Below are 446,028 nucleotides of genomic sequence, written 5' to 3' on the forward strand. Positions count from 1 at the left end.
GTCGCTGCGCGTGCTTGGTACCGTCGGCGAGCCGATCAATCCGGAAGCCTGGGAGTGGTATTTCAATGTGGTCGGCAACGCCAAGGTGCCGATCGTCGACACCTGGTGGCAGACCGAGACCGGCGGCATCCTGATCACGCCGCTGCCGGGAGCCACCGACCTGAAAGCCGGCTCGGCGACGCGGCCCTTCTTCGGCGTCAAGCCGCAGCTGGTCGACGGTGAGGGCAAGGTGATCGAGGGCGCGGCCGACGGCAATCTCTGCATCACCGATTCCTGGCCTGGCCAGATGCGCACCGTCTATGGCGACCACGACCGCTTCGTGCAGACCTATTTTTCCACCTACAAGGGCAAGTATTTCACCGGTGATGGCTGCCGCCGCGACGCCGACGGCTATTACTGGATCACCGGCCGCGTCGACGACGTCATCAACGTCTCCGGCCACCGCATGGGCACGGCCGAAGTGGAATCGGCGCTGGTCAGCCACGACAAGGTATCGGAGGCCGCGGTCGTCGGCTATCCACACGATATCAAGGGCCAGGGCATCTACTGCTACGTCACGCTGATGGCAGGCGAGCAGCCCAGCGAGGACCTGCGCAAGGAGCTCGTCGCCCATGTCCGCAAGGAGATCGGCGCCATCGCCACACCGGACAAGATCCAGTTCGCGCCGGGCCTGCCAAAAACCCGCTCGGGCAAGATCATGCGGCGCATCCTGCGCAAGATCGCCGAGGATGATTTTGGCGCACTCGGCGACACCTCCACGCTTGCCGATCCGGCCGTGGTCGACGATCTCGTCGCCAACCGGCAAAACAAGAAAGGCTGATGGCCGGCGCTGCCGCACTGGGCACCGTCAGCCAGCTCTGGCGATACCCGGCGAGCTCGCTCGCCGGCGAGCGCATGGACGCCATCTCGGTCGATCGGGCAACCGTCGACGGCGACCGCCTGTTCGGGCTGGTCGATGCCTCGGATGGCGAGATCGCCCGACCCGACCGAGAAGCCAAATGGCACAAGGTACCGCTGATCCGCACCCGGCTGTCCGAAGACCGCCGGCTCGAAGTGGCGGTGCCCGGCGGCGACTGGCTGCCGGCGCCCGACCCGCGAAGCGACCGCGCTATCTCGACCTTTCTCGGCTTCGAGGCATCGATCCGGCCGTTCGGCCAGGAAAACGCGGCACCCGCCTACGCCGGTCCGTTGACTGAGGCGCGCTACCGCAAAGCGCCGATCCATCTCCTGACCACCGCTTCGCTGGCGCGGCTGAAGGCGTTGCATCCGCAAGGCGCTCCCGACCCGCGCCGCTTCCGCCCCAACATCGTTGTCGACATGGTGCCAATCGAAGGTTCGTTCCCGGAAACGGAATGGATCGGCCGCAAGCTGGCGATCGGCGACCTGCTGCTCACCGTCTCGGAGCCTTGCCGCCGCTGCGGCTTCACCATCATCGCCCAGGACGGCTTCGACACCGATCCCGGCATCCTGCGCAACCTGGTCCGCCATAACGCCCATAATCTCGGCGTCTATTGCACGGTCGACCGGCCCGCGCGTGTCGAGATCGGCGCGCCGATGCGCTTCGTCTGAGCCCTCGTACGATACATCTCGAACCGGCGCTCGCGGAGCAAGACCTGTTCCACGGCGCAGCCGCAATCACGGCGCAACCTGTAATACGCGTGACAGAAAACGACGCCATACAATCTGGCGCGACCCCGCCTCTTCGCTTGTCCTGCAATTCAATCCCACCAATCGGAGTACCGATGACTTCCTTGCCCATCCTTGGCGCCGCCATGACGCTGGACGACGTCGAAATCCATCGCGACTGGCTTTTCGAAAAGCAGCGTGACCTGGAACTGCAGAGCTTCGTCGACGCTGAAATTCTCAACGGCGACTGGGCACCGCGCGCCGCCCGCGCCAAAAAGCTTCTCGACGGACACCGGGGACGGCTCGGGATTCACGGACCTTTCTGGGGCTTCACCATCGCCTCGCAGGACCCTGACATTCGCGCCGTTGTCAGCAAGCGCCTGATGCAGGGTCTTGATGTCTGCGCCGCCATCGGCGCAACCCAGATGGTCGTCCATAGCCCCTACACAACCTGGTCCTACAACAATCTCGACAACAATCGCGGCGGCCGCGAGGAAATCGTCGAGTACTGCCACCTGACGCTGCGCGATGCGGTCAGGCAGGCCGAGGACATCGGCTGCACGATGGTGCTGGAAAACATCGAGGACAAGGACCCGCATATCCGCGTGGCCTTGGCCGACAGCTTCGCGTCCCCAGCCGTCGCCGTGTCTATCGACACCGGCCACGCCTATTATGCTCATGGCTCGACCGGCGCTCCGCCGGTCGATCACTACGTGCACGCCGCCGGCAACCGGCTGCAGCACGTCCATCTGCAGGATGCCGACGGCTATGCCGATCGCCACTGGAGCCTCGGTGAGGGCACCATCCAGTGGCGCTCGGTCTTTGCCGCGCTGGCCGGGCTCGAAAGCAATCCGCGCCTCATCATCGAGATCAAGGACAAGTCCAAGATCCCCGCATCGGCGGCCTATATCGCCTCGCTCGGCATCGCCGGGTGAGATGGCGGCGGGCGGCATGCTCCTCCAGGTGCCGCTCGCCTTTTACTCGGGAATGGAGCGCGTCGCGCGTTACCGGTACAAATCGGCTCGTGTCGGCGGCAGCCCGCTTGGCCCCCGCGCCCGCTTGGTGGCGACGGTCTGGAAAATCTGCGCCGAGGCGCGCTCGAAGGTGATCGAGCAGCCTGTGAGGTAAAGCAGCCAGAGCCGCGCCTTGGGCTCGCCGACCTCTGCGACCGCCTCGTCGAAGCGTGCGTGCAGGCGCTCGGCCCACAGCCGGCAGGTGCGGGCGTAGTGCTCGCGAAGGTTCTCGACATCGTAGACGAGGAAACCATGCGCCTCGAGATTGCCGAGCGTCATGCCGATCGTGTCGAGTTCGCCGCCCGGAAAGATATATTTGATCAGCGCCTTGTATTCCGGCCCCTTGCGCAGGGTCTTCTTCAGGTCGCCCTTGCTGCGCCGCGTGATGGCGTGGTGCAGGTAGATGCCGCCCGGCTTCAGCAGCCGGTGAACCGTCGAGAAATAGGCGGCATGGTTGGCGAGCCCGAGATGCTCGAACATGCCGATGGACGAGATCTTGTCGAAGCTGCCGGTGAGCTCGGCGTAGGATTTTATCTCGATGCTGATGCGGTCCTCGAGACCCTCGGCGCGAATGCGCTCGCGCGCCAGCTTCGTCTGCTCTTCCGACAGCGAAACGCCGTGACCGACGACGCCGTAGTGCTTCACGGCATGAATGAGCATCGCGCCCCAGCCGCAGCCGATATCGAGCAGCCTTTCGCCCGGCTTCAGCCTGAGCTTGCGGCAGATGTGGTCGAGCTTGTCGAATTGCGCCTGGTCGATGCCGTTGGCGAAATCCTTGAAGTAGCCGCAGCTGTAGACCATGCGCTCGTCGAGGAAGAGCCGGTAGAAAGCGTTCGAAATGTCGTAATGATGCTGGATCGCCTCCTTGCTCGATCCGCTGACATAAGGATTGCGCCCGGACAGATCGGTGCGCGCCGTCATCTCTTTTCGGGAAAACAGCACGGCCGGCAGGTCGCGCAGGATCGCCAGCTTCGGCAGCGATCTGAGCTTCGTCTTGAGCTTGCCTTCCGACGGCAGCGCATAGAAGTCGAACAGCGAGCCTTCCTCGATGTCGACGGTCTTGGAAATCCACATCTCGACCAGCGTCGAGAAGCGCGGCCGGCGCAGCAGCTGCCAGACGATGTCCTGGTCGTTGATGGCGAGCACCGGGCCGCCGGCCGGCCCGATCCGCTCGCCGGTCCACAGCTTGACTGCGAAACCCGGCTTCAGCGTCTCGATAACCGTTCGCACGATCCGCGCGGCTTTGTCGGCGGCGTCCATTCCCATCTCCCGATGCGTTGAATACCTCCCCTCCCGAGCGCCACTGTCCTCCAACTGGCCCGCGGACCGCAATCCCGATCTGTTGCGCAAAAACACCGCGCACAGGGATTTCCTGTCCGGGCAACCCGCCATTCCGCTAGGGCAGCTTGTTTTTTGTTGCAATGCACCCCATCATGAGGGTGTCTTCAACAAATCGAAAGGAGGTGATCCGATGTCGAGTGATTTCGTTTTCCAGAACGTGAGCTCAGCGGATTGCACTTTCGGGAAGCAGTCTTCCCGTTAAGGCGCGAGATGCGCGGCAGGTGATGCGCACAGCATCGCCGCCATGAGCCGCGTCATGGACGGAAACACGGAAGGCCGCCTGCTTCGTCAAGAAGCGGCGGCCTTTTCCTTTTGCCGTCCGGGTTTGCCAAAAGTTTTGCAGATAGGGCCGGACCACCGATCAACTTACTTGGTGATGGCAAGGGTCTCGATGTTCTGGACGATGGCGCCGAAGGCTTGATCGAGCTCAGGGCCGGTTGCGGCTTCGTAATAATGTTTCAGCGACGACGTGTCTGTCGTCGAGCAATCCTTCAGCACGCTCTTGGCCTGGTCTCTCTCTGTCTTCGACATGCTCGGATCGTTCAGGTCAAAACCGATCGTGAAGATCTCGATGCCGTCTCGCTTCATGTTGTCGCATATGTTTTCAGCATTGCCGCGCGACATCTGGCCGGCATCCTGCGATTTGGCGGCGCCGCGCCCACCGGCGAAAGCCGTGTTGAACTGGCCGTCCGTCATCAGGATCGCGATCTTGGCCACCTTCTTCTTGTCGAAGTTGGCGGGTCCGGCGCCCAAGCCGGCATCCGCAATTGCCGAACGCCAGGAAGGCGAGAGCATATAGTAGCCCCATTGCGCGGCAATGCCGCCGGCGGTGACGCCGCCCGCCTTGAAGCTGCCGATGGTGTTCAACAACTTTGTTTCATCTGCCGTCAGCGGGATGAGAGCGGCAGCCGGGCAGACCCCAATGCGGTAATCCCGGTTGACCTTAGCCTGGTAAGTCTTGCCCTTGTTGTCCGTACGCAACGTATAGGGCCCGTCGGACGAATAATCGGCATAGCCGTCCCTGTCCTTGCGCTCAGTGGCGCATTTGTCAGGGGCCGGAGTGGCCGCGGAGACCACGATCGGCGCATCGATGGGCGGCGGCAGCTTGGGTCCGTTCTTCGTCTCGACAAACACCGTGCCGGCAAGACCGCCGGTATTGACCGCTTCGGCATAGGGAACGATCGCCACCCGCACGCGCGGATTGTTCTTGTCGCGGTTCGTGGCCAGCAGACTGGTCACCGCATTGGAAGCTGCGCTCTGCAGATCGCCGATCTTGTCGGTCTTGGCCCGTTTGTCGGCAGCCATCGATCCGGTGATGTCGAGCATCATCGAAACCTCGACCAGCTTGTCCGAATAGAGCGCGGTGGTGGAGGCGCCGACGCGCTGCATGTCGCCGGTGCTGAAAATCGGAAAATAAAGGCCGATATCGGCATGCACAGCCGCCTGCACGGTCTTGGCCGTCTTGTCGACGGTAAGCTTGTCGAGCACGATCTGGTTGGCTTGGAGAATCCCGGCCGTGCTGTTGGCGTCGAGGAAGGCCTGCACCTGTGCGTTGGCATCGGTTTCCTTGATGACGCCAAGGGTGAGATCGCGTGCCGTCGAGGCCACCGCCGCGTCGACGACGCCCTGCAGGCTCGATTTCGCGTTGTAGAGCTGCGAGATATTGACCGCGAATCCCACGCCCAGCGCCAGCACCGCTGCGGCAAGCCCGAACAGAACCGCGAAATTGCCTCCGCGATCCCGGGCAAAGCCGTCCACCCGACGAACGAGACCTTTGAACTGCCGCATCCTTCCGCCTCCACCGTCTGCGGCATCGAGGCCGCTCGAGGGATGCGTTGCAGGATTGCGGCCAGATACGGCCGGCAGCCCGCCGGAAGTCGTCTGGATTTGGTCAAGCTATTGTTTTTGCTCGATTTCGAACTGCTGAAAGATGAATGACCGGTAAACGAAAATACGATGGCGAAGCTTCGTTCATGAAGCACTTACCACGATCCTTGTGACCGTCGCGGGCCTTCCCGCTTCGGCACAGCCTGATTGTGCCGAAGCGGGATGCGTCGCGGCCGCGCGCGATCACCATACGGGCCGATCCGCGGCCGGTTGTGGCGGGGTCGAACGTATCGCTGTCGAGGAAGGCCTCCATCCAGACCGGGAAATCGCCGCCACGCACTCGATGGCGATTTCGTAGCCAAGCCCGATCAGCATCGCCTACCCCTTTTTTGATTTGGGAGACTTGATTTTCAAGACGGCAACGGGGACGTTGTTAGTCTGGCGGATCGAATTGATGGCCCGCGACTTTCCGGTCAGTATCTAAGGCTAAAGATAGCGACAGCCTTTCGCCCTCCCAAAATAAATCGCCCAGGATACCCGATGTTCTCAGGCAGAAAGTTCGCCGCTTTCCTTTTTGACATGGACGGCACGGTCCTCAATTCGATTCCCGCGGCCGAACGGGTGTGGACCAAATGGGCTGAGCGCCACGGTCTCGATGTGGCGACCTTCCTGCCGACCATCCACGGCAAGCGGGCAATCGAGACGATCGCCGGGCTGGGGCTCGCGGGTGTCGATTCCGTCGCGGAGGCCGATGCGCTGCTCAAGGCCGAAGCGGCCGACCTCGAAGGCATCGTGCCGATTCCCGGCGCCGTGGCGTTTCTCAATGCGCTGCCGGCGAATCGTTTGGCGATCGTCACCTCGGCGCCGCGCGAGCTGGCGCTGCTGCGCATGCACGCGGCCGGCATTCCGGTTCCCACCATGATGGTGACGGCGGAGGATGTCACCCACGGCAAGCCGGCACCCGACTGTTTTCTGCTAGCCGCCAGGCGTCTCGGCGTCGAGGCGCGCGACTGCCTTATCTTCGAGGACGCGCCGGCGGGCATTGCAGCGGCGGAAGCCTCCGGCGGCTCGGTGATGGTGATCAGCGCCACGCACGTCCATCCGATGATGACGCCGCATCCCAGCATCGCTTCCTACGACGCGCTCGGTATCACCGTCGATGAGGACAGCTGGATTGCTCTAGAACCGCAGCGCGATGCGGCTTAGGCATTAAAAATCGCTGGTCAGGCCCTTCACCTCCCAGTCGCCGTAGCGACTAGGCTCCTTGCCGCCGCGGCCGCCGATCTCTTTCGGCAGCGCGGCTTCCTTCTTGCGATACTCTTCGCGCCTCGCATCCGCTTCCGCGAGCGCCCGGCGTGCCGCCGGCGTCAGCTCCTTGAGCGCCTTGTCGCTGTCAGAAGGCGCTTCGGTTTTGCCGGGCTGGTCGGTCATGCGATACTCCAGAGCAATTCCAGGAAAAGTGTGACACGGTTTTCCGTCCGGAATTGCGTAAAGACAAAGAGATGGAGCGGTTCGCCGTTTCCATGAAACGGTGAAACGCTCCAGCCGATTGAAACAGGGACCGGCGTTTCCCATCATATAGCCATGACGCCAAAAGGATCGACCCCTGTTCGACAAACGGATGAGACGATGAACACGCTTCGCACCGCCATGCTTCTTGCCGCGATGACGGCGCTATTCATGGGCGTCGGCTATCTGATCGGCGGCTCGGGCGGCATGGTGATCGCGCTTTTGATCGCCGCCGGCATGAACCTGTTCAGCTACTGGAATGCCGACAAGATGGTGCTGTCGATGAACCGCGCCGTCGAGGTCGATGAGAAGAACGCGCCGGAGTATTACGCGATCGTCCAGGCGCTGGCCAAGCAGGCAGGACTGCCGATGCCGAAGACCTATCTCATCGACAACCCGCAGCCCAACGCCTTCGCTACCGGCCGCAACCCTCAGAATGCCGCGGTTGCCGCGTCGACCGGGCTGTTGGAGCGGCTTTCGCATGAGGAGGTCGCTGCCGTCATGGCGCATGAGCTTGCCCATGTGCAGCACCGCGACACGCTGACCATGACCATCGTGGCGACCCTTGCCGGCGCCATTTCGATGCTCGGCAATTTCGCCTTCTTCCTCGGCGGCAGCCGCGACAACAACAACCCCTTCGGTTTCGTCGGCGTGCTGGTGGCGATGCTGGTCGCGCCGTTCGCCGCCATGATCGTGCAGATGGCGGTGAGCCGTACCCGCGAATACGAGGCCGACCGGCGCGGCGCCGAGATCTGCGGCCATCCGCTGTGGCTGGCATCCGCGCTTGACAAGATCGCCCGCAGCGCCGAACGCATCCCCAACCCGGACGCCGAGCGCAATCCGGCAATGGCGCATCTCTTCATCATCAACCCGCTATCCGGCGAGCGCATGGACAATCTGTTCTCCACCCATCCGAGCACCGACAACCGCATCGCCGCCCTGCAGCAAATGGCGCGCGGAATGGGCAGCCCACCGCAGGCGGCGCAGCGCCAGGCGCCGCCGCCGACCCAGGCCGATGAGCCGCCGGCAGGGCCTTGGGGCAGGCCGGCGGAACCCGCGCAGCCGGCCGTGCCGCCGCGGCCGAAGCCTAATCCGTGGGGCCGCAATCCGACTGGACCTCGCAGCACCGGACCCAAGAGCGGTCCGTGGTCGTGACGCCACCGAGGCAGCGCCATTCAGGCAATCCGCAGAACAGGGCCGGCGACGAGACCGTCGCCGGCCTTGCCGCGCGCAAGGCGGCGGCGCGCCTGCTTGCCGCCGTCATCGATGCCAAGACGCCGCTCGACGGGCTGACCGACAACGAGCATGGCCATTCGCAGTACAAGGCGCTCGACAGCCGAGACCGCGCCCTCGTTCGCGCCATCCTGGTCACCGCGCTGCGCCACCGCATGACCATCGCCGGGCTGCTGGCAAAGCGGCTGGAGAAACCGCTGCCGCCCAATGCCACGGCGCTCTCGCACATCCTGCATGTCGCGGCGGCGCAGATCCTGTTTCTGGACATCCCCGACAGCGCCGCCGTCGACCTTGCCGTCACCCATGCCAAGTCCGATCCGCGCACGTTGCGTTTTTCCGGCCTGGTCAACGGCGTGCTGCGCTCGCTGGCGCGCGCCAAGGAAATCGAGCTCGCCCCGGCGCTTGCAGCGACAAGCGAGGCGCCACGATGGTTCGCCGAACGGCTGCAGGCCGCCTACGGCGCCGAAAAGACTGGCGCCATCCTTGCCGCCCACCGCCACGAGGCACCGGTCGATTTCACCGTCAAGTCGGACCCGGCGCTCTGGGCCGATCGCCTGGGCGGCATCGTGCTGCCGACCGGCACGGTGCGGGTTGAAAAGTTGCAAGCCGCCGTCACCGAATTGCCGGGCTTCGCCGAGGGCGCATGGTGGGTGCAGGATGCCGCGGCAAGCCTGCCCGCGCGGCTCCTAGGCGACATCAGGGACCAGCGTGTCGCCGATCTTTGTGCGGCACCCGGCGGCAAGACGGCGCAGCTCATCCTTGCCGGCGCCCGCGTCACCGCCATCGACAGCTCGAAGAACCGGCTGGCGCGGCTGGCGCAGAATCTCGAACGCCTCGGCCTGTCGGCCGAACTGGTGCAGACGGACCTGCTCGACTACCGGCCGGCGGAGCCGTTCGATGCCGTTCTGCTCGACGCGCCCTGCTCCTCGACCGGCACCGTGCGCCGGCATCCCGACGTGCCGTGGACCAAGACCATGGCCGACGTCGAAAAGCTCGCCGCGCTGCAGCGCAAGCTGCTTGACCGGGCATTCGGCCTGGTCAAGACCGGGGGACGGCTCGTCTTTTCCAATTGTTCGCTCGACCCGCTCGAAGGCGAAGACCTTTATCGCGCTTTCCTCGCCGAGACGGCCGGGCTTGTCGACGATCCGATCGGAGCCGGCGAATTTGCCGGCGTCGATCCGTTCCTGACGCCGCAGGGCACGCTGCGTACCACGCCTGCCGACATGGTGCTGGATTCGCCTGGCATTTCAGGACTGGACGGTTTCTTTGCCGCCAGGATGCGGAGGGCCGGCTGAAGCGGTATTCGATAGAACTTGCCGACTTTCTTAGGGATGGCCTCTGCCGGGCGGCGCGAAGTGCTTCACTTCGGCGAAATCCGCCTTCGCATAAGTTCTTGAATCATATAAGCTTGTGCTCGGGGTAGAGGACGATCAGGAGGGCTTTTGGCACTTGTTGCCGGCAGCACGACGCGTCTGTGGACGCTGGTCGCGAGGGAATTCTGGCGCAAGACGCGCCGGCGCCTGCGCGCCGGCCCCATCTATCGCTGGCGCTATTCCGGCCGCACGCCCGAACGCGTCCTGATCGCGCCGCCCGATCTCAGGCTCGCCGACCCGCAGATCGCGCTGGAGATTTACTACGGCCGCTACCCGCTCTCCGGCCACATGGTCGAGACCGGTGGCAAGTCGCCCTTCCAGATCAGTGTGCAGAACCGCGGCTGGCAAAAGACGCTGCACGGCTTCCGCTGGCTGCGCCACATGCGCGCCGCCGGCACCGAGCTCGCCGCCGCCAATGCGCGGGCCCTGGTTTCCGACTGGATCGCCATGCATGGCAACCAGATATCGGGGGTCGCCTGGGAGCCGGGCACGACGGCCAAGCGGGTGATCGCCTGGCTGCAGCATTCCTCGGTGGTCCTGCAGGGCGCCGAATTTCCCTTCTATCGCGCCTTCCTCAAATCGCTGGCCATGCAGATCCGCTATCTTCGCTCGATGACGCGCGAGATGCCCGACGGCAAGGATAGGTTGCGCGCCCGCATCGCGCTCGCCTTCGCCGCCCTGTCGCTGCCGGCGCCGGCCTCGGCATTGCGCAACGCCACGCGCAGCCTTGCCGAAGAGCTCGACCGCCAGATCCTGCCCGATGGCGGCCATATCTCGCGCAATCCGATGGCGGTGCTGGAGCTTTTGGCCGACCTTTTGCCGCTGCGCCAGACCTATGCCAACCAGGCCGAGACACCGCCAGCAGCGCTGATGGGCGCCATCGACCGCATGCTGCCGGCGCTGCGTTTCTTCCGCCACCAGGACGGCAGCCTGGCCCGCTTCAACGGCATGGGCGCCACCATCCATGACCGCATCGCCACCGTCCTGCGCCATGACGATACCGTCGGCGCGCCGCTGCTGCACGCGCCGCATTCGGGCTACGAGCGCCTGTCGATGGGGGGTGTCACGGTGATTGCCGATACCGGCCGGCCGCCGCCCATCGACGTCTCCAATGCCGCGCATGCCGGCTGCCTTGCCTTCGAGCTCTCGTCGGGCCGCCAGCATTTCATCGTCAATGCCGGCATCGACACTTATGGCGCGGCCGAGTTCCGGCCGCTCGCCCGCGCCACCGCCGCGCATTCGACCGCGACCATCGACGACACCTCGTCGGCGCGCTTCAGCCATTCGCTGCGGGTCAGCGACCTGCTCGGCTCGCCGCTGATCGGCGGGCCGCAGCACGTGCCTTGCAAGCGCATCGACCAGAACGGCATGCAGGGTTTTGTTGCCCGCCATGACGGCTATCTCGCGCGCTTCGGCTTCCTGCACGAACGCGACCTGAGACTGACGACCAACGGCAATGTGCTCGTCGGCCGCGACCGCTTTCTGCGCCCGGGAGGTGCGGCGATCCGCAACAATGGCCGCGACTTCGTCACGGTGCGTTTCCACCTCCATCCCGACATCAGCCTGCTGCAGGACGAGCATGGCCGCCTGACGCTGGCCGCCGCCCAGGGCGATACCTGGGTGTTCACCTGCGCCGAAATGGTGCCGGAGGTCGAGGAATCGATCTATTTCGCCGGCCTCGGCGGACCGCGCCGCAGCCGTCAGATCGTGCTTGCCTTCAAGGCCTCGGAGATTGCCGAGGTCCACTGGCAGCTGACATGCACCAACATCGCCGGCTATCCCGAAAAGAACTGAGCTGCCGCTTCTCAGCCAGGAATCCCGAAGGCGTCATAGGTGGCGAGCGACGGCGGTTCAGCGAAGGCAAAACGGATCTTGTCGACCATTGCCGCGGCCTGGCCGCTTCGCTCGTAGCGTTCGGCGTCCTCGGCGGTGTCCCAGACGGTGATAGCCATGAAGGCATCCCGCGCCTGGTGTTGCTGCAGCAACAAGGCGCTGATGTTGCCTCGGGCGGCACGGATGGCAGGGATCGCTTCGGCCTCATAGATGGTGCGCAGTTCTTCAACCGTTTCCGCCAACGCCTTGAATTGGCCTACACGCACGAATGCCATGATTGTTTCCTCCGATGATGAGCGAGCCTAGAGCAATTCCAGGAAAAGTGTGGAACGGTTTTCCGTCCGGAATTGCGTAAAAAACAATGGATAGAGCGGTTCGCCGTTTCCGTGAAACGGTGAAACGCTCTAGTTCCCGTAAACGACGGAGCGCCCTTGGGCAAACTTCACTTTTTCGGGAAGCCGGCGCGCAACTGCGGAGGACGCGGCGCTTGATTTCCGGGGCTCATGTGCTACGGCCGGCCAACGCCCCCAACAGCTGTGAAAGGCCTCCGCATGGCCGTGCCCACAAAAAACATTCCGGCGCCAGACCTCGTCCCGGTCCGCCGCGCGCTGCTTTCCGTCTTCGACAAGACCGGTCTCGTCGACTTCGCCAGGGCGCTTGCCGCGGCCGGCGTCGAGCTGGTCTCGACCGGCGGCACGGCAAAGGCGATCGCCGAGGCCGGCATGGCGGTCCGCGACGTCTCCGACATCACCGGCTTTCCCGAGATCATGGACGGCCGCGTCAAGACCTTGCACCCGTCGGTGCATGGCGCGCTGCTTGGCGTGCGCGACGACCCCGAACACGCGCAGGCGATGCGCGACCACGGCATCGAGCCCATCGACCTCGTCGTCTGCAATCTCTACCCCTTCGAGAAGGTTCGCCGTTCCGGCGCCGGCTATGCAGCGATCGTCGAGAATATCGATATTGGCGGTCCGGCGATGATTCGCGCCTCGGCCAAGAACCATGCCTATGTCGCCATTGTCACCGATCCCGACGACTACGCCCCGGTGCTCAACGCGCTGGAGATGAATTTTGGCTCCCTGTCGCTGGATTTCCGCAAGAAGCTGGCGGCCAAGGCCTTTGCCCGCACCGCCACCTATGACGCGGCGATCTCCGGCTGGTTCGCCGACGCGCTGGAGATCGAGCATCCGACGTGGCGCGCCTTCGGCGGCCGTCTCGACCAGGTGATGCGCTACGGCGAGAACCCGCATCAGGGCGCCGGCTTCTATCTGTCGGGCGACAGGCGGCCGGGTGTGGCGACGGCGAGGCAGTTGCAGGGCAAGCAGCTTTCCTACAACAACATCAACGACACCGACGCCGCCTTCGAGCTGGTCGGCGAGTTCGATCCCGCCCGTTCGGCCGCCATCGCCATCATCAAGCACGCCAACCCATGCGGCGTGGCCGAGGGCGCGACGCTGAAAGCGGCCTATGCCAAGGCGCTGGCCTGCGATCCGGTCTCGGCCTTTGGCGGCATTGTCGCCATGAACCGCATCCTCGACGCGGAAGCGGCGGAGGAGATCGTGAAAACCTTCACCGAGGTGATCATCGCGCCAGATGCTACAGACGAGGCCGCCGCGATCGTTGCGGCGAAGAAGAATTTGCGCCTGCTGGTCACCGGCGGCCTGCCGGATCCGCGCGCCGCCGGCACGGTGGCGAAATCGGTTGCCGGCGGCCTGCTGGTGCAAGACCGCGACAACGCTGTGGTCGACGATCTCGATCTGAAAGTGGTGACCATGCGGACGCCGACGGCGGCCGAGATGGCCGACCTCAAATTCGCCTTCCGCGTCGCCAAGCACGTCAAGTCGAACGCAATCGTCTACGCCAGGGACGGCGCCACCGTCGGCATCGGCGCCGGCCAGATGAGCCGCGTCGATTCGGCGCGCATCGCTGCCCGCAAGGCGCTCGACGCCGCCGAGGCAGCCGGCCTGAGCGAGCCGCTGACAAAAGGCTCGGTGGTCGCCTCCGACGCCTTCTTCCCCTTCGCCGACGGCCTGCTGTCGGCGATCGAAGCCGGCGCCACGGCCGTCATCCAGCCGGGCGGCTCGATGCGCGACGACGACGTCATCGCCGCCGCCGACCAGCACGGCATCGCCATGGTGTTTACCGGGGTCAGGCACTTTAGGCATTGAGCGCTCTCTCCCCTCTCCCGCTGTAGGAGAAGGTGGATCGGCGCGCAGCGCCGAGACGGATGAGGCGTGCGTGACGGAGTGAGACGTCTGAAAGGCTAAAACGATCTCGCGCTTAGTTTTTCGGCGCAGCGATCCTTCCAACACCCCTCATCCGACCTCGCTTCGCGAGGCCACCTTCTCCCACAGGGGGAGAAGGAAAAGGCTACTCCACCGGCTTGTCGGCCGGATACGGCGTCCCGATCAGGATCGCCATGCCGAGGGCGAGAAACAGTGCGATCACCGCCATGCCGAGCCGCGCCGAGCCGCTGGCAAGGGTGATCGTCGAGACCAGGAACGGCGCCAGGAAGCTCGTCGCCCGTCCGGCCAGCGCATAGATGCCGAAATAGCGTCCCGACTCGGCCGCGGTGACACTGCGCGCCATGTAGGAACGCGACGAGGCCTGCACCGGTCCGAAGGCAAGGCCGACGAGCAGTCCGTAAAGGATGTAGGCCTTCTCGGCGGCTGTGCCGAACAGGCCGCCTGAGTCGGCGGTGGAAAGCGGGATCAGGCCCAGCAGCGTGAAACCCGGGCCGGTCGACACGATGCCGATCGTGGCAACCGACAGCAGGACCAGCGAAATCATCACCACGCCCTTTGAGCCAAGCGCCGTGTCGAGACGCGCCGCGATCCAGCAGCCGAAGATGGCGACGACGTTGAGGATGATGCCGAACAGGCCGATCTCGGTGATCGACCAGTGGAACATGCCCGCCGCGAATGTTCCGCCCAACGCCAGCACCGCGTTGACGCCGTCCTGGTAGATCATGCGGGCGACGAGGAACCGGAAGATGCCGGCGCGCTTGCGCACCTCGAACAGCGTCGATTTCAGCTCCGACAGGCCTTCGCGCACCGCAGGCCCGATCGGAATGCCTTTGGCAGCGTCCGGTGTGAAGAAGAACATCGGCAGGATAAACAGGAAATACCAGCCGGCCGACATCGGCCCGGTGAAGCGCGCGTCCTCTCCCAGCTTCGGGTCGAGCCCGAACAGCGGATCAAGGCCGATGAGCGTCTTGCCGGTTTCCAGATTGCCGGCCAGAAACAGCACCACGAAGATCAGCGCGATCATGCCGCCGAGATAGCCGAGCCCCCAGGCGACGTTGGAAATCCTGCCGATCTCCTCCTTCGGCACCAGGCGCGGCATCATCGAATCGTTGAACACCGTCGAGAATTCGGCCGCGACGGAAGCGAGCGAGAACAGCAGAACGACCAGGAAGAGGTTCGAGCCGGGGGCGGCGAACCACAACAGCGCAAGGCTGGTGATCTTGACCGCCGCGAAGAAGGCGATCCACGGCTTGCGCGGCCCGGTCTGGTCGGCGATCGAGCCGAGCACCGGCGAAAGCACGGCGATGACGAGGCCCGCGGCGGCGATGCCGTAGCCCCAGGCGGCCTGGCCAGTCGTCGGATCGCTGGCCATGCGCGAGACGAAATACGGCCCGAAGATGAAGGTGGTGACGACGGTGAAGAACGGCTGCGCCGCCCAGTCGAAGAACATCCACCCCCAGATGCCGCGACCCGATGCCCGCTGCACTGTCTCTACCGCCATGATGATTTCCCAGTTCCCACATCGGGCGCCATGTCTGCATGTTTCAGATGCTCATGCAAATGAACAAGCGCCTGGGTAGTGCATCAGTTTGAAATCTGCAAACTAGCCGGCGCTTTGCGAGATCGCACGCGGGACTATGTTCAACCAAGCCAATGATGAGCCAGCCACGCGAGGTACAAACCCGCTATAACCGCGTGAATCCAGCTGAATGAGACTTTGGTGTCGGGGCCGTGGCGCGCCACGCGTGGCGGCCGATAATAGGATAGCAGTTGCCGTTGCGAGACGATTAGCATTTGCTCCAACTCGCGGCGCCCTTCCTCCCTTGCCCGTTTTAAGTCCAGGCGCTCCTGAGCGTAGAGCTGTCTCGCATGCTCCGAGGCCGAGAGTGAGTTTTCGTCCAGCCACGCTTTGAATTTGCCGGGCCTGACGAGGACTTTGGCGTGGGTGAAGTCGCGTCGGTGGAGTCTCTCCGCCTTGGAAGCTTCAAAATCCGTATGCCACTCTTCCCAAGTCGCCGGCATGTCATCGGCGCCGGGAAGCTGGCGGACACGAGGATAATCCTTGGCAGTGTAGACTGGGATAGCCCTGACTTCGCTGCTCATCGCAAGCCTTCCCCTTCTCCCATGAAGAGGATGCGACTCCTAGGGCTTAGTGTCCAGATGGCGCTACCCAGCCATCATGAGCCGCACCATCCCGCTCGACTAAACTAGGGATAACTGATGCACTACCACCGTTTGCGCCGCCCCTCATCCGCCTGCCCGTCCTCCGCAGCACCTGCGCTGCAGCTGCGGAGGGTGGACCGGGCATTTCTCCCCGTATGATGGACGGCGAGAAAGCCGCCGTCATCGACGGTTTCGCCAATCATCAAGGTTGCGGGAGAGGCACCGACGTTGCCGCCAGCCATGCCAATCAGCCTACATCCCCGTCAGGTCGCTCATCAGGCCCGATGCCACAGACAGCCGCGATACCGTGATGTCGCCGCCTTCGGTCAGCGCCTGCAGCCGGTCGCGGATCCGCCCGACCCGTTCGCCGCCGGCCTCGAGCCAGGCCGCGACCGGATCCTCCGCCCCGGCATGTCCGGTGAGCGCCGCCACCGCGATGCCGCGCCGCGCCACGCCGATCGTGTCGGTCGCGCGCGACAATGCGAGCTGGTCGTAATAGTCGCCGGGCATGATCGAGCGCGCCGCCTCCTCGACGCGCGGGATGCGGAAGGCGTCGCTGACCGCGAAGAACGCCTTGGCGGCGGCGACGATGTCGGCATTTGCAGTGCGCGCGGCAAGCGCGATGTCGGGGATCAGTTCCGCCACCTCGGTCAGCGCCAGCTGCTCTGCAAGCCTTTCCGGCGCGCCGCCCTTGAACAGGCCGTGCCGCCGCTCCTCGATCCGCTCGCGCGAGAAGGCCGGCAGCAGTGAAGTGAGCTTCGGCTCCAGCGCCTTGCGCGCCTCCTGCAGCGCTGCGATGCGCTGGCCGAGCGGCGCGGCGCCGGTATCGTTCTTCAAGTACCAGCCGCTGGTCATGAAGATAAGCCGGCTAACAGCCTGGTAGAGGTCGAGCTGGATCTGGCCGTCGATCCGGTTGTCGAGCGCGTCGATCTCATGATAGAGCGCCGGTAGCGCGAAGCCGTCGCGCACCACGGCAAAGGTGCGCACCACGTCGGCCGCGGTGCGCCCGGTCGATTCCTGCAGCCGGTTGACGAAGGACGGTCCGCCGCGGTTGACGAGGTCGTTGGCAAGCACGCGGGCGATGACCTCGCGCCGCAGCCGGTGGCCATGGATCTCGCCGGCGAATTTCTTCGCCATGCGCTCGGGGAAATAGCCCATCAGGTCGCGGTCGAAATGCGGATCGTCCGGCACGTCGCTGGCGACGATGTCGGAGAACAGCACGATCTTGGCATAGGCAAGCAAGACGCCGAGCTCGGCCCTGGTCAGCGGTTCGCCGCGCGCCTCGCGCTCCGCAAGCGCCGCCGGCGAGGGCAGCGTCTCGACCGCGCGGTCGAGCAGGCCGCGCGCTTCCAGCGCCGTCATGAAGCGGGCCTGGTGCGCGATGTCGGCCAGCCCGCGCTTGCGCGCCATCGAGAGCGCCAGCGTCTGCTGATAATTGTTGGACAGCACCAGCGCGCTGACCTCGTCGGTCATTTCGGCCAGCAGCTTGTTGCGCGCCGGCCTCGTCAGCGATCCCTTGCGCATCGCCGAGGCCAGCGCGATCTTGATGTTGACCTCGACGTCGGAGCAGTTGACACCGCCCGAATTGTCGATGGCGTCGGAATTGCAGCGGCCGCCATGCATGCCGAACTCGATGCGCGCCCGCTGCGTGACGCCGAGATTGGCGCCCTCGCCGATGACCTTGGCTCGCACGTCGAGCGCGGTGACGCGGACGGCATCGTTGGCGCGGTCGCCGACATCTTGGTTGGTTTCGCCAGAGGCCCTGACATAGGTGCCGATGCCGCCGAACCAGAGCAGATCGACCGGCGCCTTGAGAATGGCGTTCATGATCTCGACCGGCGTCGCCGTGGTCTTGGCCAGCCCGATCGCGGCCGCAGCGGCCGCCGGCAGCGTGATCGACTTCTGGCTGCGCGAGACGATGACGCCGCCTTCCGACAATTTCGACTTGTCGTAGTCCTGCCAGGACGAGCGCGGCAGCGCGAACATGCGCTGCCGCTCCGCCATCGAAGCCGCCATGTCGGGATCCGGATCGATGAAGATGTCGCGATGATCGAAAGCGGCGATCAGCCTGGTCTGCGGCGACAGCAGCATGCCGTTGCCGAACACGTCGCCCGACATGTCGCCGACGCCGGCGACGGTGAACGGCGAGGTCTGGATGTCGCGGTTCATCTCGCGGAAATGCCGCTTGACCGCCTCCCAGGCGCCCTTGGCGGTGATGCCCATCTTCTTGTGGTCGTAGCCGGCCGAGCCGCCGCTGGCGAAGGCGTCGTCCAGCCAGAAGCCATGCTTCTCGGAAATCGCATTGGCAGTGTCGGAGAAGGTCGCCGTACCCTTGTCGGCGGCAACGACGAAATAGGGATCGTCCTGGTCGCGCCGCACCACGCCGGCCGGCGGGATGACGCCGTCGATGCCGATATTGTCGGTGATCGACAATAGGCTGGAGACGAAGTTCTTGTAGGCCGAGGTGCCGGCCTCGAAAATGGCGTCGCGGCCGGCGCTCATCGGCAGTTTTTTCGGATAGAAGCCGCCCTTGGCGCCGACCGGCACGATGACGGCGTTCTTGACCTGCTGCGCCTTGACTAGGCCGAGCACCTCGGTGCGATAATCCTGGGCGCGGTCTGACCAGCGCAGGCCGCCGCGCGCCACCGGGCCGAAACGCAGATGCACGCCCTCGACCTCGGAGCCGTAGACGAAGATCTCGCGCCAGGGCCGCGGCGCCGGCAGGCCCTCGACCGCCTGCGAGTCGAGCTTGATCGCCAGCGACTGGCCCTTCGCTTTCGTATCGGCTACGAAATGATTGGTGCGCAGCGAGGCTTCGATCAAATTGAGATAGCGGCGGATGATGGTGTCGTCATCGATGTTCGGCACCTCCTCCAGCGCATCCTTGATCTTGGCCTTGAGATGCTTGGCGGCGACCACGCCCTCTGTTTCGGCCGTCGGCCCGAGGCGGGCGACGAACAGCGCGTGCAGGCCGCGCGCGATCTCCGGATAGCGGTTGAGCGCGGCGGCGATGAAATCCTGGCTCTGCGGAATGCCGGCCTGCTGCAGATAGCGGCCATAGGCGCGCAGGATGGTGATCTCGCCCGACCATAGCGCGGCGGTCTGGGCGAGGCCGTTATAGCCGTCATTGTCGACATCGCCGCGCCAGACCGACAGGAAGACATCCTCGAACAGCTTGCCGCCGTCGGTGAGATCGATCGGCTTGCCGTAGCTGTTCTCCAGCTCCATGTCGTGGATGAAGACCTTGCCGGGGCCCTCGTCGCCGACCTCGAACGTACGCTCGCTGATGACGCGGAAGCCGATGTTTTCCAGCACCGGCACGCGCCGCGACAGCGCCACCGGGCTGCCGAAATGATAGATCTTGAGCGCCGCCTGATGCGGCTTCTGGTTGGCATGGCGATAATAGTCGATGGCGATCGGATTGTCGGCGTTGATCCTGGCGATGCGTCCGGCATCGGCGAGCGCCACGGCCGCGCTGAAGGAGTCGCGATAACTTTCCGGGAAGCGGGCGGCGATTGCTTTTAGCGGCTGGTCGCTGCCGTCGGCTTCCGCCGCCTCGGACAGCGCATCGTCCCAGGTGCGCACGATGTCGCGGATCGCCGCCTCGATCGCCGCCTGCTCGACCTTCGGCGTCTTGCCGCCCGAACGGCCGATGATGAAGTGAACCCGCGCCAGCCCGCCCTCGGGGAAGGCCGGGTAATAGGCTGAAAGCCGGCCTTCGAACACGGTCTTCAGATAGGTGCCGATCTTCTCGCGCACGACGCTGTCGTAGCGGTCGCGCGGCACGAAGACGAGGATGGAGACGAAGCGGTCGAACTGGTCGACGCGTACCAGCGCCCTGACGCGCGGCCGTTCGATCAGGCCGAGGATGGCGCCGGCGTGCTTCCTCAGGATCGGCACGGGAACCTGGAAAAGCTCATCACGCGGATAGCTTTCAAGCACGTTGATCAGCGCCTTGCCGGAATGGTCGTGGCGGTCGAAACCGGACTTGGCGATGACCGTCTCGGCCTTCGAGCGCAGATAGGGGATCTTCATCACCGAGCGCGTGTAGGCGGTCGAGGTGAACATGCCGACGATGCGCAGTTCGCCGGCAAGCGCGCCTTTGGCGGTGTAGGTCTTGACGCCGATATAGTCGAGATAGATGCGGCGGTGCACGGAAGACTTGGCGTTGGCCTTGGTGACGATCAGCGGCTCCGGCCCATGCAGGAAGGCGCGGATCTCCGGCGTCGTCGTCACCGCCTCGGTGCCGCGCCGCAGCACCAGCACGTCCGGGTCGGAGAGGATGCCGAGGCCGGGCTTGTCGGCACGCTCCAGCGTGCCGCTCTCCTCGCCGCCGACATATTTGAACTCGCGCATGCCGAGGAAGGTGAAATTGTCGTCGCGCAGCCATTCGAGGAAGGCGATGGCCTCGGCGACGCTCTTCTTGTCGAGCGGCACCGCCGAATAGCGGAACTCCGAGATAGCCTGGTCGAGGCGCGCAAGCATCGGCTTCCAGTCGCTGACGGCGGCGCGAACCTGGTTCATCACCTTGCCCAGCCGTTCCGCCAGCCCGTTCGCCTGCTCGGCGCTCAGGCGCGGAATGTGGACATGAACGACGCTCAGCCGGTCATGGCTGCCGTCATCCTTGCCGAAGCTGCCGTCGCCGAGAATCTCCTCCACGCCGGCCTTGCCGTGGCGCACGGTGATGATCGGATGGGTGACGAGCGTCGGCTCCCCCGCCGTCTCGGTGATTTCGCCGAGGATGGAATCGAACAGGAACGGCATGTTGTCGTTGACCACCGTGATGACGGTGACCGGACGGCCCTCGCGGGCGACGCCGGAATCGGCGTCGACGGCAATCACGCAGTCGCCTTTGCGGTGGCCATTGACCGCCCGGTTGGCCAATTCCGCGGCGCGCTTGAGGTCTGCGATGTCATAGGCGGCGATGTCTTCGGCCGGCGCCCGGGCAAGCAAATAATCGGCAAAGCTCGCCGGACTTTCCGCCGATCTGGCGCCTGCGGCCGCCTTCTTTTTCGGCTTGCTCGCGGTTTTCACGCTTGCCATGACGCTTATTCCCTCCCGTGGCATGCTTTTGCGACTATGGTAGCCAGATGACCGCCGTTTGGCGACAAAGGTTTGACGGCTTGCCAAGATTTATCGCCAATTCTGCGGCAAGCCGACGTCCAACGAGGAGAAATGTCCGATGACCGGCAAGATAACCGCGCTTGACCTCGCCCCGGCCGAGCTTAGCGATGCGACGAAAGCCTATTTCGCCAAATGCGAGGAAAAGCTGGGGCTCGTTCCCAATGTGCTCAAAGCCTATGCCTTCGACGAGAAGAAGCTGCGTGCTTTCACCGACACCTACAATGATCTTATGCTCGGCGATTCCGGCCTGTCTAAGCTGGAGCGCGAGATGATCGCCGTCGTCGTCTCATCGATCAACCAGTGCTACTATTGCCTGACCGCGCATGGCGCGGCGGTGCGTCAGCTGTCCGGCGATCCGGCGCTGGGCGAGATGATGGTGATGAATTTCCGCGCCGCCGACCTGTCGGAGCGCCAGCGCGCAATGCTGGAATTCGCGGTCAGGCTGACCGAAGAGCCGGCTAAGATTGTCGAGGCCGACCGCGCGGCGCTGCGCCAGGCCGGCTTCAGTGACCGCGACATCTGGGACATCGCCTCGACCGCCGCCTTCTTCAACATGTCGAACCGGGTGGCGGCGGCGATCGATATGCGGCCGAACGACGAATATCATGCCATGGCGAGGTGATACATCGTCAAGCGGGATGGTTCTCTGTTGTGATCAGATTCTGAAGAATCTTCAGGAATTCCCTCGTGTCGCCGGCAGTAACGCCGACATCAAGTTCGCCGTGAACAAATCGATTCCGAGAAGTCGCCAATGATCGCAGGCGATGCGCTTCACTGGGGGTAAGTATTCCCTCGTTGGCCATAACTTCAATAATACGACCAGGAGTTTGTGGTCGAACAAATCGATCCGCGAGAACTCTACGAGCGATCGCTTCAAAGACAGCCCACGACAACAAGAAACCTGCAGAAGCGTGACCATCGGCGATAAGCGCTTCAACCTGAGAGAGAGTGTCCTTGATCTCGCTGATCGATTGTGCACGGAGCGGCACCTCAATTCCTGAATTGGACGCCCAATAAACCTTAAATTTCCAACCCTTTTGACCTTCAAATAGCTTGGCGATATCGTCCAGCCTTCGACTATCCGGGTCGCTTTTTGAAGCGACTTCAATAGCTAGGTTGCCGTCCTCTCGCAAGGCGATCAAATCCGGAAGATAAGAGCCGAGAAAGGGCGGCACTATCGAGCGCCGGGGCTCCCTAATGACCTGGTAGCCATCGGCCTCCAACTCAGGGAGCAACCCCTCCAGGATGGTCTGCTCGAGAACGTCCGTCTTCATTGCAATTCCTCGTGCGGATCATTCGAAATTCGAACATATAAGGCAGGCTTGGCGCCTTCAAAGGCCTGAACGAATGTAGCAGATGGGTTGCCAAAGCTAAACAGGTGGTCTGGCTCAAACTTCTGAACGAGCACGCGTTCCACCTGAGAATCATCAAGGTAGATGTGGGCGCAACAAGCGTCGAGAATAAGCTTGACGATGTTATCTATGTCGCCCTGCATCGGCTCTGGTGGAAAGTAAAACAGTGTCACCGCAATCCGCTGGTCACTCGCAAAATGTGGATCGGGAAGCGCTACACGGCTCGAATCTCGGACCTGATCTTTCCACTGCTCTCGTGATTCCGAACGTTTGGCTTGATGAGAAACCGGCGTTCCATGAACAATGAATTCTATAGGAAAGACGATCTCCATCTTCTCCAGCAACCCCGGCAATCACCACACCCGGGAGTGAAACTACCATAAGCCTTTGAGGAAGCTAGGCGTAAGCTCCTTCGCATTCTCGATTGCCTGTTTTCCATTTTGGGCCGATGATCAACGATTGCGGCACGGCCGCACATCAACGATTGCAGCAAAGCCGCATATCACCAGGCGGCAGGGCCGCATACCGGTTCGATGCCGCCGATCGAGGGAGGAGAACATGGCGAAGTTTCTCTATGTCTTTCACGGCTCGGGCAAGATGCCGACCGAAGAGGCCGAACGGAAAGCGGCAACGGATGCTTGGAACGACTGGTACGGCAAGCTTGGCGCGGCCGTGGTCGACGCCGGCAATCCGGTCGGCATGTCGAAGACCGTGCTGCCCGGCGGCAGGATCGAAAACAATGGCGGCAGCAACCCGACTGCCGGCTACACGGTCGTCGAAGCAAAAGACATCGACGACGCCGTCGGCAAGGCCAAGGATTGTCCCATCCTGATGGACCCGGCCTTCAGCATCGAAGTCGCGCCCATCATCGAGATGATGTAATGCGTCCATGAGCAAAAAAGGGGAGCACGTGGTGCCCCCTTTCAGACTGCATCGGTGACGAAACACCAAAGCATGTCTTTGTCCCGAAACCGCCGCACACTTTCGGGAGACATGCTGTTTACGCCGCGCCGACCGCCTTGGCAGACTTCTCGAAACGCTTGCGCTCGTTGGGGTCGAGATAGAGCTTGCGCAGCCGGATGGTCTTCGGCGTCACCTCGACCAGCTCGTCGTCCTGGATCCAGGCCAGCGCGCGCTCAAGCGTCATGCGGATGGGCGGGGTGAGCTTCACCGCCTCGTCCTTGCCGGCGGCGCGGATGTTGGTGAGCTTCTTGCCTTTGAGCACGTTCACTTCAAGATCGTTGTCGCGCGAATGGATGCCGATGATCATGCCCTGATAGACCTTGACGCCCGGATCGATGACCATCGGGCCGCGGTCCTCCAGGTTCCACATGGCATAAGCGACCGATTCACCCTGCTCGTTGGAGATCAGCACCCCGTTGGTGCGGCCGGGCAGCTCGCCCTTGTAGGGCTCGTAGGCATGAAACAGCCGGTTCATCACGGCAGTGCCGCGCGTGTCGGTCAAGAGTTCCGACTGATAGCCGATCAGGCCGCGCGTCGGCGCGTGGAAGACCAGGCGCTGGCGGTTGCCGCCGGACGGGCGCAGTTCGACCATCTCGGCCTTGCGCTCCGACATCTTCTGCACGACGATGCCGGCATGCTCCTCGTCGACGTCGATGACGACTTCCTCGACCGGCTCCAGCAACTCGCCATTCTCGCCCTTCTGCATCACCACGCGCGGCCGCGACACGGCAAGTTCGAAGCCTTCGCGGCGCATCGTCTCGATCAGCACCGCAAGCTGCAATTCGCCGCGGCCTGAAACGAAGAAAGAGTCCTTCTCAGGCGATTCCTCGATCTTCAGCGCGACATTGCCTTCGGCCTCGCGCAGCAGGCGGTCGCGAATGACGCGGCTGGTCACCTTGTCGCCTTCGGTGCCGGCCAGCGGACTGTCGTTGACCAGGAACGACATGGTCACGGTCGGCGGATCGATCGGCTGCGCATGCAGCGGCTCGGTCACCGCCGGATCGCAGAAGGTGTCGGCGACGGTGCCCTTGGAGAGGCCGGCGATGGCGACGATGTCGCCCGCCTGTGCTTCCTCGATCGGCTGGCGCTCGAGGCCACGGAAGGCGAGGATCTTCGAGATACGGCCGGTCTCGATCTGGGTGCCGTCATGGTGCAGCACCTTGACCGCCTGGTTGGGCTTCAGCGAACCGGACTCGATGCGCCCGGTGATGATGCGGCCGAGGAACGGATTGGCTTCGAGGATGGTGCCGATCATGCGGAAAGGACCGGGATGCACGGTCGGCGCCGGCACGTGCTTGACCACAAGGTCGAACAGCGGCGCCAGGCCCTGGTCCTTCGGGCCTTCCGGCTTTTCCGACACCCAGCCGTCGCGGCCCGAACCGTAGAGGATCGGGAAGTCGAGCTGCTCGTCGGTGGCGTCAAGCGCGGCGAACAGGTCGAACACCTCGTTGACCACCTCGACATGGCGGGCGTCCGGACGGTCGATCTTGTTGATGACGACGATCGGCTTCAGCCCGACCTTGAGCGCCTTGCCGACGACGAACTTGGTCTGCGGCATCGGGCCCTCGGCGGCGTCGACCAGCACGATGGCCGAATCCACCATCGACAGAATGCGCTCCACCTCGCCGCCGAAATCGGCATGGCCTGGCGTGTCTACGATGTTGATGCGGGTGCCATGCCAGTCGACCGAGGTCGCCTTGGCCAGGATGGTGATGCCGCGCTCCTTTTCGAGGTCGTTGGAATCCATGGCGCGCTCGGCGACGCGCTGGTTGTCGCGGAAGGATCCGGACTGTTTCAGGAGCTGGTCGACCAGCGTGGTCTTTCCATGGTCGACGTGCGCGATGATCGCGATATTGCGGATGTTCATTGTCTGGTCTCGGGAGCGTTGCAGGCGGCAGGCCCAAAGGCGCCGCCTTTTTCGGTTGCGCGGCTCATACAAGGTTTTTCGCAATTGCGAAAGAGGAGGCCGCGCCCCAAATACATAGTCACTGATTCTTAAATGTCTTGGTGTGAAATGATTCTGTTAACCAAGGCGGAACCTTTTCGAGGGCCGGGCAGTTCGATGTTCATGACCGATCATACCATCAGATTGCGTCCGGTTTTGGCGTGGGCAGCGCTTGCCGTCGTCCTGGCGGCCGGTGCCGCGCAGTCGGCTGCCGTGCTGCGGGAGGCCAACCCTGCACGCGCCGATAACGCCCAAACGGCCGAACAGCTGTTCGCCGACGCCCCTGACGGCGTCGACCCGGTCGTCACCGGCCCGGTCAGCGCCGCCTTCAAGCAGCGGCAGAAGGATGCCGGCTGCGAGACGGCCGTCTGGCCGAACGTTCCAAGGGCCTGCTATCCGGATTGACCGTCGCGGCAGCAATGCCACAAAGGTAGAGTTCCGGCACACGCCCCTCCGGCCTGTCGGCCAGAGGGGGTGCTGTCCCGCCAGCAATCATAATTTAAGCCGACCGCACCGGGTCGAGCGTTACCTTGTAAAGTTCGTTGTCGTCGCGATCCATCAGCCGCACGGTCAGCTGTTCCGTGGTGCCGGAAATGTCGACCAGGCCGAAGAACTGCAGCCCGGCTGACGGCGGCAGGTTTTGGCCCTGTTCGGCGGTCGGCGCCTTGATGAACTTCAGCTCCGGGCCGAAGGTCATGTCGAGCTCGTTCGGGCCGAACGTGCCGGCATGAATCGGGCCGGAGACGAACTCCCAGAACGGGTTGAAGTCCTGGAACTGCGCCTTGTCGGGATTGTAGTAATGCGCCGCCGTGTAGTGCACATCGGCGGTGAGCCAGACCGTGTTGGTGACGCCGGCATTCTTGATGAAGCGCAGCACGTCGGCGAATTCCAACTCGCGGCCCTTCGGAGCGCCATTGTCATGATTGCTGACGGCTTCGAAGCCAACCTTCTTTGCCGCATCGTCCCAGACGACCAGGCTAAGCGGCATGTCGGCGGCGATAATCTTCCAGGTCGCCTTGGAGTTTGCCAGTTCCCGCTTCAGCCACTTGCTCTGCTCCTCGCCGATCATACGCGACTTCGGCGTCAGGGTCTCTTCCAGGTCGGGGCCGTTCGGGCCACGGTAGGAACGCATGTCGAGGAAGAACACGTCGAGCAGCGGCCCATGCGAGATCTTGCGGTAGACGCGGCCCGGCTCCGACGGCTCGTAGCGGATGGTCGTCATCTCGTGGAAGGCGCGCGCCGCGCGGGCCGCCAGCACATGGATGGATTTTTCCTTGTAGCGATCGTCGGCGGTGAGATTCTTCGAATCCGACCAGTTGTTCAGCACCTCGTGATCGTCCCACTGGTAGAAGGTCGGGCAGATGGCGCTGAGCTCCAGCACGTTCTTGTCCATCATGTTGTACTTCCACTGGTCGCGGTATTCGTCCAGCGTCTCGGCCACCTTGCGCTTGCCGTCGATGAGAACGACGTTCTTCCACTTGCCGCCGCCGGGCAGGTCGACCTCGTCCTTCATCGCGCCGTCGGCATATATGGTGTCGCCCGAATGCAGGAAGAAATCGGGCGTATGCTTGGCGATCGTCGAATAGGTCTTCATGCCGGTCTCGTCGATGCCCCAGCCCTGGCCGGCAGTGTCGCCCGACCAGGCGAAGCGCACGTCGCGCTTGGATGACGGCGCGGTGCGGAAGCGGCCGACGATCGGCTCGGAGACGGCGTTGATGTCGGACAGATCAGCCGCCGTCATGCGGTAGAAGATGTCCTGATCGGAAGCGAGGTCGGTGAGCAGGCGCTTGACGGTATAGTCGCTGGCCGGCGAGGTATCGAGCGGCGCAAGCCTGGTCGCGTCGGCGAAGCTCTCCGTCGTCGACACTTCATACATCACCCGCGCCGGACGGTCCGTGCGCGTCCACACCATGCCGGAGGTGGCATCCACGTCGCCGGACTGGACGCCGTGGGTAAAGACCGGCCGCTGGCTGGCGCGAGAGTAATAGGGCAACGCCAGACCGGAGGCGCCGAGGAGACCGGCAGCACTTGCGGAAGTGACAAAGGCGCGGCGGGTCAATGAGAGCTTGTTCATGGCTTTCTCCTGAATGGCTTTGAACGTCGCCGCCAAAGTCTGGCGTCAATGTTTCAGGTACATTTCGGAACCATGAAGTTTTGATAACAGTGGACAGCCTGGGAATCTCCCCCCTCGAGGGGGAGATGTCGCCGAAGGCGACAGAGGGGGTCGCCTCGCATGGAGCGCCAACCTCGTCCTTCGTCCTTCATCCGCCGTAAAGGTCGAGCCCGGTCGGACCGACCCCCTCTGGCCGCTTCGCGGCCATCTCCCCTCGAGGGGGGGAGATCGGCGCCTCAAGCCGTCTGCGGCTCCGGATCGAAAGCCGGCCTGCTGGTGTTGATCAGCAGCGAGATACAGGCCGCGGCAATGCCCGTCATGCCGGCGATCAGGAACGCCAGCTCGTAATTGCCCTGCAACTCGCGCATGGTGCCGCCGAAGGCCGCGGCTGCCGCCGCGCCGACCTGATGGCCGGCGACAATCCAGCCGAAGACGATCGGCCCGCTGCGGTCGCCGAAGGCCTCGTTGGCAAGCCGCAGAGTCGGCGGCACGGTGGCGATCCAGTCGAGGCCGTAGAGCACGGCGAAGATGATCAGGCTCGTCGCCGAGAAGCCGGAATAGGGCAGATAGATCAACGACAGGCCGCGAATGCCGTAATAGACGCCGAGCAGCTTGCGCGGATCGAAGCGGTCGGTGAGCCAGCCCGACAGCGTCGTGCCGATCAGGTCGAAAATGCCCATCATCGACAACAGGCCGGCTGCCTGCACCTCGCCGATGCCCATGTCGCCGCAAAACGAGATCAGATGCGTGCCGACCAGGCCGTTGGTGGTGAAGCCGCAGATGAAGAAGGTGGCGAACAGATACCAGAACACCCTTGTGCCGGCGGCACGGCGCAGCGTGTTCAGCGTATGGGCCAGGAAATTGCCCTGCGAGGCAGGCGACACAGGCGGCACGTCGTCGACATCGGCGCCGTAGCGCACCTGTCCGATCGAGGCCGGCCGCTCGGGTACCAGCAGATAGACGAAGGGCACCAAAGCAGCGGTGGCGACGGCGACGGCGATCGCCACCGGCTTCCAGCCGCCGCTCTGCGCCAGCGCAGCGATCACCGGCAGGAACACCAGCATGCCGGTGGCGCTGGAGGCCGACATCAGGCCCATCATCAGGCCGCGATTGGTCTTGAACCAACGGTTGACGATTGTGGCGCCGAGCACGCTCGCCACCGCGCCGGAGCCGATGCCGGAAAAGACGCCCCAGGTGATGAACAGATGCCAGGGCTCGGTCATCAACAGGCTGAGCGCGGTCGATCCCGACATCACCAGCAGCGCGCCGAGCAGCGTGCGGCGCAGGCCGATGCGCTCCATCAGCGCTGCCGCGAACGGCCCTGTCAGACCGTAGAGCAGGATGCCGATGCTCGCGGCCCAGGACGTCACGTCACGATGCCAGCCGAAGCTATCCTCCAGCGGCACCATCATCACCGAGGGGGCGGAGCGAAGCCCGGCTGCGACCAGCAGGCAGAAGAAAATGACGGCAACGACGACGAAGGCGTAGCGCTGGCCAAACGGGCGGGACTGAGCTATCATGTTACTGACCGGTACGTTGCAATTGGATGAGGCCATACATACGTACCGGTCAGTAACATTGTCAAGCGAGTTGTTGCATGTCATCCGACAATAAAATTGAAGCGTCGATCAGCGAGCCGCGTGCCGCGGCAGTGCCCAAGGCCGCCGACAAGATCCTCGATGTGGCGTTTGACCTTTTTTATCGCGAAGGCATCAGGGCGATCGGCGTCGACGAGATCGTCAGGCGCGCCGGCGTAACCAAGCCGAGCCTTTATCGCAGCTTCCCGTCCAAGGACGAACTCGCCGCCTCCTATCTGCGCAAATACGACCTCGAATTCTGGGAGCGCTTCGACGAAGCGGTCGAGGCACACCCCGGCGATCCGCGCGCGCAGATCATCGCTTTCCTCACCCGTGTCGGCAAACGCACGCAGAAGCCGGACTACCGCGGCTGCGGCATGACCAATGCCGCGGTCGAATATCCCGAGCACGGGCATCCGGCGCGCATCGTCAGCGAGAACAACAAGCAGGAACTCCGGCGCCGCCTGCGCGCGATGGCCAAGGCGATGGGGGCGTCCGACGCCGACACGCTCGGCGATGGGCTGCTGCTGCTTATCGAAGGCGCCTATATCAGCGGCCAGCTGTTCGGCGCCGGCGGACCGGCGGCGTCGGTGGCCCGCAATGCTGACCTGCTGATAGAAGCCAGCTTGAAGAAATAGACCTTGTAATCCACTCCAGCAACAAGCATTACTACGGTCGTGCCTGTAACTATTGCAAATTGACGGTAACGATTTGAACTTTGCTCGCACGCTCTCGGACGACCTCCAAAAGATGTTCCTGATCCACTATATGAGGCAGGGATACCAAGGGTTTATCAGCGAGCAGGAAAAGAGAGACGTTTTCACAGTTCTCGACCTGAATGAGTACACCGTCAAAGAGGCCGTGCTGCGCAGAGTGCTTTTCCTGTTTCTGATCTCGTCGGTTGGGATGTACTTCATCGCCAAGGCACATGGCATCAGCCCAACAGCAAGCATTCTGACCGCGTCAACATGCACGGTCGCTTTGGTCTTTTTATATCTGAGTATTTTTGTTCCCGTAGTCCTGTTCGCGGTCTTTGTATCACTGCTCGCAATCTGTTGGATGAACGACCAAACGTTCACCGCATCCGCTTTGTTTTCCACGTTGTACGCCCTGTATTTTTTTGCGAGGCTGAGAGCGCGATAGCGAAATCGGGCAAACAGGGATGTACTCGTCATGCGTGCCGTTCTGATCCCGCTTGCCCTCGCCGGGCTCTGCCATGAAGCCCATGCCGGCGATATTTCCAGCGCCTACACCGATCTCGACTGGAAGAAGGACTGCGTAACCTACGCGCAGGCGCAAGAAGGCGAAGGTGACTGGGCCAATCTCGCCTGCTCCGGCTATCGGGGCTATCCAGTGCTGATCGGCTACGACGATGCGCGCGAATCCGTCTATTACGGCTTTCCCTCCGACGACATGACCGCCGTCTGGGAGAGTTTCTCCGGCCTCAACACCGCGGGTCCGAGGGTCGAATGGCGCATCGAAACCAATGGCGACAAGGCCATCCCCTTCGCCGTCATTCATCGCCGCTCGGTGAGCAATCCCGATGACGAGAACAAGCCGACCGAGGTGCTCGTCGTCGCCAAGGTGGCGCAGCCGGAACAGCACGAAGGCTGCACCGTCGGCCTGGTGCTCGCCACCGGCAACGCTCAGGCCAACGACCAGGCGCGCAAGCTCGCCAACGAGAAGGCGAAGACTTTCGCCTGCGGCAAGGACAAGCGCAAAGTGATCGGCAAGGTGCCAGATTTTGGCCGGGTGGATAACTGAGCGGAACGTGTGTTTTGCTCGCCAACGATTCGTATACCTGGCTCCGATCACCACGCGCCTTCGTCATCCTCGGGCTTGACCCGAGGATCCATGCCGTGACGGAGATGGAAGAACCCAACGGTCCAGAACGGCGAGCCTTTGCGGTGCTGCAAGAGAATTCTGCACCGCAGTGGCTCTCGGAAGTAACGGAATGGATCCTAGGGTCTCCGCGTCGCTTCGCTCCTGCTCCGCCCTAGGATGACGAAGCAGGAGATGGCCGCTCGCGACCTACTTGCTGACCTTCGCGCGCTCGATCGCCTCGACGATCATTTTCTTGGCATATTTGGAATCGTGCCAGCCCTCGATCTTGACCCATTTGCCGGGCTCGAGGTCCTTGTAGTGCTCGAAGAAGTGCTGCACCTGCTGGCGCGTGATGTCGGGCAGGTGGGTGTATTCGGTGACGTTCTCGTAGCGCAGCGTCAGCTTGGGCGACGGCACCGCGATCACTTTCTCGTCCTGGCCGGCATTGTCTTCCATGATCAGCACACCGATCGGCCGCACATTGATGACGCAGCCCGGCACCAGCGCGCGCGTGTTGCAGACCAGCACGTCGATCGGGTCGCCGTCGCCCGACAGCGTATGCGGAACGAAGCCGTAATTGCCGGGATAGCGCATCGAGGTGTGCAGGAAGCGGTCGACGAACAGCGTGCCGGCCTCCTTGTCCATCTCGTACTTGATCGGCTCGCCGCCGATCGGCACCTCGATGATGACGTTGACGTCCTCGGGCGGGTTCTTTCCGGTGGGTACGGCTTCGATGCGCATGGCTCAAATCCCTCTCTCGATCTTGTGATCGATAGCGGGGGATGCGTTATGGTGCAATGCGGCTAATGGGCTGAATTGACCATCAAGGCCGGTGACGAGCGGTCATTCCCAGACGAAGGCGACCTTCTTCAGCGCTTTCTGCTCGAACACCTCGACGCCCTCGGCGACATCGCGGCCGCCGGCGCCGGCATAGAAGGCGAGCGCGTTCTGGTTGTCCTCCAGCGCCCACACCACCATGCCTTTCAGGCCGTGATTGGCAAGCCGCGCGCGGGCCGCCTTGAACAGCCGGCTGCCGAGCCCGATGCCCTGATATTCCGGCCGCAGGTAAAGCTCGTAGATTTCGCCCTGCTGCCTGAGCTCGCGGGCGCGGTTCTTGCCGATCGTGGCATAGCCGGCGATCGTGCCGCCGATCTCGACCACCAGCACCGTCGCCGCGCGGCGAATCGCGTTCGCCCACCAGTCGGGACCGCGGCGGTTGATCATCGAGATCAGCGTGCGGTGCGGAATGATGCCGGAATAGGCGCCGCGCCAGGCCTCCTGATGCACCTCGGCGATGGCGCTTGCATCGCGTGGCTCGGCTTTCCTGATGTCGATCGTCAGCGTGTTCATGATTGGTTAACCATAGACCCGCGTCAGCCGCTTGCAAAGAGTCCGTGCCGTCGCATCCGCGCTTTCGCACAGGCGAAGACACCGCACTTGTTGGCACAGAGCGGGTTTAACGGTTGGCTTTTTCAGATCTCAACGAGGTGGTCGTCCAGCTCGTTGGTGTCGCCGGCGGTGACCGGAAAATGCCCGGCCAGCACCGCGCCGACCGATTCGATCGCCTTGACGAAGCCGTCGGCGAGGCGGTCGTCGCCGGCATGTTGGGTGAGGTCGCGCACCACGCTGTCCCAGACATGCTGGCCGACCTTGACGTCGATGCCGGCGTCGGCGACCACCTCGGCATAGCGCTCGGCGATGGAGACGAAGATCAAGACGCCGGTGCGCGCCTGGGTGCGATGCACGTTGCGGGCAAGGAACTGCTTCATCGCATTGATGTGCGCGGCCTGATAGCGCAGCCGCCTTGGCACCAGATGAATGCGCAGGGCGGGCCGCAGCCAAAGTAAAGCGAGCACCACCGCCGCCATCGCAAGCAATTGCGCCAGCACGAAATGCGGCAGGCGGATGGTCAGCCACAAGGCCTCCAGCCCATAGGCGACGGCGAGGCTGGCGACGAACACGCCGAGCGTCGCCAGGAACGCGGCGGGAAAGAAATAGCCGTCGCTGGCATGCGCGACCACGCAATAGATCTCACCGTCGGTCGTCGCCTCGGCGGCGCGGATCGCCTCGGCGATTCGGTCGTGATCCTGCGGGCTGATCGGTCGCGTTGCCATGTTCCTCACCAGCTTCCCGAAGAGCCGCCGCCGCCCGACGAGCCGCCGCCGCCGGAAAATCCGCCGCCGCCCCCTCCGGAAGACCAGCCGCCGCCGCCCGACGACCAGCCGCCACCGCCGGAAGACCACCCGCCGGAAGACCGGCGGCCCGGCTCGAACGTCATGCCGAGCCAGCGGTAGCGGCCGGGACCGATCTTCTGGCCGAAGATCGGCGGCAGCACCGTCAGCGCGATGCTGCCGAAGAAGATCAGCGCCCAGATGGTGATGAAGACGGCGAAGAACAGATTATCGGAGTTGAACGGCGCCTGCTGGTTGCGCTTGCCGCGCGCCTCCAGCTCTTCCGGATTGCCGTTAAGCACCATGATCATGTCGTCGACGGCCTTGCTGATGCCGCCGGAGAAGTCGCCGGCGCGGAAGGCCGGCACCATGTCGTTTTCGATGATCAGCTTGCTGTGCAGGTCGGTCAGCGTGCCTTCCAGCCCATAGCCGACCTCGATGCGCATCTTGCGGTCGTTCGGCGCGACCAGCAGCAGCACGCCGTTGTTTTCCTTGGCCTGGCCGAGCTTCCAGAAACGGTACAGCCGGTTGGCGTAAGGCTCGATCTCCTCGCCGCCGAGGCTGGGGATGGTGGCGACGACGATCTGGTCGGAGCCTTTTGCCTCGAAGGCGGCGAGCTTCTGCGTCAGCGCCGCTTTGGTCGAGGCATCGATGATGCCGGCATTGTCGACGACGCGACCGGTGAGAGCGGGCAGGTCGGCGGCGAGGGCGGCGAGGGGCAGGAAAAGTAGGCTGGCAAGAACGGCCAGAAGGGCGAGGTAGGCGCGAGGCGCCCCCCTCTGTCCTGCCGGACATCTCCCCCACTTGGGGGGAGATTGGCAGCTCGACCGCCGGCTCTCTCTTTCAGACGTTGGAGAATGGCGAAGGCGAACGCGACATCCAATCTCCCCCCTTGTGGGGGAGATGTCCGGCAGGACAGAGGGGGGCGCGAAGGAACTCAACGCTGACAGTCTCAAGGAAATTCAGCCTAGCCGCTCACCCGCCCTGCTTCGCGCTCGTCCCAAAATTCACCTTCGGCACCTGCATCTTGTCTTCCTCGACTGTGAAGTTGGCGAACGGCTCGTTGCCGCGGAACCAGAACGTCGCCCACAGCACCGACGGGAAGGTTTTCAGCGTCAGATTGTAATCCCTGACCGCCTGGATGTAGTCGCGGCGCGCCACCGCGATGCGGTTCTCGGTGCCTTCGAGCTGCGCCTGCAGCGCCAGGAAGTTCTGGTTGGCCTTGAGGTCGGGATAGGCTTCCGACACCGCGATCAGCCGCGACAGCGCGCCCGTCAGCCCGGCCTGGGCGTCCTGGAATTTCTTCAAGGCGTCCGGATCCTTCAGCGTCTCCGGCGTCACCGTGATCTGCGTGGCCTTGGCGCGCGCCTGGACGACCGCATCGAGCGTGTCTTTCTCATGCGATGCATAACCCTTGACGGTCTCGACCAGGTTCGGGATCAGGTCTGAGCGGCGCTGGTACTGGTTGAGCACCTCGCTCCATGCCGCCCTGGCGTTCTCCTCCGCCGTCGGGATGGTGTTGTAGCCGCAGCCGGCGAGCAGCGGCAGCACGAATGCCATCATCAGAAAGACAGGCAGGGTGCGGAAGGTGGAGGGCAGGGAGAGGCGCTGGGCAAACATGATGGGGTCCCTCGACAGAAATTGCTCGCGAAGCATTACCACAATCAGCGCGCAAGAAAATGTCTGGACCGCGGCCTCTGTGAATGGCTGCGCGAACCGGCTAAGCTCTCGGCGGGAAAGGACAATTGCCATGGCCGACGGCCGGGACGACGAGACCGAATCGCGCCGCATCCTCGAACGCGTGTCGCGCGAGACGACGCCGGGCAGCGCATCGTTTATCGCGCGGGCGGCCAGGGGCGCGCGCGACCATGTGAGCGCCGCGGACGCCGACCGCTCCGATCCGATCGAAATTTGGGGCACCCGCATCGGCCGGACACTCGGCCTCATCGCCGCCATTGGGTTGTTGGCCTGGCTGGTGTATGTCGCCTCGCGTGGCAGCTAGGACAAAAATTCCATGAATGCAGAAAAAGCCGACGCGCCGCGCGCGGTCATCGTCATCTCCAGCCATGTCGCGCGCGGCTCGGTCGGCAACCGCGCCGCGGTCTTTGCGCTGGAGACGCTGGGCTTCCCGGTGTGGGCGGTGCCCACCGTCATCCTGCCCTGGCATCCGGGCCACAGCCGCGCCACCCGCATCCTGCCGCCGCTCGACCAGTTCAAGGCGCTGATGGCCGATCTCGAACGTGCGCCATGGCTGGGCGAGGTCCGGGCCGTGCTGTCGGGCTATCTCGGCGAGGCCGGCCAGGCCGAAGCTGTTGCCTCGCTGGTCGCCGCGGTCAAGGCCAAGACCCCGAATGCCCTTTATGTCTGCGACCCGGTGATGGGCGATTCTGGCGGGCTTTATGTGCCCGAGTCGACGGCCGCGGCGCTGCGCGACAGGCTGATGCCGATCGCCGATATCGCCACGCCCAACCGCTATGAGCTCGAATGGATGGCCGGCGCGCCGCTGCCGGACATCAAGTCGGTAACGGCCGCCGCCCTTCACGCCGGCCCGTCGACCATGCTGGTCACCTCGGCGCCGTCGCTGATGGCCGGCGGCACCGGCAATTTCCTGCTCGACGGCAGCCAGGCCTTGCTTGCCGAGCACCGCATGATCGAAAAGCCGCCGAACGGGCTGGGCGACCTGACGGCGGCCGTCTACCTGGCCCGCATCCTCTCCGGCCAGCTGCCGGCCAAGGCGCTGCAATCGACCACCGCAGCCGTCTACGAGATCCTGGCGCGCACCGCCAAGCGCGGCGGCGACGAGTTGCAGCTCGAGACCGACGCGCAAAGCCTGTCGCATCCGATGTCCATGGTGCAGCTGCGCCACCTCACGCATCCGGGGCGGGATCGCCGGGCGTGAAATCCGACGTCGCGCTTGCCGGCGTCGACGGCTGCAAGGCCGGCTGGATCGCGGTGCGGCGCGACCCCGGTGCAGCGCCTTGCGTCGCTGTCTTTGCAAGCTTTGCCGCGCTGCTTGCCTCCCTTCCCGGCGACGCCATTGTCGCCGTCGACATGCCGATCGGCCTGCCGGAGTTTTCGCAAAAAGGCGGACGCGGGCCGGAAGCGCTGGTGCGGCCGCTGCTCGGGGCGCGGCAATCGAGCGTCTTTGCCATCCCCTCGCGCGCCGCGCTTTACGCCGAGATCGGCGACTTCACCACCGTCGAGGCCTGGTATGCGGCGCACCGCCGGGCAAGCGCGGTGGCGATGACGACGTCCGACCCGCCGCGCGGCGTCTCCATCCAAGCCTTCGGCATCTTCGCCAAGATCCGCGAGATCGACGCTTTGCTGATCGCGCGGCCCGAACTGCGCCGCCGCGTCTTCGAATCGCATCCGGAAGTCGCCTTCTGCCGCCTGAACGGCGGCAAGGCGATGGCGCTGCCGAAGAAGATCAAGGGCGCCGTCAATCCGGCCGGCATGGAAGAACGCAAGGCGCTGCTCTGCCGGCATGGCTACGAGAAGGATTTCCTCGACCGGGCGCCGCCGAAAGGTGCCGCCAGCGACGATTTCCTCGACGCCGCGGCGATGATGCTGATCGCCGGCCGCATCGCCGGCGGCGAGGCGAGACCTTCGCCGGACCCGCCGCTGACCGACCGTTTCGGCATTCCGGTCGCCATCTGGGCGTGAAGCGGACCGGTCAAGCCATGCCTGCCGCATCGCGATTGCGACGGAGCCATCCGCAATTCGGCATTGCTCGCGGCGGGCTTTTGCCGCTAGAGCGTCTCCCAGATTGAAAAACGTGCCGCATCCAACCCGGAAAGGGTCCCGACGCCGCCCATGCCCCATCTCCCCGAACATCTTCTCGCCGGCTATCGCAACTTCATGAACGGCCGCTATCCGACCGAAAGCGACCGTTACCGCTCGCTCGCGCGCGACGGGCAGTCGCCGGAGACAATGATCGTCGCCTGCTGTGATTCCCGCGCCGCGCCCGAGGCGATCTTCGACGCCGGCCCGGGCGAACTGTTCGTGCTGCGCAATGTCGGAAATCTGGTGCCGCCCTATGCGCCGGATGGCGAATTCCACTCGACCTCGGCCGCGCTTGAATTTGCCGTGCAGAGCCTCAAGGTGAAAAACATCGTGGTGATGGGGCATGGCCGCTGCGGCGGCATCCGCGCCGCGCTCGATACCAATTCGGCACCGCTATCGCCCGGCGACTTCATCGGCAAATGGATGAGCCTGATCGCGCCGGCGGCCGAAACCGTGTCGTCCAGCACCTTCATGACGGCGACGGAACGCCAGACGGCGCTGGAGCGCATCTCGATCCGCTACTCCATCGCCAATCTCAGGACCTTCCCCTGCGTCTCCATCCTCGAGGGCAAGGGGCGGCTCTCGCTGCACGGTGCCTGGTTCGACATCTCGACCGGCGAGCTCTGGGTGATGAACAAGGACACCGGCGATTTCGAGCGGCCCGAGCCGGCATAGGAGGCGACAATGCGGCACTGGCGTGCATTGGCTTTTATCGGGGCGATGCTGCTGTCCTCGCTCGCCTCGGCCCGCGCCGATAACAGCGCCGTTATCGACCGCTGGTATGCGGCGCTGCTGGTCGCCTGCCGCACCGAATTCTCGGAACTGCTCGCCGACGACGTGCGCATGAAACTCGACGACATCGGCGTCGTCCAGACCAAGCAGGAATTCATCGCCTCGATCGACGAATGGCAGCGCGCTGTCGCCGGCGCCGCCATCCGCCACCGCATTGAGAAAAGCGAGAACGATTCGACCACGGTGCTTGCCTGCTACGATTTCCCTGAAAACGACATGCTGATGCGCGAAACTTTTACGGTCGTCGGCGGCCGCATCGCGGCCAGCACCCAGACGGCGGTCGCGCAGGACTGCAGCGGCTATTAGTGTTTGCGTTGGTGGGTCGCATGCCTTGGCGATTTGCCGAAACGCCCATCGCGATCGTCATCCACGGGCGAAGCAAGGAGCGAAGCGACGCGGCGCAGACCCGAGGATCCATTCCGTGACATACGAGCGTCGCAACGGTGCAGAATTCTGCTCCGCTGCACCTTTGGGCTGAGGTTACGGAATGGATCCTCGGGTCTCCGCGTCCGCTTCGCTCCCGCTCCGCCCGTGGATGACGAGGTTCGGAAGACTTCAGCCAATCTCCAGCGTTTGCGATGAACCTGCGCGTTTCACTGTTTCACTGAAACGGCGAATCGCCTTACCCCTTGAATGTTCTAAGGCAAATCCCGGGGCTACCCGTGTTGCGTGGCGCCGGGCATCGCCCTACATCGGAGGCAGCCTGCCTGCATCCCGCCCACTGGAATCGCTCATGTCATCGTCAAATGCCGTCGACCTCGCCGCCCATCCGCTGACTAAATGGCAAGGGCCGCTCGGCCTGCCGGATTTCACCCGCATCGGCGACGGCGATTTCGGCCCGGTCTTCGACGCAGCGCTCAAAGCGCATGAGGCCGAGATCGAAGCGATCGCCGGCAACGGCGAAGCGCCGACGATAGAGAATACGCTGGCCGCGCTCGAACTCGCCGGCGAGCTGCTCGACCACGTCTCGTCGATCTTCTGGTGCCGCGCCGGTGCCCACACCAACGAGGATATCCAGGTGCTGGAGCGCGAAATCTCACCGAAAATGTCACGCCATTTCTCGGCCATCTCGATGAACGAGAGGCTGTTTGCCCGCATCGACGATCTCTACCAGCGGCGCGAAAGCCTGGACCTCGATGCCGAGACGCTGCGCGTGCTGGAAAAGACCTGGAAGGGTTTCGTCCGCTCCGGCGCGAAGCTCGATGCCGACGGCAAGAAGCGGCTGGCGGCAATCAACGAGGAGCTGTCCTCGCTCGGCACCAAATTCGGCCAGAACGTGCTGGCCGACGAGCGCGACTGGGCGCTGTTCCTCGACGAGGCCGATCTTGCCGGCCTGCCGGATTTTTTGAAGAGCGCGATGGCCGAGGCGGCCGAAATGCGCGGCCAGAAAGGCCGCTATGCGGTGACGCTGTCGCGCTCGATCTACGAGCCGTTCACGACCTTTTCCGAGCGCCGCGACCTGCGCGAGATCGCCTTCCGCGCCTTCATCATGCGCGGCCAGAACGGCGGCGCCACCGACAACACGGAAGTGGTGCGCGACATGCTGAAGCTGCGTGCCGAAAAGGCCAGGCTGCTCGGCTACGACTCCTTCGCGGCGCTCAAGCTCGACGACACCATGGCCAAGACGCCGAAGAACGTGCATGCGCTGCTCGACCCGGTCTGGGAAAAGGCGCTGGAGAAGGCGGCCGCGGACCGGAAAGAGCTGGAGCGGCTGGCAACCGAAGCCGGCAGCAACGAGAAATTCGCCGCCTGGGACTGGCGCTTCTACCAGGAGAAACTGCGCGCCGAGAAATTCGCCTTCGATGAGGCCGAGCTGAAGCCTTATTTGCAGCTCGAACGCATCATCGACGCCTGCTTCGATGTCGCGACACGATTGTTCGGCATCACTTTCGAGGAGAAGAAAGGCATCGCTGCCTGGCATCCCGACGCACGGGTCTTCGTGGTCAAGAATGCCGACGGCAGCGAGCGCGGGCTGTTCCTCGCCGACTATTTCGCCCGCCCGTCGAAGCGCTCGGGCGCCTGGATGAGCGCGCTGAAATCCGGCTACAAGCTCGGCCGCGGCTCGCAGCCGGTGATCTACAACATCATGAACTTCGCCAAGCCGCCGGCCGGCGAGGCGGCGCTCCTGTCTGTCGATGAGGCCAAGACGCTGTTCCATGAGTTCGGCCACGCGCTGCACGGCATGCTCACCGACGTCACCTGGCCGTCGGTCGCCGGCACCTCGGTCAGCCGCGATTTCGTCGAACTGCCCTCGCAGCTCTACGAGCACTGGCTGACGGTGCCGGCGGTGCTGAAAAAGCACGCGCTGCACGTCAACACCGGCAAGCCGATGCCGAAGCCGCTGCTCGACAAGATGCTCGCCGCGCGCACCTTCGGCGCCGGCTTCGCCACGGTCGAGTTCACCGCCTCGGCGCTGGTCGACATGGCCTATCATGCACGGCCCGACGCGCCGCAAGAGCCGCTTCGATACGAGGCCGAAACGCTTGAGAAGCTGCATATGCCCGACACCATCGCGATGCGCCACCGCACCCCGCATTTCGGCCATATCTTTGCCGGCGACGGTTATTCAGCCGGCTATTATTCCTACATGTGGTCCGAGGTGCTCGACGCCGACGCTTTCTCGGCCTTCGAGGAAACAGGCGACCCCTTCAACCCGGAATTGGCGGAGCGCCTGCGCAAAAACATCTACGCCGCCGGCGGCTCCAAGGACCCGGAGGAACTCTACACCGCGTTTCGCGGGAAAATGCCTTCGCCTGAGGCGATGATGGTTAAAAGAGGGCTGGTGTAGCGCCCTCTCCTTCTCCCCTTGTGGGAGAAGGTGGATCGGCGCGCAGCGCCGAGACGGATGAGGGGTGTTCCAGGGAACGCCAAGGTCTCACTCCGCTGGAGCACCCCTCATCCGTCGCCTTCGGCGACACCTTCTCCCACAAGGGGAGAAGGAGGAGCCGCATCCTTCCACGGATCCTTCACCCGTGGCCACACCGGCCGCGTCAATTTCGTATAGTTGGTCACCGCCGGGTTGCTCGGATACGAGCTCGGCGCCGCGACATAGATGATCTCGGCGGCGATCGGCGCGAAGCCGGCGTAGAAATGGTTGGTCGATTTGACCAGCAGGATGTCTTTCGACAGCGGATCGATGCCGATGTTGGAAAAGATGTCCGGCTCGAAGGTCTGCGTGCGGTTGGTGTTGAGGATGACGTCGACCTCGGTGCCGTCGATACGCACGACCGCAGCCGGCCCCAGCGTCACCCGGCTCGGCCCGAAACTCTGCCAGCCTTCGCTGACCGCCTTCAGCACCGTGACGCGCGCGTCGATCGGCTCGCCGGCCTGCGGTCCGGCTTTGCCGCCGAAGCGCAGGTCGATGACGGCGCCCTCGCCGGCAGCATGGCAGAAGGTCACCGCGACCGGATCCCAGATCGTCGCCACGCCGACACTGTCGACGCCGCGCGCCAGCAGTTCGCGCAGCACGATGGTGCCGTCACCCGGAACGCCGCCACCTGGATTGTCCCAGATATCCGCGATAACAACCGGCTTGTCCTTGCGCTCGGCTCGCACGGCAAGCGCACGCTCGATGCCATCCGCCGTGTTCAGCATCGTCATCGCCGTCTTTTCGCGCATGGCATAAAGCTCTCGCCCCAATTTCTCCGCCAGCGCATCGCCCTTTGCCTTGTCGTTGTCGGTGACGACCAGCATGCGCGTGCCCATTTCCGGCACGTCGGCGGCCATGAAGCCGTGGACGACCGAGACCGACAGCACCCCGTCCTTGCCGTGCAGCGCCTTGATGCGGTCGACGAAGGAGCGCATCGGTTCGCGGCTGGTCGGCAGAACCTGGATCATGCGGCAGTCGAAGGTCGAAATCACCGGCTTGATCTCGCCCCGCGCCGCCGCCAGCCCGAGCTCGACGACATGCTCGCCACGCTCGTAGAAATCGGTGTGCGGGAATTCGAGGAAGTAGGCCATGATGTCGCACGCCGCGACGCGCTTTGGTGTCAGATGGCTGTGCGGATCGAACTCGGATGCGATCACCACCGTCGGCCCGACGATGTCCCGCACGCGCTCCAGCAGGTCGCCTTCGCAATCGTCATAGCCTTGCGCCACCATGGCGCCATGCAGGCCGAGAATTACCGCATCGACCGGCAGGGCGGCCTTGAGCTGATCGAGAATCTCGTCGCGCAGCGCCTCATAGGTCTGCCGTTGCACCAGTCCGCCGGGCTCCGCCCAGGTGGCCGTGCCTTCGATGACGGTCAGCCCCTCGCCTGCCGCGCGCCGGCGCAACGCCACCATCGGCGAGGAGCACAGCGTCGGCGTCTCCGGATGCCTGCCTGGCCCGGCATAGAAAGCCATGTCGAACGAGGCCCGGTCGGTCGGCACCGGCGAAAAAGTGTTGGTTTCGGTCGCCAGCGAGGCGGTGAAGACGCGCATGAACGCTCCGTGCGGTAGATGCTACTTGACGGCCCCGAGCGCCAGCCCGCGGACGAGGTAGCGCTGCAGCCAGGTGAAGAGGATCGCCACCGGCAGGGTGGCGAGCAGCGTGGCCGCCATGACATGGTGCCATTCGATCGTGTAGCGGCCGGCGACCAGTGAGAAAACCTGGATCGGCAGCGTGTAGCTTTCCTGGCTGCGCAGCATGGTGAGCGCCACGACGAACTCATTCCAGGCGTTGATGAAGGTGAAGATCGCCGTCACCGCGATGGCCGGCAGGCAGAGCGGCAGGAACACTTTGCGCAGCGTCAGCCAGCGCCCTGCGCCTTCCATCCAGGCAGCCTCCTCAAGGTCGCGCGGGATGGTGTCGAAATAGCTCTGCAGCATCCAAACCGTGAAGGCGACGTTGAAGGCCATGTAGATGAAGCCGAGCGCGGTGGTCGATTCGACCAGCCCCCAGGCGGCCATCAGCCGGAACAGGCCGAGCACCAGCACGATCGGCGAGATCATCTGCGAGATCAGCAGGAACTGTCGGAAGGCTCCATAGCCGGCAAAACGAAACCGCGACATGGCGTAGGCGGCCGGCACCGAAATCAGGATGGCGCCCACGGTGGCGATAATCGAGACATAGAGCGAATTGGTAAGCGCCTGGCCGAAGCCCGTCGCCACCCACATGTCGGAAAAATTCGACCAGTGGAATTCGCTCGGCCACCAGGTCGGCGACAGGACTTCCGGCCGTGGCTTGACCGCGGTGAGGAACATCACCGCGAACGGGAAGATCGTCACCACGATCAACGGCGCCAGCAGCAGCCAGGCGACAATCGTGCGTTTGAGCTTGCCATTCCTCATGCGCGCTGCTCCCGCATGGCGAGCCGCACATAGATCATGGTGAAGACCAGCAATATGGCGAACATAACCAGCGACACCGCCGAGGCTTCGCCCAATTTGCCGATGCGGAAAGCGAGCTTGTAGAGATGCGTGACCAGAATATCGGTGGAATTCGCCGGCCCGCCCTGCGTCATCACCCAGATGATCGGGAAGGAATTGAAGACGTAGATGGTGTTGAGCACGATGGCGATGTTGATGAACGGCTTTATGAGCGGAAAGGTGATCTCGCGGAATTGCTGAAACGGCGTAGCGCCCTCGAGCGCCGCCGCCTCATAGAGATCGTCGGGGATCGAGGACAAGCCGCCGAGAAAGATCGTCGTGGTGAACGGCACCGTCACCAGGATGCCGATCAGCACCTGCATCGGAAACGCCGTCCCGGCGCTCGCCAGCCACTGGATGTTCTGGCTGATGATACCGAGCCTCATCAGCGCCGAATTCAGCATGCCGCTTTCGCCGTTGAGCGCCCAGCGCCAGACCACCGCGGTCATGGTCAGCGACACCGCCCAGGGCAGCATGATGATGACGCGGGCAACGCCGCGGCCGTAGAAATCGGTATTCAGGATGAGCGCCACCGGGATCGATAGAAGCAGCGCGCCGCCGACCACCAGCACGGTCCACAGCGCGGTGCGCCAGAGCGCTGCGACAAAGTCAGGATCGGCGGCGAGCGCCCAGAAATTAGCCAGGCCGCTGAAGTCGCGCAGCTGGCCAAAGCGATTCACGTCATGCGTCGAGATCTGGATCAGGTCCCAGACCGGCCAGAAGATGACGATTGCCGCGAAGAGCAGGCTGGGCAGCGTCAGCAGATAAGGCAGGAAACGATTTTGCATCGGCTGGTTTGTACCGCGTTGCGGGTGGATGGCGCTGGCTTAAACAGATTGGCTTGATCCCCGCCTCGTTCTTCTCAGGACACCGCTTCAGGATTCCTTACAAGTGGCGGCGCTGTTCCTCATCTTTGCGCCCGTCCTGCTCGGCGGTTGCGGAAGAGCGCCCTTCCTCTCCCCCGTCGATCGGGGGAGAGGTGTCGAGCGAAGCTCGACGGAGTGGGGGTCGACCCTTGGCACAAGGCGAGGCGATGCTTGCGCCTGGTGCCCTTCGTATGTCCGTTCGCGGCGGTTGCCAGGTGGTTCCCCCACTCCGTCTCGGCTTCGCCGAGCCACCTCTCCCCCCTCCGGAGGGAGAGGAAGGAGGGCGGCTGGTGTGGCGCGCTCCGACGGGGTGGAGCGCGCCACGGGCGCAGGGAGATACGCCCTTATTTCTTCTTCAGAACGGCGTTCGCCTTGTCGGCCGCCTCCTTCAGGGCCGCTTCCGGCGTGACGCTGCCGAGATAGATCTTCTGCATGGCGTCAGAGGTGATCTGGGCGATCTCTTCCCAGCCCGGAATGACCGGCGCGAAGCGGGCGTCGGGCAGCAGCGCGGTGAAGGCGGCGAGGTCGGCATTGTTGACGTAATAATCCATTTTCGCCTCTTCCTTGTTCACCGGCAGGAAGCCTTCGCCCTGCGTGAACTTGGCGCGCTGTTCCTTGGTGAACAGGAAGTCGAGCAGCTTCCAGGCCTCGTCCTTGTTCTTGGAATTCTTGAACATGATGATGGAATCGGTGACGCCATAGGTGCCGCGCGCACCCGTCGGTCCGGCCGGAATCGCGGCGACGCCGTATTTCAGGCTCGGCGCCTCTTCCTTGATCTGGTTGGACAGGAAGGGCGCGGTGATCATCATGCCGACCTTGCCCTGCTTGAACAGGTTCTGCACGTCCTCGCGATTGAGCGAGGTGACGCCAGGCTCGGTCAGCCCCTCGTCGATCATCGACTTGTAGAGCTTGGCGGCTTCCAGCGCGCCCGGCGTGCTAAGCCCCGAAGAGCCGTCCTTGTTGAGGATCTCGGTGCCAAAGGACCACATCGCATAGTAATAATAAACGTCGGTCTCGATCTCCTTACCCTGCAGGCCGAAGCCGAACGTGCCGGAGCCGAGCGCCTTGATCTTGCGGGCGTCCTCCTGCAGCTCGGTCCAGGTCGCCGGCGGCTTGGCGATGCCGGCTTTCTCGAACAGGTCCTTGTTGTAGTACATGGCGCGCGCCGAAGCCGCGATCGGCAGGCCATAGGTGTGGCCGTTCATGATCGACGGCTGCAGGAAGGTGTCGATGAAGCGGTCCTTGAACTCGGGCTTGATGTAGCTGTCGAGCGGCTCGGCGACGTCCTGCTGGACGAAGTCGATCAGCCAGCGCGTGCCGATGATCGAGAGATCGGCATTGGTGCCGGCGGTGATATCGGTGGTGAGTTTCTGCAGCAGCACGTCCCACGGCACCACTTCATATTTGATGGTGATGCCTGGATTGGCTGCCTCGAATTCCTTCTTCACCGCTTCGAAATAAGGACCGGTCTTGGCGCTGTATTCGGCGACGGTGACGCGCACCTCGCCCGCATCGGCCGGCGCCGTAAGCGCCAGCATGCTCATTCCAGCCAAAAGGCCGACAGTCCATTTCGCAAGGCTCATCTCATTCCTCCCATGATGTGCATTGGCGCCTGCGTCGTTGAACCGCAGGAACTATGTTACTTTCCTACATTATCGATGATTTTTCGCGGCGCAAGCGGTTTGTCGGCGTTGCTTAATTACATTTCATTGAGTAGCCTGCGGGCGTGGGTGGGACGAGGCGGAGGAGCGCTCGCAGTGGTTTCGAGGGCTGAATTCGAGGACAAAACCGTTGTCGTCACCGGCGCCGGCGGCGGCCTCGGCTCGACGATCGTGAAGCTGATGGCCGAACGCGGCGCACGCGTGGTCGGCTGCGATCAATCGGCCGAAGCACTCGCCAGCCCCACCGTCGCATCGCGTCACGTCTTCAATCTTCTAGACCGCGCCTCGATCGAGGCAGCGATCGCTGCCATCCTCGACAGGGACGGCGTCCCCGACATCCTGATCAACAATGCCGGCTGGACGCGCGCCGAGACGCTTGATGCGCTGACGGCGGACACAATAGAGCAGGAGCTCGACCTCAACCTTACCGGCGTGATGACGTTTGCCGACCCGCTCATCAAGGCTATGGCCGGGCGCGGTTCGGGCAGCATCGTTTTCATCTCCTCGGTCAACGCGATTTCGCATTTCGGCAATCCCGCCTATGCCGCCGCCAAGGCCGGCATCAACGCCTACGCCAAATCGATCGCCGTCGAGCTTGGCCGCGCGGGCCTGCGCGCCAATGTCGTCTGCCCGGGCTCCATCCGCACCGCCGCCTGGGACCATCGCCTCGCCAAGGATCCCGAAATCCTCGGCCGGCTGCAGCGGCTCTATCCGCTCGGCCGCATCGTCGATGCACGGGAAGTCGCCGAAGCGGTGGCTTTCCTTGCCTCCGACCGCGCATCCGGCATAACAGGCGCGGTGGTGCCGGTGGACGCCGGGCTGACAGCCGGCTACCTGCCTTTCATCGACGACATTTTGGGAGCGTGACCATGACCGACGTCCTGTTTCGCAACCTGTCGAAATCCTTCGGCCATCACAGCATCCTCGAGGACATTAACCTCGACATCAAAAGCGGCGAGTTCGTCGTGCTGGTCGGCCCGTCCGGCTGCGGCAAGTCGACCCTGCTGCGCATGCTGGCGGGCCTGGAGACGATCACCTCCGGCGACCTTGTCATCGGCGGCGTGCGCGCCAACGACCTGCCGCCGCAGCGGCGCAACATCGCCATGGTCTTTCAGTCCTATGCGCTGTTTCCGCATCTGAAGGCAGCCGACAATATCGGCTTCGGCCCGAAGATACGCGGCGAGAGCCGCGCCGCGATCGACGCCAAGGTAAAGAAGGCCTCCGGCGTCCTCAACCTGTTCTCCTATCTCGACCGCTACCCCAGGCAATTGTCGGGCGGCCAGCGCCAGCGCGTCGCCATGGGCCGCGCCATCGTGCGCGAACCCTCGGTGTTCCTGTTCGACGAGCCGCTGTCCAATCTCGACGCGCAATTGCGCGTGCAGATGCGCACCGAGATCAAGGCGCTGCACCAGCGGCTGAAATCGACCATCGTCTACGTCACCCACGACCAGATCGAGGCCATGACCATGGCCGACCGCATCGTGGTGATGGACCGCGGCCGCATCCAGCAGGTCGGCCAGCCGCTGGAGCTCTACGACAGGCCGGCCAACAAATTCGTCGCCTCCTTCATCGGCTCGCCGTCGATGAGCTTTGTCTCGGGCGCGCTGAAGAGCGCCGACAGCAAATCCTGGTTCGAGACCAGGGGCGGCCGCCGCCTGCCGCTGCCCGGCAAGGCGGCGCGCAGCGACACGGTCGAGGCCGGCATCCGCCCCGAGCATTTCGTCATCGGCGCCGCCGAGGATGCTTTAGCCATCGACGTCGATGTCGTCGAGCCGACCGGCTCGGAAACCCATGTCTATGGCTCAGTCGGCGACGACACCGTGCGCGCCGTCTTCCGCGACCGGCTGCAGGTGAAGCCGGGCGACCGTTTGCCGGTGACCGTCGATCCGCGCAACATCCACCTTTTCGACACCGCGACCGGCCTGCCGCTGTGAGACGATGAAGAGCCCGGCCGACATCATCACCCGCCTGCAGCTGATATCGCAGGACGGCACCAAGTCGGACCGCCGGCTGGCCAGCCTCGTGCTCTCCGATCTCGATTTCGCCTCCAAGGCGGCAATCTCGGAGATTGCCGCTCGCGTCGGCGTCAGCGAGCCGACCGTCACCCGCTTCTGCCGCAACCTCGGCTGCGAAGGCCTGCGCGACTTCAAATTCTATCTGGCGCAGGCGATCGCCATCGGCGGCCAGTACCTGTCGCCGGAGCCGCTGAGCCGCGACGCCCGCGAGCAGCGCATCGCGTCCGCCATCACCGAGGCGGCGGTCGCGGCCATCCGGCGCGCCAGCGAAAACCTCGACATGAGCGTGCTGCTGGACGTCGCTGCCCGCATCGCCGCTTCCGGCAATGTGCTGTGCATCGGCTCGGGCGGCATTTCCTCGATGATGGCGACCGAGATGCAGAACCGGCTGTTCCGGCTGGGGCTATCGACGCTAGCGCAGATCGACGGCCAGCTGCAGCGCATGTACGCCGCCGTCGCGACGCCGGAGACGACGCTGGTCGCCTTCTCCGTCTCCGGCTATGCCCGCTCGGTCATCGAGGCCGTCGAGGTCGCGCAGCAATACGGCGCCGCCACCGTCGCCATCACCGCGCCGGACTCCGCTCTTGCCAAGGTCGCCGACACGGTCATCCTTTTGCAGTCCGTCGAGGACGGCAACATCTACAAGCCGACCTCCTCGCGCTACGCGCTGCTTGCCATCGTCGACATGATCGCCACCACGGTGGCGGAGGCGCGCGGGCCAAAGGTTCTGGAGAACCTGCGCCGCATCAAGCAGAGCGTGAACACGCTGAAGGTCGACGACCCAAGGCTGCCGCTGGGCGATTGAGTGGCGGACCGGACAGGGCAATACCCCCTCACCCGGATTGCCAGCCGAATTGCGAAGGGCAATTCGGGGCAATCCGACCTCTCCCCAAGGGGAGAGGAGCGGGTCGGCGCCGGCACAAACCTCTTCTCCCCGCCGGGGAGAAGGTGGCCGCGAAGCGGCCGGATGAGGGGCGCGCCGCTCGAGCTATTTACTCAGCGCCTGAAGCCTGTTCACCAACGTGGCCGCGTCACCCAATATCCGCAGCGTCTTCAATCTCGCCGTCCCGCCGGCGATAACCGCGACAGCCGACCCCGGCACCCCCAGCGCCTTGGCCACCATCCGCTCCAGTGCCACGTTCGCCGCGCCGTTCTCCGGCACGGCGCGCACGCGAGCCTTGAGATGGCTGCGCCCGGCCGCCGTCGTCTCGACGCCCTCGATCCGGTCCAGCGCCGCCTTCGGCGTCAGCCGCACGTAAAGGTCGATGCCGTCGTCGAGCAGGCGAAACGGCACGCGCATCGATCAGGCCAGCCTCAGGCGACCCACGACCAAACCGTGGTGACCAGAAACTGCCGGATGAAGAAAATGATCAGCAGAAGAATGATCGGCGAGATGTCGATGCCGCCGAGATCGGGCATGAAGCGGCGGATCGGCCTGAGCGCCGGCTCGGTCAGCCGGTAGAGCATATTGCCGATCGTGCCGACGAACTGGTTGCGCGAATTGACGACGTTGAAGGCATAGAGCCAGGAAAAGATCGCCGAAGCGATGATGACCCACCAATAGAGGTCAAGCGCCATGACGATGGTTTGAATGAGGGCGATCATGCCGGTCTCCAAATTGTCGCCGACATGTAGCCATTGCTTGCGGAGCCGGCAAGGCCCGGCTTTCCGGCGAGCGCCAACCCAGGCTTTCGGCGAACCCTTTCGCCTTGACACGAAACGGCCGCGCCCGATAAATGCGCCATCCGCTGGACGGGGCTGTAGCTCAGCTGGGAGAGCGCATCGTTCGCAATGATGAGGTCAGGGGTTCGATCCCCCTCAGCTCCACCAACGGATGTTGCGAGCCGCTGCGGTGCTGGCCCTGCACGCCGCCGCAAACCCCTGAGCCAACCGAACAACCTCTGAATTTCAGATCGGCTCGAAAACCACTTTTTGTTTCCGACGCGTGAGGTTCGGTGCGCCGGCAGCGCCACCTCTCAGGTCAAAACGCCTCGGCGGCGAGACGTCGTGAATTGTGACCTCGCCGGATTGGATGCGTGGTTGCTCGGGCCCTGAAGCGTCCAACCGCAACTGTCATGAATTTTCGCTGAATGAAGTCTTCAGCCTCCGTTCCGGGCCACCCTCCTACAAAGGGGCCGTTCAACCCGCGGTCCCCGCCGCATCGAAGGAGAAGTCCCATGACCCACACGTCAGTCATCGCCGCTGCCTTTGCCGCCGTCGTCGGCTTTACCGCCGTCGCGCCCGCCATGGCCAATGACGTCAACATCGAACAATATGGCTGGCGCAATTCCGCCGGCGGCGCCCAGCATGGCTACCGTAACCGCATACGCGTCTATCAGGATGGCCGCTTCAACACCGCGATCGGCCAGCAATATGGTCATCGCAACCGGTCGGTGATCGGGCAGCAGGGCGTCAACAACTACGGCGCGACCTATCAGTACGGCAGCCGGAACGCCGCGGGCATTGCCCAGTTCGGCTCGAACCACACTGCGATCCTGACCCAGGACGGCAACGGCAACATCGCCGCCGGCGTCCAGGTCGGTCACGGGTGCAATGCCGACGTCAGCCAGGGCGGCAGCGGCAACGTCGCCGCCTTCGTCCAGGACTGCCCCTGAACCAGAGCATGATCCCGACCGAAGGCTCCGGTTCGGAAAGAGATCATGCTCAAATAAGAAGATGGAGCGGCCGGCAACGGTGATGCCGGCCACCGTTCTCAAATAGTGAGGAGATGACCCATGACCAGACCGGACAAGCGAACAGCAGTGGTATCGGCCGCGCTCCTGGCTGTGATCGCCGGTGGCGCAGCCGGCGCGACTGCCGGCAAGGACGGCTCGACCTCCGGGCCGCTGCGATGCGAGATACGAGATACGATTCAGGGCGACGCCATCCTGCTGGAGCCTCTGGTTTATGCCGACAGGAGCATCAGCGGCACCTATACGGTCAGCGTCTCCGGAGGTGGCACGTCCGGTTCGGCCAACATTCGGCAGGGCGGCGCCTTCGAAGCCCATCCGGGCAATCCCGCATCGCTCGGCCGGATGAGCGTCGGGGGGAATGGCGCTTCCTACGACGTCGAGCTGAAAGTGACCGCAGGCGGGACGAGCGTCAGCTGCGTCAAGCAGGTGGCCGGCGCGACCTGAGCGCCGGCTCTCTCGGTCGGCCGATCGAAGGAAGGGCTCCGGGCAACCGGAGCCCTTCGCGATTCCCACCTCGCCCTGGAAGGCCGAACCGCTCCGGCTTGAACCGCTCCTGAACGCACCCTTCCGCCTGGGTTCAGCTTCGCTATGCGACTGTTCCTCATCAACGGTCGAAACCGCCAGGAGACGTAAACATGAACCGTCAGATCACAAAGCTCATCCAAGCCGCCACGCTCGCCGCCGCAATCGGTCTGCCCCTTGTTGCCGCTCCGGCAGAGGCGGGCGGTTCGATCGGGTTTTACTACTCGCCCCGGACGGCCCGCGATGCGCAAGCGCTGGATCTCGGCCTGCGCGCCTATTCGGCCTACAACGGGCTGCGCAGCGGCGCCCATATCCGTCAGCGCGGGCGAAACAACCGTGCCGGCATAGGTCAGGACGGGACCGGCAATCTCGGCATAATTCGACAGGAAGGCAGCGGACATTCCGCTACCTTGCGGCAGGACGGCAACGACAATTCCTACGGCATTTTTCAGTTCGGCAGAAACACCGACGCCAACGTCGCGCAGGCCGGCGACGGGCAGAGTGGAGCAGCCTTGCTGTTCGGCTGGTAGGCGAGAAACCACGGATTGCGGATACGTGGACGGCTGTCCGGTCAAGCATCCGCAACCGATGATCGGTTACAGCCCGCGAGGCCTGCAAGCGGCGCCCGCAAAACACAGGGGGCGGCTTTCGGCCTCAGAGAGCCTCAATCGTCCCAATCATCCCAATTGTCTTCATCCTGCGGCGGATAGTTGGGAATGACCCGGATAACCGGCCGCGGACGCTGATAGCGCCAGTAATATTCGTCCGGTTGCGGCTCATAGGTGCGGTAGATTTGCCGATAGTGATGCTTGGGCTTCCAGTACGCGTGCTTCTTGTGCGGTCGCACGCAATAGCCGTCCTCGGTCAGATAGGCGCATGTGACATGCGCCTCTTGAACCAGACTGTCTCTGTCCGGCACAGCGATCATTGGTGCCGCCTGCACCGCAAACGTCGGAGCCAGCATGGCCCCGGCAAGCGCAAGAACTGACAATTTCATCGACCTCTCCATCGTCTCCAGGTTAGGTCGGAAGAACCCCCGGATTGGGGGCGATTTGGGGCGGCCGGTGATCACTTTGATTTTCCGCCGCACATACGAGCGTCAGATCATGTTTTCTGCCGGCATGCTCAAAGCCCGCCCTTCAGGCCTGAATTCTCCGCACCATCCCCGCGAAACAGGCGGCGCATGAGACCGCAGATCATTGTTCACGGGCTTCCAACGGCCGGCAAAAATGGGCTCCCCCCTGGCTTCGGCTGACCTCGCTCACCTGGAGACGGCCGTCGCTTTGCGGCTACGCTGGCGCGCATAGGCCACGCAGGCATCGACCGTGCTGACGCAGAGCGCATCGACGCTGTTCGGCATATTGTTATCGCCGGCATAGGCAACTTCCGCGACATGGCCGCCGACCATGCGGATCTGTGTATTGCAATAGCCGCCGGGCGCGACGTTGACGGATCCCCCAACCGCGGGGATCGCGCCCACGGCCATTGTCGGCATTGCAATGCTGAGATTGCCCCGCTGCACCGTGCGCTGATAGGTCCAGATCTGGCCGGAAGGTCCCACATCGGCCGTAGCGGTCGGAAAGCCGGCGCACATGCGAACGTCGGCCTCGCTGAGACCGACCATCTCCTTGCGCGCCGCTGCCGTCGTTGCATCCACCTTGGCGACGCGCGAAGTGTCATCGGGGATGACGCAGGAAGACAAAACGCCGGCCGTGAAAACAGGAAGGACGAGCTTTCGAATGCATTGGAATGTCATGCGGACTGTCGGAATTGGGTGGCTGCCCCGGCGCCCTCTTGCTAGCTAGGCAACCAGACGATCGCGTCAACCGGGCGATGTTCACGAAAACTTCAGGCGCGTGCCAGATGCCCATCGCCGGCGCCGGCCCGTCTGGGCCGGCGGAAACTCAGATCCAGCCTCGCACGTGTCTATATAGCTTCATGAAGCCTCGGGCCGTGTGAGCTATGTCATAGTTTATTGCAGTGCGAAGGAAGCTATTGGCATTTGCGTATGTTCGACCGGACGGGAGGAAGCCGTGCCTTATTCGCAAACCTACGTGCGTGCTTATCTGGACCGCTATCTCGGTCACTTGGGACCTCGAATTGAGATGGTCGAGACGGACCGGCAAGCGTTTGTGCGGGTCGTCGAGGACGAGGAAGAGCGCATCTATTCGTTCGAGGCGGGATCGTCTGCACTGGCCTTCGCGGAACGCCAGAGAATGCGCCTGCGGCTCCCTGCCATTATGCGTCCCTAGCCTGCGCCAGATACTCCGGACGACCATTTTGCTCCGGCCGCTTGCTGCGCAACCCGACGCTCTCCGGAAATGCGCGACCGGTCAGCAGACGACCCGGTAAATGCGTGTTCACACAACGCGGACATAGCTGGTCATGCCGGTTTTCTGGTGCTCGATGATGTGGCAATGCAGCAGCCAGTCTCCGGGATTGTCGGCAACGAAACCCAGCTGAACCTTCTCATTGGGCTGGATGAGATAGGTGTCGGAGATCAGCGGCTCGATCACGCGCGTCGAGGACGACAGCAGCTTGAAGCTCATGCCGTGCAGATGGATCGGGTGCGCGTGCGGCGTCAGGTTTTCCATGTCGATGACATAGCTCTTGCCGAGCTTCAGCTCGGCCAGCGGCGCGGTCGGATCCGGCGTGTCGCCCGGCCAAGGCACCTTGTTGATCGCCCAGAAGCTGTAGCCGAGGGAGCCGCATATGCCGTCGCCCGGCACATTTTCCGCCGTGGCGCTGAGCGCCAGGGCAATATGTTTCGCGCCGGCAACGTCCACCTCCTGCACCGGATTAGCCTCCAACGCCCCAAGGCCGCGAAGGTCGCGCCGGAGCGAGCCTCCGACCGCGCGCAGCGTCGCCAGCACCTTCGGCTTGGTACCCCGAACGTCGCGCAGGCTGACGATCGCCCCCTCGTCGTCGGGCATGCGGATGGCAAGCTCCAGCCGCTGGCCGGGTCCGAACAGCAAGGCGTCGGGCGTAAAGCGCTGCGGCACCGGATTGCCGTCGAGCGCGATGACCGCCGCTTCCGCGCCCTCGACACGGAAGGCGTAGATGCGGGTAACGTCGGTGATGGCGGCCCTGAGCCGCACCAGGCCGCCGGCGGGCGCGTCATATTGCGGCTGGTCGAGCCAGTTGGCGCTGCGCACCGTGCCGAAAGTACCGGTTTTCGCCGCATCGCGCGGCCGGAACTGCTCGATGAACTGGCCATCGTCGCCGAGCCGCCAGTCGCGCAAATTGATTACCACCTCGGCATCGAATTCCGGATCGTTCGGGTTCTCCACCACGATCACGCCGGTCAGCCCATGGCCCATCTGCGTCAGCGTGTTGCAATGCGGGTGATACCAGAAGGTGCCGGCATCGGGCGGCGTGAAGGCGTAGTCGAACCGATCGCCAAGATAGACATAGGGCTGCACCAGGAACGGCACGCCGTCCATCCTGTTCGGCACGCGGATGCCATGCCAATGGATTGTCGTCGGGTCATCGATGCCGTTGATCAGTTGCGCGGCAAACGGCTCGCCTTTTCGCATCCTGACGACCGGAGGCATGCCGGCCTCGCCATAGGTGAGCACATTCCTCGTTGGTGCGCCATCCATAAGCCGAGCCTGGATGCTGGCGGTCTTCAGGATCACCGGATCGGGCTTTGCTGCCGCGAGGCCGGCCAGTCTGCCCATGGTCGAGGCGCCGATGCCCGCGAGGCCGGCGGCAGCGGCAGTTTTGAGAAGGACGCGACGCGTGAATATGGTCATATGGCTCCGGACAGCAACGACGCTGGAGTAATTCAGGATTGGACTGAGCTGTTCAAGTACCTGTCCCTGATGGCGGCAAATCTAGTCCCGCAAGCTGAACACGAAGGGCGCCGTACGGGTCACCCGCCCGCCGAGTTCGGCCGGCGGCGCCGGCACCGAAGCGCCCTGCAATGCGCCGAGTGCTGCGCGGTCGAGATCGCCGTCACCCGAGGAGCGCGCCAGCCGGGCCGAAACCACCCTGCCGGACGAATCGACCGTAAAGGTCACATCGGCTTGTCCCGCCGCGCGCCTCGGCCTCGCCGCGCCCGGATAGCGCGTATGGCGCCTGATCCACACCGCCAGGCTGGAATTCCAGCGCGACGGGCTGACGCTCGACCGCGGCGCGACATCGGCAGATTGCGGCGCGGCCGCCTTCGCCGCCGTCTTGGTGTCGATGCTCGCCGTCATCACGGTATTGGGCGGCGCTGCCTTTTCTTTCTTCGCACGCTGTTTCGGCTGTTTGACCGGCTTCTTTTCGGCTGTTTTCTTCTTCGCCTCGACCGGCTTGCTCGCCTTGACCTCGGCCTTGACCGGCTTCGGTTCCGGCAGCGGGATGACGACGTGGGGCGCCACGGTCTCTGTGATGTCTGGCACAATCCCGTCCAGAGGCGGCCGTCCGCTCGGCGCCGCCAGGGTCTGCCCTGCCGGTTCGGCTTGCGAGGCCTCCTCGACCTTCTCGGTCTCGACCGGCGGTTCCGTTACAGGCTCGGTCTCTTGCACGACAGACTCCGGCGCCGGCTCTGTCACCGGCTTAAGCTCGGTGGACTTGTCCGTTTCCTCAGCCGCATCGGGTGGCTCAGTTACCATATCGAGCATGGCTGTCTCTTCCGGGCTGGGCGCGACCACCAGCGGCGACACCTCGATCGCGAGCGCCGGCGGCGAACCGCCGTCCGGCTCGGCGAAGCTCAGGCTCTGCACGGCATAGGCGACCACCATATGCCCGGCGATAACGATAGCGGCGGCAATTGCCCACCGGCCGGCGTCGCCTGCGCCGAAGCGCGGCTGCCTGATCCCGGACAAGGCCATGATCGCTTGCGTCAAGGGGGCGAACTCCCGCTCGTGACTGGCGCGGGAGCCATGGCTCCGGCCGAGGCCGCGCTGTCGGAGCCGGATGCCGTCTCCAGCCCGACCAGCGCGACCTTGAGATAGCCGGCGCCGCGCAGAAGGTTCATCACCTCCATCAGCTCGCCATATCCAACCGCCTTGTCGGCGCGCAGGAAGATGCGCGTCTGCTTGTCGCCTTTGGTGCGGCCGTCGAGCGCGGCGGCGAAAGCGGCGCGCGGCACGGCGTCATTGCCGATCGCCAGCGTAAGATCGCCTTTCAAGGTCAGCAACGGGGGCGTCTGCGGCCGCGGCGCCGGCGCCGCCGTCGAGTCTGGCAGGTCGACATCGACGTTGACGGTCGCCAAGGGTGCCGCCACCATGAAGATGATCAGCAGCACCAGGATAACGTCGATGAACGGCGTGACGTTGATCTCGTGGCTTTCCTCGAGATCGTCGCCGGTGGTTTCGCGCGTCCTGGCCGCCATCGCCGCTCACTCCGCCGCCAGCGCGGCCGCCGATGGCACGTTGCGGAAATCGAGGTCGCGGCTGACCAGCCGCTCGACGCCGGCCGAGGCGTCGGCAATGATCTGCCTGTAGCCGGCTATCGAGCGCGCAAAGACATTGTAGATGACCACAGCCGGGATCGCCGCGACAAGCCCCATGGCGGTGGCGAGCAGCGCCTCGGCGATGCCGGGCGCCACCACCGCGAGGTTGGTCGTCTGCGCCTGCGAGATTCCGATGAAGGCGTTCATGACGCCCCAGACGGTGCCGAACAGGCCAACGAAGGGGGCCGTGGAGCCGATGGTCGCCAGCACGCCGGTGCCGCGCGACATGCGCCGCGCCGCGGCCGCCTCGATGCGCGACAGCCTGGAGGTGACGCGCTCCTTCAGGCCGTCGCCCGGGACATGGTCGAGCGCGCCCACCGAAAGCGCCCGTTCTTCCTCCGCCGCCCGCACCAGGAGCGCGCCGAGGCCGTTGCTGTGGCCAAGCACGCGGACGGCCTCAATCAGCGTCGCGGCGTTGCCGATCGCATTGGCTGCCCGGCGCGCCCTGAGCTTGCCGCCAAAAACCTCCAGCGATTTGGCCAGCCACACCGTCCAGGTGACCAGCGAGGCGAAGGCGAGCCCGACCATCACCGCCTTGACCACGATGTCGGCGGCCATGAACATGCCCCAGGGCGACAAATCATGCGGCAGCGTCAGCGGGATGGCAGAGGGCGGCTCCTCGCCGGCGACGGTGGCCGGTGCACTGGCGGGAGCCTGATCGACCGGTGCCTCGGCAGCCGGCGCTTGCACGGGCGCTTGCGCAGCCGGAGCCGAAGTCGCCGGCTGGGCCTGCGCCGGGACAATGCCGGCCGAAAGAATGAAGGATGCGGCGAGCGCCGCAAGAAGCGCGTTTCGCGACAAGGCTCGTTCCCGCTCGCTGACCGCACGCAGCCGCGGGCCGCGCAGCGTCCGCTCGCCGGCTGCAAGGCACACCGCGTCGACGTCAAAGGCTGTCTGAGCATCAGGTCCGACCAACATCCGCCTCCAATGCGGCCGCCGCTGTCCAGGGGCTCCACAGGGCGGCCGATGCCGGCTTGACTATAAAACATGAGTTCAATAGTCAACTATAAAGGCGACGGTGTCGATCAAATTGCGGGACGGCTCCGGTCCCGCAAGCTGCTTTCCATATCGGGCTGATAGCTCTGGACTGCGGTGCTATCGCCGGGCCACGATGGCGGGCAGCGACCGAGGCAGCAGCGATGATCACCGCGACACCGTTCGATTTCCCTTATGATGGCCGGCTGGTGCCGGAGAGCACCGCGCTGCTTGTCATCGACATGCAGGAAGATTTCCTCTCGCCGACCGGCTATTTCGCCAGAAAGGGATATGACTCGACGCCGCTGCGGGCCATTTTGCCGACGGTCAAACGGCTGATCGCGGCAGCCCGCGCGGCCGGCCTCACCGTTGTCCACACCAGGCAAGGCTACCGCGCCGACATGGCCGACATGACGCCTTACGAGACATGGCGCCGCAAGCGGGCCGGACTGGACGGAACCGATGTCCTGCTTCGCTGCGGCGCCGGTTTCCAGATCGTTTCCGACATCGAGGTCGCGCCCCAGGACATCATCGTCGACAAGACCTGCAACGGCGCCTTCACCTATACCGACCTGGAACTGGTGCTGCGCTCGCGCGGCATAACGCATCTGCTGTTTGCCGGCTGCACCACGGATGTCTGCGTGCACAGCACCTTGCGCGAGGCCTGCGACCGCAATTTCCAGTGCCTGACGATCGCGGACGCCTGCGCCAGCGGCGACCGGTATGCGCATGAAGCCGCGCTGCATATGGTGACGGTCGAGGACGGCGTCTTCGGCGCGCTGGCGGATTCGGCGGCTGTCGTCACCGCACTATCACGACTCGCGAACGGGGCGAGCTGAAGAGTTCGGCATCGCTTGGATCGCCGGCCTCCGGGCAGCCGATATCCTTGCGGATATCCATCGGCAGCAAATAGAGTGCCCGCGCCGCCCGATAGCGGGCATGGGTGGCTGCGTATTCTGTCGCCAGGCGATTGATGGACGAGAGGATCGACATTTGCTTCTCGCTTGGTTGATGCCGGCATCGGAAGCATCGGCACCCACCAGGACGAATGACGGGTGCCTTTCGGAACGGCGGGGAGGAATTTTTCTCGTGCATTGCCGGTCGATGGGACGCTTGTCGTGATTGGCCCTTCGATCGCTATTCGTCGGTGGCCGAAATTTTTTCGCCTGCGCCGTTCCGTTCCCGGCATCGTGTTCGTCTTGACGGTTGCGACGATTACGGAAGCCACGACGGCCTCCGCCGCCAGGACAAATGGAGCCAAGCCATGTCGACCGCTGTGACCTTGATCAATGTCTTTACCGCCAAGCCCGGCAAGCAGCAGGATCTCGCGAAAACCCTTGCCGAAGGAACGCGGAACTTCTTCAGCAAGCAGCCGGGCTCGCTGTCGTCCTCCGTGATCGTCGGCGGCGACGGCAGCAAGGTGGTCAACATCTCGCAATGGCGCTCGGCCGAAGACATCGCCGCCTTCCGCAGCGATCCCCGCTTCGCCGATTACATGAAGACGATCATGGAGCATGGAACCGGCGAGAGCGTGATGGGACATGCCAGCTATTCCCACACGGGCGGAATCGAGGACTAGGAGGTTGCGTGACCGATTCGCATGATCATCCCGTTGCGACGACCGAAGCCAGGCTTCGCGCATTCGAGCGTGAAGCCGCCGGGTTGAGAGCCCGGCTGCACCGTTATTGCTCGCGGATGGTGGGATCGGTCATCGATGGCGAGGACATCGTCCAGGAGGCTTTGGCCAAAGCTTTCGTGGCGATCAGGAATGGCGACATGCCCGAAAAGACCGAGCCCTGGCTGTTTCGCATAGCGCACAATTCAGCACTTGATTTCCTGCGCAAGCGAGCCCGTTCCCGGATGAGCGAAAGCGAGGTCGAGATCGATACGATCGCCGACGAAGATTCCCCAATCGATGCGCGTATCGCCGCCCAGGCGAGCCTTGCCGAGCTGATGCAATTGCCGCCGGCGCAAAGATGCACCGTCGTGCTGAAGGACGTGCTCGGCCACAGCCTCGAGGAGATCGGCGATATCCTCGAAACCACCGAAACGGCGATCAAGGGAGCGCTGCAGCGTGGCCGCGAGAGCCTGCGCAGGCTGGCGGCCGCGCCGCGGACGTCATCGCCGCGCCCGGCCCTCAACCGAGAGGATATGCGGCGCCTCGGCGACTATGTCGCGGCTTTCAATGCCCGGGATTTCGACGCCTTGCGCGGCCTGCTTGCCGACGACGTGAAGCTGGAACTGGTCAATCGGCTTCGCGCCGAAGGCAAGGAATATGTCGGCAAATATTTTGGCCGCTATTCCGACGAGACGCACTGGCACTTCACCACCGGCCTCGTCGAAGGCCGGCCGGCCATCCTGGTCACCAGTCCGGATCGTCCCGACGGACCGCCGCGCTACTTCATCCTTATCGATTGGGAGAATGGCCGGATCGCCGGAATCCGCGATTTCCTTTTCGCGGACTACGTCATGGATGGCGTCGACTATACCGCGCAGCCGCCGTCTCGGTGAAAAAGCGCAACGCAAACGTTCCCGGCGGCCGAGTGTCGGCTTCGCGTCGCGCCGGCGAATTCGCGATCAGCGTTACCGTCTCGCGGCCGATCCGGGCAATCTCGCTGGCACGGTCGATGCCGCCGATCATGAATTCCTCGATGCCGAGCGCTGCGTAGGGCAACAGCGAGAGCGCAAGCCGCGCCGGCGGCCCCGCGATCTCGACTGCCCTGTGGTCGTCGGCGCCCGACCAGCCCTCTGAGCGAATGCGCACCGGCAGCGCGAAGCGCAATTTGCCGGCGCGGCCGTGCTCGGCGGCGGCGCTGCGCACCCGCTGAATCAGCTGCCGAATCTCGGCGGGCGACCCGGCCGCCAGTTCGAAGACATCGGCGTGTTTCCCGGCCACTGCCAGCGCGGTGCCGGACTGCCCGCCAAGACGGATCATCAGGTCGGCGCCATGCGGACCCTTGCGCGGCACATAGCCGCCTCTGACGCTGTAAAAGGCGCCTTCATGGTCGAAAGGCTCCTCGTTCGACCACAGGCGTTTCAACAGCACCAGATATTCGTCGATACGTTGCCAGACCACACCGTGGCCGGCCGGACGCGCTTCGGCGTCCTCGTCTTCCAGCGGCTCGCTCAGCATCCTCAGCGACAGCCGGCCGCCGCTTCTTTGATCGAGCGCCGCCAATTGCCTGGCCGCCACCGTCGGCTCGATCACCCCGGCCCAGTGCGTCAGCACGACTTCGAGCGAGCCGGTGCGGTCGAGGGTCTGGGCGGCGATGTCCATATTGGTGAGCAGGCCGGCCGCATCGTCGACGATGAGCTTGCGGAAGCCGGCGTCCTCGATCAGCGACAGCTTGGTCGCGGTCTCGGCGAAATCGTAGAAGAAGCTGCCATCGGCAGACTTGCCGGGTACATGCGTGAACTCGATCGACATTGCCATCTCCTCCATCACGTTGGGACCCCGCCCGTGTTGATGACATCGACGCGCGACGGCGCCCTGGCACTGCGCCAGTTTTTTCCACTCCGTTACTCAACTCAGATTGTTTTGATTGCGGGACCGCGGTCCCTGTGCGGTCAGGGGATGAGCCCCAGCACCACCGCGCCGGTGAATACGAATGCAAGCGCGAAGACGAGATAGGCGAAGGTGCCGCCATAAGCCGGCCTCCAGCTCTGGTCGGCGGTCTGGCCTTTTCGCTGGGCGTTCTGCATGTAGGACATGGTCGAGCCTCCGTCTCAGCCATTAATCTATAAAGTTAGTAGACTTTGTCGATTGCTATTTTTACGGGATCCGTGGAATGAGCTTCTCAAAGCGGGCGGGAAAGTGGTTTTTCATTCTCAATTGGCCTGAGGATTCCGACCTGTGCGGGGACGATGCCAGCCTGAATTTGCTTGAAAACTACCCGCGCCCTTCCCCTCTCCCGTCGATCGGGGGAGAGGTGTCGAGCGCAGCTCGACGGAGTGGGGGTCGACGCTTGGCGCGGCGCAGGAAAATTCTTGCGCCTGAGCTCCTTTTCAATATCCGTTGGCGGCGGTTGCCAGGTGGTTCCCTCACTCCGTCGCTGCTTCGCAGCGCCACCTCTCCCCCTCCGGAGGAAGAGGAAAGGACACCTACTCGCCTACCGCTCCTCCCTGCGAAAGGGCTTCAGCAGCGCCGAGGGCGCCACGGCATTGCGCGACATGAAGGCCATAGCGACGATGGTGAGGATGAAGGGCAGCATCAGGAAGGCTTCGTAAGGGATGTGCCCGAGTCCGCTGGCCTGCATCCTGAGCTGTAGCGCGTCGACGAAGGCGAAGAGCAGCGCCGCGCCCGCCGAGCGCCACGGGTCCCAGCGGCCGAACACGACCAGGGCGATCGCCACCCAGCCGCGCCCGGATACGACGCCGAAGGTGAAGGCGTTGAACTGCGCCATGGTCAGGAACGCGCCGGCGAGTCCCATCAGCGCGCCGCCGAGGATCACCGCCTGGAAGCGCGTCGCGATCACGCTCACACCTGCCGAATCGGCGGCGCGCGGGTTCTCGCCGACCATGCGCACCGACAGGCCCCAGGGCGTGCGGTAGAGCACGAAGGCGGCCACGGGGATGGCCAGGATCGCCATGTAGACAAGCGAGAACTGGTTGAACATCGCCGGGCCGAGGATCGGAATGTCCGACAGCAGCGGGATCGGCAGCGTCTGAAACCCCTTGATGCTGGGCGGCACCGATTGCTGGCCGAAGATCAGCCGGTAGAGGAAACAGGCAAGGCCGGATGAGAACAGCGTCACGCCGATGCCGCAGACATGCTGGCTCAGACCCAGCGCCACCGTGAACAGCGCGTGCAGCGCGCCCATCAGCATACCGGTCAGCACGGCCACCAGCACGCCGAGCCACAGGCTGCCGCTCAGGCTGGCGGCGGTAAAGCCGGCCATTGCCGACAACAGCATGATGCCTTCGATGCCGAGATTGAGCACGCCTGCACGCTCGGAAAACATTTCGCCGAGCGTGGCGAAGGCCAGAGGCGTGGCGATGCGGATGATGGCGGCAAGGAAGCCGACCTGGAAAATCTGCTCCAACACCGCGCTCATGCGGACGCTCCAACGCGGCGGATGCGGTAGGCGGTGAACAGCAGCGCCACCAGCATGGCAAGCAGCGCCGTGCCCTGGATGACGTCGCTGAGGAAAGCCGGCACGCCGGTCGCGCGCGACATCGCCTCGGCGCCGGTCATGACCGCGGCAAGGAAGATCGCCGCCGGCACGACACCGAGCGGGTTGAGCCTTGCCAGCATGGCGACGACGATGCCGGAATAGCCATAGCCCGGCGAGATGTCGCTCATCACCTGGAAATGCACGCCGCCCACCTCGCCGACGCCGGCCAGCCCCGCCAGCGCGCCGGAGAGCAGCGCGGTGGAAAGCAGCACGCGCTGGGCATTGATGCCGCCATAACGCGCCGCTTCCGGATTCTCGCCGGTGACGCGAATGCGGAAGCCGAGCGTGGTGCGCGCGATCAGGAACCAGCAAAGCGGTGCGGCGATCAGCGCCACGACGACGCCGAGATGCAGCCGCGTGCCTTCGATCAGCACCGGGAAATTGGCCGAATCCTCGATCGGCGGCGAGATCGGGTAGCCGCTGAAGCTATCCTTCCACGGCCCCTCGATCAGCGCCATCAGCGCGTAGTAGATGACCGAGTTGAGCAACAGCGAACTCACCACGTCGTCGACCTTGAATTTGACCCGCAGCGTCGCCGGCACCAGCGCGACCAGGGCACCAGCCGCCGCTCCCACGATCGCCATCAACAGCATGGCGAGGGTGCCCGGCATCGGGATCGCGCCGACGGCGCAGCTCGCCACCGCGCCGGCCAGCAATTGGCCCTCGGCGCCGATGTTCCAGAACTTTGCCCGAAAGGCGACCGCCACTGCGAGGCCGGTGAAGATCATCGGCGCCGCGCGCACCAGCGTTTCGGTGATGGCGTAGCTGTCGCCGAGCGAGGCCGACAGCATGACGCCATAGGCCTCGATGACGCCGGCCCCGGCCACCGCGATCAGACCGCTGCAGAGCACCAGCGCCGCTGCGATCGCCAGCAGCGGCAAAGCGAAATTGAACCAGACAGGCGTTGAGCTGCGGGCTTCGAGACGAAACATCAGGCGTGCCCCTCCGCGCCGGTCATCAGGAGTCCGAGCTTTCCAACCGTGGCGTCCGCGCTGGCCAGCGTGCCGGCGATGCGTCCCTCATACATCACCGCGATGCGGTCGCAGAGCATCAGCAATTCCTCGAGGTCCTCGCCGATGACGATGATGCCGCAGCCCCTGGCGCGCATGGCGAGGAATTTTTCGTGGATGAAACGGGCAGCACCGATGTCGAGGCCGCGCGTCGGCTGCGAGACGATCAGCACTTTCGGATCGAAGGCGAGCTCGCGCGCCAAAAGCGCCTTCTGCAGATTGCCGCCGGAAAGCGCGCCGGCGCGCGTCATCGGTCCGGGACAGCGTATGTCATAGGCCTTGATCTGTTCCTCGGCGAAGGCGCGGATCGCCGCTGGATTGAGCAGTCCCTTGCGGCTGAAGGCTTCGGTGCCGATGCGCGGCAGCACCATGGAATCGGCCAGCGGCAGGTTGGTCACCAGCCCGGTCGTCATCCGGTCCTCCGGAATGCGGCCGAGCCCCAGCGCCTGCAGCTCGCGCGGCGAGAACTGCACAACCATTTTGCCGGCTATCGTCATCGAGCCGGCCCCGGGCGACAGCATGCCGGAAATCACGTCGGCCAGCGCCCGCTGGCCGTTGCCGGAGACACCCGCGATGCCGAGGACCTCGCCCGCGCGGACGAACAGCGAGATCTCGCGCAGCGGCGTGCCGGCATGGCCGGAGGTAGAGATACCATCCAGCGTCAGCACGGAACCGCCGGGCGTCGAAGCTTCTTTGGTCGGCGGCACGATCTCGTGGCCGCACATCAGCCTGGCCATCTCGGCCGAAGTGGTGCTGGCAGGATGATTGACGCGGCCGGCGACCTTGCCGTGCCTGAGCACCACGCAGCGATGTGTGAGCGCCCTCACTTCGTTCAGCTTGTGCGAGATGAAGATGATGCCGAGCCCTTGGCCCGCCATCGAGCGCAGGGCGGCGAATAGGCCGTCGACCTCCGACGGCGCCAGCACCGCGGTCGGCTCGTCGAGGATCAAAAGCCTTGCGCCGCGAAACAGCGCCTTGACGATTTCGAGCCGCTGCTGCTCACCGACCGACAGCGCCGAAACCGGCAGGTCCGGATCGAGACTCAAGCCATGCTGGCGGCCGATCTCCTTCAGCCGCGCCAGCCCACCGGCGCGGTCGATGCGGCCGGATTTTCCTGGAATGCCTATCAATAGGTTCTCCAGCACGGTGAGCCGCGGCGCCAGATGAAAATGCTGGTGCACCATGCCGATGCCGGCGGCTAAGGCGTCGGCAGAATTGCGGATGGCAACCGGCCTGCCCTCGACCAGGATTTCGCCGGCGTCCGGCGCATAGGCGCCGAACAGCACGTTCATCAGCGTCGTCTTGCCGGCGCCGTTCTCGCCCAGCAACCCGAGGATTTCGCCCGGTGCGACGCTCAGGTCCACGGCCTCGTTCGCCTTGACGGCGCCGAAGCTCTTGGTGATGCCGCGCATTTCGATAAGGGGGGCGGACAAGGGTGCTCCTGACTTACGATCCGGCGAACCGCGGAGGTCGGCGCGAGGCCCCCCTCTCTGTCCTGCCGGACATCTCCCCCTCAAGGGGGGAGATTGGCAGCTCCGTCGACGGCGCTCGATCTTTTCAACGTTGAAAGTTGGCGAAGGCCGCCGAGATATCTGATCTCCCCCCTTGAGGGGGAGATGTCCGGCAGGACAGAGAGGGGGGCCTCGCGCCACCCCTCACAACCAGGTATTAATCCGAAACCGGCGTGTTCTCATCCACATCGACGCGGAAATTGCCTTCCAGGATCTCCGCCTTCTTCTTCTCGACCAGCTCCTTGACCTCGGCCGGCAACGTCTTGTCGAATTTGTGGAAGGGTGCGAGATAGGAGCCGCCCTTGGCCATGCGCGAGAAATCGCCATAGTCCTGCGCGGTGAAGACGCCGGCCTTGACCAGCTTGATCGCCTGCTCGACCGTCGGAAACATGTCCCAGACCGGGCCGGTGATGACCGTGTCGGGACCGAGGCTCGACTGGTCGGACATGTTTGAGATGGCGTAGACCTTCTTTTCCACCGCCGCCTCGATGACGCCGAAGCGCTCGGCATAGATGACGTCGACGCCGGCATCGATCTGTGCCACCGCGGCTTCCTTGGCCTTCGGCGGATCGAAGAAGGAGCCGATGAAGGCGACCTTCTTCTTGACGTTCGGGTTGACCTCCTTGGCGCCGGCAAAAAAGGCGTTGACCAGCCGGTTCACCTCCGGAATGCCCATTGCCGCGACCGCGCCGACCGTGCCCGACTTCGACATTTTTCCCGCAATCATGCCCGACAGATAGGCCGGCTCATGGATCCAGTTGTCGAAGACGCCGAAATTGGGTTCGGCCGGTCCGGCGCCGGAGCCGAACAGCCAAGCGGTCTTGGGGAATTGCTTGGCGGTCTTTCGCGATTCACGCTCGGCGGCGAAGGCATCGCCCAGCACCAGCTGGTAACCGCCCTGCGCATATTCGCGCATGACGCGGCTGAAGTCGGCGGTCTGCACCTTTTCCGACCATTTGTATTCGATTCCTAGTTCCTTCTCGGCCTTCTGCAGGGCGACATGGATCTGGTTGTCCCACGGCTCCTCGATCGGCGTGGCGAAGATCGCCGCCACCTTCAGTTTTTTGTTCGCGGCGAAGGCGGCATTCGGCAGCACCGCCGCCGCGAACCCCAGCGCGCCAAGCTCCAGCACGTTGCGTCGGGACAGGCCAGCGTATTGGGTTTTACTATGATCGTTTTTCATTTGAAGTTCCCCTCTGTTCGACGGCCGTGTCGAGCCGGCCGTTCGAAAAATGTCAGACCGCGGGACTATGGAACGGCGTCCGACTTTTGTCCACATGGTCAAATTTGGCTTTGCCGCTTCCGCTTTCGTCATCCACGGGCGAAGCAAGGAGCGTAGCGACGCGGCGCAGACCCGAGGATCCATGCCGTGACGTTGGAGCGCTGCAACGGTGCAGAACGGGCACTGCTGCGCCAGGGCTTGTTCTGGGCCGCCGCATTCTTCGTTTGATGGAACGGCATGGATTCCAGGGTCTACGCTTCGCTTCGCCCTGGAATGACGAAATTACTGGGCACCGCCCGCCTCCTCCCACGACCCAGACTCCGCAAAGCGCCTCAGCGCCGGCGCCGGCTCGAAGATCGGCCGGCCAGTTTGCCCATGCCAATACTCAAGTCGCTCGACAATCTTCCCGGCCCCCTCAAGTCCGGCCCAGAACATCGGCCCGCCCTTGCCGATCGGAAAGCCGTAGCCATTGACCCAGACGACATCAATGTCGGCCGCGCGCGCCACGATGCCTTCCTCGAGGATTTTCGCGCCCTCGTTGACTAATGGGTAAAGCGTGCGCTCGATGATTTCGCCCGCGCCGATCGCGCGCCGCGCGACGCCATGCTCGGCCGCCTTGGCGCGGATCAGCGCCTCGACTTCCAGATCAGGCATCGGCTCGCGCGCGCCGCTTCGGTACCGATACCACCCACTTCCGGTCTTCTGGCCGTAACGCCCCTGCTCGCACAGCGTGTCGGCAATCACGGCCGTCAGCCCGCGCGCCTTGCGGTTGCGCCAGCCAATGTCGAGGCCGGCAAGGTCGCCCATCTGGAATGGCCCCATCGGCCAGCCGAAATCGGTGAACGCCTTATCGACCTGGGCAGGCGTCGCGCCTTCGAGCAGCAGGAACTCGTTCTCCGCGCCACGCGCGGCCAGCATACGGTTGCCGACGAAGCCGTGGCAGACGCCGACGGCGACCGGCACCTTGCCGATGCGCCGAGCCAGTTCGACAACGGTCGCCAGCGCGTCGGGCGCAGTCTTTTCGGCGCGCACGATCTCCAGCAGCTTCATGACGTTGGCCGGTGAGAAGAAATGCATGCCGAGCACATCTTGCGGCCGTGACGTCGAGGCGGCGATCTCGTCGACGTCGAGATAGGAGGTGTTGGTGGCAAGGATGGCGCCGGACCTGGCCACCGCATCCAGCCTGCCGAACACTTGCTTTTTCACCGCCATGTCCTCGAACACGGCCTCGATGATCAGATCGCAATCGGCGAGATCGGCATAGTCGATGCTGCCCTTGAACAGTGCGAGCCGTTGCTGCTTCGCCGCCTCGCTCATCGAACCGCGCGAAACCGATACGGTGTAGTTCCTCTCGATCATCGCCAGGCCGCGCTGCAGCGCTTCCTCGCCGGTTTCCAGCAAGGTCACCGGAAAGCCGCCATTGGCAAAGGCCATGGCGATGCCGCCGCCCATCGTGCCGGCGCCGATGATGCCGACGCGTTCTATCCTGCGCTTCTGCAAGTCCTTGCCGGGCATCTTCGCCACCTCGCGCTCGGCAAAGAACAGATGCCGCTGCGCCCGCGACTGGTCGCCGGCAACGAGTTTTTGGAAAAGCTGGCGCTCGGCTGCCAGCGCCTCGTCGAAAGGCAAGGTGATCGCGTTGCGCACGGCCTCGGCACAAGCAAGCGGCGCCTCCAGCCCGCGCGCCTTTTTTGCCAAATCGGCCGCCTGGCGGTCGAAGGCCTCGATGTGCGTCTCTGCCAGCACTTCCTTGCGGTCGCGCACCGGCACGAACGATCCACCGCCGGCTACTATTTCGCTGGCGAAACGAACCGCCTCTGCTAGCAGGTCGCCATTGAAAACGGCATCGACCAGCCCTGCCGCTTTTGCCTCGGCAGCCGAGACCGGCGTTCCGGAAACGATCATGCCGAGCGCCTTCTGCGCGCCGACGAGCCGCGGCAGGCGCACCGTGCCGCCGCCGCCCGGCAGCAGGCCGAGCTTGACCTCCGGCAAGCCGAGTTTGGCGCCGGCGTCAGCGATACGGAAATGGCAGCCGAGCGCCAGTTCCAGCCCGCCGCCGAGCGCGGTGCCATGAATGACGGCGACCGTCGGCTTGGCGATGGTCTCCAGCAGCGCGATGATGGCGCGCAGCTCCGGCTGCTGGACCGGCTTGCCGAATTCGGTGATGTCGGAGCCGGCGACAAAGGTGCGTCCAGCGCAGGCGATGACGATGGCCTTCGCGGCGGGATCGTCGCGCAGCGCGGCTAGTGCTTCGTAAAGCGGCTTGCGGACATGAAAGCTCAGCGCATTGACCGGCGGGTTGTCGATGGTGACCACTGCGACGCCGTCCTCGTTCGCGACGCTGACGAAATTGGACAAGCGGAACCTCCTGAGCTGCGATCGTGGACGGGTTTACTAGGCCGGGCAGCGAATGGAAACGGATGTTGCGCTGACACAATGACTATTCGGGCAGGCTGCGCGATGGCGCGCTGCGGCTGAAGCTCGGAACTTCGTCATCCTAGGGCGAAGCAAGGAGCGCAGCGACGCAGCGCAGACCCTAGGGGGTGTTTCATCCCAGGCTTTAATGGTTCATTATTTTCCCCCGATTGGAAGGAGGCACTATGGGCCAGGTTCTGCATGGGCGCGCCACGACGACAGAGGCAATCCGTCGAGCAATACAAAATAGTCAAGAGAGCCTGAGGAAGCTGTCCAAGCGCTACGGGATCGATCCGAAGACGGTTGCCAAATGGAAGGGGCGAACTTCGGTCGCTGATCTGCCGACTGGTCCCAAAGCCCCGAAGTCGACGGTGCTGTCGATCGAGGAAGAGGCTGTCATCGTCGCTTTCCGCCGGCATACGCTGTTGCCCCTGGATGATTGTCTCTATGCGCTGCAGCCAACGATCCCGAACCTGACGCGCTCGTCATTGCATCGCTGTCTGCAGCGTCATGGCATTTCGAGATTGCCCGAGGTTGAAGGCGACAAGCAGCCCAAGAAGAAGTTCAAGGCCTATCCGATTGGCTATTTCCACATCGACATCGCCGAGGTGCAGACCGCCGAGGGCAAGCTATATCTCTTCGTGGCCATCGACCGAACCTGCAAGTTCACCTACGTCGAACTCCACACGCGGGCCACAAAAATGATCGCGGCCGAGTTCCTGCGCCACCTCATCCAGGCAGTTCCCTACCAGATCCACACGATCCTCACCGACAACGGCGTCCAGTTCAAAAACCGCGAGCAGGACCGCACCGCCATGGAGCACATCTTCGGGCGCACCTGCCGCGACAACGGCACCGAGCATCGTACCACCAAGGTGAAGCATCCCTGGACCAACGGCCAGGTCGAGCGAATGAACCGCACCATCAAGGACGCGACCGTCAAGCGCTTCCACTACGACGATCACGACCAATTGCGACAGCAACTCAACGACTTCGTCGCAGCCTACAATTTCGGCCGGCGACTGAAGACCCTCAAGGGCATCACTCCCTTCGAGTTCATCTGCAATGTCTGGAAAAAAGAGCCTGAGCGGTTCAGACTCGATCCAATCCATCAAATGCAGGGACTAAACACCTAGATGTTGGTCTCGTTGGCAGGCTCGCCCTTCATCTCGCTGCGGTAATAGCCGTCGCGCAGGTTGATGCCGTATTCGAGATAGGCCTTCATGCAGGCCAGCATCTGCGACCAGCCCTCGCAATTGAGGTAGGATTTCTTCAGCCCGGCCTCGCCTTCATGCCAGCCGCTTTCGGCGATGGTGACGAAGGTGCCGCCATCGTCCAGCGGCTCGAAATTCATCTCGATGCGGGTCTTGTAGGCCGGCTTGCCGTCGGCGTCGGTGGCATCCCAGCGCAGCACGATGCGACGGTCCTTCGTCACCTCGTCGACCTCGACCGGAACCTTGCCCCACCAGACCACACCCGCGCCCGGCACGAGCGGCCCGCTGGCGCCGCCGATAGTGGTGAAATAGCCGCTGAGCTTGTTCGGATTGGCAACGGCGTCGAAGACCTCGGCGACCGGTTTGCCGATGCGTCCGGAAACCCTGAATCCAAGAGACATATCCACAACTCCTTCCTTGATTGGATCAACGATATGTTATAGAAACATAACATGTCAAGCCAAACGTCGGACGATCACGTTTTCAAGGCCTTGGCGCATCCGCGCCGGCGGGAACTGCTGGACCACCTGAGGGATCAGCCGCAAACCACGGGCATGCTGTGCGATGCCTTTGGCGACATGGACCGCTGCACGGTGATGATGCATCTGAAGGTGCTGGAGGAAGCCGATCTGGTGGTGGCAAAGCGCGAGGGGCGGGAACGCTGGAACCACCTCAACGCGCTGCCGATCAAGCAGATCCACGACCGCTGGATCAGCCAGTATGCCGGCCATGCGATCAGCATTCTCGACCGGCTGAAGTCGGATCTCGATGGCTGAGCCGATGCTTTGCCGTCAGTTGCATAGGACTGTTGCGCGCGATCAACGGCGCGGCTGGACGAATTGAGCCGATTTATCTATAAGCCGGCCATTCCGACAGAGAGCGCCGTATGCCTTCGTAGGCTTACCCGGGACGTTCTGAAATTTGAACTCGAGTATCCGAGACGGCGAGGTGAGCTCATCTTGCCGCTGGATGCTCTAGCCGAACACGACAGGGGTGCCATGGCTGGCCATTCGCAGTTCAAGAACATCATGCACCGCAAGGGCCGCCAGGACGCGGTGCGGTCGAAAATGTTTTCCAAGCTGGCGCGCGAAATCACCGTCGCCGCCAAGACCGGCACGCCGGACCCGGCGATGAACCCGCGGCTGCGCCTGGCGGTGCAGAACGCCAAGGCTGTGTCGATGCCGAAGGACAACATCCAGCGCGCCATCAACAAGGCGTCCGCCGGCGACGGCGAAAACTACGAGGCAGTGCGCTACGAAGGCTATGGGCCGGGCGGCGTGGCGCTGATCGTCGAGGCGCTCACCGACAACCGCAACCGCTCTGCCTCGAATGTGCGCGCCGCCTTCACCAAGGCCGGCGGCGCGCTCGGCGAAACCGGCTCGGTGTCGTTCATGTGGAACCGCGTCGGCGAGATTTATTACCCCGCCTCGGCCGGCAGCGCCGACAAGGTCATGGAAGCGGCGATCGAGGCCGGCGCCGACGACGTCGAGTCGGACGAGGAAGGCCACACCATCTATTGCGCCTTCGAAAATCTCGGCGAAGTGTCGAAGGCGCTGGAAGCCTCGCTCGGCGAGGCGGAGTCGGTGAAGCCGATCTGGCAGCCGCAGAACAACGTCCCGGTCGACGAAGAGCGGGCGCAGTCGCTGATGAAGCTGGTCGCAACGCTCGAGGACGACGACGACGTGCAGAGCGTCTACGCCAATTTCGAGGTCGACGAAGAGACGCTGGCCAAGCTCAGCGCGGCGTGACCGGTCAGGATATGAGCAAAGCTCAATCCGATATGAGCAGGGCTCAATCCGATATGCGCGAAAAGCTGTTGCCTGTCATCCGCATCACCTACTGCACACAGTGCCAGTGGCTGCTCAGAGCCGGCTGGATGGCGCAGGAGCTTCTTTCCACCTTCGGCACTGATCTCGGCGAGGTGACGCTGGTGCCGGGCACCGGCGGCATCTTCACCATTTCCTGCAACGACGTGCCTATCTGGGACCGCAAGCGCGACGGCGGCTTTCCGGACGCGGCCAAACTCAAGCAGTTGGTCCGCGACGTTATCGATCCAGATCGTGATCTCGGTCACTCAGATCGCAAAGGCCACAAAACAAAAGACACGGCCTGATGAACTGACCCCGTGAAGTTGGACACCACCATCGGGGTCAGTTCACCGAAGCCGGGTCTTTTGTTTGAGCGTGATGCCTCTCAAATCAGCGCCATGATGAAGCAGGCCATCGATACGATGGCGGTGACGGTGCGGACGTGGTTCCACATCACCCATTCGCTCAGATAGTTCGTCCATACCGCGGCGCCGTTGGCGCTGGCCGGATCGACCGCGGCCAAGGCATCGTTGAGCGGCACGTTGAAGACCATGGTCACGATCGGGTTGCCGATCAGGTAGATCACGGCGCCGGCGAGCAGCCAGTAGGTGCCGGTCTGATTCCAGCCCAATAGGGCGGCGGCAATCAGCACCAGGCAGATGAGGCCGGTGCCGAACAGGGCCGTCATGAAGGTCGGCGTGATCACCGTGATGCGATGGAATTCATGGCGGCGATGCCGGTCGCCGCGGGCAGCCGGGCAAACGCCGGCATGACGAAATTCGAGAAGGCGAAGAAGACGCCGCCGACGACGCCAGAGCCGATCGCGGCGATGAAGGTGAGGGTGGGAAGAAGTTTCATCATGTCGGTTGCTCCAGATTGGTCGACGGTTGCGATAGAAATATGAGGAACACTCATGTTTGCAAAACGTGATAAACCCTCATATCTTGCAAGTCAAGCCGGTTCCGAAAAATCGTCCGGAGTGAGCCATGGATGACAAAGTCGCCGCGAAGACCGACCAGGGCGCAATTGCTTCGCCGCGCCGCGCGCCGACCCAGCAGCGCAGCCGCGAGCGGGTCGAGCGGATGCTGGCCGCCGCCTCGGCGCTGATTGCCGAGCAAGGCAGCGATGCCATGCGCATGGGCGAGGTGGCGGAGCGGGCAGGCGTGTCGATCGGCTCGCTCTACCAGTTCTTTCCAGACAAGCGGGCGATCGTCTGGGCGCTGGCCGAGCGCTACACGGCGGAAAGCCAGGCCTGCATTTCCGCGGCGCTGAAAGATGTCAGCGATGCCGAAGGCCTGCGGAGGGCGTTTTCGGAACTGGTCGACATCTATTACCGGCTGTTCCTGGCCGAGCCGGTGATGCGCGACATCTGGTCGGGCACGCAGGCCGACAAGGCGCTGCGCGAGCTGGAGCTCGCCGATAGCCGCGCCAATGCCGAGTTCCTGGTCGCGGTGCTGAAGCGGCTGCGTCCCGGCGCCGATCCGATCGAACTGGAGACGACGGCATTCCTCGTCTGGCAGATGGGTGAAGCCGCTGTGCGGCTGGCCATCTCGGTCGACCGAGAGGAGGGCGACAGGCTGGTCGCGGCTTACAAGCGCATGGCGCTCAGGGAGCTGGTGGACGAGTAGCGAGGAACTCTACTCTGGCACTTTTTCCTGGATCGTCGACAGAAGGAAGAAAACAAAAAAACCCGCCTTGAGGCGGGTTTTTGATCTGCGACAAAGCGGATAAAAGCTTAGAGGCCGAAACCTTCGAAACGCTTCTTGAACTTTGACAGGCGGCCGCCGCGGTCGAGCAGGGTCTGCTGGCCGCCGGTCCAGGCCGGGTGCGTGGTCGGGTCGATGTCGAGGTTCATCGTGTCGCCTTCCTTGCCCCAGGTCGAACGGGTCGTATATTCGGTGCCGTCGGTCATGACGACCTTGATGGTGTGGTAGTCGGGATGGATATCTGCCTTCATTGGTCTGTTCCTGGCTTGCCGGCGCTGCTGACGGGCCCATGGCCTGCGTCGATGCGCCCCTTTTTAAAACTCGAAGCCGCAGCTAATGAAAAGCCACGGCTTCTAAAACGGTCGGCGAGCCTATACATCAGCCGGAATTGAATCACAAGGCCGCGGCAAGCGCATATTGAGGCGCATGACCGCCAAGTGGCCAGAGGAAACGCTCATGGCGGATATCGGTGGCAGTCCAGGCGAGCGCAGGCGCTCGATCCGGCCGCTCAGACGCCTTTTTCCGTACATCACCCGCTACCGGACATTGGTCGCCGGCGCCATCATCTCGCTGATCGTGGCGGCGGTAACGACGCTAGCCTTGCCGATGGCCGTGCGGCGCATGATCGACCACGGTTTCATCGGGTCGGGCTCCGCCTTCATCGCCGAGTATTTCGCCGCCCTTGTAGCGATGGCGGCTGTGCTGGCGGCGGCCTCGGCCAGCCGCTACTATTTCGTCATCACCCTGGGCGAACGTGTCGTCGCCGACATCCGCCGCGACGTGTTCGCCCATGTCACGACCTTGTCGCCGGCCTTCTTCGATACCGCGCAATCCGGCGAGATCGTGTCGCGACTTGCCGCCGATACCACGCAGGTGAAGTCGGCGGTCGGCGCCACCGCCTCGGTCGCGCTGCGCAACGTCATCCTTGGTGTCGGCGCGGTGGCGATGATGGTGGTCACCAGCCCGAAGCTTTCCGGCCTGGTCATCGCCGCCATTCCGCTGATCGTACTGCCGCTGGTCGCCTTCGGCCGCTCGGTGCGGCGCAGGTCGCGGCAGGCGCAGGATACGCTGGCCGAGGCAACCGCCTACGCCAGCGAGCAGATCGGATCGGTGCGCACGCTGCAGGCCTTCACCAATGAAAAGCTGGTCACCGGCCGCTTCTCGGCCGCGGTCGAGGCAGCCTTCGAGGCGGCGCGGAGCTCGATCTTCGCCCGCTCCTTCCTCACCTTCTTCGCCATCTTCATGATCTTTTCCTCGGTGGTGGCGGTGCTCTGGTTCGGCTCGCGCGACGTGCTTGCCGGCACGATGTCGCCTGGCACGCTCAGCCAGTTCCTGCTCTATTCGGTGTTCGCCGCCGGCGCGCTTGGCGCCCTGTCGGAGGTGTGGAGCGAGTTGTCGCAGGCGGCGGGCGCAGCCGAAAGGCTGACCGAGATCCTGGCCGAGAAACCGGCCATCCAGCCGCCCACCGATCCCGTGCCATTGCCGGCCAAGGCGAGGGGCGCGATCAGCTTCGACGACGTCTCCTTCTCCTATCCGGCACGGCCCGACCGCGCCGCCGTGCACGGCCTGAGCTTCCAGGTGAAGCCCGGCGAGACGGTGGCGATCGTCGGCCCCTCGGGCGCCGGCAAAAGCACGGTCTTCTCGCTGATCCTGCGCTTCTACGATCCGGAAAGCGGGCGCATCGCCATCGACGGCATCAATGTGCGCGAAGCCGATCCCGCCGCCATCCGCGAACGCATCGCCATCGTGCCGCAGGACGTCACCATCTTCGCGGCAAGTGCCGCCGACAACATCGGCTTCGGCCGGCCTGGCGCCGGCAAGGCCGAGATCGAGGCGGCAGCGAAGGACGCGCTTGCCGACGAATTCATCCTCAAGCTCGACAAGGGCTATGACAGCCAGGTCGGCGAGCGCGGCGTGACGCTGTCGGGCGGACAGCGGCAGCGTGTGGCGATCGCCCGCGCCATCCTGCGCAACGCGCCGATCCTGCTGCTCGACGAGGCGACCTCGGCGCTCGACGCCGAAAGCGAGACGCTGGTGCAGACGGCGCTGGAGCGGCTGATGCAGGGCCGCACCACCATCGTCATTGCCCACCGGCTGGCGACGGTGCTCAAGGCCGACCGCATCCTGGTCATGGAAGGCGGGCGCATCGTCGAGGAAGGCACCCACCAGAGCCTGGTCGCCAGGGGCGGCACCTATGCGCGGCTCGCCAAGCTGCAGTTCGAGACTGGAGCCAGCGCCTTCAGGGGCGCGGCGGAGTAGGGCGCTTTGCCTTTGCGCAATTGCGAACTGCTGCGAACTCTTTTTCGGAACTGCTCTCGCTACCGGTTCCGCCCATAGGCCACGTACAGCGGCAAAACTACAAACAGGGATAGCAGCACCATGGCGGTGAGGAGCTGCGGCACGGGCTTGTCGGAAGCGGGAGCTGGCGGATTCTCGGGCGCGTCCTGATAGGTGAAATCATACGTCCAGTCGATATTATTGGCGACGTCCTTGACCGACTTCAGATAGTCGCTGATCGCCCTGGCCGGAACCTCGCTCGCCAGGGTCCGGAAATTCCACTCGACCTCGAAGGTGGTCGGCGTGTTGCTCCAGGAAGCCTTCAGCGACAGATAGGGCGTGACGACATTCTTGATGTCTTCGCCGGAGAACCTTGCCTTCAGATTGCTGACCGTCATCTTGTGACTGCGGTAGACGGGAGATCCAAGCGAGATCGGGCCGACGCGGTCGACCATGGTCGGGGTCGGCAGATCGGTGCCGATATCGGCTGGCTTGATCGGAAAATTCTTGGCGAGATCGTTGGCGGCAAGCGCCTGCGCCGACAGTTGATAGCTCTCCCTGACGTTGACGATGTTGCCGTCGCGATTGTCGAAGACCTCCAGCTTCTGAGTGCTCTCGATGCCGGGGTAACGCTTGCTGTAATATTTCAGATAGGTGTCGGACAGCTCGCTCACCGAGCGGCTGGCCAGCCTGCTGCGCATGCCGTCGGCTTCGGCGCCTGCATAGGTCGAAAGCACCGACAGCGTCAGATGGCCGTCGGGCTTGTCGGGAAAGGAAAACTCCTCGGCGACCTTGAGCGAAGGACTTGTCAGTTCCTGGCTCGGCATCTTCTCCAGCGCGCCGTTGCCGAAAAGCGGCAGGGCGAAGCCGTAGTCCGGCTGCGGATAATCATTCGCATCGCCGCCTTGCAGGTAGTTGGTGGCATCCAGCCAGTATGTCTTTTCCCCGATCGTCGCCTTGACGATAGCGTGGTCGAAATCGCGCAGCGCCGGCAGATGCTGGTCCAGCGCCCGGCCCTGGTCGAGATCGGCAAGTGCTGCCTGCGCCGACACGCCGAGCCTGGCCAGTGCCGAGACAAGCAGCAGCGCCTTGTCCTTGCAGTCGCCAAAGCCGCTCTGGATGACCGTCGCCGGATCGCGCGGAATATACGAGCCGGACCCCATCGAGAGGCTGACATAGCGGATCTCGTCCTGCACCAGGCGCATCGCCTGGATCATGCGATCCTCGGGCAGCGGATGCCTGGCCGCGATCTCGTCCAGCTTGGCGGAGAAGGCCGCCGGAAGGGTGGTGGCAGGCTTGTAATAGGGTTGAACGGCGTCCACCACGCTCTGCCAGCTTGCCGTCGACGAGACGTCTATCGTGCCCCAGGCCGGAAACGCCGCCGGCACGTTGTCCTCGACTTTGACGGGTTTGGGATCGGCGATCTCCCAGAGATAAACGGTGTCCGTTCCCGATGCGGAGATGGCGGGCTTGATCCCGGTGCCTCGCGGCTTGATCGCCAGTGGCTGCGCCGCCGGCCAGGTGATGCTGGTGCGGATCAGCCCCACCGGCTCTTCCCACTCGGTCGAGAAGTTATAGAAAAACAGGCCTTTGCCAACGAGCGGCGTTATCTCGTAGGTTTCCGCATAGTCCACCACATCGCCGACGCGCACGTCGTCGATATTGACATGGGCGGTCAGCCAGCCGTCATAGATGCCCTTTTCGGCGTCCTTTTCCTGCCGGAAGATGTCGAACTTGACGTCGTCCAGCCGGTCCAGCACCGCGCCGTCGCGGATGATGCGCAGATGGTTGAGGGTGACCTTGTGCCTGGACGGATCGAACTGCAGGTCGATGCCGGCGCCCTGCTCCAGCCCGGGGCGATCGACGATCTTGTAGACCGTGCGCGAATAGTCGTCGTAACCATGCTCGCGGTGGATGATCTGTTCGTCCGCCAGCAGCCATGAGATGCCGTTCTTGATCTGGTCGGCCCGTGCCGGATCCGCCTGGGGGATATCGACCAGCCTGATCCAGTCGGCCTCCGGTCCCTTGCGAACGACTTCATCCGCCATGGCGGAAGAACCGAGGCCGGTCAATAAGATCACAAAGAGAAGGAGGCAGCGCAAAGAGCTGACCCCACGAAGACTGCTACCCACCAACATCCAAGCCCACTGACGCAAAGAAGGCCCTTTTTCAGAGTCTTTCCGGCCAAAGTAAAGACTTGGCCAAACAAGTTTTGCGCGTCTTGATCCAGAAACGCCGGCGAGCTCGTGTCAGTTGCCGTAGCGTCGGCGCAAATGTTCGGTGAAATAGGCGGCGTTGAGCTTCTCGCCTGTGGCGCGTTCGAGCAGTTCCGGCGTCGACCAGCGCGAGCCCTGCGACCAGATTTTGTCGCGGCGCCAGTCGTTGACGGCGCTGAAGTCGCCCTTGGCGAGATCCTCATCGGCTGAGGGATGCTCTCTGGTCAAAGCCGCCCATTGCTGCGCGGCCATCATGGCGCCCAGCGTGTAGGACGGGAAATAGCCGAAGGCGGCGCCCGGCCAGTGCACGTCCTGCATCGGACCGTCGGCCGGGTTGTCGATGGTCGACAGGCCCAGATAGTCGCGCATCTTGGCGTCCCAGGCTTCGGGCAGGTCGGCCGCCTCCAGCCGGCCGGAGACAAGCTCCTGCTCGAGTTCGTAGCGCAGGATGACATGCAGCGGATAGGTGACCTCGTCGGCGTCGACGCGGATCAGGCCGCGCTCGACCCGATGCACATGCGGCAGGATGTCGTCGAGCGACCAGGCTTCGCCGAGATGCCTTTCGACCACCGGCAGCGCCCAGCGCCAGAAGGCCGGATTGCGGCCGATCTGCTTTTCGACGAACAGGCTCTGGCTCTCATGCACCGCCATGCCGCGCGCCTTGCCGAGCGGCCAGTGGGCCCAGGCTTTGGGCAGGTTCTGTTCGTAGAGCGCGTGGCCAGTCTCGTGCAGCACGCCCATCAGCGCCGACAGGAAATCCGAGGTCTTGTAGCGGGTGGTGATGCGCACGTCGCTCGGCACGCCGCCGCAGAAGGGATGGTGCGACACCGACAGCGAGCCGTGGGTGAGGTCGAAGCCGACCGCCGCCATCATGGCGAGGCCGAGTTCGCGCTGCTTGTCGATGGCGTAGCTGCCGGACAGCGGCTTCAGCGGATGTTTCGCCAGCCGCGCGTCCTGCATGGCGAGCGCCTGCGGCAGGAAATCTCTGAGGAAGGCCTTGAGTTCGGTGAACACCGGCGTGATGTCGGCGGCGCGGTTGCCGGGATCATACTGCTCCATCAGCGCGTCATACGGGTTGAGGCCAAGCGCGTCGGCGCGCAGCGCCGCTTCCTCACGCACCAGCACCACCACCCCTTCCAGCGCCGGCAGGAAGCCTGCCCAATCGTTCTTGGCGCGCAGATCGCGCCAGAGCTGCTCGGAACGCATGCGCGCCGTCGTCTGGCGCTCGACGAATTCGGCTGGCAGGCAGGTGAGGTTGGTGTATTGCCGGCGCAATTCCCGGACCGCCGCCTGCTGCTCCTCGTTCAGCGATTCGGCTTCGGCGGCGGCGATCCAGTCGGCGATCTCGGGAGCGGTCGCCTGACGGTGCAGCATGCCGGCAAGCGCCGACATCGCCTCGGCGCGCTTCTCGCCGCCGCCGACCGCCATATGGGTGGCCTCGTCGGCGCCGAGGATGGCGAGCGCATGCTCCAGCGCTTCGAGCTTATGGCCGAGGTCGTCGAGTTTTTTGAAGGACATTGACGGATCCGAGCTTCAAAATTGGCTGGCGGGAAAAGATACCAACGCGTCGGGGTTGGCAACCCTGCGTCACCATTGCCGGTCTCGACGGCAGGGCGACGGTCGGCCGAAAGATCCTGTTCATCCAGATGCTGCCGGCGGCTCTCGCCATCATCGTGCTGCGGCTGGGCTGGTGACAGAAAAGACGCCCTCGGGACGTAAGGTCCCTCGGGCGTCAGCAAGTCCCTTCCTCTGGGATTCAGCCGTTCGGATAGTGGCCGCCGTCGGAGCCATCGCCAATCAGGAAGCCGCTGCCGGTATCGACCATCAGCTTTTGGTCGACATTGTCGAGGCGGCGCAACAGGTCCTTGTACTGCCCAGCAGGAATCCGGCCGCGATCGGAACCGGCGACGCGCTCGGCAGCCTGGCTGATATGCGCGGCGCGCATATGCAGCCGCTGCGCCTCGGAAGCCGAGATGGTGTTGGCTTCACGCGCGTCGGTGATGCCCCGATCGACGCCCTGGACCTGTTCGACAAGGCTGGTCACGCGCGGTCCGGTCATATTGGCCGGATCGGTCGCGTCGAGGGCGCCCCGGCGATGACCGGCGGCATAGGCGCCGGCAACCGGGGCGGCGATCAGAACCGCAGCAATGGTTGCAGTCTTGAGAGATGTTGAAGCGCGCATGACGGCGCATCCTTCTGGTGGGGAAGAAAGCGGCCGCGCCGCATCCTTCCGATTTTCGGGCCGTCCGGTTCCGTCGCGTCGCGATGGGAGGTATCGCCGGCGGTCCCCGGCCCTGCGCGGCAAATTAGGAGCGCCCGATCACCAAGTGTAATTAAAAAAAGATAATGTTTTCAGGCCTTGCCGCTCGCCTTTTGCGCCCTAGAGTTGAGCCGGCGAACAAATTCGCGCGATTTCGCGTGATGATAAGTCAACGTTCGGTGAGCTTCAGTTCAATGCGGCGGTTCTTGCTGCGCGCCTCATCGGTGTCGGCCGGGTCGAGAGGCTGGAACTCGCCGAAGCCGGCGGCGACCAGCCGGTTGGCCGGCACGCCGTTCTCGATCAGGAACTTGACCACCGAGGTCGAGCGCGCCGTCGACAATTCCCAATTGTCGCGGTAGCGGCCGGTGCCGGACAGCGGCTTGTTGTCGGTGTGGCCATCGACGCGCAGCACCCAGTTGATCTCCGGCGGGATCTCCTTCTGCAGTTCGATGATGGCGTCGGCGAGCTTCTTCATCTCGACCTTGCCGGCATCGTTGATCACCTCGGAGCCGGTCGGAAACAACACTTCGGACTGGAAAACGAAACGGTCGCCGACGATGCGGATGTTCTCGCGGTCGGCGAGGATCTCGCGCAGCCGGCCGAAGAAGTCGGAGCGGTAGCGGTTGAGCTCCTGGACGCGCTGCGCAAGCGCTACGTTCAGGCGGCGGCCGAGATCGGCGATCTTGGTGTTGGAATCGCGATCGCGCTGCTCGGACACGTTGAGCGCATCCTCCAGCGCGCCGATCTGCTTGCGCAGCGCCGCGATCTGCTGGTTGAGGATCTCGACCTGGCTCAGCGCCTGCTGGCTGATCTGGCGCTGGCTGTCGAGCTCGCCGGAAAGCGCGGTGGCGCGCTGGTTGGCCGCGTCGCCGTCGCCGGCGCCCCGCGCCAGCAATTGTTGCAGCCGGCTTTTTTCCGCTTCGGCCGCCGACAGCGAGGCCTGCAGATTGGCGAGCGAATCTTCCTTGTCCTGCGTGTTCGAGCGTTCCAGCGCCAGCAACTGGGTCAGTTCGTTGATCTGCGAGTTGAGGCGGTTGAGCACCGTGTCCTTGCCGGAAATCTCGCGGCTGAGCAGGAACTGCGCCAGCACGAAGACGGTGAGCAGGAACATGATCGCCAAAAGCAGCGTCGACAGCGCGTCGACGAAGCCCGGCCAGTAATCGATGCGCCGATCGGCACGCCGCCTTGCCAGCGCCACCTCAGTGGACCCCTTGCTTCTTCAAGGCGTCGGCGATCTTCTCGAGTGTGTTGCGCATCGCCTTCTGCTCGTCGGACTGAGCCTCGACCCAGTCGCGCATGATCTGCTGTTCGGAGCGCATGTTCTTGACCAGGCCGGAAATGCCGTCGGCAAGGTTGGCCATGGCGGTGGCGACGCGCGGGTTGGAGCCGCCGCCATTCTCCTGCAGGCTGCGCAGCCGCTCCGACAAAAGACGGATTTCCTCGGACGGCTCGGCCGCCCGGGCCTGGTCTGAGACGACGATGTCGGAGGAGAGATCGGTGACCGAGGAGAGCCAGTTTTCGAGCTCGGTGTAGAAACGGGTCTGGGCGCGGCCGGCCTGCAGGTCGAGGAAGCCGAGCACCAGCGAGCCGGAAAGACCGAACAGCGAGGACGAGAAGGCGGTGCCCATGCCGGCTAGCGGCGCCGACAGACCCTGCTTCAACGCATCGAGCACCGCGGCGGCGTCGCCGGTGCCGGGATCGAGCGCCTCGATGGTCTCGCGGATCGAGGCGATGGTGTTGAGCAGGCCCCAGAAGGTGCCGAGCAAGCCGAGGAAGACCAGCAGCCCGACCAGATAGCGCGAGGTGTCGCGGCTTTCGTCGAGCCGGGTGGCGATGGAATCGAGCATTGTGCGCATCGAAGAGGTCGAGAACGCCATGGTCGAGGAGCGGCCGATCATCGCCTTCATCGGCGCCAGCAGCACCGGCTCGGTGGTTTCGGAGCCGGCGCGGAAGGAGTTGACCCAGCGCACCTCGCGGAACAGCCGTCCGACCTGGGTGAAGGCGAGCAGAATGCCGACCACGAGCACGCCGATGATCAGCCCGTTGAGGCCGGGATTGCTCGAGAAGGCGGTCGAGATCTGGCGGGTCAGGATGGCGGCGATGAACGCGACGATGATCAGGAAGATCACCATGGTGAGCAGGAAGACCTGCGGGCTCGACAGCTTGTGCGGATCGTAGACCAGGACGTCCGATCGCCTGCCGAAGGATCTGAGAAAAGCCATCCGTGCCCCGTTTCCGATGCCACCGCCGCAAATTTTGTCGCGACTCTAAACGGAATTGTGACCAAAATGAATGGCGCTTGGCAATATCGCCGGCGCCTCCTTGCTTTGACGCAATTCCGAACGGAGGGCTACGGCGAAGGCGCCGAGCCTAACCGCTTCACGCTTTTCCTGAACTGTTCCAGCCTTCAGAACCGGTTGATGACCAGGCAATCGACCATAGCGGCCAGATGCAGGCCGGCGCCGGTGACGACGAAACCGTGCCAGACGGCATTGTGGAAGCGCAGGCCTTTCCAGGCGAAGAAGATGACGCCGCAGGAATAGACGATGCCGCCGGCGATGATGAGCACGACCGAGGTCGTCGGCAACGTCTCGACCAGCGGTCCGGCGAGCACGACGCCGCTCCAGCCGATGGCGAGGTAGAAGACGACCGCCAGCCGGTCGTAGCGGCCTGGCACGAACATCTTGATCGCGATGCCCATGGCGGCCGCGGTCCACACCACGACGATCATCGGCGAGGCCAGCGGCGAAGTGTGGAGCTGGGCCAGGAAGGGGGTGTAGGTGGCAGCGATCAGCAGGTAGATCGCGGCATGATCGAAGCGGCGCAGGATCCATTTCGCCGGCCACGATATCGGCCACAGATTATAGGCCAGCGACACCGACAGCACGGTGAGCAGCGACACCACGTAAAAGACCGCGGCGACATATTCGCCGGGACCGGAATGGAAAGCCGCCAGCGCCAGGAAGGCGGAGCCGGCGGCGATCGCCAGCACGATGCCCACCGCATGCACGATGCCATCGGCGATCATCTCGGCGCGCGAGTAGTGCCAACGCCCTATGAAGGGGATTTCGAACTCTTGCCGGGCGGTGTTCATCGACAGACCTGCATTGCCTTAATCTGGGCGATTGCGGACCAGTATTTCAAGATTCGGTTGCGGTTTTGCGACTGCGGCGCCGCGCGTCGTTTCGACGCGCAAAGGCCGCTGCAGCACTTTGAATTTGCGCATGATCCTTTCCAAAAATCGATTCCGATTTTTGGGGTCATGCGCGAGGGCGCATCAGCGCGACCAAGTCTGTCCACGCGGTTTGCCCTTCAGCGCGGCGGGAGCGGCTTCTTTATGGTCTTCAGCAGCGCACGCTGGATGGTCTCGTTGCCGGCGACGATCCCGCCATTGTCGAGCATGTCCTGGCCGCCATCCATGTCGGAGACGAAACCGCCGGCCTCGCGGACCAGGAGAATGCCGGCAGCGATGTCCCAGGCCGACAGGCTGGTCTCCCAGAAACCATCCATGCGTCCGGCCGCGACATAGGCAAGGTCGAGGGCAGCCGAGCCGAGGCGGCGAACGCCCGACACCTCGGCCATGACATTGCGCAATTCGATCAGGAAATTGCCGTGCTGGCCGCGCCCGAGATGAGGGATGCCGCAGCCAATGACGGCATCGGTCAGCTTGATGCGGCCGGCGACCCGCAGGCGACGGTCGTTCATGAAGGCGCCGCCGCCGCGCTCGGCGGTGTAGAGCTCGTCCATCGCTGGATTGTAGACGACGCCGGCGACGATCTGGCCCTGGCGCTCCAGCGCGATCGACACCGAAAAGATCGGGATGCCGTGCAGGAAGTTGGTGGTGCCGTCGAGGGGGTCGACGATCCAGCGGTGCTGGCCGTCCTCGCCGTCGACCGTGCCGCGCTCCTCCATCAGGAAGGCGTAGCCGGGCCGCGCCTTGGACAGTTCGGTGAAGATGATTTCCTCCGCCTTGCGGTCGGCCTGGCTGACATAGTCGCCCGGACCTTTCATCGAGACCTGCAGGTTCTGCACTTCGCCGAAATCGCGCGACAGCGAGCGGCCGGCCTTCATCGCGGCCTGGACCATGACATTGAGAAGGGCTGAGCGTGCCATCGTAAATTTTCTTCCTGCCGCTGCTTATCGATGCATGTCGGTGACCCAAAACCGGGGCCACTTTTGGGCGACATGCATCAGTCGGCGCGGCGCACGTAGGTGATTTCGTTGGTATCGACGATGATGCGCTCGCCGGCGCCGATAAAGGGCGGCACCAGGACGCGGATGCCGTTCTCCAGCACCGCCGGCTTGTAGGAGGAGGCGGCCGTCTGGCCCTTCACCACCGGGTCGGCCTCGGTGATGGTCAGCGTCACATAATCGGGCAGCGAAATGCCGATCGGCCGCTCCTCATAGAGCTGGACTGTCACCATCATGCCGTCCTGCAGGAAGGCGGCGCGGTCGCCGACGAAGTCCTTCGCCAGTTCGAGCTGTTCGTAGCTTTCGGTGTCCATAAACACCAGCGCCTCGCCCTGCTCGTAGAGGAAGGAAAAATCCTTCAGATCAAGCCGGATCTGCTCGACCGTCTCGGCCGAACGGAAGCGTTCGTTGAGCTTGGTGCCGTTGATCAGGTTCTTCAATTCGACCTGGTTGTAGGCGCCGCCCTTGCCGGGCTTGACGGTGTTGGTCTTGACCGCCACCCACAGGCCGCCATCATGCTCGATGACGTAGCCGGGACGGATTTCGTTGCCATTGATCTTGGCCATGATGAACTGATCCGGAATGAGATTTTTTCGCGCAGACCGCGCTTTTGCGCCTCCAAGACCACAAATCGACCGGAGAGGCAAGGGAGCGGGACCATGGGTGGCGTGCGGCCAGTCGCGTCAGGGCAGGCGGTTCGCCTTCTGCAGCGCCTGTTTGGTCTGGTCGTCGTCGAGGCCCTGGAGAAAATCGTCCATCTGCGGATCGATCAATCCGGCGCGGCGCGCGACGATGTACCAGGCGCCGGCCAGAATCAGATCCGGGTCGGTGCCGATGCCGCCCATATAGAGCTTGGCGAGCCGGTTCTGGGCGGCGACATTGCCGCCTTCGGCCGCCCGCTTCATCCAGGCAAAGCCCGATTTCAGGTCGCGCCCGCCGCCGCGGCCCTCGATCATCCAGGCAGCCAGATCGATCTGCGCGGTGTCGTAGTTCTGCCGCGCGGCCTGCGCCAGCAGAATGCGGGCCTGGGCGTCGTCGTGCGGCTTGCCGCCGGCGCCGTTGGCATAGAGCTGCGCCATCGCATACTGCGCGTCGGCCAAGCCGGTGGCTGCCGCGCGCTCGTAATACGCGGCAGCCTTGGCGAGGCCGCCGTCGCCCGGATCCTGCTGGACGAGAAGCTGCGCGAAATTGAACTGCGCCAGCCGGTTGCCAGCTTCGGCGGCGGCTTGCATCAGCGCATAGGCTGCCTTCTGGTCCTTCTTCACATAGCGGCCGTCGAGCAGCATCAGCGCATACTGGAACTGCGCTTCCGGCACCCCCTGCTCGGCGGCCAGCGCATACCATTTCGCCGCTTCGGCGGCGTTGAGCGGCACGCCCAGCCCGCGCGACAGGATCTCGGCCACCAGCGTCTCGGCGGCCGGATCGCCGTTCTTGGCGCGGACCACGGCGAGGTTGTAGGCGGTCTTGTAGAGCCCGCGCTGAAAGGCGCCATAGGCGGCGTCCGCCGGCTTGGCGCCGAAGCGGTCGGGATTGACGGTGTCGGCGGAAGGCGGGGTCAGCGTCGCCGGCTGCGGCAGCGGCATCTCGATTGGCTTGTCGACATGGGCGCCGACATTTGGCGCGCCGACAGCTGGCGCGCCGACATCTGGCGCACCACTCGGCGCGCCGGCGTTTGGCGCGCTCGCATCGGGCCTCGGCTGCGGCACCGGCACGGTCTCGGCCGCGACAGCGGCCTGGGCCGCCAAGCCGGCCACAATTAGCAGGGAAAGCACGAGTGCCGGGGGAAGCAGGGGCAAGCGCACGTCAACTCTCGAAGCGCGGCGCGGTTTCGTCGAGGAGCGCGTTGGCGGCGGCGACCGCCGCACGCGGATCGAGGCCGTTAGCGAAGACGGCGCTGGAGAGCGCCACGAACTCGGCCCCGGTGGCGGCGACCGTTTCGACCGAGCCGAGCTCCGATCCGGCCATGACGATGCAAGGGATCTGGATCATCTGTGCCCACCATTCGCCGAGCGACAGGTTGCGCGGGTGCGGTTCCGGCTTGTTGTCGTAGCCGAAGCGGCCGAAGAACATGTAGTCGGGCCGCTCCTCGCCAAGCTCCAGCGCGTCGTCACGGGTCTTGGCGCCGCCGGTGCCGACCATCATCTTGCCCTGCACGCGCTCGATCGTCTCGGCGAGCTCCTGCCTGCCTGCCTCGACGTGGATGCCGTCGGCCTGGACGCGGCCGGCAATACGGCTGTCGCCGGTGATGATGACGGCGACGCCGGCACTTTGAGCGACCGGCACGATCTTTTCGGCGAAAGCCTGGAAGGTAGCGTCGTCCATGCCGTTTTCGGGCAGGATCAGCGAGGCGACGTCGCCGCCTTCGAACGCCGCGCAAATGTGTTCCGCCGACGCAAGCGGCGGCGCAATCAGCACGATACGGCAGCGGTTGGGCGGCTTTGCGTCGTTCATTGGTCTTCCGGTCCCGGTTTTCGCCTATGCCGGGCGAAGATGGTTGCATTGCGGCATAGAGCAAAGCGCCCGGCTTGAACAGGCGGGCGAGGCAGGAGCGTCAGGCGTGGGCCGCCGACTGCGCCCCTTGGCCTGGCACGGCTCACCGTTTCGCGGCAACGCCGCACCGCTCATCCGTCCGGCAGGCCGAAGACGGCACACGATCTGGCGATTCCGCGCAATTGATGTTCGCCCAGCGGGACCAAGGGCGTTGATATTTCCGCCGTGACAGCCCCCGAGATCAGCACACTCCGTCCAAGCGGCCGGCACAGGGCTTCGAGCCTGCTGACGAGATTCACGGCCGGGCCGATCGCGGTGAAATCCAGCCGGTCGGCTGTGCCGACATTGCCCCACACCATGTCGCCCAGATGCAGCGCCATGCCGAACTGCAGCTCGGGCATGCCCTGTCTGGAACGAACCTGATTGAGCTGCGCCATTCCCGCCCGCGCCGCGCCGATCGCGCGCAACGCCGCCTCGCAAGCCTCCGAAGCCGAGCGCTCGCCGACAGGAAAGATCGCCAGCACCCCGTCGCCGATGAATTTCAGCACCTCGCCGCCAAAAGCGTGAACGGCGCCGGCGATGCGGTCGAAGCTAGCGTTGAGCGCCGCCACGACCTGCTCGGCGTCCGTCTCCTCCGACAGGGCGGTAAAGTCGCGCAAATCGCTGTAGAGCAGGACGGCGCGGATCGTCTCACCAACCTCGCGCCGAGAGCGGCCGGCCAACACCTGCGCCGCGCTTCGCTGCCCGAGATAGGCCTGAAGCAGCGCCGACAGCGCCGACCTGGCCGCGAGAGCGGCAAGTGGCGCGGCGGCGAAGCGCGCCACCTGGTCCAGTGTGTTCGATTCGTGCTCCGCGAGATGACGGGCCGCGACCCAATCCAGTTTTGGAGTCTCCGATTGCGCATCCTCACGCTGAGGCCCAACCGTGTAATCGTGCACAACACCGGTTCCCAGTCGCGCCAGCCATTCGCGTCCGAGATCGCCCTCCCCGGCTCCAGGCATCCTGCCGGCGCCAAAACCCAGAGCTTCCATGACGACGCCTGTCTCGGCCCGCCACAGCCAGGCGCGGCGCGTTATGATCGGATGCGGCGCGGCGAGCGTCAGGGCTCCACCGGCGAGCGGCAGCCCACCGTCAATCAGCCGCGCGCCGAGCGTAGCCAGAAAATCATCCGGTTGGATGACGCCGCCGGCGCTGTCGACCAGCCAGGCGAGAGTTGAAGAAAGCCGCATCGACACCATGATGCTTCGGCGTTCCGTCGCTGTCACCAGCGTGAACTGACCCAAGGAGATTTTTGTTGAACGGAAGGGCGATTTAGCATCGAATCGAAAGCGCTGGTCCGGCGCCGCCTGTCGGGCGAGCCATGTTGCCGCACGTCTACTCGGGAGATTTCGATGGCTGAACTGTTGATCATTCGTCGTGAGGTGCAGATCGCGGCGCCGCCGGCGACGGTCTTTGCCTTCCTGACAGATCCCGACAAGATCGTGCGCTGGATGGGAACGGAGGCAACGTCGGAGCCCAACCCCGGCGGTCTTTACTTGCTGAATTTGGCAGGAAGAGCCACGGCACGCGGCCAATTCACCGAGGTCGTACCCGTCCACCGCCTTGCCTACAGCTTCGGCTGGGAGGGCAACGACCAGGCACCGCCCGGTTCGAGCCTTGTTGAAATCGATCTGGTCGAAGAGCCCGGCGGAACGCGGGTCAAGCTCACCCATAGCGGCCTTGCCAACCAAGAGATTTGCGACAGCCATGAGAAGGGCTGGACGCACTATCTGACCCGGCTCGCAATCACCGCCGCCGGTGGCGACCCGGGACCGGACAAGATGTAGACCTGCCGCGATGCCGACAGCCAACGACGTCAACCGCTAGAATTCCAATTTGTAACCAATATGGCTGGCCTTGAAGCCGAGCCGTTCGTAGAAGCGGTGCTCGTCGAGCCGGCTCTGTTGGTCGTTAGCTGGACGACCCCGCAGCGGCCGTCACGGCATTAGTCTAGTCGATCGCCCAACAGAGGAAGCCCACATTATTGGCTATCGCGCAGAGCAGGTTGTACGCTATGGCTCGGCTCCCGCCTCCTAATACGTTTGCCCCGATGTCAGGTCTGCTCAGCGATCCATGGTTTTATGCCGCCGCCATCCCGGCGGTCATCCTTGTCGGCCTGTCGAAGGGCGGCTTCGGCGGCGCCGTCGGTTTCGTCGGCGTGCCGCTGATGGCGCTCGCCATGCCGCCGGTGCAGGCGGCCGCCATCCTGCTGCCGATCCTGTGCCTGATGGACATCGTTTCGGTGTGGATCTGGTGGGGCGTCTATGACCGCAGGATGGTGGTCGACATGATGCCGGGCGCCATCATCGGCATCGGCCTCGGCTGGCTGACGGCGGCGCTGGTCACCGAAGAGATGGTGCGGCTGATCGTCGGCGCGGTCGCGCTGGTCTTCGTGCTGCGCTGGCTCTATCTGCAGTTCCGCCACGGCGCCGATCACGCGGCGGCGCCGAACCGTGTCGCCGCCGCCTTCTGGGGCATCGTCGCCGGTTTCACCAGCTTCGTTGCCCATGTCGGCGGCCCGCCTTTCCAGGTCTACGCGCTGCCGATCCGGCTCGACCCGAAGGTACTGTCGGGGACGGCGGCGATCTTCTTTGCCGCCACCAATGCGCTGAAGCTCATACCCTATTTCGCGCTCGGCCAGTTCGACACCACCAATCTGACCGCCTCGGCGGTGCTGATGCCGCTGGCGCCGCTCGCCACCATCGCCGGCGCATGGCTGGTGCGGCGGATGCGGCCAGAGATCTTTTACCCCTTCACCTATGCGACTGTCGCGGTGGTGGCGGTCAAGCTGCTTTGGGACAGTCTCTTGTAACCGGCGGGGCGGCCGCTGGCCGCCCCCCCCCGCGATCAGGCGGCGCTCGGCACCATCTGGCGGCTGCCGCCGAAGGCCAGCGCCGCGCCCGCCACCAGCACCATCGCCATGCCGGCGAGAACGCCGATGTCGTGCACGGTCGGCTTGATCACCATGTCGGCGATGATCACCAGCATCACCGCATAGTCGAAGCGCGCCACACTCATCATGCGCTGGCCGATGGCGAGAGCGGCGGGCGTCACCCCATCCTTGGCGATCATCGCGCCTATGCGCTCGCCCGTCGGCTTGAAGATGAACATGCCGATCGAGAAGGTGGTGGCGTAGCCGGCGAGGCCGATCAGGATCCATAGCTCGGAAAAACCGACCCAGAAGCTGCACATGACGAGCCCGAAGATGAGCGTCAGCATCGACATCGGTGCGAAGAAGCGGCTGCCGAGCTGTCCGCTGGCGCGCATAGCCTGCAGCTTTTCCTCGATATTGCCGGCGCGCTCGGCAAGCACCCCGAGCAGGAACAGCACGAAGCCGCCGCCGACCCACAAAATAGCCGAGACGACGTGTAGGAATTTGATGATCGAGTACCAGTCCATGGTTTGCTCCTGGATGTCTTTCTTGATGCGCGGCGAGCGCGGATTTGCCGCCGCCGTTGAGAGGAGCGGGCGTTTAACGTGGCGCGTGTTTCGAAACGATGTCGCGAGGGCGATCGGCATGTTTCGGCACTGCAATAGAGCCGAAAAACCCGATTCTTTGCCGTTCCGGAAGGCCATGCAGCCCTGTCCTGTTCCGGGACAGAAAGGCGCATTCGGTCAAAAAATCCGCGCGGCGTTAAGACTTCATTAAGCTTTACAGGCGTTTACTACGCGCATCCAGTTTTGCTGGATTCTTACCGAGTGGTTGGAGCCACTTTGTTTGACGCCTCCCTGTTAAACTCCTGAGAGCCGCCTTATCCGCGGCTCTTTTTTTGTCCGCAGGCCAGGAACATCTTTTGTCCGCTGCCAAGGGACGGCGGCGTTAACCGTTTGTTAAACATGCGCTTGCCTTCATGGGCTTCGAAGCGCATTTTCAAGCCTCAGTCATTTAGGGTGCAGGACGTATCGGCGAGGATGCCGAATCGACTTGCGGCAGTGCAGGGGCGTAGCGATGAACGAGCCTTCGAAGGGCAGCGCGAAAACCATCAAGCTGGCGGAACGCCGGGTTTTCTCCCAATCCTTCAAGCCGCTCTACCAGGAGGGCATGGGCCTGGTCGAGCAGGCGGCCGAATATCTCGACGGCAAGGGCAGGCTCGAGGCCAAGAAACTGTCGCGCACGGCAGCGACGCTCTATGCCGCCGAATCGATGCGGCTCACCACCCGCCTGATGCAGGTCGCCTCCTGGCTCTTGTTGCAACGGGCGGCGAATTCCGGCGAGATGACCCGCGACCAGGTCGCCTCGGAAAAATCCAAGGTGCGCCTCGACACCGCGTCCGCGCATGACGAGGCGCTCGGCTGGAACGAGTTGCCGAAGGAGTTCCTCGGGCTGGTCACCCGTTCCCTGCGCCTGCAGGCGCTGGTGCGGCGCATGGACGAGGAAATCTACGGCGGCGTCCTGCAGGAATCGCCGTCGGCCGGCCGCAGGGCCAATCCGGTCTCCGACCAGATCAGCCTGCTCAACACCGCGTTCGCACGCGGCTGAGAGAACGTTTCATAATTCTACTCCGGCGGCCATCTGGCATGGCCTTCTGCGCTTCCGGTGCTCACGTACTTGAATGTACGCTCCGCTCCGGTTCTCGAAGACCAAGCCAGCTGACTCGCCGGAGCGAATTCTAAAACGTTCTCTCGGCGGGTTTCCGCTACCCGTTTCTGCTTTGTTCACATTTCGCTGGCATCGCCATGCGCCACGGTTAGACTTGGCGCATGGGGGAAGCGATTCGCATCATCGGCATCGATCCGGGCTTGAGGCGCACCGGCTGGGGCATCGTCGAGAGCCTCGGCAATTCATTGCGCTTCATCGCCTCCGGCACTGTGCGTTCCGACGACAAGGCGTCACTCGCGACGAGGCTCTGCCAATTGCACGATGGGCTGGCCGAGGTGCTGCATCAGGCGATGCCGCATGAGGCCGCGGTCGAGCAGACCTTCGTCAACAAGGACGCGACGGCGACGCTGAAGCTCGGCCAGGCGCGTGGCGTTGCCATGCTGGTTCCGGCCCGCGCCGGCCTGGTGGTCGCCGAATATGCCCCCAATGCGGTGAAGAAGGCTGTGATCGGCGTTGGCCATGGCGAAAAGAAGCAGATCCACATGATGGTCAAGGTGCTGATGCCGAAGGCGATCTTTGACACCGACGACGCGGCGGACGCGCTGGCCATCGCCATCTGCCACGCGCATCACCGCCAGAGCCTCGCCTACCGGATGGCGGCGCTGGCGGGGTGAGCATGTTCTTGACTTGTTCCTCGTGATTCTGTAAGTAATACTTCTGAGGTATTACCATGCGGGTCACGACCAAGGGTCAAGTTACAATCCCCAAACAAATAAGGGATCACCTGGGTATAGGGCCGGGCTCCGAGGTGGAGTTCGTCGCCACGAACGAGGGCGCCCGGCTTGTCGCCGTCAACGAAAACGTTTCCGAGGAAGAAGCGTCCCGCAGATTTAAGGACGTTCTCGCCGGCATGGCTGGAACCCTGGATCTGGGGGGCATGACTGCCGACGACTACATCGAATGGCTGAGGGGACCGCGTGAAGATCTCGACGTTGATTGACACGAATGTGCTGATCGACGTCTGGGGACCGGCCGGACCGCTGACGGAATGGTCAGCAGATGCGATTGCTTCCTGTCACCGCGAAGGCGCATTGGTCATCAACACGATCGTCTGGTCCGAACTCGCGCCGCTGATAGCGACAGAAGCGCAGCTCAAGAGAGCGGTCGAAAAGCTGGAGATGGATCGTGAGTTTCTGCCTTGGGAAGCGGCATTCCTCGCCGGTATCACGCATTCCCGTTACCGCCGGGCCGGCGGCGTCCGGGAACGAACCTTGCCGGATTTTTTCATCGGCGCCCATGCGGCCGTCGCTGGGCACCGTCTCTTGACACGCGACGCCGCCCGTTACCGCAGCTATTATCCCGATCTCGATATCATCTCTCCGGAAACGCATCCCATGAGCGCCAGCACATGATCGGCAAGCTGAAGGGCACGCTGGACGAGGTCGAGGAGGATTTCTGCGTCGTCGACGTGCACGGCGTCGGCTATGTCGCCTATTGCTCGACGCGCACGCTGGCCGCGCTACCCTCGCCCGGCGAGGCGGTGGTGCTGTTCATCGAGACCTATGTGCGCGAGGACATGATCCGGCTCTATGGTTTCCAGTCGGTGCTGGAGCGCGAATGGTTCCGGCTCTTGATGAACAATGTGCAAGGCGTCGGCGCCAAGGTGGCGCTGGCGATCCTGTCGACGCTGACGCCGGCCGAACTCGCCAATGCCATCGCTTTGCGCGACATCGCCATGGTCTCCCGCGCCCCCGGCGTCGGCAAAAAGGTGGCCGAGCGCATCGTCACCGAATTGCGGACCAAGGCGCCTGCCTATGCGGGTGCGGCCACCGGCACGATCGGGCTGAAGCAGGAGCTTGGCGAAGGCGTGGCGCCCGCGCCGATCACCGACGCGGTCTCGGCATTGGTCAATCTCGGCTATTCGCGCGACATCGCCGCCAATGCCGTTTCGGCGGCGCTGAAGACGGCCGGCGAGGGCGCCGACGCCTCCAAGCTGATCCGCTTCGGGTTGAAGGAACTGGCGCGGTGAGGCGCTGCTTGTCCCAGTCCTTGCCGTATGCAAGGAAGGCGGCATGAACCTTTCGCCCCGCCTCATTGCCCCCGACAAGCGCGGCGAGGATGCCGACCAGACGCTGCGGCCGCAGACGCTCGACGAATTCGTCGGCCAGGCGGCGGTGCGGGCCAATTTGAAGGTCTTCGTCGATGCCGCCAAAGGGCGCGGCGAGGCACTCGATCATGTGCTGTTCGTCGGTCCGCCCGGCCTCGGCAAGACGACGCTGGCGCAGATCATGGCGCGCGAGCTCGGCGTCAATTTCCGCTCGACCTCGGGTCCTGTCATCGCCAAGGCCGGCGATCTGGCGGCGCTGCTTACCAATCTCGAGGATCGCGATGTGCTGTTCATCGACGAGATCCACCGCCTCAATCCAGCGGTCGAGGAAATCCTTTATCCGGCAATGGAGGATTTCCAGCTTGATCTCATCATCGGCGAAGGACCGGCGGCTCGCTCGGTCAAGATCGACCTTGCCCGTTTCACGCTGGTCGCCGCGACGACCAGGCTCGGGCTTTTGACCAATCCGCTGCGCGACCGTTTCGGCATTCCGGTCAGGCTCAATTTCTACACGGTCGAGGAACTGGAGCAGATCGTGCGCCGCGGCGCCCGCATCCTGCAGATGCCGCTCGGCGACGACGGCGCGCTGGAGATCGCAAGGCGCGCCCGCGGCACGCCGCGCATCGCCGGCCGGCTCTTGCGCCGGGTGCGCGATTTCGCCTCCGTCGCCGGCGACGGCCATGTCGACAAGCGTATCGCCGACGAGGCGCTGACGCGGCTGGAAGTCGACGGGCTCGGCCTCGACGCGCTCGACCGACGCTATCTGTCGATGATCGCCCGCAATTTCGGCGGCGGCCCCGTCGGCATCGAGACGATCGCGGCCGGGCTTTCCGAGCCACGTGACGCGATCGAGGACATCATCGAGCCCTATCTCATCCAGCAGGGTTTCATCCAGCGCACGCCGCGCGGCCGCGTGCTGACCGCCAATGCCTGGCGGCATCTCGGCCTAGATGCGCCGAAGGATCTTGCCCAGCAGCAGATCAGCCTGTTCCAGGAAGAGTAACGGACATTTGTCTTGCCGTTGCGCGGCAAACGGCTTGTCTGCGCAAAATCTCCTCACCTTCGCCAGCGTGAGGGCGCAATTGCCGGCTCTAACGCGAGCCTCGATGGAATTGTATCGCAAACCCGTGGCCGACCGATGATCACCAGACGTGGTTTCCTGCGCCTCATCGGCGGCTCGTTCTTCTCCATGGTGTCGCTTAGCGCCTATGCCGTCGGCATCGAGCCGATGCTGCTCACCCATGTGCAGCGCTATTCGCTGACGCCGCCGCACTGGCCCGCTGGTCTCAAGTTGCGCATTGTGGCGCTGGCCGACATCCACGCCTGCCGGCCCTGGATGACGCCGGAGCGCATCGCCTCGCTTGCCGCCGAGGCCAATGCGCTGCAGCCGGATCTGATCGTCCTGCTCGGTGATTATACCGCCGGCACCAAGCTGGTGACCGGCTGGGTGCGGGTGGCGGAATGGGCCGAGGCGCTGTCGGGGCTGAAGGCGCCGCTCGGCGTGCTCTCGATCCTCGGCAATCACGACTGGTGGACCGATATTTTTGCGCAGCGCGCCGAAGCCGGCCCAACCCAGTCGCGCAAGGCGCTCGAGCATGTCGGCATTCCCGTGCTGGAGAACGATGTCGTGCGGCTGGAAAAAGATGGGCATGGGTTCTGGATCGCCGGACTGGCGGACCAGCTTGCTTTGCTGCCCAACAAAGCGAAAGGCCGTCACGGCTTCCAAGGTCTGGATGACCTGGACGGCACCTTGGCCAAGGTGAAAGGAAGCGATCCGATCATCCTGCTCGCGCATGAGCCTGACATTTTTCCCAAGGTGCCATGGCGGGTGTCGCTTACGCTCTCCGGCCACACCCATGGTGGACAGGTGCGGCTGTTCGGCTATTCGCCGGTGGTGCCTTCGGACTATGGCAACCGCTTCGCCTATGGCCATGTCGTGGAAAACGACCGCAATCTGATCGTTTCCGGCGGGCTCGGCTTCAGCATCGTGCCTGTGCGTTTCGGCGTGCGGCCGGAGATCCTGCAGATCGATCTCGGCTGAAGTTCCGCTCTATGTATTGTTTTTACGCAATTCCGGACGGAAAACCGCTGCGCACTTTTCCTGGAATTGCTTAACGCAGCGATTTGATCGCGTTCATCACGTCGGGCTCGGCCTTGTCGCCATCGAAGGCGTCGACGACGCCGAAAGCGCCGCCATAGCTCCACAGCGACCAGGAAAAGCCGTGCGCCTCGGCGCGCGCGATCATGTCCCGCACGTAAGCCGCCCGATATCGCGCCGGCATGACATAGGCGTTGCCGTATTCCTGGCGGATCATGCCGAACTCGCCGAGCGTGATGTCTTCCGGTTTGATGCCGTTGGCCTTCGCCCAGGTCTCGACCGTGTCGAACGGCGCGTCCATGATGCCGAGCAGCTTGTCGGGGCCGTCCAGGTTCGCCAGCTGCTCGTCGAGATAGGCAAGCAGGCCGCGCCGGCGGGTCCAGGACGCCTCGGCTCTGATCCTGTCGCGGATGGTGTTCAGCGTCACATCCAGTTGCTCGCGCGGCACCGCGGTCAACGGATATGGCAGGCCGGTGACATATTGAATGAAATCGCCTGCCCAGGTCGCGCCCTGATGCGTCAGCAGGAACGGATCGTAGGAATGGAAGGTCCAGATGATGTTGTCGTCTGGGATCGTCTTCGGATCGATCCTGGCCAGCGAAGCCGCGTTGGAATAACAGCCGCCGGTGAGGATTAAAGTCAGCTTCGTTGCGGAAGACCGCGCGGCCGCGAACAATTTCTTCTGGCGATCGGGCCACAGGTTCGTGCCGTCGCTGTCGCAATCGACGATCGGCTCGTTCATCAGTTCCAGGGCGACCTGGCCTGCATCCTCTGCAGCCAGCGTGCGCGCCATCTTGCGCACGACCTCGGTATAGGCTTCGAAGGTGGCGGGATCGTCCATCACCTGGCTCATGCCGATCTTGCGGTTGCCGCCGGCCGGGATCAGATGCAGGTCGACGATGACCTTCAGGCCAGCTCGATTGATCATGCGCGCCGAGTCCAGCACGCTGGCATAGAGGTCGTCGCGCAAGGCAAGCGTCCGGTCGGAGAGGAACGGCGAAGGATCGACCGGCATGCGCAGGAAATCGAAGCCTGCGTCCTTGAGCGCCTCGAGATCGTCCTCCTTCATGAACTTGCGCCAGTCCGGATAGGGCAGGATCGCCTCGCGATCGCCCCATTTGTCCTCGCCCGGCCATGTCGTCCACTGGTCGAGGTTGAGGCCGCGCTTCATCGAAAACGACGCCGCGCCGGCCGGCAATGCCAGCGGGCCGAGCGTCAGCAGCGCCGCCAGCAAGGTCTTGATCATCGCTCTCAACAGTGCCATCCCGTTTCCCGCGCCGAAAACACCTGCCCGCTCGGGCCGTAAAAGGAAAGCGCGATGGACGATCATGGTGAATCGGCGCTCAGCGCCGGACTTTCCGGAGCGCTGACGGAATTCGGCCACCGCCTGATGGCGCGGGTCTATTACGCCGATACCGATTTCTCCGGCGTCGTCTACCATGCGCGCTATCTCGAATTCCTCGAGCGCGGCCGCTCCGACTATCTCAGGTTCGCCGGCGTCCATCACACCGAATTGGCTGAAGGCAAGCACGGCGAGCGCATTGTCTGGGTGGTGCGGCGCATGGAGATCGACTTTCGCGCGCCGGCCCGCATCGACGACATCCTGACCATCGACACGCGCACCGAGGGCATTTCCGGCGCCCGCATCTTCATGGCGCAGCAACTGAAGCGTGGCGGCGAGGTGCTGGTCGAGGCAAAGGTCGAGGCGGCGATCATCGGCGAGAATGGCCGGCCGAGGCGATTCCCGCGGGAATGGGTAGCAGCATTCATGCCGAAAGGTCGCGGCTGACATCTCGGCGGTCGCGTCGGCCTCGTCCGGAGCACAACCAGCGGCACCGGAAGGGAAGCCACCCTGGCAAGCGCGGCAATGCGCCGCGCCATGCGTCCTAACCCATCCTTAACCATAACGGTTCATGAAGGAATCGGTGAAGATTGGCGCAATCCGCGCGCCTTCCTTTCACCAACATTTGCCCCGAAAAGGCCGCGAAACGGTGCATTCGGGGGCTATCCGCAAGCGTCAAGCTTCGCGCGATCGGACCAAAGGGATGCCCATGGGCCAGCCGCCAGCAATGCCCGGAAAATCTTAAGGACTTAAGTCATGGAAAACATCGCACTTGCCGACCCGGGCGCGCATTTGTCGATCTGGGCCCTGTTCATGCAGGCCGGCTGGGTGGTCAAGCTGGTGATGATCGGGCTGCTTTGCGCCTCGATCTGGACCTGGGCGATCATCATCGACAAGCTCGTCGCCTTCGGCCGCATGCGGCTGGCGCTCAACCGTTTCGAGCAGGTGTTCTGGTCGGGGCAGTCGCTGGAAGAGCTCTACCGCACGCTTGCCGACCGCAAGACCAGCGGCATGGGCGCGATCTTCGTCGCCGCCATGCGCGAGTGGAAGAAGAGCTTCGAGAAGGGCGCCAAATCGGCGCTGGCGCTGCAGACGCGCATCGACAAGGCGATGGACCTGGCGCTGACCCGCGAGATGGAAAGGCTGGAGGGACGCCTCGGCTTCCTCGCCACCACCGGCTCGGCCGCCCCGTTCATCGGCCTGTTCGGCACCGTCATCGGCATCATGACGTCGTTCCAGGCGATTGCGGCTTCCAAGAACACCAGCCTGTCGGTGGTTGCGCCCGGCATCGCCGAGGCGCTCTTGGCGACGGCCATCGGCCTGCTCGCCGCCATCCCCGCCGTCATCGCCTACAACAAGCTGTCATCGGATGCGAACAAACTCGCGGTGCGCATGGAAGGGTTCGCGGACGAGTTCTCCGCCATACTCTCGCGCCAAATCGATGAAAAAGTCGTGCAGAAGGCCTGAGGGACGATCATGGGAATGTCTGCTGCAAGCGCAGGTGGCATAGGGCGAGGCGGGCGCGGCCACAGGCGGCGCGGGCGCCATCACGGGCTGATTTCGGAAATCAACGTCACGCCGATGGTCGACGTGATGCTGGTGCTGTTGATCATCTTCATGGTCGCGGCGCCGCTGCTGACGGTCGGCGTGCCGGTCGACCTGCCCGATACACGGGCCAAGGCGATGAATGTCGACACCCAGCCGATCACCGTCTCGATCGACGCCATGGGCAAGATTTTCCTGCAGGAAACCGAGATCCCGATCGAGGAGCTTGTGGCCAAGCTGCAGGCGATCTCGAAGACCGGTTATGACGAGCGCATCTTCATCCGCGGCGACAAGTCGACGGACTATGGCACCGCGATGAAGGTCATGGCTCGCATCTCGGCCGCCGGCTACAAGAATATCGGCCTGGTTTCGCTGCAGGAACAGGACCAATAGACGTCAGATGCGGACCGGCCTCACCTCATCGGTGATCTTGCATGCGGTAGCGCTGGCCTTCGGGCTGTTCACGCTGTCGTCGCCGCCTGCCATGCCGGCCACCGACGTGGAATCGGTGGCGGTCGACATCGTGCCGATGGAGGCGATTGCACAGACGCTGCAGGGCAACAAGAAGTCGGTAATGCATGAGAAGCCCGCACCGCTGCCGACCAAACGGCCCGATGTCGTGCCCCACGCCGAGAAGGTCGGGGAAAACACTGTCGACACCGAGAAGCCGGTAACGGACGACGCCAAACCAAAACCGGTCGACAAGACCTCCGCGCCGCCGCCAGCACCGACGCCGACCGAGAAGCCGGCCGCTGAAGACGTGCCCAAGCCGCAGGAGAAGCCGAAGCCGGTGCCGGCGACGGAAGTGGCGCCGACGCCGGCGCCGAAGGAAGAGGTCAAGCCCGAGCCGGTCAAGCAAACGGATCCCAAGCCGACCCCGGCCAAAGAGCCGACGCCGACGCCGCCGCAAGACAAGACCGCGGCCATCCAGCCGAAGGAAGAAGTCAAGCCCGACGCGGTGGCCGAGGCCATTGCCAAGGATCAGCCGACCGAGGAAGCAAAGCTGCCGGATTCGGCGCCTGCGCCGGAAGCGCGCCCGAAGCCGCAGCCGGCCCAGGCCGAGAGCCCCAAGGCGCCGGACCGCAAGGATGCCGAAAAGCCGGTGAAGGAAGCCTCCTCCAAACGGAAGTCGGATGACAAGCAGTTCAACGCCGACGAGATTTCCGCGCTGCTCGACAAGCAGAAGCCTTCCGGCGGCGGCGCCAAGCGCTCGACCCAGCAGGCATCGCTCGGTGGCGAAAAAAACCAGGGCACCAAGCTTTCGCAGAGCGAGATCGATGGGCTGAAGACGCAGATAAAACGCTGCTGGAATGTGACCCCCGGTACATTTGACGGCGACAATATGAAGGTCACCATCAGGGTGAAACTGAACCAGAGCGGCGAGGTCGATGGAGCTCCGGAAATCGTCGATGGCGGTGATGGCTCCATGGGCGCTCGCATCGCGTCGGAAGGGGCACGGCGCGCGGTGCTGCGATGCGCACCCTACAATCTGCCCGCCGCGAAATATGATGGCGAGCTGGGGTGGAATGAGGTCGAGGTAACATTCATCCCAAGCGACATTTACTGACTTGCCGAGAGAACAACGAGGCTGAACGAATGAAGAAATTTTTCACGACGCTAATGCTGATCGGCACGATTGCGGCCGGCATAAGCGGCCTCGCTACGATCCCAGCGGCGGCATTGGTCAAGCTCGATTTGACCCAACCCAATGTCGAGCCGCTGCCGGTCGCCATCACCGACTTTCAGTCCGGGGATGCGCTTGGCGCCGAGATAACGAAAATAGTCAGCGCCGACCTGAAGCGCTCCGGCCTGTTCGCGCCGATCGACAAGAGCGCCTTTATCGAAAAGATCTCCAACCCGGATGCGCAGCCTCGCTTCGACGACTGGAAGGTCATCAACGCGCAGGCGCTGGTCACCGGCAGCGTCGGCAAGGAAGCCGATGGCCGTATCCGCGCGCAGTACCGGCTGTGGGACACGTTTGCCGGCCAGCAGCTGTCGGGCGAGCAGTTCTTCGCCAACGATGCCAACACCAGGCGCGTCGCGCATATTATCGCCGACGCCATCTATGAGCGGCTGACCGGCGAGAAGGGCTATTTCGACACCCGCGTCGTCTTCGTCGACGAATCCGGCGCCAAGAATGCGCGCAAGAAGCGCCTCGCCATCATGGACCAGGACGGCGCCAATGTGCGCTACCTCTCCGACGGCCGTTCGATCGTGCTGACGCCGCGCTTCTCGCCGAACCGGCAGGAAATTACCTACATGTCCTATGAGAGCGGACAGCCGAAGGTCTATTTGCTGCAGATCGAGACCGGCCAGCGCGAACTGGTCGGCAATTTCCCCGGCATGACGTTTGCCCCAAGGTTCTCGCCCGACGGCCAGAAGGTGATCATGAGCCTGCTGCGCGACGACGGCAATTCCAACGTCTTCGCCATGGATCTGAGGAGCCGCTCGACCACCCGGCTGACCAATTCGGCGTCAATCGATACCTCGCCGTCCTATTCGCCCGACGGCAGCCAGGTCGTCTTCACCTCGGACCGCGGCGGCCGCGCCCAGATTTATGTGATGGGCGCCGACGGCTCGGGCCAGACCCGTATCTCCTTCGGCGACGGCACCTATTCGACGCCGGTGTGGTCGCCGCGCGGCGACCTCATCGCCTTCACCAAGCAGACCGGCAGCGAGTTCCAGATCGGCGTCATGAAGACCGACGGTTCTGGCGAGCGCATCCTGTCTTCCGGTTTCCAGCAGGAAGGACCGACCTGGGCGCCCAACGGCCGCGTGCTGATGTTCTTCCGCGACTCCAATGGCGGGCCGAAGCTGGTTTCGGTGGACCTCACCGGCCGCAACGAACAGCAGATCCCGACGTCGAATTTTGCCTCGGATCCTGCGTGGTCGCCGCTGCTGGAATGAGAAAGGAACTGGAGAATTGAAGAATTGAAGAACTGAGGAAAAGACTGATTCCTTGTCGCTTCAATTCCCTCTTTTCCACTGCCTCGTCGCGTTTTGGCCGCATTTCCGCTTACGGTCCGCGCGCATTGTGGCTCCGGGTGGAGAACGGTCGAGGACGGCGGCCCGCAACCAAACATTAACCGTATTTCTTGAATGCCGGTTAACCCAAACGTGGTTACTGGGTGATCAACGAAATCACTCGAATGCGAAGGAGAGGCGGCATGGGCCGTATCGCAGCACTTACCAGAAACCCGGCGATGATCGCGCTCGTGATGGCGCTCGCCGTCACCGGTTGCGCCTCGAAGAAGACGCCGAACAGCGCCGCCGATCTCGGTCTCAACGGCGCGGGTGCTGCGACGCCTGGATCGGCCCAGGACTTCACCGTCAACATCGGTGACCGCATCTTCTTCGACACCGATTCCTCGTCGATCCGTGCCGACGCGCAGACCACGCTGTCGCGCCAGGCGCAATGGCTGAACCAGTACAAGCAGTATGCCATCGTCGTCGAAGGTCATGCCGACGAGCGCGGCACGCGCGAATACAATCTGGCGCTAGGCGCCCGCCGCGCCGCCGCCACGCGCGACTTCCTCGTCTCCAAGGGCGTTGCCGCCAGCCGCCTGAAGACGATTTCCTACGGCAAGGAGCGTCCGGTCGCGGTCTGCGACGACATCTCCTGCTGGTCGCAAAACCGTCGCGCCGTCACCACGCTTTCGGGCGCCGGTTCCTGACGCATGACCCCGAAAATCGGTTCCGATTTTCGGAAAGGATCATGCGTCGACTCATAAGTGCTACAGCGTCCTTTGCGCGTCTGCCGACGCGCGGCGCTGTAGGCGACATAAATACAACACCTCGATGCGAAAGGCGGCCCCTGGGCCGCCTTTTTCGCATCCAGCGGTCTGAAACAAAATTTGGCCGAAGTCTCGCGTCCTGCTATGAGCGCGAGGGCGCTTCGTCCACTGCGGTTCGGAAGGCGCGTCAAGCTAACGAATTCACGGCGAGAGACATAATGCATCTTAGAACTGTCCTCAGCGGCACGCTTGCGCTGCTGCTTTTATCTAGTATCGCGAGCGCCGCCGCGCCGGCAGGCGGCGGGCAATCCTCGGACAGCGGCTTCACCTTCCATCTGCCGACGCTAGGCATTTTCGGCGACAAGAAGAAGCCGGAAGCGGCGCAGATCGCGCAGCAGGACGCTGCCGGCGCGACCGGTCTGGAAGACCAGCTTCGTCAGATGAACGGCAAGATCGAGGAGCTCAATTTCCAGATCCTGCAAATGCAGGAGCAGATCCGCAAGCAGCAGGAAGACAACGAATTCCGCTTCCAGCAGCTCGAGGGCGCCGCGCCGGGCGCCAAGCCGGCCGGACAGAAAAAGTCCGAAGCCGCGCCGGCGAACAGCGATACGAATACTGGCGATGCGGCCGCCGCCGGTGCCGGCAGCACGACGGGCGATGCCGGCACCGGCGTCGCCGAGGCGCCGGCAACGCAAGCCCCGGCCGACACCGTCACCCGGGACGGCGGCGGCAAGAGCGTCGGCGACGTCATCGTCGAATCGCAGACCGGCGACCCGGGTAAGCTGATCACCGGCGCGCCGCCGAAGAATTTCGGCACCATCACCGTCGACAAGAACGGCAATGTCGTCAATGCCGAAGGCAATCCGCAGGCAAACGCGCCGGCGGAAGCTCCGGCGGCCACCGCGAGCGCGCCGACCGCCGAGACTCCGGCGAAGAACGGCAAGAGCAAGGCCGGCGGCACGGTGGTGGCGGCGTTGCCTTCGACCAACGATCCGGACGAGCTCTACCGCAACTCCTACCAGTTCATCCTGTCGGGCGATTATCCCACCGCCGAGCAGGGTTTCCGTGACCACATCTCGCGCTTCCCCAAGGACGCCAAGGCGGCCGATGCGCATTACTGGCTTGGCGAGTCGCTGCTCGGCCAGCAGAAGTACCGCGATGCGGCCGAGACCTTCCTTGCCGCCAGCAAGGAATATCCGAAGGCCAAGAAGGCGCCCGACATGCTGCTCAAGCTCGGCGTGTCGTTGGTCGGCCTGAAGCAGAATGACGTGGCCTGCGCCACCTTCAACGAGATCGGCAAGCGATATCCCGACGTTTCCGGAACGCTCAAGGAACGCGTCAAGCAGGAAAAAGCGCTGGCGTCGTGCTAGTTTTTGCCTGCATGTCGTTGTCCCGCAACCGGGACCATTTTTGGGCGACATGCATTGATGCTCGACACCGAGCCTGACCTTTCGACTTTTTTCGACTTCGATTTTTCCGACGGCGCAATTGCGGCCGTTTCCGGCGGCAGCGACTCCACCGCCCTTCTGCTTCTCATCAAGGACCATCTCGACCGCACCGCGCCGACTGCCAGACTGCTGGCGGTGACGATCGACCACGATTTGCGGCCGGGCTCGGCTGCTGAAGCGGAAGCCGTCGCCAGGCTATGCGCCGAGCACGGCATCGCGCATCGCACCTTGATCTGGTCCGGCAGCAAGCCGTCGAGCGGCCTGCCCGCCGCCGCGCGCGAGGCGCGCTACCGGCTGCTCGCGGAGACGGCGCGGGCGGAAGGCATGGGTCTGATCCTGACCGGTCACACCGCCGACGACCAGGCGGAAACGGTGCTGATGCGGCAGGCGCGTGAAAGAGGGGCGCGTGAAAGAGGGGCGCGTGAAGGGGCGACCCGTAGCGAGGGGACGAGCGACGACGGCCGCGGCCTGGCCGGCATGGCGCCCGCAACGCTTTACAATTGGCGGACGTGGATCGTGCGGCCGCTGCTTGGCATGCGGCGGGCGGCGCTGCGTGAAATGCTGCGGCGCCGCGGTATCGGCTGGATCGAGGATCCGACGAATCTCGACATACGTTTCGAAAGGCCAACAATTCGGGCCGCGCTGAAGGCAGACGACGGCGAGGCGCGCTTTGCGGAGTTGATCACAAAGGCCGGCCAAGCAGCCGCAGAGCGCGAGGAGATCGGGCGCCGCGCGGCCATACTGATCGACGCCTATGCGGACAAGCCAGCCCAGGGTTTGATCCGCCTCGACCGGGACTTCGCCGCCGATGAAGATGGCGAGGCGGCGATCTATGCGCTTCGCATCCTGCTCGCCACGGTCGGCGGCGCCGCTTTCCTCGCCGACGAGGCGCGCGCCCGCCTCCTGTTCGGGCGCCTGCGGTCCGGATCGCTTCGCGCCACATTGTCGCGGACCATGGTCGACGCGCGCCGCGCCGGCATCTTCCTTTACCGCGAGGGCCGCAACCTGCCGTCCGCCGCTCCGGCGATGGACAACCAGTTCTGGGATGGCCGGCGGCGGATCACATTGAGCGACAGCCCGGACTGGTTGGTGATCGCACCGCTGGGGCAGGCGGCCGCCAAACGCTCGCTCACGGAAGGTGGCGAACGCGCACAAGAAGGCGCCCCGCCGGCCCTTTTGCGCGCGGCGCTCGCCGCCGAACCGGTGCTATGGCGCGGTGGCGAACGCCTTGATTTTGCTGGCGATGATGCCGCAGCGCAGGGGGCTGCGGTCCTCCCGGCGGTGGCGCCCTTTGCCCGCTTCCTGCCGGCTTTCGATCTGCCGCCTGCTGCCGCCGTCGCCGCGCTCATCGGCGCGCCGCCGCTGCCGGCTCCGCCTTTTCACCGCCACGATCGCCGCGGAGCGTGGGCGAAAGCTTAACCGACGCATGCTGTTATGCTTGGCAATGGGAGGCGCTCTCCCTATGTTAGGCCCAAGCTTCCTCCATCATCGTGGGTCCGCCCCGCGGACGCCAACAGGACAATAGATGAATCCGAATTATCGCAACCTCGCGCTCTGGGCGATCATAGCGGTCCTGCTCATCGCCTTGTTCAACCTTTTCCAGACGCCACAGACGCGCGGTGCCACGACCGATATCCCCTATTCGCAGTTCCTGCAGGATGTCGCGGGCGGCCGGGTCAAGAGCGTAACGATCGCCGGCGCCCGCATCGTCGGCAACTATACGGACAACGCCAACGGCTTCCAGACCTATTCGCCCGGCGACCCGTCGCTGGTCTCGAGGCTGCAGGACAAGAACGTCACCATCAACGCGCGTCCAGAGAATGACGGCTCCGGTTCGCTATTTTCGATGCTGATCTCATGGCTGCCGATGATCCTGATCCTCGGCGTGTGGATATTCTTCATGCGCCAGATGCAGTCCGGATCCGGCCGCGCCATGGGCTTCGGCAAATCGAAAGCCAAGCTGCTGACCGAAGCGCATGGCCGGGTCACTTTCCAGGACGTCGCCGGTGTCGACGAAGCCAAGGAGGACCTCGAGGAAATCGTCGAATTCCTGCGCGATCCGCAAAAATTCCAGCGCCTCGGCGGCAAGATCCCGCGCGGCGTGCTCCTGGTCGGCCCGCCCGGAACGGGCAAGACGCTGCTTGCCCGGTCGGTCGCGGGCGAAGCCAACGTGCCGTTCTTCACCATTTCCGGTTCGGACTTCGTCGAGATGTTCGTCGGCGTCGGCGCATCCCGCGTGCGCGACATGTTCGACCAGGCCAAGAAGAACGCGCCCTGCATCATCTTCATCGACGAAATCGACGCGGTCGGCCGCCATCGCGGCGCCGGCCTGGGCGGCGGCAATGACGAGCGCGAGCAGACGCTGAACCAGCTGCTGGTCGAGATGGACGGCTTCGAGTCCAACGAGAGCATCATCCTGATCGCCGCCACCAACCGGCCCGACGTGCTCGACCCGGCGCTGCTGAGGCCCGGCCGTTTCGACCGCCAGGTGGTGGTGCCGAATCCCGACATCGTCGGCCGCGAGAAGATCCTCAAGGTGCACGTGCGAAACGTGCCGCTGGCGCCCAATGTCGATCTCAAGGTCATCGCGCGCGGCACGCCGGGCTTCTCCGGCGCCGATCTGATGAACCTCGTCAACGAGTCCGCGCTGATGGCGGCGCGCCGCAACAAGCGGCTGGTCACCATGGCCGAGTTCGAGGACGCCAAGGACAAGATCATGATGGGCGCGGAGCGCCGCTCGTCGGCGATGACGCAGGCCGAGAAGGAACTGACCGCCTATCACGAGGCCGGCCATGCCATCCTGGCGCTCAACGTGCCCACCGCCGACCCGCTGCACAAGGCGACCATCATTCCGCGCGGCCGCGCGCTCGGCATGGTCATGCAGCTGCCCGAAGGCGACCGCTATTCGATGAGCTACAAATACATGATCTCGCGGCTGGCGATCATGATGGGCGGCCGCGTTGCCGAGGAGTTCAAGTTCGGCAAGGAGAACATCACCTCCGGCGCGTCCTCCGACATCGAGCAGGCGACCAAGCTGGCGCGCGCCATGGTGACGCGATGGGGCTTCTCCGACAAGCTCGGCCATGTCGCCTATGGCGACAACCAGGAGGAAGTGTTCCTCGGCCATTCGGTGGCGCGCACGCAAAACATCTCGGAAGAGACGGCGCAGATCATCGACGCCGAGGTGCGCCGGCTGATCGACGACGCCTACTCCACCGCCAAGGCCATCCTGACCAAGAAGAAGAAGGACTGGATCGCGCTGGCCGAAGGGCTGCTCGAATACGAGACGCTCTCCGGCGAGGAGATCAAGCAGCTGATTGCCGGCAACAAGCCCGCCCGCGACCTTGGCGACGACACGCCGCCCAGCCGCGGCTCGGCGGTGCCGAAGGCCGGCACCGGCGGCCGCCGCAAGAAGGGCCCCGAGCCCGAAGGCGGCATGGAGCCGCAGCCATCGAGCTGAGGTTGGTGCGCGAAAGACTGATCGAGAAACGCCGCGGCTTGCTCCGCGGCGTTTTTGTTTGGGCCATCGGAGACAAGGCAAGGCTTCCCTCGTCCTGGCGCGTAGATATCGCCCAACAGCAGATCCCCAGATACGCCCGAGGACGATGGCTCAACGTCTGCGGGAAAAACGGTGAACCGCTTTATCCGCCGTATTTGATTTTTATGATTCAGCTTTCAGCCGCGCATTGCAGAGGCTGTAGTAACCGCCGCCCTTCTGGATCCAGCGAAGGCCGTTCAACGTACCCGCTTCCTTGTTGTCGTGGTAACCCTGCAAGCAGGTCTTCATCCGGGCCTTAGCGGGCTTTTCGGTCTTGAACTCGGCGGCGAGGGTGGTTGGGAATGTCACGCCCGCCGGCGCTACCGTGGGGGCGACCGCCGCGCTGGTTTCCGTTTTCTGCTGCTCCGCGGATGTGACCGGATCCGCGCTGACGCTCTCCGCGGCGGACGTCGCGCATTTCTCCTTGCGGAAAGCAGCCCAGTCCATGCCGTTCAGAGTGCCGCCTTCCTTGGCCGCCCGATAGGTCTCGCCGCATTCCTTCATCGTCAGCGCGCTCGCAGGTGAGGCGTTCCAAGCGACCAATGCCGTCACAGCCAACGCCGCCAATTTCAAACTGAACATTGAGACCCTCCTGATTGATGATAAGTTCGACATCTTTTTGTATACTGTTTGTTCCCTATATGTTCAACCGGAATCTTTGCGAGCTCCCGACAAACCTGGCGGTGGGCAGTATGGGCAAATCGACGATGCCGACAGTCCCGCCATATGCAGATGCGAGCAAGACCGCGGGCGTCTTCGCCTGCAACAAAAGGCCCGCGCATCTTGCGACGCGCGGGCCTTTCCCCTTCGAATAATTAGGCGATCAGCTCTTCAGCTTGGCGTTGCAGAGGCTGTAGAAGCCGCCGCCCTTCTGGATCCACTTCAGGCCGTTCAGCGTGTTGGCATCCTTGTTGGCGTAGTACTGCTCGAGGCAGGTATGCATGCGGCCCTTGGCCGGGGTCTCGGTGGCGAATTTCGGCGAGATGGCTGTCGGGAAGGTCACACCCTTCGGCGCGGCGACCGTCGGCTTCGCCGGTTCGCTGGTGTAGGTCGCTTCCGTCGGCGCCGGCACGGTTTCGTCATCGGCAGCGCCGGTGCCGCACTCGGCCTTGCGGAAGTCGTTCCACTTCATGCCATTGAGCTTGTTGGCGGTCTTGGCGGCCTGGTACTTGGTGCTGCATTCGGCCATCGACAGGCCCTTGCCGCCAGCCGCGGCCGGCGCGGTGGTGGTTGTCGCCGTTTTGGTCGCAGTCGTCGTCTTGGTCGCGGTCGTAGGCTTGGTGTCCGATGCGGCTGCAGCGCCGGCGGCGCATTCGGTCTTGCGGAAGTCGTTCCACTTCATGCCGTTCAGCGTGCCGGCCGCCTTGGCGGCCTGGTACTTGGTGCTGCATTCCTTCGCTGTCAGGCCCTTGGCAGAGCTGTCGGCGGCCGCGGCTGTCGTCTCTTTGGCCTTCTTGGCCGGCTTGGTCTCAGCAGCCTTGGTTTCAGTTGCCTTGGTCGTGGTTGTGGTCGTCGCCGCGGCCGCTGCGTCGCTGCCGCACTGGGCCTTACGGAACTGGTTCCAGGTCTGGCCGGCGAGCGTTCCGGCGTCCTTGGCCGCGTTGTACTTGGTGCTGCATTCGGCCATGGTCAGCGCATGGGCCGGCGCCGCCAGGAACAAGGTTGCGACGGCGAGGCCCGTCAACGTTGCAAGTCTATGAATAAGCATGGCGATTTCTCCCTTGATGCCGCCGGGGGTGTCCCTGCACCAATCAATAACTCTCAATGATGGGTTGCGCTAGATGCTTCCGGCGAAGTGCCCTCACAAACCGTGTTCTTGCCGACAAGATGATGAATTTCCTCTGCAGTTCGCCGGCGATGGCATATTTGCAAAGCTCTCGGGCGCAGAAAATTCGCCTCGGCCGGCATATTGCCGCTACGAAGAGAGGTCGGGGCAGGCTGCCGAATCACTTGAATGGCCTGCGACAATGAATTCCTAAGAATGGTAATATATAATCATGAAATGTGATGATCGGATGCGGGCCAATTGTGGCAAAACGAGCGGCTGAAAAACTGACGGGGACGTTGGCAAGCATGGCAGGGCAGTATTTCGGCACGGACGGTATCCGCGGACGCGCCAACAAGTTTCCGATGACGGCCGAGATCGCGATGCGGGTCGGCATGGCCGCCGGTCTCTCTTTCCAGCGCGGCAACCATCGCCACCGCGTCGTGCTCGGCAAGGATACGCGGCTTTCCGGCTACATGATCGAGAATGCGATGGTGTCGGGCCTTTGCGCGGCCGGCATGGATGTCTTCCTGCTCGGCCCGATCCCGACGCCGGCGGTCGCCATGCTGGTGCGCTCGCTGCGCGCCGACATCGGCGTGATGATCTCGGCCTCGCACAACCCTTACTACGACAACGGCATCAAGCTGTTCGGCCCCGACGGCTACAAGCTCTCCGACGAGATCGAGGAGCGCATCGAAGCGATGCTCGACAAGGACATCGAGCTGGCGCTCGCCGATTCCGACGGGCTTGGCCGCGCCAAGCGCGTCGATGGCGTGCATGACCGCTACATCGAATTCGCCAAGCGCACGCTGCCGCGCTCGATGTCGCTTTCGGGCCTGAGGATCGTCGTCGATTGCGCCAACGGTGCGTCCTACAAGGTGGCGCCCGAGGCTTTATGGGAGCTCGGCGCCGAGGTCGTTGCGATCAATGTCGAGCCGAACGGCTTCAACATCAACAAGGAGTGCGGCTCGACCCATCCGGCCGGCTTGCAGAAGAAGGTGCATGAGGTGCGCGCCGATATCGGCATCGCGCTCGATGGCGACGCCGACCGCGTGGTGATCGTCGACGAGAACGGCACGATCGTCGATGGCGACCAGATCATGGCGCTGATCGCCGAGTCCTGGCATCAGAGCGGCCGGCTGGCCGGCGGCGGCGTTGTCTCCACGGTGATGTCCAATCTCGGATTGGAGCGCTTCCTTGGCGACATGAAGCTGCAGCTCCACCGCACCAAGGTCGGCGACCGCTATGTCGTCGAGCACATGCGCGCGCATGGGCTCAATGTCGGCGGCGAGCAGTCCGGCCATATCGTGCTCTCCGATTTCTCGACCACCGGCGACGGCCTGGTCTCGGCCTTGCAGGTGCTGGCCTGCATCAAGCGGCAGAACCGGCCGGTCAGCGAATTGTCGAAGAAATTCGAGCCGGTGCCGCAGCTCCTGAAGAATGTCCGTATCTCCGGCGGCAAGCCGCTGGAGGAGGCTCCGGTCAAGGCGGCCATCGAGGAAGCGCGCAACCGGCTCGGCAAGACCGGCCGCCTCGTCATCCGGCCCTCCGGCACCGAGCCGCTCATCCGCGTCATGGCCGAGGGCGACGACCCGCAACTGATCGAGGCGATCGTCAACGACATCGTCGGCATAATTTCGGACACGCGCAGCGCCGCGTGACATCCGGCACAACAGCAGAGCGGCCAGCTTTCAATCGAATCGCTGGACGCTCTCTTTATTTTTACGCAATTCCGAACGGAAAACCGTGTCACACGTTTCTCGGAATTGCTCTAAATGCATGTTTTCGGAACGAAATTTGTCCTGAGATTGCCGACTGGCCCACCTCGGAGCCGCCGTTGGCGGGCTTTTTTGTAGGCCGCCAGCGGCAAGGTCGACCTGCCCCGACTGCATCCACCTAAAATTGTATAGATTCGTGGTTAATCGGCACGGTTAAACGGCCTTTAACCTTTGCGATTCATTATCCATGCCGAGGTTAATCAACTTCGGGCGGCGTCGTCCCGAGGCTTCTTAGGGGTGACAGCATGTTCAATACAGCAAGAATGGCATTGGTTGCCGCGCTGTTTGCGGGGGTGGCCGGACCGGCCCTTGCCGCCGACCTCGCGGAACCGCCGGTGGTCGAGCAGGCGCCGCCGGTCGTCGAAGAGCAGCCGGTCGATGTCGGAGGCTGGTATATCCGCGGCGACATCGACTATCACAAGTCGACCGTGCGCAGCATCGACTACATTACATACGGCCCGCCGCCCGGCACCAACGATTTCGATTTCGGCAAACTCAAGGGTGGTTTCTCGCTCGGTGGCGGCGTCGGCTACAAGATTAACGACTACCTCCGTACCGATCTGACCGCCGACTACTGGTTTAAATCGAACTTCAATGGCCAGACATCGGATCTCACGACGACGTCGACCGAAGTCTCGAAAATGAGCGCCTTCCTGCTGTTGGCCAACGCTTATGTCGATCTCGGCACCTATCATGGCATCACGCCGTATGTCGGCGCCGGCATCGGTGGCGCGCACGTCAAATGGGATGCCGTCAGGGATCCGAACACCACCGAGTTCAATCCCGGGTCGTCCAACTGGCGTTTCGCCTATGCGCTCATGGCCGGCGCTTCCTACTGCTTGACCGACAAAGTGATACTCGATGCAGGCTATCGCTACTCCCATATCCAGGGAGGTCGCATGTTCGAGTTCGATACGAGCAGCTCCGGGCCAGGCTTCGACCATGGCATCAGCACGCATGAGGTGCGCGGCGGTCTGCGCTATCAGTTCGGGGGCAACAACGGGTGCTCCGCGCCGGTGGTGGCTTATCAGCCGGAGCCGGAGCCGATCTACACGAAGTAAAACTCCTGCATTCGACGGTCTGAAAGCCGCCCGGCTCGCTGGGCGGTTTTTCGTTTGTGAGGTCTTCGTAAAAGCCGATCGAAATCAATTCGGTAACGGACCGTTATCCTTAACCGGCACTTAACCACTATGGTTAACAATGCATCCTGAAAACGGCAGCTGTGCCCGCGTTCGCGGCTGGCGCCAACTTCGGGAGCCGGGGACCATGACACCAAAATCGCGTATCGCGTCAGCGCTTGCAGCAATCGTCCTCTTGCCACTGACGCCGGCGCTCGCGGCCGATTACAATCCGCCGGTCTATGTCGACCAGGCGCCGGACTATCAGCCGGTCGAGGTCGGGTCCGGCTGGTACCTACGCGGCGACGTGTCCTACCTGGCACAGAAGAGCTTCAAGAACGGGGATTTCACCTTCCCGTCAACGATCAACAACGAAAGCTTCAGCGAGAGCCAGGACGCCTATTTCGCGAGCATCGGTTTCGGCTATCATTTCAACGATTACCTGCGCGCCGATTTCAACCTTGGCTACCTGCCCGGCAACAAAGCCAGCTTCAGCTATGATGATACAGGGACCGCGACGCCGTCGGCCGTGGGATCCGGAAACCTGAAGAACTATGCGATCTCAGGCATACTCAACGGCTATGTCGATCTTGGCACATATGTCGGCATCACGCCATATCTCGGCGCCGGCATCGGTGTTGTCCGCAGCACGCGCAAGCTTTCGGCGAGCTATACCGATATCAATGTTCCCGCCAACAGCTTCACCTTGCAGGATAATAAATCTCGGTACTCTCTCGCTTATACGCTGAATGCAGGCCTTGCCTACCAGGTGTCCAAAAACGTGCTGATCGACCTCGGTTATCAGTATTTCTCGGCCCCCGATGCGGAATATATCACCGCCGCGAGCTTGACCTCGTTCCCGGTCCACAAAGGCATCAGCAATCATCAGGTCAAGCTCGGCCTGCGCTACGATCTCTGGTGAGCGGCGCGGGCCAGGACATATCGACGGCGGATCCAACGGTTCGCCGTTTCTCATTTCCGGTTTGCACATGAAGCTGGAACGAATATCCCGACAGCGACAAAAACTTTCCCCTTGACGCCGGAAGCCTGAACGCATATCGCCGTCCGTGGGCCACCCCTCCCCAACGAGGGGCCACTATCTGGAAGGATAGACCACGATGACGACGCTTACGAAGCCCGGACTCCGTCCGGCGAACCCCAATTTCTCCTCAGGTCCCTGCGCAAAACGTCCCGGCTGGTCGGTCGAGGCGCTGAGAGCTGCCGCGCTCGGACGTTCGCACCGCGCCAAGATCGGCAAGACCAAGCTCGAGCAGGCGATCGAGCTGACGCGCGAAATCCTACAGGTGCCGGCGGATTACCGCATCGGCATCGTGCCGGCTTCCGACACCGGCGCGGTCGAGATGGCGCTGTGGTCGCTGCTCGGCGAGCGCGGCGTCGACATGGTCGCCTGGGAAAGTTTTGGTGCCGGCTGGGTCACCGACGTGGTCAAGCAATTGAAGCTCGCCGACGTGCGCAAGATCGAGGCCGGCTACGGCGAACTGCCGGACCTCGCCAGGATCGACTTCGACCGTGACGTGGTCTTCACCTGGAACGGCACGACCTCGGGCGTGCGCGTGCCGAACGGCGATTTCATCCCGGCGGATCGCAAGGGCCTGACCATCTGCGACGCCACCTCGGCGGCGTTCGCGCAGAGGCTCGATTTCCAAAAGCTCGACGTCGTCACCTTCTCCTGGCAAAAGGTGCTGGGCGGCGAGGGCGCGCATGGCATGCTGATCCTGTCGCCCCGTGCCGTCGAGCGGCTGGAGATCTACAAGCCTTCATGGCCGCTGCCGAAGATTTTTCGTCTTACGTCGGGCGGCAAGCTGATCGAGGGCATCTTCAAGGGCGAGACCATCAACACACCGTCGATGCTGTGCGTCGAGGACTATCTCGATGCGTTGCAATGGGCGAAGTCCATCGGCGGCCTTGACGCGCTGATCGCCCGCGCCGATGCCAACGCCGCCGTGCTCGAACAGTTCGTGGACAGATCGGCGTGGCTTGGCCATCTCGCGGTCGATCCGGCAACGCGCTCGAACACCTCGGTCTGTTTCTCCTTCACCGATCCTGGCGTGGCGGCGCTCGATGCCGACGGCCAGGCGGCCTTCGCCAAGGGCATCATCTCGATGCTGGACAAGGAAGGCGTCGCTTACGACATCGGCTCCTATCGCGATGCGCCGCCCGGCCTGCGCATCTGGTGCGGCGCGACGGTCGAGACGTCGGACCTCGAGGCGCTGCTGCCTTGGCTCGACTGGGCCTTTGCCAGCCAAAAGGCGTCGCTCAAAGCGGCTGCCTGAGATTCATGGCGGCCCTCTGGCCGCCATTTCCCAACAATCCATCTCAAGGAGGCCGCCATGGCGCCCCGCGTTCTCGTTTCGGATAAACTTTCAACCACCGCCGTGCAGATCTTCAAGAACCACGGCATCGAGGTCGATTACCTGCCCGATCTCGGCAAGGACAAGGAAAAGCTCGCCGAAATCATCGACCAGTATGATGGCCTTGCCATCCGCTCGGCGACGAAAGTCACCGAGAAGCTGATCAACGCCGCCACCAGGCTCAAGGTCGTCGGCCGGGCCGGCATCGGCGTCGACAATGTCGACATACCGGCGGCAAGCCGCAAGGGCATCATCGTGATGAACACGCCCTTCGGCAATTCGATCACCACGGCCGAGCACGCCGTCGCCATGATCTTTGCGCTCGCCCGGCAGATCCCGGAAGCCAATGCCTCCACGCATGCCGGCAAGTGGGAAAAGAACCGCTTCATGGGTGTGGAGATCACCGGCAAGACGCTGGGCGTCGTCGGCTGCGGCAATATCGGCTCGATCGTCGCCACGCGCGGCGTCGGGCTGAAAATGCATGTGATCGCCTTCGATCCGTTCCTGTCGGACAGCCGCGCCGAGGAGCTCGGCGTCGAGAAGGTCGAACTCGACGAGCTCTTCGCCCGAGCCGATTTCATCACCTTGCACACGCCGCTAACCGACAAGACGCGCAACATCATCGACCAGGCGGCGATCGCGAAAATGAAGGATGGCGTGCGCATCATCAATTGCGCGCGCGGCGGGCTGGTCGTCGAGGCCGACCTGGTCGCGGCGCTGAAGAGCGGCAAGGTGGCCGGCGCCGGCATCGACGTGTTCGAGGTCGAGCCGGCGGAGAACAACGCGCTGTTCGGCATGGAAAATGTCGTGGCAACGCCGCATCTCGGCGCTTCGACCATGGAGGCACAGGAGAACGTCGCGCTGCAGGTCGCCGAGCAGATGAGCGACTATCTGATCAAGGGCGCGGTCTCCAACGCCATCAACATGCCGTCGATCACGGCGGAAGAAGCGCCGCGCCTGAAGCCTTTCGTCAAGCTCGCCGAGGTGCTCGGCGCCTTTGTCGGCCAGGTCACCGAGGATCCGATCAAGGAGGTGGAGATCCTGTTCGACGGCTCGACCGCGACCATGAACACGCGCGCGCTGATCAGCGCGGCGCTCGCCGGCCTGATCCGGCCGCAGGTCTCGGACGTCAACATGGTGTCGGCGCCGATCATGGTGAAGGAGCGCGGCATCATCGTCGCCGAGGTCAAGCGCGACAAATCGGGCGTCTTCGACGGCTATATCAAGCTGACGGTCAAAACCGAGCACATGACGCGCTCGATCGCCGGCACTTGCTTCTCGGACCACAAGCCGCGCTTCATCCAGATCAAGGGCATCAATCTCGACGCCGAGGTCGGCCAGCACATGCTCTACACCACCAATGCCGATGCGCCCGGCATCATCGGCCTGCTCGGCACCGTGTGCGGCGAGAACGGCGTCAACATCGCCAACTTCCAGCTCGGCCGCAACCGGCCGGGCGGCGATGCGATCGCGCTGCTCTATCTCGACGCCCCGTTCCCGGAAAAGGTGCTGGACCAGTTGCGGGCGCACAAGTCGATCGACTCGGCCAAGCCGCTGCACTTCGACGTCGGCGGCGTGTAACCTGACAGATCATGCCGGGTTGAAAGGCGCAGGCGCGATCCTGCGCCTTTTTGTTTATGATCCGATGCGATAGAATGCGTCTCACCGAGGAGCTTATGATGAAGATTGTGGTTGATGCATTCTGGGATGACGAAGCCAAAGTCTGGGTGGCGGCGTCACGCGAAAAGATCGGCCTGGCGACCGAGGCCGATACGATTGAGGCGCTTCAGCGCAGATTAGCTATTATGGTCCCCGATCTGCTCGGTGATAATCATGAGGGGCCGTTCGAGATCGAGCTGATTGCCCGGAGTCACCAGACAGTAGCCGCTTAGCTGTTAACCTTTCTTAGCTGCCTGTTAATATCCTTCTAATTATTTTTCATTGGTTTCTGCTTTAAATCGAGCCGAATCAGTTTCCTGCGCCGAGCCGTCGCAATGAATAATTTTGCTCCATTAACAAAGAAACTTCTGTCGCAGGCGGGCTGGCAATTTCTTCGGTCAGGCAAAGGCGACCATGAAATATGGCATGATCCCAATTCGGGAAATAAGGTCACCGATCACGATCAAATCTCGCCACACGGCAAATGGGATTTTGAAACAAGCCGGGCTGCCGAAGGCGTTTTGATCGTCCTTCCCGTTCGTCCGCTTAGGAATGCTTGCGTCCGCTGTATTCGGCGAGCGCGATGCCGCCGAGCACGAGCACAAGCGCAAGGCCCTGATAGAGCTGAAACTGCTCGCCGACGATCAGCACTGAAAGCAGCGTGCCGAAGATCGGCACCAGGTTGATGAACAGGCCGGCCCGGTTGGCGCCGATCAGTTCGTTGCCCCTGATGTAGAACACCTGCGAGATGACCGAGGCGCCGAGCGCGGTGTAGAGCGCGACCGCCCATCCGCGCCCGTCAGGCGCGATCACCCGGCCGGCCACGACCTCCCAGACGAAGAACGGCACCGAGGCCAGAAGCGCGGCCAGCGACAGGGCCAGCATCAGGCTCTGCCAGCGGATCGCCGGCCGCAAGCGCAGTCCTACCGAATAAAGGCTGTAGCAAAGTACGGCGACCAACATGATCGCGTCGCCGAAGTTCAACTGAAGCTTCAGCAACTGGCCGAGCTCGCCATGGCTCGCGGTGACGGCGACGCCGACGATGGTCAGCGCGACGCCGACGATCTGCGGGGGCCGCACACGGAGCCGGAACAGCACGAAATTGGCAAGAATGATGACGACCGGTATGGCCGCCTGCTCGATCGAGACGTTGATGGCGGTGGTATAGTTCAACGCGGTGTAGAAGATGACGTTGAAGATCGTGAAGCCGCAGGCGCCGAGGCCGGCGAGCAGCAGCCAATGCCTGCGCACCTTCGGCCAGTCCTGGCGAAGCGGCCGCCAGCCGATCGGAAGCAGGATCAGGACCGCCATGACCCAGCGCAGGAAGACCAGCGTCATCGGCGAGACGTGGCCGACGGCAAGCTTGCCGGCCACGGAATTGCCGCCCCATATAAGCATGGTGGACAGAAGGAACAGGTAGGCGGCTCGGTGCATCGGAAATCCGGCCTTGTGAAGGCGCGTTCGAGGATCGAAGCCGGCCTAGTGCGGTGGGTGCGCCAAGTAAATGATGCGCGAGCCGGAATTTGTTGTGCCTCAGCTCGATTTTGGCGGCAAAGAAAGGTCGCGCCGGCCTGATCTTGACGCTATAGAGGCCTGTCGTTTTCAAGCCGCCAAAGCGGCATCTCAAGGGAAAAGAACATGGCCAATGTGGTGGTCGTCGGCTCACAGTGGGGCGACGAAGGCAAAGGCAAGATCGTCGACTGGCTGTCGGAACGGGCTGACGTGGTCGTGCGCTTCCAGGGCGGCCACAATGCCGGCCACACGCTGGTCGTCGACGGCAAGGTCTACAAGCTGTCGCTTTTGCCATCCGGCGTGGTCAGGCAAGGCAAGCTGTCGATCATCGGCAATGGCGTCGTGTTCGACCCGCATGCCTTCGTCGCCGAAGTGGCGAAGCTTAAAGAGCAAGGCGTGGAGGTGACGCCGGAGCGCCTGAAAATAGCCGAAAACACCGCGCTTATCCTGTCGCTGCACCGGGAACTGGACGGGTTTCGCGAAGACGCCGCCTCGAATTCCGGAACCAAGATTGGCACGACCCGCCGCGGCATCGGCCCCGCCTATGAGGACAAGGTGGGCCGGCGCGCGGTGCGGGTGATGGATTTGGCGGATTTGGAAACGCTTCCCCTGAAGGTCGACAGGCTGCTGACGCACCACAATGCGCTGCGCCGCGGGCTAGGTCACGCCGAGGCCACGCACGAGGCGATCATGCAGGAGCTGACGTCGGTCGCCGGCGAGGTCCTGCCTTACATGGATCGTGTCTGGAAAGTGCTCGACGACAGGCGGCGCGCCGGCGAGCGCATCCTGTTCGAGGGCGCGCAGGGCACGCTGCTGGACATCGACCACGGCACCTATCCCTTCGTCACCTCGTCCAACACTGTCGCCGGCCAGGCCGCCGCCGGCTCCGGCACCGGTCCGAACGCGATCGGCTACGTGCTCGGCATTACAAAGGCTTACACCACGCGTGTCGGCGAGGGCCCGTTCCCGACCGAACAGAAGAACGAGATCGGCGAATTCCTCGGCACGCGCGGCCATGAATTCGGCGTCGTCACCGGCCGCAAGCGCCGCTGCGGCTGGTTCGATGCCGTGCTGGTGCGCCAGGCCGTCGCCGTCAACGGCATCAAGGGCATCGCGCTGACCAAGCTCGACGTGCTCGACGGGCTGGACGAGATCAAGGTCTGCACCGGCTACCGGCTCGACGGCGAGGCGATCGACTATCTGCCGGCCAGCCAGGGCGCGCAGGCGCGGGTCGAGCCGGTCTACGAGACGCTTGAAGGCTGGAAAGGGACAACCGCCGGCGCCAGGAGCTGGAACGATCTGCCGGCGCAGGCGGTCAAATATGTCCGCTACATCGAAGAGCTGATCGGCGCCCCGGTCGCGCTGCTTTCCACCAGCCCGGAGCGGGACGACACGATACTTGTGACCGACCCGTTTCAAGACTAGTTTCACAGCCCTTCCGGGACGTGTAGCTGATTTGCTGAAGCCCGCCCGGAACACAATGCAGGTCGACTGACGCATGGCAGATTTCGTTGGTGTTCTAAAAAGGCAGCTTGAGAAGCACGGCGAGCCCTCGTCCGAGCTGCGCAAGCGGTTTTACGAGAATGCGCGTACGGCACTGGCGAAGAAACTCGCTAATTATTCTCCGCCTTTGTCCGCCGATGTCGTCAGCAAACAGAAGCGCTCGCTCGAAGATGCCATTTCGAGCGTCGAACGGGAGTATGCCAAACCCGCTCCGGCTAAACCGGCACCGGCGGAGGATCCGCTGGCGGAGCTGGAGCATATTTTCTCCTCCATCGACCGCAACAAGAACCAGCCGAGCCATGCCCGGCAGCCGCAGGCAAAGCCCGAGCCCGCCAGGTCCGAACCGGCCAGGTCGGAATCCTTCAAGCCGGTGCCGACCCCTGCCGAGACGGAACCGAGCCGGCAAGGCGCAACGAAATCGGAGCCGAGCTGGCAAAGCGTGGCGAAGACGGAACCGGGCTGGCAGAAAGCACCGCCGCCGCCGATGCCCTCGCCGCGCGAGGACGATGTCGGTCTTGCGGAAATGAATGCGGCTGATGCCGATGACGATAGCGACGTTTTCGCCAGCGACGAACAGCCGGCGGCCGACACCTTTCAGCGGCTGCGCCAGCCGGCGCGCAAACGCGGCTATGGCGGTTTGATCGCGGCCGTTATTGCGCTGCTGGTGATCGCCGGCGGCGGTTACGGCATCTGGCTGAACAAGGATGCCTTCGGCTCCCTGCTGGGCTCGAAGGGCGGCGGCAGCAGCAAGACGGTCTCGACCGAGCCGCTGGTCAAGCCCGCTCCGGCTAAACCGGCCGCCGAGACGGCAGCCGCTCCGCCCGCAGCCGGCACCAGCGAGCCGGCCGAAACAACCAAGTTCACCCAGCGCCTGACGCCTGAGGGCAAGGAGACCGATCCTGGTCCGGCCGCCGGGCAAAGCACGATCGGCGAAGGCGAATCGGTCGCGGCACTGACCACGCCGCCGCCGGTCACGCCTGCTCCGGCGACCCCGCCTGCCGCTGCTGGCGGCAGCGCACCGGCTCCGGCCACTCCGGCGCCCGGGACGACCCCGCCTCCCGCTGCAGCCACGCCTCCGGCAGCGGCTGCCAATCCGGCTGCGCCCGCTGCCCGAGCGACGCCTCCTGCGGCTGCGACGGCACCTTCCGCGCCAGCCACAACGCCGCCTGCGGCGGGCACGCCAGCCGCGCCGGCTACGACGCCACCCGCTGCGGCCACGACGAAGCCGGCCGCGCCGGCGCCCGCGGCTGCCCAAGCCAGCGTGCCGGTCGGCCAGAAGGCGATCTTCTATGAGGAGAAAACCAGCACCCAGCAAGGCACGGCCGAGCCCGGCAGCATCGTTTGGTCGCTGGTGCAGGAATCGCCCGGCGGCGACCTGCCACCGGAGCCGGCAATCCGGGCCGAGGCGACCATTCCCGGCAAGGACATCCAGCTGCGCATGACGATCCGGCGCAACACCGACCAGACGTTGCCGGCCAGCCATATCGTCGAGATGATCTTCCTGACGCCGGAAGGCTTTGACGGCGGCGGCGTCGACAACATTTTGCGCATCGCCATGAAGAGCTCCGAGCAGGATGCCGGCAGCCCGCTGATCGGCATTCCGGCCAAGATCGCCGACGGCTTCTTCCTGGTCGCGCTCAACGACACCAAGGCCGACGAGGACGCCAACCTGACATTGCTCAGGGGCCAGGACTGGATCGACGTGCCGGTCGTCTACAAGACCGGACGCCGCGCGTTGCTGACCATGGAAAAGGGCATTCCCGGCGAGAAGGTGTTCGACGAAGCGCTGAAGGCCTGGGCAGCGAAGACGTCGGGGTGAACACGGGAGCCTCGATTTCGAGGCTTTCGCCCTCAAAAGCCCTGGAACAGCATATCGAGAGCCGCGACGATCTCATCCTGATGCCGCATCAGATTCAATCGGCTCTCGCCCAGTTCCACTGTCGAGACCGTGGCGATCAGATGGGTGGCCATGACCAGCTTGCGCCCATTGATTTCAAAGATGGGGTGGAGCTTGCGCATGGAGGGCGGCGCTGCGGTAAGTGGCAGGAGCGGGACGACCACCCGTGTCGTGAAATGGTCCAGCAGGTCGGATTGAACGTCGAGAAGGTAGCCGCCTTCGACGCCGCTGGCGACAAACACGTCATAACGCGCCATCAGAACTGCCGATGTTCTTTGAGCGGGATGCCATGCTTTTCGATATAGTCGTTCCAGGCATCCATCGTGGTGCGGTTCTCGAGCTTCCACAGCCGCGTTTTTTCCGCGGCAACCGCTTCCGCTATCCCGGCTTCGGCGGCGCGTGAGACGTTGACATTGAGCCCTTTGGCTTCGGCCATGAGCTTGGAGTCGATCGACAGATTTGCCGGCTGGCGAACGGCGTTCGCGGCTATCTTCCGCATGACAACCTCCTCGATGCGCATACTATATGCGCATGCCTCCGGCCATGCAACGGGCGGCCCTCAGCCCTCCATCTCCTCCCGCAGCATCTCCAGTTCCAGCCACTCTTCTTCCAGCGCCGCAAGTGTGGTGCGTTCTTTGTCGAGCGCGGCGATGGTCTTCTGGAACGAGACCGGGTCGCGTTCATAGAAAGAGGGATCGGCGATGTTGTTCTCCAGCCTGGAGATCGAGGCCGTCACCGCCTCGATCTTCCTGGGCAGAGAGTCCAGCGCGAATTTCTGCTTGAACGACAGTTTCTTCGCCGGACCTTTCGGGGCCGCTTGCTCCGCCTTGGCCGCCGTCGTCTCGCCGGCGTCCGGCTTCGGTCTTGCCTTGCGATCCTCCAGCTTCGAGCCGCCGCGCTGCGCCAGCATGTCGGAATAGCCGCCGGCATATTCGATCCAGCGGCCGCCGCCGTCGGGCGCAATCACGCTGGTGACGGTGCGGTCGAGGAAATCGCGGTCGTGGCTGACCAGAATGACCGTTCCGGCAAAGCCGGCGACAAGCTCCTGTAGCAGCTCCAGCGTCTCCATGTCGAGATCGTTGGTCGGCTCATCGAGCACAAGCAGGTTCGCCGGCCTGGCCAGCACACGCGCCAGCAGCAGCCGCGCCCGTTCGCCGCCGGAAAGCTCGCGCACTGGCGTGCGTGCCTGTTCCGGCTTGAACAGGAAATCCTTCATGTAGGAGACGACATGGCGCTGCTCGCCATTGACGACGAGGTTCTCGCCGCGCCCGTCGGTGAGGTAGTGCGCCAGCGTCTCCTGCGGGTCGACCGCCTCGCGCTTCTGGTCGAGGGTCGCAATTTCCAGATTGACGCCGAGCCGTACCGAGCCGGCATCCGGCGCCAACTCGCCGGTCAGCATCTTCAACAACGTCGTCTTGCCGGCGCCGTTCGGGCCGACCAGGCCGACGCGGTCGCCGCGCTGAATGCGGGTTGAAAATCCCTTGACCACGGTGAGGTCGCCAAAACTCTTGTCGATGTTTTTCGCCTCGATCACCAACTTGCCGGATTCGGCGGCGTCGCTGGCCACCATGGTGGCAGTACCCTCGGCGCCGCGATGGCTGCGGTGGCGCTGGCGCATGGCCTGCAACTCGCCGAGGCGACGCATGTTGCGCTTGCGCCGCGCCGTCACGCCGTAGCGCAGCCAATGCTCCTCGCGCACGATCTGGCGGCCGAGCTTGTGCTGCTCGCGCTCTTCGTCCTCGAGCACCTGGTCGCGCCATTCCTCGAAATGCGCAAAACCCTTGTCCAGCCGCCGCGTCCGGCCACGGTCGAGCCATACGGTGGCGCGCGAGACGCGCTCGAGAAAACGGCGGTCGTGCGAGATCAGGATCACCGCCGAGGAGGTGCGGGCAAGTTCCTCTTCCAGCCATTCGATGACCGACAAATCGAGATGGTTAGTCGGCTCATCGAGCAGCAGAATGTCGGGCTCGGGCGCCATGACGCGGGCAAGGGCGGCGCGGCGCGCCTCGCCGCCGGAAAGGTCGTCGGGCCGCTCTTCGCCGGAAAGGCCGAGATGCTCCATCAGATAGGTGGCGCGATGCGGGTCGTCTGCCGGACCCAGACCGGCCTCGACATAGGCGCGCACGGTCGCAAAGCCATCCATGTCGGGCATCTGCGGCAGGTAGCGGACGGTCGCCGAAGGCTGGCGGAAGACCTCGCCGTCCTGCGGCTCGATCAGCCCGGCGGCGATCTTGAGCAGCGTTGACTTGCCCGAACCGTTGCGGCCGACCAGCGCGATCTTCTCACCGGCCGAAGCGCTGAGTTCGGCGCCGTCGAGCAGCGGCGTGCCGCCGAAAGTCAGCTTTATCCCGTCGAGATTGAGAAGAGGCGGGGCCATGTCAGCTTTCAGGCAGAGGATAGGGATGCGCCAGGAGCAGCGCCCGGCCGCGCTCCAGCGCGATCTCCAGCCGCCCTTTGACTTCGTTTGATATAGTCAGCGACGAGCCGAACGCCACCCCGACATTGTCGAGCGGCCATTTGGCGCCGGAGACCGTCAGGCCGGCGAGGTCGGAAAAGCCGAGCACCGAAAACAGCGTGCCGTCGGCATAGTCGAAGCGGGCTTTTCCCAGCAGGATGGGAACACCTTCCTGCGCGCCGCTGGTCAACAGCACCGTCGTGCCGGCCTCCGCCAGCCGAAGCCCAAGCGCCAGGTGCAGAAAGGCATGGTCGGCGCGCTTGCCGCCAAAGGCGCCGGCCAGCACCAGGCTGGTGGCGCCGCGTTCGAGCGCCTCGGCGATTGCGAGTTCGCCGTCCGTCTTGTCCTTCTCGGCTGGGAATGTCTTTCGCGGCACGGAAGCGAGGCCGTCCGGCAGGTTCGCCGGCACCGAGTCGAAATCGCCGACCCAGAGCTCCGGGATCAGGCCCAGCATGCGGGCATGGCCGATGCCGGCATCGGCGGCGATGACGCGCGAGCCTTCGATCTGGCGCTCGAGCCGAGGCGTGCGGATGAGTTCGCCGCCAAGCAGGATGGTGAATGTGCTCATGTCGCGTCGCCCTTACCAGTCCGGCCGATGAAACGGAAGCCGGGCCGATTGGATGTCCGGCAAACTTCCGCTTGCGCGCCGCTCGGGCCGGGCCTATGTCTCAAGCCGCTCTAACGGGGTGCCGGACGCTGACTTCGCGAACCGGCTGAGAGGCAAGAGGCCAACCCGCTGAACCTGATCCGGTTTGTACCGGCGGAGGGATTAGACGTTTCGGACCATCCGACGCCTCAATTCCTTTCAACGTGAACGAAGGAGGCGCCGATGCGCGGATTTTTGTCCCATCTGATCCTGGCCTTGGGCCTGTCGCTTCTGGCGGGGGCTGCGCCCGCCGCCGCGAAGGACAAGCTCACCGTCTACACCTATGAAAGCTTCACCGCCGATTGGGGTCCAGGACCCGCGGTGAAGAAGGAATTCGAGGCCGAATGCGGCTGCGATCTCGACTTCGTCTCGGTCGCCGACGGCGTCGCGCTGCTCAATCGCGTCAAGCTGGAGGGCGCGGGCACCAAGGCCGATGTCGTGCTCGGCCTCGACACCAATCTCACCGCCGACGCCAAGGCGAGCGGCCTGTTCGTGCCGCATGGCGCGGTGTCCGGCATCAACGTGCCGGGCAGTTGGAGCGACGATACCTTCGTGCCCTTCGACTACGGCTATTTCGCTGTCGTCTACGACACCGAAAAGCTGAAAAACCCGCCGAAAAGCCTGAAGGAACTGGTCGAGGGCAGTGCGTCCGACAAGATCGTCATCCAGGATCCGCGCACCTCGACACCGGGCCTCGGCCTGCTCTTGTGGGTGAAATCGGTCTATGGCGACAAGGCGCCGGAGGCCTGGGCCAAGCTCAAGCCGAAAGTGCTTACCGTGACGCCGGGCTGGAGCGAGGCCTATGGCCTGTTCACCAAGGGCGAAGCGCCGATGGTGTTGTCCTACACCACCTCGCCGGCCTACCACATGGTCGCCGAAAACACCCAGCGCTACCAGGCGGCGTCCTTCGACGAGGGCGAGTATCTGCAGATCGAGGTCGCCGGCATCACCACCACGGGCGCGAAGAACCCGCTGGCGCAAAATTTCATCGCCTTCATGACCGGGCCGAAATTCCAGGACATCATTCCCGAGACCAACTGGATGTTCCCGGCCGGCAAGACCGACAAGCCGCTCAATCCGGCCTTCGACAAACTGGTAAAGCCGAGCAAAACCTTGCTGTTCAGCCCCGAGGAGGTTGCGGCCAACCGCAAGGCATGGATGGATGAATGGCTGGCGGTGATGAGCAGGTAGGATTGCTATTCGCGCAAGATGATCGCTCTACGGCGCCCCCCTCTGTCCTGCCCGTCCTCCGCAGTTGCTGCGGAGGACAGAGGGGGGCGCGAAGGAACGCGGCGTTCGCTAGCTCAAATCCAAGTGGTGCAGCGTGCAGTCCGCGCCGCGCCCTGACTCCCGCATCCCCGCCGGCATCGTCGCCCTCGCGGCAATCGCCTTGCTGATCGGCGGCGCCTTCGCCGGGCTCATCCTCGAAGGCGTGCACGACCTGTCCGGCGCTGTCGCCGCCTTCGACAGCTATCTCGTCCGCGTCGCACGCTTCACGCTGTGGCAGGCGCTGTTATCGACGCTGTTGTCAGTTGGCCCGGCGCTGCTGGTGGCACGGGCTCTGTCCAGGCATCCAGGCTTTCCCGGGCGCGGCCTGATTCTGCAGCTCTTCACCGTGCCGCTGGCCTTGCCGGCAATCGTCGCCGCCCTCGGCGTCTTGGCGCTTTATGGCCGTGCCGGTTATTTCGCCGGCATTCTTGGCCGTCTCGGCAGTGGGGAATGGCCCGGCATCTACGGCCTGTCCGGCATCCTGACCGCCCATGTCTTCTTCAACTTGCCTCTGGCGACGCGGCTGTTTCTTGAAGCGCTGGGTACAGTGCCGACCGACCAGTGGCGGCTGGCGAGCCAGCTTGGCATGGGGGCGGCGCCTTCATTCCGCCTGATCGAATGGCCGGCGCTGCGCGCGGCCCTGCCGGGGGTCGCCGGGCTGATTTTCATGCTCTGCATCACCTCCTTCACCATCGTGCTGACGCTGGGCGGCGGGCCGGCGGCCACGACGCTGGAAGTCGCAATCTACCAGTCGCTGCGCTTCGATTTCGATCCCGCGCGGGCCGTGGCACTGACGCTTCTGCAGGTCGTTCTCACCCTTATCGTGGTCATTGCCCTGACGCGGCTTGGCGCCAATACGGTCGGCGATGCCAATCTGCCGGTGGCGCCGCGCCGCTATCTCGCGGCGGGCAGGCTTGAAACCGCACTGAACGCCGGCCTGATCGCGCTTGCCCTGCTGTTCGTCGCCGGACCGATGGCGGCGACGGTGGCGGCAGGATTGGAGGCCGATCTTGGCCGGCTGGCCGGCGAAGAAGCCGTACGGCGGGCAACGCTCACCAGCGCCGGGCTCGCCTTTCTCTCGGCGCTGGTTGCCGTGATGTTGTCGCTGGCGCTGATCGCGGCCCGGCGCGCGCTTGCCTTGCGGCGGCGTGCCGGCACCACATCGTTGCTCGAACATGCCACGGATACCGGCGCCGGTTTCGTGCTCGTGGTGCCGCCGATCGTCGTCGGCGCCGGCTGGTTTCTCCTGTTGCGCGGCGTCACGGACGTCTTTGCCGTCGCGCCGGTCATGGTCGTCACCGTCAATGCGGTGATGGCGATGCCTTTCGTCATCCGCGCCGTTCGTCCCGCCTACGATGCGGCGAGCGAACGCCATGAGCGGCTTTGCCTGGCGCTCGGCATCTGCGGCTGGAACCGGCTGCGCCTGATCGACTGGCCGTCGCTCAGGCGGCCGCTTGCCACCGGCTTTGCCTTCGCCATGGCGCTGTCGCTCGGCGATCTCGGCGTGATCGCGCTGTTCGGCAGCGATTCCGTGCAGACCTTGCCCTATCTGCTTTTGGCGCGCATGAGCAGCTACCGGACAGCCGACGCCGCGGGACTTGCCTTGCTGCTCGGCCTGGTCTGCCTGATGCTGGTGATAGCCGCCGACTGGCTGGGCCGGGAAACAAGGTCATGACAGCGACCACCAGTGGCATTGTCGCCGACAAGGGCCTGGCCGTGGCGCTGGACGGCGTTTCGTTCAGCTATGGCGAGGCGTCGTTCCGCTTTGATGCCGAATTCGCCGCCGGCAGGATCACCGCCATCATGGGGCCGAGCGGGTCGGGAAAGTCGACGCTGCTCAATTTGATAGCCGGCTTCGAATCGCCCAATGGGGGCAAGGTGAGGATCGGCGGGCTCGATGTCGGCGCGGTGCCGCCTTCGGCGCGGCCGGTGTCGATGGTGTTCCAGGAAAACAATTTGTTTGCGCATCTTTCCGTCGAAGCCAATGTCGGGCTCGGCCGCTCGCCGTCGCTGAAGCTCGGCGATACCGATCGCGCCGACGTCGCCGAGGCGCTGGCGCGGGTTGGGCTGGCCGGCAAGGAAAAGCGCCTGCCGCGCGAACTTTCCGGCGGCGAACGGCAGCGCGTCGCGCTGGCGCGGGTGCTGCTGCGCGACCGGCCGGTGCTGTTGCTCGACGAGCCCTTCGCCTCGCTCGGTCCGGCGCTGCGCGACGACATGCTCGACCTCGTGGCCGGCATCCATGCCGAGCGGCGGATGACGGTGCTTTTCGTCACCCATCAGCCGCAAGATGCGCGCCGCATCGGCCAGGATATGGCCTTCCTCGACGAAGGGACGATCGCCGCAAGCGGGCCGGCCGATGATTTCTTCGAGCGCTCTGGACCGGATGCCTTCCGGCGCTATATCGGCGATCGAGGCGGCACCGTTGCCGGATCACAACATATTGCCCGGAAGCGGACATAATTTATGGCCAAACCGGCAATGGGCGATCCGGCGTTTCCTTGCCTTGTCCGGGGGAGTATGGCTAGGTCCGGCCATGCTGGTCCGGCTGGGCCGTGATTTGCCGAAAGATTTGGAAAGGAAGCCGACCTGTCGAGCGGCGCTAAGAAGGTGTGGATGAAGCCGCTGGCGCGATTCTTCGCGATGGCCGGCTTCGCCGTGGCGCTGGCCAGCTGCCAGATGTTCACGCCCCCGGACGTGCAGGAGAACGGCTTCCAGCCTTCCGACAAGCCGATCACGGTCGACAATGTCGTCGCCAATGCCAAGCTCGCCGAGATGGCGAAAGCGCAGCATCCGCGCATCCTGGCCACCTATGGCGGCGAATATTCCGATCCGAAGCTCGAACGCATGGTGGCCAAGGTCGTCGGCAGCCTGACCGTGGTGTCCGCCAACCCTACGCAGACCTATCGCATCACCATTCTCAATTCGCCCAACGTCAACGCCTTCGCGCTGCCGGGCGGCTATCTCTATGTGACGCGCGGCCTTCTGGCGCTGGCCAATGATTCCTCGGAGCTTGCGGCGGTCATCGCGCATGAGATGGGTCACGTCACCGCCAATCACGGGCTGCAGCGGCAGCAGCTCGAGGCCGAAGAAGGGCTGGCGACCAAGGTCGTCTCGGACGTGCTCGGCGACAGTCCGACCGCCAAGGCGGCGCTGATCCGCGGCAAGCTGAGGCTGGCGCAGTTCTCGCGCAACCAGGAACTGCAGGCCGACGCCATCGGCATCAAGTCGATCGGCGAGGCGGGCTATGATCCCTATGCCGCCGGCCGCTTCCTGCAGTCTATGTCGGCCTATACGGATTTCCGCTCGGTCAGCGGCGCAACCGACCCCAGTCTCGACTTCCTGGCCACGCACCCGAACACGCCTCAACGTATCGAACTGGCGCAGCGCCTGGCCCGCAACTTCGGCCCGCCGGGTGTCGGCACACGCGACCGCGATGCTTTCCTCGCCGGCATCGACGGCCTGCTTTACGGCGATACGCCGGAAGAAGGCTATGTGCGCGGCCAGACCTTCCTGCATCCGGGCCTTGGCGTATCGTTCTCGGTGCCGGACGGTTTTGTCATCGACAATTCGGCGGCCGCGGTGACCGCGACCGGGCCGGGCGACATCGCCATCCGCTTCGACGGCGTGGCGATCAACAAGTCGATGTCGTTGACCGACTACATCCGCAGCGGCTGGGTGGCCGGGCTGGACGACACGAGCGTGCGACAAGAAACGATCAACGGCAACGAAGCGGCGATGGCGCATGCCAGCGCGCAAGGCTGGCAGTTCGATATCGCGGTGATCCGCGCCGGCGGGCAGGTCTACCGGCTGCTGACCGCGGCACCCTCGACCAGCACCACGCTGGAGCCGGTGGCGCGCTCGGTCAGCGGCTCCTTCCGCACCTTGAGCGCTGCCGAGAAAGCAGCGCTGAAGCCGCTGCATATAAGGGTGGTCACCGTGCAGGCGGGCCAGACCATGGGCTCGCTTTCCGCGCAGATGGTCGGCGTCGACCGCAAGCTCGATCTTTTCCGCGTGCTGAACGCAATGTCGCCTGGTGCGTCGGTGTCGGCCGGCGACAAGGTCAAGATCGTCACCGACAAGTAGCGCTGGCGCCCGGGGTCACGTGGCCACCGCCAAGGAAGCAGGCCCGCTATTGACCCCACTTATGCCATCGCTGCAGCTATCCGTTAGTTAGAGCCCTGTGCTGACTCTGTCAGAGCCGACGCTGCTGCCGGTATCAGTGCTGCCGCTGCTGCCTTGAGAGCCGCCGCCGGTGCTGCCGCGAGGCTCGGGATGATCGCCGTCGCTGCCACGCCAAGGCGCCGGTCCGGCGTCGTTCTGTCTTGGCTTGACCGGTGTCTGGAAGACCTCCGGCATCGTGGGCGTGGGTATATGGACCACCTTTATCTTCGTGACTATTTTTCGCACGACCTTGGGCTTGCACACCGCGACCGTTGAGGCGCTGCGCGCGGGGAGGCCGAGAATGCTCATCGAATACACGCCCTGCCGCTCGATGCCGGCTTTGAGGAAGGCCAGGGCGCGGGCCGGATCGGCGGGCACGCCATTGCGGCCTTCCTGGAAGATCAGCGCGAGATCGTTCATGGCATTGACATGCCCCATCGCCGCCGCCTTGAGCAGCAGGTCCAGCCCTTTGCCGGTATCGCGCTGGACGCCGAGACCATTGAACAAGGCGCGTCCCCAGGCGGCCATGGCATAGGGGTCTCCCTTGTCGGAAGCTCGCGAATAGAAGCCGCTCGCCTTCGCTGGGTCTACGGCCGTCCCTATTCCGGACGAGGCGATGGAGCCAAGCTCGAAGACGGCGCGGACATGTCCCTTGTCGGCGGCTTCCTGAATGGCCTTCGCGGCCTCGCCGACCTTGCCGGCCGCCAGCAGCGCCCGTCCGAGCTCGTAGTGAAAGCGGGCGACATCGGGGTAGGCCTTCACCGCCGCCTCGCAGGCCTCGACAGCCGCGCCACCGATCTCGTTCGGCGACCTGCCGGGGACGACGCCTTGCAGGTCCAGCGGTGCGCCCGCGGCCTGGTCGCAGGGATTGAGGCTTGGCGACAGTTTCATCGTCGCCGGCCTGGACGCGTTGCCGGCGCGGATTTCGAAGCCAATTTCGACAGGAGTTGCCGAGCCGATCTGCGGCTCGTAACGCAAATTGTCGATTTCATCGGCCGTCAGGCTCGATTGAGGCGGCAGCGTGCGATCCGGCAGGGACAGCGTGCCGGTTGCCGGATAGCTCGCGAGCTTCAGGCTGACCGCGGGATTCGTGGTCGGGAAGCCCAGCTTCAATGAAACCGGGCCAACGCCGACAGGAATGCTGATGTCGCGGCTTTCGATCGCCTCGGCGGCCCCGCCGGGCAGGTTCAGCGCGACAGGCCCGACGCCCGACGGCTGGATTTTCTCCGCTGCCGATAGGCTCTCGCTGCGCACCAGCACCACGTCATCGATCAGCGAGGAGTTTTCCCACGGAACCTGCTTGCCGTTGGTGGCCTTGACCACGTCGCGGCGAACCGCCGCCATCACCGTGCGTATCTCCTGGTTCGGCGCCAGCGCGCGGCGTGAAAAGGCAGACGAGAACGGACTGAGGTCGCCGGTTCCGTCATAGGCAACCGCACCGGGCTCCGTGGCGAAGGCAATCAGGGTGTTCAGGGAGCTCTTCACCTGCGCAAGACCGCTGCCGCCGGCGACGATCAACTGGTCCTTCAGCCAATAATCCTTGCGCGGGAAAGGATTGTTGCGGCAGGCATCGAGGATGATGACCTGGATCTTCGATTTCGTGCGCAGCTGCTCAAGCACGTCGTCAAGCTTGATCGCCTGGACCTCAATGTCGGCAGCGTCCTTCAGCGAAGCATCGACCGGGATCAGGAAGTTCTCGCCGCCGATCTGGAAGCCATGGCCTGAATAATAGACGACAGCCAGGTCGGCGCCGTCGGCCGCCGCAAGATACTGGCGGAACCGCTCCTCGAACTGGAGCTTGGTGAGATCCTTGGCGACGAACACGTCGAAACCGGCCAGCCGGAACGTGTTCGCCACGTCACGAGCATCCCTGTCCGGATTCTTGAGCGCCGGGATTTGTTGGTATTCGGAATTGCCGATCACAAGGGCAACCCTTCGATCGGCGTGAGCGTCGAACGCCGTGAAGCCCACGAGGATCAAGGCTGCAAGGAACGCGTAACACCGCAGCATGGCAAACCCCCCATCCGCTCTGATCTGGTGCGTTTAGGAAGCAGTTTACGACGCGAGGGTCTGTTAAAGAATTCACAATCCGCAGATTCGGATGAAGAAGATCTGCCGGATGGCTGAGCGATGCCTTTTTGGCGACTTCGTGTCGCTGCGTCAGCTTCAGGCGGCTTCCGCGAGAAATTCGGGGTTCTGCTTCACCAGCGCCAGCTTCAGCTTTTCCATGGCGCGGGCCTCGATCTGGCGAACGCGCTCCTTGGAGATGCCGAGTTGCTCGCCAAGCGATTCCAGCGTGGCGCCGTCGTCGCTCAGCCGGCGTTCCTCGATGATCCGGAGCTCGCGGGCATTGAGCGCGCCGAGCGCGCTCCGCAGCCAGACAGCGCGGCGCTCGACGTCGATCGTTTCGCCGACAACCTCGTCGGGAAGCGGATCCTCCGAGACCAGGAAATCCATCCGTTCGGCGGCGCCGTTCTCGTCGGCAAGCGGGGCGTTGAGCGAACTGTCGGGAGCCGACAGCCGCGAATCCATCATCGCCACGTCGGCTTCCGGCACGCCGAGCGCCACCGAGACCTGACGGTAGAGCGAGGCGTTGGAGATCGGCTCGGCGCCGTTGGCCAGCCGGGCGCGAAGCCGCCTGAGGTTGAAGAACAGCGCCTTCTGCGCAGAGCTGGTGCCGCCGCGCACGATCGACCAGTTGCGCAGGATATAGTCCTGCATCGAGGCGCGGATCCACCAGGTGGCATAAGTGGAAAAGCGGACTTCCCGCGCAGGCTCGAAACGCGCCGCCGCTTCCAGCAGGCCGACATGGCCTTCCTGGATCAGATCGCCGAGCGGCAGGCCGTAATGGCGGAATTTCGACGCCATGGAAATAACCAGTCGCATATGGGCGACGGTGATCCTGTGCAGCGCGTGCTGGTCGTTCTCTTCCTTCCAGCGCAAGGCCAACAGATGCTCCTCGTCGCGCTCGAGATAAGGAGCCCTCATTGCCGCACGGACCAGTGTCCGTCCTGCCGCGTCCTCGATCATGCCGGCTCCTGTTGGCGGTCGTTGCACTGTTGACGGTTGAAATGACGCCGCCGCGCCCTACAACAGCCTGCAACGTGCCAGACGCGTTAATGGTTCCGCGAGAGCGGAGGCCACAGCCGCCGCCGCAGCGACGATTTTGTTATCGGTCCGGAGAGCTTGCTTGCCGGGCATAATCGCATTTTTGAGAACCGGATTTCTGGAGTGAATGATTTTTGAAATCTGGTTCCTTATTTTGCGGGCTTCGATCTGTCAGTTTCCGGCTCTCACACTACGCCGGGCATCGGTCAAAACGGGATCACAGAAAAATGAAATGGCTTCAATCGCTTCTCATCGCCGGAACGCTGCAGGTCCTGGCGGTCACCGCCGGCCACGCCGGCGCCAATCTCGACCAGATCAAGCAGGCCGGCGTCATCAAGGTCGGCACGGAAGGCACTTACGCGCCCTTCACCTATCATGACGCTTCCGGAGCGCTGGTCGGCTTCGACGTCGAGATCGCCAAGGCGATCGCCGACAAGCTCGGCGTCAAGGCCCTATTCCTCGAGGGCAAGTGGGACGGCCTGATCGCCGGCCTCGACGCCAACCGCTACGACGCCGTCATCAACGAGGTCGGCATCACCGATGCCCGCAAGGCCAAGTACGACTTCTCCGATCCCTACATCGCCTCCAAGGCGGTGCTGATCGTGCGCGGCGATAACACCGACATCAAGACCTTCGCCGATCTCAAGGGCAAGAAGTCGGCCCAGTCGCTGACCTCCAATTTCGGCAAGCTGGCCGAACAGAATGGCGCCGAACTGGTCGGCACCGACGGTTTCGACCAGTCGATCCAGCTGCTTCTGACCGGCCGCGCCGACGCCACCATCAACGACAGCCTGTCCTTCCTCGATTTCAAGAAGCACAAGCCCGACGCCAATGTGAAGATCGCAGCGCAGGAAGAGAATGCCGACTATTCCGGCGTCATCGTGCGCAAGGGCGATCCGGAACTGGTCGCCGCCATCAATAAGGCGCTGGCCGACATCAAGGCCGACGGCACCTACAAGAAGATCGCCGACACCTATTTCGGCCAGGACGTTTCGCAGTAGGCGCACCCACCGGCCTCGGCATATCAAACCGGCGGGCCGTCTTTTGACGGCCCGCCGGTTTTCGCGTGATATTTACTTGGCAATGCCGACGCGGCCATCGCGTCCGGAAGGAGGAGCGCCCCGTGCCGCACTGGCTGCAATTGATGGTGGAATCATTGCCGACACTGCTTTGGGCGGCGCTGAGCTTCACCGTGCCGCTGACGCTTTTGTCCTTCGCGCTCGGCCTCATCGCCGGGCTGGTCACGGCGCTGGTCAGGCTGTTCGGTCCGAAGCCGCTGGTGCTGCTCGCCCGCTTCTATGTCTGGATCTTCCGCGGCACGCCGCTTTTGGTGCAACTGTTTCTGATCTTCTACGGCCTGCCGTCGGTCGGCATCCTGCTCGACGCCTTCCCCGCGGCGCTGATCGGCTTCACGCTCAACATCGGCGCCTACACGTCGGAGATCATCCGCGCCGTCATCGGCTCGGTGCCGAAGGGGCAGTGGGAGGCGTCCTATTCGATCGGCATGACCTGGAGCCAGGCGATGCGGCGCACTATCCTGCCGCAAGCAGGCCGCGTCGCGGTGCCGCCGCTCTCCAACACTTTCATCTCGCTGGTCAAGGACACTTCGCTGGCGGCCGCAATAACGGTGCCGGAAATGTTCCAGGCCGCGCAGCGCATCGTCGCCACCACCTACGAGCCGCTGATCCTCTATGTCGAGGCGGCCGCACTTTACCTGGCGATGAGTTCCGTGCTGTCGGCGCTGCAGGCGCGGCTGGAGGTGCGGCTCAACCGCTATGGCGGCTTCCTGGAGGCCAACGCATGATCGGCCTCACCAACATCGAAAAGCGCTTTGGTGAAAATCTCGTGCTGAAAGGTGTCAGCGTCAGCATCGACGAAGGCAGCGTCACGGCGCTGGTCGGCCCTTCGGGCGGGGGGAAAAGCACGCTTTTGCGCTGCATCAACCTCCTGGAGATCCCGACCTCCGGGTCCTTGCGCATCGGCGACGAGACGCTGGAATTCCGGCCGGGCGGCAGGGTGCCGGCAAAGGATATCCAGCGCGTTCGCCTGCAGACCGGCATGGTGTTCCAGAACTTCCAGCTGTTTCCGCATCGCACAGCGATCGAGAATGTCATGGAGGGGCTGGTGACGGTGCTGAAATGGCCGCAGCCGAGGGCGCGGGAGCGGGCGCTGGCGCTGCTCGAAAAGGTCGGCATGGTCGAAAAGGCCGATGCCTGGCCGGCGACGCTGTCGGGCGGCCAGCAACAGCGCGTGGCGATCGCGCGCGCGCTGGCGCCGTCGCCCAGGGTGCTGCTTTGCGACGAGCCGACCTCGGCGCTCGACCCGGAACTGGCGCAGGAGGTGGTCGACGTGCTCGGTCAGCTGGCGCGCGAAGGCACGACCATGGTGATGGCCACGCATGACCTGCGGCTCGCCTCCAAGATCGCGCGGGAAGTTGTGTTCCTCGATGCCGGCGTCATCGTCGAGAAAGGCCCGGCCGCCAACGTGTTCGACACGCCGGAGCGCGAACGGACCAAGCGGTTTATTGCCTCGCTGCGGCAGGAGGAGGCGCAGAGGGAAACGGGCGGCTGAGCCCTCCTACCTTTGCACTTTGTGGGGCCAATCGCATATGGCAGCGCCGGCCCCTCATCCGGCCGCTTCGCGGCCACCTTCTCCCCGGCGGGGAGAAGAGCTTGGCGCCGGCGCTGACAGCCTCCTCTCCCCTCGGGGAGAGGTCAGCCGAGCGAAGCGGAGGCTGGGTGAGGGGGAGCGCCGTATGCGAGAGTGCACAAACAAAAAACCCGGCGCCTGGCCGGGTTCTTCGCATTCAGTCTGAACGAAAAACTCAGGCAGCTTCTTCCTGCTCGGCTTCCTCGTTGTCGGCCTTGGCGCCGCGCTTCGGGCCCTTGTTGAGGTTGACCTCGATCAGGCGCACCGCCTCGGTTTCCGACATGCGGTTGACGGCGGCGATCTCACGGGCCATGCGGTCGAGCGCGGCTTCGTAAAGCTGGCGTTCGGAATAGGACTGCTCGGGCTGGTTGTCGGCGCGGTAAAGATCGCGCACCACTTCCGAGATCGAGATCAGGTCGCCGGAATTGATCTTGGCGTCATATTCCTGGGCGCGGCGCGACCACATGGTGCGCTTGACGCGGGCGCGGCCCTGCACGACCTTCAGCGCGCGCTCGACATAATCCTCTTCCGACAGCTTGCGCATGCCGATGGAGGTCGCCTTGGCGACCGGCACCTTGAGGCGCATCTTGTCCTTCTGGAAGTCGATGACGAACAGCTCCAGCTTGTGGCCGGCGACTTCCTGCTCGTCGATGGACACGATCTGGCCGACGCCATGCGCCGGATAGACGATGAACTCGCCGGTCTTGAACCCGTGGCGGGCTGCGGTGGACTTCTTCTGTGGGGTTATCGTTGCCATACGCCCTGAACTCCTTTTGTAGCGCCGGCATGGCGGTGCCGGCTAAACTCACGCGATCGGGCTACCGACCGTTAGCCGCACAACAGATGAACCCACCGGATAAAGCCAAGACCGGCAAACCGCACGAATGCGACTGCCTGCCCCAGATCGCTCTGGTCCGGATTGAGAAGCTCACCTTTCAGTGATTTGGGGCGTTAGCGCCATAAATCGACGTTGTGTCACCGGCATGTTTCGTTTGTGTAACACAAAAAGTCGGAAGAATCAAGGTTTTGCCGTGTTCGCTGACACCGAGCGCCATCGCTGCCTGTCAAGACAGTTATTGTATCGGCCTCGTTACGCAAGGTCATGCCGGCCTGGCAGGCCCTGCGGATCAGTCACCTTCGCCAGGTTCGGCCGAGAAATATTTCTCGAACTTTCCGGCCTCGCCGTCGAAGTCCTTGGCATCCGCCGGCGGTTCCTTCTTGGCCGTGATGTTGGGCCATTTCTCGGCGTATTCGGAATTGATCTGCAGCCATTTGTCGAGGCCGGACTCGGTGTCCGGCTTGATCGCGTCGGCCGGGCATTCGGGCTCGCAGACGCCGCAGTCTATGCATTCGTCGGGATGGATGACGAGCATATTTTCGCCTTCGTAGAAACAGTCGACCGGACAGACCTCGATGCAGTCCATGTATTTGCATTTTATGCAATTGTCGGTCACGACATAGGTCATCGCAGGCTCCGGGCCGTCCCGTCTTTCTTAGAGCGACGTGCGCCCCCATGGGCACTAAGTACGCTCTAACTCTTTTAGAACTTGCGCATCGTGCTTTCCAAAAATCGATTCCGATTTTCGGGCCGATGCGGCAGCTTTTTTGGTGAGGTAACGCCTTTGCCTGCCGCTTGCAAGGGCGGGAATTGCTGGCAGCACGGGCGTTTCCGGATTGGATTTCTCTCCGGCGGCCAGGCGCCGGCCGGGTCAGTCCTCGCCGAGCAGCCGGTCGGTCTGGCGGCGCTCGCGCTTGGTCGGGCGGCCGCTGCCGGCCTCGCGCAGCGCTGGAATGGCGTCGGGAACCGCCTCTCCCTTGAGGGCCGGCGGCGGCGACATGTCTTCATAGAGCAGCCGTGCCTCTTCGGCCGGACCGCGCCGAGCCCCGGGCTCGAGCACCTTCCAGACCAGGATCCGACCCTCCAGCGTTATGGTAAGGACATCGCCGCAACGGACGATGTCCGATGCCTGCGCTGCTTTGTCGCGATTGATGCGGACGCGGCCGGCAACGACGATTTTGGCGGCCAGCGAGCGCGATTTGACCGCGCGCGAGAAGAACAGCCATTTGTCGATGCGCTGGCGGCCTTCCGCGACCATCGGAACCGAGCGAAGCTATTTCTTCAGCTGGTCGCGCAAGGCGGCGAGCTTGGCGAAGGGCGAATCCGGATCGAAGCGCTGTGGACGTTCCTCGCGCGGCTTCGCCTGGAAGGCCGGCTTGCCGCCCTGCGCGTTGCCCTTGCCGTCCTGCCGGTTGCCCTTCCAGTCGGGCCGGCCTTCGCGGCGGCCCCCCTCGTGGCGATCCGGACGCTCGCCCTGCGGCTTGGCATCACGCCGTTCGCCGGTTTCGCGCCGGTCTCCAGTTTCCGGTCTCGGCTTGAACTTCGAGCGGTCGAAGCGCGGCTTGCCGGCGCCGTCACGCTGGTCGCGGCGACCCTCCTGGGCAGGCCGGTCCGCCGGCTGGCCGGAAGCGGCATCAGGCTGGTTATCCCGCGCCTGACCGGCAGGGTGGGCCTGCGCCCCGCGTGGACGATTGTCCCGGCGGTTGTCGTGGCGGTGGCGCGGACGCTGATGGTCGAAACGCGCTTGCCGCCAAAGAAGGACCGGCTTCGGTTCCTCGGCCTCGGTGGGAGCCTCAGCCTCTGGCGGGGCCCCAGCTTCGGCTGGAGCCTCGGCTTCCGGTGCTGCGACTTCCGGTGCTGCGGCTTCCGCCGGTGCAGCTTCGCTTGCCACGGAGGCTTCGACCTCGGCAGCCGGCGCGCCAGCTTCCGTTACCGGCTCGGCAGCCGGCGCATCGGTCTGCTCTGCTGCCGGCGAGGCCGCTTCCGCAGCTTCCGTTTGTGTCTCCTCTGCCGTCGCGAGTTCCGCGCCCGCTTCGGCGACAGGTTCCTCGGCGGTTTCGGCCGCAGCCTCAGTTGCCACCACCGCCGGCTCCGGACTTTCGGCTGGTGTCTCGGTGGCTTCGGCGGTCGGCGTTTCGGCTGCCGCTGCCGCGCGCGCGGCCTCTTCCGCTGCCAGCTTGGCGGCGGCGGCTTCGCGGGCGGCATTGTCCTGCGCCTCGAGTTTCGCCTTCACTTCGGCGGCCGGCTTCGGCTCGGCGCGGTAGCCGAGACCCTTCAGGATCTCTTCCATGTCGTCGGCGGTGGCGCCGAGAATCGACATCATCGGCGGCGTCACCATGAAGGACTGGCCGTCATAGGCGCCATCAGGCCGCTGGCCGAGGCCGGGCTTCCAGTTGGTCGCCGGGCGGATGAGATCGGCCAGTCGCTCCAGAATGTCGACGCGCACTGCGCGGCGGCCGAGATTGCGGTAGCCGGCGAGCTTGTAGAAGGTCTTGTCGAAGGCCGGGTCGATGACCACCGAGGTGCGGCCGGAGGCAAGCGCGTGCACTACGTCGCCGAAGCCCGGCTTGTCCTTGCCATCATTCTTCAATGCCCACAGCAGCGTCACCAGCCCGGCGGGCGCCGGCTTGATCAGCGCCGGCACGAAGACGTGGTAGGCGCCGAAGCGCACGCCCAGGCGGCGCAATGCGGCGCGTCCTTCCTGGTCGAGCGACTTCATCTCCTCGGCTATGTCGCGGCGGTTGATGAGGCCAAAATGCTCGACGAGCTGGAAGGCGATGCCGCGGCCGATGCCGGTAAGCTGTTCGGCATTCTTCAAATCGACCAGCGGCTTCAAAAGCGACTCGATCTGGAAATTGACGAAACGCTCGGCGCGCGCCGCGACCTTGTCGCGGGCCGGCCCGGTGAGCTGCTCGTCGGCCAGCAGCACAAGGCGCGGCTTCAACGCTTCGTCGCTGGCAACCAGCGTGCCGATCGGCGCGCCGATCCAGCGCACCGTACCGTCAGAGCCGAGTGCCAGATCGCCATTGGCGCAGGCGCCGAAGCGGTCGGCGCGCGCCTCGAATTCGGCGGCAAGAGCCTTCTGGGCGGCGGTGCGCACAGCCTTGGCATCCTCGCCGCCGGCGCTCTGGTCGGCGGTGAAGCGGAAGCCTTGCAGTTCGCCGACATGATGGCCTTCGACGAGGACAGTTCCGGTTGGGCTGATTTCGGCTTCAGGCATGGTATTTTCTCTAAGGCGCCGCATGAGGACGGAAGTCCTGCGGTCTACGAAGCGTTTCGTCAACCGCTCATGCAGCGCATCCGACAATCTGTCTTCGATTTCACGCGTCTTTTCCTGCCAGTGTGCCTGATCGGCCAGCCAGCCCGGCCGGTTGGAGACGAAAGTCCAGGTACGGATCTGGGCGATCCTGTGCGACAGCGTGTCGATATCGCCGTCCGTCGTGTCGGCGCGCCGCACCTGCTCGGCCATGTAATTTTCGTCGACATGGCCATGGCGCGAAAGGTCCATATAGATCGAGGCGATGAGGTCGGCATGCTGGGCCGGCGCGATCTTGCGGTAGTCCGGCAGGGCGCAGGCTTCCCACAGCAGCGCCACGCGCCTGGCGTCGGTGGCTAAAGCGCGGATCTCCTCGTCGCGCGACAGGTGGTCCAGCGCCTGCGCGTCCACTGCCGGCAACGCCCGCGTCAGCCCTTCGACCGGCGCGTTGGTCTCGATCGAGCGCTTCAGCGCGTCGAGGCTGGCGAAATCGAAATCGGCGGTGCGCCACTGCATCACCTTCACCGGATCGAAGTCATGGCTTTCGATCTTCTTGACCAGATCCTCGTCGAGCGGATCGACCTGGCCGGTGACGCCGAAGGTGCCGTCGCGCAGATGGCGGCCGGCGCGGCCGGCGATCTGGCCGAGCTCGGCCGACGTCAGGTTGCGGTATTGGTAGCCGTCGAACTTGCGGTTCTGGGCGAAGGCGACATGGTCGAGGTCAAGGTTAAGCCCCATGCCGATGGCATCGGTGGCGATGAGATAGTCGACATCGCCCGACTGGAACAGCGCCACCTGGGCGTTGCGGGTGCGCGGCGACAGCGCGCCGAGCACGACGGCGGCACCGCCCTGCTGGCGGCGGATCAGCTCGGCGATGGCATAGACCTCGTCGGCGGAGAAGGCGACGATCGCGGTGCGCCGGGGGAGGCGGGTGAGCTTCTTCGAGCCGGCATAGGCAAGATGCGACAGCCGCGGCCGCGTCACCACCGAGACGCCCTTCAGCAGGCGCTGCAGGATGCCGTGCATGGTGGCCGCACCGAGCAGCAACGTCTCCTGGCGACCGCGCAGATGCAGGATGCGGTCGGTGAAGATGTGGCCGCGCTCGAGATCGCCGGCGAGCTGCACCTCGTCGATGGCGACAAAGGCGGCGTCGGTTTCGCGCGGCATCGCCTCGACGGTGCAGACCGAATATTTCGCGCTCGCCGGGACGATCTTCTCCTCGCCGGTGATCAGCGCCACCTTATGGGCGCCGACCTTCTCGCTGACGCGGGTATAGACCTCGCGCGCCAGCAGCCGGAGCGGCAGGCCGATGACGCCCGTCTCATGCGCCACCATGCGCTCGATGGCGAGATGGGTCTTGCCGGTGTTGGTGGGGCCGAGCACGGCCGTCACGTCGCGGCCTGAAAGTATCAACGGCTGGGAGTGTTTCGGGTGGATGTTCATCGGCTCGGAAATGAGGCTTTCTGCCGCTTGTTGTCGGGAACGCGGCGGCGCCGCCGCGTGTGACAGGCGACACATAAGGATTTCGGGCGCGAAGCGAAAGCGGAATGTTCCATCGCGACGATGGCCACCGCAATGGAAGGGTCAGAATCCGTCGCTGGTTAACCGTTGGAACGAGTCTGGAACGAATCGGCGACGAATCGACGACTCGTCCTGATTCAGGTTTTGTTCACGGCTATATGTGGATTTTTTGACGACGAGTCTCACCACATGCTGAATCTCTAAACTGGCCCGATTCATGCTTGGCCTCAGTACGACGCGAAGTACTGTTAACCTTTGCCGGTGAACAATCGTGGCGCGAGTGGGCTCACCCGTCAAACTTATGAAATTATTGATCTTTCTTACCGACGGTTAACCATCTCAGCGCCGTTTGACGCCGCTGCCGTTAACTTTCCGGCCAAAGCCGGAACGAATCGGCGACGAATCAGCGATTCAAAGGTTTTCCGGTTTTGTTCACCCCAACATATAGTGTTGCCCACAGCTTGCGCACCGAAAAGTCACAGCTTGTGAACGGGTTTTGCACAGAGCGGGAGCGAGGCCGTTAATCTTTGCGTGCCGTATTGAGGCAAGGTGTCGCGCCAGCCTCATCGGCAGCGCATAGCGGCCCGGCTGTCCGGGCCGCCCTCCATCGGGATGAAAGACCTCAGGCGAAGTACTGGCCGCCATTGGCGGTGATGGTCGAGCCGGTGATGAAGCCGGCCTCCTCCGACGCCAGGAAGACGACACAGCGCGCGATCTCTTGCGGCTCGCCGAGACGGCCGACCGGGATCTGAGCGATGATCGATTCCCGCACTTTTTCCGGCACGGCCATGACCATGTCGGTGGCGATGTAGCCGGGGCAGATAACATTGACGGTGATGCCCGCGCGGGCGCCCTCTTGAGCAAGCGCCTTGGAGAAGCCGATGTCGCCGGCTTTCGAGGCCGAATAGTTGACCTGGCCCATTTGGCCTTTCTGGCCGTTGATCGAGGAAATGGTGATGACGCGGCCGAACCTGCGGTCGCGCATGCCGCCCCACAGCGGATGCGTCATGTTGAAGACACCCGACAGGTTGGTGTCGATGACCTCTTTCCACTGCTCGGGCGTCAGTTTGTGGAACATGGCGTCGCGGGTGATGCCGGCATTGTTGACCAGCACCGAAACCGGGCCGAGGTCGGCCTCGACCTGCTTGATGCCGGCGGCGCAGGCGTCGTAGTCGGCGACCGACCATTTGTAGGTCTTGATAGCGGTCTCGGCGGTGAACTTGCTTGCGGCCTCGTCATTGCCGGCATAGTTCGCGGCGACCGAATAGCCGGCGCTCTTCAGCGCCACCGAAATCGCGGCACCGATGCCGCGCGATCCGCCCGTGACGATTGCTACTTTGGTCATGAAGTTCCTCCCTTTTGGTCGAAGGAGCGAATAGGGAGTAGCGAAGCCCGCTGCGCCGACGCCGTTCTTCCCTATTCGCTATTCGCTACTCCCTATTCGCTATTGGCTCAGTTCAGCGCTTCCACGCACATGGCGACGCCCATGCCGCCGCCGATGCACAGCGTGGCGAGGCCCTTTTTGGCGCCGCGGCGGCGCATTTCGAAGACCAGCGTGTTGAAGATGCGGGCGCCCGAGGCGCCGATCGGATGGCCGATGGCAATCGCGCCGCCATTGACGTTGACGATCGACGGATCCCAGCCGAGCCCCTTGTTGACCGCGCAGGCCTGGGCGGCGAAAGCCTCGTTCGCCTCGACCAGGTCGAGATCCTTCACCGACCAGCCGGCCTTCTCCAACGCCCTCTTGGAAGCGGGAATCGGCCCGGTGCCCATGACCGCCGGATCGACGCCGGCGGTTGCCCAGGACGCGATGCGCACCAGCGGGGTAATGCCGCGCCTGGCGGCCTCCGCCTCCGTCATCAGCAGCGCGCCGGCTGCGCCGTCGTTGATGCCGGACGCGTTGGCGGCGGTGACCGTGCCGTCCTTGTCGAAGGCCGGCCGCAGTTTGGTCATGGCATCCAGCGTCGCGCCGTGGCGGACATACTCGTCCTGATCGACGATGGTGTCGCCCTTCTTGCCCTTGATGGCAAAGGCGACGATCTCGTCCTTGAACTTGCCGGCCTTCTGCGCGGCCTCGGCCTTGTTCTGCGAGGCCAGCGCGAACTGGTCCTGTTCTTCGCGGGTGATCTGGAACTGGCGGGCGACATTCTCGGCGGTGTTGCCCATATGGTAGCCGTTGAAGGCGTCCCACAGGCCGTCCTTGATCATGGTGTCGATCATCTTGTAGTCGCCCATCTTGACGCCGGCGCGCAGATGCTCGGCATGCGGCGACAGCGACATCGATTCCTGGCCGCCGGCGACGATCACCCTGGCGTCGCCCGTGGCGATCTGCTGCATGCCGAGCGCGATCGCCCTGAGGCCCGAGCCGCAAACCTGGTTGAGGCCCCAGGCGGTGGTCTCCTTGGGCAGGCCGGCATTGATCGAGGCCTGGCGGGCGGGGTTCTGGCCTTGCGCGGCGGTCAGCACCTGGCCGAGGATGACCTCGTCGACTTCGTTCGCCTCGACGCCTGAACGCGCGAGCAATTCCCGGATGACCACGGCGCCGAGCTCATGCGCCGGCGTGGCGGCGAAACTGCCGTTGAAGGAACCGACAGCGGTGCGGGCGGCGCTGGCGACGACGATTGAATTGGAAGCGGACATTTTCTTCTCCAGGCTTCGAGGTGTCGTGTTTTAGGGTTCCGTTAAAGACTTTTCTTGCCCGTTCCAGAACCCAAGTCAAACCGGAAATGGGCATGGCCGCCATGCGCCGCAAGCAGGCCACGCGGTTGGCTCGCCGCGGCGCAGCGATCGTGGCGCAGCATTTTCCACCTGTCGTGCAGCACAAATTGATGCCGCACTGCACAAACCGCTTGGAATTGTGAGGCTTTTGCGCGTATCCTCGACAAATGGCGCAATCGTTACCGGCCGCTTACTCACATGCGCCGGTATCCTGGGGAGGATACGGATGGCCGCAAAAGACGACCCGATCGTCATCAAGAAATATGCCAATCGCCGGCTCTACAACACCGGCACCAGCACCTATGTGACGCTCGAGGATCTGGCCGAGATGGTCAAGAAAGGCGAGGAGTTCACGGTGCAGGACGCCAAGACCGGCGACGACATCACGCATCCGGTTCTCACCCAGATCATCTTCGAGCTGGAGAACAAGGACGGGCAGAACATGCTGCCGATCCCCTTCCTGCGCCAGCTTATCGCCTTCTACGGCGACCAGATGCAGATGATCGTGCCCAGCTTCCTCGAACAATCGATGATCGCCTTCGCCAAGGAGCAGGAGCGCTTCCGCGAGCAGCTGAAGGGCACCTTCGGCAAGACGCCGATCGATTTGATGAAGACGCCGATGAAGGCGCTGGAAGAGCAGACGCGCCGAAACGTCGAGATGTTTCAGAACGCCATGCGCATGTTCACGCCGTTCCCGCCGGCCGGAACCAATTCCACAACTCCGGCCGAGCCCGCCAAGAAGGACGCGCCGGAAAAGACCGATGACCTGCAGGAATTGAAAGCGCAGATCGCCGCCATGCAACGCAAGCTCGACACGATGTCTTGAGAGTGTCGTTTCTGGCAGCCGCTGGCGTCTGAGATCAGTCGAAACGGCCCACCCCTTTGTCACCCCAGGGTCTGTGTTCGTCGCTCCGCCCAAACGGGAAAACCTCAGGCGGCTTCTTCCTGCTCGTCGTCCTTGTCGTGCGCTTTCGCGCCGACGTCATTTCTCGGGCTTGTCCCGAGAATCTACCGGGTCCTCAGGACTGATCGCGGGCCTTCATAGGACGGTGGATCCTTGGGACAGGTCGAGGGATGACGAATGAATCGGCGTTTCGGCCAATCTCCAACGTCGGTAACCCGGCAGGAACGGGAGCTGTCCCTGCTCGCCTTATGGTCCAAGCACTTCCCAAGACACGGCACTTGACTGCAAATTGAATCGATCTAATTTGCGGCGCAAATCCATCTCTGACCCGGATTCTGGATCGTGAGCGCTCAAGACATCATGCAGGCCGCCATCCGCGGCCGCTGGGCCGTGGCCGGAATTTTTCTTGCCAATGGCTTCCTGACCGGCAGCTGGGCGCCACAGATCCCGGTGCTTCTGACCAGGCTCGACATTTCGAAATTCACGCTCGGCCTATTGATCCTGTTGTTCGGCGCCGGCGCCGTCACCGCCATGAGCTGGTGCGGGCATCTCATTTCAAAACATGGCTCGCGCACCGTGCTGCGCTGGTTCGGCATCTGCGGCAGCTTCGGCCTGCTGGTCGTGGCGCTGGCGCCCAATGTGCCGCTGGCGGCCATCGCCATGATCCTCTTCGGCGGCTCGATCGGCGGCATGGATGTCGCCATGAATTCCAATGCGGTGGTGGTTGAACGAAGGCTCGCCCGCGCCATCATGTCGTCCTCGCACGGCTTCTGGAGCCTCGGCGGCTTCGCCGGCGGCGCGCTCGGCGGCTACGCCATCCAGAATTACGGTTACCTCACCCATGTGATCGTGGTGACGGCTCTGGCCTTCGCCGTGCTTACCTCTGCTGTTGGCCACCTCATCGAGGAGGACAAGCCGCAGGCCGCACAGCATCGGAAATTCTCGCTGCCGCGGCACACGATCGTCTATCTGGTCGGAGTGATGGCGCTGCTCACCATGATTTCCGAGGGCGCGGTGCTCGACTGGGCGGCGCTCTATCTCCACCAGGAACTCGGCGCCGATCTTGCGGTCGCCGGCCTCGCCTATGCCGCTTTCTCCGGCGTCATGGCCGTTATGCGCTTTTTGGGAGACGGCGTGCGCAACCGCTTCGGCGCGGTGTCGACGCTGCGCGGCTCGGCCCTTGTCGCCGCCGCCGGCATGCTGATGGCCGGGCTGTCGCCGTCGCCCTGGCTGGCCATCGCCGCTTTCGCCCTTTGCGGCTTCGGCATCGCCAACACGGTGCCGATCATTTTCTCGGCCGGCGGCAACCAGGAAGGCATGTCGTCGGGCACCGGCATGAGCGTCGTCACCACAATGGGCTATTCGGGTATCCTGGTAGCGCCGTCGGCAATCGGTTTCATCGCCGAGCATTCGAGCTTCGGCCCGATCTTCATCGCGCTGTCGGGCCTGCTGGCCGTCGTGCTCTTGATGGCAGGGCTCGCTCACCGGGCCGAGTTCGCCCCTGAGCCGGATGATTTCAGGTCCGATCGACCTGAAATCATCCGGCTCTGAGATTAGAGAAATAGAGCATGATGTCGTCCGAAAACCGCTTCACACTTTTCGGCATCATGCTCTAGCCAGCCGAATAGCGCTTCAGTTCCTCATAAAGGAAATCCGCGACGCGGCGGATGCGCATGCTGGTGCGCACGTCGCGATGCATGGCCAGCCATACCGGCAGCACCGGCAGCGGCACTTCCGGCAACAGCTTTTCCAAATGCGGATCGTTATCGACCAGCGGCTCCTGGCCGATACCGATGCCATTGCCCGCCCGCACCGCCTCCCACAGAACAATCTGGTTGTCGGTCCTGAAGCGAAAGGCGCTGCGGCCGACCGGAATGCCATAGGCGGTGAAGCCGCGGATGATCTCATCGCTTCGGTCGAAGCCGACCAGGGCGTGATCAGCCAGATCGCCCGGCGTTTCCGGCCGGCCGCGCCGGTCGAGATAGGATTTGGCGGCGCACAGGCGCAGCACGATATCGGTGACCTTGCGCGCCACCAGCTCGTTCTGCGCCGGCTTGACCATGCGAATGGCGATATCGGCGTCGCGGCGAAGCAGGTTCTCGACCTGGTTGGAGGCAACGATCTCGACCTCGATACCCGGCTCCTCTTCGCCGAGCCGCGCCAGCATCCCGGGCAGCACGCAGCCCGCGACCACCTCGCTGGCGGCGATCCGCACCGTGCCCTCGATCGCTTCGACCGACCCCAGCGCCAGCAGCGAGAAGGCGTTGGCCTGCTCGCTGATCGTCCTGCCGTGCTCATAGAGCGTGCTGCCGGCCTCCGTCAGCTCGTAGCCGCGCCGCCCGCGCCGGAACAGCGTGACGCCAAGCGCCTGCTCCAACTCGACGATATGGCGCCCGAGCGTCGGCTGGCTCGCCGCCAGCCTGCGGGCGGCAGCCGAAAGGCTGCCGGTCTCGGCGACCGCGACGAAGCTCTTGATCAGGTTCCAGTCGAATTCTTTCATTCATTTTTGAATAACAGATCGCCGATCTTAGTCAATTTCCATTCGCAAGCGTGGAGACGATATTCGGCCTGCAAACACCGACAAGGAGCAGGAAAATGACCAAGATCGCAATTCTGGGCGCCAATGGCCGGCTCGGCCGCGTTGTCGCCAGGGCCTTCATCGACGCCGGTTTCGACGTCCGCGCCGTCACCCGCACCGGTAAGGTGCCGGCCGAGCTCGAGGGCGCCACTGCGGTTGCCGGCGACGCGCTGGACCGCGAAGCGCTGATCCGCGCCACACAAGGCGTCGACATCGTCTTCAACGGGCTGAACCCGATCTACACCGATTGGAGCAAGTGCCTGCCGATGGCCGAAAACGTCATGGCCGCCTGCCGGGCGAACAACGCGCTGCACCTCTTCCCCGGCACCGTCTACAATTACGGTTCACCGATGCCGCAGGTGATCACCGAGGAAACGCCGTTCCATCCCACCACCGAAAAGGGCCGCATCCGCGTTGCCATGGAAGACCTGTTCCGCCGCGAGGCCGACGCCGGCCTCGTGCGCACCATCGTGCTGCGGGCCGGTGACTTCTTCGGCGGGGCCGGCAGCGGTGGCTGGTTCGACCTCATCGTCGCTTCCAAGATGAACAAGGGCGTCTACACCGCGCCCGGTCCGGCGGACCTCATACATGAATGGGCCTACCTGCCGGACTTCGCCGTCGCTTTTGTCGGGCTGGCGCGCAACCTCGACAAGCTCGGCTTCCATGAGGCGATCAACTTTCCCGGCCACGCCGTCACCGATCTCGACATCAAGGCGGCGGCCGAGACGGCTCTCGGAAAGAAGCTGAAGCTCAGCTTCATGCCCTGGTGGGTGCTGCGTGCCGGCAGCCCGTTCGTCGCCATGTGGCGCGAGATCGTTTCGATGTCCTACCTGCGCTTCGAGCCGCACCGGCTGGTCTCGAACCGGCTGGAAGAGGTCATCGGCGAAATCCCGCGCACCCCGCTCGACCAGGCGGTGAAGGACGCCCTGCAGGATATCGGCATCGCCGTCGCGCCTGAATTCCGCCAGACCGCCTGAGATCAGATCCTGCCCATCAGGAGGAGGATCAGCAGCACGATCAGGATGACGCCGACGATGCCAGACGGTCCGTAGCCCCAGGCGCGCGAATGCGGCCATGCCGGCACGGCGCCGATCAGGATCAGGATCAAAATGATGACAAGAATTGTGCCGATCGTCATGAGAAACCCTCGCCGTCTGGTTGAAATTCGAGGGAAGAATGCAAAGAGCCGCCCGATAGTTCCCGGGCGGCTCCTTAGCTTGGGGCGCCGAAACGGCTCTATTCGGCGGCTTTCGGGAAAGCAATTGCCGGCTCGGTGCCGCCTTCCGCGACCGGTTCGTCGCTGGCGACCTTGCCCTTGCCGCGCCCGAACAGGCGGCTAAACCAGTTGCGCCGGGCGCCGGGCTTCACCTTGGCGCGGGTGAACACCATCAGCATCGAGGGCGTCACCACCAGCGTCAGCAAGGTGGCGAAGGACAAGCCGAAGACGATCGCCGAAGACAGCGAAATCCACCACTGCGTCGACGGCGCGTTGATCGTCGTCTCGTGATGGAAGATTTCCAGCCCGAGGCCGAAGGCGATCGGCAGCACGCCGAGGATCGCCGAGACCGCCGTCAGCACCACCGGGCGGGCACGCTCGCGGCAGGTCTGCAGCACCGCCTCCATCTTGTCCCAGCCTTCCTCGCGCAGCCGGTCGTAAGTGTCGATGAGCACGATGTTGTTGTTCACCACCACGCCGGCCAGCGCAATCACGCCGATGCCCGACATGACGATGCCGAACGCCTCGCCGGTCAGGAGCAATCCGAGGAACACGCCGATCGTCGCCATGACCACGCAGGACAGCACCAGCAACACGCTGGTGAACTTGTTGAACTGCGCGAGCAACACCAGGAAGATCAGGAAGATCGCCGCGCCGAAGGCCTTGCCGAGGAAGGCGCTGGCTTCGGCACTGTCCTCGTTGGAGCCGGCGAGCTTCCAGCGTATGCCGCTGCCGAGGTTCATGTCGGCGACGGCCTTGGTGACCTCCTGCTGCACAGCGGCAACCTGGGCGCCTGCCGCGACATTGGCCTGAACGACCACCGTGCGCGCGCCGTCGATGCGATTGAGGACGCCAACGCTGGGTTTCGCCTTGCGGATGACGAAGTTGGAGATCGGCACCGCTCCTTGCGGCGTCTGCACTCTGAGTTCGTCGAGCGTCGACAACGTGCGTCGGTCCTCCGGCAGGCGCAGCCTTATGTCGACCGCCTTGTCGGCGCCGGCGGGCCTGTATTCCGAAAGCTTGAGGCCGTTGGTCACCAGCTGCACCACGGTGCCGACCGAAGTCGGGCTTATGCCGTATTGGGCGGCCTTGGCGCGGTCGACCTCGATCGCCCAGTCGACGCCGGGCGGCGGCAGGCCGTCCGAAATGTCGATGACGCTGGGCACCTTGGCGATGCGTGCCGCCACCGCGCGCGCCTTGTCGTCGAGCCCGGCCGGGTCGGCGGCAGAAAGCCTGATCTGGATCGGCTTGCCGGTTGGCGGGCCGGCCTCCGGCACGCGCACCTCGACGTCGACGCCGGGAATGCCGGCCATGACGCCGCGCAGATCGTTGAGGATCTGGTTGGCCGACTTGCGCTGGCGCCAGTCGACGAATTCATACTGGATGACGCCGACCACATCTTCCGGGACATCCTGGCCGCCGCCTTGCGTCTTGCCGACGCGCGTATAGACGGACTTCACCCCCGGCCAGCCGAGCAGCCGGTTCTCGGCCGTCTTCGTTGCTGCATCCATCTCGGCCAGCGAAAGGTTGCCGCGCGCATGCACGTAGAGCAGGCCGTAATCCGGCTCGACGCTGGGGAAGAATTCGACGCCGGCGCCGTATTTCGAATAGGCGAAGCCGACGCCGACCAACAGGCAGACGGTGAGCAGGATGACGGTGATCGGGAAGCGCACCGCCTGCTTGACAACGGCCATATACCAGCCGTCGCGATGATCGGCCTCGTGATGCTCCGGCGCCTTGGCAAAGATGGCGCCGAGCGTCGGCGCGAACACCAGCGCGTAGAGCATCGAGGCCGACAGCGTCACGATCAGCGTGATCGGCATGTACTTCATGAAGTCGCCGATGATGCCGGGCCAGAACAGCAGCGGCGAGAACGCCGCGATGCGTGTCATCGTCGCCGCGATGACCGGCCCGGCCATGCGCCGAGCGGCAAGCGCGAAGGCATCCTCCTTCGGCATGCCCTCGCTCATCCGTCTTTCAGCGAATTCGGTGACGATGATGGCATCGTCGACCAGCATGCCGACCGCCAGGATGAGGCTGAACAGCACGATCATGTTGATCGTGTAGCCCATCATGGCAAGCAGAAGGATGCCGATCAGGAAGGATGACGGGATGGCGAGGCCGATGAGCAGCGAGGCGCGGCCCGACAGCGCATAGAGGATGACGATGAACACCAGAATCACCGCGATCATCACGTGGTTCTGCAGGTCGCCCAGCAGCTGGTTGACGAAGACGGACTTATCCTGCGTGTAGGTGACATGCATGCCTTCGGGCATGGTCTTGATGAAGCCGTCGGAGACTTCCCTGACCTTCGTCAGCGTGTCGATCAGGTTGGCGCCGATGCGCTTCTTCACCTCGATGGCGATCGCCGGCCTGCCGTCGAGGCGGGTCACCGTCTCGGCGTCCTTGAAGGTCGAGCGCACGGTGGCGATGTCCTTGGCCTGGACGACGGCGTTGGGCGTGGCGACGACGGGCAGGTTGGCGACATCCTCCGGCGTCTCGATCAGCGACGGCACCTTGACCGCATATTTGCCCTCGGAGCCTTCGAGATTGCCTGCGGCGACCAGGCTGTTGGAAGCGCCGACGCCTTGCATCACCTGGTCGAGCTGCAACCCGTAGGATGACAGCTTCACTGGATCGACGACGACCTCGACGAGATCGTCGCGGGAGCCCTGCAGCGAGCCCTCGAGCACGCCGGGCACTTCCTCGATGCGGTCGCGCAATTCGCGGGCGGCGGAAGTCAGCACGCGCTCCGGCACATCGCCGGAGAGCGTCACGACCAGGACCGGAAACTCCGAGACATTGACCTCGGTGACCGTAGGCTCCTCGGCCGCCTGCGGCAGGTCTGCCTTGGCGTCCTGCACCTTGCTGCGCGTGTCCTGCAGCGCCGTCGCCAGATTGGTCTGCGGCTGGAATTCGACCAGCACGTAGCCGCCGCCCTGGAAGGCGGCCGAACGCATTTCCTTCAGGCCCTTGAGGCTCTTCAGCTTGGTTTCCATTGGCCGCAGCAGCAGCCGCTCCGAATCCTCCGGCGATATGCCCTGATAGATCAGGCTGACATACATCATGGGGATAGGGACGTCGGGCTCCGCTTCCTTCGGCGTCGACTGATACGCGACCCAGCCCGCCAGCAGAAGGAAGCCCAGGACCGAAATGGTCAGGCGGGCATTGTGGATTGCGAGTCTGACGATATCCATGGCTAAAGCCTGTCTTGAATTTCAGAAGCTGCGTCGCGGCAGATGGTCCTCGCCCCTGTCCGGCGCGGCCCGCGCTACTGCGTCCCGGCGGTTGCTTCGCCGATCAGCTTGTTGATGGTCGCCTGGTCGGCCTCGACCGGCTTGACCAGGTCGCCTTCCTTCACCAGCTCCTGGCCGGCGACGATGATGCGCGCCTCTTTCGGGATGCCGCCGAGCACCAGGCCGCTCGGGGTATCGTCGACGAGATCGATCGGGAAGAACGCCACCTTGTCGTCCCTGCCGACGGCGCGGATGCCGAGGTCGCCCTTGTCGCCGAGTGTGACCACCGAACGCGGCAGCATCACCGCATCGGTTGGCTCGGCGCTGAGCGTGATCTCCGCCGTCATGCCGGCGGGAATGGAGCCGTCGGCATTGGGGATCGCCACTTCGATGCGGAAGGTGCGGGTCTGAGAGGAGGCATCGCGGCTGATATAGCGCACGGTGCCGGTGACCTTCTGGTCATTGACCAGCCGCACATCGGCGTCGTCGCCGATCTTGATGTAGCGCAAGTCGCGCTCGCTGATCTCGCCGCGCGCGATCACCGGGTCGAGCTTGAGGATGGTGGCCACCTCGCCACCCTGCATGACCGAGCTGCCGAGCTCCACCGGCACCCGGTCGATGACGCCGTCGAACGGCGCCTTGACCTCGTTGCGGTCGAGTTCGGCCTGAGCCGTTTCCAGCTGGGATTGCGCCGCGGTCAGGTTGGAGCGCGCCGTGTCGAGCTGCAGCTTCGGCAAATTGCCGGTTTTCATCAGCTGCAGCGATGCATCCAGTTCGGCCTGGCGCTGCGCGACAAGCTGCCTGGCGTTGTCGACCATCGAGATCTTTTCTTCCGCAGCCAGCATCAGCACCAGGTCGCCGGTCTTGACGTGATCGCCCTGCTTGACCGGCAGCTTGTCGATGACGCCGGCGACGCGGGTTGCCAGCACCGCCCGCTTGTCGGCCTCGGTCAGACCCGAGATCCGTATCGCCCGCGCGAAGGTCTTGCGCGGCGGCGTCACCACCGCGACGGTGCGCAGTGCCGCCTTCGGCTCGGCCGTCTTCGGCTTGCCGGCTTCCGGCTGGGCGGCCTTGCCGGTGTCTGCAGTTTTCGGCTTGTCCGCGGCACTGCCGACGGACGAGAACTCGCCTGTTCCCATCCAGGCTGCGAAGCCGATGAGCACGACAATGGCTGCAAGCTTGTGAAACCTGATTTTCGGCATCGTCATTTTGTTCCGTTGCGGCTTTAGCGAAGTCGGCGCTTCCGACTGTCGGGCGCGGCCGATATGGGTGCGCGCAAAGCCATCTTCAATTTGCCGTGATCGGCGAAGCGCGCTTCTACCTCAAAGTTGCGGCGCAATATAGCCGGAAAAGTTGCAGCATTATTGCGCCTCCAGTCGTGGCGGACAGGCATTTTTCTATTTTTCGACACCTCGAGTGCTCGGCTTTCCCGGGGCCGGGCGGATTTTCACTCGTTCGAACACTCAATGGCAGCAGGCGTCAGGATGATGCGGAATTTTTTCGCGCAATGACTTGCTGCATTGGCACGAGACAACGCGAAGACGCGCCCAGTTCGAAAACAATGCTATCAGGTGATCAGGTTCAGCAGCCGGAACAGCCGCTCGAATGTCGTGCCATAGGGTGGTCTGAGCAGGCCGCCGGCGCTCAGTCTGGACTGCACGAAAATCGGCTTCTCTTTGCTGAATGTCCGGAACCCCCATTCGCCGTGATAGGCGCCCATGCCGCTGGCTCCGACGCCGCCGAAGGGCTGCCTTTCCTGCACCAGATGTAGCATGCAATCGTTGACCGTGACGCCGCCCGCCAGGGTTTCGCGCATCATCCTTTGGCGATTGGCGCTGTCGCTGCCGAACCAGTAGAGTGCCAGTGGATGCTCCGCCCGGTTCACATGCGCGATGGCGCCATCGAGCGTGCCGTATTCGATGATCGGCAGCACCGGCCCAAAGATCTCTTCGCGCATCAGCCGCAGGTCTTCGCCGGGGTTCCTGACCAAGACCGGGGCCATCTTGCGATCCGAGATGCCGAGTTGTTCACCAGCCGGATTGACCTCGATGATTTCGGCGCCGCTTTCGCGCGCCTCGGCGACCATGTCGCTGAGACGCCGGTGATGCCGCTCGCTGACGATAGCCGTATAGTCGGGATTATCGCGCAGGCTCGGATAGAGCCGCGTCATCGCCGCAACCAATTTCGTGGCGATCGTTGCGGCTTGCCCTTGCGGAACCAGCAGATAGTCCGGCGCGATGCAGGTCTGCCCGGCATTCAAGAGCTTGCCGTAAGCGACGCTGGCGACGGCCGCCTCGAGGTCGCAGGACGGATCGAAGATTGCCGGCGACTTGCCGCCGAGCTCGAGCGTCACCGGCGTCAGGTTGGCGGCCGCTGCCAGCGCGACCTGCTGGCCGACGGCGGTCGAGCCGGTGAACAGAAGATGATCGAACCCCATCGACACGAAAGTCTTGCCGACCTCGGCGTCGCCCTGCACCACGCTCATCTCGTCGGGAGCGAAATGTTTTTCGACCAGTCGGGCGAGCAGGTCAGAGAATTTCGGCGTGAGCTCGGAAGGCTTGATCAACACCCGGTTGCCGGCGGCCAGCGCCGCCGTTGCCGGTGCGACGGCGAGCTGGAAAGGATAATTCCAGGGCGACACGATGCCGACGACGCCGACGGGCTGCGGCAAAAGCCGATTGTGCCCCGGCAGGAACGGCAGGCTGGTGCGGACGCGCCGCTCGCGCATCCACCCGCGCAGATGCCGGATGGCATGCCTGATGCCGGCCCGAACGACGAACAATTCCGCAAGCCGTGTTTCCTGCGCCGAGCGGGCGGAAAAATCGCTGTCGATGGCCGCGCAGATATCGGCCTCATGCTTTTCGGTGAGCGCCAGCAGGCGCTTCAGGCGATCCTTGCGGACATCAAAGCTCGGGAAGGGTTCGCGCTCGAATGCCCGGCACTGCAGTTCGAACAGGGCGCCGAGCGCATTCTGTCTGGCCTGCAGCATCGCAACCTCCGTTTACGTTCAGGTAAGTTACATCGCGGTTTAGGTCGAATCCAGCGGCTCACCGATGCCGTTAGGGAAGCTTCGACTCAAGCGAGATCGATCGGTTACAGCTGCCCTTAGGCCCTGCGGCGCTCCGCTTCCGGCTTTATGCGCGCGGCCAGGAATTCCTTGACCCGGCGGCCGGGTGCGCGGCCGCGCAGCGGCTTGAAACTGTCATGGAGCTCGCCCGACAGGTCGAGCGTCGCCTGCTTGCCCACCGCATCGTAATTCTCTTCCAGCCAGTCGCCGGCGGCACTGCGGCCGAGGTCGCGCAGATAGGCGAGGAAGGCCCATTCGGCATTGACCTTGGACGAAGCCGACAGGTCCTTGAACGCCTCGTCGGCATCGATCCTGTGCATGCGGATGTCGCGATATTCGCCATGCGGCAGGCGGCCGGCGGCGATCAGTTCCTTGACGAAGGCGATCGAGCGGAATTCGTTCAGCAGCCCGGCATTGAAAGTGATCTCGTCGATGCGGTTCTGGATTTCGTTGGCGCTCTTCGGCGTTCCTTCGCGCACCACCGGATTGATCTGCACCAGAAGCACGTCCTCGGTGGCCGCCGCCTTGAAGAACGGGTAGAGCGCCGGATTGCCGCCATAGCCGCCGTCCCAGTAAGGCGTGCCCCTGATCTCGACAGCGCGGAAGAGTTGCGGCAGGCAGGCCGAGGCCATCACCGTATCGAGGTCGATCTCGCCGTCGGAAAAGACGCGCAGCTGTCCGGTCTCGACATTGGTCGCCGAGATGAACAGCTCCATCGACCTGCAGGCCCGCACGTTGCCGAAATCGATCTGCTTCGCGACCACGTCGCGCAGCGGATTGAGGCCGAGCGGGTTGGCGACATAGGGCGAAAACACCCGCGACATGGTATCGAAGAAGACATAGCCCGGCGTGTTCTCGATCGACCAATTGCCCCAGGCGACGTCCCACGGCATGCGCTGAACCGGGCTGAAACGGCCTTTCGCCGCCACCGCGCGCCAGAAATCGTCGAGCTTTTGTCTTGCGCCCTCGACGCCGCCGCGCACAAACCCGTCGGCCAGCGCCACCGCGTTCATGGCGCCGGCGCTGGTGCCGGACACCGCTGCGATGTCGAGCCGCCCGTCCTCGAGCAGGCGGTCGAGCACGCCCCAGGAAAAAGCGCCATGCGAGCCGCCGCCCTGCAGCGCGACGTTGATTTTCTTCTTTTCCTCCGCCTTGCCGTTCGTCGCCATGACGTTCCTGTCATCTTGGTCGGTTTGCGTCGCTTCTGAAAAACAGAAACCGCGGCCCGCTTATGTTGCAGTGCAGCATATAGGGGCTGACCAAGGCAAGAACACGAACACGGTCGCGTGATCACATGAAATTTCGGTCATGAAAGACCTCCGACCGTTGGAACGGCGTGGTCTGCACCAAGTTGGCCTGCGGCGTCAGGCAACCAGGTCGGGCACCGGCCCGACATAGCGCGATTGCGGCCGGATCAGCCGTCCTGTCGACTGCTGCTCGCGGGCATGCGCGATCCAGCCGGCGACGCGCCCGGCGGCAAAGACATTGGAGAACGCCTCTTTCGGGAAGCCGGCGGCTTCGAGCAGAAGGGCGGTGTAGAATTCGACATTGGTCTGGATCGAGTGCTGCGGCTTGGCGATCCGCAGCACCTCGAGCGCAACCTGCTCCACCGTTTCGGCGAAGGCAAGCCGGTTGCCCGTCTGGTTCCCGGTGCCGAGCTGCCGCACGGCGGCTTTCAGCACGTCGGCGCGCGGATCGCGCACCCGGTAGATGCGGTGGCCGAAGCCCATGATGCGTTCGCCATGCGCGATCTCGTCGCGCAGCCATTTGGCTGCGTCGCCGCTGGCCTCGATGGCGTCGAGCATCTCGATCACCGGCCCCGGGGCGCCGCCATGCAACGGGCCCTTGAGCGCGCCGAGCCCGGCCAGAATCGCCGAGGTCAGCCCAGCCTGCGTCGAGGCCACCACGCGCGTCGCGAAGGTCGATGCGTTGAGCCCGTGGTCGCAGACCGTTACCAGATAGGTATCGAGCGCCCTGGCAAGCGCCGGCGATGTCGTGCCGCTCAGCATCCTAAACATGTCGCCGGCATGATCGGCGCGGCCATCCGGAGCGATCGGCTTCTCAGCGCGGCCGAGGCGCAGCAAAGCCGGCGTCAGCACCGCCGGCGCCGCGATCAGCCGCAGCGCATCGCTTAAGCCATCGCCATCCGGCAGCAGGGCCACGCCGGCCCGCATGCCGCTATAGATGTCGAGCGGCGCAAGCTCGGCCAGCATCGGCTGCAGCTGTTCGAACACCTCGACACGCGCCTTGCCGATTGCCCGCTCCAGCTCCGCATCGCCGGGAAGCCCGTCGAAAAAGCCGTCGAACAGCAGACGGACCACCTGGCCGTAGCGCCAATGGCCGGCCAGTTCCATCAGCGAGTGACCGCGAATGGTGAGATGCCCGCCCGCGCCGTCGACATCGGAAAGCACCGTGTCGGCGGCCACAACGTCATCGAGCCCGTTTGCCATGACCGCCTCCTTGACCTTTCGCGCAACGGAATTAATGCTGCGCAATCAATGCATCAATCTTGATCAAGTGAATCAATATAGGTCACGAATGACCGAATGGCTGACCCGGGAAGAAGCGCTGGCACGGCTCAACGTGCGGCCGCAGACGCTCTACGCCTATGTCAGCCGCGGCCGCATCGGCATGCGCCCGGACGCGGCCGACCCGCGCCGCAGCCAGTATCGCGCCGACGATATCGCCGGACTGGCGACCCGCCGGGCGCGCGGACGCAGCCCCCAGGCGATCGCCGAAAGCGCCATCGCCTGGGGCGAGCCGGCCGTCACCACCGCCATCTCGACCGTCCTGCATGGCCGCCTGATCTATCGCGGCAAGGACGCCGCGACATTGTCGGCGACGGCCACGCTGGAACAAACCGCAGGCCTGCTCTGGACGTCCGCCACTCCGGTCTCCTTTGCTTCTCTGACCGCCTCGAGCGTTCGCCAAGCCGGCACGCCGACCGCATTCGCCAGGCTGTCGGCATTTGCCGCCGAAGGCTGGTCCTCGCTCGGCCGCCAGCCGGCCATGCTGCAGCAGGACGGCGCCAGCGCCACCAGCGCGCTGGCAACCTCGCTTGGCGCGATGCCCGGATCCGAGCCCGTGCATGAGAGGCTGGCGCGCGGCTGGTCGGTGGATGCGGCCGGCGCCGATCTGATCCGCAAGGCGCTGGTACTGTTGGCTGACCACGAGCTCAACGCCTCGACCTTCGCCGCGCGCGTCGCCGCCTCCACCGGCGCGCCGATCGCCGCCTGCCTGCTTGCCGGCCTTGCCACCCTCACCGGCCCGCGCCATGGCGGCGCGGGTGCCGCGGCAATCGCGCTGGTCGAGGATGCGGAGCGGCTGGGAGCGAACGAAGCGCTCGCACGCTGGCTCGCCCATGACCGGCCGCTGCCCGGCTTCGGCCACCAGCTCTATCCCGACGGCGATCCGCGAGGCGAAGCCCTGCTCCTGGATTTCGAGATCGATGACGGGATGTCACGTCTGCGCGAGGCGGTGCTTGCCGCGACCGGCCTGCATCCGAACGTCGATTTTGCTTTGGCCGCGCTAACCCGCGCCCTGCGTCTTCCCGCCGCTGCACCGTTCCACCTGTTCGCGCTCGGCCGCAGCGTCGGCTGGACGGCGCACGCCATCGAACAGGTGACCAGCAACATGCCGATCAGGCCGCGCGCCCGCTATGAGGGACCGCTTCGGCGGGAATGAAGACGCCGACGTCATTCCCGGGCTTGTCCCGAGAATCTGCCGAGCTCTCGAGGCTGATCGCGCCCAATCTCACGGGAGGGTAGATCCTCGGGCCAAGTCCGGGTCAAGCCGAGGACGACGAACAGTGCGGTGGGCTGGCGAGTCGCTAATGATCCTTCGGACGTCTCGCCTCGAACTCGGCCTTCTTGGCCTCGGACGCCTCGGTCTGGTTCAGCGCCTGCCACTCTGCATAAGGCATGCCGTAGATGATCTCGCGCGACTCGTCCTTCGACAGCGCGACGCCGTCCGCTTCGGCGGCTTCACGGTACCAGTTGGACAGGCAGTTGCGGCAGAAACCGGCGAGGTTCATCAAGTCGATGTTCTGGACATCGCTGCGTTCGCGCAGATGCTCGATCAGCCGGCGGAAGGCAGCAGCCTCGAAATCGCGTCTTTGCTCGTTGCTGAATTCGCTCATTTCACGCCCTCCGGGCTTCCTCAGACCGGCCCGGTGCGCGAGCCGAACATCTTTACCTGATGTATATCGGCACGGCGGTCGATGGCGTCAACGATCGGCGCCAGCCGATCGGCCCATTGCGCGGCGCTTTCACTGTCGGCGATCAGGTCCTGGCGGATCTCGACCAGCGCATGGGCGTAGCCATTGACGATGGCGTGTCGAAACATGGTGTCGCCGCGCAGCGCCCCGTCATAGGGCTCGTTGTCGCCGACGACGAGGTCCTTGTCGGCGGCGAGCATATCCATCAGCGGCCGCGCCACACGGTCGTCGAGGTCCCACAGGATGCCGACATGCCAGGGCCGGACAAAACCCTGCATGCGTGGGGTAAAAGAGTGCACAGACAAGATCAACGGCGCCTTGCCGGAAGCATGCGCCACCGAGGCGATCATCGCGCCGACGGCATCGTGATAGGGCCGGTAGAAACGGTCGAGGCGCCGCTCCCGCTCCTCGGGCGCCATCGGATAGTTCCCCGGCACGATGGTGCCGTCATAAAGCTGCCGGATCAGGGTCGGATCGTCCTCGCCGCGATTGGGATCGATCAGCAGGCGCGAAAAACCGGCAAGCACCGCCGGCACGCCGAGCGCTGCGGCGAGTTCCCGCGTTACGGTCTCGACGCCGATGTCATAGGCGATGTGGCGGTCGAACTCGGACGCCGGCAAACCAAGGCTGCCATACTCTTCGGGCAGGTCGCGGCTGGCGTGGTCGGCCAAAAGCACGATGCCTCGTTTGCGGTCGCCTTCCACGATATCGAAGGGCGCGAAAACTGTGGATCGGGTCATTGGCTGAAAATGGTCCGGTCGCTGGTATGAGGGCAGGGTGCTATCGTCATTCCACGAAGAGGACGCTGGCGCAATGCCGTTGTTTGGCCACGGTTTCTGCGAAAAAATCGCCGACGGGGTGCCAGATCGCGCGCCTATAGCGCGCGAGCCTTTCTAAATCGATTGGAATTGAACAAAACGGCGCGTTGACATGCGCCCGCAGTTTGCTGAAAAGGGCTTCGAGAGATGCAAATGTGGTTCGCGAGAGGTTTCGGGATGGGTTTTGCCGGCAGGCTGCGCAAGCGCCTGGGCGTCCCGCTCCTGATCGTTGCCGCGGGACTGTGCGCGCTTGGCGCGACGTCACCGGCCCGCGCCGACTTCCGCGTCTGCAACGCGACGCAGAACCTGGTCGGCGTCGGCATCGGCTATCGCGCCAAGGCCGGTTGGATCACCGAGGGCTGGTGGCACATCGAAGGGTCGACCTGCAAGACGCTGATCGAAGGGCCGCTGTCATCAAGGTTTTACTATCTTTATGCAGAAGACGCCGAGCGCGGCGGGCGCTGGGACGGCCCGATCAACATGTGCGTGGCCGAAAAAGAGTTCAAGATTGCCGGCGTAAACGATTGCGTCGCCCGGGGCTTTCAGCGCGCCGGATTTCAGGAATATGACACGGGCGAGCAGGCCAGCTGGATGGTCCAGCTGACCGACGAGCCCGCAACGGGAGGCGCGCCAGCCGCCCCCGCGCCGGGAACAAACAGTCAATGAGACGTATTCGCAAGGTCAAGATCCTCGCCACCATCGGCCCCGCTTCCTCCTCCGAGGAGATGCTGCGGAAGCTTTTCGAAGCCGGCGCCGATGTCTTCCGCATCAATATGAGCCATACCGACCACGAGCTGATGCGCACGCTGGTCGGCCGTATCCGCGCCGTCGAGCAGGCTGTCGGCCGTCCGATCGGCATCCTCGCCGACCTGCAGGGCCCGAAGCTCAGGGTCGGCAAGTTCGCCAACGGCAAGGAAGCGCTGGCCGCCGGCCAGACCTTCACGCTCGACGACAATCCGGAACCCGGCTCGTCGAGCCGGGTCTTTCTGCCGCATCCTGAAATCCTGAGCTCGGTCGAGGCCGGCGACCGCCTGTTGATCGACGACGGCAAGCTGGAGCTCAAGGCGACCAAGAGCGACGGCAAATCCATCACCTGCACGGTCGTTGCCGGCACCACGATTTCCGACAAGAAGGGCGTCAGCCTGCCCGACACCGACCTGCCGGTCGGCGCGCTGACCGAGAAGGACCGCAGCGACCTCGACGCGGTGCTCGCCGCCGGCGTCGACTGGGTGGCGCTGTCCTTCGTGCAGCGGCCGGAGGATCTCGCAGAGGCGCGCAAGATCGCGCGCGGCCGGGCGCTGATCATGGCCAAGATCGAGAAGCCGCAGGCCGTCGCCCGGCTGCCGGAGATCATCGACTTGTCGGATGCGCTGATGGTGGCGCGGGGCGATCTCGGCGTCGAGATGCCGCTGGAAGCCGTGCCCGGCATCCAGAAGCAGATCACGCGCGCGGCGCGCCGCGCCGGCAAGCCGGTGGTGATCGCCACGCAGATGCTGGAATCGATGATCACCGCGCCGGTGCCGACCCGCGCCGAGGTTTCGGACGTCTCGATCGCAGTGTTCGAAGGCGCCGACGCAATCATGCTTTCGGCCGAATCCGCGGCCGGCGCCTATCCGGTCGAAGCCGTCGGCATGATGAACCGCATCGCCATCAAGGTCGAAACCGATCCGAACTATGCCGGCATCATCAATGCGCAGCGCTCGGAGCCGGAAGCGACCGGCGCCGACGCGATTTCCCTTGCCGCGCGCGAGATCGCCGAGACGCTGAAGCTGTCGGCGATCATCACCTACACCGCTTCCGGCACCACCGGGCTGCGCGCCGCGCGCGAGCGCCCGCAGGTGCCGATCGTGGCGCTGTCGCCGATCCTCAACACGGCGCGCCGGCTGTCGCTCTTGTGGGGCACGCATTGCGTCGTTTCGGAGGACGCCACAGACCTCGACGACATGGTCGACAGGGCCTGCCGCATCGCCTTCGAGGAAGGCTTCGGCAAGTCGGGCGACCGCGTCATCATCACCGCCGGCGTGCCGCTCAGAACGCCCGGCTCGACCAATATGCTGCGGATTGCGTATGTCGGGTCGGAAAGGCATTAGTTGCCGACGGGCGGGTCAATTGCCGGGCTATTAGGCATTTGTCACGATCACGACGTGAAATCTTCAGCGTCGGCGCTGCCCCTCATCCGCCTGCCCGTCCTCCGCAGCAGCTGCGGAGGGTGGACCGGCACCTTCTCCCCGTGAACGACAGGGCAATCTCATAGGGCGCTCCCCCACTCCGTCTCGGCTTCGCCGAGCCACCTCTCCCCCACCTTCGGTGAGGGAGAGGAAATGCCAACCGCCGACGTCGCTGCCTTGAAAGGCTCGGCGTTTCCTTTCCCCCATGGACATGGGGGAGAGGTGGCCGCGCAGCGGACGGAGTGGGGGGCTGGCGCTGCCATACGCGATTGCCCTGCCGTGAATGGGGAGAAGACGGCTGGCCGCAAGCCTGGCTCCGGTCCTGCCGCGTTGGTGATTGGCGAAACCGGCGATGGGCGATGAGGGGCAGCGCCGCCCCCAATGGTTATTGGCGACGATGAAACCCGCTCAGATCGGCGCGAGCTCCGCGTCGGGCACTTTGATGTCAGGACATTTTCCGTCGTTGTAGGCATCGCCGGCGATGCGGCTTTCCACGGTTCTCGCCATCGCCTGCAGGTCGACGGTCTTGCCGGCGACCTTTTCTATGGCGCCCACGACGAGGTCGGGCGCGATCCAGTCGGGCTTGTGGCCGAGATTGTGGACCCAGACCAGCTCGGCGCCGGCAATGTCGCGCTCAAGGCCGACGGAATGGATGGTGGCGTAGACGACCTTGTCGCGATCGCCCGAGATGACGACCGTCGGCGCCTTGATTTCATGGTAGCCGGGCGAGGCCGCGCGGACATAATCGTAGAGTTGGGCGACATCGCGGGCGTTGGCTCGGAAGGCGCGCGGCCTCAACACCAGCGGGATCGCGGCCTTTTCGATATAATCGTCCGGCGCAGTGTTGGGCGAAAAGACACAGGCCGTCGCATCGCCGATTTGCAGCATGCCGGCGGGGTAAGCAATCGTCTCGGAAAACAGCCAGCCGATCGCCGGAATGGCGGTGAGCTTGTAGTACCAGGCAGTCGCGCCGCCCGGCCAGGGATGACTGACGGGCGCCAGGAAGACGAGGCCGAGCGTCTTATCGGGATGCCGGCGGCCAAAGGCGGTGGCGATCGCGCCGCCGAAGGAATGAGCGACGATGACGGCCCTGGCGACGCCGAGGCGATCCATCAGCGCCGCGATGGTGTCGGCCTGCGCCGCCAGCGTTTCGTTGTTGCCGGAGCCGCGCCCGGACCAGCCGAAGCCCGGACGATCGAGGAACAGCAGCTCGGCGCGGCCTTCGAGCAGTGGCCGCAGCGGCAGCATCTGGTCCTTGAGGTTGGCGCTGGCGCCGTGGATGAAGACGATCGGCGGGAGAGTGGCGCCGGCGGGTGCCGGCACGTGGACATAATGGATGCGGGCGCCATCGATGTCGGCGAATTCACCGACCGGCGGATTGCGGCGTTCGATCAGCCAGACGCCGGCGCGGGTGACGCCGGCCAAGGCAAAGACGAGCGCGATGAGGAAAAAGAGCGCGGCGAGGAGGAGGTTCATAGGGGAGTAGGGGAGTAGGGGAGTAGGGGAGTAGGGGAGTAGGGGAGTAGGGGAGTAGGGGAGTAGGGGAGTAGGGGAGTAGGGCTCCGCAGCAATCTGCACCTACTCTCTTATTCCCTTATTCCCCTATTCCCCTACTCCCTAAACTAATCAAATTCCTTCGCCGGCCAGCTCTTCCGAAAGCGTCGAGACCTGGTTCTGGGCGCTACGCATCATCGGATAGATGGCAAGCACCTTTTGCCAGGCTTCCAGCGCCGACTGCTTGTGGCCGGTCTCGGCCATGATTTGCGCCAGGCCGGAGAGCGCGCCGAAATGGCGCGGCTCGAGCTGCAGCGTATGGTCGATGTCGGACATCGACTTTCCGTAGTTCTTCATCATGAAATGCACGGTGGCGCGCCGGTTCCAGCCTTCGGCATAGTTCGGCTGCAGGGTTACCACCTGGTCGAGGAAGTCGAGCGCGACATCGAATTTCTGGTCCTCCGTCGCCTTCTGCGCCCACTGCATCATCAGGTCGATCGAGGCGCTGCCGGATTGGTTCCATTCGTTCCAGATGCGGCCGGCGATGCGCTCGGCGGCCTTTTCGTTGCGCTCGCGCTTCAGGTCGTTGAAGAGCTGGTCGAGGCGGCCCTGCCTGGTTGAGGCAACCGGCGGCGGCGAGACGGCGGGCGGCGGCGCGGCATCCGGCGGCAGGGCACCGGGCACTTCTTCCGCTCCTGCAGGCAGTGCTATGCCGGAGAGCAAAAGGGCGGCGAGAAATGCAAAAAGAATCCGCATCGCCGGAATCTAGTCCCGGACGGCGGATCGTCAAAGTGATTTTAGCGTGAAAGGGCCGGCAAACCGGAAGTCGACATCAGCGGGCGCGGCGTGGTCTCTTTGTGCATGTCGTTCTCCCAAAACCGCTGAGCGCTTAGGGTGACATGCATCAAGCCGCGCGCAGATCTCAGCCCTGGCGCGCCTTGTAGCGCGGAGCGGTCTTGTTGATGATGTAGATGCGTCCCTTGCGGCGAACCAGCCGGTTGTCGCGGTGACGCGCCTTGAGCGCCTTGAGCGAATTCTTGATCTTCATGGTCTTGCCTGTTCGGTCGGGGCCCGGCTGCCGGGCCGAATTTTAAAGGCGCGCCCGGAAAAGCGCGCCTTGGAACTTGCGTGGCTCATAAACGAGGAGCCTTGCCCGTGTCAACCTCATGCGCAGGCTCGAACCGAGCAATCGGGCCGACAATCAAATATTCGCCATCCGGATTGCGCGGCATTGCGCGACTCAAGGGCGGCTGGGATGGTGGTCGAAAGCCCAAGCGACCGGAGAATCACATGCGCCGTCTGTTTCTGTCCGCCTGTCTTGTTCTTCTCGCCATCGCTCCGGCCGCCTGGGCTGAGGACTGCGACCGCAATGACGACAGCCAGTCGATGATGAATATCTGCGCCGATGCCGACTTCCAGGCCGCCGACGCCAGGCTCAACGCCGCCTATAAGGAACTTGTCGGCCGCAACGACGTGAAATCCAACAAGCTCTTGCAGACGGCGCAGCGCGCCTGGATAGCCTTCCGCGACGCCGAATGCGCCTATTCGACCGCCGGCAGCGAAGGCGGGTCCATCCATCCGATGGAGCTGTCGCAGTGCCTGACGGAGCTGACCAACGCGCGCACCAAGCAGCTCACTTCCGGTCCGAACTGTCAGCAAGGCGACGCAAGCTGCGCCAGCCAGGACGAGGACCAGGATCTCCAGTAACGGCAGTTTTTTGCTTACGCAGTTCCGGACGGAAAACCGCGACGCACTTTCCTGGAATTGCTTTGCTTAGCTTCGGCGGCTGATCCGGGTGAAATGGCCCATCTTGCGGCCGGGACGCGACTCGGCCTTGCCGTAGAGATGCAGCATCAGGTCGGGCTCGGCGAGCAGCGCCGGAACCTTCAGCATGTCGTCGCCGATCAGGTTTTCCATCACGCAGTCGAAATGCCGGGCGGGATTGCCGAGCGGCAGGCCGGCGACGGCGCGGATATGCTGCTCGAATTGCGAGACGACGCAGGCCGCCTCAGTCCAGTGGCCGGAATTGTGGACGCGCGGCGCCAGCTCGTTTGCCAGCAGCGAGCCGTCGGCAAGGACGAAGAACTCGACGCCGATGACGCCGACATAGTCGAGCGCTGCGAGGATTTTTGAGGCCGCCGCCTTTGCTGCGTCCGCCGTCCCGGATCCGATCGCCGCAGGCAATGTCGAGGTCCGCAAAATGCCTTCGCGGTGGACATTCTCGGCCGGATCGTAGGCGGCGACCGAGCCATCCACACCACGCGCGGCGATCACCGAAATCTCGCGCTCGAAGGCGACCAGCGATTCCAAGATCAGCGGCACGCCGCCCATCGCCTCGCAGGTGCCGGCAAAGCCGCCGGCTTCCATGTTGCGAAAGACGCGCTGGCCCTTGCCGTCATAGCCCATGCGGCGGGTCTTCAAGACGCCGCTACCGCCGAATGTCTTCAGCGCCGCCGTGAGCTGGTCGTCATTGTCGATGGGGTGGAACTGCGCCGTTGCAATGCCGATGCCGTTTAAAAAATTCTTCTCGGTGACGCGGTCCTGCGCGACTTCGAGCGCGCGCGCCGGCGGATAGACCGGAACGTGCGCGGCGAGCGACTCGGCGGCGGAAAGCGGGACATTCTCGAACTCATAGGTCACGACGGCGCTGGCAGCGGCAAGCTCTGAAAGCGCCGCAGGATCGTCATAGGCGGCGACGATCTGCCGGTTGGCGAGCTGGGCCGCCGGGCAATCGGGCTGCGGTTCCAGCACGGCAATGCGGTAGTCGAGGCGGGCCGCGGCTATGGCCAGCATGCGGCCGAGCTGGCCGCCGCCGATGATGCCGATGGTCGATCCCGCGGCCAGGCTCACGGCATGTCCGTCGGCTCGATGGCGACCTTGGCGGTCTGGGCGGCGCGCCAGGCGTCGAGCCGGGCGGCTAACCGCTCGTCATGCAGCGCAAGGACGGCTGCGGCGAGAAGTGCGGCATTGGCGGCGCCCGCCTTGCCGATGGCCAGCGTGCCGACCGGGATGCCGGCCGGCATCTGCACGATGGAAAGCAGCGAATCCTTGCCGGACAGCGCCTTGGATTCGACAGGCACGCCGAAGACGGGAAGCGGCGTCATCGCCGCCGTCATGCCGGGCAGGTGCGCCGCGCCGCCGGCGCCGGCGATGATCACCTTGTAGCCGGCCGCCTTGGCGCCCCTGGCGAATTCGTAGAGGCGGTCGGGCGTGCGGTGCGCCGAGACGATCAGCCTGGTGTGCGGGATGCCCAGCGCCTCCAGCGTCTCCGCCGCCTGGCGCATCGTCGCCCAGTCGGACTGGCTGCCCATGATAATGGCGACATCGGCGCGCTGATCGGTCAAGTCGTTGCTCCGCGGCGGCAAAGGCGCGCCTTAGCGGAAAACGCCGAGAGCCGCAAGGATTGTCGCGGCTGCGGCGCAAAGCCGATGCGGGCGTGTCTAGTCCGGCCAGCGGAGCGAGCCAGACGAATCCTTGCGGGCGACTTTCATGGCATCGGCCGGACGGTCCTTGGCCGTCAGCACGGCACGCAGCTGTTCGGCGACGATCTCCGCCTCGCCGGGATGCAGGTTGCACGGGTCGAGGAAGAAATGGCCGCGCTCGACCTCGTGGTTGCGCACGATGATGGGCGGCGAGCCTGCGGCGAGCGCTGAAGCCAGGCCGGCGGCGGTGAAGCGGCTTTCCGGCCGCACAAACACCTGCAGCCGGTCGAGGGGATTATTGGTCGGATCTGGAATGATCTGCGCGCCGATCCCCGGGATATCCTGCAGTGCATCTTTCCAGAGATTGAGCGCGGCCTCCTCGCACCGGCGAATGCCGGCATGGTCGCGCTTCTCCCAGGCTTCGAGCGCCGCCATGGTGCCGGCGATGCTTTCCTTGCCGACCTTCATGGCCCGCGCCACGCCGCGGTTCTGCAGATAGGCGGCGCGCACCAGGTCCTTGCGGCCGGTGACGATGCCGCTGGTCGGGCCGCTCAGGAATTTGTGGCCGCTATAGACGACGACATCGGCGCCTCGCGCCAGAAAACCGCGCAAATCATATTCGGAGGCGGCGTCGACGATCACCGGCACGCCCTTGGCGTGGCAGATCTCGCAGAATTCCTCCAGCGAGAGCATGCCGTATTGCACGGTGTGGTGGGCGACGACGTAAAGTGCGGCCGCCGTGCGCTCATTGATCGCCTCGCGCACGTGATAGTCCTGGGTGACGCTGACGGTGCCGGCGGGGATCACCTTGGCGCCGGCGACGCGGACCGACTGGTCGATCGGCGCGCCGTAATTGACGATGTGGCCAAGCTGGATGACGACTTCCGCTTTCAGCCCTTCGGTGTCGTCCGGCAGCCGTTCGATGGCCAGAAGGTTTGTGCCGGTCATCGCGCCGGCAACAGCCATGGTGATGCCTGAGGCGCAGCAGGCGGTGATGAAGCCGGTCTGGCCGCCGGTGAGACGCGCGATCACCGTGCTCGCGGCGCGCTGCAAATCGTCCATCTCCACCCATTGCGAGGCGATCTCGGCCATGGCGCTGATCGCTTCCGGCACGATGATCGAGGCGCCAAGCGTCGTCATCGTGCCCGACACGTTGATGATGGGCCTGAGCCCCAGCCGTTCGCGAATGGTGGTGTTGGAGCCGGTGTCGGAATAGGTTTTCCTCTCAAGCAGATCCCATTTGTGTCAGGCGGCGATCTCGACGACCGCCTCGATTTCAACCGTGATATTTCCAGGCAAGGAGCCGACGCCGATCGCCGAGCGCGCGTGGCCGCCTATTCTGTCGAAGACGTCGGCGAACAGATCCGAGCAGCCGTTGACCACCTTGGGGTGCTCGCTGAAGGTCGGCGTCGCATTGACGAAGCCGAGCAGCTTCACCACGCGCACGATGCGGCCGAGGTCGCCGGCCGCAGCATGCATGACGGCAAGCAGATTGAGGCCGGTCAGGCGGGCATGCTCATAAGCCTGCTCGACGCTGACGTCCTCGCCGACCTTGCCGGTGCAAAGCGTGCCGTCGGCGCGCAGCGGGCCCTGGCCGGAAAGGAAGATCAGCCGGCCGCTCTCTGCATGGGTGACGAAGTTGGCAATCGGTGTCGGCGGCTCGGGCAGCGTCAGGCCGAGTTCGGCGAGCCGGATGTAAGGCGTCATGGAAGCAGGCTCCTTGAGATGGCAATCGCCACCCGATGTCAGAAATGCGAGGCGCGAAAACGCGCCAGAAAGGTGCGGAGGCGTTCGTTGGTGGTTTCCGAGGCGAGGATCTCCTTCGGCGGGCCGACAGCGCTGACGCCGCCATCGGCCATGAAGACGATGCGGCTGGAGGCGTCGCGGGCAAAGGCCATCTCATGCGTCACCATCAGCATGGTCATGCCGTCCTCGGCGAGGCTGCGCACCACGGCCAGCACCTCGCCGACGAGCTCCGGATCGAGCGCGGAGGTGATCTCGTCGAGCAGCAGGATCTTCGGCTCCATCGCCACCGCGCGGGCGATGCCGACGCGCTGCTGCTGGCCGCCGGAAAGCTCGGCCGGCAGGCTGTCAGCCTTGTGGGCGAGGCCGACGCGGCCGAGCCAGTGCTCGGCAATCGAACGGGCCTCGGCATCGCTTTTGCCCCGCACCTTGCGCAATCCCAGCATGATGTTGCCGGCCGCCGTCAAATGCGGGAAGAGGTTGAAGCCCTGGAACACCATGCCGGTCTCGGCGCGCATCGCGGCCAGGTCGCGCTCGCTGCGCCGCTGGCGAGCGCCGGCGTCGCGAAAACCCACCTCCTTGCCGTCGATACGGATGGAACCGCTGTCATAGCTTTCGAGGAAGTTGACGCAGCGCAGCAGCGTGGTCTTGCCGCTCCCCGATGGACCGATGACGGTGACCACCTCGCCTTTCGCCACCTGCAGGCTGACGGCGCGCAGCACGTCGACGGTGCCGAACGCCTTCGAGACGTCGCGGACGTCGAGCAGGGGAGCATTTGAGGCATCGGACATCTTGCTATTCCCGGATGAAGGAGAAGCGCTGTTCCAGCCTTCGGCTGGCGAGCGAAAGCGCATAATTGACCGCGAAATAAACCAGCGCGCCGAGGATATAGAGCGGCATCGCCTCATAGGTGCGGCCGATGACCTGGTTGATGGCCTGCATCAGGTCGGTGATGCCGAGCAGCGAGACCAGCGCGCTGCCCTTGACCGCATCGGTGACGCCGTTGATCCAGGGCGGCAGGAAGCGCCTGAAGGCCTGCGGAAAGATGACGTAGGCCAGCCGCTGGCGGAAGGTCAGGCCGATCGCCTTGGCCGCTTCCGCCTGGCCCTTCGGAATGGAAGCGACGGCGCCGCGCAGATATTCGACGACCTGCGCCGTCTTGAACAGGGTCAGCGCCAGCACCGCCGCCCAGAAGGACTGCAGATGCAGCCCGACCGCCGGAAGGCCGTAATAGACGAAAAACATCAGCACCAGGATCGGAATGCCGCGGATGGTGTCGCTGAAGATGCGCACCGCCCAGCGCAGCGGGGCCGGGCCATAGACCAGGCCGACGCCCAGCAGCACGCCGGCGACCAGCGACAGCACCACGACCAGCAGCGACACCCATAAGGTCAGCGCGAAGCCTTGGGCAAGAAAGGGTAGGGCATAGGCGATCTGGCTCAGCATCTCAGCGCGCCACCCTGAACCGGCGCTCGACGAGGCGCAGCGCGAAAAGCAGCGCATAGCCTGTCACCAGATACATTGCCGTCGTCACCAGATAGACCTCGACGATGCGGAAGGTGTTGAAGTTGATCCACTGGGCACCATAGGTCAGTTCCGGCACCGAGATGACCGAGGCGATCGAAGTGTCCTTGAACAGCGAGATGAAGGTGTTGGACAGCGCCGGCAGGGTGATGCGCAGCATGGTCGGCAGGCGAACATGGATCAGCCGCTGCCAGGGGGTCAGGCCGATCGCCTTGCCGGCGTCGAGCTGGCCGCGCGGCACGGCTTCGAGGCCGGAACGAAACACCTCGACCAGATAGGCGCCGCTATAGACCGACAATGTGGCGATGAACGAGGTCTGGGCGCTATAGGCCACGTCGATCACGGTCGGCAGGCCGTAAAAGACCAGGTAGACGAGCAGGATCAGCGGCACGTTGCGGATGAATTCGACGTAGGCGGCAATGACGGCGCGCACGATGCGGCCGGCCGAGACGTACCAGACCGCCAGCACCAGGCCGATGACGGTGCCGATGGCGATCGAGATCACGGCAAGCTCGAGGCTGAGCAGCAGACCGCCCCACAGCTTGTCGAAATGCCGCCAGATCAGGTTGAAGTTGAGCGTATAGCCCATGCGCCTTTCCCGGTGCCGAGCGATGTAAGGGACAATGCCACTCGGGGAAGAGCGCTTGAGGCGCGCTCTTCCCCGATCTGTCAGATGACCGGGAAGCCCGGATGGCGAGGCGGCGGTTCCTGGCCGAAATACTCCTTGAAGGCGGCGTCGTAGAGCGCCGTCTCATGGCCGAACATGGCGATGGTGAAGGTCTGGTCGACATAGGTCAGCCAGTCGAGATCGCCTTGCCGCAATGCGGCGCCATAGAGCATCGAGTACCAGCTTTTGCCGGCATCGAAATATTTGTCGGGATTGCGCGAGGCGAGCCAGCGCACGGTCGAGAGATCGACCGCCGCTGCCTCGACGCGCTTGGATTCCAGCGCCTGCAGCACGTTGGCCTGTGTGTCGATCTGCATCACCTGCGCCTGCGGCAGCACGATATGCACATTTGCCTCGGCATCGACATTCTGCAGGATGGAAATACGCGTCGCCGAACCGCCGGCAAGCAGCTTGTCGAATGTCTTGTTTTCCGCGTTTGGCAGGGTCAGCAACGCGATACCTTCGACGTAATAGGGCCTGCTGAAGTTGATCAGCTGCGAGCGCTGCGCCGTCATGGTCATGAACTGGATGGTGATGTCGACCTTGTTGGTGGTCACGTTCGGGATGCGCTGCGCAGGATCCTGCATGACGAACTCGACCTTGCTCGGATCGTCGAACAATCCCTTGGCCAGGATGCGTCCCATGGTGATGTCCATGCCGACCAGTTCGCCGGCATCGTTCTCGAAATGCCATGGCGCATTGGTGCTGCCGGTGCCGACGATCAGCTTGCCGCGGTCGAGCACGGTGCGCAGCACGCTGTCGGATGCGGCTTGCGCGGCGGCCTTTTCGGCATTGACCGCGGTCAATGCGCCCGCCGTTGCCAGTCCTGCCATTCCCAATTTCAGAAAATCACGTCTTCCGGATGTGTCGTTCACGGCGACCTCCTTTCGTGGTTCGTTCCCCTTGGATACATGCATCGACAAATCGATTGTCTCTTACAAGAGACGCATGTATCCTGTACAAGACAGATACTAGCATCAGGAATCGACAATGCAAGACGGCGAAGTGCTGAACGGATGGCCGGCCGGCGGCACCCGTGAAGAAAGGCCCGCCAGCTCACGCGAGAAGGGCCTCAATCGGGTGCTGCATATTCTGGAGTTCCTGCATGCCACCCAGCGGGCGATCGGCATCGGCGAACTCGCCAAGGGGCTGAACGCGCCGCGTTCGACCACCTACACGCTGGTCCGCGAACTGGTCGATGCAGGGCTCCTGGAGATGGAAGGCGACGGCAACCGCGTCTATTTCGGCAAGAAGCTCTACCTCTATGGAATGGCCTATATGCGCGGCAACGACCTGCTTAGGCGCGGCCGGCAGGAGGTCGATACGCTGTCGCGCGAGACGGGCGAGACATCGGAACTATGCATGCTGCAGAGCGGCCGCTACACGATCGTCCATTCGAGCCCCGGCACCAGACCTTTCCGCATCAGCTCCGCCACCGGTCTGCAGATACCGCTGCCCTGGACCGCCTCGGGCCGGCTGCTGCTGGCGGAGCTCGACCGAAGCCGCATCGAGGCAATGATAGCGGAGGACGACCTTGTGCTGCCGGACGGCCGCAAGCTCGAGCTCGACGATTTCATCGACGACATCGCCAGAGCGCGGGTCACCGGCTATTGCGTGACCTCGGGCCTCGTCGATGCCTACACCAAATGCCTGGCGGCGCCGGTCTTTTCGGCGCCCGGCAAGGTCGAGGCAACGATGTGCCTGGTCGTTCCGATCGATACCTCCGAGAAACGGACAGGCGAGCTCGTCGCGCTGCTGCGCGAGCGCGCGGCGCGGCTTTCGACCGGCTGATACGACTGGAGCGGAAGCTTCCGCTCTTTATCGGTTTACGCGATGATGTCGGGAATGATCTTGTCTTCCAGCGCCATCAGCCTGTCCTTGAGGAAAAGCTTCTTCTTCTTCATGCGCTGGATCTGAAGCGGGTCACAGCCTGTAGCGATCATCGCGTTGATGGCGGCGTCGAAATCGGCGTGTTCCTGTTTGAGCCGGGAATATTCTAGGCGTATCTCAGCCTGTTCCTGTTCGGACATTCTCTACCGTCTGCACGTGCGGCGCCCAAGGCGGGTTTGGGCGCGGCCGGTGGGGTTTGTGACCGGCGCGCAGCCCATATCACATTTCACTTTGTCGTGGAATGCTACCACGCGGCATTCGACATCGAAGGCGGTTGGTGGCAGACTGTCATGGTGCCGTCACAGTGGTGAGACTGCGGTGCCTGTGACGGCTGCAATCGAGGAAACCATGAAAGGGAGAACCAATCATGTCTCTTGCATCCCATCTTGATGAGTTGCAGCGGAAACACGGCGACATCGAACGCGAAATCGATGATGCGATGAACCATCCATCGGTGGACGACCTCGAAATCGTGAATCTGAAGCGGCGCAAGTTGGCAATCAAGGACGAGATTGAAAAGCTGAAAGCGAAACCCACGGCACACTGAAGCTCCTCTAGACATCATCGCGCCCATCGCGGCGCGAACAACCCTTCCGGTGGCGGCCGTGTCACCGGAACTTGGTCCTTTACTCCGGATTTCTGGCTGCGGCGGGCGCCATTTCGACGCCTTGGATATCGCGTTGGTTGGCGTCGCCGCCGGAGCCGGCGGGTCGGCGATTTGGCCGGATCGCCATTGACAAGCCATCTTTGCTCCGCCACCTCATGCCTGGAATTTCCAGATGAAGGCGGCCGGCATGACCGGATATTTTTCTTCTCCTTTCCCGCGCCGGACCTCGGTCGGCGTTTCGGTGGGCGGCGTGATCGTCGGTGGCGGCGCGCCGGTCGTCGTGCAGTCGATGACCAACACCGATACGGCCGATGTCGATCAGACGGTGGCCCAGGTCGCGGCGCTGCAGCGCGCCGGCTCCGAGATCGTGCGCATCACCGTCGATCGCGACGAAAGCGCGGCCGCGGTGCCGCGCATCCATGAGCGGCTGTTGCGGCTCGGCATCAACGTGCCGCTGGTCGGCGATTTTCACTACATCGGCCACAAGCTGCTGGCCGATCATCCGGCCTGCGCCGAGGCGCTGGCTAAATACCGCATCAACCCCGGCAATGTCGGCTTCAAGGACAAGAAGGACCGCCAGTTCGCGGCGATCGTCGAAATGGCGATCAGATACGACAAGCCGGTGCGCATCGGCGTCAACTGGGGCTCGCTCGACCAGGAACTTCTGACCCGGCTGATGGATGACAACCAGGCCCGGGGCTTTCCGCTGACGGCGCAGGAGGTGACGCGCGAGGCGATCGTGCAGTCGGCGATCCTGTCGGCCGAGATGGCGGAAGAGATCGGGCTTGGCCGGGAAAAAATCATCCTGTCGGCCAAGGTCAGCGGCGTGCAGGATTTGATCGCCGTCTATACCGAGCTCGCCACACGCTCCAACCATGCGCTGCATCTCGGCCTCACCGAGGCCGGCATGGGCACCAAGGGCATCGTTGCCTCGTCCGCCGCGATGGGCATCCTTTTGCAGCAGGGCATCGGCGACACCATCCGCATCTCGCTGACGCCGGAGCCGAACGGCGACCGCACCCGCGAGGTACAGGTGTCGCAGGAATTGCTGCAGACCATGGGCTTCCGGCAGTTCGTGCCGATCGTCGCCGCTTGCCCCGGCTGTGGCCGCACGACCTCGACCGTATTCCAGGAACTCGCCCAGAACATCCAGGCCGACATCCGCAAGAACATGCCGGTGTGGCGCGAGAAATATCCGGGCGTCCAGAACCTCAAGGTCGCGGTGATGGGCTGCATCGTCAACGGCCCGGGCGAGTCCAAACATGCCGATATCGGCATATCGCTGCCGGGCACCGGCGAGACGCCGATAGCGCCGGTGTTTGTCGACGGCAAGAAGGCGGCGACATTGCGCGGCCCGTCTATCGCGCAGGATTTCGAAAAGATGGTCGCCGATTATATCGAGCAGCGGTACGGGCACGGCAAAGCCGCCGCGGAATGAGCCGATGCGGCGTTTCCTCAAGGCAACGCTGCTCCTGCTCCTCGCGCTGATCCCGGCCACCCAGGCATTCGCCGATCCGCCGCAGTCGAAATCGGCCACAAAACGGCTGATCAGCCGCGTCTGCGATCTGATCGAGACCGAGGCCGGCAAGAACGGCCTGCCCAAGGATTTCTTCGCCCGGCTGATCTGGAAGGAAAGCCGTTTCGATCCCAATGCGGTCAGCCCGGTGGGCGCCGAAGGCATCGCCCAGTTCATGCCCGGCACGGCCAAGCTGCGCGGGCTTGCCGATCCCTTCGACATCGGGCAGGCCATTCCCGCATCGGCAAAATATCTTGCCGAGATGAAGGCCGGCTACGGCAATCTCGGCTTGGCGGCAGCAGCCTACAATGCCGGCGAGAACCGGGTGTCGCGCTGGCTAAATTCGGGCGGCTTCCTGCCGATGGAGACCGAGAGCTATGTCTTCGACGTGATGGGCGAGCCGGTCGACAAGTTTTCCGACGCCTCCTATTCCGGCACGGTGCAGCCGCTCGATCCGAAGGCCAGCTTCGCGGTGGCCTGCCGCCGGCTGCCGGTGATCATGTCGCAAACCGTCGCCATGGCATCCATCAACGTCAAGCCGTGGGGCATCCAGGTGGCCGGCAATTTCCGCCGCTCGGCGGCGATCAGCCAGTGGCTGAGGGTGCGCGGCCGGTTCCCGGCGCTGCTTGCCAGCTATGACCCCGTGGTCAGCCGGGTGCGCACGCCGATCGGCCGGCGCGGCATCTACGCGGTCAGGATCGGCGCCGATTCGAGAGGAGAGGCCGATGGCATCTGCAACAGGCTGCAGAGCGTCGGCGGCGCTTGCGTGGTGCTGCGCAATCGGTAGCGGGTAATCGGAAAGAAATTCGGAGACGCTGGAGGGACAGCGCCCCCCTCTGGCCTGCCGGCCATCTCCCCCACAAGTGGGGAGATCGGATGTCACAGCGGCTTTCGCCAATCTCCAACGCTGCAGGATGAGCGAGGCGCCGAAGCTGCTGATCTCCCCCCTTGTGGGGGAGATGGCCGGCAGGCCAGAGGGGGGCGCGAGGGAACTCGGCGGCTGGCAGTTAACCACGCCCCCTTCGACGAATGCTCAAGCCGTCTTCGCCGCCACTGTTTCGCTCAGCCAGGTGCCGATCTTGGCGCCGAGGCGGTCGGGCGAGACCGGCTTCGGCAGATAGTCGTCCATGCCGGACTCGATGCATTTTTCGCGGTCGCCCTTGAGCGCATGCGCGGTGACGCCGATGACCGGCGTGTGACTGCCGCTCGCCTGTTCTATGGCGCGAATGGCGCGCGTCGCCTCATAGCCGTTCATCTCCGGCATGGAGACGTCCATCAGCACCAGCCGCGGGCGCAGCGAGCGATACATCTCGACCGCCGTGCGGCCATTTCCGGCGATGCGGTAGCTGAGGCCGAGACCGTTGAGGATCTGGCCGAACACCAGCTGGTTCACGTCATTGTCCTCGGCGATCAGGATATCGATCGGGCCGTTCGGCGCAGCCGCCGGCTCCGGCGCGGCAGGCACGGGAGGAGCCGGGCTGCGGATGACCGTGAAGGTTGGGGGCGCTGCCTGGGCGAGCGCCGGCTCGCGCACAAAATGCGCCTTGCCGCCTTGCGTGCGGGCCTTCTGGATGGCGGAAATGACGGTGCCGAGCAGCACCGCCGAACGCGCCGGCTTGGTCAGATGCGCGACGATGCCGAAATCGATCACCATCCTGCCGAAATCGACCTGGTCGACCGAGGTGAGCAGCACGACCGGAATGGCGGCAAGGCGGTGATCGGCGGCAATGGCCCTGGCGACATCGGCGCCGTTCATGCCGGGCATCTGGTAGTCGAGGATGATGCAGTCGACCGAGGCGCCGAGCTGGCAGGCGCGGTCGAGGAAGGCGAGCCCGACGGCGCCGCTTTCGGCCGCGGCGCAGTCGAAGCGCCAGCTTCTGAGCTGCTCCAGCAGGATCTCGCGGTTGACCGGATTGTCGTCGATGACCAGCACGCGCGCGCCGGTGACGTCGACCGGCACGATCTCGTTGCGGGCCTCCTGGCTGTGAGCCGGCAGCGGCACGGCGAACCAGAAGACGGAGCCGCGGCCGATCTCGCTTTCGACGCCGATCTTGCCGCCCATCAGGTCGACGAGGCGAGCGGAGATCGCAAGGCCGAGGCCGGTGCCTTCGTGGCGGCGGGTCGAGGAGCCGTCGACCTGGGCGAACTTTTCGAACACGCTCTGCAGCTTCTCGGCCGGAATGCCGATGCCGGTGTCCTCGACACGGACCTTGAGTTGCGCGGTTCCGTCGACGACATCGCCGCCGACATCGATCAGCACATGCCCCTTCTCGGTGAACTTCACGGCATTGCCGAGCAGGTTGGTGACGATCTGGCGGAAGCGCCCGGCGTCGCCGACGACGAAGGCCGGCAGGCGCGGGTCGACGCGCACGATGAGCTCGAGGTTCTTTTCGGCAACGCGCGCCGACACCAGGGTCGCCACATCCTCGACCGCTTCCGCCAGGCGGAAGGGGGCGGGATCGAGCGTCAGCTGGCCGGCGTTGATCTTGGAGAAATCGAGGATGTCGTTGATGATGGTGAGCAGCGCATTGCCGGATTTGACGATGACGTCGGTGAACGTCTTCTGGCGCGGCGTGAGATCGGTCTTGGCCAGCAACTCGGCCATGCCGAGCACGCCGTTCATCGGCGTGCGGATCTCGTGGCTCATATTGGCGAGGAATTCGGACTTGGCGCGGTCGGCGGCCTCGGCTTTGAACAGCGACGCGGCGGTTTCGGCGAAGGCGCGGCGGATCGCGTTCTCCATCGGCCGGAAGATCCAGATCGCGGCAATTGCAAGGACGGCGATCAGCAGGCCGCTCGCCCACAAAAGCAGCCGGTCGCTGGAGGCGTCGGCGAGATGCCGCTCGTCGTCGAGCGCCGTGCGCACGCGCACCAGCATGGGCTGGACAAACAGATCGTTCTGGGTGCGGATCTCGCGGTAGCTCCATTCGTCGACCCTTTGGGCCACCGACATCCGGTTGAAGTTGCGCACCATATCGCGCGCCGACCAGAACAGGTCGCCGTTCACCGCAGCGGAATCGAACGCGTCGGCAGTGCTCTTGGACAGGCGCGGCCTGATCGCCGCGAGCTGCGCGTTCAGGATCTCGATCTCGCCCATCAGCCGTTCGGAATGGCCGCGCGCGGCGGCGGTCAGCGCATCGCGCGTCTCGGCCCGCCAGGCGGTCCCCGTCGTCTCGGCGAAATTGGTGGCATTGCGCAGGTCGCGCGAAAAGATGACGAAGTTGCCGCTGAGGGAATCGACCTCGTGACGGAAGGTATTCACGCGGTTGAGCGCGAACATGACGGCCGCCGAAGCCAGCGCAAAGATCAGCAGGCCTGAAATGTAACGGACCCGGATCGACCGGATGAAGAAGGAATATTCCGGCATGCGCAACCCCAACACATACGCAAAATTTTAATGGCCGGGATTACGCTTGATTTGCATTAAGATTTCGTTGGTGGGAGTTGGCGTGCCCGGTCAATGATGACAGCTTTTGACGCAAAGGCGGCGTTGCCATGACGAACACCGGCCAGAACGACCCGGCGCTTTCGCTATTGTTGAAAGATTGGGTTCCGGCGCCGGACAGACACAAGGTGCTCCTCCTGAGCTGAGGGCCAAGGCGCCAGTATCAATTCCAGGCGGGAGAACAGTGCCATGAAAGTCAGACGGCGTGATCGTTACCCGAAGTATCGGAGAGTATCCGGTTTCCCTTGCGCAGCGTGATCCGCCGTTGAGGATGCTCATCCCTCGCGGCTTGAAAAATGGCGCGGGCAAGTTGGGCGGTGACGGCTCGTGCGAGAACCCGTTCGATGATCTCGTGGCTTTCGGGATGCCACAGTTCGATACGATAAGGCAGCGCTTCAGCCGGCCGGGAAGAGTTGGCGCTCCGTGTCATAAGACAGGCCCCTGCCTAATTTGTCGGACCGTTCCATCTCGAAACAAAACCGTTCTTGTGCCGCAAGGTGACGTAACGGTCGGGATGCTCGCGCGTCGCGGCATAATAGGCGGCGTAGCCGATGCTGGCGTTTGCCGTGACCGCGAGGACTTGCTCGACGCTGTTCTTGGCAGCGTTCCACAACTCGACCTTATAGGGAAGTTCGTCATGCTCGGCCGGGTCTAGCTCGTGTGGGGCAGGATTCCCTTCATCGTCTCCAGGCTCGTTTTCCGAAGCAAAGCTGTACAAATAGCCCGGTCTTTCCAGGTTGGATGCGAGAGCAGATGAGTATGTCGCCATGGGGTCCAAGCTTGTTGCTATGCCTGATAGGCGCGCCTATGCTGCGGAAACGCGTCATCGGACGAACTGCTGAATGCTAGCGCACAACGCGGGTTGGACAATGCCATTGACCACAACCGAAGCGCAACATCTTTCCGACAGCCATCGCCTCCAAATTTTCATCGACGCCGTTGCTGATTATGCGATCTATACCCTCAACGCCGACGGCTTTGTCACGAGCTGGAACGCGGGCGCCGAGAAGATCAAAGGCTACGCGGCGTCGGAAATCCTGGGCCAGCATTTCTCGCGGTTCTTCACGGCCGAAGATCAGGCCAATGCCGTCCCGGAAAGGATGCTTGCCGCCGCACGGGCAGATGGAAGATACGAGGCCGAAGGTTGGCGGGTGCGCAAGGACGGCAGCCGCTTTTGGTCGAATGGTGTCGTTCAACGGGTCGTTGACCAGAACGGCGCCCTCTTGGGTTATGCAAAGATCACGCGCGATATCACGGAGCGCGTCGCAGCGCATGAGACGCTGCTGGAGAGCGAGCGGCGCTTCCGCATGCTGGTCGACGGGCTGGTTGACTACGCCATCTACACGCTCGATCCGAGCGGCACGATCACCAGCTGGAATGCGGGCGCCGAGCGGCTCAAAGGCTACACCGCCGACGAAATCGTCGGCCAGCATTTCTCCAAGTTCTACACGCGCGAGGAACGGGCAAAAGGCATGCCGCTTCGCGCCCTCGAAGCAGCCGCCCAGGACGGGCGCTATGAAGGCGAAGGCTGGCGCGTACGCAAGGATGGCAGCCGTTTCTGGGCTTCCGTCGTCGTTCACCCGATCCGCAACGACGCAGGCCGACTCGAGGGTTTCGCCAAGATTACGCGCGACATCACCGAGCGCCGAGCGGCGCACGAAGCTTTGCGGGAAAGCGAGCGCCAGTTCCGCTTTCTGGTGAACGGCGTGACCGACTACGCGCTTTTTATGCTTGACCCCAACGGGCTGGTGACCACCTGGAACGCCGGCGCAGAGCGGATCAAGGGCTATTCCGCCGAGGAGATCATCGGTCAGCACTTCTCCCGTTTTTATACGGAGCACGACCGCGCCGCGGGTTTGCCTGCGCGCGCGCTTCATATGGCTGCCCGGGACGGACGCTTCGAAACCGAGGGCCATCGCGTTCGCAAGGACGGGACGCTGTTCTGGGCAAATGTCGTGATCGATACGATCCGCGACGAGCGAGGAGAGCTGATCGGTTTCGCCAAGATCACGCGTGACATTACCGAGCGACGCGATGCGGAGATCGCACTCCGGCAGGCGCAAGCGCAACGCGCCCATACACAGAAAATGGACGCGCTCGGCCAATTGACGGGCGGCATTGTGCACGATTTCAACAATCTCCTGACGGTGGTCGGCAGCTACGTTCGTATTACGAAGAAGGCCGGTGCCGATGCCGAAATGAAGCGGGCGACCGAATCCGTCGAGCGTGCACTCGAGCGCGGCACCGCGTTGACACGGCAGTTGCTGGCCTTCTCGCGCAAGCAGTCCGCTCGCTACGAGATCGTCTCGCTGGCGGAGCGGGTGGAAGCCGTTCGTGGGATGGTAGCGGGTTCTATGCGCAAATCCTTGAAGCTGGTCGCAGCCGTCGGGCCCGAAACCTGGCCGGTGAAGGTCGATCCCGGCGAACTGGAGCTTGGCCTCGTCAATATCGTCTTCAACGCGCGGGATGCCATGCCGGACGGTGGCTTGATCACGGTCACTGCGGGGAATGTGCTGCTATCGGGCGACGACAACGCTGCGGGTCTGCAAGGTGAATTCGTCGCGTTGCGGGCGACGGACACAGGCATCGGAATTGCACCGGATGTGCTTCCGCAGGTTTTCGAACCGTTCTTCACGACCAAAGGGCCCGACAAGGGCACAGGCCTTGGCCTCGCACAGGTCTACGGCTTTGCGCAGCAATCCGGCGGTGCGGTCACGATCGACAGCGAAGTCGGCAAAGGCACGACTGTCACAATTTATCTGCCACGGGCCGATATGACGCCCGCCTTGCAGGGCGCGGAGGCGGACCAGCCGACCGGTGCAAATGTGGTGCCGTTGAGGACCAAGGGCCGTTTTGCCGGGGATCAAGACTGATCCGCCGGCCGACCGCGCTGGTCAATGCAGACGAGCCGCGCCACAGTGGCTCGCCGGTTCAAATCAGACAGTATCGTTGGCCCGGTAGACGTCGGGGAGGATGAAGACCTCGTCGGCACGGCCGTAGCCTCCGTCGCGAACTTCCTCGATCAGCACCATCGTGTAAGGACGCACGCCTTCGCCGAAATAGTCGACGAACATCTGCGTGGTCCTGTGGACGAGGTCTTCCTTCTGCGCTTTTGTGAGGGCGGCCTCGGGCATCTTGAAGTTGGCAAAGGGCATTTCCAGTTTCCTTCCGGGTTGGATTTCATGGCTCTGGACAGCGAGGCGTCATCACCCGGGCCGGTGTCCATTCGTTGTCCTCGAGCGAATATAGCCTGCTGTGGATGCCGGATAATCACCCGGCTATCGGCAGCAGTGTTCGGACAGGGCGAACAATCGGAGTTGTTGTCGGCTTCGCAGAAACCGCCAGTTAGCTCCGCGGCTAATGCTTTCCTGGAGCGGGCATTGCGCGTTTTCGCCGAGGCAAGGCTGACAGGATCAATGCCGGCCGGCAAAAGGCGCCCGCCGCGCCACAGTTCAGCTGCTGCGCGTCGCCACGAAGGTCGCCGCTTGCTTGAGCAGCTCGGCCGCTTCGCCATAGGGCTCGAGCAGCGCATGCGCCTGGTCGATGAGGCCGTGGAGCTGCTCGCGGGCCCACACCGGGCCGTGCAGGGCGGCAAGCGTCGCCTTGCCGGCGGCGGCGTCTTTGTTTGTCGCCTTGCCCATCTGCCGCGCATCAGCGGTAAGATCCAAAAGGTCGTCGGCGAGCTGGAAGGCGAGGCCGATCGCCGAGCCGAACTCGGCCAGCCTTTCACGATCGGATGGTGCCGCGCCGGCAATGATCGCGCCGGCCTCGCAGGCGAAACGGATCAGCGCGCCGGTCTTCATCGCCTGCAGCCTGATGATGCCGGCTTCGTCGGGCCTGATGCGCTCGGCTTCGAGGTCGAGCGTCTGCCCGCCGACCATGCCGCCGGCGCCGGCGGCGCGGGCGAGCGCCAGCACGAGCGCCGCGCGGCGCTCGGCCGGCAGCATCGTCGCCTCATCGGCGACGATGTCGAAGGCGAGCGTCAAAAGCGCGTCGCCGGCAAGGATGGCGGTCGCCTCGTCGAAGGCCTTGTGCACGGTCGGCTGGCCGCGGCGCAGGTCGTCGTTGTCCATCGCCGGCAGATCGTCATGGATCAGCGAATAGCAATGCACGCATTCGAGCGCCGCGGCTATGCGCAGCGCAGCCTCGCCATCGGCGGAAAAAAGCGCCGCACTTTCCGTGACCAGAAAAGGGCGCAGCCGCTTGCCCCCGTTCAGCACGCCATGGCGCATGGCGGCCATCAGGCGCTCGGGGCGCACGATCTCTGCGACAAGCGGGCGCCCGTCGAGGATCTGCCGCAGCTGTCCCTCGACCGCTGCCGCACGGGCGCCAAGCGCCATTTCGAACGCCATCTGGTCGTCTTTCGTCATGGCCGGCAGCGGTAGCCGACACTCAGACGTTGCGCAAGAAGCCTCGCGCCATTATGCCGGAAGGGCGCGAGGCACGGGTGGGGCGGCGTGACGGAACCGATCGTCGATCATGAAATCGAAGGGCTGGACATGGCGCGGCCGCGGCGCCTGAACCGCGCCGGTCTCAAGCGCCTTGGCCGGCGTATCCTGATCGCCGCCTTGGTGCTGGCGGCGATCCCGCTCGTGCTCACCTTCCTTTATCTGCCGTCCTTCGTGCATCCGGTGTCGACCCTGATGCTGAAGGACCTGCTGACCTTCTCCGGTTACGACCGGCGCTGGGTCTCGATCGACGACGTGGCGCCGGTGCTGGCCAATTCGGTGATCATGTCGGAGGACGGGCAGTTCTGTTTCCATCGCGGCGTCGATCTCGGCGAGTTGCGCGGCGTGGTCGACGACGCGCTGGCCGGCGAAGCGACGCGCGGCGCCTCGACCATCACGATGCAGACGGTGAAGAACCTTTTTCTGTGGTCGCGGCCGCTAGGCAGCGTGCGCAAGGTGGTCGAACTGCCGCTTGCCGTCTATTTCGACGCAGTGATGTCGAAGCGCCGCATCATGGAGATCTATCTCAACATCGCCGAATGGGGTCCGGGCATCTACGGCATCGAGGCCGCCGCCCGGCACCATTTCGGCGTCTCGGCCAGGCAATTGTCGCGCCGGCAGGCGGCGCTGCTTGCCGTCAGCCTGCCCAATCCGATCGCACGCAATCCGGCCAAGCCGGGGCCGGGGCTGCGGCGGCTGGCGTCGCTGATCGAACGCCGCGCGGCCAGGTCGGGCGCCTATGTCGGTTGCCTGGATTAGGGTGAAGCGGCGTCGGCTCAAAAAAATTCGCGGCGATGCTGGCCAAAACGGCGCAAGGCGTGTATAGGCACCCGACTTTCTCAGATTATGGCCTCGATGCGGCCCTTTCGCGAGGGTTGCCGAGGCATTTTGACCATGTAGTGGAGCATATCCATGGCCGTTCCAAAAAGAAAAACCTCCCCGTCGAAGCGCGGCATGCGCCGCTCGGCCGACGCCCTCAAGGCCCCGACCTATGTCGAGGACAAGAATTCCGGCGAAATGCGCCGCCCGCACCATATCGACCTGAAGACCGGCATGTATCGCGGCCGCCAGGTTCTGGAGCCGAAGGAAAGCTGAGAAGCTTCCGCGGCTTGTGCGTATCGGAGACCGGCCTCCGGCCGGTACGGGCGGGCCACTTCAAAGCTGGTCCGATAAACCAAAACCCCGGCAATGCCGGGGTTTTCTCGTCTGAGGCGGCACCGCGGTGCCGCCTTTTTTATTCGGTGGCTTGAAGCGGTTCAGTTTTGAACCCACTGAACTGCTTCCTTCGCGGAATCCCCTTACGCCGCCGGCTGCTTGGTCTTCCTGAGATAGGGTAGCACCGTCTCATAGGCGCCGAAACGCTTGATCGCATCCTCGTTGGAGACGGCGGCGGTGATGATGACATCCTCGCCCTGCTTCCAGTTCGCCGGCGTCGCCACCTGGTGCTTGGCCGTCAGCTGGATGGAATCGATGACGCGCAGGATCTCGTCGAAGTTGCGGCCGGTGGTCATCGGATAGGTCAGCACCAGCTTGATCTTCTTGTCGGGGCCGATGACATAGACCGAGCGCACGGTGGCGTTGTCGGCCGGCGTGCGTCCTTCCGAGCTCTCGCCGGCACCCGCCGGCAGCATCTCGTAGAGCTTGGCGACCTTGAGCTCCCTGTCGCCGATCAGCGGATAGTTCACCACCTGGCCGGTGGCCGTCTTGATGTCGGCCTGCCACTTGTCGTGGCTCGACACCGGATCGACCGAAATGCCGATGATCTTGACGTTGCGCTTTTTGAATTCGCCTTCCAGCCCGGCCATGGTGCCGAGCTCGGTCGTGCAGACCGGCGTGAAATTCTTCGGGTGGCTGAACAGCACCGCCCAGCCGTCGCCGATCCATTCGTGGAAGTTGATCGTGCCTTGCGTGGTTTCGGCCGTGAAATCCGGCGCGATATCGTTGATACGAAGACTCATGACGTGGGCCCTACCCTTTGTGAAAATGCCACCGGCCTGTCTGCCGGCCGGCGCTACGCGTTCTAGCACCGTGAGGGCAGCGATTAAATGCTCCGGATGACAGGCATGCCTTTGGCGGGTGAAAATTTTTCGAGCCCGCCGGCAATTCGCGGCAGGATTTTCCGCCGGCAATGGAGGTTGGGCCCGCTCAGGCTTTCTTGACGATGAGCGTCGAAGCCAGGTCTTCCATGCGCTGCGCCAGCGCGTCGAGCGCGGTGGTCAGCACGCTGTCGCTCTTGTCGGCCTTGGTCAGCGCCTCGTCGCGCGTCTTGCGCAGCGTCAGCACTTCGCTCTCCATGCCCTTGACGCGCTTGGTCAGCTCGGAAAGCTCATCCATCACCATGATGCCGGCCATGACGGTCAGCCGCTGGTCGCCGATTTCGCCGAAAGAATCTTTCAGATGCGCGACATAGCGGTCGAAGCGCTCGGCAAGGTCGATCAAATGCTCTTCCTGGCCCTCGTCGCAAGCCATGCGATACTGCTTGCCGTCGATGGAAACCGTGACCTGTGCCATTGGCCTACCTGTCCAGTACCGCGCGGATGGTTTCCATGGCGGTCACCAGCCGGCGCGACACTTCCTTGTTGGCGTCTTCCAGCCGTTCGGCACGCGCTTCGGAATTGTCGAGCTCCTGCGCCAGCCGCGAGCGGTCGGCATTCATACGCTGCACCTCGGCCTCGGCTTCCGAATAATCGCGCTCGTGCTCGAGCCGCGCCGCGACGGCGTTTTCGAGCCCTTCCATGGCCTTGCCCAGCCTGGCGATGACTTCCTTGAGGGTCGTTTCCCCGGTCATGGCCCTTGTCCTATGCCCTGCCCATCACCGAATCGCTCGCGTTCAGAACGCGTTATGTCGGAAACATTAGGCGCCGGGTGAAGCACGCGTCAATAAAGCTCTCGCGACTGTCCCCCGCTAACGCTAATGTAAAGCGCCCGACCCCATCACAAGCCCGGCAAAAGCCGACCGATTTGTTGACTAAAAGGCCGCGCCTGCTATGTCTCGCCTATCCTTTCCAAGGCAGTCCCAAGCCCCCAATTCCACCCCGGAGGAAGCATGACTTCGCGCGAACAACATGACCGGATGGCCAATGCAATCCGTTTTCTCGCCATGGATGCCGTCGAGAAGGCAAATTCCGGCCATCCCGGCCTGCCGATGGGTTGCGCCGACATCGCCACGGTGCTGTTCACCCGCTTCCTGAAATTCGACGCCAAGGCGCCGCATTGGCCGGATCGCGACCGCTTCATCCTGTCGGCCGGCCATGGCTCGATGCTGCTCTATTCGCTGCTCTACCTCACCGGCTACGAGGACATGACGATCGAGCAGATCAAGAATTTCCGCCAGCTCGGATCGAAGACCGCTGGCCACCCTGAATACGGCCACGCCGCCGGCATCGAGACGACCACCGGCCCGCTCGGCCAGGGTCTCGGCAACTCGGTCGGCTTCGCGCTCGGCGAGCGCATCATGAACGCCGCGTTCGGCAACGATCTCGTCAACCACTTCACCTATGTGCTGGCCGGCGACGGCTGCCTGATGGAAGGCATTTCTCACGAAGCCATCGCGCTTGCCGGACATCTGAAGCTCAACAAGCTGATCCTCTTCTGGGACAACAACAACATCTCGATCGACGGTCCGGTCTCGCTTGCCGACAACACCGACCAGGTCGCCCGCTTCCAGGCCTGCGGCTGGAACGCCAGCCACATCGACGGCACAGATCCCGAGGCGATCGCCTATGCCATCGAGACGGCGCGTCATTCCGACAAGCCGACGATGATCGCCTGCAAGACGACCATCGGCTTCGGCGCCCCGACCAAGGCCGGCACCAACAAGGCGCATGGCTCGCCGCTCGGCGCCGAGGAGATCGCCGGCGCCCGGAAATTCTTCAACTGGGAGTCGCCGCCTTTCGAGATTCCGGCCGACATCCTCGACGCCTGGCGCGCTGCCGGCAAGAGCGGCGCCAAGGCGCGCGAAGACTGGGAAGGACGCCTGGCCAAGGCCGATGCCAAGTTGAAAGGCGAGTTCGAGCGCCGCATCGCCGGCCAGTTGCCGGCCAATTTCGACGCCGTGCTCGGCGCGTACAAGAAGAAGCTCAGCCAGGACAAGCCGAAGGTCGCGACCCGCAAATCCTCTGAGATGGCGCTGGAAGTCATCAATGGCGCGGTGCCGGAAACCATCGGCGGTTCGGCAGACCTCACCGGCTCCAACAACACCAAAACCAGCCAGACCAAGAACATCACGCCGGAAGACTACGGCCAGCGCTATGTCCACTACGGCATTCGCGAGCACGGCATGGCGGCGGCCATCAACGGCCTGACGCTGCATGGCGGCCTGATCGCCTATGGCGGCACGTTCCTGTGCTTCTCCGACTATGCCCGCCCGTCGATGCGGCTTGCCTCGCTGATGGGCATCCGCTCGATCTTCGTCATGACGCATGACTCCATCGGCCTCGGCGAGGACGGCCCGACCCACCAGCCGGTCGAGCATCTGGCGGCGTTGCGCGCCATTCCCAACCACAACGTCTTCCGCCCGGCCGACGCGGTCGAAGCGGCGGAATGCTGGGAGCTGGCGCTCAAATCCGAAAAGACGCCTTCGACGCTGGCGCTGACCCGCCAGAACCTGCCGACCGTGCGCACCGAGCACCGCGAGCAGAACCTCTGTGCCTCAGGCGCCTATGAGCTCGCCGCAGCAAACGGCGAGGCGGCGGTGACGATCTTCGCCACCGGCTCCGAAGTCGAGATCGCGCTCGGCGCCCGTGACCTGCTTGAAAAGCACGGCCATCCGACCCGTGTCGTCTCGGTGCCTTGCTTCGAGCTGTTCGACCAGCAGAGCGAGGATTACCGCAAAAAGACGATCGGCAATGCCGGGATCAAGGTCGCCATCGAGGCCGGCATCCGCCAGGGCTGGGATCACCTCATCGGCACCGACGGCATCTTCGTCGGCATGCACGGTTTTGGCGCCTCCGGCTCGATCGAGCAGCTCTATCCGCATTTCGGCATCACCGCAGATGCGGCGGCAAAGGCGGTGGAAGCGCGCCTGCATGGCAAGTAAGGAACAGATCGGTGCGGTGAGGTCGCGGGAGGCGATTTCACCGTGCTGGACTAACCTAATCGATTTAAATTAAGGCTTCTGCGGCTGGATTCTTGCGCCGTCCGCCGCTATGAAGACGCGGACCCCATCCGCCCCAGCTCCCAGGGAGAGAAACAATGACCGTCAGAGTTGCCATCAACGGATTTGGCCGTATCGGCCGCAACATCCTGCGCGCCATCCATGAATCCGGCCGCAAGGACATCGACGTGGTCGCCGTCAACGATCTCGGCCCGGTCGAGACCAACGCGCATCTCTTGCGCTTCGACAGCGTGCATGGCCGCTTCCCGCATGAGGTGACCGTTGACGGCGACCAAATCTCGGTCGGCAAGGAGAAGTTCAAGGTCACCGCGATCAAGGACCCGACCCAATTGCCGTGGAAGGAGCTCGGTGTCGACATCGCGCTTGAATGCACCGGCATCTTCACCGCCCGCGACAAGGCGGCCGCGCATCTGACCGCCGGTGCCAAGCGCGTCCTGGTCTCGGCGCCGGCCGAAGGCGCCGACTTGACCGTCGTCTACGGCATCAATCACGACAAGCTGAGCAAGGACCACATCGTCATCTCGAACGCGTCCTGCACGACGAACTGCCTGGCGCCTCTGGCCGCCGTCCTGCACGAAGCCGTCGGCATCGAGAAGGGCATGATGACGACGATCCACTCCTATACCGGCGACCAGCCGACGCTGGACACCATGCACAAGGATCTCTACCGCGGCCGCGCCGCGGCGCTGTCGCAGATCCCGACCTCGACCGGTGCGGCCAAGGCCATCGGCCTCGTGCTGCCCGACCTCAAGGGCAAGCTCGACGGCATCTCGATCCGCGTGCCGACCCCGAACGTCTCGGTTGTCGATCTCAAGTTCATCGCCAAGCGTGCGACCACCGTTCAGGAAATCAACGAAGCGCTGATCGCCGCCTCCAACGGCAAGCTGAAAGGTATCCTGTCGGTCACCCGTCACCCGAATGTCTCGATCGACTTTAACCACGATCCGCATTCCTCGATCGCGGCGCTCGACCAGACCAAGGTCATGGACGGCAACTTCGTTTCGGTGCTGTCCTGGTACGACAATGAGTGGGGCTTCTCCAACCGCATGGCCGACACCGCCGTCGCCTTCGGCAAGACCATCGCCTGATCGCCCGTTTGTTGTCGCTTTCGATCACGCCCGGCTTCGGCCGGGCGTTTTCGGTGTGTGCCGAGCATGATCGACAGCTTGGAGGTGTGAGTCCTCTACCCAGCCTGATGACGGCGAAGGGTTAGCGAAGCGCAAGGGCGTCGTCGTGAGGCGGGGTCTGAAGGAAGCGTGGAGCAAACCCGCGACCCGATGGACAAGAACCGGATATGAGGCCTACCCGGCCGGACGAGCGGGCACGTGACCGCGAAGTCCATGGTCATCAAGGGCCGGGGTGGTAAATCCGGCGGGTGTGCGGGGAAGGCGGTCGATCTTACCTCGGGAGATCTGCGCCGTGTCCGGAATTCCGGACTGAGCCCGCCGTGAGGCGTGCCGATCGCGGCGCAGAAAGTCAGCAGAGGGCATAGTAGCCGCCGGGCTTGCCCGGAGGCGAAGGCTCGAACGGTTGGAAGGACGAGTAGGACGGAGTTCTCGCATTGGCCATGCGGCGGAAAACCCAGCTTGAGCTGGCCTTCTCCGAGATGGGAGCGGGTGAAGCCCGCGACCGCTCTGGGGCAGGGACCGAAGCCCGTGCGGCGAACGCCGCCTCCGAAAGCCCGGCGGCGATGGCCGGACCGTGCATGGAAGCGATTGTCGAGCGCGACAATCTGAGGAAGGCGCTGGCGCAGGTCCGGCGCAACAAGGGAGCGCCGGGGATCGACGGCATGAGTGTCGAGGCCTTGGCGCTGCATCTGAAAGACCACTGGCCCGAACTTCGTGCCCAATTGCTCGAAGGCTCCTACAAGCCGCAACCGGTGCGGCGCGTCGAAATCCCGAAGGCGTCCGGCGGCACCCGTCCGCTCGGCATCCCGACAGTGCTCGACCGCTTTATCCAGCAGGCGGTGATGCAGGAGCTGCAGGACGCATGGGATGACGGGTTCAGCGCGTCGAGCTACGGGTTCCGACCCGCACGCTCGGCACATCAGGCGGTTGCCGCGGCGCAAGCGTTCATCGCGTCGGGCCACCGCATCGTGGTGGACATCGACCTGGAGAAGTTCTTCGACCGGGTCAACCACGACATCCTGATGGGGCTGGTGGCCAAGCGGGTATCCGATCCGCGCCTCCTTCGTCTGATCCGGGGCTTTCTGACCTCGGGAGTGCTCGAAGGCGGGCTGGTCGGCCCAATCGATGAGGGAACGCCGCAAGGCGGCCCGCTCTCGCCGCTGCTGTCGAATCTGATGCTGGACGAACTCGACAAGGAACTGGAGCGACGCAAGCATTGCTTCGTGCGTTACGCCGACGACTGCAACATCTATGTGCGCAGTGTGCGGGCGGGTGAACGGGTGATGGCCAGCGTCGAACGCTTCCTCGACAGGCGTCTGAAGCTGAAGGTCAACACGCACAAGAGCGCGGTCGCCCCGTCGCACCGGCGCAAGTTCCTCGGCTTCAGCTTCACGGACGAGAAGACGCCAAGGCGTCGGATCGCGCCTGAGGCGGTCGCCCGGTTCAAGGAGCGCGTGCGGGTGCTGACGATGCGGACGCGGGGCGCAAGCCTCGTGCTGATAGCCAAGGAGCTGTCGACCTATCTGAAAGGATGGCGCGGCTACTTCGGCTTTTGCGAAACCCCGTCGGTGCTGCGCGACCTCGACCGGTGGATCAGGCGAAGGCTGCGATCCATCGCATGGAAACAGTGGACGCGCGGGCGCACCCGCTTCGCGGAGCTGCGGCGCCGGGGTGTCGGGCGCGAGCTGGCGGCACAAACCGCCGGCAGTGCGCACGGTCCCTGGCGCATCAGCAACAGTCCCGCGCTCGCCATTGCCCTGCCAAATGCTTTCCTCGCAAGCATCGGCCTCGCTTCCATCGAACCCGCCAAGACCGCATAACCAATCGAACCGCCCTGTACGGACCCGTACGCAGGGTGGTGTGGGAGGGGAGGAGCCGCGAGGCTTCCCCCTATCCCGATTTCGTCATCCTGGGGCGGAGCAAGGAGCGTAGCGACGCGCGCAGACCCCAGGATCCATGCCGTAACCTTCGAGCGTTGCGAGGGTGCAGAATTCTGTTACGTAGCACTCCTTGGCTACCGTCACGGAATGGATCCTAGGGTCTTCGCGACGGAGCTTCGCTCCTGCTACGCCCTAGGATGACGAGAGTCGGGCAAAAAACCATGCTGCCGCCTTGCACTGGTCATGTCTTCGCCCCACTCTGCCGTAAAGCGGGAGGGACGCGGATTTGAGGGGCAATTTGGGATGGAGCATGCGATCTATCTTGTAACGCTGGTCGGCACCGCGCTTGTCGTTGCCGCCGCGTTTTCGAGCCTGATCGCCTTCCGTTTCGGCGCCCCTTTACTTCTCCTGTTCCTTTGCATCGGGCTTGCCACCGGCACCGACGGGCTCGGCATCGAATTCGACAATGCGCGCCTGGCTTATTTTGCCGGCTCACTGGCTCTGGCGATCATCCTCTTCGATTCCGGTTTCGGCACGCCGCTCAATGCGTTGCGCCAGGCGGCCGGTCCGGCGCTGTCGCTGGCGACTGTCGGCGTCATCCTGACCACCGGCATCTTCGCCGCGGCAGCTTACTACCTGCTCAACCTCAGCTGGCTGGAATCCGCGCTGCTCGGCGCGGCTGTCGCCTCGACCGATGCGGCGGCGGTGTTCTTCCTGCTGCGCGCCGGCGAGATCAATCTGCGCGAGCGCGTGCGCGCGACGCTCGAGGTGGAGTCCGGCACCAACGATCCGATCGCCATCTTCCTCACCATCACTTTGGTCGAGATCATTGCCGCGCACGCAAATCCCGAGGCCAACGTGCTGGCGACGAATCTGGTGCTCGGCTTCCTCGCCAATATGGGGCTTGGCGCCGTCATCGGCGTGCTCGGCGGCCTCGCCATCGTGCGCCTGGTCGAGAGGCTCAACCTCGACCACGGCCTGCTGCCGATCTTCGTGCTCACCTTGTCGCTGATGGTGTTCGCCGCCGCTGGCGCCATCGGCGGCTCGGGCTTCCTCGCCGTTTATCTCGCCGGCTTGGTCGCCGGCAACTCCGATATCCGCGCCGTCACCATCCTGAAGCGCTTCCAGGACGGCATGTCGTGGCTGGCGCAGATCATCATGTTCCTTATCCTCGGCCTGTTCGCCACGCCGTCACAATTCCCGGCCATACTGGTGCCGGCGATCCTGCTTGGCCTGTTCCTGATCTTCGTCGCGCGGCCGCTCGCCGTCTGGCTTTGCCTGATCCCGTTCCGGCTGCCGCGCCCAGAGATCGCCTTCGTCTCCTGGGTCGGCCTGCGCGGCGCCGTCTCGATCCTGCTCGCCATAACCCCGCTGCTCGGCGGACTGGAAAACGGCCGCCTGATCTTCAACACCGCTTTCATCATCGTGCTGGTGTCGCTGGTGGTGCAAGGCTGGACGGTCGGACCTCTGGCGCGCCGCCTCGGCCTGATCGTGCCGCCTCGCCTGGGGCCGCTCGACAAGGTCGAGCTCGAATTGCCGGGCTCGGCCCATCATGAGCTGCTGGCTTATCGCGTCGCGCCTGGCAGCCCGGTGGCGCGCGGCGAGCGCATTCCGCGCTGGGCGCGGCCCTCGCTGGTGCTGCGCGACGGCCGTTCGATGCGATTCCAGGACATGGGCAGGCTGGCGGCCGGCGACCACGTCTACATCTTCGTGCCCGACCGCTACCCGCGCCTGCTCGACAAATTGTTCGCCAGCCGCGCGGTGGTCGATCCCGAGGATGCCGATTTCTTCGGCGCCTTCGCCGTCGATCCGTCCCGCTCGGCCGAGGAGCTGGAAGCCGCCTATGCGCCTGGCCTCACCGAAGCTGAACGGAAGCTTACTGTCGGCGCCCTGGTGACGGCGCGGCTCGGCGGTCACGCCGAATATGCCGACCGCGTCGACATCGGCCCGATCGAATTGATCGTGCGCGATGTCGACGACAAGGGCAGGATCACCGGACTTGGCCTGTCCTTCGAGCCGACCGCGCCGGTGGCGCGCGTCCCGGTCTTCCTGAGCGCCGGCGAGATCGGCGACCGCATCGCGGCCTTTGTCCGCGATTGGCGCAAACCGGCAAAGGCGCCAATCGGCGAAGCTCATCCGCAGGAAAACGCGCCAGCCGAGCCGGCTGGACAAAAGGCAACCAGCGAAAGCTGATCTTACACGCTTACATCATTTTTGCGCGCGCGCTTTCACGCAGGCCTTGCATCGTCTCTCGTGGAGGGTAAGGTCCCGGCGTTTTCGCAGAAAGGAACGACCATGGCCGGCTTCAGGACACTCGACGATATCGGCGCCGTCAGCGGCAAGCGCGTTCTGGTGCGCGTCGACCTCAACGTTCCCGTCGCCGACGGCAAGGTGACCGACGCCACCCGCATCGAGCGCATCGCGCCGACAATCGCCGAACTTTCCGGCAAGGGCGCCAAGGTAATCCTGCTCGCGCATTTCGGCCGTCCCAAGGACGGCCCGTCGGCCGAATTTTCGCTGGAGCCGATCGCCCGCGCGACGGCGCAAGTGCTCGGCCGCCCGGTCCGCTTCGCCTCCGATTGCATCGGCGACAAAGCGGCGGAGGCTGTCGCGGCCATGAAGGACGGCGATGTCCTGCTTCTGGAAAACACCCGCTTCCACAAGGCCGAAGAGAAGAACGAGCCGGCTTTCACCGAAAAGCTCGCCGCCAATGGCGACATCTATGTCAATGACGCCTTTTCCGCTGCGCACCGCGCGCACGCGTCGACCGAAGGCCTGGCGCACCGGCTGCCGGCCTATGCCGGCCGCACCATGCAGGCCGAGTTGGATGCGCTGGAAAAGGGCCTCGGCAATCCGGTGCGGCCCGTGGTCGCCATCGTCGGCGGCGCCAAGGTCTCGACCAAGATCGACCTTCTGATGAACCTAGTGAGGAAGGTCGACGCGCTGGTTATCGGCGGTGGCATGGCCAACACCTTCCTGGCCGCGCGCGGCACCGATGTCGGCAAGTCGCTGTGCGAGCATGACCTCGCCCCCACCGCCAAGCAGATCATGATCGAGGCGGCCGAAGCGGGCTGCGCCATCATCCTTCCCGTCGACGGCATCGTGGCGAAAGAATTCAAGGCCGGCGCACCTTGCGAGACAGTCGCCATATCGGAGGTGCCGGCCGGCGGCATGATCCTCGATATCGGCGAGAAGACCGTGCAATCCGTAGCCGACTGGATCGACCGCGCCGCGACGCTTGTCTGGAACGGTCCGCTCGGCGCCTTCGAGATCGCGCCGTTCGATCATGCGACGGTCGCGGCGGCAAAGCACGCGGCCGCCCGCACCAGGGAAGGCAAGCTGGTCTCGGTCGCCGGCGGCGGCGACACGGTGGCGGCGCTCAATCATGCCGGCGTCGCCGACGACTTCACCTATGTCTCGACCGCCGGCGGCGCCTTCCTGGAATGGATGGAAGGCAAGCCGCTGCCCGGCGTCGAGGTGCTGAAGCACTAAGCAGGCATTCATGGGTTGTCCCACGAATGCCTGCTTAAGATTCCTTTGTTTGCCGCAGGTTCTTATCGCAAACCGCGAGACACTTTTGCGGAACCTGCTTAACATTTTGCCGTCAGGCGGCAACGCCTGGCACTGCAGAAGTGCAGCCAAAAAAACAAACGACAATACCCGGCGAGCGCTGGTTTCAATCGATTTCACGCTTTCCGGCGCCGTTCCTTTGGCGCTAGACTTCCGCCAGGCGCGAACCTGCCATTTCCAGGAGGATCAATCATGAGCGAACGTCTCGAAGACATTGCCGCCGCGATAGTGGCCGACGGCAAGGGCCTGCTGGCCGCCGATGAAAGCTCCGGCACCATCAAGAAGCGCTTCGATGTCATCGGCGTCGAATCGACCGCCGACAACCGGCGCGATTATCGCGAGATGATGTTCCGCACCAAGGAGGCGATGAGCAAGTATATCTCCGGCGTCATCCTCTATGACGAGACCATCCGCCAGAAGGCCGCCGACGGCACGCCGCTGGTCGATATCATCAAGGCCGCCGGCGCCATTCCGGGCATCAAGGTCGATGCCGGCGCCAAGCCGCTCGCCGGCTTTCCCGGCGACACCATCACCGAGGGCCTCGACGGCCTGCGCGAGCGGCTGGCGGACTATTACAAGCTCGGCGCCCGCTTTGCCAAATGGCGCGCGGTGATCGATATCGACACCGGCAAGGGCGTGCCTTCGGCCAATTCGATCAGCTCGAACACCCATGCGCTGGCCCGCTATGCCGCGCTTTGCCAGGAGGCCGGCATCGTGCCGATCGTCGAGCCGGAAGTGCTGATGGACGGCGCGCATTCCATCGACACCTGCTATGACGTTACCAGGGCGACGCTGACGAAGCTTTATGAAGAGCTCCACGCGGCGCGCGTCGTGCTCGAAGGCTCGATCCTCAAGCCGAACATGGTCATCTCCGGCAAGAAATCGGGCAGGACCGACGCGCCTGAGGAAATCGCCGAGAAGACGATAAAGCTGTTTCGCGAGACCGTGCCGGCAGCGGTGCCGGGCATCGCCTTCCTCTCCGGCGGCCAGGAGGACGAGGAAGCGACTGCCAACCTCAACGCCATCAACGCCATCGGCCCGCATCCGTGGAAGCTGACCTTCTCCTTTGGCCGCGCCCTGCAGGCGGCGCCGCAGAAGGCCTGGAGCGGCAAGGCTTCCAACGTTGCCGCCGGCCAGGCCGCCTTCACCCATCGCGCCCATATGAACCATCTGGCGGCGCTCGGGAAATGGCAGCCGGCGCTGGAAAAGGCCGCCTGATCCTACAGTAATTCGCGAATCTCTGAGCCCGGGCCTGTGCCCGGGCTTTGCTTTTCGCGGCCGCCGTTCCCACCTGTGATGCCCCGTCGAAAAATTGCGCCGGTCATGTCGGATCGCGCCGATGCCGAACGTCCTTGGCGGGAGAGGACAGGAGATGGTCATGCATCGCAATGCCGTGATTTCCCGGGAAGACTGGTTCGAGGCGCACAAGGCGCATCTCGAGCGCGAGAAGGAGCTGACGCGGTTCCGCGATCAAATCGCGGCCGAGCGGCGGCAATTGCCCTGGCTCAAGATCCGCAAGGACTATGTCTTCGAAAGCGAGCAGGGACCGAAGCGGTTCGCCGAGCTGTTCGGCGGCAAGAGCCAGCTCATCGTCTATCATTTCATGATGACGCCGGGGTCCGATCATCGTTGCGAGGGCTGCTCGTTCCTTGCCGACCATATCGACGGCGCCAACCGGCATCTCAAGCACCATGACGTGTCGCTGGTCGTCGTCTCGCGGGCGCCGCTGGCCGAGATCCTCCCTTACAAGCAGCGCATGGGCTGGATGTTCGACTGGGTGTCGTCCTACGCGTCGGACTTCAACTTCGACATGCAGGTCTCTTTCACCGACAAGCAGATCGCGGCGGGCGACACCACCTACAATTTCGAGACGCGTCCGCTGAAATCGAGGGATTTGCCGGGCGCCAGCGTGTTCTATCGGGACGAGTGCGGCGACATCTTTCTTACATTCGTGTCGCGCGCCCGCGGCGGCGACCCGCTGATCGGCGCCTACCACTATCTCGACATGACGCCAAAGGGCCGCAACGAGACCGGCCCCTATCACGGCCTGATGGACTGGGTGCGGCTGCACGACGAGTACCAGGAGAAGGCCAAAGACCAACCGGACTGCTGCGCGTAACCGGCAAAACGGTCACCGCAGCCCTACCAGCTCCAATGGCTCAATACCGCCGCCAGCGAGATCGCGGCCATGGCAAGCAGCGCCAGCCTCCAGAAATCGCCGCGGCGCTTCAGCCCCGGCCAGCCGAGCGGCTTGATGATCTGGATAAGCATGAAGCCGATGATGACAAGCGCGAGAAGTTTCGTCATGCCGCCTTTGACCAGCATCGCCGGCGCCTGTCAAAGCGCTTCTCGCGCCTTCTCCCGAGGCCGGACCGCTCCTGACAAAGGCGCCGGTTTGCGAGCCTTCGCCGACCATTCCGAAGCCTGCTTTCGCGGCCTTCCAGGCTCCTGACAGACTGCTGTCAGGAGGGGTGTGCGATACTGCTCTCATCGAAAAAGAGGAGCCTAGTCATGAACGGTTTTACGATTATGCGTAGCGTGCAGCACTATGTCGGCAAGATCCGGACCGTGCGGAACGAGATCCGCACTCAACGTTTCCTGAATACTTTGCCGGCGGACATCCGCAAGGACATCGGCTGGCCCGATCTCTATGACGGCCGCGTGTGCAAGAACTGAGGAAGATTTTGCCGATCGCCGCTTGGATATCGGCCACCCCGCGCCCAGATGTAAGGGCGGCCGGATGCGACATTTCAAGGAAGATGTCGTCTTCACAGGGAATGCGAGCAAGCCTCCTGACACTATGCTGTCAGGAGGCTTGCGGTAATGGAGCGGCCTCAGGAGGACCAAGCTCAGCATGCTGAAAAGCTGGAACGACAGGCTGAACGCGCCGGGCATCAGCGGCATCAAGCCGTCGCCGCGCACCGTCGGCGACGTCGTCGCAGGCCAGTCGATGCTGGTGCCGACGGCGCGGCAAGTCGACGATTTCATCCGCTCGATCCCCGAAGGCGTGGACATGGACGTCCGCGCGCTGCGCACCGCTTTGGCCATCGAGCACGGTGCGGAGGTGACGTGCCCCGTCACCATCGGCTATCATCTGCGCACAATTGCCGAGGCCGCCAACGAGGATATCGAGCGCGGGCTGTCGCTGAGCGCCGTAACGCCGTTCTGGCGCGCGCTCGACGCAAAGACGCCGACGACGGGAAAACTGTCCTTCGGCGCGAAATTCGTCGCCGCGCAGCGCAAGCGCGAAGGGCTCAAGCCATAAACACCGGGGAGTCGATCCATGCGTCGTGCCGACAGGCTCTTCCAGATTGTGCAGCATCTGCGGGGTGGCCGATTGGTCACCGCCCAGAAGCTCGGCACCTGGCTCGAGGTTTCCGAGCGAACCATCTATCGCGACATTGCCGACCTGCAGTCGACCGGCGTGCCGATCGACGGCGAGGCGGGCGTCGGCTACATGATGAGGGAGGGTTTCGACCTTCCGCCGCTGATGTTCACGCGTGACGAGATCGTGGCGCTGGTTGCCGGCGCCCGCATGGTGCGCGCCTTCGGCGGCGCCGCGATGGCAAGGGCCGCCGACGAGGCGCTGGTCAAGATCGGCGCCGTTTTGCCCGACGCCGAAAAGGACCGCATCGCCCGCACCGAAATCCACACCCCGATGTGGGTGGTGAGCGACGCCGCGCGCGAAGCAATCGATCTCATCGAGCGCGCCGTCGAGAAGCGCCAGGTGCTGACCATCGACTATTCCGACGAGGCCGGCCGCAGCACCGCGCGAGACATCAGGCCGCTCGGCCTGTGGTTCTGGGGCAAGGTCTGGACCCTGGTCGCATGGTGCGAGATGCGCGACGATTTTCGCGCCTTCCGCATCGACCGCATCGCCTCGGTGGTCATCGCCGGCCGCATCTTCAAGCCGGAACGCGGCAAGCAGCTTGCCGATTTCTACCGCGCCGTGGAACGCAGCGAGGACTACGGCATGGCGCCCGACAGGGCGGCGCGGACGTAATCCCCCTCCCAAGCTACGTCCGAATAAAAAAGCCCGCTTTCGAGCGGGCTTTTTTTCAGGCGTCGATCGATCGGCCAAAGCCGACCTCTCCTCACTCTTCGTCTTCGTCCTTGTTCTTCGACTTCAGCGCCGAAAGCTTGGCGAAGACGGCATTGGCGTCAAGCTCTTGATCCTCGTCCTTCGGCTTTTCCGGCGCCGGAACCAGCCGCTCGGTCAGCGCCGCCGGCAGCAGCGTGTCGCCGGCGGCGGGCTGGGCCTGCTCGCGGCCGCGCGAGGCCCGGTTGACTTCCATGTCGAGGTCGATCTGCGAGGCGAGACCCAGCGTCACCGGATCCATCGGCTGCAGATTGGCCGAATTCCAGTGCTTGCGCTCGCGGATCTGCTCGATCGTCGACTTGGTGGTGCCGACGAGGCGGGCAATCTGGGCGTCCTTGAGCTCGGGATGATTGCGCACCAACCACAGGATGGCGTTCGGCCGGTCCTGGCGCTTCGACAGCGGCGTGTAGCGCGGGCCCTTGCGCTTCGATTCCGGCACCCGCACCTTGGGGTCCGACAGCTTCAGCCGGTGGTTCGGATCCTTCTCGGCACGCGCGATCTCGTCACGCGTCAGCTGGCCGGTCATCACCGGGTCCATGCCCTTGATGCCTTGCGCCGACTCGCCGTCGGCGATCGCCTTGACCTCGAGCGGATGCAGCCCGCAGAACTGCGCGATCTGCTCGAAGGAGAGCGCGGTATTGTCGACCAGCCAGACGGCGGTCGCCTTGGGCATCAGCAGCGTATTGGCCATGTCAAAATCCTTCTCGTTCGCCCGCGTTCCCGCGCGGGCGGTGGTTTTAGAGCCACCAAAATGGGAAATTCGCGGCCTGTATAAACGCTCCGTCACGATTTCGCAATGTTTTTGGGACGGCGCTAACTGACAGCCAAAAAGACAAAACCCGCTGGACGGGGTCCAGCGGGTTCGGAACCGGAGACGAGCAAGCGTCTTCAACGGCTCTGCTTCTCGACGCTACCCGGCCTTGCGCCCGGGCAGCGCGTGAAATCAAAGAGCCTGGCGGGCGATTCGCTCGATGTCGCCGCGGTTGATGCCGAGGTCGCTCAGCTGACGGGCATTGAGCTTGTTCAGCTCGCGCACGGTCTCGTTGTACATGCGCCAGTTACGGAAAGCGCGGATCGGGTTCATGGCAGGTTCTCCATTCAGGTTGGTCAATCGTTTCGATGCCGCGTAAATAGGCATCGTTGCCCAGAAATTGAACGGACGCTTTTGCATGGCGGCAATGCATTTGTTGCATTGCAGCATACGGAAAGTAGGGGAGTAGGCCAAAAGGCCAAAAGGCCAATACCGCTTACTCTCTTATTCCCCTACTGCCTCACTCCCCCCCTACTCCTCACCCGACGTCGAGCACGATCTTGCCGATGAGCTCGCCCTCTTCCAGCCGCTCATGCGCCCGCCAGGCTTCCGTCAGCGGGAAGATCATGTCCATGACCGGAGCGACTTTGCGGGTGCCGAGCAGCGGCCACACCTGTGCCTCGAGGGCAGCGGCGATGGCCGCCTTGAACTCGACGCTGCGCGGCCGAAGCGTCGAGCCGGTGTGGGTGAGACGCTTGACCATGATTTTGGAGAAGTCGGCGCTGGCCACGGCGCCGGCCTGCACGGCGATCTGGACGATGCGGCCTTCGACGGCGGCCGCCTCGTAATTGCGCGCGACATAATCGCCGCCGACCATGTCGAGGATGACGTCGGCGCCCTTGCCGCCGGTTGCGTCTTTCACTTGAGCGACGAAATCCTCCTCGCGATAGTTGATCGCCCGGTCGGCGCCGAGCTTCAGGCAGGCGTCGCACTTCTCCTTGCTGCCGGCGGTGGTGACGACATAGGCGCCGAACACCGAGGCCAGCTGGATCGCCGTGGTGCCGATGCCGGATGAGCCGCCGTGGACGAGCAGCGTTTCGCCGCGCTTCAGGCCGCCGCGCTCGAACACATTGTGCCAGACGGTGAAATAGTTCTCCGGCACCGCGGCGGCTTCCGTGTGGGTGAAGCCGGCAGGCAGCGGCAGCACGCTGCCGGCATGCACCTTGACATATTCGGCATAGCCCCCGCCCGGCGTCAGCGCGCAGACGCGGTCGCCGATACGCCAGCGCGAGACATCGTCGCCGAGCGCCGCAACCTCGCCTGAGGCCTCGAGGCCCGGCAGGTCCGAGGCGCCAGGCGGCGGCGAATAGGCGCCCTTGCGCTGCTGCACGTCGGGCCGGTTGACGCCGGCCGCATGCACCCGGATCAGGATTTCACCCGGACCAGGCATCGGCACATCCCTGGTTTCCGGCTTCAGCACCCTCGGGCCGCCGGGCTGCGCGATCGCGATCGCGGTCATCTTCGCCGGAATCTTGTGTTCGTTCGCCATGGTCGTCGTATCTCCCGTACCAGCCTGTCGCCGGCTGTTTGCATCGGTGCCCTTGCCCTATGTATGCTGATTGCCAAATCAGGCAAATGGCCAAAACAGGGAGGAGCGACGATGGCGATCTTCGACGACGAACCCAAGAAGAAGCCGCGCCCGCACGAGATCGGGCAGGATCTGTCGCTGCTTTCCGTCGACGATCTGTCCGAGCGCATTGCCCTGTTGCGCGACGAGATCGTCCGGCTGGAGGCCGAGCGGCAGGCCAGGGGCGCCACCAAATCCGCCGCCGAGGCGCTGTTTCGCCGCGGATAAACGAGCGGCGCGCGCCCGCCGCCGAAAAGCCCGAATGCGCCTTACACCTGCGCGACGAAACTCCAGCCGGGTCAGCCCATGTTTGCCAGCTACAGACCGATTCTTTCGCTGCTTCGCGGCACCGCTTTTCTGCTGGCGGCGTCAGGCCTGCATGGACTGCTGCTGCCGTTGCGGGGCCAGCTGGAGGGGTTCTCGACCGCATCGCTCGGCCTGATGGGCACGGCCTGGGCGGGCGGCTTCGTTACCGGCTGCTTCTTCGCACCGCGGCTCGTGCGCCGCGCCGGCCATGTCCGCGCCTTCGGCGCCTTCGCCGCGTCGGGGGCGATCATTGCGCTGCTGACGGGCCTCATCATCGATGAATATGTCTGGATTCTGCTGCGCGCCTTCACCGGCTTCACCATGGCCGGCGCCTTCATGGTCATCGAGAGCTGGCTGAACGAGAAGGCCACCAACGAGAACCGCGGCACCGTCTTCGGCCTCTATATGATGGTCACCTATGCCTCGATCATGGGCGGCCAGATGATCGTTGCCGGCGGCGACGTCAAATCGGCCTCGCTGTTCATGATCACCGGCATCCTGTTCTGTCTCTCGCTCATTCCGACGGCCGTCTCGACCGCCTCCCATCCGAAGCCGCTGCAGGACGTCAAGCTCGACGTCAAAGGGCTTTACGCCAACTCGCCCGTCTCGGCGGTCGCGTGCCTTTTGATCGGCATCGCCAATGGCGCCTGGGGGACGCTGGGCGCCGTCTATGGCGCGCGCATCGGCATCCCGACGGCCGAGATCGCCCTGATGATGAGCCTTGTGGTGGTGGCAGGTGCGGCCATGCAGCTTCCCGCGGGGCGACTTTCCGACACCACCGACCGCCGCTTCGTGCTGGCGGGCGCCGCCTTTGGCGCTGCGCTGTTTGCGGTGCTGATCTTCCTGTTCGAACCGCACTCCGGCATCTTCGTCATCGTGCTGACCGCCGCCTACGGCGCCTTCGCCTACACGCTCTATTCGATCGCGGTCGCGCATGCCAACGACCACGCGCGGGCGGAGGACTTCGTCAAGGTCTCGGGCGGCCTGCTTCTGCTCTACGGTTTCGGCACCATGATCGGGCCGCTGCTTGCGGCCGCGCTAATGGGCTGGCTGCGCCCCGAAGGGCTGTTCCTGGCAACGGCCTTTGCGCATCTTTGCCTGGCCGGCTACACGCTGCTGCGCATCAGCCGCCGCGCGCCGGTGCCGATCGAAAACCGCGATGCCTTCAAGACGCAGCCGGCCGACCGCGCGGTGACCCCGGAAGCCTTGCGGCTCGATCCGCGCAGAAAGGTTGAAACCGATGGTTGAGATTTGGAAAACTTTGCCCCACAAATATAGGCATGATGTTTTCCGACGCCTTCATGGCGATAGCCGATCCCAACCGGCGTTATCTCTTGGAAGAACTCCGGCGCGGTCCGAAGACGGTGAATGAATTGGCGGCCGGATTGCCGGTCTCGCGCCCGGCCGTTTCCCAGCATCTGAAAGTCCTGCTCGATGCCGGCCTGGTCAATGCCAAGGCTGAAGGCACGAAGCGCGTCTATACGGTGAGTAATGGCGGCTTTCTGAAACTAAACATCTGGCTCGATCAGTTCTGGGAGACATAGCTAGCCGTTGTTGTAGGGGAAGAGCTTGAAATAGGGCTGCGCTTCCTCGATGACGCGGGCAAAGGACGGGCGTTCGAGCAGACGGTCGTGAAAGCGTTTCACGGCAGGGTATTTGTCGCCGAACGGCTCGACCTTGTTGGCGTAGAACAGGGCCGGAGAGGCCGAGCAGTCGGCCATGGTGAAGATCTCGCCGACCGCCCATGTTTTTCCCCGCATCTCCTCTTCGATGATGGCGTATGAGTTGCGCAGCTGCTCGCGGGCCTCAACGACCCCGAACGGATCGGCCTTGTTCGGCGGCCGCAGCCTGTCGCCGACAATCTTCTGCATCGGCTCCTGCACGTAGAAATCGTAGAAGCGATCGGCCTGGCGGACTGCGATGGCGAGATCGGTATCGGCGGGAATGAGCTCGACCGGTCCGGGATAGTGCGTGGCCAGATATTCGATGACGATGGTCGATTCCAGCACGGTTCGGCGGCGCGCATCGTCGTGCAGGGCCGGCATTTTGCCCGACGGCGATATCTTCAGGAAAGCCGCGCGGGAGCGCTCATCACCGAGATCGACGATCACCGGGTTGAAGGGCGTGGCGTTCTCGTAGAGCGCGATCAGCGGCTTCCAGCAGAAGGATGCCAAAGGATGGAAATGCAACGTCAAGGACATTCTTTCGCTTTCTCCATTGCCGGCAATAGTGAAGTAATCACTTCACTGTTTTGATAAGCCAATCGAATCGAGGCACTGCGTTCCGCGGTCAGTGGTGAATTGCCATAGCTTCGATGATCTCCGGCCAGTCGGCGCGGTTCAGTTCGTGGCCACCGCCTTCGATCCGCACAAGCCTGGCGCCGGCAACAGCCGCCGCGAGCGCCTCGCCATGTTCGATCGGGAAGAGCGGATCGGAGGTGCCATGGATGACGAGCAGCGGCACCATCAGGTCGTTTATGTTGCGCTTTTCTGCGCTACCCTCGAGCAGGAAATGATTGATGGCGCTGGCGAGGCCGCCGGAGCGGTCGTAATCTTCCTCGATCATCGCCCGCGTTCGCCGCTCATCAAACGGATGCAAGGTGCTGGAGAGCGCACGCGCGTCCTTGACCATATAATCGAGCACCTGGTCGCGGTTCGACCAGTCGAGACCGGTGCCTTCGGCCGAATGTTTCCTGTAGGCCTCGCTCGCTCCGGGCAGGCCGGAGGTGTCGATGCCAAGCGGCGAGCAGCTGATCACGGTTAGCGCGCTGACGCGTCCGGGATGTTTCAGCGCCACGTTCTGCGCGATCATGCCGCCCATCGACATGCCGACCACATGGGCCTTGCGGATGCCGTGGTCGTCGAGGACGCGGATGGCATCGTCCGTCATGTCCTCGAATGTGTAAGGGGGCGCCCCGGGCTCGTATTTGGTCGACAGGCCGGTATCGCGATTATCGTAGCGCATGACGAAACGGCTGCGTTCGGCCAGCTGCCGGCAGAACGCCTTGGGCCACCACAGCATCGAGGCCATGGCGCCCATGATCAAAAGGATCGCCGGATCGGCCGGATTGCCGAAAGTCTCGGAAACGATCTCGGGGCGTGGCTCTGGGGTCATGGGTTCGCTCCTCATCATTCTGATTGCGTTTTGCAATCGGTTGCACGATAATCAAACTGGTACGATAATGCAACCGGTTTTCGGGAGATTGTCATGAACATCGACCACCGCTCCGGCTGTCCGATCAATCTGTCGCTCGAAGTGTTCGGCGACCGCTGGAGCCTGATCATCCTGCGCGATATGATCTTCGGCGGCAGGCGCCATTTTCGCGAATTGCTCAACGGCTCGATCGAAGGCATCGCCTCCAACATCCTCGCCGATCGGCTGAAGCGGCTGATGCAACTCGGCATGCTGACCAAGGCCGACGACCCCAGCCACAAGCAGAAGGCAATCTACAGCCTGACCGAGATGGCAATCACGCTGGTGCCGATCATGGCGCATCTCGGCGCCTGGGGGCGGGTATGGCTGCCGGTGAGCGAAGAGCTTTCGATCCGCGCCGAGTTGCTCGAAAAGGGCGGCCCGCCGCTATGGGAGCAGTTCATGGACGAGTTGCGCCACGAACATCTCGGCGCGCCGGCAAAGACGCCGCCGGGCAAGGCTGGCGTGCGCCAGCAGCTGCAGGCCGGCTACGAGGCGGTGGTGGCGCGCAAGGCCCATGCCGCTGCCGGCTTCACCGCCGATCCGGGCTGAAGGGCCTAATTCAAATTGATGTCGCGGCTTGCCGACCGCATCGACACCGAGAAGCCGGCGAGCACGTCGAACAGCGCGATGATCATCAGCGTGAAGAACACCGAATGCGCCGCGCCCTTGACCAGCAGGAACTCGACCAGGAAGGCGATGAAGACCAGCGTCGACAAAAGATGATCCATGATCGACGCGTTGGTCGTGCGCGCCGACTTCACCATCTCGACGAACAGGAAGATCAGCCCGATCAGGATCATCAGGTCTCCGAGCGTCATCGAGAAGACGCCGCCCGACATCATGCGGATCGAAAACATTTCGGTCGTCCACGGATCGTCGCCGCCGCCGAACAGCCCGAGCAGTCCGAGATTGTAGAGGACGAAAGGCACGATCAGCAGCGGGATGGCACCAAACATCTGGGCGTCTCCAATGGGGGGCACCCTTTTGTAAAATCCGCCGCTGCCGCGCCGTCAAGGCTTTTCGCTGGCGGCGGCGAACACGCTCTAAGACCTAATGAAATAACGATGTCAGCCGGTTGCCCGGCCGACAGCGGTGTCGGACACATCGCAAGCGCTACGCACGGTCCAATAGCGGAGCCGAGGCCGCATCAAGGGTCGGCGGACCGGGCGCCAGATACAAAAGAACCGGCCAAGAGGCCGGTTCCGAGTTCCCGATTTTTACGGGCGATGTCAAAGTGACAGCGTTTAAGCCGCCGGCTGCGCCTCGATGGTGCGCAGCGCCTGGCTCTGGCGCTTGGCCGCGGCCTTGACCGCGTCCTGCACCTTCTCGAAGGCGCGCACCTCGATCTGGCGCACGCGCTCGCGGCTGATGTCGAACTCGGCCGACAGCTCTTCCAGCGTCAGCGGCTCTTCGGCCAGGCGACGCGCCTCGAAGATGCGCCGCTCGCGGTCGTTGAGCACCGACAGAGCGCCCGACAGCATGGCGCGCCGGTTTTCCAGCTCGTCCTGCTCGATCAGCATGTCTTCCTGGCTCTCGTGGTCGTCGACCAGCCAGTCCTGCCATTCGCCGGATTCACCTTCGCTCGCCCGGATCGGGGCATTGAGCGAGGCGTCGCCCGACAGGCGGCGGTTCATCGACACCACTTCCGCCTCGGACACGTTGAGGCGGGTGGCGATCTCGGTGATCTGGTCGGGCTTCAAATCGCCTTCGTCGAGGGCCTGGATCTTGCCCTTCACCTTGCGCAGGTTGAAGAACAGGCGCTTCTGGTTGGCGGTGGTGCCCATCTTGACCAGGCTCCACGAGCGCAGGATGTATTCCTGGATTGAGGCCTTGATCCACCACATGGCGTAGGTGGCGAGGCGGAAGCCGCGCTCCGGTTCGAATTTCTTGACGGCCTGCATCAGGCCGACATTGCCTTCCGAGATCACCTCGCCGATCGGCAGGCCGTAGCCGCGATAGCCCATGGCGATCTTGGCGACGAGCCGCAAATGGCTGGTGACGAGCTTGTGCGCGGCGGAGGTGTCCTCATGCTCGGCGTAACGCTTGGCGAGCATGTACTCTTCCTGCGGCTGCAGCATCGGAAAGCGACGGATTTCTTCCAGGTAACGGGCGAGACCGCCTTCACCGGAAACGATACTGGGTAATGATTGGGCCATGATAGCGCCCCCTCTCTTTTGGAGTGATGCCCCCGAACACGGCGGGCATGTGTCGCCAATGCCAAAGGCTCATCGCGACAACCGGTGTATATAGGAACAAAACCAGAAAGGACAGCATTTGTTCAACACGAAACAGTGTGTCACGCTTAAGTGAACAACGCCAGTCAGGTTTTTTGATGGTCGGTTTGAAGCGTCTTGATGGCAGGTCTTAGAGTTTGCGAAAGCCGCCGACCAGTTCCTCCATGTCCCTTGGTATCGGCGCCTCGAACCTCATCGTTAGATGGGTAGTCGGGTGCCGGAATTCAAGGAGCCAGGCGTGCAAGGCCTGCCTGGGGAAGGCATTTACCTCGCTTTTCAGCGGCTCGGGCAGCCGGTTGGCCTTGGTGCGGAAGGCCTGGCTGTAGTCCGGGTCGCCGACCACCGGATGGCCGATATGAGCCATGTGGACGCGGATCTGGTGGGTGCGGCCGGTCTCCAGCCGGCATTCGACCAGGCTTGCGGTGGTGAATTCCTTCTGCCTCTCGCCGAAACGCTCCACCACGGTGAAATGGGTGATGGCGTGGCGGGCGTCGTCGCGGTCTTCGGGCACGACGGCGCGGCGCACGCGGTCGGATGCGCGGCCGAGCGGGGCATCGATCGTGCCGGTCGGCCGTTGCGGAATGCCCCAGACCAGCGCCAGATAGGCACGTTCCAGGTCGCCGGTGCGGCCGTGGTCGGCGAAGGCTTCGGAGAGCGCCTTGTGGGCGCGGTCGGTCTTGGCCACCACCATGACGCCGCTGGTTTCCTTGTCCAGCCTATGCACGATGCCCGGCCGCCTGACGCCGCCGATGCCGGACAGGCTGTCGCCGCAATGATGGATCAGCGCGTTGACGAGCGTGCCGGTCCAGTTGCCGGCGCCGGGATGGACGACCAGCCCGGCCGGCTTGTTGATGACGATCAGCTCGTCGTCCTCATAGAGGATGTCGAGCGCAATGGCCTCACCCTGCGGTTCGGCCGGCTCGGGCGCCGGCATGACGACCGATACGCGCTCGCCGGCGGCCATCTTGCGCTTGGCCTCCTCGACCAGCCTGCCGGCGATGGAGACGGCGCCTTGTTTGATCAACGCCTGCACGCGGCTGCGCGACATATCGGGACCGAGGGCTGCGGCCAGCCATTGGTCGAGGCGCTGGCCGGCGGCTTCCGCGCCGGCTTCCAGCACGACCGGAGCGCCGCCCTCCGTCAATTCATCCCCTATCAATATCGGGGCCTCTTCGTTATGAGCGCTCATCGAAACCCGTTGCGGATTGTTCAGCCATGGCCCGGCCCCTTGCCGAAGAAGAAGAGGAAAAACCGCTCGACCCGGAAGCCGAGAAGGTGCGCCGAAAACTCGTCCGCTTCATGATCGTCAATCTCGGCCTGCTCTTCCTCGCCCTTATGGTGGTGATCGGCGCCCTTGTCTACAAAGCCCGCAACGCGCCAGGCGCCGGTTCCGCGCCTGTGGTAGACGTCCAGGCTCCGGCCGGCGCGCCGCTCTCCGGCGACATCGTGCTTCCCGTGGGCGCCAGGGTGGTCAGCCAGTCGCTGTCCGGCAACCGCCTGTCGATCGACGCCGAGCTCGCCGACGGCAGCCGCGCCATCTTCGTCTACGACATCGCCGAGCACCGCATCATCGGCCAGTTCGCGATCCGCAATAGATGAGGCCGCAACAAATGAGGCCACAACAAATGAGCTTGCGACGATGAGCGGCTTTGCCGAAACCCGCGTCATCGCGACGGTCGCCGTGGTGGTGCGCAATTACGACGAGGCGATCGCCTGGTATGTCGAGCGGCTGGGGTTTGTGCTCATCGACGATGTCGATCTCGGCGGCGGCAAGCGCTGGGTCACGGTTCAGCCGGCCAACGGCAACGGCGCGCGGCTGCTTTTGGCCGAGGCCGCCGACGAGACGCAGGCGAGCCGCATTGGCAACCAGACCGGCGGCCGGGTCTTTTTGTTCCTCGAGACCGACAATTTCGACCGCGATCATCGGACGATGCTGGAAAAAGGCGTCGAGTTTCGTGAGGCGCCGCGCTTTGAGCCCTACGGCACCGTGGCGGTGTTTGCCGATCTCTACGGCAATCTCTGGGATCTGATCGAGCCGAAACGGCAGGGCTGAAAACGACCGCCAGGGCGTGCTGCGGTCGCTACTCTAGTCGAATGTGAGAGCGGAGGCGGCGAAGTTGCCGCCTCTTTCCTCTGTCGCGCAGACCGAGCGACACTGAATGAGCGAACTGGGCTCTCTTGGGAAAGCTAACGCTAGCCGCCCATCTTCTTGGCCATCGCGCAGAAATCTGCGTGCGCCTTGTTAAGCGTCGTATCGCCGCAGTCTTTCAGCACCGCTTTACGCTCGTCGGGTTTCATGGCCATCCAGGCGGTCTTGAAATCCGCTTCCGACCTCAATGTTTTCATGCCGGCATCAGTGAAGAACGGCGACATCTTGGCCGGGTCATCGAGTGCGGACGTGCCGGAACCAGCGGCTATCGCGGCACTACTCATCATTGCGAGCGCAACTGCGCTCATGCAGAGCACCTTGAAGTTCATTTGAATATCCTCCTTTAGGCCCTTCAAGAAAAAGTGACCGTGACGGAAGAACGTGCAGTTGCCCGGGTCGGTTCCGGCGCGGCGCAAACAAACCTGGCCGTTTGTGGGCAGAGCGCGCGCGGCTTGAAGAGTGTGCACATGGCACACAGTCCAGGTTGTTTATCCGGGGTATAGAACCGGCTCTGTCCGTCCGGGTTGATCAGATAGCCCGGCGTGTTTTCTTCTGGTGACACAGGATCGCAGGCCGGACCGTAGAGCCGGCTACTCCCACTGCCCGGGAATTATGCGCTCGATCCCTTGTCGATTTCCACGGCAATCTCTGGGACTTGGTCGAGCCGAAACGGCAGGGCTAAAAACGCCTGTTCGGCAGAGTCGGCGAACTGCGGAAACCCCAGTTGCTTTTTTCCAACCGCCAGCCTATGTAGCCGGTTCTTGAGCGCGCCCATCGTCTAGCGGTCAGGACACCGCCCTCTCACGGCGGGAACAGGGGTTCGATTCCCCTTGGGCGTACCAAGCTTTCCAACACCTTAGCATGCCAAGCCCGAGTTTCGTTGTCGGTTTCGTTGAAACGGCCGATCCAGTTCGGACTTCGCCGACCTTTCGTTTTAAGCCATTCGAGCGCTGCCTATCGCTTCGCGCCAACCCGCGTCGACTTCAATTTCTTTTTCGCTATCGTCCCCGACGCAAGCCATTGATGTTTAATGTATATTTTTCGACATACAGAATTTGTATGTCACAATATTTTGCGTATGTCGAAATTACTTAGGAAAGCCAGTATTGCGCCGGTCATACGCCGGCATGTATTATTGGGCACCCAAGTTGATTTGGAGATATGTCAGTGCGAACTAAGCAAGCCCCATTGTCAAACACGCCACCGGGTGGTGCAATGACGGTCGACGAGACGGCCGACTACCTTCGCGTCTGCCGATCGACCGTCTACGCCTTGTTTCGGTCTGGCGATATTGTTCCCGCAAAAGTCCGCGGGCGTACTCTTGTGCGCCGCGTTGACGCCGAGGCTTTCCTCGATCGCTGCGTTGGTGCTGCTTGACGGCCGCTTCTTTCTCTCGCCGTGAGCGGCGTCGCCGTGGCAACTGCGATCGGCTCGTAATGTCGGACCGCCCGTGGGTTTTTTGTGACCTGCGGCCGGCAACCGTAGCGGATCTGCGGCCAGGCGAGGCGATGGTGCCGGGAATGCAGTGGCTTCTCGCCCGCGGGGCAAACGAGCAAGGGTTGCCTGGCGATATGTTTTTCGAGATCCCGCTGAAGTTGCCGCCCGAGAAGCGCGCCAACACCGGCCCCAACGTTCGGGCAGTTATCGAGACACTACGCGAGTCTGCCGAGTTTCGGCGCATGATGGATCGGTATCACTGGTTTGCGCCAAGGGCCGGCGAGCCCGGCTATTCGGACATGCACCCGCCAACGGTTTAGCGCACCGCAGTCAATCTGACGACCAATCGACCCGGGAAAGGGAAAACAGAAACGCCGACCGCGTTGGTAAAAACGCGAGTCGGCGAGAAAGTAATTACACGAGATGACTATACCCCAGAAGCGACAAACCGCGCAAGTTATCGAACTTCAAGCCGCAGACCGGCGAGCGGCACCGACCTCGCTTTGGCCGGAGAAGCACTGCTACTCGTTCACGATCTACACCGGCACTCGCCCCATGACGAAGACGTACGGCGTCGGGCAAGACGGAAGGCCCGTTGCCACCAGGCTGGCCAGCATTTCGCCAGGCGTCGCCACGCGGATAGACCTGACGGGCAGCCTGGCAGAGGTGGCTGAGGGCTTCGCTTCAAAGCTTTCTTCGCTCTCGACAAATCAAGCGGTCGTACTCGCTCCACCCCCGCCGGATCAAGCGGAATGGCAGGTGGTAAGTGCCGTGGATATTGCCAACAATCCTGGAACCATCGCAAAAACCGACGAGCATTTTAAAGCTCCAAAAGGGCCGGCGATCATCGGTCTGGATTTCGACGTGCGAGATTGGCCCTGCGCAATCCAAGAACGCGTTCAAGTAGCCGAAGGCCACCTAAGCGGCGTCCTGAATTCGATCTTTCCGGCCATGGCCAACGCCGTCTTCGTGCTGCGCGCTTCCGTCTCCAGCGGCATCGAAAACTTGGAAATCGGGGTTCGGCAAGGCGGGCGCTTCGGCCAGCACCGGTACTTCCTCGCGGCCTCTGGCGCGGACGTAGTTCGCAAAGACAATCTGTTTGCCGATCGCCTGCACGAAAGACTTGTGCTTGCTGGTTGGGGCTATGGGTTCATTACAAGAGCCGGCACGATCCTCGTTCGTAGCTTGATCGACAAAGGGGCTTCGCAAAGCCTTAGCCGGATCTGGTACGAAAGTGACGCCTCGCTGGACGATTCCCGGCTGCGTCATCGGATCGGCGCTCGCCGGCCAATTGTAAGGAATGCTGACGGGGGTGTTCTGGATACGTCGCTTCTCGCGCCCTTGACCGAGGACGAGCGAGCAAAATTGGCAGTGATCGAAGCGGCAATCAGGGCCGCCGAAGAACCGCGAGCCGCGCCAATACGGGAAGCGTGGAAGGTGGCCCGTATCAAAGCGATGGTAGAGCGCGGAGTGCCGGTCGATCGCGCAGCGAAGGCTGTGGGCGCCGCTGTCGAACGGCACGAATTGACCGACGATTTTGAAGTCCTTCTCGACGACGGCAGGACGGTCACCGTACGCGACATTCTCGACGACCCCATCCGGTTTCACGAAGCCACATGTGCCGACGTCTTTGAACCCGAATACGGTCGCGGCCGGAACCTGGCCATAATCTACAGCGACGGCAAGCCCGTCACGATCTACTCCCATGCGCATGGCGGCATCCAGTACTTTTTGAAGGAGGCGCCGCGCGACTGGTTTGATCCTGACGCTTTGGAAACAGCCAATGAGGCGGCCGCCCCGACCAGCGAGGCCGCGGCAGTCACCCGCTTGAACACTCGCCATGCGGTCGTCCTCACGGGTGGCCGAACGATCGTCGTCACGGAGAAAAAAACGTCCGACATTTTGCAATCGGACTTCGGCGCCGTCGACACGCTGCGCCATTGGTACGCCAACGACACGCTCATGGTCGCGAAGAAAGACAAGAGCGTTTTCGACATCTGGCTTCAGAGCCCCAAGCGGCGCCAGTTTGACGGGATCGTATTCGCTCCAGAGGGAGCACCGGTCGGCAGCTACAATTTGTGGCGGGGCTTTTCCGTGCACGCCGATCCCAACGCCAGCTGTTCCCTGTTGCTGGAGCACATTCGCGACAACGTCTGCTCGGGCAATGGTGACCATTTCCATTGGGTGATCGCGTTCTTCGCTCAGATGGTCCAGCGCCCTGGCGAGAAACCCGGTGTCGCCCTGGTCTTGCGAGGCGGGCAAGGCACCGGGAAATCGATCGTCGGCCAGTGCGTGGGTTCCTTGTTTTCGGCGCACTACGTTGTTGTCTCTCAACCCGATCACCTGACGGGCCGGTTCAACGCCCATCTCGAGCGCGCCATCCTCGTTCAGGCTGAAGAAGCATTTTGGGCGGGTGATCGAGCGGCCGCGGGCGGCGCGTTAAAGGATCTCATCACGTCGGACAGGATGCGGATCGAGCGAAAGGGCATCGATGCCATCGAAGTTCGAAACAACATCCGGCTCTTGGTCACGACCAATTCCCGCTGGGCTGTTCCGGCGGGGACCGACGAGCGCCGCTTCGCCGTCTTCGATGTTGCGGAACATCGCAAGCAGGACAGCCGCTACTTCGGGGCCATCGTCGAGCAGATGCAAAACGGCGGACGTGGCGCGCTGCTTCACTACCTCCAGTCTTTCGACCTGAACTGTGTCGATCTCCGAAAGGTCCCGGACACCGCGGCGTTGCTCGACCAAAAGCTGGCCAGCCTTCCAGCGTTCGACCGATGGTGGATGACAACGCTTGGCCGCGGCGAGCTTGGATACGCGAGTGATTGGCCGGAAACAATCGATAAGAAGGCCGCTTACGCAGCCTACGAGAAAGACGCAGCCAAGCTCGGCCGCGTCATGAGCGACGCGGAATTCGGAAAGGAGATGAAGCGAGTCTGCCCCTCAATCGAGACTAAGAGAATCCGGGTTGGAACGGCGCGCGCCTACGTTTTCGTTCTGCCGCCGCTGGATGAATGCCGGCAGGCTTTCGCCGATTTGCTTCGCTCACCATTGGATTGGAACGAACTGTGACGGTTCGCTTTACCGGTAGACCGGACCGCATGGACCAGTTGGGGACCGAAAAAGCATTATATTTCAACGGGCGGTCTAGGTGGTCTAGGTGGTCTAGGTGAAAAATAGAATTGCAGAAAAAGTATGTTGCCGTATGTCCGGAGCTTCCTGGCGCGATAGGCGGCTTGTGCCCGTAGAAAGGGAATCGGGAAACCACCCGGACCACCCGGACCACCCGGGCCGTGCTAACAATTTCAATGAGTTAACGGGCAAACCCACCTGGGACAACGGCGGACCGCATAGACCGGACTTTTTGGCAGGCGAGCAGGTCGCCGCGATACCTCTTGTGGGCGTATTGCTGGAGTGGGGCTTATGAAGCGGCGGGGCGCCCCACAGTTGCTAGCTTGGACCAAATCGGCGGAATGGCGTGCGATCTGCCGCCATCAGGCGCGGAAGAACCTCGCCGCCTGGAAAGCAGCGCCCCGCTGCGGCGCGACATGCCGCACGACCGGCAACCCATGCAACAACCCAGCGACGGCTGGGAAGATACGTTGTCGCCTCCATGGGTCCGCCACAGGAGCCGGCAAAAATTGGCATATCCCGCAGCCGGCGATCACGCCTCAGAAGACCGAGATGAAAATCGCAAAACGCGTGCGCGAAGCGGAGAAACATGCGAAGCGGATCGCCGCCATGACGCCCGAGCAGCGCGATCGGTATGAGGCATGGCAACGGGCACACAAACCCGGATCCGCCGCGGCGCGCCGCCGGGCCAAGGCAGAGCGGCAGCAAGCCGCCGCAGTGCGCAAGATGCTGTCAGAGCCACGACCACGCCCGACCCCGAGCGAAGAGGTGGCGGAGCTGGAAAAACTGATCGCCGATCGAAAGGCCGAACTCGCTCGCGCCCTCGCCAAAACCAATGATCCTGGAGCATTTGGATGAGCACCGAAGACAACGAAACGCCGGAGCAACTGTTCGAACGCGTCGACCGCAGGCTGCGGACCGTCGGCCTCGAGAGTGCTGTTGAAGCTTTGATCGCGGTTTGCACCGACAAGGCGGCGCCAATGCCGGCCCGAGCAACTGCTGGCGTCGCCTTGCTGCGCGCCAACGGAGTGCTTGTTGACCGATCAGCGGGCGGGAAGAAGGGAAAGGACCCAAGCGAAATGACGGGCGACGAGCTCCAGGCCGAGATCGATCGGCTGAAGCGCACAGCGCGCGATATCGGGAACCCGTCATCGGAGCCCAATGCAGAGGCGGTCAGCGCCTTCGACTAGCGGCCGTCCAGATGACGCTCTATGGCCGCCTCGACCTCGTCGGCGCCGGCTTTGCCGGCCAGAGGCGTCAGAGCGTCGGCGAGCTTGGCGCGCTCGTATTCTCGCCGCCCGTCCATTCGGGCGTATCGTGCGAGCTCGCGCCGCATGAACCAGCCAGGAGCAAGCACCCACAGAACCCACGCGATGCACACGACCAGAGGAATCATGATTGCCGGGTTTGTCAGCGTCTGGCCCATCGTCTTCCCCCGTCACCGGTTCGGCGGCTTCTTCTTAGCACAGAACCGTGATGCCGCCAGACAGACCAGGCTTCGCCGGCTTTGATTAGGCGCCAAGTGTGCCGCTCGCCCGCTGTTGCTGGTATGCCTGAAGCGATTTCCCGATTAGGGAGAAAGGCAAATACATGCTCAGGATGTGAAGCGCCGACAAACCAGGCGGGTTCGCTGTGTGCGATATCTCGACATCCCATATGCACGCGAATTCGATTCCCGGAGTGCCTGCGTTTTCTGTCCTGAAATCGCTGCACCACTTACGTCCGTCGGGAAGCTGCCCTGACGAGACAACGATTTGCATCAGCGCCATCTCTACGGGAGCGTCGGGAAGTTCGCCCCGAGGCAGCGATTGCCATTGCGCAGCGCCTCTCCCGTGCATTTGGTGTGGCGAAAACCTTGCCATCAGAAGGAACCTTTGCAGCAGATTGCCAGCGATCGGATGCGAGAGGCGCAAATATAGGCCCTGCACCCGCGTAGTCAAGTAGTAATGGAGTCTATGCGTATCAGGTGACCAGTTGTTGATTTTGTCGTTGGCTGTAGAGTGGCCGGGTAAGCTGAAATCAGCAAATTTTACATTTGACAATTACACAAGCAGGCGTAAGTTATGCATGGCCCGAAAGCCAAAGCAGTTAATTGAGTTTCGAGTCCGGCGTCTCCTGGAAAATGTCCAAGAGAGCGATCTCTAAAATCCAGGAGGAGCCCGCTGCGGCTCTTTCGGCCGCCGGACCCCCAGAATCGCCTAACCCTCTAGAACCGCCCGAAAGCGGAGAAGGAAGCAGCAAATGTGTGACGTCATCGATTTTGCCACCCGTCGGTCAACTTCGACCGCTCCCAAGGTCGAAACAGAGTGCGATTGGACGGTTGCGAGCGCGCCGGTCGACGGCTTTGCCGATATGGTGAGAATAACGCTCGTTGCAGATCGCAGCGCCCTCGCTGAAATCGAGGCCCACCATGAACAGGCGTGGGCGCGGCACATGAGGCGCCAGCTTGCATCAGCAAAGGTTGAACGGGCGGGCTAGGCCGAACAACCGGCGCCCTTCATTCAAAGCCTGCCACGTCCGCGTGGCAGGCTTTTGCTTTGGGCGGACAGATGATGGCAAAAACACCGCTTTTCGGTCGTTTGCTACCAACCCACTACCATCAGTAACACCTAAGCCGCTGATATCCTTGGCTGGCCAACAGTATCAATAATACTGTGGTCGTGATTTCGAGCCCCCGGCGGCGCGAGAAAGCGGAGGCCCTGGCGGCTGAGCGAGGCAGCTTAGGCGCTGGCCTTGCCAGACGAAGCGAGCCGCGCTGGCGCCGAGCCGACGGGCGCCGCGACCTGGCCGGCAGGGGTGGGGCCACCCCGTGGCATACTCCCAATCGTGCGGCCGGAACCCCGGCGGACCTTCAAAGAAATTTTCAATCTTGCCGAACTTTCGGACATCCTGTCCGCCTCGAATTTTGGGGCGTCGAAACCCCCGAAACGCTGGTCACGGCCGCGCAAATCGGCTAAATTATCTGTCGCCGGAACAACCGCAGCACTCGGGCCGCTGCACCGCCGCGGGCTCGCCCGTATCCTCAACCGAAAAATCCTGATCGCGCATTCTCGCTGAGCACCGCTCGCGCGCGACGATGGTTCGAATGGATGGAGGTTCCGGTGCCAGGCAAGCCGTGGGAAAAATACCAGTCAGCAGCGCCGTCGGCCGGCCCTGAAATCGTTCAGGTCGCCAGCGGCAAAGGCCCCCGCCTTTTGGGCATCCCCGTGCCAGCGGCGCCAGCAGCTGACCCCTGGGCCGGCTTCCCCGATGCCGCAGCCAGCGACATTCCGCCGGGTTTTCACGTCGTCGCTCAGCCGGAGCCCACCGCACCCGCAGATGGACCGTGGACGAAGTATCGCACGCAGGCCTCAACAGCGGGTGGCGAGAAGGCTGGCCGCAACGTCTTCGATCAGTTCGATCCGCCGGCAAGTCAGAAACAGCCAGGGAACGTCTCCGACCAGTTTGACAAGGTCCCGCCCGGATTCCGCATTGTCGAATTTGAGGGTCAGCGCGTCCAGTTCCCGAATGATTTCACCGACGCCGAAATCTCTGATGCTCTTTCGTCACTGAAGCCCGCCGCGTCGACGGGCGGCCCGCGGTTCCCCGGAACACTGGTCCAAAACGATCCGTGGGCCGGTTTTCCCGATGCTGTGCCGCCAGGCTCCAAAGCCGCCGGGCAGCCAGGCCCTTGGGAGAAATACGTTGCTCAGAGTCCGATTGAGGTCAAAGCGCCCGACGGGACGATCGTAAAGTTCCCTGCGGGAACCTCCGATGAAGTCATGGTGAAAGCTATGCGCGAGACCTACGGAGGGCCGTCTGAAAAGCCCTCCGTCGCCAAGGACGCCGGCCTTTCGTTCGCATCCGGCGTGCCGCGCGGACTGGCCGAAACCGTGATGTTTCCGGTCACGCTTAGCCGCATGGTCGAAGGCGCCGGGAATTATCTCTACAATAAGGCCGAGAGCGGCGTCCGCTACGCCGTCGGCGCAGATCCTCTATCCGAAGAAGAACTGGCGCGCCGCGCGGCATCGGCCAACTCGTCGCCGGCCTACGCCGTCGAAGACCGCGTGCGTCAGTTGATGGACGACAATCTGCACAAGCCGGAAACGACCACCGGAAAGTACGCGGGCACCATCGGCGAATTCGTCGCGCCTGGCGGCATCCCGAGCAGGGCCGCACGCATGGCGACGACTGGCCGCGAGATCGTTCAACGCGTCGCGGAGGATCTTGCCGGCAACGTGCTTGCGCCGGCGGTCACTTCCGAAGCAGCGGGCCAAGCTACGGAAGGCACACCCTACGAAGGACTGTCGCGATTTCTTGGCGCGCTGTTCGGCAACACGGCGACGGCCGCCGGCCGCGCCTACAACGCACCGGAAAGTGTGGTGCGCCGGGCGACCAGCGAAATGACTGATGCGGATTGGCGGCGCGCTCTCGGCCTCCAGAACAACACGACCGGCGTCAGGCTGACCGGGCCGGAGGCAATCGCCCAGGCAACAGGCGGCGGCAGTGCTCTGCCGAATTTGCTGCGCGTCGTCGAGGGCTCTGTTGATGGTCGCGCGAGGACGGGAGAGTTCTTCGCGCAGCGCCCCGCTCAGGTCGACACTGCCGTCGGCAATGTGCTCGACCAGATTGCCCCGCAGCATCCCCAACCGTCGACGCTTGGGCCTCGAGCCGCAGAAGCGGCCAGCAGTGTCGTCGACACCGTGCGCCAGGGCATCAACGCGCAGACGCGCCCCCTCTACCAGACGGCGCAGCATCAGCAGATCCCGCCGGCGCAGTTTGCGGCGATCGCCGCCGACCCACGCTTCGCGGCCGGCCTAGCGCGGCTACGCGGCAACGCCGAACTGGCACCCGATTACGCCGGCATGGCGGATAATTCGATCGGGGTGGTTGACGCGGTGACGAAGGACATGGCGGCCCGCGGCGAGGCACTGCGCAACACAGCCAATCCTCTATATGGCCCCGAGCTCGCGGCCAGGAGCACCGCTGGCGCCGCCGACGCTCGCAACATTGCCACCAACCAGTCGCCCGAATATGCGCAGGCGCTGGCCGAGCAGGAAGCGCTCCGGCGCGCCGTGCTCAACCCGCTCGAGCAAGGCCCGGTTGGGCGTGTCGCGGCGGCGAAGGATACGGCCGGCGCCGGCAATGCCATTCTGCCGCAGAATCCGCTGACGGGGTCTGCGGGCGAAGCTGCGGACGCTTCCCGCCGGCTGATGACGGAGGATCCGGCAACCACGGCGGCGCTCGTGCGGCAGAACCTTGGCGACCGCTACGCCAAAGCGTCGACCGAAACCCAGGAAGGCGTTCGCGATTTCGCCGGTGCGAAGTTCCACAAGGATGTCGCCGGCAACGACGTACGTCAGGAAGTGCTCGACGCAGTGCTGCGCGAGACGTCGCCCCAGGCAGCGGCCGCCATGCCTGAATTGCTCGACGTGCTCCAGGCCACCGGGCGCCGCAAGCCGATCGGCAGCGCGACTGAATTCAACCGTTCGATGAACGCGGATCTGGCCGGCGCGGCATCGCCTGTCGGCATTGGGGTTGGACTGGCACGATCCCTGGGTTCGTCAATCACGCGAGTTGGCGACATCGCCAAGCGCGCGGCGCTGCGCGGCAACCTGAGGACGCTAGCGGACATGTTCATCGATCCGCATTCGGTCGAGCTTATCCGCAACGCGAACTACCGCCGCGGCGGCATTGGCTTGGGCGAAGCCCTGGATCGGACCGCGGTCGAGGCCGGCGGCACGCTTTTCGATCCGCGTGGCGCGCGATGATATCGGTCCACTATTGCATCTTTGGGCAACAAACCCCATTTGGCGCACCAGGGTGGGTGGCATTAACTGTTTTTTGAGCCAACAGGTGCGACAAAGCGTTGTCTCGCAAGGAAAATGCTTGCGAAGGGGATCGTTTTGGTCGCATATGCATTTTAGTAGGAGCACACGCGAGCGGACTGGACCCGAAAGGTTCTGGAAAGCCATCCGAAGCCAAGGTTAGCTGCTTGCGGCTTAACTGAGGCGTGTTCTTAACGGTTAGATCGCGAACATCGTCCTGCAGGGCGCCTTTGCGGTGGTCGTTAAGATCCGTAGGTGTGAGGGATGAGTACCCCAAGAACAAGTGTTCTAGAGTGCGATCCCGCTGTTCAAAAGCAAGCGATAATTCGAGCCGGCGGTCCCGAAAAAGGCCGCCGGCTTTTAAATTTTAAACGATGTAGTCGTTCGGTGCGATGTTTACGTGCGTCGGCTTGGGCTCTCGGGGGGCGCCGTGGCAGTTGGGGTATTTGCGCTTCAGCCCACCTTTCACAGGAATACAATCATAGTGAAATTTGTAATCGTATGTGCCTCCTAAACGGCTTCTTGCGTTCAGAAGACACGCCCCGTTATGGCTGTCGGAATTTGTATTTCGAAAAAAGCCGTGCCTAGCCTTTCCCGGGCTCTGAAAGTAATGATGGCCATCTGAAAAGCAGTGCCGTTCTTGACCGGGAGCGTGGGTTTTTGGGCATGCAGCAAAGAACGTTTGAAGAGCGCTTTTGATCGTCTGATTCGGTTGGTCTGCGATCGCCAAGTCGCGATAAAGAGGCCACAGCAGATTTTGTAACGCTTCCGATCGAAAATTCCGTGTCGGAAGGAGGAGCGGCGTTAGATTCGCTACTGTTGTAAAATCTGACACGATTTTTGAGCGGTCGCGGAGGAGCTTCGCCGAAGATATTACCCTCTTGGCAAACTCGTTAAGATGTTCGTTCAGAATGCGTTTGCTCGCGTCGGGGGGTGGCGCAAAAGGGGGTATTCCGAGAGGCAAACAAAACGGAAAAAAACCCTCCAGCAGACGTTCGGTCGTTTCGTCCTTAAAATCTGAATAGATTAGCAGGGTCGCTAATCGCTCGTCTTCGTTCAATCCGGCAGCAATTCGATTTGCCTGTGCGATGAGGCCGTTCGCGTGCTCCGGTGAATAGGACGAAACGCCGCGATTCGGTGTCAATACAACCCGACCGCCTGGTGCGATACGGTTCTCAGATTCTCGTCGCATGCGATCAAACGCCATCGGATCGAGACCGGCAATAACTAACGTGTAGGTCATCTTAGACCCGCTTGCGCAGAAGGTCTGCTACCACGTCAAGGCTCAAATTCGTCGAAGACAGCTGTTTGCGATCGAGTGCCTGAATAACCGCTTCCAACAACGTTCTGCCCGCAGCGGCAGACGGCTCTTTGCCATCACTCGGCTTATTTACAGCAATAAAGCGATCTCGGGAAAGTCCTTGCAATTCAAGCCATTTGGATATGTTAGCTTTGATCAAAGTATCGCGCTCTTGGGCTTCCGCCGGTGCTATGAGATCGGCAGGAATCTCAACATAGGTATCGTCAGGCTTTTGGGCAACATCTTTGAACGTGAAATCCTCGAGGTTAAACCAGCGCCTACCATCTTCCAGTGGGACAGAGAATGCTGCCCAGAATCGATAGTTGTACCTAGGCCCACGTTCAGCATTCGGGACTGTTTCAATTCCGACTGCCTTTCCGTCATTAGGAACAAGAGCCTGAATATTTTTATGCTGCCCCATCAGAATAACCGCATATTCGTCCGAGAGCCGTTTAGTGAGGTACTCGCCCAGCGACCGTTCAAACTTGATAAGCTTTAGATCGTCTCCAAGATCCTTGCCTAACTGACTCAGTAGGTAAGGTCGGCCGCCTGCCAAGAATGCTTGAGCGAGCGATCGAATTTTAGAGTCGATCCGCTCAAGCTCATCATTGCTGATTGTCATGTCACCCCTCGTGTTTTGCCGCCCGTGGCCCTTGGCTTTTAGAATTTCATCCACGACTATCACAGTGGCAAGTACGCATACAGACCCGCCGATTAGTACAGCCTCCCCTGTGCGCTGCTTCAGGCGCTAGTCTTCTCACCGAAAATCCGGTAGGCTCATTGAGCCGGAACAACCGCAGCACTCGGGCCGCTGCACCACCGCTTCGGAACACCGCCGGGGCAAACGTCAACGACTTCCAACCAAGCATTTGAGCGTTTGTGCCGAGCGTGGCTCGTGCACCGCCGTGCTGCCTGGAAGCGACGTGCTGGTGCATCAATATGGCCGCTCCCGCGAAGCCGCGTCTCACCTATTCATATGTTGGATTTCAGCAAGAACAGCAGCAAAATCCATTTCCTGGAACCCAATTACAGGCGGATCTCGCGGAACTAACGCGAGCTGCGAATGACACGATCGATGCGCTGGCCGACGTGCGGCGCGCCGACGGCGCACTGCCGAACGGCAAGGTGACGGTCGACAGCCTGGCGCCGAATGTTCTGGCTTTGCTGCGCGGCGACGGTCCAACAGGGCCGACCGGACCTTCCGGCGCAGCCTCGACAGTTCCGGGTCCGACCGGCCCAACTGGGCCGGCTGGCGCTACAGGTCCGACCGGCGCCGGCGCAACAGGCGCGACGGGGCCGACTGGCTTCACTGGGGCCACAGGTCCGACTGGCGCAACTGGCCCCGCGGGCGGGCCGACTGGCGCGACAGGGCCAGCCGGGTCGACCGGTCCAGTCGGTGCAACCGGTCCGACCGGACCCACGGGAGTCACTGGTCCGACCGGCATCACCGGCGCGGGCGGGCGCGATGCCGGCATTCGCTATCTATGGGACACCGGCACGACGGCTGCCGATCCAACGACCGGAAAGCTGCGCATCAACAACGCTGCGCTGGCGTCGGCGACGGCGCTCTACATTTCCGAGACGGACAACGATGGCAACGGGATCGCCGCGTTCCTGGCGACGTGGGACGACAGCACGACTGCCACGGCGCGCGGGGTCGTCACCATCCGCAAGATCGGTGCGCCGGCAACATTCATCCAGCTTCAGGTCACGGCGGCGCTGACCGATGGTGGCGCGTGGGACACGTTCACCGTGTCGCATGTCGCATCGGGCGGCACCTTTGCCAACAACGACCCGGTCAGCGTGAATTTTTCCCCCGCGGGCAATGTTGGGTCCACGGGACCGACAGGCATCACCGGGCCGACGGGGCCAACGGGCATCACAGGCCCAACGGGGCCGACTGGCGCCACTGGCGTTACGGGGCCGGCGAGCGCAGTTGTCGGGATCAATACGCAGACGGGAACGACTTACACGTTCGTTCTCGCGGATGCTGGAAAGGTCGTCGAAGGCAACAACGCTTCGGCGCAGACCTACACAGTTCCGCCGAATTCCTCAGTGGGCTTCGCGATCAACACGATCCTGTATGTGACCCAGTACGGCGCGGGCCAGATTACGCTTGCTGCGGGTGCCGGCGTCACGCTCGGTGCGCCAGGAGCACGATTGAAGACTGGCCAGCAGTATTCGATGGTCATGCTCTACAAGCGTGCCGCGGATGAATGGGTTGTCAGCGGGGATCTGGTCTAATGCCGGCTTTTCTCGGCGGGGCCGTGGCTTCCCAGGCACGGACAAGGCTGCTGCCGCTGATGCAGCGGCTTGGGCTAACTGCCAATCTGACGGTGTTGCTTGACGCGGGCGATCAAGCCTCGTTCTCATCCGGCCAAACCTGGGTAGACTTAAGCGGTGGCGGCGATAGCTTCTTTTTGGGCGCGACAAGCGGCTCAGAGGCCTCCGACCCCACCTTGAACGGGACTGCCGGTCGTCTGAGCGCAAACGAGTATTGGAAATTCAACGGAAGCCAATACTTCATTCTAAACCAGGCGAATCCGGCATGGGTGAACAACATCCACAAGGCTGCCGCCAAGTTTTCTAGCGCCGGCCTATATTGGTTTGGTGCTGTCAACACAGCCAATGGCATTTGGGGTAACAACGCAAACGCGCCCGGCAACCTCGGGGCGCGCCTGACCGTAACGGCAGCAGGGGCGCTAAATTTCAACGTCGCCAAAACCGGTGCTTCGTTTGCGCTCGACGTCAGTTCGACGCTCAGTCCAACCGCCGGCGCCTGGCACTTCATCGGCATGTCGGTCGATGAAGCGGCTGGGACCGGTTTCATCCATATGGACGGGACGAATTTCAGCTTCACATCGACTTACGCAACACCTTCGGCGGCAAGCGCGACCTACACCATCGAAATCGGCGCTCGCGGCAATGGCGACGGGAAATTCTCTAATACCTCGCGCATGGGCTTTCATAGCATGTGGGAGGGTCGCTCTCTCACGTCAGTCGAGATGGCAGCGATCTATGCTGCTATGCGATTGAGGTTCGGCATTTAGTGCGCCTTCGACGAGCAGCTTCCGCGATCACGTAATTACCCCACGCAAAGCGACGCCTATCTTTGGGTGGCGGCGGACCTTTTTGAGCCCGCCTCGGCCGGCGCCTCCTAGGCTCTACCCCAACCCCCCGCCCCCTTCGGGGCGCCGGCCGTCATTCGTCCCGCCAAATGACCCGCTTCTCCCATCGGACCTGAACCAGGCGCCGGAAACGGATGGTGTGCGCCTGCTCGCCGGACGGGTGGAATAGCTCTGCATCCATCCATTCGCGGCTGCCGCACTTTTGGCAGCGGACCTTGGCCCGAACCTCGTCAATCGTGACATTGCCGATCACCTCGCGCAGCTCGAGCGGTTTGTAAAAGCGTTTGAGGTTGCAGCGGGCGCAACGAATGCCGGCCACCTGCCCGGCATCATGGGCATGCGTCAGGGTCCAGGCGGCACCTCGCGGCCACTTTTCAGGTTGTTCCGGCATACTCTAAAATGAGGAACATATTCCTGACGCGTCAAGGCCTCTTGACTCTCATGTTCTCATTTTGTTCACTGTTGGCAAAACGGAGACATTCTCATGAAACCGATGCGAGCCACCGAAGCCGAGCAGCCCGAAATATATGCCATAGTTAAGCGCGAGATGCCCGCCATCCACCGCGCTGCGGTGAAGATGGCGAAGCCGCTGCGCGGCCTGTCCGACGTCAGCCAAAAGCAGGCTATCACCGAACTGGTTGCGGCCTGGATCATGGCGATCTACCCGGACGATCTGGAGTTGGCGATTTCACTTTCCGATGCGATGCGCGACCAAACCGACATCCATATACAGGAAGCCTGGAGGGTGCGCGCTCGATCGCAGCACTGATGGTAAGGCGAAGCCGCGGCATCCCGGCGCCGTCTACTATCGACAGCAAATGGCCGCATCAGATCGCCCTGCCCGACGACATCTGCACCGATCGGAACTTCACGCTGATCAGGCGCTTCCTCGAAGGGCATGGCCTGTCGTGCCGGACTAGGGCGGTAATCGCGATTTGGGAAGATGGCGCGCAGCAACAATGGCGCCTGCATTGCTTCGCGGACGCTGCGGCGGCAAAGGCGTTCCTTGACCACTTCGGCGGCGTCGTGTTCGATCCGAAGCGCGATAGGGAGAACGGGCGCGCACGCGGCGTCTGGCGGCGCAATGGCGTGTACGAGCGAATTCTGGAGATCGGGCCACTCAGCGTGCCGGAAATCCTGCGGAACTGAGGCAAACACCATGTGCAACCTCTACAACATCACCACTTCGCAAGAGGCGATCCGTCAGTGGACGCGCGCGCTGCGCGACATCATCGGCAACCTGGAACCGTCGATCGACATCTACCCGAACCAGCCGGCGCCGGTGGTGCGCAACGCAGCCGACGGCAGCCGCGAACTCGCAAGGCTGCGCTGGGGCATGCCGACGCCACCTGAGCGCATGCGCGGCAACGCCGATTCCGGCACCACCAATATCCGAAACCCGCAATATGCCCACTGGCAGCCGTATCTCGGCGTCGAGAACCGCTGCGTGGTGCCGGTGACAAGCTTCGCCGAGCCCAGCCCCACGCCGGAAAAGGATCCTGAGACAGGCATCCAGAAGAACTACTGGTTCGCGGTCAACGAGGAGCGCCCGCTTTTCTTTTTCGCCGGCCTGTGGACGCGCTGGCACGGCGTGCGCAAGGTCAAGGAAGGCCCAGGCGACCATGAGGTTTACGGCTTCATGACAACGAAGCCCAATGCTCTCATCGCCCCAATCCACGAAAAGGCAATGCCGGTGATCCTGACGTCGCAGGAAGAAACTGAGACCTGGCTGACCGCCCCGTGGTCAGAAGCGAGGAAGCTACAGCGCACCGCGCCAGACGATGCGCTGGTGATCGTCGAGAAACCAGCGACGCAGATCAAAGTACCCGCGCAGCCGCCGGCGCAAGCATCTCTATTTTGAGGAGAAAGCACGTGGAACACATTGTCAGGCTGGACAGTCGCAAGGAGGCGGCACTGCAATCGATCGCGGAGAAGTTCGTTGCGACCCACAAGGGCGACGCGATGAAAGCTCTGAAAGAGATGATCGTGCTGAACGGCCGGCTTCAGGAGCAGCTTGACGCCGCCAAGACCTCGCGACGAGGCAACCGCCTCATATGAGCGACGAACTAGTCAAGGACGCTCCGCCGGCCGAACGGCGAATGATCGAAAATCACGCATGTGAGCATCCGGACTGCGGCAAGGATGCGGCATTTGGTTTTGCCCGGCCGCGACGACCGTCGCACCGGTTCTGTCTGGAGCACCGCGGCGAGGGAGAGGAGTTTCTATGACCAACCCGCAGACCGCCCCGTTATCTAAAATCAACCATTACGACTGAAGTCCTAGTCGCCCGCGCGGAAGTTTGTAGCCAGATTAGTGCTTTGAACCGAACAGTTTGCCTCCGCGCGGCTCGCGATTGAGCGTCTGTTGAAGGAATCGCTTAGCGCATTCCTCCCAATCAATAGGTGTAACCTCCTGCTCGCGAATGGACTTCTTGAAAGCCTCGCGCAGCGCGTCGAGATCGAATGCTGAAAGCTGTTTTTCCCTAACCGCCATGACGGTTCCATATGGACCAAAGGCCTAACGGTTCAACAATGCCCTCTGACTTTTTTTGGGTGCAACCGCCGACGCTTGAACGTGACACCGGGTTGCGCGATTGTGCCAGCCGCCCAAGCGACGACGAGAAAACAATGAAGCGTAAGGACAAGGCACGGCCATTCGTGCCGACTGAAATCCACGTCGGCACAGTAGCCGATGAGAAAGGCACCCTTGGCATCCTCTCGATCCAGACCACCGAAGGCTTGCTGGATTTTGCGCTTGACCGACAAGCAGCTGACGCCATCCTGAATGCCGTCAACGAAGTCCGGTCGAAGCTGGAATCTACCTAAAAGAAAGCCCGGTCGAAACCGGGCGGAGAGGTCTTGGGAACACCAACTGAGATCGGATCAGTAGGCGTTCCTTTTTGCCTCGTCATCATGACGGCCAGATGAAGCAGCTGCATTGGCGGGGGAAAACGGCAGTCCAAGGTTCCTATGCCCGTCCGCTAATATTAGGCTTCGAATCAGCCGGCTTATCCTGGCCGGTCAGGCCCGGCGGTCATCCCAACGCCACCCCAACGACGGGCTGTCGGGCCGCTTACGTTTCTTCCTCCCGGAAATCCCGCAGCGAGGCATGGCGAAGCGTCTCCTCGCCCTTCAGAAACTTGACCCGACCGACGAGCCCTGGCTTCAGCCATTCGGCCTTCTCTTTGGCGAGGCCCTTCGGTGGTGGCGCGCCGGTCCTCCCCTGCACGCGATCCCAAAGCCGCTCCCGGATCTCACGGTTCATAGTGATGAAGGCGCCGCCCACATAGCGGCCCTTGTCAGCCATCAGCGCCATCGCCGGCTTGCCGGCCTCTCGCTTCACGCCGATGATGTCGAGTTCCTTTTCGGTGAAGCATTTGATCTTGCGCCAGTCCATCGTCGGGCCACTGCGGTAGCGGCTGAGTTTGCGTTTGGAAACTATGCCCTCTAGGCCGGCCTTGTCGACGAGATGGTAGACCGCCGCGCCTGTGCCGGGCAGCGCCTCAGAGAATTGGATCCGGCCGCCGGCGGGGATCATCTCGTGCAGGATCTCGCGGCGGTCCTCGAGCGGCATGTCGCGGAGATCGTGCCCGTTCAGGTGCAGGAGGTCGAAGGCGACGAAATACAGGTCCTGCGGCCGGCTGGTGATGGCGGATCGCAAGGCGCTGAAGTTGGCCAGCCCCGCTTCGTTCGTCACGATCGTTTCGCCTTCGATGATAAAGCTGTCGGCCTCGATCGCCTTGGCCTCGTCGACGAGCGGCCGGTATTTGGCCGTCCAGTCGTGGCCGCGCCGAGTGTAGAACCGGATGCCGTCGTCGTCTTTGATGGCTTGGGTGCGGAAGCCGTCGAATTTTACCTCGTGGCACCAGTCCTCACCTTCGGGCGGCCGATCGACGAGCTCCGGCATCATCGGCGGGATGAACTTCAAACGCATGCACGGTCCCAACAACCGCAATTTCAAGGCGGTATGGCTAAATTAGTTCCGGAACATTTTAGCTAAAGTGAATGTTTTGAGATATGACGAAACTGTCAGACCTTGGACCGCCCCTTGTCGGCAAGCGCCACGGCAAACAGCCGGTGGACGAAGCCGAGCATTTCCACCCATGCCCTGTCTGCGGCCAGGCGGTCGACTGGCGCGATCTGCGGCAAGTCATCTGGCACGAGCAGCCGGGGCATAAGCCGCTTAAACTAGACGCGTGAATGCCGCGCTCTAACAACTCGGGCTTCTCGCAAAAGCGCGGGACGGTCGCGCCCAACTGCCTTTATCAGCCTTCTGGCCTGAGCGTCTGAGATTCCTGTTTTCTCTTTCAGCAGAATGACGAGCTGTTTGTCGTCAATTCGACCATAGGTACGGCCTTCGACATGTTCTCGCATGTGACAATCCTCCTTCAACCAAATCCAGAAGGACCCCTAAATGTTTCATCAAATGTCGAGTGAATGGCCAGTCCCGTCTACCGCTGGACCTCCGCAATATTTGAGAGCATTCTCCCTGCGGGGGGAAAAGGGGCTTGGACAAATCTCGTTACGACAATCGTGCTGATCAGTGGCGCAAGCGCACTGGCGCCAAGCGCCGCCGTGCAATCCTTTTGGCCAGCGTGCCGAAGCGGCTCGTTCGTCACGGTTGCCGCAGCCGCGGCCCTGATCGCTCAATTGGTCATCCAGCACGGCAGCGACATGCCCGACGTCAACCTGTCGAACTTGGTCGGGCCGAAGCCGGCACCGATCACTGGCGTCGCGTCTGTCGTTGATGGCGACACGATCGAGATCCACGGGCAACGGATCCGCTTCAACGGCATCGACGCACCGGAGAGCCGGCAGTATTGCATCGACGCCAAGGGCTTCGACTATCCGTGCGGTCGGCGCTCGGCCGAAGCGCTGGACACGTTCCTGGCGGCCTCGAGGCGCGTCCAATGCACCTTCGTAACCTGGGACCGCTATCACCGCTTCGTCGGCGACTGCCGGCGCGCCGACGGCGCCAGCGTGGCCGCCTGGATGGTCGAGCACGGCCAGGCACTCGACTGGCCCCGCTACAGCCACGGTGCCTACGCAGCGCAGCAGACGAAGGCGGAGGCGGCGAAGGTCGGGCTGTGGGTCGGAGCGTTCCAGGCGCCTTGGGATTGGCGCGCGTCGCATGCTGACGGCGCGGCGCCGACGAGCCAGCCGCTCGGCATCGTCAGCCGCAAGCTGGTCGCGCAGAGCGGCTATTCGTGTGAGCCGCGGCGATATTGCGCGCAGATCGGGTCGTGCGAGGAGGCTCAATGGTATCTGCACAACTGCTCGTGGGGTCGGAAGCTGGATCGGGACGGCGACGGGAAGGCGTGCGAGACGCTTTGCTGAAGAAGGTAAAATGACAATTTTACACCTACACCCAAATGACTAGGAAATGGGCTGATGGATCGAGGGCTCTTGGCAAGTTCGACCTTCCTTCGCAAGAACAGGTCTACGGAGAACTCGCGCTGGAGGGCTACGATTCAAAACTCGTTCTGCATGATGTAAAGCAAGAGTATTATCCGGGATCAACCAGTTCGACCGTTCACGGTGTCGTTGACCACACGGTAAAGCTATCCCTATTCGACTGTATTTTGCTAAGCAGCCAGCGCAGCGCCGACGCGAAAGGGAAGGTATCGGATCATAGGCTAGAAATATTCCCTCATCACATTCTTTTTGGAGATTCGCATGTCGCAGAAGGTGACGCGATATTCACCTCCATAATGTTCAAATTTACGGATTCTATAAATCTGTTCTACGACTTCGATACGTTCGGGATTGTTTTACATCGCGCCGATTCATTTATCGAACCGATCTTGGCTGCCAAGTCAGAGATCGGGGATCGCAAGATTCCCGTCGGTGAGCATCCAGCAATCGCATACTTCACTGGCAAACATACCATCGTCAGGGTGCCGACCGATCTGGGGGTGATTTCCGCGCAAAACTTGCCGACGACGTCGATCGGAGGGCCGCACGGAAGCGGATTCGTCAACAGCATTTGGGTCGAAGTCGAATTTAGCTCGGCGCGAACTTTCAACGACGCCCTCGAAGCGACTTTCGCGCTTGAGCCCTTCTTTTCCATGGTCGCCGGAAGACCCCAACGCTTCGAGGAAATGCGGCTACTCGCACGCACTCCCGTGGAGCCGGAGGCCCACAGCCTGAAGGTGTTTGAGGTGTTCAGCAGCATGAAACAGCATCTCAGGTTTCCTCTTGGCAGAGCACCACACCCGGCGGATGTGCCGATAGACCCGGTGCGGAGGCCAGAGGAATTTTCACGCGTCTTGGTGGATTGGGTGAACCGAGTCCCTGCTTGGCGCGATGCGCGCGAGCGATACTCAAATTCTCTGCGCAAACAGGATCTACTCGACATTGACCGACTAGTGGGTTCGGCCAACATGTTTGACATCTTGCCGAGTTCAGCGGTGCCGGAGGATGTCGAACTATCCGACGAACTGAAGGTCGCGCGCGATCAAAGCCGGGAACTTTTCCGCAAGCTGCCTGACAGCCCCGAACGCAGCAGCATACTCTTGGAGCTGAAGCGGCTCGGAAAAAGCAACTTGAAGAATAAGGTTCGATATCGGGCGGCCCCGATAGTTGCGGCAGTCGGGGACAAATTCCCTGATCTGCTGTGGGTCTTGGACGAAGCCGTGAATTGCAGAAATCATTACGTGCACGGGGCACTTGTCAGCAAGGTCGACTACTCCGCCCATTTTCACGACCTGGGAGGATTCTTCACGAAATCACTCGAGTTCGTGTTTGCGGCATCGGATATGGTTGAGGCTGGATGGGACATCAAAGCGTGGGCCTCGCGAAGCTCGACGCTGTCGCACCCCTTTTTCGACTATAGGCATAGCTACAAAGAGCATCTCGACGTGGCCAAGACGCTGTTGGGCAAAAAGGGGTGAGCCGCCTTTGTCGGCGAGTAAACAACTTAAAGAGCGGCGACAGAACCGGGAAAGAATCGGATTGCTAACACAGCTAAGCCCCAGCCCAGCGCAAGCCTGACGGCGACAGGGACTACTGCGGAGAGCGCAGAAACGACGAAATCGATCGGTCCACCGTACGACAACTGGTCCTGTATTTTCATATCTTGATCGTGCAGGCGGATGTCGGCTGCGGCTCGCGTGGTCATTTCCTGCCAATCGATCTGAAGCGGCCTACCACCGGCCGCAGCCAGCGTTTCGGTCCCAAAACGCATGGTCAACTCATTCAGCCAAATGCTTTCGAGCGCCCGCTTCCTATTGAGTTCCATAGCCGTTTCCAGGTGCCCACAGAATGACATCACAAACGATACCGACAGGGCAAAAAGCAGAGCCAAATGTGGTGGGATCGGGATTACGAAGGCGTACGCAGTAAGAAGGATCGAAAAGAGTTGCAGCGTCAGCAAGGACATTGCCTCGCGCCTGATTTCAGTCGGCGTGCATCGCATGAAAGTCCCCTCCCCAAATCTCAAATGTCCGGCGCCAGCCGCCTGATCGTGTCGGCGACGTACGACGGCGCCAAGTGCGCATAATGCTTCTCGGCCATCCTGGTGTCACTGTGCCCGAGCGCTTCGGCCACAACGATCAGCGGCGCGCCGTTGCGGACCATTGTGCTGGCGTAGGTGTGCCGGATCTCGTGCAGCGTCACGTCTGAGAGCTTGGCCTGCGCCAGCAGTGCTTTCCACGGCCGATTGTAGGTAGACGGCGCCCAGGCCGCGCCGCTCTCTTGGCGAAGCAGTGGATCGCTGCCGGGGCGATCGCGTGCGAGCCGTTCGAACAACTCTGCGCCGCGGGTCGGCAACGGGATATGGCGCGGCTTGCCGCTTTTGCTCTCGGCAACGAAAACAGACTTGTTAGCCGCGTCGTAGTCGGACACCCGCAGCCGCGCGAGCTCGCCAAAGCGGGCGCCTGTCACCAGAGCCGCCGACACAAGGTCGCGAATGGCGCCATTACTGGCGGCAACCAATGTCTTCTGCTCGGCCGGCGACAGGAAGCGCACGCGCGCCGATGTCGTGCCGCGGTATGGCTTCACCAGTCGCCAGGCGGCGTCATCGGTGAGGAGCCGATTATTGAATGCCCAATTGAGCGCAGCCTTCAACGTGGTGAGTGTCCGGTTTGCCGTGTCGCGCCGGCGGCGGATCGCTTCGGGGTCGGACAGGTCGACCGTGACCGTGTTGGCCTTTGTGGCGGATTTCTTCGTCCGCAGGCGCTTCTGTGCCGTCACCATCCCATCCCGCCAGGTGCGCACCTTCTCGATCGTCAGATCGGCGACCTTCGTGGTTCCAAGCTTGGGGCGGATGTGAAACGCGGCCCGCGTCTTCGCATCGTCGATCGACTTCATGCCTTCGGCGGCCCGAGCTTCGAAATACCGGTCGAGCGCTTCGTTGACGGTCAATGCTGGCGCGGTGTCGCCGCCGGCCTTCAGGGACTTGACCCAGGTGCGGGCGGCTTCCTTCGCTTGCTCATGAGACAAAATCGCCGAACCATCGGCAGCAACAACATCGTCTGCACGGCCGAGCTTGGTCTGTATGCGCGTGCCATCGGCCGACCGCGATGCCGCCAACCAGGAACCGCCGCGGCCGTAACTCCCGCGACCGCGCCTATAGCCGAGCCGCAGGCCGGGATTGATGATTTCCCATTCCGGCGCATCCGAGTAGGGGAGCGCCGCACGGCTGGTGCGGCTGGAGAGAACGCTTCGACGCTGCGCCATGCTGGCTCCGGAGTTTCGTTGACAAATTCGTTGCAACGGACCCGCTCGATCGCAGATAGTCGCACCTACACAATAGCGCACAATGCCTTGGCAAATCAAACGTGTAGGAATAGCCAAGGTTGTGCAGGAATGTCCAAGATGCCGCCCTCTCACGGCGGGAACAGGGGTTCGATTCCCCTTGGGCGTACCAAATCTCCCTTTCTCGGATCAAGCACAGTACCCTTCATCGCTTCTGGCGCGGCGTTGCCGATTGAATTAGCATTGCGTCACAATCTCCCGAGCCAAGTCGCCAGTTGATGCGGATGGGCAGGAGAGGCGAGGGATCCTGGGGAGGAGACCGATGCAGAAGCTGCAATCGCAAGGCGTCCACCACATCACGCTGGTGGGGGCCGGGCGCCAGACTTCGATCGACTTTTGGGAAGGCGTGCTCGGCATGCCCTTCATCTTCGAGCAGCCCAACCTCGACAAGGCGAGCGAAAGCCATCTTTATTTCGATCCGGGCGACGGGCGCCTGATCACCGTCTTCACCGATGAGAGCCGCGCCGCGGTCAAGCGGCGCACGCCGACCGATACGGGCTGCGTGCATCACATCGCGTTTTCGGTGTCGCGCGTCACCTTCCTGCAGGCGGTCGGCCGGCTCGACGAGCGCGGCATCAAGCACAGCGGCGTCAAGGATCGCGGCTTCATGGATTCGATCTATTTCGAGGATCCGCTCGGCCTCCTGATCGAGCTCGCCTCATATCGTTTCGAGCCGCCGGCCGGATTTACCCACGCCGACGTGCTGATGCAGGCGCACCGGATCCGCGTCGCGCGCGGCGACTACAATATCGCCGAGGTGCATCTTGCCGACGCCATCCAGGCGCTGGTCGAACGTTCGCGCGAAACCCTGTCCGAAAACAGGGCGCCGAAAGATCCATACTAAGAAAGGCCAGAGGGAGGACCATAATGGCAAAGACTGCAACGAAGAGCGCGAAGAAAGCCAAGGCGGCGCCACAAGCGGCGGCCAAGCCGGCAGCGAAAGCCGAGAAGGCCTCGGCCGCAAAGGTATCGGCGGCCGTCAAGCCGGCGGCGAAGGCCGCACCCAAAGCGACGGCAAAGGCCGCCGCCAAGACCAAAGTGAAGCCGGCTAAGAAACCTGCGGTCAAGCTCAGCATGCTGAAACCCAGCGTCAACAACATGACGGTGCGGGTGTTCGCGCGGGCAGCCGGGCTCGACCATGCCGAGACCGATGCCTGGGGCCACACGCGATCGCCGGAATTCCTGGCGCGCAATCCGGCGCATCTGACGCCGATGATCGAGGACAAGGGCCTGCCGCGCGGCGTGCTGTGGGAAAGCTGCGCCATCATGCAGTATCTGGCCAACAAGCACGGGCTGGAGAAACTCTATCCCAAGGCGCCGGCCAAGCGGGCCATGGTCGACAGCGCCATGTTCTACCTCATCGGCACGCTCTATCCTTATGTGGCGCGCGCTACCTATCCGGCGCTCGGCTTCCCGCAATATGCCGGCGAGGTCGGCCACAGCGATGCCCATCCCGACATGAAATCGGAGGCGCAGAAGGCCGCGGTCGCCGCGATCGCCGAGCCGCTGGAGGTCTTTCACTCCTTCTTCCGCAACGGCAAGCCGTTCATCGGCGGCAAGAATCCATCGATCGCCGATATACGTCTGGCGGCGACGCTCGAATTCCTGGCGGTCATCGACTACACGCTGCCCAAATGGGCGAAGGAATACATGGCGGCATTGGAGAAGAAACTCGGCAAGGCCTATGCGGAACCGGCCGGCGACGTGCGCGGCTACATTGCGCACGTGAAATCCCAGGCCAAGGCCTCAGCCTAAAGCATGTCCAGTCCCGAAACCGCTGGGCACGTTCGGGAGACGCGCTCTAAGGGTTCGTTAACCAAAGCCCTGTCTAGTGATCTCAGGACTCGTGGCGACCACGGATGTACTGGCGCGATATCGAGGCGAAGAAAAGGTCGGCCGCCGCGCCGGCCTTTTGCTTTCCGGGCCTTGCCGACAATCACCACAAAACGGCTTCGCCGGCGCCGGCCGTCTGAAACCCTATTGTCATCTTCCGCGTTGACATACCATGGCGTCAGGCGAGCGATGAGAAGCGACGAGGAGGAGCAATGAAAAAGGCGGCAAGATTGTCGGCGATCGCGGGTGCGCTCCTGGCAGCGCCCTTTGCGGCGGACGCCGCAACGCTCAACACCATGGATCAGGTTGGCACCGCCTTGATGGCTTGCTGGAAGCCGCCGGCCAATTCGGAAAATTCCTCGGTCACCCTCAGCTTCAGTTTCAAGCGCGACGGCACGCTGATCGGCCCGCCGAAGCCGACGGCGATCAAGGTCAGCGGCGATGACAAGGCGCGGCAGGCCTATGTCGACGCGGCGACCACTGCCTTGCGCGACTGCCTGCCGCTCAGCTTTTCACCGGGCTTGGCGAAAGGCGTTGCCGGAAACGTCTTTACGCTCCAGTACAATTCGCCAAAGCAGTAACAGGGCTCCCGAACCGTTAGGTTCAGCCCGCAAAAGTCAGCATGAAACCGAATTGCAGCGGGGAGTTTTCAGGAGACCGGTCCGGAAGGCGCAGCGACAGCCGTCACCGCCGACAGCTTCTCTCGCTTTTCGAGCGCCGGCTTTTGGTAAATCTTTTCATCGTGTTCCCCTGCGAGCGCGACCAGGCAAACACCTTGTCCGCCAGGACAGATTCGAATCCTAGCGGAAACATTATTCCGGGCAAGCCGAAAGACTCCTTAACGCGGCATCGCGCCGATCAGGGAGGCCTAATCGTTCTGGCTCAGTACGATTAGTTGGCGCCTCGCCTTGCATTGAGGTGCTTCCCCAACTCCGGCATCTCGAAGACATAGTCGCTCCAGGCCGATTCCGGAATCTGTCCAGCCAGATAACATTCGAGCAGAAGGCTCTGTTCGGGTGTCAGCGCCCGCTCGTGATCCAGCCCGAGCGAGTGGATCAAATTCCTGGTCAGGCCAGAAACGGTGAAGTGAAAGGACATCTTCAGTCTCCCGCGCGCCGATTGCGTCAGCCACAACGTCGGATGTCCGCCAAAGGTTTCATCAGCAGTCCGTGATCGCATGGCGCGCGGCGGCACCCATGCGCACCGGCTCAGAATCCAAGCCAAAGCATTTCGCGTGAACTGTTTTTCACCCGACGAGATCTAGTCGCACACGACGCGAAAGCGTTTGCCGGGTTCGCTGACATTTTTGCAGGCAAGCGACTTCTGCGAAGCGGATGGCGCGTCGGGCAGTTCTTGGTTCAGGGACGGCGTTGCCGAAGCCGGCCTCCGGTACCTTCGGCCGGCAGCCGGTCCCGCCGGCTGGCTCGGCGGCTGCGGAAACACGTCCGGTGCAATTCGCCTTGCCTCGGCTGTTCCTGGCGGGACCGTGTCCCAGACCCGCCTGACGTCCATCTGCCTTGGAACGATCACCGTGCCGTCGTCGCTGCGCGCGCAGCCGCCGGCCGCCAGCAGCGCCGGGCAAAGAACAAGGGCCGCGATTCGATCAAACATTAGCAATACCTCAGGCGTCTTATAATGCGCCTTTGCCTGATCGCCAACGGACGGATTACCGCAGCAACGGGCATCGGGTGTGCCCGGTTCTCAAATCGTTAAGGTTAGCGGATCGTTAATGCTTGTCGGGCACATTCGGCCGACGAGCCTGCACGGTTCGGCCTGGGGGTAGCAATGGCGGACACGGACGGGACGGTCGGGGCAGGCGGCGCGCGTGATTCCCACAAGGCGGATGCACCCGGCAACGAGGCGTCAGCCTCGAACGAAAGCCACGCCGGGACATCGCAGAACCTTCGCATGATGGTCGATTCGATGCCGATCGGCGTCATCGTGCTCGATGCCGCATTGCGCACCGAGATCATCAACCGCGCCTTTTATGATTTCTGGGAGATCGATCCGGGCCGCGTCGCGGCCGGCTGCTCGTTTCGCGAGCTGATGGAGGCCAGCCGCGACGCCGACCCCTTCGGCGCCGACGAACCAGGCTGGCAGCGGCACATCGCCGAACGCGAAGCCGAAATCAGGGCGGGCGCTGCCGGTTCCAGGCAATTGCCGCGCAATGACGGCCGCACCCTGATCGCCTCGCTGGCGTCGCTCGCCGGCGGCAAACGGCTGATCTCCTATGTCGACATCACCGACATGAAACATCGCGAGACCGAGGCCGAGGACGCGCGCAAGAATCTCGCCACCGTGCTGGAATCGCTGCCGGCCGGCGTTATCATCTACGACCGCGACGACAAGTTCGTCTTCGCCAATCATAAGCTGCAGGACAGTCTGCCGGCATTGAAGCCGGCCTGGCGGCCGGGCCGCAGCTTTCGCGAGGCTTTGGCGCTCGGCCATTCGGTCGGCTACTTCCGCTCGAGCGGCGACGCCGAGATCGACAACCTCTACGGCGTCGATACCGAACGCTGGCTCGACGCCATGCTCAGGCGTTACCGCTTGCCCAATTCCTCCTACGAGCGCCACAACCCGGACGGCCGCTGGTACCAAGTCTACGACATGCGCACCGACGACGGCACCTTCATCGGGGTGCGCGTCGACATCACCGACATCAAGAGCCGCGAGAAGGCCCTGCGCGATTCGATGCGCCAGATCGACCTTTACCGGCACGTCATGGACGAGCTGCCGGTGGCCGCCTTCATCAAGGCCGACGATCTGAGCATCGAATTCGTCAACAAGGCCTGGTGCGCGCTGACCGGCATTTCCAAGGATGAGGTCGTCGGCAAGACCGACAGGCAGCTGTTCGAGGCCGAGGACGCCGAGAGCTACAGCCATGACGACACCGAGGTCGTCGCCAGCGGCAAGGTGCTCGAAATCGAGGAACCCGTCACCCATCGCGACGGCACGGTGCGGCAGTTGATGACGCGCAAGAGCCGCCTGGTGGCGAGCGACGGGTCGGTGCATCTGGTCGGTTCCAGCACCGACATCACCGACGTCAAGGCGCGCGAGCAGGCGCTCAAGGAAAGCATGCGCGAGAACGAGGTGTTCCGCAGCCTCATCGACAATGTGCCGGTGTCGATCTACGCCAAGCGCTCCGACCTCAGGCAGTTCTACGTCAACAAGGGCTGGTGCGACCTTACCGGCTTCAGCAAGCAGGAGGCGATCGGCAAGACCGATGTCGAGATCTTCGGGCCGGACGGCGAAGCCTTCGTGGCCGGCGATCTTGCCGTGCTGCGCACCGGCGAGACGCAGGAGATCGAAGAGACGGTGACGTTGCCGGACGGCAGCGTGCGGCACCAGTTCGCGCGCAAGGGGGCGATGATCGCCTCCGACGGCTCGCTCTATCTCATCGGCTCCACCACCGACATCACCGAACTCAAGCAGCGCGAGGCCGAACTCAGCGAGGCACGCCAGCGCGCCGTGCTCGCCGACCGCGCCAAATCGGAATTCTTGGCCAATATGAGCCACGAAATCCGCACGCCGATGAACGGCGTGCTCGGCATGGCCGAGCTGCTCGCCAAATCGGACCTCGACCCGAAGCAGAAGACCTTCACCGACATCATCGTCAAATCGGGCAATGCGCTGTTGACCATCATCAACGACATTCTCGACTTCTCCAAGATCGACGCCGGCCAGCTGGTGCTCGACCCGGCGCCCTTCAATCTCGCCGAGGCGATCGAGGACGTGGCGACGCTGGTCTCGACGCGCGCCAAGGAGAAGGATCTCGAACTCATCGTGCGCGTCCAGCCCGGCCTCGACGGCCAGTTCGTCGGCGATGTCGGCCGCATCAGGCAGATCGTCACCAACCTGCTCGGAAACGCGGTGAAATTCACCGACGAGGGCCATGTCCTGGTCGATGTGACCGGCGAGCGCGGCCCGACAGGCACCAAGCTCACCATCTCGGTTACCGATACCGGTATCGGTATCCCCGAGGACAAGCTGAAGCTGGTGTTCGAGAAGTTCAGCCAGGTCGACACCTCCTCGACAAGGCGGCACGAAGGCACCGGGCTCGGCCTTGCCATCACCTCGAGGCTGGTCGAGCTGATGGGCGGCGGGATCGGCGTCGACAGCGCCGAGGGCAAGGGCTCGACCTTCTGGTTCACCGTCACCTTGCCGCGGGCCGGGCAGCAGAACGGACAACGCATCATGCCGGTCGACGTGACCGGCGCCCGCGTGCTGATCGTCGACGACAATGCCGTCAACCGCTCCATCCTCAGCGAGCAGATGGCTTCGTGGAGCTTCGATGCCTGCGCGGCGGAAAGCGGCGCCGAGGGGCTCAAGGTGCTGATTGCCGCCGCTGCTTACGGCGTGCCGGTCGACTGCGTCGTGCTCGACTATCAGATGCCGGGCATGACAGGCGCCGAAATGGCGCGCATCGTGCGCAACACCGCAGGGCTCGCCCACACGCCGATCATCATGCTGACCTCGGTCGACCAGTCGCTCGCCAACGCCACCTACCGCGAGCTTGGCATCGACGCCCAGCTGATCAAGCCGGCGCGCTCGTCGATTCTGCTGGAGACGCTGGTCGCCACCATCCAGCGCCACCGTCACAGTACGACGGCCGTGCCGCTGGCCACCGGGGCCGGTGCCCATCCCGTCTCGACGCAAGCGCAGGCGGCGGCGCTGGATCGCGCGGTGCTGCAGCCGCAGCCGGTCAGGGCTCGCCCGCGCCCGGCCAGCGCCGATAGCGGGCTCGACATCCTGGTTGCCGAGGACAATGAGGTGAACCAGATGGTGTTCACGCAGATCCTCGGCGAAACCGGCTATCATTTCGAAATCGTCGGCAACGGCCGCAAGGCGCTGGACGCCTTCGGCAAGCTCAATCCGCGCATGATACTGATGGATGTGTCGATGCCGGAGATGAGCGGGCTGGAGGCGACCGCCGCCATTCGCCGGCTGGAGGAGGACACGGGAACGCATGTGCCGATCGTCGGCGTCACCGCGCATGCGCTGAAAGGCGACCGCGAACGCTGCCTGGAGGCCGGCATGGATGATTACCTGCCAAAGCCGATCAGCCCGAGGGCGCTGCTGGAGAAGCTCGAGCGCTGGCTCGGCACCGACGCTGAGACCCGGCGCAGCGCCGGCTAGCGCAATTCCAGGGAAAGTGCGCAGCGGCTTCCCGTCGGAATTGCGTAAGAACAAACACTTAGTACGCTTCCCGCTTGCGCGGCAATCACCGTCCGTCAGTCGCCGCCGCCCTGAACGCCTGACGCAGGCGTATGGTGCGATCGCACCATACCAAATGAAACGCCAAGCCCGGACAATAAAACCATCGATTCCGCCTCTTGATTACGGGCGGGAGCGGCGACCGCCGGCAAGAAACAGCGTCATTCTACCCCAACGGACCTGTTTTCGGCGATGGCTAGGCCATGATACGCTCTGGCATTCAGGCAACGCGCTCTCGTCCGGATTTTATTTCCCGGCGGCCGCAACCCGGCCGCCGGGATCAAAAGCCATACAAGTTACTGATTCGCGCGATAAACTCCGGCTGGTTCGCCAAGGCCATCCGAGGCCACTCCAGACATCGCTGTTCAGGCGTTACCGGGCTGACATGAAACTGTCATGCGACTGTAATAATCGAAGGCTATTGCCCTCGGCGGGCGCCAAAACAAAAGGGTGCCGAGAGACCATCTTCCGAACAGGAGCAGGCCACATGAGACATTTCATCCGCTCGGCGGCCGTTGCGATTGCAATGGCTGCGGCGTCCACCCTCACCATGTCCGCAGCGTTTGCGGCAGACATCTCGGGCGCTGGCGCGACGTTCCCCTACCCGATCTATGCCAAGTGGGCCGACGCCTACAAAAAAGAGACCGGCACCGGCCTCAACTACCAGTCGATCGGTTCCGGCGGCGGCGTCAAGCAGATCAAGGCCAAGACCGTTACCTTCGGTGCTTCCGACGCGCCGCTGAAGGGTGAAGACCTCGACGCCACCGGTCTCGCCCAGTTCCCGATGGTGATGGGCGGCATCGTGCCCGTCGTCAATCTCGCGGGCATCAAGCCGGGCGAGCTCGTCCTCGACGGCCCGACGCTGGCCGATATCTTCGTCGGCAAGATCACCAACTGGAACGACCCGGCGATCAAGAAGCTCAACCCCAAGGTCAAGCTGCCCGACCAGGCTATTGCCGTTGTCCATCGTTCGGACGGCTCGGGCACCACGTTCAACTTCAGCTACTATCTGGCTGACGTGAACGCCGACTGGAAGTCCAAGGTCGGCGTCAACACCGCGCTCGAATGGCCGGTTGGTATCGGCGCCAAGGGCAATGAAGGCGTTGCCAACAACGTGTCGCAGACCGGCGGCGCGATCGGCTATGTCGAATATGCTTATGCCAAGCAGAACAAGCTGACCTACACCGAAATGGTGAACAAGGACGGCAAGAAGGTCGAGCCGACCGCGAAGGCGTTCTCGGCCGCGGCAGCCAATGCCGACTGGAGCTCGCAGCCGGGCTATGGCGTCATTCTCGCCAATCAGGCCGGTGCCGAATCCTGGCCGATGACGTCCGCGACCTGGATCCTTCTGTACAAGAAGCCCGCCGACGCCGCGGCCACCAGCGAAGCCCTCAAGTTCTTCGCCTGGTCCTATGCCAAGGGCGACAAGATGGCGGCTGAACTCGACTACGTTCCGATGCCCGACAAGGTCGTCAAGAGCGTCGAGGAAATGTGGAGCAAGGACATCGTCGGCAGCGACGGCAAGTCGCTCTACGCCGCCAAGTAACTCTCTTTGCCGCAGGAGGGCGCCGACGGCGCCCTCCTGCCTTCTTTCGAGCACGAGGGGCTAGATGACCACCGTTTCAGAAGCCACGCCGGCGTCGAGCACCATGCGATCCAGGGATGCGACAGTCCGGCGCTTCGCCTTCACGGATATGGTGTTCCGCGAGGCGACCCGCGTTTCCGCCGCTCTCGTCCTGCTCATCCTCGGTGGGGTTGCGATCTCGCTGTTTGCCGGCTCATGGGAGGCACTGTCGAAGTTCGGCTTCTCGTTTCTGACGACCGAGGCGTGGAACCCGGTCACCGAGAATTTCGGCGCGCTGTCGCCGATCTACGGCACTATCGTTACGTCGGCCATCGCAATTCTGATCGCGGTTCCCATCGGCATCGGCATCGCCATCTTTCTTACCGAGCTTTGCCCGAGACCGCTGCGGCGTCCAATCGGCATCGCCGTCGAGCTTCTGGCCGGCATCCCCTCGATCATCTACGGCATCTGGGGCCTGTTCGTGTTCGCGCCGTTCCTGCAGACGATGGTACAGCCCGTCATCATCAACGTTTTTCACAACGTGCCCGGGCTTTCCAGCCTGTTCGCCGGCCCGCCTTACGGCATCGGCCTGCTGACGTCGTCGCTGATCCTGGCCATCATGGTGCTGCCGTTCATCACCTCGATCACCAAGGACGTGTTCGACACGGTGCCGGCGGTGCTCAAGGAATCGGCCTACGGAATCGGCTGCACGACCTGGGAAGTCACGCGGCGGGTGGTCATTCCCTATACCCGCGTCGGCATCATGGGCGGCGTCATGCTCGGCCTCGGCCGCGCGCTCGGCGAAACCATGGCGGTCACCTTTGTCATCGGCAACGCGCACCGCATCAGCGCCTCGCTGTTCGCGCCGGCGACGACGATTTCCGCAACCATCGCCAATGAATTCACCGAGGCCGATGGCTCACTCTACACCTCTTCGCTGGTGGCGCTGGGCCTGATCCTGTTTGTCATCACGTTCCTCATCCTTGCCATCGCACGCTATATGCTGATGCGCATCGACGCCCGCACGGGAGCCTGACCGATGTCGACAGCTGAATCGCTTCATCAGAGCCGCAAGAGGAAGAATGGCGTGATGATGACGCTGTGCGTCGTCGCCGCCGGCATCGGCCTTGCCTGGCTGGCGCTGATCCTCGGCGCACTGATCTACAAGGGCCTGTCCGGCGTTTCGCTGGCCGTGTTCACCGAAATGACTCCGCCGCCCGGCGATGCCGGCGGCCTGCTCAATGCCATCTACGGCAGCGTGGTGATGACCGTCATCGGCGTCGTCGTCGGGACGCCGATCGGTGTCCTGGCCGGGACCTACATGGCCGAATACGGCCGCTTCTCGCGCCTGACGACGATCGTGCGCTTCATCAACGACATTCTGTTGTCGGCGCCCTCGATCATCATCGGCCTGTTCGTCTATGAGCTGATGGTGCGGCCGATGGGGCACTTCTCGGCAATCGCCGGCGCCGTCGCGCTGGCCATCCTGGTCATCCCGGTTGTTGTGCGCACCACCGAGGACATGCTGAATTTGGTGCCGAACGCCTTGCGCGAAGCCGGCACCGCGATCGGCGCGCCGCGCTGGGTCGTCATCCGTTCGGTTGCCTATCGCGCCGCACTTTCCGGCATCGTCACCGGCATATTGCTGGCGATCGCCCGCATCTCCGGCGAGACGGCGCCGCTGCTCTTCACGGCGCTCAACAACCAGTTCTGGTCGAGCAACCTCAACGCGCCAATGGCCAGCCTGCCGGTGACCATCTTCCAGTTCGCTCTCAGCCCCTATGAAGAATGGCAGCAACTGGCGTGGACCGGCGCACTCATAATCACCCTTACGGTTCTTGGGCTGAGCATCTTCGCCCGCAGCCTTACCGGACGCAGAGAGGACAGATGAAACCGATGTTGTCCACCGATTTGAACGTAGCCGACACGACCGTCGAGAAAGCCAAGATCGAGGTCAAGAACCTCAACTTCTATTACGGCCAGTCAAAGGCGCTGAAGGACATCAGCCTGTCCTTGCCGGAGCGCAGCGTCACCGCCTTCATCGGCCCGTCGGGCTGCGGAAAGTCGACGCTGCTGCGCGTCTTCAACCGCATCTACGAGCTCTACCCGAAGCAGACCGCCGACGGCCAGGTACTGCTCGACGGCAAAAACATCCTCGACCGCTCGCAGGACCTCAACCTGCTCAGGACCAAGATCGGCATGGTGTTCCAGAAGCCGACGCCGTTCCCGATGTCGATCTACGAGAACATCGCCTTCGGCGTCAGGCTCTATGAGAAGATCAGCAAGGCCGAAATGGACGGCCGCGTCGAGCAGGCGCTGAAACGCGCAGCGCTTTGGACCGAGGTCAAGGACAAGCTCAACGCCAGCGGCCTCAGCCTCTCGGGCGGCCAGCAGCAGCGCCTCTGCATCGCCCGCACCGTGGCGGTGAAGCCCGAGGTCATCCTGCTCGACGAGCCGGCCTCGGCGCTCGATCCGCTGTCGACCGCCAAGATCGAGGAACTGATCGACGAGTTGCAGGCCGACTACACGATCGTCATCGTCACCCACAACATGCAGCAGGCGGCGCGCGTGTCGCGGCAGACGGCGTTCATGTATCTTGGCGAACTGGTCGAGTTCGACCGGACGGAGAAGATCTTCACCTCGCCTCGCGAGAAGCGCACGCAGGACTACATCACCGGCCGCTTCGGCTGAGTTCACACGAGGACATAAATCATGGCCGAACATACTGTCGCTTCCTTCGACGAGGATCTCGGGCAGATCAGCCGGCTCATCCGTGACATGGGCGATCTTGCCGCGTCCATGGTCGGCGCCTCGACCAAGGCCCTGCTCAATTCCGACAACGCGCTCGCACAGCGCGTCGTCTCCGACGACGCCATCATGGACGCGCGCCAGCGTGAACTCGACGACCGTGCCATCACGCTCATCGCCAAGCGGCAGCCGATGGCAGACGATCTGCGCCACGTGGTCGGCTCGATCCGCATGGCCGGCGACCTCGAGCGCATCGGCGACCTGGCCAAGAACATCGCCAAGCGCGTCGGCTCGGTCGGCATCAGCGCAGCACCCCGCGATCTTTCGCATTCGATCGACTCGATGGCGCAGATGGTGCTGATCCAGGTCCAGGCCGTCATCCAGGAATATACGGCGGGCGACGCCACGGCACTCGCCACGCTGCGCAATGCCGACGAACGCATCGACGTCAAATACACGTCCGTGTTCCGTGAACTCCTGACCTACATGATGGAGGATCCGCGCAACATCACGGCTTGCACGCATCTTCTGTTTTGCGCCAAGAACCTGGAGCGCATCGGCGACCATGTCACCAACATCGCCGAGAACGCCTATTATGTGTTGACCGGCACGCAATTGCCCGCGAACCGTCCGAAGCAGGACGAGACCGCGATGTCGACACCGGCCACCTGACAACAAGGGTAACCTGCCGATGATCGCGCCGCGCATCATGGTGGTGGAGGACGAGGAGCCGCTGGGCGTGCTGCTCCGCTACAACCTCGAATCCGAAGGCTATCAGGTCGAGGTGGTGACACGAGGCGACGAAGCCGAGATCCGCCTGCAGGAGAACGTGCCCGACCTTTTGGTGCTCGACTGGATGGTGCCGGCGGTTTCCGGCATCGAGCTTTGCCGCCGCCTCAGGATGCGTCCCGAGACCGAGCGGCTGCCGATCATCATGCTGACCGCGCGGGGTGAAGAAAGCGACCGGGTGCGCGGCCTCTCGACCGGCGCCGACGACTATCTGGTCAAGCCGTTCTCGACGCCGGAATTCATGGCGCGGATCAAGGCGCTGCTGCGCCGCGCCAAGCCGGAAGTGCTGTCCAGCGTGCTCAAGGTGGGCGATATCGTGCTCGACCGCGAGTCGCACCGCGTCTACCGCAAGAAGAGCGAGATCCGGCTCGGGCCGACCGAGTTCCGGCTGCTCGAGTTCATGATGCGGCATCCCGGCCGGGTGTTCTCGCGCAGCCAGTTGCTCGACAATGTCTGGGGCGAGACGATCTATATCGACGAGCGCACGGTGGACGTGCATGTCGGGCGCCTGCGCAAGGCGGTCAACAACGGCCGCATGCCGGACGTGATCCGCACCATCCGCGGGGCGGGTTACGCGATCCGCGAGGATTGATCAGGCCACGTTCTTGCCTGCCGTGCCAGTTCGCGCCTGCACGCCCGGCGCAAAAATCTCCTGGTCGACGAAGCTCAGCGCACGCATGGCGCAGCCTTCGCGGATCAGCGGCAGTTCGTTCGGCTCGGTGTCGAAGGAGATCGATGTCGAGTGCTGGCCGCCCGCGGTCTGGGCGATCGCCTCGCGCAGCGCCGGCTCGATCAGATCGAAGGCGGCCGCGCTGACGCCGACCATGGCGACAGGTGCGGGATCGATCAGCGCGAACAGGCTGCCGAGGCCGAAGCCCAGCGCCTCGCCCGCCCGCCGATAGGCCTCGCGCTCCGGGCCGTCCTGCAGCCTCGCCTTTGCTGCGAGCGCCCGCATGTCGGCATCGCCGACATCGACCGGTTCGGCGTCCTCGCTCATCTTCATGGCGCTGCGCCAGATGGCGTAGTTGCCGGCATAGGCCTCGACGCAGCCGCGCCGCCCGCAGCGGCAGAGCGCGCCGCCCGGCCGATGGATCATATGGCCGAACTCGCCGCCCGAGGAATGCGTGCCGGTGAAAAGCTCGCCCTTCAGCACCAGGCCCATGCCGATGCCGTGCGACAACAGGATGGCGATGAAATTGTCGCGGTAGCGGTCGGGATCGCGCCATTGCAGCGCCACCGCCATCATGTTGCAGTCATTCTCCATGGTGGCCGGAATGCCGAATTCCTTCTCCAGAATGTCGGCAAAAGGGATGTCGGTCAGTGGCGTGATCGGCGACCACAGCATGGCGCGGGCATGGGAATCGGTGATGCCCTGGATGCCCATTGCGATGCGGGCGACGCTGCCGATGTCGAGGTCCGGGTCCTCCAGCCGGCGCCGGACTATGCCAACGCATTCGCCGATCAACGCGTCGCGCGATATCGTCAGCGTGTCGAGGCGCCGCTGCTCCTCGGCGACGACCTGGCCCGTATAGTCGATGACGGCGACCGAGAGGAAATTCAGCGACAGCACCACGGTCACTACCGCGGCGGCTTCCGGATTGAGGGCAAGGCCGACCTGAGGCCGCCCGCGCTTCAGCGAAGCGGTCTCGCTGGACTTGCTCTCGGCAAGAATGCCTTCCTGGATCAGGTCGGCGGAGATTGCCGAAATGGTCGAGTGGCTCAGCCCCGTGGTGGCGGCGATCTCCGTCCGCGACGGCTGGCCGACCCGGCGCACGGCCGAAATCACCATGCCGCGGTTGCGCCGGCGCAGATCGTCGTGGCGGATTCCGACCGACATGGCTTCGCATTTCCTCCCGGTCATCGCGGCCTTGTGATGATGCATGGGCCGTCGGCGATGCGCCAGCGGTTCAGTTTTGTTGGAAAACCGCCGAACCGCAGTAGTTTTTTGTTTTTGCTCCAGGATAGTGGCAGAAGCCAGTAGAGCTGTCATTATTTATTGCGGCACTCGAAAAAAGTTTCGAGCCGATCAGAAACCATCAGAATCGCAGTTGACAGGGCTATTGCCCCGGGTCAGTATTTTTTTTGAGGCTCGAAAAAAGCCTCTGTGCCGGCCTACGGGCCAGTCTGGTCGCGCCGCACAGGGCGCAGGGAGGAATATCATGAAGAAATTCGCAGCCGCCATACTGGCGGGTGTTGCCATGTCGCTGACGTTGGCGTCGGTCGCCGAGGCGAAGGACAAGGTGATCGGCGTTTCGTGGTCGAACTTCCAGGAAGAGCGCTGGAAGACGGATGAAGCGGCGATGAAGGCGGCCATCGAGGCCGCCGGCGACAAGTATATTTCCGCCGACGCGCAGTCCAATCCGGGCAAGCAGCTGACCGACGTCGAAAGCCTGATCTCGCAGGGCGCCAATGCGCTGATCATCCTGGCACAGGATGCCTCGGCAATCGGCCCGGCGGTGCAGAAGGCGCTCGACGAGGGCATCCCGGTGGTCGGCTATGATCGCCTGATCGAAAACAAGGATGTGTTCTACCTGACCTTCGACAACAAGGAAGTCGGACGCATGCAGGCCCGCGAGGTGTTCAAGGTCAAGCCGGAAGGCAACTACGTCTTCATCAAGGGCTCGGGCGCCGATCCGAACGCCGATTTCCTGTTCGCGGGCTCGATGGAAGTGCTGAAGGCGGCAATGGACAGCGGCAAGATCAAGAATGTCGGCGAGGCCTATACCGACGGCTGGCTGCCGGCCAATGCGCAGAAGAACATGGAGCAGTTCCTGACCGCCAACGACAACAAGGTCGACGCGGTGGTGGCGGCCAATGACGGCACCGCCGGCGGCGTTGTCGCGGCGCTGACGGCACAGGGTCTTGCCGGCACGGTGCCGGTGTCGGGCCAGGACGGCGACCACGCGGCGCTGAACCGCATCGCGCTCGGCACCCAGACCGTGTCGGTGTGGAAGGATGCGCGCGAGCTCGGCAAGAACGCCGCCGAGATCGCCTCGCAGCTCGCCGACGGCAAGAAGATGGCCGACATCGCCGGCGCCAAGGACTTCACGACGCCCGGCGGCAACACCGTCAAGTCGCTGTTCCTGACCCCGGTCGCCATCACCAAGGACAACCTCAACGTCGTCATCGACGCCGGCTGGATCAAGAAGGACGAGGTCTGCGCGGGCGTTGCCGCCGGCAGCGTCGCCGTCTGCAACTAAGTCGGTTAATCCCGATCGATCTCGACGCCGCGGCCTGAAAACCGCGGCGTTTTCTCAAAAAATTGTATTTCTGCGTACGGCCGATAGCTTCTAGGCTGTGGTCCGGCATCCGCGTCAGACGGCAAGCCGCTGGGAGGAAACCATGACCGATACGACGTCCACCCAGCAGGCCGACACCGCACGTGCTTCCGAACTCGGCGCGGTGGCCCGGTTCCTGAAGGCGACCGAGATCGACACGCGCATGCTCGGCATGATCGGCGCGCTGCTGGTCATCTGGATCGGCATACACATCTTGTCGGGAGGCCTCTTCCTGACGCCGCGCAATCTGTGGAACCTGTCGGTGCAAACCTCCTCGGTCGCGATCATGGCGACCGGCATGGTGTTAGTCATCGTCATGCGCAACATCGACCTTTCGGTCGGGTCCGTCGAAGGCGTGGTCGGCATGATCATGGGTGTGGCACAGGCAGAATTCCTCGTTCGAGTGATCGGCTTCCAGCTCGGTAATCCCTGGCTTTGGATTGTAGCGCTGGCCGTCGGCGTCGTGCTTGGCCTCGTCATCGGCGCGTTCCAGGGTTTCATCATCGCCTATATGGAGGTCCCGGCGTTCATCGTGACGCTGGGTGGCCTGCTGGTCTGGCGCGGCATGGCCTGGTTGATAACCAGCGGCCGCACCGTTGCGCCGCTCGACGCCACCTTCCAGCTTATGGGTGGCGGGCCGCGTGGCTCGATCGGCGGCCCAGCCAGCTGGGTTGTTGGCGTCGTTGCCTGTGCGGCGGTGGCCTTCATGCTGTTCAATGGCCGCTCGCAGCGCAAACGGTTCAAATTCCCGCTGCGTCCGATCTGGGCGGAGATGTTACTGGGCGCGGTCGCCTGCGCCGCCATCCTTGGCGCCGTCTGGATCGCCAATTCCTATCCCTGGCCGGTCGGCATCGTGCGCCAATACGCCGAGCAACACGGCATCGCGATTCCGGAAGGCGGGCTGTTCATCGCGCATGGCATCGCCATACCGGTGCTGATGGCAGTGGCGGTCGGCATCGTCATGACCTTCATCACCAAGCGCACCCGCTTCGGGCGCTATGTCTTCGCCATCGGCGGCAATCCGGAAGCTGCTTCCCTCGCCGGCATCAACACGCGCTGGGTGACAATGAAGGTGTTCATGATCATGGGCGTGCTCGCCTCGATCAGCGCGGCGATCTCGTCGGCCCGCCTCAATGCATCGACCAACGCACTCGGCACGCTGGACGAGTTGCTGGTGATCGCGGCGGCGGTCATCGGCGGCACGTCGCTCGCCGGCGGCTCCGGCACGGTGTTGGGCGCCATGCTCGGCGCGCTGCTGATGCAGTCGCTACAGTCCGGCATGGTGCTGCTCGGCATCGATTCGCCGCTGCAGAGCATCGTTGTCGGTGCCGTGCTCGTCGTCGCCGTTTGGCTCGATACCGTCTATCGCAAACGGGTCTAGGAGGAAAGGCGATCATGGAAAAGACTGCTCCCACGAGCACCCCGCTGGTCGACATGCGCAACATCTCGATCGCCTTCGGCGGCATCCGCGCCGTCGACGACGCGTCCGTCGATCTTTTCCCCGGCGAAGTGATGGCATTGCTCGGCCACAACGGCGCCGGCAAGTCGACGCTGATCAAGATCCTGTCCGGCGCCTACAAGCGCGATGCGGGCCAGATCTTCGTCAATGGCGAGGAGGCCCCGATCTCCAATCCGCGCGATGCCAAGAAATACGGCATCGAGACCATCTACCAGACGTTGGCATTGGCCGACAATGTCGACGCCGCCGCCAATCTTTTCCTCGGCCGCGAGCTGATGACCAGCTGGGGAACGCTCGACGACGTCGCCATGGAAGCCGAGGCGCGCAAGGTGATGGGCCGGCTCAACCCGCGCTTCCAGCGCTTCAAGGAGCCGGTGATCAAGCTGTCGGGCGGACAGAGGCAGTCGGTGGCGATCGCCCGCGCCATCCTGTTCAACGCCCGCATCCTCATCATGGACGAGCCGACGGCGGCGCTCGGCCCGCAGGAGACAGCCCAGGTCGGCGAACTGGTCAGGCAGCTCAAGTCAGACGGCATCGGCATCTTCCTCATCAGCCACGACATCCACGACGTGTTCGATCTCGCGGACCGGGTCTGCGTGATGAAGAACGGCCAGGTCGTCGGCACGGCGCGCACCGCCGATGTTACCCAGGATGAGGTGCTCGGCATGATCATTCTCGGCAAATGCCCACCGGGCGCCATTCCGGGTCCTGGAGCGCTGAAGATCGCGGCGTGAGGCTGAAAGATAGCCGGCAAACAGATGTGCCTGTCGATGTGCCAGCCGCCACGATGACTTGGTCTTGCCATTGTATTGGCCCGGAGACTTCCCCATAAAGGTGATCATCCATGGGCCATTCCTTGCGTTGAAAAAGCTCTTTCCGATCGTCGCCTTCATCGCCGTCGCGCTGATCAGCCTGACGATGGCGGGCTTCGCCTATTTCGCCACCCAGGAGGCGGCACGCATCAAATTCGAGGGGACCGCCGACGACGCGCTCAATCGCATCGAAAGCCGCATCGATCTGCATCTGTCGCTGCTGCGTTCGACAAAGGCGCTGTTCGATGCCCGCAACGGCGACATCACGCGCGGCGAGTTCAACGCCTTCTTCACGGCGCTCGACATCGACGACAATTTTGCCGGCCTGCGCGGCATCGGTTTTCTCAAACTGGCCAAGACCGGCGACGAGGCGGCGGTCGAGCGCGACATCCTGCACGACCACGGCTCGGCGCATCCGGTCTATCCGGCCACCAGTGAGCAGCAATGGCGAACGCCGATCGTGCTTTTCGAGCCGCTCGATACGTCCAACCAGTCGTTCATCGGCTTCGACATGTTCAGCGAGCCGGCTCGGCGAACGGCGATCGAGAAAGCGATGGCCGACGACCAGCAGCATGCCAGCGGCCTTGTCCAACTCGGCCAGGCCATGGGCGCGAAGCAGACCTTTCCGGGGTTCCTGGTCTTCGTGCGGCTCAATGTCGAAACCGCGCCGGACGTCATCAATGCCAGCCGCTCGTCGACCGCCGGCTTTCTTTACGCCGCCTTCCGCGCCAACGAGCTGTTCCAGACCGCGCTCAGCCACGCACCGCTGCTGCCGGTCAATGTCGAGGTCTATGACGGCAAGCCGGAGGCCGGCAATCTCTTGTTTCGCTCGCAGGCTCCGCCGGCGCAACCCTTCGCCGCAAAGCTTGTGGCGCGCCGCGACATCGTCGTGGCCGGCCGGCCCTGGACGGTGCTGTTCCGGCCGACCAGTGCGTTTTCACCGCCTTCCTCGCGCGCCATTCCGGTGATGCTCGGGCTGTTCGGCCTGCTGCTTGCCGGCGCCATTGCCCTGGTGGCGCGCTATCAGGAGCGTGCCTATGACGCGAAGTCGCTGCTGCACGAAGCGACCGAAAAGAGCCTGCTGGAAAAGGACCTGATCCTGCAGGAGATGAAGCACCGGATCAAGAATTCGATCACAAGGGTGCTGGCGATCGCGCGGCAGACTGCCTCGCAGGCCACCGACGTGAAGGAATTTTCCGCATCGTTTTCGGCCCGGCTGCAGGCGATGGCCGCTTCGCAGGACATGCTGACGCGCTCGCGCTGGCAGAAAGCCGATCTCGGCGACCTGCTGCGCATCGAGCTCGGTCAGGTTTTCGGCAAGGATTTTCCCGAAGGCATATTGTCGGGGCCGCAAGTGCTGCTCGACGAGACAACGACGCAGGCGCTCGGCCTGACCTTTCACGAACTCGCCACCAATGCGCTGAAATATGGCGAGGCCGGCAATTCCGTTGGCGCGCTCAAGGTCGACTGGGCGGTCGAGGGACGCGGGCGGGAGCGGACGCTGGTATTCAACTGGCGCGAGGCCGGGCAAAAACAGCTGGAGGCACCGGCCAAGACCGGGTTCGGCACCAAGCTGATCGACCTCAACGTCACGCGCGAGCTGCGCGGCACGATCAGACGAGACTATCAGGCCGATGGTCTGAAGGTGGAAATCCGCATCCCGCTGACCGCCTGAGCGGCCGACGCCTTCAGCGGCTGATCATAGATCCGGCGGAAAAAACGGAGGCCGGCAAGCGGCCTCCGGAGTGATGCCGATCGATCGCAGCTTAATTGCAGCGAGCCGTGTAAATCCGGCCGTGACGATTGCGATACTGACAATAACCATTATCCAGACGGCGATAGAGCAGGCCGCCAAGCGCGCCGGCGCCGGCGCCGATGAGCGCACCCTTGCCGCCACCCACGATGCCACCGATGGCCGCGCCGCCCAAGGTGCCCACGCTCACGTCCTTCTCCGTGCTGGTGCAGCCGCTGACGGCGACCACGGCAACCATGGCAATGATCATCTTCCGCATAGAATTGCTCCTCACTTTTGTCCTCGCTTTCGGCAGTACCGACAGTCATTTAGCACGAAAAAAAGGGCTTTGCCTGCCCCGATCTTATTGTTGCTGAACATAGTCTTTTTCGGGGCGCGCGCCGTTCGACGCGACGAGCGCGCCGGAGACCTGCAGCGACGCCTCGAGCGGGAAACATGGTTTAGCCGATGGCCGTCAGTCCGTCTCGAAATTGCCGTGCGGCACCATAAGACGGTATTCGAGACGGTTTGCTCTGATATCGAGCGTGGCGGTGCCGTTGAGCGACGTCGGCACGACACGTTCAAGCGCGACGCTGCCAAAGCGCTTTTTATTGCGCTGGCCGGCGCCGATTGTCTCAGACCACGTCAGCGACAGGCCGGGCGCCTCGGCCGCGGCGGTCTCCAGTCTCGCGCGCACCTCGACATGGCCGTCCGGCCGCGACAGCGCGCCATAGCTTACCGAATTCACCGCGAGCTCATGCACCGCCAGCCCGATATGCAGGGCGGCGTTGGGATTGAGGTAGGGGTTTTCGCCTTCGAAACGCAGGCTCCGCTTGGGGTCGGCGCTGTAGCGGCCGACCTGGCCGGATACGAGTTCGTGCAGCGCTGCTCCCCGCCAGTTGGAGGATGTCACCAGATCCTGTGACGAGGCGAGAGACTGAAGGCGTCCTCGAAAACGCGTCAGGAAGTCGCCCAGCGTCTCCGAGTAGCGCCCGGTCTGCGTGGCGATGCTCTGGATAATGGCCAGCAGGTTCTTCGAACGGTGGCTGACTTCGCGCAGCAGCGTCTTCAGCGTCTGCTCGCGGTGTTTCTGCTCCGTCGTCTCGACCATGGTGGTGACGACACCTTGCACGTCGCCGGCATCGCCGCGATCGGCATCGATCCACACGTGGAACCAGCGGACGCCGTTGCTGGCGGGAATGCTGAGCTCAAGACGGTCCGCCTGGCCCGATTCGACGACCTTGCGCTTGGCATTGTTGATCCGCTCTGCCTGCCCGGGTGGAAGCAAGTCCTTCTCGTTGGCGGTATCGGATGCCCACGGCGCGCGCATGTTGCGCGCCCAGACCGTCTTCATCTCCCGGTCCTGATAGAGAACCGAAATTCCGGCATTGTGCAGCGCGTGCAGCAGCGCCCTTCCAAGCTGCATCCCGCTTTCCGCCGGGTGCATGGCAATGACCTCCTCCTCGCCATGCATTTTGTCGCCTTTGTCTCCTGCCGTGGAGCGCATCGATCCACTCGCCCAGGCTCAATGGTTTATTCGGAATGGATCCCCGTAAAAGGTCCGCCGAGCGGCTTCCCGTGGAGGACTCCGCCCGGCGGTGGCTGGAAACCGTTTGAGGGGTGCGGCTTCCAGTGTTCAGCCGCTGATGCCGTCATACTCTTCTGGACAGACCGGCGATAAGCGAAATGACCAAGAAGGCGAGGAAAATGAAGAACAGTATCTGCGCGATCCCAGCCGAGGTTCCGGCTATGCCGCCGAAGCCAAGCGCGCCGGCGATGATCGCAACAACGAGGAACACGAGCGCCCAATAAAGCATGATGCGTCTCCTTCTTATGTCGTGTGAAAAAACGTGGCTCGATGGCGTTTGTTCCACCATTTGCCGAAAAAGACGATCCCGCGGGAGGCTTTTTAAAGGCTTTTTACAAGGCGAATTAAAAGGCGAAATTCCGCGCGACCCGATGTGAGGCTCAGCCTCACATCAAAGCTTGAACCATCATGGATTGGAATGGATCAGGCGGCCGCCTTGGCCTGGCGATCGAAGAAAAGCGCCTGGCTGATCAGCGCCTTGACCATGTCGGGGTTGAACGGCTTGGTCACCAGAAACGCCGGTTCAGGACGCTCGCCGGTCAGCAGGCGTTCGGGGAAGGCGGTGATGAAGATCACCGGCACCGGCGTCGAAGACAGGATCTCGTTCACCGCCTCGATGCCTGAACTGCCGTCGGCAAGCTGGATGTCGGCCAGAACCATTTTCGGGCGCGTCCTGCCGAACATGGCTACCGCCTCGGCGTGCGTGCGCGCGGTGCCGACGACGCGGTGGCCAAGACTTTCGACCATCTCCTCGATGTCCATCGCAATCAGCGGCTCGTCCTCGATGATCAGCACGTCGGTCGCGACCTGGCGCGATATCTCGGTGCTTGCCTGGGCGAGCAGATCGGAGAACTCCTGCTCGTCGGCGTCGAGGATCTCGGCCGCCTCGTCTTCGCTGAAGCCCTCCACGGCAACCAGCAGGAATGCCTGCCTCGGCCGCGGCGCGATCGCATTCAAATTGGCGGCTGCCCGCTGCTCCCAGGCGGTCTGGGCGTGCTCTTGCGGCACGCGGATGGCAATCGAGGTGAACAGCCTGGCAAAAACCTTGTAGAGCGCGATACGGTCGCTCGACGCCTTGGGGAAGATGGCGGTGTCGGCGATGATGGCTTCGAGCATCGCGGCGACCAGCGCGTCGCCGCTTTCCTGTGATCCCGAAACAGCGCGCGAGAAGCGACGCAGGAAGGGCAGGTGCGGAGCGATGGTGGCGGACAGGCTCATATTTGACGTCTCCCTCAGATGACGTTGTTTTGAAAGTCAGGCTGATTGCAAGCCCCAACGAGACCAACGCCGGCTTGCAGAAAAAGTTCCGCCGGCTGTGGAACTAAATTAGCAGGTGGGCGTTTCGCGGTAACGGGATGGGTAACCAGACGACGATGCCGCTTGCGTTATGATATCTGGTTCCAAGACGGCTCGGGTGCTGGAAATTAGGGCGAATATGAAAGAAATGACGAAGAACACAACCGCCGGTGCCGTGAACAGGCACCGGAGTGTCGATGGCAGTCCACTCGGACCGAACTCCGAAATCGCCCGCAAACTCAAGCAATATTACGACGAACTGGTCTCCGACCACGTTCCGGATCGATTCGCTCAGTTGCTCAGCCAGCTGGAACAGACCGAACCCGCCCCGAAAAAGGATTGAGTCATGGCGGCGGTCTCCCAAAGCTTCAAGACCGAGTTGCTCGGTGCGATACCGAGCCTGCGCGCCTTTGCGGTGTCGCTGACGCAGAATGCCGACAAGGCCGACGACCTGGTCCAGGAAACGCTGGTCAAAGCGTGGGACAAGCATGAGAGTTTTCAGCCCGGCACCAACCTCAAGGCCTGGCTGTTCACCATCCTGCGCAACGAATTCTATTCGCAAATGCGCAAGCGCGGCCGCGAGGTGCAGGACAGCGACGGCATCATGACCGCCAGGCTCGCCGTCCACCCGGCCCAGCATGGACAGCTCGACCTGAAGGATTTTCGCGGGGCCCTCGAACAGCTGCCGGAGGATCAGCGCGAAGCCATCATCCTGATCGGCGCTTCCGGCTTCTCCTACGAGGAGGCGGCCGAGATTTGCGGCTGCGCGGTCGGCACGATCAAAAGCCGGGTGAGCCGGGCGCGCACCAGGCTGCAGGAGATCCTCAAGATCTCCGGCGAGGACGAATATGGTCCCGATGCGATCTCGGCAACCGTGACCGGCTCCAACGCCGCCTGACATCCTGCCTGAGCCGGCGAGCCGCCGATGTCGTCAAGCCGCCTTGGCGCGTCCGCAGGCGGCGGCCAGGGCTTCGATCAGATCGTCCCCCGAATAAGGTTTGGTGACCAGCCGGACGTCCGGAAAAGAGCCTTCGATCTCATCTGGGTTCGAATATCCGGAGGCAAAGACGAAGGGCATGCCGGCACGGCTGAGCCGCCTGGCAAAGTCGAGCGTCGAAACGCCGCCCAGCATCAGGTCGATTACGGCCGCGTCGAAGCGCGACGGTAGTTCCTGCTCGTCGACCTCGGTCAGTTGGCGCGCGGTCACCACCTCGGCGGCGCCGTAGTCGCGGCACAGTTGTTCGACATCCATCGCAATGAGGAGTTCGTCTTCGAGAACAAGGATGCGCAATCCGTCAAGCAATGGTGGCACCTGTGGCGTCTCCTCCGCAGGGCGCAGTCATGGGCGGTATTTGCGCCAATGTCATTTAAAAAAGACGTGGATGAAAGAGTGGCGCCGCCAGCCGGCGGAACCTCGACCCGCTTCGAGCGTTTCCATGTGCCCTTAGGGTAGGGATTTCGAAGAGGGGTCGAAATGTCCAGCCAGCAAGTGCGTACGTTTGCAAGTCGCCAATATCCTTGCGAGAAGTGCCCGTTGCGGCCGCTGCCGGCCTTCCGGGACTTCGACAAGCAGGAGCTGTCGTTCGTCAGCACCTTCAAGCGAGGCGAACTCGCCGTCGACAGGGGCGCCACGGTGCTGGTCGAAGGCAGCCACAGCGCGCATCTCTACACGGTGCTTTCAGGATGGGCGTTCCGCTACAAGCTGTTGCCCGACGGGCGCCGGCAGATCCTCAACTATTCCATGCCAGGCGATCTCGTCGGCCTGCAAGGCAGCCTGATGGGAGAGATGCAGCATTCGGTCGAGGCGCTGTCGCCAATGCTGCTTTGCGTCTTCGAGCGCGAGCAACTGCATGAGCTCTATCGCAATCATCCCGGGCTCGCCTACGACATCACCTGGATCGCGTCGCGTGAAGAGCGCATGCTGGATGAGAATCTGCTCAGCATAGGCCGTCGCACCGCGCTCGAACGCGCCGCCTATCTCATCGCCTTCATTGTCAGGCGCGCCCGCGGCACCGGCGTCACCGGCAAGGTCCCGATCACTCAGCAGCACGTCGCCGATACGCTGGGTCTTTCGCTCGTTCACACCAACAAGACGATCCGCAAGCTGATGGATCGCAAGCTGATCCACTGGCGCGATGGCGGCTGTGAGGTCGTCGACTATGAAGGCTTGAAAAAGCTCGCCCGCTGGCAAGGCCTGGGCGAGGAGCGCCGGCCGCTGATCTGAACGGAATTTGGCCCGCCGGGGATCGGAACCTTGGCACTGACCGCACGTTGAAACGGAAGTAAACGCAAGGAGTTAAGCGATGGCGACCGCCACAGGCAAATCCACGGCAGATGATCCTTCCACCGCCGATCTCGAAGCCGATATTCGGCAGTTGAGAGCCGATATAGAGGAGCTCACCAAGCAGTTGGCCAAGACCAGCGAGCATGGTTATGGCGCGGCCAAACGTGCCGCAGCCGACGGCGTCGAGCAGCTTCGGGCCCAAGGCGAAGCAGCCTTCGAGAGCATGCGCGGCAGCGCCCAGGATCTTGAGGCGCAGATCGTGGCCAGCGTTCGCGAAAAGCCGGTGACGTCGCTGGCAATCGCCGCCGGCGTGGGTTTCCTGTTCGCGCTTCTCTCCCGCCGCTAGCCTGCAAATGGGGACGCTGGTCTCGCTGATTTCGGCCTTTATTTCTGGCGAGGCCGCAGCCGCTTTACGAAGAGCGAGGATAACGACAATCCTTTATGGGGTTGCCGGCGTTTTCGCGCTTTGTGGCGTCGGCTTTCTTATCGGCGCGGCCTATGTCTGGCTGGCGTCGCGCTTTGGTCCGTTGGCTACCTGCCTCGGCTTCGGCATCGGCTTCCTGGTGATTGCCGGTCTCATTCTCGTGATCCACAAGCTGACGACCGGCAGGCAATCCAGACGCCGCGCCCGCCAACGCAAGGCCGACCTGACAGGACTGGGGATCACGGCGGCGCTCGCGCTGCTGCCGGCGCTCAGCAAAAGCAAAGGAGGTCTGGGCGTCGTCCTTGCCCCCGCACTGGCGCTGGTCGCTTACGCCATCTACCGCGAGAACGTGAAACCGGCGCCGGGCAAGCCGGATCGCGATGATCCGCGGTAGCGGCGGCCTATTTCGGCAGATCTTCGAGCGGTATCGATATCTCGGCAAACACCCCCTCGGGGCGATATTCGTGGGTCACCTCGCTGTCGATAACCTTGGCAAGGCTGCGGCGGATCAGGATCGCACCGAAGCCATGGCGGTCAGGCGGCTCGACCTCGGGCCCGCCGCTCTCGCGCCAGGTCAGCAGCAGCCGCCGCGCACCTTTGCGGCCATGCGCCTTCCACGCCAGCTCGACCTTTCCGGATGAAGCCGAAAGCGATCCGTATTTAAGGGCGTTGCTGGCCAGCTCGTGCAGGATCAATCCGAGCCCGACCGCCTGGTCGGGCGTAAGCAGGACGTCCGGGCCTGAGATCGTTATGCGTTGCCGATCGCCGGTGTCGAAAGGCCCGACCTCGATCCGCGCCAGTTCGCCGATACCGATGCCGCGCCATTCGCGGTCGGAAAGCAGGCTGTGTGCAGCGCCCAGCGCCTGCAGCCGGGCGCTGAAGGCCTCCAGGAACTCGCTGGGCTCACGGGCGTGGCGAACCGTCTGCGTCGCCAAAGCCTGGACCGTCGCCAGCGTGTTCTTGACGCGGTGGTTGAGCTCGCGCAGCAGCAGGCGCTGCCGCTCGTCGCCGAGCTTGCGCTCGCTGATGTCGTAATTGACGCCGAAGATCAGCGTCGGCTTGCCGTCGCTGTCGCGCTCGATGACGCGGCCGCGTGTGGCGATCCAGCGCGCCGGATGAAAGCCCTTGACCCGGTATTCGCCAAAATAGTCGTCGCTGCCGCTCAGCGCGTCGCGGAAACGCGTCTCGGTCTGGTAGACATCGCGCGGGTCGATGGCGCGCATGATATCGCGCGCCTTCAGCCGGTTCGACGGCGGCAGGTCGAAAAGCTCGGCCAAAAGCGCATCGCACTCGATCATGTCGGTGCGGATGTCCCAGGCCCAGCTCGCCAGCGAGGCGGCGTCGAGCGCGACGGCGCGGCGCTTTTCCTCGCGCGCCAGTTCCGCCTCGGCGATGGCGCCGTTGCGGTTGGCATCCTTGAGCGTGAACAGGCTTGCCGCGAGATCGGCCAGAGCCTTGAGCTGCGCAAGCCTGTCAGCCGACGGATATGGTCTTGGCTCCCGGTCGAGCACGCAGAGCGCGCCTATCCGGGCGCCAGCCACGATCACCGGCGCGCCGGCATAGAAGCGGATGTGCTGCTTGCCGATGACCAGCGGATTGCCGGCAAAACGTGGGTCGAGCGTGGCGTCGGCCACAACCAATGGGCCGTCGCCCGCCGCAATGGCGTGGGCGCAAAAGGAATCCGTCGATGTCTCCTTGTCCTCGAGACCGATAAGCGACTTGATCCACTGGCGATCGACGTCGACCAGAGTGATCATTGCAATCGGCGCCGCGAAGGCCGCGGCCGCAAGGCTGCTGATGCGATCGAAGTCGGGATCGCCGGCCATATCCAGCGCTTCGAGGCCGTGAAGCACGGCAAGCCGATCCGCGTCTTTGACGACGCGACCGATATCGGCCGGCAATCTGTCTGGCTTGCTATTCACCAATCCCCCAAAAGGCCCTGTCGGCGACAGTCGGTTGCCCAATGACCGCCGAACGTCGCCGTCGGGTCCGGAACCTTAGCGCAGAGGACCCGTTACCCGACCATGTCTTGCCCAAAGCACTGGCCGCCACCCAACACGGAGGCAGATTATGACCAAGATCGTTCCTGAAAACAAAGCCCGTCAGGGGCATTGGGGCTGGCATGCTCTCAGGATCCTCATTGCCGGGCTGCTGCTGGCCTTCATTGCGTGGGGCGCGGTCGAAATCTATGGCGAACTCATCAAGTCCCCGACGACGCAGCAGACCGTTCCGCAGGCGCCGCCGTCCGGGCAAAAACCCGCAAACGGCTGACCTTCTCATCAAGCTGCCTTTGCCTGCGCGTTGCGTGCCGGAACCAGCACGTTCAACGCGCCCGGATGAATCTCGATCGCCGTCTCGCGCTCCAGCCTGACCAGTTCGCCGTCCATGACGGCGCTGAACTTTTTCGTGGGCGAATGGATCTTGAGCACGGCCTTGTCGGCCTGATGGATCTCGACATGCGCGCTGTCGCGCCAGCGGCCGCGCAGCATGTCGAGCAGGAGTTTTGCCAGGTCACGTCGCCTGCGGGCGACACCGACATAGATGCCGAGCACGCCGCCGGCCGGATTGTCGGCGTAGGGCAGGTGGCCCTCGCCAAACAGATTGTTGGAGATGCCGATGGCGGTGGTGCGGGTGACAATCTCGGCCTTGCCGATGGTCAAGCTTACCCTGAGAGCGGGCGGGTTCTTGATGGTTGCCCATGCGGCGCGCAGCGACGCCCGCATTTTTCCTAGCCGCGAGCCAAAATCCATGTCCTGGCGCAATTGCACCATCCTGGCGTGCATGCCGATCGAGAACTGATGCACGAAAGGGTGGCCGTTGGCGCTCGCCATGTCGACGGCAATCACCTCGCCGTCGGCGAAGGATTTCAACGCCCCATCCAGTGTCTGGGGAATGCCGAGCCCGCGGGCAAAAAGGTTCATCGTGCCCGCAGGCAGTATGGCCAAGGCTTTCTTCTTGTTCATGAGAAGGGATGCGGCGGTGGAAATCGTGCCGTCGCCGCCGCCGGCGATCACCACGTCGATGTTGCGCTTCGCTATGGCCTTTTGCAATGCGGCGGCGATGTCGCGGCCGGCGACAATGTCGATCTGAACCGAATGGCCCGCCGCTTCGAGCGTCCGGCGGAGCCGGTCTGAAAAGGCGGCAATATCGGTCGATCGCAGCGTGCCGCCATCCTGGTTCAGCACCGCCGCAAACCGCATACCCGCTCCGTTTTTTTTCGCGATCGTTGGGCCGAAAACATCCTTTCAGCCGCAGGCTGTAACGAAGGGGCTACTGAAAGGTTCCGCAAAGAACCGGGAAGTCGGGGCATCAGGGTGCGCGCCGCTTTTGTGGAACAACGCCCTGCTCACGACGTTGTGAAGCTGTCGAACAATGCCGCGTCCGGCGCCCGCAAGGGTCGATTGCCGATGCGGCGTGTACGAACCAGGCACGAGGAGAAACCGCCATGATCCGCATGCTTTTTGCGACTACCGCGCTGGCAACGCTGCTTGCGACCGGCGCCTATGCGCAGACGACAACGCCCGCGCAGCCGCCTGCCGCCGAGAACCCGGCTCCCGTAATGCGCGCCGACGGCGCTTTGATGACCAACATCATCGGTGAATCCGTCTACAACGGCACCGGCAACGATGCCCAGAGCATCGGCAAGGTCGACGATGTCGTCCTCGATGCGAACGGCATGGCAAAGTCGGCGATCATCGGCGTCGGCGGCTTCCTGGGGGTCGGCAAGAAGGACGTTGCTTTCGATTACAGCAAGCTGGAATGGGCCGAGAAGAACGGCGACCGCTGGCTGGTGGCCAAAACGACCAAGGATGAGCTGAACGCCCAGCCGGCGTTCGACAGAAAGGCTTACGAGCCGGCTCAGTCAGCCGCCACGCAGCCCTCGACCACCGAGGCGGGCGGCACCCAAAAGTCGGTTGCCAACGCGCCGGCCGAGCCAGTTAACAAAGCCGACGGCAATCTCGCTACCAACATCATGGGCAAGTCGGTCTACAACGGCACCGCGGACGATGCGCAGAAGATCGGCGACGTAAACGATATCGTGCTGGCCAAGGACGGCAAGGCCGAGTCGCTGGTGATCGGCGTCGGCGGTTTCCTTGGCATCGGCGAAAAGAACGTCACCTATGACTTCGCCAAGGCCAAGTGGGCCGAGAAGAACGGCGATCGCTGGCTGGTGGCCGAAACGACCAAGGAAGCACTGCAGGCGCAGCCGGACTTCAACCGTAAGGCCTATGATCCGGCGCCCGGTTCCACCGCCGCATCGGCCAATGCTCCGGCCACCATTACCCCGACTGTGGCATCGGCCGACACGACCGCCGACAAGCAGGGCAAGCCGGCTCAGCCCGCCCAGAGCACCGCCGCAACCAAGCCGGCGGCGCCGGCGCCGAGCACGACGGCGGAAAACAAGCCCGCGAATACGTCGGCGACTGACACGACCCAGACTGCCTCGATCGACAAGTCGACGCTGACCGAGATGCCGATGGGCAACATGCGCGTCGACGACCTCAAGGGCACAACGGTCTATGGCGCGAACGATGCCAAGATAGGTTCGATCGGCGACGTCGTGCTGACGCCCGACAACAAGCCGGACGCGGTCATCGTCGACGTCGGCGGCTTCCTCGGTATCGGCGCCAAGGAGGTTGCGGTCGGCATGGACAAGCTCAAATTCATGACCGACAAGAACGGCAAGAAATATCTCTACACCAACTTCACCAAGGAACAGCTGCAGGCGCAGGCGGCATACGACAAGAGCAGTTACGCCGCCAATCGCGACAAGCAGCGGATGATACTGAAGTAAGGGAGTAGGGGAGTAGGGGAGTAGGGAGTAGGGGAGTAAGGGAGTAAGGCAGTAAGGCAGTAAGGGAGTATGGTTTGACGAGTGCCAGCGCGGCGCTTCATCCCTACTCCCCTACTCCCCTACTCCCTTACTCCCCTACTCCCTTACCACTTGCCATGTGGCCGACCGCGCCATCCTCCGTCAGTTCCGCCAATGCCAGCGACTGGTCTAGATGCCTGGCGCGCCAGGCGAGCATCTTTTCGGCGAACTCCAGTCGCACCGGCAGATAGGCGGGGTCGTTCGCGACGTTGCTCAGCTCGCCCGGATCCTTGGCGAGATCGAACAACAGCGGCGGCAGGCCGCCGCCGAAATGGACATATTTGAAGTGGTCGGTGCGCAGGACAGCCAGGTTGCAGTCGCGTGAGCCGATGCCGAAATGATGCTCGGCTTCGCCGTCGGCGACCGAGCGGAAGTCGAATTCCCAATGCGCGGCCTCGCGCCAGTCGGCCGGCTCCTTGCCGTCGAGCCACGGCGCCAGCGATCTGCCGTCGAGATGCGGCTCGGGTGCTGCGCCGATCAGGTCGAGCAAGGTCGGAAAGATGTCGACGGCTTCGGTGAAGCGGTCGATGGACGCGCCGGCTGCCGCCCTGCGGCTCGGATCGCGGATGATCAACGGAATGTGGTAGCTGGCGTCGAAGAAGCCGCCTTTGCCGAGCATGAAATGGTCGCCCATCATCTCGGCGTGGTCGGAGGTGAGCACGATCACGGTGTCGTCCCAGGCCCCCGCTGATTCGATCGCTTGGCAGATGCGGCCGAGCTGCGCGTCGACCTCGGAGATCATGCCGTAATAGATCGCGCGTATGCGGCGGAAGTTCTCCTCGCTCCAATCCGCCACCTTGCCCTCGATGCCGGGGACGAATTTTGTCCGCTTCTGCCCGGCGAGATCGTAGGCGAGATAGGGATGGGTTTCCGCTTCGGCCTGCCAGCTTGCAGCGCGACGGAAAGCGGGACCTTCAGCCAGATTGTACATGCTGTTGTAGGGCTCCGGCACGATGAAGGGCGGGTGCGGGCTGATGAAGGAGATGTGCGCGAACCACGGCGCGCTCTTCTCCTGCTCGCCAAGCCAGCGGATGAATTCGCCGGCCAGGAAGGCGGTCGGCGTCTGGTCTTTCGAATAGAGGGGCGGCGCGTTGCTGACGTCGCCTCCGGTCTTGCCCTGCTCGCCCGCCGGACGATGGATGCCGGGGCTGCCGGCGCTGGCGTCGATGCCTTGTATTCCCAGCCAGGACAGCCATTGCTTCTGATGCTCGGGCAGGGACTGCCGGACGCTGAAGCCGGGCAGCACGCCTTCATAACTCCTCAGGCGCGGATCGCCGGCAGCGAGTTGGCGTGGATCAGGCGCCACATCGGTATAGCCGAATAATGTCGGGTCGTAGCCCGCCGCGCGCGCCGAGAGCGCGATGTTGCCGTGGCGGGCGTCGAGCGGCGAGCCGTTTCGGCAGACGCGGTTGTTCATCTGGTAGAGGCCGGTGTAGAGGCAGGCGCGCGCCGGCGAGCAGGGCGCCGCTCCGGCATAGTGGCGCCGGAAGAGCACGCCCTCGGCGGCAAGCGCGTCGGTGTTCGGCGTCCTGGCCACCGGATGGCCTGCGGCCGAAAGGCAATCGCCACGCCACTGGTCGCAAGTGATGAGAAGAACATTCGGGCGACTCACTCGGTTGTCCAAGATCTTCTCCTCAAAACGGCGCGCCGCTCATGGAGCCGAAATTCCCGAGCGGTGCAAGGACACAGTTTCATCAATCAGTGAACATACGCCTTGCGTCCGTTCACTTTTATGAGACAGTCCATTCGTGTTTGCGCGCTTTGCTGCAGGCCGGTCTATCCTCATATTGGCGTGGACAGCGGCGAGGGCCGCAGCAAGGACAGGGAAGGAGCAGCATCATGCTCAATCAGATCAAGGGCCTGCATCACGTCACCTCGATGGCCAGCGATGCGCGCCGGAACAATGAATTCTTCACCAGGAAGCTCGGCCTGCGCCGGGTCAAGAAGACCGTCAATTTCGACGCGCCCGATGTCTATCACCTCTACTATGGCGACGAGGTCGGCACGCCGGGTTCGGTGATGACCTATTTTCCGTTCCCCGATATCGGCAAGGGCCGGCATGGGGTCGGCGAGGTCGGGACCACGGTCTTCTCTGTGCCGGAAGGAACGCTCGCCTATTGGGAAAACCACTTCGCCGATGAAGGCGTGGGCAATGTTGCCCGCACCGAAAGCTTCGGCGAGAAACGGCTGACCTTCACCGGGCCCGACGGCGACGGCTTCGCGCTGGTCGAGGACAAGGCCGACAGCCGCGCGCCGTGGGTGAAGGGCGGGGTTCCGGCCGACGAGGCGATCCGCGGCTTCCACTCGGTTTCGCTGCGGCTCAAGGACGGCGGCGCCACCGAGGAGCTGTTGAAATTCATGGGTTATGAGGAGGTCGACAAGTCTGGCAACGTTCGCCGCATGGCGATCAAGAACGGCAACGGCGCCGATGTCGTCGACATCGAATCGCTGCCGGGTGCGGGGTTCGCCAATCTCGGCGCCGGCTCGGTCCACCACGTCGCCTTCGCCGTCGAGGACCGCGCCAAACAGCTCGAAGTGCGCAAGGCGCTGATCGATACCGGCTACGGCGTGACGCCGGTGATCGACCGCGATTATTTCTGGGCGATCTATTTCCGTACCCCGGGCGGCGTGCTGTTCGAGGTTGCCACCAACGAACCGGGCTTCGACCGCGACGAGGATGCCGCGCATCTCGGCGAGGCGCTGAAGCTGCCGACGCAGCACCAGCATCTGCGGCCCTATCTCGAACAGCACCTGCAGAAACTGGAAGACTGAAGCGATGAGCAAGGACGCTTACATCCACAAGCTGCTGCCCGGTTCGCCGGGCAGTCCGCTGCTCTTCGTCTTGCACGGCACCGGCGCCGACGAGAACCAGCTTCTTGGCTTCGGCCGCGAGCTTCTGCCTTCGGCGACGATCGTCTCGCCGCGCGGCGATGTTTCCGAATATGGCGCGTCGCGCTTCTTCCTTCGCACCGGCGAGGGCGTCTACGACATGGACGACCTTCAGCGGGCGACGAGCAAGATGGCGGGCTTCGTCAAGGCGCATGTCGAGGCGGCAAGGCCTTCGGCGGTGCTCGGTCTCGGCTACTCCAACGGCGCCAACATCCTGGCCTCGGTGGTGTTTGCGGCGCCGGACCTGTTCAATGCCACGGCGCTGATGCATCCGCTGATCCCGTTCGAGCCTGAGGTGAAGGGCAGCCTTGCCGGCCGCCGTATCCTGGTCACCGCCGGCAGGCGCGACCCGATCTGCCCGCCGAACCTGACGTCGCGGCTGGAGGCCTATTTGCGCGCCGACGGCGCCGATGTCACAGTGGAATGGCATGACGGCGGGCACGAGGTGCGGCCAAACGAAATCGAGACGGCACGGCAGTTCTTTGCCTTCGCGCCGGCTGAAGGAGGGGTAAGCAATGGCTGACCAACTGCCTGAGATCGAGCTTGAGGACCATGGCTCCAAGGGGCGCTATGTGCTGCGCGGGCCGGGTGGCGCCGAGGCGGAGATGACCTTCACCAAGATCGGCGAGCATCAGATCATTATCGATCACACCGAGGTGCCGGACGTCTTTCGCGGCCAGGGTGCGGGGCTTCGCCTCGTCACCCGCGCGGTCGAGGATGCGCGCGCCGCCGGCAAGAAGATCATCCCGCTGTGCCCCTTCGCCAACGCCCAGTTCCGCCGCCACCAGGAATGGGCGGACGTGTTGAAGCAGTAGTGCCGTCTTCCCCTTCTCCCCTTGGGCCCACAGGGGAGAAGGAAAAGAGCCAGCCCGGCATTTGCACGGCCCGGTCATCTTGCCTAAGTTGACGGTTCGCCTCGGACGAAAACTGCCGTCCCGCCCGTCACCGATTTGAATGGCTTCCCTGATGACCGATACCGACCTCATCCCCGTCTTCGACGGCCACAACGACACGCTGCTCCGGCTCTATCAGTCGAAGGACGCGGATGTCGAAAAGCTGTTCATCGAAGGGACGCCGGGCGGCCATATCGATCTGCCGCGCGCCAAAAAGGGCGGCTTTGCCGGCGGCATGTTCGCGATCTTCCCGCCGCCGATCGAAAAGACCAAGCGCAGCGCCGTGCCGCCGGCGCCGAGCGACAACGAGCCTTTGCCCCCCGAGCTGCCGCGGACCGAGGCGATCACCTCGACCATAGGCATGGCCTCGATCCTGTTCAGGCTGGAACGCGCCGGCGCGCTGACCGTCTGCCGTAGCGCCGGCGACGTACGCGAGGCGATGGCAAAGGACTCGATCGCGGCGGTGTTCCACATCGAAGGCGTGGAGGCCATCGATCCCGAGCTTGCCATGCTCGACGTGCTTCACGCCGCCGGGCTGCGCTCGCTCGGCATCGTCTGGAGCCGTCCCAACGCCTTCGGCAATGGCGTGCCGTTCCGCTTTCCGTCCTCGCCCGACACCGGGCCTGGCCTCACCGATGCCGGCAAGGCGCTGGTCAAGGCCTGCAACCAGCTGAAGATCATGATTGACCTCTCGCATCTCAACGAGAAGGGGTTTCGCGACGTGGCCGCGCTCAGCGACGCGCCGCTGGTCGCGACCCATTCCAACGTGCATGCGATCTGCGGCCACTCCCGCAATCTGACCGACTGGCAGCTCGGCGCCATTCGCGAATCCGGCGGCATGGTGGGCTTGAACTTCGCTACCGGTTTTTTGCGTGAGGATGGGCGGATGAATGCCGACACCGGGCTCGACATCATGGTCCGCCACATCGACTCGCTGCTGCAGGCACTGGGCGAGGATGGCGTGGGCCTCGGCTCGGATTTCGACGGCGCCATGATCCCCGCCGTCATCGGCGATGTCGCCGGCCTGCCCAGGCTGATCGATGCGCTTGCCGCGCGCGGCTTCGGGCGTGCGCTGATCGAGAAGATCGCCTATCGCAATTGGTTGAGCGTTCTGGAGAGAACCATCGGCTGAGGTCTGTTGATATTCAAAGCGGTGTCGACAAGAAATTTCCGCACCCAACAGCCGGTGGCGCCAGAGGTCGAGCAGTCGATGATCGAGGAATTCGAGAAGATCAAGGCCGGCTATTGAGCAGCAAAACCGAAAGGACCGACGTCGTCATCGTCGGCGCCGGCTTCACCGGCCTGTCGGCGGCGCTCGAATTGAAGCGCGCCGGCATCGAGTTTCTTGTTCTGGAAGCGCGTGACCGCGTCGGCGGACGGGTCGAGGCTGTGCAGAACGGGCTCGGCGAGCGGATCGACAGCGGCGGTCAGTTCCTGTGCCAGGACATGCCGGAGGTGATGGCGCTGGCGAAGGCACGCGGCCGGACATTCATCGAGACCTATGTCGACGGCGAATTCATCTCTCACCCGTCGATGACCCCAGCGAGGGCCGGGCGCACCTATCGAGCCTCGATGGCCATCCGCGAGCGCATGAACAGGATCGACCCGGACGATCCCTCGATTGCCGGGCTGACCGTCGCGACTTGGATCGAACGCCAGCACGATCCGGCCGACGCCAAGGCCGCCTTCCGATCGCTGGTCGAAGGCCTGTGGTGCCTGGCCGCGGACAAAGTGCCGCTCTGGTACCTGATCGACAATGATCGCCGCATCACCAACGAGGTGTTTGAGCTGCAGTATTTTCTGCGCGACACCATGCAGTCGCTGGCCGAGGATCTGGCGGGCGATGTCGGCGACCGGCTGCGGCTGAATCAGGCGGTGACGCGGATCGAGCACGGGCAACAAGGCGTCCAGATTTTCACCGCCGGTGGCGCTATCGAGGCGCGCACAACGCTTATCGCCTTGCCGCCGGCGACGGCCGCGAAGCTCGACTTCGCGCCCGCTTTGCCGGCTGAGTTGGCGAAGGCGCTCAGCGTCTGGGAAAGCGGCGCGGTGATCAAGATCCTGGTGCGCTATGCCAGACCGTTCTGGCGCGAGCAGGGGCTTTGCGGCATGGTGATGTGGCGCGACATGCCGGGGCTGTTTGCCTGTGATGCCAGCAAGGATACCGACCATGCAGCACTCGTCGTCTTTGTCGGCGGGCCGCTGGCGCTGCGCTGGCACGTGCTCGACGATGCGGCTTTGCGCATGGAATTGACGGCCAGGCTCGAGCAAGCGCTGGGCCCGGATGCCGCCGACATTATCGAGTTCAACTCGCGCGACTGGACGCATGACCGCTGGAGCGGCGGCGCCTATAGCGACCTCATCGTCGATGTGACAGCGCGGTATGCGGAACGCATCATCCTCGCCGGCGCGGCGCCGGTCCACTTCGCCGCTTCGGAACTGTCGCCGTCATTTCCGGGCTATGTCGAAGGTGCGATCGTCGCGGGGCGCATCGCTGCCCACAAAATCATGGCAGAGCTTCAATCCGACATCGCCACCAAAGGGTCGTAGGCGAGGCGGATCGGGAATCCAGGGATCTAAAACAACGATTTCGGGCGCGGGTTTTAATGCTGCGCGCTATTCGTGCACGAGAACATGCCGATCGTTACCTCGATTCAGCGAGCAGTGTGAGGTTGCTTACAGTCGACCGAAGCCAACTGGAGCATCTCTCGCTTCAAGCAGGACAAGAAGGTCTTCAAGCAGGATAAGGGGCGGAAGCGTCGCGACCCAGGTTCCTGTTTCAATCCTGTTACACGGCCGAACACGACCAATCATTATGATGTTACTTGGCGCGGTTAAGTTCGTTTCAAAGGGAAAAGAAAGAATACGAAGGGAACTATCGATGTTTGCGAAAGTCCAGAGCGCTGATAGCAATCGCCGCCTGTATGGGCCCGCGCGCAACAATCGCCGGCCGAAGCCTTCGCTGCGCCAGCGCGCCAGCGACCGTCCGATGTCGATGTTCATGCTGGTCGGCACCTGCGCCTTCGTCGGCATGGTGGCAGCGCCGGCCTCGGGTCCGGCTTTCGCTTCGCTCCATCCGCCGGCCAATGTGGTTGAGGGAGCGCCGACCACGCTCAAGACCGCGCGCCTGCCGCAATCCGAGATCGATTTCGCCTGCAAGGGCCAAGCCTGGGGCGCCGAAAGCGCCGACTGCCTGCGCGCCATCGCCTTGCAGTCCGGCCAGCACAGGGCCCGCGCGGTGCGCATGATCGCCAACGCCGCGCCGCTCACCAACACGCCGAACGTTTTTTAGACCTCCCCTGAGCGCACCCTCCGCGCTCCAGTCAGGCTCCCACCGCACCGTCGGTCGGGAGCCTCTTTTTTTGACCTGTGTTCTTGTGTCGGGTGGCGAATGCGATTTTTTCTGCCGCCCGCTCAGATATGCGCTCCGTTGTCGGCCGCGACCTGGTCGGCGACCGTCGACAGAACGCCGCGGATATCGAGCGTCGAGAACGGCTTTTCGAGGATGTGCGGCCGTTGCTGCGGCGGCAGCGCCTCGATCTCTGCCTTGGCGCCGATCAGGTCGCCGGTGACCAGCACGAAGCGCTGCGCCAGCCCCGGCCGTTCGGCAAGCAGCTCGCGATAGATCGATATGCCGCTGGTGCCCGGCATGCGCAGGTCGGAAAAGACGATGTCCGGCGGCATATGGCCGCTCAGCACGTCGCCAGCCGACGTCCAGCTGGCGACGACGCGCGACTTGACCCCCATCAGCTCCAATATGTCGGAGAGCGATCCTGCGACATCCGGCTCGTCGTCGACGATCAGCGCGTGGCGCAGCCCGCTCGAACGCACGGGACCCTCGCCGGGCCTGGCGGCGGCGCCGGCGATGGCCGGCAGCTGGACGACGAAACGCGCGCCATGCGGCTCAACCTCCTCGAACCAGATGTTACCGTTGTGACGCTCGACGATCGATTTCGAGATCGACAGCCCGATGCCGGTGCCGACGCCGACCGGCTTGGTGGTGAAGTAGGATTCGAAGATGCGCGAGCGGATCGCCTCGGGAACGCCTGGTCCGTTGTCCTCGACGGAAAAGCCCGGGTTGCCGCGATCGCTGCGGAAGGTCCGCGCCTTGATGCGCCGCTCGCCGGCGACGCCGGCCAGTGCATGCTGGCTGTTGATGAGGAAATTGGCGGCGACCTGGGTGACGTGGTCGGCATCGGCCATGGCGAGCAGCGGGCCGTCGGCGAAATCGGTGTCGATGATGATGCCGCTGGAGCGCGCGCCATAGGCGGTGACTTCGAGCGCGGCCCGCATCACCTGGTTGAGGTCCGTCTCGGCCTGCTCTGTCGGATGCAGGCGCACCATCGACAGGAAGCTCTTGACGATGCGGCCGCAGCGTTCGGCGGCCGCGCGCACTTTCTCGGCGCGCACCTTGGTCTGCGGATCGGTGGCGAATTCATGCAGCAGCGTCGACTGCGCCACCACCACGGCAAGCGGATTGTTGAGCTCGTGCGAGACGCCGGCGAGCAGCGATCCCATCGCCGCCATCTTCTCGTTCTGGTGCAGCTTCTCGCGCTGGCGGTTGATCTCTTCCTCGGCGTGCAGCTTGTCGCGCAGGTCGCGGATCGAGCCGAAGATCAGCCGGCGGTCGGCGACGCGCATCTCGGTCGCCGTCAGCTCGATCGGAAAGACCTCGCCGGCCGCGTTCTGGGTGACGGTTTCCAGCCGGTGGCCGACCATCGGCGCGCCGCGGCCGGACATATAGTCGGCGCCCGACGCGTAACCCTTGCGATAGTAGACCGGCACCACGGTGTTGAGCAGGTCCTTGCCAAGGATGTCGCCGCGCCGGAAGCCGAACATCTTCTCGGCGGCGGGGTTGAATTCGATGATCGAGCCCGCTTCGTCGATGACGATGATGGCGTCGAGCGAAGCCTGCAGCATGGTGCGGCGGATGACCTCGCTGGCATGCGCATCGGAGGGCGAGCGTTCGATGGCGTCGCCGATGGCGAGCGCTATGATGTGCAGCGTCGCCTCTTCCTCGTCGGTCCATTCGCGTTCGGCGATGCAGTCGTTGACGGCAAGCGTGCCCCAGAGATGGCCGTGCGCGAAGACCGATACGGACAGGAAGGACTTGATGCTCTGTTTTTCGAAATCCGCCCTGAGGAAGCCCTCCAGATTGCGGGTATGGCCGGCGAAGATCTTGCCCTGCCGCTCGTCTTCCTGCAGCCGCTCCAGCAACGGGTCCGAGTTGATGATCGACTGCATGATCACCGTTGGCGACGCCAGCTCGCCGCCGAACACGGGATCGATCCAGTAGGCCGAAACGGACTGGGCAAAACCCTGGCCGGGCAATTCGCGCAGACGAAACAGAATGCCGCGCTGGCACTCCATGGCGCGGCACAGCACCTCTAATATGCCGTCCATCTCGCGCTGCCAGTCGCCGGCCTCGCGCAGCCGGCGCACGACGCGGACAGCCGCCATCGCGGCGCCCTGGCGGGAGCCTTGCAAATCGATGCGCGCTGCCTCAGCAGTCATGGTCGGCCATCTTGTCAGGTCGTGGCGCGGTTTAGTGCCCGTCGCCGGTCGGCAGCGAGAAGATATAGCCTTCGCCACGCACGGTGCGAAGGAATTTCGGATTGGCGGGATCGGCCTCGATCTTCTTCCTGAGCCTCATGATGCGGATGTCGACCGCGCGTGACGATTCCGGGTCTTCTACGAAACCGATCGCCTCCGAGATCGCCGCCCGCGTCAAAAGCCGATTGGCGCGCGTCAGGAAAACTTCCAGCACGTCGTACTCGCTCTTGGCCATTTCGATGACAGCGCCGTTGACGCCGGTGACCAGGCGGCCGTCCAAATCGGCCTGGAAGCCGCCGAAACTCATGAGGCGGCGGCCGCCGGTCTCGGTTTTCGCCGGCTGCGGCTCGGCCGGCTGCGGCACGCGGCGCAGCACGCTGCGGACCCTGGCCAGCACCTCGCGCAGTTCATAGGGCTTGACGATGTAGTCGTCGGCGCCGAGCTCCAGCCCGACGATGCGGTCGAGCGCGGTGCCGGCGGCGGTGGCGTAGATGACGCCGATCTGCGTCCTGGAGCGCAGCCAGCGGCCGAGCGACAGGCCGTCTTCGCCGGGCATGGCGATGTCGAGAATGGCGAGATGGAAGGGTTGCGCTTCGAACAAAGCGCGCGCGGCGGCGGCATTCTCGGCCGTGGCCACGTCATAACCGCTGGCGCCCAAATACTCGGCGACCGCTTCCCGCAGGTCCGGCTCGTCCTCGACGACGATGATGCGCGCCTTCACAATGGTCTCGCTCCCGCTTTCAGCGGAAAGTAGATTGGGTATAAACATGATGTCCAGCACTCATCTCGAGATGTCTGTGGCGGGGTGGAGAAAATGGCAGCACGATCCGTCATCGCGCTTGTATCCGTTGCCGAAGTGGTGGCGGGCGACCTTGCCGACCATCTCGAGCGGCGCGGGCATGACGTGCGCCAGGCGCGCCAGCCATGGGAGGCGGAGTCGCTGCTTTCGGCAGGCGGCATCGATGTCGTGGTCGTCGGCGACAGCGTCAGCCAGGCGGAGGGCCGTGAGCTGCTCAAGCGTTATGGCGGCCAAGGCGGGGGCGGCGAGGGCGATCCCGATTTCATCCTGATCTGCCGGCCGGCCGATCTTGTCGACAAGGTGCTGGCGCTCGAGCTCGGCGCCGCAGATGTCGTGCAGAGCCCGCTCAATGTGCGCGAGCTCGCCGCGCGCATCGGCGGCCTGCTGACGCGGCGCGGCCGCAACGCGCAGGAGCTGATCGTGCTGGAGAACGCCACTGTCGATCTCCGGTCGGCCATGGTCATGCACCGCTCCGGCACCGAGGACCAGCTGTCGCCGGGACAGGTGGCGCTGCTCAGGCTGTTCCTGGCGAGCCCGCGCAAGGTGCTGACGCGCGACGACATCATCGCGGCGGCGCCCGCCGAGAATGCCGACGCCTTCGACCGCTCGATCGATTCGCGCATCGTTCGATTGCGCCGCAAGCTCGATACCGAGACCATCACCACCATCAGGGGCGCCGGCTACCGCTTCGACCCGCCGACGCAGCGCAGCGACTGAAACCGGGGCGGCGAGACCATCTGCCTCTGCCTTCACCGGAGGCCCAAGACCGGTCGCCACCTTTGGGTCCGATGCTGTTATCCGGTCTTGGCATCGGATGCTCCCAAAACCGGCTTCCACTTTTGGGTCCGATGCCTTGTTCAACGGACCACGAGGACCGAAGGGCCGGATGATGGCGCCGCGCTGGCGGTGACCTCACCGGCATGGGCGCGATCCTTCAGCAGCACTGTCGCAAGCGCGGCAAAGCCAAGCAGTCCCTGGGCGTAGAGCAGTGCGGAAAGCACCGTCGCGGCAAATTTCGTCTTCATGTCCTTAACCTCAAATCTCGATATGCGCCGGTGCTTCAGGAAACTCCCGAAGCGCCCGCGCCGCTTACGGAGCCCCCCGTCGCGGCGCGGGCCTTCGGTCCTCTCGGCAGCAAGTAGCCGGAGGGGCCGCGCATCCTCATTGGCCGAAGGCCGACCCGCCAGAAGGCCTTCAACCGGTGGACGCGCAGGCTGGAAACAATCCAGACCGTGGCGATGAACAGAGCGGTGTGCAGCGTCGAAACCTCGCTGGAATTCATCCCTGCAAGCGCCGTTACCGGGTTGCCGGCGACAGAGCCGGCGCCGCCGAGGACGACTGCCGCGACGCTTATCCTGAGAAGCCAGGAGCGTAGGTTCGATTTCCTGCCCATTTTCGTTTGCTGGTGTCTGTTCCCGTTGGGTCAACATTGCCGCCGGCATGTATCCGTTTCATGCCGCGCAAGCCGCGTTTTGTTGCAGATGGGTTTCGAGATCGGGCAGAAATCTTTCATATGGGAAGCGTATCGCCTTTGTTTGCGGGTTTTGGCGGTTTTTGAACCGCAGGCACCGTCGGCGCGGCGGCTTAAGGCAACCGGTTCGGCTAATGTCGGCTGTTAACCTCAAGAAACAGATTCGAAACAGAAACGAGCATCAAGCGAAATTGGCTTGAAACAGGCGACGTCGATAAGGCGGCATCGAAATCGAAGCCGGCCGGACCGGCAAAAAAGAGGGATCGTCATGCATACCGCCATTTCCGCCAAGCTCATCAACGTCGCCGCCGTCGCGCTCACCGGCGCGGCACTGCTCTTCGGCGCCGGCAATGCTGCTCACGCCGACCAGATCGTGGCGCGGGTTTCACTGTCGCAGCAGATCATGGAAGTCTCGGTCGACGGCCGGCCGACCTTCGCCTGGAAAGTATCGACGGGCGACCGGGCGCACATCACGCCGACGGGCTTGTTCAAGCCGACCCGCCTGCACGAGATGTGGTATTCGAAGAAATACGACAACGCGCCGATGCCGCATTCCGTCTTCTTCAGCGGCGGCTATGCGGTGCATGCCACCTACGCCGTCAAGCGTCTCGGCCATCCGGCTTCGCATGGCTGCGTGCGGCTGCATCCCGATGCGGCGGCCGACTTCTATCAGCTCGTCGAGACTTTCGGCCCCGCCAACACCAGCATCGTCATCGTCAAGTAGCCTGGCGCGTCGCCGCCTTCGGCTGACCGCGCCGAAGCCGCAGAAGCGACCCAGAAAAAAGAGGCCGGGATTTCCGGCCTCTTTTTTGATTGTCAGCTCGTCGTGTCGATCAGCTCGGCAGCGCCGGCATCAGCTTCGGATCCGGCTTCTCGGCAAGATGCGGCAGATCCCTGCTGGCGATGAAGGTGTAGAACATCGGCACGACGAACAGCGTGAACATGGTGCCGACCAGGATGCCGGTGAAGATCACCAGGCCCATCGAATAGCGGGCCGCGGCGCCGGCGCCGCTTGAGATGATCAGCGGCACGACGCCGAGCGCCATCGCCGCCGTCGTCATAAGGATCGGCCGCAGGCGGACCTTCGCCGAGGCGATGATGGCGTCGCGCCGCCGCATGCCATGGATCTCGCGCTGCTGGTTGGCGAATTCGACCAGCAGGATGCCATGCTTGGTGATCAGGCCGATCAAGGTGATCAGGCCGACCTGGGTGTAGATGTTGAGCGTTCCGAGGCCCATGTTGAGCGGCACGATGGCGCCGAAGATCGACAGCGGCACTGCCATCATGATGATCAGCGGGTCGCGGAAGCTTTCGAACTGGGCCGCCAGGACCAGGTAGATGACAATCACTGCCGCGGCGAAGGCGATCAGGATGGTGTTGCCCTGCTCCTTTTCCTGCCGCGACTGGCCGGAATAGTCGATGAAGAAGGTGTCGGGCAGCGTCTCCTTGGCAAGATTCTCCAGCACCTGCAACCCGTCGCCGGTGGTCACGCCAGGCAGCGGCAAGGCCGAGATCGTGGCGGAATTCAGCTGGTTGAACTGTTCGATTGCCGCCGGCGAGGCATTGGTCGAGATCTTCACCACCGCCGACAGCGGCACCATCTTGCCGTCGACGCTGCGCACGAAATATCGGCCGAGCTTCTCAGGATTGTCACGGAACTCCTGCGGCACCTGGGGGATGATGTCATAACTGTTGGAGTCGCGGTCGAACTGCGCCACTTCGGCGCCGCCGACCAGCAGCGTCAGCGTGTTGCCAATGTCGGCGATCGGCAGATTCAGGGCCGCTGCGCGCTCACGGTCGATGGTCACCGTTACCTGCGGTGCGTCATAGGACATCGAATTCTGCACGACGATGAAGCGGCCGGAAGCCTGCGCCTTGTTCTTGATTTTCTCCGCCTGGTCGAAGACCTCGGAGGCATCGCCGGTCGAGCGCACCACCATGGAGATGGGCAGGCCGCCGCCGGAACCGGGCAGCGTCGGCGGCGCGAAGACGAAGGCCTGAACGCCGGCGACCTTGGCCAGGCGGCCCTGGATGTCGGCTTGCAGCTCCTTCGAACTGCGCTTGCGGTCCGCCCAGTCCTTGAAGGCGAAGCCGACGAAGGCGCTGTTGGTGGAGCCGCCGAAGGCGACGGCGGAGAATTGCGCCCTGGTCTCCGGAATATCCTTCACCAGGCCGAGCATCTGGTTGACATAGGTCTCGGTGTAGTCCGACGTCGCGTAGCGCGGCGCGGTGACGATCGAGAGCAGGAAGCCCTGATCCTCTTCCGGCGCCAGCTCGGTCGAGGTCTTGGTGAACATGAAGCCGGTGAGGGCGACAAGGGCGGCGACGATGATCAGCGTCACCGGCCGGTTCCTGAGCGAAGCGGTGACCGCCCGTTCGTAGACGCGCTCGACGCGGCTGAAGGTTCCGTCGACGATCCGCTGGAAACGGCCGTGCTGGCCTGCCTTCAGCAGGCGAGCGGACATCATCGGCGTGATGGTCATGGCGATCACGCCCGACAGCACCACGGAGCCGGCCAGCGTCACCGCGAATTCGCGGAACAGCGCGCCGGTCAGGCCGCCGGTGAAGGCAAGCGGGGCGAACACGGCGGCCAGCGTGATGGTCATCGCCACGATGGCTGTCGCGATCTCGCGCATGCCATTGAAGGCCGCCTGCATCGGCGACATGTGATCTTCCTCCATGTGGCGGTGGATGTTCTCCACCACCACGATGGCGTCGTCGACGACAAGGCCGATCGCCAGCACCATGGCCAGCAGCGACAGAAGGTTGATCGAATAACCTACGGCGAACAGGATGAAGCAGACGCCGATCAGCGACAGCGGGATGGTCACGATCGGCATCATCACCGAGCGGAACGAGCCGAGGAACAGGAGGATGACCACGATGACGATGGCGACGGCCTCGCCGATGGTCTTGAACACTTCCTCGATCGAGGCGCTGATCTGGCCCGTCGCGTCGTAAACGACCTCGATCGTCATGCCTTTCGGAAGCGTCTCCTGGATCTGCGGCACGAGCTTGGTGACCGCGGCCGCAGTCGTCAGCGGGTTGGCCGCGGGCGTCGGGAAGATGGCCAGGAAGGTTCCCGGCTTGCCGTTGAAGCTCACCCTGGTGTCAGTGTTCTTCGCGCCGAGCTCAATCCGCGCGACATCGCGCAGCCGCACCACCTGGCCATCCGTCGAGCGGATCGGGAGCTGGGCGAAGGCCTCGGGCGTCTGCAAGGTCGAATGCACGGTGATCGAGGAGACAATATACTCGTTTTGAGTGTTGCCGGGCGCCGACAGGAAGTTCGAGTTGTTGATCGCGGTCAGCACGTCCACGGCGGTGGCGCCGCGGGCGGCAAGCCTGATCGGGTCGATCCAGATGCGCATGGAATATTCCTGGGCGCCGAAGATCTGGACGTCGGCGACGCCTTCCACGGTCGAAATGCGTGGCCGGATGACACGCTCGATGTATTCGGTCAGCTGCTCCTTGGTCATGTTCGGATTCTGCATCGAGATGTACATCATCGCGAACTGCTGGCCGGTGCCTTTGACGATCACCGGGTCTTTTGATGCGTCCGGCAAGGTGCCGCGCACGCCCTGAACCTTGGACAGCACCTCGGTCAGTGCGACGTCCGGATTGGAACCGAGCTTCATCTGCACCGTCACGGTGCTCGAAGATGGGCGGCTCGAGGACGTGACGTAGTCGATGTTCTCGGTCGAGGCGACGGCGCGCGCGATCGGGGCGGAGATGAAACCCTGGATCAGGTCGGCGCTGGCGCCCGGATAGGCGGTAGTAATGGTGATCGCCGTCTCGTCAACCTTAGGATACTGACGGATCGACAGGCTGAAGATGCCCTGGAACCCGAGCAGCAGGATCAGGCAAGCCAGCACCGTCGACAGCACGGGCCGGCGGATGAAAAGGTCGGAAAAGCTCATTGCTGAACCTGTTTGTTCGCCGATTTGCTGGGGTCGATGGTGTTGTCGACGGCGACCGACATGCCGTTGAAGAGCCGGTTCTGGCCGGCGGTGACGACCTGGTCACCGTCCTTGAGACCTTCGGTGATCTCGACCATGCCGTTGTTGCGCCGGCCGAGCTTGACGAATACCTGCGAGATGACCAGCGCGGGCTGCTGTGCGGCTTCGGCCGGCTTGGCTGCCTCCGCACCGGCCTTGTCGGCCGGCTTTGCGGCATTGTCCGCGGGTTTTGTAGTATCGCCTGGCTTGGCGGCGTCGGTCCCAGTCTTTGCCGCATCGGCAACCGGCTTGGTCGCATCGGCCTGAGGTTTGGCGGTATCCCCTGCGGGCTTGTCTGTAGCCGACGTCTGATCCTCCGGCTTCGCAGCCGGAGCAGCGGTGGCGCCGGCGGGCTTTGGCGGTACGACCACGAAAACGTAGTCGCCGTAGAGGCTCGACGTCACGGCGGTCTGCGGCACCGAGATGACGTTGTTTTCCTCCGGCAGTTCGACGCGGATCTGCACGAATTGACCGGGAGTGAGCTTGCCCTCCGGATTGGCGACCTCGCCACGGATCGAGACCAGCCGGCTCGCCGGATCGATCTTGGGGTCGATGCCGCGGATCGAGCCGGCAAAAGACATGTCCGAAAGGCTGGTGCCGAGCCGGATCGTCTGACCGATTTTCAGCTCCGGCAGCTGCTGCTCGGGAACCGTGAAATCGACCCGCATCGTATCGAGATCCTGCAACGTCACCACCGAATTGCCAGGCGCCAGATACTGGCCGACATCGATCCTCGGAATACCCGGCGTGCCGGCGAAGGGCGCCGTCAGCTGCTTCTGCTCAAGCACCGCCTGCAGCTTGTTGACTTGCGCGGCGGAAGCCGTCGCGGCCGCGCGCGCGGCATCAAGCGTGGCGTCTGTGCCGACGCCGCGCCGCTGCAATTCGATTGCGCGGGTCAGTGCCGCCTGGTCGGATGCGGCCTGCGCCTTCTGCGCCTCCAGATCGGCTTTCTCGACGGCATCGTCGAGCTGCAGGAGGACCGCGTCCGCCGCAACGTTCTGGTTGGCATGGAAGAGAATTTCCTTGACGATGCCCGTGGTCTCGACCGTGAGGTCGACGCCGCGCACGGCATTGACGGTGCCGATCGCCTCGACGCCGGGGGTCCAGTTCGAAGGCCTGACGACGACCGTCGAGACGGTCGCGGCCGGCGGCTTCATGGTGGCGAAAAACTGCTTGATCGCGCTGTCGCGAAACAGATTGAAGCCGACGACGCCGGCACACACCACGGCAAGCAGAAGCAGGACTACGGTGATGATAATGGCGCGCTTCACGGACAGTCCCCTTAGGCCGGCAACCGGCGTAAAAACGATCGATGCCGGGACACATACCGATGATGAATCCCGATTTCAAATTTCGGGCGCCTTCCTGTACCGTCTGGACGGTCTTGTCAATTCCGCATACGCTAATGTAAGGGAGTCGTGATGAAAGCTCGCAGGGCAAATTCGCGCGACAGAATACTTGCCGCAGCCGCCGACGTGGCGCGCGAGGCGGGGCCGGGGAACCTGTCGCTCGACGCCGTCGCCAGCCGCGCCGGCGTGTCGAAAGGCGGCCTGCTCTACAACTTCCCGACCAAGGCCAAGCTGATGCAGGGCCTGGTGGAGAACTATCTCAAAGACTTCGAGCAGGCGCTCGAAGCCCTCATCGCGCAAGCCGGCGATGAAAGCGCGCTCTCGGCCTATATCACGCTTTCGTCCGACGATTGCGAAAAGCCGCAACCCTCGGCGTCCTGGATTTTTTCGGCAATCGCCGAGGATCCGGAATTCCTGGCGCCGATAAAATCGTTCAAGCGGCAGTTGTTCGAACGGCTGAAAGGTGAGACGAGCGACCTTGGTGCGCTGCTGGTCTGCTTTTTCGCCATCGAGGGGCTGCGCAGCATGGATCTTTTCGATTCCGACGTGATGACGCCGGACGAACGCAAGCTCTTGATATTGTCGCTGCTCGAGATCGCAGTTAGGTCACCAGACAGTTAAAGGCGTCATACCAGCTTCATCCTACGGACATAGCGTTTTCCCTGGTTCTTTGCTGCAATGCAAAAGGAGTGGGACATGGTGGACGTTGTTTCTAACGAGGCTGGGATCCCGAGACCGGATCATCCCTTACATCAATCGGGTGGCGCCAAATGGTTCTTGCCGGCCTTCGGTGTGCTGGTTCTGGTCGGCATTATCTATGTCGGCTATGCGCTTAGCCAGGATCTGGCGGTGGCCAAGACGGTGCCGTGGATCCTGCTCGGCATCGCCTTGCTGATCGCGCTCGGCTTCGAGTTTGTCAACGGCTTCCACGATACTGCCAATGCGGTGGCGACCGTCATCTACACGCGCTCGCTGCCGGCGGAATTCGCCGTCATGTGGTCGGGCGTCTTCAACTTTCTCGGCGTGCTGACCTCGAGCGGCGCGGTGGCGTTCGGCATCCTGTCGCTGCTGCCTGTCGAGCTCATCCTGCAGGTCGGCTCGTCCTCGGGCTTTGCCATGGTGTTCGCCCTGCTCACCGCGGCGATCCTGTGGAATCTCGGCACCTGGTTCCTCGGCCTGCCTGCCTCGAGCTCGCACACGATGGTCGGCTCGATCATCGGCGTCGGCCTCGCCAACCAGTTCATGGCGCCGGCCGGCAGCGCCACCAGCGGCGTCGACTGGGGGCAGGCGACCAATGTCGGCACCACCTTGCTGGTGTCGCCGATCATCGGCTTTTTCGCCGCCGCTATCCTGCTCTATGTCATGAAGCTGCTGGTTCGCAATCCGGCGCTCTACGAGGCGCCGAAGGGCAACACGCCGCCGCCGTGGTGGATTCGCGCGCTGCTGATCTTCACCTGCACCGGCGTCAGCTTCGCGCACGGCTCCAATGACGGGCAGAAAGGCATGGGCCTGATCATGCTGATCCTGATCGGCGTGGTGCCTACCGCCTACGCGCTCAACCGCACGCCCGACGCCAACTATCTCGAGGCCTATAAGTCGGCTTCGGTCGGCGTCGAGACGGCGCTTGGCAAATATGTCAAGCCCGGCGTCACGGTTGCCGATGCCAATGCCGCAAAGGCAGCCGTGCAGGAAGCGGTGCGGACCAAGACCTGGAACGACCAGACGACCGTGGCGCTGCAGACCTACATCCACAACACGACCGCGTCGCTGCAGCCCTACCCTTCGGTCGAGAAAGTGCCGACGGACCTGGTCAGCAACGCCCGCAACGACATCTATCTGATCGGCGAAGCGCTGAAGCTGATCGATAAGAAGAAGCTGCTGCCGATGCAGGACGCCGACTTGAAGGCGGTGACCGACTACCACAAGGCCGTCGACAACGCGACGAAGTTCATCCCGCTCTGGGTGAAGATCGCCGTGGCGCTGGCACTCGGGCTCGGCACCATGGTCGGCTGGAAGCGCATCGTCGTCACCGTCGGCGAAAAGATCGGCAAGAGCCACCTGACCTATGGCCAGGGCGCCGCCGCCGAGCTGGTGGCGATGGTCACGATCGGCATGGCCGATCGTCTCGGCCTGCCGGTGTCGACCACCCACGTCCTGTCGTCGGGCGTCGCCGGCACGATGGCTGCCAACGGCTCCGGCCTGCAGTGGTCGACCGTGCGCAACCTGCTGCTGGCCTGGGTGCTGACGCTGCCGTGTTCGATCGCGCTGGCCTTCGTCCTGTTCGTGATCCTGCGCCACGTGTTCTGAGCGGCCGATCATGCACCGGCAATAATATCGACGGCGCCGGTTTCCGGCGCCGTTTCGTTTTTGGGCATGTCGACAAGCCATGAATGACGCATCGCATATGACACTGCTTGCCTGGGACGACAGCCGGCACCACGCGCCTGGACTGGTTTGGGCTTATCGCGGCACCGCCGGCGGGCCGCCGGAGCCGCTGCTCCCAAAAGATATCAAGGCGGCGCTCGCCGCGCCGGATGGCTGGGTGTGGCTGCATGTCGATCTCATCGACCAGCGCGCGCATGCCTGGATCAATCATGCCTGCGCGCTGCCGCATTCGGCGCATGCAATCCTCGAAGGCCACGAGGACAGCATGGCGCTGGCGCATGAGAGCGGCGTCGTGCACGGCATCGCCGCCGATCTGCACAGCGAGATGGCGCGCCGGTCGACGACGATCGGCAGGCTGCATTTCGCTGTGACGGACAGGCTGCTGGTGACCGGCCGGCGCCATTCGCTGGCCGCCGTCGAAGAGGTGCACAAGGCGCTGTCGGAGGGATTTCAGCCGGCCACGGCGTTCGAACTGTTCGGCGCCATCGTGCTCGGCTTTTGCAAGAATGCAAGCGAGCGGCTCAATGCCGCGACCAAGCAACTGGACGAAGTCGAGGATCATCTGGTTGCCGAACGCCCGGCCGACGAGCGGCGGCGGATCAAGGATGTGCGCCGGCTTGCGGTGTCCCTGCACCGGCCGATCTCGGCGCAGGCGGCGCTCTTTCAGGGCGAGGACCGATCCGGCTGGGAATTGTCGGCAGGGGCGCATGAGATGCTCGGCCGGCTCGCCGCCCGCCTCGAAAGGCTCGACCGTGAAGTCGTGATGGTCAACGACCGGGCAAGGCTGCTGCAGGAAGAGGTGGCCGCCGAGCTGGCGGATGAATCGAACCGCAGCCTCAAGGCGCTGGCGGTGATGAGCGCGCTGCTTTTGCCGGGGACGCTGATCGTCGGCATCTTCGGCATGAACACCGCCGAGCTGCCGCTGACCCATACGCATGGCGGCTTCATCCTGGCGCTGCTGCTCGCGGCAGGGGCGACCGGCCTGTTCTATTGGCTGCTGTTGCGCGCCGGCGCCAATTTGCGGTTCTAAGACCGCGGCCCAGGCAGCGCTTGCCGTCAGCTCAGGGCGGTCAGGTCGGGTCTTCGCGATGCAGATCGTGGATGGTCACGCCGTCGACGCTGGTCGGCAGCATCAGCCATTTCTTGTGGCGCAGCGTGCGCTCGGTGTCCTCCTGGCCCATCTCCCAGTGCTCGCGCATCGAGGTGCCGGAGAATTCATAATCCTTGGCGTGACCCTCGTAGCCCTTGTGCTGGTAGATGAGGTGGACGATGTTGACGACGCCGGCATCGGAATAGTCGGCGATCAGTTCCTTCTCGCCGTCCTTCAGCTGCTCCGGCGGCACGCGCTTCAGCGCATCGAGCAGCTTCATCTTCAGCGCATGGATGCGCTGGAAATTGTCGGTGTTCTGGCGCGTGCGGCTCGAATACATGATGTCCTTGTGGCGCGACAGCACGTCGGCCATGCCGCGCGGCAGCGCGCCGCGGGCGCTGAACAGGTCGACCTGGAACACCAGCGAGGAACGGTCCTCTTCCTGGTCGAGCAGATATTGCAGCGGCGTGTTGGAGACGATGCCGCCGTCCCAGTAATACTCGCCCTCAATGCGGACCGAGGGGAAGGCCGGCGGCAGCGCGCCGCTGGCCATGATGTGCTCCGGCTCGATGCGCACCTTCTCGGTGTCGAAATAGACGAAGTTGCCGGTCCTGACGTTGACGGCGCCGACGCTGAGGCGCTTCTTGCCGTCGTTCAGCACGTCGAAGTCGATCAGGCTCTGCAGCGTGTCCTTCAGCTCGGCCGTGTCATAGAAGCTGGTGGCGCCGTCCGCGCCCGGCGGCTGGAACCACGGATTGGGATTGCGCGGCTTGAAGAAGCCGGGCTGGCCCATGGTCATCGTCATCCACGACGAAGTGCGGTTGCGGATGTCACGATAGATGTCGCCTTCGGGCGTATAGGCCCAGATCTTGCGGCCCGAGACCGTCTGCCAGAACTGCTCCAGCCGCTGCATGCGGCGGCTCGGCTCGTTGCCGGCGATGATCGCGGCATTGATGGCGCCGATCGAAACGCCGGAGAGCCAGGTCGGCTCGCAGCCGGCATCGGCAAGCGCCTGATAGACACCGGCCTGATAGGCGCCGAGCGCGCCGCCGCCCTGGAACACAAGCGCGATGCGGTCGTACTGCGCGGTGATTTCAGCGATGGTGGCGGCGACCGCCTTGTTGCGGTTGCGATCAAGCACGAATTTTCTCCAACTGGGTTGCGGCAGCCGCGGACTCGCCATGCTCGGCGAGATAGTCGTGGACGACCTCGCCCAGCCCAAGCGTCAGATCGGCGGTGAAGTGAACGGCCGACACGATGTCCAGCACCGGCAGCCTGGCAACGTCGGCCATTACGTGCGGCCGAAGGTCGAGCGCGGCCGGCGCGGTCCAGGCTTCTTTCAGCGTTATATCTGTGAGGTAATAGCGAACCAGCTCGCAGATGCGCGGCGAGCCGTCGACATGCGGGATGATCTTGATGAGGAAATTGGGCGCGGCGAGCGAGGCGAGCACGGAATCATGGTCGGCCTCGCGGTGCTTGTAACCCATCGTGCCGGTGGCGCACAGAACGCTTCCATAATGAAGCGTGCCGACCACCACTTCGCCTTCATGCACGATCTTGCGGTTGGCGAGCTTCTTGGGAAAGCCCCAGAGCTCGCGCCCGCCGGCGATCGGCGCATCGTCGTCGAGATACATGGAATGGACGTAGCCGCCATGCTGGCCCTTGTAGCGCACCGGGATGACCTGGCCGGTCTCGGTGTAGTCGCCGAAGCCGGTCGAATCCGGCATGCGGATGAACTCGTACTTGACCAGCGGCTCCTCAATCTCCAGCGGCGCCGGAACCACCGCTTCCAGCGCCTCGCGCGTCGTGCGGTAGGTGATGATGATGTATTCGCGGTCGAAGAAATGGTAGGGACCGGGCGGGAAGGAAGGGTTGGTGAGCGGCATCGCATAAGCGCGCTTCACGACATCGGCAATTTCCATGCTGGTGCCCCCATTTGGTTCGGAAAATAACCCCGCGCGAACGCGCCGCCGACTATGTCGCATGGCAGCGTGACAATGCCGTGTCAGTCAGACGACGGTGCTTCGGCGAGCCGGCAAAGAGCGTCGCAGTGCTGTAATCGAGCCGACACATGGCAGTGGCATTGTCGTGTTGCGTCGCACAAACTATCTGCCCAAAAAGTTCCCTCCCTCTCACCTCTCGCGAGATCACCCATGGGTTCCCTGTCTTCGAAGAATGCGCTCGTCACCGGCTCGACCAGTGGCATCGGCCTTGCAATTGCGCGCGCCTTTGCCGCCGAGGGCGCCAACGTCACCATCAATGGCCTGGGCGATGCCGTGGCGATCGAGCAGGAGCGTTCCGGCATCGAGAAGGATTTCGGCGTCAAGTGCCGCTACTCCGACGCCAACATGATGGATGGCGCGGCGGTGAGCGCCATGATCCGCGACGCTGAAGCCGCGTTCGGCAGCCTCGATATCCTTGTAAACAATGCCGGCATCCAGCATGTCGCGCCGATCGAGGAATTCCCCGACGACAAGTGGGAAGCGATCATACGCATCAACCTTTTGGCGGCCTTCTACGCCATCAAAGCGGCGGTTCCGGGCATGAAGCAGCGCAAATGGGGCCGCATCATCAACACGGCTTCGGCGCACGCGCTGGTCGCCTCGCCGTTCAAGTCGGCCTATGTCTCGGCCAAGCACGGCATTGCCGGCCTGACCAAGACGGTGGCGCTGGAAGTCGCGCAGGACGGCATCACCGTCAACGCGATCGCGCCCGGCTATGTCTGGACGCCGCTGGTCGAAAAGCAGATCCCCGACACGATGAAGGCGCGCGGCATGACCGAGGAGCAGGTCAAGCACGATGTGCTGCTGGCGGCGCAGCCGACCAAGGAATTCGTCACTGTCGAGGAGCTCGCCGCGCTGACGCTGTTCCTGTGCTCGGACGCGGCCAAGCAGATTACAGGCACGACCCTGCCGATGGATGGCGGCTGGACGGCGCAGTAATCGCCGGTCTGCCTGCGGGAGTCGGGACGGGACCGATCCGGTCCTGACCCGGCGGAACAGTTTCGCGCCTTGACGATATCCCCCCGGGGAGGATATCGGTCGGGCATGTCCGAACTTATCCATGCCTCTCATCCCGCCATCGTGAAACGCCTGAAACGTGCGCAAGGCCATCTTGCGGCGGTGCTTTCAATGTTCGAGACGCAACGTCCCTGCGTCGATCTCGCGCAGCAGCTCCACGCCGTCGAAAGCGCCATCAGCAGCGCCAAACGCGAACTGATCCACGACCATATCGAACATTGCCTGAAAGACACCGCCGATGGCGGCTCGCACGGCTCGCTCGCGGAACTCAAGCAACTGGCGAAGTACCTATGAGCACTTTCGGCGCGCACATCCTCGACTGGTTCGGCCTCGGCTCGCACGATCATGCGGGCCATGGCCACGATCATGACCACGGTGGCCACACCCATGGCGTCATCGACGCGACGATAGCCACGACCGACCGGGGCATCTGGGCGATAAAATGGTCGTTCGTCATTCTGGCGGTCACAGCGGCGTTGCAGATGGCCGTGGTGTTGGTGTCGGGCAGCGTGGCGCTGCTTGCCGACACCATCCACAACATCGGCGATGCCACCACCGCGATACCGCTGTGGATCGCCTTCATGCTGGCACGGCGCAAGCCGTCGACAACCTTCACCTATGGCCTTGGCCGGGTCGAGGATCTGGCCGGCATCATCATCGTGCTGATCATCCTGTTCAGCGCCATCGTCGCGGGCTACCAGGCTATCGAGCGCCTGATTTATCCACAGTCGGTCACGCATCTCGGTTGGCTGTCAGCGGCCGGCCTGATCGGCTTTCTCGGCAATGAGGCAGTCGCGGTGTTCCGCATCCGCATCGGCCGCGAGATCAACAGCGCGGCGCTGATCGCAGACGGCTATCACGCCCGCACCGACGGGCTTACCAGTCTTGCCGTGGTCGTCGGCGCCTTCGGCGTCTGGTTAGGTTTTCCGCTTGCGGACCCGATCGTCGGGCTGCTTATCACCATCGCTATTTTCGGCATCGTCTGGCAGTCGGCCCGCGCGGTGCTTACCCGAATGCTCGACGGTATCGAGCCGGGCATGATGGCTGAAATCCACCATGCGGCGGAGCATGTGCCCGGTGCGCGGATCGTCGACGCCAAGGCGCGCTGGATCGGCCACAAGCTTCATGTCGACATTGCCATTGCCGCTGACGAAACTCTGCCGCTTGGCGAGGCGAGCAAGATTGCGGCGGCGCTGGAAGATGAGCTTTTCGAACACCTGCCGGCGCTGGCGGCGGCCAACGTGCGGTTCTCGCGCGACAACATCGACCAGGGTCAACCGCATTCCCATGACCACAGCCACGACCACGGCGCGCACACTGATCACGGCCACTGACGCGGCCGCGATCGACGGCTATAGTTTTGCCGATGCTTCAGATGCTCGTCGAATTTCAACGCACGATCTACCTGGCACTGGCCGAGCAGATCAAACTTGTCTCCGCTGGCGGCGGTTGGCTGGCGTTTCTGACCTTTCTGCCGATGGGCATCATCTTCGGCGCCGCACATGCCCTTACTCCGGGGCATAGCAAGTCGATATTGGCAACCTACCTGATAGGATCGGAATCCGGATTGTCACGAGGGCTTGGGGTCTCTCTGGTCCTTTCGTTCACCCATGTCACGATGGCGGTACTGATTGCGCTGCTTTCGCTGCCACTCGTCTCAATTGCTCTTGGGAGCGTCGGCCGGGCGCCGATGCTGGAGGACGTCAGCCGGGGGCTCTTGGGGCTCATCGGTCTGTGGATGCTTTGGCGCGCCGTCAACCATCGGGGGCATAGCCATTACGGCCATGAGGGAGAAGCCGTGGGCATCATGGCCGGTCTTATTCCCTGCCCGTTGACCCTGTTCGCGATGACGTTCGCAATCTCGCGGGGCGTGCCGGAGGCTGGGCTGGCCTTTGCGGCGACAATGATGCTAGGCGTCGCATTTACCTTGTCGGCGGTTGCGCTGCTTGCGGTCTTTTTCCGTCGACAGCTTCTGCATTTGCTCCAGTCATACCCAAGGGCTCTGGCGTCCGTTACCTGGTCGGTCGAAGGGATTGCCGGTGCCGTCCTCGCCGCAGTTGCCGTCCACGAAATATTCATGCGCTGATCGGCTTCACGGCGCACAGCCGGTTTCGAACAGCTCGCCAGCGATGGCCGGACTCGCGGCCGCGGCGAGACTTCTCGGGACTGAAGTCACGCTTGCTGCCGCGGGTCGTTCCGGCGGTGTGACGACTGCCATCACAAACGACCATCAACTTTTTCGGACGTCGACCTGATCCAACGCGGCCCTAAGACCCCGAGCAAGTTTCTGCACGTCATCATTGGCCCAGAAATGCATGAAGAACACTCGAGGCTCCTCGTTCAGCATGTGGCTATGCAAGGCCGTGACCTCGATGCCGTTGTCCCGCATGGCCTTGATCACGGGATTGACTTCCTTTGCCGTCAGAACGAAGTCGCCGGTTATCGCGGCCTTGCCATCGCCGGTCGGCTGGAAGTTGATGGCGATCGCGGAGCCCATGGCGGCCGGAATCTCCATGCCGTCCTCTTTGATCGGTTCAGCACGCGGAATGCCGAATTGATAAACGCCGTTGCTGTCCTTGCCCTTGAATCCCATGATCTTATCAATGGCGGCTGTGTCTAGGCCAGCCGCCGGCGATGCGGGTTGCGGCGTGGACGCCGTAGCGTCCCCGAGAGGCGTCTTGCTGAGTGCCAAGCCTGCATGCAGCGCCTTGGCGAGCGCCAGTGGATCACCTTGTCCCCACACGTGCATATAGAGCGTGCCGGGTTCGGTGCGGAGCAGATGGTTGTGAAGCGCGGTGATTTCCAACCCCTGTTGCACGAACTCCTTCATCACCGGACTGACTTCGTCCTGCGTCAACACAAGGTCGCCCATGACCATGGCTTGGCCGCCCATCGGCTCAAACGCTACCCAGCCGCCAAGAGCGAACCCGGGCTTTAACCCAACGCCGTCGAGGGTGACTTTGAGGTCCGTTCGAGGAAGTCCAACGCGATAGACCCCGCCGGGCATTTCCGTGCCAGATTTGCCCAGCGCCTCGGCAACCGCCTTCCAGTCGGCGGCATGCGCTGGGGGCGTAAAGGTCAGCATCAACACGATACTGGTCAGAATTTTTGCATACATGACATTTCTCCGGGTTGTTGCCCCCCAGATAGCGTCAGGTCGCGAACTCCGCCTCATTCCGACCCATAGGAACAGTTTCAGCCTGCAGGCCTCCAGGTGTCGTCTTCTTTATGCGGCAGTCGGCTTCATTGCCGGCGGCCAGCTATGCGTCTCTGACTTGCGCCGTGAAGCCCAGGCGTAGAGGGCGTCATAGATGACGAAGCCGTGCTTAAGGACCTCGTGGTCGTCGGGCGTCACGTCTCGCAGACCCATGGAGATCGCCAGCAACCCGGCCGATTGTGGGGTGAGATCATGTCGATCGGTATCGGCACCGCGAACGATCTCGGCAATCGTTACGATCGCCGGATCACTATCGAGACCGTATTTCGAGACGAAGGTGTCAAAGCTGCAACCTTCGCCAATATGCGTAAATTCGACCCCTGGCACGTCGTACGGCGTTGCCCCGGTCTCTTTTGCAATCCGCATAACCTCGGTGGGCGGTACGAACAGGAATTCTGGTTCCTTGTCGATGAACCGGGCGATCAACCAGGGACAGGCAATACGGTCGATGACCGGACGTTCGCGCGTGACCCATTTCATGATCTTATCTCCCTTGATGAGTGAGCGGGACGGTTGGCGCGCCTATGGCGTGCCACGCGGCGATGCCCCCGGAAAGCATGAGCGCATCGAAGCCACGACGGCGAAGGTCGGCGACGGCATCGCCGCTGACCTGGAAGCCATAAACGCAATAGACGACGATCGGTTTGCCCTTCGGCAACTCGCCGGCCCAATCAGCAATCGTATCCGGAGTGCGGATCAGCGCGCCAGGAAGCATATCGGTGCGCTTCGCCAAATCCTCGGCGAGGCAGACATCGAGTAGAACAATATCCTCATGGCGCTCGATGCGGCTGCGAAGGTCTTCGGGGGCGACGGCATAGCCGTTTGCGGTGTGGGCAGGATTTGTCCCGTCACCTTGCTGCCCGAGCGCGCGTCGGCAGCGTGCGCCGACGCGCTCCCAATGGATATTCTTCATGAAGGCGTCGACATAGGCGCCCGCCTTGGCGCCGAAATCGAGGTGATAGGCATGCTCATACATGTCGAGCGCCAGGATTGGCACACCCCCAACCAGACAATTCGTGTGATCCGCGGCCCATTGGATCGTCAATCGATCGTGACGCTCGGACCAGGTGAGCAGCGTCCAGCCAGAGCCGCCTGCCTGGGCCTTGGCGCAGGCCGTGAACTGGGTGCGCCAGCCGGCGACGCTGCCAAAGTCGCGCTCCAACATGGCGGCCAGATCGCCGGTCGCGTCACCCGAGCCGCCCAGGCCGTCGAAATAGATCTCATGCAGGATCGCCGAGTTGGCTGCTACCAACTCCTCCCGTTTCAATCCATTAATGTCGAAGACGGGAGCCGCACTCCAATCGAGCCCGTCGAGACGGTGCTCGATCGCATTCAGCCGCCGCACCGCGCCTCCGTAGTTATTTTCGTAATGACTTGCCAACAGCCGCTCGGAGAGTCCTTCGAGGCGAGGTGGCTTGAAGGGCAGCGGCATGATTTGGTGCGGCATGGGACCCTCGTTAAGCGATATACGACCCGAGGCGAACGCTACGTCCAAAGCAGATTTGATACAAGTGTTGCTTTTTCAATCTTTGGTGATACGGTCTCTCCATGAACGATGGCGGAACATCAACGGAGCACCGCTGGCTGCTCCTGATCCACCAGCTGCCAAGCAAGCCGGCTTACTTCCGGGTCAAGATATGGCGGCGACTGCAAGGCATCGGTGCGGTGGCCGTGAAGAGCACCGTCTATGCGCTGCCTTCGAATGCCGAGACCCAGGAGGATTTCGAATGGCTCCTCAAAGAGATCGCCGAAGGCGGTGGTGAGGCCATGTTGTGCGAAGCGCGCCTGATCGACGGTCTGTCCGATACTCAGGCCCGGGCGCTGTTCGATGCCGCGCGCGACGAAGATTACGAGGAGATTGCCAAGGATTTGCGGACCCTTGGCGCCAAGCTCGAAGCGGTGACGTCACCTGAGCAACGGGCCGAGGCACGTACGCAGATCGGCCGGCTGCGCAAAAGGCTCGCCGATGTCGTTGCCATCGATTTTTTCGGCGCCAACAGCCGCCTGCTGGTGGAGGGTCTGATTACAGGACTTGAGGCTCGATTGGCGGAGGATAAGAAAATGACCGAAGAGCCGGCCAAGACCGCTGTCGAAACGCTTGCCGCACTCAAGGGGCGGACATGGGTCACACGCAAAGGTGTTTATGTCGATCGCATCGCCTGCAGTTGGCTGATCCGCCGGTTTATTGATCCCGAGGCTGTCATCCGCTTCGTGCCGGGCAAGGGCTACGTCCCGAATCCGGGTGAATTGCGTTTCGACATGTTCGAAGGTGAGTTCACCCATGAGGGCGACCGGTGCAGCTTCGAAGTGTTGCTGGCTCGTGCCGGCCTCACCGATCCTGCCCTGCAGGCGATCGGGGAGATCGTCCATGACATCGACCTGAAGGACGCCAAGTTCGCACACGAAGAGGCAGCAGGCATTGCCAGTCTGATCGCCGGCATCGCAATGGCCAATCAGGACGACGGACAACGCGTCGCCCAGGGCACTCCCGTCTTCGACAACCTTTATCAATATTTCCGCAACAAGCGCGGGTAACGAATTTAAGGACAAGCCGATGAACAAGGCCCAGAGCATCGAGGCGGCAAGGCCTTCCGGCGCATCCGAGCATGGCATCTCGTTCGGCGAAGCCGTCCGCGTATGGGCGCGAGTCGCGGCACTGAGTTTTGGCGGTCCGGCCGGACAGATTGCGGTGATGCACCGCATCCTCGTTGAGGAAAAGCGCTGGATCGGGGAGACGCGGTTCCTGCATGCGCTGAACTATTGCATGCTGCTGCCGGGTCCCGAAGCCCAGCAGCTCGCGATCTATATCGGTTGGCTGCTGCACAAGACCAAGGGCGGGCTCGTCGCCGGCGTCCTGTTCGTGCTGCCCGGCGTCGTCGCCATCATGGCGTTGAGCTGGATCTACGCGATCTTCGGCAATGTCGGCGCGGTCCAGGCCCTTTTCTTCGGCTTGAAAGCCGCCGTGCTTGCCATCGTGCTTGAGGCAGTGGTGCGGGTCGGCAAGCGTGCGCTCAGGAACAACGTCATGGTGTTGCTCGCCGCCGCTGCTTTTATCGCGATCTTCTTCTTCCACGCACCGTTCCCGCTTATCATCCTTACAGCGGCGGTGATTGGCTATATCGGTGGGCGGTCGGGACTGGCGCCGTTCATGGCCGGTAATGGGCATGGCAAGGTCGGAGGCAAACAGGTTACGGATGCCGACACGGCTTTGGGTGAGGGTATCCCGGATCACGCGCGGCCGACGGTCGGCTGGTCGCTCAAGGTCGCCGCCATATTTCTCGTGCTTTGGTTCGCGCCCGTCCTCGGCCTGTTGGCATTTTTCGGGACCGGCAATGTCTTTACCGACATCGCGGTCTTCTTCTCGAAAATGGCGGTGGTGACCTTTGGCGGTGCCTATGCGGTGCTGGCTTATGTCGCGCAGCAGGCGGTCACGACCTATGGCTGGCTTAAACCCGGCGAGATGCTCGACGGCCTGGGTATGGCCGAGACCACGCCAGGCCCGCTGATCATGGTTACACAGTTCGTCGGTTTTATGGGTGCCTTTCGCGCGCCCGGCACGCTCAATCCCCTCGTCGCCGCCACCTTGGGTGGCCTCTTGACGACGTGGGTCACCTTCACGCCGTGCTTTCTCTGGATATTCCTTGGCGCTCCTTACATAGAGAAATTGCGAAGCAACAAGGCGTTGTCGGCCGCACTCGCGACGATCACCGCGGCCGTCGTCGGCGTGATCCTGAACCTGGCGGTTTGGTTTGCGCTCCACGTACTGTTTAGCCAACTGCAAGAAAGGCACGGACTCGGCATGAGCGTCGACGTGCCGGTACTGAGTTCCATCAACGTCCCCTCGCTGGTCCTGACACTGGGCGCATTGCTGGCCGTATTCCGCTTCAAGATCGGCATGCTGCCAGTGTTGGCCGTCTGCTCAGTTCTTGGACTGCTCTACGGTTTCGCCACGGGAGCCGTATAGCGAATAGCAATTCCGAATGAATCCTCATCCAAGAAACGAAGCCGAAATCGCTGATCTGGCAAGTGTGAAAGGTGCTGCCGACGCTAGCGGGATCGTCGCTGGCCGGGCTGATCCCGCTGGCATTGTAATCTCGGCCGCGACTCGATCATTTTGGGGCAATGGAAAAAATTGGATCATCCGGGAATAAACCGATGAGCCGGCTGGTCTTCCAGGCATGCGCCATTTGCGGCGTTGCAGGAGATCGGCATGACCCTTCACGACAAAGAAGAAGCCTGCAGGGGATCGGCAGGCCCTAGCCGCCGTGCTGCAAAAGGCATGGCCGGAGGGCGCGCGCAGTCGCTGCGTCCAGCCTGACCCCCGTGCACACCGCAACCATCGAGATTTACAACCATGACGGCGATATCCCGTATGGCGTCGCGGCCAGCGATGCGCCGTTTCCTTCCGAGGCGCTTGACACCGGTGACACCAATGCCTTCACCTCCCTCAAAGCAGGCGGCTCCGCCTATGATTGCGGTCTTCACCCGCACGAGCAGATCACCGCCACCCGTTGAGGGTGGCGGCAGACCCCTGGCGGGAGCGCCTGACGGTGGAACGGTGTTGAGCGAAAAGATCCTGGCCGCGCGTTTTGCCGAAGTGGTGCTGCCGCATCTCGGCGATGCGCTGTCGCTTGCCCGCTGGCTGACCGGCAACCCCGCCGATGCCGAGGACGTGGTGCAGGAGGCCTGCCTGAAGGCGCATGCCGGCATTGCCGGCTTTGCCGGCGGCAATGCCCGCGCCTGGCTGCTGACCATCGTGCGCAACGCCTCCTACACCTGGATGGCACGCAACCGTCCGCGCAGCGTGGTTTCTGTCGGCGACCTCGCCGATCTCGACGATGTGTCGCCGCCGCCGGACAACGATGCCGACAGCCCGGAGGCGGCGCTGATCGCCAAGGCGAACTCGGCGGCGGTGGAAGCGGCCATCGCAAAATTGCCGCAGCCGTTTCGCGAGACGCTGGTGCTGCGTGACATAAACGGCCTCAGCTACCGCGAGATCGCGGCCATGCTCGGCGTGCCGCAAGGCACGGTCATGTCGCGGCTGGCGCGAGCGCGCGGCCTGTTGATGGCAGATATTGGAGGGCGCCATGAGCCCGCGTGACGACGGATTGCCCGAGGACCCGCAGGATATGAAGCTGATGATCCACGCCCTTGTCGATGGCGAGCTCGATGCCGCGGCGGCGCTTGCCGTCGAACGGCGCATCGCCGCCGAGCCCGAACTCGCCGCCGAGCATGCGCGCCTCGTCGCGCTGCAGACGGCCGTCGCCAGCCTGCCGCGCCCAGCCGTCAGCGACGATTTTCTGGCGCGCATCGCGGCCATCGCCGAAACAAGAAAGACCGATGAGGCGGAGGCCGCGCAGGCCGAAGCCGTCAAGGTAGAGCCGTTCGCGCAGCCGCCACAACGACAGGGCGAAGTGATCGAGATGCGGCCACGCGCCTCGGCGCGCCGCTTCGGCTCCTTCGACTGGCGCCAGATGGCGGCATCGATCGTGCTCACGGCCTTTCTGGCCAGCGGCGCGACGCAGTGGCTGACGACGGCGGACAACGGGTCCGACAGCTTCGCCGTGGCCATCGCCAACGGCCATCGCCGTAGCCTGCTCGCGGCAACGCCGGTCGACATCGTCTCGTCCGACCGCCATACGGTGAAGCCATGGCTCGACGGCCGCATCGGCGTGTCGCCGCCGGCGCCCGACATGGCCAAGGACGGCTACGCACTGCTCGGCGGGCGGGTCGAGGTGATCGGCGACAGGCCGATGCCGGCGCTGGTCTACCGCCACCACGAGCATCTGATCAGCCTGGTGGCGGCGCCTCAGCAGAGCGGAGCCAAATCCGTGCCGGTGGCGGCGGATCTTGAGGCGGGCGGCTTCCTGCTTGTCCACTGGACCGACGGCGCCTTCTCCTACTGGGCGATCTCGGATGCCGAGCGGCCGGCGCTGGACGATTTCGTCGCCCGCTTCCGGGCGGCGGTCATCGCCAATCCGGCGGCGGGGAGCCCTGGCTGACGCCAGATCGGTTAGCGCATCATAGAGGAGCGGATGCCGCTGTCCTGGCGGCACCCGCTTCGCTGCGGGTTGAGACGGCAACCTGCCTTCTCCTTCATTCCGATCAAGCTGCTTCGATCTTCATATCTTCTTCGCTGCGCACCATCCTGGTCACGCCGGCGAAGTCGAGCTTGCCGGAGCCGAGGACCGGCACTTTCTGCACGACGCGCACTTCGGCCGGCACCATCAGGTCCATGGCGCCATTCGCCTTGGCGAAACTCAGAAATTCCGCGCGTGTGGCGCGGGGGGCCTCGGTGATGAGGATCAGCTTCTCACCCTTGCGCGCATCCGGCACGGAAGCGACGGCCGACAGCGATCCTTTCCACAATTCGCCTGCCAGCGCCTCGACCGCGGCCAGCGAGATCATCTCGCCGCCGATCTTGGCGAAGCGCTTGGCGCGGCCGCGGATGGTGATGAAGCCCGCCCCGTCGACGGTGACGACGTCGCCGGTGTCGTGCCAGCCGTCTTGCAGCGGTTCCAGCACGCCTGGCTTTTCGGCGCGCAGATAGCCCGCCATGACATTGGGACCGCGCACGAACAGCCGTCCGCCTTCCTCGACGCCGGGCACCGGCTCCAGTCGATACTCCATGCCGGGCATGATTTTGCCGACGCTGCCCGACTTGCTGTACATCGGCGTGTTGATGGCGATCACCGGCGCCGTTTCGGTCACGCCATAGCCCTCGAGGATGCGCAGGCCGAACTTCTCCATATAGGCCGTGCGCGTCGCGGCCTTGACCGGTTCGGCGCCGGCAAAGCAGTAGCGCACCGAGCGGAAGTCGTAGGGGTGCGCCGTGCGCGCATAGCCGCTGAGGAAGGTATCGGTGCCGAAGACGATCGTGGCATTCGATACATAGATCAGTTCCGGGACGATGCGGTAGTGCAGCGGCGAGGGATAGAAGAACACCGGCACGCCCGAGATCAGCGGCAGCACCGTGCCCGCCGTCATGCCGAAGGAGTGGAAGATCGGCAGAACGTTGAACACCTTGTCGCCCGCGTGGAAGTCGATGCGCGAGGCGGCCTGGGCGGCGTTGGCGAGAATGTTGCGGTGGGTGAGCACCACGCCCTTGGGCGTGCCTTCCGAACCCGATGTGAACAGGATCGCCGCCGGATCGTCGGCCTTGCGCGCGACCCGCGGCGTCGACTTGCGCAACAGCCCGAGCAGCTTGTCCTTGAGGCCGATGGTGGCCCTGAGGTCGTCGAGCCAGACGATGTCGACCGAGCGGCCGATTTCCTCGATGACCGCGCCGAGCTTTGCCTGCTCGACAAAGGCGCGGGATGTGAGCACCGTGCGCACTTCGGCCGCCTTGCAAGCCGAAAGGATGTTCGCGGCGCCGGCGGTGAAGTTGATCATCGCCGGCACCTTGCCGGCCGACATGACGCCGAGCAGGGTGGCGCAGGAGCCGTTGGCATTGGGCAGCATGATGCCCAGCGTCTGCTGATCGGCATAAAGTGTCTTGAACTTCTCGCCGAGGATGGCGGCCGCGGTGAGCAGCTTGCCATAGCTCAGCGAACCGGTGACCGGGTCCTCGACGGCAAGCTTCTTCATGCCGCGCTCGTTGGCCGTCTCGATGATCTTTTCCAGCACCGTCTTGTCGATATCCTGGGTGCGGAAGACGAGATCCGACATGACCTCATACAGCGCCTCGCCCGCCGCGATGCGACGCCGGCGGCCTTTGAGATCCTGCGGGACGTCGAGCTTCACCGGCTCCAGGATGGTCACCTTGACCTTCGGGAACAGGCGCCGGCGCACATGCTGCGCGGTCAGCCGCGAGAACGGGCTCTTTTCCAGCCCGTCGATGCGCACCGGCACGACCATCGAGCCGGTCTTGTCGGCGACCATGGCGGCGCCGTCATAGACCTTCATCAGGCTGCCGGTCACGGTGAGGCGGCCTTCCGGGAAGATGACCAGCGGATCGCCGCCCTGCACGGTCTTGATCAGCGTGCGGGTCGACATCGGCTTGGCCGGATTGAGCGGCAAGGCGCGCGTGAGTTTCAGGAACGGCTTCACCCACCAGGCCTTGGCGATCGTGTAATCGATGGCGAAGACCGGCTCCTCGTCGGTCAGCGTCAGCGCCAGCGGGCCGTCGAGGAAGCTGACATGGTTGAGCGCCAGAATGGGTGCCTTGCCGGCCGCCTTGAGGTTCTCCAGTCCCACCACTTCCAGGCGAAGGAAGGCGCGGAACAGGATGGAGACGAAATCGCGGAAGGGGTTCGTCGGCAGGTATTTGAGCATCAGCCAGGCGGCGATGGCGTTGAACATGACGAGGCCGAACAGGATGCCGGCAATGGAGACGCCGGCTGCCTGGATGGCGGCGACGAGGATGCCGCCCACCGTCATGAAGCCGGCGTTGACGATGCTGACGGCGGCGACGACGCGGGCGCGGCGCTCCTCCGGCGACCAGGCCTGTACGGCGGCGAAGGTCGGCACCACAAGGAAGGCGCCTGCAATGGCCATGCCGGCGAGGTCGAATGCAACCCGGATGGTGTTCGGCCCGGCGAAGAACGCCGCCAGGGTTTCGGCCCGGGGCGAAGGCTGCATGCTCCAGATGGCCCAGGCGAGGTCAAGGCCGAACAGCGCGAGCAGTGCCGTGCCGAACGGCGCCGGCAAGAGCACCATGCGTCCCTGCGACATCCATGCGGCAATGGCGGAACCGATGGCGATCGAGACGGCAAAGACCGCGAGATAGGCGGTGACCGCGATTTCGTTGCCGCCCAGCGAATCCTTGATCAGCGCAGGCAGGATCGAAAGCACGATGGCCCCGACCAGCCAGAACCAGGAGGTCATCAGTCCGGCGCGCCAGATGCGCGTGTCGGTGCGCAATTCGCTGACCTGACGCCAGGTCGAGCGGAAGATGTTCCTGTCGATGATGAGGTTTGGAGCCGCCGAACCGGTGGACGGGATGTAGCGGCTGACGAACCAGCAGCCGACGGCGAGCGCCATCATGATCGGCCCGAAGACCGCGACGCCGATGCCGTCGGCGGAAACGACGCCGCCGGCGATGGTGCCGCCGAGGATCGCGGCAAAGGTGGCCGATTCGATCCAGGCGTTGGCTTTGGGCAGTTCCTTGCGTTCGAGGTGATCCGGCAGGATGCCGTATTTGATCGGCCCGAACAGCGCCGAGATGATGCCGAACATGAGCAGCGCCGTCATCAGCACCGGTATCGACGACAGCGCGATACCGACCACGGCGACGGCAGCGGCGGCGATCTCGGTGAATTTCAGCCGGCGGGCGATGAGCGCCTTGTCGAAGCGGTCGGCGATCTCGCCGCCAAGCGCCGAAAGCAGCAGGAAGGGGGCCATGAAAACAGCGCCCGCCAGGGTCACCAGCGACGCTGCCTGATCGGCCGCAAGCGTGAAGAGAATGAGGAACACCAGCGTGTTCTTCAGGAAATTGTCATTGAAGGCGGACAGGAATTGCGTCCAGAAGAGGGGCGCAAAGCGCCGCGATGTCATCAGGTGATTGTTCATGGCGCTTTCCATTGGCAAGATCGTTAATCAATCCGGGCTGGACGGATCAGCGGTTGCTTGCGCGGCTTGGGGGTTATTGTATCGGCAACCCGGTTACATTTCGTTACTACGACTGACATCCTTCAGGGGGCAAAACAGGCCATGACGAATGTATTCCACGACCTTTTGGTATCTTGAGGCCGCAGCTGTTGCGGACCGTCGATATGATCCTTGCGTTTCAGGGTTAAGTTGGCCGGGCGGCGGCCCGTTTCAGGCAGGAAACGGTCGCCGCGCACAAGCGCAAAATCTGCCTTCAGCATTCTGTTTTCCTCCAGATGAACATCGTTCACGAGTGAACATAGCATATTTTGAACAGCGTTCAAGCGAGAAATGAACGCCGTTCAAAAACTGCCTGCAGGGAAGGTCAATGGCCGGGAGACAGACGAGGTGCGCCCAGCCTGATCCTTTTGAGTTGGCGGCAAGCGGCCACAGCGCGGCAATAACGGTCTCCGGCTTGCGGGCGAAGACGACGTCGGGCACATGCCCGGTGACCGGCTGCCGGAGCGTGCAGAGGTCGCGGGCAGCGAGTGTCATGTGATGGGCAGCTCTATTTCAGCAAACCTTCGCAAAACCTTCGTATAACAAGCGTCAAATAAGTGCGGAGGTGCAGAATGGCTGTGAAATCAATACAATCAAACGCTCAACCCGGTGCTGAGGCGATTGATTCCGGAGCGCTCGCAGAGGCGGCCAACGGCTCGCTTCTCGGGGGCGAAGCGGTGGGGGTGGACAAGATCCGCGACCTGCTGTTCGGCAATCAGATGCAGGACTACGACAAGCGGTTCACCAAGCTGGAGGAACGGTTTCTCCAGCGTTTCAAGGACGTCGAGACGGAAACGTCACGCAATCTCAGCGCATTCGAATCGAATGCGAAAAAACAGGTGGATTCGATTGCCAGCCAGCTGCGCGAGGAGAAGGATTCTCGTGCCGAGGCGGATAAGGACATCGATCGGACGCTGCGCGAGCAAAATCAGGCCCTGGAGAAGCGGCTGCGCTCGGTGTCGGACCAATTGAGCCAGCTCGAACGGGACATAGCCGACCGCCTGACGCAAGAAGCGCATGCGCTGCGCGAGGATATCAAGCGCAAGAACGAGGACCTCCAGCACGCGATCGAGAAGATGTTCTCCGAGCTGAGCAATGTGAAGACGGACCGCAATTTGCTTGCCGGACTTTTCGTCGAGGTCGCCAAGGCCCTCAGCCAGGATATGGGGCAGAAGGGCATCGGCAAGAGCGGAGCTGAGCCATTTCGCGGCTGGCCGGCCAGTTGATCTGCTCTCGTGGTGAGTGCATCGCCAGCCGTTGAAAGGCCTTTTCCCATCCCGGACGAGCCCGGGATGGATCGCAAGGTGCTGGCGGGGCTCCTGCTCGAAATCGCCCATGACCTGCGGCCGGAGCTCCGCGCCGAGCGGAACGGCATCCACGCCAGCGATCTGCGGCTGGAGCAGCTCAGGACGCTGCTGGTCGGCCGCGAGATCGAGGTGCTGTCGCGGCTGCAGGACGTGCTGGAGGATCCCGAAAAGCTGGCGGCAGCGGTTGGCCGCGTCCTGCCGACCGCCATTGCCGAGGCAACCGCCGATCCTCGGCTCGGACAGGTCCTGGCGCCTGCCATGGAGAAGGCCACGGAGCGTTCGATCCGCAACAATCCGCGAACGCTCGTCGACATCCTTTATCCAGTGATCGTGCCGACGATCGGCAAGTCGATCCGCGAGACGATCGCCGCGACCTTCCAGTCGCTCAATCAGACATTGAAATACAGCCTCACCTGGCGCGGGCTCAAATGGCGCTGGGAAGCCTGGCGCACCGGCGTTTCCTTCGCCGAGGTCGTGCTCAAGCACTCGCTCGTCTATCAGGTCGAGCATGTCTTTCTGATCCACGGCCATACCGGGCTGCTGATCTGCCACGCCGCGGCCGAGAATGCGGCCAGCCAGGATCCGCAACTGGTCTCCTCGATGCTGGTCGCCATCCAGGATTTCGTGCGCGATTCCTTCGGCGCGGAGAAGCAAGGGCTTGACGCAGCGCGGCTGGGGGAACTCAGGCTGTGGTGCGAACCGGGCCCGTTCGCCATGCTGGTGGCGGTGATCCGCGGCGATCCGCCGGAGCAATTGTACGAAACGCTGCGCCATGCGCTGTCCCGCATCCACGCCGAGCGCCACCAGGCGCTGGAAAGCTTCGACGGCGACAGCGACGGTTTCGCCGAGGTCGAGGCCGAATTGCGCCAATGTGTGGCGCTGCGGCAGCCGGCGCCACCACGGGCCAATTTCAGCCGGGTGATGATCGTGGCCTGGCTGGCGGTGGTGCTGATGCTGGCAGGAGCGTTCATCTCCCGATCCTGGGATCGCGATCGGCTCTGGCAGACCTATATCGCGCAATTGCAGGCCGAGCCCGGCATCGTCGTCACCGAAGCGGGCCGGCGCGACGGCAAATATGTGGTTTCCGGTCTGCGCGACCCGCTGGCGCCTGATCCGCAAATGGTGTTGCGCCAGATCGGGATCGATTCGCAAAGTGTCATCAGCCGGTGGGCGCCATACGAAGCCATGCAGCCGCAATTCGTCCTGGCGCGGCTCCAGGCATCCCTCGATCCGCCACCGACGGTGGGGCTCGCGCTCGAGGGCGACCGCATTGTCGCGCATGGATCGGCTTCGACGGCATGGCTCGAGCGTGCGCGCGAGGCCGCCCGGATGTTGCCGACAGGCGCGCTTGTCTTCGATGTCTCCCAGCTGCATGACACCGAAGAAGCGGGGGCGCGGCTCTGGGCAGGCTACGTCCGCTGGCTTCGCGCCGAACCCGGTGTCGTCATCACCGAGACGGGCCGGCGCGACGGCAAGTACTTCATCACCGGCCTGCGCGACCCGCTCGCTGTCGATCCGGAATTGCTGCTCAGCGAGGCAAAGGTCGATCCTGCCCAGGTGGTCAGCCGCTGGTCCCCCTATCAGGCGCTGGATCCGCAATTCGTCCTGAAGCGGCTGCAGGCCTCGCTCGACCTGCCGCCGACCGTGACGCTCAGGGTCGACGACGGCCGTATCGTTGCGGAAGGATCGGCCTCGCCGCGTTGGCTCGAGCGTGCGCGTCTGGCTGGCCGCATGCTGCCGTCGGGTCCCTCCGTTCTTGATCTCAGTGCGGTGCGTGATCTGTACGAGGGGGCGATCGGCGATCTGCGCGATAAAATCCAGGCTCGCAGCATCCACTTCGATGCCGGTGGCTCGTTGCCGGGGGCGGGCCAGGACGCAGTCCTCGACGCGCAGGCCGAGGACATCAAGCAAGTGGCATCGTTATCCTCCTCGATGGGTGTGAGCACCAGGGTTACCTTGATCGGGCATGCCGATTCCGCCGGCCAGGGCACCTCCAATCTTTCGCTGAGCGTGGCGCGGGCTGAGGTGGTGCGGGCGCTGCTGAAGAAGCGCGGCGTCAATCCGGATCTGCTTGCGGTGCGCGGTGCCGGCGCGCTCGAACCGCTGCAGGAAGAGACTTCCGACGCGGCGCGGTCGGCCAACCGCCGCGTTTCATTCAGTTTAGGGATCGACGAATAGCCATGAATGCTTCCCTGCAAAAGAAACTGTGCATGCTTGGCGGCTTCTCGGTCGGCAAGACCAGCCTCGTCAGGCGCTTCGTCAGCAGCGTCTTCTCCGATACCTACCTCACGACGGTCGGCGTCAAGATCGACAAGAAGACGGTGGACCTCGATGGCCGCACGGTGAACCTGATCCTTTGGGACCTGGCGGGCGAGGACGACCTGGCCTCGTTGCGCCTGAGCTATCTGCGCGGCGCCTCGGGCTATCTGCTGGTGGCCGACGGGACGCGCCGCTCGACACTCGATGTCGCGTTGTCGATCCAGCAGCGAGTCGAAGCGGAATTCGGTTCCCTGCCGTTTGCGCTGCTGCTCAACAAGAACGATCTCACGGACCAGTGGGTGATTGGCGACGACGACGTCGCCAAACTCCGCAAGAATGGCTTATGGGTTCGATCGAGCAGCGCGCGAACCGGCGAAGGCGTCGAGGAGGCTTTCCGGGACCTCGCCGTCCGTGTGACGAGCTAAGGCATGGAAGAGCTGCCCCATAGCGTGGCCCTGCGGCTGCCGGAACTGACCTTCCAGGAGCGGGCGGCCGCCTATCTCGAGGTTGATTCCGCGCTCAACCTGATCAATGCCGGCGGGCATCTCGATCACTACGGGTTGGCGGACCTGCGGCTCGGCGAGCCGGCCATCGACCAGGTCTTTTTCCTGGAAGGATTGCTGCCGCTGGCCGAGACGCCCTATCTTTTCCCTTCGGTAGAACTGGACAATGGCCGTGCGGCCGATTTCCATTTCCATCTCGACGACGGCAGCGTGTGGGTGATCCTGCTCGATGTGACGGCCAGCCGCGACGCAGCCCGCCGCATGCAGCAGAAGGCGTATGACGTGACGCTGCTGCAGGAGAAGGAAGCGCTGCTCAACCGGCGCCTTGAAGCGACCAATGCGGCGCTGATGGAAGCCCAGCAGGAACTGGTCGTCGCCCATGCCGCCGTTCGCGAGGAGTTGCGCCGCAAACAGATCGAGCTCGAGGAAGCGCGCACGCTGCAGCTTGCGCTGGCGCCGGCGACCTTCCGTGGCCTGATCGGCGATCATGCCTTGACTGTGCACGTCATCCTTGAGCCGGCCAGGGAAGTCGGCGGCGACCTGGTCGATCACTTCCGCATCGACAACGACCTCCTCATCCTCGTGCTGGGCGACGTCTCGGACAAGGGCGCCGGCGCGGCGCTGATGATGGCAAGGACCCGCCCTGTTCAGAGGCATTGCGGCGCGGCCGGATGCTTCGTCGCTTTTTCGAAATCCGGAGCAGGCCGTGCAGTTCGTCAACGTGGCGCTGTCGCAAGGCAACTCGAACCTGATGTTCGTAACCTTGCTGATCGCCGCCTATGACGGGACCACGAACCGCCTGACCTATGTCCGCGCAGGTCACGTGCCGCCGTTTCTGCGGCGGGCCGATGGGACCGTCGAGCGCCTGGAGGCCGCCGGCGGCATGCCGCTCGGCGTTATGGAAGACGAAACGTATGAATCCGCCACCGTCGAACTTCGGGTGGGCGATGAACTTCTGATCGTCACCGACGGCATCACGGAGGCCATGGATCCTTCACAAAGGATGTTCGGGGATGACAGGGTGGCGACCTTGATCGCTCATGGCGACCAACGCAAGGGACCGCTCCTGCATCGACTGCTGACGCAGGTACGGACGTTCGAAGCCGGCGGCCCGCAATCGGACGATATCGCGGCGATCCTGGTCGGGTTCGAAGACCGAACGGATCCCTGACTCAACCGAGTCACCGACCGCGTCGTTTCAGATCTCCAGCCCGCGTCTTCCGGGCAATATTTTGCTGGAGACACGATGCTCAGCATGGAGGCCGCTTTCTTGACAACCCGTCGGCAGTTTCATGGTTTAGCTCCACGGTTCACTCGCTCATATCGCGCAGGGCATCGTGCTTGACGATTTCAATGCTACGCAGGCTGAGCAGCCTGATGACACCTTTTTCCTTCAGCCTAGTGAACACCCGCGACACGGTTTCGATGGTGAGGCCGAGATAGTCGCCGATATCGATCCGGGACATTGGCAGATCGACCTGCCGCAGGCCGCCCTGCCTTTCCACCATGTCGACCAAGAAGGCCGCGACGCGTTCGATGGCATTTTGGCGGCCGAGGACCAGGAGATGTTCCTGCGCCCTCGTCAATCCCTTCAGCGCCAAAGGCAGAAGCTGGCGGGACATATCGGCTGCAGAGGCAATGCGATAGACGCGGACGCCGGTCGCGTTGATCGCTTCGGCGAAGAAATGATGCGTGGTGTCTCCCTCGAAGCCGAATGTTTCCCCGGCAAGATGAAAGGCGCTGATCTGCCTGCGGCCATCGGCAAGCAAGCGGTAGATGCGCACTGCGCCGAACTCGACCTGGTAGAGCGCGCCGGCCTTTTCGCCCTGAGCATAGATTTCCCTACCCGCAGGGAAGTAGCTGACCGGCTGGGCGGATACGCCGTCGAAGGCGTGCGAGAGACCCTGGCGGGGAAGATACGAACTCAGTTCGATCTTGGCGTTGACTTGGGCGTACATGGCTGCGGTCCCTTGTGAATTCGTGACGCAGCAATCGCTTAAATCCCACGGTCCGGAAATTCGGTTATGTCCCTAAGGGAAAGTACCTAGTTGTCTGTCGCGCCGGTCGCCTTGACCAAGGTCAAAGCCGGCGTTGTCGGCGGATGCGGGTTGGAGTTGTGGGACGGGCTAATTCGATGAGCGCCTGCCGATGGCACAGGCTTGATTGGGATCAATGTCCCCGCGGAACCGCTCTGTCATGGTTGGATCAGGCAACGAAGGGATTTTGGCCATGACCACCGACATCATTGTTCTCTGGGCTGCCATGCTCGGCTTTGCCTATCTCGCCGGAGCAGGGGCCTGTTACCAACTGGCCTCGGCCAAGAGGCACCCGCCTCGTTTCAGCAAGCTATCGTTTTGGCCGTGAGGCGCTCGGCGGAAGGAATCTCGGCCATCCGGAGATGCCGGAATTTATCGGGTGGCGTCTTTGGCGCCGGCCGCTACGACATCATTGTCGCCAGAACGGTTCGTTTTGGAGGATCAGGCCTCGGTCGCTTCCCGTCCCGAAATGTCCGTGACGAAAATGCGGAAGAAAACATGCGGCAGGTCGTCCGCGACCGGAGGCGTGCCAGGCTTCAGCGCGCCGGGTTCCCACCAGTTGCTGTGCTTGCTCAGCAGTGTCCAGGCGCGGTCGCGCTGGACTTTGTATCCAATCCGATCGGGAAGTTCCTCGTAGCGTCCGTCGACAACAACGCTCCGCCATCCTCGCCCGGTCCCGCGTTCATCGACCTGCACCGACACGAGCGGGTTGGCGCGCATCCAGTCGATCTTCTTGCCTGGCATGGAGAACGCATAAAGGTGATTGTCTGCGTAGGTGTAATAGAACGGCACGACATAAGGCTGGCCGCCATTGGCGCACGCCAGTCGACCGAGGCGGGCCGCTATCAACACCTTGGTGCATTCCAAGTTTGAGAGTGTGCGGATCAGCATGGACGCATCCTCCTAATTCCTTGCAACAGTCCTGTGGCGCTGTTTCTTCGAGGCTTTCGTGACCGGCGTTTCCAGTCGCTGCACGAGGCGAGCGGCGCTTCGTGTCGGCTTCCCGTGGGCAAGAGGTCGGCGTCACTTTCGCCAGCCAGAATAGCCGGATCCCGGCGGACGCCCTTTGATCACGATCAAAAGGCCGGCGGGCAACAGCGCCATCGTCAATATGTCGACTGCCCTCGGTGCGGTCGGCTGCGGCAGTTGGCAATGGAAAAGTGATTCAGATCAAAGCGGAGAACGCACCTCACGGTCACAGTCGCCGGATGTGGAATCTCATCGCCACCGCCCCGTTTGGTCGCAGTCTGGAACTGGCCGTCATGGACCAGGAAGGCTTGCACGCGCTGGTATTCCCCTGCGAAAAAGTACGCGACGGGTGGTGGAGGGACACCATCACCGGGGCGCTCGTCGATATTCGCCCAACCCATTGGCGTGAATGGAAATCGAGGAAAGACCAGACGGATTCGCTCGGCAGTTTGCCGGAGAGCGGTTCAGCTTAGAATCGCCAAACGCGCGTCAGGTCTTTGTGCTGCTAATGCTTGGGGTCGGCAATCAATGCCATCCGCACCAGATGCGACAGGCTGCCGGCGCCCATTTTGCTCATGACGTTGGCGCGATGGATTTCGACCGTGCGCGGGCTGATTCCGAGATCATAGGCGATCGTCTTGTTCGGAAGGCCCGAGACAAGGCCGTCGAGCACCTGGCGCTCCCGCTCCGAAAGCGTAGACAGGTTCTTCCGGATTTCGGCAGTTTGCGGGTGCGCGGCACCGGAATGACTGCGATTGCCAAGGGCCGAGTGGATCGCATCGATGAGCAGCTGGTCGTCAAACGGTTTCTCGATGAAATCGGCGGCGCCTTCCTTCATTGCCTGCACGGCGAGCGCCACGTCGGCATGTCCCGTCATCACGATGACGGGTACGGCATGCCCGCGGCTTCTGAGCTGCCGCAGCAGTTCGATACCGTCGATGCCGGGCATGCGCACATCAGTGACAATGCAGCCGTCGATATCCTTGGGCACCGTTGCCAAAAAAGCTGTCGCCGACTCGTAAAGCCGTACTGCAAAGTCGGCCGTTGCGAGAAGAAAGCCCAGCGACTTGCGAACATCGACGTCGTCATCGACTACATGCACCACATCAGCACTACCGGTCATCGGCGACCTCTTCCTTCTCCACGACACGCAAGGTGAAACGGAACGCGGTTCCTCCGGCAGGCATTGCCTCGGCCCAGATATGACCGCCATGCGATTCGACGATAGTGCGGCAAATAGACAGGCCGACACCCATGCCCTGCTTCTTGGTAGTGACGAAAGGCTGGAAAAGCTGGGTGGAGACCTCCGGCGCCAGGCCAGAGCCGGTATCGATCACGCTCACCTCCACCATTCCGTCATGGCGCGCCGCGGTGGCCACGTGCAATTCCCGGCGTGGGGCGCCCTGCATCGCCTCCACCGCATTTCGCATCAGGTTGAGCAGAACCTGCTGGATCTGGATGCGGTCGGTCAGGACCAGCTCCGCGGCGGGATCAAGGTCGTAGCTGACGCGCACGTCTGCCTCCCTGACCCCGACCAGGCCAAGGGACGAGGCCTCCTCGATAATCGCCGAGAGACGTTCGACCTGACGCTCGCTTTCGCCCCGGGCGACGAAATCCCTCAGGTGGCGGATGACGTCCCCCGCCCGCAAAGCCTGCTCGGACGCCTTCTCGACAGCGTCCCGCAACATGACCGCGTTTTCTTCCCTGCTTTTTTCGAGGAGCCGGCGGCTTCCCTTCAGATAGTTCGTGATGGCGGTCAACGGCTGGTTGATTTCATGTGCCAGCGTCGAGGCCATTTCGCCGAGGGCCGTAAACCGTGCCATGTGCAGGAGCTCCTGCTGCTGCTCCTGGATTCTGGCTTCCGCCCTGTGACGTTCGGTCAGATCGCGACAGAAGCCGGTAAAGAAACGGCCGGTGCCGGGGTGCATCTCGCCGACGGCAAGTTCCATCGGGAAGGTCGAGCCATTCTTGCGCATTCCGGTCACCGTGCGGCCGAGCCCGATGATGCGGCGCTCTCCGGTCGTCAGGTAACGCTGCACATAAGCGTCGTGCTCCTCCCGATAGGGCGAAGGCATCAGCAAACTGACATTCAGGCCGATGACTTCATTGGACTTGTAGCCGAACAGGACTTCAGCCGCCGTGCTGAAAGATTGTATGAGACCCCGTTCGTCGATGACCACCATTGCGTCGGGCACCGTCGCCAGGATGGAACGCAGGTGGTCTTCGCGCAACTGGAGTGCCGCGTTGGCAAACGACAGCTCGCTGACATCGGTGCCTTGGACAAAAATCGCCGTGATGCGGCCGTCCTCGGCTCTGATCGGCTGGTAGACGAAGTCCAGGATGCGTTCTTCGGCAGGTGCGTCCTGGGCGTTGCGAAGGACGACTTTGACGCCGCGGCCAACATAGGGCTCCCCGGTGTCGCTTACACGGTCCAGCAATTCGAAGAAGCCTTGACCCGCAAGCTCCGGTAAAGCCTCCCGTACCGATTTCCCGATGACCTCCCTGTGGCCAATAAGTCGCTGATAGGCGCCATTGGTCAGTTGGAAGACGTGGCCCGGCTCGCTGAGCAGCGTCATGAAGCCCGGGGCCTGCTCGAACATAAGCGCGAGCAGCTCGTGTTCTGCCAAAGTCGCCTCGACTTCATCGTTGGCTGAGGCTGGCGCTTTACTGGTCACATACAGTCTCGGGATTTGAGAAACAGCAGCGGCCGCTGATGTAGCACTCATCCCACGGCGCGCAAACCGTTCGGCTGAAGTCGCGGTGTCTTTTGACCCGTATCAAGGCGCCCCGAGAAAGAGAATGCAATCTGCATGCATTCTTACCCTTCGAGCGTTATCGAGCGCCAGGGCGGCACGTGCCTTGACCTGCGTCAGTTCGACCGCGACGTCATTTCGTGCGGGTCGTCGCGGTCGATGAGGATCCGCTCCGCGGCCCCGTCGAGATCTTCGTACTGACCGCTTCGCAAGGCCCACAGGAACCCGCCCAGACCCAGCGCTCCCAGGAACAGGGCTACCGGAATGAGATAGATCAGCGTCGTCATGAGCGAGCCGCCTCGCTGAGATCGGCGCGGCGCTGGCGCAGGCCGACACCCTGCGATGCCGGTTTCACGACCCCCTGCAGCCGCATCGCGTTGGCGATGACGGCAAGCGAGGACGCCGACATCGCGATTGCGGCGATGAGCGGCGTCACATGCCCCGATATGGCGATCGGTACGGCAAACGCGTTATAGACGATGGCGATGGCGATGTTCTGGTGGATGAGCCGCCCTGCCTTGCGCGAAATATCGAGGGCTAGAGGGAGCGCCAGCAGGCTGTCGCGCAGGAAGACGAAGTCCGCGGCCTTGCGTCCGACATCGGCCGCGGTGGCGGGAGCGATCGAGACATGCGCTGCGCCGAGCGCCGGCGTGTCGTTGAGGCCGTCACCCACCATCAGCACCTTGTGGCCGGCCCGGCTCAGCGTCTCGATCCACTCCACCTTTCCGGATGGAAGCAGCGCCGGCACGAAATTCGAGATGCCCAACGTCCGGGCTACCTCACCACAGGCCTTTGCGGTGTCGCCGGAGAGCATCTCGACCGAAACGCCCGCATCCTTCAGCTTCTCGACAGCCGCCTTGGCGTCGGGACGCGTGGTGTCCTCGAAGGCGAAGGCTGCGACGATCCTGCCGTCTTTTGAAAGCACCGTCCCGCCATAGCCGCCTTTTTTGCCTTCGGCGCCAGTCCGGGCCTTCCACCCGGCCCATCCGCGCCTTCCCAGCCGCCATGTGCTGCCATCAGCGGTGGCCTCGATGCCAAAGCCTGGCTCTTCATGCACGGACCCGAGCCTACCGCGAAACCCGCCATGGGCGGCTATAGCCTGCGAGAACGGATGACGCGAATGCGCGGCCATGTCCGCTGCGATTGCCAGCATCACCGGGTCGATCGACGGCGCGTTGACCAGCCTTGGCCGTCCCAATGTCAGCGTTCCTGTTTTGTCGAACACAGCCCTGTCGATCGCGGCAAGGCGCTCCATGGCGGAGCCGTCCTTGACCATGACGCCAGCCTCGAAAAGCCGGCGCGCCGCGACCACCTGCACGATCGGCACGGCAAGACCGAGCGCGCACGGGCAGGTGATGATGAGCACGGCGATCGCGGTCGTCATCGACCGGTGCCAATCGCCCGACGCCGCCATCCAGCCAAGGAACGTTAAAAGGGCCGCCAGATGCACCACCGGCGCGTAGAGCGCGGAGACGCGGTCGGCGATCCTGCGATAGCGCGACCGGCCGCCCTCGGCGGCCTCCATCAGCCGCACCATTTCCGCCAGGAAAGAATCCTTGGCGGCGGCGGTCGCCTCCATTGTCAACGGTCCGGTGAGATTGAGCGTGCCGGCCTGGACATGTGTCCCCACACTTGCGGTCCCGGGGATGCTTTCGCCGGAAACCAGCGAGCAGTCGAGATCAGAGCTGCCGCCGAGGATGTCGCCGTCGACCGGTATGCGTTCGCCGGCCGCGATGAGCAACTGCATGCCCGGCTCGATTTCGCCGATCGGCAAGTAGTCGCGCGCTCCGTCAGCGCCCAGGACAACGGCGCCCCGTGCCGCCAGCCTCGACAGGCCGTTGACGGCCGTCCGAGCACGCTCCCGCATCATATGGTCCAACGTCCGGCCGATCAGCAGGAAGAAGAGCAGCGACACCGATGCATCGAAATAGGCGTGCGCGCCGTGGTTTATGGTCTCGTAGAGGCTCATCGCATAGGCGAGCGACACACCCACGGCGATCGGCACGTCCATGTTCATGCGGCCATGGCGCAGGGCGTTCGCCGCCGAGCGGAAATAGATGCCGCCGGCGAAGGCAAGCGCGGGGATGGCGATCAGCGCGGATACCCAATGAAACAGATCGCGCGTCGGCCCCTCGGCCCCGGACCAGACCGAAACCGACAGCAGCATGATGTTGCCCGCCGCGAAACCGGTGACCGCGACGGCGCGGATCAACCCGGCAAGGGTCTGGTCTTTCTCGTGCAGCTCGGGATCGAAAAGATGCGCTTTGTAACCCAACCGGCCGAGCCCGGCGAAAAATGGCGGGACATCGCCTCCATGCCAGCGGATCGAAACGCGTTTCGTCGACAGGTTGACGCGGACGCTCTCGACATTTTCCAGTTTGGCAAGCGCCGTTTCGATCGTCCGGATGCAGGCCGCGCAATGGACCGTCGGCACCGACAAGTCGGTCTGGTGAATGTCACTGCCCAAGGAACGGCTGGCCAGTTTGATCTCGTTGCTCGATGGCGGGACGGATGCGACGTCGCTTATGTCCAATGCCATCTCGGCGCCCGGTGCACAGCAGCTCATTGCAGCGCACCCTTGGAAATGATGATGCGACGCACGTCGCGGTAGGGTGCCGCCAGGCCCGCATCGGCATCGACCTCGACGATCCAGACGCCATCCTTCGGAGTATGCCTGGCGGCAAATTCCCGGGATGCATCAGGATTTGCGGACACCGCCGACAGAATGACGGCCTGATCCTGCGCCTCATACGCGGGATGACGAAACAGCACCTTGACGCTGTGGATGGGGACCGGCTTGCCGGCGGCATCGCGCAGGCCGTAGCGGACCTCGCCTGCGGCGATGGTCAGCTTGCCCGTCCAGCCAAGTGCTGCTTGCGCGCGACCCTCCTTGGCCTTCTCGTTGAATTGCTGGCTGGCCACATAGGTGTTTTCAACGACGAGACCGGTCCAGCTCGTGCCGGCCAGCGTCGCCATGGTCACGTTGACCCCGATCACGACGCCGAAGAAGGCAACAATGGTGAGCAGCATGTGCCTGCCGGTGAACTCCCGGACTTTCTGCGGAGGGGTGTTCATCTGGCGATCTCCGGTGCGTTGAACATTGCCGTGTATTCGGCGGACTCGACGCCGGCCTGATCCGCGATCCGGAACTTGAAGCTCATTGCAGCGCCGTCGATCTTGTTCCGCGGTTGGCGCACATAGACTTTGAGCACCTTCAGCCGGTCGGGTTCGACAAGCGTCGTAAATGACGTGGCGGCAGCAAGATCGTTGCCGACGGCGCTCATCTCGGCGCCCGGCAAGCCCTGCAGGCTGACGACGATCGTCCTCGGCTCCGGGATCATGTTCAGCAGCTTGAGAGTGTATCCGTTGCGGATCGAACCGTCGGACAGCGTGACGAATTGCGGGTTGCGGTCATGCAGCACGTTCAGCTCGAGCCGCTCTCGCGTGAGCAGCGAGTAGAGGAGGGCCAGCCCCACCGCCAACCATGAGGCAAGATAGATGTAGGTGCGCAGCCGGAAGATCTTGCGCAGGTGGAAGTGTGCCAACCCTTCTGAGAAGGCGCCGTCGGCGGTCCGCACGAGCGCCGGGTTTACCGGGGCGGTTCCGCCGGCGGTCGCAAGCGCCATGTTTGTGTTGTAGTCCGAAAGCGTCGCGTAGGAGATCAGCCCGCGCTCCCTGCCGAGCTTGTCCATGATGCTGTCGCAGGCGTCAATGCAGAGCGCGCAGGTGATGCATTCGAGCTGCTGACCGTCGCGGATATCGATGCCCATCGGGCAGACGGCGACGCAAGCATTACAATCCACGCAGTCGCCGACCGGCTGTCCGGCGGCAACGGCCTTCTTGGCATGACGCGAGCGCGGCTCGCCGCGCCAGTCGTTATAGGTGACGGTAAGCGAATTCTCGTCCAGCATGGCCGCCTGAATGCGCGGCCACGGACACATGTAGGTGCAGACCTGCTCGCGCATCAGTCCGCCGAACGTGTAGGTGGTCGCCGTCAGGACGCCGATGGTCGCATAGGCGACCGGGGCGCCGGTACCCTGAAAGACCTCGAGTGCCAGTGTCGGCGCATCGGCGAAATAGAAGATCCAGGCGCCGCCCGTGGCGGCCGCGATGAGCAGCCAAATGGCATGCTTGCTCGCCCGCAGCGCCAGCTTGCGCGCCGTCCACGGGGCCGCGTCGAGCTTCATGCGGGCATTGCGGTCGCCCTCGATCGCACGCTCGACCACCAGGAACAGATCGACCCAGACGGTCTGCGGGCAGGTATAGCCGCACCAGGCGCGTCCGACTGTCGATGTGATCAGGAACAGCCCAATTCCAGCCATCATGAGAAGACCGGCGACGTAGTAGAATTCCTGCGGCCAGATCTCGACGAAGAAGAAATAGAACCGACGGTTGGCAAGATCGAGCAGCACGGCCTGATCCGGGGCGAACGGCCCGCGGTCCCACCGCAGCCACGGCGCCAGGTAGTAGATGCCCAGCGTGATCGCCATCACCAGCCATTTGAACTGACGAAAGCGGCCGGAGGCGCGCTTCGGGAAGATCTTCTTGCGCGCGGCGTAGAGCGGCTGCCGCGTCCTGGCGGAGTTGACTGCTTCTGCCTCGAGCCGTTCTATCTGCGCTTGATCGAGCACCTGCATCTCCACTGGCGGCGAGCGGGGACGCCGCCTTGTCGGTCAGTGTTGTCGCAAGTCACGCCGGACTGCGTTGATGCAGGTCAAAATCCGGCGCGCGGAACAAGTCGAGGCCCGGCATGCCGGGCCTCGTCGCTTGGTCGGCCGGGGGCCGAGAATAGGCCCCGCTTCCTATTCTCCACCGCCAAGCGAATGGACGTAGACCGCCAATTCCTTGACCGTGGTCTGGCCAAGTCGCCCGATCCAGGCCGGCATGACGCCGTGTTTGGGCGCCCGGACCTGAGCGGCAATAGCCGCCTCACCGGACCCGTACAGCCAGATCGCGTCCGTTAGATCAGGCGCGCCGAATTCCCTATTGCCCTTGGCTTTCTCGCCGTGACAGGCCACGCAATTTTCGGCAAAAATCTTGGCGCCGGGCTCGACCAGGCTGGCATCCCGAACAGGGCCCGAAAGGCTGGCCACATAGGTGCTGACCTGAGTGATCTGTTCGGGCTGAAGGACCTCGACGAAGGCAGGCATCTCCGACTGCCTGGTGTCCGGGTCCGAGGCAAAGCGGATGCCGTGCGTGATCGTCTGCCGGATCTGGTCCGCCGTTCCGCCCCAAAGCCAGTCGTCGTCATCGAGGTTGGGGAAGCCTTTCGACCCTTGAGCGCCCGAGCCGTGGCATTGCACGCAATTGACCTTGAAAGCCGCTCCGCCGGCCGCGACCGCGAACTCGCGCAACGCGTCGTCGGCTGCAATTTCCGAAACCGTCTTGGACTGTATCGCCGTGACATACTTGGCTTTGGCGGCTTCCGCGGCAGCCAGTTCGTTCTTGACGTCATTGCGGCTGGAGAAGCCCAGCACGCCCCTGCTGGCGGAGGTAAGCATCGGCCATGCCGGATAGGCGATGGTGTAAGCGATCGCCCAGGCGATGGTGACGTAGAAGGTTGTCACCCACCATCTCGGCAACGGATTGTTGAGTTCCCTTATCCCGTCCCATTCGTGACCGGTTGTCGAAATGCCCGAGATTTCGTCGATATGCTCGTTGCTCATGATCAGTCGTCCTCGAGGGGGATCCGGGCAGCTTGATCAGCTTGCGCCCGGCCGCCAGGACGCAGGGCGAAGGCGATGCAGCCGACAAAAAACAGCGCCATGGCGAGCAGGCCCCAGCTGTCGGCGAATTCCCGCATCAGATTGTAATCCATGGTCATCCCCTTCAGCGGTAGCCGGCGGCTTCGTCGTAATTCTTGAAATCTACCAGCGTGCCGAGCATCTGCAGGTAGGCCACCAGCGCATCCATTTCGGTCACCTGCTGCGGATTGCCGTCGAAGTCGCCGGTCTTGGCCTTCGGATAGCGGGCTTCCAGGCCGGATGTGTCGGCGTTGGGATCGGCTTGTGCCATCAGGTCGGCATTGGCGTGGGCGATCATGTCGTCGCTGTAGGGCACGCCGACGCGACGGTTGGCGACGAGGTGCGTGGAGAAATCCTTCACCTCGATCGGCGTGTCCTTCAGGAAGGCATAGCTCGGCATGATGGATTCCGGCACGACGGAGCGCGGGTCGCTAAGATGCTGGACGTGCCAGCCGTTGGAATAGCGGTCGCCGACGCGCGCAAGGTCCGGACCGGTGCGTTTGGACCCCCATTGGAAGGGATGGTCGTACATCGACTCGGCCGCCAGGCTGTAATGGCCGTAGCGCTCCACCTCGTCGCGGAAAGGCCTGATCATCTGGCTGTGGCAGAGATAGCATCCCTCGCGCACATAGATGTTGCGTCCGGCGAGTTCGAGCGGCGAGTAGGGCCGCATGCCTTCGACCTTCTCGATGGTGTTATCGAGGTAGAAGAGCGGCGCGATCTCGACAATGCCGCCAACGGTCACGACCAGCAGGGAGCCGACGAGGAGAAGCGTGGCGTTCCTCTCGATAAGCGCGTGTTTGTCCATCAGGCCCATGTCTGGCTCCTTATTCGGCAGGCTGGAACACGGGCACCGAGCCCGGCATCGGTTGTTCTTCACGCTGATAGCCGAGGATGGTCATGGTGACGTTCCAGGCCATGACCAGCATGCCGGAGAGATACATGGCGCCGCCGGCGGCGCGCATGATGTAGTAGGGATGCATGGCGGCGACGGTTTCGGCGAAGGAGTAGACCAGGAAGCCCTGCTCGTCGTATTCGCGCCACATCAGGCCCTGCATGATGCCGGAAACCCACATGACCGCGGCGTAGACAACGATGCCGAGCGTCGCCAGCCAGAAGTGCCAGGTGACGAGGCGCAGCGAATAAAGCCGTTCGCGGTTCCACAGTTTCGGCACCATGTAGTAGATCGCGCCGAAGGTGATCAGGCCGACCCAGCCGAGCGCGCCCGAGTGGACATGGCCGATCGTCCAGTCGGTGTAGTGCGAGAGCGAGTTGACCGCCTTGATCGACATCATCGGGCCCTCGAAGGTCGACATGCCGTAGAAGGCGATGGCCGCCACCATCATGCGAATGATCGGGTCGGTGCGGATCTTGTCCCAGGCGCCGGAGAGCGTCATCAGGCCGTTGATCATGCCGCCCCATGACGGCATCCACAGCATGATCGAGAACACCATCCCAAGCGTCTGCGCCCAGTCGGGCAGGGCGGTGTAGTGGAGGTGGTGCGGCCCGGCCCAGATATAAAGGAAGATCAGCGCCCAAAAGTGGATGATCGACAGGCGGTACGAATAAACCGGTCGGTTCGCCTGTTTCGGGACAAAGTAATACATCATGCCGAGGAAGCCGGCGGTGAGGAAGAAGCCGACGGCATTGTGACCGTACCACCACTGCGTCAGCGCGTCCTGGACGCCCGAGAAGGCCGAATAGCTCTTCGAGCCGAGGAACGAAGCGGGCATCGATAAATTGTTGACCACATGCAGCATCGCGATGGTCACGATGAAGGAGAGGTAGAACCAGTTGGCGACGTAGATGTGCGGTTCCTTGCGCTTCAATATGGTGCCTAGGAACAGGACCAGATAGGCGACCCAGACGATGGTCAGCCAGATGTCGACATACCATTCGGGCTCGGCATATTCGCGGCTCTCGGTAATGCCCAGCAGGTAGCCCGTCGCCGCCATGACGATGAAGAGCTGATAACCCCAGAACACGAACCAGGCGAGATTGCCGCCGAAAAGCCGGGCACGGCACGTGCGCTGGACGACATAGAGCGAGGTGCAAAGAAGCGCATTGCCGCCGAAGGCGAAGACGACGCCGGAGGTATGAACCGGTCGCAATCGGCCGAAATTGAACCAGGGCTGAACGTCGAGTTGAGGATAGGCGAGCTGTAACGCGATGACCACGCCGACCAGCATGCCGACGACGCCCCAAAACACGGTTGCAATCGCACCGTAGCGAATGGGGCCATCCATGTAGGCAGAGGGATCAATCGGGGCCGTCTTCAAATCCGAATTGCGCAGCAGGACCGCCGTGAAGCCAGCCAGGGTAAAAAACAGCACCCACATATGCTGCCGGAACGGCACGTCCACGCCGAAACCGGCCGCCACCAGGGCCGCAAACGCGAACAAGCTTAGGAGGACAATTTCTGTGCCGAATTTCATGAGGCAGCCCCGAGTGCGAAACCGATGTGCGGGATGTGATCGTTCGCATCAATTCCGCAGCCGGCGGCCAGACGCCTTGATCCAGGTCAAAGTCCGGGCTTTGCCCACTCGGACAATCTTGGCGCATCGCGGAGCCTGTCGCTCGGCCATTGCATCCCCCTTGGTCAGATGCCGCCGGACGCACCACTAATCTCGCCAGGGTCGCGGGCGTTCGTTCCAGACACCTTGATCAAAATCAAAGCTCCGGTGACGAGACATGGTCAAACTGCCGGCCATGCAAAAGGCAGCGACCGTAGACATCAAACCGGAACTGAGCGCGAGTCTGGGCGAGAGCGTGCCGCGCTACACGAGCTATCCGACGGCGCCGCATTTTCACGCAGGCGTGGACGCGATAACGGTTCGTGGCTGGATGGACGCGCTTGAGGGTGATGATGAAATATCGCTCTATTTGCACATTCCCTATTGCGACAAGCTATGCTGGTTCTGCGCCTGCCATACGAAGATGACGCGGCACTATGCGCCGGTAGCCACTTTCCTGCGTTCGCTGCATAGCGAGATAGAGACTGTAGGGAATCTCGTAAGTGGTAAGGGGAGGGTGCGCGCTGTCCATTTCGGCGGCGGCTCGCCGACCATGCTGAAGCCTCAAGACATCCTGGCGCTTGGCAAAGCCTTGCGGGACCGGTTCGATCTTTTCGATGACGTCAGGCTGATGACGATGGTGCCGACGAAAAGATTGAGGATCATGCAAGGACATTGGCTCCGCGGGCGGAACTTTCCTTGCTCAAAATCAAGCCTCGGCGGCTTTTTGCAGAGTTGGGCTATTCGCCCGCGGAGGCCGTGACGGGGCCGACGCGAGAGAACATGGCAAGCTTCAGGCTTGTCGCGATCCGATGCGCGCGTTCGACAAAAACCGCTGCGATTTGCGGGGCGAAAAGTTCGCCTGCCGTCTCGCCAAAGAGCGCCAGCCAGATGTCGAAATCGGCTTCGGTGACCTCGCTGAGCTTCAGATGCGCCGGCACCGGCCGGCCATGATAGTCGCCGCTCTTGAGGATGACCGAGCACCAGAAGTCGGTCATCTTCTCAAGATGAGGTTCCCAATCGCCGGTGATCTCTCTGGCGAAAACAGGCCCTAGGCGCCGGTCTTTGCGGACTTTGGAATAGAAGGTGCGAACCAACGTTCCAATCGAGGCCCGGTCGACGCCGGAGTCGCGCAGCGGCTCTTCGGCAATGGGGCGTATCCTGTCAGCCAAGGCTGATTTCAAGGTCATTCAAGTCCCCCGTGTTTCTGACTTTCCTAGGCCAAGCCCAGGCTGCGAAGGGTGGCCTGCAGAAAACCTGGCGGGTCGCGAACAAGCCGGAAACCCAGATTGTCTGGTGGCGTGCCGACGGCGCAGCCGCCGCTTTTTCCGTCGCGGATGAAGTTCGACATGTATGTGCGGTGGAAGCCTTCCACAACATGCACGCCGCAATTGCTGACCGAGCTGGCAATCTGCGTGCCGCCGCCGGACATCGTCACATGCACATAGCAGGTCGAGGTCCATTCCCAGACGTTGCCGGCAATGTCCGCGAGACCTCTTGAATTGGTGCCGAAGGATCCGAGGGCTCTCGGCTCGGGGTCAGGTTTCCGCGCGAGGGCGGCCTCGGTGCGGTACTGTGCGAGCCACCGGCGTGCCGGATTGTTCGGATCACCTTCGCCGCCCTCGATGTCGGCACGGAATCTTTCGCCGGCCGCATAGGCCCACTCCGTGTCCGTCGGCAGCCGCCATGTCTCGCCCGTGCGCGCCGACAACCACGACGCATAGGCTTGCGCGTCCATAAAACTGACGCCGGTGATCGGAAGGTTGCCGACCAGCACCGAGTCGGCGGGTTTGCAGCCACCTTCCGCCACGCATTGCTCGTATTCCGAAGCGCTTACCTGAAACTTCATGATCTGCAGCGGCGAAACGATGCTCTCCTTCGAGATAGGCGCCGCGACGGGATGACTGTCTTGAAGGAATTCGCCGGGCTGCGGGTGGTTGAAGGAACCAGGGTCCAGGACGACCATCTCGCTGGCCGTGGCAGCAGGTGCGGGTCGGGCCGGCATGATGCCGACCGTGTGGCTCACGCCCAGACCGATGAGCGCGGCAGCCGTCATCGTTCCGAATGTGAAGACTGGATCGAAAGACATGATTCACCCCGGAGATTGCAACCCACCGGCTCTGCCGGCGGGTTGCATGTGAAAAACGGGCGTGCTCGCCTATGAGGCTATTGCCTTGGGCGCCTCGATCTGTGTCATAAGGTCGTCGTTCCAGCTTCCGTCGACCATAAAGTGCGCGGTTGCGCCAAGCTCCACCGCCTCGATCAGATTGTGGTTGACATAGGCATAGATGCCGGGCTGCAGGAATGTGTACAGCGCCGCACCGGCCGACCCGCCACGGATGAACCAGGTTTCGAGATCCTTGGCCGGAGGATTGGCGAACTTGCCCTGTTCCCAGACAAAGTCGCCGTGACCGCCGATCAGGTGCGGACGCGTGTCCCGGTTGGCCTGCGAATGGACGATCAGCACGGTTTCGCCGACCTTGGCCTTCATGGCTTTTTCGCCGGTCAGCGATCCCGCCTTGCCGTTGAACACGACATGGGTCGGGATCAGCCCGCGCATCACCTTCACCGTGTCGTCGTAGTTGTCGCCGGCCGAGTCGTACTTCTTGAATTTTCCCTGCTCGTCGCGAGGGATGTAGAAGTCGTTCTCGCCGATATAGTAGATGCGGTCATAGCGAACGGGTTTGCCCTTGTCGTCCTTGAGGCCGTCGCGCGGCAGAACCATCACGGCTCCGCTCATACCCGAGACGACGTGCCAGGGGATCATCGCTCCGCCGGGCGCGCAGTGGTAGACGAATGTGCCGGGCCGTGTCGCCTTGAAGCGCAGCGTCACCTGCTCACCGGGATTGATCAGCGTCAGACCGCCGCCGCCGAGGGCGCCGGTCGAGGCATGAAAATCGATGTTATGGGCAAGCGTGTTGGTATCGGGATTGATCAGGGTGAGCTCGACATAGTCGCCTTCGTGCACGACCATAAGAGGGCCGGGTATCGAGCCATTGTAGGTCATGGCGTTGAGTTGCGTGCCTTCGGCGTCGATCACAACCGGCTTTTCCTCGATCGTCATGGTGAATTCGACGACCTTCGGCCCGCCCTTGGCTATCTGGTCGTGCGCGTGCACGAAGGGCGGCGCGATGAGGGTCACCTTTTCGCGTGGCAGTCCGGCGACGTCCTTGGCACTCGCCACGGCCGGCATCGCGCCAATGGTGGCCACTGCCGCCGCGGTGAGAACAGAGCCCAACAAAGCTTCGCGTCTCGTAAGCATCTCAATCTCCTTGGTTTCAACCATCGATGCCGCCAGAATAGCTTTTGTGTCGGGCGCGTCTTTGCGCTGGAGCAAATCCCAGGTACTTGCCGAAGATTGCGCTGATCTTTCTAAGAGGGAACGAACCGGTCGCGCCGGGATTCAGCGAAATGGCCGGACCAGACCTCTCCTCAGGTCTGTCCGGCCACCGCCCCCGGCGTGGCGAGCCGGGGGGGTCACAAAAAAGAAGGCTCAGTTGGAGGCGGTTTTGCTGGCTTCGGCGAACAGCTCCGCGAATACCGGCTTGGCCTTTCCGATCTGCTTGACTGCTTCCGCCGCCTCAAGGTTGACGGGCTTGCCGACGACGATCAGAGCCACCATGCCCATGCCGTAATGGGGAGCGCATTTCACGCCGTAGACACCTTCCTTGGTGAGGGTCACGGTAATCTCCTCGCTGGGCTTGCCTTTGAAAGGCTCGGCGCCCTCGGGAATCATGTCCTTGATGCTCTCGGCATCGTGGCCCTTGTCGGTCGGCACGAACTTGATCGTGTCGCCGGGTGCTGCGCGCACAAAGGCGGGCTGGAAGACCATCGCGCCCTTCTCTCCCTTGTTCAGCATTTGCACGACATGTTCTTCGGCATTTGCGGCGCCGACGATGGAGAACAACGCGATCGCCGCGGCAATCAGGGGCAGCTTCATGGAAGGTCCTTTCTTGGTTTCGTCACGGTATCAACCGTTGCGGACCTTCTACGTCATTGGATGATGCTGCGATTTGCGCTGGCGCAAATTCGTCAGTGAAAATGTAAGCGGGAAGCAATATTAACCGGACGGACAGTCGCGCTTGCCGGTTCGTCAGGAGGTGGCGCCCTTTGCTCGCCGTGCCTGCAGGCGCGGTCGCACGAGCATTCCGCCGAAAAGGCAGAGATAGCCGACGAAGGCGGCAATCCAGAGCGCTGCAGCCATATGGAGAAGGATCGCCACGGCCGGTGCGAATGCGGCGGCGATGCGCAAGATGGCTGCCAGCACGATTGCAGCGAAGACCAATGATGTGCCGATGCTTGCCCTAAGCTCACGTCCGGTATGGCCGAGCGTGGCGCGCGCCATGACGGCCAGCGTCATGCAGGCCAATGCTCCGACACCGAAGGCATGGACGCCGGCCACCGGAGAAATCTCCTCCGGAAAGAACACGGCAAGACCGGCAAGCAGGAAGCCTGTCGGCACGAAGGCAAAGGCGACGTGCAGGATCAGCACCAAGGGGTCCGCCAAGGTACGGTCGCCGGCCCAACGCCCGAGCCGAACGGCATTGAGAATGGCCCCGCCCACCAACATAACGCCGGTGCCAGCGCGATCGGGAAAGAAAGCCCAGCCCAGCAAGCCGATTGCTGACAGCGCGATCGTTCCAATGTCGAACGTGCCGAATGACGCCGGCAGGCGGCCCGGCCTTTCGCGCGCCAGCCAATTGCGCGTGAAACTCGGAACGATGCGTCCGCCGATGATCATGACGAGGACGACGGCAGCCCCAAGCCCTAGCCGGCGGCTTACGTCCGACAGGCCGTGATAGTGGGCTTCGGCGTGGAACATGGCGTTCGCCGCCAGAAGCGCCGTCACGGGCAGGAGCACTTTGAGGTTCCGCCAATTTCGACCGGCGATGATTTCGGTTGCGGCGGCTGCGACAACCGCGAGAAGAAAGGCGCAGTCGATCACGGCGCTCGGCAGCCATCCCGTCTCCGCCGAGAAGAAGACGGCAAACCGTCCTGCGACCCAGAGCAATACCAGCGCCAGCAGTGGAAGACCCTGCACGGGCAGACGTCCGGTCCAGTTCGGGATCGCAGTGAGCAGGAAGCCGGTCATAATTGCGGTCAGATAACCGAACAGCAGCTCGTGTATATGCCAGTCGACGGGCGACAGGAGGCTGAAAGTTTTGAGCTTGCCGTAATACAGCGGCAGCCAGAAAAGAACGGCGACAACCGCCTGCAGCGAACCGAGCAGGAAAAACGGCCGGAAGCCGTAGGAAAGAATTGCCGGACCAGCGCTTGGCCGCGTGCGCGGGACTGCCATGACACACCTCGTAGAATTGCAAGCGGGCGCCGCGCGTATGTCGACGGTCGCCCCTGCCAAGTCTTTAGCCTGACCCGCCAAAAGGAATTTGCCCCAACGCAAACAAGATCGGAAATCTGGAGGCACGGCGATGGCTTGCGCCACTTGCCGCCAGTCGGCCGGCCGTGAGACAGTCCGGCTGGAACGATATGGACGCATTTTGGGGCGATCAGGCCGAGGAGAACATGGTTGGCTAGTCTGGATCGCTCGCTGATTGCCGGGCTCCCTGTTTTCGAGGGCATCGCCGCCGCGGATCTCGACCGCATCGTCGGGCAGGCGAAGTCGATCAGAATTGCGAAGGATCGGCCGGTGTTCGAGCAGGAGCAGGAAGCGCATTCCTTTTTCCTGCTGCTGGACGGCCATGTGCGCGTTGTGAAATCGACGCCGGATGGTCACGACGTGACTGTCCGTTACATAAGTCCGGGTGAACTGATGGGCATCGCCCACGCTCTGGGCCGCACCACTTATCCGGCAAACGCGATTGCCGCCGCCGATTGCGTGGTCCTGGCCTGGCCAAGCCAGCTCTGGCCGACATTCGCAGCCAGTTTTCCCAGTTTCAGTGCCAACACATACAAGGCCGTAGGCACAAGGCTGCAGGAAGCGCACACGCGAGTCGTCGAGATGTCCACCCAACAGGTGGAACAGCGAGTGGCGCACGCGCTGCTCAAGCTGGTCAAGCAGTCGGGCAGAAAGACGGAGGAGGGGATCTCGATCGATTTTCCGATCTCCCGCCAGGACATCGCCGAGATGACCGGAACGACACTCCATACAGTCAGCCGGCTGCTCTCGGCGTGGGAAGACCAGGGGCTGGTCAAAAGCGGGCGTCAGAAGGTGACCGTGGTCGAACCGCACCGGCTCCTCCTGGTCGCGGACGGCCGCTCGGAAAAAGGCTAGTCCGGCTCGCCGGCATTTATCGCCGCCAGCAGGTCGCAGCGTAGGCTTTCTTCGCTAAGATCGTGCTCCCGTGCTGCATCGGAAATGGTGTGAAACGAGGCGATGGGGCAACCGACGCAAAGCATGCCATGCTGAAGCACGATCCGGATCGCCGCCGGCGCCTTCCGCATGATTTCGTCCATCGTAGTATCGTCGCTGAATTTGCGTTTCATGGCACTTGTCCGAATTAAATGCGGACATCGTGCGTCTTCTTTTCGGGGTGTTCGTTGCGCCGAAACAAAGAGGAAGCAGCCCGGCGCCCGGTTGCCCGTTGGCTGGGAGAGCCCCGAGTTGCCTTAGGGTCGCGACGCTCCGGAGCGGGCGCGGCAAGCCGCGCCCTCTCTTTCGTGCATCTGCAAGACTATCAGAAGAAGCCAAGCTTCTTCGGGCTGTAGCTGACCAGCATGTTCTTGGTCTGCTGATAGTGGTCGAGCATCATCTTGTGCGTCTCGCGGCCGATGCCGGACTGCTTGTAGCCGCCGAAGGCCGCATGGGCCGGATAGGCATGGTAGCAATTGGTCCAGACCCGGCCCGCCTGGATCGCCCGGCCGAAACGGTACGCCCTGTTGCCGTCGCGCGTCCAGATGCCGGCGCCGAGGCCGTAGAGCGTGTCGTTGGCGATCGACAGCGCCTCATTATCGTCCTTGAAGGTCGTGACCGAGACGACCGGTCCGAAAATCTCCTCCTGGAAAATGCGCATCTTGTTGTGGCCCTTGAACACGGTGGGCTTCACGTAATAGCCGCCCGCCAGATCGCCGGGCAGCATGTTGCGTGCGCCGCCGGTCAGCACCTCGGCGCCTTCCTCGCGACCGATCTCGATGTAGGACAGGATCTTGTCCAACTGCTCGGAGGATGCCTGTGCCCCGATCATTGTGGCCGGATCGAGCGGATCCCCCTGCACGATCGCCTCGACACGCTTGAGAGCACGCTCCATGAATGTGTCATAGATCGATTCATGGATGAGGGCGCGGCTCGGGCACGTGCAGACTTCGCCCTGGTTCAGCGCGAACATGACGAAGCCTTCGATCGCCTTGTCGAAGAAGTCGTCGTCCTCGGCGACGACATCCTTGAAGAAGATATTGGGCGACTTCCCGCCCAGTTCGAGCGTGACGGGAATGAGGTTCTGGCTGGCATATTGCATGATAAGCCGGCCTGTCGTGGTCTCGCCGGTAAACGCGATCTTGGCAATACGCGGCGAGGACGCGAGAGGCTTGCCGGCCTCGAGACCGTAGCCGTTGACGATGTTGAGCACGCCCGGCGGCAACAGGTCGCCGACGAGATCGGCCCACAGCATGATGGCGGCCGGTGTCTGCTCGGCAGGCTTCAGCACGACGCAATTGCCGGCCGCAAGCGCAGGGGCAAGCTTCCAGCAGGCCATCAGCAGCGGAAAATTCCACGGGATGATCTGGCCAACCACGCCGAGCGGCTCATGGAAATGATAGGCGACGGTGTCGTCGTCTATCTGGGAGAGGCAGCCTTCCTGGCCGCGCAGGGCGCCGGCGAAATAACGGAAATGGTCGATGGCAAGCGGCAGGTCGGCCGCGGTGGTTTCACGGATCGGCTTGCCGTTGTCCCAGGTTTCGGCGCACGCCAGGAAATCGAGGTTCTCCTCCATGCGGTCGGCGATGCGATTGAGGACAAGCGACCGCTCGGCCACGCTGGTGCGCGCCCAGGCGTCCTTGGCCGCGTGCGCCGCGTCGAGGGCGGCTTCGATGTCCTGAGCGTCCGAGCGCGCCACCTCGCACAGCAGTTGCCCGTTCACCGGGGAGAAGTTCTCGAAATAGCGGCCGGAGCGCGGCTCAGCCCATTTGCCGCCAATGAAATTGCCGTAGCGCCTTTCGAAGGGCGCCTTGACCGAACGCGAAAATTCAACCTTGTTCATATCTTCCTCCCAAGCTGACGCCGCGGAATGCGACGCGTGGAGGAGATATGCTTGTGCAGTTGCTGCTTGTCAGGCCATCGAAACCAGGTCGTTCGTGCGAGTGTCGCAGAACTGAGACACTCAGGCTGGCAAACTCAGTGGGCGCGCCGCAATTCGAAGCGCTTCAATTTGCGATGCAGTGTTGCCCGGCTGATCCCAAGCGCCTCGGCGGCAGCCGAAATATTGCCCGAGGTTCGAGCCAAGGCTCTCTGAAGGGCAGCGCGCTCAGCCCGGTCAAGGCTTCCTTCCATGTGTTCGGCACCGCACAACACGTCCATCGCGGGCAGTCTTCTTGCCAGCGATTCCCGTGAAATGCCCAATGCGACTTGTGCCGATCGCGTCGCTCCGATCACCAGATCGTCGGAGTCGATCGCAATCAATCCGCCGAGCCCGCTATGTGTTTCCGGAAGGAGGAGGACACGATCACGCTGGAATACCCGGCGAAAGTTCTCCGCTTCGATCCGACGTGCGGCATCCGCGACGGCGATCGAGATCAGGTTTGTAAACGCCTCGGTCAGATCAGCGCGACAGGACGAAACGTCGAGCGCCGCTGCCAGATTGCCTTCGTGATCGTAGATCGGCGCTGTCGTGCAACTCAGCAAGGTGTTGCGCGTGTAGAAATGCTGATCGCGATGGATGGTCAACGCCCGCCGCTCGGCAAGACAGGTTCCGATGCCATTGGTGCCTTCGCTCTCCTCGCTCCAGACCGAGCCCGTCCACAGTCCCCAGTCCTCGAAGGTCCCGTCATCGGAGGCAGCGCCACGGCGATCCACCGGCACCCCATCACGGTCGGCCAGAAGCACGCAGCAGCCGACTCCGCCCACAGCAAGGTAGAGCCGGTCGAGGCTGGCCTGCGCCGCCATCTGCAACGGCTCAATCCTCTGTCTGGCTCTTCTGAACTCTGCTTCCGTCAGGCGCTTGGGCGATTTGCGCTCGGCCGGATCGAGCCGGTGCAGATTCGATGACCGATGCCACGAGGCGACCAGTGCTGATTTCGCGGCCGCGTCGGTATTGATCGCCGCCTGAACGCAGTCTTCGTGATGGCCGGCTGACTGCCCGCTCATGCTGTCCTCCCGCTTTTTCGAAACTTCTCCTTGCGTGTTCGGCTAGCTTTCTTCTCGGAAATGCCCTGCCACGGTGAAGGTGTTTCCCAAGTCGGTCGCCGACCTGTCAATTCGTCGAAGGAACTAGTTGCCCTCCGACAGGTCGGCGACCGCTCGGGGAAATTCATCGGGGCACGCCATCGGCGGCTAACGCCGTATGTCTACAGGTGATGGGGAGCCATTGATATTGATCCTGCGCAAACCGGCCATCAAATCGCCGGCTCTGCCGCACACGCTACGCGCCTTCGCGCACTCATCGATGATCCGTTCCGGTCACCAATGCCGAGTTCGGCATTGACTTTCGTGATCAACGGAGAACGTTTGCCGTACTGATCCCGCAAAAATAGCACGGCGGCGATTCACCTAAGCCATTGGAAATTTGGTGATCCCGACAGGAATCGAACCTGTGACCTACAGATTAGGAATCTGCCGCTCTATCCTACTGAGCTACGGGACCACGCGGCCTGACACATAGCCGCTTCGGGCCGGTTCGCCAAGGGGTGCGAGGGCGCCGGCGTGAATTGCCGTCGCCCTTCGCCGCTGCATCAGGCCGCCAGCACCGTCTCGGCCAGTTTCACCCAGTAGCTCATGCCGTGTGGGATGACCTCGTCGTTGAAGTCATAGGCCGGATGGTGGAGACCGGCGGTGTCGCCATTGCCGATGAAGATGAAGGCGCCGGGGCGGGCTTCGAGCATGTAGGAAAAATCCTCGCCGCCCATCACCGGCTGGATGGCGCGGTGGACTTGCGCTTCGCCGGCGATGTCGGCCGCGATGTCGCTGGCAAAGACCGTCTCTTCCGGATGGTTGAAGGTGACCGGATAGTTGGCGTCGTAGTCGACCTCGATTGTCGCGCCGAAGGCGGCAGCGATGCCGGAGCAGATGGCGCGGATGCGCTCTTCCGATTTCTTGGCTACTTCCTTCTTCAGCGTGCGAACCGTGCCGGCGATCTCGGCGCTTTCGGGAATGACGTTATAGGCGTCGCCGGCGTGAAATTTCGTCACCGACACCACCACGGCCTCCACCGGGTCGGTGGTGCGCGAGGCGATCGTCTGCAGCGCGCCGACCAATTGGCTGGCGATGACGATCGGGTCGATCGTGCCGTGCGGCATCGCCGCATGGCCGCCGCGGCCCTTGACGGTGATGGTGAATTCGGCGGTGGCCGCCATGATCGGGCCGGGCTTGATGGCGAACTGGCCGACGGGAAGGCCGGGCATGTTGTGCATGCCGAACACTTTCGCGATGCCGAAGCGATCCATCATGCCGTCCTTGACCATCTCGTTGCCGCCGCCGCCGCCTTCCTCGGCCGGCTGGAAGATCACCGCCACAGTGCCGGCGAAATTGCGCGTCTCGGTGAGATATTTGGCGGCGCCGAGCAGCATCGCTGTATGGCCGTCATGGCCGCAGGCATGCATCTTGCCGGGCACCGTCGATGCCCAGGGCTTGCCGGTGATCTCGCCGATCGGCAGCGCGTCCATGTCGGCGCGCAGCCCGACGGTCGGGCCATCGCCCTTGCGGCCGCGGATGATGCCGACGACGCCGGTCCTGCCGAGCCCGGTCACCACCTCGTCGCAGCCGAAGGCCTCGAGCTTGTCGGTGACGAAGGCGGCGGTCTGGAAAACATCGAAATTCAGTTCCGGCGTCTGATGCAGATGGCGTCGCCAGCCGGCGACTTCCTCTTGCATTTCCGCGGCGCGGTTCAGGATTGGCATGATCGGTCCATTTCTTTGTTGGCGCAGGCGGTTCAGATCCGCCGCTCAGCAATTGTGATTGTCTGGCATTTTGCCATTTTGGCGTCACATAGGATAAATAGCACCGCAAGAATGCGATCCGGGGTCGAGGGCCGGGCCGCATTTATGCTGGCGTTGGTGTATGAAATCTTACGGAGCCAGCGGCGACCACGGCAAGAGGCGATTTCGGTAAAGATCATGCGGCAAAGGCATTTCTTCAACCTGTTGCTGGCGGGCGCGCTGGCACTTCCGGTGCTGGCCGGTGCGGCGCGCGCCAATCCGGTGATGCTGTTCGACCTCAAGAGCGGTAAGGTGCTGGAGCACCAGGATGCCTTCAAGCGCTGGTATCCGGCCTCGCTGAGCAAGCTGATGACCGCCTATGTGGCCTTCCGGGCGATTGCCGCCGGCGAGGTGGCGCTTGATTCGCCGATCAAGGTGACCAAGCATTCGGCCGGCGAGCCACCGAGCAAGATGGGCTTCAAGCCCGGTTCGGTGATGCGGCTCGACAACGCGCTGAAGATGATGCTGGTCAAATCCGCCAACGATATCGCCATGGCGGTCGGCGAGAATATCGGCGGATCGCAGGCGGCTTTTGCCGACCGGATGAACGCCGAGGCTGTCCGGCTCGGCATGACCGGAACGCATTACGTCAATCCGAACGGCCTCTATTCGCCCGACCAGTACACGACCGCGCGCGACCTTGCGGTGCTGGTAGCGGCGCTTCGCACCGACTTCCCGCAATATGCGCCATGGTTTTCGATCGAGGGACTTGCCGTCGGCAAGAAGGAGATCCCGAACTACAATCTTCTGATCGGCCGCTATCCCGGCGCTGACGGCATGAAGACAGGCTTCGTGTGCTCGTCCGGATTCAACATGGTCGGTTCGGCAACGCGCAACGGCCGCACGCTGGTGGCCGTGGTGCTCGGCGAGAAATCGGCGGTCAGCCGCGCCGAGGCGGCGGCAAAGCTGCTCGACGAAGGTTTTGACATGCCGGCCGACAATTCGACGACGCTGGCGGCGCTCAAGCCCTATGGCGACACGCTGTCGCCCAACGATATGCATGACGAGATCTGCAAGAAGAAGACGAAGAAAGAGCAGTCGGAAGCTCCCCCCGCCGTTGCCGCCAAGAATGCGCCGAAATCTCCCTATCAGGAAAAGCTCGACCACGTGGCGACGCTGGTGGCGGTCGGGCTCGGCGGCGCCACCGGGCCGGCGCCGAAGGCTTTCGCCGATCAGACCGATCAAAACTATGCCGATGTGCCGCTGCCGATCTGGCGGCCCGACAGGCCGGCGCCGGCCGGCGCCGCACCGGCTGCGACCGGAACGGCCGCTGCCGCCATGCAGGGCGACCAGCCGGTCAAAGCGGCGAACCAGTAGCATGATCCCGAAAAGTGGAAACCGGTTTTCGGAAAAGATCATGCTCAAGCAAACAGCTAGAGCCCATCCTGATAATATCAGGATGGAACAGGCTCTAGCTCGATGAGCGGCTTTCCCATTCCAGTCTCGGTGCTCACCGGCTTTCTCGGCGCCGGCAAGACCACGCTGCTCAACCGGCTGCTGAAAGACCCGGCGCTGGCCGACACGGCGGTCATCATCAACGAGTTCGGCGAGGTGGCGATCGACCATCTGCTGGTCGAGCAGGCTTCCGACGGAATCATCCAGCTTTCCGACGGATGCCTGTGCTGCACGGTGCGCGGCGAGCTTGTCGACACCCTGGCCGATCTTGTCGACCGGCTGCAGACCGGCCGTATCGGCAAGCTTGCCAGGGTCGTCGTCGAGACGACGGGCCTCGCGGACCCCGCACCGGTGCTGCAGTCGATCATGGCGCATCCGGCGCTGGTGCAGGCCTTCCGGCTCGACGGGGTGATCACGCTGGTCGACGCCGTCAACGGCGGGGCAACGCTCGACGCGCATGTCGAGGCGGTGAAGCAGGCGGCGGTTGCCGACCGCATTGTGCTGACCAAGACCGACCTTGCCGACGCGGCCGATGTCGAGGCCTTGCAGGCGCGGCTCAGGCAGATCAATCCGGGCGCGGTGGTTCTCGATGTCAACGATGCCGGGGTGGCGTCGCTGTTCAATTGCGGCCTCTACAACCCCGAAACCAAGACCGCCGATGTGCGGCGCTGGCTTGGCGAGGAAGCCGGGCATGACCATCACCATCATGACCACGACCATGATCATGGCGATCATCATCACGATCACCGCCACGACGAGCGTGTGCGCGCGCATTCGCTCGTCCATAATGGGCCGGTGCCGTTCTCGGCGATCGAGATGTTCCTCGACCTGTTGCGCTCGACGCATGGCGACAAGCTGCTGCGCATGAAGGGCGTCATCGAACTCATGGAAGACCCATCACGGCCGCTGGTCATCCACGGCGTGCAGAAGGTGCTGCATCCGCCGGCAAGGCTGCCTGCCTGGCCGGACGGCCAGCGCGGCACCAGGCTGGTGCTGATCACCCTCGACATGCCGGACGATTATATCCAGCGGCTGTTTGCCGCCTTCACCAACCGGCCGTCGATCGACACGCCGGACCGGGCGGCGCTGGAAGCCAATCCGCTGGCGATTTCCGGATTATAGAGAGGCTATCAGGCCAACCCGCCGCGCTCGACCAGGAAACGGTGGCCGCCGGAGACAGCGGCCGTCTCGATCAACTGATGGCCGGCATCGGCGCAGAAGGCGGGAATATCGATCACGGCCAGCGGGTCGGTGGTCTCCAACCAAAGCCGGCTGCCGGGGCGCATCGCAGCCAGCCGCTTGCGGGCTTTGAGCACCGGCAACGGGCAGTTCAGTCCCTTGAGATCGTAGACAATTGTGCGCTTGGCCACGGTGGAAGCGCTTAGACTGTGATGGCGTTTCGTTGAATCGCCATCACAGTCTAACTCTTTGTTGGAGCATGATCTTTCTCCGAAAACCGGTTCCCACTTTTCGGGATCATGCTCTAGCCGCCGAACATGCCGAGCAGCTTCTTCTTCAGCTTCGTCACCGTGCCTTCGTCAGCAGCGGCCGCCTGCTGTGCTTCCGGCGCCGGCTGAGCGGGTGCCGCCGCTTCGACGCCTGCCGTGACAACCTGCTGCTGAGCAGCCTGCTTGGCGGCTTCCTTCTCGGCCAGCGCCTGGGCTTTGGCGGCTTGCTTGGCGGCTTTCGCTGCCTCGATCGCCGCAACCCGCTGCTCTTCCGCCTTGCGCTTGGCTTCCTTCTCCGCGTCGAGCGCCGCCATCTTGCGGCCGAGCGGGGAGTCGATACGACCCATGCGCGCCGTCTCGGTCACCGATCCGTCGTTATTGAGCGACGGCGGATCGATCGGCACCCGCTCACCGCGGGCGCGCCGCTTCGACCAGTCGGAAACGAGGCTGGCTTCCTTGATGCCGGCAATCGTCGGCTTGGGCGCCGGCGTGCTCGACTTGATGGCCGCGTTGAAGGCCGCATCATAGCTTTTCTCGTAGTCGGCATAGGCCGTCTTCAGGGAATCCGGCTGCGTCATTGCCGGGCACGGGCCGGTCGGATCGAAGGTCGTGCCCTCGGGCGCCACCTGGTTGAAGACATAGCGCTTCTCGCAGACGTCGACCTTGGGCGGCACCTTGGTGATCTCGAAATTGTCGTAGCCGACCTTCAGCATCTTCCAGAATTCGTAGTTCGGATCGTTGCGGTAACGCGCCATGTTGGCGGCGGTCATGCGGAACGGGAAGGCCTGGATCTGGAATTCGGTCTGGCCGCCCTGGAAGGCGTCGCGGCCGAAGGCGTAGATCTGCTCGATCTGCGCGTCGGTCATCGAATAGCAGCCGGAAGACGAGCAGGCGCCATGCACCATCAGGTTCTGACCCGTGCGGCCGTTGGCGCGGTCATAGGCATTGGGGAAGCCGATGTTGAAGGACAAATGATAATGCGAGCGCGGGTTCATCTGCGCCGGGCGTACCGTGTAGAAACCTTCCGGCGCCTGACGGTCGCCCTCGGTGTATTTGGGCCCGAGCTTGCCCGACCATTTGCAGATGTCGTAGCTGGCGACGAGATCGTAGCGGCCGTTGGTCTTCGCCTTCCAGATCTCAAGCTTACCTTCTTCCTTGAAGATGCGCGCCATCACCGAGGAGGTGCGCACCATGCCCTTCGCCTTCATGTCGGCAAGGATCTTGTCCGGCAGCGGCTTGTTGGCCTCCGGCGCGAAATCCTTCATCGACGAATCGTTGCAGCCGGCGACGCCTATCGCGGCGATCAGGATTCCGGTGCGGGCAAGCTTGGCAAGCATCGATACAGCTATGTCTTTTCTTTCGGGCCAATGGCTTCGGCGTGGCCGAGCCCGTACGCTGAACACCGACGGACGGTAAGCCCGTTAACCTTGAAAATTCCTTACCGCAAGCCTCGGCCAACCCCTCGCGGCATTTTCCCAACCCTTGCAGCTATCTGATTGAGCCGAATGCGGCGGCATTTTTGTGGCGGAATCGTGCCCGGCCGCCACTTTGCAACGCAGCGTGGTGTTAGAGGCTGCGGCCCATCGCCAGGTATTTCTCGCGGCGCTGCTCGCGGAAATCGGTATTGGCGCCGGCAAAGTCCTTCATCGTCCTGGCGATGAGATCGCCGGTGGCGGCGATCACCGTTTCGGGAGCGCGCTGGGCGCCGCCGACCGGCTCGGGGACGATGGCATCGATGATCTTCATCTCGAGAAGATCCTGGGCGGTGATCTTCATGTTGACCGCCGCGTCCTTCGAGCGCGTGGTGTCGCGCCACAGGATCGACGCCGCGCCCTCCGGCGAGATCACCGAATAGATGGCATGCTCCAGCATATAGACGCGGTTGGCGGTGGCGATCGCGATAGCGCCACCCGAGCCGCCTTCGCCGATGACCACCGAAACCGACGGCACCTTGAGCGCCAGACAGGCGGAGGTCGAGCGCGCAATGGCCTCGGCCTGGCCGCGCTCCTCGGCCTCGACGCCGGGATAGGCGCCGGCGGTGTCGACCAGCGTCAGCAGCGGGATGTTGAAACGGTCGGCCAGTTCCATCAGCCGCACCGCCTTGCGGTAGCCCTCGGGGCGCACCGAGCCGAAATTGTGCTTGATGCGGCTTGCCGTGTCCGCGCCCTTCTCCTGGCCGATCACCGCCACCGGTTCGCCGCGGAAGCGGGCGAACCCGCCGACGATCGCCTGGTCGTCGCCGAAATTGCGGTCGCCGGCGAGCGGGGTGAAATCGCTGAACAGGCCCTTGATGTAGTCGACGCAGTGCGGCCTGTCCGGGTGGCGCGCCACCTGCACCTTCTGCCACGGCGTCAGCGCCTTGTAGAGGTCGCGCAGCGCGTCGCGCGAACGCTTTTCCAGCCGACTGATCTCTTCCGCGACATCGACCGCCTCGCCGGTTTCGGCAAGCTTCTTCAGCTCCAGGATCTTGAGCTCCAGATCCTGCACCGGCTTTTCGAAATCGAGGTAATTGTACATGCTTGGGCGGACCGATCCGTCGGAAGGCAATGGCGGGCGGAACCTTAAGAAATGCTGGCTCCGGGCGGTGGAACGTCGCCCTCACATAGCGATATGAGGCCTAGTCGGCAAGCGGATGATGATCGTTGACGAGCCGCACCAGCCGCTCCTCCAGCACATGCGTGTAGATCTGCGTGGTCGAGATATCGGCATGGCCGAGCAACTGCTGCACTGCCCTGAGATCGGCGCCGTTCTGCAGCAGATGGCTGGCAAAGGCATGGCGCAGCACATGCGGCGAGATCTTGGCGGCGGCGATGCCGGCGCGGGCGGCGAGCCCCTTGAGGTCGCGCGCAAAGACCTGCCGGGAAAGGTGGCCGCTGTCGGAGGCGGCCGGAAACAGGAACGGGCTGTCGGCAAAGGCGGGCACCGCGGCCCTGGCGGCGAGCCAGGCGCGCATGGCGGCGCGCGCCTTGGCCGACAGCGGCACCATGCGCTCCTTGTTTCCCTTGCCGCGCACCATGAAGAAACGGTCGTCGCGCAGCGCCACCGTCACCGGCAGGCCTACCAGCTCCGAAACGCGCAAACCCGTGGCATAGAGCACCTCGACCAGCGCATGCAGCCGTTGCGCCGCCAGCGCATCGCCGTCCGGTCCGCCACCGCCCGCCTCCTGCGCGGCGCGGTCGAGCAGCCGGCCGGTCTCGGCCTCGCTCATCGTCTTCGGCAGCGGCCGGCCCTTCCTGGGACTGTCCAGCGTGCCGGTCGGATCGTCGCCGCGCAGGCCCTCGGCGTAGAGGAACTTGAAGAATTGCCGGATCGCCGACAGTTTGCGCGCCTGCGAGGCCGGCGCGAAGCCACGCGCGGCGATGTCGTCGAGATAGGCGCGGATGTCGGCCGCACCGGCAGCCGCCAGCCCGCCGCCGATGGCGTTCGAAGCGTCCTCTAGATCGCGGCGGTAGGAGGAAAGCGTGTTTTCGGCTGCACCGCGCTCGGCGCTCATCATCTCCAGGAAGGCTTCGATGCGGGCCGCGCTGTTCATTCAGGTCGGATCAGTTCTTCTTCGGATTGAGCTTTTCCGCCGGAATACGGACGCTCATTTCCGCCTTTTTCGGCTCCACGAATATCGCCAGCGCGAACATCGTGCCGTAGGCAATGCCTGCAAGAACCGCCAGCGTCACGACAAACCGAAACAATGTCGGCATTCAATTCTTGCCCGTTTTCTTGTTCTGCGATTCCAAGCCCTGTGCCCTTATGGGACGCCAATCCGGGCAATTCAAGGACGAAGGATTTTGTTCGACCGAGGTTCAGGCGTGGACGACCGCGCGACGGGCGGCTTTCCGGGCCGTGCTTGACGCAAACAGGCTTTTGATGTCGATACGGCGCAAAGAGGGTTTCGCATGAACGCGCTACCAGCAAATCCGCCGGACGAAGGCCGTGTCGCGCTGCTCGAGCAGCTCGGCAGCCGGTCGGTTGTCTTTGTCGGCCTGATGGGGGCGGGCAAGACGGCGATCGGCCGCAAGGTGGCGACGATGCTTTCGCTGCCCTTCATCGACAGCGACCAGGAGATCGAGAGCGTTTCGCGCATGACCGTGCCTGAACTGTTCGAACGTTATGGCGAGGCCGAATTCCGCGCACTGGAGCAGCGGGTGATCCTGCGCCTCCTGGAAAGCGGCCCGCAGGTCCTGTCGACCGGCGGCGGCGCCTTCATGAACCCGCAGACGCGCGAGGCGATCGCCAGCCATGGCGTATCGGTCTGGCTGAAGGCCGATCTCGATCTCTTGATGGAGCGGGTCGCCAAAAAGCAGAACCGTCCGCTGCTGAAAAACCCCGACCCGCGCGGTGTGCTGGAGCGGCTGATGGAGGAGCGTCACCCGATCTATGCCACCGCCGACATGACGGTCGCGACCCGCGACGACCGCAAGGAGGTCATTGCCGGCGAGGTCATCGCGGCGCTTTGCGCGCATCTCGGTGTCGCCGCGATCACTGCCAGCGACGAGGTGCACCCGTGAGCGATGTCGCGCCGGTGAAGGTCGAGGTCGGGCTCGGCGAACGCGCCTACGACATCTTGATCGGACCCGGCCTGTTGTCCGGCGCCGGAGTGGAAATTGCTGGCCGCCTTCCCGGCACGCGCGCGGCCATCGTCACCGACGAAAATGTCGCCGTCGCGCATCTCGAAACGCTGCAGGCGGGACTGAGCAAGGGCGGCGTCGAGGCGGCCGTCATCACGCTGCCGGCCGGCGAAAAGACCAAGAGCTTTGCCCATCTCGAGGAGGTGGTCGATGGCGTGCTCGCCGCCAGGCTGGAGCGCCGCGACGCGATCATCGCGCTCGGCGGCGGCGTCATCGGCGACCTCGCCGGTTTTGCCGCCGGCATCGTGCGGCGCGGCATGAATTTCGTGCAGGTGCCGACCTCGCTGCTGGCGCAGGTCGATTCCTCCGTCGGCGGCAAGACCGGCATCAACAGCGCGCGCGGCAAGAACCTCGTCGGCGTCTTCCACCAACCGAAACTGGTCCTGGCCGATACCGGCGTGCTCGACACGCTGCCGATCCGCGAATTCCGCGCCGGTTATGCCGAACTGGTCAAATACGGGCTGATCGACCGACCGGCCTTCTTCGCCTGGCTGGAGGAGAATTGGCACGACGTGTTCGCCGGCGGTCCGGCGCGCATAGAGGCGATCGCACAAGCCTGCCGGGCGAAGGCCGACGTCGTTGCCCGCGACGAGTTCGAGACCGGCGACCGCGCGCTGCTCAATCTCGGCCACACCTTCGGCCACGCGCTCGAAGCCGCCACGCAGTATGACGGCGCCCGCCTCATCCATGGCGAGGGCGTCGCCATCGGCATGGCGCTGGCGCATCGCTTCTCGGCGCGTCTCAACCTGGCCAGCCCGGACGACGGCGCGCGCGTCGAGGCGCATCTTCGCGCCGTCGGCCTGCCGTGGCGGATGGCCGACATCCCCGGCGAATTGCCCGACGCGGAAACACTGCTTGACTTCATCACCCAGGATAAGAAGGTGTCGCGCGGCGCGCTGACCTTCATCCTGACGCGCGGTATCGGCCAGTCCTTTATCGCCAAGGATGTGCCGGCCTCGGAAGTGCTGACCTTCCTCAAGATGAGCCATCCCGACTGGCTCAAGACGAGCCATTCGGGATGACCGATACCGGCTGGATCGTCGCTGCCGTCCTGGCCGGCATCGTGCTGCTGGCCCTCTTCTTCCGCACACGCCTGCTTGCCGCCTTCGGCTACGCACTGCAGCCCATCGAATCGCAGCGGCCAGCGGATGAGGAGGCGCGTGAGCCCACCGACGCATCCCGCCGCGAGGCGCAGGCGGAACGCGAGCATCGCAACCAGTTGGGCGGCCTGTTCGACCTCGAAGAGCTCGAAGTCTCCGACATCATGGTTCACCGCACCAACATGCGCTCCGTCAATGCCGACAATCCGCCGGAAGCGGTGGTGCGCGAGATTCTGCAGAGCCCCCATACCCGGATGCCTTTGTGGAAGGGCTCGCTCGACAACATTGTCGGCGTGCTGCACGCCAAGGATTTGCTGAGGGCGCTCAACGACGTCGGCAACGACTTTTCCCAGATCGACGTGATGAAAATCGCCTCGAAACCATGGTTCGTGCCCGATACGACCACCTTGCAGGAACAGCTTAACGCTTTTCTGCGCCGCAAGACGCATTTCGCCATCGTCGTCGATGAATATGGCGAGGTGGAAGGGCTGGTGACGCTGGAGGATATCATTGAGGAGATCGTCGGCGAGATCGCCGACGAGCACGATGTCGATATGCAAGGCGTCAAGCAGGAGGCGGACGGCTCGGTCGTCGTCGACGGCACGGTGCCGATCCGCGATCTGAACCGCGCGCTCGACTGGCACCTGCCCGACGAGGAGGCGACGACAATCGCCGGCCTGGTCATCCACGAGACGCAGTCGATCCCCGAGGAAAAGCAGGCCTTCACCTTCCACGGCAAGCGCTTCGTGGTGATGAAGCGTGACAAGAACCGCATTTCGAGGTTGAGGATCAGGCCCGCCGGCGAGGGCTGAGCGCGGCTGCTTCGGTCAAAGGTCCTTGGTCGAGCGCTCGCCAAGCGTTGCGCCCGTTTCGGCGTCGACCGCCGCCAGGCTGACGTCATAACCCCAGAGGCTGCGGATATGGCGCAGCGTCGCGTCGCGGCTGTCATCCTCGAGCGCGATGCCGTCCTTGACCTTGTGCTGCAGCCGCAAATGCCGGTCGCCCAGCAGGTCCACATCCGTCACCTGAATGTCGGGCTGGCTCGCCCCGACGTCATAGTTGTTGGCCAGCGCGGCCCGTATCCTGCTGTAGCCGCGCTCGTTATGGATCGATGCGACCTCGTAATGGGGAAGGTCCGCGCTGTCAGCCAAGGCAAACAGCCGCCATTTGCGTATCAGGGTCGGGCTCAGGTACTGGCGAATGAAGGATTCGTCGCGGTGATTGGCCCAGGCGTCGAGCAAGGTCTCCAGCCAGTCGCCACGGCCGGCAATGTCCGGGAACCAGTCGCGGTCTTCCCTGGTGGGATTTGTCGAGATGCGCTGGATGTCCTGCATCATGTCGAGACCGAGGGCATAGGGATTGATGCCGGAAAACCGCGGATCGTCGAAGGCCGGCTGGAAGATCACGTTCGAATGGTTGCGCAGGATTTCGAGCATGGCGCCTTCGCTGATCCGGCCCCGGTCGAAAAGCATGTTCATGAGCGTGTAGTGCACGAAGGTGGCGCAGCCTTCGTTCATGACCTGGGTCTGGCGCTGCGGATAGAAATATTGCGCGATGACGCGAACGATCCTCAGGATTTCGCGCTGCCAGGGCTGAAGCACCAGGCTGTTCTTTTCAAGGAAGTAGAGCAGGTTCTCCTCTGGAAGATTGAGCGACTTCTTACGCTCGGCGGCATCGTCGGCGATCTCGGCGGGCTTGCCGCCGTCTTTCGACGGGGGCAGCGTGCGCCAGAGATCGTTGTAGGAGCGCTCCTCATATTCCAGGCGCTCGCGCAGCTCTTCGCACTGCATTTCAGAGGACAGCTTCGGCGGGTGGCGATATCTGAACACGCCCTGTCCCATCAGCGCATGGGCCGCATCGAGAACGGCCTCGACGGCGGCCAGGCCATGCTTTTCCTCGCAGCGGGCGATGTAGCTCTTGGCAAAATCCAGATAGCTTAAAATGGCGCCGGCATCCGTCCACTGCCGGAACAGATGGTTGTTCTTGAAGAAATGGTTGTGGCCAAGGGCCGCGTGGGCCGTCACCAGGGCCTGCAAGGCCATGGTGTTCTCCTCCATCAGGTAGACGATGCAGGGATTGGAGTTGATGACGAGCTCATAGGCAAGGCCGCGGCCGCCTTTGCGGTAAAGCAGTTCCTGGAAGAGAAAATGCTTGCCGAACGACCAATGCCGATACATCAGCGGCATGCCGACCGATGAATAGGCGTCGAGCATCTGCTCCGAGGAGATGACCTCCATCTGCACCGGATAGATGTCGAGGTGAAGCTCTTCGACCGCGAGCGCCTCGATGGCTTCGTAGGCGCGCGACAGCGTCTGGAAATTCCAGTCCGAACCGGAAAACAGCAAATCGGATGTTGGAGCCTGCTTTGGCATCCCACAATTCCCTCAACGGCTCTTCTGGAGTTCCAGCGACCTGGTGAAAAGCTTGCGGAAGACGGGGTAGATATCGGCGGCCGTGGCAATGCGGCTTATCGCGAAGTTCGGCCACCGCTCCTTGACGACCTTGTAGGCACGCCAGAGCGACGTCCCGTTCTCGGTGGAACCGAAGATGTGGCTTTCGCGCTCGTCGATGATCTCGACATAGGCGAAATACTGGCACAGACGCATGATCTCGCCGTCGAGCAGGGCGATGCAATGCGCGGAATCGGCAGCGAAATTGTCGCCGTCCGAAGCCTGGGCGGCATAGATGTTCCACTCGCGGCTGGGGTAACGCTCATCGATAATGCGCTGCATCTCCTCCAGGGCCTTGGAGACCACCGTGCCGCCGCTCTGCGTGCTGTGGAAGAATGTGTCCTCGTCCACCTCCTGGGCTTCGTGGGTATGGCGGATGAAGACGATTTCGGTCCGGTCGTAGCGCCGCTTCAGGAAGAGGTGCAGCAGCACGAAAAAGCGCTTGGCCAGGTCCTTCTCGCGCTCGCCCATGGAGCCGGACACGTCCATCAGGCAGAACATGACTGCATTGGCATTCGGCAGGGGCTGCGCTTCGAAGCGGTTGAAGCGGATGTCGACAGGATCGACATAGGCGATCACCTTGCGGCGGCGCTCGAGCCGATCGAGTTCTGCTTGCAATGCCAAGATGCGCTGGCGCGTCGCGGCGTCCGCAGTGCCCGACTCAAGGGGCGCGAGCTCCGCGAGGATGGCGTCGAGCTCTTCGCGCTTGGGCCGCTTGAGCGCGATGCGGCGGCCATGACTGTTTCGCATCGTGCGCCCGATATTGATGTTGGTCGGCGAGCCGGCCGCCGCGAAGCCGGCGCGCCGCGGCCTGAAGGTCAGAATTTCCTTGAGGCTGAGCTTGACCAGGTCGGGCAGTTCCAGATCCTCGAAGAACAGGTCGAGCACCTCTTCGCGGGAGAGGACGAAACGAAAATCATCTTCCGACGGCGTCAGCCCGGGCCCCGATCCCATGCCGCCGCCTTGCCTTGGCTTCGGCAGCCGATCGCCGGCGGAGAAATGCTTGTTCCCGGGCAGCACATGATGCCGCGCGCCGCTATCCTTGGCATCGGTGAAGCTCGGCTCGCTGGTGCCGCTGGCGGGCATCGAAACGGTATGCTCGCCATCCGCATCGGAAATCCTGCCGGTTCGGATCTGGTCGCGGATGCTTCGCTTCAGCTCCGCGCGCGCCCGCCGCAGGAAGCGCTGGCGATTGCCGAGGCTCTTGTCCTTCGGGTTCAGGCGGCGATCGATGAAGATGGGCATGGGCGGCCTTGGCTCAACCCGCCTTGTCGACGCGCATGTACCAGTCCACCAGCCGGCGGACCTGGCGTTCGGTATAGCCGCGCTCGACCATCCGCTGCACGAACTCGGTGTGCCGCTTGGCCGTGACGCTGTCCTGCTTGGAGCCGAAGCTGATCACCGGCAGCAGGTCCTCGACCTGGCCGAACATGCGTTTTTCGATCACCTCGCGCAGCTTTTCATAGCTGGTCCAGGATGGATTGCGGCCGTGATTCCTGGCCCGCGCACGCAGTGTGAACTTCACCACCTCGTTGCGGAAGTCCTTGGGATTGGCGATGCCGGCCGGCTTTTCGACCTGGGACAGTTCGTTGTCGAGAACCTCGCGGTTCAGGATCTGGCCGGTGTCGGGATCCTTGTAGTCCTGGTCCTCGATCCAGGCGTCGGCATAGGCGATGTAGCGGTCGAACAGGTTCTGGCCGTATTCGCTGTAGGACTCCAGATACGCCTTCTGGATCTCATGGCCGATGAATTCGGCGTAGCGGGTGGCGAGCTCGGATTTCAGGAAGTCGAGATAGGCCGCTTCGGTTTCCTTCGGGAACTGCTCGCGCTTGATCGCCTGCTCCAGGATATACATCAGATGCACCGGATCGGCGGCCACCTCCTTGGTGTCGTAGTTGAAGGTCTGCGACAGGATCTTGAAAGCAAAGCGCGTGCTGACGCCGGTCATGCCTTCGTCCACTCCGGCCGCATCGCGGTATTCCTGGATGGACTTCGCCTTGGGGTCCACCTCCTTCAGGTTCTCGCCGTCGTAAACCCGCATCTTGGTATAGAGCGGCGAATTGTCATGCTCGGCCAGACGGGTCGAGACGGTGAAGCGGCTGAGCAGGTCGAGGACTTCCGGCGCGCATGGCGAAGACGCCAGTTCGCTTTCGCGCAGCAGCTTCTCGTAAATCTGCCGCTCTTCGGTGATGCGCAGGCAATAGGGCACCTTGACGACCAGTATGCGGTCAAGGAACGCCTCGTTGTTCTTGTTGCTCTTGAACTGCAGCCATTCCGACTCGTTGGAGTGGGCCACGATGATGCCCTGGTAGGGGAACGATCCGAAATTCTCGGTGCCGTTGTAGCTGCCTTCCTGGGTCGCCGTCAGCAAGGGGTGCAGAACCTTGATCGGCGCCTTGAACATCTCGACGAATTCGAGCAGGCCCTGCGTCGTGCGGTTCAGTCCGCCGCTGTAGGAATAGGCGTCGGGATCGGATTGGCTGAAATTCTCCAGCTGTCGGATATCGACCTTGCCGACCAGGGCCGAGACGTCCTGGTTGTTCTCGTCGCCTGGCTCGGTCTTGGCGATGCTGATCTGACGCAGCCGCGAGGGCATCAATTTGACCACGCTGAACTTGGAGATGTCGCCGGACAATTCGTCGAGGCGCTTGGCCGCCCACGGCGAGATCAGGCCGCTCAGCCGGCGCCGGGCGATACCGTATTTGTCCTCCAAAAGGTCACCCATGCGGTCTGGATTGAAAAGCCCGAGCGGGGATTCGAAAACCGGGCTGATCTTGTCGCCGATCTTCAATGTGTAGATCGGGCGCTCTTCCATGAGCTTCTTGAGCCGCTCGGCCAGGGAGGACTTGCCGCCGCCCACGGGTCCCAGAAGATAGAGGATCTGCCTGCGCTCCTCGAGCCCCTGTGAAGCGTAGCGGAAGTAGCCGGCGATCCGCTCGATCGTGTCTTCCATGCCGTAGAAGTCGGCGAAGGAGGGGTAGATCTTGATTGTCCTGTTGGCGAATATCCGGCCGAGTCGCTCGTCCTTGCTGGTGTCGAAAAACGTCGGTTCACCGATCGCCGTCACCATCCGCTCGGCCGCGGAGGCATACATCGACTTGTCCTCGCGGCAGGCCAGGAGGTATTGCTGGAGGCTCATCTCCTCCTGGGCCGCACTGGTGTAAATCTTCGAAAACAGGTCGAAGACGTCGGATTGATTCTCGCGCATGATGCCTTGCCCTCGGAGCCGCTGTGGCTGCCAGTCGGCTCATCACGTATTCAACTGCCGGAAGTGCGTTGCGGTTCCTTCACACAAAGGAGAATGCGCAATCTGGCATTGAACTTCCGGAGAGCATCCGGCTCAACCGGACGCTTGTCCATAGCAGCGGACGCTTGTCCACCGAGTTTAACGTGGTGATCGCCACGTGACCTTCAAGGGCTACTTTGGAATAGATTTGCCGCATCGGCCGGGTTCCGACCAAGGCTACTGCCGGTCCTTGACTGGACGCCCGCGCCACTCATGTGCACTTTGTCGCATGGCGGTCCGGAGATGACGATGATCGATCGGCGAAGCCTCATCCTGGCGTCCCTGGCGGCAATGCTGCCGGCGGAGACTTTCGCTGCCTGGCAGTTGCGCCCGCCGGAACCGCAGACCGTCGATTATGGACCCGCCAAGCTCGATATCTACGCGCCCGACAGTGCCAGAGGCCGACCGATCGTCTTCTTCATCCATGGCGGCGCCTGGCGGCTCGGCAACCGCGGCAACGTCAACGCCAAGCCGGGTTTCCTGCTCGACAACGGCTTCCTGTTCGTCTCGATCGACTACCGCATGGTGCCGCAGGCCGATGTCGCCACCCAGGCAAGCGATGTCGAGAAGGCTTATGCCTATGTGCGGTCCAACATTGCCAAATATGGCGGCGATCCAGACCGCATCGCGGTCATGGGTCATTCCGCGGGCTGCCATCTGGCGGCGCTGACCGGGCTTCGCGGCGGCTTGCCCGCCGTCGCCGCGCTGGTGCTCGACGATACCGAGGCCTATGACATCGCCGCCCTGGCGCAAGCGCAGGGCGGCAGGCTGCGGCCGATCTATGCCAAGGCTTTTCCGGACCGGGCCCGGTGGCGCGCGCTTTCGCCTGCAACCTACATCGAAAGCGGCAAGCATCCGCCGGTCTTCGTCGCCTATTCCGGCGCGCCGATCCGCTCGGTTGCCGCGCATGCGTTCGCGGACCGGCTACGCGCGGCGGGCACCAGGGTGACCCTGTTCGACGGCAGCGCCTATACGCACATGTCGATCAATCGCGATTTCGGCGAGGAAGGCGACGCTTTGACCGCTGCTGTGATGGCGTTCCTGAAGTCGACGGTCGCCTGATCTCTACCAGCGCGTCTTTTCGCCGGGAGCCGCCGGCTCGATCGCCAGCGCATGCACGCCGGCCTTCAACTCGTCGGCAAGCAATTCGTTGACGGCGCGGTGACGCTCGATGCGGCCCATGCCGGCAAAACTGGGCGAGACGATGCGGACGCGAAAATGCGTCTCGCCGGCGCCGTCGAAGGCGCCGTGGTGGTCGGAGCCGTGGTGGTGATGGCCGGCGTGAAGATGGCTTTCGTTGATGACGACCAGCCGCTCCGGCGAAAATGCCGCTTTCAGCTTGTCTTCCATCGTCGACTGTATGGACATCGGAGCTTCCCTTCACCACATGACGGCATAGCCGCAAATTGTTGACGGCATAGCCGCAAAATCAGCTTTTTGCCCGCTTTAAGCCGCGATTCAGCGGTTAGGGCGATCATCGGCCAAATGTCAATTCTTGTTTCGCATCAGCGAACAGCCCATAAATGGGTGAGATGAAACCGTATCCCAAATATTTCGAAAAAATTCGCATCCGGCCGGAAAAGGACGCGGAGCTGAAGTCGCGTGCGCCGATCTGCCAGTGGGACGGTTGCAAGGAGGCCGGCACGCATCGCGCGCCGGTGGGGCGCCTGAAGGAGGGCGAGTATTTTCGCTTCTGCTTTGAGCATGTGCGCGAATACAACAAGAGTTTCAATTATTTCTCCGGCGTGTCGGACAGCGAGATCGCCCGCTTCCAGAAGGAGGCGCTGACCGGCCATCGGCCGACCTGGAAGATGGGCATCAATGGCGGCACGACGCGCTCGGCGCCCGACTTCGCGCAGCAGCGTTCGGGGCGCGCCGGCTACTACAACCGCATGCGCGACCCCTTCAACCTGTTCACCAACGGGCCCAGGGAGCCGCGCGAGCGCAAGGCCAAGCCGCTTGAGGCCAAGGCGCTGGAAACGCTTGGCCTTGATACAAAGGCGACTGGCAAGGATATCAAGGCGCGCTATAAGGAACTGGTGAAGCGCCACCATCCGGATGCGAATGGCGGCGACAGAGGTTCGGAAGACCGGTTCCGCGATGTGCTGCAGGCCTATCGTGTGCTCAAGCAGGCCGGATTGTGCTGAGCGACCGTTAGCACGTGTCGTTTTCCAACTTTCATCAGGTTGGAAAAGGCTCTAAGACCGCCCCCGAACAAAATCGATTGCCGGCGAAACGCGGCGTTTCGCCCGTGGAGACGTTGACAGAGATGAACAAGGTCGATCGCGATATCGCCAACCTGCCCGACACGACGGTGTCGGTGAAGGAGAAATTCGGCTTCGATTCCAAGATGATCGTGCCGGCCTATTCGGCGGCGACGGAACATGTGCCGGATGTCGACCCCGACTATCTGTTCGACAAGGGCACGACATTGGCGATCCTCGCCGGCTTCGCCTACAACCGCCGCGTCATGGTCTCGGGCTATCATGGAACCGGCAAATCGACGCATATCGAGCAGGTCGCCGCGCGCCTCAACTGGCCCTGCGTGCGCGTCAACCTCGACAGCCATGTCAGCCGTATCGACCTCGTCGGCAAGGACGCGATCGTGGTCAAGGAAGGGCTGCAGATTACCGAATTCCGCGACGGCATCCTGCCCTGGGCCTACCAGCACAATGTCGCGCTGTGCTTCGACGAGTACGATGCCGGCCGCCCGGACGTGATGTTCGTTATCCAGCGCGTCTTGGAATCATCGGGCCGCCTAACGCTGCTCGACCAGAGCCGGGTCATCCGTCCGCATCCGGCGTTCCGGCTGTTTGCGACAGCCAACACGGTCGGGCTGGGCGACACCACCGGTCTCTATCACGGCACGCAGCAGATCAACCAGGCGCAGATGGACCGCTGGTCGATCGTCACCACGTTGAACTACCTGCCGCATGACAACGAAGTGAACATCGTGCTGGCCAAGGCCAAGCACTACCGCGACAGCAAGGGCAAGGACATCGTCAACAAGATGGTGCGCGTCGCCGATATGACGCGCTCGGCCTTCATCAACGGCGACCTGTCGACGGTGATGAGCCCGCGCACGGTGATCACCTGGGCCGAGAATGCGGAGATCTTCGGCGACATCGGCATGGCGTTCCGGCTGACCTTCCTCAACAAGTGCGACGAACTGGAGCGTTCGCTGGTGGCTGAATTCTACCAGCGCGCCTTCGGTCAGGAACTGCCGGAATCGGCGGCGAATGTCGTGCTGGGCTAAGCAGAGGCTCGATGGCGGGTCCAGGCGACAACACGCGCAACAAGCCGAAGACGGGGTCTGAAGCCGACAGCTTCAAGCGCGCCGTCAGCGTCTGCATGCGCGCCATCGCCGGCGACAAGGATCTCGAAGTCGGCTTCGCCAAGGACCGGCCGGCGCTTGCCGGAAACCGTGCCCGTTTGCCTGAACTGCCGAAGAAGGCCTCTGCGGCCGATATCGCCATCACCCGCGGTATCGGCGATTCCATGGCGCTGAAGCGCGCCTGTCACGATGCGCGCATCCACACCAGACTGGCGCCGGAAGGCAAGCTCGCGCGGGCTGTTTTCGACTCGGTCGAGCAGGCGCGCGTCGAGGCGATCGGCAGCCGCGCCATGCAGGGCGTCGCCGACAATATCGGCTCGATGCTCGAGGACAAATACGCCAGGGCGAACCTCGTCGACGTCAAGGACAAGGCCGACGCGCCGCTCGAGGAGGCGCTCGCGCTGATGGTGCGCGAAAAGCTCACCGGTCGCGCAATCCCGAAGAGCGGCGAGCGGCTGGTCGATCTGTGGCGCCCCTGGGTCGAGGACAAGGCAGGCGCCGATCTCGACGGGCTGTCGGCCAAGCTCGACGACCAGCAGGCTTTCGCCCGCGTCGTGCGCGACATGCTGGTCTCCATGGAAATGGCCGAGGAGCTCGGCGACGACCAGGAAACCGAGGACACAGAGGACAACGACGAGAACGAGCAGCAGGGCGAGGAGCAGAGCGAAGAGGGCGGCGAGGACGATTCCGGCTCCGAGCAGTCGCAGTCCGAGGATGCCGAAGCGTCCGCCGACGAGGAAGATACGGCCGAGACGGAAGCAACCGACGCTACGTCCGACGACCTCTCCGACGAGGACGATTCCGACGCCGAGACGCCGGGCGAGGCGCGCCGCAATGACAATCCGTTCCTCAACCTGCCCAAGGAAATCGATTACAAGGTCTTCACCACCGCCTTCGACGAGACGGTCGGTGCCGATGATTTGTGCGAGGAAGAGGAACTCGACCGGCTGCGCGCCTTCCTCGACAAGCAGCTTGCCAACCTCTCCGGCGTCGTCGGGCGACTGGCGAACCGGCTGCAGCGCCGCCTGATGGCGCAGCAGAACCGCTCCTGGGATTTCGACCTGGAAGAAGGCTATCTCGATCCGGCGCGCCTGGTACGCGTCGTCATCGACCCGATGCAGCCGCTGTCCTTCAAGCAGGAGCGCGACACCAAGTTTCGCGACACGGTGGTGTCGCTGGTGCTCGACAATTCGGGCTCGATGCGCGGCCGGCCGATCACGGTCGCCGCTACCTGCGCCGATATCCTGGCGCGCACGCTGGAGCGCTGCGGCGTTTCGGTGGAGATCCTCGGCTTCACCACCCGCGCCTGGAAGGGCGGGCAGGCGCGCGAGAAATGGCTGAAGGACGGCAAGCCGCCGAATCCCGGCCGCCTCAACGATTTGCGCCATATCATCTACAAGTCCGCCGACCATCCGTGGCGGCGGGCGCGGCGCAATCTCGGCCTGATGATGCGCGAGGGCCTGCTCAAGGAAAACATCGACGGCGAGGCGCTGCTTTGGGCGCACAACCGGCTGATCGGGCGGCCGGAGCAGCGCAAGATCCTGATGATGATCTCCGACGGCGCGCCGGTCGACGATTCGACGCTGTCGGTCAATCCCGGCAACTATCTGGAACGGCATCTGCGCGCGGTGATCGAGCTGATCGAGACGCGCTCGCCGGTGGAGCTTTTGGCCATCGGCATCGGCCATGACGTCACCCGCTACTATCGCCGCGCCGTCACCATTGTCGACGCCGAGGAGCTGGCCGGCGCCATGACCGAGCAGCTCGCTTCGCTGTTTGGCGAGGAAAGCGCGCGCGATACGCGGCGCGGCGGCATGCGGCGCGCCGGATGATAGTGCTGTCGGCCCTACGATCCCTGAAAGCGGCAGCGCCGCGACAAATTCAGCGGACTCTGTAAAGCTCGACCGGCTCGCCGGCGGTCGAGGCGACCGGTTCCAGCCAGTCGGGCACGTCTCCACGCAGCAGCTGCGCTGCAAGGCCCGTCGGACCCTCCTTGGCCAGCGACATCTCTTCCGTGTCGCCGCGGCAGATAGCGACCAGTCCGACATGTTCGCGCGCGATAATGGCGCGGGCAACATCCTCGGCTCCCGTGAAGGCGTCGAGCATGGCGAGATTGCCGCCGACATTGCGATGATAGGGACCGGCCAACGCCCGGTGGCCGGTAAACAACAAGATGGCCGAGCCGAGATTGGAAGACGCAAGCACCGTGGTCGCCGGCGTTGCGGCAAGGTCGACGAAGTCAGCGGCCTTGCCGCAACTCAGCGCATGATCGGCATCTGAGTTGACCTGTCCGGGCGCCTTCTGGACCGCGGACTGCGCGGCGACCGCGACACCGGCCCAGGTCGCGTTGAGCGAGACCAGCCACGCCGCGGCGATGCGGGCGGAGAGGCGCCATGACTGTGCGGCACTCGCCTTGAGACGTGTTCTGGCAATCCAGGCCGAGAGCGGCAGCACCGCGAAGGCGACCGAAAAGGTGGAGCCGCGCACCTGCCAGAGGCTGACGCCGAAGGCGACGATGAGAAGGATTGCGGCGAGTATTTCCTCGCGATGCAGCCGGCGGCTCCGGAGTTGAAAGCCAATCAGAAGCAGCGCGACAAAGGGCGTCACATAGCGCGACGCCATCAGCTTCGGCTGATTGACGGCTACGCTGAGGAAGGGCTGCGCCTCGACCACGTCGTTCAGCCAATATGCGCGAAGACGCTGGTCGATACCCGCATAAGGCGATGCCAGACATTGCGGAAAGAACACGATCGCAACAGCCGCGACCGCGACCGCCAACGCCAGCATCCAGGCAGCCCGCGTCTTCACCGTGGATCGCCCGGACAGGCCGGCGATCGCCGCGAGGCCGAAACCGGAGAGCGCCGCGATAACGAACTGAACCGCCGAGAAGGCGTCGCATTGGACCGTATTCCAGGCCGAGGGGCGTATGGTTGCGACGAGGACCACCAGCGCCACCACGGCAAAGCCGAGGCCGAAGGCACGCGCGGTCAGGCGCTCGTTTTCATCGAGGATGCAGACGACGGCAACGCAAATGCCAAGTGCCGCCACATAAGGAGCGGTCTCCATGCCGACGGCGAGCGTGATCCCCGCGCAGAGGCCCGACAGAAGCGCCGCAGGGCGCCAGAAGGGCGCTTCCATCAAAAGCCAAAGGCTGGTCGTGGTCAGAAGAAGCTGGACATTGTGATGGTCGAGCGTGCCGGGGCTGAAAATGCCGAGGAAAAAAAGCGCCGCGGTCGACAGGACGAGCGACGGCATCGCCACGTTGGCGCCGGCGAAACGCTGCGAGGCACGCATGATGACGAATATGGTCAGGCCGTAGAGGAAGAGCGGCCAGATGATCTGCGCAGCCCTTTCGGCGGTGGCCGTGCTGGCCCCCAGCGCATCGAAGGCCAGGATGATCAGGGCAATGGGCGTGTCGACAAGCCGCGACCAGTGCATGACGAAGCCGCCCGCCAGGCCCATCCTGTATTGATGAAGATCGAACCAGCCCTGGCCGCCGAGCAGGTCGCGGACCTCGACCAGCCGCAGCATGCTGTCATTGTCGGCGCCATAATCCGCCAGCGACGGAAAGCCGGATGTCGCGTTGATCGCCAGCACGACCAGCGTGGCGCAGAACGCCAGCAGGAGATCGTTTTTCCAACTGGTGCCCTGCGTGATCATGCTGGTCGCGATGCCCTGGATGTTTTTCGCGATCCTGGACCATCGGCCGTAACAAACAGTAAAGCCGGCGGAATATCGTGCGGTGACGGCCTATCGCCCTGCGTTGGTGGCAATCCAGATGACATGGCGGGCACCGCGCTTGCCGTGGGCGCGCGTGCTGATCTCCTCGACCACGAAGCCCGCCTGCTTCAGCCGCCGCGTGAATCCGGCATCGGGCCCTTGCGACCAGACCGCGAGCACGCCGCCGGGCTTCAATGCCGCGCGGGCCATGGTCAGGCCGGCCGCGTCGTAGAGCGCGTCGTTGCCTTTGTAGACGATGCCTTCGGGACCATTGTCGACGTCGAGCAGGATGGCGTCCCACACATCCGAGCCGATAATTTGCGAGCGGATAATTTGCCCGACATCGGCCTCACGGATGGTGACGCGGGGATCGTCGAGGCAGCCTTCGAAGATCGCGGCCATCGGGCCGCGCGCCCAGGCAACGACCGCGGGGACCAGTTCGGCGACGGTGACCGCCGCGTCGCCGCCAAGCGCGGCAAGCGCGGCGCGCAGCGTAAAACCCATGCCAAGCCCGCCGATCAGGATTTTTGGCTGCTTGTGGCCGGCGATCCGTTCGCAGGAAAGCCTGGCGAGTGCCTCCTCCGAGCTGCTGAGGCGGCTGTTCATCAGCTCATTGGCGCCCAGCATGATCGAGAATTCGGCGCCGCGCCGCTTCAGGCGCAGTTCCCGGGCGCCGTCGGGCGTCTTTGCCGAGTCAAGCTGGACCCAGGGGATCACGGCCTAGGTTGCCAGCGCCGGCTGGCTCCAGCGCGCGGCGAGCAGCCGGTAGGGGATGAGCGCCACCACTGCGATAATCAGCTTGACCGAGAGGTCGCCGAGCGCCCAGGACACCCAGCGCATCGTCTCGACCGGCAGCACCCCCATCAGCGGCGCCGTCTCCAGTGCGAATGCGTCGTTTGGGCCGGCGAAGGCGAAAGCGGCGGAAAAGGCGACACCGAAGAAAACCATGGTGTCGAAGACCGAGCCGGCCAGCGTGCCGACGATCGGCGCGCGCCACCAGCTCTGCCGGCGCAGCCGGTTGAACACGGTCACGTCGAGCAATTGCGCGATCAGGAAGGCGGCCCCGGAAGCGGCAGCGATGCGCACCAGCCGGTCGGCGGCGGTCTGGAATTCGATCAGGCCGTGGCGGAACAGGAAGGGCGGCACCAGGATCGAGCAGATCACCGCCGTCATGAAGCCGACGAACACCACCTTGCGGGCCACGGCCGGGCCGTAGCGACGGTTGGCAAGGTCGGTGACCAGGAAGGAGAACGGGTAGGTGAAGGCGCCCCAGGTCAAAAGGTCGGCCAGCGACAGGCCGCCGATCTGCCCCTGCATCGGGAACTGCACCAGAATGTTCGATGCCACGACGACGAGCGCCATGGCGGCCACGAAGGGCAGGTATCGCGAAAGGAAGTTCATTTTTTTATCCTGGGTAATGGAACCAGCCGAGCGTCATGCCGGATCGCGCTCGCTTCGTTCGAGCACCGGATCGTTCCGAATACGCTGTGCGGCTTCGGTCCGGCGCTCAGGCGGTCGTCCCCCGCCTGAAAGTCAGGTCAGGCGGCGGGCTGCTCGGCGAGCTTCTTGGCGATCTGCTTCTTCAAGAGGCGCGCGCGCTGCGACAGCTCCTTGGCATCGGCCTTGGCCAGGAACGCATCGAGGCCGCCGCGATGCTCGACCGAACGCAGCGCGTTGGCCGAAATGCGCAGGCGCACATTCTGGTTCAGCACTTCGGAAATCAGCGTCACATTGACCAGGTTCGGCAGGAAGCGGCGCTTGGTCTTGTTGTTGGCATGGCTCACATTGTTGCCGGTCTGGACTGCCTTGGCAGTGAGCTCGCAGGTACGGGACATTTGGTCTAACCTTCAGTTCTAAACCTGCCAAACCATTCTGCCCGCGCCGGGCGGCGCGCGGTCTCGGTCAGGCGGCCTTTGGAAAAGTTGGCGTTCCATAGTTGCATTTCGCCAGCACGTCAAGCTCCGGCGCATGCGCGCGGCCAGGGGACGCGTTCCATATAAAGGCCGGAATTCATCCTATAAGCCCTTCGCGAAGGGATATGCCAGGCTGGAGCATAGCGTTTCCGGCCGAACGGACCAAGGATTTGCTGCCCGCCATGCTTCGCCCCTCACATGCATTCGCTGTCCTGCTTGCCGTTGCTGTGCCGACGACAGGCTTCGCCGCCGCCTCGCCGCAATCGTTCAAGGGCGAATATACGGTGTCGTTCCTCGGCCTTTCGGTGGCCCGGGCGTCGTTTTCGAGCCGTTACGAAGGCGACAGCTATACGATCAACGGCACCGTCTCCGCCGCTGGGCTCGCAAGGATCTTCGACGACACCAAGGGCACGATCTCGTCGAAAGGCACGATCGTCGGCGCGCAGATGCGGCCGCAGGTCTTCCGGGCCGACTATACGTCCGGCAAGAAGGCCTCGGTGGTCGACATCCGTTTCGCCAACGGCGCGGTCACCTCGACCCAGGTCATTCCGACGCCGGGCAAGCGCGATCCCAGGAACTGGGTGCCGATCGGCGACGGCGACCTGAAATCGGTGCTCGATCCGATGGCGGCGACCGTCATCCACGCCGACAGCCTCGACAAGGTCTGCGGCCGAACGGTCAAGTTCTATGACGGCGAAATGCGCGCCGATCTGACGCTGACCTATGCCTCGAAAGGCTCGATCTCGGTGAAGGGCTACAAAGGCGATACGGTGACCTGCAAGATGGGCTTCGAGCCGGTGGCGGGCTATCGCAAGGGCCGCAAGGCGCTGAATTTCCTCAAGGACAAGAGCCGCATGATGGTGACGTTTGCACCGCTCGGCCAATCCGGCATATATGCGCCGATCCGCGCCACAGTCGGGACCCAGATCGGTCCGCTGACGATCAGCGCGGGACGGTTCGAAGCAGCAGATTAGGCGCCGCGGCGCGCCGCCGGGGACGATTATGGGGCGCGCAACACTGATCGGGTTCTCGGCTGTCGCCATGTGGGCGCTGCTGGCGCTGCTCACCGATGCCTCGGGGCAGGTGCCGCCTTTCCTGCTGTCGGCTATCACCTTTGCCATCGGCACTTGCGTCGGGCTTGCAGCGCGGCTGGTCATGCCGGCTGCCGCCAAGGGTCAGAAAATTCCTCGCCAGGTCTGGGTGATCGGCATTGCCGGCCTGTTTGGTTACCACTTCTTCTACTTCACCGCCTTGCGCAACGCGCCGGCCGTCGAGGCGAGCCTGATCGCCTACCTGTGGCCGCTGCTGATCGTGCTCGGCTCGGCGCTGATGCCGGGCGAGAAGCTGGCCTGGAACCATGTCGTCGGCGCGCTGCTCGGTCTTGCCGGCACTTTCCTGATCGTCACCAAGGGCGGCGGGCTCGCCTTCAATGCGCGCTATGCCTTCGGCTATGCGATGGCCGGCGTCTGCGCGCTTTTGTGGTCGTCCTATTCGCTTTTGTCGCGGCGCTTCCCTTCGGTGCCGACCAGCATCGTCACCTGGTTCTGCGCAGCCACATCGGCGCTTTCACTCGTGTGCCATCTGCTGCTGGAAAAGACGGTTCTGCCTGATGGGCCCGGCCAATGGCTTGCCGTGCTCGGGCTCGGGCTGATGCCGGTGGGCGCTGCCTTCTATGCCTGGGACATCGGCGTCAAGCGCGGCAACATCCAGGTGCTGGGGGCGGCTAGCTATGCCGCGCCGCTGCTCTCGACGCTGGTGCTGATCGCGGCGGGCGTCGCCGAGCCGTCGCTGCGCATCCTCGCCGCCTGCGTGCTCATCACCGGCGGCGCCGCGCTCGCGGCGAAGTCGCTGCTGCTGCGCAAGCCGGCTGCCGGCGGGGCCGGCGCATGATGCCGTTTGCGGGCGGCATCGAGGCCAACGCCAATGCGACGCTGCTGTTTTCGGTGGCCGCCGCGGCCATCTACACGCTTGCGCTCGAACTGTCGCCCCGGCTCGCCCGCTCGGCGGCAAAGACGCTCGCGGTCGCCTTGCTGGCGGCGCTTGCCTTCATGCAAGGCGGCCCGGTGCTGCTGGTCGCTGCTTTGGCGCTCAGTGCCGTCGGCGATGCCTTTCTCTCGCGCGACGGCGAAAAAGCCTTCCTCGGCGGGCTGGCGAGCTTCCTTGCCGCGCATATTGTTTACATCGCGCTGTTCGTGAATGCCAGCAGCGGCATCGGACGGCTCACCGCCGAATCGTGGCGCGGCGCGATCGCGTTGGCGATGCTGATGTTCGGCATAATCATGCTGGCTGCTTTGTGGCGCCGCGTCGGCCCTGCCTTGCGCATCCCGATCGCCGTCTATGTCGCGGCAATCCTTGCCATGGGCATTTCCGCGCTCACCACGAGCTATCCCTGGGCTATCGCCGGCGCGGTGCTGTTCATGGCTTCGGACGGGCTGCTGGCGGCGGAACGGTTCCTGCTCGCCGCGATCTCGCAGCACCGCGTCTGGATGCGCTATGCGATCTGGGTGCTCTACTACACAGCTCAGCTGGCAATCACCCTGGGGTTCCTGTTGAGCTAGAGCGTTTCACCGTTTCACGGAAACGGCGAAACACTCTATCTGTTCGTTTTCACGCAATTCCGGACGGAAAACCGTGTCACACTTTTCCTGGAATTGCTCTAAGCAGTTCCCGGCCGCCAGCCGGGCTCGGCCAGCTCAAAGGCGGCGAAATCGAAGCCCGGGGCCACCGTGCAGCCGACCAGCGTCCATTCGCCCAGGCTGCGCGCCGATTGCCACCAGCCGGCCGGCACGACGATCTGCGGCCGTTCGCCCGCGCTGAGAGCCGTGCCCAACACCTGTTCGATGACGTTGCTGCCTGGCTCGTGCATGGCGAGCGCCAGCGGCGCGCCGGCATAGAAATGCCAGACCTCTGCAGCGTCCTTGACCCGATGCCAGGCCGAAAGCTGGCCGCGCTCGAGCAGGAAATAGATCGCGGTCGAGTGGCCGCGCGCGCCTGCCTCGCCGTCGCGAAAAGTCTCGGCATACCAGCCGCCCTCGGGATGCGGCTTGAGATCGAGCGTTGCGATGATTTCGGCGGCGCTTGTCATTCAGAGGCGCTTAAAAAAGGTCCTTGCGCTTGCGGATTTCGGCAAAGACTTCGGCGTCGGAAGCGCTCTCCATGCCGAGATGCTTGCGGATTGCCGGGTCGTGCCAGCGCAGGAACGGGTTGGTCGACAATTCCTCGCCGATCGTCGTCGGCAGCGTCGGCTTGTTGTCGGCGCGCAGCGCCTCGATCCTGGCGGCGCGCTCCTTCAGAACCGGATTGCCGGGGTCGACGGTCAGCGCGAAGCGGGCGTTGGCAAGCGTGTATTCATGGCCGCAATAGACCATAGTGTCAGCCGGCAGCGCAGCGAGCTTCTTCAGCGATTCATACATCACCGGCGGCTTGCATTCGAGCAGCCGGCCGCAGCCCAGCGCAAACAGCGTGTCGGCGGTGAAGGCCACTTTCGACGCCGGCAGGTGATAGGAGACATGGCCGGCGGTGTGGCCGGGCGTTTCGATGACATCGATCGTTTCAGCGCCGAGACGCACGACCGATCCTTGCTTGACCGTCTCGTCGATGCCGGGGATCTTGGCCTTCTCGGCTTCCGGCCCGACGATGCGCAGCTTGAAGCGCTCTTTCAGCGCCAGATTTGCCTCGACATGGTCGAGATGGTGATGCGTGGTCAGGATCATGGTCGGCGTCCAGCCGGTGCGCTCGATCGCGGCCAGGATCGGCGCCTCCTCCGGCGCGTCGATGATCATCGTCTGCCCGCTTTTGGGGTCATGCACCAGCACGCCGAAATTGTCCGTGCGGCACATGAACTGCTCAACTTCCACCGGCATCGCATCTCTCCTCTTGTCGTCCGCAGACATAGGGCGGCCGGCCGCCGATGTCATCCGCCTTTGTTGAACTTGACCGTTTGTTGAACTTGGCCCTTTGTTGAACTTGGAAGGCATCGCGGCTACCGTCCCGCGCATGCATTCCGATATTGTCGACCTGCGCTCCTTCTACTCGACCATGCTCGGACGCCTGGCCGAGCGTTCGATCACCATGGCGCTGTCGTCGATATGGGCGACGGTGCCGAACGAGCGGCTGGTCGGCCTCGGCTATACGCTGCCCTGGCTGGAGCGGTTCGGCACTGATGCCGAGCGCGTCTTCGCCTTCATGCCGGCGACGCAAGGCGCGGTGGTGTGGCCGGCGAACGGACCGACGGCGACCGCGCTGGTCTTCGACGAAGAGCTGCCACTGGTCGATTCTTGCATCGACCGCATGCTGCTCGTCCACTCGCTCGAACATGCCGAGAATCCGCGCGAGACGCTGAACGAGATCTGGCGCGTGCTGTCGCCGGCCGGCCGCGTCGTCATTGTCGTGCCCAACCGGCGCGGCGTCTGGGCGCGTTTCGAGCACACTCCCTTCGGCAACGGCCGGCCGTTCTCGCGCGGCCAGCTGACGGAGTTGCTGCGCGAGGCCAACTTCACCCCGGCGGCATGGTCCGACGCGCTGTTCTTCCCGCCGTCGCCCCGGCGCTCCATGATGCAGTTCCACAACGTGCTGGAGCGTGCCGGCCGGCGGTTCTGGCCGATCTTTTCCGGCGTCATCGTCGTCGAGGCGCAGAAGCGGCTCTACCAGGGCGTGCCCGTCGCGCAGCGCGCCTCGCGCCGCGTCTTCGTGCCGGTGTTCTCGCCGCAGGGCGCGACACGACTCGGCCGGCAGGCTGCCGAAAAATTGCCTCAAGCCGGCCCAGTGACGCGTTCGTGATCGGCGCCGCGTCTTGCGTCACGCGGCGATCGTCACCCTATCTCAAGCCAAGGTTCGCGGCGCGGCATCGGTGTTGACGTGACCGTCCCGAAAGCATGGATCATCGCAGATGAACGACCAAGTGGATCATAACCCCGCCGCCGCCCAACAGGCCGCCTTCTCGGTCGAGGCCAGCAGCCTCGGCGACCAGCTGGCAACGATCAGGCTGGGGCTGACGAAATCGCCCGTGCGCAAGTGGCTGCTGTGGACATCGCTCGGCATGGTGGCCGTCATCGCCGCGACCTCCATCGGCCAGGTTCTACTCAACCGCTGGAACCAGCCCTTTTATGATGCGCTGGCGCGCCGCGACATGGCGGCGTTCCTGCACCAGCTCATGGTCTTTGCCTTCATCGCCGGCGGAATACTGGTGCTCAATATCGGTCAGACCTGGCTCAACCAGATGATCCGGCTGAAGCTGCGCGAGGCGCTGACGCTCGACCTGATCGATCAATGGATGCGCCCGGCGCGCGCCTTTCGGCTGGCCAATGCCGGCGCCATCGGCGTCAATCCCGATCAGCGCATGCAGCAGGATGCCGCACATCTCTGCGATCTGTCGACGGACCTCGGCGTCGGCCTCTTACAATCCTTCATCCTTCTGGTGTCCTTTGTCGGCGTGCTCTGGCAGCTCTCTTCCGGCTTCGTCTTCCACGTCGGCGGCTATTCCCTGGCGATACCGGGCTACATGGTGTGGGCGGCGCTTCTCTATGCCGGCGCGGCGTCCTGGCTGAGCTGGCTGGTCGGGCGCCCGCTCATCAACCTCAACAGCGATCGCTACACGCGCGAAGCGGAGCTGCGCTCCTCGATGGTGCGCGTCAACGAGAATGTCGATGCCATTGCGCTGTACCATGGCGAAGCCGATGCCAGGCGACGGCTCGAACTCGACCTCGGCACGGTGCTGGGCGCCATGCGGCGTATCTATACCGCCCAGATCAACCTGTCCTGGGTCACCGATACCTATGGCTGGATCACCGTGGTGGCGCCGATCCTTGTCGCGGCGCCGGTCTATTTCGCCGGCGACATCAGCTTCGGCGGGCTGATGATGGCCGTCGGCGCCTTCAACCAGGTGAATTCCTCGCTGCGCTGGTTCATCAACAACATCGGCAGCATCGCCGACTGGCGCGCCACATTGATGCGCGTTGCCGACTTTCGCATCGCGCTCGATGAAACCGATGTGCTGCACAACAGGGAAAAGCGCATCGAGTTCGGCGACAATGACGATGGCAGCCTGACGTTCGAGAAACTCGAAGTGGCCTCGCCGGACGGATGCACCAAACTTGCCGACAGCCACGTCGAGATCCATCCCGGCGAACGCATCATGATCACCGGCGAACCGGGCGCCGGCAAGACATTGTTCTTCCGCGCCATTGCCGGCCTGTGGCCATGGGGGAGCGGGAGGATCGGCCTGCCGGCGGGAGAAACTCCCATCTTCGTGCCGCGCGTCCCCTATTTCCCGGCCGGCACGCTGCGCGAGGTCCTCGACCATCCGGACGGACCAGCGCCGGCGAGCGACGCCGATATTTCGGCGGTGCTTGCCGAGGTTGGCCTTGGGCGCCTGTCATCCTCGCTCGACCGCAGCGCGCGCTGGGAGCGTGAGCTGGCGGACGACGAACAACGCTTGCTCGCCTTCGCCAGGCTCGCCGTGCGGAAGCCGAAATGGGTGATCATCGATGAGGCCCTGGATGCGTTCGACGGCCCGTCGCTAAGGCGGGTGCTGGCGATGCTGGAGAAGCATCTGCCAGGGACCGCGATCCTCAATATCGGGCGCGGCCAGCATAACATTCATTTTTTTCCACGCGGATTGACCATTGTCAAAGATACCGGCGCGCCGGCGCTTAAGCCGGTCCGTGTCAGGGCCGGCGCAATCGAACCGCCGCCGGTGGCGGCTCGCGTCAGGAGGGGGTAGCTTTATTTCGCCGCGATCGCCGGGAAAAATCCAGGCATCGTCGGAGGCTGCCATGCTGGATATGCTCGGCCTGCTTGCTTGCCTCACCTGTGCCGGGGCGGCGCCGCTCGCCTCGTCCGGCGAGGGCATGCCGGTCGATGTCGAGCTGGTGCTCGCCGTCGACATCTCGCAGTCGATGGACGAGGAGGAGTTCGCCTTGCAGCGCGCCGGTTATGTCGAGGCGTTGCGCCATCCAGACTTCATCAGCGCGGTGCGCTCCGGCTCAAACGGCCGCATCGCGCTCGCCTATTTCGAATGGGCGGGCATCGTGCGCGACGACGGGGTCATCGCCTGGCAGGTCATCGACGGCAGCGACAGCGCAAACGCCTTCGCCGACAGGATCGCGTCACGGCCGTTCCGAAGCTTTCGCGGCACCTCGATCTCCGGTGCGCTCGGCTTCGGCGCCGGGCTTCTGGAGAAAAACGCATTTGTGGCACGGCGCCGCGTCATCGATATATCGGGGGACGGGCCCAACAATGCCGGGCTGCCTGTCGCCGCGACCCGCGACGCCGTTGTGGCCAGGGGCATCGTCATCAATGGCCTGCCGATCCTGATCCGCCCGTCGACAAGCGTCAGCCATCTGGACCGCTACTATGCCGATTGCGTGACCGGCGGCCCCGGGTCCTTCGTGCTGCCGATCTATGCGCCTTCCGAATTCTCGACCGCCATACGCCGCAAGCTGATCCAGGAGGTGAGCGGCATCAATCCCGCCGGAACGGTCCGCGCCGCTGCGGCGCCGACAGACTGCCTGCTGGGCGAGCGCCTCAGACAGCGGTTTTCCGACCCCTATTTTCCGGAGTTGGACCGATAGCGGTTTGAGGCGCTAGGCCGGACGGGCGCCGTATTTGGCGCGAAACTCGTCATAGCAATCGCGGCGCCAGCGCCGGCCGACGACATAGCCGCGCAGCAGTTGCGGCAGCGAATAGCCGAGAGCCTTCGAGGACCGGTTGGCCAGATAGCCTGAGAAGGCCTGCGGCAACCTGCCTTTGAGTATATCGGCGATAATCTGGCGCGCGATCATATAAGGCGGGACATCGGGAAAACGGTCGGCGATATAGGGGTGCTTGTTGATCAGGTTGGCATAGGCCTCGACATAGCCGTCGCGGCGGCCGGAGATCGAATTCTCCGAATTGTACTTCTTCCAATCGATTTCCTCGGCCAGCAAGGCGCCGCTGCGGCGGGCAAAGCGCAGCAAGATCTCGCGATCCTGCATGCGGGTGATGTCGCTGTCGTAGCCGCCGATCGCCAGCAGCGACTCATGCCGGGCGGTGATCGCCGAGCCGGCGATGAAGATCGTCTGCGAGACCAGCGCGCGCTGCAGCGTGCTCTTGTCGAGAAAAGCCTCGCGATTGATGCATTTGGTGCTGCGGTTGCCCTTCACCGACAGGTACGAGCTGATCAGCACTTCGAGCCCGGGGTTTTCGTCGAAGCGCGCCAGCGTCCGCTCCAGCCGGTCGGGCAGGTAGACGTCGTCCGAATCGAGGAAGGTCACGATCGGCGTCCGCGCGCGCTCGATGCCTGCGTTGCGCGCCGCATTGGCGCCGCGCCATTTCGCGCCGACATAGATCAGCCTGGGGTCGTGGATTTCCGCCAGGGCCGCGGCCGTGCCGTCGGTCGAGCCGTCGTCGACCACAATGTGCTCAAAGCGGGTAAGGGTCTGGGCGAGGACGCTTTCCACGGCGCGCACAACCTGACTGCGCCGATTGTGCGTCGGCGTGATCACCGTGATCAGCGGAACCGTGTCGGTCGGCATCTGACTTCCGCTATATCCGCGGGCTTAAAGGTGCTGGTTGAATATGCTGCCCCTCGCTGTGCATGCCCGTCCCAGGATATGTGTGGCGAAGCTACAAAAAACGGCGGTCGCTGTCACGTCGATGTGTCTTGACCAGGGACTACTTTTTCGCCAGCAGCGGTTTGAAGGCAACAGTTCGCTGCGATCTTCGTTGATGACGTCGAACATCATAGCCAGTAAGTAGCGTCAGCTCCGCCTCAACAAAAACACCGCCTGCTGGCCGAAAAAATTCCAGAACCACCACGGCATCGACAAGCCGATCTTCTGGCCGTTGCCGTCGAGCGCGGTCGCTTTCTCGACCGTCGCGCCGAGCTCTTCGCACAGGTTGACGAAGTCGCGGATGGTGCAGAAGTGGATGTTGGGCGTGTCGTACCAGGAATAGGGCAGGTCCTTGGTGACCGGCATCCTGCCCTTGACGAACAGCGACAGGCGCACCCGCCAGTGGCCGAAATTGGGGAAGGAGACGATGGCGTGCTTGCCGATCCTGAGCAGTTCGTCGAGCACCAGCTTCGGGTTGCGCGTCGCCTGCAGGGTCTGCGACAGCACGACGAAATCGAAGCCCTTGTCGGGATAGAATTCGAGGTCCTTGTCGGCATCGCCCTGAATGACGGAAAGGCCGCGCGCCACGCATTCGTTGACGCCGCGTTGCGACAGTTCCAGGCCACGGCCGTCGACCTGCTTGGTTTCCTGCAGCAATTCCAGCAGCGAGCCGTCGCCGGAGCCGACGTCGAGCACCCTGGACGCGGGCGGGATGAGACCGGCGACGACTTCGAGGTCGACGCGCTGGGCGCGGTTGACGCTCATGCACACACCCCTTGGGATCGCGAGCCGGTCATAGGCTGAGCCCTCTGGCCCGTGCCGCCGAGGCGATGAAGCCGTTGATGGCGGCGAACAATTCCGGCTCGTCGAGCAGGAAGGCGTCGTGGCCGCGGTCGGTCTCGATCTCGACAAAGGAGACGGAGGCGCCGGCGGCGTTCAGCGCATGCACGATCAAGCGGCTCTCCTCGGTCGGAAAAAGCCAGTCGGAGGTAAACGACACCAGGCAGAACCGTGTCCTGGTGCCGGCGAAGGCATCGGCCAAACGCCCGCCATGGTCGGCGACAAGGTCGAAATAGTCCATCGCGCGGGTGAGATAGAGATAGGAATTGGCGTCGAAACGGTCGACGAAGGTCATGCCCTGGTGGCGCAGATAGCTTTCGATCTGGAAATCGGCGTCGAAGCCGAAGGTGAGCGCCTCGCGGTCCTGCAGGTTGCGGCCGAATTTGCGATGCAGCGCCGCCTCCGACAGATAGGTGATGTGGGCGGCCATGCGCGCCACCGCCAGCCCCTTTTCCGGGCGCCTGCCGAGCTCGAAATACTTGCCGCCGTGCCAGTCAGGGTCAGCCATGACGGCCTGTCGGCCGACCTCATGGAAAGCGATGTTCTGCGAGGAATGGCGGGCGCCGGTGGCGATCGGCAGCGCGGAGAAGACGCGCTCCGGATAGGTGGCGGCCCATTCCAGCACCTGCATGCCACCCATCGAGCCGCCGAGCACGCAAAACAGCTTCTCGATGCCGAAATGGTCGACCAGCATCAGCTGGGCGCGGACCATGTCGCGGATGGTGATGACCGGCAGATCGAGGCCGTAGGGCTTGCCCGTCGCCGGATTGGTCGAGGCCGGGCCGGTTGAGCCCAGGCAGCCGCCGATGACGTTGGCGCAGATGACGAAAAAGCGGCTGGTGTCGATGATCTTGCCGGGGCCGATCAGCACCTCCCACCAGCCCGGCTTGCCGGTCACCGGATTGGTGCTGGCGACATGCTGGTCGCCGGTCAGCGCATGGCAGACAAGGATGGCGTTGGAGCGCGCGTCGTTCAACGTGCCGTAGGTCTGGTAGGCGATCTGGAAGGGTGACAGCAACGTGCCGGCGTCCAGCTTCAGCGGCTTGTCGGGGCCGAAGCGCAGCACCGGGCTCGACGGTTGGTCGGCCTCGTTGTTGGTCCTTGCAATGCGCTCAGCGGCCATTCGCATTCCCCATCCGTCCCACATCACGCCGATGCGGTGTCCGGCCGGCGGCGGACAACAAAAAACCGGCAATGCCGTCGCAAAGCCGGTTACGGATGCAAACGGCCCTTTAGCGAGTTGTTTAACGTGGCTGCAAGCCGACCGGCCAAATCACCACGGAAAGTCTTGTCGCTCTTCTAGGACTAGTGCTGCGCTTCGTCAACGGGAAGCCTTGTGGCGCAACCGCCGCCTCTCGACATTCCGGACAACGGCTTGTATTTCCGCTGCGGCCTGCCGACAAAGGCCTTCTCGACGGATTTGTGACATGAAGCAGGATCAAGCACGTCCGACGCCCCGCGCGGGCATTATGGACATCGAGGCCTACGTGCCCGGCAAGAGCACGGCGCCGGCCGGCGTGACGAAGGTCTACAAGCTGTCGTCGAACGAGAATCCGCTCGGGCCCTCGCCCAAGGCGATCGAGGCAGCACGAGACGTGGCCGCCAGGCTCGACGTCTATCCTGACGGCAGCGCCAGGCGGCTGCGCGAGGCGATCGCCGAGGTGCATGGGCTCAACCCGGCAAACATCATCTGCTCCAACGGTTCCGACGAGATCCTGGGGCTGCTGGCGCAGACTTACCTTGCGCCCGGCGACGAGGCCGTGTTCACCGAGCACGCCTTCATGGTCTACAAGATCTACATCCAGGCGGCGGGCGCCACGCCGGTGGCGGTCAAGGAAACCGACGAGCGCGCCGACATCGACGCGATCCTCGCCGCGGTGACGCCGCGCACAAAAATCGTGTTCCTTGCCAATCCCAACAATCCGACCGGCACCTACGTGCCCTTCCAGGAGGTGCGCCGGCTGCATGCCGGGCTGCCGAGGAATGTGCTCCTGGTGCTCGACGCGGCCTACGCCGAATATGTGCGGCGCAACGACTACGAAGCCGGCATCGAGCTGGCGGGCTCGTCCGAGAATGTCGTCATGACCCGCACCTTCTCCAAGCTCGGCCTCGGCGGCGCGCGGATCGGCTGGATGTATGGGCCGGCGCATATCGTCGATGCGATCAATCGCGTACGCGGCCCCTTCAACGTCAATGCCACCGCGATCGAGGCCGGCATCGCGGCGATCCGCGACCGCGCCCATGTCGAGCGCAGCGTGGCGCATAACGAGAAATGGCTGGCCTGGGTCAGCGGGGAGTTGACGAGGCTCGGGTTGCGGGTGACGCCCAGCGTCGGCAATTTCGTGCTGATCCACTTTCCCGACGACAAGAAGCATTCGGCAGCCGCCGCTGACGATTATCTCAGCCAGCGCGGCTATATCCTGCGCCGCGTTTCCGGCTACGGCTTCCCCAACGCGCTGCGCATGAGCATCGGCATCGAAGAGGCCAATCGCGGCGTCGTCGATGCGCTGACGAATTTCCTGAAAAGCTAGAACGCCATGACATCACCGATGTTCGAAAAGATCGCGCTGGTCGGCATCGGCCTGATCGGCTCGTCGCTCGCCCGGGTCATCCGCCGCGAGAGGCTGGCCGGCCATGTAGCGATCGCCACGCGCAGCAAATCGACGCTTAAGCGCGCCGAGGAACTCGACCTCGGCGATTCTTATACGACCGACGCCGGCGAAGCGGTCCGCGATGCGGATCTGATCATCGTCTCGGTGCCGGTCGGATCGTCCGGTGAGGTGGCGAAGGAAATCGCGCCGGCGCTGAAGAAGGGCGCCATTCTCACCGACGTCGGTTCGACCAAGGCTTCGGTGATCGCGCAGATTGAGCCGCATGTGCCCGAGGGCGTGCATTTCATTCCCGGCCATCCGCTCGCCGGCACGGAAAAATCCGGACCGGATGCCGGGTTCGCCGATCTCTTCGACAACCGCTGGTGCATCTTCACGCCGCTTCCCGGCACCGACCCGGCAGCACTGAAGAAGCTGTCGGAATTCTGGCGGCGCTGCGGCTCCAACATCGACACGATGGACCCGCAGCATCACGACATGACCTTGGCCATCGTCTCGCACCTGCCTCACATCATCGCCTACAATATTGTCGGCACCGCCGACGATCTGGAATCGGTAACCAAAACGGAAGTCATCAAATATTCCGCTTCCGGCTTTCGCGACTTCACCCGCCTGGCCGCTTCCGATCCGACCATGTGGCGGGATGTGTGCCTGCACAACAAGGACGCCATCCTGGAGATGCTGGCGCGCTTCTCGGAGGACCTTGCCTCGCTGCAGCGGGCGATCCGCTGGGGCGACGGCGAAAAGCTGTTCGATCTCTTCACCCGCACGCGCGCCGTCCGCCGCTCGATCATCGAGGCCGGCCAGGACATCGATGCGCCGGACTTCGGCCGGCAGGCCGTCGAGCATCCGGTTTCCAAGACCTAGCCAGGTGACTGTGACGGCGGCCAGCGGCCGCCATCATCGCCAGCCTTAGTCGACCGGCTTGATCTTGCCCAGCGGGATGAAGCCGAGCGATGCCTTGCCCTTGACGATCCTGAGCGGCATCGACGGTTCGTTGCCGAGCATCGCCAAGCCGGCAAAGCCCTGCTCGATCTCGCTCTTGTGTTCGGGAATGGCGCCGGCAAGGATGGCCGCCACGGCCTTTGGATCCTTGAGCTTGACCGTCAGATCGGCATCGACCAAGCCGTCGGCGCCGACCGAGACGGGTCCCGACACGGTGATGCGCGCCGTTCCCGACGACAGGTCGAGCCTGGCGATGTCGACCGCCTGGCCGCGAAGGCTTTTGGGCGGCGCCGCGATCAGCGCGACACCGTTCTTCAATGTCGCCTCGCCGCTGCCGTCGAGCGCCGGCAGCATGCGTCCGCCGATTGCGTCGGCGTCGATCTCGAGATCGCTGAAGCTGGCGGTGTAGAGGACGTCCTGGTTCCTTGGCTCCAGCTGGCCAGCTGCCTTCGCGGCGTAGAACAGCTCCGCCGGATCGGAATCGTCGGCCGGGTCGGTCTGTCCGGACACACCCTCGGCCTGCAGTGCAATGCGTCGCGGCAAAGGCCAGGACACCTTGACCGCGGCGTTGAGCTTGTCCCAGTCGATCCATAGCGGCGGCATGCCCGGAACGGAGGTTCTGAGCGGACCCCTGACGTCGGCGACGGGTGTAAGCGGCTGCGTGATCTGCGCAACGGCGTTGAAGCTGCCGGTCGAGGCGGCGATTTTTTTTGCGTCGTCCTGGTAAGCCAGATTATCGCAAGAGACGGCAAAGCTCAGGGGATAGCCACTAACCGTGAGATTGGCGCAGCCGGCCTCAATGCCCCTGCCGTTGAGCGCCGCGACCGCCTTGTCGGCTTCGGTCTTGACCCGGTCGGCAAGATAGAACCAGCCGCCGCTGTAGATGGCGAACAGCACGGCAACAACGCCAACAAGCCAGAACAGCCGGCGGCGAAAGTTTGGCGATCGCTCGTTACTTGACGTCATGCTGCGGCTCTCGTTAACCCCTCGTTTGCGAGCAGGCTGTTCATTCACGCACAACAAGCGGGGACAGAAGAAACACCGTTGCCGGTGCGGTGTCGTCACTCGAAATGCGATCAAGGCTTGGCGATATGGGCGATTTTTGGGTTTTTGGCTATGGGTCGCTGATCTGGCGGCCGGGATTCGCCCATGTCGAGACGCGGCGCGCCCGTCTCTACGGCTATCGCCGGTCGCTATGCGTCTATTCCTTCGTGCACCGCGGCACGCGCCAGCGGCCGGGCCTGGTGCTCGGCCTCGACCGCGGCGGCTCCTGCATCGGCCTGGCGTTTCGCGTGCCCGGCAAATTGCGCGACGAGGTTCTCTCCTATCTGCGCGAACGCGAGCTGGTGACCAGCGTCTACCTTGAACGCGTGCTCGACGTCAGGCTCGACGGGGCAGGCGGGGAGACGGTCAAGGCGGTCGCCTACATTGTCGACCGCGCCCATGAGCAATATGCCGGAGCGCTCGACGCCGGCCATGCGGCAAAAATCGTGCGCGGCGCTATCGGTCAATCGGGAAAGAACGAGGATTATGTGCTGAGCACGCTCGATCACCTGAAGGCGCTGGGCATCCGCGACCACTGGCTTGAGGAGGTGGCGCGGCAGGTCGCGCCTTCGTGAAGGGCATTTCCGGCGAAACAAGGTCGCCTCCAATGCTCTATCTCTTTGTTTTCACGCAATTCCGGACGCAAGGCTACGGCGAAGCCGCCGAGCCCAACCGCTGCGCACTTTTGCTGGAATTGCTCTGGCCCGATCAAAAAGCAAAACCATGCCTTTGACCTCGGCGAGACGAGACCTAGCTTAGGCCCAACCCGACCGCTCGGGATTTCAACGGTCCAGCCCAGCAAAACGGAGATCAGTCTTGCACAAACGCCGTCTCGGTCGCACCGACCTGTTCATCGCGCCGCTGGTTCTGGGTGGCAACGTCTTCGGCTGGACCGCCGACGAGAAGACTTCCTTCGACCTGCTCGATCGCTTCGTCGAGGCAGGCTTCAATGCGGTCGACACCGCGGATTCCTATTCGCGCTGGGTTCCCGGCAACAAGGGCGGCGAATCCGAGACCATCATCGGCAACTGGATGAGGAGCCGCGGCAACCGCGATCATGTCATCGTCGTCACCAAGGTCGGCTCCGACATGGGCCAGGGCAGGCGGGATCTCTCCGCGGCCTATATCGAAAAGGCTGTCGATGGATCGCTGAAGCGGCTGCAGACCGACGTCATCGATCTCTATCTGTCGCACTGGCCCGACCCGACCACGCCTTACGAGGAAACGCTCGGCGCCTATCAGCGCCTGCTCGAAAAAGGCAAGATCCGCTATCCGGGGTGCTCCAATCTCGATGCCGGCCAGTTGCGCGCCGCGCTCGACGTCGCCAGCCTGCGCAGCCTGCCGCGTTACGAGGTGCTGCAGCCCGAATACAATTTGTACGATCGCTCGAAGCTCGACGGACCGCTGCTCGATCTCTGCAGGGCGGAGGATATTGGCGTCATCACCTATTTCAGCCTCGCCAAGGGATTCTTGAGCGGCAAATACCGCTCCAAGGCCGATCTCGGCCAGAGCGCGCGCGGCGAAGACGTGGCCGAGTATCTCAACGAGCGCGGCATGCGCATCCTCTCGGCGCTTGACGCCGTCGCCGAGCGCCATTCGGCCAAGCAGGCGGAGGTGGCGCTGGCCTGGGTGATGGCGCGGCCCGGCATCACCGCGCCGATCGCCAGCGCCACGACGCCCGCCCAGATGGACAGTCTGGTTCGCGCGGCATCGCTTGAGCTCAGCGCGGACGACGTCGGGGCGCTCGACCGGGCCAGCGCCTAGCGCGGCCGCGGCGGACTGCGCAAGGGCTGATCCACGGACAGGTCGCGCACGATCGTCCAAGACCCCTGCTCTAACCTTGCGATAATTCCTGCCTGATCGCGGCAGGAATTTGGGTTCGGCATGGCGGGAGAGATTCTATCCCAGGCGTGGCAGCAATTGCTGGCGCTGGTCATCGCGGCGGGCGTCGTCATGGGCAGCCCCGGACCGGCGACGATCAGCGTGACCGCCGTCGGCGCGGCTTTCGGACTGCGCTCTTCGTTGCGCTATGCCTCAGGCGTCGTGATCGGGACGATCGCGGTGCTTTTGGTCGTGGCTGCCGGCATCGTCGGCATGCTTGCCTCGCTGCCGGGACTGGCGCCGGCGCTGACGATCGCCTCGGCCGCCTACATCCTCTATCTCGCCATCAGGATTGCGACGGCGCCGCCGCTGGCCGAACGTGAAAGTTCCGCCGCACGTCCCACGTTTCACGGCGGTTTCATGCTCGCCATCGCCAACCCCAAGGCCTATGTGGCGATCGGCGCCGTGATGGCCGGCGCTTCGTCGCAGGCCGGCGGGCTTGGCCTTCCCGCAAGGCTGCTTGTGCTGGCGGCAATGATCGTCGCCATCCATGTTTTATGGCTTCTCGCCGGAACGGCCTTCGCGTGCTTCCTGCGCAATCCGCTTGCGTCGCGGATCATCAATCTGGTTTTCGCGGCGACGCTGCTGCTGACGACGGCCCTGGCGGCGCTGCCGTGAGAGACCTCAGGCTTTTCCCGTTGCGCCAAGCTCGGCCAGGCGCTTCACCGCGGTCGGCGGCATGGGTGGCGGGTTCGGCCCGCGCGAGGCCTCGACCAGCAGTTCATCGCAGGCGGCTTCCGTCTCGCCGATCAGGCGCTGCATGAACGTCTCCTTGTCGAGCCCAGGCGGTATCGGCGGCAGGAAGCGGGCCTTGATGGTGCCGGGGTAGCGCATGAACTTACGGCGCGGCCAAAAGAGCCCGGCGACATGGGCGACCGGCACCACAGGGATGCCCAATTGGCCATAGATCTCGACGATGCCGTATTTGTAGGACGGCTCGGCGCCTGGCGGTCGCCGCGTGCCTTCCGGATAGATGATCAACTGGCGCGGATTGCGTTCCATTTCGGCTTTGGTGGCAGCCACCACTGCCTTCAGCGCTTTCGAGCGGCTGCCGCGGTCTACCGGGACCATGCGCATCTTCATGATGTACCAGCCGAAGAACGGAATCCAGGTCAGCTCGCGCTTCAGGATGTAGAGCGGGTCCTGCAGGTAGGGAAAGAAGGCGATCGCATCCCAGAAGGACTGATGCTTCGGCGCCAGGATGAAGGAGCCTTCGGGGAGGTTTTCGATGCCCGTGATCTCGTTCTTCGTGCCGGCGATCTTGTCGTAGAGCCACATCGAAGTGCGCGACCAGAATTTCGGCACGAACCAGGCACGGTGGCGGGGTGACAGGAAATAGTAGGGTGTCCAGAAGATCATCTGGACGATCAGGCTGAGATAGAAGACGAGGTTGAACGCCAGCGAGCGGATAATGAGCATACAGGGAAGCCTGGTGAGGAGGTGTGCGTTGGTTACACCAAGCAAGGCCAAAAAGGAAACGGCGCTGCGGTCGAATCCCGATGCTACAACGATCGCGCCAGCCGTTCCTTCAGGCGCGGCGCGGCGAAATCGAGGAAGGCGCGCAGCTTCACCGGCAAGCGGCCCTGGCCGGTATGGACAAGGCTGACGGGCCAGGGCGACGGCTCGAAAGGTTCGAGCACGACGCTGAGCGTGCCGGCGCTCACGGCAGCGTCCGCCTGGTAGGAAAGCACTTTCGTCAGGCCAAGGCCGGCGGTCGCGGCATCTATCGCCGCCTCGGCTGTGTTGACCTGCAGTCGCGAGCGGACCGGAACGTCGATTTCCGTCTTGCCCATCGCAAAACTCCACGTGGCGGGAGAGGTAAGCCCTTCGAAGGTGATGCAGTTGTGGCCGGCAAGGTCTTGCGGTTTCGCTGGGGTGCCATGCTCCGCGAGATAGGCCGGACTTGCGCACGCGATGCGGCGGATCGAGCCGACACGCGTTGCAATCATGGTGGAGTCCGCAAGCTCGCCGATGCGAATGGCGAGATCGATATGCTCGTCGACCAGCTGCGTGATCCGGTCGGACAGCGTCAGGCGAATATCCACATCGGGATAGGCGGCAAGAAAGCCGGTGACGACCGGCAGCACATGGAGGCGACCGAAGACGACCGGCGCGGTGATGACCAGCTCGCCGGTCGGGGCGCTGTATTCGCCGGCGGCGGCGCGCTCGGCCTCGCCGACCTCGTCCAGGATGCGGCGGCAGGCGGCCAGATAGGACTGGCCGGCATCGGTCAAGGTGAGGCGGCGCGTCGAGCGGTTGAGAAGGCGGGTCTTCAGATGCCTTTCGAGATCGGAGAGCCTGCGGCTGACGGTTGCCAGCGGCATGCCGGTGCGCCGCGAGGCGGCGGAAAGACTGCCCGCCTCCACCGTGGCGACGAACAGGGACATGGCATCCAGGCGATCCATTGATCTTCCAGAAAATGGAAAGATGGATTGCAAATATGCCATCTACATCCTGGTAATGGAAGATTGCATATTTGGCGCGCGGTGCAATGCTGCCTGAAATCCACCTGTCGCAGTCACTGGAGTTGTCATGTCCGAAAGCCGTCCGCCGCTGCCGCCCTTCACTGCCGAGACCGCCGCACAGAAAGCGCGCATGGCCGAGGATGCCTGGAATTCGAGGGATCCGGCGCGCGTCGCGCTCGCCTATACGAGCGACAGCCGCTGGCGCAACCGCGCCGAGTTCCTGCAGGGGCGCGAGGCGATCCAGGCTTTTTTGACGCGCAAATGGAACCGCGAACTCGACTACCGGCTGATCAAGGAGGTGTGGGCGTTCCACACCAACCGCATCGCCGTGCGCTTCGCCTATGAATGGCATGACGACAGCGGTTCATGGTTCCGCAGCTACGGCAACGAGAACTGGGAATTCGACGAGCATGGGCTGATGCGCCTGCGCATCGCCAGCATCAACGACCTGCCGATCGCCAAAGCCGACCGCAAATACCATTGGCCGCTCGGCCGCCGGCCGGACGACCATGCTTCACTGTCCGAACTCGGTTTTTGAAAACAACTCGATCTTAGAAAAGCAAGGGAGGCTTTTGATGAACGCCTTCACCAGCGATGTCGCCTTCACGCCGACCGTCAAGGCGATCCAGTCCCGCAAGGGGTCGCGGGAATCCTACGCCCGGGTCGAGGAACGCGGCGGCTGGCAAGGGGCAATCACGCCTGACCTCGACGGCTTCATCGCGGCGCAGACCAGCGTGTTCCTGGCGACGACCAATGGCGAAGGCCAGCCCTATATCCAGCATCGCGGCGGCCCGGCCGGCTTTCTCAAGGTGCTCGACGAGCGCACGATCGGCTTTGCCGATTTTTCCGGCAACCGCCAGTTCATCACGCAGGGCAACCTGCAGGACAATCCGAGGGCTTTCCTGTTCCTGATCGATTACATGCTTCGCCAGCGCATCAAGATCTGGGGCGAAGCGCGCGTCGTCGAGGACGATCCGGAACTGACGGCAAGCCTGATGCCGGCAAACTACAAGGCGCGGCCCCAGCAATCGATCCTGTTCACAGTCTCGGCCTGGGATGCCAATTGCCCGCAGCACATTCCGCAGCGTTTCGAGGCGGCGGATGTGGCGGCGGCCTTGGCCGAACGCGACCGGCGCATAGAAACGCTCGAACAGGAAATTGCGCGCCTGCGCGGCACTGAGAGGCCGTCTGGTAAAATCTAATTCTTCACCGTCGAGGCTTCGGCAACCGTGACCCCTTCGGCGGGCCGAACCGACACAATGCCGCGCACCAGCGACAGCACATATTTGCTATATTCGGTGAACAGCACCCGCAGCGCTTCCGGCTTGGTCAGCCAGCCGCCATTGCCGAGGTTGGTGTTGACCACCGGATAGGGCTCGAGCCTGGCGCCATGCAGCAGCCGGCTCATCTCCAAGAGGCTGCGCGGCATGTGATAGTTGTTGGTGACGAGGATGACACTGCCATAAGCGTGGCTTTCCACCCATTTGGCGCTTTCCTCGGCATTGCCGATGGTGTCGAGCGCGGCACGGTCGATATCGACGCAGCAGGAGAACAGCTGCTTGTCGCCGCCGAGCGCGGCCTGCAACTGACGGCGGCTGGCCGAGGGGTGGACGCCGCTGATCAGCAGCCGCTCGCCCTTGCCGGACGCAAGCAGCTCCATGGCTGCGTCGAGGCGCGACTGCCCACCGGTAAGCACGATGATGGCATCGGCCTTCGGCGGATCGAGCGGCGTCGACATGTGGCTGACCCTGTCGGCAAACCAGCCGAAGCCGCCGGCAAAAAGCGCCAGCACGGCAAGCAGGGCGAAGCCGCAGATACGAAGCGCAAGCCTGAGCCGACCAGATCCGGTGGGTGCAGCGGCACGCACAAGCGCCGCTGGCATCCTTCCAGCCGTACCGGTCTGCTCCCTCGCGTCCATCATCCCCAGGTTAATCCTGAAAGCATCCTATGGTTAACTCTGAAATGCGATCTTTGATAGATAAGACGGCGCACATTGCGTTACGGCAGCTGCCCGGTCCGTGATCGTTGCACCGGATGGGCATAACGCTTTCAGGCGGCCTTTCCTCTTGTCCTGCGGCCCGATCATCGTCAGCCTCCATCCGGCTGGCGGACGTCGATGTCGCTGAGATAGGCGACGACCGTGACGTGCGAGGTCGCCGCCGTCAGCGCGCCGATCACCAGCACCATCAGGCCGACGCCGAGATAGCCGGCGGTGCCGATGGCGAAATTGCCGAACAGCGCAGTCGCCTGGTCGGCCTGGGGTGTGGCCATGTTGCGCGACGACCACCAGGAAAAGACGATGAAAACCAGGATCGCGGCGGCACCGCCCGCGGCAGCGCCCTTCATGCCGGTGACCAGGAAATGCCAGCGGAACTCGCGCGCGATGAAGCGCGCCTCGGCGCCGACGAAATGCAGCACCTCGATGATGTGGCCGTTGCCGGCCATGGCGCCACGGGTGGCGAACACCACGGTCAGCACTGTCGCCGACAGCATCAGCGCCAGCACGGCGACGCCGATCGTCACGGTCGTATGGGCCATGGCGACCAGCCGGTCGACCCAGGTGCGGTGGTCGTCAAGCGCTGCGCTCGGCAGCTTGGGCGTGATCGCCGCGCGCATGGCGGCGAAGTCCGGCGGGCTGGCCTCGTCGATGGTGACGATGATGAGACGCGGCACCGGCAATTCGTCGATGTTGAGGCCGCTGCCCAGCCATGGTTCCAGCAGGCGGGCCGTCGCGTCGCGGTCGATGATCCTGGTGCCGGTCACGCCGGGAAATTCGCCGGCGATCCGCGAGGCCTGCGCAAGGGCCGCCTCCATATCGAGGCCCTCGGCGGGCTTGATCTGGATCGTCGCCTCGCGCGAGATCTGGTTCTGCCACACCGAAGCGGTGTCGCGCACCAGGGTCACGGCGCCGAAGGTCAGGCAGGACAGGAAGGTCATGATGGCGATGACCAGCACCAGCGCCCTGCCGGCGATGTTCTGCGCCGGCACGATCGGCGCCATGCGGCGCTGGACGCGCTGCGCCGTTGCCGTTGTCTCGGCGGCTTCGTCGTGGAGATGGTCGGCCGGAAGGTCAGTCATAGACGTCCAGCCTTCCGCCGGCCAGGATCATGCGCCTCGCATCGACCTGTTCCATCAGGCCGAGATCGTGGGTGGCGATGACCACGGCGGTGCCGAGCCGGTTGAGCTCGATAAACAGTCTGAGCAGCCGGCGCGCCAGCGGCGGGTCGACATTGCCGGTCGGCTCGTCGGCAAGCAGGATTTCCGGTTGTTCGATCAGCGCCCGGGCGATCGCCGCGCGCTGCTTCTCGCCGCCGGACAGCACCGGCGGCAGCACATGCATGCGGTCGCCGAGGCCGACCCATTTCAGGAGCTCGGTGACATCGGTGCGGTAGCCCGCTTCCTCGCGCCCGCGCACGCGCAAGGGCAGCGCCACGTTCTCATAGGTGGTCATGTGGTCGAGCAGGCGGAAATCCTGGAACACCACGCCGATGCGGCGGCGCATGAGCGGCAGCTCGCTGCGCGAGATGCGTGAGCGGTCCTTGCCGAAAATGGTGATCAAGCCGCGCGTCGGCTTTAGCGACATGAACAGAAGCCGCAGCAAGGTCGTCTTGCCGGCGCCCGAGGGACCGCTCAGGAACTGAAAGGAGCGCTCCGGAATGTGCAGGGAGATGTCGCGGAGAATTTCCGGACCCATGCCATAGCGAAGGCCGACATTTTCGAAGCGGATCACGTTCGGCGACCTGAAACTTTCGGCGGCGGTTTGCCAGCCTTTTCTCCCATAAGACCATCGGCCGGCATGGTTAATCGTCGGTTAATTTCGGCTCGTTTTCGACCTATCACAGCGGTTCCGGTGGGGAAGCGTTAACCAATTCCGTTTACGCAAAAGAAACGAAGACTGCACTGGAGCCGTAATGGCCGAGGATCGAACCGCGCGCCCTGTTTCCGGCGAAATCATGGCCGGAATGCCGGCAAACGCAGCGGGGCGCGTGATGCCCGATGCGCAGGTCGACATTGTCGATGCCGACTATGTCGTGCTGCCGCGTTCGGATATCCGTTCTGCCGCGGCGGCATCGCATCCGCATTCCTCGCCTGCCATGCCGCCCATCGAAGGCATGGGCATGCTGCGCAAGCCCGAGGTCGTGCCGGCGCGGCCGTCGCGCGGCGGTCCGATCTTCTGGATCGCCGGCGTCGGTGCGGCGCTGGCCGCATTCTGGGTGTCGGGCGGCCACGCTTTGGTGCGCCAGAGCCCGTTCTGGGCGAGCCCGCAGCCGCTCAGCGCGCTCAGCATTTCCGGCGTGACGTCGCGTATCGATGCATCGGGGCTGAAGCCTGTCCTGTTCGTCGACGGCGAGGCCGCCAATGACGGCGCCAGCGCCTCACCTTTGCCGCCGCTTGAGATACGCGTCACCGACAACAACAGCAACATCATCCGGTACAGACTGGGGACACCCAACCGGTCGCTGGCGCCCGGCGAAAAATTCGGCTTTTCCAGCCGCCTCGATGTGCCTAGAAACGGGGTGAAGGCCGTCGCGGTCACTTTCGCCGGCTAGGTGGTTCTCTGGAAAGGTAGTCGATGCCAGTTGTGCGCGGCAAAGATATCGAGGTCCTGTTTTCGGCGTCGGCAATCGCGCGCCGCAATCTCGAACTCGCCAAGGAGATCGCCGGGCGCGACTATCACGACCTCTTGGTGATCTCGATCCTCAAGGGCTCGTTCGTCTTCGCCGCCGATCTCATCCGCGCCATGCATGATGTCGGCCTGTCGCCGGAAGTCGAGTTCATCTTCATCTCCAGCTACGGCGCCGGCACCACGAGCGGCGAGGTCAGGGTGCTGCGCGACATCGACAACGAGGTCGCCGGCCGCGACGTGCTGTTGATCGACGACATACTGGAATCCGGCAAGACGCTGTCCTACACCCGCGACCTGATGCTGTCGCGCGGGGCCAAGAGCTGCGCAATCGCCGTGCTGCTCGACAAGCGCATGCGCCGCCAGACCTCGCTCAACGCCGATTATGTCGGTTTCGACTGCCCCGACTATTTCGTCGTCGGCTACGGCATGGATGTCGCGCATGCGTTCCGGGAATTGCCGTTTGTCGGCGTCGTCAAAGGCGACGCCTGAGGCCGCCGGCGCGATTTTTGAAAAGTCTCGCCAACGATTCAAATTTTCAGAAAACATCAACATTTCCCCGCCATCTATTTGGCCATGGCAAAGCTTCTGATCGTCGAGGACGATGAGTCCGTCCGCACACTCGCCGCCCGCGCGCTGGAGCATGACGGGCACAGCGTCACCGTCGCCGCCGACGGCGCGCAGGGACTGGCGCTAATCAATCAGGCGCGCGGCGGCTATGATCTGGTGGTGTCCGATATCCGCATGCCGGAGATGGACGGCATCGAAATGGCGACGGCCGCAGCAAAACAGTTCCCGGCGATGAAGATCATGCTGATGACCGGCTACGCCGACCAGCGCGAGCGCGCCGAGGAGCTGAACGGCATTATCCTCGACGTCGTGCAAAAGCCTTTCACGCTGGCCGAAATCCGCGCCCGCGTCGGACGCGCCCTGGCAGCGCCACGCGCCCTGGCAGGCGCGCAAAGGTAAGACTTTGAGTTTTGCGCATGGCGATCACCACGTCGCGTCGCCGGTTGCGGCGAGCGCCGGTGAAGCCCTGCGTCGGCGTTCGCCGCCAAGGGCAAGCAGGCCGGCGCCGATGATCAGCGCTGCGCCCAGCGCCGTCGTTGCGCGCGGCACCTCGGCGAAGAACAGAAAGCCCCAGAGCGGCGACCAGATGATGCCGGTGTATTCGAAAGTGGCGACGCGGTTGGCGGGCGCCATCCGGTAGGCCTGCGACAACAGGATCATGCCGGCCGAGGCGACGAAGCCGCAGGCGGCCATCTTGAGGAAGTCCTGCATCGTCGGCCACACCCATGGCCTGACCAGGAATTCGAGGCTCGGGTGCGCCGCGTGGGTGATGCCGGCGAGGTGGAAGGCGGCGGCCACAACTATGGCGCCGGTGAGATAGGCGCCGTTCTGGTAGAAGGCCATGACAGTCGAGGATTCGGTGTTGCCAATCCGGCGCGCCATCAGTTGCGAGAAGCCGTAGAGGAATGCCGAGCCGAGCGACAGCAGCGCCGCCCAGTCGAACAAGCCGGCGCCCGGCCGCAGCATCACGATGACCCCGACAAGGCCGATGAGCACGGTCGCCAGCGTCTGCCATGACACGCGCTCGCCAAGATAGGGCCCGGCAAGCGCCATGATGAACAGCGGCGCCATGAAATAGAGCGCCACCGCGTCGGCCAGCGGCAACGCGGCGATCGCCAGATAGTAGACCGTGTAGGATGAGAACTGGATGAAGGCGCGCAGCGTCAGCATGGCGAAGCGTTTCGACAGCAGCGCGCGCAGGCCGACATCGGCATGGACGATCACGATCAGGATCGGCAGCGCGACAATAGCGCGGATCGCCATCACCTCGGTCACCGGATATCCGCCCGACACCGCTTTCACCAGCGGATCCTGCAGCGAAAACACCAGCACGCCGAGGCAGAGGCTCAGAATGCCAAGCGCCGTCCGGTTCTGCATGATCGATCCAGCGAAAAAGAGCCCGCTACCGTTTCGGGCAGCGGGCACGAGTGAGGACTTTCGAATTGGTCCGCGGCCGAATCTCGCGGCCGCATATCCAATGGGTGGAGCAAATATCCCGCGGTATTTGACATGTTGCAAACGAATTGGAATGATACCAGCAATCAGAATTTCTTATGGCGGCACTGCATGAAGCCCACCCTCGACAGCGACCTCCTCGCACCTTCGTGGCGGTAGCCGAGACCGGCAATTTCACCCGGGCGGCGGAAAGGGCCGGGCGCACCCAGTCGGCAGTCTCCATGCAGATGAAGAAACTGGAGGACATGGTCGGCGACAGCCTGTTCGAGCGCGGCTCGCGCGGCGTGGCGCTGACGCGCCGCGGCGGCGAGCTCATCGGCAACGCCCGCCGAATCGTGTCGCTGCTCGATGAGACGGCGGCCTCGCTGGTGGCGCCGCCGCTCGGCGGCCTGGTGCGCATCGGCATCCCGGCCGAATACGGCCGCTCGATCCTGTCGCGGGCGCTCGGCGAATTCGCCAAGCGCCATCCGCGTGTCGAGGTCACCGTGCGCTACGCCCATTCGGCCTCGCAGGTGAGGGCGCTGGCGGCGGGCGAGCTCGACCTCGCCGTGGTGTTCGAGTGGGAGGGTTTTTCCGGCGGCGAGGTGCTGATGCACGACCCGACGGTGTGGGTGACATCGACGCTGCATCACATGCATGAGGAGCGGCCGGTGCCGATCGCACTTTACAGTCGCGATGGCTGGTGCCGCGACTTCGCCGTCAAGTCGCTGCAGCAGCGCGGCCTCGACTACCGCGTCGCCTATACCAGCGACACCAATGGCGGCTTGACGCTGGCCGTCACCTCGGGCCTTGCGATCGCGCCGATCTCGCGCAGCAACATCCCGCCCGACTGCCGCGAACTGACGGCCGCCGACGGCTTCGGCGACATCGATTCCTCGAATGTGGTGCTGCACCGCAACCCGCAGTCGACCGGCGAAGCGATCGACGGCATGGAGGACGCGATCCGCGAGGCTTTCATGCTGACCAGGCAGGGGCGTCCAACGCCTGATCTCTGAGCAAGTTCAGTCCTTTTCGTAAAAAGTCAGGCGGTTGCCGAAGGGATCGATGACCGTGACCTCCTTGGTCTCCCACGCTGTAGTTTCCAGGCCCGGCCGGTTGAAGCGGTATTTCTTCTCCTTGAACTCGCGATGCAGGGCGACGATGTCGACAACCTCGATGCGGACATTGGCGCCCGGCGAACCATCGCCGTGGTGCTCGCTCAGATGCAGTTCGCAGCCGTCGCGGGCGATACCCATGTAGAGCGGCGCATTGTCGTCGAAGCGATGCTCGAAGCGGACCTCGAAGCCAAGGAAGCCGAGGTAGAATTCCTGCGCCTTGGCGATGTCGAAGATGCGCAGGATCGGGGTGACGGTTCCGAGTTTCGGCATGGCGGTGCAACCGTCCGGAGTAGTCTGGAGCTATTTCAGCTCCAGCAGGCGTTCGAGATAGCTGCGTTCAATGTCGGGACTCAGCGAATTGCCGAGCCGTTTGCGGATCGCTTCAAGGATCTGGCGGGCCCGCTGCACGTCGATCTCGTCCGGCACCTTGACCGAGTTGCCGTCGTCGGGCCCCTTGGTGGCGCGCGGCCGGCCGAGCGGGTCGCGGTCGGCATCCTGCTGACGCCCGCCCTGCTCGCTGCCGCCCTGATCGCCCTGCATGGCCTGCATCTGCTTCATCATGTCCTTGGCGCCGCGCCGCAATGCATCCAGCGCGCGGCCCTGATGGCCGACCGCCTGGTCGCCTTCGCCTTCGCCGAGCGCCTGCTTGGCATCGCCCATCGACTTGCCGGCCTCGCCAAAACCCTCATTGGGCTGCATGCCCATGCCTTCGAGGCTCTTCTTCAGCTTGTCGAGCTCGCTCTGCAACTGGCCCTGGCCTTCCTGCAGCTGCTTGAGGGCGTCGGAAAATTCCTGCGGCGTCATCGGCTTTGGCCGGCCGAGCGGATCGCGGTCGTCGCCGGGGCCGGGCTTCTGCCCGTCTTGCGACTGCCCCTGTTCACTATCCTCACCCGGCTGCTGATTGCCATTTTGACCGCGCTGGCCGCGCTGCATCTGGTCGAGACGGAAGGTGTCGTTCATCATCTCCTGCTGGCGGCGCATGATCTCGCCCAGCTTGTCCATCTGCTGGCGCATCTCGCTATCCTGCTCGCCGTTCGGCTGCTGGCGGCCGGCCTGCAGATTGTTCATCATGTCCTGAAGCTCGGACAGGAGCTGCTGGGCCTTGTCGCGATCGCCCGATTTGGCGAGGTTCTCGATCTGATCCATCATGCGGTTGATGTCGCTCTGCCGAAGCTCGCGACCATTCTGCTGCATCTGCGGCGCGTTCGGGTTCTGCTGGGCGCGCTGCGCGAATTCCTGCAGGAACTGGTTCATCGCCTCGCGCAGTTCCTTCATCGCCCTTTCGATTTCCTGGTCGCTGGCGCCGTTCTTGATGGCGTCCTGCAGCGCCTGCTGCGCTTGGCGCAGCCGCCGCTCGGCCGCCGACAGATTGCCTTCCTCGATGCCGAGCGCGATTTCCCACAGATAAGACACTTCGTTACGCAGCTGGTCGTCGGTCTCGGCCAGCTTCAGCCGGGTCATCGCGCTCATGATGGCGAGATAGTTGGTCATGCTGTCGAACGTGTCTTCGGGGCGCAGCGTGATTGCGTCCATCAAGTCGAGCACGCGCGGCTTGGCGTTGGCGTCAAGCGCCAGCAGCCGGCGCTGCTCGATCACGGCGCGCGCCAGCGGGTTCGAGAAGGGCCGCTCCGGCATCACCAGGGTCCTGGTGTCGCTGGTCGCGGTGTGGCCGGCATCGTCGGTGGCGGTAAGCGTCAGCTTGATGTTGCTGCCCGCCCAGACATGCTCGGTCAGGTCCTTGGTCGTCTTGGCGGCGTTCGCCTTGCCGCCGCGGCGCGGCAGCGTCAGCGGCATGTCGGGCGGGCCGTAGAGCGGATGCGCGTTGGCCGGCGGCGGGTCCGACAATTCGAAGACGGCCTTAGCGGAGGCGGCACCGTAATCGTCGTCGATCTGGTAGCTGAGCTCGATCGCGCCGTTGACGGCGCGCTTCGGCTCGCCGACGAAGCGGATCGTCGGCGGCTTGTCCGGGATGACGGCGAAGGCCCAGTGGCCGAGGTCGCTGTCGCCCGACTTCAGCGTCAGCGTGCCGTCGGTGTTCAGCTTGCCGGAAAACTGGCGCACCTTCGGCGCCGTCTGGCCGGCGGCAGGTGGGGGACCCTTGGGCGCCGTCGGGTCGATGGCGCGGGCGTTGCCGCCCGCATCGGCATAGCTCAGCGTCTCCTCGCCGGAGCCGCCGGTGACGCGCAGCGAGACGTCGCTGCCTTGCGGGACGCTGAAGGTTGCGGCGGCCTGATTGGCATCGGCGGTCAGGAATAGCGGCGGCCTGCCGGTATAGGCGGGCGGCGTCACCCAGGCATCGATGCGCGGCGGCACGGCGTCGCGCGCGGCGCGGGCGACGAAACCGTCGCTGATCCTGCCGCCCGAAGGTCCGAAGGAGAAGGCGAAGGCAGTGACGAACAAAAGCCCGGCCAAGGCGCGCAATCCCCAGCGGTCGTAGTCCGGCACGTTTGTGCGCGGCAGGTCGGCGCCAAGGCTGCCGAGCCGCTCGGCCATACGCTTCTGATGCTCGCGCCACAGCGCCTGCGAAAAGATGCTCTCCGATCCGCTCGGTCGGTCGGTCTGCACCTGAACCGGACTGTGCAGCAAGTCATTCGCCGCCTCGACGCGCCTGTCGATCTCGGCAGCGGACGGCATGCGGAAGAAACGCAGCGGATAGAGCGCCGCGAGCGCGGCCGCGGCAAACAGGATCAGGAGGCCGATACGCGCGGTTTCGGGTAAACGCGGGAACAGTCCCAGCCATGAGAGACTGAGGAACAGGCTGGCGACGATTGCCAGCGGCAACAGCAGCGGCCAGCCGCGCTCGAAGATCATCGAGGCCCGTGTCGCCAGCCGGCTGAGCGCCAGACGCCCGGCAAGGCCGCGTTCGCCGCTGGAAGTTCGTTCCGTCATCGGCCTTTCCTGCCCCGGCACAATAGCCTGGACCACATGTGCGGAAGAATACCAACAAACACGGCAAAGGCGAGGCGGGTTCCAAAATCGTGAAGAGGTCCGCCCCGATTATCGTCAGAAACTCGCCGGGTTTGTGTTGGAGCCGCAGATCAGAATGGCCACGCGCTCGCCGGGAGCCGGCACGTAGCGGCCGGAAAGCATGGCGGCAAAGGCCGCGGCGCCGCCGGGCTCGGCGATGATTCGCGTCCGGTCCCACAGCGCCTTCTGCGCCGCGACGATGTCGTCGTCGCTGACCAGGATCGAGCGCTCGACGAAGGCCTCGGCGATCGGGAACATCATTTCGCCGACGCGCTTTGGCGCCAGCGAGTCGGCGGCGATGCCCTCGGCCGGCGCATCGACCGGCCGGCCTGCCTCAAGGGCGCGGTAGAGCGTCGGCGCGCCCTCGGGCTCGATGGCGAGGATGCGAATGCGGCCCGAGAACCAGGCGGCGATGCCGCCGATCAGGCCGCCGCCGCCGACGGCAACCAGCAGCGTGTCGATGTCGGGCAGATCGGCCTCGATCTCCAGGCCGAGCGTTCCCTGGCCGAGCAAGGTCTCTTCCTGGTTGAAGGCATGAATTTGCAGCGCGCCGGTCTTTTGGGCAAAATCCTCGCTGGCGGCCAGCGCCTCGGCGTAGCGCGCGCCGCCGACGATCAGCTCCGCGCCATAGCCGCGGATACGTTCGAGCTTCGCCGGCGGGCTCACTTCCGGCACGAAGATCGTAGCCCTGTGCCCGCGCTTCATGGCGGCGTAGGCGACTGCCGCACCATGATTGCCGCCGGAAGCGGCGACGACGCCGGCTTCGGGCACCTGCCGCTCGAGCAGATTGGTGAAGGCGCCGCGCGCCTTGAACGAGCCGGAATGCTGCAGGCATTCGAGTTTCAAGTCGACCGGAAAGGGCGGCCGGCCGAAATCGGCCATGTCGACGCGCATCACCGGCGTGTGGCGCACGTACGGCCGGATGCGCGGCTCTATCGCCGCAATGCGTTCGCGCGTGATCGTCCTGCTGTTCAACATGCCAGGCTCCTCGGGGTTGACTTCAATTAGTAACTTAGCAAAATGGCTAAATGCAAGAGGTCGACATCTTCAAGGCGATCGCCAACGAGCGCAGGCTGCAGATCCTCGACTGGCTGAAGGACCCGCGTGCCCATTTCCCGCGCCAAGCGGATGGCGATCTGGTCGAGGACGGCGTCTGTGCGCTGCTGATCGCGGAAAAGCTCGGCATCACCCAGGCCACGCTCAGCGAACATATGCGCGTCCTGACCCAAGCCGGCCTGCTCACCGCCAAGCGCACAAGGCAATGGATCTTCTATCGCCGCAACGAGGACAGGATCGCCGAAGCCAAGGCGCTCATCCTGGAGAAAATCTAGCGCTTCGCCGGGCGCTGCTACTTCAGCCAGTCCGGCAAAGAGTCGAGCCCGATCAGCTCGTCGTAGGTCTGGCGCGGCCGCACGACGTGAAAACGGTCGCCGTCGACCAGCACTTCCGGCACCAGCAGACGGGTGTTGTAGGTGCCGGACTGCACCGCGCCATAGGCGCCGGCGGTGGCGATGGCGATGAGGTCGCGGGCCTTCAGCCGCGGCAGGTCGCGGTCGAGGCCGAGATAGTCTCCGGTCTCGCAGACGGGTCCGACGACATCAACCTTCATGCGCGGCATCGCTGAGGGCGGCTGCACCACCGGCCGGATGTCATGGAAAGCGTCATAGAGCGTCGGCCGGATGAGATCGTTCATGGCGGCGTCGACGACAAGAAAGTTCTTGGCATCGCCTTCCTTCACGAAGATGACTTCCGAGACCAGGATGCCGGCATTGCCGACGATCAGCCGGCCGGGCTCGAACATCACCTTCAGGCCAAGCCTGGTGACATGCTTCCTGACGAGCGCGGCATAGGCGTCGGGCAGCGGCGGCGGGCTGTTGTCGAGCCGGTAAGGGATGCCGAGGCCGCCGCCAAGATCGATATGGTCGATGGCGTGGCCGTCGGCGCGCAGCACGCCGACCAGTTCGGCAAGCAGCGCGAAGGCGTCGTCGAAGGGCTGCAACTCGGTGATCTGGCTGCCGATATGGGTGTCGATGCCGGTCACCTTGATGCCCGGCAATTCCGCCGCGCGGGCGTAGACCTGGCGGGCTCGCTGCCAGGCAATGCCGAACTTGTTCTCGGCCTTGCCGGTGGAGATCTTCTTGTGCGTCCTGGCATCGACGTCCGGATTGATGCGCAGCGAGATCGGCGCCACCTTGCCGAGCGTCGTCGCGCGGGCCGACAGCAGTTCGAGCTCCGGCTCGGATTCGACGTTGAAGCAGAGGATGCCGGCGGCCAGCGCAAAGTCCATCTCGCGCGCGGTCTTGCCGACGCCCGAAAACAGGATCTTGTCGGCCGGAATGCCGGCTGCGAGCGCGCGGCGCAATTCGCCTTCCGACACCACGTCGGCGCCGGCGCCTTGCCTGGCAAGCGTCCTTAGCACGGCCTGGTTGGAATTCGCCTTCATGGCATAGCAGACCAGCGTATCGAGCCCGGCAAAGGCCTCCCTGAAGACGCGGAAATGCCTGGTCAGCGTCGCCGTCGAATAGCAGTAGAACGGCGTGCCGACCTGCGCTGCGATATCGGGGATCGCCACGTCCTCGGCGTGCAGCACGCCGTCCCGGTAGTCGAAATGGTTCACGGCAAACGGTTCCGGGAAATTGGAGCGACGAGATCGACCGATCTCATCGGCACTAGAGTAAGGGATCGAGAATGAATTTCTTGTCCTTGACCGGTTTTTGCGGTTCGGGCGGCAGCGGCTGCTTGGCCTTCTCCGCATCCTTGCGGGCCTGGACAGCCGCCTCATAAGGCGTGTCGAGGCCGCCCTTCCTGCCGCAGGCGGTGACGGTGACAACCGCCGCCAGCAGCGCGAGCGTCACCAAAATCCTGCTTCCGGTCATCGATTCATCCGTCCGAACTGTTTTCGTGCCGCCGCTTTTAGCCGAGTTTTCGGCGCATTGCACCTAACTCACGCCTTGGCCAGGCGCTTTTTCCAATAGCGTATCTGCTTCCTCACTTCAGACGGCGCGGTGCCGCCGAAGCTTACCCGGCTCTTGACCGAATTCTGCACCGCAAGCACCGAGAAGATGCCGTCGGTGATGCCGGGATGGATCGACTGCAATTCTTCCAGCGAGAGCCTGTCCAGCCCGACCTTCTTTTCCTCGGCAAGCGCCACGGCGCGGCCGGTGACGTGATGGGCCTCGCGGAAGGGCAGGTCCAGATTGCGCACCAGCCAGTCGGCGAGGTCGGTGGCGGTGGCATGGCCGGCGCCGGCGGCCTTCTTCATGGCAGCGGCGTTCACGGCCATGTCGCGCACCATGCCGGTGGTCGCCGCCAGCATCAGGTCCAGCGTCTCGGCGGCGTCGAAGACCGATTCCTTGTCTTCCTGCATGTCCTTGCCGTAGGTCAGCGGCATGCCCTTCATCACCGTCAGCAGGCCGACGAGATGGCCGTTGATGCGGCCGGTCTTGCCGCGCACCAGTTCGGCGGCATCCGGATTCTTCTTCTGCGGCATGATCGAGGAACCGGTGGAGAAGGAATCCGACAGCCGGACGAAGCCGAATTGCGGCGTCGACCAGATGATGATCTCCTCGGCCAGGCGCGACAGATGCGTGGCGCAGATCGCGGCAAGGCCGAGAAATTCGAGGGCGAAGTCGCGGTCCGATACGCTGTCCAGGGAATTGCGCATCGGCTCGCGGAAGCCGAGCGCCTTCGCCGTCTGGTGGCGGTCGATGGCGAAGCTGGTGCCGGCCAGCGCAGCGGCGCCCAGCGGGCTTTCATCCATTCGCTCGATGGCGTCGCGGACACGCGAGAGATCGCGCCCAAACATCTCGACATAGGCCATGCAATGATGGCCGAAGGTCACCGGCTGCGCGGCCTGCATATGGGTGAAGCCGGGCATCACCGTCGCGGCGTGTTCCTCGGCGCGCTCGAGGAAGGCGGCGATCAATCCCTTCAGCGCCTCGGCGACGCGCAGGCATTCCTCCTTGACCCAGAGGCGCAGGTCGACCGCCACCTGGTCGTTGCGCGAGCGGGCGGTGTGCAGGCGGCCGGCCGGCGGGCCGATCAGGTCGGCAAGGCGGGCCTCGACATTCATGTGGATGTCTTCCAGCCGCGTCGAGAATTCGAATGTACCGGCCTCGATCTCTTTCAGAATCGTGTTCAGCCCGTGAGCGATTTTTTCTTGATCGGCTGCCGAAATAATGCCCGTTTGCGCCAACATCTCACTGTGGGCGATCGACCCGCGGATATCCTGTGCGTAGAGTTTGCGGTCGAACGCAATCGACGCGTTGATCGCTTCCATGATCGCGGCCGGACCCGAGGCAAAACGTCCGCCCCACATCTGGTTGCTGGCCTTCTTGTCGCTCATCGCTATAACCCGTGCTCCGGAGCAGTTTTAGAAAAATGGCAGACGGCAATAGATTCTTTTTTCCGGCGACGCGCCTCGTCCTCGCCGCCCTGGCGGCGGGCGTGCTGGCCGGCGCGGTCGCGGTATATGTCAGCGAGAGCGGTTATGGCAACAAGGCTCCGGACAAGGTTGCCGCCACCGGCAGCAAGGACGATGTCGCCTGCGAGGCCAAGGCCGAGCGAGCCAGGCAGGTCGCCGCCAAAGCCGTCGGCCAGGTCGCGGCGTTGCAGCCGGCGGATCCGCCGCAATCGCTGAAGGGCCTCGCCTTCAACGGTCCCGACGGCAAGCCGATGACCATCGCCGATCACGCCGGCAAGACGGTGCTGCTCAATCTGTGGGCGACATGGTGCGCCCCCTGCCGCGCCGAAATGCCGGCCCTTGACGCCCTGCAGAAGGAAAAAGGCAGCAACGCCTTCGAGGTCGTCGCGGTCAATGTCGACACCGGCGACGACGCCAAGCCGAAGAAATTCCTCAAGGACATCGGCGTCGAAAAGCTCGGCTACTACCGCGACCCGACCATCGGCCTGTTCAACGAGGTCAAGACGCGCGGCCTGGCGCTCGGCCTGCCGGTGACGATGCTGATCGACAGCGAAGGCTGCCTGATCGCGCATATGAACGGCCCGGCCGGATGGTCGAGCCCGGACGCCAAGCGGCTGGTGGAAGCCGCGCTTACCCCCTCAGGCTGAGCGCAGCGCCGCGGCAGGTTCCAGCATCAGGATGCTGGAGCCACGCTGCCCGGCGTCGTTGTCGTCCGCCGACGCCGGCACGCCGGTCAGATCGCTGAACCCCTCGATCGGGCCGGGCCTGCCGAGGTAAAAACCTTGCCCGATCTCGCAGGCCTCGGCATCGAGGAAGCGCAGTTCGTCCACCGTCTCGACGCCTTCAGCGAGCACCGGCAGGCCGAGCCCGCGGCCCAGCCCCAGCACGGCGCGCACAATGGCCGCGACCTGGCCGTTCCTGTCGACCGATTTGATGAAAGAGCCGTCGATCTTGATCTTGTCGAAGGGAAAGGCGCGCAAATTGGACAGCGAGGAGTAGCCGGTGCCGAAGTCGTCCATGGCAACGTGCACGCCAAGCGCCTTGACCTGGCGCAAGGTGGACAGGGCGCGCGGCATGTCCTTGATCAGCGCCGTCTCGGTGATCTCAAGCTCCAGCCGGCCCGGCGCCAGGCCGGATCGCAGCAGGACTTCATGCACCTTGCGGCTGAAATTCGGATTGTGGAGCTGCACTGCCGAGACATTGACCGCGACCATCAGCGGGTTCTTCCAGCGGGCGGCCTCCTCGCAGGCCGTCGCCAGCACCCATTCGCCGATATGCATGATGGCGCCGCTGTCCTCGGCAACCGGGATGAAGACAGTGGGCGATATGTCGCCATGCTGCGGATGCCGCCAGCGGATCAGCGCCTCGAAGCCGACCATCCTGCCGCTGCTGATCTCCTTCTGCGGCTGGTAGACGAGCCGAAACTCGCCGCGCGCCACCGCCTGGCGCAAATCGTGCTCCATGGCGCGCCGGTCGCGCGCCTCCGCACCCATGGAGGCTTCGAAATAGCGATAGGTGTCCTTGCCCTCGGCCTTGGCGCGGTAAAGCGCGGTATCGGCATGGCTGATGAGCGCCGCCTGGTTGTCGGCGTCAAGCGGATAGAGCGCGATGCCGATGCTGGCTGAAACCAGGGCCTCGCCGGGCGACTGGCGGTCCTCTTCGCGCAAGACGGAAAGCACCGCCTCAGCGATGCGGCTGGCGGCCTGCGGGTCGGGAAGGTTCGGCGCGATGATGGCGAATTCGTCGCCACCGAGACGCGCCAGCATCTGCCCCTGACGAAGCACGCTTGAGGCGCGATGCGCCACCTTCTGCAGCACGGCATCGCCGGCGGCATGGCCGAAGAGATCGTTCACCTCCTTGAAGCGGTCGAGATCGAGAAGCATGAGCGCGAGCTGCCCATCCTTGCCGCCTGGACCCGCGGCTGCGATGTCGGCTTCAAGCCGACCGGTGAAGCTGCGGCGGTTGGCAAGCCCGGTGAGCGGATCGAAATGCGCCAGCCGCAGGATCTCCTGCTCGGCCTTCTTGCGCTCGCGGATGTCGCGGACGGCGACAACGTCGTGCGGCTTGCCGCAATAGTCGATGCTTCGGGCGATCAATTCGACGGGAATCCGGGTTCCGTCCCGGCTTCGCAGCTCGACTTCCTGCGCCTGGCCATTGCTGCCGGCGATGCCGTTAGCGGTACGCTCGCCGAAAAGGTCGCCAAGCATCATCGTGTTCAACGTGCCGGCGGCGATGCCGCTTAAAGTCGCGATGCTGTCATTGGCGCTGACGATGCGGTTGCCATCGCAGACGATAAGCCCTTCCACCGCGGCATTGGCCAAGCCGTGCATGCGCTCGGCCTCGACCCTGTGGCGGCGGAAGCGCAGATCGATCCAGAGTGCCGCCGCCGAGAGCACAAGGATGACGAGGCTGACGGCGGCGACGGCGAAGGCCTGTGACATCGGCTCGATCGTGTGTCGGGATATCACTATCGAAGAGTCCGGATAGATCGAGACCGCGGCCATGGCGATGAAATGCAGGCCGCAGATCGCCAGCGTCAGCAGCGCGGTGCCACCGATTGTGGCCTGAAGAGACGGGCGGCGCAGCACTACGAGAAGCGCCATCGCCGCGAAAAAGGCGCCTGCCACGATGGAGGCCGCGACCAGCAGCAGGTTCCATTCGACCCGTCCTTCCACCTCGAAGGCCGCCATGCCGACATAGTGCATGGCGGTGATGCCGCCGCCGAGGACGGCGCCGCCGACAAGACAATGATCGATGCTGCCGCGCATGGTGGAGATCCACATCCCGGCGGCGGTCAAGGCGACGGCCGCGGCAAGCGAAAGCGCGGACAATTCAGCATTGTAGGCGTTCGGTATTCCCGGTGAAAACGCCAGCATCGCGATGAAATGCGTTGCCCAGATGCCAAATCCGGTCGATGTGGCGGCAATCATCAGCCAGGCAAAACGGTTTCGGTCGGTAGATCGGCTGACGTGGCGAAGGAGGTTGACTGCTGAAAACGAAGAAATTCCGCAAATCAGCGCCGCCAATGCGACCAGTCTCAGGTCGTGCTCATGCACGATGCAATTGTAGACCGTCAACATCCTGTTTCACCGATCTAATCGAAATAAACAAGGAATTCGTTGTTGTTTAGCGCCTGGAAGTTAAAGAAACGCTTAGTGGAGCTGCGACTTCGACGCAACTTCAACGCGCTTTTTTAAAGCCGAAGTTGAAAAGATCGGACTGTGCTGCTCGAGTCAGGCGCATGGCTGCAGTAAGCCACAAGCATGGCTGCCGGTATGCGCGTGTTGTGCCTAAGGTGTGTTGATATTCAGGTGAGACCGGCCTGCAAATGACGGTTTCCTGCGCTTCCGGTGCTCACGTACTGAAATGTACGCTCCGCTCCGGTTTTCGGAAGCCGCCATTTTCGGCTCGGCCTGACCTGAATCTCAACACACCGCAAAGCGTCAAGCGACGCGGACCGTTACAACAATCGCGTCATGGTCCGAGCTCGGACTGCCATCCGGCAACAAAGCCGGCAAGGTTGCCGGCGCGCTGGCCACGAGGCCGCGGTTGAAGAACCAGTCGATGCGGCCGACAGGCGTCGGATCACCAGCCGCCCGCCGCTGTGTCGGCTGGTCGAGGGTGTTGGCGGCCCGCCAGTCATAGCCTCGCCCGGCGAGCACGGTGAACAAAGGCTCGTGGCGCTCGGGGCGGATCAGCCGGTCCGGTTCGGCCGCGATCAGCGCCTGCCACACGGCCGGATCGTCATGGCGTTCCCCATGGGTGGCGGTCAGCGTGTTGACGTCGCCGCCGATCAGCACCGGCGCCTGCGCATCGTATTTATCGATGGCGTCGAGGAGATGGCGCGTCTGGTCGGCCCGCCCGACAGGGTTGGTGCGGTTTTCCAGATGCACTGAAACAACGGTCACCCGGCGATCACCGACCATCAGCTGGCCGCCGATCGCCATGCGGCCGCCAATGCGCGGCTGGCCGTGTTCCGGCAGGAACCAGGCGCCGGCGGCATCCAGGCGAATGAGGAAAGGGCGAAGCAACGGAACAGCGCTGGTTATGGCGTTGCCGTGAAAGCCTTCCGCGTTCTCGGATTTGCCTGTCGCTGCCTGTTCCGCCTCGTTGCCGGTGCCGAGCTCGAGGAACTCGACGCCATAGGCGAAGGCATGGCCAAGCCTGTCGGCAAGCCGGCTCAGGAGATGGCTATTGCCGGAGCGGGCCATGCCCTTGTCGACCTCGGACAACAGCACAACGTCCGGCGCCCGGCCGGCGATCGTTGCGGCGATGGCATCGACATGACGAAGCCGCTCGACGTTCCAGGCCATGACGGTAAGGGTCTCGCCGGCGGACTCGCGGGACGCCTTGCCGCCGATCTCGATCTCGCCAAGCGCGGGCATCGCGGCCGCGAGGCGCAGATGGGTGGCGCTGTCACGCGGTCCATCGTGCATTGCCTTGCGGTCAGCGACAGGCACATGTGTAAGCTGCGGGACCAGCATGTCTTCCTACCCAGTTAGCCGGTTAATCACAGGAGGTCTTTTCAACGCTTCCAGTTGCCCTAGCTTCCTAGAGCGCCGATGTGACGTTTTCATGCCGGCGTGACCGCTGCGGGGAGGGAGAGACTGGCTGTCCACAGGGCGTCAAGGGCCACAACAGAACTGTCACATACCTTCTCTATGAGAGCGGGCAAGGACTTGCGCAAAACCCTTGTCAAACTGCCACTCAAGAGGGAAAAATCATGACGATCATCAAGCGGGGCCTTAGCGCCCTTGCCGCAGGCGCGCTCAGCACCGCGCTTGCGGTTCCTGCTTTTGCAGAGCCGGTTAAGTTCGATTTCTGGTTCGGCCTTTCGGGCGACCTCGCCCGCGTCGTCGATACGCTGTGCAAGAACTTCAACGCCTCGCAGTCCGATTATGAAGTGGTCTGCACCAGTCAGGGCAATTACGATGCCACGCTGCAGAACACTATCGCCGCCTTCCGCGCCGGCAAGCAGCCGACCGTCGTCCAGGTCTACGACGTCGGCACCGCCACGATGATGCTGTCGGGAGCCTACAAGCCGGCCGACAAGCTGATGGAGGAAAACGGCTACAAGATCGACTACAGCGACTATTTCCCCGGCATCGCCCGCTACTATGCGACGTCGAAGGGCGAGATGCTGTCCTTCCCGTTCAACTCGTCGACGGCGCTGATGTACTGGAACAAGGACGCCTTCGCCAAGATCGGCAAGACCGAGGCGCCCAAGACCTGGGAAGACGTCGGCGCCGACCTCAAGGCGCTGAAGGACGCCGGCTATGATTGCCCGATGGCGATCAACATCTCGGGCAACGAAAGCTGGCAGCTGATGGAGCAGTTCTCGGCCATCCACAACCAGCCGATCGCCACCAAGAACAATGGTTACGACGGCCTCGACGCCCGCCTGGAAATGAACAAGACCAAGTTCGTCCAGTACGTCACCGACCTCAAGAAGTGGTATGACGCCGGCCTCATCAAGATCAAGTCGAAGGATCTCGGCCAGGACATGGTGCAGGCCTTCGCGACCGGCACCTGCCAGGTCATCATGACCTCGGTCGGCGACCACGGCACGGTCGGAAAGACTCAGAAGGAAGGCATGAACTGGGATGTCGCCGAACTGCCGGTCTACGCCGGCACCGAGCGCAAGAACTCGCTGGTCGGCGGCGCCTCGCTATGGGTGCTCTCCGGCAAGTCGGACGCGGAGTACAAAGGTGCCGCGGCTTTCCTCAACTTCATCCACGACCCCAAGACCGCTTTGTTCTGGTCGACCAATACCGGCTATATCCCGGTTACGAAGTCGGGTTTCGAATACATGAAGGCCAACGGCTTCTACGATAAGGCGCCTTTCAAGGGCCGTGAAACGGCGATCGCCAGCCTGACCGCCTCGGAGCCGACCGAAATCACCCGCGGCATCCGGCTGGGCAATTTCACCCAGATTCGCGCCGAGTTCGGCACGCAGATGCAGGCGATCTTCGCCAACAAGGTCAGCGTGCAGGAAGGCATCGACAACCTGGTCAAGAACGGCAACGCGATCCTCGACCGCTTCCAGCAGACCTATCCGAACAAGACGCTGCCCTAAAGCATCGACAATTCATGGCCGTCCGCCGATAAATGGCGGGCGGCCATTTCATGTTCTCAGGGCTGGTCGTTGGACGGCTTCGGCGGATCGATGGAAAAACGCGTCACTTTCGGCAAATGGACGATCGGCATCCTGTTCGCGGTGCCGCAGCTGCTCCTGATCTTCACCTTCTTCTACTGGCCGGCCGGACAGGCGGTCTACTGGTCGCTGACGCTGCAGCAGCCGTGGGGCGGCGGCAACATCTGGGTCGGCCTCGACAATTTCCGCTCGATACTCTCCAACGCCGACTATTGGAATTCGATCACCGCCAGCCTGATCTTTGCAGGCATCAGCACCGGCCTCGCCATGATCATCGCGCTGGTGCTGGCGGCGCTGACCGATCGCCAGCTTGCCGGCTCGCGGCTCTACCGCGTCGTGCTGATCTGGCCCTACGGCATCGCCGCCCCGGCGCTGGCGATGGCCTTCCGCTTCATCCTGGCGCCGGAAGCCGGCTTCATGGCCGTCGTCAACCAGTTCTGGCCGGGCTTCTGGGATCCGGGCCTCGACGGCGCCGACGCGATGGCATCGATCATCGTCGCCTTCTCGTGGAAATATGTCGGCTATAATTTCATCTTCTTCCTCGCCGCCTTCCAGGCCATTCCGCGCTCGCTGATCGAGGCCGCGGCAATGGACGGCTCCGGTATCATCAGGCGCTTCCGCGACATCCAGTTTCCGCTGATCACGCCGACGATCTTCTTCCTTCTGGTCATCAACATCACCGAAAGCTTCCAGGATTCCTTCGGCATCGTCGACATCATGACTTCGGGCGGGCCGGCGAACGCCACCAATCTGATGGTCTACAAGATCTATTCGGACGGTTTCAGAGGCCTCGATTATTCGGGCGCCGCCGCGCAGAGCATCATCCTGATGCTGCTCATTATCCTGCTCACCATCTTCCAGTTCCGCTTCATCGAGCGGCGCGTGCATTATCGTTGAGGCGGACATGGTCGAGCGCACCCCGATCCTCAATTTCCTGACGCATCTGATCCTGTTCGCCGGCTTCATTTTCTGCGTGGCGCCGTTCGTCATCGTGGCGGTCGCCGCCTCGCACAATCTGAAGGATGTCAACGACGTGCCGATGTCGCTGCTGCCCGGCAGCGACTTCTGGCTCAACATGAAGACCGCCTGGACGACGGCTGACCTTGGCCCGAAGCTGTTCAACAGCTTCGTCATGGCCGCCGGCGTCGCCGCCGGCAAAGTGATCATCTCGGCGCTGACCGCCTTCTCGATCGTCTATTTCCGCTATCCCGGCCGCATGTTCATCTTCTGGCTGATCTTCGTCACGCTGATGCTGCCGCTCGAAGTGCGCATCGTGCCGACCTATGCGGTGGTCGCCAACGTGCTGTCGCCCTACCAGGCGATCATGGATGTGACCGGGCTTTCCTGGCTGATCGAGAAGGTGTCGGGCGTGCAGGTCCAGCTCAGCCTGGGGCTGCTCAATTCCTACACCGGCCTGATCATGCCGCTGATCGCCACGGCCACGGGCACCTTCCTCTACCGCCAGTTCTTTCTGACGGTGCCGGACGAGCTCACCGAGGCCGCCCGCATGGACGGCGCCGGCGCGCTGCGCTTCTTCATCGACATTCTCCTGCCGCTGTCGCGCAACAACATGGCGGCGCTCGGCACCATCATGTTCCTGTGGGCCTGGAACCAGTATCTATGGCCGCTGCTGATCACCACCGACGCCAGCCACGCCACCGCGGTGACGGAGCTCAAGCAGCTCATCCCCAATGTCGGAGGCGCACCGGAATGGCATATCGCCATGGCCGGCACGCTGATCGTCATGCTGCCGCCGCTGCTCGTCGTGGTGCTGATGCAGCGCTGGTTCGTGCGCGGCCTGATCGCCACCGAAAAATAAGGAGACGGGACATTGGCCTCCATCACCATTCGCGACGTCAAGAAGAGCTACGCCAAGATGCAGGTCGTGCATGGCGTCGATCTCGACATCAAGTCGGGCGAATTCGTCGTCATCCTCGGCCCGTCGGGTTGCGGCAAGTCCACGCTGCTGCGCATGATCGCCGGGCTGGAGGACATCTCAGGCGGCACGATCGCCATCGACGGCACGGTCGTCAACAAGCTCGAGCCGCGCGAGCGCGGCTGCGCCATGGTGTTCCAGAACTACGCGCTCTATCCGCATATGAGCGTCGCCCAGAATATCGGCTATTCGCTGAAGGTGGCCGGCGTTGCCGCCGCCGAACGCACCCGGCGCATCCAGGCGGTCGCGCGCATCCTGGAGCTCGAACACCTGCTCGACCGCAAGCCGATGGCGCTCTCCGGCGGCCAGCGCCAGCGCGTCGCCATGGGCCGCGCCATGATCCGCGAGCCCAAGGTCTTCCTCTTCGACGAGCCGCTCTCCAATCTCGACGCCAAGCTGCGCGTGCAGATGCGCTCGGAAATCCGCAAGCTGCACCGCAGGCTGAACGCCACCTCGGTCTTCGTCACCCATGACCAGGTCGAGGCGATGACGCTCGCCGACCGCCTGGTGGTGATGAATGGCGGCCGCGTCGAGCAGGTCGGCACGCCGGCCGAAGTCTACAGCCGGCCGGCAAGCCGCTTCGTGGCGACCTTCGTCGGCGCGCCGGCCATGAACATGCTCGAGGGGACCGTCACGCTGGAAGGGCTGTCGCTGCTGGGCGACAGCCATAAGCTCAATGTCTCGCGCACCGGTCTCCCCGTCGGCTCGAAGGTGGCGGTGGGCATCCGGCCGGAGGCCGTGCGCATGGTCGCATCCGGCACGCCGGGAGCGCTCGACGCCACCGTCGACCTAGTCGAGGAACTGGGCGCGGGCCGGGTCGTCTATGTCGATCTCGACGGCGCGCCGTTCTCGGTGGTGACCGCGGAGACCGTCCACCCTGCACCAGGAAGCACGGTTGGCCTGCAGTTCGCGGAGAAGGATCTGCATTTCTTCTCCTCCGAGACAGGCAGTCGCCTCGACGTGTTCAAGGCTTCGGTGCCGCTTCCCGCCCACTGATCGCCGTGGCCTTCCGCCATCTCATTCCTGCCCGGTCCGGGCATTCAGCAAATTCCCTGCCGGCCGAAGAAGGACACGCCATGAAGATCATCCAGGTCACCGACGTGCATCTTGGCCGGCGGGGCGAGCTACGCTATGGCGCGGACCTGCATGAGCGGCTCGACCGCTGCATCGACCATATCAATGCCCGCCACGGCGACGCCGCGCTTTGCGTCTTCACCGGCGATCTGACCGAATCTGGCGACGCCCAGAGCTATGCCGACCTGAAATCGGCGCTGGGTAGGCTCTCCGTACCTTACCGGCTGCTTCCCGGAAACCACGACCGGCGCGCCAACCTGATCGCCGCCTTTCCCGAAAACCCCGCCGACGGGAACGGCTTCGTGCAATCGGTCTTCGACACGCCGGAAGGGCGGCTCGTTTTCCTCGACAGCCTGGCGGAAGGCCGCGTCACCGGCGAATTGTCCGACGACCGGCTCGTCTGGCTCGATACGCAGCTCGGCGAGGCTGCCGGCAAGGCCGTCTATCTCTTCCTGCATCATCCGCCGGTCGAGCTTGGTCTGTCGCTGCTCGATCCGCTCGGCCTCGAACAGCCGCACCGGCTGCTCGACCTGCTGACGCACCACGGCAATGTCCGCTGCATCTTCTTCGGCCATGTCCATCGCGACATAGCCGGCACCGTCGCCGGCATCCCGTTCTCGGCGCAGCGCGGCCTGCATGCCCGTTTCATGCTCGATCTCATCGGCGACGAGATGGTCGAGCAGGCGCCGCCCGCCTATTCGATCATCCTGATCGACGGTGCCCGCGTCGTCATCCACAGCTGCGATTTTCTGGAAGAATGGCCGCTCTGGTCGCCGGCGACCGGTGAGCGGGCACGTTAGAGAAAGCCATCAGGCGAAGACATGCGCCTTGCCGGAGACGGTAAGGCGCACGATCTCGCCGATGGCCGGGGCGTCCATGCCGGTCTTGCGCAGGATGAGCGGCGTGTTGCCGATCGCCGCCGCATCCGGCGGATCCGGGCTGTTGAGCAGCCGCACCGCGATAGTGCAGACGGAACCCGCGAATTCGGATCCCGTCACTTCGCCGAACAGCATGTCGGGCGTGCCCGACATGCCCTCGCGCGAGGTACGCTTCAGCAGCACCTGCTCGGGCCGCAGCATGATGCGGGCGACATCGCGCCGCTCAGCCGTGTCGACGGCGATGCGGCCGAGCGGCGAAATGGCAAAACCGCCGGCGATCTTGGCCGGCAGTATGATCGCGTCGCCGAGGAATTCGGCGACCATCCTGTCCCTGGGCTGGAAATAAAGCTCGCGCGGCGTGCCGACCTGCGAGAACAGGCCGTCTCGCATCACCGCGACCTGGCTGGCGAAGGACAGCGCCTCGGCCTGGTCGTGGGTGACCAGGATGGTGGTGATTCCGGCCGTTTCCAAAAGCTCGGCCACCGCCTTGCGCATCGAGGCGCGCAAGCCGGTATCGAGCGCCGAGAACGGCTCGTCGAGCAGCATCAGCCTGGGTTTCATCGCCATGGCGCGGGCAAGCGCGACGCGCTGCTGCTGGCCGCCGGAGAGCTCGTGCGGGCGGCGTTTCAGGACCGCCTTGTCGAGCCCGACGATATAGGCGAGCTCAACGATGCGCTCGGCGCGGGCCTCTTCATGGCGCGCCATCCCGAAACCGATGTTGTCGGCGATGGTCAGATGCGGAAACAGGGCGCCGTCCTGGGCCACCACGCCGATGCCGCGGCGATGCGCCGGCACAGCATGGCCGCCATTGGCGAGTACCTGGCCGTCGAGCATGATGCGGCCGCGATCCGGCGCTTCAAAACCGGCGATCAGCCTGAGCAAGGTGGTCTTGCCGCAGCCGGACGGCCCGACGATCGCGGTGCGGCTACCGCTTTCGACGGTAAGGTCGACGCCGGCAAGTGCCGCCACCTTGCCGTAATACTTCGCCACGTCGTTGAGTTCGAGGAAGCTCATCGTCCGGCCATCCGCTTCGACTGGACGTAGAGCATCAAGGTGAGCGGCAGCGACATCGCCACCATGATCAGGGCGTAAGGTGCGGCGGAGGCATAGTCGATCTCGCCGCTATAGGACCAGAACGCCATTGCCAGCGTGCGGGTGCCGTTCGGTGCCAGCATCTGGGTGGCGGTCAACTCGTTGGTGATGCCAAGCGCCACCATCGCCATGCCGGCCGCTGCGCCCGGCGCCGACAGCCGGATGGTCGTCGACCACAGCGCCTTGAGCGGCGGCCTGCCGAGGCTGGAGGCGGCGCGTTCGAGCTCCACCGGGGCCTGCGCGATCGAGGCGCGCAGGCTGACCAGGGCGCGCGGCAAAAACATCAGCGCGTAGCCGAAAAGGATGGTGAAGAGCGTCTGATAGAGCGGCAAGGCGATGCGCACGGTTATGGTGACCAGCGCCAGCGCCGTCACCACGCCCGGCAGCGCGCCGACGATGTAATTGCAGCCCTCGAGCAGGCGCTGCAGAGGTCCAGGCGCGCGGATCGACACCCAGGCCATCGGCATGGCGGCGACGGTGGCAAGCAGCGCGCCGGCGATGGCCAGGAACAGCGTCTGGCCGAGCGCCAGGCCGATCTCGTCCATGCGCCAGACGTCGGCGCCGCCGGCCAGCAGCCAGCGGCCGACGGTGACGAAGGGCACGCCCAGCGTCAGCAGCGCGACGGCGGCAGGCAGCAACAGGCAAGGCAGCGCGGCGCGGCCGAGGCGGGTGCGCTGCTGCAGGCGCGCAGCGCCCGAGCCGACCCTGGCGTAGCGCTCCTCGCCGCGCACGATGACCTCTACGCCGAGCAGTACGAAGCAGCAAGCGACCAGCACGGCGGCGAGCATGTTTGCGGCCGGGCCGTTGAAGGTCGACTGGAACTGGTCGACGATCGCCGTGGTGAAGGTATCGAAGCGGATGAAGACATAAAGTCCGTATTCGGCGAGCAGATGCAGGCCGACCAGCAGCGAGCCGCCACAAATGGCAAGCCGAAGCTGCGGCAGCACAACGCGCGCGAAAACGCGCCACGGGCCAAGCCCAAGCGCGGCGGCGGCATCCTCCAGCGCCGGGTCGAGCCGGCGCAGCGCGGCGGCGATCGGCAGATAGAGGAACGGGAAGTAGGCGATGACAGAGACCAGCACGCCGGCCCAAAGCCCATGCAGGCCGGGCACCAGGCTGATCCAGGCATAGCTATGGACGAAGGCGGGAATGGCGAGCGGCGCAACCGACAACCAGGACCAGAGCCGGTTGCCGGGCAGGTCGCTGCGCTCGGTCAGCCAAGCCAGCGCCACCGACAGCACGATGGCGGTCGGAACGGCGACGACGATGAGCAGAACGGTGTTGACCAGAAGCTCGCCGACGCGCGGCCGGAAGATCAGCGCCACCACGGTGTCCCAGCCGGCCTGGATGGCTGTCCAGACGATGAAGGCAAGCGGCAGCAAGGCAATCAGCGACACCAGGGCGGCGACAAGCAGGATCCACGATATGGATCGGCTCTGCCGCCGACCAGCGGCCGGAAGGTTCGAGCGTGCGAGGTCGACCGCCGATTGCATCAGGCGGGCCACCGCCTCGCAGCCGCCGATCGGCGGCTGCGGTCTGATGAGCCAGAAACGCAGCTGGTCGTCATCGACGAAGCCATCTCCAAAAACAAAGCGCTCCCGCGGAAGGCGAATTCCGGCGGGAGCACGGTCGGTTGCCCTTTTAGGACGAACGCGGACTAAAGCAAGCCGGCTTGCGTCATCAGGTCAATGACCTTCTTGGAGTTCAGCGTCGCCGGATCGACCTTCGGCGCCTGCAAATCGGCCAGCGGCACCAGCTTCGGGTTGGACCCGGCACCCTTGCCGACCGCATATTCATAGGATGTGCCGGTCTTCAGCACTTCCTGGCCGCCCTTGCCAGTGACCCATTTCAGGAACGCCTGCGCTTCCTTCTGATGCTTGCTCGAGGCAAGCACGCCACCGCCGGAGATCGATAGGAATGCGCCCGGATCCTGGTTCTTGAAATAGTGCTGCCCGATGTTCTTGCTGTTCTCGCCGGTCTTGGCCTGGTCGCCGAAATAGTAATAGTGGAAGATCACGCCGCCATCGATCTCGCCGGCATTGACTGCCTTCATTACCGTATTGTTGCCCTTGTATGCGGTGGAGTTCTCCTTCATCGCCTTCAGCCAGGCGGCCGTCGCGGCCTCGCCCTTCAGCTGAAGCATTGCGCTGACAATGGCCTGAAAATCGGCGCCTGCCGGCGAGGCAGCCCAACGACCCTTCCAGCTCGGATCGGCGAGGTCGAGAAGCGACTTGGGCAACTGGTCTTCCTTCAGCTTGTCCTTGTTGTAGACAAAGACGGTGCTGCGGGCGGCGACGCCCACCCATTTGCCGGTCGAAGGTTGGTATTCCTGCGGCACCTGCGCCAGCGTGTCGGCGTCGACCGGCGCGAACAGGCCCGCTGCTTCGACAAGCGCCATGGCCGGCGAATTCTCGGTCAGGAAGACATCGGCCGGCGAGGCGGCGCCCTCGGCGACGATCTGGTTGGAGAAGTCACTGTCGCCGCCGTTGCGCAGCGTGACCTTGATGCCGGTTTCCTTGGTGAAGCCTTTCGCCCATTCCTTGGCGAGGCTCTCATGCTGGGCGTTGTAGACGATGATGCCGGCATCCGCTGCCATGGCTGGGCCGGCGATCAGGCCGAACGCCAGCACCACGGCGCCGGCAAGGGTGGAAATGGCAAGTTTCATGGGGCATCATCCTCAATCTGGAGACAGGGGTTCGGGCACGGACGCCACCTATAAATACCTGATTGGCATAGTCAACATTATGCGCTGCTTCAATTGGTCGCCCGCGCAAACTTTCGTGATTTTCCGGCACTTTGGCTTGGACATTATTTCGCCGGCCACGTAACAAACCAGGGCCGAGAAGCGAACATCGGGGGTGAACTCTTGTGACCGGCAAGGACCAGGCCGAGCTCTCCCGGCTGCTCAGAGCCGCAATCGCTGGAGATGAAAGGGCTTATGCCGACTTTCTGCACCGGATAGCTGCTCTCGTTCGCGGCTTTGTCCGGCGCAAGATTGTGCAGGGCGGGGTCGACCCCGAGGATGTCGTGCAGGAAACCTTGCTGGCCATTCACGTGAAACGGCACACCTGGCGTGTCGATGCGCCGGTTTTGCCGTGGGTCTACGCCATCGCCCGCTTCAAGCTGATCGACGCGTTCCGCAGGCGTGGACGGCGCATCGAGGTCGAGATCGACCAGATCGCCGACACTTTCGCCGAGCCGGAAGCCGAGACGGTCAGCGAGCGCGACATCGGCCGGGCTCTCGACGGCTTGCCGCCGGCGCAGCGCTCGGTGGTCGCGGCGATTTCGGTCGATGGCCGCTCAATCGGCGAGACGGCGGCGAAGCTCGGTGTCAGCGAGACGGCCGTGCGCGTGTCGCTGCATCGCGGCCTAGCCGCGATCGCGAAACGATTCGGGCGACCGTGATATGAAAACCGAGGAGCTCATCAAGGCGCTCGACGCCGATGCCCGCAACAAGGCGATGCCACTGGGCAAGGCCTGGTGGCTGGCCATCGGCGTGGCGGCGGTGATCGCGGCTGTGGTCTTCTGGCTGACCATCGGCCCGCGCCCCGACATCATGCCGGCCATGCATACGATGCGTTTCATGTCGAAATTCGTCTTCACGCTTGTGCTCGCCGCCAGCGCCTTCGCGCTCGTGCGGGCCCTGTCGACGCCTGGCGCCGCGACGCGGCGCAGAATGGTCTGGATGATCGCCGCACCGCTTCTGGTCGTGTTGGCAGTGGTTCTGGAACTCTTCGTCGTGCCCGAGGCCGATTGGGGCAGGCGGCTGGTCGGCACCAATTGGTACATCTGCATGAGTTTCATCCCGCTGATCGGCATCGGCCCGCTGGCGATATTCCTCGGCATGCTGCGTTACGGCGCGCCGACACGGCCGGTGCTGGCCGGCGCGGTTGCGGGGCTTCTGGCGGGCGGGCTGGCTGCGACCTTCTATGCCGCGCACTGTTTTGACGATTCGCCGCTGTTCGTCGCCACCTGGTACACGATTGCCATTGCCTTCCTCGCCTTGCTCGGCGCGCTCGGCGGGCGATTTTTCGTCCGCTGGTAGGACTGCAAACCGATCCTTAATCATGCCGGTAATTGTTTGCCGGTTAGCGGTGCGGTCGCGTCCTTCCACGCAACCATTCCTTAAAATCGATCCGCCAGGGTTGAGCAACGCAAAGTTGCGCGTTGGGGGGTGGATCGCATTGTGGCGTGGTTGAATTGGAAAGGTGCGCGGGCCGGCAAGCGCGCTGTGCCCGTCTTGATGGCAGCAGGGCTCGTTACCCTGACTGCATCGATCCTGTTGCCGGCGCTGGAACTCGGCTCGGACGCGCTGAAGGTCTGCCTGCAGATATCCGTCGCCGTCACGGCCGTCACGCTGTTTGTCTCGGCGCTGTTCATCCGGAAGATCATCGACGACCGTCGCCAGATTGCCGAGAGCGAGCAACGCTTCCGCCGGGCTATGGAGGATTCGGCGATCGGCGTCGCCATCGTCGGCCTCGATGGCCGGATCCTTCAGGCCAATGCCGCCTTCGCCGCCATGCTCGGCTATAGCCGCGAGGAAATCGAGGCGCTGACCTTCTTCCAGATCACCCACGCCGACGACCTTGAGATCGGTCGGGAGACGATGACGGGTATCAAGGACGGCAAGATCCACTCCTTCCATTTCGAGAAGCGCTATCTGAGGAAGGATGGAACGCCTGTCTGGGCGCAGCTTGCCGGCTCGGTCATACGTGAAGAGGAGAGCGGCAAACCGCTTTATCTCGTCTCGCAGATCGAGGACATCGACGCGCGCAAGCAATCCGAAGCGCGCATCGCCGAGGCCGAAACCCGCTGGAACTTTGCGCTCACCAGCGCCGGGCAAGGCGTCTGGGACCTCGACATGCGCAAGGGCGGCACGACCTATTCCGAAACCTGGGTGAACATGCTGGGCTATGACGAGGGCGAGCTGGACGGCGACCCCGACCTTTGGCTGACGATGATCCACCCCGACGATTACCAGCTCGTCGCCGAAGCGGACAGGGCGCATCTTGCCGGCGAAACACCGTTCTTCGAAGCCGAGTTCCGGATGCGCCACAAGGACGGCCACTGGATCTGGATTCTCGACCGTGGCAAGGCGATCGAATGCGATGCCGACGGCCGGCTGATCCGGGCCATCGGCAGCCTGACCGACATCACCCAGCGCAAGGAAGCGGAGGCGCGCCTCATGGTATCGGCGGCAATGCTCGCCGACGAGAAGGAGCGGCTCAGGGTGACGTTGCAGTCGATCGGCGACGCGGTCATCTGCACCGACGCCGCCAACCACGTCACCTTCATGAATCCGGTTGCCGAAAAGCTGACCGGCGTTGCCGCCGGCGAGGCGCTAGGCAAAATGCTCGGCCATATCTACTGGGCGGTCGACGAGGAGACCGGCCAAAGGATCGGCCTTTCGCGGCCTTCAGCCGGCGACCGCCCTCATTGCGAGCACAACAGCCGCGCCGTTCTCATACGGCGCGACGACACACGCTGCAGCATCCGCCAGATGGTGTCGCCGATCATGAACGACCGGCACGAGTTCTGCGGGCTGGTCATCGTCTTCCAGGATTTCACCGACGCTCGCGCCTTGCAGCGTCAGTTGGCTTACGCCGCGGCCCATGACGCGCTGACCGGGCTCGCCAACCGCTCGAGCTTCATGCGCACCATGGAGGAGCTGGTCGATCAGAGCCGCCTTGATGGCAGCGAGCACCAGTTCATGTTCGTCGACCTCGATCATTTCAAGACGGTCAACGACACCGGCGGCCATGCCGCCGGCGATGCGCTGCTGAAGCGGGTCGGCGATGCCATCCGCGACATCCTTGGCTCCGAGGACATCGTCGCGCGCCTTGGCGGCGACGAGTTCGCCGTCATCCTGAAGTCGGGCTTGCCGGCGAGGGGAGCGGTCGCGGCACGCTCAATCATCGATGCCATCCGCAATTTGAACTTCAGCTGGGATGGCCGCCTTTATACGATCGGCGCGAGCATCGGGCTGGCTCCGATCCGCGCCGGCTGCGGCGAGGTGGACGAAATCATCGCCCGCGCCGACGCCGCCTGCTATGCCGCCAAGGCGGCCGGCCGCGGCTGCGTTTCGGCAGCGCCGGATGAAGACGGTAAGAGCGAGATGACCGCCCCACCGCTTGCCGCCGCGTCCTGAGCGTCGGTCGCGACGAGTCAAAGTTAGCGCGTCGGCACCGGATGGTCGCCGCGATAGTCGTAGAAGCCGCGGCCCGTCTTGCGGCCGAGCCAGCCGGCCTCGACATATTTGACCAGCAGCGGGCAGGGACGGTACTTCGAATCCGATAGGCCCTCATGCAGCACCTGCATGATCGACAGGCAAGTGTCGAGGCCGATGAAATCGGCTAGCTGCAGCGGTCCCATCGGATGGTTGGCGCCGAGCCGCATGGCAGTATCGATGGCATCGACCGTGCCGACGCCTTCGTAGAGCGTGTAGATCGCCTCGTTGATCATCGGCAAAAGGATGCGGTTGACGATGAAGGCCGGGAAGTCCTCGGAGACGGTGATCGTCTTGTCGAGCTGCTTCACATATGTCTTGGCCGCCTCGAAGGTCTGGTCCTCGGTGGCGATGCCGCGCACCAGCTCGACCAGCTTCATCACCGGCACCGGGTTCATGAAATGTATGCCGATGAAGCGTTCCGGCCGGTCGGTCTGGGCTGCGAGCCTCGTGATCGAGATCGACGAGGTGTTGGTCGCCAGGATCGCTTCCGGATTGAGCTGCGGACAGAGCTGGGCGTAGATCTTGCGCTTGACCGTCTCGTCCTCGGTCGCCGCCTCGATCACCAGATCGGCGGCGGCGAGATCGGCCATCGCTGATGCCGCCGAGATGCGCGCCATCGCCTCGTTGCGCGCCTTCTCCTCGAGCTTGCCGGAGCCGACCTGGCGGGCCATGTTGCCGCTGACGGTGGCGATGCCCTTTTCGATGCGGTCGGACGAGACGTCGTGGATAAGAACCTTGTAGCCGGCCAACGCCGAGACATGGGCGATGCCGCCCCCCATCTGGCCAGCGCCGACAATGCCGATCGTCTCGATCTTGCTCATACCCCGATCCCGTCCGGAGCATCTCCGCTTCTCGCAAAGCGAAAACGCTCTCATCTTTTGTTTCCGCAATTCCGCGCGCAAATCACTGCGCACCTTTCCTGGAATTGCATCCTTTGTTAGTCGCAATTCCGAACGGAAAACCGCCACGCACTTTTCCTGGAATTGCTTTCAAGCCTTAGCGGCCTGCTTTTTGTGCAGTGCAAACTAAAAGGGCGGGGCGACTTCGTCTACCCCACCCTTCAGATTTTAGTATGCCTTGGCTGGGCGCGTCAAAGCGCCTTTTGCAGCTCCGGCAGGATGACGAAGAGATCGCCGACAAGACCGTAATCGGCAACCTGGAAGATCGGCGCCTCCTCATCCTTGTTGATGGCGACGATGACCTTGGAATCCTTCATGCCGGCGAGGTGCTGGATGGCGCCGGAAATGCCGACGGCGATGTAGAGGTCGGGCGCGACCACCTTGCCGGTCTGGCCGACCTGCCAGTCGTTCGGCGCATAGCCGGCGTCGACCGCGGCTCGGCTTGCGCCGACGGCGGCGCCGAGCTTGTCGGCCACCGGCAGGATCACCTCCTGGAACTTCTCCGACGAGCCCAGCGCGCGCCCGCCCGAGATGATGATCTTGGCTGAAGTCAGCTCCGGACGATCGGTCTCCGACAGCCTGTTCTCGACGAAGGACGACAGGCCTGGATCGGCCGCCGCCTGAACCGTCTCGACCGCGGCCGAGCCGCCCTCGGGTGCTGCCTGGAAGGAAGCGGTTCGCACCGTGATCACCTTCCTGGCGTCGCTCGACTGCACGGTCTGGATGGCGTTGCCGGCATAGATCGGACGCTTGAAGGTATCGGGCGAGACCACTTCGATGATCTCCGACACCTGGGCGACATCGAGCAGTGCCGCGACGCGCGGCGCGACGTTCTTGCCCGACGAGGTGGCCGGCGCGATGATCGTGTCATAGGCGCCGGCGAGCGAGACCACCAGCGCGGCGGTCGGCTCGGCCAGGCGCTCGGCGAGCTCGTCCGCCTCGGCCAGCAGCACCTTGCGCACGCCCTTCAGCCTGGCGGCGGCATCGGCCGCGCCCTTGGCGCCCTTACCGGCGACCAGCACGTCGACCTCCGAGCCGATCTGAAGCGCCGCCGACAGCGCCTTTGCGGTCTGGTCGGAAAGGGTTGCGTTGTCGTGTTCGGCGATGAGAAGAATTGCCATCTGTCTGATCCCTGACTTTCGTCTTCGAGGCTCCCTGAAATCCGGTCAGGCCGAGCCGAAAACGGTTGGTTTCGAGAACCGGAGCGGAGCGTACATCTGTACGTGAGCACCGGAAGCGCAGAAGCCAGCCGTTTGCAGGCCGGCCTCATCGGATTTCCTTAGAGTACGCCGGCTTCGTTCTTGAGCTTCTCGACCAGCTCGGCCACCGACTTCACCTTGACGCCCGCCTTGCGGCCGCCGGGCTCCTCGGTCTTGATCACCTTCAGCCGCGGCTTGACATCGGCGCCGTAGTCGGCCGGGCTCTTCTCGTCGAGCGGCTTCTTCTTGGCCTTCATGATGTTGGGCAGGGAAGCATAGCGCGGCTGGTTGAGGCGAAGGTCGGCGGTCACGATCACCGGCATCTTCAGATCCACCGTCTGCAGGCCGCCATCGACCTCGCGCGTCACCTTGGCATGATCGCCCTCGATGACGACCTTCGAGGCAAACGTCCCTTGCGCCCAACCGAGCAGCGCCGCCAGCATCTGGCCGGTCTGGTTGGAATCATCGTCGATCGCCTGCTTGCCGAGGATGACGAGACCAGGCTTCTCGGCGTCCACCACGCCTTTCAACACCTTGGCGACACCCAGCGGCTCGGTCTGCTCGTCGGTCTTGACCAGGATGGCGCGGTCGGCGCCCATGGCGAGCGCGGTGCGCAGCGTCTCCTGCGCCTGCTGCGGGCCGATCGAGACGACGATGATCTCTTCCGCCTTGCCGGCTTCCTTGATGCGGATCGCTTCCTCGACCGCGATCTCGTCGAAAGGGTTCATCGCCATCTTGACGTTGGCGAGCTCGACACCCAGTCCGTCGGCCTTGACGCGTACCTTGACGTTCGCATCCACAACCCGCTTCACGGGCACAAGGATTTTCATTTTCCTGTCACCTCTCCTGAGATAGTCGGGCGCGCTATAGCAGCGTGCGCCTTGTCAGAGTTGTCGAAAGCCGACATTCCGGGCGGAATATTCGTCCAACGGTAGCGTTTCCGTAGTGGCGGCAATCCGGCGCGTCAATATCCCAAGACGCATCCAAATCGGTTCAGTCCTTGGATGCTGCTGCTCCACGGCCCCATTGCGGCGCCGGCTGTGCGGAGGTCCCATCATTGGCAGGCGGCTCGACGGGAATGGGCGGCTGCCGGACGTTCGGCGTCGGGTCAGGCTCGCCGTCGGCGCCGGCCAGCAGCGGCACGCCGCGGCTGCGCAGCACCAGCACAAGCACCGATCCCGCTATGATGCCGCCGATATGGCAGGCCCAGGAAATCTGGTCCTCGCCGCCGGCGGCAAACATCACGATCTGGAACAGGATCCACAGGATCAGCGGGATGAAGGCGGGGATGCGCAGCGGAATGCGGGCGAATGCCAGCACCCACACTTTCACTCTCGGGTAGAGGATCAGATAGGCGGCGACGACGCCGGCGATGGCGCCGGAGGCGCCGATCAGCGGCACCTGCGAATCCCAGGCCACCAACCCCTGGAAGAAGGCGCCGGCGACGGCGCAGGCGAGGTAGAAAATCAGATAGCGGATGTGGCCGAGCGCATCCTCGACATTGTCGCCGAATACCCAGAGGAACAGCATGTTGCCGCCGAGATGGAAGATATCGGCGTGCAGGAATGAATAGGTGAGATAGCTGAAGCTTTCGGGGATGACGACGAATTCGGGCGACAGCTCGACCTTGTCGTGGACCACGGAAGGGATGAAGCCGAGGCCGAGCACGGCGGCGTTGGTGAAATTCTCGCCGCCGAGCGTGGTGGCGCAAAAGACCAGCGCGTTGACCGCGATCAGGCCGATCGTCACATATTGCAGGCGGATGTGGCGCAGCCTGTTGGTATCGTAGAGCGGGATGAACATCGTGGCCTCCCGCCGTGTCCGTCAGCGGTTCTTGCCGGGCACCCATAGCACGTCGGCCTTTCCGTTGTCATTGACCGCACGGGCGGCGACGAACAGAAAGTCCGAGACTCGGTTGATGTATTTGAGCGCCTCGCGGTTGACGTGCTCGGCCGGATCCTGCGCCAGCGCCACCATGATGCGCTCGGCGCGCCGCGTCACCGTGCGGGCGAGATGGAGGGCGGCGGCCGCCGGCGTGCCGCCGTTCAGCACGAAGGATTTCAACGGCTGCAGGTCCTTGTTGAGCAGGTCGATGTCCTTTTCGACGCGGTCGGTCTGCGCGGCAACGATGCGCAAGGGCTCGTAGTCCTTCGGCTTGCCGTCATCCGGCACCGCAAGATCGGCGCCGAGATCGAAAAGATCGTTCTGGATGCGCGAAAGCATGGCGTCGATCGCCGGGTGCTCAGCGCCTGTGTAGAGGCGCGCCATGCCGATGCAGGCATTGGCTTCGTCGACCGTGCCATAGGCCTCGATGCGCAGGTCCGACTTCAGCCGCCGCTCGCCGCTACCGAGGCCGGTGGTGCCGTCGTCGCCAGTGCGGGTGTAGATTTTGTTGAGCTTGACCACCTGTCGCCCTCGACCGGTTATTTGCGCGTGAAATACACGGCCAGCAGGATCAGGGCCACCGCCACTGCCTGTAAGACAACCCGGGCCTGCATCAGTTTGTTCGAGGTGACGCCGGAGCCGCCGCGCATCATGTTGACGAGGCCGCGGATCAGCACGACGACCACGCCGGCCATGATGACCAAAGCGAGGATTTTGAAGGTGGTTGCCATGAGCTGGCTCCAGTTCGGGTTCGGTCAGGCGCGCCCGGCCAGCAGGCGGTAGAGCATCGATGAAGGCAGGATGCGCTTGAGCATCACGCCGATCCTGGCCGGCACCGTTACCACATAATGCGGCCGAGGGCGCCGCGACAGAAGCGCATGGCGCAGCGCTTTGTATACCACCTCCGGCCCGGGCTTCAGCCGCGAGACGCTGCCGCCAGCCTCGAGCCGTGCGAGCTGCGCTTGGTAGGCATCGCGATGGGCAGAATTCTCATGGTCGATGTTCTTCAGAAACCAGGGCAGGCCGTTGCTGGCGATCTTCGAGGTCACCGGACCTGGCTCGATCAGCGAGACATGGACGCCGCTGCCGGCGAGTTCCTGGCGCATGCACAGCATCAGCCCCTCGATGGCATGCTTGGACGCGGAATAGGCGCCGCGAAAGCGAACCGGGGCCAGTCCGAGGATCGAGGAGCAGTGCACGAGGCGGCCATGGCCCTGACGGCGCATGACCGGCACGATGCGCCGCGTCAGGTCGTGCCAGCCGAAGAAATTGGCCTCGAACTGCTCGCGCAATGCCTCCACCGGCAGGTCCTCGACAGCACCGGCCTGTGCGTAGGCGCCTTGTTGAACAGTGCTGACAGTGTGCCGCCGGTGCGCTGCAGTACCGCGTCGACCAGAGCGGCTATGGACTCTGGCTCGCGATAGTCGAGGTAGAAGGCTTCGATGCCGTCTGCCTCGAGTGCTGCGATGTCGGCCGGTTTGCGCGCGGTCGCAAACACGCGCCAACCCTCGGCCTTCAATGCCCGAGCGCAATGGGCGCCTATTCCGGAGGAGGCGCCGGTGACGATGACGGTGCGCAACTCTTTGGCGGCGGGGGACGTTGTCTGACCTGGGGTTGCCATTTGCCGCAATCACTTCCCATATTCGCGGCGTCGACACAATCGAGCGGAGCGCGGCCCCCTTGTTGCGGAATATCGTCGCCCTCAAGCGCGTGCTCTACGATGCGATCGGCCATTTCACTACCGATGACGGCTGGGCGATGGCCAGCCATCTGGCGATCACCTCGCTGATGGCGCTGTTTCCGTTCCTGATCTTCGCCACGACGCTGGCAAGCTTTCTGGGCGCCCAAGCCTTCTCCGATACGGCCGTGCACCTGGTCTTCGACACATGGCCCGAGCAGATCGCCAAGCCGATCGCGCGCGAGGTGCAGAACGTGCTCACCGTGCGGCGCACCGACCTCTTGACCTATGGCGTGGTGCTTGCCGCCTATTTTGCCTCGAACGGCATCGAAGCGCTGCGCACTTCGCTCAACCGCGCCTATCGCGTCACCGAAACGCGCGGCATCATCTACCGCCGCGTGCAGAGCATCGTCTTCGTGCTGATCGCCACGGCGGGCTTCCTGGCGATCAGCGTGCTCCTGGTGTTCGCGCCGCTGCTGGCGCGACTCGCCGAAGCCCATATCGAAGGGATCAAGCCCTATATGGGCACGATCACGCTGTGGCGTTACGTCATCGCCTCCGTGGTCATCGTCGGCGGGCTGTTCGCCGTGCATTTCTGGCTGCCGGCGGGCAAGCGCCGCCTGGTCTCGATCGTGCCGGGCATCATCTTCACGCTGGCTGCCTGGCTTGTCGGCTCGACCGTCTTTGCCGCCTATCTCGACCATTTCTCGTCCTATGTGACGACCTATGCGGGGCTGGCCTCGATCATGATCGCTGTGGTTTTCCTCTACATGCTCTCGGCCATCTTCATCCTCGGCGGCGAGCTCAACGCCGCGATCAGCCGCTATCTCGAAGCGCGCGCCCGGGTCGGTTGACGCATCATCATGCCTTGGCCGGCCGGGCGCCGGCCGGCCGCGCCGTCGCCAAGCCGACGCCGAGCGTGGCGATCGCCATGCCGGCGACCTGGATAAGGTTGAGCTGCTCGCCGAACAAGGCCCAGGCGATGACGGCGGTGACGGCAGGAACCAGGTAAAACAGCGAAGCCACCTTCGACATCTCGCCGTCGCGGATCATCACCATCAACAGGAAGATGGCGCCGATCGACAGCACCAGAACCAGCCACGCCATGGCGAAGATCAGTTCGCCGTTGACCGTGATCGTGTGCGTCTCGAAGGCCAGGGAACCGATGATCATCAGGGCTGAGCCGCCGACATATTGCCACATCGTGACTGTTATCAGATCGCCGCCGGAGGCATGGCGTTTCTGCCAGATGGTGCCTGCGGCCATGGCAAGCACGGATGTAAGCGATGCGGTCAGGGTCGCAGCGGTGACACCGCCGCCGATCGCGCCGAGCTTCGGCCAAAGCACGATGACGACGCCCAAGAGCCCGACGGCGAGGCCTGCCCAATGGCGGGGCAGGATCGCCTCGCCGAGGAATTTTCCGGCAAGCACCGCCGTGATCAGCGGCTGCAGGCCGACGATCAGCGCCGAGAGCCCGGCCGGCATGCCCCTGTGGATCGCCCAGAAGACGCCGCCGAGATAGATGCCGTGCATGAGAACGCCGGCCATTGTCGCATGCAACGCTTCCGTCCGGCTGGCTCTATGCGAGCCGAGCAGCACCGTCAGGCCGGCAAACAGAATGGCCGCTATTACGAAGCGGACCGCCAGGAAGGTAAAAGGCTCCGCCCAGGGCATGGCATAGCGCGCGCCGATGAAGCCGGTCGCCCACAGGACGACAAAGGAGGCGGGAATGAACCGCTTGATGCTCTGCATTGTCGGGAGGCTCTGCCGGAGTGAAAGGTTGATGACGGCAATTGCTCTAATGCCGTTCAATTTGGCAAGCAAAACGAAACGGTTGATCCATAAGCTCATCCGAATTCAACAAACGGTGCCAAAGGGGGCATGGCGTCAAGGCACGCCATGAGCAGGCATGCTTTTGCATCTCGACACGAGTTGGCTGTTGATGACGGTCGCGACAGTGGCCGTTTTCGGTTTCTTTTTCGGCACGGCGCTGGATGCCATCATGAAGGAGGATGGTTTCGGCTCGACCGGCAACACGCTGCTGTTCACGCTGGGCTTCTTCGTCGCGGTGATGGCCGCCAATGAGCATGGCATCACATTCCGGGACCTCAAGCTTGCGGTCGCCTGGGGGCTGAGCGGCGCCTTCATCTTCATCAGCGTCATGGCGCTAATCAAAGCAGGGCTGGCGCGTCTCTAGTGCATTGATATTCAGGTGAGGCCGGTCTGCAAATGCCAGGCTTCTGCCCTTCCGGTACTCACGTACTAAAAGTACGCTCCGCTCCGGTTCTCGAAGCCTGCCATTTTCGCCGCGGCCTGACCTGAATCTCAACGCACAATCAGCTAAAGTCCAACCAGCCGCCTGACATCGTGCGGCGACAGGCCAGCCTGCCGGAGCGCGGCAAGGCCGGTGTCCTTGAGGCTTTTCGACAGCTTCCTGCCGTCGGGGCCGAGGATCAGGCGGTGGTGGAAATAGCGGGGCGGCGTAAATCTCAGCAACTCCTGCAGCAGCCGCTGCACGCCGGTCGCCGAATGGAGATCCTGGCCGCGCACGACATGGCTGACGCCTTGCAGCGCGTCGTCGACGACGACGGCGAGATGATAGCTGGTCGGAATGTCGCGGCGCGCCACGATGACATCGCCCCAATCCTGCGGCGTCGCTTCGACAATGCGCGTCGTTGTGATGGTCTCGTCGGTGAACTCGAGCCATGACAGGGCAGCCGGGGCGCTCGCGATGGCGGCTTTCATGTCCAGCCGCCAGGCAAAGGGCATGTTCTCGGCGATCCGCCGCTTGCGCTCCTTCATCGGCAGCGCCTTGTCGAGCGGCGGGTAGAGCGGCACGCCGTCCGGGTCGCGCGGCCAGCCGCGGCCGCGTCTTTCGGTCTCGGCGATGAAGGCGCGGATTTCGCCCCGGCTCATGAACGCCGGATAGACCAGTTCTTCAGCGATCAGCCGGTCGAGCACCGCCTTGTACTCGTCAAAGTGTTCGGACTGGCGGCGCACCGGTTCTTCCCAATCGAGCCCCAGCCATTTCAGGTCGCGAACTATGCCGGCCTCGAATTCCGGCGTGCAGCGCGTGATGTCGATGTCTTCGATGCGCAGCAGCAACCGGCCGCCCGCCCGCGCCGCCATCTGCTGGTTGAGCAAGGCGGAATAGGCATGGCCGAGATGCAGTTCGCCATTGGGGCTCGGCGCGAAACGGAATGTCAGGAGCGTCATTTCTCAGGCGGCATTCGGGTTGTCAGGCGCTTGCGCCGCTTGATAGTTAGCCATCAATCATCGTCCTGGGAACAAGCAAACGTGCAACGCATCGCCTCGCTCGACGACATCGCGGCAGGGCTCGACGCGCTCTGCCTGATCGATCCGCGGCTGGAGACGGTGCGCGGCAAGGCCGGCGAGGTGCCGCTCAGGCTTTCGGAACCGGGCTTCAGGAGCCTTGCTTCGATCATGGTCTCGCAGCAGGTGTCCCGCGTCAGCGCCGACGCTATTTTCGGCCGGCTGACCAGGCTGGTCGATCCGCTGACGCCGGAGGCCATTCTGGCGACCGGCGAGGAGGTTTTTCGCGAGGCCGGGCTGTCGCGGCCGAAGCAGCGCGGGCTGCTCGCGGTGGCAGAGGCGGTGGCCGGCGGGCTCGACCTTCATCACCTGTGCTCGCTCGAAGCCGGCGAAGCAATCGCGGCGATGACCAGGGTGCCGGGCATCGGCCCGTGGACGGCGGAATGCTATCTGCTGTTCGCGGCCGGCCATCCCGATGTCTTCCCCGCCGGCGACGTCGCCTTGCAGAGCGCTGTCGGCCATGCGCTGGGCATCGATCCGCGTCCGCCGGAAAAAACGCTGATTCGGCTCGCCGAATCATGGAGCCCGTGGCGAGGTGTCGCGTCGCGGCTTTTCTGGGCCTATTACCGCGAATTAAAGGGACGGGATGCCGCACCGCTCGCCGAAACGGCAAAAAAAGCATGAAAATCCTACTTTTTTGGCGCGCTCGACGAACGACAATCCGCTTCACATCCCTGTCATGTCGGGCTTACAGTATCCGCGCCGTTCGGTTCTAGAACGAAGGAGGCCAAGACGTGACGGTTGCCGTATCTCCGGATGGGCTTCCAGCGCTGGTGCTGAATGCGGACTACCGTCCGCTCAGCTATTACCCCTTGTCGCTCTGGTCCTGGCAGGACGCCATCAAGGCGGTGTTCCTCGACAGGGTCAACATCGTCGCCGAGTACGAGCACGCCGTCTCCTCGCCGACCTTCTCGATGAAGCTGCCGAGCGTGGTCAGCCTCAAGGCCTATGTTAAGCCGTCGCGGCATCCCGCCTTCACCCGCTTCAACGTCTTCCTGCGCGACCGCTTCCAGTGCCAGTATTGCGGCACGCCGGAGGACCTGACCTTCGACCATGTCATCCCGCGCCATCGCGGCGGGGCGACGACCTGGGAGAATGTCGTTGCCGCCTGTTCGCCCTGCAATCTCAGGAAAGGCGGCATGATGCCAGCGCAGGCCAAGATGTGGCCGCTGCAGAAACCGTTTCAGCCGACGGTGCACGACCTGCACAACAACGGCCGCCTGTTCCCGCCCAACCATCTGCATGAAAGCTGGATGGATTATCTCTACTGGGATGTCGAACTGGAACCGTAGAGTTCATCGCTGCCGCTGGGGCTGATGGGCCGACGCATGTACAAGATAACCATCGAGTGCCTTGACGTCGCGTCCGGCCCTGGTCCGCAAGCTGCAATCGACATCGAGCAAGAGTTTCGCGCCCACCGAACCTGGCATGAGCGGCCTAGTTGCTCTTACGCCGATGGGAAACTTTTGCTCGTCGCGTGCAATAACTTTGACGCCGACGGAAGAGCTCTGCTCGACGAATTTTGGGACTGCCTCGCCGCATATCTCGGACAACATGGCGCAATGCAGATCCTCAGTGTCGAGCAGGCCTGAAATTACCGGATGTCAATCCCGTGACAGCGCGCTGCGGAAGGCGACGGCGGCCAGGATGAGGCTGGCGATGGCGTTCCAGCCGGCCAGCGACAGGCCGAGGATGCGCAGCGCTGCCTTGTCGCAGGAGGGCGGCACGAATTTGTCGAGCGCGTCGAGCACGCCCTTGCCGCCGGTGTCGACAGGGCCGGCGCCAGCTGTGCAGTCGGTCGGGCCTGGCCACCAAGCCCATTCGACGCCCGAGTGATAGACGCCGAGATAGAGGCCGTAGAGCATCAGCAGGCCGCCGATCGCCAAGAGGCCGCGCGTCACCCAGGCCGGCGCGCGCAGCATCGAGGCCACCGCCGCCAGGAGCATCAGCGGCACGCCGATATAGTAGGGCGTGCGCTGCTCAAGGCAGAGATGGCAGGGGATGTAGCCACCGATGTACTGAAAGGCGAGCGCGGAACCGACGGTGGCCGCCATGGCGACGGCGAGAAACAGCGCCGCGCGCGTCCGTTGGCGTCCGCTGTCGGCATTCATGGTCGCTGTCATCGTGGGGGATCCGTTTGCTCGGCTGCTATGCGTGGGCATATCTGACGAGGATATAGAGCAAAATCAGGGCGGCGGCGCCGGCGCTGACGATCATTCCCAGGCGTTTTTCGATGAACTCCCTGATCGGTTCGCCATAGCGGCGCAGCAGCCAGGCGAGCAGCAGGAAACGCGCGCCGCGCGCCACGATAGCCGAAACGATGAAGACAATGAGATTGACGTGCAGCGCACCGGCCAGGATCGTGACCACCTTGATCGGCGGCAGGTGCGCCGCGCCGGATGTGACGAGCAACACCAGCATCAGCCCGGTGCCGGACGACTGCCACTTCTCGAACGTCGCAAGGCCGCCGAAGTGCTCCAGGATCGGCCGGGCTATCGTATCGTAGGCATAGTAGCCGATCAGCCAGCCGGCAACGCCGCCCAGTACGGACGCAACGGTGGCGGTCAGCGCGTAGCGATAGGCGCGTTTGGGCCGCGCCAGCGCCATGGGCAGGAACAGCACGTCGGCCGGTATGAAGAAGACGGAGCTTTCGACGAAGGCGATGAAGGCCAGCCACCATTCAGCGGATTTGCGCGCCGCCAGCGACAGCGTCCAATCGTAAAGTCCGCGAAGCATCGGCTCTCCTAATCGCATGTCGTGCAAAACGCAGCCGCGGTTTTCGGACACGGGCATGCAGGAAACAAGGACCCAAAGCGCCGCAGCCGCCGCCTATGGCGCCGGCCGCTTCGACGCGCTGCCTGTCTAGAAAGATTTTCCGCGCCGCACAATGGCGCCGCCCTTACGAAACCGTAAGGTGTGGCATGGTCGTCGAGCGGGCCGCCCAAATCGGCAACAGGCCAGTTGACGAACGGGTCTCCAACCGTATAGTCCGCGCCCATCCAGGCCGCCCGGCCTGAGCCCCTATGGCGGAATTGGTAGACGCGCTCGACTCAAAATCGAGTTCCGCAAGGAGTGCTGGTTCGATCCCGGCTAGGGGCACCACCCTTTGCTCTTCGAGCTTCGGGTGGCTTGTCCTCCGAAGCCTTGGCGAAGGAGGACAGGCCATCCTTTGTTAGACGAAGGAGGACGACCGCCTGATTTTACGGGAGACGCGCGCATGGACCGATTCACCGGTGGCTGCCTGTGCGGCAATGTCCGGATCGTGGCGTCGGGACGCCCGTACCGGGTCGGCGTTTGTCACTGCCTCGATTGCCGCAAGCACCATGGGGCGCTTTTTCACGCTTCGGCGATTTTTCCTCGGGATGCGGTGATCATCGAGGGCGAAACACGCGACTATGCCGGGCGGTTTTTCTGTCCCAACTGCGGCTCCCCGGTTTTCGGGCGCAGCGGCGACGAAATCGAGGTGAACCTGGGATCCCTGGATGCGCCTAACCAGCTGAAGCCGACCTACGAACTGTGGACCGTCCGCCGCGAGTCCTGGCTGCCGCCGTTTCCGCTCACGAGACGGTACGAGCGCGATCGTGACGCTACGGGTCGCTTCGACGAGTAGGTCGCACGGAGGGTGTGCGTCACTCCGGAAGGCCGGCCTTGTGGAAGCCGTCGACGAAATGCTCGAGCGTCGCTTCGTCGCGGAACGGCTCGGTCCAGACCCAATGCCGGGTCGTGAAATGCGGATTGGCGACGAGGAACATTTCGACCTCGGCGCGCGCCTCGTCGAGCCGGCCGAGCTGCGCAAGGCTTGCCGCCAGGAAACGGCGTGAGCTGGTTCGATAGGTCTCGTCCCGGCGCAGCGTTTCGACGGCGCCCTCGTAGTCGCGCGCCGCATATTGGGCCGCGCCGAGCGTCAGATAGTACCAACTCGGTGGAAACGGGTTTAGCCGAAACGCCTTGCGAATGTGCTCGAGGCCGGCCTCGACCTGTCCGGCCAGCACCGCGATGTCCGACAGTGTCGCCCAGGCGTCGGCTTCGTTCGGGTCGAGCTCGAACGCCTTGGCGAACTCAGCGTCCGACTCGGCGAAGCGGCGCTCATAGGCAAGCAAATTGGCCAGCACCCAGCGGCAGCCGGCATCGTTGGGATCGATCGCCACCGCCTTGCGCGCCAGTTCCAGGGCAAGGCTGCGGTTGGGTTCGATGGGTTCGCCCCAATGCACCCATCCCATCCAATGGTTCATGGCAAGCCAGCGATAGGCCTCGGCGTATTGCGGATCGAGCGATATGGCGCGCGCCAGCATCAGATGCGCTTCGCGCGCCGTCTGCGGCGAATCGTCGATCAGTTTTCGCGCCCGCACGCAAAGATCGTACGCTTCGAGATTCTTCGGCCGGTTGCGTGGCGGCGGCGCGCGCAACCGGCCAAGCAATGCCTCGACGATCTTGGCCGTGACCTCGTCCTGGACGGCAAAGATATCGTCCAGGCTGCGATCGAAGCGTTCCGCCCACAGATGTTCGCCGCTCAGCGCGTCGACCAGCTGAGCGTTGATGCGCACCCGGCCCGCGGCGCGCCTTGCGCTGCCCTCCAGCAGGTAGCGCACGCCAAGATCGCCGGCGATGCCGCGCACGTCCATCGCCTTGCCTTTATAGGCAAAGACCGAGTTGCGGGCGATGACGAACAGGCCGGCGATCCTGGACAGGTCGGTGATCAGGTCCTCGGTCAATCCGTCGGCGAAGGATTCCTGTTCGGGATCGTTGCTGAAATGGACGAAGGGCAGCACGGCGATCGATGGTTTGTCGGGCAGCGGCAAAGGTTTCCGCCTCGCGCCGCCGAGCCGTTCGACAGCCCCGGTGAAGCGATAGCCGACGCGCGGAACCGTGGCGATCCATTCATCGCCGTCAGCGGCCGGACCCAGCAGCTTGCGCAATTGCGCGATCTGGACGGTGAGGTTGCCTTCCTCGACGGCCGTGCCCGGCCATGCCGCGTCCATCAACTCGGCCTTGCCCAGGATTTCACCGGGCCGTGCGACGAGCGCCGCAAGCAGGTTCAGCCCGCGGTAGCCAACGGCAACGGGATCGCCGTTCCGAAGCAGCGTTCCCACACCGGAGTCAAGCACGAACGGGCCAAAGGCGAAGCGCTCTCCCTGCATGGGGCGCACTCTTAGAGCAAATCCAGGAATTGCGTCAAAGCCGGGTTTCAAACCTGCCGGACGATGGCGCCGACCACATTGACGAGAAGGCGCGCGGCGGTCAGGGCCGACAGGCCATCAATGTCGGCGGGAGGATAGAGCTCGACAAGGTCGAAGCCAACGATCCTGGCTCGCCTGCCGAGGCCTGCAATCAGGTCGATCGTTTGCGTGTAGGCGAGGCCGCCAGGCGTGCGCGCCGCGACGCCCGGCATGATGCCGGGATCGAGGCCGTCGCAATCGAGAGTGACGACGACCCGCGCTCCTTGCGGAATATGCCGCAGGGCGGCTTCGACGCCCTGGGCGTGAACCTCGCGGGCGGTCACGAAGCGGCTGCCGTAGTGCCGCGCCGCTTCGACTTCGGCAAGGCGGGCGCTGCCGACGCTGCGAAGGCCGACCTGCACCATGCCGGCGACGTGCGGCATCTCGCTTGCCCGGCGCATCGGGCTCGAATAGCCGTAACGCTCGCCATCTACCTCGTTGCGCCAGTCGATGTGAGCGTCGATCTGCAGGATCCAGACCGGCCCGTGATCCGCAAAGCCGGCAAGGAAAGGTATCACCACGGAATCGTCGCCGCCGAGCAGGATCGGCACGGCGGGCAACACCAGGATCTCGCGCGTCTTCGCCTCGATGCGGGCCCGGTTGCCGGCATTGTCATGCATGGTGGTCGCGATGTCGCCGGCGTCGATGCAGCTGACCGGATTGCCGTCGAAAAGCGGGCCGCCGAGATCGAAATCCCAGTGCTCGACAAGCGCGGCATCGTCCTGGCTCGCGGCGCGGATGGCATCGGCAGCCAGCGCATGGCCGCTGCTGTCCTTGCCGGGATAGGTGCTGCCGTGACCGGCTCCGAAGATTACCGCACGGGGTGTGCGGCCGGCGTCGAGGTGATCGGGGAAGCTGAGAAAGGGGGCGGTCATTGCTTGATGGTCCCGATGATGTTTCGGCGGAAATTTCGGTGGCGAGAGCTTAGGAGGTCTTTTGCGCCAGTGCGAAAGCCTACGCCAAGCCCATAAGGCCGCAAAATCAGCCTGCTTGGAAGTTTTTGGAACAATTTGGCAGCGCTTAATTACGACGCCCGTCCGCGTCCTGCACAATTCAACCTCTTTCAGGTCGAGGCCCCCGACTCCCAACGGTGTGAGGCCTCAACGAGCACGGAGGTTGCCATGAACAACACCCTTGCATCGGCCCGGCACCAGTGCCTGCGGCCAGCAATGACCGCGGCGCGGGCGCCGTATCGCTACAGTCTGACGGCCCTGCTAAGCAGGATCGCCGCCTGGCGCGAGCGGACGCATTTTCGCTGGGAACTGAAGCGAATGGCAAAGGACAATCCGCATCTGATCGACGATATCGGCCTGACGCGATGGCAGGTCGAGGAAGAGATCGCCAAGCTGCCGTTCTGGCAGCGATAGGGCGCATGCTGACGAGATGCCGGAGCGCAATGGCAGCAAACCCATCGTTTTGTCCTGGAAGCCTACCGCATGTTTCCGGTATGGCCCTGCGAGTATCGGCCCGGCTGCGGCCACACGGTCAGGCCGTGCGGCTCGACGCCGACGCGGATCCTCGTCACGGCGCCTGAGGTCGTGTCGATCATATAGACCTCGCTGTCGAAGCGGCCGGAGAGCCAAAGCTGCCTGCCGTCGGCGCTGACATTGCCCATGTCGGGGCTGCCGCCACCGGGGATCGGCCATTGCGCGACGATCGCGCGGGTGGCGAAGTCGATCACGCTCACGCTGCCCGGTCCCTTCGCCTTGCCCTGCTCCATCCTGTGCGAGCCGCGGTTCGAGACGTAGAGACGCTTGCCGTCGCGGCTGACGACGAAGCCGTGCGTGCCGATGCCGGTCGGGATGAAGCCGATCTCCTTGAAACTGTCGCCGTCGACCAGGAAGACGCCGTCATTCATCATGTCGGCGACGTAAAAGACCTTGCCGTCGGGCGAGAGCCTGATGTCCTGCGGCATGCCCATCTTCGACAGGTCGAGATGGCCGAGCACCTTCTGGTTCTTAAGGTCGATCTTGGTCAGGCCGCCGTCGCCATATTCGCAGGTGAAGATCGCGTAGGAGCCGTCGGCCGAGAAATCGGCATGGTTGATGCCGGGGCAGGTCGGCGTCGGCAGGACCGATTTCAGCGCCATGGTCCGCGGATCGCGAAAGTCGAGCTGCTTCATGGCCTCGTCGACGATAATGGCCGCGCTGCCGTCCGGCATGAAATACATGTTGTAGGGATCGTCGACCGCGATCTGCATGCCGGGCTTGGCGGTGGTCGGATCGATCGGCGTCAGGCTGCCGTTCCTGCCGTTGCCGTTGTTGGCCACCCACAGCGTCTTCAGGTCCCAGGAGGGGACGACGTGCTGCGGCCTGCTGCCGACCGGAAACCTGTCGACTTCCTTCAGGGTCACCGTGTCGATCACCGAGACGCTGTTCGACGACCGGTTGGGCACATACACGCGCGACAGCGCGCCCGCCGTCGCGGGGCTGAGATGGCCGGCGGTGGTGTGGCTGTAGATGTTGAGCGGCGCGGGCTCGCTGCAATCCTCGGGGCAGGTATCGGCCAGGGCCACGGCCGGCAGCATGGCAAGCATAAGGAACGGCGCGCACAGGCCGGCATGACGCAGCAAGGTTCTGATCATCAAAATAGCTTTGGTGGTGAATTCCCCCGGCCGGATCCGGCCGCCGCAAGCCATACAGCGTGTCCCGCTATTCATCTAGCGTCTTTTCAGCAGGTTCTTCATCCGGTTACGGAGCAGACGCGCCATGTTGCGGGTCTCGCGGTAGAGGTGCAGCTGCGAGGCGGCCTGGCGGGCGAGGCGGTCGGCATCCGGCGTCAGTCCGATCACCAGCGTGCCCATCGGCTTGCGCTCGGTCCACAGCCGGCTCATCACCGGATGGTCGGGCACCGCGCAGGAATCGGTCATGACGATGTTGGGGTCGTCGAGATGCTGCCTGGTCACCTCGATCATCAACAGCGTGCCCGGCGAATAGCCGGCCAGGTTCTCGTCATAGGCCGTCTTCCAGGTATAGGCGATGCCGGCTTCGACGAAGACGACCAGGCAGGCGATGGTGCGGCCGTCGAGCGTCAGCGAATGGATGCGGCACATATCCTGCTCGGCCAGCCGGTGCACGGCCTCGCGGGCGAAGGCGGCGCGGTAACGGTCGATCGCCATCGCGGTGCGCTCGCGGCCCTTCCAGCCGGCGGCCTCGAGCGTCAGAAATCTTTCGATGGCGTGGCGGATCTCGTCCGGTCCGCGCGCCACCAGATGCTCGAGCCTGCCGAGGTCGGCAAGGCGCCGCTTCAGCCGGCGGAACTCGCGATAATGGTGCGAGCGCAGCGAGGTTTTCAGATAGTCCTCGCCGTCGGCGTCGCTTTCGAGCACCGGACGCTCGGCCTTGCCGGTGGTCACCATGGTCAGGCCGCGGCTGTCGGCGAAAGAGGTGAGCAGGCTCGCCACCGGTCCGTCGAGCCGCATGTCGGGCAGCACGAAGACCTTCGGCAGTTTGAGATGCGGGCGCGACAGCATCGAGAAGAAATCCTCGATGACGCCGACCGGATCGTCGCGGTCGACCAGCGGCGTGCCGAGCGGGCCGAACGGGCTCGACCATGTGCGCATGGCCGGAACGCCGAGCGGGATACCCGGCCGCTCGACCGAGAACGGCACCAGCAGCCGCAGCCGGTTGCGGAATTCGTCGCCGTCGCGGATCACCGCCAGCCGCACCTCGCGGTCTTCGAGCCGGGGCATAGCGGGGGCCAGGAAGCGCGGGTTGAAGAAGACATTGGGCTCGATCGTGCGGGCGCACAGGTAATCGAGTTCCTCGACAAGGTCGAAGCCGGCCGAGGCCGGATAGATCGCGAGCTTGCGCTCCGGCCGGTTGTTGGCGAGGATCTCGATGTGCGCCGGATCGGCCTCGCGAACGAGCCCGGCAAGGCCGGACACCATGGCGCCGGCCGGGCCGCCGCTGGTTTCCTCGAGCAACGGGACGGCGGCCATCAGGCGGCTTCCTTCCTGGCGGGAACAAAGATCGCCATGACGATGCCGAGCTTGCGCCAGACGGTGAAGGAGAGCGCGCTGGCCTCGAAGACCATGGCAAGGCTGGTGGCGATCGCCGCGCCCCAGAGGCCGAAATGCGGGATCAGGAGCACGTTGAGGCCGATGTTCAAGGCAAGAGTCATGGCATAGACGGCGGCGCAGATGTTCTGGTTGCCGCTCATGGTCAGCAGGCTTTCGCACGGGCCGACGGCGGCGCGCGCAACGACGCCGAGGACAAGCAGGAACAGCAGCGGATAGCCGGCGGTGAATTCGGGGCCGAACAGCACCAGCATCGGCTCGCCGAGCGCCAGCACCAGAACGGCCATCAGGAGCGAGGGCCAGAAGGTCCAGGAGACGGTCTCGCGGGCGAAGATGGCAAGCCGCCGCGGCTCGCCATGGGTGAACTGCGCATAGCGCTGGGCGACGCCCGCCTTGACCGCGAAATAGACGAAATGCACCAGTGCCAGCGTCTTCACCGTGGCGAAATAGACGGCGACGTCATTGGGGTCGAGATAGGCGCCGACCATCAGCACGTCGGCATTGGTGAGCAGGAAGAAGAAGCTCTCGACCAGGAAGATCGGCAGCGAGACCAGGAACCACTGGCCGAAATGCACGGTCGTCGGTCCGGCCGGGATGTTCCTGTCCATGCGCGAGGTGACGCCCATCAGCTGGCCAAGCGTGGTCGCATAGGTGGCGGCGATGGAGGCGAAGATCGCGGTTTTGGCATCGGGGACATAGTGGAGCGCCAGCATCAGCGCCATGAACACGAGGATCAGCACCGGGCGAACCAGATAGGTCGGCGACAGCGCGAACAGCGCCCATGAGTTCGCCCGCGCCAGCCCCTGCATCAGATCGCCGAGCGCGATCATCGGCAGGCAGATGACGCCGAGGATGAAGGGGATGACGTAGTAATTCTCGATCCAGGGCGAGGCGAGCCACACGCCGAGCGCGCCGAGACCGGCGATCAGCGTCGAGGCCACGAGCACGAACAGACGGCTGGCTAGCACGATGCCGCGCAATTCGGCCAGCATGCCGCGCTCGCGATATTCGGGAATGAAGCGGATGACCGAGGTGTGGAAGCCGAGGCAGGCGAGATTGCCGACGATGACCATCGTCACCCAGACCAGCACGAAGATGCCGTATTCGAACGAACCCATCCAGCGCGCCATCAAAACCTGGCTGATGAAGGCAATGACGGCGCTGATAATGCGGATGGAAAAGGCGATCAGCGACATGCGGCCGGCTTCGCCGCGCTCGTCGGCGGTGAAGAGCACGGAATCGACGCGGCCGAGCAGCGGCGTCATGCGCAGCGCCCAGCGCTGCGGCAGGAACCGCCCGGCAGTCGTCGCCGCGGAAAAGCGCACCCCGAATTCTCTCCGTTTCCCGCCTCTGTCCAGCGGTCGGGTGTAGCGAAAACACCTTAAGAAAGCGTGGGTAGGGGTGCTGGGGGCATGCGCAGTCGTCATGCAGCTGGCGAATGGCGAGCGAGGAAGGAAGACAACGAAGTTCTGGTTGGCTTATGTGGCGAAGAAATCTACTGGCGCCAGCCAACTTACTGTTTATGCTCGATTCGGACTCTCAATGAGAAGAACAGTATTCGCCGAGTTGCGATCGGGGTGCCGGGGAGAAAATGGCGGAAAATACACTTGCCGAGGCGGTGTCGGCCTATGGCGCATCGCTGAAGCCGAAGCTTTCAAATCCTGCAATCGGTGGAGCGCCCGAGGACCAGCTTCGCGGACCACTCGAATCGCTGATGCGCGAGCTTGCGAGGCTCGCCGGCTTCCCGGACGGCTCAGTGCAACTTATCGGCGAGACAAGTCTTGCCGACATCAAGACGCGGCCCGACTTCGCCGCCACGGTTCACAACGCATTGGTTGGCTTCATTGAGGTCAAGCAGCCCGGGAAGGGCGCGGACCCGAGGCACTTTACCGACGTTCACGACAAGGACCAATGGAATAAGCTGAAATCGCTGCCGAATCTGCTCTACACAGACGGCAATGCGTTCAGCCTGTGGCAGGACGGTGTGCTTCAAGGCAGAGTCATCCCGCTTGATGGTGACGTCGCAACGTCCGGCGCGAAGCTTGCAGCGCCGGATGGCCTGCTGCGATTGATCAGTGATTTCCTCAACTGGTCGCCGATCGCGCCGCCAAACGCAAAGCGGCTAGCGGAGGTCAGTGCCCGTCTCTGCCGTTTCCTGCGCGATGAGGTGATCGAGCAGATGGCGCTCGGCAGCGAAGGGCTAACCGCGTTAGCGAAGGATTGGCGCAAGCTTCTGTTTCCCGAAGCTGACAACGCTCAATTCGCCGACGGCTATGCGCAGGCGGTGACGTTCGGGCTTCTCGTGGCGCGGGCACTTGATATCCCGTTAGCAGGAGGCATCCATCAAGCGGCGTACGAACTACGAAAGACCAACTCGCTCATCGGCACCGCACTCGGGCTGCTGACCGATGATGAGGCCAACCAGCAAGCGCTGAAAACGTCGCTTGAGACGCTGACCCGCGTCCTCAACGAGGTTAACTGGCACACGATCAGCAAGGACAAACCGGAAGCCTGGCTGTATTTCTACGAAGATTTTCTCGAAGTTTACGACAACACGCTGCGTAAGAAGACCGGTTCCTACTATACGCCGCCGGAAGTCGTTGGCGCGATGGTTCGGCTTGTGGACGAGGCGTTGCGGAGCCCGCTGTTTGATCGGCACGCTGGACTTGCGTCAGCCGACGTGACCTTGGCCGATCCGGCGGTCGGAACCGGAACTTTTCTGCTCGGCGTACTGCGTCGCATTGCTACTACAGTAGCAAGCGACCAGGGCGAAGGCGCGGTTCGCGGCGCCATCGAGGCGGCGGCACTGCGGCTGATCGGCTTCGAACTGCAATTCGGTCCATTCGCTGTGGCGCAGCTTCGGCTAATCGCCGAGATGCAAGCACTGGCAAAGACAAAGCCTGGCGAAGCACCGCATGTGCCCGACTTGAAGCTGTTCATCACCGACACGCTCGGCAATCCATTCATTGAGGAAGAGCCATTGATGCAGGTCGGCGCCATCGCAAAATCCAGGCGCGACGCCAATACAATCAAGAAGACGCGAGACATCACCGTTGTAATCGGTAATCCCCCTTACAAGGAAAAGGCCAAGGGACGTGGCGGCTGGATAGAAGCGGGTTCTGGGGGCAAGCTGTTCTCACCCATGGACTGGTGGACGCCGCCGCCATCGTGGGGCGTAGGCGCACACAGCAAGCATCTGAAAAATCTGTATATTTATTTCTGGCGCTGGGCGACGTGGAAGGTCTTTGGAACCGGCCGCCTTGCTGCGACAGGTTTTCCTGACAAGGACGAGGAAGGCATCGTCTGCTTCATTAGCGTGGCTGGTTTTCTCAACGGCCCCGGCTTTGAAAAAATGCGAGACGATCTGCGGCGCACTTGTTCGGACATCTGGGTCGTCGACTGCTCGCCTGAAGGACATCAGCCAAATGTGCCAACACGCATTTTTCAGGGTGTGCAGCAGCCGGTTTGCATCGTGCTGGCCGCCAAGAAGCTTGGCAAAGACAGGGAGAAGCCGGCCCGGGTGCGCTTCCAGGCACTGCCGAAAGGACGGCGCGAGGAGAAGTTCGCTGCGCTGGAAAAGTTGTCGCTCGATGAGACGAACTGGCAAGACTGCCCTTTCGACTGGCGAGCTCCCTTCTTCCCGGCCGCGAGCGGCGCGTGGGCGACGTTCCCGCCTCTGCAATTATTCTTTGATTATGACGGTTCCGGAGTGATGCCTGGACGAACGTGGATCATCGCGCCCGATGCGCAATCGCTAAAGAACCGATGGACAGTCCTGGCTAACGAAAAGGATGCCGAGAGGAAGGAGAAATTGTTTCATCCGCATCTTCGCCAAGGAAGGCCCGGCGACAAGCATATTCGCAAGGCTGTCGCCAAAGGTCTTGTCGGACATGAGGAGCGAGTTGGACCAGTTATCGAGGATCATCATTCGGTAGTTCAGCCAACGCGTTACGGTTTCAGATCGCTTGATCGACAGTGGATCATTCCAGACGCCAGGCTGATCAACCAACCGAATCCGACGCTGTGGGACTGGCACTCGCCGAGGCAAGTTTATCTTGTAGCGCTTGAAAGGGCAGCTCCAAAATCTGGTCCTGCTGTTACTTTTACAGGGTTAATTCCTGATCTGGATCACTATAAGGGTTCGTTTGGCGGTCGCACACATCCGCTTTGGCAAGGCGCGGCTGCCAAGCAGCCGAACATTTCAACAAAGTTGCTTGGATTGTTCGCAGATACCTATGGCAAGTCCGTTTCAGCCGAAGATGTGATTGCCTACCTTGCAGCCGTGATGGCACATCCCGGATTTACGAAACGCTTCCAGGCTGACCTTGTGCAGCCTGGCCTTCGGGTACCGCTTACGGGTGACCCAACGTTGTTCTCAGAAGCTGTAGTCTTGGGACGCGAAGTAATCTGGCTGCATACCTATGGCGAACGGTTCTCCGATCCCGCCGAAGGTCGGCCGAAGGCGTCGCCCAGAATGGCCAAGGACTTCGCGCCGACGATTCCCTTTGAAGGTGCGATCCCGGGCGCGCCTGAGCCGCTGCCCGATGTGATGGAATACGATCCGGTTAAGCGTCGGCTCTATATTGGTAAAGGTTTCATCGAGAATGTGTCGCCTGAGATGTGGGAATACGAAGTCTCAGGCAAACAGGTGGTGTGGCATTGGTTCAGCTACCGCAAGCGCGACCGGTCGCGCCCGCAAATCGGCGACAAACGTCCACCTTCGCAACTGGACTTCGTGCAGCCCGATCACTGGCTCGCTGAATACACTTCCGATCTGATCGACCTGCTCAACGTGCTCGGCCGGCTTGTGGCGCTGGAGCCGGCGCAGGCCGATCTGCTGGAGCGCATCCTGAGTTCGGAATTGATCAAGATCACCCACCTGCAGTCGGTGCTCGCGGCCGGCGGGGGCCAAAAAGTCGGCTGACAGGCTGCGTCAGGAATACGGGGATAAGCCGGTCGCGGGTGGTCGCTTCACGAAACGGGATGAGGCATAATCGTGCCAGAACCGAACGCTGATATCCTTGGGCATGGCAAGAAATCAACTCGATCTTTTTGGCGCTGAAGAACAGCCCGAGCTGTTCGACGGGGATGCGCCGACCGTTTATTACCACGGCGATCCGGACCGGGTTCGCGCGCGATTGCACAGGCTTATCGCAGAGGCGCGCAACGCAGAAACACTGCCATGGGATCAGGACAGCACCCGGCTTTACCGCAAGATCGTGCCACAGATGGTGCTTTGGTTGCCGGAAGAAGAGGCCGCTCAGCTAAAGTTCGAATTCGAAGCTGAAATGGAGCGTCTGAAGGCGGCGTAGGCAGCGGGCGCGTTCCTCTGGCTTGTGGAAGATTTGGCTGACTTCGAACGCCAGTGCTGCCCCTCATCCGGCCCTTCGGGCCACCTTCTCTCCGTGAACGGGGAGAAGGAATAAAGGCGAGCGCGCCGGGGAATGCCCGCGGGCATGGGGAGCCGGCCGGCGGCGCTCGCCCCTTCCCCGCCAAGGGGGAAGGCTGGACACCGGGCGCCCGATGTCCGATGTTCCACATTACATCCCCTTCATCGCGTCGCAGGAGACGGTCGGGTTCATGTCGGCGAAGGCGCCGGTGGGGTTCTGCTTCCAGGCCCAGACATGCAGCTCATAAAACGGGCCGAGGCCGTAGCGGTTGGGGGCGCTGTTGAAGTTGAACAGCTGGCCTTCGAGCGAGGCCGGCCCTTTCGCGGTGATGTATTCGACGGCGACCAGCTTCAGCTTGCCGTCGGCCATCGGCTCGTACATCACCGCCTCCGGTTTGGCGACGTCGACGGCGTCGTCCTTGGGGTAGTTGGCATTGACGTAGTGGATGCCCATGGCGCCGCCGGTGATGCCGCTGGCGCAAGGGATCGGCGCATAGCCTTCGGCGGTCGCCATGGCGACGTTCTCGAAGCGGCTGTTGGCCATGCGTACCTTTTCGGCAAGCGGGTTGACCGTCTCGGTCCGGGCGACGCCGCCCGCCATGAGGGCGAAGACAGCTGCGCCGATGACGCATCCGGCAAGTCTATGACTGTTCATTGTTCTCTCCAATTTCGTTGAGGGCGCGCAAGCACAGGCCGGACTTTCAAGGTCAGGCCTGCGATCCTTGGCGTAGCTTTCATTCGAAGGGCGAAACCGTCCGGTCCCGCCAGTGTCGGTGGATCAGTAATGCCACCAGTATTCCCAATATTCGCGCGGCAATTCCCGCTCCTGGAGGCCGATGTCGCGCCTCAGATAGTGGTCCTGCGGCGGCAGCCGGCGGCGCCTGTTCCGCAGAGGCGACAGCAGTTCCGACACAACCCGCCGCATGAAGCCGTGCCGCGGGGCATCCGCCGCGGCGGATACTCTCTCTGTGTCCGGCACGACATCAGGTCCGCCATCGACAAGGACGATCTTGTGTTCATCGTTTTGCCGTTCGTCTGCCGGATCAGCGATAAAAGTAGGGGTCCAGGACCCGCACCTCCGTGATCTTGTCCACGGGAAGGGAATTTTTCTGGGCGGTGCTGCGGATCGCCTCGGGCGAGGGCGCGTCGTAGATGCAGAAGCTCTTGCTCTTGTCGGGCGACACATAGGACTGCACCCAGGTCACGCCCTTTTCGGCATTGCGGGCGATAACCCCGCCCATGGCTGTTGCGCCGGCGTCGTTCATCGGCACGTTGAGGCCGTCGGGAAAGGTGCGTTCAATCAGATAGCGAGGCACGATTTTTTTCCTTTCGTGATTGATTGACGCTCGGTCTGAGCGCGGCGGGACTAAAACCACGTTCGAAAAAACTGCGCATCGGAACCATTCCCCATATTTGGCGGGACGATTCCCTATGTTGGCGACGTTGACCTGTGGAGGGAGGCACGCTGCAATGTGGGAAATGTCACATTGCAGCGTTCTCGTCCCGGACTATCGTGGCGGCATCCCGCCATGGTAAAATTCCAACTTCGCGAGAGTGACGATGCTTCTGGAACGGCAGGCGCAGCTGCAGCAACTGGACGCCTTGCTGGCGGATGCAACACAAGGCCGCGGTCGTGTTGCGGCGCTGGCGGGCGAGGCCGGCGCCGGCAAGACGGCGCTGGTCGAGGCTTTCACAGATGGCGTGGGACAAGGGGTAACCTTGCTGCGCAGCGCCTGCGAGGATCTGTCGATCCCCGATCCGCTGGGAGCCCTCTACGACCTCGCCCGCGAGGCGCAATGGGAGCTGCCGCGCGCCATCGATGCCCGGCAAGGGCAGAGGCTGCCGCTGTTTTCCGACGCGCTCGACGTCTTCGAGGCCAAGGGTCCGTGCCTTTTGATCATCGAGGATCTGCACTGGGCGGACGATGCGACGCTCGATTTCGTTCGCTTCCTCGGCCGGCGCATCGCAAACACTCACATCCTGCTTGTGATCACGGCGCGCACCGACCGCAGCGAGGGACAGATGCGGGTGCGCCGGGCGTTCGGCGAGATCCCAGCCGGCAATGTTGTGCGTATCGAGGTGCCGCTGCTCAGCGAGAAGGCTGTGCTGTCGCTTGCCGAGGCGGCGAACCGCGACGGCGGCGCCATCTACCGGGCAACCGCCGGCAACGCATTCTTCGTCACCGAATTGCTGGCCGCCGGGAATGACACCGCGCTGCCGGCCAGCGTGCGCGATGCGGTGCTGGCGCGGGCCGAGCGGCTGTCGCCGGGCGCCCGCTCGATGCTCGACGCGGTCTCGGTGTTTCCGCGCCGCGCCGATGCCTGGGCGCTCAGCGGCCTGTGCGGAATTGCCAGCGCCGGCCAGCTCGCCGAATGCGTCTCGCACGGGCTGCTCGAGGACCTCGGCGACGGTTATTCCTTCCGGCACGAGATCGCGCGCAGTGCCGTCGAAATGGCGCTGACGCCCAGCCGCCGGCGCGAGTTCAACCAGCGCGCGCTTTGCGCTTTGCAGGAAAACCGGGGCGTCGCCACCGCAAGGCTGGTGCACCACGCGGTGGAAGCGCAGAACCTGGAAGCGGTGCGCGAGCTTGCGCCGCTCGCCGCGCGCGAGGCCTCGCATGTCGGCGCGCACCGCGATGCGGCCGGCTATTATGAGGTCGCGCTGCGCCACGCCGACGACCTGCCGATCGAAGACCGGGCGGCCTTGCATGAGGGCCATGCCTTCGAATGCCATCTGATCGGCCGCATCGATGCCGCGATCGAGGCGCAGGGCGAGGCGCGCCGGCTGCGGCAGGCGCTGGGCGACAGGCTGAAGGAGGGCGACGGCCTCAGATGCCTGTCGCGCTATGCCTATCTGCTCGGCGACCGCGAGGCGGCGGACCGCTTCGGCGCTCAGGCCGTGGAGCTCCTGGAAACGGCGCCCGAGAGTCCGGAGCTCGCCATGGCCTATTCGAACCTTTCGCAACTGGCGATGCTGGCCGAGCGGCTCGACGAAACGCTTTCGCTCGGCGGCAAGGCGGTCGAACTGGCGGAACGGCTGAACCGGTCGGACATCCTGTGCCATGCGTTGAACAATGTCGGCGCCGCGGAGCAATGGCTGGACCTGGCCAAGGGCCGGCGCGAGCTTGCCCGCAGCCTTGGAATAGCGCTTTCGGAGAATTTCCAGGAGCATGCGGCGCGCGCCTTCACCAATTGCGCCTGTGTCGAGATGAACAGGCTGAGCTTTGCCGAGGCGCAGGCTTTTCTCGATCGCGGCATCAGCTATTGCGTCGAGAACGATCTTGCGACCTGGCGCGACTACATGCGCGGCGTCGAGGCGCAGCTGCTGCTGCGGCGCGGCTTGTGGAACGACGCGGCAGCCGTCGCGCATGACGTCGTCGACAACGAGGCGACGACGGCGCTTGTACGCTACCCCTCGCTGGTGGCGCTGGCGAAGCTGCGCATCCGGCGTGGCGATCCGTCGGCCGAGCCGGTGCTGGATGAGATGAAGCGCTTCCTCGACAAGGGCATGGAGCTGCAGCGGCTGATACCCTATGCGGCGGTGACGGCGGAGCTGGCATGGCTCGGCCGAGGCGACGCAAAAGAGGCCTTGCGCCTGATCGATCTTGCCGAGGGACTGTCGCCGACGCGGACGGTGTTCGGCGAATTGGCGACCTGGCGGCAGCTGCTGTCACCCGACAGCGACCCCGGCGACACCACCGGCATGGCGGAGCCGCACCGGCTGTCGCTGACCGGCGACTGGCGGGGTGCCGCCGCGCTATGGGACGAGATGGGCGCTCCCTTCGAGCGCGCGCTCGCCCTGCTGCAGGGCGACGAGCCGGCGCTGCGCGAGGCGCTCGATATCTTCGAAGGGCTTGGCGCGCGTCCTGTGGCGCAGCACGTTCGCAACCTGATGCGGCAGAGCGGCGTCGTTTGCATAGCGAGGGGCCCGCGACAGGCGACGCGCGCCAACGTCGCCGGCCTGACGCAGCGCCAGATGGAGGTGCTGCAGCTGATCGAGCGCGGCTTTTCCAACAAGAAGATCGCCGCGCATCTGACCATCTCGCCGAAGACGGTCGATCACCATGTGTCGGCGGTGCTGGACAAACTGGAGGCCGTCTCGCGCGGCGAGGCGACAGCCGCCGCGCGTGCGTCGGGGCTGCTGTGAGGCTGGCTTCTTCGGTCTGAAGACAATCGCGACGGCCGGCGCTGCCCCTCATCCGGCCCTGCGGGCCACCCGGCCCTTCGCTATCGCTCCGGGCGTTCGTCGTTCGAAAAGCCAAGCAATTGGCTTTCGTCCGCTGCGCGGACCACGTCTCACCCCCGTGAACGGGGAGAAGGAAGAGCTGTCAGGCGAAGGCGCCGTGGCAGTGCTTGTATTTCTTGCCCGAGCCGCAGGGGCAGGCCTCGTTGCGGCCGACCTTGCCCCAGGTCGCCGGGTTGTTCGGATCGCGTTTTTCGGGCGCGACGATGGCGCTGGATTCCTGGCGCACCAGAAGCGCGGTCTCGCCGCCCTGGAAGTCGTCCTCGCCGGTGGTGCCATCCATGTGGCTGCCGAACATGTCGGGCGCCTCGGGCGGCGGCGCTTCCGCTGCCTGGCGAACCAGCTCGACGCGCATCAGCTGCGCGGTGACGGCCTGGCGCAGATTGCCGAGCATGGCCTGGAACAGCTCGAAGGCCTCGCTCTTGTACTCCTGCAGCGGATCGCGCTGGGCGTAGCCGCGGAAGCCGACGACCGAGCGCAGATGGTCGAGGTTGACGATGTGCTCGCGCCACAGATGGTCGAGCGTCTGCAGCACCACCGAACGCTCGACATAGGTCATCACGTCGGGGCCAAAGCGGTCGGCGCGCTCCTTGGCGGCGGCCTCCGCGGCGGCCGAGATGCGCTCGCGGATATCGTCCTCGGCGATGCCCTCTTCCTTGACCCAGTCCTCGACCGGCAGATCGAGGTTCAGATACTGCGCCACTTCCTCCTTGAGGCCGGTGACGTTCCACTGTTCGGCATAGGCGTTTTCGGGGATGTTCTTGGCGACGATCTCCTCGACGACGCCTTCGCGCATCTCGGCGATCGTCTCGGAAAGCCCTTCGCCGTCCATCAGCTCGAGGCGCTGCTCGAACACCACCTTGCGCTGGTCGTTGGACACGTCGTCATATTTCAACAGGTTCTTGCGGATGTCGAAGTTGCGCGCCTCGACCTTCTTCTGCGCCTTTTCCAGCGCCTTGTTGATCCAGGGATGGATGATCGCCTCGTCTTCCTTGAGGCCGAGCTTCTGCAGCATGCCGTCCATGCGCTCGGAACCGAAGATGCGCATCAGGTCGTCCTGCAGCGACAGGAAGAATTTCGAGCGGCCGGGATCGCCTTGTCTTCCTGAACGACCTCTAAGCTGGTTGTCGATGCGGCGCGATTCGTGGCGCTCGGTGGCGAGCACGTAGAGACCGCCGGCGGCGAGCGCCTTTTCCTTCAGACGGGCGACATCGTCGCGGATTTCCTTTTCCTTCGCCTCGCGCTCGGGGCCGGCGGGCATGTCGGCCAGCTCCTCGGCGATGCGCATGTCGGCATTGCCGCCGAGCTGGATGTCGGTGCCGCGGCCGGCCATGTTGGTGGCGATGGTGATGGCGCCCGGCTTGCCGGCCTGCGCGACGATGGACGCCTCGCGCTCGTGGTGACGGGCGTTCAGCACTTCGAAATTCTTGAGCCCGTCCTTGCGCAGCCGCTCTGCCAATTGCTCGGATTTTTCAATAGAGGTCGTGCCGACCAGGATCGGCTGGCCCTTGTCGCGGGCTTCCTTGATCTCCTTGACGATCGCCTTGTATTTCTCGTCGACCGTCCGGTAGACCTCGTCGTCCTCGTCCTTGCGCACGACCGGCAAATTGGTCGGGATCTCGGTGACGTCGAGATTGTAGATGTTGGCGAATTCCTCGGCCTCGGTCAGCGCCGTGCCGGTCATGCCGGCGAGCTTCTTGTAGAGGCGGAAATAGTTCTGGAAGGTGACGGAGGCCAGCGTCTGGTTCTCCGGCTGGATCTGCACATGCTCCTTGGCCTCGAGCGCCTGGTGCAGGCCTTCCGAATAGCGGCGGCCGGGCATCATGCGGCCGGTGAACTCGTCGATGATGACGATCTCGCCGTTGCGCACGATGTAATCCCTGTCCTTCTGGAACAGCAGGTGCGCCTTAAGCGCATTGTTGACGTGGTGGACGATGGCGACGTTCTCGACGTCGTACAGCGACTCGCCCTTCAGCAGGCCGGCCGCGGTCAGCATGTTTTCGAGCTTCTCGGTGCCTTCCTCGGTGAAGATCGTGGTCTTCTGCTTCTCGTCCACCTCATAGTCGGCCGGGCCGAGCTTCAGCATGAAGGCGTCGATGGTGTTGTACATCTCCGAGCGGTCCTCGAGCGGACCGGAGATGATCAGCGGCGTGCGCGCTTCGTCGACCAGGATGGAGTCGACCTCGTCGACGATGGCGTAGCTGTGGCCGCGCTGCACCATCTGGGCGCGCTCGTATTTCATGTTGTCGCGCAGATAGTCGAAGCCGAGCTCGTTGTTGGTGGCGTAGGTGACGTCGGCGGCGTAGGCGACGCGGCGCTCCTCGTCGGAGAGGCCGTGGACGATGACGCCGACGGTCAGGCCGAGGAATTTGTAGACGCGGCCCATCCATTCGGAGTCGCGCGTGGCCAGATAATCGTTGACGGTGACGACGTGGACGCCCTTGCCGGCGAGCGCATTGAGATAGACCGGCAAGGTGGCGACCAGCGTCTTGCCTTCGCCGGTGCGCATCTCGGCGATACCGCCATTGTGCAGCACCATGCCGCCGATCAGCTGGACGTCAAAAGGACGCATGCCGAGAACGCGGCGCGCCGCCTCGCGCACGGTGGCAAAGGCCGGCACCAAAAGATCGTCCAGGGAGGCGCCGTTGGCGAAGTCCTGGCGGAACTTTTCCGTGCGGCCGGCAAGCTCGGCGTCGGAGAGTGCCCGCATCTCGTTTTCCATGGCATTGATGGCTTCGACGCGGGGCCGGGTCGATTTGACCCGGCGGTCGTTGGAGGAGCCGAAAACCTTACGGGCGAGACCGCCGAGACTGACCATCCAATGGTCCTTTCGATAGCATTTTTCGTCGTTGCGACAGGCGCCGGGCGGCCCCATCAAATCCGCGTGAAGGCGGACAAACGCAAAAAGCGCCCGGAAAACGGTTCTGGACGCAAAGTCGTTGGACAGATAAGAGGGGGCTCAATCGATGTCAACGCCGCGTTAGCCCTATAGGGCAGCGCCAAATTCCGCCACAATCCGACTGATCTGGAACCTTCCCGCGCAAGCGAACCTTATTGGCAATCCCCATTGGAGTTAATCTTGATGTCCCTGTTGTTCCGCCGTGCGTCGCTCGCCAGCCTTGGCCTGGCCTTCGGGCTCTCGGCTTTTTGCCTGTCGCCGCTGATGGCGCAGGAGACCGCCCCGGCCCAGCCGGACGCCGCCGCGCCTGCCGCAACGCCGGTCGATCCGAATGCCGTGGTTGCAACCGTCAACGGCAAGACGCTCACCGAAGCCGACCTTACGCTTGCCGAGGGTGAGCTGTCGCAGCAGTTCGCGCAGCTGCCGCCCGAACAGCGCCGCGCCGCGGCACTTTCGGCCGCCATCGAGATCCGCGTTATGGCCGGCCAGGCGGTCGCCACCGGCCTCGACAAGGATCCGGATTTCCAGCGCCGCATGGCGTTCCTGCAGCAGCGCGCCCTGCACGGCGAAATGGTCGAGAAGGGCGTCGTCGACAAGGTTACCGACGCCGAGGTCCGCGCCCGTTACGACCAGGAAATCGCAAACACGCCGCCGGTCAACGAGATTCACGCCCGTCACATCCTCGTGAAGACGAAGGAAGAGGCAGACGCGATTATCAAGCAGCTTGACGGCGGCGCCGATTTCCAGAAGCTCGCCAACGAGCACACCAGCGATCCGAGCGGCAAGAGCAATGGCGGCGACCTCGGCTGGTTCGGACCCGGCCAGATGGTGCCGGAGTTCGATAAGGCGGCGTTCGCGCTCGAGGTCGGCAAATACTCCAAGGAGCCGGTACAGTCGCAGTTCGGCTGGCATGTCATCAAGGTTGAGGACAAGCGCGCCAAGCAGCCGCCGGCCTTCGACGACGTCAAGGACCAGGCCAGGCAGGCAGTGATCCGCGACAAGTATTTCGCTATGGTCAAGCAGCTGCGCGGAGCCGCCAAGGTCGACATCCCGGACGCGAAGCTGAAGAGCGCCGTCGACACGCTGGAGAGCGCCAAGTAAATTTCGCGACGTCGCAGGAAGATTGCAAAGGGCGCCTTCGGGCGCCCTTTTTGCATTATGAGGCCTGGGCTATTCCTCGCACCACGTAGCGGACGACGGTCCGGATCGTCGCCTCGTCATCGTCCAGGTGGTTGGTCAAAAGATGCCTCCAGGCGTAGGAGGCAACCAAATCGGCGACAATTTCGGCATCGACATCGGCCGCCACCTCGCCGCGCGCCTTGGCGCGTTCGATCATCCGGCCGGTGTGGGCGCGCCGCCCCTTCGCGTAGTCGCCAAGCGCCATTGCTGCCGCCGCGTCGGATTGCGCTTCGGCAATCAGCGAGCGGAAGACATTGCCCGAAGGGGTATCGCGCCAATGCGCGAACAGGTTTCTGAGGAAGCCGACAAGATCCTCCTCGAGGTTTCCGGTATCGGGCGTCTCGACGCGCTTTTGCCGTTGATAGACCTCGACCAGCAGCGCAGCCTTGCTCGGCCACCAGCGATAGATGGTCGGCTTGCCTGCCCTTGCACGCCGGGCAACGGCCTCGATCGAGAAACCGGCATAGCCTGCCTCGCGCAGCACCGCCTCGGCGGCATCGAGAATGGCGTCGGCGCTCTCGGGATTGCGCCTGGCGCCGATCGATTTGCGTCCGCGGCCGGCGGCTTCGCTCATCACGTCGTCCTTAGCCGGTGAATCTATCGCCGATCATATTGGTTTCCGGGACGAAACGAAACGGTCCGTTCCGGGTTGCAAATCGCTCGGCCGAGCCGACGAAGCGCTGCCGGAACGCCCCTTGCGCCGGGACGCGCTATCGGGCAAACCGGCCTTCCTTTCGCGTTCTTGCCGCTCCGGGGTCCCGATGTCCGATACGATTTCGCCGCTCGCACCGAAGAAATATCCCAAGATGCCTGTCATCGACGGCGTGCGCATCGCCACCGCCGAGGCCGGCATAAAATACCGGAATCGCACCGACCTGCTGGCCATGGTCTTCGATCCGGGCACCACCGTCGCCGGCGTCTTCACCCGCTCGAAATGTCCGTCGGCGCCGGTCGATTTCTGCCGGCAGAATCTTCCTGCCGGCAAGGCGCGCGTGCTGGTGGTCAATTCCGGCAACGCCAACGCCTTCACCGGCAAGAAAGGCCGGGCCTCCACGGCGCTGACCGGCGAGGCGGCGGCAAAGGCTGCCGGATGCAGTGATAGCGAGGTGTTCCTCGCCTCGACCGGCGTCATCGGCGAACCGCTCGACACCAACAAATTCAGCCATCTGCTTAGCGGCCTGGTCAAGGACGGCAAGCCGGACCTGTGGATCGAGGCGGCCAAGGCCATCATGACCACGGACACCTATCCGAAGGTGGCGACCGCGACGGTAAAGCTCGGCGATGCCGACGTCACCATTAACGGCATCGCCAAGGGCGCCGGCATGATCGCACCCGACATGGCGACGATGCTTTCCTTCATCGCCACCGACGCGCCGATCGCGGCGCCGGTGCTGCAGGATCTTTTGTCGCGCGGCACGGCCAAGACCTTCAACGCGGTCACGGTCGACAGCGACACCTCGACCAGCGACACGCTGCTTTTCTTCGCCACCGGCAAGGCCGCGGCGCGCGGCGCGCCGGCGATCGACGATGCCAAGGATGCGCGGCTCGGCACGTTCCGCCGGGCGCTCGGCAAGGTGCTGAAGTCGCTGGCGCTGCAGGTGGTGCGCGACGGCGAGGGCGCCCGCAAGCAGGTCGAGGTCACCGTCACCGGCGCCAAATCGGCCCGCTCGGCCAAGCGCATCGCGCTGTCGATAGCCAATTCGCCGCTGGTCAAGACGGCGGTCGCCGGCGAGGACGCCAATTGGGGCCGCGTCGTCATGGCCGTCGGCAAGGCCGGCGAGCCCGCCGACCGCGACCTTCTGTCGATCTGGTTCGGCGACAACCGCCTGGCGCATGAGGGCGAGCGCGATCCGGCCTATTCCGAGGAAGCGACCTCGGCCTATATGAAGCGCGACGACATCCGCATCCGCGCCGATCTCGGCATCGGCCGCGGCAAGGCGACGGTGTGGACCTGCGACCTCACCAAGGAATATGTCGCCATCAACGGCGACTACCGGAGCTGATGGCACCGGTGTCCAGGCATCCGGCAAGCGTGCTGGCGATCGTGCGGCGCTTTGAGGCGGCGGGCTTTCGCGCCTGGCCGGCCGCCGCCGTCCATTACGACGGGACCTGGGTGGTGCGGCTCACCGCCGGCCATCCGGCCAAGCGGCTGAATTCGGTCAATCCGCTCGATCCAGGCGACATCCAGCACATTGCCGAGCGGATCGTGCGCGCCAGCCGCCGTTTCGACGCCTATGGCCGGCCGCTCACCTTTCGCATGTCGCCGCTGTCAGGGCAGGTGCTGTCGAGACATCTCGACGCGGCCGGCTGGAGCCGGTTCGACGAATCACTGGTGATGCGGCTGCCGCTGAAGGAGGCTGAGCTCGGCGCCGCCATGGACCAGATCCCACTGAAGGACATCAGCCGTTTCATCGGCGCATCGCTCAGAACAAGCGGCTCGGATGTCGCGCTGCGGCCCGGCCTGTCGGAGATCATCGGCGCCATCCAGCCCGAAGCCGGGCTGTTCGCGCTCGAGGACGGCAACGAGCCGCTGGCGACGCTGATCTGCGTCCATGACGGCGATCTTGCCGGACTGTTCGAAATCGCCACCGAGAAATCGGCGCGCAACAAGGGCCATGGCCGCAACCTCATCCTGTCGGCGCTGAAATGGGCGCGGCTGCGCGGCGCCCGTGAAGCCTGGCTGCAGGTCGAGGCCGGCAATTTGCCGGCGCTTTCGCTCTACCGGTCGCTCGGCTTCGAGGAGGTCTACCGCTACCACTACCGCCGGCCGGCGGACGCATGAGCGAGGTCAAGCCAGCCGGCAAGCGCCTGCTTCTGGTCGCGGCCTGCGCGCTGGTCGATACCGACAGGCGCGTGCTGTTGGCGCAACGTCCCGAGGGCAAGCAACTCGCCGGCCTGTGGGAGTTTCCAGGTGGCAAGGTCGAACCCGGCGAGACGCCGGAGGAGTGCCTGGTCCGCGAACTGCACGAGGAGCTCGGCATCGAGACCGAGATCCCGTGCCTGGCGCCGCTCACCTTCGCCAGCCACTCCTATGACGATTTCCACCTTTTGATGCCGCTTTATGTCTGCCGCCGGTTCCGCGGCATCGCGCAGCCCAGGGAAGGCCAGGGATTGAAATGGGTCAGGCCGCGCCAGATGCGCGACTATCCGATGCCGCCTGCCGACGCGCCGCTGATCCAGTTTCTCATCGATCTGCTGTAGGTGGGCCTGCTGTAGCTGGCCGTTTCAGCCAGCGTTAATGGAAGATTTATCTCGGCATGAAAAATTGAACAAAGCCGTCAACACGGTACGCCGATTCGTTTGGAGCCATTTATGAGCCTCGAGAGAGACTGGGATTCGGTCCGGCCCACTTTCAGCGCCACTGATGCCGGCATGAGTATCCTGCGGATCACGCTGCTCTTCGGTTCCGCCGCGGTGGCGCTGGCGCTCATCGCAACGCCCTTCCTCGACAGTCAGGCGCGGTCGCAGGGCGCCCGCGACGGTCTTGCCGGCGGGCTCGACATGTCAAATACCGGTTCGATCGGCCACCGCAACACATACACGCTCCGCCGCAGCGTGCTGCAGCCCCTGCCCAGTTCCATCTGTGTGATCCGCACCGACGGCAGCCGGCACGGCGACTGCTGATTTTAAGCGGCTGCTGATTTGGCGACTGCTGATAGGTTAATGATTTTCCTCAGACAGGCCGATTTCACCCCCTGTTAAGCTTTTGCTGTTAACCTTTCTTAACGGGTAGACGGTATGGTTCTCGGCAAGAGGGATCGATGACCATGATTAAGCTGCTGCAAAGGTTCATTCAGGACGAAACGGGCGCGACGGCCATCGAATACGGCCTGATCGTCGCCGTGCTGTCGCTTACCATCGTCGGCGGTGTCGGCAGGGCTGCCGGCGCCCTCCAGTGGCTGTTCAGCGACAACAACAGCAGGCTCGCCAACGCCTTCGCCCATTGATCAGCCGGGCCGCTACGGCGGTCAGCGCCCCTGCGGGTTCTCCAGAATCGTCTTCAGCGAGACCTTGGCCGAGCCGGGCTTCAGCGGTTTCTGCTGCGAGGCATCGGGCGCCCAGCCGGACATCCAGACAATCGAAAAACTCGCCCTGACGCGGCCATCCGGGTCCGAGAACCGTTCCGCGTAAATCTCGGCGGCGCGGGCGAACAACCGCCTGGGGCCCGGCCGCCGGCTGCGGTCGACCAGCGGGCTGGTTTCGCCCATGGCGCGCAGATCGGCGGCGAGGCCGAACAGCGAGTCGTAGCGCACGGTCACTGTCTCGACATCGGCGACCGGCAGCGCCAGGCCGGCACGTTGCAGCAGCGCGCCGGCGTCGCGCACGTCGGTGAATGGAAGCACGCGCGGGCTGGCGCCGCCATAAAGCTCGGTCTCGGCGGCAAGAAGGCTTTCGCGCAGTTCGGCGAGGGTGCCTGCGCCGGCAAATGCGCCGAGAAACAGGCCGTCCGGCTTCAGCGCGCGGCGGATTTGCGCCAGCACGCCTGGAATGTCGTTCATCGCCTGCAGCGACAGCAGCGAAACGGCGAGATCGAGGCTCTCGGCTTGGAACGGCACGGTCTCCGGCGGCGCCACGATGCCGGCTTCCCCGATCAGGAACACCTCGTCCGCCTCGACGCGAACGATGTCGGCCACCTTGCCGCTTTCGGCGAGCACCTGCGCCGCTGCCGGTGTCTGGCAAAACAGCGCCGCCGCCTTGCCGAACCGGCGCTCGACGGCGGCCAGCCGGTCCGCCAGATCCTCCGCCGCCCGCCGCATCAGGAAATCGGCGCCCTCGACGGGACGGCTCAACGCCCGGCGCTTGTGCGCTAGCCAGAGCTCCGTGTCGATCAAGGGTTGCAAGGGACAGGTTCCTGTTGTCGGCAGATGCCGAAGTGGTGCTATTGTGGCGCGGGGACCAATCACGTGGCCGATCCGCAGCAGAAGATCAAGACCGCCGCGGTCATGGACATGACCCGGCGGGCGCTGGGCTGGCCGGCGCGCCTGCTGTTTCCGCCGGTCTGTGCCGGTTGCCGCCGTCACGTCTCGCAGCCCGGCGTGCTGTGCGGCGCCTGCTGGCCGAAGCTCAGGCTGCTGGAGAAGCCATGGTGCCCGGTCATGGGCACGCCTTTCACCCACGACATGGGCGAGGGCTTCCTTTGCGCCGAGGCGATCGCCGATCCGCCGCCCTTTGAGCGGGCGCGGGCCGCGGTCGTCTATTCGGGCGTGGCGCGCCAGATGGTGCAGGGGTTGAAATTTCAGGACCGCACCGATTTGGCGCCGTGGATGGCGCGCTGGATGATGCGCGCCGGCGCCGAACTGATCGCCGAAGCCGATGTGGTGGTGCCGGTGCCATTGCACTGGCGGCGCTTCTTCCGGCGTCAGTTCAACCAGTCGGCGGAGCTGGCGCGGGCGGTTTCGAAGCTCAGCGGCCTGCCTTTCTCGCCGGCGGCGGTCAGGCGCATGAAGCTCACCCGCCAGCAGGTTGGATTGGAGCGGCACGAGCGCGAGGAGAATGTGCGCGCCGCCTTTCGCGTGCCGCCCGAAGCCGAGATCGCGATCGCCGGGCGCAGGGTGCTCGTCATCGACGATGTCTACACCACCGGCGCGACGGTGCGCTCGGTGGCCAAGGCGCTGAAAAGGGGCGGCGCCGGAGCAGTCGACGTGCTCACCTTCGCGCGTGTCCTGCCGGGGGACTTTCGGGCCGATGAGTCGGCGACTATATAGAGTTTGAAGTGTTGTTTTGATGCATGTCGTTTTCGCGCAACCATTGGGCGACATGCATGGGCAAGGATTGCTGGCCGATGGTCGATGTGACGATCTATACCCGTATGATGTGCGGCTATTGCACGGCCGCCAAACGGCTGCTCGACCGCAAGGGCGTGGCCTATACCGAGCACGACGCTTCGTTCTCGCCGGAATTGCGCCGGGAAATGATTTCGCGGGCGCATGGGCGGACCACCTTTCCACAGATTTTCATCGGCGACACGCATGTCGGCGGTTGCGACGACCTCCATGAATTGGAGTCGCGGGGCCGGCTGGACGCGCTGCTCGCCAACGGCACGAGGGTTTGATCATGGACGCTTTCAAGGCGGCGGCGGTGCAGATGCGGTCGGGCACGAGCCCTGAGCGCAACGCGGCCGACATGGACCGACTGGTGCGCGAGACCGCAAGCCGCGGCGCGACCTATGTCCAGACGCCCGAAATGACCGGCGCGCTCATCCGCGACAAGCAGGCCGGAGCCGCAGCCTTCATCACCGAGGACAAGGACATCGTCGTTGCAACTGCGCGGAAGCTTGCCAGAGAACTCGGCATTTACCTCCATGTCGGCTCGACCGCCATCCTGCGCGCCGACGGCAAGCTCGCCAACCGCGCATTTCTGTTCGGGCCGGATGGCCAAGCGATCGCCGGATATGACAAGATCCATATGTTCGACGTCGACCTGGACAACGGCGAGAGCTGGCGCGAATCCGCTTCCTATGAGCCGGGGACGGAGGCTGTCGTCACCGAGATCGACGGCGTCAGGCTGGGGTTCGCCGTCTGCTACGATTTGCGGTTCCCGCAGCTTTTCCGTGCCGAGGCGCTGGCCGGAGCCGATCTGCTCACGGTGCCCGCCGCTTTCACCCGGCAGACCGGCGAGGCGCATTGGCATGTGCTTTTGAGGGCACGCGCCATCGAGAACGGCGCCTATGTCGTGGCCGCCGCGCAGGGCGGCCTGCATGAGGACGGCCGCGAGACCTATGGCCACTCGCTGATCGTCGATCCGTGGGGGCGTATCATCGCCGAGGCCGCGCATGACGAGCCGGCGGTCATCGTCGCCGAGATCGATCCGGCGCAGTCGCTCGCCGCACGCCGCAAGATCCCCAATCTGAAAAACGCGCGCGATTTCACCATCCGTTCCGGCGAGGCGCCGCGTCTCAAAGGTGCAGCCTCTTGATCCGCTTTTCCCTGATTTGCGAACACGAGCACGAATTCGAGGCCTGGTTCCGCAGCAACGAAGACTTCGACACCCAGAAGAAGCGCGGCTTCGTCGATTGCCCGACCTGTGGCTCGCACAAGATAGAAAAAGCCCTGATGGCGCCGGCGGTGTCGACCTCTCGCGGGCGAGAGAAAGTCGCGCTCGCCATGGGCGAGGCGCAGAAGCAGGCGTTAGCGCAATTGAAGGCAATGGCCGACAAGGTGCGCGAAAATGCCGACTACGTCGGCGACAAATTCGCCGAGGAGGCGCGCAAGATTCATTTCGGCGAGGCCGATGCGCGCGGCATCTATGGCGAGGCAACACTGGAAGAGGCGAAAAGCCTTGCCGAGGACGGCGTCGAGTTCATGCCGATCCCGAGCTTTCCCGACGAGCGGAATTGACGGCTAGCCCAGGCTTGCGATCAGTTTCGCCAGCAGATTTGCCAGCATTTCCCGTTCGCTGCGTGTCAGGCCGGCGACGATCTGGTGTTCGTTGCTGACGTGGGCGGCAAGCGCCTCATTGATAAGCGCGAGACCTTTTTCCGTCAGCTGCACGACAATGCCGCGCCGGTCGGTAGGATGCGGCGCTCGCTCGATCAGGCCGGCTTTCTCGAGCCGGTCGAGCCGGGCAGTCATGGCGCCGGAGGTAACCATCGTCGCCTCATAGAGCTCGGTCGGCGTCAGCGCATAAGGTTCGCCGGAGCGTCGCAGCGTCGCCAGCACGTCGAACTCCCCCGATTGCAGCCCGAAGCGGGCGAAGACCGGGGCGAGGCGATCGCGCGCGATCAGCGAGGACGCTTCATTCAGTCGCCCGATCACCCCCATTGGCGATACGTCAAGATCGGGCCGTTCCCTATGCCACTGCTCGATCGCCTTCGCCGCTCGATCCATCTGCTTCACCGCAAAGTATCTTGACATTAAGAATCTTTACGTTATCTTACCTCAAGATACAACGGCGGCCAAGCGCCGGCGACGATTGAACGGACAATCCGATGAAACCTCTCTGGCCGATGAAACTTCTCTGGGATTCGGCGATCGGGCTGCTGGTTATAACCGGCGGCCTGCTCGGCCTGACGCTGCCCTTCGGCAAGATCGCCACGGCGGACGGCGTTCCCGCCATGGTCTGGGCCTTCGTGATCTCGTTCGGCGCCGGCGGCGTGCTTTTCCTCGCGCTTCTGCTCAGCGGACAGCGCATCCGGCTGACGGCGCACGAGCTGCGCTATTTCTTCGTCACCGCAGCGGTGTCTTATGCCTTCCCCAACCTCCTGATGTTCTCGGCCATTCCGCATCTCGGCGCCGGGTACACGGGCATCATGTTCACGCTGTCGCCGGTGGTCACGCTGGTGTTCTCGATCCTGCTCGGCGTGCGGCGCCCCAATCTGCTTGGCGTTGCCGGCATTGCCGTCGGCTTCGTCGGTGCAGTCATGGTGGCGCTGACACGCGGCGAGGCCGGCCAGCCGGCCGACTATTTCTGGGTTGCGGTCGGGCTGCTCATTCCTGTCAGCCTCGCCGCCGGCAACATCTACCGCACCGTCGACTGGCCGCAAGGCACCGGCCCGATCGAACTCGCCGTCGGCAGCCATCTGGCTTCGGCGATGCTGCTTCTCGTCGGCATTGTGACGCTTTTCGGCTGGCAGGCGTTCGTTCCGCTCGGTGGCGTGCCGCTGGTGGTTGCCGGTCAGGTCGCCTCGGCCTCGGCGATGTTTGCCTTCTTCTTTCGCCTGCAAGCGGTCGGCGGGCCGGTCTATCTCAGCCAGATCGGCTATGTGGCGGCCGCGGTCGGGCTGTTTGCCGGCACGATTTTCCTCGGTGAGCACTATCAGCTGCTGACCTGGCTGGGTGCCGTCATCATCACCGCCGGCGTCTTCATCACCACCACGGCGCAAAGCCAGGTCAGCGCGAAGGCGCAAAGCCAGGCAGTCTGAGCGAATTCAGACCGAACCTTTTTCGGCCAGCATCATGTAGTTGACGTCCATGTCCCTGGATTTCTGCCAGCGGTCGGCGAGCGGATGGTAGATGACGCCGGTGCGGTCGACGACGGTGAGTCCGGCAGCGCCGAGCGCCTTTGCCAGCTCTTCCGGACGCACCAGCCTGCCGAACTGGTGGGTGCCGCGCGGCAGCCAGCGCAGCACATATTCGGCGCCGATGATTGCCAAGCCGAGCGCCTTCAGCGTGCGGTTGATGGTCGCCACGAACATGATGCCGCCTGGCCGCACCATCTCACCGCATTTGGCGACGAACAGATCGACATCGGCGACATGCTCGACCACCTCCATGTTGAGGATGACGTCGAATGTCTCGCCGGCTTCCGCCAGCGCCTCGGCGGTCGTGGCGCGATAATCGATGCTGACGCCGGCCTCGGCCGCGTGCAGCTTGGCTACCTCGATGTTGGTGGCGGAGGCGTCGGCGCCAACCACTTCGGCGCCAAGCCGCGCCATCGGCTCGCACAGCAATCCGCCGCCGCAGCCGATGTCGAGGAAACGCAGGCCCTCGAAGGGCCTGGCCGCCTGCGGATCGCGGCCGAAGCGCGCCGCCACCTGGTCGCGGATATAGGCTAGCCGCACCGGGTTGAACTTGTGCAACGGCCGGAACTTGCCGTTCGGGTTCCACCATTCGGCGGCAAGGGCTGAGAAGCGCTCGACTTCTCCGGCATCGATGGTCGATCGTCGGGACTCTGGCATATAGCGGGTCTCCTCGAACGCTAGCAAGTCGGGGAACGCTAGGAAGTCGGGTCCCCGGCGACGAAAGTCAAGGCGGGTTTTTTCGACTGCTGCCACCAGCCTGCCGGCGAGCCGGTCGGGCGGCCTGTTCAGAAGACAGGGTTAACGCGATAGCGCTACCGTCGCGTGTCCCATGTCGACGCTGGCCGGCTGGATCGCCCGCATAGCCTCGCAATCGCCGATCTCGGTCATGATGCGCTGCGCTGCCGCCTGCGCCTGCTCCAGGCTTTGCCAGCGCACGACATCGACCCAGCTACCATCGTCCCGCTCGCCGAGATGGCGGCTTAGAAAGCCGGGCTGGCGCGCGAGCCAGTCGGCGACGACGCCATTGCTGGCGACAAAGCCGGCTTCGGTTCCCGGCTTGAGACGGAAGCTGACGATTTCTAACGTTTCAGCCATTAAGATCACTCCACGAAATGAATTTCCGCGGCTTTATCGCATAACAGGGCGCAAGACGCTGTCAGCAGACTTGAAGCGTGACGCCCTTGCCGCCCTCGCTTGCGAAGCCTTTGTGTTTTGGCTAAGGAGGCCGCGCATTCAGCGGTTCGGCTTTGCCGGGCGCATCTTTCCGCTTATGGCCGCAAGCCGGCTTCAGTCAAAGGCATTTCGCTTCCATGGCGCGTATCGTGATGAAATTCGGCGGGACCTCGGTCGCCGACATCGCCCGCATCCGCAATGTGGCGCGTCATGTCAAACGCGAAGTCGATGCCGGCCATGAGGTGGCGGTGGTGGTGTCGGCGATGGCCGGCAAAACCAACGAGCTGGTCGCCTGGACACGCGAAGCCTCGCCGATGCACGATGCGCGCGAATATGACGCCGTCGTCGCTTCGGGCGAGCAGGTCACGGCCGGTCTCCTGGCGATCACGCTGCAGAACATGGGCATCCATGCACGGTCCTGGCAGGGCTGGCAGATCCCGATCAAGACCGACAACGCGCATGGCGCGGCGCGCATCCTCGATATCGACGGCGCTTTCCTGGTCAAGCGCTTCGGCGAGGGCCAGGTGGCGGTCATTGCCGGCTTCCAGGGCATCGGCCCTGACAATCGCATCGCCACGCTTGGCCGCGGCGGTTCCGACACCAGCGCGGTGGCGATCGCGGCGGCCGTAAAGGCCGACCGCTGCGACATCTACACCGATGTCGACGGCGTCTACACCACCGACCCGCGCATCGAACCGAAGGCGCGCCGGCTGGCCAAGATTTCCTTCGAGGAAATGCTGGAAATGGCTTCGCTCGGCGCCAAGGTCTTGCAGGTGCGCTCGGTCGAGCTTGCCATGGTGCACAGGGTGCGTACGTTTGTCAGGTCGTCCTTCGACGATCCCGACGCGCCCGGAATGGGGGATTTGCTCAATCCGCCCGGAACGCTTATTTGCGACGAGGAAGAGATCGTGGAACAGCAGGTCGTCACCGGAATTGCCTACGCCAAGGACGAAGCGCAGATCTCGCTGCGCCGCGTCGGCGACCGCCCGGGCGTTGCCGCCGGCATCTTCGGCCCGCTGGCCGAGGCCAACATCAATGTCGACATGATCGTCCAGAACATCTCCGAGGACGGCAAGTTCACCGACATGACCTTCACGGTGCCTTCCGGAGATGTCGACAAGGCGCTGGCCGTGCTCCAGCGTCTCAAGGCCGACGTCGGCTACGACGTGGTGCAGTCGGAAGCCGGCATGTCGAAGGTCTCGGTCATCGGCATCGGCATGCGCAGCCATGCGGGCGTGGCGGCCACCGCCTTCAAGGCGCTGGCCGACAAGGCGATCAATATCCGCGCCATCACCACCTCCGAGATCAAAATTTCGATACTGATCGACGGTCCCTATACGGAACTTGCAGTTCGCACTTTGCATTCCGTCTACGGGCTCGATAAGCAATAGCAAGAACTTGAGTCAGTTGTTGCGTGAGCGCCGGCCGCGGGAGAAACTGCGGCGGGCAACGTGCCATTGGAGAAGAAGCCGCGATGCGTGATACGGCCGGCGGCCCGCGCGTTCTGCTGAAACGGCTCCGCGAGCTCATGCAGGAGCCGCTGGAGCCGCAGGAGCGGCTCGACCGCATCGTGCGCGACATCGCCTCCAACATGGTCGCCGAAGTGTGCTCGCTCTATGTGCTGCGCGCCGATTCGGTGCTCGAGCTCTACGCCACCGAAGGCCTCAACCCCACCTCCGTCCACCTAGCGCAGCTCAGGCTCGGGCAAGGCCTGGTCGGCACCATCGCCGCCAGCGCGCGGCCGCTCAACCTGTCCAACGCGCAGGAGCATCCGGCCTTCGCCTACCTGCCGGAGACGGGCGAGGAGATCTACAATTCCTTCCTCGGCGTGCCGGTGCTGCGGGCGGGGCGCACGCTGGGCGTGCTGGTGGTGCAGAACAAAACCATGCGCCACTATCGCGACGACGAGGTCGAGGCGCTGGAAACCACCGCCATGGTGATCGCCGAGATGATCGCCACCGGCGACCTCGCCCGCCTTACCAGGCCGGGGCTCGAGCTCGACCTGCGCCGTCCGGTGAGCTTCACCGGTCTGTCCTTCAACGAAGGCGTCGGGCTCGGCCATGTCGTGCTGCACGAGCCGCGCATCGTCGTCACCAATCTGTTCAACGAGGACAGCGAGGAAGAGGTGCGCCGGCTCGACCGCTCGCTCGGCTCGCTCAGGCTGTCGATCGACGACATGCTGGAACGCCGCGAGGTCGCCTTCGAGGGCGAGCATCGCGAGGTGCTCGAGGCCTACCGCATGTTCGCCAACGATAGCGGCTGGGTGCGCCGGCTGGAAGAGGCTATCCGCAACGGCCTGACGGCGGAAGCCGCGGTCGAAAAGGTGCAAAGCGACATGCGCGCCCGCATGCTGCACATGACCGACCCTTATCTGCGCGAGCGGATGAGCGATTTCGACGATCTCGCCAACCGGCTGCTGCGCCAGCTGATGGGGCGCGGCCCGGAGGATGTCGCCGCCTCGCTGCCCAAGGACGCCATCATCGTCGCCCGC

General features: G+C 63.7%; 446 protein-coding genes, 4 tRNA genes, 7 pseudogenes and 2 riboswitches (2 of these 459 only partly in view). Of the genes and pseudogenes, 232 read left to right on the forward strand and 225 right to left on the reverse strand.

What is annotated here, in order from left to right:
• The 3 genes from acs to FJ974_RS05225 all read left to right on the forward strand — a co-directional run.
• Positions 1-820, forward strand: the 3' portion of a protein-coding gene (acs, locus tag FJ974_RS05215) for an acetate--CoA ligase (protein WP_140538318.1). The gene continues 1,136 nt to the left of window position 1, outside the view; the window shows 820 of its 1,956 coding nt (coding positions 1,137-1,956); its start codon lies off the left edge, out of view; the stop codon is at positions 818-820.
• Positions 820-1,569, forward strand: a complete 750-nt coding sequence (locus FJ974_RS05220; RefSeq protein ID WP_140538317.1) for an MOSC domain-containing protein — start codon at positions 820-822, stop codon at positions 1,567-1,569. The genes acs and FJ974_RS05220 overlap by 1 nt, the downstream gene beginning before the upstream one ends.
• 173 nt (positions 1,570-1,742) lie before the next feature.
• Entirely contained in the window at positions 1,743-2,561 is an 819-nt protein-coding gene (locus FJ974_RS05225) for a sugar phosphate isomerase/epimerase family protein (RefSeq protein WP_140538316.1), read from the forward strand.
• A gap of 69 nt (positions 2,562-2,630) precedes the next feature.
• On the opposite strand, the gene FJ974_RS05230 is transcribed toward FJ974_RS05225, so the two are convergent.
• The 3 genes from FJ974_RS05230 to FJ974_RS05240 all read right to left on the reverse strand — a co-directional run bounded on the left by FJ974_RS05230 (position 2,631) and on the right by FJ974_RS05240 (position 6,147).
• Positions 2,631-3,899 (reverse strand): SAM-dependent methyltransferase, encoded by a 1,269-nt coding sequence (locus tag FJ974_RS05230; protein ID WP_140538315.1) that lies wholly within the window; start codon positions 3,897-3,899, stop codon positions 2,631-2,633.
• A gap of 447 nt (positions 3,900-4,346) precedes the next feature.
• Entirely contained in the window at positions 4,347-5,768 is a 1,422-nt protein-coding gene (locus FJ974_RS05235; RefSeq protein WP_140538314.1) for a pilus assembly protein, read from the reverse strand.
• Between the two features lie 103 nt (positions 5,769-5,871).
• Positions 5,872-6,147 carry a hypothetical protein gene (locus tag FJ974_RS05240; RefSeq protein ID WP_140538313.1) on the reverse strand — a complete coding sequence of 92 codons (276 nt, stop codon included), beginning with the start codon at positions 6,145-6,147 and terminating at the stop codon, positions 5,872-5,874.
• A 200-nt stretch (positions 6,148-6,347) separates the two neighbouring features.
• Between FJ974_RS05240 and FJ974_RS05245 the strand changes: the two genes are divergently transcribed.
• Complete coding sequence (locus FJ974_RS05245) at positions 6,348-7,013, forward strand: HAD-IA family hydrolase (RefSeq protein ID WP_140538312.1); 666 nt, start codon at positions 6,348-6,350, stop codon at positions 7,011-7,013.
• Between the two features lie 3 nt (positions 7,014-7,016).
• Here the strand turns inward: FJ974_RS05245 and FJ974_RS05250 are convergent, their stop codons facing one another.
• The gene (locus FJ974_RS05250; protein WP_140538311.1) at positions 7,017-7,238 is read right to left on the reverse strand and encodes a DUF1674 domain-containing protein; all 222 of its coding nucleotides are present in this window, start codon (positions 7,236-7,238) and stop codon (positions 7,017-7,019) included.
• A gap of 198 nt (positions 7,239-7,436) precedes the next feature.
• Between FJ974_RS05250 and htpX the strand changes: the two genes are divergently transcribed.
• From htpX to FJ974_RS05265, 3 genes are all read left to right on the forward strand, one after another.
• Entirely contained in the window at positions 7,437-8,471 is a 1,035-nt protein-coding gene (gene htpX / locus FJ974_RS05255; protein WP_140538310.1) for a zinc metalloprotease HtpX, read from the forward strand.
• Positions 8,462-9,844, forward strand: coding sequence for an RsmB/NOP family class I SAM-dependent RNA methyltransferase (locus FJ974_RS05260; RefSeq protein WP_140538309.1), 1,383 nt, complete (start codon positions 8,462-8,464; stop codon positions 9,842-9,844). The genes htpX and FJ974_RS05260 overlap by 10 nt, the downstream gene beginning before the upstream one ends.
• A 147-nt stretch (positions 9,845-9,991) precedes the next feature.
• On the forward strand, positions 9,992-11,716 hold the full coding sequence (locus FJ974_RS05265) for a heparinase II/III family protein (protein ID WP_140538308.1): 1,725 nt from the start codon (positions 9,992-9,994) through the stop codon (positions 11,714-11,716).
• A gap of 11 nt (positions 11,717-11,727) precedes the next feature.
• On the opposite strand, the gene FJ974_RS05270 is transcribed toward FJ974_RS05265, so the two are convergent.
• Positions 11,728-12,030 (reverse strand): putative quinol monooxygenase, encoded by a 303-nt coding sequence (locus tag FJ974_RS05270; RefSeq protein WP_140538307.1) that lies wholly within the window; start codon positions 12,028-12,030, stop codon positions 11,728-11,730.
• 276 nt (positions 12,031-12,306) lie between these two features.
• Between FJ974_RS05270 and purH the strand changes: the two genes are divergently transcribed.
• On the forward strand, positions 12,307-13,923 hold the full coding sequence (purH, locus tag FJ974_RS05275; protein WP_140538306.1) for a bifunctional phosphoribosylaminoimidazolecarboxamide formyltransferase/IMP cyclohydrolase: 1,617 nt from the start codon (positions 12,307-12,309) through the stop codon (positions 13,921-13,923).
• Between the two features lie 202 nt (positions 13,924-14,125).
• On the opposite strand, the gene FJ974_RS05280 is transcribed toward purH, so the two are convergent.
• The 3 genes from FJ974_RS05280 to FJ974_RS05290 all read right to left on the reverse strand — a co-directional run bounded on the left by FJ974_RS05280 (position 14,126) and on the right by FJ974_RS05290 (position 21,207).
• Positions 14,126-15,502: an MFS transporter gene (locus FJ974_RS05280; RefSeq protein ID WP_140538305.1), complete on the reverse strand. Its 1,377-nt coding sequence runs from the start codon at positions 15,500-15,502 to the stop codon at positions 14,126-14,128.
• 140 nt (positions 15,503-15,642) lie between these two features.
• A complete protein-coding gene (locus FJ974_RS05285; RefSeq protein WP_140538304.1) occupies positions 15,643-16,104 on the reverse strand; it encodes a hypothetical protein in 462 nt (153 codons plus the stop codon).
• A 312-nt stretch (positions 16,105-16,416) separates the two neighbouring features.
• The gene (locus tag FJ974_RS05290; RefSeq protein ID WP_140538303.1) at positions 16,417-21,207 is read right to left on the reverse strand and encodes an NAD-glutamate dehydrogenase; all 4,791 of its coding nucleotides are present in this window, start codon (positions 21,205-21,207) and stop codon (positions 16,417-16,419) included.
• Positions 21,208-21,346: 139 nt separating this feature from the next.
• On the opposite strand from FJ974_RS05290, the gene FJ974_RS05295 reads away from it, so the two are divergent.
• Positions 21,347-21,910, forward strand: a complete 564-nt coding sequence (locus FJ974_RS05295; protein WP_140538302.1) for a peroxidase-related enzyme — start codon at positions 21,347-21,349, stop codon at positions 21,908-21,910.
• A 7-nt stretch (positions 21,911-21,917) separates the two neighbouring features.
• Here FJ974_RS05295 and FJ974_RS05300 read toward each other — a convergent pair whose 3' ends face one another.
• Together FJ974_RS05300 and FJ974_RS05305 are read right to left on the reverse strand one after the other, a co-directional pair.
• Complete coding sequence (locus FJ974_RS05300) at positions 21,918-22,562, reverse strand: hypothetical protein (RefSeq protein WP_140538301.1); 645 nt, start codon at positions 22,560-22,562, stop codon at positions 21,918-21,920.
• Positions 22,559-22,972 carry a RusA family crossover junction endodeoxyribonuclease gene (locus tag FJ974_RS05305; protein WP_140538300.1) on the reverse strand — a complete coding sequence of 138 codons (414 nt, stop codon included), beginning with the start codon at positions 22,970-22,972 and terminating at the stop codon, positions 22,559-22,561. Before FJ974_RS05305 ends, FJ974_RS05300 begins: the two co-directional genes overlap by 4 nt.
• Before the next feature lie 226 nt (positions 22,973-23,198).
• On the opposite strand from FJ974_RS05305, the gene FJ974_RS05310 reads away from it, so the two are divergent.
• Positions 23,199-23,522 (forward strand): hypothetical protein, encoded by a 324-nt coding sequence (locus FJ974_RS05310; protein WP_140538299.1) that lies wholly within the window; start codon positions 23,199-23,201, stop codon positions 23,520-23,522.
• A 118-nt stretch (positions 23,523-23,640) separates the two neighbouring features.
• Here the strand turns inward: FJ974_RS05310 and typA are convergent, their stop codons facing one another.
• Complete coding sequence (typA, locus tag FJ974_RS05315) at positions 23,641-25,470, reverse strand: translational GTPase TypA (protein WP_140538298.1); 1,830 nt, start codon at positions 25,468-25,470, stop codon at positions 23,641-23,643.
• 201 nt (positions 25,471-25,671) lie between these two features.
• Between typA and FJ974_RS05320 the strand changes: the two genes are divergently transcribed.
• Positions 25,672-25,953: a hypothetical protein gene (locus FJ974_RS05320; protein WP_226891489.1), complete on the forward strand. Its 282-nt coding sequence runs from the start codon at positions 25,672-25,674 to the stop codon at positions 25,951-25,953.
• Positions 25,954-26,047: 94 nt separating this feature from the next.
• Here the strand turns inward: FJ974_RS05320 and FJ974_RS05325 are convergent, their stop codons facing one another.
• Positions 26,048-27,622: an alkaline phosphatase D family protein gene (locus tag FJ974_RS05325; protein ID WP_140538296.1), complete on the reverse strand. Its 1,575-nt coding sequence runs from the start codon at positions 27,620-27,622 to the stop codon at positions 26,048-26,050.
• A 275-nt stretch (positions 27,623-27,897) separates the two neighbouring features.
• Positions 27,898-29,181 carry an MFS transporter gene (locus FJ974_RS05330; protein WP_140538295.1) on the reverse strand — a complete coding sequence of 428 codons (1,284 nt, stop codon included), beginning with the start codon at positions 29,179-29,181 and terminating at the stop codon, positions 27,898-27,900.
• Positions 29,182-29,258: 77 nt separating this feature from the next.
• Here FJ974_RS05330 and FJ974_RS05335 point away from each other — a divergent pair, with 77 nt between their 5' ends.
• From FJ974_RS05335 to FJ974_RS05345, 3 genes are all read left to right on the forward strand, one after another.
• Positions 29,259-29,876 (forward strand): TetR/AcrR family transcriptional regulator, encoded by a 618-nt coding sequence (locus FJ974_RS05335; RefSeq protein WP_140538294.1) that lies wholly within the window; start codon positions 29,259-29,261, stop codon positions 29,874-29,876.
• 112 nt (positions 29,877-29,988) lie between these two features.
• Positions 29,989-30,381: a hypothetical protein gene (locus FJ974_RS05340; RefSeq protein ID WP_140538293.1), complete on the forward strand. Its 393-nt coding sequence runs from the start codon at positions 29,989-29,991 to the stop codon at positions 30,379-30,381.
• A 30-nt stretch (positions 30,382-30,411) separates the two neighbouring features.
• Complete coding sequence (locus tag FJ974_RS05345) at positions 30,412-31,002, forward strand: hypothetical protein (protein WP_140538292.1); 591 nt, start codon at positions 30,412-30,414, stop codon at positions 31,000-31,002.
• 267 nt (positions 31,003-31,269) lie between these two features.
• Here FJ974_RS05345 and ppa read toward each other — a convergent pair whose 3' ends face one another.
• From ppa to FJ974_RS05370, 5 genes are all read right to left on the reverse strand, one after another.
• Positions 31,270-31,803 (reverse strand): inorganic diphosphatase, encoded by a 534-nt coding sequence (gene ppa, locus FJ974_RS05350; protein WP_140538291.1) that lies wholly within the window; start codon positions 31,801-31,803, stop codon positions 31,270-31,272.
• A 102-nt stretch (positions 31,804-31,905) separates the two neighbouring features.
• Positions 31,906-32,412: a GNAT family N-acetyltransferase gene (locus FJ974_RS05355; RefSeq protein WP_140538290.1), complete on the reverse strand. Its 507-nt coding sequence runs from the start codon at positions 32,410-32,412 to the stop codon at positions 31,906-31,908.
• Positions 32,413-32,534: 122 nt separating this feature from the next.
• The gene (locus FJ974_RS05360; RefSeq protein WP_140538289.1) at positions 32,535-33,176 is read right to left on the reverse strand and encodes a TPM domain-containing protein; all 642 of its coding nucleotides are present in this window, start codon (positions 33,174-33,176) and stop codon (positions 32,535-32,537) included.
• Positions 33,177-33,181: 5 nt separating this feature from the next.
• A complete protein-coding gene (locus FJ974_RS05365; RefSeq protein WP_181177290.1) occupies positions 33,182-33,982 on the reverse strand; it encodes a TPM domain-containing protein in 801 nt (266 codons plus the stop codon).
• A 226-nt stretch (positions 33,983-34,208) separates the two neighbouring features.
• On the reverse strand, positions 34,209-34,853 hold the full coding sequence (locus tag FJ974_RS05370; RefSeq protein ID WP_140538288.1) for a LemA family protein: 645 nt from the start codon (positions 34,851-34,853) through the stop codon (positions 34,209-34,211).
• A 130-nt stretch (positions 34,854-34,983) separates the two neighbouring features.
• On the opposite strand from FJ974_RS05370, the gene FJ974_RS05375 reads away from it, so the two are divergent.
• From FJ974_RS05375 to FJ974_RS05400, 6 genes are all read left to right on the forward strand, one after another.
• Positions 34,984-35,235, forward strand: a complete 252-nt coding sequence (locus FJ974_RS05375) for a hypothetical protein (protein ID WP_140538287.1) — start codon at positions 34,984-34,986, stop codon at positions 35,233-35,235.
• 12 nt (positions 35,236-35,247) lie between these two features.
• Positions 35,248-36,132, forward strand: a complete 885-nt coding sequence (pdxY, locus tag FJ974_RS05380) for a pyridoxal kinase PdxY (RefSeq protein ID WP_140538286.1) — start codon at positions 35,248-35,250, stop codon at positions 36,130-36,132.
• The gene (locus tag FJ974_RS05385) at positions 36,129-36,896 is read left to right on the forward strand and encodes a DUF429 domain-containing protein (protein ID WP_140538285.1); all 768 of its coding nucleotides are present in this window, start codon (positions 36,129-36,131) and stop codon (positions 36,894-36,896) included. The genes pdxY and FJ974_RS05385 overlap by 4 nt, the downstream gene beginning before the upstream one ends.
• Positions 36,897-37,046: 150 nt before the next feature.
• Positions 37,047-37,691 carry a carbonic anhydrase gene (locus FJ974_RS05390; protein WP_140538284.1) on the forward strand — a complete coding sequence of 215 codons (645 nt, stop codon included), beginning with the start codon at positions 37,047-37,049 and terminating at the stop codon, positions 37,689-37,691.
• Positions 37,692-37,700: 9 nt separating this feature from the next.
• The gene (locus FJ974_RS05395) at positions 37,701-38,114 is read left to right on the forward strand and encodes a nuclear transport factor 2 family protein (RefSeq protein WP_140538283.1); all 414 of its coding nucleotides are present in this window, start codon (positions 37,701-37,703) and stop codon (positions 38,112-38,114) included.
• Between the two features lie 427 nt (positions 38,115-38,541).
• Positions 38,542-40,596 (forward strand): M3 family metallopeptidase, encoded by a 2,055-nt coding sequence (locus FJ974_RS05400; protein WP_140538282.1) that lies wholly within the window; start codon positions 38,542-38,544, stop codon positions 40,594-40,596.
• Positions 40,597-40,703: 107 nt separating this feature from the next.
• Here the strand turns inward: FJ974_RS05400 and FJ974_RS05405 are convergent, their stop codons facing one another.
• The 4 genes from FJ974_RS05405 to FJ974_RS05420 all read right to left on the reverse strand — a co-directional run bounded on the left by FJ974_RS05405 (position 40,704) and on the right by FJ974_RS05420 (position 45,606).
• The gene (locus FJ974_RS05405; protein WP_140538280.1) at positions 40,704-42,230 is read right to left on the reverse strand and encodes a M81 family metallopeptidase; all 1,527 of its coding nucleotides are present in this window, start codon (positions 42,228-42,230) and stop codon (positions 40,704-40,706) included.
• 21 nt (positions 42,231-42,251) lie between these two features.
• Positions 42,252-43,079 (reverse strand): carbohydrate ABC transporter permease, encoded by an 828-nt coding sequence (locus FJ974_RS05410; RefSeq protein WP_140538279.1) that lies wholly within the window; start codon positions 43,077-43,079, stop codon positions 42,252-42,254.
• Positions 43,076-43,945, reverse strand: a complete 870-nt coding sequence (locus tag FJ974_RS05415; RefSeq protein WP_140538278.1) for a carbohydrate ABC transporter permease — start codon at positions 43,943-43,945, stop codon at positions 43,076-43,078. Before FJ974_RS05415 ends, FJ974_RS05410 begins: the two co-directional genes overlap by 4 nt.
• 422 nt (positions 43,946-44,367) lie before the next feature.
• Positions 44,368-45,606 (reverse strand): ABC transporter substrate-binding protein, encoded by a 1,239-nt coding sequence (locus FJ974_RS05420; RefSeq protein WP_140538277.1) that lies wholly within the window; start codon positions 45,604-45,606, stop codon positions 44,368-44,370.
• Positions 45,607-45,780: 174 nt separating this feature from the next.
• On the opposite strand from FJ974_RS05420, the gene FJ974_RS05425 reads away from it, so the two are divergent.
• Genes FJ974_RS05425 through FJ974_RS05435 form a run of 3 tightly spaced genes read left to right on the forward strand, consistent with a single transcriptional unit; the run spans position 45,781 to position 48,504 of the window.
• Positions 45,781-46,551: an SDR family NAD(P)-dependent oxidoreductase gene (locus FJ974_RS05425; RefSeq protein ID WP_226891490.1), complete on the forward strand. Its 771-nt coding sequence runs from the start codon at positions 45,781-45,783 to the stop codon at positions 46,549-46,551.
• Positions 46,552-46,553: 2 nt separating this feature from the next.
• Entirely contained in the window at positions 46,554-47,618 is a 1,065-nt protein-coding gene (locus tag FJ974_RS05430) for an ABC transporter ATP-binding protein (RefSeq protein WP_140538275.1), read from the forward strand.
• A gap of 4 nt (positions 47,619-47,622) precedes the next feature.
• Positions 47,623-48,504, forward strand: a complete 882-nt coding sequence (locus FJ974_RS05435) for a MurR/RpiR family transcriptional regulator (RefSeq protein ID WP_140538274.1) — start codon at positions 47,623-47,625, stop codon at positions 48,502-48,504.
• A 183-nt stretch (positions 48,505-48,687) separates the two neighbouring features.
• Here FJ974_RS05435 and FJ974_RS05440 read toward each other — a convergent pair whose 3' ends face one another.
• Complete coding sequence (locus FJ974_RS05440) at positions 48,688-48,999, reverse strand: DUF167 family protein (protein WP_140538273.1); 312 nt, start codon at positions 48,997-48,999, stop codon at positions 48,688-48,690.
• 14 nt (positions 49,000-49,013) lie between these two features.
• Positions 49,014-49,304: a YggT family protein gene (locus FJ974_RS05445; protein ID WP_140538272.1), complete on the reverse strand. Its 291-nt coding sequence runs from the start codon at positions 49,302-49,304 to the stop codon at positions 49,014-49,016.
• A gap of 149 nt (positions 49,305-49,453) precedes the next feature.
• Here FJ974_RS05445 and FJ974_RS05450 point away from each other — a divergent pair.
• The 4 genes from FJ974_RS05450 to FJ974_RS05465 all read left to right on the forward strand — a co-directional run bounded on the left by FJ974_RS05450 (position 49,454) and on the right by FJ974_RS05465 (position 51,444).
• Positions 49,454-49,529: transfer RNA gene (locus tag FJ974_RS05450), tRNA-Ala, on the forward strand.
• A gap of 347 nt (positions 49,530-49,876) precedes the next feature.
• Positions 49,877-50,314, forward strand: coding sequence for a curlin (locus FJ974_RS05455; protein WP_140538271.1), 438 nt, complete (start codon positions 49,877-49,879; stop codon positions 50,312-50,314).
• A 120-nt stretch (positions 50,315-50,434) separates the two neighbouring features.
• A complete protein-coding gene (gene csgH / locus FJ974_RS05460; RefSeq protein WP_140538270.1) occupies positions 50,435-50,836 on the forward strand; it encodes a curli-like amyloid fiber formation chaperone CsgH in 402 nt (133 codons plus the stop codon).
• A 191-nt stretch (positions 50,837-51,027) separates the two neighbouring features.
• Positions 51,028-51,444, forward strand: a complete 417-nt coding sequence (locus FJ974_RS05465) for a curlin (protein ID WP_140538269.1) — start codon at positions 51,028-51,030, stop codon at positions 51,442-51,444.
• Positions 51,445-51,578: 134 nt separating this feature from the next.
• On the opposite strand, the gene FJ974_RS05470 is transcribed toward FJ974_RS05465, so the two are convergent.
• Positions 51,579-51,911 (reverse strand): hypothetical protein, encoded by a 333-nt coding sequence (locus tag FJ974_RS05470; RefSeq protein ID WP_140538268.1) that lies wholly within the window; start codon positions 51,909-51,911, stop codon positions 51,579-51,581.
• A gap of 264 nt (positions 51,912-52,175) precedes the next feature.
• Positions 52,176-52,670, reverse strand: coding sequence for a hypothetical protein (locus FJ974_RS05475; RefSeq protein WP_140538267.1), 495 nt, complete (start codon positions 52,668-52,670; stop codon positions 52,176-52,178).
• 277 nt (positions 52,671-52,947) lie between these two features.
• On the opposite strand from FJ974_RS05475, the gene FJ974_RS05480 reads away from it, so the two are divergent.
• Complete coding sequence (locus FJ974_RS05480; RefSeq protein ID WP_140538266.1) at positions 52,948-53,166, forward strand: hypothetical protein; 219 nt, start codon at positions 52,948-52,950, stop codon at positions 53,164-53,166.
• Positions 53,167-53,274: 108 nt separating this feature from the next.
• Here FJ974_RS05480 and FJ974_RS05485 read toward each other — a convergent pair whose 3' ends face one another.
• From FJ974_RS05485 to exbB, 4 genes are all read right to left on the reverse strand, one after another.
• Entirely contained in the window at positions 53,275-54,669 is a 1,395-nt protein-coding gene (locus FJ974_RS05485; RefSeq protein ID WP_140538265.1) for a multicopper oxidase family protein, read from the reverse strand.
• Between the two features lie 81 nt (positions 54,670-54,750).
• On the reverse strand, positions 54,751-55,749 hold the full coding sequence (locus tag FJ974_RS05490; protein WP_140538264.1) for an energy transducer TonB: 999 nt from the start codon (positions 55,747-55,749) through the stop codon (positions 54,751-54,753).
• The gene (exbD, locus tag FJ974_RS05495; protein ID WP_140538263.1) at positions 55,746-56,237 is read right to left on the reverse strand and encodes a TonB system transport protein ExbD; all 492 of its coding nucleotides are present in this window, start codon (positions 56,235-56,237) and stop codon (positions 55,746-55,748) included. The genes FJ974_RS05490 and exbD overlap by 4 nt, the downstream gene beginning before the upstream one ends.
• Positions 56,238-56,243: 6 nt before the next feature.
• Positions 56,244-57,158 (reverse strand): tonB-system energizer ExbB, encoded by a 915-nt coding sequence (gene exbB, locus FJ974_RS05500; protein ID WP_140538320.1) that lies wholly within the window; start codon positions 57,156-57,158, stop codon positions 56,244-56,246.
• A gap of 338 nt (positions 57,159-57,496) precedes the next feature.
• On the opposite strand from exbB, the gene FJ974_RS05505 reads away from it, so the two are divergent.
• Positions 57,497-58,171, forward strand: a complete 675-nt coding sequence (locus tag FJ974_RS05505; protein WP_140538262.1) for a cysteine hydrolase family protein — start codon at positions 57,497-57,499, stop codon at positions 58,169-58,171.
• Here FJ974_RS05505 and FJ974_RS05510 read toward each other — a convergent pair.
• A complete protein-coding gene (locus FJ974_RS05510) occupies positions 58,134-58,325 on the reverse strand; it encodes a hypothetical protein (protein ID WP_140538261.1) in 192 nt (63 codons plus the stop codon). The genes FJ974_RS05505 and FJ974_RS05510 overlap by 38 nt on opposite strands.
• 55 nt (positions 58,326-58,380) lie before the next feature.
• Between FJ974_RS05510 and FJ974_RS05515 the strand changes: the two genes are divergently transcribed.
• Both FJ974_RS05515 and FJ974_RS05520 read left to right on the forward strand, forming a co-directional pair.
• Entirely contained in the window at positions 58,381-58,911 is a 531-nt protein-coding gene (locus FJ974_RS05515; RefSeq protein ID WP_140538260.1) for a putative quinol monooxygenase, read from the forward strand.
• Between the two features lie 8 nt (positions 58,912-58,919).
• Positions 58,920-59,843: a sigma-70 family RNA polymerase sigma factor gene (locus FJ974_RS05520; RefSeq protein ID WP_226891492.1), complete on the forward strand. Its 924-nt coding sequence runs from the start codon at positions 58,920-58,922 to the stop codon at positions 59,841-59,843.
• On the opposite strand, the gene FJ974_RS05525 is transcribed toward FJ974_RS05520, so the two are convergent.
• The 7 genes and pseudogenes from FJ974_RS05525 to FJ974_RS05560 all read right to left on the reverse strand — a co-directional run bounded on the left by FJ974_RS05525 (position 59,800) and on the right by FJ974_RS05560 (position 68,607).
• The gene (locus FJ974_RS05525) at positions 59,800-60,759 is read right to left on the reverse strand and encodes an LLM class flavin-dependent oxidoreductase (protein ID WP_140538258.1); all 960 of its coding nucleotides are present in this window, start codon (positions 60,757-60,759) and stop codon (positions 59,800-59,802) included. The two genes, FJ974_RS05520 and FJ974_RS05525, sit on opposite strands and share 44 nt — an antisense overlap.
• Positions 60,760-60,899: 140 nt before the next feature.
• Positions 60,900-61,043, reverse strand: coding sequence for a hypothetical protein (locus FJ974_RS05530; protein ID WP_140538257.1), 144 nt, complete (start codon positions 61,041-61,043; stop codon positions 60,900-60,902).
• Between the two features lie 398 nt (positions 61,044-61,441).
• On the reverse strand, positions 61,442-62,386 hold the full coding sequence (locus tag FJ974_RS05535) for an ABC transporter permease (RefSeq protein WP_140538256.1): 945 nt from the start codon (positions 62,384-62,386) through the stop codon (positions 61,442-61,444).
• Positions 62,383-63,438: an ABC transporter permease gene (locus FJ974_RS05540; RefSeq protein ID WP_140538255.1), complete on the reverse strand. Its 1,056-nt coding sequence runs from the start codon at positions 63,436-63,438 to the stop codon at positions 62,383-62,385. The genes FJ974_RS05535 and FJ974_RS05540 overlap by 4 nt, the downstream gene beginning before the upstream one ends.
• A gap of 287 nt (positions 63,439-63,725) precedes the next feature.
• Positions 63,726-64,928 (reverse strand): annotated as a pseudogene (locus FJ974_RS05550) (ABC transporter ATP-binding protein); the annotation flags it as partial.
• Between the two features lie 256 nt (positions 64,929-65,184).
• Positions 65,185-66,210, reverse strand: coding sequence for a BMP family protein (locus FJ974_RS05555; protein ID WP_140538253.1), 1,026 nt, complete (start codon positions 66,208-66,210; stop codon positions 65,185-65,187).
• Between the two features lie 321 nt (positions 66,211-66,531).
• A complete protein-coding gene (locus FJ974_RS05560) occupies positions 66,532-68,607 on the reverse strand; it encodes a 3-hydroxyacyl-CoA dehydrogenase NAD-binding domain-containing protein (protein ID WP_140538252.1) in 2,076 nt (691 codons plus the stop codon).
• 242 nt (positions 68,608-68,849) lie between these two features.
• Here FJ974_RS05560 and FJ974_RS05565 point away from each other — a divergent pair, with 242 nt between their 5' ends.
• On the forward strand, positions 68,850-69,800 hold the full coding sequence (locus FJ974_RS05565) for an IS481 family transposase (protein WP_226891494.1): 951 nt from the start codon (positions 68,850-68,852) through the stop codon (positions 69,798-69,800).
• Here FJ974_RS05565 and FJ974_RS05570 read toward each other — a convergent pair.
• Entirely contained in the window at positions 69,797-70,279 is a 483-nt protein-coding gene (locus FJ974_RS05570) for an SRPBCC domain-containing protein (RefSeq protein ID WP_140535902.1), read from the reverse strand. The genes FJ974_RS05565 and FJ974_RS05570 overlap by 4 nt on opposite strands.
• 51 nt (positions 70,280-70,330) lie before the next feature.
• Here FJ974_RS05570 and FJ974_RS05575 point away from each other — a divergent pair, with 51 nt between their 5' ends.
• From FJ974_RS05575 to FJ974_RS05585, 3 genes are all read left to right on the forward strand, one after another.
• Entirely contained in the window at positions 70,331-70,654 is a 324-nt protein-coding gene (locus FJ974_RS05575) for an ArsR/SmtB family transcription factor (RefSeq protein WP_140535904.1), read from the forward strand.
• Between the two features lie 222 nt (positions 70,655-70,876).
• Positions 70,877-71,626 carry a YebC/PmpR family DNA-binding transcriptional regulator gene (locus FJ974_RS05580; protein WP_140535907.1) on the forward strand — a complete coding sequence of 250 codons (750 nt, stop codon included), beginning with the start codon at positions 70,877-70,879 and terminating at the stop codon, positions 71,624-71,626.
• A gap of 53 nt (positions 71,627-71,679) precedes the next feature.
• Positions 71,680-71,991: a SelT/SelW/SelH family protein gene (locus tag FJ974_RS05585; RefSeq protein WP_264296802.1), complete on the forward strand. Its 312-nt coding sequence runs from the start codon at positions 71,680-71,682 to the stop codon at positions 71,989-71,991.
• Between the two features lie 80 nt (positions 71,992-72,071).
• Here FJ974_RS05585 and FJ974_RS05590 read toward each other — a convergent pair.
• A pseudogene (locus tag FJ974_RS05590) lies at positions 72,072-72,547 on the reverse strand (DUF1772 domain-containing protein).
• A 125-nt stretch (positions 72,548-72,672) separates the two neighbouring features.
• Here FJ974_RS05590 and FJ974_RS05595 point away from each other — a divergent pair.
• Positions 72,673-73,314, forward strand: coding sequence for a TetR/AcrR family transcriptional regulator (locus FJ974_RS05595; RefSeq protein WP_140535909.1), 642 nt, complete (start codon positions 72,673-72,675; stop codon positions 73,312-73,314).
• Between the two features lie 107 nt (positions 73,315-73,421).
• Here the strand turns inward: FJ974_RS05595 and rpmE are convergent, their stop codons facing one another.
• Positions 73,422-73,643: a 50S ribosomal protein L31 gene (gene rpmE / locus FJ974_RS05600; protein ID WP_095804712.1), complete on the reverse strand. Its 222-nt coding sequence runs from the start codon at positions 73,641-73,643 to the stop codon at positions 73,422-73,424.
• Positions 73,644-73,848: 205 nt separating this feature from the next.
• Between rpmE and FJ974_RS05605 the strand changes: the two genes are divergently transcribed.
• Entirely contained in the window at positions 73,849-75,651 is a 1,803-nt protein-coding gene (locus FJ974_RS05605; RefSeq protein ID WP_140535912.1) for an ABC transporter transmembrane domain-containing protein, read from the forward strand.
• A 59-nt stretch (positions 75,652-75,710) separates the two neighbouring features.
• On the opposite strand, the gene FJ974_RS05610 is transcribed toward FJ974_RS05605, so the two are convergent.
• Complete coding sequence (locus tag FJ974_RS05610; protein ID WP_181177217.1) at positions 75,711-77,717, reverse strand: DUF3857 domain-containing transglutaminase family protein; 2,007 nt, start codon at positions 77,715-77,717, stop codon at positions 75,711-75,713.
• A gap of 201 nt (positions 77,718-77,918) precedes the next feature.
• Positions 77,919-79,403 carry a carboxypeptidase M32 gene (locus FJ974_RS05615; RefSeq protein ID WP_140535917.1) on the reverse strand — a complete coding sequence of 495 codons (1,485 nt, stop codon included), beginning with the start codon at positions 79,401-79,403 and terminating at the stop codon, positions 77,919-77,921.
• Between FJ974_RS05615 and FJ974_RS05620 the strand changes: the two genes are divergently transcribed.
• Positions 79,403-79,579 (forward strand): DUF1304 domain-containing protein, encoded by a 177-nt coding sequence (locus FJ974_RS05620; RefSeq protein WP_226891495.1) that lies wholly within the window; start codon positions 79,403-79,405, stop codon positions 79,577-79,579. The genes FJ974_RS05615 and FJ974_RS05620 overlap by 1 nt on opposite strands.
• Positions 79,580-79,641: 62 nt before the next feature.
• Here the strand turns inward: FJ974_RS05620 and FJ974_RS05625 are convergent, their stop codons facing one another.
• The 9 genes from FJ974_RS05625 to FJ974_RS05665 form a co-directional block, all read right to left on the reverse strand.
• Entirely contained in the window at positions 79,642-80,067 is a 426-nt protein-coding gene (locus tag FJ974_RS05625; protein ID WP_140535919.1) for a hypothetical protein, read from the reverse strand.
• 247 nt (positions 80,068-80,314) lie between these two features.
• Positions 80,315-81,343: a peptidoglycan -binding protein gene (locus FJ974_RS05630; protein ID WP_140535922.1), complete on the reverse strand. Its 1,029-nt coding sequence runs from the start codon at positions 81,341-81,343 to the stop codon at positions 80,315-80,317.
• Position 81,344: 1 nt separating this feature from the next.
• Complete coding sequence (locus FJ974_RS05635) at positions 81,345-82,367, reverse strand: MotA/TolQ/ExbB proton channel family protein (RefSeq protein ID WP_140535924.1); 1,023 nt, start codon at positions 82,365-82,367, stop codon at positions 81,345-81,347.
• Between the two features lie 185 nt (positions 82,368-82,552).
• On the reverse strand, positions 82,553-83,239 hold the full coding sequence (gene trhA, locus FJ974_RS05640) for a PAQR family membrane homeostasis protein TrhA (RefSeq protein WP_140535927.1): 687 nt from the start codon (positions 83,237-83,239) through the stop codon (positions 82,553-82,555).
• Positions 83,240-83,457: 218 nt separating this feature from the next.
• On the reverse strand, positions 83,458-84,258 hold the full coding sequence (locus FJ974_RS05645) for an inositol monophosphatase family protein (protein ID WP_140535929.1): 801 nt from the start codon (positions 84,256-84,258) through the stop codon (positions 83,458-83,460).
• A 77-nt stretch (positions 84,259-84,335) separates the two neighbouring features.
• Positions 84,336-84,902, reverse strand: coding sequence for an elongation factor P (gene efp / locus FJ974_RS05650; protein WP_140535932.1), 567 nt, complete (start codon positions 84,900-84,902; stop codon positions 84,336-84,338).
• 117 nt (positions 84,903-85,019) lie between these two features.
• On the reverse strand, positions 85,020-86,108 hold the full coding sequence (locus FJ974_RS05655) for a tetratricopeptide repeat protein (protein WP_181177220.1): 1,089 nt from the start codon (positions 86,106-86,108) through the stop codon (positions 85,020-85,022).
• 31 nt (positions 86,109-86,139) lie between these two features.
• Positions 86,140-86,787: a thiamine phosphate synthase gene (locus FJ974_RS05660; RefSeq protein WP_140535937.1), complete on the reverse strand. Its 648-nt coding sequence runs from the start codon at positions 86,785-86,787 to the stop codon at positions 86,140-86,142.
• Positions 86,788-86,957: 170 nt separating this feature from the next.
• Entirely contained in the window at positions 86,958-88,055 is a 1,098-nt protein-coding gene (locus tag FJ974_RS05665; RefSeq protein ID WP_140536179.1) for an adenylate/guanylate cyclase domain-containing protein, read from the reverse strand.
• Positions 88,056-88,217: 162 nt separating this feature from the next.
• Here FJ974_RS05665 and FJ974_RS05670 point away from each other — a divergent pair, with 162 nt between their 5' ends.
• Entirely contained in the window at positions 88,218-88,652 is a 435-nt protein-coding gene (locus tag FJ974_RS05670) for an SRPBCC family protein (protein ID WP_140535940.1), read from the forward strand.
• A 36-nt stretch (positions 88,653-88,688) separates the two neighbouring features.
• Here the strand turns inward: FJ974_RS05670 and FJ974_RS30280 are convergent.
• Positions 88,689-88,789, reverse strand: a pseudogene (locus FJ974_RS30280) (GNAT family N-acetyltransferase); the annotation flags it as partial.
• Positions 88,790-88,915: 126 nt separating this feature from the next.
• On the opposite strand from FJ974_RS30280, the gene FJ974_RS05675 reads away from it, so the two are divergent.
• On the forward strand, positions 88,916-89,677 hold the full coding sequence (locus tag FJ974_RS05675) for a sulfite exporter TauE/SafE family protein (protein WP_140535943.1): 762 nt from the start codon (positions 88,916-88,918) through the stop codon (positions 89,675-89,677).
• Positions 89,678-89,712: 35 nt separating this feature from the next.
• On the opposite strand, the gene FJ974_RS05680 is transcribed toward FJ974_RS05675, so the two are convergent.
• A complete protein-coding gene (locus FJ974_RS05680) occupies positions 89,713-90,264 on the reverse strand; it encodes a DUF2269 family protein (RefSeq protein ID WP_140535945.1) in 552 nt (183 codons plus the stop codon).
• Between the two features lie 550 nt (positions 90,265-90,814).
• Here FJ974_RS05680 and FJ974_RS05685 point away from each other — a divergent pair.
• From FJ974_RS05685 to FJ974_RS05715, 7 genes are all read left to right on the forward strand, one after another.
• Positions 90,815-91,345 (forward strand): DUF1465 family protein, encoded by a 531-nt coding sequence (locus tag FJ974_RS05685; RefSeq protein ID WP_140535948.1) that lies wholly within the window; start codon positions 90,815-90,817, stop codon positions 91,343-91,345.
• Between the two features lie 221 nt (positions 91,346-91,566).
• On the forward strand, positions 91,567-92,079 hold the full coding sequence (gene ruvC, locus FJ974_RS05690) for a crossover junction endodeoxyribonuclease RuvC (RefSeq protein WP_140535950.1): 513 nt from the start codon (positions 91,567-91,569) through the stop codon (positions 92,077-92,079).
• A 56-nt stretch (positions 92,080-92,135) separates the two neighbouring features.
• Positions 92,136-92,405, forward strand: a complete 270-nt coding sequence (locus tag FJ974_RS05695; protein WP_140535953.1) for an AbrB/MazE/SpoVT family DNA-binding domain-containing protein — start codon at positions 92,136-92,138, stop codon at positions 92,403-92,405.
• Positions 92,383-92,817, forward strand: coding sequence for a type II toxin-antitoxin system VapC family toxin (locus FJ974_RS05700; protein ID WP_140535955.1), 435 nt, complete (start codon positions 92,383-92,385; stop codon positions 92,815-92,817). Before FJ974_RS05695 ends, FJ974_RS05700 begins: the two co-directional genes overlap by 23 nt.
• Positions 92,814-93,434, forward strand: coding sequence for a Holliday junction branch migration protein RuvA (ruvA, locus tag FJ974_RS05705; protein ID WP_140535958.1), 621 nt, complete (start codon positions 92,814-92,816; stop codon positions 93,432-93,434). Before FJ974_RS05700 ends, ruvA begins: the two co-directional genes overlap by 4 nt.
• A gap of 43 nt (positions 93,435-93,477) precedes the next feature.
• On the forward strand, positions 93,478-94,515 hold the full coding sequence (gene ruvB, locus FJ974_RS05710; protein ID WP_140535960.1) for a Holliday junction branch migration DNA helicase RuvB: 1,038 nt from the start codon (positions 93,478-93,480) through the stop codon (positions 94,513-94,515).
• Between the two features lie 135 nt (positions 94,516-94,650).
• Positions 94,651-95,553, forward strand: coding sequence for a metallophosphoesterase (locus FJ974_RS05715; protein ID WP_140535963.1), 903 nt, complete (start codon positions 94,651-94,653; stop codon positions 95,551-95,553).
• A gap of 70 nt (positions 95,554-95,623) precedes the next feature.
• On the opposite strand, the gene FJ974_RS05720 is transcribed toward FJ974_RS05715, so the two are convergent.
• Positions 95,624-96,874 carry a glycoside hydrolase family 5 protein gene (locus FJ974_RS05720; RefSeq protein ID WP_140535965.1) on the reverse strand — a complete coding sequence of 417 codons (1,251 nt, stop codon included), beginning with the start codon at positions 96,872-96,874 and terminating at the stop codon, positions 95,624-95,626.
• 54 nt (positions 96,875-96,928) lie between these two features.
• Here FJ974_RS05720 and ybgC point away from each other — a divergent pair, with 54 nt between their 5' ends.
• The 9 genes from ybgC (at position 96,929) to ftsH (ending at position 107,139) form a co-directional block, all read left to right on the forward strand.
• Positions 96,929-97,399 (forward strand): tol-pal system-associated acyl-CoA thioesterase, encoded by a 471-nt coding sequence (ybgC, locus tag FJ974_RS05725; RefSeq protein WP_140535968.1) that lies wholly within the window; start codon positions 96,929-96,931, stop codon positions 97,397-97,399.
• 309 nt (positions 97,400-97,708) lie between these two features.
• Positions 97,709-98,419, forward strand: coding sequence for a protein TolQ (gene tolQ, locus FJ974_RS05730; RefSeq protein WP_140535970.1), 711 nt, complete (start codon positions 97,709-97,711; stop codon positions 98,417-98,419).
• Between the two features lie 9 nt (positions 98,420-98,428).
• On the forward strand, positions 98,429-98,890 hold the full coding sequence (tolR, locus tag FJ974_RS05735; RefSeq protein WP_140535973.1) for a protein TolR: 462 nt from the start codon (positions 98,429-98,431) through the stop codon (positions 98,888-98,890).
• Positions 98,891-98,897: 7 nt separating this feature from the next.
• On the forward strand, positions 98,898-100,064 hold the full coding sequence (locus FJ974_RS05740) for a hypothetical protein (RefSeq protein ID WP_140535976.1): 1,167 nt from the start codon (positions 98,898-98,900) through the stop codon (positions 100,062-100,064).
• A 29-nt stretch (positions 100,065-100,093) separates the two neighbouring features.
• Positions 100,094-101,404, forward strand: coding sequence for a Tol-Pal system beta propeller repeat protein TolB (tolB, locus tag FJ974_RS05745; protein WP_140535978.1), 1,311 nt, complete (start codon positions 100,094-100,096; stop codon positions 101,402-101,404).
• 260 nt (positions 101,405-101,664) lie between these two features.
• Positions 101,665-102,171, forward strand: a complete 507-nt coding sequence (gene pal / locus FJ974_RS05750; protein ID WP_140535981.1) for a peptidoglycan-associated lipoprotein Pal — start codon at positions 101,665-101,667, stop codon at positions 102,169-102,171.
• Between the two features lie 278 nt (positions 102,172-102,449).
• On the forward strand, positions 102,450-103,601 hold the full coding sequence (gene ybgF / locus FJ974_RS05755) for a tol-pal system protein YbgF (protein ID WP_140535983.1): 1,152 nt from the start codon (positions 102,450-102,452) through the stop codon (positions 103,599-103,601).
• A 57-nt stretch (positions 103,602-103,658) separates the two neighbouring features.
• Positions 103,659-105,098 carry a tRNA lysidine(34) synthetase TilS gene (tilS, locus tag FJ974_RS05760; RefSeq protein WP_140535986.1) on the forward strand — a complete coding sequence of 480 codons (1,440 nt, stop codon included), beginning with the start codon at positions 103,659-103,661 and terminating at the stop codon, positions 105,096-105,098.
• A 106-nt stretch (positions 105,099-105,204) separates the two neighbouring features.
• Complete coding sequence (ftsH, locus tag FJ974_RS05765) at positions 105,205-107,139, forward strand: ATP-dependent zinc metalloprotease FtsH (RefSeq protein WP_140535988.1); 1,935 nt, start codon at positions 105,205-105,207, stop codon at positions 107,137-107,139.
• 201 nt (positions 107,140-107,340) lie between these two features.
• On the opposite strand, the gene FJ974_RS05770 is transcribed toward ftsH, so the two are convergent.
• Together FJ974_RS05770 and FJ974_RS05775 are read right to left on the reverse strand one after the other, a co-directional pair.
• On the reverse strand, positions 107,341-107,799 hold the full coding sequence (locus FJ974_RS05770; protein WP_140535991.1) for a hypothetical protein: 459 nt from the start codon (positions 107,797-107,799) through the stop codon (positions 107,341-107,343).
• 241 nt (positions 107,800-108,040) lie between these two features.
• A complete protein-coding gene (locus FJ974_RS05775) occupies positions 108,041-108,925 on the reverse strand; it encodes a hypothetical protein (protein ID WP_140535993.1) in 885 nt (294 codons plus the stop codon).
• A 365-nt stretch (positions 108,926-109,290) separates the two neighbouring features.
• On the opposite strand from FJ974_RS05775, the gene glmM reads away from it, so the two are divergent.
• The 7 genes and pseudogenes from glmM to FJ974_RS30380 all read left to right on the forward strand — a co-directional run bounded on the left by glmM (position 109,291) and on the right by FJ974_RS30380 (position 116,434).
• Positions 109,291-110,643 carry a phosphoglucosamine mutase gene (gene glmM / locus FJ974_RS05780; RefSeq protein ID WP_140535996.1) on the forward strand — a complete coding sequence of 451 codons (1,353 nt, stop codon included), beginning with the start codon at positions 109,291-109,293 and terminating at the stop codon, positions 110,641-110,643.
• Positions 110,644-111,005: 362 nt separating this feature from the next.
• Entirely contained in the window at positions 111,006-111,821 is an 816-nt protein-coding gene (locus FJ974_RS05785) for an outer membrane protein (RefSeq protein ID WP_140535998.1), read from the forward strand.
• Between the two features lie 205 nt (positions 111,822-112,026).
• The gene (locus FJ974_RS05790; protein WP_140536001.1) at positions 112,027-112,800 is read left to right on the forward strand and encodes an outer membrane protein; all 774 of its coding nucleotides are present in this window, start codon (positions 112,027-112,029) and stop codon (positions 112,798-112,800) included.
• Positions 112,801-112,996: 196 nt separating this feature from the next.
• Complete coding sequence (locus FJ974_RS05795; RefSeq protein WP_140536004.1) at positions 112,997-114,172, forward strand: phosphoserine transaminase; 1,176 nt, start codon at positions 112,997-112,999, stop codon at positions 114,170-114,172.
• 57 nt (positions 114,173-114,229) lie between these two features.
• Positions 114,230-115,831: a phosphoglycerate dehydrogenase gene (serA, locus tag FJ974_RS05800; RefSeq protein ID WP_140536006.1), complete on the forward strand. Its 1,602-nt coding sequence runs from the start codon at positions 114,230-114,232 to the stop codon at positions 115,829-115,831.
• Between the two features lie 95 nt (positions 115,832-115,926).
• A complete protein-coding gene (locus tag FJ974_RS05805; protein ID WP_140536009.1) occupies positions 115,927-116,142 on the forward strand; it encodes a DUF1902 domain-containing protein in 216 nt (71 codons plus the stop codon).
• A 102-nt stretch (positions 116,143-116,244) separates the two neighbouring features.
• Positions 116,245-116,434 (forward strand): annotated as a pseudogene (locus FJ974_RS30380) (type II toxin-antitoxin system HicA family toxin).
• Positions 116,435-116,455: 21 nt separating this feature from the next.
• Here the strand turns inward: FJ974_RS30380 and FJ974_RS05815 are convergent.
• Entirely contained in the window at positions 116,456-117,343 is an 888-nt protein-coding gene (locus FJ974_RS05815) for a DMT family transporter (protein ID WP_140536011.1), read from the reverse strand.
• Between the two features lie 204 nt (positions 117,344-117,547).
• Between FJ974_RS05815 and FJ974_RS05820 the strand changes: the two genes are divergently transcribed.
• A complete protein-coding gene (locus FJ974_RS05820; protein WP_140536014.1) occupies positions 117,548-118,846 on the forward strand; it encodes an adenylosuccinate synthase in 1,299 nt (432 codons plus the stop codon).
• A 73-nt stretch (positions 118,847-118,919) separates the two neighbouring features.
• The gene (locus FJ974_RS05825) at positions 118,920-120,743 is read left to right on the forward strand and encodes a hypothetical protein (protein ID WP_140536016.1); all 1,824 of its coding nucleotides are present in this window, start codon (positions 118,920-118,922) and stop codon (positions 120,741-120,743) included.
• Between the two features lie 32 nt (positions 120,744-120,775).
• On the opposite strand, the gene FJ974_RS05830 is transcribed toward FJ974_RS05825, so the two are convergent.
• The 4 genes from FJ974_RS05830 to FJ974_RS05845 are packed head-to-tail and all read right to left on the reverse strand — an operon-like array spanning position 120,776 to position 123,844.
• Positions 120,776-121,078, reverse strand: coding sequence for a CcdB family protein (locus tag FJ974_RS05830; protein ID WP_140536019.1), 303 nt, complete (start codon positions 121,076-121,078; stop codon positions 120,776-120,778).
• Positions 121,078-121,320, reverse strand: coding sequence for a type II toxin-antitoxin system CcdA family antitoxin (locus tag FJ974_RS05835; protein ID WP_140536022.1), 243 nt, complete (start codon positions 121,318-121,320; stop codon positions 121,078-121,080). Before FJ974_RS05835 ends, FJ974_RS05830 begins: the two co-directional genes overlap by 1 nt.
• Positions 121,321-121,380: 60 nt before the next feature.
• Positions 121,381-123,198 carry an ABC-F family ATP-binding cassette domain-containing protein gene (locus tag FJ974_RS05840; protein WP_140536024.1) on the reverse strand — a complete coding sequence of 606 codons (1,818 nt, stop codon included), beginning with the start codon at positions 123,196-123,198 and terminating at the stop codon, positions 121,381-121,383.
• Position 123,199: 1 nt separating this feature from the next.
• Positions 123,200-123,844, reverse strand: a complete 645-nt coding sequence (locus tag FJ974_RS05845; RefSeq protein WP_140536027.1) for a thiamine diphosphokinase — start codon at positions 123,842-123,844, stop codon at positions 123,200-123,202.
• Positions 123,845-123,948: 104 nt separating this feature from the next.
• A riboswitch (TPP riboswitch) is annotated at positions 123,949-124,062 on the forward strand.
• Between the two features lie 43 nt (positions 124,063-124,105).
• On the opposite strand from FJ974_RS05845, the gene thiB reads away from it, so the two are divergent.
• The 4 genes from thiB (at position 124,106) to FJ974_RS05865 (ending at position 129,274) form a co-directional block, all read left to right on the forward strand.
• The gene (gene thiB, locus FJ974_RS05850; RefSeq protein ID WP_140536029.1) at positions 124,106-125,113 is read left to right on the forward strand and encodes a thiamine ABC transporter substrate binding subunit; all 1,008 of its coding nucleotides are present in this window, start codon (positions 124,106-124,108) and stop codon (positions 125,111-125,113) included.
• Positions 125,114-125,246: 133 nt separating this feature from the next.
• Positions 125,247-126,866: a thiamine/thiamine pyrophosphate ABC transporter permease gene (gene thiP, locus FJ974_RS05855; RefSeq protein WP_140536032.1), complete on the forward strand. Its 1,620-nt coding sequence runs from the start codon at positions 125,247-125,249 to the stop codon at positions 126,864-126,866.
• Positions 126,863-127,651, forward strand: coding sequence for a thiamine ABC transporter ATP-binding protein (gene thiQ / locus FJ974_RS05860; protein WP_140536034.1), 789 nt, complete (start codon positions 126,863-126,865; stop codon positions 127,649-127,651). Before thiP ends, thiQ begins: the two co-directional genes overlap by 4 nt.
• Positions 127,652-127,804: 153 nt before the next feature.
• Positions 127,805-129,274 (forward strand): M48 family metalloprotease, encoded by a 1,470-nt coding sequence (locus tag FJ974_RS05865; protein WP_140536037.1) that lies wholly within the window; start codon positions 127,805-127,807, stop codon positions 129,272-129,274.
• An 87-nt stretch (positions 129,275-129,361) separates the two neighbouring features.
• On the opposite strand, the gene FJ974_RS05870 is transcribed toward FJ974_RS05865, so the two are convergent.
• Entirely contained in the window at positions 129,362-131,362 is a 2,001-nt protein-coding gene (locus FJ974_RS05870) for a caspase family protein (RefSeq protein WP_140536039.1), read from the reverse strand.
• On the opposite strand from FJ974_RS05870, the gene FJ974_RS05875 reads away from it, so the two are divergent.
• Positions 131,249-131,479: a hypothetical protein gene (locus FJ974_RS05875; protein WP_181177221.1), complete on the forward strand. Its 231-nt coding sequence runs from the start codon at positions 131,249-131,251 to the stop codon at positions 131,477-131,479. The two genes, FJ974_RS05870 and FJ974_RS05875, sit on opposite strands and share 114 nt — an antisense overlap.
• 39 nt (positions 131,480-131,518) lie before the next feature.
• On the opposite strand, the gene FJ974_RS05880 is transcribed toward FJ974_RS05875, so the two are convergent.
• Positions 131,519-132,382 (reverse strand): RNA polymerase factor sigma-32, encoded by an 864-nt coding sequence (locus tag FJ974_RS05880; protein ID WP_140536042.1) that lies wholly within the window; start codon positions 132,380-132,382, stop codon positions 131,519-131,521.
• 305 nt (positions 132,383-132,687) lie between these two features.
• Here FJ974_RS05880 and FJ974_RS05885 point away from each other — a divergent pair, with 305 nt between their 5' ends.
• The 3 genes from FJ974_RS05885 to FJ974_RS05895 all read left to right on the forward strand — a co-directional run bounded on the left by FJ974_RS05885 (position 132,688) and on the right by FJ974_RS05895 (position 135,031).
• Complete coding sequence (locus FJ974_RS05885) at positions 132,688-133,461, forward strand: amino acid ABC transporter substrate-binding protein (RefSeq protein WP_140536045.1); 774 nt, start codon at positions 132,688-132,690, stop codon at positions 133,459-133,461.
• A 122-nt stretch (positions 133,462-133,583) separates the two neighbouring features.
• Positions 133,584-134,264, forward strand: coding sequence for an ABC transporter permease subunit (locus tag FJ974_RS05890; RefSeq protein WP_140536047.1), 681 nt, complete (start codon positions 133,584-133,586; stop codon positions 134,262-134,264).
• Positions 134,261-135,031, forward strand: coding sequence for an amino acid ABC transporter ATP-binding protein (locus tag FJ974_RS05895; RefSeq protein ID WP_140536050.1), 771 nt, complete (start codon positions 134,261-134,263; stop codon positions 135,029-135,031). The genes FJ974_RS05890 and FJ974_RS05895 overlap by 4 nt, the downstream gene beginning before the upstream one ends.
• A 253-nt stretch (positions 135,032-135,284) precedes the next feature.
• On the opposite strand, the gene FJ974_RS05900 is transcribed toward FJ974_RS05895, so the two are convergent.
• The 6 genes from FJ974_RS05900 to FJ974_RS05925 form a co-directional block, all read right to left on the reverse strand.
• A complete protein-coding gene (locus FJ974_RS05900; RefSeq protein ID WP_015315301.1) occupies positions 135,285-135,866 on the reverse strand; it encodes a CarD family transcriptional regulator in 582 nt (193 codons plus the stop codon).
• Between the two features lie 370 nt (positions 135,867-136,236).
• Positions 136,237-136,575 (reverse strand): ferredoxin FdxA, encoded by a 339-nt coding sequence (fdxA, locus tag FJ974_RS05905; RefSeq protein ID WP_140536053.1) that lies wholly within the window; start codon positions 136,573-136,575, stop codon positions 136,237-136,239.
• 243 nt (positions 136,576-136,818) lie between these two features.
• Positions 136,819-137,205 carry an RNA-binding S4 domain-containing protein gene (locus FJ974_RS05910; RefSeq protein WP_140536056.1) on the reverse strand — a complete coding sequence of 129 codons (387 nt, stop codon included), beginning with the start codon at positions 137,203-137,205 and terminating at the stop codon, positions 136,819-136,821.
• Between the two features lie 15 nt (positions 137,206-137,220).
• Complete coding sequence (locus FJ974_RS05915; RefSeq protein ID WP_140536060.1) at positions 137,221-140,646, reverse strand: helicase-related protein; 3,426 nt, start codon at positions 140,644-140,646, stop codon at positions 137,221-137,223.
• Positions 140,647-141,346: 700 nt separating this feature from the next.
• Positions 141,347-142,069, reverse strand: coding sequence for an acetoacetyl-CoA reductase (gene phbB, locus FJ974_RS05920; RefSeq protein WP_140536062.1), 723 nt, complete (start codon positions 142,067-142,069; stop codon positions 141,347-141,349).
• Positions 142,070-142,176: 107 nt separating this feature from the next.
• The gene (locus FJ974_RS05925; protein WP_140536065.1) at positions 142,177-143,364 is read right to left on the reverse strand and encodes an acetyl-CoA C-acetyltransferase; all 1,188 of its coding nucleotides are present in this window, start codon (positions 143,362-143,364) and stop codon (positions 142,177-142,179) included.
• Between the two features lie 92 nt (positions 143,365-143,456).
• Here FJ974_RS05925 and FJ974_RS30150 point away from each other — a divergent pair, with 92 nt between their 5' ends.
• From FJ974_RS30150 to FJ974_RS05935, 3 genes are all read left to right on the forward strand, one after another.
• A complete protein-coding gene (locus FJ974_RS30150; protein ID WP_264296803.1) occupies positions 143,457-143,585 on the forward strand; it encodes a hypothetical protein in 129 nt (42 codons plus the stop codon).
• Between the two features lie 83 nt (positions 143,586-143,668).
• The gene (gene phaR, locus FJ974_RS05930) at positions 143,669-144,268 is read left to right on the forward strand and encodes a polyhydroxyalkanoate synthesis repressor PhaR (protein ID WP_140536068.1); all 600 of its coding nucleotides are present in this window, start codon (positions 143,669-143,671) and stop codon (positions 144,266-144,268) included.
• Positions 144,269-144,706: 438 nt separating this feature from the next.
• A complete protein-coding gene (locus tag FJ974_RS05935) occupies positions 144,707-145,897 on the forward strand; it encodes an MFS transporter (RefSeq protein WP_140536182.1) in 1,191 nt (396 codons plus the stop codon).
• A 61-nt stretch (positions 145,898-145,958) separates the two neighbouring features.
• Here the strand turns inward: FJ974_RS05935 and FJ974_RS05940 are convergent, their stop codons facing one another.
• Positions 145,959-146,846 (reverse strand): LysR family transcriptional regulator, encoded by an 888-nt coding sequence (locus FJ974_RS05940; protein ID WP_140536070.1) that lies wholly within the window; start codon positions 146,844-146,846, stop codon positions 145,959-145,961.
• 95 nt (positions 146,847-146,941) lie between these two features.
• On the opposite strand from FJ974_RS05940, the gene FJ974_RS05945 reads away from it, so the two are divergent.
• On the forward strand, positions 146,942-147,901 hold the full coding sequence (locus FJ974_RS05945; protein WP_140536073.1) for an SDR family oxidoreductase: 960 nt from the start codon (positions 146,942-146,944) through the stop codon (positions 147,899-147,901).
• Positions 147,902-147,903: 2 nt separating this feature from the next.
• Here FJ974_RS05945 and FJ974_RS05950 read toward each other — a convergent pair whose 3' ends face one another.
• The 6 genes from FJ974_RS05950 to FJ974_RS05975 all read right to left on the reverse strand — a co-directional run bounded on the left by FJ974_RS05950 (position 147,904) and on the right by FJ974_RS05975 (position 156,893).
• The gene (locus tag FJ974_RS05950) at positions 147,904-148,062 is read right to left on the reverse strand and encodes a DUF3309 family protein (RefSeq protein ID WP_140536076.1); all 159 of its coding nucleotides are present in this window, start codon (positions 148,060-148,062) and stop codon (positions 147,904-147,906) included.
• Between the two features lie 98 nt (positions 148,063-148,160).
• Positions 148,161-151,337, reverse strand: a complete 3,177-nt coding sequence (locus tag FJ974_RS05955; protein ID WP_140536078.1) for an efflux RND transporter permease subunit — start codon at positions 151,335-151,337, stop codon at positions 148,161-148,163.
• Positions 151,338-151,411: 74 nt separating this feature from the next.
• Positions 151,412-152,578, reverse strand: coding sequence for an efflux RND transporter periplasmic adaptor subunit (locus FJ974_RS05960; RefSeq protein ID WP_140536081.1), 1,167 nt, complete (start codon positions 152,576-152,578; stop codon positions 151,412-151,414).
• Between the two features lie 365 nt (positions 152,579-152,943).
• The gene (locus FJ974_RS05965) at positions 152,944-154,365 is read right to left on the reverse strand and encodes a coniferyl aldehyde dehydrogenase (protein WP_140536084.1); all 1,422 of its coding nucleotides are present in this window, start codon (positions 154,363-154,365) and stop codon (positions 152,944-152,946) included.
• A 116-nt stretch (positions 154,366-154,481) separates the two neighbouring features.
• Positions 154,482-155,612: a patatin-like phospholipase family protein gene (locus FJ974_RS05970; protein WP_140536086.1), complete on the reverse strand. Its 1,131-nt coding sequence runs from the start codon at positions 155,610-155,612 to the stop codon at positions 154,482-154,484.
• Positions 155,613-155,807: 195 nt separating this feature from the next.
• Positions 155,808-156,893, reverse strand: coding sequence for a citrate synthase/methylcitrate synthase (locus FJ974_RS05975; RefSeq protein WP_140536089.1), 1,086 nt, complete (start codon positions 156,891-156,893; stop codon positions 155,808-155,810).
• A gap of 88 nt (positions 156,894-156,981) precedes the next feature.
• On the opposite strand from FJ974_RS05975, the gene FJ974_RS05980 reads away from it, so the two are divergent.
• Positions 156,982-158,127, forward strand: coding sequence for a citrate synthase (locus FJ974_RS05980; protein WP_140536091.1), 1,146 nt, complete (start codon positions 156,982-156,984; stop codon positions 158,125-158,127).
• Positions 158,128-158,272: 145 nt separating this feature from the next.
• Here FJ974_RS05980 and FJ974_RS05985 read toward each other — a convergent pair whose 3' ends face one another.
• Both FJ974_RS05985 and FJ974_RS05990 read right to left on the reverse strand, forming a co-directional pair.
• A complete protein-coding gene (locus tag FJ974_RS05985) occupies positions 158,273-158,581 on the reverse strand; it encodes a DUF1244 domain-containing protein (RefSeq protein WP_140536094.1) in 309 nt (102 codons plus the stop codon).
• Between the two features lie 20 nt (positions 158,582-158,601).
• Positions 158,602-159,399: an N-formylglutamate amidohydrolase gene (locus FJ974_RS05990; RefSeq protein WP_140536097.1), complete on the reverse strand. Its 798-nt coding sequence runs from the start codon at positions 159,397-159,399 to the stop codon at positions 158,602-158,604.
• 255 nt (positions 159,400-159,654) lie between these two features.
• On the opposite strand from FJ974_RS05990, the gene FJ974_RS05995 reads away from it, so the two are divergent.
• Positions 159,655-160,143, forward strand: a complete 489-nt coding sequence (locus tag FJ974_RS05995) for a DUF1036 domain-containing protein (RefSeq protein WP_140536099.1) — start codon at positions 159,655-159,657, stop codon at positions 160,141-160,143.
• Complete coding sequence (pyk, locus tag FJ974_RS06000) at positions 160,140-161,567, forward strand: pyruvate kinase (protein ID WP_140536102.1); 1,428 nt, start codon at positions 160,140-160,142, stop codon at positions 161,565-161,567. Before FJ974_RS05995 ends, pyk begins: the two co-directional genes overlap by 4 nt.
• Before the next feature lie 486 nt (positions 161,568-162,053).
• Here the strand turns inward: pyk and FJ974_RS06005 are convergent, their stop codons facing one another.
• The 3 genes from FJ974_RS06005 to ykgO form a co-directional block, all read right to left on the reverse strand.
• Positions 162,054-163,121 carry an alpha/beta fold hydrolase gene (locus tag FJ974_RS06005; protein WP_140536103.1) on the reverse strand — a complete coding sequence of 356 codons (1,068 nt, stop codon included), beginning with the start codon at positions 163,119-163,121 and terminating at the stop codon, positions 162,054-162,056.
• 150 nt (positions 163,122-163,271) lie between these two features.
• Complete coding sequence (locus FJ974_RS06010) at positions 163,272-163,895, reverse strand: tetratricopeptide repeat protein (RefSeq protein WP_140536106.1); 624 nt, start codon at positions 163,893-163,895, stop codon at positions 163,272-163,274.
• A gap of 166 nt (positions 163,896-164,061) precedes the next feature.
• Complete coding sequence (ykgO, locus tag FJ974_RS06015) at positions 164,062-164,187, reverse strand: type B 50S ribosomal protein L36 (protein WP_040974291.1); 126 nt, start codon at positions 164,185-164,187, stop codon at positions 164,062-164,064.
• A 242-nt stretch (positions 164,188-164,429) separates the two neighbouring features.
• Here ykgO and FJ974_RS06020 point away from each other — a divergent pair, with 242 nt between their 5' ends.
• Positions 164,430-164,846: a lysozyme inhibitor LprI family protein gene (locus FJ974_RS06020; RefSeq protein ID WP_140536108.1), complete on the forward strand. Its 417-nt coding sequence runs from the start codon at positions 164,430-164,432 to the stop codon at positions 164,844-164,846.
• 66 nt (positions 164,847-164,912) lie between these two features.
• On the opposite strand, the gene FJ974_RS06025 is transcribed toward FJ974_RS06020, so the two are convergent.
• The 8 genes from FJ974_RS06025 to FJ974_RS06060 all read right to left on the reverse strand — a co-directional run bounded on the left by FJ974_RS06025 (position 164,913) and on the right by FJ974_RS06060 (position 171,328).
• Complete coding sequence (locus FJ974_RS06025) at positions 164,913-165,989, reverse strand: 5-(carboxyamino)imidazole ribonucleotide synthase (protein ID WP_140536111.1); 1,077 nt, start codon at positions 165,987-165,989, stop codon at positions 164,913-164,915.
• Entirely contained in the window at positions 165,986-166,483 is a 498-nt protein-coding gene (purE, locus tag FJ974_RS06030; protein ID WP_140536113.1) for a 5-(carboxyamino)imidazole ribonucleotide mutase, read from the reverse strand. The genes FJ974_RS06025 and purE overlap by 4 nt, the downstream gene beginning before the upstream one ends.
• Before the next feature lie 96 nt (positions 166,484-166,579).
• Positions 166,580-167,701, reverse strand: coding sequence for an aminotransferase class V-fold PLP-dependent enzyme (locus FJ974_RS06035; protein ID WP_264296804.1), 1,122 nt, complete (start codon positions 167,699-167,701; stop codon positions 166,580-166,582).
• A gap of 105 nt (positions 167,702-167,806) precedes the next feature.
• Complete coding sequence (locus tag FJ974_RS06040; RefSeq protein ID WP_140536118.1) at positions 167,807-168,268, reverse strand: RidA family protein; 462 nt, start codon at positions 168,266-168,268, stop codon at positions 167,807-167,809.
• Between the two features lie 38 nt (positions 168,269-168,306).
• Entirely contained in the window at positions 168,307-169,095 is a 789-nt protein-coding gene (locus tag FJ974_RS06045) for an amino acid ABC transporter ATP-binding protein (RefSeq protein WP_140536121.1), read from the reverse strand.
• A gap of 4 nt (positions 169,096-169,099) precedes the next feature.
• On the reverse strand, positions 169,100-169,750 hold the full coding sequence (locus tag FJ974_RS06050; protein WP_140536124.1) for an amino acid ABC transporter permease: 651 nt from the start codon (positions 169,748-169,750) through the stop codon (positions 169,100-169,102).
• Between the two features lies 1 nt (position 169,751).
• Entirely contained in the window at positions 169,752-170,417 is a 666-nt protein-coding gene (locus FJ974_RS06055) for an amino acid ABC transporter permease (protein WP_140536126.1), read from the reverse strand.
• Between the two features lie 80 nt (positions 170,418-170,497).
• Positions 170,498-171,328, reverse strand: coding sequence for a transporter substrate-binding domain-containing protein (locus tag FJ974_RS06060; RefSeq protein ID WP_226891498.1), 831 nt, complete (start codon positions 171,326-171,328; stop codon positions 170,498-170,500).
• A gap of 157 nt (positions 171,329-171,485) precedes the next feature.
• On the opposite strand from FJ974_RS06060, the gene FJ974_RS06065 reads away from it, so the two are divergent.
• The gene (locus tag FJ974_RS06065) at positions 171,486-172,286 is read left to right on the forward strand and encodes an IclR family transcriptional regulator (protein WP_140536132.1); all 801 of its coding nucleotides are present in this window, start codon (positions 171,486-171,488) and stop codon (positions 172,284-172,286) included.
• A gap of 35 nt (positions 172,287-172,321) precedes the next feature.
• Here FJ974_RS06065 and FJ974_RS06070 read toward each other — a convergent pair whose 3' ends face one another.
• A complete protein-coding gene (locus FJ974_RS06070) occupies positions 172,322-172,525 on the reverse strand; it encodes a YdcH family protein (RefSeq protein WP_140536134.1) in 204 nt (67 codons plus the stop codon).
• A gap of 227 nt (positions 172,526-172,752) precedes the next feature.
• Here FJ974_RS06070 and FJ974_RS06075 point away from each other — a divergent pair, with 227 nt between their 5' ends.
• The 3 genes from FJ974_RS06075 to FJ974_RS06085 all read left to right on the forward strand — a co-directional run bounded on the left by FJ974_RS06075 (position 172,753) and on the right by FJ974_RS06085 (position 175,295).
• A complete protein-coding gene (locus tag FJ974_RS06075) occupies positions 172,753-172,932 on the forward strand; it encodes a YdcH family protein (RefSeq protein ID WP_140536137.1) in 180 nt (59 codons plus the stop codon).
• 247 nt (positions 172,933-173,179) lie between these two features.
• The gene (gene ispG, locus FJ974_RS06080; RefSeq protein WP_140536140.1) at positions 173,180-174,430 is read left to right on the forward strand and encodes a flavodoxin-dependent (E)-4-hydroxy-3-methylbut-2-enyl-diphosphate synthase; all 1,251 of its coding nucleotides are present in this window, start codon (positions 173,180-173,182) and stop codon (positions 174,428-174,430) included.
• Positions 174,431-174,434: 4 nt separating this feature from the next.
• A complete protein-coding gene (locus FJ974_RS06085; RefSeq protein WP_140536142.1) occupies positions 174,435-175,295 on the forward strand; it encodes a lytic transglycosylase domain-containing protein in 861 nt (286 codons plus the stop codon).
• A gap of 246 nt (positions 175,296-175,541) precedes the next feature.
• Here FJ974_RS06085 and FJ974_RS06090 read toward each other — a convergent pair whose 3' ends face one another.
• The 3 genes from FJ974_RS06090 to FJ974_RS06100 form a co-directional block, all read right to left on the reverse strand.
• Positions 175,542-177,875, reverse strand: coding sequence for a response regulator (locus FJ974_RS06090; RefSeq protein WP_140536145.1), 2,334 nt, complete (start codon positions 177,873-177,875; stop codon positions 175,542-175,544).
• Positions 177,876-178,149: 274 nt separating this feature from the next.
• Complete coding sequence (locus FJ974_RS06095) at positions 178,150-178,383, reverse strand: hypothetical protein (protein ID WP_140536148.1); 234 nt, start codon at positions 178,381-178,383, stop codon at positions 178,150-178,152.
• A gap of 15 nt (positions 178,384-178,398) precedes the next feature.
• Positions 178,399-178,722 carry a hypothetical protein gene (locus tag FJ974_RS06100; RefSeq protein WP_140536152.1) on the reverse strand — a complete coding sequence of 108 codons (324 nt, stop codon included), beginning with the start codon at positions 178,720-178,722 and terminating at the stop codon, positions 178,399-178,401.
• A gap of 106 nt (positions 178,723-178,828) precedes the next feature.
• Between FJ974_RS06100 and FJ974_RS06105 the strand changes: the two genes are divergently transcribed.
• Entirely contained in the window at positions 178,829-180,826 is a 1,998-nt protein-coding gene (locus FJ974_RS06105) for a PAS domain-containing sensor histidine kinase (RefSeq protein WP_181177219.1), read from the forward strand.
• Between the two features lie 63 nt (positions 180,827-180,889).
• On the opposite strand, the gene FJ974_RS06110 is transcribed toward FJ974_RS06105, so the two are convergent.
• Complete coding sequence (locus FJ974_RS06110; protein WP_140536158.1) at positions 180,890-181,108, reverse strand: tautomerase family protein; 219 nt, start codon at positions 181,106-181,108, stop codon at positions 180,890-180,892.
• A gap of 297 nt (positions 181,109-181,405) precedes the next feature.
• Positions 181,406-182,323 (reverse strand): polyprenyl synthetase family protein, encoded by a 918-nt coding sequence (locus FJ974_RS06115; protein WP_140536161.1) that lies wholly within the window; start codon positions 182,321-182,323, stop codon positions 181,406-181,408.
• A 129-nt stretch (positions 182,324-182,452) separates the two neighbouring features.
• Between FJ974_RS06115 and FJ974_RS06120 the strand changes: the two genes are divergently transcribed.
• Both FJ974_RS06120 and rpmF read left to right on the forward strand, forming a co-directional pair.
• The gene (locus FJ974_RS06120; protein WP_140536185.1) at positions 182,453-183,160 is read left to right on the forward strand and encodes a transglycosylase domain-containing protein; all 708 of its coding nucleotides are present in this window, start codon (positions 182,453-182,455) and stop codon (positions 183,158-183,160) included.
• Positions 183,161-183,313: 153 nt separating this feature from the next.
• Positions 183,314-183,496 (forward strand): 50S ribosomal protein L32, encoded by a 183-nt coding sequence (gene rpmF, locus FJ974_RS06125; protein ID WP_006203806.1) that lies wholly within the window; start codon positions 183,314-183,316, stop codon positions 183,494-183,496.
• A gap of 203 nt (positions 183,497-183,699) precedes the next feature.
• On the opposite strand, the gene FJ974_RS06130 is transcribed toward rpmF, so the two are convergent.
• The 3 genes from FJ974_RS06130 to FJ974_RS06140 form a co-directional block, all read right to left on the reverse strand.
• Entirely contained in the window at positions 183,700-184,359 is a 660-nt protein-coding gene (locus FJ974_RS06130) for a peroxiredoxin (protein WP_140536164.1), read from the reverse strand.
• A gap of 187 nt (positions 184,360-184,546) precedes the next feature.
• Positions 184,547-184,912 carry a cell division protein ZapA gene (locus tag FJ974_RS06135; RefSeq protein WP_140536167.1) on the reverse strand — a complete coding sequence of 122 codons (366 nt, stop codon included), beginning with the start codon at positions 184,910-184,912 and terminating at the stop codon, positions 184,547-184,549.
• A gap of 4 nt (positions 184,913-184,916) precedes the next feature.
• Complete coding sequence (locus FJ974_RS06140) at positions 184,917-185,189, reverse strand: DUF4164 domain-containing protein (protein WP_040973690.1); 273 nt, start codon at positions 185,187-185,189, stop codon at positions 184,917-184,919.
• A gap of 258 nt (positions 185,190-185,447) precedes the next feature.
• On the opposite strand from FJ974_RS06140, the gene tkt reads away from it, so the two are divergent.
• The 7 genes from tkt (at position 185,448) to FJ974_RS06175 (ending at position 196,213) form a co-directional block, all read left to right on the forward strand.
• Positions 185,448-187,439 (forward strand): transketolase, encoded by a 1,992-nt coding sequence (tkt, locus tag FJ974_RS06145; protein ID WP_140536171.1) that lies wholly within the window; start codon positions 185,448-185,450, stop codon positions 187,437-187,439.
• A gap of 155 nt (positions 187,440-187,594) precedes the next feature.
• Positions 187,595-188,605 carry a type I glyceraldehyde-3-phosphate dehydrogenase gene (gene gap, locus FJ974_RS06150; protein ID WP_140536174.1) on the forward strand — a complete coding sequence of 337 codons (1,011 nt, stop codon included), beginning with the start codon at positions 187,595-187,597 and terminating at the stop codon, positions 188,603-188,605.
• Positions 188,606-189,084: 479 nt separating this feature from the next.
• On the forward strand, positions 189,085-190,464 hold the full coding sequence (ltrA, locus tag FJ974_RS06155; protein WP_226891292.1) for a group II intron reverse transcriptase/maturase: 1,380 nt from the start codon (positions 189,085-189,087) through the stop codon (positions 190,462-190,464).
• 363 nt (positions 190,465-190,827) lie between these two features.
• On the forward strand, positions 190,828-192,717 hold the full coding sequence (locus tag FJ974_RS06160) for a potassium/proton antiporter (RefSeq protein WP_140533859.1): 1,890 nt from the start codon (positions 190,828-190,830) through the stop codon (positions 192,715-192,717).
• Between the two features lie 102 nt (positions 192,718-192,819).
• Entirely contained in the window at positions 192,820-194,016 is a 1,197-nt protein-coding gene (locus FJ974_RS06165) for a phosphoglycerate kinase (protein ID WP_140533860.1), read from the forward strand.
• 270 nt (positions 194,017-194,286) lie between these two features.
• Positions 194,287-195,312, forward strand: coding sequence for a class I fructose-bisphosphate aldolase (locus FJ974_RS06170; protein ID WP_140533861.1), 1,026 nt, complete (start codon positions 194,287-194,289; stop codon positions 195,310-195,312).
• Positions 195,313-195,472: 160 nt separating this feature from the next.
• Complete coding sequence (locus FJ974_RS06175) at positions 195,473-196,213, forward strand: DUF899 domain-containing protein (protein WP_140533862.1); 741 nt, start codon at positions 195,473-195,475, stop codon at positions 196,211-196,213.
• 23 nt (positions 196,214-196,236) lie between these two features.
• Here FJ974_RS06175 and FJ974_RS06180 read toward each other — a convergent pair whose 3' ends face one another.
• Positions 196,237-196,401, reverse strand: coding sequence for a hypothetical protein (locus FJ974_RS06180; RefSeq protein WP_140533863.1), 165 nt, complete (start codon positions 196,399-196,401; stop codon positions 196,237-196,239).
• A gap of 204 nt (positions 196,402-196,605) precedes the next feature.
• Between FJ974_RS06180 and FJ974_RS06185 the strand changes: the two genes are divergently transcribed.
• From FJ974_RS06185 to FJ974_RS06195, 3 genes are all read left to right on the forward strand, one after another.
• Positions 196,606-196,770, forward strand: a complete 165-nt coding sequence (locus FJ974_RS06185; protein WP_140533864.1) for a hypothetical protein — start codon at positions 196,606-196,608, stop codon at positions 196,768-196,770.
• Positions 196,771-196,948: 178 nt separating this feature from the next.
• Positions 196,949-197,359 (forward strand): hypothetical protein, encoded by a 411-nt coding sequence (locus FJ974_RS06190; protein WP_181177152.1) that lies wholly within the window; start codon positions 196,949-196,951, stop codon positions 197,357-197,359.
• Between the two features lie 18 nt (positions 197,360-197,377).
• Positions 197,378-198,097: a helix-turn-helix transcriptional regulator gene (locus tag FJ974_RS06195; RefSeq protein WP_095804614.1), complete on the forward strand. Its 720-nt coding sequence runs from the start codon at positions 197,378-197,380 to the stop codon at positions 198,095-198,097.
• 91 nt (positions 198,098-198,188) lie between these two features.
• Here FJ974_RS06195 and FJ974_RS06200 read toward each other — a convergent pair whose 3' ends face one another.
• The 3 genes from FJ974_RS06200 to FJ974_RS06210 all read right to left on the reverse strand — a co-directional run bounded on the left by FJ974_RS06200 (position 198,189) and on the right by FJ974_RS06210 (position 200,493).
• Entirely contained in the window at positions 198,189-198,884 is a 696-nt protein-coding gene (locus tag FJ974_RS06200; protein WP_140533865.1) for a DUF1013 domain-containing protein, read from the reverse strand.
• Positions 198,885-199,136: 252 nt separating this feature from the next.
• The gene (locus tag FJ974_RS06205; protein ID WP_140533866.1) at positions 199,137-199,277 is read right to left on the reverse strand and encodes a DUF1127 domain-containing protein; all 141 of its coding nucleotides are present in this window, start codon (positions 199,275-199,277) and stop codon (positions 199,137-199,139) included.
• Between the two features lie 205 nt (positions 199,278-199,482).
• Positions 199,483-200,493 (reverse strand): NAD(P)H-quinone oxidoreductase, encoded by a 1,011-nt coding sequence (locus FJ974_RS06210; protein WP_140533867.1) that lies wholly within the window; start codon positions 200,491-200,493, stop codon positions 199,483-199,485.
• Between the two features lie 111 nt (positions 200,494-200,604).
• Here FJ974_RS06210 and FJ974_RS06215 point away from each other — a divergent pair, with 111 nt between their 5' ends.
• The 3 genes from FJ974_RS06215 to FJ974_RS06225 all read left to right on the forward strand — a co-directional run bounded on the left by FJ974_RS06215 (position 200,605) and on the right by FJ974_RS06225 (position 202,421).
• On the forward strand, positions 200,605-200,799 hold the full coding sequence (locus FJ974_RS06215) for a DUF1192 domain-containing protein (protein ID WP_140533868.1): 195 nt from the start codon (positions 200,605-200,607) through the stop codon (positions 200,797-200,799).
• A 78-nt stretch (positions 200,800-200,877) separates the two neighbouring features.
• Entirely contained in the window at positions 200,878-202,125 is a 1,248-nt protein-coding gene (locus FJ974_RS06220) for an MFS transporter (RefSeq protein WP_140533869.1), read from the forward strand.
• A gap of 32 nt (positions 202,126-202,157) precedes the next feature.
• Positions 202,158-202,421, forward strand: a complete 264-nt coding sequence (locus tag FJ974_RS06225) for an ArsR/SmtB family transcription factor (protein ID WP_140533870.1) — start codon at positions 202,158-202,160, stop codon at positions 202,419-202,421.
• Here the strand turns inward: FJ974_RS06225 and FJ974_RS06230 are convergent, their stop codons facing one another.
• The gene (locus FJ974_RS06230; RefSeq protein WP_140533871.1) at positions 202,422-203,078 is read right to left on the reverse strand and encodes a glutathione S-transferase family protein; all 657 of its coding nucleotides are present in this window, start codon (positions 203,076-203,078) and stop codon (positions 202,422-202,424) included. It abuts the gene before it with no gap.
• An 88-nt stretch (positions 203,079-203,166) separates the two neighbouring features.
• Entirely contained in the window at positions 203,167-203,991 is an 825-nt protein-coding gene (locus FJ974_RS06235) for an alpha/beta fold hydrolase (protein ID WP_140533872.1), read from the reverse strand.
• A 93-nt stretch (positions 203,992-204,084) separates the two neighbouring features.
• Here FJ974_RS06235 and FJ974_RS06240 point away from each other — a divergent pair, with 93 nt between their 5' ends.
• Entirely contained in the window at positions 204,085-204,621 is a 537-nt protein-coding gene (locus tag FJ974_RS06240) for a winged helix-turn-helix transcriptional regulator (protein WP_140533873.1), read from the forward strand.
• Between the two features lie 5 nt (positions 204,622-204,626).
• Here FJ974_RS06240 and FJ974_RS06245 read toward each other — a convergent pair whose 3' ends face one another.
• From FJ974_RS06245 to FJ974_RS06255, 3 genes are all read right to left on the reverse strand, one after another.
• Complete coding sequence (locus tag FJ974_RS06245) at positions 204,627-205,028, reverse strand: hypothetical protein (RefSeq protein WP_140533874.1); 402 nt, start codon at positions 205,026-205,028, stop codon at positions 204,627-204,629.
• A gap of 288 nt (positions 205,029-205,316) precedes the next feature.
• Entirely contained in the window at positions 205,317-206,228 is a 912-nt protein-coding gene (gene rpoH / locus FJ974_RS06250; RefSeq protein WP_140533875.1) for an RNA polymerase sigma factor RpoH, read from the reverse strand.
• A gap of 208 nt (positions 206,229-206,436) precedes the next feature.
• A complete protein-coding gene (locus FJ974_RS06255) occupies positions 206,437-207,495 on the reverse strand; it encodes an RluA family pseudouridine synthase (RefSeq protein WP_140533876.1) in 1,059 nt (352 codons plus the stop codon).
• Positions 207,496-207,521: 26 nt separating this feature from the next.
• Between FJ974_RS06255 and FJ974_RS06260 the strand changes: the two genes are divergently transcribed.
• Positions 207,522-207,905, forward strand: coding sequence for a fimbrial protein (locus FJ974_RS06260; RefSeq protein ID WP_140533877.1), 384 nt, complete (start codon positions 207,522-207,524; stop codon positions 207,903-207,905).
• A gap of 40 nt (positions 207,906-207,945) precedes the next feature.
• Entirely contained in the window at positions 207,946-208,359 is a 414-nt protein-coding gene (locus FJ974_RS06265) for a VOC family protein (RefSeq protein WP_140533878.1), read from the forward strand.
• Between the two features lie 140 nt (positions 208,360-208,499).
• Here FJ974_RS06265 and FJ974_RS06270 read toward each other — a convergent pair whose 3' ends face one another.
• Both FJ974_RS06270 and FJ974_RS06275 read right to left on the reverse strand, forming a co-directional pair.
• Complete coding sequence (locus FJ974_RS06270; RefSeq protein WP_140533879.1) at positions 208,500-208,784, reverse strand: hypothetical protein; 285 nt, start codon at positions 208,782-208,784, stop codon at positions 208,500-208,502.
• 281 nt (positions 208,785-209,065) lie between these two features.
• The gene (locus FJ974_RS06275; protein ID WP_181177153.1) at positions 209,066-209,230 is read right to left on the reverse strand and encodes a hypothetical protein; all 165 of its coding nucleotides are present in this window, start codon (positions 209,228-209,230) and stop codon (positions 209,066-209,068) included.
• On the opposite strand from FJ974_RS06275, the gene FJ974_RS06280 reads away from it, so the two are divergent.
• The 6 genes from FJ974_RS06280 to FJ974_RS06305 all read left to right on the forward strand — a co-directional run bounded on the left by FJ974_RS06280 (position 209,223) and on the right by FJ974_RS06305 (position 214,217).
• Positions 209,223-209,297: transfer RNA gene (locus tag FJ974_RS06280), tRNA-Glu, on the forward strand. The two genes, FJ974_RS06275 and FJ974_RS06280, sit on opposite strands and share 8 nt — an antisense overlap.
• 373 nt (positions 209,298-209,670) lie before the next feature.
• Entirely contained in the window at positions 209,671-209,832 is a 162-nt protein-coding gene (locus FJ974_RS06285) for a helix-turn-helix domain-containing protein (protein WP_140533880.1), read from the forward strand.
• A 59-nt stretch (positions 209,833-209,891) separates the two neighbouring features.
• On the forward strand, positions 209,892-210,212 hold the full coding sequence (locus tag FJ974_RS06290) for a hypothetical protein (RefSeq protein WP_226891500.1): 321 nt from the start codon (positions 209,892-209,894) through the stop codon (positions 210,210-210,212).
• 235 nt (positions 210,213-210,447) lie between these two features.
• Positions 210,448-212,967, forward strand: coding sequence for a primase-helicase family protein (locus tag FJ974_RS06295; RefSeq protein ID WP_140533882.1), 2,520 nt, complete (start codon positions 210,448-210,450; stop codon positions 212,965-212,967).
• Between the two features lie 612 nt (positions 212,968-213,579).
• Positions 213,580-213,885, forward strand: a complete 306-nt coding sequence (locus FJ974_RS06300; RefSeq protein WP_140533883.1) for a hypothetical protein — start codon at positions 213,580-213,582, stop codon at positions 213,883-213,885.
• On the forward strand, positions 213,882-214,217 hold the full coding sequence (locus tag FJ974_RS06305) for a hypothetical protein (RefSeq protein WP_140533884.1): 336 nt from the start codon (positions 213,882-213,884) through the stop codon (positions 214,215-214,217). Before FJ974_RS06300 ends, FJ974_RS06305 begins: the two co-directional genes overlap by 4 nt.
• Here the strand turns inward: FJ974_RS06305 and FJ974_RS06310 are convergent.
• Positions 214,214-214,453, reverse strand: coding sequence for a hypothetical protein (locus FJ974_RS06310; RefSeq protein WP_140533885.1), 240 nt, complete (start codon positions 214,451-214,453; stop codon positions 214,214-214,216). The genes FJ974_RS06305 and FJ974_RS06310 overlap by 4 nt on opposite strands.
• 815 nt (positions 214,454-215,268) lie before the next feature.
• Here FJ974_RS06310 and FJ974_RS06315 point away from each other — a divergent pair.
• Positions 215,269-215,505: a hypothetical protein gene (locus tag FJ974_RS06315; protein WP_140533886.1), complete on the forward strand. Its 237-nt coding sequence runs from the start codon at positions 215,269-215,271 to the stop codon at positions 215,503-215,505.
• Between the two features lie 1,295 nt (positions 215,506-216,800).
• Positions 216,801-218,777 (forward strand): hypothetical protein, encoded by a 1,977-nt coding sequence (locus FJ974_RS06320; protein WP_140533887.1) that lies wholly within the window; start codon positions 216,801-216,803, stop codon positions 218,775-218,777.
• A 424-nt stretch (positions 218,778-219,201) separates the two neighbouring features.
• Here the strand turns inward: FJ974_RS06320 and FJ974_RS06325 are convergent, their stop codons facing one another.
• Both FJ974_RS06325 and FJ974_RS06330 read right to left on the reverse strand, forming a co-directional pair.
• Positions 219,202-220,077 (reverse strand): hypothetical protein, encoded by an 876-nt coding sequence (locus FJ974_RS06325; RefSeq protein WP_140533888.1) that lies wholly within the window; start codon positions 220,075-220,077, stop codon positions 219,202-219,204.
• A gap of 1 nt (position 220,078) precedes the next feature.
• Entirely contained in the window at positions 220,079-220,756 is a 678-nt protein-coding gene (locus FJ974_RS06330) for a hypothetical protein (protein ID WP_140533889.1), read from the reverse strand.
• Between the two features lie 317 nt (positions 220,757-221,073).
• Here FJ974_RS06330 and FJ974_RS06335 point away from each other — a divergent pair, with 317 nt between their 5' ends.
• Together FJ974_RS06335 and FJ974_RS06340 are read left to right on the forward strand one after the other, a co-directional pair.
• Complete coding sequence (locus tag FJ974_RS06335) at positions 221,074-222,378, forward strand: collagen-like protein (protein ID WP_181177154.1); 1,305 nt, start codon at positions 221,074-221,076, stop codon at positions 222,376-222,378.
• Entirely contained in the window at positions 222,378-223,184 is an 807-nt protein-coding gene (locus FJ974_RS06340; protein ID WP_140533892.1) for a LamG domain-containing protein, read from the forward strand. The genes FJ974_RS06335 and FJ974_RS06340 overlap by 1 nt, the downstream gene beginning before the upstream one ends.
• Positions 223,185-223,335: 151 nt before the next feature.
• Here the strand turns inward: FJ974_RS06340 and FJ974_RS06345 are convergent, their stop codons facing one another.
• Positions 223,336-223,653 carry a hypothetical protein gene (locus FJ974_RS06345; protein WP_181177155.1) on the reverse strand — a complete coding sequence of 106 codons (318 nt, stop codon included), beginning with the start codon at positions 223,651-223,653 and terminating at the stop codon, positions 223,336-223,338.
• 93 nt (positions 223,654-223,746) lie between these two features.
• Here FJ974_RS06345 and FJ974_RS06350 point away from each other — a divergent pair, with 93 nt between their 5' ends.
• Genes FJ974_RS06350 through FJ974_RS06365 form a run of 4 tightly spaced genes read left to right on the forward strand, consistent with a single transcriptional unit; the run spans position 223,747 to position 225,320 of the window.
• Positions 223,747-224,031, forward strand: a complete 285-nt coding sequence (locus FJ974_RS06350; protein WP_140533893.1) for a hypothetical protein — start codon at positions 223,747-223,749, stop codon at positions 224,029-224,031.
• Positions 224,031-224,411: a hypothetical protein gene (locus FJ974_RS06355; RefSeq protein ID WP_140533894.1), complete on the forward strand. Its 381-nt coding sequence runs from the start codon at positions 224,031-224,033 to the stop codon at positions 224,409-224,411. Before FJ974_RS06350 ends, FJ974_RS06355 begins: the two co-directional genes overlap by 1 nt.
• A gap of 10 nt (positions 224,412-224,421) precedes the next feature.
• The gene (locus FJ974_RS06360) at positions 224,422-225,123 is read left to right on the forward strand and encodes an SOS response-associated peptidase (protein WP_140533895.1); all 702 of its coding nucleotides are present in this window, start codon (positions 224,422-224,424) and stop codon (positions 225,121-225,123) included.
• An 11-nt stretch (positions 225,124-225,134) separates the two neighbouring features.
• Positions 225,135-225,320, forward strand: a complete 186-nt coding sequence (locus tag FJ974_RS06365; protein WP_140533896.1) for a hypothetical protein — start codon at positions 225,135-225,137, stop codon at positions 225,318-225,320.
• A gap of 252 nt (positions 225,321-225,572) precedes the next feature.
• On the opposite strand, the gene FJ974_RS06370 is transcribed toward FJ974_RS06365, so the two are convergent.
• Complete coding sequence (locus FJ974_RS06370; protein WP_140533897.1) at positions 225,573-225,755, reverse strand: hypothetical protein; 183 nt, start codon at positions 225,753-225,755, stop codon at positions 225,573-225,575.
• Between the two features lie 134 nt (positions 225,756-225,889).
• On the opposite strand from FJ974_RS06370, the gene FJ974_RS06375 reads away from it, so the two are divergent.
• Complete coding sequence (locus tag FJ974_RS06375) at positions 225,890-226,087, forward strand: hypothetical protein (RefSeq protein ID WP_140533898.1); 198 nt, start codon at positions 225,890-225,892, stop codon at positions 226,085-226,087.
• A gap of 247 nt (positions 226,088-226,334) precedes the next feature.
• Here FJ974_RS06375 and FJ974_RS06380 read toward each other — a convergent pair whose 3' ends face one another.
• Both FJ974_RS06380 and FJ974_RS06385 read right to left on the reverse strand, forming a co-directional pair.
• Positions 226,335-227,195, reverse strand: coding sequence for an ATP-dependent DNA ligase (locus FJ974_RS06380; RefSeq protein WP_140533899.1), 861 nt, complete (start codon positions 227,193-227,195; stop codon positions 226,335-226,337).
• Between the two features lie 95 nt (positions 227,196-227,290).
• Positions 227,291-227,437, reverse strand: coding sequence for a hypothetical protein (locus FJ974_RS06385; protein ID WP_181177156.1), 147 nt, complete (start codon positions 227,435-227,437; stop codon positions 227,291-227,293).
• A 357-nt stretch (positions 227,438-227,794) separates the two neighbouring features.
• Between FJ974_RS06385 and FJ974_RS06390 the strand changes: the two genes are divergently transcribed.
• Complete coding sequence (locus FJ974_RS06390; RefSeq protein ID WP_226891501.1) at positions 227,795-228,598, forward strand: thermonuclease family protein; 804 nt, start codon at positions 227,795-227,797, stop codon at positions 228,596-228,598.
• Between the two features lie 35 nt (positions 228,599-228,633).
• A complete protein-coding gene (locus FJ974_RS06395) occupies positions 228,634-230,154 on the forward strand; it encodes a HEPN domain-containing protein (RefSeq protein ID WP_140533901.1) in 1,521 nt (506 codons plus the stop codon).
• Positions 230,155-230,180: 26 nt separating this feature from the next.
• On the opposite strand, the gene FJ974_RS06400 is transcribed toward FJ974_RS06395, so the two are convergent.
• Both FJ974_RS06400 and FJ974_RS06405 read right to left on the reverse strand, forming a co-directional pair.
• Positions 230,181-230,642 (reverse strand): hypothetical protein, encoded by a 462-nt coding sequence (locus FJ974_RS06400; RefSeq protein WP_140533902.1) that lies wholly within the window; start codon positions 230,640-230,642, stop codon positions 230,181-230,183.
• 56 nt (positions 230,643-230,698) lie between these two features.
• Positions 230,699-231,940 carry a tyrosine-type recombinase/integrase gene (locus tag FJ974_RS06405; RefSeq protein WP_140533903.1) on the reverse strand — a complete coding sequence of 414 codons (1,242 nt, stop codon included), beginning with the start codon at positions 231,938-231,940 and terminating at the stop codon, positions 230,699-230,701.
• 340 nt (positions 231,941-232,280) lie between these two features.
• Between FJ974_RS06405 and FJ974_RS06410 the strand changes: the two genes are divergently transcribed.
• The 3 genes from FJ974_RS06410 to FJ974_RS06420 all read left to right on the forward strand — a co-directional run bounded on the left by FJ974_RS06410 (position 232,281) and on the right by FJ974_RS06420 (position 234,432).
• Positions 232,281-232,862: a VOC family protein gene (locus FJ974_RS06410; protein ID WP_140533904.1), complete on the forward strand. Its 582-nt coding sequence runs from the start codon at positions 232,281-232,283 to the stop codon at positions 232,860-232,862.
• Between the two features lie 23 nt (positions 232,863-232,885).
• Positions 232,886-233,773, forward strand: coding sequence for a glutathione S-transferase family protein (locus FJ974_RS06415; RefSeq protein ID WP_140533905.1), 888 nt, complete (start codon positions 232,886-232,888; stop codon positions 233,771-233,773).
• A gap of 290 nt (positions 233,774-234,063) precedes the next feature.
• Positions 234,064-234,432, forward strand: coding sequence for a hypothetical protein (locus FJ974_RS06420; RefSeq protein ID WP_140533906.1), 369 nt, complete (start codon positions 234,064-234,066; stop codon positions 234,430-234,432).
• 310 nt (positions 234,433-234,742) lie between these two features.
• On the opposite strand, the gene FJ974_RS06425 is transcribed toward FJ974_RS06420, so the two are convergent.
• Positions 234,743-234,949, reverse strand: a complete 207-nt coding sequence (locus tag FJ974_RS06425; protein WP_140533907.1) for a hypothetical protein — start codon at positions 234,947-234,949, stop codon at positions 234,743-234,745.
• A gap of 687 nt (positions 234,950-235,636) precedes the next feature.
• On the opposite strand from FJ974_RS06425, the gene FJ974_RS06430 reads away from it, so the two are divergent.
• From FJ974_RS06430 to phoB, 7 genes are all read left to right on the forward strand, one after another.
• Complete coding sequence (locus tag FJ974_RS06430; RefSeq protein WP_181177157.1) at positions 235,637-238,987, forward strand: response regulator; 3,351 nt, start codon at positions 235,637-235,639, stop codon at positions 238,985-238,987.
• Positions 238,988-239,552: 565 nt separating this feature from the next.
• Positions 239,553-240,611, forward strand: a complete 1,059-nt coding sequence (gene pstS / locus FJ974_RS06435) for a phosphate ABC transporter substrate-binding protein PstS (protein WP_140533909.1) — start codon at positions 239,553-239,555, stop codon at positions 240,609-240,611.
• Between the two features lie 64 nt (positions 240,612-240,675).
• Complete coding sequence (gene pstC, locus FJ974_RS06440; protein ID WP_140533910.1) at positions 240,676-241,665, forward strand: phosphate ABC transporter permease subunit PstC; 990 nt, start codon at positions 240,676-240,678, stop codon at positions 241,663-241,665.
• Positions 241,666-241,668: 3 nt separating this feature from the next.
• Positions 241,669-242,520 carry a phosphate ABC transporter permease PstA gene (gene pstA / locus FJ974_RS06445; protein ID WP_140533911.1) on the forward strand — a complete coding sequence of 284 codons (852 nt, stop codon included), beginning with the start codon at positions 241,669-241,671 and terminating at the stop codon, positions 242,518-242,520.
• On the forward strand, positions 242,517-243,320 hold the full coding sequence (pstB, locus tag FJ974_RS06450; RefSeq protein ID WP_319023054.1) for a phosphate ABC transporter ATP-binding protein PstB: 804 nt from the start codon (positions 242,517-242,519) through the stop codon (positions 243,318-243,320). The genes pstA and pstB overlap by 4 nt, the downstream gene beginning before the upstream one ends.
• A 21-nt stretch (positions 243,321-243,341) precedes the next feature.
• Entirely contained in the window at positions 243,342-244,049 is a 708-nt protein-coding gene (phoU, locus tag FJ974_RS06455) for a phosphate signaling complex protein PhoU (protein WP_140533912.1), read from the forward strand.
• A gap of 19 nt (positions 244,050-244,068) precedes the next feature.
• Positions 244,069-244,758, forward strand: coding sequence for a phosphate regulon transcriptional regulator PhoB (gene phoB / locus FJ974_RS06460; RefSeq protein ID WP_006328038.1), 690 nt, complete (start codon positions 244,069-244,071; stop codon positions 244,756-244,758).
• Here phoB and FJ974_RS06465 read toward each other — a convergent pair whose 3' ends face one another.
• Positions 244,759-246,003 carry an ROK family protein gene (locus FJ974_RS06465; protein WP_140533913.1) on the reverse strand — a complete coding sequence of 415 codons (1,245 nt, stop codon included), beginning with the start codon at positions 246,001-246,003 and terminating at the stop codon, positions 244,759-244,761. It lies immediately after the preceding gene.
• 322 nt (positions 246,004-246,325) lie between these two features.
• Between FJ974_RS06465 and xylF the strand changes: the two genes are divergently transcribed.
• The 4 genes from xylF (at position 246,326) to FJ974_RS06485 (ending at position 251,390) form a co-directional block, all read left to right on the forward strand.
• Positions 246,326-247,366 (forward strand): D-xylose ABC transporter substrate-binding protein, encoded by a 1,041-nt coding sequence (xylF, locus tag FJ974_RS06470; protein ID WP_140533914.1) that lies wholly within the window; start codon positions 246,326-246,328, stop codon positions 247,364-247,366.
• Positions 247,367-247,508: 142 nt separating this feature from the next.
• Positions 247,509-248,825 (forward strand): sugar ABC transporter permease, encoded by a 1,317-nt coding sequence (locus FJ974_RS06475; RefSeq protein ID WP_140533915.1) that lies wholly within the window; start codon positions 247,509-247,511, stop codon positions 248,823-248,825.
• Positions 248,826-248,839: 14 nt separating this feature from the next.
• Complete coding sequence (locus FJ974_RS06480) at positions 248,840-249,637, forward strand: ATP-binding cassette domain-containing protein (protein WP_181177158.1); 798 nt, start codon at positions 248,840-248,842, stop codon at positions 249,635-249,637.
• 127 nt (positions 249,638-249,764) lie between these two features.
• Positions 249,765-251,390, forward strand: a complete 1,626-nt coding sequence (locus FJ974_RS06485; RefSeq protein ID WP_140533916.1) for a CHASE domain-containing protein — start codon at positions 249,765-249,767, stop codon at positions 251,388-251,390.
• A gap of 91 nt (positions 251,391-251,481) precedes the next feature.
• Here the strand turns inward: FJ974_RS06485 and FJ974_RS06490 are convergent, their stop codons facing one another.
• The 4 genes from FJ974_RS06490 to FJ974_RS06505 form a co-directional block, all read right to left on the reverse strand.
• A complete protein-coding gene (locus FJ974_RS06490) occupies positions 251,482-251,727 on the reverse strand; it encodes a YMGG-like glycine zipper-containing protein (RefSeq protein WP_140533917.1) in 246 nt (81 codons plus the stop codon).
• Positions 251,728-251,922: 195 nt separating this feature from the next.
• Positions 251,923-252,954 (reverse strand): sensor histidine kinase, encoded by a 1,032-nt coding sequence (locus tag FJ974_RS06495; protein ID WP_140533918.1) that lies wholly within the window; start codon positions 252,952-252,954, stop codon positions 251,923-251,925.
• A gap of 145 nt (positions 252,955-253,099) precedes the next feature.
• A complete protein-coding gene (locus FJ974_RS06500) occupies positions 253,100-253,264 on the reverse strand; it encodes a DUF1328 domain-containing protein (protein ID WP_140533919.1) in 165 nt (54 codons plus the stop codon).
• Positions 253,265-253,458: 194 nt separating this feature from the next.
• Positions 253,459-254,253: a response regulator gene (locus tag FJ974_RS06505; protein WP_140533920.1), complete on the reverse strand. Its 795-nt coding sequence runs from the start codon at positions 254,251-254,253 to the stop codon at positions 253,459-253,461.
• A gap of 217 nt (positions 254,254-254,470) precedes the next feature.
• Here FJ974_RS06505 and FJ974_RS06510 point away from each other — a divergent pair, with 217 nt between their 5' ends.
• Together FJ974_RS06510 and FJ974_RS06515 are read left to right on the forward strand one after the other, a co-directional pair.
• Complete coding sequence (locus FJ974_RS06510; protein ID WP_140533921.1) at positions 254,471-254,674, forward strand: NepR family anti-sigma factor; 204 nt, start codon at positions 254,471-254,473, stop codon at positions 254,672-254,674.
• Positions 254,675-254,677: 3 nt separating this feature from the next.
• Entirely contained in the window at positions 254,678-255,229 is a 552-nt protein-coding gene (locus FJ974_RS06515) for an RNA polymerase sigma factor (protein ID WP_140533922.1), read from the forward strand.
• 33 nt (positions 255,230-255,262) lie between these two features.
• On the opposite strand, the gene FJ974_RS06520 is transcribed toward FJ974_RS06515, so the two are convergent.
• Complete coding sequence (locus tag FJ974_RS06520; protein ID WP_140533923.1) at positions 255,263-255,643, reverse strand: response regulator; 381 nt, start codon at positions 255,641-255,643, stop codon at positions 255,263-255,265.
• 162 nt (positions 255,644-255,805) lie between these two features.
• On the opposite strand from FJ974_RS06520, the gene FJ974_RS06525 reads away from it, so the two are divergent.
• The 3 genes from FJ974_RS06525 (at position 255,806) to FJ974_RS06535 (ending at position 257,433) form a co-directional block, all read left to right on the forward strand.
• Positions 255,806-256,555: a Crp/Fnr family transcriptional regulator gene (locus FJ974_RS06525; protein ID WP_140533924.1), complete on the forward strand. Its 750-nt coding sequence runs from the start codon at positions 255,806-255,808 to the stop codon at positions 256,553-256,555.
• Between the two features lie 79 nt (positions 256,556-256,634).
• On the forward strand, positions 256,635-256,961 hold the full coding sequence (locus FJ974_RS06530; RefSeq protein ID WP_140533925.1) for a DUF883 family protein: 327 nt from the start codon (positions 256,635-256,637) through the stop codon (positions 256,959-256,961).
• Positions 256,962-256,968: 7 nt separating this feature from the next.
• Positions 256,969-257,433, forward strand: a complete 465-nt coding sequence (locus tag FJ974_RS06535; RefSeq protein ID WP_140533926.1) for a phage holin family protein — start codon at positions 256,969-256,971, stop codon at positions 257,431-257,433.
• 7 nt (positions 257,434-257,440) lie between these two features.
• Here FJ974_RS06535 and FJ974_RS06540 read toward each other — a convergent pair whose 3' ends face one another.
• On the reverse strand, positions 257,441-258,961 hold the full coding sequence (locus tag FJ974_RS06540) for a sensor histidine kinase (RefSeq protein WP_140533927.1): 1,521 nt from the start codon (positions 258,959-258,961) through the stop codon (positions 257,441-257,443).
• 148 nt (positions 258,962-259,109) lie between these two features.
• On the opposite strand from FJ974_RS06540, the gene FJ974_RS06545 reads away from it, so the two are divergent.
• Positions 259,110-259,310 carry a hypothetical protein gene (locus tag FJ974_RS06545; RefSeq protein WP_140533928.1) on the forward strand — a complete coding sequence of 67 codons (201 nt, stop codon included), beginning with the start codon at positions 259,110-259,112 and terminating at the stop codon, positions 259,308-259,310.
• 8 nt (positions 259,311-259,318) lie between these two features.
• Here FJ974_RS06545 and FJ974_RS06550 read toward each other — a convergent pair whose 3' ends face one another.
• Positions 259,319-260,239: a diacylglycerol/lipid kinase family protein gene (locus FJ974_RS06550; protein ID WP_140533929.1), complete on the reverse strand. Its 921-nt coding sequence runs from the start codon at positions 260,237-260,239 to the stop codon at positions 259,319-259,321.
• 245 nt (positions 260,240-260,484) lie between these two features.
• Here FJ974_RS06550 and FJ974_RS06555 point away from each other — a divergent pair, with 245 nt between their 5' ends.
• Positions 260,485-261,834, forward strand: coding sequence for a PRC-barrel domain-containing protein (locus tag FJ974_RS06555; protein WP_140533930.1), 1,350 nt, complete (start codon positions 260,485-260,487; stop codon positions 261,832-261,834).
• A 127-nt stretch (positions 261,835-261,961) separates the two neighbouring features.
• Here the strand turns inward: FJ974_RS06555 and FJ974_RS06560 are convergent, their stop codons facing one another.
• The gene (locus FJ974_RS06560; RefSeq protein WP_226891502.1) at positions 261,962-263,524 is read right to left on the reverse strand and encodes an alkaline phosphatase family protein; all 1,563 of its coding nucleotides are present in this window, start codon (positions 263,522-263,524) and stop codon (positions 261,962-261,964) included.
• A 227-nt stretch (positions 263,525-263,751) separates the two neighbouring features.
• Here FJ974_RS06560 and FJ974_RS06565 point away from each other — a divergent pair, with 227 nt between their 5' ends.
• From FJ974_RS06565 to FJ974_RS06590, 6 genes are all read left to right on the forward strand, one after another.
• Positions 263,752-264,684: a VOC family protein gene (locus FJ974_RS06565; RefSeq protein ID WP_140533932.1), complete on the forward strand. Its 933-nt coding sequence runs from the start codon at positions 263,752-263,754 to the stop codon at positions 264,682-264,684.
• Positions 264,685-264,688: 4 nt separating this feature from the next.
• Complete coding sequence (locus FJ974_RS06570) at positions 264,689-265,324, forward strand: alpha/beta hydrolase (protein ID WP_140533933.1); 636 nt, start codon at positions 264,689-264,691, stop codon at positions 265,322-265,324.
• Positions 265,317-265,616, forward strand: a complete 300-nt coding sequence (locus FJ974_RS06575; RefSeq protein ID WP_140533934.1) for a GNAT family N-acetyltransferase — start codon at positions 265,317-265,319, stop codon at positions 265,614-265,616. Before FJ974_RS06570 ends, FJ974_RS06575 begins: the two co-directional genes overlap by 8 nt.
• A 151-nt stretch (positions 265,617-265,767) precedes the next feature.
• Complete coding sequence (locus FJ974_RS06580; protein WP_140533935.1) at positions 265,768-266,826, forward strand: dipeptidase; 1,059 nt, start codon at positions 265,768-265,770, stop codon at positions 266,824-266,826.
• 113 nt (positions 266,827-266,939) lie between these two features.
• Complete coding sequence (locus tag FJ974_RS06585; protein ID WP_140533936.1) at positions 266,940-268,244, forward strand: flavin monoamine oxidase family protein; 1,305 nt, start codon at positions 266,940-266,942, stop codon at positions 268,242-268,244.
• A 331-nt stretch (positions 268,245-268,575) separates the two neighbouring features.
• The gene (locus FJ974_RS06590) at positions 268,576-268,986 is read left to right on the forward strand and encodes a hypothetical protein (RefSeq protein ID WP_140533937.1); all 411 of its coding nucleotides are present in this window, start codon (positions 268,576-268,578) and stop codon (positions 268,984-268,986) included.
• A 122-nt stretch (positions 268,987-269,108) separates the two neighbouring features.
• Here FJ974_RS06590 and FJ974_RS06595 read toward each other — a convergent pair whose 3' ends face one another.
• Both FJ974_RS06595 and FJ974_RS06600 read right to left on the reverse strand, forming a co-directional pair.
• Positions 269,109-271,208 carry an ATP-binding protein gene (locus FJ974_RS06595; RefSeq protein WP_181177159.1) on the reverse strand — a complete coding sequence of 700 codons (2,100 nt, stop codon included), beginning with the start codon at positions 271,206-271,208 and terminating at the stop codon, positions 269,109-269,111.
• A gap of 31 nt (positions 271,209-271,239) precedes the next feature.
• Entirely contained in the window at positions 271,240-271,968 is a 729-nt protein-coding gene (locus FJ974_RS06600) for a response regulator (protein WP_226891503.1), read from the reverse strand.
• A gap of 93 nt (positions 271,969-272,061) precedes the next feature.
• Between FJ974_RS06600 and FJ974_RS06605 the strand changes: the two genes are divergently transcribed.
• Positions 272,062-272,763 carry a response regulator transcription factor gene (locus tag FJ974_RS06605; protein WP_140533938.1) on the forward strand — a complete coding sequence of 234 codons (702 nt, stop codon included), beginning with the start codon at positions 272,062-272,064 and terminating at the stop codon, positions 272,761-272,763.
• A gap of 140 nt (positions 272,764-272,903) precedes the next feature.
• On the opposite strand, the gene FJ974_RS06610 is transcribed toward FJ974_RS06605, so the two are convergent.
• Together FJ974_RS06610 and FJ974_RS06615 are read right to left on the reverse strand one after the other, a co-directional pair.
• Positions 272,904-273,071, reverse strand: coding sequence for a hypothetical protein (locus FJ974_RS06610; protein ID WP_140533939.1), 168 nt, complete (start codon positions 273,069-273,071; stop codon positions 272,904-272,906).
• Between the two features lie 35 nt (positions 273,072-273,106).
• On the reverse strand, positions 273,107-273,439 hold the full coding sequence (locus FJ974_RS06615; RefSeq protein WP_140533940.1) for a hypothetical protein: 333 nt from the start codon (positions 273,437-273,439) through the stop codon (positions 273,107-273,109).
• Positions 273,440-273,785: 346 nt separating this feature from the next.
• On the opposite strand from FJ974_RS06615, the gene FJ974_RS06620 reads away from it, so the two are divergent.
• Complete coding sequence (locus FJ974_RS06620) at positions 273,786-274,241, forward strand: L,D-transpeptidase (RefSeq protein ID WP_140533941.1); 456 nt, start codon at positions 273,786-273,788, stop codon at positions 274,239-274,241.
• A gap of 109 nt (positions 274,242-274,350) precedes the next feature.
• Here the strand turns inward: FJ974_RS06620 and FJ974_RS06625 are convergent, their stop codons facing one another.
• Both FJ974_RS06625 and FJ974_RS06630 read right to left on the reverse strand, forming a co-directional pair.
• On the reverse strand, positions 274,351-277,434 hold the full coding sequence (locus FJ974_RS06625) for an efflux RND transporter permease subunit (protein WP_140533942.1): 3,084 nt from the start codon (positions 277,432-277,434) through the stop codon (positions 274,351-274,353).
• On the reverse strand, positions 277,431-278,783 hold the full coding sequence (locus FJ974_RS06630; RefSeq protein ID WP_226891504.1) for an efflux RND transporter periplasmic adaptor subunit: 1,353 nt from the start codon (positions 278,781-278,783) through the stop codon (positions 277,431-277,433). The genes FJ974_RS06625 and FJ974_RS06630 overlap by 4 nt, the downstream gene beginning before the upstream one ends.
• Positions 278,784-278,933: 150 nt before the next feature.
• Here FJ974_RS06630 and FJ974_RS06635 point away from each other — a divergent pair, with 150 nt between their 5' ends.
• The 3 genes from FJ974_RS06635 (at position 278,934) to FJ974_RS06645 (ending at position 282,276) form a co-directional block, all read left to right on the forward strand.
• Positions 278,934-279,482 (forward strand): TetR/AcrR family transcriptional regulator, encoded by a 549-nt coding sequence (locus FJ974_RS06635; protein WP_140533944.1) that lies wholly within the window; start codon positions 278,934-278,936, stop codon positions 279,480-279,482.
• Positions 279,483-279,557: 75 nt separating this feature from the next.
• Positions 279,558-281,168 carry an inorganic phosphate transporter gene (locus FJ974_RS06640; protein WP_140533945.1) on the forward strand — a complete coding sequence of 537 codons (1,611 nt, stop codon included), beginning with the start codon at positions 279,558-279,560 and terminating at the stop codon, positions 281,166-281,168.
• A gap of 79 nt (positions 281,169-281,247) precedes the next feature.
• Positions 281,248-282,276 carry a CorA family divalent cation transporter gene (locus FJ974_RS06645; protein ID WP_140533946.1) on the forward strand — a complete coding sequence of 343 codons (1,029 nt, stop codon included), beginning with the start codon at positions 281,248-281,250 and terminating at the stop codon, positions 282,274-282,276.
• 40 nt (positions 282,277-282,316) lie between these two features.
• On the opposite strand, the gene FJ974_RS06650 is transcribed toward FJ974_RS06645, so the two are convergent.
• Positions 282,317-283,477, reverse strand: coding sequence for a patatin-like phospholipase family protein (locus FJ974_RS06650; protein WP_140533947.1), 1,161 nt, complete (start codon positions 283,475-283,477; stop codon positions 282,317-282,319).
• Positions 283,470-284,258 carry an acetoacetate decarboxylase gene (locus tag FJ974_RS06655; protein WP_140533948.1) on the reverse strand — a complete coding sequence of 263 codons (789 nt, stop codon included), beginning with the start codon at positions 284,256-284,258 and terminating at the stop codon, positions 283,470-283,472. The genes FJ974_RS06650 and FJ974_RS06655 overlap by 8 nt, the downstream gene beginning before the upstream one ends.
• A 231-nt stretch (positions 284,259-284,489) precedes the next feature.
• Between FJ974_RS06655 and FJ974_RS06660 the strand changes: the two genes are divergently transcribed.
• From FJ974_RS06660 to FJ974_RS06675, 4 genes are all read left to right on the forward strand, one after another.
• Positions 284,490-285,278, forward strand: coding sequence for a 3-hydroxybutyrate dehydrogenase (locus FJ974_RS06660; protein WP_140533949.1), 789 nt, complete (start codon positions 284,490-284,492; stop codon positions 285,276-285,278).
• Between the two features lie 105 nt (positions 285,279-285,383).
• Positions 285,384-285,650 (forward strand): metal-sensing transcriptional repressor, encoded by a 267-nt coding sequence (locus tag FJ974_RS06665; RefSeq protein WP_140533950.1) that lies wholly within the window; start codon positions 285,384-285,386, stop codon positions 285,648-285,650.
• Positions 285,647-286,690 (forward strand): cation diffusion facilitator family transporter, encoded by a 1,044-nt coding sequence (locus FJ974_RS06670; RefSeq protein WP_140533951.1) that lies wholly within the window; start codon positions 285,647-285,649, stop codon positions 286,688-286,690. Before FJ974_RS06665 ends, FJ974_RS06670 begins: the two co-directional genes overlap by 4 nt.
• Positions 286,691-286,722: 32 nt before the next feature.
• A complete protein-coding gene (locus FJ974_RS06675) occupies positions 286,723-287,442 on the forward strand; it encodes a sulfite exporter TauE/SafE family protein (protein WP_140533952.1) in 720 nt (239 codons plus the stop codon).
• A gap of 144 nt (positions 287,443-287,586) precedes the next feature.
• On the opposite strand, the gene FJ974_RS06680 is transcribed toward FJ974_RS06675, so the two are convergent.
• The 3 genes from FJ974_RS06680 to FJ974_RS06690 all read right to left on the reverse strand — a co-directional run bounded on the left by FJ974_RS06680 (position 287,587) and on the right by FJ974_RS06690 (position 290,020).
• Complete coding sequence (locus tag FJ974_RS06680) at positions 287,587-288,474, reverse strand: DUF1259 domain-containing protein (RefSeq protein WP_140533953.1); 888 nt, start codon at positions 288,472-288,474, stop codon at positions 287,587-287,589.
• 108 nt (positions 288,475-288,582) lie between these two features.
• Positions 288,583-289,053 carry a chromate resistance protein ChrB domain-containing protein gene (locus FJ974_RS06685; RefSeq protein ID WP_140533954.1) on the reverse strand — a complete coding sequence of 157 codons (471 nt, stop codon included), beginning with the start codon at positions 289,051-289,053 and terminating at the stop codon, positions 288,583-288,585.
• A 4-nt stretch (positions 289,054-289,057) separates the two neighbouring features.
• Positions 289,058-290,020: a Fe-Mn family superoxide dismutase gene (locus tag FJ974_RS06690; protein ID WP_140533955.1), complete on the reverse strand. Its 963-nt coding sequence runs from the start codon at positions 290,018-290,020 to the stop codon at positions 289,058-289,060.
• Between the two features lie 101 nt (positions 290,021-290,121).
• On the opposite strand from FJ974_RS06690, the gene FJ974_RS06695 reads away from it, so the two are divergent.
• The 5 genes from FJ974_RS06695 to FJ974_RS06715 all read left to right on the forward strand — a co-directional run bounded on the left by FJ974_RS06695 (position 290,122) and on the right by FJ974_RS06715 (position 294,575).
• Entirely contained in the window at positions 290,122-291,108 is a 987-nt protein-coding gene (locus FJ974_RS06695) for a chromate resistance protein ChrB domain-containing protein (RefSeq protein WP_181177161.1), read from the forward strand.
• Positions 291,109-291,127: 19 nt separating this feature from the next.
• Positions 291,128-292,537, forward strand: a complete 1,410-nt coding sequence (chrA, locus tag FJ974_RS06700) for a chromate efflux transporter (protein ID WP_140533956.1) — start codon at positions 291,128-291,130, stop codon at positions 292,535-292,537.
• Positions 292,538-292,896: 359 nt separating this feature from the next.
• Positions 292,897-293,088, forward strand: a complete 192-nt coding sequence (locus tag FJ974_RS06705) for a hypothetical protein (protein ID WP_140533957.1) — start codon at positions 292,897-292,899, stop codon at positions 293,086-293,088.
• 46 nt (positions 293,089-293,134) lie between these two features.
• The gene (locus FJ974_RS06710; protein ID WP_226891505.1) at positions 293,135-293,674 is read left to right on the forward strand and encodes a sigma-70 family RNA polymerase sigma factor; all 540 of its coding nucleotides are present in this window, start codon (positions 293,135-293,137) and stop codon (positions 293,672-293,674) included.
• Positions 293,661-294,575 carry an anti-sigma factor family protein gene (locus FJ974_RS06715; RefSeq protein WP_140533959.1) on the forward strand — a complete coding sequence of 305 codons (915 nt, stop codon included), beginning with the start codon at positions 293,661-293,663 and terminating at the stop codon, positions 294,573-294,575. The genes FJ974_RS06710 and FJ974_RS06715 overlap by 14 nt, the downstream gene beginning before the upstream one ends.
• 103 nt (positions 294,576-294,678) lie before the next feature.
• Here FJ974_RS06715 and FJ974_RS06720 read toward each other — a convergent pair whose 3' ends face one another.
• Both FJ974_RS06720 and FJ974_RS06725 read right to left on the reverse strand, forming a co-directional pair.
• Entirely contained in the window at positions 294,679-298,083 is a 3,405-nt protein-coding gene (locus FJ974_RS06720; RefSeq protein ID WP_140533960.1) for an acyl-[ACP]--phospholipid O-acyltransferase, read from the reverse strand.
• A gap of 122 nt (positions 298,084-298,205) precedes the next feature.
• Entirely contained in the window at positions 298,206-298,382 is a 177-nt protein-coding gene (locus FJ974_RS06725; RefSeq protein WP_181177162.1) for a hypothetical protein, read from the reverse strand.
• Between the two features lie 351 nt (positions 298,383-298,733).
• Between FJ974_RS06725 and FJ974_RS06730 the strand changes: the two genes are divergently transcribed.
• From FJ974_RS06730 to FJ974_RS06750, 5 genes are all read left to right on the forward strand, one after another.
• On the forward strand, positions 298,734-299,387 hold the full coding sequence (locus tag FJ974_RS06730) for a hypothetical protein (RefSeq protein ID WP_140533961.1): 654 nt from the start codon (positions 298,734-298,736) through the stop codon (positions 299,385-299,387).
• A 66-nt stretch (positions 299,388-299,453) separates the two neighbouring features.
• Positions 299,454-301,646, forward strand: a complete 2,193-nt coding sequence (locus tag FJ974_RS06735; RefSeq protein ID WP_140533962.1) for an OmpA family protein — start codon at positions 299,454-299,456, stop codon at positions 301,644-301,646.
• A 2-nt stretch (positions 301,647-301,648) separates the two neighbouring features.
• Positions 301,649-302,152 carry a Rab family GTPase gene (locus FJ974_RS06740; protein WP_140533963.1) on the forward strand — a complete coding sequence of 168 codons (504 nt, stop codon included), beginning with the start codon at positions 301,649-301,651 and terminating at the stop codon, positions 302,150-302,152.
• A 3-nt stretch (positions 302,153-302,155) separates the two neighbouring features.
• Complete coding sequence (locus FJ974_RS06745; protein ID WP_181177163.1) at positions 302,156-303,013, forward strand: PP2C family protein-serine/threonine phosphatase; 858 nt, start codon at positions 302,156-302,158, stop codon at positions 303,011-303,013.
• Positions 302,937-303,401: a PP2C family protein-serine/threonine phosphatase gene (locus FJ974_RS06750; RefSeq protein ID WP_181177164.1), complete on the forward strand. Its 465-nt coding sequence runs from the start codon at positions 302,937-302,939 to the stop codon at positions 303,399-303,401. The genes FJ974_RS06745 and FJ974_RS06750 overlap by 77 nt, the downstream gene beginning before the upstream one ends.
• A 139-nt stretch (positions 303,402-303,540) precedes the next feature.
• Here the strand turns inward: FJ974_RS06750 and FJ974_RS06755 are convergent, their stop codons facing one another.
• Positions 303,541-304,188 (reverse strand): helix-turn-helix domain-containing protein, encoded by a 648-nt coding sequence (locus tag FJ974_RS06755; RefSeq protein WP_140533965.1) that lies wholly within the window; start codon positions 304,186-304,188, stop codon positions 303,541-303,543.
• Positions 304,189-304,459: 271 nt separating this feature from the next.
• On the opposite strand from FJ974_RS06755, the gene FJ974_RS30155 reads away from it, so the two are divergent.
• The gene (locus tag FJ974_RS30155; RefSeq protein WP_264296805.1) at positions 304,460-304,594 is read left to right on the forward strand and encodes a hypothetical protein; all 135 of its coding nucleotides are present in this window, start codon (positions 304,460-304,462) and stop codon (positions 304,592-304,594) included.
• A 113-nt stretch (positions 304,595-304,707) separates the two neighbouring features.
• Here FJ974_RS30155 and FJ974_RS06760 read toward each other — a convergent pair whose 3' ends face one another.
• Entirely contained in the window at positions 304,708-305,157 is a 450-nt protein-coding gene (locus tag FJ974_RS06760; protein WP_140533966.1) for a pyridoxamine 5'-phosphate oxidase family protein, read from the reverse strand.
• A gap of 269 nt (positions 305,158-305,426) precedes the next feature.
• Here FJ974_RS06760 and FJ974_RS06765 point away from each other — a divergent pair, with 269 nt between their 5' ends.
• Positions 305,427-305,708: a hypothetical protein gene (locus FJ974_RS06765; RefSeq protein WP_319023055.1), complete on the forward strand. Its 282-nt coding sequence runs from the start codon at positions 305,427-305,429 to the stop codon at positions 305,706-305,708.
• A 32-nt stretch (positions 305,709-305,740) separates the two neighbouring features.
• Here FJ974_RS06765 and fixJ read toward each other — a convergent pair whose 3' ends face one another.
• The 10 genes from fixJ to ccoN all read right to left on the reverse strand — a co-directional run bounded on the left by fixJ (position 305,741) and on the right by ccoN (position 316,167).
• A complete protein-coding gene (fixJ, locus tag FJ974_RS06770) occupies positions 305,741-306,358 on the reverse strand; it encodes a response regulator FixJ (protein ID WP_140533967.1) in 618 nt (205 codons plus the stop codon).
• Entirely contained in the window at positions 306,348-307,835 is a 1,488-nt protein-coding gene (locus FJ974_RS06775; RefSeq protein WP_264296819.1) for a PAS domain S-box protein, read from the reverse strand. The genes fixJ and FJ974_RS06775 overlap by 11 nt, the downstream gene beginning before the upstream one ends.
• Before the next feature lie 269 nt (positions 307,836-308,104).
• A complete protein-coding gene (ccoS, locus tag FJ974_RS06780; RefSeq protein ID WP_140533969.1) occupies positions 308,105-308,275 on the reverse strand; it encodes a cbb3-type cytochrome oxidase assembly protein CcoS in 171 nt (56 codons plus the stop codon).
• A complete protein-coding gene (locus FJ974_RS06785; RefSeq protein ID WP_140533970.1) occupies positions 308,272-310,554 on the reverse strand; it encodes a cation-translocating P-type ATPase in 2,283 nt (760 codons plus the stop codon). Before FJ974_RS06785 ends, ccoS begins: the two co-directional genes overlap by 4 nt.
• Positions 310,551-311,063 carry a FixH family protein gene (locus FJ974_RS06790; RefSeq protein ID WP_140533971.1) on the reverse strand — a complete coding sequence of 171 codons (513 nt, stop codon included), beginning with the start codon at positions 311,061-311,063 and terminating at the stop codon, positions 310,551-310,553. The genes FJ974_RS06785 and FJ974_RS06790 overlap by 4 nt, the downstream gene beginning before the upstream one ends.
• Complete coding sequence (gene ccoG / locus FJ974_RS06795; RefSeq protein ID WP_140533972.1) at positions 311,060-312,625, reverse strand: cytochrome c oxidase accessory protein CcoG; 1,566 nt, start codon at positions 312,623-312,625, stop codon at positions 311,060-311,062. The genes FJ974_RS06790 and ccoG overlap by 4 nt, the downstream gene beginning before the upstream one ends.
• Positions 312,626-312,790: 165 nt before the next feature.
• Complete coding sequence (gene ccoP / locus FJ974_RS06800; RefSeq protein ID WP_140533973.1) at positions 312,791-313,654, reverse strand: cytochrome-c oxidase, cbb3-type subunit III; 864 nt, start codon at positions 313,652-313,654, stop codon at positions 312,791-312,793.
• Between the two features lie 2 nt (positions 313,655-313,656).
• On the reverse strand, positions 313,657-313,806 hold the full coding sequence (locus tag FJ974_RS06805) for a cbb3-type cytochrome c oxidase subunit 3 (protein ID WP_140533974.1): 150 nt from the start codon (positions 313,804-313,806) through the stop codon (positions 313,657-313,659).
• Positions 313,807-313,817: 11 nt separating this feature from the next.
• Positions 313,818-314,549, reverse strand: coding sequence for a cytochrome-c oxidase, cbb3-type subunit II (ccoO, locus tag FJ974_RS06810; protein ID WP_140533975.1), 732 nt, complete (start codon positions 314,547-314,549; stop codon positions 313,818-313,820).
• A gap of 10 nt (positions 314,550-314,559) precedes the next feature.
• A complete protein-coding gene (gene ccoN, locus FJ974_RS06815) occupies positions 314,560-316,167 on the reverse strand; it encodes a cytochrome-c oxidase, cbb3-type subunit I (RefSeq protein ID WP_140533976.1) in 1,608 nt (535 codons plus the stop codon).
• A 298-nt stretch (positions 316,168-316,465) separates the two neighbouring features.
• Between ccoN and FJ974_RS06820 the strand changes: the two are divergent.
• Positions 316,466-316,876: pseudogene (locus FJ974_RS06820) on the forward strand (radical SAM protein); the annotation flags it as partial.
• Positions 316,877-316,985: 109 nt separating this feature from the next.
• Here FJ974_RS06820 and FJ974_RS06825 read toward each other — a convergent pair.
• The 5 genes from FJ974_RS06825 to FJ974_RS06845 form a co-directional block, all read right to left on the reverse strand.
• Positions 316,986-317,435 (reverse strand): group III truncated hemoglobin, encoded by a 450-nt coding sequence (locus FJ974_RS06825; protein WP_140533977.1) that lies wholly within the window; start codon positions 317,433-317,435, stop codon positions 316,986-316,988.
• A 26-nt stretch (positions 317,436-317,461) separates the two neighbouring features.
• Entirely contained in the window at positions 317,462-318,301 is an 840-nt protein-coding gene (locus tag FJ974_RS06830; protein WP_226891506.1) for an SUMF1/EgtB/PvdO family nonheme iron enzyme, read from the reverse strand.
• Between the two features lie 102 nt (positions 318,302-318,403).
• Entirely contained in the window at positions 318,404-319,507 is a 1,104-nt protein-coding gene (gene nirK / locus FJ974_RS06835; protein WP_140533979.1) for a copper-containing nitrite reductase, read from the reverse strand.
• 231 nt (positions 319,508-319,738) lie between these two features.
• On the reverse strand, positions 319,739-320,185 hold the full coding sequence (locus tag FJ974_RS06840) for a pseudoazurin (protein ID WP_140533980.1): 447 nt from the start codon (positions 320,183-320,185) through the stop codon (positions 319,739-319,741).
• A 153-nt stretch (positions 320,186-320,338) separates the two neighbouring features.
• Positions 320,339-321,544 (reverse strand): NnrS family protein, encoded by a 1,206-nt coding sequence (locus FJ974_RS06845; RefSeq protein ID WP_140533981.1) that lies wholly within the window; start codon positions 321,542-321,544, stop codon positions 320,339-320,341.
• A 228-nt stretch (positions 321,545-321,772) separates the two neighbouring features.
• On the opposite strand from FJ974_RS06845, the gene FJ974_RS06850 reads away from it, so the two are divergent.
• On the forward strand, positions 321,773-322,477 hold the full coding sequence (locus FJ974_RS06850) for a Crp/Fnr family transcriptional regulator (RefSeq protein ID WP_140533982.1): 705 nt from the start codon (positions 321,773-321,775) through the stop codon (positions 322,475-322,477).
• Here FJ974_RS06850 and FJ974_RS06855 read toward each other — a convergent pair.
• From FJ974_RS06855 to FJ974_RS06875, 5 genes are all read right to left on the reverse strand, one after another.
• A complete protein-coding gene (locus FJ974_RS06855; protein WP_140533983.1) occupies positions 322,474-322,689 on the reverse strand; it encodes a DUF1858 domain-containing protein in 216 nt (71 codons plus the stop codon). The two genes, FJ974_RS06850 and FJ974_RS06855, sit on opposite strands and share 4 nt — an antisense overlap.
• Positions 322,690-322,880: 191 nt before the next feature.
• A complete protein-coding gene (adh, locus tag FJ974_RS06860; protein ID WP_140533984.1) occupies positions 322,881-324,398 on the reverse strand; it encodes an aldehyde dehydrogenase in 1,518 nt (505 codons plus the stop codon).
• A 134-nt stretch (positions 324,399-324,532) separates the two neighbouring features.
• A complete protein-coding gene (locus tag FJ974_RS06865) occupies positions 324,533-325,501 on the reverse strand; it encodes a helix-turn-helix domain-containing protein (protein WP_140533985.1) in 969 nt (322 codons plus the stop codon).
• Between the two features lie 419 nt (positions 325,502-325,920).
• Positions 325,921-325,997: transfer RNA gene (locus FJ974_RS06870), tRNA-Arg, on the reverse strand.
• 88 nt (positions 325,998-326,085) lie between these two features.
• Entirely contained in the window at positions 326,086-327,249 is a 1,164-nt protein-coding gene (locus FJ974_RS06875; RefSeq protein WP_140533986.1) for a M20 aminoacylase family protein, read from the reverse strand.
• A gap of 216 nt (positions 327,250-327,465) precedes the next feature.
• Here FJ974_RS06875 and FJ974_RS06880 point away from each other — a divergent pair, with 216 nt between their 5' ends.
• On the forward strand, positions 327,466-328,644 hold the full coding sequence (locus FJ974_RS06880) for a D-alanyl-D-alanine carboxypeptidase family protein (RefSeq protein WP_140533987.1): 1,179 nt from the start codon (positions 327,466-327,468) through the stop codon (positions 328,642-328,644).
• 102 nt (positions 328,645-328,746) lie between these two features.
• Positions 328,747-329,844, forward strand: coding sequence for a CobW family GTP-binding protein (locus FJ974_RS06885; RefSeq protein ID WP_140533988.1), 1,098 nt, complete (start codon positions 328,747-328,749; stop codon positions 329,842-329,844).
• Between the two features lie 8 nt (positions 329,845-329,852).
• Here FJ974_RS06885 and FJ974_RS06890 read toward each other — a convergent pair whose 3' ends face one another.
• The 5 genes from FJ974_RS06890 to FJ974_RS06910 all read right to left on the reverse strand — a co-directional run bounded on the left by FJ974_RS06890 (position 329,853) and on the right by FJ974_RS06910 (position 333,865).
• Positions 329,853-330,092, reverse strand: a complete 240-nt coding sequence (locus FJ974_RS06890) for a sulfurtransferase TusA family protein (RefSeq protein WP_140533989.1) — start codon at positions 330,090-330,092, stop codon at positions 329,853-329,855.
• A 113-nt stretch (positions 330,093-330,205) separates the two neighbouring features.
• The gene (locus FJ974_RS06895; protein WP_140533990.1) at positions 330,206-331,507 is read right to left on the reverse strand and encodes a L,D-transpeptidase family protein; all 1,302 of its coding nucleotides are present in this window, start codon (positions 331,505-331,507) and stop codon (positions 330,206-330,208) included.
• Between the two features lie 229 nt (positions 331,508-331,736).
• Complete coding sequence (locus FJ974_RS06900; RefSeq protein ID WP_140533991.1) at positions 331,737-332,687, reverse strand: acetyl-CoA carboxylase carboxyltransferase subunit alpha; 951 nt, start codon at positions 332,685-332,687, stop codon at positions 331,737-331,739.
• A 100-nt stretch (positions 332,688-332,787) separates the two neighbouring features.
• A complete protein-coding gene (locus FJ974_RS06905) occupies positions 332,788-333,702 on the reverse strand; it encodes a site-specific tyrosine recombinase XerD (RefSeq protein ID WP_226891508.1) in 915 nt (304 codons plus the stop codon).
• 10 nt (positions 333,703-333,712) lie between these two features.
• Positions 333,713-333,865 (reverse strand): histidine kinase, encoded by a 153-nt coding sequence (locus FJ974_RS06910; protein ID WP_140533849.1) that lies wholly within the window; start codon positions 333,863-333,865, stop codon positions 333,713-333,715.
• A gap of 195 nt (positions 333,866-334,060) precedes the next feature.
• Here FJ974_RS06910 and FJ974_RS06915 point away from each other — a divergent pair, with 195 nt between their 5' ends.
• From FJ974_RS06915 to FJ974_RS06925, 3 genes are read left to right on the forward strand one after another with little or no spacing between them, the layout of a single operon-like run.
• Positions 334,061-334,672, forward strand: a complete 612-nt coding sequence (locus FJ974_RS06915) for a shikimate kinase (protein ID WP_140533848.1) — start codon at positions 334,061-334,063, stop codon at positions 334,670-334,672.
• Positions 334,669-335,814: a 3-dehydroquinate synthase gene (aroB, locus tag FJ974_RS06920; protein WP_140533847.1), complete on the forward strand. Its 1,146-nt coding sequence runs from the start codon at positions 334,669-334,671 to the stop codon at positions 335,812-335,814. Before FJ974_RS06915 ends, aroB begins: the two co-directional genes overlap by 4 nt.
• A complete protein-coding gene (locus FJ974_RS06925) occupies positions 335,811-336,704 on the forward strand; it encodes an HlyC/CorC family transporter (RefSeq protein ID WP_140533846.1) in 894 nt (297 codons plus the stop codon). Before aroB ends, FJ974_RS06925 begins: the two co-directional genes overlap by 4 nt.
• A 15-nt stretch (positions 336,705-336,719) precedes the next feature.
• Here FJ974_RS06925 and FJ974_RS06930 read toward each other — a convergent pair whose 3' ends face one another.
• From FJ974_RS06930 to FJ974_RS06940, 3 genes are read right to left on the reverse strand one after another with little or no spacing between them, the layout of a single operon-like run.
• Positions 336,720-338,264, reverse strand: coding sequence for a SpoVR family protein (locus FJ974_RS06930; RefSeq protein ID WP_140533845.1), 1,545 nt, complete (start codon positions 338,262-338,264; stop codon positions 336,720-336,722).
• Positions 338,265-338,276: 12 nt separating this feature from the next.
• The gene (locus FJ974_RS06935) at positions 338,277-339,587 is read right to left on the reverse strand and encodes a YeaH/YhbH family protein (protein ID WP_140533844.1); all 1,311 of its coding nucleotides are present in this window, start codon (positions 339,585-339,587) and stop codon (positions 338,277-338,279) included.
• A 13-nt stretch (positions 339,588-339,600) separates the two neighbouring features.
• Positions 339,601-341,550 carry a PrkA family serine protein kinase gene (locus FJ974_RS06940; protein ID WP_140533843.1) on the reverse strand — a complete coding sequence of 650 codons (1,950 nt, stop codon included), beginning with the start codon at positions 341,548-341,550 and terminating at the stop codon, positions 339,601-339,603.
• A gap of 327 nt (positions 341,551-341,877) precedes the next feature.
• Here FJ974_RS06940 and FJ974_RS06945 point away from each other — a divergent pair, with 327 nt between their 5' ends.
• Positions 341,878-342,690, forward strand: coding sequence for an alpha/beta hydrolase (locus tag FJ974_RS06945; protein WP_140533842.1), 813 nt, complete (start codon positions 341,878-341,880; stop codon positions 342,688-342,690).
• A gap of 3 nt (positions 342,691-342,693) precedes the next feature.
• Here the strand turns inward: FJ974_RS06945 and FJ974_RS06950 are convergent, their stop codons facing one another.
• Entirely contained in the window at positions 342,694-342,996 is a 303-nt protein-coding gene (locus tag FJ974_RS06950; protein ID WP_140533841.1) for a BolA family protein, read from the reverse strand.
• 155 nt (positions 342,997-343,151) lie between these two features.
• On the opposite strand from FJ974_RS06950, the gene FJ974_RS06955 reads away from it, so the two are divergent.
• From FJ974_RS06955 to cobT, 3 genes are all read left to right on the forward strand, one after another.
• Positions 343,152-343,775: a J domain-containing protein gene (locus FJ974_RS06955; protein WP_140533840.1), complete on the forward strand. Its 624-nt coding sequence runs from the start codon at positions 343,152-343,154 to the stop codon at positions 343,773-343,775.
• Between the two features lie 122 nt (positions 343,776-343,897).
• Positions 343,898-344,884, forward strand: coding sequence for a cobaltochelatase subunit CobS (gene cobS / locus FJ974_RS06960; RefSeq protein ID WP_140533839.1), 987 nt, complete (start codon positions 343,898-343,900; stop codon positions 344,882-344,884).
• A gap of 11 nt (positions 344,885-344,895) precedes the next feature.
• Positions 344,896-346,794 carry a cobaltochelatase subunit CobT gene (gene cobT / locus FJ974_RS06965; protein WP_140533838.1) on the forward strand — a complete coding sequence of 633 codons (1,899 nt, stop codon included), beginning with the start codon at positions 344,896-344,898 and terminating at the stop codon, positions 346,792-346,794.
• Between the two features lie 49 nt (positions 346,795-346,843).
• Here cobT and FJ974_RS06970 read toward each other — a convergent pair whose 3' ends face one another.
• The 4 genes from FJ974_RS06970 to rpmB form a co-directional block, all read right to left on the reverse strand.
• On the reverse strand, positions 346,844-348,622 hold the full coding sequence (locus tag FJ974_RS06970) for a GtrA family protein (RefSeq protein ID WP_140533837.1): 1,779 nt from the start codon (positions 348,620-348,622) through the stop codon (positions 346,844-346,846).
• A gap of 90 nt (positions 348,623-348,712) precedes the next feature.
• Positions 348,713-349,399 carry a hypothetical protein gene (locus FJ974_RS06975; RefSeq protein WP_140533836.1) on the reverse strand — a complete coding sequence of 229 codons (687 nt, stop codon included), beginning with the start codon at positions 349,397-349,399 and terminating at the stop codon, positions 348,713-348,715.
• A 3-nt stretch (positions 349,400-349,402) separates the two neighbouring features.
• Positions 349,403-350,083 (reverse strand): queuosine precursor transporter, encoded by a 681-nt coding sequence (locus FJ974_RS06980; protein WP_140533835.1) that lies wholly within the window; start codon positions 350,081-350,083, stop codon positions 349,403-349,405.
• A 137-nt stretch (positions 350,084-350,220) separates the two neighbouring features.
• Positions 350,221-350,517, reverse strand: coding sequence for a 50S ribosomal protein L28 (gene rpmB, locus FJ974_RS06985; RefSeq protein ID WP_095804527.1), 297 nt, complete (start codon positions 350,515-350,517; stop codon positions 350,221-350,223).
• 260 nt (positions 350,518-350,777) lie between these two features.
• On the opposite strand from rpmB, the gene FJ974_RS06990 reads away from it, so the two are divergent.
• From FJ974_RS06990 to FJ974_RS07000, 3 genes are read left to right on the forward strand one after another with little or no spacing between them, the layout of a single operon-like run.
• The gene (locus tag FJ974_RS06990) at positions 350,778-351,569 is read left to right on the forward strand and encodes a DUF3108 domain-containing protein (RefSeq protein ID WP_140533858.1); all 792 of its coding nucleotides are present in this window, start codon (positions 350,778-350,780) and stop codon (positions 351,567-351,569) included.
• 28 nt (positions 351,570-351,597) lie between these two features.
• On the forward strand, positions 351,598-352,485 hold the full coding sequence (locus tag FJ974_RS06995) for a DMT family transporter (RefSeq protein ID WP_140533834.1): 888 nt from the start codon (positions 351,598-351,600) through the stop codon (positions 352,483-352,485).
• Entirely contained in the window at positions 352,482-353,153 is a 672-nt protein-coding gene (locus FJ974_RS07000; protein WP_140533833.1) for a lysoplasmalogenase family protein, read from the forward strand. The genes FJ974_RS06995 and FJ974_RS07000 overlap by 4 nt, the downstream gene beginning before the upstream one ends.
• Positions 353,154-353,251: 98 nt before the next feature.
• On the opposite strand, the gene FJ974_RS07005 is transcribed toward FJ974_RS07000, so the two are convergent.
• Together FJ974_RS07005 and gloB are read right to left on the reverse strand one after the other, a co-directional pair.
• Entirely contained in the window at positions 353,252-353,680 is a 429-nt protein-coding gene (locus FJ974_RS07005) for a cupin domain-containing protein (protein ID WP_140533832.1), read from the reverse strand.
• Between the two features lie 10 nt (positions 353,681-353,690).
• Positions 353,691-354,458 (reverse strand): hydroxyacylglutathione hydrolase, encoded by a 768-nt coding sequence (gene gloB / locus FJ974_RS07010; protein WP_140533831.1) that lies wholly within the window; start codon positions 354,456-354,458, stop codon positions 353,691-353,693.
• 133 nt (positions 354,459-354,591) lie between these two features.
• On the opposite strand from gloB, the gene FJ974_RS07015 reads away from it, so the two are divergent.
• The 3 genes from FJ974_RS07015 to FJ974_RS07025 all read left to right on the forward strand — a co-directional run bounded on the left by FJ974_RS07015 (position 354,592) and on the right by FJ974_RS07025 (position 358,166).
• Positions 354,592-355,374, forward strand: a complete 783-nt coding sequence (locus tag FJ974_RS07015) for a class I SAM-dependent methyltransferase (RefSeq protein WP_140533830.1) — start codon at positions 354,592-354,594, stop codon at positions 355,372-355,374.
• 109 nt (positions 355,375-355,483) lie between these two features.
• A complete protein-coding gene (locus FJ974_RS07020) occupies positions 355,484-357,316 on the forward strand; it encodes an ABC transporter ATP-binding protein/permease (protein WP_140533829.1) in 1,833 nt (610 codons plus the stop codon).
• Between the two features lie 61 nt (positions 357,317-357,377).
• Positions 357,378-358,166 (forward strand): DUF1194 domain-containing protein, encoded by a 789-nt coding sequence (locus FJ974_RS07025; RefSeq protein WP_181177151.1) that lies wholly within the window; start codon positions 357,378-357,380, stop codon positions 358,164-358,166.
• 12 nt (positions 358,167-358,178) lie between these two features.
• Here the strand turns inward: FJ974_RS07025 and FJ974_RS07030 are convergent, their stop codons facing one another.
• From FJ974_RS07030 to metX, 3 genes are all read right to left on the reverse strand, one after another.
• The gene (locus tag FJ974_RS07030; protein ID WP_140533827.1) at positions 358,179-359,108 is read right to left on the reverse strand and encodes a glycosyltransferase family 2 protein; all 930 of its coding nucleotides are present in this window, start codon (positions 359,106-359,108) and stop codon (positions 358,179-358,181) included.
• A 225-nt stretch (positions 359,109-359,333) separates the two neighbouring features.
• Complete coding sequence (gene metW / locus FJ974_RS07035) at positions 359,334-359,951, reverse strand: methionine biosynthesis protein MetW (protein WP_140533826.1); 618 nt, start codon at positions 359,949-359,951, stop codon at positions 359,334-359,336.
• Positions 359,952-359,979: 28 nt separating this feature from the next.
• Positions 359,980-361,149: a homoserine O-acetyltransferase MetX gene (gene metX / locus FJ974_RS07040; RefSeq protein ID WP_140533825.1), complete on the reverse strand. Its 1,170-nt coding sequence runs from the start codon at positions 361,147-361,149 to the stop codon at positions 359,980-359,982.
• A gap of 89 nt (positions 361,150-361,238) precedes the next feature.
• Positions 361,239-361,316: riboswitch (SAM riboswitch) on the reverse strand.
• Between the two features lie 137 nt (positions 361,317-361,453).
• Here metX and hisC point away from each other — a divergent pair.
• Both hisC and FJ974_RS07050 read left to right on the forward strand, forming a co-directional pair.
• Positions 361,454-362,557 carry a histidinol-phosphate transaminase gene (gene hisC / locus FJ974_RS07045; protein ID WP_140533824.1) on the forward strand — a complete coding sequence of 368 codons (1,104 nt, stop codon included), beginning with the start codon at positions 361,454-361,456 and terminating at the stop codon, positions 362,555-362,557.
• 6 nt (positions 362,558-362,563) lie between these two features.
• Positions 362,564-363,502 (forward strand): prephenate/arogenate dehydrogenase family protein, encoded by a 939-nt coding sequence (locus FJ974_RS07050; RefSeq protein ID WP_181177150.1) that lies wholly within the window; start codon positions 362,564-362,566, stop codon positions 363,500-363,502.
• A gap of 45 nt (positions 363,503-363,547) precedes the next feature.
• Here FJ974_RS07050 and FJ974_RS07055 read toward each other — a convergent pair whose 3' ends face one another.
• Complete coding sequence (locus FJ974_RS07055) at positions 363,548-364,546, reverse strand: DUF2125 domain-containing protein (RefSeq protein WP_140533822.1); 999 nt, start codon at positions 364,544-364,546, stop codon at positions 363,548-363,550.
• A gap of 125 nt (positions 364,547-364,671) precedes the next feature.
• Here FJ974_RS07055 and FJ974_RS07060 point away from each other — a divergent pair, with 125 nt between their 5' ends.
• The 4 genes from FJ974_RS07060 (at position 364,672) to FJ974_RS07070 (ending at position 367,123) form a co-directional block, all read left to right on the forward strand.
• Positions 364,672-365,199 carry a gamma-glutamylcyclotransferase gene (locus FJ974_RS07060; RefSeq protein ID WP_140533821.1) on the forward strand — a complete coding sequence of 176 codons (528 nt, stop codon included), beginning with the start codon at positions 364,672-364,674 and terminating at the stop codon, positions 365,197-365,199.
• Positions 365,200-365,231: 32 nt separating this feature from the next.
• Positions 365,232-365,357 (forward strand): hypothetical protein, encoded by a 126-nt coding sequence (locus FJ974_RS30160; protein WP_264296806.1) that lies wholly within the window; start codon positions 365,232-365,234, stop codon positions 365,355-365,357.
• A gap of 83 nt (positions 365,358-365,440) precedes the next feature.
• Positions 365,441-366,388, forward strand: a complete 948-nt coding sequence (locus tag FJ974_RS07065; protein ID WP_140533819.1) for an aldo/keto reductase — start codon at positions 365,441-365,443, stop codon at positions 366,386-366,388.
• A 120-nt stretch (positions 366,389-366,508) separates the two neighbouring features.
• Positions 366,509-367,123 carry a LysE family translocator gene (locus FJ974_RS07070; RefSeq protein WP_140533818.1) on the forward strand — a complete coding sequence of 205 codons (615 nt, stop codon included), beginning with the start codon at positions 366,509-366,511 and terminating at the stop codon, positions 367,121-367,123.
• A 6-nt stretch (positions 367,124-367,129) separates the two neighbouring features.
• On the opposite strand, the gene FJ974_RS07075 is transcribed toward FJ974_RS07070, so the two are convergent.
• The gene (locus tag FJ974_RS07075) at positions 367,130-367,924 is read right to left on the reverse strand and encodes a lysophospholipid acyltransferase family protein (protein ID WP_140533817.1); all 795 of its coding nucleotides are present in this window, start codon (positions 367,922-367,924) and stop codon (positions 367,130-367,132) included.
• An 83-nt stretch (positions 367,925-368,007) separates the two neighbouring features.
• Positions 368,008-368,910 (reverse strand): LysR family transcriptional regulator, encoded by a 903-nt coding sequence (locus tag FJ974_RS07080; RefSeq protein ID WP_140533816.1) that lies wholly within the window; start codon positions 368,908-368,910, stop codon positions 368,008-368,010.
• A 127-nt stretch (positions 368,911-369,037) separates the two neighbouring features.
• Between FJ974_RS07080 and FJ974_RS07085 the strand changes: the two genes are divergently transcribed.
• Entirely contained in the window at positions 369,038-369,508 is a 471-nt protein-coding gene (locus FJ974_RS07085; RefSeq protein WP_140533815.1) for a DUF1348 family protein, read from the forward strand.
• Positions 369,509-369,545: 37 nt separating this feature from the next.
• Positions 369,546-370,172, forward strand: a complete 627-nt coding sequence (locus tag FJ974_RS07090) for a pyridoxamine 5'-phosphate oxidase family protein (protein ID WP_181177149.1) — start codon at positions 369,546-369,548, stop codon at positions 370,170-370,172.
• Here the strand turns inward: FJ974_RS07090 and FJ974_RS07095 are convergent.
• The 3 genes from FJ974_RS07095 to ftsE form a co-directional block, all read right to left on the reverse strand.
• Positions 370,169-370,852 (reverse strand): YdcF family protein, encoded by a 684-nt coding sequence (locus FJ974_RS07095; protein ID WP_226891510.1) that lies wholly within the window; start codon positions 370,850-370,852, stop codon positions 370,169-370,171. The two genes, FJ974_RS07090 and FJ974_RS07095, sit on opposite strands and share 4 nt — an antisense overlap.
• A 206-nt stretch (positions 370,853-371,058) precedes the next feature.
• Positions 371,059-372,048 (reverse strand): cell division protein FtsX, encoded by a 990-nt coding sequence (locus FJ974_RS07100; RefSeq protein WP_140533812.1) that lies wholly within the window; start codon positions 372,046-372,048, stop codon positions 371,059-371,061.
• Positions 372,041-372,700: a cell division ATP-binding protein FtsE gene (gene ftsE, locus FJ974_RS07105; RefSeq protein ID WP_140533811.1), complete on the reverse strand. Its 660-nt coding sequence runs from the start codon at positions 372,698-372,700 to the stop codon at positions 372,041-372,043. The genes FJ974_RS07100 and ftsE overlap by 8 nt, the downstream gene beginning before the upstream one ends.
• Before the next feature lie 181 nt (positions 372,701-372,881).
• On the opposite strand from ftsE, the gene FJ974_RS07110 reads away from it, so the two are divergent.
• The 3 genes from FJ974_RS07110 (at position 372,882) to FJ974_RS07120 (ending at position 374,563) form a co-directional block, all read left to right on the forward strand.
• On the forward strand, positions 372,882-373,520 hold the full coding sequence (locus FJ974_RS07110; RefSeq protein WP_140533810.1) for a hypothetical protein: 639 nt from the start codon (positions 372,882-372,884) through the stop codon (positions 373,518-373,520).
• A gap of 23 nt (positions 373,521-373,543) precedes the next feature.
• Positions 373,544-374,086, forward strand: a complete 543-nt coding sequence (gene hpt / locus FJ974_RS07115; protein ID WP_095767471.1) for a hypoxanthine phosphoribosyltransferase — start codon at positions 373,544-373,546, stop codon at positions 374,084-374,086.
• Positions 374,087-374,170: 84 nt separating this feature from the next.
• The gene (locus tag FJ974_RS07120; protein WP_140533809.1) at positions 374,171-374,563 is read left to right on the forward strand and encodes a response regulator; all 393 of its coding nucleotides are present in this window, start codon (positions 374,171-374,173) and stop codon (positions 374,561-374,563) included.
• Positions 374,564-374,587: 24 nt separating this feature from the next.
• Here the strand turns inward: FJ974_RS07120 and FJ974_RS07125 are convergent, their stop codons facing one another.
• Positions 374,588-375,541, reverse strand: coding sequence for a DMT family transporter (locus FJ974_RS07125; RefSeq protein ID WP_140533808.1), 954 nt, complete (start codon positions 375,539-375,541; stop codon positions 374,588-374,590).
• A gap of 189 nt (positions 375,542-375,730) precedes the next feature.
• Between FJ974_RS07125 and FJ974_RS07130 the strand changes: the two are divergent.
• Positions 375,731-376,614: pseudogene (locus FJ974_RS07130) on the forward strand (LysR substrate-binding domain-containing protein).
• A gap of 6 nt (positions 376,615-376,620) precedes the next feature.
• Here FJ974_RS07130 and FJ974_RS07135 read toward each other — a convergent pair.
• From FJ974_RS07135 to FJ974_RS07145, 3 genes are all read right to left on the reverse strand, one after another.
• Complete coding sequence (locus tag FJ974_RS07135) at positions 376,621-376,986, reverse strand: glyoxalase superfamily protein (protein ID WP_140533807.1); 366 nt, start codon at positions 376,984-376,986, stop codon at positions 376,621-376,623.
• Positions 376,987-377,016: 30 nt separating this feature from the next.
• Positions 377,017-379,605, reverse strand: a complete 2,589-nt coding sequence (locus tag FJ974_RS07140) for a TIGR02302 family protein (RefSeq protein WP_140533806.1) — start codon at positions 379,603-379,605, stop codon at positions 377,017-377,019.
• A gap of 114 nt (positions 379,606-379,719) precedes the next feature.
• Positions 379,720-380,661 carry a threonine/serine dehydratase gene (locus FJ974_RS07145; RefSeq protein ID WP_140533805.1) on the reverse strand — a complete coding sequence of 314 codons (942 nt, stop codon included), beginning with the start codon at positions 380,659-380,661 and terminating at the stop codon, positions 379,720-379,722.
• Positions 380,662-380,711: 50 nt separating this feature from the next.
• On the opposite strand from FJ974_RS07145, the gene FJ974_RS07150 reads away from it, so the two are divergent.
• Complete coding sequence (locus FJ974_RS07150) at positions 380,712-381,014, forward strand: ArsR/SmtB family transcription factor (protein WP_140533804.1); 303 nt, start codon at positions 380,712-380,714, stop codon at positions 381,012-381,014.
• 17 nt (positions 381,015-381,031) lie between these two features.
• On the opposite strand, the gene lysA is transcribed toward FJ974_RS07150, so the two are convergent.
• From lysA to argH, 3 genes are all read right to left on the reverse strand, one after another.
• Positions 381,032-382,300, reverse strand: coding sequence for a diaminopimelate decarboxylase (gene lysA, locus FJ974_RS07155; protein ID WP_140533803.1), 1,269 nt, complete (start codon positions 382,298-382,300; stop codon positions 381,032-381,034).
• A 52-nt stretch (positions 382,301-382,352) separates the two neighbouring features.
• Positions 382,353-382,559: an LPS translocon maturation chaperone LptM gene (gene lptM, locus FJ974_RS07160; protein WP_140533802.1), complete on the reverse strand. Its 207-nt coding sequence runs from the start codon at positions 382,557-382,559 to the stop codon at positions 382,353-382,355.
• A gap of 68 nt (positions 382,560-382,627) precedes the next feature.
• The gene (gene argH, locus FJ974_RS07165; RefSeq protein ID WP_140533801.1) at positions 382,628-384,028 is read right to left on the reverse strand and encodes an argininosuccinate lyase; all 1,401 of its coding nucleotides are present in this window, start codon (positions 384,026-384,028) and stop codon (positions 382,628-382,630) included.
• Between the two features lie 35 nt (positions 384,029-384,063).
• On the opposite strand from argH, the gene tlpA reads away from it, so the two are divergent.
• A complete protein-coding gene (gene tlpA / locus FJ974_RS07170; RefSeq protein ID WP_140533800.1) occupies positions 384,064-384,753 on the forward strand; it encodes a thiol:disulfide interchange protein TlpA in 690 nt (229 codons plus the stop codon).
• On the opposite strand, the gene FJ974_RS07175 is transcribed toward tlpA, so the two are convergent.
• Together FJ974_RS07175 and FJ974_RS07180 are read right to left on the reverse strand one after the other, a co-directional pair.
• On the reverse strand, positions 384,745-387,186 hold the full coding sequence (locus FJ974_RS07175; protein WP_140533799.1) for an EAL domain-containing protein: 2,442 nt from the start codon (positions 387,184-387,186) through the stop codon (positions 384,745-384,747). The genes tlpA and FJ974_RS07175 overlap by 9 nt on opposite strands.
• Before the next feature lie 363 nt (positions 387,187-387,549).
• Complete coding sequence (locus FJ974_RS07180) at positions 387,550-388,590, reverse strand: endonuclease/exonuclease/phosphatase family protein (RefSeq protein ID WP_140533798.1); 1,041 nt, start codon at positions 388,588-388,590, stop codon at positions 387,550-387,552.
• A 239-nt stretch (positions 388,591-388,829) separates the two neighbouring features.
• Between FJ974_RS07180 and FJ974_RS07185 the strand changes: the two genes are divergently transcribed.
• From FJ974_RS07185 to FJ974_RS07205, 5 genes are all read left to right on the forward strand, one after another.
• On the forward strand, positions 388,830-390,182 hold the full coding sequence (locus FJ974_RS07185; RefSeq protein WP_140533797.1) for an extracellular solute-binding protein: 1,353 nt from the start codon (positions 388,830-388,832) through the stop codon (positions 390,180-390,182).
• Between the two features lie 90 nt (positions 390,183-390,272).
• Positions 390,273-391,157, forward strand: a complete 885-nt coding sequence (locus FJ974_RS07190; RefSeq protein ID WP_140533796.1) for a carbohydrate ABC transporter permease — start codon at positions 390,273-390,275, stop codon at positions 391,155-391,157.
• 7 nt (positions 391,158-391,164) lie between these two features.
• Positions 391,165-392,079, forward strand: coding sequence for an ABC transporter permease subunit (locus FJ974_RS07195; protein ID WP_140533795.1), 915 nt, complete (start codon positions 391,165-391,167; stop codon positions 392,077-392,079).
• A 12-nt stretch (positions 392,080-392,091) separates the two neighbouring features.
• On the forward strand, positions 392,092-393,192 hold the full coding sequence (gene ugpC, locus FJ974_RS07200; protein WP_140533794.1) for a sn-glycerol-3-phosphate ABC transporter ATP-binding protein UgpC: 1,101 nt from the start codon (positions 392,092-392,094) through the stop codon (positions 393,190-393,192).
• An 80-nt stretch (positions 393,193-393,272) separates the two neighbouring features.
• Positions 393,273-394,070, forward strand: coding sequence for a phosphodiesterase (locus FJ974_RS07205; RefSeq protein ID WP_140533793.1), 798 nt, complete (start codon positions 393,273-393,275; stop codon positions 394,068-394,070).
• Between the two features lie 9 nt (positions 394,071-394,079).
• On the opposite strand, the gene FJ974_RS07210 is transcribed toward FJ974_RS07205, so the two are convergent.
• The 3 genes from FJ974_RS07210 to FJ974_RS07220 form a co-directional block, all read right to left on the reverse strand.
• Positions 394,080-395,162: an ABC transporter ATP-binding protein gene (locus FJ974_RS07210; protein ID WP_140533792.1), complete on the reverse strand. Its 1,083-nt coding sequence runs from the start codon at positions 395,160-395,162 to the stop codon at positions 394,080-394,082.
• Positions 395,159-396,733 (reverse strand): ABC transporter permease, encoded by a 1,575-nt coding sequence (locus FJ974_RS07215; RefSeq protein ID WP_140533791.1) that lies wholly within the window; start codon positions 396,731-396,733, stop codon positions 395,159-395,161. The genes FJ974_RS07210 and FJ974_RS07215 overlap by 4 nt, the downstream gene beginning before the upstream one ends.
• A 164-nt stretch (positions 396,734-396,897) precedes the next feature.
• Entirely contained in the window at positions 396,898-397,905 is a 1,008-nt protein-coding gene (locus tag FJ974_RS07220; protein WP_140533790.1) for an iron ABC transporter substrate-binding protein, read from the reverse strand.
• Between the two features lie 203 nt (positions 397,906-398,108).
• Between FJ974_RS07220 and FJ974_RS07225 the strand changes: the two genes are divergently transcribed.
• The 3 genes from FJ974_RS07225 to FJ974_RS07235 all read left to right on the forward strand — a co-directional run bounded on the left by FJ974_RS07225 (position 398,109) and on the right by FJ974_RS07235 (position 401,388).
• Positions 398,109-398,645 carry a sigma-70 family RNA polymerase sigma factor gene (locus FJ974_RS07225; protein ID WP_140533789.1) on the forward strand — a complete coding sequence of 179 codons (537 nt, stop codon included), beginning with the start codon at positions 398,109-398,111 and terminating at the stop codon, positions 398,643-398,645.
• A 1-nt stretch (position 398,646) separates the two neighbouring features.
• Positions 398,647-399,285 (forward strand): NrsF family protein, encoded by a 639-nt coding sequence (locus FJ974_RS07230; protein ID WP_140533788.1) that lies wholly within the window; start codon positions 398,647-398,649, stop codon positions 399,283-399,285.
• Positions 399,286-399,483: 198 nt separating this feature from the next.
• Positions 399,484-401,388 carry a PAS domain S-box protein gene (locus FJ974_RS07235; protein ID WP_140533787.1) on the forward strand — a complete coding sequence of 635 codons (1,905 nt, stop codon included), beginning with the start codon at positions 399,484-399,486 and terminating at the stop codon, positions 401,386-401,388.
• Positions 401,389-401,411: 23 nt separating this feature from the next.
• On the opposite strand, the gene FJ974_RS07240 is transcribed toward FJ974_RS07235, so the two are convergent.
• From FJ974_RS07240 to FJ974_RS07270, 7 genes and pseudogenes are all read right to left on the reverse strand, one after another.
• On the reverse strand, positions 401,412-402,290 hold the full coding sequence (locus FJ974_RS07240) for a 3-hydroxybutyryl-CoA dehydrogenase (RefSeq protein WP_140533786.1): 879 nt from the start codon (positions 402,288-402,290) through the stop codon (positions 401,412-401,414).
• Positions 402,291-402,559: 269 nt separating this feature from the next.
• Entirely contained in the window at positions 402,560-403,489 is a 930-nt protein-coding gene (locus tag FJ974_RS07245; RefSeq protein WP_140533785.1) for an electron transfer flavoprotein subunit alpha/FixB family protein, read from the reverse strand.
• Between the two features lie 158 nt (positions 403,490-403,647).
• Positions 403,648-404,397, reverse strand: a complete 750-nt coding sequence (locus tag FJ974_RS07250) for an electron transfer flavoprotein subunit beta/FixA family protein (protein WP_140533784.1) — start codon at positions 404,395-404,397, stop codon at positions 403,648-403,650.
• A gap of 163 nt (positions 404,398-404,560) precedes the next feature.
• Positions 404,561-405,370 carry a rhomboid family intramembrane serine protease gene (locus FJ974_RS07255; protein WP_140533783.1) on the reverse strand — a complete coding sequence of 270 codons (810 nt, stop codon included), beginning with the start codon at positions 405,368-405,370 and terminating at the stop codon, positions 404,561-404,563.
• Between the two features lie 21 nt (positions 405,371-405,391).
• On the reverse strand, positions 405,392-405,973 hold the full coding sequence (locus FJ974_RS07260) for a cob(I)yrinic acid a,c-diamide adenosyltransferase (protein WP_140533782.1): 582 nt from the start codon (positions 405,971-405,973) through the stop codon (positions 405,392-405,394).
• Between the two features lie 17 nt (positions 405,974-405,990).
• Entirely contained in the window at positions 405,991-406,182 is a 192-nt protein-coding gene (locus FJ974_RS07265; protein WP_140533781.1) for a twin transmembrane helix small protein, read from the reverse strand.
• Positions 406,183-406,206: 24 nt separating this feature from the next.
• Positions 406,207-407,072: pseudogene (locus tag FJ974_RS07270) on the reverse strand (SDR family oxidoreductase).
• A 59-nt stretch (positions 407,073-407,131) separates the two neighbouring features.
• On the opposite strand from FJ974_RS07270, the gene FJ974_RS07275 reads away from it, so the two are divergent.
• Positions 407,132-407,983, forward strand: a complete 852-nt coding sequence (locus tag FJ974_RS07275) for a YihY/virulence factor BrkB family protein (RefSeq protein WP_140533780.1) — start codon at positions 407,132-407,134, stop codon at positions 407,981-407,983.
• 7 nt (positions 407,984-407,990) lie between these two features.
• On the opposite strand, the gene FJ974_RS07280 is transcribed toward FJ974_RS07275, so the two are convergent.
• Positions 407,991-408,881: a DMT family transporter gene (locus FJ974_RS07280; RefSeq protein WP_140533779.1), complete on the reverse strand. Its 891-nt coding sequence runs from the start codon at positions 408,879-408,881 to the stop codon at positions 407,991-407,993.
• A gap of 157 nt (positions 408,882-409,038) precedes the next feature.
• On the opposite strand from FJ974_RS07280, the gene FJ974_RS07285 reads away from it, so the two are divergent.
• Positions 409,039-409,326 (forward strand): hypothetical protein, encoded by a 288-nt coding sequence (locus FJ974_RS07285; RefSeq protein WP_140533778.1) that lies wholly within the window; start codon positions 409,039-409,041, stop codon positions 409,324-409,326.
• Positions 409,327-409,469: 143 nt separating this feature from the next.
• Here the strand turns inward: FJ974_RS07285 and gluQRS are convergent, their stop codons facing one another.
• On the reverse strand, positions 409,470-410,345 hold the full coding sequence (gene gluQRS / locus FJ974_RS07290; protein ID WP_140533777.1) for a tRNA glutamyl-Q(34) synthetase GluQRS: 876 nt from the start codon (positions 410,343-410,345) through the stop codon (positions 409,470-409,472).
• Between the two features lie 81 nt (positions 410,346-410,426).
• Here gluQRS and FJ974_RS07295 point away from each other — a divergent pair, with 81 nt between their 5' ends.
• From FJ974_RS07295 to FJ974_RS07305, 3 genes are all read left to right on the forward strand, one after another.
• On the forward strand, positions 410,427-411,086 hold the full coding sequence (locus tag FJ974_RS07295) for a DNA-3-methyladenine glycosylase family protein (protein WP_140533776.1): 660 nt from the start codon (positions 410,427-410,429) through the stop codon (positions 411,084-411,086).
• 110 nt (positions 411,087-411,196) lie between these two features.
• Positions 411,197-411,754, forward strand: coding sequence for an HNH endonuclease (locus FJ974_RS07300; RefSeq protein ID WP_140533775.1), 558 nt, complete (start codon positions 411,197-411,199; stop codon positions 411,752-411,754).
• Positions 411,755-411,790: 36 nt separating this feature from the next.
• Positions 411,791-412,054, forward strand: a complete 264-nt coding sequence (locus FJ974_RS07305) for a hypothetical protein (protein WP_140533774.1) — start codon at positions 411,791-411,793, stop codon at positions 412,052-412,054.
• Positions 412,055-412,066: 12 nt separating this feature from the next.
• On the opposite strand, the gene FJ974_RS07310 is transcribed toward FJ974_RS07305, so the two are convergent.
• Both FJ974_RS07310 and FJ974_RS07315 read right to left on the reverse strand, forming a co-directional pair.
• Positions 412,067-412,585: a disulfide bond formation protein B gene (locus FJ974_RS07310; RefSeq protein WP_140533773.1), complete on the reverse strand. Its 519-nt coding sequence runs from the start codon at positions 412,583-412,585 to the stop codon at positions 412,067-412,069.
• 25 nt (positions 412,586-412,610) lie between these two features.
• Positions 412,611-413,198 (reverse strand): YqaA family protein, encoded by a 588-nt coding sequence (locus tag FJ974_RS07315; RefSeq protein WP_140533772.1) that lies wholly within the window; start codon positions 413,196-413,198, stop codon positions 412,611-412,613.
• A gap of 281 nt (positions 413,199-413,479) precedes the next feature.
• On the opposite strand from FJ974_RS07315, the gene FJ974_RS07320 reads away from it, so the two are divergent.
• Both FJ974_RS07320 and FJ974_RS07325 read left to right on the forward strand, forming a co-directional pair.
• Positions 413,480-413,564 (forward strand) — tRNA-Leu (locus tag FJ974_RS07320).
• 115 nt (positions 413,565-413,679) lie between these two features.
• Positions 413,680-414,072: a GFA family protein gene (locus FJ974_RS07325; RefSeq protein WP_140533771.1), complete on the forward strand. Its 393-nt coding sequence runs from the start codon at positions 413,680-413,682 to the stop codon at positions 414,070-414,072.
• A 19-nt stretch (positions 414,073-414,091) separates the two neighbouring features.
• On the opposite strand, the gene FJ974_RS07330 is transcribed toward FJ974_RS07325, so the two are convergent.
• Positions 414,092-415,600 carry a winged helix-turn-helix domain-containing tetratricopeptide repeat protein gene (locus FJ974_RS07330; RefSeq protein ID WP_140533770.1) on the reverse strand — a complete coding sequence of 503 codons (1,509 nt, stop codon included), beginning with the start codon at positions 415,598-415,600 and terminating at the stop codon, positions 414,092-414,094.
• A gap of 47 nt (positions 415,601-415,647) precedes the next feature.
• The gene (locus FJ974_RS07335) at positions 415,648-416,553 is read right to left on the reverse strand and encodes an agmatinase (protein WP_140533769.1); all 906 of its coding nucleotides are present in this window, start codon (positions 416,551-416,553) and stop codon (positions 415,648-415,650) included.
• Positions 416,554-416,799: 246 nt separating this feature from the next.
• Here FJ974_RS07335 and FJ974_RS07340 point away from each other — a divergent pair, with 246 nt between their 5' ends.
• On the forward strand, positions 416,800-417,045 hold the full coding sequence (locus FJ974_RS07340; protein WP_140533768.1) for a DUF1127 domain-containing protein: 246 nt from the start codon (positions 416,800-416,802) through the stop codon (positions 417,043-417,045).
• A gap of 62 nt (positions 417,046-417,107) precedes the next feature.
• Here the strand turns inward: FJ974_RS07340 and FJ974_RS07345 are convergent, their stop codons facing one another.
• The 3 genes from FJ974_RS07345 to FJ974_RS07355 form a co-directional block, all read right to left on the reverse strand.
• The gene (locus FJ974_RS07345) at positions 417,108-418,262 is read right to left on the reverse strand and encodes a YncE family protein (RefSeq protein ID WP_140533767.1); all 1,155 of its coding nucleotides are present in this window, start codon (positions 418,260-418,262) and stop codon (positions 417,108-417,110) included.
• Positions 418,263-418,337: 75 nt separating this feature from the next.
• Complete coding sequence (locus FJ974_RS07350) at positions 418,338-419,618, reverse strand: GNAT family N-acetyltransferase (RefSeq protein ID WP_140533766.1); 1,281 nt, start codon at positions 419,616-419,618, stop codon at positions 418,338-418,340.
• Positions 419,618-421,021, reverse strand: a complete 1,404-nt coding sequence (locus FJ974_RS07355; RefSeq protein WP_140533765.1) for a lipopolysaccharide biosynthesis protein — start codon at positions 421,019-421,021, stop codon at positions 419,618-419,620. Before FJ974_RS07355 ends, FJ974_RS07350 begins: the two co-directional genes overlap by 1 nt.
• A 266-nt stretch (positions 421,022-421,287) precedes the next feature.
• On the opposite strand from FJ974_RS07355, the gene FJ974_RS07360 reads away from it, so the two are divergent.
• Together FJ974_RS07360 and FJ974_RS07365 are read left to right on the forward strand one after the other, a co-directional pair.
• Positions 421,288-424,620 (forward strand): type ISP restriction/modification enzyme, encoded by a 3,333-nt coding sequence (locus FJ974_RS07360; protein ID WP_181177148.1) that lies wholly within the window; start codon positions 421,288-421,290, stop codon positions 424,618-424,620.
• A 103-nt stretch (positions 424,621-424,723) separates the two neighbouring features.
• Entirely contained in the window at positions 424,724-425,008 is a 285-nt protein-coding gene (locus FJ974_RS07365) for a hypothetical protein (protein WP_140533764.1), read from the forward strand.
• Positions 425,009-425,236: 228 nt separating this feature from the next.
• Here the strand turns inward: FJ974_RS07365 and FJ974_RS07370 are convergent, their stop codons facing one another.
• From FJ974_RS07370 to FJ974_RS07380, 3 genes are all read right to left on the reverse strand, one after another.
• Positions 425,237-425,686, reverse strand: a complete 450-nt coding sequence (locus FJ974_RS07370) for a hypothetical protein (RefSeq protein WP_226891606.1) — start codon at positions 425,684-425,686, stop codon at positions 425,237-425,239.
• A gap of 177 nt (positions 425,687-425,863) precedes the next feature.
• Complete coding sequence (locus tag FJ974_RS07375) at positions 425,864-426,010, reverse strand: hypothetical protein (protein ID WP_181177147.1); 147 nt, start codon at positions 426,008-426,010, stop codon at positions 425,864-425,866.
• Positions 426,011-426,128: 118 nt separating this feature from the next.
• Positions 426,129-426,401, reverse strand: coding sequence for a DUF4242 domain-containing protein (locus FJ974_RS07380; RefSeq protein ID WP_140533762.1), 273 nt, complete (start codon positions 426,399-426,401; stop codon positions 426,129-426,131).
• A gap of 244 nt (positions 426,402-426,645) precedes the next feature.
• Here FJ974_RS07380 and FJ974_RS07385 point away from each other — a divergent pair, with 244 nt between their 5' ends.
• Positions 426,646-429,231, forward strand: a complete 2,586-nt coding sequence (locus FJ974_RS07385) for a helix-turn-helix transcriptional regulator (RefSeq protein ID WP_140533761.1) — start codon at positions 426,646-426,648, stop codon at positions 429,229-429,231.
• 181 nt (positions 429,232-429,412) lie between these two features.
• On the opposite strand, the gene secA is transcribed toward FJ974_RS07385, so the two are convergent.
• Positions 429,413-432,145 (reverse strand): preprotein translocase subunit SecA, encoded by a 2,733-nt coding sequence (secA, locus tag FJ974_RS07390; RefSeq protein WP_140533760.1) that lies wholly within the window; start codon positions 432,143-432,145, stop codon positions 429,413-429,415.
• A gap of 264 nt (positions 432,146-432,409) precedes the next feature.
• Between secA and FJ974_RS07395 the strand changes: the two genes are divergently transcribed.
• Entirely contained in the window at positions 432,410-433,327 is a 918-nt protein-coding gene (locus FJ974_RS07395) for a peptidylprolyl isomerase (RefSeq protein ID WP_140533759.1), read from the forward strand.
• A gap of 55 nt (positions 433,328-433,382) precedes the next feature.
• On the opposite strand, the gene FJ974_RS07400 is transcribed toward FJ974_RS07395, so the two are convergent.
• A complete protein-coding gene (locus tag FJ974_RS07400; RefSeq protein WP_140533758.1) occupies positions 433,383-433,979 on the reverse strand; it encodes a TetR/AcrR family transcriptional regulator in 597 nt (198 codons plus the stop codon).
• A 187-nt stretch (positions 433,980-434,166) separates the two neighbouring features.
• Here FJ974_RS07400 and argJ point away from each other — a divergent pair, with 187 nt between their 5' ends.
• The 5 genes from argJ (at position 434,167) to FJ974_RS07425 (ending at position 437,352) form a co-directional block, all read left to right on the forward strand.
• Positions 434,167-435,408 (forward strand): bifunctional glutamate N-acetyltransferase/amino-acid acetyltransferase ArgJ, encoded by a 1,242-nt coding sequence (gene argJ / locus FJ974_RS07405; protein ID WP_140533757.1) that lies wholly within the window; start codon positions 434,167-434,169, stop codon positions 435,406-435,408.
• Complete coding sequence (locus tag FJ974_RS07410; RefSeq protein ID WP_181177146.1) at positions 435,408-436,187, forward strand: GNAT family N-acetyltransferase; 780 nt, start codon at positions 435,408-435,410, stop codon at positions 436,185-436,187. The genes argJ and FJ974_RS07410 overlap by 1 nt, the downstream gene beginning before the upstream one ends.
• The gene (locus FJ974_RS07415; RefSeq protein WP_095767513.1) at positions 436,184-436,606 is read left to right on the forward strand and encodes a (deoxy)nucleoside triphosphate pyrophosphohydrolase; all 423 of its coding nucleotides are present in this window, start codon (positions 436,184-436,186) and stop codon (positions 436,604-436,606) included. Before FJ974_RS07410 ends, FJ974_RS07415 begins: the two co-directional genes overlap by 4 nt.
• A 111-nt stretch (positions 436,607-436,717) precedes the next feature.
• Complete coding sequence (locus FJ974_RS07420) at positions 436,718-437,029, forward strand: hypothetical protein (RefSeq protein ID WP_140533756.1); 312 nt, start codon at positions 436,718-436,720, stop codon at positions 437,027-437,029.
• Positions 437,030-437,166: 137 nt separating this feature from the next.
• The gene (locus FJ974_RS07425) at positions 437,167-437,352 is read left to right on the forward strand and encodes a Flp family type IVb pilin (RefSeq protein WP_140533755.1); all 186 of its coding nucleotides are present in this window, start codon (positions 437,167-437,169) and stop codon (positions 437,350-437,352) included.
• Between the two features lie 21 nt (positions 437,353-437,373).
• Here FJ974_RS07425 and FJ974_RS07430 read toward each other — a convergent pair whose 3' ends face one another.
• On the reverse strand, positions 437,374-438,246 hold the full coding sequence (locus FJ974_RS07430; RefSeq protein WP_140533754.1) for a methyltransferase domain-containing protein: 873 nt from the start codon (positions 438,244-438,246) through the stop codon (positions 437,374-437,376).
• Between the two features lie 63 nt (positions 438,247-438,309).
• On the opposite strand from FJ974_RS07430, the gene FJ974_RS07435 reads away from it, so the two are divergent.
• The 4 genes from FJ974_RS07435 to FJ974_RS07450 all read left to right on the forward strand — a co-directional run bounded on the left by FJ974_RS07435 (position 438,310) and on the right by FJ974_RS07450 (position 440,742).
• On the forward strand, positions 438,310-439,110 hold the full coding sequence (locus FJ974_RS07435) for a ComF family protein (RefSeq protein WP_140533753.1): 801 nt from the start codon (positions 438,310-438,312) through the stop codon (positions 439,108-439,110).
• A gap of 77 nt (positions 439,111-439,187) precedes the next feature.
• Positions 439,188-439,457 (forward strand): glutaredoxin 3, encoded by a 270-nt coding sequence (gene grxC, locus FJ974_RS07440; protein ID WP_140533855.1) that lies wholly within the window; start codon positions 439,188-439,190, stop codon positions 439,455-439,457.
• Positions 439,458-439,459: 2 nt separating this feature from the next.
• Entirely contained in the window at positions 439,460-440,320 is an 861-nt protein-coding gene (locus FJ974_RS07445; protein ID WP_140533752.1) for a carbon-nitrogen hydrolase family protein, read from the forward strand.
• A complete protein-coding gene (locus FJ974_RS07450) occupies positions 440,317-440,742 on the forward strand; it encodes a DUF1178 family protein (protein WP_140533751.1) in 426 nt (141 codons plus the stop codon). The genes FJ974_RS07445 and FJ974_RS07450 overlap by 4 nt, the downstream gene beginning before the upstream one ends.
• A 3-nt stretch (positions 440,743-440,745) precedes the next feature.
• On the opposite strand, the gene FJ974_RS07455 is transcribed toward FJ974_RS07450, so the two are convergent.
• The gene (locus tag FJ974_RS07455) at positions 440,746-441,231 is read right to left on the reverse strand and encodes a MarR family winged helix-turn-helix transcriptional regulator (RefSeq protein WP_140533854.1); all 486 of its coding nucleotides are present in this window, start codon (positions 441,229-441,231) and stop codon (positions 440,746-440,748) included.
• 119 nt (positions 441,232-441,350) lie between these two features.
• On the opposite strand from FJ974_RS07455, the gene FJ974_RS07460 reads away from it, so the two are divergent.
• On the forward strand, positions 441,351-442,265 hold the full coding sequence (locus FJ974_RS07460; RefSeq protein ID WP_140533853.1) for a DMT family transporter: 915 nt from the start codon (positions 441,351-441,353) through the stop codon (positions 442,263-442,265).
• A 6-nt stretch (positions 442,266-442,271) separates the two neighbouring features.
• Here the strand turns inward: FJ974_RS07460 and ubiG are convergent, their stop codons facing one another.
• Positions 442,272-443,021 carry a bifunctional 2-polyprenyl-6-hydroxyphenol methylase/3-demethylubiquinol 3-O-methyltransferase UbiG gene (gene ubiG / locus FJ974_RS07465; RefSeq protein ID WP_140533750.1) on the reverse strand — a complete coding sequence of 250 codons (750 nt, stop codon included), beginning with the start codon at positions 443,019-443,021 and terminating at the stop codon, positions 442,272-442,274.
• 141 nt (positions 443,022-443,162) lie between these two features.
• Positions 443,163-443,459, reverse strand: a complete 297-nt coding sequence (locus FJ974_RS07470) for an antibiotic biosynthesis monooxygenase family protein (protein ID WP_140533749.1) — start codon at positions 443,457-443,459, stop codon at positions 443,163-443,165.
• Positions 443,460-443,674: 215 nt separating this feature from the next.
• On the opposite strand from FJ974_RS07470, the gene FJ974_RS07475 reads away from it, so the two are divergent.
• The gene (locus FJ974_RS07475) at positions 443,675-444,928 is read left to right on the forward strand and encodes an aspartate kinase (protein ID WP_140533748.1); all 1,254 of its coding nucleotides are present in this window, start codon (positions 443,675-443,677) and stop codon (positions 444,926-444,928) included.
• A gap of 83 nt (positions 444,929-445,011) precedes the next feature.
• Positions 445,012-446,028: the start of a phosphoenolpyruvate--protein phosphotransferase gene (gene ptsP / locus FJ974_RS07480; protein ID WP_140533747.1), read on the forward strand. 1,254 nt of this gene lie beyond the right edge of the window; the window shows 1,017 of its 2,271 coding nt (coding positions 1-1,017); its start codon is at positions 445,012-445,014; its stop codon lies off the right edge, out of view.

It is taken from the genome of Mesorhizobium sp. B1-1-8 (assembly GCF_006442795.2).
Lineage (GTDB): Bacteria > Pseudomonadota > Alphaproteobacteria > Rhizobiales > Rhizobiaceae > Mesorhizobium.

Coding starts and splice junctions, on each gene's coding strand:
- FJ974_RS05785 (WP_140535998.1), top strand. CDS start 111,006: ATGTTCAATACAGCAAGAATGGCATTGGTTGCCGCGCTGTTTGCGGGG.
- FJ974_RS06375 (WP_140533898.1), top strand. CDS start 225,890: ATGAAGCGTAAGGACAAGGCACGGCCATTCGTGCCGACTGAAATCCAC.
- FJ974_RS06595 (WP_181177159.1), bottom strand. CDS start 271,208: ATGACTGCTGAGGCAGCGCGCATCGATTTGCAAGGCTCCCGCCAGGGC.
- FJ974_RS06735 (WP_140533962.1), top strand. CDS start 299,454: ATGGATCGCAAGGTGCTGGCGGGGCTCCTGCTCGAAATCGCCCATGAC.
- FJ974_RS06140 (WP_040973690.1), bottom strand. CDS start 185,189: ATGACCGGGGAAACGACCCTCAAGGAAGTCATCGCCAGGCTGGGCAAG.
- htpX (WP_140538310.1), top strand. CDS start 7,437: ATGAACACGCTTCGCACCGCCATGCTTCTTGCCGCGATGACGGCGCTA.
- FJ974_RS06415 (WP_140533905.1), top strand. CDS start 232,886: ATGGCAAAGACTGCAACGAAGAGCGCGAAGAAAGCCAAGGCGGCGCCA.
- FJ974_RS06570 (WP_140533933.1), top strand. CDS start 264,689: ATGAGCAAGGACGCTTACATCCACAAGCTGCTGCCCGGTTCGCCGGGC.
- ruvC (WP_140535950.1), top strand. CDS start 91,567: ATGGGGGAAGCGATTCGCATCATCGGCATCGATCCGGGCTTGAGGCGC.
- FJ974_RS06395 (WP_140533901.1), top strand. CDS start 228,634: ATGACTAGGAAATGGGCTGATGGATCGAGGGCTCTTGGCAAGTTCGAC.
- FJ974_RS07150 (WP_140533804.1), top strand. CDS start 380,712: ATGCAAGAGGTCGACATCTTCAAGGCGATCGCCAACGAGCGCAGGCTG.
- FJ974_RS05430 (WP_140538275.1), top strand. CDS start 46,554: ATGACCGACGTCCTGTTTCGCAACCTGTCGAAATCCTTCGGCCATCAC.
- FJ974_RS06385 (WP_181177156.1), bottom strand. CDS start 227,437: ATGCCCCGGCTGCTCGTGCCAGATGACTTGCCGCAGATCGCGCCAGTC.
- FJ974_RS07145 (WP_140533805.1), bottom strand. CDS start 380,661: ATGTTGAACAGCAGGACGATCACGCGCGAACGCATTGCGGCGATAGAG.
- FJ974_RS06410 (WP_140533904.1), top strand. CDS start 232,281: ATGCAGAAGCTGCAATCGCAAGGCGTCCACCACATCACGCTGGTGGGG.
- FJ974_RS07030 (WP_140533827.1), bottom strand. CDS start 359,108: ATGCCGACCGACACGGTTCCGCTGATCACGGTGATCACGCCGACGCAC.
- FJ974_RS06180 (WP_140533863.1), bottom strand. CDS start 196,401: ATGACGAAACTTCTCGCGCTTGTCATCATCGGCTTCATGCTTATCCAG.
- FJ974_RS06370 (WP_140533897.1), bottom strand. CDS start 225,755: ATGGCGGTTAGGGAAAAACAGCTTTCAGCATTCGATCTCGACGCGCTG.
- pyk (WP_140536102.1), top strand. CDS start 160,140: ATGAGACGTATTCGCAAGGTCAAGATCCTCGCCACCATCGGCCCCGCT.
- FJ974_RS06760 (WP_140533966.1), bottom strand. CDS start 305,157: ATGCTGATCCGCACACTCTCAAACTTGGAATGCACCAAGGTGTTGATA.
- glmM (WP_140535996.1), top strand. CDS start 109,291: ATGGCAGGGCAGTATTTCGGCACGGACGGTATCCGCGGACGCGCCAAC.
- FJ974_RS06915 (WP_140533848.1), top strand. CDS start 334,061: ATGAACGCGCTACCAGCAAATCCGCCGGACGAAGGCCGTGTCGCGCTG.
- FJ974_RS05790 (WP_140536001.1), top strand. CDS start 112,027: ATGACACCAAAATCGCGTATCGCGTCAGCGCTTGCAGCAATCGTCCTC.
- FJ974_RS07110 (WP_140533810.1), top strand. CDS start 372,882: ATGGCCGAGGATCGAACCGCGCGCCCTGTTTCCGGCGAAATCATGGCC.
- ruvB (WP_140535960.1), top strand. CDS start 93,478: ATGAACCTTTCGCCCCGCCTCATTGCCCCCGACAAGCGCGGCGAGGAT.
- FJ974_RS05535 (WP_140538256.1), bottom strand. CDS start 62,386: ATGAGCGCGGTGTTGGAGCAGATTTTCCAGGTCGGCTTCCTTGCCGCC.
- FJ974_RS07075 (WP_140533817.1), bottom strand. CDS start 367,924: ATGCTCATTATCCGCTCGCTGGCGTTCAACCTCGTCTTCTATCTCAGC.
- FJ974_RS06135 (WP_140536167.1), bottom strand. CDS start 184,912: ATGGCACAGGTCACGGTTTCCATCGACGGCAAGCAGTATCGCATGGCT.
- FJ974_RS06060 (WP_226891498.1), bottom strand. CDS start 171,328: ATGGCAGGACTGGCAACGGCGGGCGCATTGACCGCGGTCAATGCCGAA.
- FJ974_RS06095 (WP_140536148.1), bottom strand. CDS start 178,383: ATGACACGGAGCGCCAACTCTTCCCGGCCGGCTGAAGCGCTGCCTTAT.
- FJ974_RS06640 (WP_140533945.1), top strand. CDS start 279,558: ATGGTGGACGTTGTTTCTAACGAGGCTGGGATCCCGAGACCGGATCAT.
- FJ974_RS05250 (WP_140538311.1), bottom strand. CDS start 7,238: ATGACCGACCAGCCCGGCAAAACCGAAGCGCCTTCTGACAGCGACAAG.
- ccoP (WP_140533973.1), bottom strand. CDS start 313,654: ATGAGCAACGAGCATATCGACGAAATCTCGGGCATTTCGACAACCGGT.
- FJ974_RS06925 (WP_140533846.1), top strand. CDS start 335,811: ATGACCGATACCGGCTGGATCGTCGCTGCCGTCCTGGCCGGCATCGTG.
- FJ974_RS07190 (WP_140533796.1), top strand. CDS start 390,273: ATGGAAAAACGCGTCACTTTCGGCAAATGGACGATCGGCATCCTGTTC.
- FJ974_RS07445 (WP_140533752.1), top strand. CDS start 439,460: ATGGACGCTTTCAAGGCGGCGGCGGTGCAGATGCGGTCGGGCACGAGC.
- FJ974_RS06110 (WP_140536158.1), bottom strand. CDS start 181,108: ATGCCCTTTGCCAACTTCAAGATGCCCGAGGCCGCCCTCACAAAAGCG.
- FJ974_RS05540 (WP_140538255.1), bottom strand. CDS start 63,438: ATGTTTCGTCTCGAAGCCCGCAGCTCAACGCCTGTCTGGTTCAATTTC.
- FJ974_RS07325 (WP_140533771.1), top strand. CDS start 413,680: ATGGACCGATTCACCGGTGGCTGCCTGTGCGGCAATGTCCGGATCGTG.
- FJ974_RS06190 (WP_181177152.1), top strand. CDS start 196,949: ATGCTGAAAAGCTGGAACGACAGGCTGAACGCGCCGGGCATCAGCGGC.
- FJ974_RS05645 (WP_140535929.1), bottom strand. CDS start 84,258: ATGGCACGCTCAGCCCTTCTCAATGTCATGGTCCAGGCCGCGATGAAG.
- FJ974_RS06275 (WP_181177153.1), bottom strand. CDS start 209,230: ATGGGCGCGCTCAAGAACCGGCTACATAGGCTGGCGGTTGGAAAAAAG.
- FJ974_RS06940 (WP_140533843.1), bottom strand. CDS start 341,550: ATGCGCGAGAATCAATCCGACGTCTTCGACCTGTTTTCGAAGATTTAC.
- argJ (WP_140533757.1), top strand. CDS start 434,167: ATGTCCGATACGATTTCGCCGCTCGCACCGAAGAAATATCCCAAGATG.
- FJ974_RS06715 (WP_140533959.1), top strand. CDS start 293,661: ATGAGCCCGCGTGACGACGGATTGCCCGAGGACCCGCAGGATATGAAG.
- FJ974_RS05360 (WP_140538289.1), bottom strand. CDS start 33,176: ATGGCAACGCGACCGATCAGCCCGCAGGATCACGACCGAATCGCCGAG.
- FJ974_RS07205 (WP_140533793.1), top strand. CDS start 393,273: ATGAAGATCATCCAGGTCACCGACGTGCATCTTGGCCGGCGGGGCGAG.
- FJ974_RS06665 (WP_140533950.1), top strand. CDS start 285,384: ATGTCCGAACTTATCCATGCCTCTCATCCCGCCATCGTGAAACGCCTG.
- pstS (WP_140533909.1), top strand. CDS start 239,553: ATGAGACATTTCATCCGCTCGGCGGCCGTTGCGATTGCAATGGCTGCG.
- ispG (WP_140536140.1), top strand. CDS start 173,180: ATGACCGGATATTTTTCTTCTCCTTTCCCGCGCCGGACCTCGGTCGGC.
- FJ974_RS06320 (WP_140533887.1), top strand. CDS start 216,801: ATGCGCGAGACCTACGGAGGGCCGTCTGAAAAGCCCTCCGTCGCCAAG.
- FJ974_RS05305 (WP_140538300.1), bottom strand. CDS start 22,972: ATGGAGATCGTCTTTCCTATAGAATTCATTGTTCATGGAACGCCGGTT.
- FJ974_RS07005 (WP_140533832.1), bottom strand. CDS start 353,680: ATGACAAGCGCCGCCGAAATCATCGCAACGCTCGATCTCAAGCCGCAT.
- nirK (WP_140533979.1), bottom strand. CDS start 319,507: ATGCTTACGAGACGCGAAGCTTTGTTGGGCTCTGTTCTCACCGCGGCG.
- FJ974_RS05870 (WP_140536039.1), bottom strand. CDS start 131,362: ATGCTGCGGTGTTACGCGTTCCTTGCAGCCTTGATCCTCGTGGGCTTC.
- pal (WP_140535981.1), top strand. CDS start 101,665: ATGGGCCGTATCGCAGCACTTACCAGAAACCCGGCGATGATCGCGCTC.
- FJ974_RS05915 (WP_140536060.1), bottom strand. CDS start 140,646: ATGAACATCCACCCGAAACACTCCCAGCCGTTGATACTTTCAGGCCGC.
- pstA (WP_140533911.1), top strand. CDS start 241,669: ATGTCGACAGCTGAATCGCTTCATCAGAGCCGCAAGAGGAAGAATGGC.
- FJ974_RS07250 (WP_140533784.1), bottom strand. CDS start 404,397: ATGAAAATCCTTGTGCCCGTGAAGCGGGTTGTGGATGCGAACGTCAAG.
- FJ974_RS07285 (WP_140533778.1), top strand. CDS start 409,039: ATGCTTTTGCATCTCGACACGAGTTGGCTGTTGATGACGGTCGCGACA.
- FJ974_RS06720 (WP_140533960.1), bottom strand. CDS start 298,083: ATGAACAATCACCTGATGACATCGCGGCGCTTTGCGCCCCTCTTCTGG.
- FJ974_RS05975 (WP_140536089.1), bottom strand. CDS start 156,893: ATGGCAAACGGGCTCGATGACGTTGTGGCCGCCGACACGGTGCTTTCC.
- FJ974_RS05400 (WP_140538282.1), top strand. CDS start 38,542: ATGTCATCGTCAAATGCCGTCGACCTCGCCGCCCATCCGCTGACTAAA.
- FJ974_RS06380 (WP_140533899.1), bottom strand. CDS start 227,195: ATGCGTTTGAAGTTCATCCCGCCGATGATGCCGGAGCTCGTCGATCGG.
- FJ974_RS30150 (WP_264296803.1), top strand. CDS start 143,457: ATGGCCGCCATGCGCCGCAAGCAGGCCACGCGGTTGGCTCGCCGCGGC.
- FJ974_RS05295 (WP_140538302.1), top strand. CDS start 21,347: ATGACCGGCAAGATAACCGCGCTTGACCTCGCCCCGGCCGAGCTTAGC.
- FJ974_RS07235 (WP_140533787.1), top strand. CDS start 399,484: ATGGCAGCAGGGCTCGTTACCCTGACTGCATCGATCCTGTTGCCGGCG.
- FJ974_RS07100 (WP_140533812.1), bottom strand. CDS start 372,048: ATGACTGACCTTCCGGCCGACCATCTCCACGACGAAGCCGCCGAGACA.
- FJ974_RS05715 (WP_140535963.1), top strand. CDS start 94,651: ATGATCACCAGACGTGGTTTCCTGCGCCTCATCGGCGGCTCGTTCTTC.
- FJ974_RS07345 (WP_140533767.1), bottom strand. CDS start 418,262: ATGATCAGAACCTTGCTGCGTCATGCCGGCCTGTGCGCGCCGTTCCTT.
- FJ974_RS07125 (WP_140533808.1), bottom strand. CDS start 375,541: ATGCAGAACCGGACGGCGCTTGGCATTCTGAGCCTCTGCCTCGGCGTG.
- FJ974_RS06405 (WP_140533903.1), bottom strand. CDS start 231,940: ATGGCGCAGCGTCGAAGCGTTCTCTCCAGCCGCACCAGCCGTGCGGCG.
- FJ974_RS06740 (WP_140533963.1), top strand. CDS start 301,649: ATGAATGCTTCCCTGCAAAAGAAACTGTGCATGCTTGGCGGCTTCTCG.
- FJ974_RS06900 (WP_140533991.1), bottom strand. CDS start 332,687: ATGTACAATTACCTCGATTTCGAAAAGCCGGTGCAGGATCTGGAGCTC.
- FJ974_RS05625 (WP_140535919.1), bottom strand. CDS start 80,067: ATGCGCGCTTCAACATCTCTCAAGACTGCAACCATTGCTGCGGTTCTG.
- FJ974_RS05235 (WP_140538314.1), bottom strand. CDS start 5,768: ATGCGGCAGTTCAAAGGTCTCGTTCGTCGGGTGGACGGCTTTGCCCGG.
- FJ974_RS05885 (WP_140536045.1), top strand. CDS start 132,688: ATGAAATGGCTTCAATCGCTTCTCATCGCCGGAACGCTGCAGGTCCTG.
- ppa (WP_140538291.1), bottom strand. CDS start 31,803: ATGCGCATCGAAGCCGTACCCACCGGAAAGAACCCGCCCGAGGACGTC.
- FJ974_RS05395 (WP_140538283.1), top strand. CDS start 37,701: ATGCGGCACTGGCGTGCATTGGCTTTTATCGGGGCGATGCTGCTGTCC.
- ccoS (WP_140533969.1), bottom strand. CDS start 308,275: ATGACGACGCTGATCTATCTCATTCCGGTAGCCCTGTTCCTGGGAGCG.
- FJ974_RS06790 (WP_140533971.1), bottom strand. CDS start 311,063: ATGAACACCCCTCCGCAGAAAGTCCGGGAGTTCACCGGCAGGCACATG.
- FJ974_RS07015 (WP_140533830.1), top strand. CDS start 354,592: ATGCATTCCGATATTGTCGACCTGCGCTCCTTCTACTCGACCATGCTC.
- FJ974_RS06165 (WP_140533860.1), top strand. CDS start 192,820: ATGGCCGGCTTCAGGACACTCGACGATATCGGCGCCGTCAGCGGCAAG.
- FJ974_RS05465 (WP_140538269.1), top strand. CDS start 51,028: ATGAACCGTCAGATCACAAAGCTCATCCAAGCCGCCACGCTCGCCGCC.
- FJ974_RS05375 (WP_140538287.1), top strand. CDS start 34,984: ATGGCCGACGGCCGGGACGACGAGACCGAATCGCGCCGCATCCTCGAA.
- FJ974_RS05280 (WP_140538305.1), bottom strand. CDS start 15,502: ATGGCGGTAGAGACAGTGCAGCGGGCATCGGGTCGCGGCATCTGGGGG.
- FJ974_RS06930 (WP_140533845.1), bottom strand. CDS start 338,264: ATGCCAAAGCAGGCTCCAACATCCGATTTGCTGTTTTCCGGTTCGGAC.
- FJ974_RS06505 (WP_140533920.1), bottom strand. CDS start 254,253: ATGAGCCTGTCCGCCACCATCGCTCCGCACCTGCCCTTCCTGCGTCGC.
- FJ974_RS07055 (WP_140533822.1), bottom strand. CDS start 364,546: ATGACGTCAAGTAACGAGCGATCGCCAAACTTTCGCCGCCGGCTGTTC.
- FJ974_RS06755 (WP_140533965.1), bottom strand. CDS start 304,188: ATGTACGCCCAAGTCAACGCCAAGATCGAACTGAGTTCGTATCTTCCC.
- FJ974_RS06195 (WP_095804614.1), top strand. CDS start 197,378: ATGCGTCGTGCCGACAGGCTCTTCCAGATTGTGCAGCATCTGCGGGGT.
- FJ974_RS05960 (WP_140536081.1), bottom strand. CDS start 152,578: ATGCCGAAAATCAGGTTTCACAAGCTTGCAGCCATTGTCGTGCTCATC.
- FJ974_RS07310 (WP_140533773.1), bottom strand. CDS start 412,585: ATGACAGCGACCATGAATGCCGACAGCGGACGCCAACGGACGCGCGCG.
- FJ974_RS06935 (WP_140533844.1), bottom strand. CDS start 339,587: ATGCCCATCTTCATCGATCGCCGCCTGAACCCGAAGGACAAGAGCCTC.
- FJ974_RS07230 (WP_140533788.1), top strand. CDS start 398,647: ATGAAAACCGAGGAGCTCATCAAGGCGCTCGACGCCGATGCCCGCAAC.
- FJ974_RS05970 (WP_140536086.1), bottom strand. CDS start 155,612: ATGGCGACGAACGGCAAGGCGGAGGAAAAGAAGAAAATCAACGTCGCG.
- FJ974_RS07080 (WP_140533816.1), bottom strand. CDS start 368,910: ATGGATCGCCTGGATGCCATGTCCCTGTTCGTCGCCACGGTGGAGGCG.
- FJ974_RS07340 (WP_140533768.1), top strand. CDS start 416,800: ATGAACAACACCCTTGCATCGGCCCGGCACCAGTGCCTGCGGCCAGCA.
- FJ974_RS30160 (WP_264296806.1), top strand. CDS start 365,232: ATGCTCTATCTCTTTGTTTTCACGCAATTCCGGACGCAAGGCTACGGC.
- FJ974_RS06990 (WP_140533858.1), top strand. CDS start 350,778: ATGCTTCGCCCCTCACATGCATTCGCTGTCCTGCTTGCCGTTGCTGTG.
- FJ974_RS07455 (WP_140533854.1), bottom strand. CDS start 441,231: ATGGATCGAGCGGCGAAGGCGATCGAGCAGTGGCATAGGGAACGGCCC.
- FJ974_RS06325 (WP_140533888.1), bottom strand. CDS start 220,077: ATGACCTACACGTTAGTTATTGCCGGTCTCGATCCGATGGCGTTTGAT.
- FJ974_RS06530 (WP_140533925.1), top strand. CDS start 256,635: ATGGCGACCGCCACAGGCAAATCCACGGCAGATGATCCTTCCACCGCC.
- ybgC (WP_140535968.1), top strand. CDS start 96,929: ATGGACGATCATGGTGAATCGGCGCTCAGCGCCGGACTTTCCGGAGCG.
- FJ974_RS06285 (WP_140533880.1), top strand. CDS start 209,671: ATGACGGTCGACGAGACGGCCGACTACCTTCGCGTCTGCCGATCGACC.
- rpoH (WP_140533875.1), bottom strand. CDS start 206,228: ATGGCCCAATCATTACCCAGTATCGTTTCCGGTGAAGGCGGTCTCGCC.
- FJ974_RS06360 (WP_140533895.1), top strand. CDS start 224,422: ATGTGCAACCTCTACAACATCACCACTTCGCAAGAGGCGATCCGTCAG.
- FJ974_RS07460 (WP_140533853.1), top strand. CDS start 441,351: ATGAAACTTCTCTGGGATTCGGCGATCGGGCTGCTGGTTATAACCGGC.
- FJ974_RS05335 (WP_140538294.1), top strand. CDS start 29,259: ATGTCATCCGACAATAAAATTGAAGCGTCGATCAGCGAGCCGCGTGCC.
- FJ974_RS06050 (WP_140536124.1), bottom strand. CDS start 169,750: ATGCTGAGCCAGATCGCCTATGCCCTACCCTTTCTTGCCCAAGGCTTC.
- csgH (WP_140538270.1), top strand. CDS start 50,435: ATGACCAGACCGGACAAGCGAACAGCAGTGGTATCGGCCGCGCTCCTG.
- FJ974_RS05440 (WP_140538273.1), bottom strand. CDS start 48,999: ATGCGCGTGCCGTTTCGCCTGCTCGACGACGGCATCGACCTTTACGTG.
- FJ974_RS07335 (WP_140533769.1), bottom strand. CDS start 416,553: ATGACCGCCCCCTTTCTCAGCTTCCCCGATCACCTCGACGCCGGCCGC.
- ccoO (WP_140533975.1), bottom strand. CDS start 314,549: ATGGGCCTGATGGACAAACACGCGCTTATCGAGAGGAACGCCACGCTT.
- FJ974_RS05610 (WP_181177217.1), bottom strand. CDS start 77,717: ATGGCGGATGAAGTCGTTCGCAAGGGACCGGAGGCCGACTGGATCAGG.
- FJ974_RS06670 (WP_140533951.1), top strand. CDS start 285,647: ATGAGCACTTTCGGCGCGCACATCCTCGACTGGTTCGGCCTCGGCTCG.
- FJ974_RS07180 (WP_140533798.1), bottom strand. CDS start 388,590: ATGCTGGTCCCGCAGCTTACACATGTGCCTGTCGCTGACCGCAAGGCA.
- FJ974_RS06885 (WP_140533988.1), top strand. CDS start 328,747: ATGAGCGGCTTTCCCATTCCAGTCTCGGTGCTCACCGGCTTTCTCGGC.
- FJ974_RS06200 (WP_140533865.1), bottom strand. CDS start 198,884: ATGGCCAATACGCTGCTGATGCCCAAGGCGACCGCCGTCTGGCTGGTC.
- FJ974_RS05835 (WP_140536022.1), bottom strand. CDS start 121,320: ATGCGGAAGATAGCCGCGAACGCCGTTCGCCAGCCGGCAAATCTGTCG.
- FJ974_RS06075 (WP_140536137.1), top strand. CDS start 172,753: ATGTCTCTTGCATCCCATCTTGATGAGTTGCAGCGGAAACACGGCGAC.
- rpmB (WP_095804527.1), bottom strand. CDS start 350,517: ATGTCCCGTACCTGCGAGCTCACTGCCAAGGCAGTCCAGACCGGCAAC.
- ybgF (WP_140535983.1), top strand. CDS start 102,450: ATGCATCTTAGAACTGTCCTCAGCGGCACGCTTGCGCTGCTGCTTTTA.
- FJ974_RS05595 (WP_140535909.1), top strand. CDS start 72,673: ATGGATGACAAAGTCGCCGCGAAGACCGACCAGGGCGCAATTGCTTCG.
- FJ974_RS06865 (WP_140533985.1), bottom strand. CDS start 325,501: ATGAGCGGGCAGTCAGCCGGCCATCACGAAGACTGCGTTCAGGCGGCG.
- FJ974_RS05245 (WP_140538312.1), top strand. CDS start 6,348: ATGTTCTCAGGCAGAAAGTTCGCCGCTTTCCTTTTTGACATGGACGGC.
- FJ974_RS06945 (WP_140533842.1), top strand. CDS start 341,878: ATGATCGATCGGCGAAGCCTCATCCTGGCGTCCCTGGCGGCAATGCTG.
- FJ974_RS06550 (WP_140533929.1), bottom strand. CDS start 260,239: ATGCGGTTTGCGGCGGTGCTGAACCAGGATGGCGGCACGCTGCGATCG.
- FJ974_RS05795 (WP_140536004.1), top strand. CDS start 112,997: ATGACGACGCTTACGAAGCCCGGACTCCGTCCGGCGAACCCCAATTTC.
- FJ974_RS05515 (WP_140538260.1), top strand. CDS start 58,381: ATGACGGGTGCCTTTCGGAACGGCGGGGAGGAATTTTTCTCGTGCATT.
- FJ974_RS06645 (WP_140533946.1), top strand. CDS start 281,248: ATGAATGACGCATCGCATATGACACTGCTTGCCTGGGACGACAGCCGG.
- FJ974_RS07255 (WP_140533783.1), bottom strand. CDS start 405,370: ATGTTCATCCCGCTCTACGATACCAACAGGCTGCGCCACATCCGCCTG.
- pdxY (WP_140538286.1), top strand. CDS start 35,248: ATGAATGCAGAAAAAGCCGACGCGCCGCGCGCGGTCATCGTCATCTCC.
- pstB (WP_319023054.1), top strand. CDS start 242,517: ATGAAACCGATGTTGTCCACCGATTTGAACGTAGCCGACACGACCGTC.
- FJ974_RS07175 (WP_140533799.1), bottom strand. CDS start 387,186: ATGTTGACGGTCTACAATTGCATCGTGCATGAGCACGACCTGAGACTG.
- FJ974_RS05435 (WP_140538274.1), top strand. CDS start 47,623: ATGAAGAGCCCGGCCGACATCATCACCCGCCTGCAGCTGATATCGCAG.
- fixJ (WP_140533967.1), bottom strand. CDS start 306,358: ATGACCGGTAGTGCTGATGTGGTGCATGTAGTCGATGACGACGTCGAT.
- FJ974_RS07090 (WP_181177149.1), top strand. CDS start 369,546: ATGAACGCCTTCACCAGCGATGTCGCCTTCACGCCGACCGTCAAGGCG.
- FJ974_RS07280 (WP_140533779.1), bottom strand. CDS start 408,881: ATGCAGAGCATCAAGCGGTTCATTCCCGCCTCCTTTGTCGTCCTGTGG.
- FJ974_RS05775 (WP_140535993.1), bottom strand. CDS start 108,925: ATGCTTATTCATAGACTTGCAACGTTGACGGGCCTCGCCGTCGCAACC.
- FJ974_RS06085 (WP_140536142.1), top strand. CDS start 174,435: ATGCGGCGTTTCCTCAAGGCAACGCTGCTCCTGCTCCTCGCGCTGATC.
- FJ974_RS06425 (WP_140533907.1), bottom strand. CDS start 234,949: ATGTCCTTTCACTTCACCGTTTCTGGCCTGACCAGGAATTTGATCCAC.
- argH (WP_140533801.1), bottom strand. CDS start 384,028: ATGAGCGACAAGAAGGCCAGCAACCAGATGTGGGGCGGACGTTTTGCC.
- FJ974_RS06475 (WP_140533915.1), top strand. CDS start 247,509: ATGACCGATACGACGTCCACCCAGCAGGCCGACACCGCACGTGCTTCC.
- FJ974_RS05740 (WP_140535976.1), top strand. CDS start 98,898: ATGCGGACCGGCCTCACCTCATCGGTGATCTTGCATGCGGTAGCGCTG.
- FJ974_RS06255 (WP_140533876.1), bottom strand. CDS start 207,495: ATGAGCGCTCATAACGAAGAGGCCCCGATATTGATAGGGGATGAATTG.
- FJ974_RS06515 (WP_140533922.1), top strand. CDS start 254,678: ATGGCGGCGGTCTCCCAAAGCTTCAAGACCGAGTTGCTCGGTGCGATA.
- FJ974_RS06020 (WP_140536108.1), top strand. CDS start 164,430: ATGCGCCGTCTGTTTCTGTCCGCCTGTCTTGTTCTTCTCGCCATCGCT.
- FJ974_RS06500 (WP_140533919.1), bottom strand. CDS start 253,264: ATGCTTTATTGGGCGCTCGTGTTCCTCGTTGTTGCGATCATCGCCGGC.
- FJ974_RS06775 (WP_264296819.1), bottom strand. CDS start 307,835: ATGTTCGAGCAGGCCCCGGGCTTCATGACGCTGCTCAGCGAGCCGGGC.
- FJ974_RS06680 (WP_140533953.1), bottom strand. CDS start 288,474: ATGTATGCAAAAATTCTGACCAGTATCGTGTTGATGCTGACCTTTACG.
- FJ974_RS06675 (WP_140533952.1), top strand. CDS start 286,723: ATGCTTCAGATGCTCGTCGAATTTCAACGCACGATCTACCTGGCACTG.
- FJ974_RS05570 (WP_140535902.1), bottom strand. CDS start 70,279: ATGTCTCTTGGATTCAGGGTTTCCGGACGCATCGGCAAACCGGTCGCC.
- FJ974_RS06290 (WP_226891500.1), top strand. CDS start 209,892: ATGTCGGACCGCCCGTGGGTTTTTTGTGACCTGCGGCCGGCAACCGTA.
- FJ974_RS06880 (WP_140533987.1), top strand. CDS start 327,466: ATGCGGCAAAGGCATTTCTTCAACCTGTTGCTGGCGGGCGCGCTGGCA.
- FJ974_RS06265 (WP_140533878.1), top strand. CDS start 207,946: ATGAGCGGCTTTGCCGAAACCCGCGTCATCGCGACGGTCGCCGTGGTG.
- FJ974_RS06685 (WP_140533954.1), bottom strand. CDS start 289,053: ATGAAATGGGTCACGCGCGAACGTCCGGTCATCGACCGTATTGCCTGT.
- gap (WP_140536174.1), top strand. CDS start 187,595: ATGACCGTCAGAGTTGCCATCAACGGATTTGGCCGTATCGGCCGCAAC.
- FJ974_RS06495 (WP_140533918.1), bottom strand. CDS start 252,954: ATGCGCTCCACGGCAGGAGACAAAGGCGACAAAATGCATGGCGAGGAG.
- FJ974_RS07095 (WP_226891510.1), bottom strand. CDS start 370,852: ATGCCAGCGGCGCTTGTGCGTGCCGCTGCACCCACCGGATCTGGTCGG.
- FJ974_RS07085 (WP_140533815.1), top strand. CDS start 369,038: ATGTCCGAAAGCCGTCCGCCGCTGCCGCCCTTCACTGCCGAGACCGCC.
- FJ974_RS06635 (WP_140533944.1), top strand. CDS start 278,934: ATGAAAGCTCGCAGGGCAAATTCGCGCGACAGAATACTTGCCGCAGCC.
- cobS (WP_140533839.1), top strand. CDS start 343,898: ATGAACAAGGTCGATCGCGATATCGCCAACCTGCCCGACACGACGGTG.
- FJ974_RS05310 (WP_140538299.1), top strand. CDS start 23,199: ATGGCGAAGTTTCTCTATGTCTTTCACGGCTCGGGCAAGATGCCGACC.
- thiQ (WP_140536034.1), top strand. CDS start 126,863: ATGACAGCGACCACCAGTGGCATTGTCGCCGACAAGGGCCTGGCCGTG.
- FJ974_RS05995 (WP_140536099.1), top strand. CDS start 159,655: ATGGGTTTTGCCGGCAGGCTGCGCAAGCGCCTGGGCGTCCCGCTCCTG.
- FJ974_RS06045 (WP_140536121.1), bottom strand. CDS start 169,095: ATGTCCGATGCCTCAAATGCTCCCCTGCTCGACGTCCGCGACGTCTCG.
- FJ974_RS07395 (WP_140533759.1), top strand. CDS start 432,410: ATGTCCCTGTTGTTCCGCCGTGCGTCGCTCGCCAGCCTTGGCCTGGCC.
- FJ974_RS05900 (WP_015315301.1), bottom strand. CDS start 135,866: ATGGCAACGATAACCCCACAGAAGAAGTCCACCGCAGCCCGCCACGGG.
- FJ974_RS06310 (WP_140533885.1), bottom strand. CDS start 214,453: ATGGGCCAGACGCTGACAAACCCGGCAATCATGATTCCTCTGGTCGTG.
- FJ974_RS07365 (WP_140533764.1), top strand. CDS start 424,724: ATGGCAAGAAATCAACTCGATCTTTTTGGCGCTGAAGAACAGCCCGAG.
- tolB (WP_140535978.1), top strand. CDS start 100,094: ATGAAGAAATTTTTCACGACGCTAATGCTGATCGGCACGATTGCGGCC.
- FJ974_RS06950 (WP_140533841.1), bottom strand. CDS start 342,996: ATGTCCATACAGTCGACGATGGAAGACAAGCTGAAAGCGGCATTTTCG.
- FJ974_RS05980 (WP_140536091.1), top strand. CDS start 156,982: ATGACCGAATGGCTGACCCGGGAAGAAGCGCTGGCACGGCTCAACGTG.
- tkt (WP_140536171.1), top strand. CDS start 185,448: ATGACTTCGCGCGAACAACATGACCGGATGGCCAATGCAATCCGTTTT.
- ykgO (WP_040974291.1), bottom strand. CDS start 164,187: ATGAAGATCAAGAATTCGCTCAAGGCGCTCAAGGCGCGTCACCGCGAC.
- FJ974_RS06840 (WP_140533980.1), bottom strand. CDS start 320,185: ATGAAGCTGCCCCTGATTGCCGCGGCGATCGCGTTGTTCTCCATCGTC.
- FJ974_RS05815 (WP_140536011.1), bottom strand. CDS start 117,343: ATGCACCGAGCCGCCTACCTGTTCCTTCTGTCCACCATGCTTATATGG.
- FJ974_RS06175 (WP_140533862.1), top strand. CDS start 195,473: ATGCATCGCAATGCCGTGATTTCCCGGGAAGACTGGTTCGAGGCGCAC.
- FJ974_RS05770 (WP_140535991.1), bottom strand. CDS start 107,799: ATGTTCAGTTTGAAATTGGCGGCGTTGGCTGTGACGGCATTGGTCGCT.
- FJ974_RS05270 (WP_140538307.1), bottom strand. CDS start 12,030: ATGGCATTCGTGCGTGTAGGCCAATTCAAGGCGTTGGCGGAAACGGTT.
- FJ974_RS07350 (WP_140533766.1), bottom strand. CDS start 419,618: ATGGCCGCCGTCCCGTTGCTCGAGGAAACCAGCGGCGGCCCGGCCGGC.
- FJ974_RS06825 (WP_140533977.1), bottom strand. CDS start 317,435: ATGACCTTGAAATCAGCCTTGGCTGACAGGATACGCCCCATTGCCGAA.
- FJ974_RS06185 (WP_140533864.1), top strand. CDS start 196,606: ATGAACGGTTTTACGATTATGCGTAGCGTGCAGCACTATGTCGGCAAG.
- FJ974_RS05475 (WP_140538267.1), bottom strand. CDS start 52,670: ATGACATTCCAATGCATTCGAAAGCTCGTCCTTCCTGTTTTCACGGCC.
- FJ974_RS06100 (WP_140536152.1), bottom strand. CDS start 178,722: ATGGCGACATACTCATCTGCTCTCGCATCCAACCTGGAAAGACCGGGC.
- FJ974_RS06035 (WP_264296804.1), bottom strand. CDS start 167,701: ATGACGACGCTTGGCGCCTCGATCATCGTGCCGGAAGCGATCAGCGCC.
- FJ974_RS07420 (WP_140533756.1), top strand. CDS start 436,718: ATGAGCCTCGAGAGAGACTGGGATTCGGTCCGGCCCACTTTCAGCGCC.
- serA (WP_140536006.1), top strand. CDS start 114,230: ATGGCGCCCCGCGTTCTCGTTTCGGATAAACTTTCAACCACCGCCGTG.
- tlpA (WP_140533800.1), top strand. CDS start 384,064: ATGGCAGACGGCAATAGATTCTTTTTTCCGGCGACGCGCCTCGTCCTC.
- FJ974_RS05415 (WP_140538278.1), bottom strand. CDS start 43,945: ATGCAAAATCGTTTCCTGCCTTATCTGCTGACGCTGCCCAGCCTGCTC.
- FJ974_RS06090 (WP_140536145.1), bottom strand. CDS start 177,875: ATGCCGGAATATTCCTTCTTCATCCGGTCGATCCGGGTCCGTTACATT.
- FJ974_RS06745 (WP_181177163.1), top strand. CDS start 302,156: ATGGAAGAGCTGCCCCATAGCGTGGCCCTGCGGCTGCCGGAACTGACC.
- FJ974_RS06055 (WP_140536126.1), bottom strand. CDS start 170,417: ATGGGCTATACGCTCAACTTCAACCTGATCTGGCGGCATTTCGACAAG.
- FJ974_RS07425 (WP_140533755.1), top strand. CDS start 437,167: ATGACCATGATTAAGCTGCTGCAAAGGTTCATTCAGGACGAAACGGGC.
- FJ974_RS05940 (WP_140536070.1), bottom strand. CDS start 146,846: ATGAAAGAATTCGACTGGAACCTGATCAAGAGCTTCGTCGCGGTCGCC.
- hpt (WP_095767471.1), top strand. CDS start 373,544: ATGCCAGTTGTGCGCGGCAAAGATATCGAGGTCCTGTTTTCGGCGTCG.
- FJ974_RS06590 (WP_140533937.1), top strand. CDS start 268,576: ATGTTTGCGAAAGTCCAGAGCGCTGATAGCAATCGCCGCCTGTATGGG.
- phoU (WP_140533912.1), top strand. CDS start 243,342: ATGGCCGAACATACTGTCGCTTCCTTCGACGAGGATCTCGGGCAGATC.
- FJ974_RS05845 (WP_140536027.1), bottom strand. CDS start 123,844: ATGAGCACATTCACCATCCTGCTTGGCGGCGAACTCATCCGCACGCCT.
- FJ974_RS05615 (WP_140535917.1), bottom strand. CDS start 79,403: ATGTCCTTCAAAAAACTCGACGACCTCGGCCATAAGCTCGAAGCGCTG.
- FJ974_RS06420 (WP_140533906.1), top strand. CDS start 234,064: ATGAAAAAGGCGGCAAGATTGTCGGCGATCGCGGGTGCGCTCCTGGCA.
- FJ974_RS06980 (WP_140533835.1), bottom strand. CDS start 350,083: ATGAACTTCCTTTCGCGATACCTGCCCTTCGTGGCCGCCATGGCGCTC.
- FJ974_RS06660 (WP_140533949.1), top strand. CDS start 284,490: ATGGGTTCCCTGTCTTCGAAGAATGCGCTCGTCACCGGCTCGACCAGT.
- ccoN (WP_140533976.1), bottom strand. CDS start 316,167: ATGAAATTCGGCACAGAAATTGTCCTCCTAAGCTTGTTCGCGTTTGCG.
- FJ974_RS05445 (WP_140538272.1), bottom strand. CDS start 49,304: ATGATCGCCCTCATTCAAACCATCGTCATGGCGCTTGACCTCTATTGG.
- FJ974_RS06695 (WP_181177161.1), top strand. CDS start 290,122: ATGAACGATGGCGGAACATCAACGGAGCACCGCTGGCTGCTCCTGATC.
- FJ974_RS05285 (WP_140538304.1), bottom strand. CDS start 16,104: ATGAGCAGCGAAGTCAGGGCTATCCCAGTCTACACTGCCAAGGATTAT.
- ltrA (WP_226891292.1), top strand. CDS start 189,085: ATGCGGCGGAAAACCCAGCTTGAGCTGGCCTTCTCCGAGATGGGAGCG.
- metW (WP_140533826.1), bottom strand. CDS start 359,951: ATGAGCGTCAACCGCGCCCAGCGCGTCGACCTCGAAGTCGTCGCCGGT.
- FJ974_RS05345 (WP_140538292.1), top strand. CDS start 30,412: ATGCGTGCCGTTCTGATCCCGCTTGCCCTCGCCGGGCTCTGCCATGAA.
- FJ974_RS05680 (WP_140535945.1), bottom strand. CDS start 90,264: ATGGACTGGTACTCGATCATCAAATTCCTACACGTCGTCTCGGCTATT.
- FJ974_RS07120 (WP_140533809.1), top strand. CDS start 374,171: ATGGCAAAGCTTCTGATCGTCGAGGACGATGAGTCCGTCCGCACACTC.
- FJ974_RS07385 (WP_140533761.1), top strand. CDS start 426,646: ATGCTTCTGGAACGGCAGGCGCAGCTGCAGCAACTGGACGCCTTGCTG.
- FJ974_RS06040 (WP_140536118.1), bottom strand. CDS start 168,268: ATGACGCCTTACATCCGGCTCGCCGAACTCGGCCTGACGCTGCCCGAG.
- FJ974_RS07210 (WP_140533792.1), bottom strand. CDS start 395,162: ATGAGCTTCCTCGAACTCAACGACGTGGCGAAGTATTACGGCAAGGTG.
- FJ974_RS07315 (WP_140533772.1), bottom strand. CDS start 413,198: ATGCTTCGCGGACTTTACGATTGGACGCTGTCGCTGGCGGCGCGCAAA.
- FJ974_RS05950 (WP_140536076.1), bottom strand. CDS start 148,062: ATGACGATCGGCACAATTCTTGTCATCATTTTGATCCTGATCCTGATC.
- FJ974_RS05865 (WP_140536037.1), top strand. CDS start 127,805: ATGAAGCCGCTGGCGCGATTCTTCGCGATGGCCGGCTTCGCCGTGGCG.
- FJ974_RS06160 (WP_140533859.1), top strand. CDS start 190,828: ATGGAGCATGCGATCTATCTTGTAACGCTGGTCGGCACCGCGCTTGTC.
- FJ974_RS06430 (WP_181177157.1), top strand. CDS start 235,637: ATGGCGGACACGGACGGGACGGTCGGGGCAGGCGGCGCGCGTGATTCC.
- FJ974_RS07330 (WP_140533770.1), bottom strand. CDS start 415,600: ATGCAGGGAGAGCGCTTCGCCTTTGGCCCGTTCGTGCTTGACTCCGGT.
- FJ974_RS05675 (WP_140535943.1), top strand. CDS start 88,916: ATGTCAGGTCTGCTCAGCGATCCATGGTTTTATGCCGCCGCCATCCCG.
- FJ974_RS06690 (WP_140533955.1), bottom strand. CDS start 290,020: ATGCCGCACCAAATCATGCCGCTGCCCTTCAAGCCACCTCGCCTCGAA.
- phbB (WP_140536062.1), bottom strand. CDS start 142,069: ATGACCAAAGTAGCAATCGTCACGGGCGGATCGCGCGGCATCGGTGCC.
- FJ974_RS06400 (WP_140533902.1), bottom strand. CDS start 230,642: ATGTCCTTGCTGACGCTGCAACTCTTTTCGATCCTTCTTACTGCGTAC.
- FJ974_RS07475 (WP_140533748.1), top strand. CDS start 443,675: ATGGCGCGTATCGTGATGAAATTCGGCGGGACCTCGGTCGCCGACATC.
- FJ974_RS06995 (WP_140533834.1), top strand. CDS start 351,598: ATGGGGCGCGCAACACTGATCGGGTTCTCGGCTGTCGCCATGTGGGCG.
- lptM (WP_140533802.1), bottom strand. CDS start 382,559: ATGACCGGAAGCAGGATTTTGGTGACGCTCGCGCTGCTGGCGGCGGTT.
- FJ974_RS06305 (WP_140533884.1), top strand. CDS start 213,882: ATGAGCACCGAAGACAACGAAACGCCGGAGCAACTGTTCGAACGCGTC.
- FJ974_RS06535 (WP_140533926.1), top strand. CDS start 256,969: ATGGGGACGCTGGTCTCGCTGATTTCGGCCTTTATTTCTGGCGAGGCC.
- FJ974_RS06335 (WP_181177154.1), top strand. CDS start 221,074: ATGGCCGCTCCCGCGAAGCCGCGTCTCACCTATTCATATGTTGGATTT.
- FJ974_RS07215 (WP_140533791.1), bottom strand. CDS start 396,733: ATGCAATCGGCGGTCGACCTCGCACGCTCGAACCTTCCGGCCGCTGGT.
- FJ974_RS07265 (WP_140533781.1), bottom strand. CDS start 406,182: ATGGCAACCACCTTCAAAATCCTCGCTTTGGTCATCATGGCCGGCGTG.
- FJ974_RS05355 (WP_140538290.1), bottom strand. CDS start 32,412: ATGAACACGCTGACGATCGACATCAGGAAAGCCGAGCCACGCGATGCA.
- FJ974_RS05825 (WP_140536016.1), top strand. CDS start 118,920: ATGGCAGATTTCGTTGGTGTTCTAAAAAGGCAGCTTGAGAAGCACGGC.
- FJ974_RS07070 (WP_140533818.1), top strand. CDS start 366,509: ATGGCGGGAGAGATTCTATCCCAGGCGTGGCAGCAATTGCTGGCGCTG.
- FJ974_RS06240 (WP_140533873.1), top strand. CDS start 204,085: ATGAACATCGACCACCGCTCCGGCTGTCCGATCAATCTGTCGCTCGAA.
- FJ974_RS06270 (WP_140533879.1), bottom strand. CDS start 208,784: ATGAACTTCAAGGTGCTCTGCATGAGCGCAGTTGCGCTCGCAATGATG.
- tilS (WP_140535986.1), top strand. CDS start 103,659: ATGCTCGACACCGAGCCTGACCTTTCGACTTTTTTCGACTTCGATTTT.
- FJ974_RS06625 (WP_140533942.1), bottom strand. CDS start 277,434: ATGAGCTTTTCCGACCTTTTCATCCGCCGGCCCGTGCTGTCGACGGTG.
- secA (WP_140533760.1), bottom strand. CDS start 432,145: ATGGTCAGTCTCGGCGGTCTCGCCCGTAAGGTTTTCGGCTCCTCCAAC.
- FJ974_RS06545 (WP_140533928.1), top strand. CDS start 259,110: ATGACCAAGATCGTTCCTGAAAACAAAGCCCGTCAGGGGCATTGGGGC.
- FJ974_RS07415 (WP_095767513.1), top strand. CDS start 436,184: ATGAGCGAGGTCAAGCCAGCCGGCAAGCGCCTGCTTCTGGTCGCGGCC.
- FJ974_RS06620 (WP_140533941.1), top strand. CDS start 273,786: ATGCATACCGCCATTTCCGCCAAGCTCATCAACGTCGCCGCCGTCGCG.
- FJ974_RS05910 (WP_140536056.1), bottom strand. CDS start 137,205: ATGGTCGCGGAAGGCCGCCAGCGCATCGACAAATGGCTGTTCTTCTCG.
- FJ974_RS05505 (WP_140538262.1), top strand. CDS start 57,497: ATGATCACCGCGACACCGTTCGATTTCCCTTATGATGGCCGGCTGGTG.
- FJ974_RS05405 (WP_140538280.1), bottom strand. CDS start 42,230: ATGCGCGTCTTCACCGCCTCGCTGGCGACCGAAACCAACACTTTTTCG.
- FJ974_RS05575 (WP_140535904.1), top strand. CDS start 70,331: ATGTCAAGCCAAACGTCGGACGATCACGTTTTCAAGGCCTTGGCGCAT.
- FJ974_RS05985 (WP_140536094.1), bottom strand. CDS start 158,581: ATGAGCGAATTCAGCAACGAGCAAAGACGCGATTTCGAGGCTGCTGCC.
- ftsH (WP_140535988.1), top strand. CDS start 105,205: ATGAATCCGAATTATCGCAACCTCGCGCTCTGGGCGATCATAGCGGTC.
- gloB (WP_140533831.1), bottom strand. CDS start 354,458: ATGCCGGTGGAAGTTGAGCAGTTCATGTGCCGCACGGACAATTTCGGC.
- FJ974_RS05390 (WP_140538284.1), top strand. CDS start 37,047: ATGCCCCATCTCCCCGAACATCTTCTCGCCGGCTATCGCAACTTCATG.
- fdxA (WP_140536053.1), bottom strand. CDS start 136,575: ATGACCTATGTCGTGACCGACAATTGCATAAAATGCAAATACATGGAC.
- FJ974_RS06525 (WP_140533924.1), top strand. CDS start 255,806: ATGTCCAGCCAGCAAGTGCGTACGTTTGCAAGTCGCCAATATCCTTGC.
- gluQRS (WP_140533777.1), bottom strand. CDS start 410,345: ATGACGCTCCTGACATTCCGTTTCGCGCCGAGCCCCAATGGCGAACTG.
- FJ974_RS07400 (WP_140533758.1), bottom strand. CDS start 433,979: ATGAGCGAAGCCGCCGGCCGCGGACGCAAATCGATCGGCGCCAGGCGC.
- FJ974_RS05805 (WP_140536009.1), top strand. CDS start 115,927: ATGATGAAGATTGTGGTTGATGCATTCTGGGATGACGAAGCCAAAGTC.
- FJ974_RS07470 (WP_140533749.1), bottom strand. CDS start 443,459: ATGGCTGAAACGTTAGAAATCGTCAGCTTCCGTCTCAAGCCGGGAACC.
- FJ974_RS05230 (WP_140538315.1), bottom strand. CDS start 3,899: ATGGACGCCGCCGACAAAGCCGCGCGGATCGTGCGAACGGTTATCGAG.
- pstC (WP_140533910.1), top strand. CDS start 240,676: ATGACCACCGTTTCAGAAGCCACGCCGGCGTCGAGCACCATGCGATCC.
- FJ974_RS05830 (WP_140536019.1), bottom strand. CDS start 121,078: ATGGCGCGTTATGACGTGTTTGTCGCCAGCGGCGTCGAAGGCGGCTAC.
- FJ974_RS06300 (WP_140533883.1), top strand. CDS start 213,580: ATGAAAATCGCAAAACGCGTGCGCGAAGCGGAGAAACATGCGAAGCGG.
- FJ974_RS05660 (WP_140535937.1), bottom strand. CDS start 86,787: ATGAACGACGCAAAGCCGCCCAACCGCTGCCGTATCGTGCTGATTGCG.
- FJ974_RS05840 (WP_140536024.1), bottom strand. CDS start 123,198: ATGGCCCCGCCTCTTCTCAATCTCGACGGGATAAAGCTGACTTTCGGC.
- exbD (WP_140538263.1), bottom strand. CDS start 56,237: ATGGCGGCCAGGACGCGCGAAACCACCGGCGACGATCTCGAGGAAAGC.
- FJ974_RS05945 (WP_140536073.1), top strand. CDS start 146,942: ATGACCAAGATCGCAATTCTGGGCGCCAATGGCCGGCTCGGCCGCGTT.
- FJ974_RS05565 (WP_226891494.1), top strand. CDS start 68,850: ATGGGCCAGGTTCTGCATGGGCGCGCCACGACGACAGAGGCAATCCGT.
- phoB (WP_006328038.1), top strand. CDS start 244,069: ATGATCGCGCCGCGCATCATGGTGGTGGAGGACGAGGAGCCGCTGGGC.
- FJ974_RS07020 (WP_140533829.1), top strand. CDS start 355,484: ATGAACGACCAAGTGGATCATAACCCCGCCGCCGCCCAACAGGCCGCC.
- thiB (WP_140536029.1), top strand. CDS start 124,106: ATGCGCGGATTTTTGTCCCATCTGATCCTGGCCTTGGGCCTGTCGCTT.
- purH (WP_140538306.1), top strand. CDS start 12,307: ATGGCCGTGCCCACAAAAAACATTCCGGCGCCAGACCTCGTCCCGGTC.
- FJ974_RS05925 (WP_140536065.1), bottom strand. CDS start 143,364: ATGTCCGCTTCCAATTCAATCGTCGTCGCCAGCGCCGCCCGCACCGCT.
- FJ974_RS05720 (WP_140535965.1), bottom strand. CDS start 96,874: ATGGCACTGTTGAGAGCGATGATCAAGACCTTGCTGGCGGCGCTGCTG.
- FJ974_RS30155 (WP_264296805.1), top strand. CDS start 304,460: ATGACCACCGACATCATTGTTCTCTGGGCTGCCATGCTCGGCTTTGCC.
- cobT (WP_140533838.1), top strand. CDS start 344,896: ATGGCGGGTCCAGGCGACAACACGCGCAACAAGCCGAAGACGGGGTCT.
- FJ974_RS06005 (WP_140536103.1), bottom strand. CDS start 163,121: ATGAACCTCCTCCTCGCCGCGCTCTTTTTCCTCATCGCGCTCGTCTTT.
- FJ974_RS06115 (WP_140536161.1), bottom strand. CDS start 182,323: ATGACGAAAGACGACCAGATGGCGTTCGAAATGGCGCTTGGCGCCCGT.
- ruvA (WP_140535958.1), top strand. CDS start 92,814: ATGATCGGCAAGCTGAAGGGCACGCTGGACGAGGTCGAGGAGGATTTC.
- FJ974_RS06295 (WP_140533882.1), top strand. CDS start 210,448: ATGACGAAGACGTACGGCGTCGGGCAAGACGGAAGGCCCGTTGCCACC.
- adh (WP_140533984.1), bottom strand. CDS start 324,398: ATGAACAAGGTTGAATTTTCGCGTTCGGTCAAGGCGCCCTTCGAAAGG.
- FJ974_RS06355 (WP_140533894.1), top strand. CDS start 224,031: ATGGTAAGGCGAAGCCGCGGCATCCCGGCGCCGTCTACTATCGACAGC.
- trhA (WP_140535927.1), bottom strand. CDS start 83,239: ATGAACACCGCCCGGCAAGAGTTCGAAATCCCCTTCATAGGGCGTTGG.
- FJ974_RS06490 (WP_140533917.1), bottom strand. CDS start 251,727: ATGCGGAAGATGATCATTGCCATGGTTGCCGTGGTCGCCGTCAGCGGC.
- FJ974_RS06010 (WP_140536106.1), bottom strand. CDS start 163,895: ATGCGGATTCTTTTTGCATTTCTCGCCGCCCTTTTGCTCTCCGGCATA.
- FJ974_RS05510 (WP_140538261.1), bottom strand. CDS start 58,325: ATGTCGATCCTCTCGTCCATCAATCGCCTGGCGACAGAATACGCAGCC.
- FJ974_RS07185 (WP_140533797.1), top strand. CDS start 388,830: ATGACGATCATCAAGCGGGGCCTTAGCGCCCTTGCCGCAGGCGCGCTC.
- grxC (WP_140533855.1), top strand. CDS start 439,188: ATGGTCGATGTGACGATCTATACCCGTATGATGTGCGGCTATTGCACG.
- FJ974_RS07375 (WP_181177147.1), bottom strand. CDS start 426,010: ATGCGGCGGGTTGTGTCGGAACTGCTGTCGCCTCTGCGGAACAGGCGC.
- FJ974_RS06220 (WP_140533869.1), top strand. CDS start 200,878: ATGTTTGCCAGCTACAGACCGATTCTTTCGCTGCTTCGCGGCACCGCT.
- FJ974_RS05605 (WP_140535912.1), top strand. CDS start 73,849: ATGGCGGATATCGGTGGCAGTCCAGGCGAGCGCAGGCGCTCGATCCGG.
- FJ974_RS07050 (WP_181177150.1), top strand. CDS start 362,564: ATGACATCACCGATGTTCGAAAAGATCGCGCTGGTCGGCATCGGCCTG.
- FJ974_RS06465 (WP_140533913.1), bottom strand. CDS start 246,003: ATGTCGGTCGGAATCCGCCACGACGATCTGCGCCGGCGCAACCGCGGC.
- FJ974_RS05410 (WP_140538279.1), bottom strand. CDS start 43,079: ATGAGGAATGGCAAGCTCAAACGCACGATTGTCGCCTGGCTGCTGCTG.
- FJ974_RS06510 (WP_140533921.1), top strand. CDS start 254,471: ATGAAAGAAATGACGAAGAACACAACCGCCGGTGCCGTGAACAGGCAC.
- FJ974_RS06205 (WP_140533866.1), bottom strand. CDS start 199,277: ATGAACCCGATCCGCGCTTTCCGTAACTGGCGCATGTACAACGAGACC.
- FJ974_RS06210 (WP_140533867.1), bottom strand. CDS start 200,493: ATGGCGAACGAACACAAGATTCCGGCGAAGATGACCGCGATCGCGATC.
- metX (WP_140533825.1), bottom strand. CDS start 361,149: ATGGCCGCTGAGCGCATTGCAAGGACCAACAACGAGGCCGACCAACCG.
- FJ974_RS06575 (WP_140533934.1), top strand. CDS start 265,317: ATGGCTGACCAACTGCCTGAGATCGAGCTTGAGGACCATGGCTCCAAG.
- FJ974_RS06235 (WP_140533872.1), bottom strand. CDS start 203,991: ATGACCCCAGAGCCACGCCCCGAGATCGTTTCCGAGACTTTCGGCAAT.
- FJ974_RS05935 (WP_140536182.1), top strand. CDS start 144,707: ATGCAGGCCGCCATCCGCGGCCGCTGGGCCGTGGCCGGAATTTTTCTT.
- FJ974_RS05455 (WP_140538271.1), top strand. CDS start 49,877: ATGACCCACACGTCAGTCATCGCCGCTGCCTTTGCCGCCGTCGTCGGC.
- FJ974_RS07195 (WP_140533795.1), top strand. CDS start 391,165: ATGGTCGAGCGCACCCCGATCCTCAATTTCCTGACGCATCTGATCCTG.
- FJ974_RS06610 (WP_140533939.1), bottom strand. CDS start 273,071: ATGAAGACGAAATTTGCCGCGACGGTGCTTTCCGCACTGCTCTACGCC.
- FJ974_RS07305 (WP_140533774.1), top strand. CDS start 411,791: ATGTACAAGATAACCATCGAGTGCCTTGACGTCGCGTCCGGCCCTGGT.
- FJ974_RS06895 (WP_140533990.1), bottom strand. CDS start 331,507: ATGCTTGCCAAGCTTGCCCGCACCGGAATCCTGATCGCCGCGATAGGC.
- FJ974_RS05340 (WP_140538293.1), top strand. CDS start 29,989: ATGTTCCTGATCCACTATATGAGGCAGGGATACCAAGGGTTTATCAGC.
- FJ974_RS06480 (WP_181177158.1), top strand. CDS start 248,840: ATGGAAAAGACTGCTCCCACGAGCACCCCGCTGGTCGACATGCGCAAC.
- ubiG (WP_140533750.1), bottom strand. CDS start 443,021: ATGCCAGAGTCCCGACGATCGACCATCGATGCCGGAGAAGTCGAGCGC.
- FJ974_RS05320 (WP_226891489.1), top strand. CDS start 25,672: ATGACCGATCATACCATCAGATTGCGTCCGGTTTTGGCGTGGGCAGCG.
- FJ974_RS06315 (WP_140533886.1), top strand. CDS start 215,269: ATGTGTGACGTCATCGATTTTGCCACCCGTCGGTCAACTTCGACCGCT.
- FJ974_RS05555 (WP_140538253.1), bottom strand. CDS start 66,210: ATGAAAAACGATCATAGTAAAACCCAATACGCTGGCCTGTCCCGACGC.
- FJ974_RS06615 (WP_140533940.1), bottom strand. CDS start 273,439: ATGGGCAGGAAATCGAACCTACGCTCCTGGCTTCTCAGGATAAGCGTC.
- FJ974_RS07360 (WP_181177148.1), top strand. CDS start 421,288: ATGGCGGAAAATACACTTGCCGAGGCGGTGTCGGCCTATGGCGCATCG.
- FJ974_RS05685 (WP_140535948.1), top strand. CDS start 90,815: ATGAACGAGCCTTCGAAGGGCAGCGCGAAAACCATCAAGCTGGCGGAA.
- FJ974_RS05530 (WP_140538257.1), bottom strand. CDS start 61,043: ATGTCCTACATGCAGAACGCCCAGCGAAAAGGCCAGACCGCCGACCAG.
- FJ974_RS07410 (WP_181177146.1), top strand. CDS start 435,408: ATGGCACCGGTGTCCAGGCATCCGGCAAGCGTGCTGGCGATCGTGCGG.
- FJ974_RS06805 (WP_140533974.1), bottom strand. CDS start 313,806: ATGGATTACAATCTGATGCGGGAATTCGCCGACAGCTGGGGCCTGCTC.
- FJ974_RS05990 (WP_140536097.1), bottom strand. CDS start 159,399: ATGACCCGATCCACAGTTTTCGCGCCCTTCGATATCGTGGAAGGCGAC.
- FJ974_RS07140 (WP_140533806.1), bottom strand. CDS start 379,605: ATGACGGAACGAACTTCCAGCGGCGAACGCGGCCTTGCCGGGCGTCTG.
- FJ974_RS05470 (WP_140538268.1), bottom strand. CDS start 51,911: ATGAAATTGTCAGTTCTTGCGCTTGCCGGGGCCATGCTGGCTCCGACG.
- FJ974_RS07370 (WP_226891606.1), bottom strand. CDS start 425,686: ATGGCGGGCGGCGTCGCCCGGACCGAGACGGTCAACCCGCTTGCCGAA.
- FJ974_RS05485 (WP_140538265.1), bottom strand. CDS start 54,669: ATGACCATATTCACGCGTCGCGTCCTTCTCAAAACTGCCGCTGCCGCC.
- FJ974_RS06215 (WP_140533868.1), top strand. CDS start 200,605: ATGGCGATCTTCGACGACGAACCCAAGAAGAAGCCGCGCCCGCACGAG.
- FJ974_RS06830 (WP_226891506.1), bottom strand. CDS start 318,301: ATGACGGCTGCCGCGCTCATCGGTCTGGGCGTGAGCCACACGGTCGGC.
- FJ974_RS05290 (WP_140538303.1), bottom strand. CDS start 21,207: ATGGCAAGCGTGAAAACCGCGAGCAAGCCGAAAAAGAAGGCGGCCGCA.
- FJ974_RS05695 (WP_140535953.1), top strand. CDS start 92,136: ATGCGGGTCACGACCAAGGGTCAAGTTACAATCCCCAAACAAATAAGG.
- phaR (WP_140536068.1), top strand. CDS start 143,669: ATGGCCGCAAAAGACGACCCGATCGTCATCAAGAAATATGCCAATCGC.
- FJ974_RS06905 (WP_226891508.1), bottom strand. CDS start 333,702: ATGAACAGCGCGGCCCGCATCGAAGCCTTCCTGGAGATGATGAGCGCC.
- FJ974_RS05670 (WP_140535940.1), top strand. CDS start 88,218: ATGGCTGAACTGTTGATCATTCGTCGTGAGGTGCAGATCGCGGCGCCG.
- hisC (WP_140533824.1), top strand. CDS start 361,454: ATGAAGCAGGATCAAGCACGTCCGACGCCCCGCGCGGGCATTATGGAC.
- FJ974_RS05370 (WP_140538288.1), bottom strand. CDS start 34,853: ATGTTTGCCCAGCGCCTCTCCCTGCCCTCCACCTTCCGCACCCTGCCT.
- FJ974_RS05225 (WP_140538316.1), top strand. CDS start 1,743: ATGACTTCCTTGCCCATCCTTGGCGCCGCCATGACGCTGGACGACGTC.
- FJ974_RS06580 (WP_140533935.1), top strand. CDS start 265,768: ATGACCGATACCGACCTCATCCCCGTCTTCGACGGCCACAACGACACG.
- FJ974_RS05585 (WP_264296802.1), top strand. CDS start 71,680: ATGCGCGAAAAGCTGTTGCCTGTCATCCGCATCACCTACTGCACACAG.
- FJ974_RS05580 (WP_140535907.1), top strand. CDS start 70,877: ATGGCTGGCCATTCGCAGTTCAAGAACATCATGCACCGCAAGGGCCGC.
- FJ974_RS06350 (WP_140533893.1), top strand. CDS start 223,747: ATGAAACCGATGCGAGCCACCGAAGCCGAGCAGCCCGAAATATATGCC.
- FJ974_RS06260 (WP_140533877.1), top strand. CDS start 207,522: ATGGCCCGGCCCCTTGCCGAAGAAGAAGAGGAAAAACCGCTCGACCCG.
- FJ974_RS06565 (WP_140533932.1), top strand. CDS start 263,752: ATGCTCAATCAGATCAAGGGCCTGCATCACGTCACCTCGATGGCCAGC.
- FJ974_RS06245 (WP_140533874.1), bottom strand. CDS start 205,028: ATGTTTGGTGCCATCCCGCTGCTGATCGTGCCTTTCGTCCTCTACAAT.
- chrA (WP_140533956.1), top strand. CDS start 291,128: ATGAACAAGGCCCAGAGCATCGAGGCGGCAAGGCCTTCCGGCGCATCC.
- FJ974_RS07025 (WP_181177151.1), top strand. CDS start 357,378: ATGCTCGGCCTGCTTGCTTGCCTCACCTGTGCCGGGGCGGCGCCGCTC.
- FJ974_RS06875 (WP_140533986.1), bottom strand. CDS start 327,249: ATGCCAATCCTGAACCGCGCCGCGGAAATGCAAGAGGAAGTCGCCGGC.
- FJ974_RS05965 (WP_140536084.1), bottom strand. CDS start 154,365: ATGCTGCAGGCCAGACAGAATGCGCTCGGCGCCCTGTTCGAACTGCAG.
- FJ974_RS06330 (WP_140533889.1), bottom strand. CDS start 220,756: ATGACAATCAGCAATGATGAGCTTGAGCGGATCGACTCTAAAATTCGA.
- efp (WP_140535932.1), bottom strand. CDS start 84,902: ATGGCCAAGATCAATGGCAACGAAATCCGTCCCGGCTACGTCATCGAG.
- xylF (WP_140533914.1), top strand. CDS start 246,326: ATGAAGAAATTCGCAGCCGCCATACTGGCGGGTGTTGCCATGTCGCTG.
- FJ974_RS06725 (WP_181177162.1), bottom strand. CDS start 298,382: ATGCTGAAGGCAGATTTTGCGCTTGTGCGCGGCGACCGTTTCCTGCCT.
- FJ974_RS06855 (WP_140533983.1), bottom strand. CDS start 322,689: ATGAAACGCAAATTCAGCGACGATACTACGATGGACGAAATCATGCGG.
- FJ974_RS05330 (WP_140538295.1), bottom strand. CDS start 29,181: ATGATAGCTCAGTCCCGCCCGTTTGGCCAGCGCTACGCCTTCGTCGTC.
- FJ974_RS06730 (WP_140533961.1), top strand. CDS start 298,734: ATGGCTGTGAAATCAATACAATCAAACGCTCAACCCGGTGCTGAGGCG.
- FJ974_RS06970 (WP_140533837.1), bottom strand. CDS start 348,622: ATGATCACGCAGGGCACCAGTTGGAAAAACGATCTCCTGCTGGCGTTC.
- FJ974_RS06230 (WP_140533871.1), bottom strand. CDS start 203,078: ATGTCCTTGACGTTGCATTTCCATCCTTTGGCATCCTTCTGCTGGAAG.
- FJ974_RS06785 (WP_140533970.1), bottom strand. CDS start 310,554: ATGAGCTGCTGTGCACCGGGCGCCGAGATGGCATTGGACATAAGCGAC.
- FJ974_RS07245 (WP_140533785.1), bottom strand. CDS start 403,489: ATGGCAATTCTTCTCATCGCCGAACACGACAACGCAACCCTTTCCGAC.
- FJ974_RS06130 (WP_140536164.1), bottom strand. CDS start 184,359: ATGAGTCTTCGTATCAACGATATCGCGCCGGATTTCACGGCCGAAACC.
- FJ974_RS05300 (WP_140538301.1), bottom strand. CDS start 22,562: ATGAAGACGGACGTTCTCGAGCAGACCATCCTGGAGGGGTTGCTCCCT.
- FJ974_RS05820 (WP_140536014.1), top strand. CDS start 117,548: ATGGCCAATGTGGTGGTCGTCGGCTCACAGTGGGGCGACGAAGGCAAA.
- FJ974_RS06120 (WP_140536185.1), top strand. CDS start 182,453: ATGGCGCGGCCGCGGCGCCTGAACCGCGCCGGTCTCAAGCGCCTTGGC.
- FJ974_RS05895 (WP_140536050.1), top strand. CDS start 134,261: ATGATCGGCCTCACCAACATCGAAAAGCGCTTTGGTGAAAATCTCGTG.
- FJ974_RS06555 (WP_140533930.1), top strand. CDS start 260,485: ATGATCCGCATGCTTTTTGCGACTACCGCGCTGGCAACGCTGCTTGCG.
- FJ974_RS07060 (WP_140533821.1), top strand. CDS start 364,672: ATGGGCGATTTTTGGGTTTTTGGCTATGGGTCGCTGATCTGGCGGCCG.
- FJ974_RS06655 (WP_140533948.1), bottom strand. CDS start 284,258: ATGGAAATTGCCGATGTCGTGAAGCGCGCTTATGCGATGCCGCTCACC.
- FJ974_RS05635 (WP_140535924.1), bottom strand. CDS start 82,367: ATGGCTTTTCTCAGATCCTTCGGCAGGCGATCGGACGTCCTGGTCTAC.
- tolQ (WP_140535970.1), top strand. CDS start 97,709: ATGGAAAACATCGCACTTGCCGACCCGGGCGCGCATTTGTCGATCTGG.
- FJ974_RS07135 (WP_140533807.1), bottom strand. CDS start 376,986: ATGCCGAAACTCGGAACCGTCACCCCGATCCTGCGCATCTTCGACATC.
- FJ974_RS06910 (WP_140533849.1), bottom strand. CDS start 333,865: ATGCCGACATTGTTTCGGTTTGTCGTGACGCTGGCGGTTCTTGCAGGC.
- FJ974_RS06070 (WP_140536134.1), bottom strand. CDS start 172,525: ATGTCCGAACAGGAACAGGCTGAGATACGCCTAGAATATTCCCGGCTC.
- FJ974_RS06845 (WP_140533981.1), bottom strand. CDS start 321,544: ATGGCAGTCCCGCGCACGCGGCCAAGCGCTGGTCCGGCAATTCTTTCC.
- FJ974_RS06605 (WP_140533938.1), top strand. CDS start 272,062: ATGGCAGCACGATCCGTCATCGCGCTTGTATCCGTTGCCGAAGTGGTG.
- FJ974_RS06225 (WP_140533870.1), top strand. CDS start 202,158: ATGATGTTTTCCGACGCCTTCATGGCGATAGCCGATCCCAACCGGCGT.
- FJ974_RS05420 (WP_140538277.1), bottom strand. CDS start 45,606: ATGAGCCTTGCGAAATGGACTGTCGGCCTTTTGGCTGGAATGAGCATG.
- ccoG (WP_140533972.1), bottom strand. CDS start 312,625: ATGCAGGTGCTCGATCAAGCGCAGATAGAACGGCTCGAGGCAGAAGCA.
- FJ974_RS07000 (WP_140533833.1), top strand. CDS start 352,482: ATGATGCCGTTTGCGGGCGGCATCGAGGCCAACGCCAATGCGACGCTG.
- FJ974_RS05665 (WP_140536179.1), bottom strand. CDS start 88,055: ATGCGGCTTTCTTCAACTCTCGCCTGGCTGGTCGACAGCGCCGGCGGC.
- typA (WP_140538298.1), bottom strand. CDS start 25,470: ATGAACATCCGCAATATCGCGATCATCGCGCACGTCGACCATGGAAAG.
- FJ974_RS06170 (WP_140533861.1), top strand. CDS start 194,287: ATGAGCGAACGTCTCGAAGACATTGCCGCCGCGATAGTGGCCGACGGC.
- rpmE (WP_095804712.1), bottom strand. CDS start 73,643: ATGAAGGCAGATATCCATCCCGACTACCACACCATCAAGGTCGTCATG.
- rpmF (WP_006203806.1), top strand. CDS start 183,314: ATGGCCGTTCCAAAAAGAAAAACCTCCCCGTCGAAGCGCGGCATGCGC.
- FJ974_RS05880 (WP_140536042.1), bottom strand. CDS start 132,382: ATGATCGAGGACGCGGCAGGACGGACACTGGTCCGTGCGGCAATGAGG.
- FJ974_RS05220 (WP_140538317.1), top strand. CDS start 820: ATGGCCGGCGCTGCCGCACTGGGCACCGTCAGCCAGCTCTGGCGATAC.
- FJ974_RS06340 (WP_140533892.1), top strand. CDS start 222,378: ATGCCGGCTTTTCTCGGCGGGGCCGTGGCTTCCCAGGCACGGACAAGG.
- FJ974_RS07240 (WP_140533786.1), bottom strand. CDS start 402,290: ATGAGCAAGATCGAGACGATCGGCATTGTCGGCGCTGGCCAGATGGGG.
- FJ974_RS05955 (WP_140536078.1), bottom strand. CDS start 151,337: ATGGATATCGTCAGACTCGCAATCCACAATGCCCGCCTGACCATTTCG.
- FJ974_RS05325 (WP_140538296.1), bottom strand. CDS start 27,622: ATGAACAAGCTCTCATTGACCCGCCGCGCCTTTGTCACTTCCGCAAGT.
- FJ974_RS06955 (WP_140533840.1), top strand. CDS start 343,152: ATGGGTGAGATGAAACCGTATCCCAAATATTTCGAAAAAATTCGCATC.
- FJ974_RS05525 (WP_140538258.1), bottom strand. CDS start 60,759: ATGTCGATCGAGTTCACGCATGTACCCGGCAAGTCTGCCGATGGCAGC.
- FJ974_RS06345 (WP_181177155.1), bottom strand. CDS start 223,653: ATGCCGGAACAACCTGAAAAGTGGCCGCGAGGTGCCGCCTGGACCCTG.
- FJ974_RS06065 (WP_140536132.1), top strand. CDS start 171,486: ATGCAAGACGGCGAAGTGCTGAACGGATGGCCGGCCGGCGGCACCCGT.
- FJ974_RS07220 (WP_140533790.1), bottom strand. CDS start 397,905: ATGAAACTTGCCATTTCCACCCTTGCCGGCGCCGTGGTGCTGGCGTTC.
- tolR (WP_140535973.1), top strand. CDS start 98,429: ATGGGAATGTCTGCTGCAAGCGCAGGTGGCATAGGGCGAGGCGGGCGC.